This is a genomic window from Paenibacillus sp. Soil724D2 (assembly GCF_001427935.1).
In the GTDB taxonomy this organism is placed as follows: domain Bacteria; phylum Bacillota; class Bacilli; order Paenibacillales; family NBRC-103111; genus Paenibacillus_E.
In genome coordinates, this window is sequence record NZ_LMRY01000045.1 from 173,014 (window position 1) to 634,386 (window position 461,373).

Consider the following 461,373-nt stretch of genomic DNA (forward strand, 5'->3'; position numbering starts at 1 on the left):
GGCATTGCCCCGATGGCGGTAAACCCCATCCTCTCCAATGGTTGTCGGGTCAATTGCCGTCGATTTAATCACCGATCCTTCCGGAGCCAGATTCCCAGTAGGAAACGTAACTGTCGAGGTCAACCCTCTTTCTTTGGCACGTTCTGGACTCATAATAACGTTGTCCGGATCGATGCCGTCCATTTCCATAAGCAGACTTCTCATCCGCCCTCGGCGCTCGCTCGTTTCCCACCAATCCAATACAGTACCCAGCGTTTCACCGGTTACGGTCAACGCACTTTCTTTCAGTACCCCCAAGCGTCGGAGATGCAGCATCACTTCCGGTACCCCTCCGGCCAAGAATACGCGCACAGTCGGATGATATTCCGGACCATTCGGCAATACGCTGACTAACCTTGGTACGTCTTTATTGATACGAATCCAGTCTCGAACAGTCGGAACGGGCAGCCCTGCCGAATGAGCGAAAGCAGGGATATGCAGCAGTAAATTGGTCGATCCGCCGAAGGCCGCATGAACAACCATCGCATTGTGGATGGACGCTTCGGTCAAAATATCCTTCATCCGGATTCCTTTTTCCTCGAGCGTCATCATTGCCCGGGCCGACTGCCTGGCCATCTCTTCCCACACGGGCTGTCCCGACGGTGCAAGCGCAGCGTGAGGCACCGTCATGCCCATAGCCTCTGCAATAACCTGCGAAGTAGCTGCCGTTCCAAGAAACTGGCAGCCTCCGCCCGGTGTGGCACAAGCCCGGCAGCCAAGGTCGGCAGCATCTTCCAGGCTGATTTCGCCATTAGCATACCTTGCACCTATGGTTTGGATTTTCCCGGCATCTTCGCCCTCCGTAGGAGGTAATGTCACTCCTCCGGGCACAATTACGCAAGGGAGTTCGTGCATCCCGGCGAGAGCAATCATCATGGCAGGCAGTCCTTTGTCGCAGGTCGCCACACCGAGCACTCCTTTGCGCGTCGGCAAGGAGCGGATGAGTCGCCGGAAAACGATCGCTGCATCGTTGCGATAAGGCAGGGAGTCAAACATGCCTTCCGTTCCCTGGGACCTACCGTCGCAAGGGTCGCTCACATATCCGGCGAAAGGAACCCCTCCGCTTTCTGTGATCACCTCTGCAGCAGCCTGCGTCAGCAGGCCAACTTCCCAGTGACCGGTATGATAACCGAGCGCGACAGGACTGCCGTCTTCCTTACGTATGCCCCCTTGCGTGCTTAACAACAGATACTGTTTACCCTTCAGGCGAGACGGTTTCCACCCCATCCCAACATTTTGGGTAAGTCCGAACAACTCTCCGCTGGGAGCATGCAATAACATTTCTTTTGTTAGCGGCAATGAGCCTTTTGGGCCTTGCGCGTGCGTACGGATTGTAAACAAATCGTTATTTTCATTTGCCATAATCGATTTTAATTGCTCTCTCATTAACCCTCCACCCTTCCGAATTAGGTTTCAATGCAAAAGTGATACGCTTAAGCTTTGAGAAATACCGTTTTTATCGAAGTGAAAAATTCAATGGCCGCCTGGCCTTGCTCGCGCGAATGAGAGCTAGACTGCTTCATACCGCCGAACGGAGCCTGCAACTCCACTCCGGCTGTCTCGGAATTAATTCTTACTAAACCGGCGTCCATATCTTGAATAAACGAAAGAATGTTGCCTATGCTTTGCGTGTAAATAGAAGCGCTCAGACCATAATCCGAATCGTTAGCCAGTTGAATGGCTTCTTCCATGGATTCAACCTGAATTAGCGCGAGGACCGGGCCGAATATTTCTTCCCGGGCAATCGCCATTTCCGGAGTTACTTTATCGAACACGGTGGGCTGAATATAGAAGCCTTCGGCGAGATCCGGGTGATCTGGTGATGCTCCGCCGAATAACAGCTCAGCTCCTTCCTCTATTCCTTTTTGAATGTAGGACTGCACCGTTCTTAGCTGATTTTCGTTTGCGCAAGGGCCGAGCCATGTACCGGCATCTAATCCATGACCAACTGTTAAACCTTTTAATTTGCTCAGGAGCTTTTCTTTGAAAGTTTCATACACATCACGCATCACAATGACACGGCTTGTTGCCGTACATTTCTGTCCTGTCGACCGGATTCCGCCACTGATCGTCGCGTCAACCGCCAAATCCAAATCGGCATCTGCAGCTATAATGATCGGATTTTTCCCTCCCATCTCAAGCTGATATTTCGCCCCTCTGGCCAGTGCCGCCTGACCGACCCGTTTGCCAACTTGATTGGAGCCGGTAAACGTAATTCCGTTTACATCCGGATGCTCTGCAAGACCTTGCCCGATCACAGATCCGCTGCCGGTCACCATATTTAATACACCGGCAGGAAGTCCCGCTTCTGCAATGCATTCTACGACTTTGGCAGCCGTTACGGCCGTCTCCTGAGCAGGCTTCAGCACAACCGTATTGCCATAGATTAAGGCTGGCGCCATTTTCCATATCGGAATCGCCACTGGAAAATTCCAAGGTGAAATAACTCCGACAACCCCAAGCGGTACACGGGTCGTAAACATCAGCGCTTCGCTGTCCGTGGAGGGTATCACTTCTCCGATCTTCCGCATCCCTTCACCGGCATAATAGCGCAGGATGGCGATCCCTCGTGCCGTTTCGCCTTTTGCTTCCGGCAATGTTTTGCCCATTTCACGCGTCATCGTCTCGGCAATTTCATCGATGCGTCTTTCCAGCGCATTGGCCGCTTTAAACAAGTAGTCGCCTCTTGCCGAGCCCGATAACTTTCTCCAACCTTGCTGTGCCGCTTTGGCGGACGCAACCGCTTGGTTCACTTCCTCCAATGACGACGACTGCACATAGCCCACGACTTCAGTTCTTTTAGCTGGGTTTATGCTGGGAACCGTTTGCCCAACGCTAGCAGGACACCATTCACCGTTTATATAGTTTAAATAAGTTTGCCCTCCAACAAATACGGATGTCATATATATTCCTCCTTAAATGTATGTTATCTACCAATAGGATAATTATAGATTAACTTCCTGCACCTACAACATGATTAACAAGTTTCCCAATACCGGTAATCTCAATTTCGATCCGGTCTCCGTGAGCGAGTGTAAACTCGTTAGGCGGCACAATACACGTTCCCGTCAGCAGCACGGTCCCGTCAAACAATTCATTATCCCGAATTAAAAATTCGGTCAATTCGTCAAGCTTTCGTTTTAGCTGATTGGTATTTGCCGTTCCCTCGACAGCTTTTTCCCCATTGCGATATATTCGGCTTGTAATCTGCAAGTTGTAAGGGTCGTCTACCGTTTCGGCTAAACGGATCGCTGGTCCCAGGGAGCAGGAACGCTTCCATACTTTGGCCTGAGGCAGGTAGAGCGGATTCTCGCCTTCAATATCCCGGCAGCTCATATCATTGCCAATGGTGTATCCTACGATTTTCCCCATAGCGTTTAGAACAAGACCTAACTCCGGTTCTGGCACCTGCCACACGGAATCGCTTCGGAGTTGTACTTCGCCGCCTGGACCTACCGTTCGGGCAGCCGTCGATTTGAAAAAAATCTCCGGACGCACAGCGTCATAAACTTTATCGTAAAAGGTCAAGGCATCCAGTTTGCCTTCGGTTGCCTCATAATTTCGCGCATCCCGGCTTCGCTCATACGTAACCCCAGCAGCCCATACTTCTGGCGCTTCAATTGGAACGAGTAGCTCCAGCTGATCTACTTGACATGTTAGCGCTTCACGGCCTTCGATCATTTTCAAAACCAACTCGAGCGGTGAAATCTCTTTTTCGTCAGCTTCTTGAATCAAAGCTAAAAAATCGCTTTGCAGCAATACGAAAATTTGCCCTTCGTCATTAACTGCAGCTAGCTGTGAAAGCCCTTCATTTATAAAACGGATAATTTTCATAAATTGCTCACTCCTCTAATTTTGTTTTACATTATAAAACTGCGTTCTCAAATTCTAGTGTAAAAAATGCCTGGACTCGACATGCTTTACAAAACTTGCCGAAACCCCAGGGTCTGTGAAATCGTCTCTGCTTCTTTCTTAAGTAGGGCAATATATTGCTTAAACAATAGGTCATCTACCGTTGAAATTAAAGTTGATATGCTGATCGCTGCTACAACCGAACCATTATGTTCGAAAATAGGAGCTGCAGCGCATCGTACGCCCGGTTCGTTCTCCTGATTGTCAATGGAGTACCCTTGCTCACTTACCTGATTCAATTCGTGAAGGAATGCCCCTCTGTCCGTAATCGTCGCTTCTGTAATATTGGAGAAATGGTAATTCCGAAGGAGCATATCGATCTCATCCTTCGTTCTAAAGGCTGTCAACACCTTTCCTACCGCGCTGCTATGAAGTGATATTCTGCGTCCGATTCGGGAATAGCGAATCGCAGCTTTTTCTCCCTCAACTTTATCCAAATACACGCCTTCCTTCCCATCAAGAATAACGAGATGGGTTGTCTGACCTGTCTGCTCCGACAAAGCAGTCAAGTGCTTTCGGGCAACTGTACGGATGTCCAGGCCTTGCAGCATAAGCTGTCCCTTTTCCAGGAGCTTTAACCCTAACTTGTACTTTCCTGTTTCCATATCCTGATTGATATAACCGTGTAACTGAAGCGTTTTCAATAAGGAGTGTATTGTACTCTTGTGAAGCTCCATTCTCGCGCTGATTTCTGTAATTTTCAGCTCTGTCGTATGCTCGTCGAATAAATCCAATATTTTCAATGCTCTGTCCAGCGCTTGAATAATAGGCATGGTATCACTCCTATCCACAAGTCCATAATAATCTTTTACAACCATGCAATCAAGATAAAGTTATTATTTATCACTAGATATACACTGCGGTGTTATTGAAAAATCTTGACAAGATATTAGCTGGTTTAGTTATTCAACTATAGTTTCCCGTCCCTCAGTACTAAGGATTTATCTCATGTATGCTCACTCATCCTCAGGATTTCATCACATTGTACACGAACCTAGAAAACTGAGCCGTTCCTCCAATCTCCTTGGTAGAATATAGGAACAACCCGTAACGCGCCCCTACAAATTGATCCATTTTCCAGACCATATTATGGGTAATACCAAGCTTTTTCCAGTCTTCTCCGTCCATGTAATAAAACTCGCACTCGTCTGTATTGTTCACGAAATTGCCATAAGCCTTCAAAGTAACTTTGTCACTGTCCACTGGAATCCTTGCATATTCCACCCCAGTCTCTTTGTCTACTAGGTTTCCGAAGATCGTTTTATCGTCTGTGGTTCTTGCCAACATGACCAAGTAGTATTGTCCAGCTTCCTTGGTAAGTGCAATACAGCCATAGGTGCTGATCAAGAAGCACAAGCCTGCATAATCACCATCCTTTAGCTCGCTTCCATCCAAGGTAACGATAGCTTCGCATGCGGGCCCCATTGCACGCTGTGTCAATGTATTTACCGAAAATATTAAATTGGGATTAATTTTTCCAGATTGAATACGATATGTACCCGGCTTATCCGTTACGGACCACAAAATATCTGTCGGGATATGATTCCACTGCCAGTAGTCTTTCAGATGAACCTTGCCGTTCTCATCCGGCTTGTAGAAGAAATCATCGCTTCCGACCAAAGGTTTGTATTCATATCCGGGTCTAGTACTCGGAATGTCGATATATGGGGGTGGCTTCCTATCGAATACCGGAACATCATTTTCCCAATGCAAAGGCACCAAGACAGGGATACGGCCAACGGCACCATGATCCTGAAACAAGAGGGCATACCATTTTCCATCTGGTGTATCAACGATTCCGCCTTGTGCTATACCTGCATTAAAATACTCCATGTCATCATCAAACACCTCTCCTCCAACAAAGTCCCCCTCCAGGGAATCTGCTACAAAACAGGCTTGTGTTCTACGACTATGTCTGGACTGTGTAATGTGTATAAAAAATGCGTAATATTTTCCATTAATCTTATAGATATGGGTACCTTCATAACCAAGATGATAAGGTCCTGTCTCCCTCACAATGATCCGGTTTAATCCACCAGGCTTGGGACCGGTCAAATCTTCCTTTAATTCTGTAAGATGAATCTCGGCATTTCCATATATAATATAAACTCTGCCATCATCATCAAACAAAAGTGAGCAATCATGATAGAATCCTTCGATATTCGGGTGCCTCATCCATGGTCCTGTGATTTCAAACGCAGAAAACAAATACGTTCGATGAGTATCGTTTGCTACGAAACATACATAATATTTACCTTGATGGTAACGCAAAGATGCCGCCCACATTCCCTTTCCATAGATCTGCCGGTCACCCTCCAGCCTCTGATCCGGTGTATCATCCAAAGCATCATATACATATGTTGCCACTTCCCAATGGATCAGGTCATACGACCTCAATATTACACACCCCGGCATAAAATGCATGGTCGTACTGACCATATAATAAGTATCCTCCACCCGGATCACGTCGGGGTCCGGATAGTCAGCCCATATAATGGGATTCGGGTACATCTGCATTACCCCTTTCCTTCATTTAGTTCCTACAATAAACAGCCATGTTCAATAGTCGTGACGTCTTTCTCAACTCACTTATTAGCTCGTAGGGCATCCCGATGCTCCAAGGGTGTCAAACCGTTGCCTGGAATGAGCATGATCCTATGTTGGTTATTCCAATGTGAACGAAGCTAGACTCGCGCCTCCCGTACCCGTATACGTGAAATACAAGGCTTGTATGCCATCCGGTATAACGAGATCCGTAGAATATTCCTTCCATATATTTGTAAAGTCAACCGATATCTTCCCGAGAGCAGGACCGTCCCATGATGTTTTCACTTCAAAGGTACCACGGCAATATCCACGCACCCTGATTTTAACTTTCTTGATCCCATCGCACTGAAAATATTTAAATCCGGCTGTTGCGGAATCCCTCATATTGGCGATATAACCGATCTCCTCATCTCCATCTTTCCCATCTTGGGTAATCTTCGGAAACCGACAGTCCATCCATTCCCCGGGAGCTCCTGTATACAACGCCTCATCACTGCAAAACAGATTGCAAGCCAGGTACGAAGGATATTCCCCTCGACCGTCAAGCGGCCCTCCATTCGAACCGCAGGATGTCATTTCCACCTGCGGAATCGTACCATCCTCGCGGAATTCGATCTGTTCGATACAACCTTGCCGGCTGAAATTCGTTCCGTTGGTATGTCTATGATAAAAAATGTACCACTTTTCATTCATCTCAACAATGCTACCATGGTTATTGCCGCCATAATACATGGGTTTATTCGCCGGTTTGTATGAGTCGATATGAAGATCATTATTGCTGACAATGACTCCCTGATATACGAAATCCTTTGTTGGACATTTACTGGTCGCGTAGCACAGTTCATGCATGACGATGGATGAATAAATAAAATAATACGTATCGCCTTTCTTCCTTATAGAAGGAGCCTCAAAAAACTCATGCCCTTCGAATCCGCTGCCTTTGCTGTAAGGTTCACTTGGCGCGACAAATACCGGTTCCTCTAAAATCGTGAGCATATCGGGACCCAGGACCGTAGCCATGGCACCGCTTCTTGACTTGTCCCCAGCTACACAGAAACCGGTATACAGGTACGTTCTTTCTCCTTCAGTCATCACTCCTGGATCAAATTGTGGCTCGTCGCCTTCTCTGTCTCCCAAACGTGTTCCATCGGCATATCGAACATAGCCATAAAATTCATATTTGCCGGCCGGGGTATCACAAACAGCGACCGAAACGATAGAAACCTTGTCAAGGACATAGTACAAATAATAACGTCCATTCGGACCAACCGTGACATCTGGTGCATACAGACACATGCTTCCATCAGGATTAAGCGGATCATCTGTTTTTTTGTAAATCACGCCTTCATACCGCCAGTCTGCCGGGTCATCCTCAGGTGCCGACCAACAGACATAATCGTTCAAGCAATACGCATGCCCATTGAAACGGTCATGAGAGCCATATACATAAACTCTGCCGTTAAAAACATACGGTTCTCCATCGGAAATATATTCCCATGATGGAAGATATGGATTTCGTGCTTGTTTTTTCATATTAATCTGTTCACTCCTTGCTAAATTGGATGTTTCTTTCATATACACTGAATATTCTTCTTACTCGACTCTGAACAACGGTATGAATAATATCACCTGATTGCCCTGATCGTCATCCACAGCAAATTCCAGCCAGTCCTTTTCACGATGCCTTCATCCTGATCCGCAAATGCGAATTTGGAGCAGGCAGAAAGAAAATGCCCTACGGAATGTCCTCTTAAGCCGCACTCCACGTCTTCCCAACCGCCAAGGGGCTCCGCATTTGACGGGATTCCCGCTAAGGAGTATTGGTTAAACGATAAAACCGAAATCTCAATTCGCGGGCTTGGATTCGGCCTTAGCTAGTACTTGAACCGCAGTCCCTGCCTCCGCCTCAAACGAATAGGTTGATGCGTCAAGTTGCGTTGGCTCATAAATCTCCCCTTCCATCCATAATTGGATGGGCAGATTGCAACGAATACGATACACCCCTTTATAATCTGGCTTCAGATCAGCATGCTGTAATTGACCGTCCTTCCATGTTATATCTACCGTTACCGCACCGCGGGCGCGCAGCCCCGTTACTTCACCATTGGACCATGCCTTAGGGAGAGCTGGTAACAAATGAATGGCGTCAGCATGGCTTTGCAGCAGCATTTCCGCGATACCCGCAGTCCCGCCAAAATTGCCGTCAATCTGAAACGGCGGATGGTTATCGAGAAGGTTGGGCAATGTGGAGTGCGTCAAAAGGGCAGTTACATTTTCGTATGCTTCTTCCGCATCTCCCAGCCGAGCCCAAAAATTCACAATCCAGGCGCGACTCCAGCCTGTATGTCCGCCTCCGTTTGCAAGTCGTCTCTCAAGTGTCCGGCGAGCAGCAGCACTTAGGTTTGGTGTCTTCTCTGGAGTGATCTGTGTTCCCGGGTGCAAAGCGAACAAGTGTGAGATATGACGATGTCCTGGCTCCACTTCCTCATAATCTTCAATCCACTCCTGTATTTGTCCATGACGCCCAATCTGGGGCTGCGGCAGCTTATCCATTGTAAGTTTAAGCGTTGTCAAGAAGTCCATATCCGTCTCTAACTGTTCACCTGCCGCTAGACATGCGAGAAACAATTCGCGAGCAATCTGGCTATCCATGGACGGCCCATAGCAAAGCACGCCCGTTTCCCCATTCGGCAATCTATATGTGTTTTCAGGTGAGACAGAGGGGCAAGTGACAAGCACTCCACTCGGAAGTTCGACCATATAATCAACAAGAAAAGCAGCCGCTTCTTTCATCATCGGGTAAGCACGTTTCAGAAATGCCTCATTCCGCTCGAATTGATAATGTTCCCAAAGATGCAGACATAACCATGCAAGACCAAGGGGCCAATATGTCGAGGGTAGATAAAGATCCTGCGGTGCGGTATCCGCCCAAATATCAGTATTATGATGGGCAGCACTGCCACCGCACCCATACATGACTTGAGCGGTTCGGCGACCGTTTGGAATCATCCGTTCGATCAATTCAAAGAGAGGCTCATGGCATTCGGATAAATTGCAGATCTCAGCCGGCCAATAGTTCATTTGCGCATTAATGTTAATGGTAAATTTGCTGTCCCAGGCCGGCAACATATCCTTATTCCAAATCCCTTGCAAATTCGCAGGTAAAGATCCTGGTCTGCTTGAAGCAATAAGCAGATAACGGCCATACTGGAAATATAAAGCTAGAAGTGCGGGGTCTTCGGCTCCAGCCTTCATCCGTTCCAATCGTTTCGAGGTGTCTTGTTCCACAGCTTTGAATGCAGGATCAAGCCTTAACGACGTCCGCTGAAACAGTTTATTATAATCTTCAATGTGGGCTGTTAATAAATCGATATACGTCCGTGAAGCAGCACGCTTAGCATTCGCAAACGCTGCGGATTCAGGATCGGACTCTCGAAAATCCGTGGCGGCGGAAATAACCAATGTGACGGCATCGGCATTGGTCACGACCAAGTGCTCCCCAATCGTACGCATTTGACCTCCCTCTGGTTTGCACATCAACACACCGCAATAGTTGACACCTCCGCCACTATTGCCGCTCATTATGATCGAATTACCTTCTTCTGTGCGGATATGGTCTACGTATCGGAACCTTTCCCTTCCCATTCTTGCCGTAAAGGAAATTTGGCCCGGTGTATCAGCCGTCAATCGAATCACAATCGCGCCGTCCGGATAGCTCGCAAAGATCTTGCGACGATAATGAACCTCACCCGCTTTAAAGGAAATGCTGACCACTGCTTCTGATAAATCGAGCTCCCGTTCATAATCGATGACTTGGTTATCGTCTAATGTTTGGAAGTGAAGAAACAGATCGCCGAGCGGCACATAATGACGCTGGGTTTCAGGGATCGCGGTTAAGGCAAGCGAAGCGAGGGACTCGGCTTCTTTGAGCTTCCCTTCAAATATGAGGCGGCGAATTTCCGGAAGATGTGCCAAAGCATCCGGGTTATGCCGATCCCTTGGCCCTCCATACCATAAGGAATCTTCATTAAGCTGCAATCGTTCGGAGCATGCCCCTCCGAAAATCATAGCTCCCAGCCGTCCGTTGCCAATCGGAAATGCTTCGTCCCAATGCTTGGCTGGGGAGCGAAAAAATAGTCTTTCTTTGTACTCTAAACGTGCTTCACTCATGATGATTGCCCCTTCACTTTACAATCGTATTCTATTTATAATCAGCGCCTCTCAACAGACGCGCCTTCCATCTGCTTGTGAAACTTTCTTGGTGTAAAGCCCGTAATCTGCTTGAATTGACGGCAGAAGTGCTCCACGTTGTTATACCCGCAGCGTAAAGCGACCTCCGCGATGGATAGAGAGCCGTGCAACAAATATTCTTTGGCTTGGCGGATGCGGCTTGTAATCACGTCATCCATACAAGAAATCCCGAAAGTCTTCTTGTAAATTGTCTGCAAATACCCAGGACTGATACGGATAGAGTCGGCCATTCTCGGAACCGCCCAGTCCTGGCTAGGATTGCTGTAAATGGCGGTCCGAAGCGATAACAAGTTGTAGTATTTGGGCGTAATTGCTTCTTGAAAGTAAGATTCCAGCAGCTTGTTAAACAAGGTTCTCAGTAAGCAGTCAATGGATGATTCTTTATAATCTTTTTGAAAAGAGTGTTCGCTGACGAGAAGTTGAAATAGTTTGTGGCAGTATTCAGGGTCATTCAATGGAAATGGCACTCCGAATGGAAGCGATGTTTCCGTTACATACGATTCGTTGGATTCGAAACGAATCCAGTCATTCTTATATTGTTCCGCGCAGGCCTGGTAATAAATTTTTTGATGGGGATGGTATAAAACTCCACTGTGTGCTGGGTACTCCTTCAATTCTTCATTGACCCAGAACAGGGCAGGTGTATGGGTCACGACGAGCAGCCAACAGTTATGGCCCTCAGGGACATCGAACACAAAATTGCTTGCGTGTGCGGCATCATATTCAACATAGAAAATGTTGGTCATCATGATCCTCCAGTATCAAAAAAAATGACAATACATCAATTATTTTTATTAGCATATATGACTGTTTGGAAACAGTCAACGAAGCAACAGAACGACGGCTCGTTTGGCATTCTTGCCTACATCGCAAACTAGATGTTCATCGAAATGGGAATGGCTCATAGTCATGGACGTCATCCGATTCCGCAATCGTTAAAGAGACCTTGGTTGAAAACCAAGGTCGTCTCGTAAGCTTGGTCATTAACCTCTAACGCCGAAGGCGGTACCGTCACGAACATCGGCCGCTTATTGAAATGAGAAGTTTGCCGTTTTTTTGAACCTCAATGCCACCCTCTTTGGAGATCAGGATATAGTTGCCGAATTCTTGAAATATTGTCTCACGAGGAGCTGCATCATATCGCTGGGTTGTTCCCTGGAAAACTCGGCTTGATCCGCGAATCGCATGCCGTACGCCGCCTCTGGCGTATAGGGCTCCCACCGAGACAAGTCCTCTCCCGTAGAATCTTTGCCGTTCGGATCTCCAGAACGAATGAAGTTCGCCCAGTAATTGCACATTTGGCGGGCAAGATCGTAATGTTTGCCGACGAACGGCCTCCAGCATTTGGCGAGGGTCTCGAAGAAGAACCAGAGATCCACCGAGTGGAACGTTCCAGGGTTATCCCAACCCGGGATTCCCGCATCGAAATTGTAATAGTAAAGCGGGAGATTGGCGCCGGTATCCGCATTGGCCTGTCCGGCAATCCGTATCGCGTATTCGATGCCACTTACCGAAGCTTTTTTCAAGACCTCATCGAAGTTGCCTGACGGAAATCCGCAAACCTCAAGAAATTCATTGGCATCGTCGCCGAATAAGTTAACGGCCAAGTTCTTGATCTCGTCCAGCGAATCGGCCTCCGGAGCACTGAAAAACTCGGATGACGTATGGCCGAACATCACCGGTACCTGCAAGCGCTTGTTTTGAAGGAACAATTCGAACGCGCTGCCAACACTGAACTTATTGTCGACGACGGTGCCCCAGAACGCCTTGTACTCCAGCATCTTGTCTCGGAGAGAAACCGCATCCAGCTTCCGGGCTTCCGCAAGCGAGGAAATGCCGAGAAATTCGAAGAATTGAACGCCTTCCTGTTCGGCTTCCGTTATATCGCGCAGAAACCTGGGCGTGCGGACTCCTGGGTAGAGCTCCGTGAATACCCCGCTCTGCACGATCGCTCTCTGAAAGAGGCCGTTGTTCTGCGGTGAAGTAAGCTGGCTCATGACGCTTCCGCCGCCGGCAGATTGTCCGCCGATGGTGATGCTGTTCGGATCGCCGCCAAAAGCAGCGATATTGCGTTTGACCCATCTTGTAGCAGCTTGTTGGTCGAGGTGGCCAAAGTTCGCGGGAGCTTCCGGCGATTCCGCCGTGATTTCAGGGTGGCATAGAAATCCGAACACGTTCAGACGATAGTTGATCGTAACCACGACAATGCCTCTTCGGGCGATGCGTTCCCCGTCAAACTCCATCTCGGCCGTATGACCGACCTGCAGGCCTCCTCCGAAATACCATACGTACACCGGCAGCTTTTCATCGGCACGGTTAGCCGGAGTCCACACGTTAAGGTAGAGGCAGTCCTCGTCCATGGCGATGTCCGGTTCCACGGCCCATTCCCGGGTATAAATATTGTTGTCGTCGATTTCTTGTCTGGCCTGCATCGAGACCGGCGCGAATTCGTAGGCGTTGAGCACGCCCTCCCAGTCTTTGACGGGCTGCGGAGCACGCCAGCGGTTCTCTCCTACGGGCGGAGCGGCAAACGGGATCCCTTTGAAACTTGTGATCCTGGGGTCGGCTGCCGGCAACCCTTGTACCCATCCGTTTTCAACGTTTACGACTCTAAGCATGCATGATTTCTCCTTTCATTAAGCGAACTCGTTCCACGAAAGCGTCTTCGCAAGAATCTGCAAAAGATCATCGACGGACGATGTATTAGTCTAAAATCAGAAAATGAATGAGGGATATATAAGATCATACATATCCCTCATTCATAAAAAATTATTATTTTTACTTTTTAGCTAATGCATCGGCACGCATTTTAATAATCTTTTGCGCTTTTTCCGTATCCGTTGCAACTACATCATTCCAGCCGAGGCCTATCACATCTTTCTTCATCATTTCCCAAAGCTTGTCGAACTCTGCTTGATTCTTTGCGAATACCATTTTCCAGGATGTGTTCTTTACATAGTCAGAAATCTGGCTGCGTTTGTTTTTAATATCTGATGAATCGCTTCCTAAACTTGTATTGATATTGGGGACGATATCGATCATCTTATGTTTCAAGTAGTAATCTGTTGCGTTTTCTGCATTATAAGTGTTCTGCCAATCCGTCGTTAGCGCTGTCTTGTTCGCTTCAATTGTTGGGCTCCAGTAATTGCTGTTATAGAACTCCCCTGTCTTTGGATCTTTGGCAAAATCGCTAATGATCATCGTGTTGAGCTTACTTTGTCCGTCCTGGTATCCGCCGCCTCCGTACTCTTCCGGAACAGGTGTATTTTTCTGGAATGCGGTTTGACCCACTTCGGTCAGCTTAAACTTGCCGTCTGCCGTCTTTTCGTAGTTGAAGCCTTCAAATCCATTCACATAGTAACGCAGGCCTTCAGGAGAAGTAGTCCAATCCATGAATTCCATGATCCGATCGGGATCATTGGCTTTGGAACCGATAGCAAAAACTCTTCCATTGCCGTAATAAGCATCGCTTGCCTGAATGATGTGGGTGTCAGCGATCGGAACAGCAACATTCCCGTCACCTTTTTTACCTCTTTCAATTGAATTGTAGAACCCTGTTTCCCATGAATACCACAAGAGAAGTACCTGCTTGTTGGTCAGCTTTTCGGAAACTTTGTTCCAATCCTGGGTTGGTGAGTCAGGGTCAACCAAACCCATCTGATTTGCTTTAAAATAGAATTGCAGAATCTTCTTGTACATACTGTTGTCATCGATGAGCGGAACGATGTCGCCTTTTGCATTCAACTGGATGGTGCTGGTTCCTTCTGGCTGCTCATAACCGTACCAATTGCCTAACCAGCGTGCATTTTCCATAGTGCCTCTGCTGTCCCAATCCTTCCACAAGGTGATCGGAACGATCGGTTTACCGTCCGGAGTCTTGGGATATTTCTCATGCATTTGCTTCAGTACATTTAAAAGATCATCCAGATTGTTCAGCTTGGGAGCCCCAACTCCCTTGAAATAATCCCAAGGCATTATTGGGCTTGAGTAAGGGGTTTGTTCCGAGTATGTCGTTGGTGAAGTATCTGCCTCAAAAGTCGGCAAAGCATAAATCTTGCCATCCGGATTTACTTTTTGAAATGCTGCATTGAAAGGTTTGAAATGATTATCCACATATTTGGACAGGTTCTGCGTATTCTTGATCTTATCCGTGAGATCCATAATCAGACCGGCTGGAATTAATTCTTCCAACTGACTGTTATTGACGATCAGGAGATCGCCCAAATTTCCTGCTGCCGATCTTGTCTTGTATAGCTGATCGCCGGCAACCTGCGGAGCAAGAATGTTCAAAGTGATATTGAACTTATCCTTAATAAGCTTTCCATACCACCCTTTCTGCTCGCCTTGATAATTTGCTGCATTGTCAAAAACGGTAATGGTCAGCGGTTTACTGTGATCTATCGCTGTACTAGCCTTAGATGTAGCTCCAGTACCGGAGTCTGATGACTTACTTGATGCCGTTGATGCAGCCTTATTGTTGGATTCGCCTCCACAGCCGGTCAATGCTACCGAAACCATGAAGAGGCTGGCAAACAACATCAACATCGATTTTTTTACTGCTTTACTCCGCTTACTCATGTTCAACCCCCCAAATTCTTTCAATTTATTATAACGGTGTAAGTTATCCCTTCACTGCACCGATCATAATCCCCTTTACAAAAAACCTTTGGAAAATCGGGTAAATCAACAAAATAGGCGCTACAACAATAATGGTCACCGTCATTCGAATTGAAGTAGTGGTTTGCTTTGTTGCCAGACTTGTTATGGCTGTCGAACCGGCATTCTGCAGGTTTACCATGCTGGATATGGAACTTGCCTGATTAATATAGTTATATAGAATAAACTGCAAGCTATATAGTTTGCTCTCTGTAACCAACAACAACGTGTCCTGGAAGGAATTCCACTGATCTACTGCTGCGAATATGGCAACCGTAGCCAATATGGGCTTACAGATGGGCAACATGATTTTGAAAAAAAGGGTCATGGTCCCGGCCCCGTCGATACTTGCCGCATGTTGCAATTCCTTCGGCGTTGATTCCACGAAAGTCTTTACAAGAATGATGAAAAACGGAGCTACGATTGTCGGCAGAATATAGGCCAAAAAATTGTTTGTCAGATGCAAAGACCTCATTGTCAAATACCACGGAATAACCCCGGCATTAAAAAACATGGTTAAAACCGTATAGCGATACCATAATTTTCTCCTCCACATATCCTCCTGGGTAAACATGAATCCCAAAAAGGCGGAAGCCCCTACCGTCAAAGTAGTTCCGATCACTGTCCTTCCTACAGATACAACGGCTGCATCCCACAACCCCGGTATTTTAACCACATCCACGTAGTTATGGAATTGGATTTGCATCGGGTAAAAGATAACATCACCTTTGGCACTGATATCGTTTGCACTTATCGTATTAATAATGATCGAGTAAAATGGATATACACAAATAAGCGCATACAGAGAAAACAGGAAATATATGAAAAAAGTCATCATTTTGTCTGTTGGGCTGGCCTGGACTTTCATTTTTCTAGTGAGATGGCTGCCAGGCACTTTATCATTCGGCGCCAGACCTACTGCTGTATCACTCATACAATACTCTCTCCTCTTAGTCTTTTTGATAGTCCGTTTACAGAAAAGAGAAGTACAACACTAATCAAGCTCTTTAGCATACTGATCGCGACGGACACGGAATAGCTGCCGCCCCCCATTGCCAGGTTGTAAACATATAAGTCTAAAGCCTGTATGGAATCCTTGTTAAATGCATTTTGAAATACGAAATATTGCTCCAAGCCATTATTCAGAAAACTCGCAATTTGCAGCATCAACAAAACAAAATAGGTCGGCACCATACTCGGCAATACGACATGCCAGATCACCCGCATTCTTGTCGCGCCGTCTACATAGGCCGCTTCATATAGAGAATCATCTATACTCATGATCGCCGCTATATACAATATGGCTGACCAACCCAATGTTTTCCAAGTCGTCCACATCCACATCATAATCCAAACATGGTCGGAGTTTTGAAGAAGTAATATCGGGGAATCGATAAATCCAAGTTGTTTCAAAAGGCCGTTGACTATACCGTCACTAGAGAACATAGAAAATGCCAGTGAATAGACCAATACCCAGCTGATGAAGTTCGGCAAGGTTGTTACCGTCTGAATAAACCTCCGAAAACGTACGGATTTGATCTCAGTCAGGAATATGGCAAAAATCATTGGAAGCCAGGAGAATAGCAGATTCAAGCCACTCATCCCAAACGTATTCTTGAGTATTTGAAGCGTTTGATCGATCTTTACTTGGTTTTCGACCAAGGTATGGAACCACTTCAGACCAACAAACGGCGATTGGGACAGCGGAATCGGCGGCGTATAGTCAAAGAATGCATAAATCCAACCATAAAGCGGGTAATATGCAAAGACACCAAGTAAAACCATAAAAGGCATAATAAAGAGGAATTTCATTATTGAGATGCTTTTCTTGCTGTATTTTTCTATTCGTACCATGTCAGGCCCCCTATTTTATATTCAACGTATTTATTGACAAATAACGATATCCAAAAAAATACGAAGTGACGAAATGGCAGTTTCATTCTACTCCAGCGCAAAAGGTCATCGATGAATTTGAGGACGCACCATGTGTTGATAGCGTTTTCATTCAGTTTCGTTAAAGCTATTATAAGATATCATTTTTTTCAAAACAATGACCTATTCTCATCGATTATTGATCTATTCTCATATAGCTCGGTGAATCACGATGATTGCATCTATGAACAGTGGAGAAAAGATCAAATATCCATATACAAGCAACCACAAGCTATAGCTGAAGGAAGCCACATATGGTTTAATACGTGAAAAAAGCCCAGATTCCTAGCACTAGGAACTCCGAGCAGATCCGTTGGTATACGTTGTCGGCTCCCCAATTGCAGGCGGAGAACAGGATGTCCCGCCCGCAGTTTTTAAGGGCCAAAGCCAAATTTTTTTTCGTTAATAAGGAGCGATCGTCCGAATCGTACCATCTTCGTTATAGATTAACTCCGCATATTTGACGCAACGCTTGTGGTTGACGCCTTCGGACAAAGAACTGTCGTGGTAAAATAAGTACCATTTGTCTTCGAACTGGACAATGGAGTGATGAGTTGTCCAGCCGATAACCGGAGTTAAGATCGTGCCCTTGAAGGTATACGGTCCCAACGGATTCCGGCTGACGGCGTATACTAATTTATGGGTCGTGCCCGTGGAGTAGGACAAGTAGTACCAGCCATTATATTTGTGTACCCACGGTCCTTCAAAATAGCGTCTATCCTCGTCTCCAGAGAGAATCGGGCCGCCGTTTTCATCAACAATCGAAATTTCTAATGGAGCGGTTTGAAATGATAGCATGTCCTCGCTCAGCAGAGCGACCCGAGGACCTATCGCAGGCGCATCCGCCGCCGGTCCCACTGCTTCCGGCTCGAAAGTACTGGTCTGCCATTTTTCCAATTGGCCGCCCCAAAGACCGCCGAAATACATGTAAGCCCGATTGTCGTCATCAACAAACACGGCTGGGTCGATACTGAAGCTTTCCTCGATATAAGACGGTTGAGGAAGAAAAGGACCAGCCGGCGATGAGCTGGTCGCCACACCGATTCGAAAAATTCCATCATGATCCCGGGCAGGAAAGTACAAGAAATAGGTGCCGGCCTTAAAAGCAGCATCAGGAGCCCAGAGTTGTTTGGAAGCCCATGGAATATCCTTTAGATGAAGGACCTGTCCATGGTCGATGACGGGGGACTCGAAGCCATCCATGGATAGAACATGATAATCTTCCATTGCATATTGATCCCCATTGTCATTATCAATACCGTCATGATCGAGATCGTGTGACGGGTAGATGAAAATTTTCCCTTCAAATACGTGCGCCGAAGGATCGGCAGTAAAGATATGGGTGACAAGCGGGTGATGAGGTTTCGGTAGCTTGTGCATAATTGCGCTCCTCTTTATAGATTTGATTTTCTCTTACACCTTTATTATGAGACCTTGTATGCGATTACAAAATAAATAGATTAAAGATCTATCCCCCCATAAATAAAGAAAGATACGGGATAACGTATTTAGAACACTTGCATAAAACAGCACCTCCTTGTCAGTTAATTACCAACCGACAAGGAGGCGCTGCTCTTTTAATATGTGATTTGGCTTCCGTTGGACCAGCTTTTAATCCGCCATTAAATTTGATTGTTCATGCTGTCCTCTTATCCGATTAATGGCGAAAGCGGAAAACAGCCACAATAAAAAAGCATTTATGCCATCTATGCCCTTAATAACTTCGAGAAGCGATCTCCTTCTCTGCCGTTACTTGTGTAAATACATTTTCTGGGGTAACAATTCGTTTAGGCAGTGTGCTGCCTTTCACGACTTCCTTCACAGCCTGAATGAGATTAGGACCCAGCAACGGATTACACTCAACCACTAAATTAATTTTACCCTCATTCATCTTTTCGAGTGCCTTCCTTGTTCCATCTACGGTGATGACCACAATATCTTTCCCTGGAACTAACCCGTACTCTTCGATCGCCTCTAATGCACCGAACGTCATATCATCGTTATGGGAATATAAAACACGAATATCCCTGCCTTTTTCTTGCAGAAACTTCTTCATCACTTGTTTGCCTTTCGCGACTGTGAAATCCGCGTTCTCACTCTTCAGAAATTGCAAATCACTGCGCGAAGAGATAACGTCACGGAATCCCTTACCCCGAGCTATGGAAGGCGTTGATCCTTCGGTACCTTTCAGTTCCACAATGCCGATTGGCTTATTCGTTTTTGGGAATTTATCTAATAAGTACTTCCCTGCTTTACGGCCCTCTTCATAAAAATCAGAACCAATATGCGTCACATACAGAGATGAATCAGAGACATCTACATAACGATCAATAATAATTACTGGGATCCCTGCCTGTTTAACTTCTCTTAAAATCGGCTCCCACCCCGTTTCTACAACAGGAGCAATTGCGATAACATCGACTTTCTGTTTTACAAACTCTTGAATGGCCTCAATTTGCTTTTCTTGCGATTGTTCTGCATTTTGAAAGTTGAGTTCGACATCTGATTCAGCTGCAGAATTTTTAATGGATAACGTATTGGCAAGACGCCATTCACTTTCTGACCCTAGTTGTGAAAATCCTAAGATGGGTTCCTTACTTATGGGAGTCGCTATGGACACAACATGACTTTCTTCCTCAACATTAGTAGTAGTCTCATTCACTTGAACTTGCTCACAGCCAAAGATCAGCACTAGAATGCTCATTGTCGCGATAATTTTCATAAGCGCTAACAACGTAGTTTTCGGTCTACTGAAATGCATAAATTCATGTTCCCCCTTAAAAATTATTCCGTCTGAAAATGAGACATGTCTCTCTAGATACTTCGAATATAGCCTGACCACATATCGTTTGTACATAGTTTAATTTGTCTAGGGAAACGGTAACATCTGTAGAACGTGTTAATAACTGATCCATTTCTTCTTGAATTCTTGTAAATAATTTGTATACCTCATATATGCTGTTAACCTTCAAGTTAAATCAAACAAAAAATAGCATTATTCGACAATATATGTCAATTAATGCCCTTCCTTCGACTCTCTACCTACGTTGAACCCAACTTCGTTGACTTAGCAAACGTTGTAAGATAATAAACATAAACAATAGAATACCAATGACAATCTTTGTCCACCAAGAACTTAAAGTCCCTTCAAAGCTAATAATGGTTTGAATGACACCTTGAATCATAACACCAAAGAAAGTTCCTACAATGTATCCAACGCCTCCAGTGAGAAGAGTGCCACCGATCACAACTGCTGCGATCGCATCCAACTCCATTCCCATCGCATGCAAGCCATAACCTGAAAGCATGTAGAACGTAAAGACCACACCCGCAAGTGCTGAGCAGAATCCACTAAAAACATAAATCAACATTTTGGTTCGTCCCACTGGTAAACCCATCAGTAAGGAAGATTGTTCACTTCCACCTAAAGCATAGGTATTTCTGCCAAAACGCGTGTAATGTGCCATATAAAAGCCTAAAAATACAACCAATAAAGCGATGATGACACTTATGGAAACAAAGTTACCTCCAGGCAAGCTTATCTTCGTTTGAGCGACGCTTGTATAGAAGCCATTATCAATGGTAATTGTATTAATGCTAATGATGTAACACAATCCCCTGGCGAGAAACATCCCTGATAACGTGACAATGAAGGGCTCGATCTTGAAATAATGAATGATGGCCCCCATTCCCCAACCAAATAAAGCGCCAATTAACAATACCATGGGTATGACTAGGCCAGGCGGCCAACCCGCTTGGACTAAGCTTGCAGAAATCATTGTGGTTAAGGCAATGACAGAACCGACCGATAAATCAATACCTCCAGATACAATAACAAATGTCATTCCAACGGCAGTTATTAATAAAAAGGCATTATCAATTAGCAGATTCATCAACACTTGTAAGGAGAAGAAGCCTGTATATCGGAAGGATCCAATAGCAAACATTAGTATAAATAATCCAATGGTCACGAGTATGGGGATATGCTGTTTCTTAAGCATGCTGCTTAACCTCCCTTTCTCCCGGATAATGGCGCGTTTTCCAACGGAAAGCAATCGATTTACGGAAAGATTCCGATTGAATTAAGCATACAACTAGAACTACGAATGCTTTTACAACTAGCGTTATTTCTGGTGGTACACCAATCATATAAATCGTCGTGGTAAGCGTTTGAATGATCAGCGCTCCAACTAATGTTCCTGCTAGGTAAAAGCGTCCTCCTGTAAGCGCTGTTCCGCCAATAACTACAGCTAGGATCGCATCTAATTCGTACCATAGTCCAGCATTATTTCCATCTGCGCTTGATACATTCGAGCTTAGAATCAGACCCGCGATTGCGGCGCATAAGCTGCAGAACATGTATACGAAGAACATAACCGTCTTCGATTTCACACCGGCAAGCTTACTTGCCGTTGGTTTACAACCAACGGATTCAATAAATAAACCGAGTGCTGTTTTTCTTGTTAAGAGATAAGCGATAAGGAATACGATAGCAACGATGAATATGGAAAACGGAAGCGTCAATATTGATCCTGCTCCAATGAACTTATAGTGCGGATTGGAAATTGTAATAATTTGTCCACTTGTTATCAATTGAGACACACCGCGCCCGGAGACCATTAAGATTAGCGTGGCGATAATCGGCTGCATCCCAATATTAGCAACTAAGAATCCATTCCAAACACCTAATACAATCGAAATCAATAAAGCAGTACCAACCGCAATAATGACATTCACTAAGCTGCCATCTCCATTGCTGATCATGAGGCACGCTATGGCTCCTGAAATCGCTACTACTGAACCTACGGAAAGATCGACACCTTTCGTAGCCGCAATGACTAGTGTCATGCCAATGGATACAATCATTAGTGGAGATCCAAAGTTTAGAATATCAATTAGACTTCCATAAAGGTGTCCATCCCGCATTTTTATCGCAAAGAAATCAGGGGAGTAGATTAAGTTAAATACTAAGAGTGCACATAAAAAAGTTAGTGGCCAAAACAAATGATGCTTAACCATGTCTATTAACCTCCCGCAATTGCCTTCATGACATTTTTCTGACTAATCTCATCGCCAACCATTTCTTTCACCTTGTGACGATCTCGTAGTACGACGATTTTATGACTGACACGTAAAACTTCCTCTAATTCGGATGAAATAAATAGGACTGACATCCCTTTTTGAGCTAAGGATAGAACTAATTTCTGAATCTCAGCTTTAGCTCCAATATCAATTCCCCTTGTAGGTTCGTCTAGAATCAATAAATTAGGATCCGTGAGCAACCAACGAGCAAGCAATACTTTTTGTTGATTCCCGCCGCTTAAATTCTTAATCAAATGTTCGGGGTTAGGTGGATTAATGTTTAAAGCTCGAATATATTCATCCGCTATTTCATCCTGACGTTTTCTTGAGATGGTTTTAAACCAACCTTGGGATGCTTGAAGTGCTAGTATAATATTTTCTCGAATGGTCAAATCATCAATAATACCTTCTAATTTACGGTTTTCGGAGCAAAATGCGATGCCTTGATCAATAGCTTGCCTTGGTGAATGAACCGCATCACTTGAACCTGCAATTGTCATTTCGCCAGAATCAGCCTTATCTGCAGCAAAGAATAATCTAGCTAATTCGGTTCTTCCAGAACCCAATAAGCCCGCTAAACCAACAATCTCTCCTTTATGAATCGTGAGATCAACAGGTTCAATGGAACCTTTTTTCCCAAAATCAGTTGCTTGAATTAATACTTCACTATGAACTTGTGCTGCTACATCACCTTTAGGCAGCTCTTCTAATAGCTCAAGGTCTTTCCCAATCATCTTGGAAACCAGCTCTATACGAGGAAGCTCTTTAGCTAAATATTCCCCAATAAACTCTCCATTTCGGAGTATGGTTATTCGATCTGAAATGTCATAAACTTGATCCAAAAAATGAGTGACGAAAAGAATCGCAAGTCCTTCATTTTTCAATCTCGTCATGACAGAAAATAGTTGTACAACCTCGCCTCTATCTAAGCTGGAGGTTGGTTCATCAAGAATTAACACTTTTGCTGAAATACTCAAAGCTCTTGCAATAGCTATAAGTTGTTGAACAGCTACTGAATACACATGCAATGGTTGTGTAACGTCTATTTCGAGATTCATTCTCTTTTTCAATAATTGCCCAGCATCTTCATTCATTTTTTTCCATAAAATGCGACCGAAACGACGTGGTTCACGCCCAATATAGATATTTTCAGCTACGGACAGGTTCGAACAAAGGTTAACCTCTTGATAAACCGTAATAATGCCTGCATTTTGCGCATCAAGCGGGCTAAGAATTTTAATTGGCTTTTTATCCATCTCAACGACACCCTGATCGATGGAGTGAACACCTGTAAGTACTTTAATTAGTGTGGACTTACCTGCCCCATTTTCACCCATTAATGCATGAACTTCTCCTGGGAACAATCTAAAATTAACGTTAGTTAACGCTTTAACACCCGGAAACTGCTTATGAATTCCGGTCATCTGCAATACCGGACCTCCCTGTTTCATAAAGCCACTCCTCTCCTATATGAACAAGAGCCACTCCATACTAGCAAGATGGAGCAGCTCTGCCCTTTTTATTTATGGTTACAATGATGTAGACAATCTCTTAGTACTGACGATTCGGCAATTCACGTTTAGCATCTTCTGAAGTAAATACGCCTTCTTTCGTAACAATTCGTTTCGGCAGCTCTTTACCGCTAAGTACATCTTTAGCAGCTTGCATTAATTGTCCACCAAGTAGCGGGTTACACTCGACGATGAAGTTAATTTTCCCTTCGCTTGCCGCTACAAAGCCGTCTTTCACGCCATCAACTGAGATAATAGTGATATCTTTACCTGGTTTAAGTCCTGCTTCTTCAATAGCTTGGATAGCCCCGAGTGCCATATCATCGTTATGTGCATAGAGAACATTAATGTTCTTATTGGCTTTCAAGAATGCTTGCATAACCTCTTTACCTTTGGCACGCGTGAAGTCACCTGTTTGTGAAGCAATGATTTTAAGATTAGGATTTGATTTAATAATTTCGCCAAATCCAGCTTTACGATCATTCGCAGGAGCAGAACCTGTTGTTCCTTGAAGCTCTACGATATTAACTGCTTCTTTCGTATCCTTATATTTGTCAACTAACCATTTCCCTGCGCTACGGCCTTCTTCTACGAAATCCGAACCAATGAACGTTCTGTAAAGGGAAGTGTCTTTGGAATCTACTGCTCTATCCGTTAAGATAACTGGAATGCCAGCATCTTTTGCTTCTTTTAATACTGTGTCCCAACCGGACTCTACGACTGGTGAGAATGAGATGATATCTACTTTTTGTTGGATGTATGTACGAATAGCTTTGATTTGATTTTCTTGTTTTTGTTGAGCATCGGAGAATTTCAATTCAATGCCGGCTTCCTTCGCGGAATCTTGAACTGATTTAGTATTAGCTGAACGCCATCCACTTTCAGCACCTACTTGCGCAAAACCCATTGTGATTTTCTTGTCCGCTTTAGCAGTAGCCACCGCTGCTGTACTTGGGCTTACAGTCGCCGCTGCAGATGTACTGCTTGCTGTCTTGCTTTCTCCTGAACTACCACAAGCTGCTGTGAACATCATCATTACTGAAGCTACTAATACTACCCCTAGAGACTTTTTCATTTATTTTTCCTCCCTTATTTCACCTGTTTGCTTGGTGTAACTAAAGTATAGGGACGAATCGTGTAAGGGTATACGGAGTTTCGTTGACACTTCTTATAAATTTTTATTCACTTTTTGATCTTCCGAAATAAAAACAGTATTTTTTTATTCAGAAAGTGCAGTTTTTTGTTTGATGATTGCGTTTTCAAAACGATTGATTCATAATTTGTAATAAGATTTCGATAAGTCAGAACGAATGAAAGGTTAACCTATTATGGGTATATATCGGAAAATAACTTCTAGCCTTCGTGCCAAACTTTTGACGATGTTTGTAATACTGACTTGTCTTCCTTTAATTGTCGTAGGTCTTATTTCCTATAATAAGTCGTACAAAGTGGTATATACGAACAGTAAGTCTGCAACTATGATGCTTTCAGCACAATTAGCAACGAACATTGATAATGTATTTACAGATACGAAAAAACTCCTTGAATTAAAAAAAGATCCAAACGTCTTACATTTTTTATTTTCACAAACCTCTTCTAATTTAGATGCGCGTGAAATTTTGCAAACCATGTCATCGTATCGACAAACGTACCAATATGATAGTGTTCTTAACATCACGATGATTAACCTATATGGTCGAGGGATTAGTGAGAGGAAAGGTGTATTTCAACTAGAGAGAAACGCTTTGCGAAATCCGCATTTCGAGTATCTGATCCAACATCCAGAGGCTGTCTTGAACATTCCTCCGGTTGATCCATCTGCATTGGCACCATTGGACGGTTTTCAATATAAGAAGCAACATATTATATCGATCGTTTCTACAGTTAAACAACGAGCCACCCATGAAGTGATTGGCTTTATTATTATTGATGTCGATGACAGCATCGTGAAACAGTTTTGTGATAACGTCACGATAGGCACTAGCGGATTTTTCTATGTAGCTGATAATAATGGCAATGCTATATTTATCCCGTCCAAGGCTTCCAATTCAACTAAATGGCTGCAACACGAAGATATTCCTACAATTATTAAAAGTGAAAATAAAGAATTCATTGATAATACACAAGGAAAACCAGAGTTTATTGTAACATCCCCCTCTAAATCTACCGGTTGGAATATCGTGGGAGTCGTGCCGCTTCAAGAAATTGTTGAGGAAGCCAATTCCATTCGTCAACTCATTATCATAAGTGTTTTACTCAGTATCATCTTTGCAATCACGTTACATCTGTTCGTCTCCACGCGCTTGACAAGACCCGTGCGTATCCTAAAGAATAAAATGCAGCTCGCTGCATCTGGTTTTCTTGAAGCTAAGGTGGTGCTTGCTGGAACGGATGAAATCGCTGACTTGGGTAATAGCTTCAACATCATGATTGGGAAAATTCGCATGCTGCTTGACCAGAGTATTCGAGAACAACAGGAGATCCAAAAATCAGATCTTAGGGCACTACAAGCTCAAATTAACCCTCACTTCTTGTACAATACGCTGGATTCCATTCTTTGGCTGGCACAATCTGAAAAGAAGGATCAGGTTGTCCAGATGGTCATGGCTTTATCTAAGTTATTTCGTATTAGCTTAAGTAAAGGTAAGGATCTGATCACACTTGAGAAAGAAATTGAACATCTTCAAAGCTATCTAACCATTCAACAGATGCGGTACAGAGATATTTTAGATTATCAAATTGATATTGATTCAAGCCTGCATTCCTTACATATCCTGAAAATGACGCTACAACCCATTGTTGAAAATGCACTCTATCATGGACTTAAAAATAAGCGTGGCAAAGGTTTGATCCGAATAACAGCTGCATTGGAAGATGAAGACAATTTCTTGATAAAGGTTGAAGATAATGGGAAAGGCATTTCAGAAACTAGGCTTCAAGAGTTACGAAAAGATCTAATGGAACCTCATGTCCCACAAGTAACGGGGAATGAAGTTTCTGGAGGATTTGGATTACACAATGTGCATAGACGGATTCGTATCTATTATGGGGAAGCATATGGCGTTCAGATTAACAGCAGCGAAGGTGAAGGCACCGATGTCACCATTCGAATACCGTGTACATGGGGGTGAGTTGGAATGAAGAAAATAGTACTTGTTGACGATGAAATCCTAATTAGGGAAACCATTCGCGATTGTATCCATTGGGAAAAGGAAGGGTTTATTTATAGTGGTGATGCATCAGATGGTGAAGTTGCTCTTCCTCTCATAGAAAGGGTTCAGCCCGACATCTTAATTACCGATATCCTCATGCCTTTCATGAACGGTCTTGAATTAAGCAGCATCATGCGCAAACAATTTCCAGAAATGAAGATCATTATTATTAGTGGCCATGCCGAGTTTGAATATGCCAGAACTGCTATGCAAATTGGCGTACAAGAATACTGCTTAAAGCCAATTACCCCAACTGATCTCCTCAAGGTTCTTCACAAAGTTAGTAATGAAATTGACAAAGAACTGGAAATAAAGTCCAAGCTTCAGATGCTTAAAGACAATCAAAATGTAAATAGCAAGATAACCCAAAATAAATTATTGAATGATCTATGCAGTGGCTTTATGACCACCTCTGAAGTGATGCATCATAGTGCCGCCATTCAATTGAATATCGTAGCTCATTTTTATGTAGTTACTGTACTAGATTTACGAGATACGGAAGCGTACAAAATTGAAGATATGAATACCATGGATGAAAAGGAGCGCTTGTTGTTGGACAAGTGCTTACAAATCAGGCACCAATACAAGCAACTTATGTTTCAGCGCAGCCGCTCTGAATACGTATGGATTATTAAGGGAGCTACACTAGAGAATTTAAAACATGAATTACAACAGTTTCAGGATTTGCAAAAAGCGATCTCAGAAGAGCCCCATTCACTCCCTATCTCCATTGGTATTGGTAGTGTGCAAGATCGTCTGCAAAACGTCCACCTATCCTTTTTAGATGCTATGGAAGATGTTCATTGGCGAAGGCTATCTCGACAGAATCAGAATGTGCTTAGTGAGATGAAAACAGAAACCTTAGACCCTACGCTATTTTTAGATCGTGGCGCTTTCATGGATTTTTTGAAAATCGGGTCGCATAGCAAACTAGAAGCATTCGTTGCAGATTATGCTGCAGCCTTGGTTGACATCAATTGGCATTCAACATCCATTGGGTTTTACATTTTAAATGATGTGACCATTGAGGCATTCCGCACAAATAAAGATATGTATCGTCATCTGGCAGAGCCTGAAAAGTCCCTTCAACAATTTCAGCAAATGATTGGAACTATCCGGACTTGGGAAGAAACGTGTTCATATTTAGTTAGCTTAATCGAACAATTTTGGAGTTGGCGTTCCCGCATCTACGATAAATATAGCGATATGATAACCAAGGTCAAAGAATACATTCAGTTGAATTTTGAAAAAGATAACTTTTCTTTACAAGATGCTGCTGAGTATGTCAATTTGAGTCCGAACTACTTGAGCAGAGTATTCAGCCAAGAGACAGGTCAAACCTTCATTGAGTTTTTAACACAAATGCGCATTCGAAAAGCAATGGAACTTCTTAAAAGCACATCAGCTAAATCGTATGAAATCGCTTTTTTGGTGGGCTATAATGATCCCCACTATTTCTCAAATTTGTTCAAACGATTAACGGGTATGACCCCGAAGGAATTCAGGAAGAATGGAACTGCTGATGAAGCACTCGATATCTTGAGGGGAGAAACTCTTCATGTGGAAGATTAAATGGATGATAATCGCCTATTTGATCTTGCTAATTTTATCCGGGTGTAATGGATCAGCGTCTCCCTCCCCAGAAGTAACTTATAACGTAACGAGTACGCTCGATCCATCAGTGTCTCCTATCAAACATTCTGACCAACTCACGTTTGGAATTATTTATCCGATGGCACACCCGTTCTATGAAATGATTACTGATTCCATAGAAAAAGCTAGCAAACCCTATTCGATTCAATTAATTGTCAAAGCTCCTGATGAAATTAGTCTGGAACAACAGATGAGAATGATGGAAACCATGATTGCACAGAAGGTCAACGGAATTGCTATTGACCCCATCGATTCCGTTGCCCTCACCCCTTTAATTAATAAAGCATCACAAGCAGGTATTCCCGTCATTTGCTTTGAATCCGATGTTCCTGCTAGTAAACGATACTCCTATATAGGAAGTGATCCACTTAAAGAAGGCACTTTAATGGGGCAAATTATTGATAGAAATCTGAAAGGCAGAGGTATGATCATGATCGAGGGGAGTATGTCCGACTCTCCTCAGATCAGCCGTCGACTTGAAGGCATCATACAATATTTAAACCAAAACACCGAAATACAAGTACTTGAAACAAGATACCATCATGGTGATAACGAAAAAGCAATTTCAGATCTAGAATCCATGATCGATGAGCATCCTCATTTTGACGCACTCATCCCTTTGGATATCGTATCCAGTTCTAATGCCATTCTTGTTTGGAAATCTCAAGGTTTAAAGCGCTATGCCATTACTTTTGGTTTGACGCCTGAAGTAAAGAAAGCCTTACTAAATGGTCAAATTAACGCAGTGATTTCTGAGTATGAAGAACAGTGGGGAGTAAAAATTATCGAACAATTGCTCGCCGCGATTAAAAATGTACCTACTCCTACATGGGTCGACACTGGTTTTCAAGAGATTAAACAAAGTGATATGACCGTTGAATAATAGATGCTCCTATGCTTAAAAAACCCACAGATCAACCTGTTTTTGAAACAACAGGCTGATCTGTGGGTTTTGTAAGCAAGCTTATTGCAGCACAAAACCCCACTCTACATACTAAAAAAGAATGGGGTTCATCCACTTGACATGCACGTGTCCTCACATCTTGGCGTTCTAATCGATCTAATCCAAATTCTCTCCAAACAGCAGCAATCGATTGCCTACCTGCTAAGGCATCATCAATCCCAGTCGGCGCTCTATAAAAGTTTTCGGACATGCCGGAGTTGATTAGCAATTGCCCATCAATTACATAAGAAGATAGTAGTCCTTCCTGCTTGTCAAATGCGATAGCGAAACGCTCTCCCGAGATTTCGATCCGATCCGTTGTCTGATCTAGACGAATCGTACCACCCGCTTCTAATTTCAGCGGTCGAACCTGGTCGCTAAAAGGCAGTTCAAATTGTTCCTGACAGATTTCATATCCGTATTCAGCCCACGACAAGGCATGTTTCAAGCGAAGCGAAAGATTGAGGTAATATTCCTGCCCTATTTCACGAGCCAGACTTGTGAAAGGAACCCTGAGAACCTCGCTTTGTCCAGCAATGACATCCGGCAGTGAGAGAAGCCCGTTCTCCGTAGGGATACCGTTCTTGCAGACTTCCCAGTGTAAGTCCAGATGCGACAAGCTGGAGCTTAGATATTTATTATTAATATAAACGGTCCCCTTCGACAGATCATGAACTTTAATCGCAACAGGAGCCTGAAGCTTTTTGATTTCCAAAGCTCCTGGATGCGGCGTCAAATCCGGTTGAACAACGCCGTTCAAGCACATTTCGACCACTTCATCCGTAACGTTTTCGCCAAAATCCCCGCCGTATGCCCAGTATCGTGTTCCGTCCTCTGAGGTATGTACTAAAGCTTTATCCGACCAATCCCATACAAAGCCGCCTTGGAAGCGGGGATAGCGATCTACCATATCCCAGAACTTATAGAAATTCCCTGTGCTGTTGCTCTTCGCGTAAGCATACTCGCACATAACCATGGGGCGCAAGTCACCGGTATTTGCCATCTCTTCCTCCACCCACGATAGTGTCGGATACATCGGTGTACGAATATCGGTTATGAGTGAGCTAGAGTCACCGCTTTCATATTGAATCAACCTATACGGGTCGTAATATCGAATCCAACCGGTCATCGCTGCATGATTCATCCCGACACCGCTCTCATTGCCGAGAGACCAAAATAGAATGGATGGATGGTTTTTATCCCGCATCACCATTCGGATCGCCCGATCCAAATAGGCATGCGCCCATTCTGGATCTTTGGAGAGCAAAGATTGAATGCCATGCGTTTCTAAATTAGCCTCATCAACCAGATATAGTCCATACTCATTGCATAAATCGTACCATACAGGATCGTTCGGATAATGGCTCGTGCGAACGGCATTAAAATTAAGTCGTTTCATGGCAATGATTTCTTCTCGCATCCGCTCGCGGGAAATGGTCCTACCCGTCTCAGGATGATGTTCATGACGATTCACGCCTCGAATCACAAGGCGCTCTCCGTTCAGCGTAATAACGCCGTCCTTCGTCATTTCGATTCTTCTAAAGCCCACCCGGCAGCTCTCATAATCTACCGCCTCGCCTTGCGAATTCAGAAGCGTCAATACTAACGTGTATAAACTTGGTTCCTCAGCACTCCACTTCGTGGGCTTCGCAATCGATGCCATCAGCAAGGCGGCACCCGCTTCACGCACCCATTTGGAACGGTCATACATTGGTGAATCAGCCGAAACCTCCGCGGTCACAGCTGGGATCACATCTTCTCCTTGTGCATCCAGAAGCCGCGCTTGTACTTGGTAGTCAGCGAATCCTTCCGCGTTATTGACATAACTGTATACAATCAGCTCTCCATCCTGACAGCTCTCGTCCAGTAAAGCCATTACCTTAAAATCGCGAATTCGGATTTTAGGCTTGCTGTACAAAGTTACGGAACGATATATTCCAGATAAATGCCAGTAATCCTGGTCTTCCAAATAAGACCCGTCGCACCAGCGCATGACCTGAAGAGCGACCGTATTTTCCCCAGGCAATAAATATGTAGTCACATCGAATTCCGCACTAAGTTTACTATCCTGGGAGTAGCCTACCTTTTCCCCATTCACCCACAAGTAAAATGCCGATTCGACTCCGTCAAACTGAAGGAAAACATCTCTTTCTTTCCATGTATCAGGCACCATGAAGCTCCGTACATAACAGCCTGTCGGATTATTCGAAGGAACGAAAGGCGGACGCAGTGATAAAAATTCGTTATCGGTCACAGGTCCTTTTCTTCCCGGCTGCAGGACATGTTTATCATTCACATTACTCATATCAAAAGGAAACTTAATATTCGTGTAGATCGGGGCGTCATAACCTTGCAGCTCCCAATTGCCTGGTACACGAATCTCTTTCCAACGTGAAACATCCTCATTTACCTTATAAAAATCCTGCGGCACGGACAATGGGTTCTGTACCAGGCTGAATTTCCACAATCCATCAAGGGATTGAACGAAAGGCGAACTTGTTCGATCGCATGAAGCAGCTTCAACAAAACTAGCGTACGCACCTAAAGGAACATGCATGGGTTCCCGATTAACTTGCAGCACATGATGATTTTCCCACTCGTGCGGAGTTGAACGTATATTCATCCTTTTACAGCACCTCCAGTCAGACCGCGGACCAATGTCTTATTTCCAAAAAGGAACAAGATAATCAGTGGCAGCGTGCCTAGGCTCAGCCCTAATATACTTGCGGAATAATCGTACCTATACGCCGAGGACAGTGTTGTAATCCCTAAAGGCAATGTGAAAAGGTCCGGCTTGTTGATGGTCACTAACGGGAGCAAATAATTGTTCCACGACCATAGAAACGCCAGAAGTCCGAGCGTCGTAAGTGCCGGCATCAGGAACGGTACAACAATCCGGTAAAAGAGCTTTAATTCCCCACAACCGTCGATTCGGGCGCTTTCCAGTACCTCTGTAGGCACGGAGGATGAAGAGAATTGCGTCATGAAAAAGACCCCGAACGCATTATTGCAGGCAGCAATAATAAGCGGCATATGCGTATTATTCAAATGAAAAAACTTCATTTCAATGACATAGGCGATCATCCCTAGTTGTCCGGGTATCATCATGGTGAACAAGATAAAAAGATATAACCATTTCTTTCCTTTAAATTCAAATTTACCGAAGGCATAGCCCGTCAGAGCACTGAACGACAGTGTTAGCACTGTACTGAGGACTGCTACATAGAGACTATTCAAATAGAACAAAGGAAAATTTCCCGACATGACTTTCTTTAAGTTTTGTATAAAATAATTTCCCGGAAGGAGCACGACGCCTTGAAACAAATCATTTGCATAGTAGGTGCCCATAATGATCATATTGTAAAATGGCGAAAGCACGATCAGGCAGATCAATGTCAATCCGGTAATTACTAGCCCTTTACTCATCTTCATCGCGTGTTCTCCTCCTTGTTCATCCATTTGATGCTCAATACGGAGAATAACGCGATCACAAGAAATGTCGAGTAAGCGATGGCTGCTCCCTTACCGTATTGAAAGGAGCTTCCGCTAAAGGAGGAATCGTACATATACCAAATTGGCGTTAACGCTGCACCGTCCGGCCCGCCAACTGTCGGTGCGCCTCCCACCCAGCCGCTAAACAGCAGCATCGGTTCTTCAACCATTTGTAAGCCGCCAATAATCGAGGTAATGATCAAAAACAAGTTCATAGGCTTTAACAAAGGAATCGTAATATGAAAGAAAACTTGTCTGGCTGATGCTCCATCAACTGTAGCCGCTTCATAGATGGAAGGATCAACACTGGCCATGCCCGCTGTATAAAACATGACAAAATAGCCAAGATTTTTCCATATCACCATCACAATAATGATGCAACGAGCTAATCCCGGTTCGCCCAGCCAATTTATGTTTTCTTGAATGAGCCCGAGATGCGTCAAAATATTATTCAATATACCGCTCTGCCAGTCAAACAACAGCGAGAAAATAATCCCGACAGCTACGGGGGTTGTTAAATAAGGGCTAAAAATACTGAGACGGAAAAACGTTTTGCCTCTAGTCCATTTACTTTCGATGATACTTGCTAGGAGCATCCCGAATAAAATCAGCACCGGCAAGTAACACAACATGTAAAACATTGTATTGCCAATACTTTTCCAAAAATAGGTATCTTCAAACAAAAGCAACTTGTAATTAGCCAAGCCGATAAAGAGTCGGTCTCCCGTCAAGGTCCAATTCGTAAAGCTTATGTAAAGTGTAAATAGGATCGGAAATAAGCCGAATATCAAGTAAGTCAAATAATAAGGGGCAATGAACACATAAGGCCACTTGTTCGTTTGTTTTAAGTTGGCGGCTGACCGCATGAAAGCTCACATCCTTCATACATAATCAAATGGCAACCGGCACGCGCCGATTGCCATTTGGGCTTACGTTATTTAAAAGTCAATTCTGGGTGATTTCGTTTCAATTCCTGCTTCCACTTTTCAAGACCTGTTTCTGCCGTGAAGGTCTTATCCTTCATCATGGTCTGCGCAACCAATGTTGAAGCATTATAAATGTCATTATCATATTTGGTCACAGGCTTGCTTTTTAAAGTAGGAAGCACTTTGGTGTTCCAGAACAAGCCAAGATCCTGACCGCCAAAGTAAGCGTCTGCTCCCGTGGATAAGTTCGCTGAATCGGTGAACACCGATTTCATTGGCACATAATAATCAAGCGATGTTTTATTCACTTCTTGGCCTTCTTTGGTCGTATAATACCACTTCAGGAACGTCCATGCTGCGTCTTTGTTTTTACTGCTCTTCGTAATACCCAATGACGTTCCTCCATAACTGAATCCACCTGCAGGAGGAACCATAATACCCCAGCGACCATTGCTGTCCTTATCGTTAGCTTTAATGACATACTTTGGAGACCAGTTCGCCGCAGGATAGAAGATGACATCGTCTTTTGTGTAAGAAGCGTTCCAAGTTGGCGACCACATATCCAGCTTCTGGTCAATTCCGGCATCGCGAATAGCCTGAACTTTTTTCAAAACGGTTAGGAACTCTGTGCTGTTTACTTCCGTTCCTTTAATGATCGGTGTAGCGTCTTGTGGATACAATGTCGTATAGGCGTCTACGAGACCTGCGATCATAGAAACTTTACCGTTGCTTTTCTCCTTCACTTCTTTGCCCTTGGCGATGAACGTATCCCAATCAGGGAACATCGCACTTAATTGATCGGGATCATCCGTTCCGAAATATTGCTTGGCCAGATTACGTTTATATGCGAATCCGCCTGGCGACACAGCCCATTCCAAGCTGACAAGCTCCCCTTTATCGTTCATCGTTTGCGGAATAACATAATCCAAAAGCTTAGATTTATCAAAATTATAAGGTGCCTTCGTCAAATCATCCAAGATGTTAAGCGAATAAAGCGAACCCCGTGCATTGATTTCACCGAAAACAATATCAGGCAATTCAGAACCTGCAGCAACGGAAGTTTGTACCTTCTTGACATAGTCCGCTGCAGCGACTTGCACGAAATTCAATTTAATATTGGGATATAGTTTATTAAAAGCTTCTTGGGCTGGTTTATAGAAACCGCTGTCCCAATACCACATGTTTACTGTACCTGACATATTTTTGTCGTCTCCAGCCCCTGCTCCCCCGCTGCCGGATGGTGAAGCTTTCGGCGTAGCTTCCGCTTTCTTGCCCGAATCTGGCGTGCTGGCAGCATTTTTATTATCGGAGCTGCAAGCGCTTAAAACCAAAGAAAAGAGTAACATTATGCCCATCAAGAACGGTAATGCTCGATAGTTTTTTGGCCTATTCAATTGGTATTCCCCCTGAAATTGGTTGATTTGGGACTTGGAGTTTCACTATAAAAGGCGCCTCTCGTATGTGCGTCTCCTTGTCTCTCATAACTATACTTCCAGCCGATGAAACGCAAAAGTATACAAACCGTTCATTTTGTTTAAAATGTGATGCAATGTGTTCAGTTTCACCAATTCACAGCATTTCCTCATTCGTCAAAGGCAGCACCATGATTGCAGCCGTTCCTTTGCCTTCTTCGCTAACCATCTCCAATCCATATTGATCTCCGCATAAATAACGAATTCGTTCTTGAATATTCCGAAGTCCGACCTGCTTAAACTTGCCTTGGCGCCTAAAGGACGGAGCGTTTTGGAAAATACTAGCAACCCTGTCGGCACTCATTCCTTGCCCATTATCCTGAACTGAAATTTTCAGTCGATCCTCCCCGCAACGTTTCATTTGGACAGTAATGATTCCTACTTCATCCATACCTGCAACCCCATGGAAAATCGCATTTTCCACCAAAGGTTGCAGACAGCTTTTCGGAATACAAATAGAATCCAAGCCATCCTCTATATCCCATCGAAGATCGAATCTATCCGCATAACGATAACGTTGAATTCGGACATAATGATCGATAAGTTCTTTTTCTCGAGAAAGCGTTGTCAATACGCCTGTCTCTTCAATTTGTACGGCATCCTGCAGAATACCGATAAACGACTCCACCATCTCCTCGATCTCTTGATGCTTTTGTTTCCTCGATAAATAGACCACTGTATTCAACGTATTGTAAATGAAGTGCGGATTAATTTGAGCAAACAATAATTCCGCGGATACACGTCGTTTCCAAGCTTCCTGCTCGGCCTTTTCCTTCATCTGCAGTTGAATGTTTTGCAGCATTAACTCAAAACCGTTTTTGAGCACAGCCAACTCGTCTTTACTATGGAAGGACAGATGGATATTGTAGTTCCCCATGGAGACTTGTTTCATCGCTTTAGACATTTGTGAAATTGGCTTCGTAATCGTCGAAATAATCGGCACAAACATCAATAAACAAAAGACCAGACACAAAACGAGAAAAGCGATACCGTAAAAAATAACACTCTCAATCTTGTGATAAAACTGCTCTCGGGATGTATAGGTCATTATGGACCATGGTACCGCACTTAAGGTCTCTTTGAAGACAAAGCCGTGTTTATTAAGCAGCTTGAGTGCTTCCGGCTCTTGGGAATCCGTTGGCATTCCGTTGTTTAACAGCATGGTTCCGTCTTTTCGCATCCATGCATATTTATCAAAAGAAAGGTGAAGCGAGCCCACAACCTGTTCGAAAGCCTCATAATTAATATTCAGCAGCAGAACGCCGCCTGTAGGAAACAGTATGTAAAAACTGATGACCTTCGTTTTCTTCAAATTTTGAAGTACGTGCGGAACCGTGAAGCCGCTCTTCTCGCCGGTCTGGATCGCCTCCTGATACCAAGGCTTTTTTAACTCATCATCATAATAACTGTCAAGCGAAAATGGGGACCAGAACACTTTGCCGTCGGATCGAACGATAGCCATCGAATCCAAATAATTTCGCAGTACGTTAAACTTGAGCAGCTGCCGATTCACATCTGAATACGCCAAAAGCTCATCATAGACGGATTCATAAGACAGCTTATTTGAGAACGTTTGCAAGAGTTCGTCATTCACAATATTCCCGGCATATTTTTCTATATCGTCTACCAATTGGTTCATTTGATTCACAGTCTGCTGTAAATAGATATCGTTATCGTGAATCGTTTGATTTTCAAGTATGAAAAAAAAACGCCAATACGCCAACAAACTGCTGAGCGTTAACGATACGATGACGATCAGAACCACGCTTCCCAGTATTTTGTTCTTGATGCTGCGGTTCATGCTTACCCTCCAACTCGGTCTTTGTATTCACTCGGATAAGTGTCGGTCATTTTTTTAAACACTTGGCTGAAATATTGGCTCGTTTGGTATCCGACTAAAGTCGATATTTCGTAAATTTTCAAATCATCCTTCTTCAATAGCTCCTTAGCCTTTTCAATTCTGAATTCCGTGATAAAGTCGGATAACGTCTTATTCATTTCTTTTTTGAATGTCTTTCTAAGATGGATGCTGCTGATATTGATATTAGCAGCAACGGATTCAACGGAGAGATCCGACTCGCCATAATGATGTTTCACATATTCAACCGCTTTCACAACCCAACGGGAATGAACATTGGCGGTGAGTTCGTCAATGGCTAATTGATCGTTAATTTCTCTTATGAACAACTGTAGGATCGTAGTTGCATCTGTCCCCAACGGCAACGTGGGATCGATTGCAAAACGATCCTGCATGTACTTGCCAAGTTCCCTAATGACAAACCTGATCGCTAGGATATGTTTATGACCGATAAGCGAAACCGTAAACAGCTTCTCCAGAACCTCAATCGCCGCATCTCGATTGCAAAGTTCTATTTCATTCTTGATGGCTTGAACTGCCTTTTGGCTAGCTTCAAGAGGCTCATCGCGAAGTCCTGACTGAGCTTGCTCTACCGAAAAAAGTGCTCGTGCCGGAAAAAACATAGCGTAATCATAGGTCGCCTTCAAAGCCTGATAGGCAGTTGGAATCGTTTGACTGCTCGTACATAAGGCAATGGACAGGCTGACAGGAACCTTTTCAATGGTAGAAATAGCCTTTTGAATGAAGCCAGCAACCTTGTAAGCCTCATTCCAACAAAATAGCGTACTCTGAGGATTAGGAAGCTGAAGAATCAGTGCATACCCTTCATTCCCATCCTCAACTGCCTCAAACCAGCGGGACTCCCCCTCATCTTGCATCATGGAAGTCACAAGTTGCCAAACCTGCTCAGGCTGCTGGATCTGCCCGCAGCGTTTTCCCCCATTCAAGAGATAGGTCGGCCCCACTTCAAAATAAAATAAGGCAGAACTTCCCTGTAGGACTTGGTTTACTTCACGGGCAGCTGGAGAATTCGAATCGTGAGGCTCCGCGAGCCATTTTCCATGAAGTACATCTAACAACAACTGCTTCTTAACGTTTTTCCAGATGGCTTGTTCATCGGCCAAAGATTGCTTGATCGCGAGCAATTGGTTCAAAAGCCGATTTTGACTAATCTCATGCTTTAATACATAGTGAGCTGCTTTTAATTCTAAGGCTTGTCTTACGTAATCGAAATCACGATAAGCCGTTAAGAAGACTATGCGTGTTCCCGGCTCTGTTTCCAAAATGCGCTTGCTGAGCTCCAAACCGTCTATATGAGGCATGGAAATATCAGAGATTACGATTTTCGGTCTTTTCTTTTCAAACCATTCCCATGCTTTCCGAGGATCCGTCGTTTGTATGACAACTTCAAAGCCATGTTCGTGCCAATCTATGATATCAGCGACATTTTCCAAGGCCATCGGCTCATCGTCAACCAACATAACACTGATGAGTTCCACTTGTTATGCATCCCCTCTCAAATAGAGACTACTATATAATCGAAAAAAGCATTCCTCTTATTAGAAGAACACTTATAACTACGAGCTAGATGTGTATGACTATATAGTAGAAATAAAAGAAGAACAATACCATTTATCGATCTTTTTGTATAATAATCGATGGTTATCACTTTCAGAGTAAAGAGGCGTATACCTGTTTGGTATGCGCCTCCGATTCTACCTTGAACTATACGGCATATTGGGTTAATTCACCGTTCTCGCCGATGTATTCAATCATTGTCTTGCAAGTTTGCAGATCTATAAAGAGCCGGCACTCCTTATCGTCCTTGCGCCAAGCCAACCGAACTTCATCTTGCGCCGAAGGAATAACAACAAACTCGCCGCCAAAAGCATCATATTCATTTCTGAACCGAATGAGCGTAATCAATCTTTGGACAACTTCATTCTCTAGCGACTGTTCAATTTCATCAAGGCTGAAGTTATGCCGGTTGATTTCTCTTCCTTCACCGGTCCTCATTACGCCCTCAAGATCGTTTTCTCCCGCCAGCAGTCCGACATAGTAGACTTGAGGGATTCCCGGCACAAAGAATTGGATAGCTCTTGCCGCTAAATAGGCATCGTCGTCACATCCGAGAACGGAGTAAAAAGAACATCTGATTTGATGAACATCGAAACCATCTTCTGCCTTATGCTGATCGGATACAATAAGACTAAGATTTGATCCTCTTTCCAAGCATAGATCCACCAATTTTCTTGCTTCTTTCGTATTAATCAAATCGTCCATGTCCGGCTTTACAGGTATACCATCGTGACAGTCAAGCATAGTAAACTGTTTATCAGGACGAGTCTTCAAATACTGATTGAGACGCTCGTTAGATTTATGTACCAAAGTATCGAGGACCGTATATGGCAGTATAAAATCGTAAATCCAGCAGCCATGTTCAGCAAGCTTGTACTGAATGGTGTAATGAGCGTGAACCTCAGGTAGTAATTCGATGTCCAGCGCTTTCGCAACTGCCATCATCCAATCAAGAAATTCGTAGATGTCCGGCTCGACAAAAAAACAGCTTGTTCCCAGCTTCTTTATCATGTATCCGACTGCATCCAAACGAACGATTTTGACATTCTGCTGCTTGAAATTATTGAAAATATCGACCAGCAACTGCTTTACACCATATGACCGAATATCTAGATCAATCTGTTCGGATGGATCCTGCTTGCCGAATGTCGTCCACACCTTCTCTTCCTCACCGGTTTCTTCAATGGTAAAAGTAGAATAAGGAACCGGTCTGCGCAGAAACATGTTGTCAATATCTTCTTGAACAGGCTTGCCATCCTCCCATATTTTATCCAAGGTTAGAAAGAAGTCGGCATATTCCGATTGACGCCCCTTTCTGAGGAAATCCTGGAAATATTCGGACTGCCTTGAAATATGGTTAACCATCACATCGACCAATATATCGAACCGTTCTCCAATGGCTCTAATATCGTCCCATGTGCCGAAGCTCGGCTCAATTTCAAGGTAGGTGAGCGGGGCAAAGCCTCTGTCTCCGGAAGACGGGAAAGGAGGCAAAATATGAACGCCGCCCCTAAACACATCAGAAAAATGTTGAAAGAGCACCTGCTTCAGCGTCTTCAAATCACCGCCCAAGGAATCGGGATACGTGATCAACTGCACTTGATTTTTTACTGACATAAAATAATCCCCTATAGTCCGTATTTTTCTTTGATAAACTCCAGATGCGGTAAATCCACTATGGCTCCGGTGTACTTTAATTTATAGGCACTGACGGCAAATCCCAGGGAAAGAGCTTGTTTCAACGGATAACCTTTGACGAGCGCCGTATAAAATCCTGACCAAAATGCATCTCCGGCTCCAGTAGTATCAACAACCTGAGTAGCTAGAGAGTTGAATGCAAGCGTCTCTTTTCCATTTGAAACGAGGGCGCCATCCTTCCCTAATGTCAAAATAACCAGCTTTGCACCCAGTTCTAAGAAATAATCGAGATAACGCTCAGGTTCCGCTTTCCCAAACAATCTCTCCGCATCATCCTCTGAAGGCTTGACAATATCAACTTTACCGATGATAGATTTTACATAGTCAATCCCATTCTCGCCCTTTTGCCATATCATCGGATGATAGTTAGGGTCGAAACCTGTCAAAATACCGTGTTTTCGCACCGTATCCATCACACTTTCGATTGTATAGCGGGACGGAATCCTTGATATAGGCCAACAGGAGAAATGGACGATTTTGGAGTAAATTATGGCTTCCTCCAGCCCGGATGTATAAACTAATTGATAATCCGCCCCCCGATAAAATATCGGAATCGGTGTAGAAACACTTTTGGTTACAACCACCATGCTCGTTGAATCATCGACACGTTGAATGAGATCCGTAGCGATACCCGCTTGCTGCAGTTGATCGACGAGAAATCTGCCCAACCCGTCATCTCCGACTGCAGAAGCTACAAGAGGGGTGATCCCTAATTTTTTTACATTTAATGCAATATTGGAAGGAGAACCCCCAAATAACTTTTGGTACGTATCACATGTATCGCTATCGTCATATTCCGTTGTCATCATATCGATAAGAAGCTCGCCAACAGTCAAAACATCGTGCTTCTTATCGCTTAACGGTATGCTAGCCTCGAATTCAAACACGTTTGCCATCTCCTGATTCTTTATTGAATCGCCCACAATATAGCTTTTTCAATGTATTCATTCCAAAAGTCCCAGGTATGTCCCCCCTGGCTTTCCACATATGTATGCTCAACCTGTTCCGAAACTAAAAAATCATGAAATCTCTGATTGACGTCCAGTAAAAAATCTTCTGTACCGCAAGCCATGTAGATCGCTGGAATCGCCGACTTCTTCTCTTTCAAGCCCAGGGCCAGAGCCTCCGGGTCTTTATCGCTTCCTTGAAGCTGATCCAAGTCGCCGAATACTCTCGTAAAATATTTATAGTCCGCTATGCCGTCCGTATAGTCGCTACTTGCGTTAGCAATCTTATAGGTAATAATGGCCGAAGACAAAGCGATAATCTGGCTAAAATGCTCTGCATATTTGAAGCCGTTCCGAATGGCTCCGTACCCGCCCATGGATAAACCTCCAATAAAGGTATCTTCCCTTTGATCGGATAGCGGGAACATTTTCCGTGTAAACTCCACCAGTTCTTTTCCGACGTATTCTCCGTATAATGACCCTTTATCTACATCATCCAGATAAAAGTGGTTTTCCCCGGCCGGCATAAAAACCGCAATACGGTGTTTGTCGGATAACTCCCGAATTCTCGAGAAGCTGATCCAATCTGAATGGCTCCCTGAATATCCGTTCAACAAATAGAGCGCTTTAAGCGGCTTCTTCTCTGCTTTTGGCATTCCCGGAAAATCAAAATCATCCAACGGAACAAGCGCATTGAACGTGACTTCTCTCCGTAAAGCCTTCGAGTAAAAATGAACCTGCAGTGTCGCCATTGTATCCATTCTCCTTTTCTCTCATTTAAGGACTATGCCCTCGTCTTACAGATAAAGAAACGGCTCCTTCGCATCGACAAAAGTAACCGGGAGTCCACCAGCCAACGGCTTCAGCCACTCGGCCATAAACTTCATTCCCCATTCCTCGCTCCGCTCATGGCCTATGACGATCATCGCTTTTTGAAGTCCGAGCATACGAGCATCGTTGACATAGGCGCAAAGTGTCCATTCCACGATTTCACCGCAGACGATGACATCCAGGTTCTTATTTCGCATCAGTTCCATAGGCATTTGCTCTCTACCAAGACCCAAACTGCCTCCGCCTACCAAAATTCCGACTCTGGAACACTTCATCTCGAGATCGCCTACGATTTGTAGGACATTCATCCCCAATTTATCTTTAAAGAAGCCGGACAACTCAGTCAAAGTGACCTCGGCAATTTGGTACGTGTGCGGCGGATGCTTTTCCAGCAAATTGTCTTCCCAGCCGAGCTCCTTAATCAGTCCATCATAAATTCGGTCCGTCTTTGCCATGTGCATATAATCATGGTAGCGCCAGACCGCAATCTGGTGATCCTCTAACAATTTTCGCTTTGCCTGATATACAGGGTCGTCTTGGAGCCAGTCCAATTCATCTATCCCTGTATAGAAGGTAGGCTCGTGTGTAATAATCATATTAGCCCCGCAAGCGATAGCCTGATGAATCACATCGACGGTTGCCATAAACGTCGTTACAATACCGGTTACCTCTGTATCCGGACTTCCGGATACGAGTACATCTCCTGTTTTTTCCAGCCTGAAAGTGCCGCAAGAATCCGAAATAACTGCATCAATTACCTGTTGAACATTCATGCCATACCCCTCCTTCGTTTCATAACGTGATTAACCTTTTACGGCACCGACAACGACGCCCTTGGTCAAATATTTCTGCAAAAAAGGCAGTACGATCAAGATGGGCACGATTCCGACAACCCCCATAGCCATACGTACCGCTGTGGTCGGAAGCTCGGCTGCACCGGCGCCTAGCAAGCTGCTTGCCTGGCTCGATTTTAAAAACTGAATATTATTCATCAAACGGATCAACAAATTCTGAATGCCATAATACTGAGGCTTCGTGACGAAGTATAAAGCATTAATCCAATCGTTCCAGTAGGCAAGTCCAGTAAACAAACCGACCGTTGCCATAACCGGAACCGAAAGCGGCAGCATAATGCTGTAGAATGTTCTTATTTCGCTAGCTCCGTCGATTTGAGCCGATTCGATAAGCGCAGCAGGCACATTATGCTTATAGAAATTCCTTACCAGCAGAACATTGAAACCATTCATTAGCAAATTCGGTACGATCAATGCGGCTAACGTATCCTTAATCGCAAACACTTTGGTCCACATCATGTAGGAAGGTACGATGCCTCCGTTAAACAACATGGTGAAAAATACGAGAAATGCAAGGACATTATGATACTTGAAATCTTTCCGCGACATTGGATAGGCAAGCATAGCCGTAATGGCAAGGCTGATGACGGTACCGACAACAGTCACAAAAATCGAGACTCCGTATGCTCTCACAAAGGTCGACATATTGCTGAACAAGTATACGTAGGCATCGATGCTCATTTTATTTGGGAAATAGCTATATCCGTCTCTTATTAGCGTCTTTTCATCGGTAAACGATGCCAGCAGCATCAATATAAAAGGTAAAAAAGCAAAAACGGTCACCAAGGTCATTGCTGCTGCAGAGAATATCGTAAATGCCCGTTCTCCTCTTGATTGTAAACTCGTCATGATGGATCCCCCCTAAAACAGTGCATTGTCGGAATTTACTCTCCTTACAATGCCATTGGCTACAATGACAAGAATAAGGCCTACCAATGACTGATAAAGACCAGCCGCCGCCGACATGCCAATATCGTTAACCTGCATGAGAGCACGATAAACATAAGTATCAATGGTTTGTGTCGTGCTGTATAAAGCACCCGCATTCAAAGGTACTTGATAAAAGAGTCCGAAATCGGAATTGAATATTCTTCCTACAGACATTAAACCTAGTAAGATAATAGTTGGCGTAAGCAAAGGCAAGGTGATCATAAAAATTTGTCTGAGTTTGCCTGCGCCGTCAATTTTAGCGGCTTCATAAATACTTTTATCGATTCCTGCAATAAATCCGAAGTAAACGATTGAACCGTATCCCGCCGTCTTCCAAAGCTGTATGATAACAAGGATGAATGGCCAATATTTAGACTCCGAATACCAATTGATAGCCGGTATGCCAAGCGGCTCTAAAATCGAATGGTTGATAAACCCGCTGTCGGCATTCAAGTAAGCAAATGCGAGAAAAGATACGATGACCATAGATACCAGGTTCGGAAGAACTAAACCGGACTGGAAAAACTTCGAATAAAACTTATTCAACAGCTCTGCCATCAGAATCGCGATGAATATAGAAACGATGGTTCCGAGAATGATAAATGCGACGTTGTAAAGAATCGTATTTCTTGTCATTATCCACGCATCGGAAGTCCGGAATAAAAACTCGAAATTTTTCAACCCGACCCAATCGCTTCCGAATAGGCCTTTGGCAAAATCTACATCTTTGAAGGCGATAAATACTCCAAACATCGGAATGTAATTATTGATCAACAAGTATAACAAGCCGGGAGCCGCAATCAGTAAAAGCGGCAACGTATTGCTAACTTTCTTCCTGTATTTTTTTATTGGCTTCTCCATGCCACTCCCCCCCTAAGGAAGACAGAATGGAGCAGTTTCCGGCTCCATTCCTCACCATTTTTTTATTTTTTCTGCTCAGCAATCCATTTGTCCAGTTGCTCCTGCTTTTTCTGAATGATGGTTTGCGCCCCTGCATCATTCAATGCTTTTACAAATTTGGGAATGGTTGTTTCCGGATCCAATACGCCAGTAATCAAACCAGGAATGTATTGATTAACCACATTGTTTACTGTACTTAACTCCGTTTTTACGGAAGATTGGTCGAAGATGAATCCAAAGTATGGCGACCTCTTCGTTTCTTTGTTCTCCTTCAGTTTAAATTCGGTATCCTTCCAATCCGTGCCTTCAATTTGATACTGAAGCGACTCAGAGCCGAGAATACCGGAAGATAGCTGTGCCGTATACGGTACGGTTGCAGCATCTTTTCCATCCGGATATTTAACGTGGTGATCGTCCACCTTTACATAGTCCCGACCTTCGACCCCATAAAGCATCGTATTTAATAGATCCTTATCCGTATAGGTTAAATTCAAGAGTTTCATAGCAGCCTCAGGTACTTTGGTCGTACTTGACATCATCCATACAACGAAGTCTACAGCTTGCGTATCAAAATAAAATGGAGAAATCCGTTTCATAACGATATTTTTACCAGTCTGAGCGCTTAATGCTTTGCCGGCTTCCATACCGCTATAACCACCCAGAGTGGAAAATCCGCGTCCCGACGAAGCCAAGTCAGCAAAGTTTGTTGAGGTTGTGGCTGCATCTTTTTGCAAATAGCCTTTCTTGTACCAATCTCTCATCATGTTAACGCCGTTTTTAAAAATATCCGTTTCATAAAGATTGACTACTTTATTGCTATTTCCTACAACTACCCCGATTCCTGATTCATCGGTTAACAGATCGATGTCATTTGTTCCTCTTAATAGTCTAACCAGATTGGTATCGCTTGGATTGACATTAATCGGAGCGAAAGGCACGACATCCGGGTGCTTTTTCATCAAAGCGTCGAATATTTTTGGCAAATCATTGACCGACTTCATATCATCTGCTGTAAAACCCGTTTCTTTTAACAAATCGGCGTTATATACAAAGTTTAGCGGAACCGACATCCCTTTATTGGCGGGAATTCCATAAATATGCCCGTTCATCGTTGTTGCTTTCAGCAGTCCTTCACCGAAGTCTTTGTCCAGAATCGTTTTTGTTTCCTGGCCGTATTTGCTGATTAAATCCTCCAGCGGATAGAGCTGTTTTTTAGCAGCATAACTTGGGAATTGGCCTGGGCTGGTGAACAAATCCAACTGCTCGCCGCTTTGAAGCGCCAAATTTACTTTTTGCCCGTAGTCTGCAGGCCCGTACACTTTAAAGTCCACTTGCACATTAATTTTCTTTGTTGTAATTTTGTTGATCGCGTCGTTAATGTTGCTCATATCATCGGGAATTTTATTGAATGACGGCAAGGCTATAACAACCTTTTCCATCTTGCTGCTGGTCCCACCCGACTTAGAACCGGTTGTTTCGGTCGAATTGCCAGTTCCGGTCGTGCAAGCTGTCAGAACGGTGCCGAACAGTGCTACAGACATGACTGATGCTAAGATACCCCTTGTCCTTTTCATATTTTGAAGCCTCCTGAAGTAGTTTCTGAATACGATTTCATTTTAATCCTTATCGGTATGTTAATCTTTAAAAAATCAGCGCTTTTTTTTTGAAAATCAGTGATGTCGCCAAAAGAAAAAGGCCCAATCGGCCCCTTTTGACTTATTGTTTATGTTTGGCTCTAAAAGCATTCGGAGTTTCACCCGTTATTTTTTTGAAAACCGTTGAGAAATAGGAGATGCTGTCAAAACCAATCTCGACGGCAATCGTTCCAATACTCTCGTTTCCTTGGATGAGCCGTTCTTTTGCTATAAGGATACGATGCTCATTCAGGTAATCTTTCATCGATAATCCTGTCTTGTTTTTAAACATTTTCGCAAGATAATCGGGCGATAAATAGACGCTGGCCGCAACATCCTCGCGATTCAGTTCCAGATGGTAATTATTGTGTATAAACGTTTTCGCCTTCTCTACAACACTTTCGGACTGTTTCACTTCTCTTATATAATCGATTGTTTTATTGGTTACGAAAGCAGCCCATTTCATCATGTCCATGACACTATGTTCGGATTTCTGCAGCAAGATGCCGGAGATATGATCGGAAAACAACTTATGCGCAAGTATTTTATTTTTATACAGGATCGAATATACAAGCTGCATAAAATCCTGCTTGATCGAATGAAGGATGCCCGCGTCAAGTTTATTGCTTTTGGCCAACGATTCGAGATCTTTTTTTAGCTTGTTCACGATTTGCACTTTTTCGCCTTCGATAAATAAGGATTCGAATCCGTTCACATCCAGCGTATAGGATTCATTCGTTTCATAATCAAAGCGGTCTTCTTGGCAATGAACATTACCCTTATGAATAATGTTGTTCCTGTCCATGACCTCCAATATAGCTCTAGTTGCATTCAACAAATCGATCGATACTTTCTTACTGATATAACAGGTCGCCGTACACTGAAAGTAATCCCGACAATAACGGATTTGCTGACGGCATCTCGTTGCAATCTCTTCCAGCGAACTACTGCCCCTGATGATCGTCGCCATATAGTAACGATCGTCTTGCTGATAATTGATAACATGACTAAGATGCAGGTTATCAAGCATCGTTTCTGAAGTTAGATTGGAAAACGCATAGATGAAGGTGCTTTCATTCCAGCTATCCTCAATATCCGATTTGCCGATGCTCGTTAGTACTAGAAAGTACCCATGTTCCAACTCTAGAGATAGGTCTCTCTTCCGGATTTCGCCATGAATCAAATCTATGCGGGGGGAAATTTGGGCAAATAAAATCTCCCTCCAAAAGCTTTGCTCGACAAACGATTTATTTTTTAACCAACTGGCACCGAATTGGCTGTATGCCTGCAGCCGATTTTTCGCCCTTAGCGTATTTATTGTTTTGGCTAGTGCCGCTTCGACCTTACTTTTATCAAAAGGCTTGATTAAGTAAGCATCCGTATTGTAAGAGATTGCCGTCGACGCGAATTCAAAATTTTCATGACAAGTAAAAAAAATAAATGCACAATCATGATGGTTATCCCTTACCCATTTGATCATGTCAAGACCTGTGCCTTTGGGCATTTCGATATCACAAATGATGATATCCGGTTTACCTTCTTCAATAAGAAGTTTGGCATCCGCAATATTATACGCCGTTATTACGGATCCAATCCCCAATGAACTCCAGTTGATGAAGTCACGCATGACCTCAATAGTAGGAATATCATCATCAATCATGAGACACTTCAATACGTTCCCTCCTAAGTCTGATCCATAGATGACTGAATAGGAATCAAAATTTCCACCCTTGCCCCAGACGGTTCATTCTTGGAAATATGCAACAAATTATCCCTTTTATAAAGTAGACTCAGCGTTTTTTTGATATTGGAAATGCCGATTCTTTGCCCCGTTTCATTGACACGCGTACCGGCGGCATTCACTTCTTCTATGATTTCATCAGGAAACCCTTCCCCATTATCTTCTAAGGTAATTTTAATAAAGTCCTCGTGATGATAAGAATACGTTTCCACTTTAATAAATATCGACAAAATATCTCCGTAAACTAACGCATGCTTAAAAATATTTTCAATAAAGGTTTGTATCAGAAATTGCGGCAGTATGTGCAATTCCAAATTGGGTTCGATTTCGATCATATGGAAAATGTGATTGGGGAATTTGATCTCTTGCAAGTGAATGTAATTGGTCACGTGATCGATTTCTTCCCTTACCGTTACGTTTACCAAGCCTCCCTTGAACATATATCTGAGATGCTCCGACAAGTAGTTGATAAGTTTCCTGATTTCTTCGTTTTTATTTTGATACGTAAGGCTTGAGACGGTCGTAATGGCATTCAAGAAAAAATGTGGCTTTATTTGCATTTGAAGATACTTGAGCTCAGCTTTGTTTCGTTCCAGCTTCTCTTCATAGGAATGGATCTTTAACTGTTTGATTTCTTTCGTCATCGACGTAAATGAATGAAAGAGCTTGGCGAACTCGATGGACGCTTTATGCAGCGGCAGCTGGTAGTCCCAGTTTCCCTTCTCCAATTCTTTCGTCGCTTTGACAAGTTCAAGAACAGGCTTAATCATTTCGCGTGAAAGCGAAGTTAATACAGCAGGCACGATAATTAAGGAAACGACGCCAAGAGAAACAATCACCCATTGGAAAAAATCCAGCCCAGATAAAACGCTCTTCCGTTCAATCAGATTCGAAAGTTTCCCGATCTCTGGAATGTCCTCTGAAATGATAAAATATTTGCCATCATCGAGCTTGTACGAAGTTTTACCAGTATCCGGCAGAGGGCTCAACTGATTAATGAATGGATCGGTCGCAGAAAGCAACTCTCCGTTTTTATCCGTCAATCCATAATGGTTTTGGGAATTTGACGTTTTTTTCACAACATTCATCAAGGTGTCCGCTTTTACAGCTGCGCCAATCATGATGTCCGACACCTTGAAGCTTTTTATTTCATAACTTATTCCATTCACTTGAATCGAGGACCATTCTCTTCCGATCGCCGTATTCCCCGCGAATTGTTCACTCTTTAAATAATCGGATAATGTTTGATTTTCATTAGAAAGTATGTTTTTGCCGAACTGAATCAAAAAGAGATGTTCACTGGGCTCCAAAATAAATAATGCATCTATGCTTTCGTTATTTGACACTTTCGAGAGCAATGCATTTTTTAATCGCAAGGCATCGAAGTATTTGTTGCTCTCATCTTTTTTCGGATACACAACGACATCGTCGATATGATTTTCAAATACTTCGTTTAAATCTTTGGAGACGCTGTTTAAACGATTTTGGATATTCGTAATGTGAATCCCCATGGTATATTTGGAGTTATTCACGATATTCGTTTCGACCACATTGAAGGAATATACATTGCTGATGATCAGAACCGCGACAAGTATGGCCAATATCAACGTAATTTGAAGTGAAAATTTGTAAACGAACGAAACCGGCTTTGTACTCTTAAGCATGTCACCCTTCCTCATTAAAAGAACATTTTTCGATTCCATTATATGATTTTTCAAAACATAATGCGAAAATAAATGAAAAGAGGCATAAGCCTCCCTTCACCGATAAAACCTATTAAAATCATGATACAGCTTTACTAAATACCATCGAAAGTATACTAACCGGTTGACACAATTTCAAATAAAAATCAACGCTGAAAAGCTCTTGCCAAAGCATTCGCATAGCCGTTCCGGGTACGTTGGCTGACTTCCGCTTCGGGTACAACGTGTTCGAAGGCATGATAACATCCGGGATACAAATGAAATTCCACGTCGACGCCGGCTTGGGCAAGCCGTGCAACATACTCAATTGTCTCGTCGCGGAACGGGTCAAGCTGGCCTACACATGTATATGTGGGAGGAAGACCGGTCAGGTCCTTCGCTCTAATTGGCGCCGCATACGGAGAAATGTCGCCATCGGCAGGTTCGCCAAGGTACATCTTCCAAGCCGCCAGATTGTTGGCCCTGTTCCAAACGGCAGGATCCGTAATTTCATGGCTAGAAGGCGTAACATTCCGATCGTCGATCATCGGGTATAACGGCATTTGGAAACAGATAGGGGGTCCTCCCTTATCGCGAGCCATCAGCGCCAATGCTGAGGTCAACCCTCCGCCCGCGCTTCCTCCCCCAATCGCAATCCTCGACAAATCGATATTCCATTCCTTCGCGGCACCAATTATCCACTTCAAAGCAGCATAGCAGTCTTCAATTGCCGCCGGAAACGGGTGTTCAGGGGCAAGCCGGTAATCGGGGGAAATGACAATACAGTCGGCAGCCTTAACAAAACTTTCACAGAGACTTTGTTCACCGTTAGGGTGGCCTAACACATATCCTCCGCCATGAATCCAAAGTAAAACAGGCAGGTTCGTCTCATCCCTTTGAGCCGGTTCGAAAACTTTGATCAGCATTTCTTGTTTACCTGCACCGGAAATTGTACGGTCGCTGATCCGAACAAACTCAGACTTCAAAGATTGCGGCAAAGGGCTTTGTCTTACCATCGCCAAATCATCAGGAAGCTGAAAAAGAGGGAGAGACGACACAGACTCCCTTATTTCCAGTAACACTCTGCTTTTAAAGTCCATTCTACATGCCTCCACTATTGTTACGTAGTACTCCGTTCAATTAATGTAACCGGTAAAGAATTGACCATCGGAACCTCCTCCCCTTCTATTTGTTTTGTAATCAATTCGATCGTTAATTCACTCATCTTTTGAAGGGGCTGCCTAATGGTTGTAAGACGCGGCACCACTAGAGATGCGATCTTCACATCATCATAACCGATGATTTTCATGTCTTCCGGAATTCTCTTGTTTAATTGATAACAGGCTTGCATAACCATAGTTGCGATCACATCGCTACTGGCAAAAACACCGTCTACTTCCGGATGCTCCAGAAGGAAACGAACAATTGTATCCTCACTTGCCCCAGTATCTAGGTCGTGTACCTCTAAATTCAAGTGAACATATTCAACCCCGGCATGTTGCAGTTCCTCAGCAAACCCTTGTAACCTTCCTCCAGCAAGCAGACCATGATGATGCGGCCCACCAACTCCACCTTGAATATATGCCAGCTTTCGGCAACCTTTGCCCACAAGTAACAGCGCTGCAAGTTTGCCGCCCATCAGATTATCGGAATTAATAACAGGAATCGTATCATCTACGACTCGATCGAAAGCTACAATAGGAAGGTTCAGATTCCGATAATGTTCGACATCCAAAACCATGCTGCCCATAATGATGGCGTCCACTTGATTCTTTTTCAGCATGTCGATGTATTTGCGTTCTTTCGTTACATCTCGATTCGAATTGCACAATAGAATTTTATACCCGCTTTGGTCAGCATAATATTCAAGATAGTGAGCTAATTCACTAAAAAAAGGATGAGAAACTGTAGGAATAATGAGGCCGATCATATTCGATTTTTTTCTGAACAAAGAACGAGCCATTTCATTGGGATGATAATTTAGCTCCTTCATAACCTGATATACCTTATCCCGTGTCGTCTGGCTGATATATCCCCGGTTATTGAGCACGCGGGACACCGTAGTAACAGAAACCCCGGCTTTTTCTGCTACATCATCAATTTTAGGCATGGTTTGACCACCTGACTTTTTTAAAGCAATTATACGCTTAATTTGCAATTTTTTCAGCCGAACTCCGTCCCATATTACAGGACCTTTATTTCAAGGCCCCTTCCGTGATCCCTTTGATGATTTGGTTTTGAACGAAAAGATACAACACTAGCACAGGAATAATCGTCATAATTAATCCTGCCATCAAGGGTGCGTAATCAACAGAGTACGACGAGAAGAAAGTAAACGTAGAAAGAGGCAATGTCCTTTGTTCCGGCGACAGTAAGACCAAACTGGGCAATAAATAATCATTCCAGATCCAGAGTACATCGAGTACGATGAGCGTTACGAAAACCGGTTTCAATAAAGGCAGTACAATCTGGAAAAAAGTTCGCAGCCTCGAGCTGCCCTCTATAAAAGCCGATTCTTCCAATTCGTAAGGAATTCCTTTGATAAACCCATGGAAAGTAAAAACGCCGAAGGGAACGCCAAACCCCAAATATAAAAACAGCAGCGTTCCCTTCATATTAAGCAGATCCATCTTTCCGTACAGCATGACCAAAGGAATCATGATGACTTGGAACGGAAGCGCCATGGAGCCAAGCATCATGAAAAATAGCACAGTATTCAGCTTCCATTTATAACGAACAAACAAATACCCGGTCATTGACGAGAAAATAACAATAATGAAAACTGCAGCAACTGTAATCAACAAAGAGTTGGAAAGTCCTTGCATGAATTTCATGTTGGTAAATGCAGCAGTGTAGTTCTCGAAATGAACACTGCTGGGAATAGCTAATGGATTTTCAATGAATTGCTGCGTTTTTTTGAAAGAGTTCATGACGACCAGCAAAAAAGGAATTAAAAATACAAATAAAATTACATACAGGATTGCGGCTTTGATTCTTGATATGGACTGTCGAAAAGCCATCACGATTCGACCTCCAATTTTTTAAGTAAGTAAGATTGAGTAAGCGCAACCAGGGCTACGACAGCAAATAAGACAACTGCTTCCGCCTGTCCGACTCCATATTGATTGGACAAGAAAGCTTTTTGAACGATATGATAGGAAGCTAATTCGGTGGAATGAAAAGGTCCGCCTTTCGTTAGGGCAAGGTTGATATCGTAAGTTAAAAATGAGCGAGAGATGGAAATAAAAATACAGATGACGATAGCCGGGATCGAAAGCGGCAATATGATTCTGCGAAGTCTTGCATAACCGTTCGCCCCGTCTATGCTCGCAGCTTCCAACACATCACTAGGAACACCTGAGAATCCGGCAATATAAATAATCATGAGATAGCCGACTAATTGCCAAGCTGTTGCGATGACGAGCGCCCAAAATGCGGTATCCGTATCCGTTAACCACGACGATTTAAACAATGCCCAGCCGTATTTATTCCCTATATAGGGCATGATCTGCGAGAATAGCGTCTGCCACAAATACCCTAACACGATTCCGCCGATTAAGTTTGGAGTGAAAAAGCCTGTTCGAAGCCATTTCTCTCCTTTAACCCCGCTGGTCAACGCCAGTGCTATAAAGAAAGCCGCCACATTGGAGATCAATACCGTAAACACTACATACTTAATGGTAAACCACAATTGGGTAAAAAAAACTTTATCATGAAATACTTTGGTATAATTTGATAAGCCGACAAATGATATGTCGGCCGTTCGAACATCCCAATTCGTAAACGTCAGGTATAACCCAACCAGGAACGGAATCAAAACAACAGCAGCAAATGCCGCTACGGAAGGAGCTCCAAAAAGAAGAAAAGTTCCCGTATTTCTTAAATAAATCTTACTCCTCATAGTACCGCACCCTTTACAACCAGTTTTTAACCTTAATCCCTATTTCCCAGCATTCGATTTCCAATAATCCTGAACCTCTGTCGTGAAAGCCTTTCGGTCAGTTTTTCCTACCATATATTTTTGCATGGAAGCTCCTGTCTTGGACCAATAGTCTTGCGGGAAATAATTAATGACTCCGATATTAAGGAACTTCCCTTGATCGACATATTTCGCAATGGCATCGGAAATCACATTTGTGCCTTTTGCCTTTATATCCTTATAAGGCAAGGAGAGGCCCATTTTGGTCACGATCGCACTCTGACCTTGCTCGCTTGTAACCATCCATTCGACGAATGCTTTAGCCGCTGCCTGCTGCTCCGGAGTAGATCCGGATTTATCGATAGCGAACAACTTCGGTTCCGTGTAAGCTACTTGAGAGTTGCCGTAATCGGCTGGGTTGTTGCTAATTGGTACCGGAATGATTCCAAATTCTTTATCTCTTCCTTCAATCGTGCCAATGACAGACCAAGTCCAATCACCCATAAAATAGAATGCCGCATTGCCTTTTGCGAAATCTGTGCTGTCTTTGTTGTAATCTGCGACGAGCGGATCATTTTTTCTGGCATTATATTGCTTTAATAAATCAAAAGTATCCATCAGACCGTTGAATGGCTGATTGTCCGCCAAATTCGTTTTGCCATTTTTCAAATCCTCTACAAACTTGCGGTTCTCTTCCACCTTTTGTGATTGCGAAGAATAGGCTAGTCCCAAATAGTGAGCGCCTAAGGACCAATCTGCCCCGTGAATTATCACAGGCGCCTTGCCGGCAGCTTCAATTTTCTTGAACAATGCTTCCAAATCATTGCGGGTTTTTACTGATGAAGGGTCAAAGGTCCCTCCGGTTGCTTCCTCAACTACGCGCTTGTTATACAACAAGCCATAGCCTTGGGCAGTCCATGGAATGCCAAGGAATTTGCCGTCCAGCAAAGCGCCGTCAACCGCCCCGGGCTTCGTTAATTTTTCATACTTCGCCTTCTCCGTCTCTAAGTCCATGAACTTATCTTTATATTGGAGAATCGTTCCCGGGTCAAGATTCGCTACCGTGGCCGGATTGCCGGATGCCAACAGGGATTGAAATTTCTCTAACTGTGCTCCTCCAATTGGTGTCGGAATCAATTCAATAGTAACGTTAGGATTCTGCTCGTGATAAGTTTTAAAAAGGTCTTCGAACACGCCGTTTACTTCAGCTGAAGTATTAAAGAAAGTAATCTTGACTCCCTTTGCCTTTTGAGTGGCTCCCGGCGAGGAGCTTGGGGCATTGTTTTGGGAACATGCCACCAATGAGGAAAGCAATACAATCGAACAAATTCCCGTAGTGGTGATACTCTTCATCTTTTTCAAACCCTATTCCCCCTTACAAGTCTGTTTTGAATGCGCTATCAAATTTATTTTAATCGGTTTCCGCATCTTGTGTCAACCGGTTGACATAAATTTTATATTCTTTTGGCTCAACGTACAAACAAAATAAACCGGCACCCCCAAATTCGGAGTCCCGGTCTTATAAACACTAAACAACTTCATTCAATCTCTTTAAAATGTTTAAAATCTTCACACCTGTCTTCGCTCATAGGCACTTAATCTCGGGATTAGGTTGAAGCTTTGAAATAAGCTTATGTTCAATACCTAGTTTTTATCCTGTGGTATTCTTCCATTGTTATTGAAAGCACAGTTCCGTGTTTGAAGCGATATGGGAAGATGAAGTTTTCATCCGATCGGATAAAGAGTCCACTATCCATCTCATCTGCTATAAAAGGAACATATCCCTGCCCTTCTCCCTTGACACCGTAAAAATCCAGCATCAAGCACCATTTACCATTGCTCAGCTTATACGCTGTAGGTGCTTCATAGGCGGGGTTATTGAGCTTAGCCATTTCCCCATTAAAGGCCTCGATTGTTTCGCATTCACCGGCGAGGGTTTCTCCCTTTTGCAGTATAATAGCTTTGGGATTTGCCTCGCTTTTCAGGAATCGGTAGAACATACCGTTTTCCTCGTAGATGGCAGAATCAATTACCCCGCTGTCTTCCTTCCGATAAAGCAGCTGCGGTTTAGCAAAACTTTCAAAATCCTTTGTTCGCGTGTAATAGATTGCCTTATGCCCGAAATTGTTGATAGAATGAGCCGATGACCAGTGAATGACGTAGTCTTGCTCCATACGATCGTAAATCACATCCGGCGCCCAAATACAGCCGAAATCCTCATCGCCTAATTCGATCATTCTCTGCTCAGACCAGTTCACAAGGTCATCCGATTCCCACAAGGAAAGGCATTTACTTCCCTCTCTGGTGATGCTCTCCCAGCTTCCTCTGTACTTGTCATGAAAATGGTTGGCAAGGCTCAGATCGGTGGCAAGAATATAAAATTTGCCGTACTTCGTTCGCACGATTGTATGATCTCGGACTCCCTTATCACCCTTTTCACTCCAGAGAACGGGTTGACCTCCGTTTACCTGTTCCCAGTTAAACCCATCAGTACTGAGTGCAAAATATACTTGCTCGCCATCAGGTGTTTCCTTTTCTTTAAAATGTACGAATAAATAAGCATCCATTCAAATGCTCCTTCCGAGACATCATATCGTTTATAGCGAAAAAAATACTGAACAAGTAGCCTTATTCCGACCCTCGCTCTTGTGTATATATCGTTAACTTTGGTTGTGTGTTCATCACCAGCTTGACTCATTTACTCCCTTTAATTTGATTTTAAGCGCTTGTTCATCCGGAAACAAGCATTTAAAATGGTTAAATGCTGACCTATCGTGCTTTTTATCTACCACGCGCTAGTTCGTTGTTTGCGTTTGCTGTCTTTAAGAGTAACTTCAACCGTATTTTCATCAGAAGCCAGCAAGGATACGATCGCTTTCCGTCTCGAAAGGTTCAACTATGGTGATATAGCATGGAGGATAGGACCATCTCGAATTAGTCTCTATTGCAACTGCCTGAATCGCTTTTCCGCTGTAAAATAACAATCTTTTGGAATCACTGGGCACCTGCATCTTTTCATCGACAACGACCATATTTTTGGTCATCGAGTTTTGGACATATCCAACATCTCTTCTCTGTTGGGTGACAAATTGGTTTTGAACTGCAAGAAACCAGCAAACTCAAGCTCAAGGGTTTGCTGGTTTTTTCATACCTTCGCGATTAATGATGCTCAGGAGCTTTGTGTTATAATGTATAAAGATAATCAGACTGGATGCGAATTGGACCCATAAAAGACCAAACAGATGAACCAATCGGAGGCGTTAAAATTGCAAAATATTACAATAGCAATCTGTACTAGAAATCGAGTTGCAGATATCACCAAATGCATCGAATCCATCAGTAGGCAGGTTGAACTTTATTGTGAGGTTGAGATTTTAATTGTAGATGATGGAGATATCAATAAGGAACAATTAGATTTATTTGAAGCTATCTTATCAAAAATAAAATGCATGAAGCTGTCATACTTTAAGAAATTAAAAGCTGGAATTTGGCTTTCAAGGGTTGAATGTGTAAAAATCGCCGCACATGAAATTATCCTTTATCTAGATGATGATGTTGAATTAGATGATCCTTACTATATAAACAAATTACTAAAAAATTATGAAGATGATGCAAGTTTGGCAGGAGTAGGAGGAATAGCCAAGGGATTATATTCTAGTAAAATAGCAAATGCTCTCGGAGTAGCCACGTTTCAAATGTCTAGTTCATTGGGAAAATTGTCCAAAAGTGGTTTAGCAGGATCTATAGCAAATTGGAATAAAGCCAAATCAAATTTTGAAACAGAATTTTTTCATGGGTGCAATATGTCATTTAAAAAGAATTCACTTAAAGATATGAAGCCTTTAAGCTGGATGGAAAATTATGCTGTCGGCGATGATTTATATATGTGCTACTATGCAAGCAACTATGGTAGATTGGTTATAGATCCGGGTTTAAAAATAATACATCACGAATCGCCTCAATCCAGGGATAAAGCTGAAAATGTTTCTAAGGCCAAAGTCGTAAATCATTACTATTTCCTTAAAATGAAACAAGCTGGGATTTTGAATTACGGGGCACTATTATGGACTATTGTATATTCAATAGTTAAAGAAATGGTTAAAAAAAATAATGATGCGACAATAGGTTACTTAAAAGGAATAAAATTTCTGTTCTTTACGAAGAAAGAATCCCTATAAAAAGCTTTATCTTTGCGTGACGATACCGTTAACATTTATTTCTTAAACCCTAAGGATCGATAAAAAAAGACTGACGAACAGTTCAATATACTGCATTGTCAGTCTTTTTTTTATACGTATATCCTAAAGAGCGTTCCATTGAAATCGACATGAAAGTCCATGCGACGGACTCGGACTTGGAAAAAATAAGTCTTAGGCTGTCGCCGCTGATTATTGAGCTAACGTTTCCGTTAGTTTAGTGAACTCGCATGAATTCAGTTATTTGATTTAATCCATACACGAAGGGGGCCGAGTGATGTCCACCCAGATAAAAGAGCTGATGTTAGGGAATCGCCGTTTTCATATCCCACTATTGGAATTCCTGGGAAATAGCTCGAAACAATTTTAACAATATCTGACCACTCACTTTTATTGCTGTTTGAAAAGACATTGGATATCCCCACAGCATTAGCACTCGAGTTCGTAATGAATCCTGAGAGTTCACCGTTTAACTCGCGCATAAAGATTTTCACATCTTTATGCTTTAACAGATCTGATTTAATCACTTTTTGCAATCCACTTGCTAATACCCACTTCGCTAAATCTTTTTCTGTCGTAACGACAGTCCATTCCTCTTGAACAAAATCAACGTCAGTAATCGGCGCATGATAAATCCATTTTGCCTCAAATAATATTTTAAAACCAAAAGGTACCATATCAAGCTTTGCAAAACTATCTTTAATACTGAATACTTCTCTCTTTCCTGCAAAATCCTTTACTTCCTCATTTGTTGCATGCTTACTAGTTGTAATGATATCGGGGTAAAACTCAGGTGCCTTCGAAAGCAGTCCCCACACATACTCATTTGAAGTTTGAGTAAGCCCATGCAAATCACAAACAATCCCACACCAAAGGATATTATTTAAAACCGCTGTCTCTATGTGCATAATCCATTTATTTCCCCTTGACTTCAAATTCTCTTGAGATGGACTTCGTATTAATTTTACTAAATGGCCAGTAGGAATGCTTGGTAAAGTTTTAATATGTACCGAACTATCCTGCCCTTTCGTATTATGAGGTCACCAGATCTTTCTGGTAGACCTCATATTTGTGTGGTCTTATTATAGCGGTAGCCGGGGATCGAACGTTTCTGCCCGTGGGACTTGGATTCCGAGAGCTATTCAGTTCATGTGGGTTTTTGAGCTATCAAGTATCCGTTAGTTCAATACAATTAATCTAATCTTTATATTCTTGCATAACCCTGTTAGAAATGAATCGAAGTTTATCGCTTTGCGTTAAACTTCCCAATTCAAACAACACAAAAAAGCCTATGCGAATTACTCGTCTAGGCTTAATTCTATCTAGCTAAAGATGGTGCATTGTTATCTCACTTCTGACTAGACCCTTCGATATATAGTAAGTACCATATTGATTATTATGGAGTCCTTTATATATTCCCCTCCTAGGTAAGTCTCCTGCATTTTTGATACTAAAAAAAAATGGGATATTAAATTGTTTACCATGAAGATGCCCAGCCATTAAAAAGTCATAGTGTTTATTTAAATGTAAGACTACGTTAGGATCGTGGGTAATAACGACTTTAGTTCTATTGTGATCAACAGCGTGGAACGATGCTTCAATGTTGCTCATACCTGAATCAAAATCATCAATTCCAATTAACTCAAATTGATCTAAATGTACCGATTCATTCCTTAATAAATGCAAACCATATTTTCTAAGTAGATTGATTAAATCCTTAACATTTTTTTGCTGATAATCATGGTTTCCGAGAACACAATAAATTGGTACGTTACAAATAGTCAATGCTCTTAGATACTTCTCTAGTTTGGAGAGACTTTTACTACGTTTGGTAAAATCACCTGTAATAATAATATAATTTGGATTCTCGCGATGAATAATAGTTGTAATTTTCGATGGACTTATTCTTAATCGTTCTACATGCAAATCACTAATCTGTAGGATTTTCAAATTTAAATTCAGAGGATGTTTAATCTGYTCAATTTTTAACCATTGTGTAGGTAAAATTAAACTTATATAAAATAAGAGTATTAGAATCACTATGGAAATATAAATCACTTCAGCATCCTCCTCTTATAAGATTCATTTCGTGGAAGTAACATTAATTCTAGATTATTTTGGATTAATAGAGTAGGATTTTCAAATTTAAATTCAGAGGATGTTTAATCTGCTCAATTTTTAACCATTGTGTAGGTAAAATTAAACTTATATAAAATAAGAGTATTAGAATCACTATGGAAATATAAATCACTTCAGCATCCTCCTCTTATAAGATTCATTTCGTGGAAGTAACATTAATTCTAGATTATTTTGGATTAATAGAACTGGAGTTAGGTAATTTCAATTCCTTATCGTTTCGGCCATTTAGCTCAGATAACGCAATGAATAAATAGCCAATAGCACCACCTAACGTATTTAAAATGAGGTCGTCAATGTCAAACTCACGACCTCTTATAAAGCCTAAGTATCCGAGTATAAGTTGGGAGCTTTCTATGATGAGGCTCACGAGAAAGACTGCTAGAATAGACTTCGAAATTCGTTTAAGTTTGAATAACAACGGTAGATATACTCCAAGCGGTGTAAACATAATAATATTATAAAACGATAACTTTACGGAATTCCAAAAGAACCAATCAAATCCATTGTTCCGATAAATATTTATCAAGTCACCAATAAAATAAAATGGGATTAGTTGCATCAAAACTAGTGCGGGATCATACTGAGGTGGAAATATAATACCTCCCGTTGTCACTTGAACTACAAATAGTAAGTAAAAAATAAAACTATAAAAAATTGCTCTTCTAATAACGTTGTTGGTTTTATTTCTAATGAAATCAACAAGAACATAAAGAATCAAGAATAATGACCCTATTGTGACAACATTATAAATTGAATACAATTTTAACCGACCTTGTTTCTATTAAATATTATGTGCGTACAGATATTTCCATTTGTAAGAATACCATTTTACCCTCGAATTTCCAACCTACTTTTGAAACATCCTGCCTGTCACTTTAATAAACAAACCGCAATTATAAGCGTTCATTAATTTTGATCAACAATTCCTTTAAGGTTTGCTTCTCCTCTTCGGAAAGGACTTGAACGATTTCGTCCTCCACCTTTTGGAAGGAGTCATTAAAGTCTTCAATCAATTCAACGGCCTTTGGTAAAACATAAATATTTTTTTGCCGTTCATTATTGGCTGGGATTTTCCGCTCGATGAATCCTCTTTGCTCAAGACCTTGAAGCATACTTGTAATGCTAGCCCCGCGCAGATGAAACCGATCGGCAAGATCCCTCTGAATTAATTCAGTTTCTTGGTTCTCGTAGATATAGCCAATTATTTTTCCTTGTTGAGCGTTTAACCCTAACTCTTTTATGCTCTCGTCCGCTTTTTTCTTTAACTTAAGGCCAATAATCTGAAACAAATCCAGATAAGGCGTATCCTTGCGAGGCTTCATGATCGTACCTCCCCATATTGTTAGAAAGCTAACTGTAAGCAAATAAACTATACAGAGATCTAGCTTTCATGTCAAATAAATATTAGTTTATTGACAGTTAGTTATCTAACAGTTATACTCCGAAGTGATTCAGGAACAACTCCAAGGAGGAATAACATAATGAAGAATGCAGTCCAAAGCTCTCCTGTAGAAACAGTTACGGCAATTACGAATGCGCGTATTTTCGATGGTGAAAAAGTGATCGAGTCAAGGAGTATTGTCATCAAAGGGGAAACCATTATTGCGGTGGGCGGCGACATTCCGGCGAATGCAACAATCATCAATGCTGAGGATGCAACATTATTGCCCGGCTTGATTGATGCGCATGTCCACACTTCCATCGGTGGATTACGAGATGCATTAAATTTCGGCGTGACGACAGAACTCGAAATGAACGGTGATTTTACGAAAAGAGGACGCGCGATCCAATTGAAAAATATGGATGACGTCGCCGATGTCCGTTCTGCAGGCACGGCAATCACCGCTCCGGGTGGTCACCCGGATGAATTGCTGCCAGATGGGGATGAGATTCCAGAATTCGTATTAAAGGAATTGGAGAAGTTATCGAAGGAAGACCGGGAAGCTATGCTAGCCGCTTACGCCCACGATCACGAAGAAGTGCCGCAAGTAACGACGGTGGAAGAAGCGATTAAACATGTGCATACCCAGGTGGAGAATGGCGCCGACTATATAAAAATCATGATTGAAGAAGGAACAGTCATGGGTGCCCCTGGCCTGCCTGTCTTAAGCGACGAGATTCTAAAAGTAGCCGTGGAAGAAGCCCATAAGTTCGATAAAGTCGTCATCGCCCACGTCTTGACTGCTCATTCTTCGCAAACCGCCATCGATCTTGAAGTGGACGGATTGGGCCACCTGTTTATCGACAGGCCCGAGTACACGTCGGAGTTAGTGCAATCCATCGTCGATTCTGGCGCGTTTGTTACACCGAGTTTGGTGTTGAACTCATCCATTCTTGGGAACCCAGCATCGGAATTGGCGAATGACCCTCGTGTTCATTCCAAATTAAGTCCGGAATGGATCGATATTTTGAACTCTAGCTTCAATACTTTCCCGCAAGGCAAAATGGAAAATAGCTTTAAAAATGTGATGGATCTTCACAGTGCCGGTGTGGATATTCTGGTCGGGACGGATGTCGCCCCCGTTCCCGTTCCGAATCTTGGCGGCCTTGCTCATGGAGCCAGCGTACATCATGAATTGCAATTGCTGGTTACGGCCGGGTTCACTCCGATAGAAGCGCTTCAGTCGGCTACCTCGAAACCGGCCCGTCGGTTCGGTCTTAATGATCGTGGCCGTATTGCCGAGGGTGCGCGCGCTGACCTAGTACTGGTCAATGGTGATCCGACAACCAATATCTCGGATACCCTATCCATTAAAGCCGTATGGTTCAAAGGTGCGCAAAAACTAAGTTAATTATTTCGGCTATTGTAATAATATGTTATATGTAGTCAAAAACACTTTTGTGGCAGGGSACTCTACTTCGAGGAGTGCCCTGCTGTTCGTCTTTGTAATTAAACTGCCCTTTAGTTTAATGAGCTTATAATTTCGATTGTATCTTTTAGTGTTATGGACTTAGAAGAATATTGTCCCAACTTAGTTATAACCTTCGGTTTAATTCGACTTTCAAAATTATCATTCCAAATAAACATGTTCCTGAATATTTCAAAAGTCGGTTTATAGTTTGATTTTTCTATTCTGAGTAACTGTAAGATAAATCTTCTGATAATTCGATACTTTCGTTTCGAATTATCCGTATCCAAAAATATTATTAAATCAGCATTATTAAAACTTTGGAACACCCATTCGTTATAATGAGCACCCTACCAAGTATTTAAATGAATAATTGTGCTCAACAGTTGATCTCTTTCTTCCTCAGTCCTTTTAATGTCTCTCGGTTTATGTCTCTTCCATACAACATTATCCAATTCGTAATACTCGGCGGATGAGCCGCACTTGTACCGCAATGTGGGCAATGACAATGAATACTCGTATTGAACAGCTAGTTGCATATATGGATCGGCGGGCGATCGATGCCGTACTGATTACGATGCCGAAGCATGTGTATTATTTGACCGGGTTTGCGAGCGACCCGCATGAGCGTCTTCTCGGTCTGTTGATTCCGCGCGGAGCCGAGCCGCTGCTAATCGTACCGGCTCTGGACCTTGTGCTGGCCGGCGAGAAATCTGCGCTGCCGCATGGTGTTCCGGGCTCACAGGCCGTCCGCGAAGGGGAGCTGCTCTTGTGCGACCGTGGATCTTCGGTTTTCACCTGCCTCTATCTATCCTCGATTTTGGAATCGGCTCTCGTAGATGAGTTTGTCGTCAACCGCCGTTCCAATCGAAGAGGAAGAGGAATACGATCTGAGCTGGCTTCAGTGGTATATTTTTCTAATGGTTAAACACAATAACTAAATGATGGAGGGTTCAACATTGTCTAAACTTTCCGTTACCGAGCCGATGCAGGAGCAAATCCGAAATCGTATGAAGGGGCCCCTGACTTCGTCATTCGGCCGTTCCCTCTCCGTGGATCTTCGGCTTTCACCTGCCTCTATCTATCCTCAATGTGGAATCGGCTCTCGTAGATGAGTTTGTCGTCATACTCATGCTTGCCGCCGTTCCAATCGAAGAGGAAGAGGAATACGATCTGGGCTGGATTCAGTGGTATATTTTCCCAATGGTTGTACACAATAACCAATGATGGAGGGTTCAACAGTGCATAAACTTTCCGTTACCGAGCCGATGCAGGAGCAAATCCGAAATCGTATGAAGGGGGCCATTGACTTCGTCATTCGGCCGTTCCCTCTCCGTGGATCTTCGGCTTTCACCTGCCTCTATCTATCCTCGATTGTGGAATCGGCTCTCGTAGATGAGTTTGTCGTCAAACCTATGCTTGCCGCCGTTCCAATCGAAGAGGAAGAGGAATACGATCTGGACGACCTGGGCTGGTTTCATCGCCACATCCCCTTCGTCCAAAACAAGGAATGGACAGATGCCGATGAGGGCGTCCGCCTGCTGCTGGAGGGCCAGTGCCTGCTGATTCCAACGCACGTTAACCGTTTCCTAAGCTTTGACGTCAAACGTAGTGACTATCGCAGTGTAACCGAGCCTCAGTCGGAAGCCACAGTACGCGGACCACGGGAAGGTTTCGTCGAAGACATCGGTCGGAACGTGGCTCTCATCCGTAAACGGCTCAAAAGTGAACATTTAGTTTTTGAACAGATGACCATCGGAACTAAGACGCAGACCAAAGTGTATTTGACCTATTTGCCCGACGTAGCACCCAATGACGTCGTAGAAGAATTCCGTCGTCGGCTGCAGGCCATCCAGGCTGACAGCATTCTGGAAAGCTCTTATATGGAAGATTGGATCCAAGACAAGACGTTTTCACCGTTCCCGCAACTCATCGGGACAGAACGGCCGGACGCGGTGACTGGCAAACTGTTGGACGGGCAAGTAGCGCTTCTCACCGACGGCACTCCGATTGCATTGATCGGTCCAGTGACATTTTTCCAACTCTTCTCCTCACCAGAAGATTACTACCAGAGGCCGGATATCGCCACACTTTCGCGATGGTTGCGAATGTTCGCTTTCATGCTCTCGATCTTTATCCCTCCTCTATACATTGCGGTGGTCACATTCCACCAGGAGCTACTACCGACTTCGCTCTTGATCAACCTGGCCGCGCAGCGGGAAGCTGTGCCTTTCCCCGCGTTCCTAGAAGCAATGATCATGATGGTCACGTTCGAGATTTTGCGTGAAGCCGGTTTGCGGATGCCTCGGATTGCTGGTCAATCGATCTCCATCGTCGGCGCGCTAGTACTCGGTATGACCACGGTCGAAGCAGGACTCGTCTCCGCGGCTATGGTTATCGTCGTTTCGATCACGGCAATCTCCAATTTCGTGTCGCCTATTTACGGCTTTGGCATTGCGCAGCGGATCCTCCAGTTCGTGTTCATGTTCCTGGCCGGCTTTATGGGATTATACGGTATTCTGTGCGGAACATTGTTTGTTTTGATCCATCTAGTCTCATTGCGTTCCTTCGGTGTGAAGTACATGTCTCCCATTGCGCCTTTGATGCTGTCAGACTTTAAAGATACTATCCTGCGCGTTCCTCGGTTCTGGATGAAACAAAAACCTCAGATGTTCTCTAGGAAAAAATAGGGGAGGAGGCGAACATTGCGAAAATTATGGCTCTTGAGCTTACTAGTCGCCTTACTTCTCTGTCCAGGTTGCTGGGACAAGAAAGAAATCAACGAATTGGCAATCGTCACCTCAATCGGCATCGACCGAGAACCATCGACTGGCATGTATATTGCTTATTACCAAGTAATCAACCCTCCGGCTCTCTCCTCCAGGCAAGGTGGCGGATCCAAGGCATCGGTTTACACGTATCGTTTCAAGGAATATAGCTTGGGCCGGTTCATTCAGAAATCGAGCACGATGATGCCGCGTTTGCTTTTCACCTCACATTTGCATTGCTATATATTATCCGAAGAGGTGGCCCGTCAGGGCATCATTGATATTCTCAATTACTTGGAAACGACTCCCGAATGGCGCATGAACGCTTATCTGTTTGTGACGGATTCCCCTCTACAGGCCGTAATGAACAGCTTTACGACACTCGAAAAGGTGCCCGGGCGCCATGCCACCTCGCTTGTTCGCGTTCTTTCGCGGGGGTCATTTGCGGGGGGTGTAGAGCCGATCCGTGTCAAAGACATCGTGACAGGTATGGAATTCCGATTGCCTACACTCATACCAATGATCCACTACCGCGGCAAACCTGCGGAAACTACCGAGAGAATGGAGCAAATTGACGTCAGCAAACAAGCGCCGTCCTTTTTTGAGGACAGCGCGGTGTTCTTCAAAGGACGCATGGAGGGACGCTTGGACAGTCAGAATAAATACTATTATCACATCCTAAACACGAAATATCGGAAATTCACAGAGACGGTTAAAGTAGACGGAAGTTACGTCGACGTCGAGACGAATAATGTCCAAGTGAAACGGAAATGGGACCGATCCGCCAACCATCTCAACATCCTCATTCATGCTGATCTTCGCATATTGAACAACCAACAAAATACCAAATTAACGTTGCAAAACGTACACAAGATCGAAAAGGCGTTTAATCGCGTCGTAGCGGACAAAGCGGAGAAGATGGTTGTGTTGGGAAGGTTAAAGAACTGGGATCTGTTGGGCTTGCAGGATGAAGGGGCTACTTCGGATTCATGGCGGCGGACGTCGGTGAATTTCTCGGTCACATCTGACGTTACGACGACCGGCAACAAGAGGGATCCCTATACTAAGGAAGGCAAGGAGGGATGAAGAGCATATGGAATCCGACCGGCTCAGCGCGTGGCAGTTTCACTTGTTGACGCAAATCTATGTCATCGGCACTGCGTTTATTTTGCTCCCCGGCCCGATCATCGCGAGCGCAAAACAATATGGTTGGGTTGTCGTCATTTGGGCGACCTTGTATGGGTTGGTGCTTGCTTTCGGCTACTTGTACCTTGCCAAGCTGTATCCAGGAAAAACACTTGTCGAGATCGCTTTGCAGGCATTCGGCAAGTGGGCCGGCGGCCTCGTCTCGTTACTGTATATCGTTTTTTTCATCCAAATCGCATCGTGGGTAACCCACAATCTTGGCGATTTCATGCATATTAATCTCATGCCGCTCACACCTATTTCTGTATTCCATATCATGATATTGCTCGTCAGTGCGTACGCCGTGTCGAAGGGGATCGAATCAATCGCCTTGGTGAACGAACTTCTGGTGCCTTACCTCTATTCAGCGTTCTGGGTTCCGATAGTCATCATGCTGCGGGAGTGGAAGTGGCGCTATTTTCACGTCGCCTACCCTTTCCAGCTGAGCGACGTCGTTATTCAAACCCGATACGTGCTGGCGTTCCCCTTTATGGAGACGGTGGCGTTTTTGATGCTTATTCCATTCGTGCAGAGGAAAGTGAAAATCGCGTTTATTACGGGAATCGCTGTCGCCGGCGCAATGTTGACCGCTTGCGTTTTTATTTCGATTGGGGTTCTAGGCGTGTATCGCGGCCAGCAGTTGGTTTACCCAATCTTTTCGATGTTCCGCGAAATGAGATTTACCGGCTTCATCGAGCATTTGGAAGCGATTCTGGCTGTGAATATCGTGCTGGTAGTATGTATTAAGCTGTGCATACTATTCTATTGCGCCGTTTTGGGCGTCTGCCAGCTGTTCAAAATTGAGAGGCGAAACATCGTCATTTATCCGATGGTGTGGGTCATTTCTGCGTATTCGATGCTGTTTATAAATAACATCGAAAATCTCGATTGGATAAAAAAATATTTGTTCGAATACTACTTCTTATTCGCCGTGGCTCTTCCCGTCCTCTTCATAGTAGCGGCCAAATGGAGAAATAACGGTCGGCGGATGAAGAAGGACGGCTCTACATGACGATTTTGGTCGCCGTCTATGCCTTAACCATCGGAATCGGTTATGCGATGCGAAAATTCGGCAATTACAACGGCAAAGAGACAACAGTTTTCTTCTCAATCGCAACTATCGGAGCCGTTTTGTGGCTCAGTATTATTCTGCGTCATCCATTAGATTTGAATGATGCGATCGCCTTCATCATCGAGCGGATCCTGCCTTAAATTCGCCAAATTATTATTTTACGTAATTAAAATAAAGGGCCGGTATCCCCAAAGATGCCGGCTTCTAGTTTTTATGTACTTACTAATATCTAAATTTATTTTCGTGCGAAATGCGCCGCTAGTATGGATTTTGTATATTACCCCTTCATCTGATTCATTTTTGGCGACTATTTCACGGCATATGACTGCTCTCATATAGAAAAATATCCGTTAAAAACTAAACCCCGAGGGAGTGTCTCTTACTAGTCCCATTCCAAAATAGAACAATAACTTTGATTAATAGTGTATATAGAGTAACTATTCCAAATGGATTACTGATTACATAACGTTCTTCGTCCTTAGTCCTTTTATTATAGATTGATTTATCAATGGTAGTTGGTTCAGTTGAAGCGCAGTCGCTCTAGGACAGAATATGGGGTCCCACCCACATTTTAACGAGAATATACGCTAAGCAAATTTCGACATACACTGAGTTTGATTTTCTATTCTAACTATGACATTTTTTGTAACGATTAGGGGTACGACCTAGATACAAGAAACAACGGGTCATAACTGTACTTCCAGTTATGACCCGTTTATAAAATAGTAATGCACCTTTGATTTATACGTTTTATATATTCGTAAAATTATCAATATATCAACCATTCAAATATAGATCATCCGTTAATTACGAGCACATTCCGTCCCATTTCTCTGTTCTTCCATTCCGGTTTTAAAATCAAAAGTTACCACTCTAACAAACATTAAATCCCCTTATTTAGAACATATATTACCAAGAATCAATTTTTAGTAAGAGATTTCTTTGAAGAGGTATTATTAAGTGTCTGGTGCAATAAAGCGAATATTTTCAGGAACAGCTTGTAATCGAAAGCCTCCTTTTACACCAGGCACTGAAGAAACAAGCCCTGCTCGTACAAGTTTTCTCATTAATTTTTGAAGATAAGTTGGAGAATAACCTGCTTAGGTAAACAATTAAGCAACAAAAAAGCAAATACAGCTTGTTCCACGCCAGCCGTCATTTTCATGCGTCATCATTCTTTTTTTAATGATTGTTTTGCTGATCTTTTTTCAATTTTTCAGGTGTAACATCATTACCTAAAGGGTCTAATATTGTTAACCCTTTAACTGTGCTGATTACTTGTCCACGAATAATTTGAAGATATTCTAGACGTAATTCTTGACGCTCCTTTAATTCTGTTTGTGTTAAACCATCTTCTTTTTGTTTTTTAGCTAATATATTAATTCGATTTAAAATTTCAATCATTTCTTTCTCCGCCTTTCTTTTTATAAAAGTTCTTGTGCAAGTAATCGATAAGACTGTAGTCTTGCTTCATGACTATGACTGATTGTCCCAATCATAGCTTCATTAATACCAAAATTTTGATCATGTGCGCGTAATGTATTTGCAACATCTTTTGCACTCCCCACTAAGAATCGTTTACGGTTATTCTGTATATGCATCTTATCCATTTCGGTATAAGAATAATTTAATGCTTCCTCAGGAGATACTACTTGAAAAGGCATCCCTTTATCTAATAATAATAAGTTTAAATCTAAACTAGCTGCATGATATTCAGCTTCTTCATCTGTTTCTGCCACCATCACGAAATAACCAACATTAATTTGGGGGTTTTGCATAAACTCCGAAGGAATGAAATTTGTACGATAAGACTCCAACGTTTCGGTAGATAATTGTCCACTAATGAATTGAGCAAACGAATATCCAATACCGAATCGTCCTGCTTGTGCAGCGCTGTTGCCACTAGATCCTAATAACCAAACTTCAGGTAATGGAGCACCCAATGGAGCTGCCAGTGTACGATTATATAGATGGTCAACAGGCATCGTTTCTGACATAAACATCATCGTTTCTACTAATTTATCGTACTGGTTGAACAGGTTCGGTTGTTTTCCTTCATGTAATGCAATAGTAGAAAATTGATCACCACCGGGTGCACGGCCTACACCGAAATCAATTCTATTAGGGTATAATGTCGTTAATGTTTTAAATATTTCTGCCATTTTTAATGGCGAGTAATGCATCAGCATGATTCCACCAGAACCAACACGAATATGGTTTGTCACTGATGCAATATGGGCAATTAATATTTCAGGTGAAGCACTAGCTAAGTTTGCAGATCCATGATGTTCGGAATACCATATTCTTTGATATCCTAAACCATCTACTAATTGAGCTAATTCAATAGTATTTTGTATAGTTTCATGAGGAGCCTGCCCATTTGAAACTGGAGTTTGATCCAAAACGCTTAATTTCATAAAAAAACCTTCTTTCGTAGTTAATATAGATACTTAATACCCATAATTGGAGCGTATTTTCATTTCAATATTGATTTAATAAAAGTTTCTCCCGATTCCTCTTTACTTTTTATTGTGCCTTTAGTATTTGGGAAACCTCCTTGTCGATGGTCGCCCTTACAGAACCATAATATCCCTGTACACTATTGCTGATTCTGTCTTTAATTTCTTCTGTCATATACCCCGCATCTACAGCTTTTTGATTGATTTTATCAGCGTCTTCCCACTAAACCCTTATAGTCATTTGCTTTCAGATAATACTTAATACTTCCGATATATCGCTCTCTTTCCAACCTGTCTGAAATCATTAATTAATCCACTGCACAATATCCTTCATGTCTTTTCTCCCTCTAGGGAATGCAGGCTCATTTGCTCGGTATCCAAATGCAACCATAGCCGAAACAGCTAAGTGACCATCCTCTAGTAAGTTTTCTTCCGCAAGGAGTTTTTCTACCTTATCGATATAAAATCCTTCTATTGGACAAGAGTCAATTCCTAGTAACGCTCCTACAGTCATCATATTGGCAAAGGGAAGAAAGGTTTGTCTTTTAGCCCAATCCAATGCTTTTTGCTCATTTTCAAACAGATTTTGTTGGTTTACTTGGAAATTTCTTATACCCTCTATTATTTGATCAGATATTTCATCTGGAACACCCATAACATTAAGCCATTGATTTTTTACATATTCTGAGTCGTACCTTGTATCCTCGCTTGCTCTTGAAAGAATGATAACGAAATGGCTCGCAGTTGGCAGATGACCTTGTGCGCCTGGAGAAATTTCTTTTAGCTTTTCTCTGAATTCCTGATTTTGGACAACGAGGAATTTCCAAGGTTCAATGCCACATGAGCTTGGTGAAAGTCGGGCTGCTTCTAAGATTACATTAAAGTCTTCCTCTGAGATTTTTTTTGTTGGATCAAAGGTCTTTATAGCACGTCTAAAATTAAACGCATCAAGAATTTCTTGTCTTTTTATCACTCTTTGTGTCATATTCAAACACTTCCTTCTTAGTTGTTTTAGATAAGCTATCCATCGATAAGAAAAAAATATTAGCATATATTTCCCTTATTTTTGAAGAGATTGACCTACTCATCCAGTTGTCAAATATTAAAAATGTAGAATCCAACATGTTTTGTATAAACAATGGATGTTGTATACTCGATTCTAAAATAGAATTCATTTATTCTCAATCATCAGTTTTGGTGTTTTATCGCCTATACAACAAACAAATTAAATTGTTGTCTATTCATATAAAAGAGAGGGATAAATATGGAAGAAATGAAAGTAGATCCACGTATTATACGGACAAGAAAATTGTTAATGGATGCCTTTATGAAAATAGCTCAAAAAAAGGAGTTCAAAGACATTACAATAAAGGACATTACGGAGGAAGCAACCGTAAATCGTGCCACTTTTTATTCTCATTTTCAAGATAAATACGACTTAATGGATGCCTCCATTACAGAAGATATATTAGAAAGCATTGTGAAACACTTGAATCATTACGATAGGTTAAATGAAGAGACTATTGTAAACATCTTTTTTACATTAACTAAGTTTCATACAAAAAAACGTACAGAATATAGCTCACAATGTAGAAGAAGTATGGAATCCTTTTATTCAATAATTGAACAAAAAATAAAAAAAGAACTGGGAGAATTACTTTATACCCTATTTTTAAAACAACAACTTAGCTTGGATTCGGAAGCCTTAAAAATTGGTACTACTGTGTTGAGTTGGGGAATTTACGGAGCATCTGTGGATTGGGAAAATAATAGTTCTCTTTCAGCAGAACAATATATAAAAAAAGCCTTACCTTTTATTTTGACGGAAATAAATAATTTTAAAGGATGATTATTGACCCCAAGAAATTTCAATAATGCTATCATGGATTAGAACTTTGCACCAGAACCAGCATAACTAAATGTATGACTCTTTTGCGCTACTCAAGGGATGAAGAGCCTAAGAAACTTCGTTTTCGATAGTTTGCTTAATGAATTGCGTAAATTCTTTTACATCAGCAAAGAGCCAATCGGGATGCAAGGCCAAAAGTTCTTCTTGATTAGTAGTCTCGGCCCACGCAGCAGATACAATGGGTACCCCAACTTCTCGGGATTCAATAATATCACTTGGAGAATCTCCCACATATATACACTCTACAGGAGCAACTCCTAATTGATTTAAAACATTTTTTATTGCTTCTACTTTTCTTGACCCCCGAGGAGAACCTGTTTCAATAAGATCAAAATAGGAATGAATCCTAAACATAGAAAGTGTAATACCTGTTCCCCGTTCTCCCTTGCCAGTAACCAGAGCCAAATGGACATTATGGTTTTTTGCATAATCTAATACTTCTACAATTCCAACAAAGGGTGTAGCACACATCGTATGCAAATTTTGATAATGCGATAGGAAACTCTCGATCACCTCTTCGTATTGATTAGGAATTAATGCATGTATTATTCCTTCTTCGGAAGGACCAAAGGTATCTCTAATTTCCTGATCAGAAAACGTTCTGCCAGCCAATGGTTCAATGGATTTTTTTTAAGCAGCAATACATAACGGTAACGTATTTCCAATCGTACCATCAAGATCAAATATGATACATTTCAACATATGCATTCTCCTTTTTTTAAAATGCGTAAACTCCATTCATATCCACTAACAATAAATCCAATTTATTCTTCATAGTTTTACTTAGCTCATTATCATTTGGATTAGTTTCAAGAGCGCAACCGAGTATGATAGCTGCTAAGTGACATGATTTTGTAAGCATATCATCTGCGTTAAAGGGGACGGGGCCTGCAGGAAGAAAGAGTTCCCCAAGATCCGTGCTTAAATGCGGATACATACAACTTGAATAGGGCATGTAGACGGAATTGAACCAATATTGCATTTTTGTTTCATTCGCCATAGTTAAAATATCCGAGTTTTGTTCATCCTCTCGGACTAAACCAGTATCATCTATAAACTGAAAAACTCGCTCTTCCGGATTCTTTATAATAAATTTCAATGTAATTGTATATTCAACCATCATACGTAATACAGAATAAGCCTCATCACAAAAACCGGAAACTAACAAAAGACGTAGTGCAATTTTTGACTTATGAAATCTGGTTATAAAGTATGACGATAAATGAGAAAGTAAGTTATGTGGAATTTGTTCTTCTATCAGATAAAGATCAATTAATTCGACCCAATCATCATAAAATTTCAATAACTTCCAATGATTACTTTTCATTTCCATAACGACTTCTTTGTTGTACATAATCCACTCACCCCCATTCATAAAATATGACTCGTTCAATTCATTAATAATTTGTCTACAATAGCAATGTAATTTATGAAACGCGTTCCATGTCAACTTTTATTATTTGCTTAAAAAAAGTACAGGATTATACTTAAATAATACTTGTTTGAAGTAAACTTGAATTGAAAAGTAAACTGTTGATTCTTTTGAAGGAATGGTGACATTATGGCGAATATTAAAGATATCGCTAAACTTGCTGGAGTGTCGGTTACAACAGTGTCTCGAGTCATTAATGGGCATCCTTACGTAAGTACGATCAAAAAAGAAGCTGTCAGACGAGCAATGGAGCTGGCCAACTACGAGCGTAATATCAACGCTGTTCATTTAAGTAAAGGAAAAACGAATCTTATAGGTGTCGTAGTCCCATCCATAAGACGTCCTTTTTTCGGAATGGTAGTTGAAGGAATAGCGGATGAGGCAATAAAAGATAATTATAAATTAGTGCTCATCCAGACAAACTATGAAATAGAGCGAGAAATGGATGCTCTAATGATGCTGAAGCTAAAACAAATCGACGCTCTCATTATTTGTTCAAAAACAAGCGATTGGGATATTGTAGAGGAATACGTACGATATGGTCCAATTATTGTGTTAGAAGACGCCCGCGGCAGAAACGTGTCCTCCATGTTTATTGACCATTATAAAAGCTTTTCCAGAGCATTATCATATTTAAGAAGCAAAGGTCACCATAAAATCGGCTATTGCCTGGCAAGAAAATCTAGTCCCAACAGCGAACAAAGAGAAGCAGCTTACAGAGATTTCTATTCCAATTTGAATGAAACTTTTGACCCGAATTATATTTTTTATGATTGTGTTCACCTGGAAGATGGGGAATGGATTATGCAGCGAATCATAAAAATGGAGGACCCTCCAACCGCACTTTTGGTTACTAGCGACCAAGTAGCAGCCGGAATTTTAACTTATTGCAAGGAAAATGACATAGGAGTACCGGATAAACTTGCAATTGTAGGATTTGATAACCAACCTATTGCTAAAATTATGAATATCACGACTTTTGAAATTCCCATTGTTGAGATCGGAAGAAGATTATTTCTTCAAGTTATTGACGGAAGCCATTTTCATGAAGAAATTCCAATTAATTTGATAGAACGTCTAACCGTATAGACTAAGCGGAGTTATTGTAAGATCATAATAAAGAGCAACGGCAGCTAAGGACTGTGAAATAGAGTCCTAGACTGCCGCTGCATTTTTTGAGCTATCAGTATCCGTTAGAGTTCAAGGCGTTTGATTGTGTGTTGAAGTCAATGCTTTCCAAATTGAAACTTGAAACATGGCTCCAATTGGGTCGAGCAACAGAATCTGCTGCGGCAGTTGGGTTGCATGATTTTATGGAGGATATTTACCCTTTGAGCGCTCCGGCTGTTAGCCCTTCTCTAATATGTCGTTGAAAAAAAATGTAGATTAAAAACACAGGAATAACAGAAATGACTAACGCCGCGAACAGGATTCCCCAATCGACACTGTACTGCATCTCTCCCTGCATGAAAACAAGACCTAATGAAACCGTATATTTTTCCGGGGAGTTTATAAGAGTCATAGGAATAATGTAATCGTTCCAGTATGTAAGTGCGTTCATAATGCCTACGGTGATTAAACCCGATCGAGACAGCGGCAGCATAATTTTGAAGAAAGTGCCGAATATACCACAGCCGTCGATTGTGGCCGCATCCTCCAGTTCTTTAGGCAGTGCTTGAATAAAGCCGGATAAAATAAAAATCCCAAACGGAATCTGCATGACCGAATACACAATCGTCAAACCGATCAAAGTTCATCGCGACATAAAAGTGTAATTAAGCATCCGCAGCACAACGAAAACCTATATTTCCCGCAGAACTGTCGGGTGTATTCTTACTCCGTGCCGCCACACGATATCGATTGCAATAGGAAGCATGGCACAAGTACGAACCTCCCCTTAGAACCCTGTTGTCTCCAGATGGAGGCCCAGTGGGGTTATCCTTTGCGCCATTGGTATGATAGGTAGGACTAAACCAATCCGAGCACCACTCCCACACATTACCAGCTACATTGTAAAGGCCGTATCCGTTTGGTTCAAAGGATCTGGCAGGCGCCGTGCCCGCATACCCATCACTAGCATGATTTTTCTCTGGGAACTTTCCTTGCCAAATATTGCACATATGCCGTCCGCCCGGTTTCAAAATATCCCCCCAAGGGTATCTCTTCTGCACCAGTCCTCCTCGAGCAGCAAACTCCCATTCAGCTTCTGTCAATAGTCTTTTCCCTGCCCATCGGCAATATGAAACTGCATCATTCCAGGAAACATGGATGACCGGATGGTCCATCCTACCTTGGATTCCAGAATCAGGACCTTCGGGATGAAGCCAGTCAGCGCCATTTACTACCCACCACCATGGAGTTTGTTGTGCCGAATTTTTCACATGCAACGTAGTTGCTTCAGAAACAAAAAGATGAAAAACATAGGACCACCCAAAGGTTTCAGCTTCGGTTTGAAAGCCTGTATCCTCAACAAATCTCTTGAATTCTTCATTCGTTACCGTCGTAGCATCGATGTAATAAGGATTAACAGAAATTTCTCTGACAGGCCCCTCACCATCAGCTGGGAATCCTTCTTGATCATCAGTCCCCATCAAAAACTTGCCACCAGGCAAATAAATCATGCCATCCGTTTGGCATTTTAATTTTGTATGAACCTGCAGGGTATTGAATAAATGTTCGTGGCTTGCCTCAGTTTGATGAATAGCGCTCCGTCTTGCTGAGCAGCATGACGGTTTATTGGTTACCATACGAAACGCCCCTTTCACTTTTGTAAATGTAACTAGCTGAATAATGCAATACCGATTAAGGCAGAAAGGAAGATAGCGGTTAATGGGTACATTTTATATTTCAGTACTGCAACGAAAACACCTGCAGCCATCACAGCTATTATCACATTTTTCCACGTAAACAAGATTCCGGCTTTGCCAACGAAACCAAAATGAATCGCTGCATATGCAATCAAACCCGTTACGACAGGCTTAAGCCCATAGTAGATAGAGCGTACTTGTTTATTCTGATCCATCCGGTAGAAGAACGAAGCGATAATGACAATAATGAATAGTGACGGTAAAACAATACCAATTGTGGAAACTGTTGCACCGATCATACCCGCTGTTTCATAACCAATTAATGTAGCAGTGTTCGTTGCAATCGGGCCCGGTGCCATTCCTGCCAAGGCAACAGAATTCGTGAATTGCTCTGCGGTAAGCCAATGATGAGCAGCTGTTTCATGTTGAATAACTGGAATCATCGCATAACCGCCGCCAAAAGACATAAAGCCAATTTTAAAAAAAGTCAGGAATAACTCCCATAACATGCCTCCACCTCCTGCGGTTAAATCCCTTCAGCAAAAAAATACTCGTACTTGGCATAGCCTGTTCCATGAGAAGAAACCAGGGCTTTCTCTCCTTTTTCTAACCGAACATCAAATCCAATCGCTTCTTTTACTTTTACCAATACGATGCCAATAAATAAACCAATGAGAATCACGTACAACGGATGAACTGGCAAAGACAATAAAATAATCAAAGTGATTATCGCAGTAACCAAGGTTGTTTTATCAAAAATAGCGGATTTGCCCATGTTGTAAGCTGCTAAAGCAATTAATCCGATAATGGCAGCATGAATGCCTACCAACGCAGCCTCTACCTTAGGGTTACCCTGTATGTAAGTAAAAACAAGACTAAGCAAAAGAGCAATTAGGAATGTAGGGAGTGTAATACCAATAACAGCCGCGACCGCCCCGGGAATTCCGGCCAATCTGTACCCAATGAACGCCGAAGCGTTAACACCGATTCCTCCAGGTGCCGATCCCGCGATGGAGATGAGATTGGATATATCTTTCTCAGGAATCCATGCCCGTTTGATGACGACCTCTCTCTCAATGACCGAAATCATGGCGTAACCTCCACCGAAAGTGGCTGGTCCAATCTTCAAAAACGTACAGAAAATATCCCAAATGACTCTGAAGCGATTAATTCCCATCAAGTAACCTCCCGAATATGTTTTCATGAATACACTAATTTCGCCGTATTTTTATATAAGTAATGACCATTAATCCGATTATATCAATGAGTTAAATCCATTTCAGAACTATGTTAATTCATAATTGGAAGTATCATACATAATCGGAAGTATCATAATCGGTCCAACTGGCTGTCCCCTGATATCGAAAAAAGAAAGAGCCGAGAGCAAATGCACCCAACCCTTTAAATGGGTAACTCTAATTGCCGGTTAAGCGTGCCAAATGCGTGGCATAGGCATCGATTCTTTTCCTAACTCCGCCCAAGCGTATTTCAAAAGCAATTCGGATTTAAGTGCTGCGTATTGCGGCTCATTCCAAAGGTTATTGAGCTCTCCGGGATCCTCTTGAAGGTCGAAGATTTCACCGTACGTTTGATTATAGTAAATGGTAATTTTGTACCGTTCATCGACATACGTCTTCTGATGAATGGTCGTTGGCTCGTGCCGGAACTCGCAAATGGCATGTTTTCTGGCTTCCGATTGTGTACCGAGCCAGACACCGCTTTGATCCACCCCTGTCATTGCTGAAGGAATCGGAATACTGGAAAGCGACAGGAGTGTAGGTGCAAGATCGACAAGTGATTGAATCGCCGGTGAGATACGGCCTTCCGGGACATGGGCAGGATAACGGACAATAAAGGGCAGCTTGATCAAATCTTCATAGTGAAAGCCGCCTTTGTACTGCAGCCCATGCTGACCAAAGAAGTGCCCATGGTCGGTCGTAAACACGACAATCGTGTTGTCTGCAAGCCCGAGCTCATCCAGCTTATCGAGAATGTTGCCGATATATTTGTCCATACAGCTGATCATTCCGTAATAAGTCGCAACTAGTTTTTTACGTTCGTCCGGGGATTGCATAGAATGAGATTGGTAGCCGTGAATCCCTTGACCGGTTTCGCGCCATGCGGAGAAATCAGGATTCTCCTCCTGTGTCATCCGGAAGTGCGGCGGATTCCGGTCATGCTCTCCTGGCGTGATCCCCGGTATCGTAAGCTGGTCCGGATCATACATCGTGTCCCAAGGCTCAGGCACAAGATAATCTGGATGCGGATCGAAGAAGCTCGACCATAGGAAGAACGGTTCGTTATTCTCCTTGTACTGCTCGAGCAGAGCATTTGACCGTTCAGCAATCCAAGTATTGTAGTGAAACTCTTCCGGTATCGGCCATTTGTGTAAAATGCTATTATCCATCGTGCCAGTTGGAGGGAGAAAATAATCACGCCAATTCTTACAGCCCTTTTCTTCCATCCAAATGGCATAATGCTGGCCTATATGCGCTTCATTTGTATGATTTCGGGCCAACTCTACATGGTCAAAGCCGTAGAAAGGCCCATTAAACTTCCTCCATTTATCCAAATCCTGAAGCAACGGGTATGCTTCAAGCGAAGGATACTCTTCTGTAGAGCGCAAGGGTTGAAAGTGCGCCTTACCGATCAAAGCCGTTTGATAACCGTTCCTGTTGAAATCCTCACCAACGGTATGCCGGTCTTCCAGCAGCTTGGTGCCGAGTGTCCACGCCCCGTGTTGACTCGGATACATGCCGGTAATGATCGACGCCCGAGTCGGAGTACAAGTCGGATTCGGACAATACGCTCTCGTAAACGTAGTCCCTTCTCGAACCAATCGGTTTAGATTAGGGGTATGGATTTCCTCGTTAAACGCTCCAATTGTATTCCAATGCTGTTGGTCACTGGTAATAAGTAAAATGTTGGGTTTGTTCACAAACTTCAGCTCCTCTAACAATTCATTATTTCCCTTGTAAATATGGTATACTAAACCTTGTCTATCTGAAAATAACAAGATGACTAGACTTGTCATTTTGTCTTGAAAAATTTCGAAAAAGGTGATGAGGATGCAGGAGTACGCTCATGAATACGCCGATGTTTGGTATGCCCTTCCTACCCCGCTGCAAACTTCAGGCGGGTGCTGGATCGTACGGGCAGGCCGAAACAAGGCTAAGCCTCATTATGAAGTAGGACCGAAAATCATTCGTCAATTCGGTATTCATTTTGTGTTGAATGGTGTTGTCAAAGTGTCGGATGACGGGGTGGAGAGCGTTCTGGAAAAAGGGGACTTATTCTGTCTCTTTCCAGGCCGTTCTTACACGTACTGGTCTATATCCGGGGACAAGCCGCCACTTCAGATGGCTTGGCTGGCAGTAGATGGCCCCCAGGCTCCATTATTGCTTGCTGAAGCAGGGCTTTCTCCGGAATCGTTTTTTGGCAGACAAATGATGGACCATCGAGTGTGGGGGACTCTTCGCCTTATTTTTCGGGGATATGAAACGGAGAATGTGGACCCTCTGAAGGAACAAAGCTTGTTAATGGAACTTTTTTGGAGATTGAAGAAGCTGACGCAGTCAGAAAAGCAAAATCCGAAACCCCATTGGTTGGCAAGAGTAAAAGACTACTTGGAACTCCATTGTACCGAGCAAATCACAATCGAAATGGCTTCTAGTTACGCCGGAGTTCATCGTTCGCATCTGTATGCTTCCTTCAAGGAAGCATACGGCTGTTCCCCAATGCAATACCTGCAGCAGCTTCGAATGGAACAAGGTGCCCAGCTGCTCAAGCAAAGCAGTCTTTCGGTGACCGAAATCGCACTTTCCCTCGGTTATCCCGATTTATATTCGTTTAGCCGGGCATTTACGAAATTTTACGGGTTATCCCCAAAAACATTCCGTGGTTAGGAGTGCGCCAAGCTAAAAAATGACATTCAAACCATTGTTAGTTTGAATGTCATTTTTTAGCTTGGAATTTTATGGGACTCTCTTTTTCCGGTATTCCCCCGGAGTAATCCCCTCTATCTTTTTGAAAAAACGGATATAGCTGTTTACATTGTTGTAGCCAACCGCCATGGAGATATCATTCAAGTTCATATTTGTATCCATTAACAGATTTTTACTTTCTTCCATTCTTTTCAGTGTTAAATATTCAAGGATAGTTTGACTCTTATGCTGCTTGAATATACGGCTCAAATAAGAAGAGTTTAAGCCTACACCTATGGCAATCATTTCGATAGACAAGTCTGTTTGATAGTGTGTATGAATGTAAGCAACGACTTTTTCTACGGTTTTATTGTTTTTATTGTCCTGTTCTTGAATATATGTTGTGATTTGCGCAACAATACCCGAGATCCACTGGTGAATATGATCAATAGTCTCCCGTTTGGCTAGCTCCCGGTAAAGTATGATATCTGGACCGAATAATTGACGCGGGTGGCCATTATGCTCAAGTAAAGCTTCAATACTAGCTTCAAGTACACGATTATAAGCCATATAAACCGATTCTGACTGAAGCTGCTTTTGTGTAATTTCCGTTTTCAGCTTTTCCAGAATTGACAATACCTCTTTCGTGTTTCCTGCCTTTAGGTTATTAGTGATCTGCTTTTCAGTCTGCAACAATGGATAATAGATTCCATCCTTCTCTTTATTCTGTATTTCGTACAGAAGTACAGATTTAGCACCATGGAGAAGCTTGCTTTTAAGTACCTGGAGTGCCTCTTGATAAGATTTATGCGATTGAGTGATGTCCAGATAGACACTGCCTATGCCGATCGAAACCGATAATTTTAATAGTTCACCTATGACAGACTGCATATGCCCAGCGAGCTCCCGAAGCTCTTCCGCCTCCATCATATCGAACACATTAATAATAACGGCCTGCTGGTACTCCGATACATCCGTGATGATAAATCGATAATGTGTTTGGATCTGAATCAACTCTGAAATGATATTTGCGATCGCAAATCGGTACAAATTCAGATCTTTGCTTGAAAAACGCTGTGCTAATTCGGCAGCATAGTCCATTTCGACGACGATGACAACATACCCTCGAAGAGACAACCCCAATCGATAAAGTTCGATCTGCTCCTTAATGTCCCTTGAATCGGTTAACCGATCATGCAGCAGCGCCATTGCGAAGCGATCGAGCATAGCCGGGGTCTGTTTGCGAAAATGCTGATCCAACAGCTTTTTTTCCCCTACGGCCGTCTTCAGTACATCGGATACTAAACTCAGTTCATTTGTATGATGTAACGGATTTTCTAAAGAGAGCTCGTCCATGTATGTTCTCGCTCGCTCCATCAATTGTTTGATCGGATCGTACATTTTACGTGAAAGCCAATATGAAATCGCAATACCAATTATGCTTAACAACACGCAGAATCCTAATGTGAGCCACCCAATATAGGATAGTCTTTCGTAAATATTGGTTAGGGGCGTTTGGGACACAAGCCTCCATCCATTCCATATTGGGGTCGAATAAGCGACCAGCAAATGCGGATGATGCGCTTTGTCTGTAAAAAAGCCCTCACCTATAGTTGAAGCAACTTGCTTCATATTTGCTTGAGTCACGTCATTGCCAACATTCACCTGCTTGTATGACGTAATAAATTGACCGTCCGAAGCGACGATATACGTGTTCATGTGCGCAATATTTTGCATTTGCGTAAGCAGTTCCTGCAGTTGATCCTCATAAAGATGTATCGCCAGATATCCGATTTTGTTATGGTAGCTGATAGGTACCTTGCTAATATATGTGATAATACTTTTTTCCTGTTCGTCATTATTGCTCATGAGCCTGGGGGGAAGCCAAAGATGGTCTTGATCCGTTCTGCGAATCGCCTCCACCCATCGGTCAGCCATGTTGCCTTGGTAAGGATGAATGAGCCTATCTGAAGAAATCATAACCTGGCCGGATTCGAAAAAGAGCTGGATGGATTGAATCTTCTGATCCTGCGCGACGGCTTGCTTGAGCATATCTTGAAACTCATTAAGCAAGTAACGATTGTCATTATCGGCGGAATAACTGTTTAATCTCCCATCCATGCCAATACCCACGGTCAGCGAATTGATTCTTCTTAATGTATCGTCAAAGGTTGCCACCGTGTGCCGCAATGAATTGATATGAGAATGGCTGATTTCATCTACAGCCGTGTAGAAAGCAAGACGATATGAAAAGAAACCGATTCCAATAACAGGCATGAGAATAACAATTATATAGGAGATGAAATATAACAACAGCAACCGATTCGTTTTTTTCCATTGTATCCATTGCCGAGTAAATGTTCTCATGATAGTTACCTTTCTTTCTATGCAATATGCGTTAATTATGCCATACCTTATCCCGTTTATGATATAAAGAGTCAGAAAATCATGACGCACGTCAGTAATATATGATGCCGAGATATGACTTTTCGAGATGAACATACGAATACTTCCCATATACAGCTAAGAATCCAGAACGATATGATTAATGTGCAAGTCAACTACATGTCAGGGGGATTAAAAATGAAAAAATATTTAGGCATTGTATTAACGAGCTGCTTAACTGTTTCATTATTAGCTGCTTGCTCGTCACATGGAAATACACCGAGTGAATCACCAAAAGGGAATGATCAAGCATCTGCACCAAGCACTTCCAGTTCACCCGTTACGTTAAAGTTCGCAAGCTGGAGCATTAATGAAGCAGCAACCAAAGATGCACTGCAGCAAATGGCTGACACCTATATGAGTCTGCATAAGAATGTCAAAATTGAATTTATAGGTATTCCGTTCGGAAACATTAAAGATCAAACCTTTGTGATGGCATCAAGCGGCGATGCGCCAGATATCATCCAAACATTCACCGCTTCATTCCCTACCTATGCCGCCTCCGACATCGTGGAACCGCTTGACGACTTGTTAGGCAAAGATTACGTAAACGATCTACTTCCTTCCTATAAGGATGATTACACTTATAATGGCAAGCTGATGGGTATTCCGTGGGCAGCTTCGCCTTACGTACTGTATTGGAATAAGGATCTGTTTAAAAAAGCGGGACTGGAGCAAAAACCGCCGAAAACCATTGATGAAATGCTGGATATCGCACGAAAAATTTCCAAGTTAAAAACCGACAGCGGAGAAAGTATATATGGGCTGGGCGAACCGACGGATAAACTGCCTATCAACGGGATGATCTTCTTGAAGACGCTTTACAGCTTTGGCGGCTCCATCTTAGATACGAACGGTAAGGTAAACGTAAATACACCGGAAACCATCTCTGCCTTCAAGTATTATCAGACATTGATAAGCGAGAACTTGTCGCCACAGGCGGCGAAACTGAAAGACCTGCGCAATCTGTTCGCAATCGGTCGTCTCGGCATGTATGCGGACGGATATTATGGTAAAGCCGTATTCCGTTCATTAAGCGGCAAAGGCGAAGCGTTCGACAGCACTTGGGAAGCAGCTCTGATGCCTGCTGGCAAATCAGGCAAAAGCGTTTCCATAGGCGAAGCCCATGGACTCGTCATCACTAAAGATTCCAAAAATAAGCAAGAAGCAGTCAATTTCATCAAGTTCTTAACCGACAAAGACATGATGCTGCTCTATCATCAAAAGAGTGATGTCGTTTCCGCCAGAAAATCGGTCAGCACACTGCCTGAATTCAACAATACTCCTTTCGATAAAGCGTTAAACCAACAAATGAATGCTATTAACGCATTACCGAAAAATAATCAAGGCCTAGAGCAATCATATCTGGATATGGCGGATTCCATTCTAAAAGTTACTATTGCTAAAGAAACGCCGGAAAAAATAGCGGCTGATTTGGATGCTAAGCTTAAACAAACGCTGAAATGAACCCTTATAGAAAGAAGTGAACAACTTAGCCATGCTATTCAAAGTGAGTATGAAACTCGAGAAACCTTTCAGAAATGCCTGGTTATCGAGTCGTGCCAAAGACAGATGGTTTCTTTTCTTTTTGTTAGCGCCACCTATGGTGCTGCTGCTGCTGACCCTCGGCATTCCCATCGTCAAATCGATTTATATGAGTTTCTTTGATGTCACACTGGTGCGAATGAATGACTACAGGTGGAATAACTTCGCCAACTACTTACATTTGTGGACCGAAAATGACTTTATTCAAGCCCTGCGAACAACTTTGTTATATGTCGTAGGCGTCGTGATTCTTCAATTTGTACTAGGTATCCTCCTAGCATTGATGCTCAATCAAGTGGTTCGAATGCGTAAATTGCTGCGTACTGCCATCCTGATTCCATGGACGATTCCAACAATTGTAGTAGCATTATTATGGATGTGGCTGTTTCAGCCTCAATACGGTGTTTTGAACTATATCCTTGTAAGTTGGGGGATTATCGATAAACCTTACGAATGGCTGAGCAGTCTCCATCTTGCATTGCCGGCTGTTATGGTGGCTGCCCTTTGGCGCCAGCTGCCATTCATGAGTACCATGCTGCTTGCCGGTATGCAAGGAATCTCCGCGGATATTTATGAAGCATCCAAAATTGACGGAGCCAACCGACAGCAAACGTTCTGGTACATTACGCTGCCGCAGTTGAAGAATACGATCAAAACGGTCACCTTGATCGCCATGATCGAGAATTTCAAAATGTTTCCGTTATTCTGGATTATGACCGGCGGAGGACCGCTGAACGCAACCACGACCTTAGCGATTCTAAGCTATAAGACTGCGTTTATTAAATTAAATCTAGGCGAAGGCGCAGCAATTGGAGTCTTATGGCTTATATTACTACTCTTCGTATCTTGGGGATATAATAAGCTATTTTCAATTGGTGAAGACAACCAGGTAAGGGGGCACTAACATGAATAACACCTGGAAAGAACGATTGCTACGTTTGGTCGCTACCCCTGCTCTGCTGGCCGTTTATCTCGCATTTTTTCTATTTCCCCTCTATTGGATGGCAATCACGTCATTAAAACGCAATTCAGAGCTTTTCGCGCTGCCGCCTAAATGGATCTTCATTCAACCTGTCTTTGAACATTACGTCAAACTGTTAAGTGAATCGGCATTCATCATCTATTACAAAAATAGCCTGATCGTCAGCCTGTCGACAACGTTATTAACGCTGCTGCTTGCCATCATGGCAGGGTATGCCTTCTCTCGGTTCCGTTTTCCTTTCAAAGGCTTCGCCATGCTAACGATTATGTCGACGCAAATGCTGCCCGTCGTTTCCTTGCTCATCGCGCTGTATGCGATGTATAAATCTTATGGGCTCCTTAACACCCATTTAGGGCTCGTTATTGCACTCACGACATCTGCGCTGCCATTCTCCATCATGATGTTGAAAGTATTTTTCGATAATATTCCCATCTCTTTGGAGGAAGCTGCTAAAATGGACGGCGTAAGCCGTACGGGGATCCTATTTCGTATCGTGATGCCTTTATCCAAGCCCGGTATCTTTGCAGTGGGCATCTATTCGTTCATCATGTCTTGGGACGACTTGCTGTATTCTCTCACACTCATCACCAAGGATGCTATGCGGACACTAAATCCTGGTATTTCCATTCGTTATATGGGCGAAGTCGCCTACGATTGGGCAAACATTATGACGGTTTGCGTCGCTTCCACCATTCCCATCATGCTGCTATTCTTATTTTTTCAAAAATATATGGTCTCCGGCATGACCGCAGGTGCGGTTAAGGAATAAAAAAATAAAGAAAAGCGCCATATCGACCCGAACAATCGATACGGCGCTTTAAATTTTATGCGGTAACAACTATAGTTTAGGAGCCTGTTATTAAAATTATATCCTCTTTCTGAAGCGGAACAGAATAAACGCGCACATTCTTGATGCCTCCGTCAAAAGCTGATTTACCTCCTTGATCGCCAAATGCATCCGCACCAAATCTTCCTCCGTAGCCACCTGCACGATCATGAGCTTTTACTAAGGCAAATGAAGCACTACCTTCAGCAATAGCTGCGCCGTTCACATATAGGCATAGCTTCCCTTCATCATAGGTCACGGCAATACTGTGCCATTGTGACAGTTCCATTAGACCGAGCTCACCGGAAACAATCAACCTGTTTCCGTGGGAGCATACAGCCCCTTCCAAACGGCCATCCTGGATACGAAGTGCAAGACCGTTATCTGAATCACCTTCATCCAACAAAACATGAGTACCTGAAACAGACTGCGGCTGAATCTCCATCGTGACGGACCGCATGGAGAAGGCGTCGTGGAAAAAGCCCTCCGTTCCCTCCGCAGCAACCCTGACAGGCGAATAAGTAGGCGTCCTGTACTGTACCAGTAGTGCATACCTATCTAGCAGACGCTGAAGCTCCTGTTCGCTGATAGGAAACATGGTTGCATGTCTCGCGCGGTAAGGGAAGCGAATCATCCCCTCATCCAATTCGTTTGACCATTGGGTCATATCTGAAGATTCCATAACGCCGAACTTGCCATATGCCCAATAGTCATAAAATAACAGCCATTTCTTCTCTTTGTCGACCCAAAGAAATTCCGGCCCCTCCGTGTAATCCGGTGTTTGGACGTTCGGAATGATTTCATAGGGACCTTCCAACTGATCAGATACAGCTAAAAAGTTCATTGGCGGGTGCAGATATTTTAACGGCTCATATACATGACTTTCATCTTTAATGGCCATGAAATATTTCCCGTCATGCTCCGCCAGACTGGCGTCAATGGTTTGAAAGCCCGGATCATAGAACAATTCTGTCTTGGAGAATGTTTTCCAATCTTTAGTTCGCGTACAAAAATGCTTGCTGTTACTTAAATCTCCCCCTACGCTTGAAGCCCAGTAGATAATAAAATCTCCATTAGCTTGATCATAGGAAAACTCGGGTGCCCAACTGTTGACGGTATCAGGAATATCCTTCATGACAGGTAGCGCTCTTTCTTCTTTCCAGTGAATTAAATCGTCCGAAGTCGCATATCCAATCGTAGGTCCGAGTGGACGAATAGTAAATACGAGATGCCATTTTCCGTCCGGACCTTTACTAATATACGGATCCCTTAAAATTCCTTCACCTAAACTGGAAGCCCAGAGCGGTTTATTATTATTCAATTCATACCAATGCTTTCCATCACGGCTATAGGCATAATGCAATTTTTCTACCTTATGCGTCTGCCCAGGACCTGAGCGGAAATAGCCCATTAGAAATGCGTTTTGATTATTATTGCTTGATGTAAGCATCTGATGTGTACCCCTCTCGTGTTTGTACCTACGCTTAGTATATCGTTGTTCCTACGATTTCTTAATAGAGAAAGCGGTGCGACAGGTGAGGAAAAGGGACATCAAAATTCCCTCTTTCATTGAAGATTAGTGTCTACTTGACAGGTGTAACTTCACTGTCCCCCACTAATTTTTTCTTAACGTATTGGAGTAGTGATAGCTCTCTCCATTTGTATTGACCGCACGAATCCGATAATAGTAGACGGTGCCCGCGGTCAGCCCGCTATCGGTGTACGAGGTACCCGTAATTCCGGACTGAATGGCGGTGAAATTCGTGTGCGGCTGTGTGCTTCGGTAGACGGTATAGCTGTCCGTATTGTTGCGATACAGCCTTACCCAGTCGTACTTCGCTTGCACATTCAGGCTGTACAGACCTAATTTTCCGCTCGAATGTGTACTGTCGGTTGCGCTAAGAATTGGCCCGAGCTGTTTAACAGATCCCGTCAGTGTACTTCCCTCTACACGGAAATACATATGAAGCCGAGTCAGATCGAGCTCAGTCGCATTCGTATCAGTGAGCACCTGCGCCCGCGTTTTGCTTACAAGCACAGTCTCCGTACCGTTAACCACCTTTACGATTTTGAATTTGTCTTCATTTATATTGTATATGAATTTGTAATAGTTGGTATTGTCCACTATTCTTGCTGCCAGTCCGTATGCATAAGCTGTTTTCCCGGTCGCAGTAGCCGCCTGTTCAATCATGGCCTCCCCTTCGTAATCGCCGGTAGCGCTCGCGCTAAAGGTGGTCAATGACGTATTAGCTAAACTGGACTGATAGAACGAAACACCTCGCGTCAAATCGTTAACTACCGACCATATGCCAATATTCGGCGTCCATCCAGTCGATGTACCATCCTCAAAATATTTGTGGTACGTTTCAGTCCTGGTCGGTTCCCAGTTAATCGTAATTGCTGTGCTGGTCTCACTGCCAATCTGCGCATCGTGCGGAGCGAGAGGAAGGCTGCCCGCAGCAACGGCAGTTAACTCAGAAGAAGCGCTGCTCTCTCCAGCCCCGTTATATGCAGTAACGACAAAGTAGTAGGTCGTTCCAGGCGTCAGTCCCATCACCAACTGGCCAAGATTATTCCCGACATCAATCACGTTCGGATATGTTCCGGAGACGGTGCCGTACTTAACCTTGTAGCCGGTCGCTCCATTGACGCTCTGCCATTCGACGCCAATATTGCCGGACGTTTCGGCATAGGCTCTCCGTGCTAGAGGTGCCGTGGGAGCAGCAAGCTGAGCGCCTACTTCGTTGGACACCCCACTTTCGCCCGCAGAGTTGTAAGCCGTAATGACAAAGTAATAGGTTGAACCGTTCGTTAATCCCGTAACATTTTTGGTCAGCGCATTTCCGACATCTATCGTTGTAGGGTGGGAGCCCGAGGTTGTACCGTATTTCACCTTGTACCCTGTTGCATTAAGACTACTCTGCCATTTCAAATTGACAGCAGTGCTGCTTATATCGGCATATATGAGATTAGTGTTTCTTGGTATATCCGGCGTACCCGTTCCGTTCCATTCGACTCTCATGACACTGTAGGCGGGCACGAGAACAGGGTTCCCTGTTGACCCGGACTGTACCGCAATCGTGCTCGGCGCGACGTCCGTGTTAACTGCTAGCGGGTCGGTGCTGGTTGTGTACGTTTTTGTCATAGCAGCAGTAACATTAGAGCCGTTAACCTTAATTGTGACATCATGGGTGCTTGCCGATTTGTTTGTAATGACGACGTAGTTTTTGCCGTTATCTCCCTTGAATGCTTGGGCAAACAACGCGCTCATCGTTCCTGTGGTTTTATCTACTGTCGTTCCGCCGGTTACGGTTGTACCCCAAGCTGTAGTGCCTTGATTGACCGCACCATCCAGCACTTTGAGCGATGCGGAAGGCGCAGCGTAGAAAGAATTGAATGAAAGCGAAGGAATATCCACCGTATTCCCGTCTTGATACGCGTCCTCCAGCTTTGTCCCGAAATCGGTGCCAGGGGTAAAGAAGCCATTAGCCATTCGGTATCCGGCCAAATATGAAATATCTGGATGGGTAACCAATCGGAGAATGGACTCGCTTACATAAATCCCATGGTACTGGGTACTGTCAAGCAAGCCCCCCAGCTTCACTCCGTGCTCTCCGATAAAAATATTCGGGTTGGTAAAGTTGGCCGAATACGTGCTGTTGATAAAGGACACCCAATCATCCAAATATGTGTTTGCATCCTTCATAGCCACTGTGCTAGTAGCACCGTCTCCTCTGAACCTGTGTGTCGTAATCGCGTCCCAATAAGGAGTTGGATAATTGATCAGATCGTCGTCAAATGCCGCTACCTGCAAATTGCTCATCGATACGACCGTTTTTGCTCCCGGATATTCGCTCTTAATTACGTCATTAAACGTCTTTACACGATCCAAATAGTCTGTGCCGCTCTTGAATGCAGGTTGCTGGTTTCCGACCCCCTGTACATAGAACGATATTTCATTTCCTAACTCGAAATACACCACAGGAACATGGTTTTCATAGAGGTACTTCGCTAAGTCACGTGCCTGTTCTGGGTTATACTGCAGGACATTGACCATAATGACTGCTTTGGCGCCTGTCTGCTGAAGAAAATCCACATAATCAGATATCCTTTCATTACCTTTAGCAATCTGATAGCGCTTAGAATAGATTTGATTGTAATAGCGCCGATCTTCCTTTTGCGTTTGACCTGTAAATTCGGTATCCGTCAGTCCAAGCTTCCACGAAAAGGCGTTAGTAGGTGTTCCACCTGGCCATCTGACAAAACCGATACGCCCGTAGTCAATAGCGGCATTGATTAATTCTGGGTCATTAAATTTAATCGCGGTTCGTTCTGGTTCATTATTCACTCCTCTAAAGTCGGGGTTGTAAGAAGTAACCGTACTCGTATCGATATCGATCGTTGCTGTATAATCTGCAGCTTGCACTGTGTTATGGAATGGCGAAGCAAACATGCTTGATGCAATCATGGCCAGGACCAGAGCAGATTTCGCTAATTTTTTCAATTCTATTCCTCCTCGTGAATTCATTAACTTATGACCAAAGCCTCACTTCATTCCACTGCTGATACAGCTGGTTCACCTCCTTGGACAGCTCATCGTCGCCATTCTTCTTCCAATCCTCAACAACCGCATCAATCGTATCCAGCGGTGCTTCACCGGTAATGACTCTGGCCATTATGGACATCCATTTGGATTCAAGCTGAACAATAGAAGCACCCGGAGCGTTCTTCTGTGTATTCGGCAAGTCAAGCCCAGCACTTCGGTCGGATTCACGATCTCTATGCCGAGTTGGCCTTTCCAAAGTTTGTTTCCGCGTCCGTCGACTTCATGAACAGAAAATCTTTGTCTAGAATGTCTTATGCAAACGCTTTCAGTAAATCAATGAAAGCCTTCTGATCCTGTGTTTTCACCTGTACCGCTACTAGCTTGCCATCCTTCAATGCCCATTCATTGCCAATTTCGAAAAACTTGCCGATTATCCCCTTATCAACCTGCCATTCGCTAGCCATGACCCATTCCTGTTGGAACCTTACGGTTGTCCGCCTCTTTGAACCAAACTCTGCATTATGAAGAAGCCTCCCCTCCCTATCGGTTATTCCTTGCATTTCATAAGCTCAGCCGTGTAATTATACTGAGCATGATCTTATTATAATAAAAGCAAACCATAATTTAGTTGCACAGAACCTTGATTAGTTAACCGATTTCACGAAGAATGCTCATCCTCATTCCGTAGAGCCGGCATTACGCTTTTTGTTTCCCATGATGCCGGGACGTCCAAGCCTGCAAGCTCCATAATGACAGGTGCGATATCGAAATGCTGACAAAGGATCCATGCGGCGGCCTCTCTTGAATCGACTAGGTGCCCACACAACCAATGGGGACACGGGTTACGGCGTCATACATAGTCCATTTTTAAATATGATTTTTATCCCCCAGCATTTCCCCATGATCCTAGGTGAAAATAATGACTGTATTGTCCAAGTACCCTTTTTCGCCCAATGCGCTTATAATTCCACCAATCTTCTCGTTAATCATCGTGATATTGGCATAATAATAGGCTCGCATGCGGTGCAAATGCTCACGAAGACGAACCGACTCGCTCAGAAGCGAGTCCATCGGGATCAGTTCTAGCATTGTCCAACCGGTGAATGCCGATTGAAACTTGACCAGCAAATAATGCCGTCCTTCGATTTCGATTTCCTTGGACTCCTTCTCGCCGATGCGCTGAGCCTTGAGCTCATCGAATGAAGCCGGATCCAACGGATCGGCGGAAGCCGATTCCATGTCGGAGGAAAGCTGCAAATAATTTACCTTGAATGGAACGGGATGGGAGCCATTCGACCCATCGTTTGACAGGATGCATAACGATTCCTCCGGTTTGGCTGGGATGGATTGGCCTCAATATGTGCATAGATACAGGGTAACGGAAGGCGAATTATATTGCGCCGGGCAATGCACAACATCCGCCACGCCGCGATGACTGCGGAACAGGGAATAGCCTGTCCGGCGCCAGAACAGGCTATTGCAATGATGGCTTCTATCATCGGATTAACGGCTGCTTGTAATATACTGCTCCTCTCCTACTGTGGACTTTGCTCCAGCCCTGTAACTATGCAGCAGCACCATCCGACAAATTACGTCCCTTACGGCAAAATCGCAGACGGCCAACGCTTGGCGGCTCATTACCCGGCTGGGGGTGAACCGCTAAGCGCTGGCCGCTGAAAGTTCTTCTTCAAGGCTCGACAGCCGTTATTTCTTGGGGTAAGATTCCTTTAATTTTCGGATATCTACTACCTGTTCTTTTTTTCCCGCATTTTTATCAAACTTTAAGTATTGTTCCCTGGTCAGCACGTTCGCTCTTTGCGTCCATCGTACGTATTCTTCCTCCAACCGCCGTACGACTTCCGGATACTGTTCGGCCAAGTCATTTACTTCCGTTCCGTCGCTCACCATATCATACAGCTCCCAAGGCTGGGCATAGAACCTGACCAGCTTCCAGTTCTTATGCCTTACTCCGCAATTACCCTCATGTTCCCAGAACAAATACTCCTTCATTGACGTATCGTTCTTCCATATGGAAACCATACTTGTCCCTTCCATCGGTATAATTTGATTTCCATTATACGCCTTTGGATAGACGGAACAGGTTACTTCTACAATCGTAGCCATGATATCGGTAAGCTGTGCTGGAGATCTTCGAAGATCACCCTTGTCCTCCAAACCGGCAGGCCAATGAACGATAAAAGGTGAAGCAATTCCGCCCTCGTGGATATAATGCTTATACATTCGAAACGGTGTGTTGGATAGATTGGCCCAGCCATAGCCATAATGGCCGTTTCCGGTGAGGTAGTCTGGCCCGCCTGGAAGAAAATCAGGATTTTGAATTTCTGGAAACTCTCCGCTCCCCCCATTATCGGACAAGAACATGATGAGTGTATTGTCCAGCTCATCGACTTCTTCGAGAGATTGAAGCAAGCGGCCGATGTTTTGATCCATACAATCCACCATTGCAGCGTATACCTCAAATGCGCGAAGCCTCCACGCTTTATGAGGCTCTTCCGCCCAAGGCGAAGCAGCGGAGGCCGCTTGCGGCGACAACTCCCAGGATGCATCAATTATATTCATATCCTGCATGCGCCCGAATTTTTCGTCCCTTAACACATCCCAACCTTGATCAAATCGGCCCTTGTATTTTTGAATATCTTTCTCCTTCGCCTGTAAAGGAAAATGGGGAGCATTGAAAGCCAAGTACAAAAAGTAAGGCTGATTCGGCATTTGCTCGCGATGCTTGCTAAGAAACCCAACAGCTTGATCCGTCATATGATCCGTCGAAAAAAAATCGTCGTCGAAGCTGTCGGGATCCAGTTTCTGCCCGTTTAAAGCAACCTTCTCAGGGTTAAAATATTCCGGGGTATACACGATCGATTGATCAAAGCCTCTTTGGTGGGCAGGCACGACGCCCGCATGCCATTTACCGGAATGATAGGTTCCGTAACCGCTGCCCTTAAGCACCTCCGCAATCGTTACGCAGTGATCGCTCAGTCGCTCGGTGTATGGACCGTACTTGCCTTGAAGGTGCGCCATCCCTGCTTGATGCGGATGCAGCCCGGTTAAGAGTGACGCTCTGGACGGCGAGCATCGAGCCGTATTCGAAAATTCGGTAAATCGAATCCCGTTACTGGCCAGCCTGTCGAGATGTGGAGTGTCGATATGACCTCCATAGCATCCGATATCCGAGTATCCCATATCATCCGCCAGAATCACAATGACATTCGGTTTTTGGTTCTGATTCATTTGAGTCCGCCTTTCCCTTCGACATGATTATTGGCGCTGACAGTTCCTTACTCCTCTTTCATTTAAACGATTGTATGTGGATAGCATTTTTTATTTACGCTGTTTGTAGATTTCATTCACCTCTTTGGTTAGTTGCTCGCCGCCATTTTTCAACCATTCGTCCACTGCTTTGTCTATTTCTTCCATCGGTGCATCATTGGCAATAACACGCGCCATGGAAGACATCCACTTCGTATTTAACGTTGTTATATTTACCTTCTTGTTGGCTTCTGTCTCTGCAGCCAAACCTAATCCAACATTCGGCCAATCATATTTATCATTGTTGTTCAGCCATTGTTCAACCTGCTTGACATAACCCTGATCGTTATATTTGTGGAGCTGGATCGCTTTATCGGCACGACGGAAAAAGTTAATAGAGAATAGATTTCCGGTTTCTTTCGTCTGAAGCTTCTCAAAGCTGCCATCGTCCTTCTTCTTATAATCGACACCTTCTACGCCTTCTTTAATGAGATCATATCCTTCATCTGAAAGCATGTAATCAAGGAGTTTGAGAATACGCTGCTGTTTCTTGGGATCTGTATTCTTATTAATGACGACCTTCACCTGACCACTGCCCTCCGTTTGTGTCGCTCTGATTCCCGTAGGCCCAGCAGGTGGCAGAAGTTGAATAAGCTCCGCTTGAGGTGCATTCTTCTTGATGTTTGGAATATCCAAACGAATGGCTTCATTCGGATTTACAAGCTGAATCCCCGATTGTCCGTTCCATAGCTTATTTCTCGCGTCCGCAGGCTTCATAACTAAGAAGTTCTTATCCATTACACCCTCTGCAAATGCCTTTCTCAGGAACCCAATGAAACCCTTCAGTTCCTCTCTTTGCGCTTGCATCGCCACAAGCTTACCATCTTTCAAAGCCCATTCATTCCCTAATCCGAACGCTCCCTGCAAATAGGCTGCATTGCCGAATGTGCCGTTGGCAAGGGCCAGGATAGAGAAGCCAGTCGTATCCGCCTTGCCATTCCCATCTGGATCTTGCGTTACAAAAGCTTTAGCCACGTTATAAAATTCATCGATCGTCTCAGGCACTTTCAGATTCAATTTATCTAGCCAATCCTTCCGGATGGACATGGAGAAGAGATGCGGAATGCCATAATACGGAATGCCATAATAGGAACCCTTGGCATTTAATTCCATCCATGCTGCTTCAGGAAGCTGCTTGGTCAAATTAGGGTACGCACCCAGATAAGGTTTTACATCCAGAAACACGCCTCTGTCACGCCACTGCATATAATCTTCGGGAGCAATACGATATACATCGGGAAGGCTGTTTGAAGCAGCAAGAACACTTATTTTGTCGTTGTAGCTTGCGCCGGGAATCCACTGAATATCAAGCTTGATGTTTAACTTTTCATTCAACTTCTTAATGAGAGCAGAATCATTCGAAGGTCCGATTTCAGCATATTGCGGCACCATCAATGAGATATTCATGAGCTCCTTCCCGTCGTCAAGGCTTGCCGCAGAAGGCGTTGAAGTACCTCCCGCTTCTGATTTCTGGCTTCCATTCGTGGAGCATGCGGATAAACTGCTTACAGAAAGCAGCAGAGCTAAACTTAACAAGCACTTTTTTTTCATAGAAGCTCCCCCTCTTTAAACGTTAATAAATTTCAATGAGACCCTCGCAACCGAACCTGCAGGCATACTTATTTCTGCTCGTCCATCAGAGGCTACAGCTAGCTGTGATTCGATGATATGATAGCCGCTCTTTACATACCAATCGGTATGTCTTAGAAAAGGTGAATCACCGTACTGAAGCAGGACCGATGATTTCATTTCCCCTGTTAAACATTCTCCTTCTAAATGAACGGTATGGGCAAAACTCAGATCTCGATTCACAAGAAACAGGATGATTTCATCATTCCGATCTGAAATAACTGCGGCGGCATCAACATGCGGAACTTGTTCCATAGGTCGGATTCGAACCCAGGTCTGCGGCATCGTAAACGACGAGCCTTCTGTTTCAATCTCCAATCGCCGCCAGTTCGTATCGGTGCGCAAGAAAGGTTCCGCATAAAACCGTGACGTATCATTTCCTGGATTCACAGGCCTCATATCCACGGGGTAAGCCCGATAATATAGGGTATTGTCTCTTTGGTAGGCGTATTTGACAGAATCACCTTGTCGAATAAAGGTATTAAACATGGAGGAAACATAACACGCGTGAGCCATCGTTTCAAACTCCGCTTTTGGCCAATTCATATCCGTTTCCGGTTCCAGATTCCATTCCCCTATTTCCAGCGCCAGAGGCTCGAACCCGTATCCTTTAGCCAGTTCCTTCAGTTCTTGAATATTAGCTTCGTATTGGGTTGGATAGGAAACCAGAACTTGATTATAGAAAGATGGATCAGCAGCATTGCTTGCTAACCATTCCTTTCGCAAGCCTTCATCCCGTATTCCTCTTGTGTACTGGTGGATATCGAGCCCGTCGATATATGCAGGGCCTGCAATCTCGAACATTCGTTTGTTCCATATAGGCGGCTGGCCTGGAATTTCAGAGTAATCCACATAACTCGGGTCCTCTCCAGCCATAATAATGGAAATGGAAGGATCTATCTTTTTCATCATGGTATAGTACGTTTGAATTCGCTTGGAAAAATCGATTGAGTTCGTATAACCGAATTGATAATCCCCATAGCTCTCATTGCCAACCTGCCAAAGCTTAACTCCCCACGGTTCCGGATAACCATGTTCAGCGCGCAAACGCCCCATGGGAGTGGTGATATCTCCATTCACATATTCAACCCACTCTGCTGCAAGTTCAGGAGGCAAGTCATAGCTGAAACCGACATTTAAGAATGGCTCCGCTTCGATTAATTGACAGAATCTAAGGAATTCGTTGGTACCAAAATAGTTGGGCTCCAGACCACCCCAATTTTGATTATCTCGAACGGGTCGTTGCAGCCAAGGGCCGATCCCATCTTTCCAATTATATTCATTGGCATAATTACCGCCCCAGCGTATAGAGGTGACATTGTACATCTTCAGCAGCTCTATGGTCGTGGGGTTAAACAAACCTTCTACCGCATCTCCGGAAGTCAACATCACCCAATCGAGATCAACCGTACTTTCCCCATCTGCATCGGCTATCAAGCTTAATCTGTATTCACCAAAGGGAGAATCTGAATAACGGAATTCACTGGCTCGATCCAGGGTGAGCAGCAGATCGTAACGCTTCCAATTTTCAGTTAACTCCACACTGCTTTCACTTAGCCTCACACCCGCTTTATCCTCAAGCGCCGTATGCAGGCGGGTAAAAGAACCCGATGCTCGTGCATAGAACTGCAGGCGATATTCTAAAGTTCGTTCATCAGCCAGTGTAATTCGCTGCACAATCCCTCTTCTTCTCACGCCGTCCGTAAGCTTCATTCGCTGGTAGCTCTTCCACGCTGGTTTTCCGTGAACCCCGCCTTGCAGCTGTTCAAATGCACCCTCCTGATCGCCGACAGGCTCCCAGGGATAAGCCAATCCCGATGTATGTGGGGTGTCCCTGTACATGATTTCTGTCCGCATCGTCCACGGTAAATTCGTGCCATCCTTTTTTCTTTTCGAAAACCAAATCTCAAAGGAGCCATTGGCGATACAATCATCAATAATACCTGGATAGGTATCCTTCCCATTCATTTCAAAAAATTTCCCAAATATCCGCTTATCTATTTGCCAATGGCTCGCTTTCTCAGGTGCTGTGTGAAGGCGTATGTTAAGTCCCAAGGCTAATCCTCCTTTTGTCTCCATTTCTCAAATCATGTTAATCCTGTTGTCCTGCTTATTTAGTATGCATGTAATTCCGTTTTTTTTCGTTACACAGAAACTCGAAATGTTATCCGATATCATTAGATAGTTGTCAACTGGACTTCGAGAGCATAGACGGCATGAGGTTGCAATTCATAGCTCCATTTCTCCCCCACCGTCTGGATGTTCAGAACCTCTTCTTTAATTTTATTCGGTTCAAATACGGTGTTATAAGCCTCATAGTGTTCTCCTGTAATCGCATAAAGCAGGGCATCACCCATCGGTCTCCAAGCAGTCAAATCACAGGTCAATGGGACATTCTCCAAACTCCGATTCACGATAAACATCGTCAAGATATCGTTCTGCTCGGAAATACACGTCACAACATCCAAATTAGGCAGTTTATCCAAAGGAAGATCAAGCTTTGATACCCCGGCATCAAACGTATGGCAAAGTACCTGGGTTTCCACAACTCGATGCAATTGACGATTCGCATACAGACGTAAAAGGTGATAGGTCGCCGTTCCGAATATGGTGTCCTGACGTCCACTCCAGCCTGGCTTCTTCATGCGCTCATAATGATCTCCGACTCGGATACAGCCGCCCACCCAACCATTCACTAAATCAGAGAAGTTGGCGATATGGACCAGATGACTCTGTCGAATCATTTCGTTAAGCATGCAGGCATTGGCAACCGCAGCTTCTAATGTATGATTGTTCGGCAAATCAGGATTGGGGAAATACATGGTATTCCATTCTGTAACCGCAATTTTCAAATGCTTTAGATCTTCACTGCCTTGAATAATCGACTCCAATTCACCAAATAAAGACCTTGCTACTTCAGGAAAGGCCGTTATCGCTTTGAAACGGACTTCACCTGGGGTCCCGGCATCCATAGGAAAGAAATTTTGTCCTTGATACAGATGAAGTGTCAGGTAATCCATGGCTGAACCGGCTAATTCCAGCACTTTTCGATTCCATCCCGGGGCAAGCGAATCTCTGGCCGTTCCACAACCTAATAATCGAATGGATGAATCCTTTTCTTTCATTGCTTTTGCAAATGATAAATAATTGTCCGCATAATGTTCAGCAGAACACACGCCTGCCTGCCATGGACCGTACATTTCATTGCCAATTTCCCAATACTTGACTCCGTATGGCTCTGGATGTCCATTGCTTGCTCGCATGGCCCCCATCGGTGTTAAGACGTCCCCATTGCAATATTCCACCCACTGAGCAGCTTCCTCCGCTGTTCCCGTACCCATATTCACACAGATTTGGGGCTCCACACCAAGCTGTCGGCACAAAGAGACGAATTCGTCGGTACCAAAATATTTATGCACCTGCCCAGCCTGCTCCCATGCCTCATTGATGTAATTGGGTCTGTGATACGTCGAACCGACGAAGTCCTCCCAATGGTACAAACTGATGTAGTTGCCACCCAGTCGCATGATACCGCAATTCAATGCCTTAGCCATTTGAAATACGTCTTTCTTCAATAACCCCGTCTGTTGATCAGGGAGTATAGAAATATGATCGAACCAAATCATCCCTGTTGAAACCGAGTCCTCCCATTCCGCTGGAGGCAGCGGTATCGCCCACACCTGCATTTCGACAGCAGCACAGGAACGAGAAATCTCCAGGTTACCCGCAACTTCTTTCCAACGATGTTCCGTAACTTCGAGCTCTGTCGAGCCAAGAACCTCCCCGTTGCTCCGATCAAGCAGTTTTACCAGAACCCTGTGGATTTCACGCGTAGCCCGCATATACATGCGCAGGGTATGAGGTACACCATCTTCAATGTGAATACACTGCGCGATCCCTGACATGCACCTATCCTTGTTAAACAATCTAATTTTTTGACTATGTCCCGCATGCCCTCTTGCAGCTGGTTCTATCGCAAATTGGGTGTGCTTTCCGAAATTAAGCGGATACCAGGAACCCGAAACACCATCCAGATTATGGTCTTCCTCTTCGAAATCCATATTCCTGAGTGGATAAGCCAGCATCGCTGGCATATGATCATCAATATCCTCGATAAAATTCCCAAATATAAAGGGATTTATGGTGTGACCTGAAATGTCATTACCAACGATTAATCGCGCTTCAGTCATCATTTCCCCTCCTTCTTCACTCTTTCTTAAGTAAAGGTACTCTTATGGAGACAACTGTCCCTCTATTCTCAAATGACGTGATCGTCAAACCATAGGAGGGACCGTATTGCAGCACTAAACGTGCATGCACATTGACAATCCCTAGCGACTCACTTTTCATTAGCGTTTCGTTAGCCTGGGTAAGGATCCAATCCAACCGTTCCTGTAATTCTGCCAACTTGCTTACTGCAATGCCATTGCCATTGTCAGCAATTTCAATAATTAAGTCCTGTGCTTCATTGTAAGCACTGACAATGACTGTTCCACGTCCGCTCTTCGGTTCAACCGCATATTTAATGGCATTTTCTAGTATTGGCTGTAGTGAACATTTCACAATTAGCACATCCAAATACTTTTCATTGACATAAAAGCGGCTTTGAAAATGCTTTGGAAATCGAATCTTAATAATTTCCAAATATTTTTCCAATTGATTAAGTTCTTCTCTTAATGTAACAACAGGCTCTATGATAGAGGCCGTGTACCGGTAATAGTCTCCCAGGTTTTTGGCAATCACTTGAATGCGTTCATTTTTTTCTATATAGGCCAGACTGTTAATGATTTCTAAAGTGTTATACAGGAGATGCGGGTTAATCTGGTTTTGCAGTGCTTGGATCATGGCTTCTTTCTGTCTTAGCAAAATGTGCATCTCATTTACTTTCATAGAGCTGATAGTCTCAATGAGCTGATGAAGTTGATCCGTCATCCGGTTATAGCTGCGGCTCAGCAGCTGAATTTCATCCTTGCCTGGAATGACCTGCGCTCGAACATCCAAATTCCCTTTTTCAACATGTTCCATTAATTGCTTTAAACGCCGGAGAGGGCGAATGAACCACTGCGCAACAATCGGTACGAGAACAAGGACGACAGCGGCGAGAATTAGCATGGCTGCAATCATCGCGTTACGTGCCACTTTGACACCGCTTGCCATCTCTTCAAACGGAACCATCGCAACCAACTTCCACTTGGCTAACTCCGATTCGTTGTAAGCAACCAGCATTTCCGTACCCTGAATATCCTGAACAGAAGAAGTCTCATTAAACTTTAATTCGGATAACTTTGTTTCCTGAATGGGTTTACCAATCAACTCCGAATCAGGATGATACACAACCGTGCCCTCTTTGGATACGATAAAGAAATATCCTTTCTTAGCGAGAGAAGACCGTACAATCGTCTTTTCAAGATCGCTTATTCGCAAGTTAATGACTAGCCTTCCAGCCAATTTCATCGTATCGAGTGAGAAAATTGGCACGAGCAAGGAGATGACATTTTTACCTGTTACTTGAGATCTGTGTGTCGGCAGCACCTTTAAGGTAGAACTCATCTCCATTGCAAACCATGGTTCATTCAGATAGGTTTTAGATATTTGATCAAAGTGCTGAATATTCGAGACGACACGTCCACTCAAGGACATCAGAAACATACTGTCAACCTCACTGTAATTGAGGGCGACATAATTATTCAGCACATCCTCCAATTCGGCCAGCTGAGTAGGAGTACTCGGTTCTTCACTCGCCAGCCAATTCTGAATAATACCGAAATTACCAGTCAATTGGGTAAAATCGTTTCGCTTTGGCAAAGGACCCGCAACTAGTGAAGAAACAGAAATTTTCATTTGTTGAATATAGAGATCTATTTGATGATTGAGACGATAAGAGGCATCATCTGCAAACTGAAAAAAGTCATTTCGCGCCGCTTTCATATAGAAATATTGGGAGAGGGTCCCTGTTAGCAAGATGGATGAAAGCGTTACCGTCAGTAGGATCAGAATCAACTTTACCTTGATCGAATATCGGCTAAACCAAATTTCCCGCTTCATAAGCCCAGACCCTTTCGATATTCATTTGGGGTCACGGACGATACATGCTTGAACACACGGTTGAAATAGGGCAATGAAGCAAAACCAACCTCTTCCGCAATCTCATATATTTTTTTGTCTGAGTTTCGAAGGTATTCTAAGGCTTTTTCAATGCGTATCTGGTTTACATAGTTCACAAAGCTTTTCCCCGTATACTGTTTAAACAACACACCAAAATAAGACGTACTCAAATTGGAATAATCAGCCATCTGCTTTAGTGTTAATTCTTCTTGCATGTGGGTCATAATGTACTCGCAAGCTCGTTTAATAACGAGTCGCATGTTATTATTGGCAAACTGCGGATAGCGGCGTATCCACTCGTGCAAAAGGTCATGAAAGACATGGCGGACTTGATGCTCATTCAAATCCTCAGGAACGGAAGCCTCCTCAAATGCAGGATAAATGACCTTCACAACTTCCACGAGTTTACCTAAAAAGATACGTAAATAACTCATCTTAGCGCCCTTCTCTAATGAACGTTGACCCAAGATGACACCCAGCAGATGATCAGTTCGCTCAAACAGCTGAATCGGTTCGAATTGATGCAAACTATCCACAAAAAACTGCATGTCCAGCAAAATTTGATTGGGCTCTGCAAATGTTTCTAACCTGCTGACAGAGCGGGAAAGCGCAGAGTGAAGCTCCTTTTCCGAGATCGGTTTAAGCAAATATTCAGAGACATGCAATCGGATGGCATTTTGAGCATAAGGAAAGCTGTCATGGCCGCTAATGATAATAGAGACAACCGGTAAACGTTGATTTCGGATGCGCTGGGTAAGCTCGAGTCCATCCTTATCCGGCATTTGAATATCCGTGATGACCACAGTCGGCCACAGCTCTTGGATGAGACGCCAGCCTTCCTCGCAGCTGGAAGCTTCTCCAGTCACTTTAAAGCCATCCATTTGCTGAACCATTTCTACAATAGCATCCCTAATGAGCAGCTCGTCTTCTACTACTAGCACATGATACATCTGTATCCCCCTATATCTCACGGTCTGTCGAAGACTGTTTTAGTTCAAACATACTATATAAGGGCGCGCTTTAATAGTGGATATTGTTTCAATAACTATCCTTTGACAGAACCCATCATCATTCCCTTGCTGAAATATTTTTGCATAAAAGGGTATACCAGAATCAGCGGCATAGCTGCCAGCAGGATTGCGGCATGCCGGACAGCAGGTGTATACGCATATCCATTTTCCGTAACAGCGAGTCCCAGTTCAGAAGTATTTACAATGAGTACCTGACGAAGGAAAACCTGCAGCGGATACGAATTCGCATTGTTTAGATACAATACCGCTTGGAAGTAGGTATTCCAGTTGGCCACGGTATAGAATAACGTAAAGGTTACCAACACCGGCAGCGAGATAGGCAATATAATCCGCCAAAGAATTTTAAACTCACCGCAACCATCGATACGGGCAGATTCTTTCATTTCGTTTGGCAGCGTCTGAAAGAAGCTGCGCATGACAATCATGTTGAAGGGAGCTATCGCATTGACAAGCCAAATCGACCAATAGGAATTGATCAATCCGAGTTTATTCACAACCAAATAAGTAGGGATCATGCCTCCATGGAATAGCATCGTGAATAATACCATGAAATTGATGGTTGTTCTGCCTTTGACACCCGGCTGGGACAAGCCGTACGCCATCAGGATCGACAGCGTCATATTTATCGTTGTGCCTACCACGGTCAGATAAACGGCATTCTTAAATGCACGCGTGAATTGGTCATTATCCAAAAGAAATCTATACGCTTCCAATGTCCACTCTTTGGGCCAAAGCACAACACCTTTAAGCAGCAATTCTTTACTCGTGGCAAAAGAACTAAAAAAGGTAAACAAGAATGGCACGACAACGATCAATGCCAAACACAGAAGAATAAGAATTACACACGTATTAAACACGTTGTCTTTCAGGGACTGATCTGCTTTCATTCGCTAGTACACCCCTTCCTCTCCCAGCTTGCGTGCCAGTTTATTGGCACCAAGTACAAGCGTAAGTCCTACAATGGATTTGAACATTCCTACCACGGCCGAATAACTATAATCGCGTTGAAGAATACCGGTACGATATACGTAAGTATCAAATACGTCAGAGACATGAACATTAAGCGGATTCTGCAGCAGAAAAATATGTTCAAAGCCAATGTCCATGAAATTGCCCAGCCGCAAAATGAAAAGTACAATGACGACGTATCGAATCCCCGGCAGGGTGATATGCCAAATCTGACGGAAACGGCCCGCGCCGTCTACCTTTGCCGCTTCATATAAGGAAGGATCAATGGAGGCCATCGTGGCCAAATATAAAATGGACCCCCAGCCCATCCCTTGCCATATATTTTGCAGCAGCCACATCGGTCGAAGCCACTCCGCCTTCGTGAACAGCTCGATCTTTCCGAAGCCTGCTGACATCAGCCACTGATTGATAACGCCATCTTGTGAGGAAAACAATGTCGTCGTTATAGAAACAATAACAACCCATGATATGAAATGCGGGGCATACATAATGGTCTGCACAACGTTTCTGACTGTTTTCAATCTCGCTTCATTCAGCAGAAGGGCCAGAAGAATCGGCGCAGGAAAGAAAAAGAAAATATCCATCCCTGCAAAGTAAAACGTATTTTTGATCAGCAACGGAAAATCTTGCTCTGTAAATAATCGCCCAAAATTATCAAACCCCACCCATTTGCTTTTCCATATGCCAACAAACGGATCATAACGCTGAAACGAAATGAGGAGACCCAGCATAGGGATATATTTAAAAATCAAGAAATAAAGTAATCCAGGCACAATCATGACATAAAATGGAAGGCGGTCTAGTTTCAACGGTTGCTTTCTAGAATGAATGGTAGTAGCTGTAGCTGCTGTCTGGGTATTTCTCATAATTACCTCCAAATGTTAGAACTGCATTTGAACTCATTATACAGACTGCCCTTGCCGATTACGTTGCCTAGAATATCTATTTCTTAACCGATTTCACTTTATACTTGTACCTCATACGATGATCCAATTACAAATGATAAAAAAAAGACCCTCCTGTACATCACTGTACAAGGAAAGTCCTTTGTTAAGGTTACTAAGGATTAGGTAAAACAAGCAAGACAATTAGCCTTATTCCTTATGGCCTTACAAGAAATCGAAAAGCAAATTGAACGTTTGCAAAGTTAGATGAGTTTTTATGGCTTACTAAGTCGATTGATCGTGAGGCACTGTGACAGTTACCGAAGTATCCGTTTTGTTGCCCGCTTTATCGGTAACCGTATAGGTAATGGTATAGATACGTCCGGATCCATCCCCTAATCTTTCAGCACGCAACCGAAATGAAGTGGCCGCTGTACCGATATTTGCCTCCATGTCACCTTGACCACTATCTGGTTCATTGCTCGTAATAGAGGTTAACACCACTGATTCAACGCCTGATGTAGCATCACTCGAATGAAGTGCAGCATTTATAACGACCATTTTATGATTCGCAGGCCAAATGGATGTTTTATCTAATTGAACAGTTAGTAACGGTGCCGTCTTGTCAATTTTAAACTCGATAGTTTGGATTTGCTCTACATTGCCTGCTTGATCCGTACTGCGATAATCGACCTTGTATATCCCTTCACCGAAGGCAGGAATGGAATCCGTATAGGTGATCCAACCCCCATTATTCACTTGGTATTCTGTTTTCGCCACGCCGGATAAATTGTCATATACAGACATGCTTACCGTAACATCCGACGTATACCATCCGTAACTGCCGTTATGTGCTGCCGGGCTTACAGTTGCAACACTTACGGGTGCTGTCTTGTCATTAGGCGTTACTTTCACCTCAGTCTCGGCATGAAGAGACGTCAATGGATTCGTGACACGGATCACTGCGCTGCCAACAGCCAGAGCATGCAGCTGTCCTTGGGCATCAATGGCTGCCACGTCGCTATTCGTGCTGCTCCAAAGCAGATTTTGATCCGTTGCATCGTTCGGAGTTATCCCCGCCGTAAATAAATGCGTATCTCCTACTTGCAAATCAAGCGCTTGGCTATCCAAGCTGATGCCCGTAGGGGGGATGAACTCGAACTTGACCACATCCGCACGAAGCGGTCTGTCATGAGCTGGATTCGCATCCTCGACCGTGATGTAGCTGGCACTTCCTCGCGGCAAATCATAGATGCCCAATACCTGCCATGAACCTTGTAATGTAGATTGATCAACGATCTTAGAATCGCTCTTTACGCCATCCGTATAAATCGAGTATTCGGCAGCTTTGGTCGTATACGCCGGAGTCGCGGGCGTTCCTGGCAAATAAACCGATACCCTATATCGTCCGGGCTGGGTGATTGTCGGCGTCCATTTGGCCGATGCGCCTGTTGGGTTCGTAATCGCTCGCGAGATACCGCCGTTATAACCTTGGAGAACCGTGGAAGTCACCCACTTATTCGTAGCGATTCCTAGTGGTCCGTTGACTTCCGTGTATCCCCCATTTGTGCCATAACTATTATAAATCGTAACCTGCTGTATGACGGGCATCGTTACCTGGATCTTCGCTTCGGCATAAAGGGAAGTTAGCGGATTCGTGGCTCGAATCACTGCCTCCCCGACCCCGGTCGCATTCGCATGCCCCTCGGCATCGACAGTCACGACTTGACTGTTCGAACTGCTCCAAATTAGCGACTGGTCAGTGGCCTCAGCAGGCGTAAACACAGCCGTGAAGGAATAATTATCTCCAACCCGTAAATCCAAGGAGTCGGTATCCAGAGCAATTCCTGTCGGCGGTATAGCCTCTAGCTTGATGACATCTGCCCTAAGAGGTCGATCGTGAGCTAGGCTTGTGTCTTCGAGCAGGATATAGCTGCTTGTTCCCCTTGGAAACTCATAGGTACCCAATACCTGCCATGATCCCTGCAGAGAGAATTGATCAACAACTTTCGTCTCCTGTTTTACTCCGTTGATGTAGATCGAATAAGCAGCCATCTTGGTGGTATTCACCGGAGTGGCGGGCGTTCCAGGGAGATACGCTGAAACCCGATAGCGTCCGGACGCGGACACATTCGGTGTCCATTTGGCCGTTGCGCCCGTTGGGTTCGTAATCGCTCGCGAAATACCGCCGTTGTAGCCTTTGAGCACGGTAGAGGTTACCCATTTATTAGTAGCCGTGCCAAGCGGTCCATTGACTTCCACATAGCCTCCCATGCTGTAACCACTATATAGAGTGATCGGATTGGTAATCGTCGGCGGAATCTCTTCGATATAAGGAGCCTCCAACTCACCTTTTACATAAAGCGGATTCTCATCCAGCCGCAGCCGTACATAACCATTCGTTGGCGTATATGCCACCGTATTCCCCATGATGTCCGTGACATGAAGGCTGCTGTGAGTATACAGCTTGAGGTCGGCTCCCGCAGGAGCGTACATGACCCGAATATCCTCCGCTGCTGTATGAAACTTATGACTATAAACGCCAGGTCCAACATCCTCCGTGGTTTGGAAATCCGCTCCCGTTAATTCACGGGTCATAGTCGCATAAGCGGCATAGGCCGGCTTAGGAACATAGGCCCCTTTGACATCGTCAGGATTCCGAATCAAACCGAACGTTCCCTCAAATTCATTCGGAACTGTAGATTTATTTTGCAAATTATAGATATTGATTTTTTGGATACCATTTGCCAAAGCAGTGACAATTCTTCGAGCCACATAGTTGGCTTGGACATGCTCGTCGAAATTGAAGTTACTAAATCCTGTCTCCGAAAGATTGATAGGGATGGTTTGATTATTGTTATAGGTTTTCATTATATTTTTGTGCCTGTTGATATCTTTAACGAAATCCTCTGGATTCCTCGTATACGAATGAAACGAATACTCATCCATATAATTCAGCGCACCCTTTTGGTAAAGCGCTTCCAAAAATGCATCTGAACCCAATTCGCCAAATACAAATCCGGTTATTTTCACATTCGGAAAAAGGGGATGAATTTGTTCGTAGGAGGTTTTTAACAAATTGAAGTAAAAATCCGCTTTCTCTGCCTCAGTGCTAAGTCCCTTCCCGAACGAAGGAATGTCCGGCTCGTTCCAAATTTCCACCTGACCGATCTGGGGATACCTGCTCAATACTTGCTTGCCATATTCAGCAAATGCCGTCCTTCCCTCCAAACTTGTCGGTGCATTTCCCCCATCGTATAAATTATTATATAACGCCAGAGTTAAATAGGGCTTGAGATCGTTCCCCGCTACACGCGACATGAAATCGTCATGGAAGGATTTAAAGCTATAAACCCCCTTCGTCGTATCCTCGATGTCCCCCCACCGCAAGGCATCCCTGACATACTTAACCCCCATTTTTTTGGCAATCGGGATCAGGGCTGCGGAGTCTTGAGCAATTAAGTCGGTTCGTGCAGCATGTGTTTGTACGGAAAAATGCGAATCCGCCACTTGGCTCAGATCGAAATTCGAGACGACCGCGAACGAAGTATCTTTGGAGGCAATAACGTTCCCGTTCTGCTTGGCTGTAATCACTAAGTTGAACCATCCATTTTTACCGGGATTAACGGTTAGCAGGGTCGTTCCGTCACTTACGGCTTGGCTTCCGGACTGTACGGTGTTATTCCAATAATCGGAATAAACCCAATCAATCGAGTCCCCATCTGTATGGATTTGGAAGCTCTTGGTGTCATTTTCATAGAAAATGTTCCCTATTGTGTTTTGCTCAATGGTTAATGCTGCCGCATAAGCAACTTGGTTTCCCGAAATAAGGGTGAACCCATAAGTTGCTAGTAGAGAAAACACAAGAATTGAAGAACATAAACGACCAAGCAATTGTTTCATAGCGTGACTTCTCCCTTCAAATGTAAATAAATGTTTTAAAATCATTCGATACCGATGCTATATTCCCGATGTTCCCCCAATCTCTAGCATAGATTGAAACCGTTTACGATTTAAATTATAAGTAGATGGAAAAATACTGTATACGGACTCTTTTAATTTGTTCAAGGACATTTTTAATCTCTTTCCCCTCTACCTCAGCAATTAAATTTGATGCTTCCGCACCCACGTTTTTGAGCACCGATGATACGCCCCATTTCATTTTCCGCCACAATCTTACTCGCGGATCGTATACGTTAGGATGCATAAAATTAAAATTACTTGCTTTAGAGTGAACTCGAAAGTATATACTGTTGTTATGGAAAAGTTATTAACAATTCGACAGGTTGCTGACATTACAGGTCTTAGTGTTCACACGTTGCGTTATTACGAAAATATTGGTCTTCTTAGCTCAATCCATCGCAATAAAAATGGTTACCGCTGTTACTCAAAAGTAGACATTATCTGGATTGAGTTTTTGAATCGACTGAAAGCCACAGGAATGCCAATCAACAAAATGCTCGAAATCGCCGAGCTAAGGTGGCGAGGCGATTCAACTTTAACTGAAAGGAGAATTCTTCTCGAGGAGCACTACAAAGAAGTTCAACTACATATGATTGAGCTTAACCAAAATTTAAATTTGCTTGCAGATAAGATCGTGACTTATAAGGAGATGGAGAAAAATTACATGCTTAACATAACAGAATGAGTCTGACCCTAATACCCATCAATCATTGGGTATTGTTTGTCGCCAATTCATGAAATACATTTTATCCCTTACATGCATTTTATTGTTCATTCATTGAAACTAAGGAGAATTCTATTTCTATGAAAAAGTCATATATTTCCTCTATCATCGCCATCGGCATATTTGGAATAATTAATACCGAACTTGGCGTTGTGGGTACTTTACCACAGATTACTCAGCACTTCCGAATCAGTGTTTCGCAAGCAGGATTACTTGTAAGTCTGTTCGCTCTCGTCATTGCCATTTTCGGTCCATTTATGACTTTATTATTCTCAGGGGTAAATCGCAAAAATATCTTGGCTGGAGTACTTGCTATTTTTGCAATATCAAATCTTGGCTCAGCATTTGCCCCCAACTACACGGTTCTATTACTTTTTCGAATTCTACCTGCTTTTCTTCATCCCGTTTATTTTTCGGTCGCTTTTACGGCGGCTGCGAGTTCTGTCCCAAAAGATCAAAGTACCAAAGCAGTCGCCAAAGTATTTACTGGCGTGACTGTAGGAATGGTCTTAGGAATTCCGATCACTTCATTTATTGGAAATCAATTTTCTCTTGAATCATCATTTCTATTCTCAGCAGTTATCAATGCTATTACATGTATGAGTATTTTAAGTTGGATCCCCTCCATGCCAGTAAAAGAAAAAATGTCCTATGGGAAACAATTGAAAGTTTTAGTAAAACCCCAATTATGGTTTAATATTGCAACTGCATGTTTGATTATGGCAGCTTTATTCGCCGTATACAGCTATTTTGCAGAATATCTAGGGAAAGTGACAAACATGAAGGGTACAACGATAAGTGTCATGTTAATTCTATTTGGAGCAAGTGGTGTTTACGGCAATCTACAAACTGGTAAGCTATTAAGTAAAAGCATCGTTAAAACTACCATTTTTTATCCTTTGGTATTGGGAATGATCTATTTATTGATATTTTATGCGGGAACCTACACGATTCCGATGATTGTTATTATCATTGTATGGGGAGCTGTTTTCACAAGCGGTCTCATAATAAGCCAGACTTGGCTAACCTCTGAGGCCTCAGAAGCGCCTGAGTTTGCAAATAGCTTGTTTGTATCTTTTGGAAATCTAGGTGTCTCATTAGGTACCACCTCGGGGGGGTGGTTTCTATCCCAGATGGGAACGCATCAGATTATATGGAGCGGTGTATTGTTTCTGATGCTTGCTTTCATCTGCATTGGATTAAAAATCAGGCTTTTTGATCCGAAACGGGATAAAATTTTACTAGCAAAGAATATCACCAGCAACGAATGAACGCTGGCTACCTCAAAGTGTCCGATCCCGCTGGGCTCGCCGCTTATCAGATGGACTCTCACAACTGCCAGCGCATTTTCGTTTTGGTAACCTTTCTGAATCGACATAATAAGTTAAAAGATTTTGACAAACAAGCGTTTCACTTCAGAAGCAGTTGTTTCCGATAGGCAACGAGCGGGAACGTTCGCCTCACTAGAGTGCGCATATTCCGAATAGCAGGATCTGAATTGTTCACCACTTCGTCTGACTGCCTTGTAGCGAAATTGGCCGCCTACAATTCTTGACGCAATACGTTTTACCTACACAACATGTATTTCCTTAACAGGACCTTCTACGAATTGGCCCCGGGTTTGCAGAATATAACGTATCTCTTCGGCAGGAACCATACGAACATCGCTGAAGCCAGATTTGACAGTTAGTGCAGCGGCAGTGCCTGCTGCCTCACCGATAGCGCTAATTCCTGACATGACACGGTAAGAAGCGTGGGCCTCAAAAGTACCGCTAATGCAGCGCGAGCTTAATAACAGATTGCCAAATCCTTTAGCGATAAGACTGCGATAAGGAATATGATAATACCCTGGGCTTGGCAAAATAGTCATATACTCTTGGTGATTTTTATTTCCATCTGGATCATGGACATCCACATCATAAGCACAAGCAGCCACCATATCATCAAACTTGCGTACTTGCAGACAGTCTTCCCCGGTTAACATGTAATCTCCGATAACTCTGCGGCCTTCACGTACCCCTAGCTTCGTAAAAATAGTCTCAATCTTCGCATCCCGAAAAGCTGGGTGCTCCCTGATCGCTTCAACTAATTCATACACTTGAACTTTGCCGATTTCAAACGCACGTTCAACGGATCCTGGAATGGTGGGATCAACATCGCTTATCGCAGTCGAATTAAATAGGAATGCTTTCCCATCTGGATAAGGGAATGCTAATACGCCCTGACGCATATTCGTGCTGTTCTTTCTCTGTTTCATCGCAACATAATAGGGCTTGAGCGTCTCTTCCAGCCAAAAAAAGCAGCCCCAACTTGTGACATCTTTCACTTTAAATAAAGAGGTATCGAATCCGGTGAGTTTGAAAGTAACCGTCGCCATCTGCATCTTTCCATCTTTGTCTCGCCCCTTTTGAAACTCAGCTCCTGCCAATGCAGATAAATTCCCGTCAGCCGTCCCGTCCAGGAACACGCGACCAAATACACGCGTTTGCTTAGATCCAGTGATCGTCACTGAACGAATATTCCCATCTTCCACCTGTACAGCGTCCACCTCGCAGTCCGTCCATACGGTCAGATTTTTCTCTTTTTGAATTAATCGATGATAGGTTTCTTTTAATTCCTGTTCGTCATAGCTGGATACCGTTTCCTCGTCAAAGGTCAATCCCGTATTCTGATAGGCCTGCGGGAATAATTCCTTATGAATCCCCGTGTTCACACATCTCCCATCATGATCACGAAACTTGCATACTAAAGCAATAGCCGCATGGACGCCTGTGCCGCCAATCTCACTCATTTTTTCAATAAGCAGCACCTTGCTTTTTAATCTTGAAGCAGCTAAAGCGGCACAAATGCCACCTACTCCTGCCCCAACAATCACAATATCAAAATCGTTTGTAAAATCATTCATGGATATCACTCCTTTATTAAATTTCGCTGCTGTTACCCTTTCAGGCCGCTGCTGGCAATGCCTTCAACAAAGAATCTTTGGAAAATGGCTACGACGGTGATGAGAGGAAGCAGCGCCGAAACCGAAGCGGCCATAATCAAGGAATAATTTGCACCATATTCATCTACAAAGCTGGAAAGACCTATCGGTAGTGTGAACAATTCACTTGAACGCAAGAAGATCAACGGATTCTCATATTCGTTCCAGTGCCAGGTAAAAGTAAGTATGAGGAGTGTTACAATGGCAGGCTTCGTTAATGGCAAACAAATTTGCCAATAGATCCGGAAGAATCCCGCTCCATCCACTTTTGCCGCTTCAAGCAGCTCGTTCGGAATTGTACTGAAAAATTGCCGCATCAGGAACGTTCCGAATACGGTAAAAATCCCCGGTAAAATGACGGCCCAATGGGTGTTAACTAAGCCAATGCGATCGAACAGGATAAACCTAGGGACAAGCAGCACCTGAGCGGGAATGATCATTGTAGCCAAGTACATAAGGAAGATAAAATCTCTTCCCTTAAAATTCAGTTTGGCAAATGCGAATCCAGCCAACGAGCTGGTGATGATGGAGCCAACAACCGTAAAGAAAGTGATTTTGGCTGAGTTCCAATAAAATAAAGCAAATTTATATTTGCCACCCCAAACCTCTTCGTAATTCGAGAAAATCGGATTTTTGGGGATCCAATTGATCGGGTATTTGAATAAATCAGCTTGGATTTTGAAGGATGAAGAAATCATCCAGATGAACGGGATCAAAACCATGACACCCAAAACCAACATGACAAGGGTAACGCTTAATTTTCGCAAAGATATCACTACGAACCCACTCCTCCATTAAAAATGCTGCTGCCATTTCTTCTGACTGCGCCACTGAACCAAAGTAATCGAAAAGATGATGATGAATAAAACCCAGGACATCGCTGCCGCATAACCCATTTTATAATTCTGGAAGGCAGTGAGATAAATATGATAAGCAATAACCATCGACGAATTGACTGGACCGCCTTGTGTCATCACATTCACAACAGCAAAAACCTGGAAGGTGGAGATAATAAGAGTTATGGCAATCAAAAAAGTAGTTGGCTTCAGCATGGGTACTGTGATACTGAAAAACTGCCTCAATCCTGTGGCTCCGTCAATTGAAGCCGCTTCATATAAATCTTTGGGGATTCCTTGTAGTCCCGCCATATACAACACCATCGTGTATCCAATGTAAGTCCACACGACCATAATGATGATGGCCGGCAATGCCCACGTCGTGCTCCCCAACCACTCGGGAGGATTGGCAACCCCCAGCGATCTTAGGAAGGCGTTGATCGGGCCATCCTGTGCATTGTAAAGCACGCTCCATACTACAGAAACGGCAACCAAACTGCTGACATAAGGAAGGAAAAACAAAGTTCGTAATAAACCCTTGGCATAAACATGTCGATTAAGCAATACGGCTACAACCAAGCCTATCGCCATTGCACTGGGCACCGTTACGCCTGTCAAAATAAAATTGTTCTTGAGTGCGTGCCATAAGTAAACGTCATTCACTAATTTTTTAAGATTTCCTAGTCCAGCGAAACTCAGCCCAGCAAAGCCCTTTAAGTAATCCCAATCTGCAAAAATCAGCATAAAGCTGAAAAGCAGAGGTAGAATGACGAAGAAAAAAACGCCGAGAAAGTTCGGCAAAATAAACAAATAACCCGCCAATTGTTCCTTCATGTTATGTTTGGACGCTCGTCGCATGATGCCACCTCATTTAGCTATATTCAACCCATACCCGTATCATAAACAGTAGCGAATCAGAGTGGAATGGCGTGATTTAGGTTGTTACAGCGTTGATATTAAGATGTAGGAAAACAACTCAGATAAACTTAGCCTGCAGCAAGCAAGTAAGCACTCACAGTTGCCTTATTTTCCGCACGCTTACCCCAAACCCGAAAACATATAAAATGCTTACAATTTCAGAAAAAGGACCTGGCAGACTTCAAATTGAAGTCCGTCAGGTCCCTTTTCTAACACAACCTTTATTTTTTTTCAGCCTTAATCGCTTGATCCGCTCTTGTCTTCATATTCTGAATGGCTTTGTCTAAGGGCTGCACACCCATGACGTATTTCTCTGTTTCTTCATTAATGATTTTGGTCATTTCCGGTAAAGCGGTGGAAATCGTTTGAACGGGGAACGTATAATCGCCTTTGATTAGAGATTTCAGAGAATCCACGTTAATTAGGTTTCCTGCATCTCCAACCATGAGCTCAGCCACCTTATCTACATCAATCTTCTTGGAAGACGGCAACCGTCCACCCGGAATCATGAGAAGATTCCCTTCAGTTAGGTACCACGATATAAATTGAAAGGCTTCGTCTTTGTTCGAAGACGTATTGTTAATCGACATGAAGTCGTTGAAGCCTGCTGTATTCACTTTGCCGCCCTTCTCTAACTGGGGTACTGGCGCAAAAATGGTTTTGAAGTCATGCGGGAAGCTTTTCGTATCCTTTACATTCCTTAGCAGATGTGTACCTCCGAAAATCATGGCTGATTTACCGGTTAGAAGCTCGTTTGGAGGAAGCAGTTTGTTGGCGATAATTTCTGGCCACTTGACCGATAATCCTTTGTCCTGCAGCGCTTTTTGATATTCCAAGCCCTTCTTGACGGCAGGACTGTCGAAGGTTGACAATCCATCCGCTGTATAGTAGGAATCCACCGGCTTATTCTCAAGAATGGCAAAACGCACCATATTATCGTCTGGAACCTTGATAAAACTGCCCTTCTGGTCCGGTGTATGCAGCTTCTCGGCAAGAGCCATGTAGTCATCCCATGTCCATCCTTGAGCCGGAATCTTCTCTCCCGCTTTCTCCAAGGCCGTTTGATTAATCATAACGGAAGATAATAGCTTCATAGCCGGTAGATAGTGCGTTTTCCCTTTATACGGGACGACATTATCTTTGCCAATAATATCATCCACATTAAGCTTATATTTGCTAATCAAATCATCCAACGGAAAGGTGACGCCCGCATTCGCTCGGCGATTGTAATTCGTTTCTCCATAACTGAAGAAGATGTCTGGAGCATCGGAGTTGCTAATAAGAGCCGTATCGAGCTTCGTGTTGCCGCTATCGTCGTTCACGTAACGTGTATACTCCACTTGAATATCAGGATGTGAGCTGTTCCACTTCATGACCACGTCCTTGGGTCCACTTTCTTCTGGAATGCCGCCCCACATCTTAAGTTTGACGGCTTTCTTGGGAACTGCGGAGCTTGCAGTCGTTGCTGCAGCGGGAGATGAGCTTGATGGGTTGTCGCCTTTTGCACAGCCGGAAAGCATCAAACTAAATGCCATTGTGAGTGATAGTGCGGAATAAATCGATTTCTTCATACTGGTAAAACCCCTCTCTTACTTGTTTTCATCCGTTAGGAACATCATTAGCATAGCAAAGTGATCATTCCTGCGTAATGAATTCATTTAAGATCTTACCTGTCTTGTTTTATCTACTTTTAATGAATATAGCGCTTCCGATATTCTTGCGGGTATATGCCTTCAATTTTTTTGAACAGCTTGGCGAAATAATTAGGGTCCGAATAGCCTATCGCGTCTGCAACTTCATAAATTTTAACATTGGAATCCTTGAGCAGTTCCCTGGCTTTCTTCATTCGTATACGAATCATGTAATCGATCATTGTTTCGCCGGTTTCTTTCTTGAATAAGGAGCTTAAATACGGTTCCGTAAAATTAACTTCTTTTGCCAAGTCGGACATTTTAAAGGAAGTACTGTACTTTTCTTCGATCATTCTTTGAACGGCTTGAATTTCCGGGCGAGGCTGATGAATCGCGCTTGCGCGCAAATGCTCGAAGAAGACTGAAATCCATCCAATCAACCAGTCGCTTATTTCTTGTATGGACTCAGATAGCCTCACGACATGATGAGGATACTTCCCTTCGTAAGGCACGATTGAATATAGGTCTCCTCCTTTATGTTGAAGGAACACCTCGAATAGATGGACAATATGCAGCCAACGTTCTCTGGCCAAATCTGGATAAGGTTTAGGTACTCCGTCTTCTAAATAAGCCTCCGCCATATTTCTTATGGCATTCTGAAGTGCTTCTTTGTCTTGCCGAGCCATCATATCAAGCCATTCATCCTGTGATGAAATAGGTAAAGCTTGGTTTGCAAACATTTGCTCCCTATAGTGAATGACACGACTCGAGTCATTGTAAAATCTCACCAAAAGCGCTTCATCGGCAAACTTGCATGCTTCATGCAGGTCGTATGCTCGTTCAACAGGGGCATAAGTACCGAAATAGACAGCTAATTTGAGATAGCGTTGTATACATTCCGTCATCTCTTGAAGCATCGGCTCCGCCCCCATACCGGAGATCATACCGAAACGCCCTCCATCCATTTCCACAATGTGTCCTGCCTTATATTTGCGCATAACTTCCCGAAGGATATTCATCACGGAAAAACGCAGCAGCTTTTCACTCTTAAAGCGATTCTCATCGACAACAGACTCGTATCGGTCAATTTTCATCATCGAAACTGTCCATGGAAATGGGGGAAGTAGATTCGCATATTCCTCTGAGAGATCATCCGCTTCCTTCTTTGAGTATTGCATGGTCAGGAGATCACGCAAATGCTTGTCCATGGTGATTTCTTGACGAAATTGAACCGTAGTCCGATTAAGCAGTAACATTTCCTCCTGCTTTTTACGTTCGTTCTCGATTTCCTTTTGCATTTGCTGCAGCTTGGTTTGAAGATCATCCGGCTGCATAGTTAGCTTCAATATGTAGTCGGAAGCTCCAAGCTGCAAGGCTCGCCTTACATACCCAAAATCATTATAGTTGGATAAAATTAAAATTTTGATGTGAGGATATAATTCCTTCACCCGTTCCATCAGCGAGATACCATCCATATTCGGCATGGAAATGTCGGTAATCAAGAGATCACATGGCTTTTCAGAAAGAATGGTAAGCGCATCCAATCCATCCACTGCCTCGCCGATCAATTCAAAGCCAAATTCCTCCCAAGGAATAAACGTCTTGAGTCCAAGCCTCACCAGAAATTCATCTTCCACTAATAAAAGCTTCGTCATGCTGGATCCTCCATCCGCTTCCAAGGCAGCTTAATAACCGTCTCCGCTCCAGCATCCATGCCATTGTGCATAAATAGCCCATAGGGTTCCCCGAAATGCATGCGAATCCGACTCTGAACATTCTCAAGTCCGATTCCACTATATTTCCCTTGCCTTATGGGATCGGATTTCTCAAGAGCGTCATCGGCAAGCTTTCTCTCAGACAGCCCTTGTCCATTATCTGTAACGGTAACAAACAACAAATCATCTTCATGATAAGCCGTAATACGGATGTTCAGAGGCATACGGTTCCCATGGATGATGCTGTTTTCCACAATAGGCTGAAGGGTGAATTTAAGAATGCGAGCAGACATTAGACTTTCATCGACATGAATCAACAACTCTATATTATCGTTAAACCGAATTTTTTGCAGCGAAAAATAATGTTGTATAAAATCAAGCTCATCTCTCAGTGTGACAACTTCGCTCTCCTGCTTCATACTGTAGCTGAGCATAATACCAAGGGATGTAATCATATCCCCAACGTTTTTAGCGCCCGAAAATACAGCCAGCCACTTAATGGAATTGAGTGCGTTAAACAAGAAATGGGGAGAAATTTGAGCTTGCAGGGCATGAAACCGTGCTTCCTCTTTAAGCTGCTGCTCTTCTCGAAGAGTCGTAACCATTTCCTTCAAGCTCGACAGCATACGGTTGAAATGATGGCTCAGAAGCCCGATTTCATCGTTTCCTCCTGCCAAAGCGGGCTTTTCGAAATTTCCGGATGCAGCTTTTCCCATTGCCTGCACGAGCGAGCGAATAGGCTTCATCAAACGAAGGGTAAAGATGACATAGATGAAAAGAAAACATGCGAATAAAACGATGACACTCCACGTCGTTGTGGAACGTACGTTTTTCAACTGCTGCATCCATTGTTCCTGCATGGGGATCCATTGCAATTGCCAGCCGGTTGCTTTTAAGGTTTGTAGGAATGTGGATCGTTCCTCTCCCGATTCAGCCCTGTTCCACAAATCATTTTGTCCCCACAGCAAACGGTTTTTATCGGATATCAGGAATTGGGCAGGGGAATCCTTCTCTAACCCATTAGAAACGAGAAACATTTCCTTGATTGGAAATGCGATAAAAACTAAGCCATACCCCTTTGTCGTCTCCCCTTTAATTAACCGGGCCATGGTAATAAAGCCCCCTTCTTGGTTGCCCTCAAGCCCTTTTACTCTCAGAGAAGGGTTCACGTCCCAAGCTGGAGCACCGTTTCTTTCTCTGGCTTGTTTCACATAATCCGGTATCACTTTAAGAATCGCTTCGTCTTGATTGGTCGCATAGATGCTGCCATTAAATCCATAAACCGCAACAATGGCATGGTTGTCCAAAATATATGAGATCAGGTTGTCCATCTTGCTCTGTAGACCAATTACCCTCTGGTAGGTAGGATAATCATCTAAATCCGACTGCCCCGAACTTCTTAGCAATTGCAAGACATCATAGTCGTTCGTGAGCAAATTCGAAACATTTAACGTCCGATTCAGCATATCGTCGGCTCGATCCGTAACCCGCTTTAGAACCTGGGCTTGTGTGTCGGTCATTTGTCTCATAAATATTTTGTCTGATTGAACGAAGTAAAGATACATCATAAATAAAATGGGAGCCACAATAAACAACGTAAATGCAAGTAAAAACTTCAGGCGCAAAGAGAAAAATATTTGCCTCTTGTTCATTGTCATTTTCTCTCCCCTTCGGAACAAATGTACAATAGCAACCGTCCACTGAACGGTTGCCATGAATACTTATATATTTAGTATTATAACTCCTACATTACTTATATAAATAGGTTCTATTTTATGTTTAAGCACGGTTAAATTTAATTTTTTCCGTTAGCCATCAATGTCCCTCGCAGGGCACCAAATCTGACGGTTCCATTATAGCCAACAACTCTAATGCAGCGAGCGGCGAAAGTCGCGAGCTTTGTCCCTTTGTTCGGCGAGAACGACTCGATGGCTGTCCCAAAAGTCACATTAGGAAATTCGGCTCCCACTTTGTGAATTTCGCAGTTTGCATGCTGCTTCCATTGGATTTATCTAGTGGAAGTATGAATTTCATTCGGAATACCGATTCGAATGTCCCGGAAGGTCAATAAGCCTTAAGGGGCTGTCCCAAAAATAGATTTATCTACTTTTGGGACAGCCCCTTCGAAGTTGAACTATTGTTCTCCGTCTTAATTAACATTGCACCCCAAAATCTCCAAAGCAGAAATGAATGTCCACTTCTTTCAGCAATTAATGAATCGCATACCTGCCCTCTTCAATGGACAGATTCATAACCCGCTCGGACTTGGTGTTGATTAGTTGAAAGTTGGCGGTGGATGTTCCTACATTTAATATCGTAATTCGGTCTGACAGAATGTTAATATCCAGATTTAGAGAATCCATTTCACTTGATTCCAAACGGTATAACTCCGGCAGATAACCACTGCTAAATCCTTCAATCGAATCGGACCATGTGTAATGCCCGGATGCAATACGATTATTACCTCTATATAATGGAACCGAACCACCTTTGAGCAGTTTCTTACCTGAGACTGTTTTTTGACCTGATTCAAAATGAATATAAGCTAAATAGCCATCTATCTCCAGAAGCAGTGCATATTCCGCTTGATCGGAGAGCAGGGACACATTTTGATGGGAAAGGGCCGTCTCCTCATGGGTTTGATTTGGGAGGGCAACAACAATGAAGGGCTTTAAGGTCTCATTTTCATGAAACTCCACGGCTCCACCATCATTCATAATCAATATATCCTCTACACCTTTCCATTTGGGATAAACATGCTTGTTCACATATGTAATCCCTGTGGATCCAAATAGCAAATATCCGATTTCGTTATCAATATTTACATACGGATATTCTGGATAATTCTTTACCAGGTTGGGCTGATCCCCGTAGAACCCTTTAAACGTTTCGGAATCCCCCGGAAAATAAAGAGTTCTCTGGCCTGGAGCAAGCTCGGGCATTGCCGAATAATTTTCATTACGGATCCCTATCATACCTGTTTTAAGTTCAAGTACTTTACAAGCTTTAACGGCATGAAACTGTTCTGCATAAACGCTATTCCCATTTGGGAGGGCAACAAACGCGACATTCTGCATGAGCTCGCGGTTTCCTCTGCCTATGGTAACAACGGCACCAAAACCATCCTCAAATGTGTTAATGCGTTGTTTCATCACGTCTCTAATGATAGATTCGTTAGTTAAACCTGGGGTTCCCAGTGATTGTTCAAACTGAACTGTTCCCGTAAAGCTTGCGTATAACGGAGTAATCGTCCATAAACCCTTCTTGGGAAGGCTTAAAGCCATTACATTGTTGCGCCAGCTAAAGCAAGTAAAGCTTTCCTTCGTCCGATGTACGATGGTATTCCCGTAGGGGTATTCATATACACCGGAAAGACGTGAAATCATTTCTGTTGGGTCGTTCGGCTCCACTCCTGGACCCCCAAAGACGTGAAGCAGGTAGGATTTTGTTAAATCAAGCGCGGAGCCCGGCTCCAAATCTTTGGCAAACTGAGCATGCGCAAGATTAATCACACACTCTTCTCCTCTTTCCTCTAATAGGCAGCCCCTTGAATTGCTTAGCTGAATCTTCTCAATGGTATCAAGTGCGCTTCGCTCAAACCTTGCTGCATCCGAATGATTGTGCAGCACATTCAAAATCGCATGAGTTAATTGACGCTCATGTTGGCGATTGTACCACCAATCCTGTCCCTGAACCGGGACAGCCAATCCGTCAAACTGCGCCCATATTTTAACCGTTTGATCGTATAGATTTACATTATTATGGACAGCACTGTCTAGTACTTCCAGCCCTCCCATTAAGGAGAGCGTGGCGTGGAAGGCCCGCAGATTCGTTCCTGCACATAGGTAGCTGGGATGTACAAAAGCATGATTTTCTGTTGTGAAATCCGGGTGAAATGTGACCGTTTTTATTCGATTCCCTGCAGGTGTGTCAATAAGTCCGGATGGGTCTGCCAAGCGATCCTTATATGTAGTAACAGAGCTAATCGACCATTGTATGAATCCCTTCTTCCAAGCCGAATGATGTGGATGGTCAGGGAATAAAGCTACACCTGCAGCTATCCCTGCAGAAGTCCAAGCGTTCTCTTCACACTGTGTATCGTAATAGGTTCCATTTCGCGGTTCTTCATCCGACCAGCGATCGGCGTAGCTTGCGACCATATTCTGCACAAGGATTCTGGTTTCGTCGTCTAAATCATCCCATAGAAGCCACGCGGCATGTGATAAGGAAGCTATGGATCTACCATTCTGGCTTGCCATGAAGAAGTTATCTCCTTCACCGCCCCACTTCTTCTCACTGCAATAAGGATTGATCCCTTTAACCCTGACACATTCACTCGGTCCTGTATCATGAGTAAAACCAGCGTAGCGAAGGCCCATGATGGCTTTCTGCTTCAATGTTTCACGGTTAATACCTGTAGCCTGCCTATCATAATCTCCAAGCTTGGCTAGTACAGCAAAAATGAACGAGCTCGCAGCCGTATCCGAGGAGTACCAAAAGTTTCCGCCAAAAAAGTGGCCGCTGTTTGGTTTTCCGTCCCATTTTTCAAATTGCTCATTAGCGAATGGCAGCCATCTCAATAAAATGTTATAAATGCGTCTTGACATTTCATTTTCCTTCGCATGATCCCAGCGGATTGGAGCTACCTTCCACACTTCGGCAGCCGGAGTAAATTCCATGATACCCACACTTCCTTATTAAGAAATAATTAGATTACAAAACAGCTTTACGGCATAGTACACCATGCCGTCTTTCTGATATATGCCTATACTGAGCTTCTTCACTTTCCGTCAGCGGAATCCAAACTACAACATTTTCACATTCCATAAGGCCTTCAATAATCGGGTTGCCTTCCTGGTCGAGCTTGAAAATTTGCAGCTTTCTGCGTGCCCGCTCCCAATCGTTAATTTGCTTACCTGTCCAAAATACAAATCCTTGCGGTCTGGCTTGCCTAACAATGCTCTGAAGCCAATCCCTGATAAATTCCTTGTTATGGATATGAATAGGATGGAAGCAAAAGTGGGCAACCCCCTCCACCCTCTTGGCTTGCTCCAGAAAAGGAGCGATAAGACTCGTATCTAGACTAAGAAAATCACCGTAAAGGAAGCTAATTTCAAGCACATCATATAACCGGTTGTGCTCATCCGACCAGGCCATTGGAAAATAAGGATGACAGGTTCCAAATAGGAATCCAACATTTCCTTTTTTGCTGTTCCCTCTAGTTTGATCTGAGGCTACTCCGTTGGCTTCACACCAACGAAACAACTCTCCCCAGCCCTCCACTCGCGTCAAATGATTCTTATTTGAAGAAATGTGCTTAAGTCCGGTTGTTTCTCTAAACCAGTTCGCTTGCCGTTCAAACTCATCGGCTCCCCACCTGCCATGATCCACAGGAACCGCGTTATAGTGGAGGCCGAGCTCGTCACCTGCTTGCAGAATTCGCTCATACATCGGCCTGCTGTACTCCTTCTCCATCATGCACCATGTAGCTGAGATTTCACATTCGCGGAGAAGCTGATACGTAGATTCTGCTTCAGTATCTCCAGTATGGTCACTGTCCAAGGAGATCAGAGCCACATGATCGATACCATTAGGCCAGTACCCGGTAAATGGCAGCGTCTTACCTTGACCTACAACTCGCTGCAGAAGATGGCTAATGAGAATTTCCCGCCACAAGTCCGCATAGGGATGGGCAAAATAAGGGACGCCCGTTTCCGTCTTTACTCGGTCCATTTCCCAGTCCATTTCTACTTGATCATCAGCTTTAAGCACGCCGTCGTTAACCGGGCCTGTTCCGTCAGGCGCAGGATATCCATCCTCGAAAACAGGCTTTGTCCCCTGCATGAGGCCAACAACCGTATAAGGAATATTTATTGACCACCGATCAATAAAACCCATTCCTACTGAAAATTGCTGAAGAGCATCGCCAGCATGCTGTCCATTGGGATGGTCTTTTACGATCCGCCCTATTTCCCTTATAGGCTTGATCGTTTTCGTTTCTTGGATCTGATAAACACTGGGATTGTTCTTTGCTCCTTCTTCCTCACGAAGAGAATTGAGCTTCTGGATCCAAGGAGCGGCTTGCAAAAATCGGAGTGGTCTGCTTTCCTCGAAAAGGTCGGATGGCAGGTGAGCGTACCCTTTATCCGCTGGCCTTCCCAGCATATATCCAAATCTATCGGCAAGGCAGTTTAATCCGGCATAGGAAATGACCGTTCCACCCTGTTCAGCAAATTCCCATACAATCGAAGCAGTGTCTGTATGCTCCTCCATCAAACCAATTAAAAGCACATCCAATTGACAAGCTTTGATCTGATTCACATTCGTTAGCCATTGAAAGGTTATGCCTCGGTGTGCAAGAATTTCTCCAAGAAACTGTTCGAATACATTGAGTCCAAACTCCCAACGCCGTTTCGCCGTTTTTTCATCTATCAGAATCCCTACTTTAGCCAGCTTCATGCTAAAACCCCCTTATTCCCATTCAATGTGTTAGCTTACAGCACGGATAACTTTCAACACGGCTTCAGCGATTTGATGCATATCCTTCTCTCCGGCAAGAAGAACGTTTTGCATCAACCATAATACTTCCTTATCGCAAAACCTCTCACTTATTGGACATGAATATATGCGCTCTACACCAGTCCATTTTTTCGTATCCGCAATTACCGCCTTATTATGATTAAGAGATACATATCCCGGCTGTGCTGGAATCCCTTCCGCATTAAGCATATTGATCACACTCATCTTATCAATCCGATCGGCAAGCGCAGGGTCCAGTGCAAACATATACATATGCCTGCCATTAGCGGTAATCCGTGGATCCGTCTGCAGTAACCGAATCCCTTCAATTTCAGCAAAAAGCTCATTTAATAGCTTGGCATTGCGCTCACGCAGGGCAAATTGCTCTTTAAAGCGGCTAAGCTGGGCCAGAACAATCGCCGCCTGAAACTCCGTCATACGCAAATTCCAGCCGATTCGTTCATGCTGATACCATTCGCCTTTGCGAATTCTTCCCACATTGGTTAGCGACCAAGCATGGTCGGCCACTTCTTCATCGTTTGAGAGCATAATTCCGCCCTCTCCCGAAGTGATATTCTTGCCAAGTTGAAAACTGAAAGATCCGATATCCCCGAGAGCCCCGACCTTGCGCCCCTCCCATTCTGCGCCAACTCCCTGCGCCGAATCCTCAATCAGACGCAATCCATGCTTAGCCGCAATCTCCTTCAGTCGCGTCATATTTGCGGGTGCACCCGCAATATGAACAGCGACGATCGCTTTTGTTCTCGGTGTAATCGCTGCCTCCACTTTCTCCGGGTCCAAATTAAGCGTATCCGATTCCACATCTACAAATACGGGAATAGCACCGAATATCAATGCGGATGTTGCAGTTGCAATAAAGGTATACGGCGGCATAATGACCTCATCCCCCGGCTGCACACCTACAGCTTGAAGGGCCACGGTTAACCCCATCGTCCCGTTTACCAGCGTGATTGCGTGCTTCGCCTGATGAAGTTCGGCAAACCGCTCCTCCAGCTCTACAAGTTTAATGCGGGTTCCTGATCCGCCCCATTTACCGGAGCGAACCACTTCGAGAATCAATCGTTCTTCTTCTTCCCCAACAATCGGCCAGCTTGGAAAGGGGGCCGTTCTTACGGGTGTTCCTCCGGTGAGCGCTAATTTATCCATTTATCGTTCCATCTCCCTTGCTCTTTATGATAGGAATTAACATTCCATGACATTTTCCTGGGTGAGCTTTCCAGCTTCGACGTCCAGACGTAATGTTTTCATTTCAAACTTGCCGAGCTCGACCTGCTGCTCGATTCCCAGCGCGGGCAAATGAATGATCGTAGAACGCGGTTGCCCGGTTGGTTCAAATAAGCGAATGATGTAATCTTCGGAAGCTTCCGCTTTCTTAAACGCAGTCATCTGCACCACATCGTCACTCAAAGTAATCAGCGGTTTAGGCAGCTCTCCGGCACCGGAGGGGAAATAGGTGAGGGCGTATGGCTTCTCATTATGTGCCAATGCCTCCCTATCCACGGAAGCAACTCGGTCCACAAGCTCGGAGCCTTTAAACCAAAATGAATATTTGCGCTCTCCCTGATCCATTCGGTTGGAAAAGCGATCTCTAGGCATCGTATTGGTCTTCTTGCCCCCGGGCAGTGCAGAATATCCAGGAGAACGAAGCAAGGACAGCCTCATCTCCCCATCTAACATATCCGAGCCATAAATCCCATCATTCGTGCAGGTAAAAGCAACGTTGTGTGCCTCTGAGAAAACGCCCACCCATTTTTGCGACACAACTTCTCTTCCGTTATTTGGTAATTCATCTGTTCCATAGGCCACCTGCCCGCGATATTGGGCATCGTTAAAGAGGGTCGGTACGGCTAATTTCAACATGCTCTTCTTTTCATTCCAATGAACCAGCACATCAACCTGAATTTCCGTTCCCTGCTTCGGCAGCTTATAGGTTTGGCATATAGAGGAATCGCCATAAGACATTAGTGCTTCTACGACGGTTCTCGCTTCCCCGTCTTCAACAATTCTTACGCTCTCTATGGACTTTCCGGGAAGTCCTGAATATCGGGTGCCTTGTCTTTTGGACATCAACCCAAAGCATCCTTTTTTCTTAGGAAAGCTCTGGATCTGACTGCCCCAAGAGTCATCTTGATCCTCCATAACGATAGGTTGAAACGCATTCTCCTTTAAATAAGACACACCGCTTGCTTTATACAGATCGATCAAGCCCGTCTTCGTATTGATGACTACCTCAAGATCGTCGGTTTTGAACAAAATCTTTCCTTTTTCTGCTTGAAGCATCGGCTTTGGCTTTGCTGTCAAAAACTCAATCTTTACATCAAAACGATTCATTTGACCCGGCTCCAACTCGGCAGCAAAAACGGATCGTTTTCTCCAGTCGATATAAAGATTACTTACTTCCTTTTCCACCTGAGAAGGCAGTCTTAGTCCGTCCTTGTACACAATAGGATTGGCAAACTGATCCTTGGAGCCTTTGGGCAGTTGAAATTCACATTCAAATATCCCTTTCACCTTGTAAGGATGCGGGTTGTAGATGAAGATCGGAACTTCCCCTTCCTCCGCCCTCTTCTGACCGGCAGTTAAAGCAAAGAATGCTCTAGCCTTCAATCTGGATATGATCTCCAGCCCATGGTCCATTAGCCTTAACGAATTGTCTTCAACTAGCTGTATGGAAGATCCCGGCAAAATATCATGGAATTCGGCGATCATCAGATCGATAAGAGACCCTTGAATATCCTGCTGCGGATATGTCGTAAGCCCTTGCAATGCGGCGTTGGACATCATCTTCTCCAGCATGTAGATCTCATTTTCCAATAAGCGATGCTTTTGTTTGATGCGAATCTGCGAGGTATAACAGCCAACTGCCCAAGGGTTTAAATCCTTCTCATACCTTGGCAATGCTTTACCGCTGGCTTTCAATTCTATAAAATAATCCTCCGGTATGGAGTGAATGATTTCGAAATCCGTTGTTTTCTCCGCTAACGCTTTCAGATTGTTCAAGTCGATTCTTGAGGGACCTCCGCCATGGTTACCAATCCCCCATAACACAAGCCCTTCGGATTTACCCTTATTCGCTTCTAACCAGCTCTCTACTTTAAGGTGCGCCTTGCCGTGGCCGGAAAGGTAAGCCTTAAACGCCCGATGTCCAACAACCTCCGACCCATCATAGCCAACCCATATAAATTCTTCATCAGGGAGCATGCAATCATTCTCCGCAGGTCGGCAAAAGATATACGAATCAAAGCCGGATTTCGCCATAATCTGAACTAAACCGCGTGTATGGCCAAAGGGATCAAAATTAATAGCGGTCTTTGGCTCCATACCAAATTTTTCTCTGAAATATGCTCTTCCTAATAGAATTTGTCTCACAAAAGACTCGCCACTGGGCATATTGCAGTCCGGTTGTAAATACCAGCCGCCCATAATATGCCATTTCCCTTGTTTGACCAGCCCTTGAATTCGCTGAAATAAACTAGGATCGTACTCTTCAATCCATTTATATAAGATTACTTCATTATGATTAAATACGAACCCCTCATATTCTTCGCAAAAATCAGCTGCTATGCGGAAGGTAGAAAGCGCCTCTCCTGCACCTTCTTCAATTTCCCATAACCATGCAGGGTCTAAATGAGCGTTGCAGATCAAATGTAGTTTGCGCATATTTCTCCTCCTACGCCTATCTATTATTTTAGAAAACCCCCGACTTTTTAGGGTTCGGGGGCCTTGTTATTCATTACCAGACTTATTTTTTGTGCATTTTATTGTACCATTCTGTTGCTTCTTTAATTAATTGATCGCCACCGCGCTTCTTCCAGTCCGCAACGAAATCATTAAATTTGTCAGCAGATTCTTTCCCCGTCATAACCTTTGCTGCAAACTCCAACCACAATCCGTCATATTTCAATTCCGGATGCGCAACCGCAGACGGCATGGTCGGCATGTCAAGGCCATCATCAACCAAGCCTTCTTTTGCTGCGACAGCCAACGATTTGAGAATCATGTCACCGCCGCCACCCGGCTTGTTCTTAATGTATTCCGGATCCGTCAGGTGCGTTTTTGGTCCTGTGAAGTGAACCCACTCCTGGTGCATAAACTGCTCGCTGTTCCCTTGATCGGTTGTCGGATAGTTGTACTTAACCTTGCCGCCCTCTTCTGTGTAATCTGTGCCCTTTAATCCATAGACGAAGAAGTCATCTTTCGCTTTGTCACCGGTTGCATAATACCAGTCAAGGAATTTAATAATGGCTGCTGGGTCTTTCGCACTTTTCGGTATTGTCCATACAAAATCAGACACTGTAGAGCCCATGGAATAAATGCCACCCGGTTTACCGCTTGGACCAACAGGTGAAGCAATAACTGCTAATTCCGCCTTCGGATCGCCTGCTTTCACGGAAGTGGACCAAGAATCAGGCTGCGCTGAGGAATGTGCCCACATGCCAACAATGGCTTGAGCTTTGATTTTGGCATCCCAATCTTTCCCTTGATTCACCAAAACCTCATTATCAATGAGTTTCTCGGCGTACAACTTTTGGTAGATTTTCAAAGCATCAACCATCTCAGGACGAATAATGTTTGGAACGAGCTGTCCGTCAATAAATTTCCACGCTTGTGGTTGGACATCATAAGCGCCGAAGAAAGCATACCCAAATGATAGCTTCGCACGGGCAGAGAATGGAATCTCATCCTTCTTTCCGTTCCCGTTCGGATCTTGGTCGCGGAAGGCAGTTAGCATCTTGATATAATCGTCTACTGTTTTGGGTTCTGCCATACCAATCTTATTCAACCAATCTTTGCGGATATAAGTGACCGTGTCGACACGGATCGGGTTCGGCTGAGGAATGCCATAAATCTTGCCATCCCTACTTACTTTTGCACTATCCCAAGATTCTTGAGGAATATTTTTCTTAAGATTTGGACCATACTTGTCTATTAAATCGTTGAGCGGAAGAAGTTGACCAGCATCAATTGCAGGAGCGATCTGCGGTGTGTTAATCCCGTGAGTCTGCAGCAGGTCAGGTAACTCCCCTCCTGCCATGAGTAATGTAAGGTTTTGCTCATAATTGGTATGTTGAATAAGCTGCAAATTCAGATCGACATTGGCAAGCTCCTCCAATTTTTTCACGTATTTATCACTATTGATGTCTGATGACTGTTCCACATATTTCAAACCGCCGGTTTCAAGCGCGACTTTAATCTTTGTGGGCTCTTGCTTCGGAACTGACGTTGCTTGACCAGAAGCTTGTGGTTGTTTGACCGGCTCCTCGGTTTTAGTAGAACAGCCATACAAAACACTTGTCATCATAGCAGCACACGACATAACAACGAACGGTTTTCTAAATTTCACTGTGACCTCTCCCCATTTCAAAAGTGTTTTTTTATTATTCACCCTTTAACCGAGCCCAGCATTGAGCCTTTCACAAAATGCTTTTGAATCAAAGGATAGACAATCAGAATAGGCAAGGTAGCCACTATAATGGAAGCCATTTTAAGCCCCTCCACCGATTGCACGGTAAGCAAAGCCGCATTATGCAGCATTTGCTCTGCATCATTCTGCACGATGAGCTGTCGAAGCTTAACCTGCAGCGGATATAAGTGAGGATTACGAATGTACATCATGGCTGCGTAATAACCATTCCAGTGCGAGACTGCATAGAAGAGACCAATCGTGCTTAATGAAGGTAGTGATAATGGATATACAATACGAAACAAAGTCCGATATTCCCCACATCCGTCTATTTTCGCAGAGTCAACAAGACCTTCCGGAATGTTTTGAAAAAATGAGATCATAATAATCAGGTTATATGCGCTAATTGTGCCCGGAATAATCAATGACCAAACAGTATCTATCATTCCTAAGGACTTCACTACCAGATAGCTTGGAATCATGGGAGCTTGGAATATCATTGTAAAGAGAATAAACAGCATGATAAATTTGCGTCCCTTTATATCCTTTTTAGTTAAGCCGAAGGCCATCAGGGAAGTAAAAAACAAGTTTGAAGCCGTTCCTACAACTGTAACGAATACCGTAACCCCGATCGACCGCCATATATTCGGATCGCTGAAAACAGCACGGTAGTTATCCAAGGTAAATTGGGATGGCCAGAGTTGAACATCTCCCCTGTCAATCGCCAGTCCGCTGCTCAAAGATCCGGCAACAATATGCATAAACGGTATCAGCATGAGCAGCGAAGTAGCAATTAAGAAGATATAATTAAAGTTCATAAATACCTTTTCTAAAACAGTCGTTCGATTCATCTTGAGGCGAACCTCCTTTGCTAGTAGATAGAGTTGCCTGTCGCCTTTTTGCTTAACTGATTAGCAGCTATGATTAGAATAAACCCAACAACGGATTTAAAGATCCCGATCGCTGTCGTTGCACTGAATTGTGCGCCCAATAGCCCAACCCTATAAATATAAGTGTCAAACACTTCGCCCACATCGTAAACAAGCGGATTCAGGAACATATAAATCTGCTCGAAGCCCGTATCCATAATGCTGCCAATTCGCAGTAAAAACAGGATCGCGATGGTTGGCAATATACTAGGTAAAGTGATGCTGAATACTTGTCTGAACTTCCCCGCCCCATCCATCTCAGCGGATTCATATAGCTCAGGATTAATGCCGGCTAATGCTGCTAGGTAAATAATCGTCCCCCACCCGACTTCCTTCCAAATCCCGGATGAAACAATAATGGATCGGAAATACCCAGGCTCTTGAACAAAGAAGATAGGCTCTCCGCCAAAATATGTGATCATTTCGTTAATCATCCCTACCCTCGGAGACAACAGGTTAATGAACAAACCACCTACGATAACCCAGGATAAAAAATGTGGCAAATAGAGTACCGTTTGGATAATTCGCTTAAATAGCATCTTCCTAACTTCGTTTAGCAGCAGTGCTAGGATAATAGGCGTGGGAAATCCAAGAACAAGCTGGTATAAGCTAATGATCAATGTATTTTTAAGTACACGGTAAAATTCAGGATATGCAAAAAGATTCTCGAAATGTTTAAGCCCGACAAACTTACTATGAAACACGCCATTGAATATGTTGTAATCCTGAAAAGCGATAATGCTCCCGCATAGAGGGATGTAGATAAATATAATAAAGAATAAGAGTCCGGGGACAATCATTGAGTAGGTTTGCCAATTCTTTATGAAATAGTTCTTTTTGCTTGGTATCGCTTTCATCTCGACTGATTTCATTTTTTCCCCCTCGTTCTTTTTTGCTATAGATCCAACTATATCTACTTTTCATTTGCAGCAACAGGTCAATTTTTGCGAAAATTTGTGTTATTTTTACTTAAATAATAAAGGTACTGTCTTTACATTCTCGTCTGCTTCTACAGCAGCTTTAGAAGCGTTCAGCACATCTTTCCCGGTAAGGATCGCATGCTTTCCTTCTATACAATGAAGAAAGTCCTGCATAATTCCACATGGGGGATTTAGCAGCATAACCGAATGTAAGCTATACTCACCCGTAACCTTAAGCATCATTGGAGTCTGTGAAACAAGCGGATCGCCAAGAAGTCTTAACTCGGCGGACCCTTTGGTTCCGGCAACGAAAATTCGGCAATCCCCCCAAGTCCAGCTTTTGCCCGGCGTATGCCAATCTGCATACAATTGAGCGACTAAACCACTCTCCATTTGTACGAGCAGTTGTGCTGAATCGTAAAAAGTCGGATACTCGTTCAAGATTTGTTTTCTCATGTACCCCTCAGCAGTGATGATTTCACTTTCAGTAAACCAACGAAGCAAGTCAATATCGTGAATGAGTAAATCGTTAATAATGCCTCCTGACTGTTCTCGATGAAAGAACCATTCAGGTCGATTATTTACACTTAATCTATGTGGTTTCCTCATCGCGATGGACACCAATTCCCCCAAAGCGCCTTCATCGATTTGCTGCTTTAGCGTGTAGATAGCAGGATGAAACCGTTCTGTTAAAAGCATGCCGATCTGGATGTTTCCCCTTTCCATAACGGCCTCCAAACGGGATAACCCATGGCGGTCAGTAACCATAGGCTTGTCAAGCATAATATGCTTGTTCCGCTGCTCGCACAACTCGATTACATCAATCTTACGTTGATTAATGGCCGCACAGCCTACGATTTCAATTTCAGGCTTCAGCGCATCCTCCATATTACTCAATAGGGGAATATCATATTTATGCGAAAGAATTGCTGCAAGATTACTCTCTTTTTGATCATCAAAGATTCCCGCACACCGATGCCCTAGATGCAGCATTTCCTCAATAAAAACTTGTATATGTGCATGCTGGCAGCCAATGATAGAAAATGAACTTTTCTCCAAGGGTTATCCTCTCCTTTGTGTTTATATAGTTTACATCCCACATGATGACATGACTTTTTATAACATACAACTCCTTAATTTAAAGTCCATTTGTGCGATTACGGTCCGGTTGTGGTGCAAAACTTGAGAGTATACTTTAAAAAGTATATTCCTTATAATAAATGGGGAGTACCCCTGGGTTGATTCACACTAGTTTTAGGGACTTAGGAGGCAAAATGAAGCTAAGAAAAATAAAAGACCTTTCTATTAAAATAAAACTAGTTGTTTTAATCTTATTCTGTTTGTGTCTCCCTTTTTTAATACTTGGCACACTTTGGTATGAAAAATCAAGTGATGTCATCGAAAACAACGCCATTCATTCCAATCAACAATTGGTTAGTCAAGTCAGCAATCAATTGGATTCCTATTTTTCTGATTTGGAAAGAAGCACCTTTCCTTTAATTATTAATCCGCTGATCCAACAATTCATGGAAATCGATCATTCTGACCAATATCAACTGTTCAAGGTGACCCAACAAATTGAAAAAGAGCTGCTGCCCAACATTTTATTCGGTAGGTCTGACATCTCTGGCTTCTCCATCATATCCAATAGCGGTGTTGCAACGACTTATGGGGGAAACTTAGCTAGGGAACGAAATAAGAAGTATATGTCTGATCTGACAGATAGCGAAAGCTATAAAAACATGGGAATCAACGTGATTGATTCGGTCCCTATGTTAACCGTGACGCGTAAATTTCGCGATACTTTGACCTATCAGACTAAAGGCATGCTAATAACTGATTTATATGTAAACGAAATCGCTAAGATCGCTGAAACTGTAAAGCTTGGGAATGCTGGTTATGTGTGGGTTATTGATTCGAATGGACGCATTGTTTACCATCCGGATAAACATAAATTAGGTCAAGATGCTCCTCCAGCTTATCTTGATAATATTAATAGACATTACGTAGAGGGCTTTTTCTCTGAGAAAATTGACGGACAGGAGAACCTGGTTGTTTTTCACAAATCGGCCTTAAATAATTGGATCATGGTCTCTGAAGTGCCGATACACGAGTTAATTGTCAACCTAATTGGGATGCGTAATATGACAATATGGATTGGCAGTCTCCTCATGCTCTTTGTTCTCATCGTTGTTAGTGGATTTTCCCTCCAATTAACTCGTTCTTTATCTAATATACAGCGCCTCATGAAAAAGGCTGAAAGCGGAGATCTTACCGTCAAAGCCCCCGAACATAGACAAGATGAAATCGGTGCTTTGAACCGCAGCTTTAATAAAATGGTGAGTGAAATTAGAAGATTAATTGAAGTCGTTCATACGTCCAAACTGAAAGAAAAGGAAATGGAAATCAAGCAAAGAGAATCAGCACTGCAAGCGATGCAATCGCAAATCAATCCGCACTTCTTGTATAACACACTAGAGATTATTAACTCTTATGCCATTCTAGAAGGGGTTCTTCCGATCAGCCATATGGCGACCTCCCTAGCCAGTATCTTCAGATACAGTGTAGGTTACGCTAACCAAGAAGTTACCTTAAAGGAAGAAATCACTCATGTATCTACGTATTTTTCCATCCAAAAAGAGAGATATCGATATTTTATAGCTGATATTACGCTGGATGATACGTTGCTGACTCAGGTGCAAGCTGTAAGATTAATGATTCAACCCATGATCGAAAACGCCTTCATCCACGGCTATGAGAAACATAAATTAAAGCCTGAGTATATCGGAATATCTGATGAAATCACGAATGATTGTTATATACTTCGAATTACAGATAAAGGGAAAGGGATGCCTTCTGATCAAATGGAGAAGTACAATAGTCACTTTCTAGAAGAGTTCATCGTTTCAAACGAAGAGGCAGCAGAACCATCCTTCCATAGAATCGGACTTTTAAATGTGCATCATCGTCTTCGTTTAACTTTTGGTGCCCCTTACGGACTCTATATTGAAAAGTCCGATAAAGATGGAACCATAATCGCAATTACACTCCCTTATAAGATGGATAAGGAGGACGAGCATGTATACAGTAGTCATAGTTGATGATGAACATATGATTAAACTCACGCTAAGAAAGTTAATTGATTCATCTGACATTCCCTTTCAAGTCGTTGGCGAGGCGGAAGATGGCCAGGAAGCGCTCTCGGCCATTGAACTGTGGAACCCTAACCTTGTTATTACTGATATTCGTATGCCCGTTATGGGAGGATTAGAGTTGATTGAAGAAGCTAGAAAGCGGAATTTGAGATCGGAGTTTATTATTATTTCCGGCCACGATGATTTCACATATGCTCAGATGGCAATGCGTTTCGGTGTTGTAGATTACTTGTTAAAGCCGATAAGTCCCTCACAATTACAGGAGACTTTAGAGCGAGTGCTGGGCCGATTTAGGAACGAGAAGCAATCGAAGCTTGAACGCAGTGAATGGATCTGGTACTGCAAGAACAGAGCACTCCCCCTTGTCAAGCATCTTGAGCTGTTAAACGAAAGTGAAGTGTTGGAGGAGTTAATGGACATCCATTCCCATCTTCTTGGTAAAATTGAGGATTATGGGATGCTTAAGCAAGTTTATTTGGATCTCATGACTTTAATCGACGGGGAAATAGATGAGCGGATCGGGCACACCCCACGGCGGGAACCCGTGGATTTGTCCACCGTAGCGGAACAACCTGAATTCATTTATCGAGCAGTTGAAACTCGCATACTGGAGATGATTGAGGACATACGGCTTACCCGAAATTGGGGCAGCCATCAGAATGTCAAACGAGCGAGCGAGTACATGCAAGAGCATTTTGCCAAAGAATCATTATCCCTTCAGGAGGTCGCAGATGTTATTGGCATGTCCGCTTCCTACTTCAGCCGATCCTTTAAAGAGGAATTTGGCATCAGCTTTATCCAGTATTTAACTAAGCTTAGATTGGAAAAGGCCAAATCGTTGCTTTCTGATCCAAATCGCAAAACTTATGAAATCGCTTACTCGGTAGGCTACACGGACTACCCTCATTTCACCAAAGTATTCAAAAAATATTGGGGTCTCTCCCCAACGGAGGTTAAAAAAAGAATGTAATGATATCACGGAATGTACTTCTTTATCGGATCCGTAAAGCGAAGGAAATGCTGCTCGAACCGGGCTCCCGCATTCAGGATGTAGCCCGCAAAGCGGGTTATCAAAATATGAATTCGTTCAACCGAATGTTTAAGAAGTTTTCCGATATCACACCTAGCGAATTCCGCAAGCAAGCGGTATCGTTCCACACCTCATAGCAAAGCCCCCGCTTGGGCTACATCCTCCACCCGTGGACAAATGAATATCACCTATTCATGGTGTGTCCAAACGTTCATTTTCGCAAAAAAATAGAACAAACCGGACTTCAAAATTATCAAAGAGACTTAATAATTAGAAGAAAAGCAGTCAATCCCATTAGGAATTGACTGCTTTTTTGACTTAAACAAATACACTTACTTGCATGGCAAACTTTTTACGCTCATAGGGTTCAATGGAGCCCGCTGAACCGTTGGAAATAGCCTCTTCAATGCCATAGGTAGGGTACCCGACAAATGGCTCAAGCCCAATGTTATAATGCCTTCCATACCACGGATATCTTGTGGTTGCCCCAAACTCCTGCCAGTACCATAGATAGGGAAGCGTACGAGCATCCCATTCTACTTTCATACCGATTCCCTTTTGTCCGTTTACGACCGAATACCATCCATTATTGCCAAAGCCAGTTAAATAAACGATCTCGGAGGCCGTCCCTTTCGGCGGCAGCTGCGATAAATCAACAAGCTCACCAAGTTCATTATACGCAAGTGGCCATTCGTATTCGTTCCCGCGCTTCACTCGACCAGAAGGATTTTGGTTCGCTTCTTCCGTTCGAATGCGCACCCCTGCTGGCATATGTATGAGACAGCTTTCATCTAAAAAGGGTTTGCCCAAAGCGATATGTTGCCCCCACATGTATCGCTGCGAATAATCACTTAAATTTTCTACTTCCTCATCTATGTACAGAGTCGCCTGCCCACTAACAAGCGACATCGTTTTCGTCAAGGAAAACGGTACTTTCTTCGTACGAACGCTAAATCGCACAGAAATTCTCTCCGTGGTATCCTGGGTAATTTCGTAATGCCAAGGCATATGTGCTACTTCGCCATGCTGGCCGAACTGAGCCCCCTTATAGCTGCTCGAAGACCCGCCATTCGGAAACACTTCCTGCCATCCGCCAGGGTAATAATCGATGAAAGCAGCGATCGGGTCATCTGAAGTTGATAAATAGCTGTTCGGATTTTGCACACCATTCTCCGTCAACCACATTAAATCCATATCTTTTGGCTTATACAAAAATTCGAAAATTTCAGTGCCTTTATCCACCAAGATCGAGATGCGTACCAATTCATTTTCAAGGACAACCGTACGCATGCCGTAATAGGTGAACGCATCTCGAATTCGGCAGCCATAATTACGTTGGGGACGATAAGGATTCAAAACCGATCACCTTCCTCTTCAAAAGATAAGAGCACTTAGATTGTATAGTCCTCCCCTTAAACTCAAATATAAGACCGTTGCATCGATCTTGCAACGGTCACGTTCTAAATCTACAAGAATCAGTTAACTCCGACCTTGTCTTCTCGCACATAAGAGGTTTGGTGCCATAACGTACGGTACTCTAGTTGATGACCGGAACGCCAAGAATCTAGATAGAACGGAACGGTGAAAAATTCGTAATGCCACGTTGAACTAAACTGCTGCCTTGTTATCGTTCTGGAAGCAAGGAGTGCCCCTCCGTCACTGGCGTCGACGACTTCTAAGGTAACAACGCCTAAATTATCCGCGTTATTATTGTCTACCATCAGCTTCCAAACTGCTGTATTTTCCCCTACATTCGTAACAGTCGTATAAGGGCCGTATTGCATGTAGTTTGGCAAATCTAATCCCGTGTCCGCCGACCATCCATCTGCATCGGACCTGCCAATGACATGCTGCAGACTTTCAGCTTCCCATGAATTCGTAACCCCGCCGTTTAGTTCATTGGCGATGCGAGCGCGTCTTGTATGATTGTCTGATGAGCCACCGCCAGGAACAACGCCCCGGTAATAAATATACGGTACCCCGCTGACCGTGATGAAAGCTGGACCGTCATTACCGTAATAATTTTGGGTTTGCGGCAAAACCGGATTTTGCGAATATTTGCTCCAGGAGATCAAATTCGAAGAACGTGCCAAGCCGCTGGACCATTTGGCCGAGCCGAAAGGCGCATCTGTACTGCCTTCATACACCATATAGTAGTATCCATTCTCATAGATGATGTCTCTTTTACCAACAGTGCCAGAATCCCAACCGCTACTTGAGGTGTTAATGATCGGGTTAGCACCGTTCCTGCTCAAGCTAGTTAGCGATGTACCTGTCGCAACGCCAACACGGCAGTCCGTCCAATCGTATCCATGATAGAACAAATACCAGGTTGAGCCTACTTTGTAAAGACTCGGCGTTCCAATATTCGCTGTTTCCCATCCAGAAGTATTATGTGTAAGTATACGCCCCTGTCGAGTAAAATTAGTTCCATTCGTGGAAGTGGCGAGCCCTATATCCCCCGCTGATCCATTACCCGTCCCTTCATAAACAAGATAGAAGGTGCCACTATCGTACCAGATGCCGGGGAAGCTCGCCATGTTGTCATCCCATTGTCCAGAAGATCCTACATCCAATACGAGACCATTATCTGTCCAGCTCGTGCCATTTGTCGATTTGGCTAATCCGATCCCCATTTTCCCCGCTGGAGTCAGTTTAATGTAATAAGCCCAAATGGTTCCGCTGATTGTAACTGTAGAGATATAATGCATGTCAAAGCTAGCACCCATGTTATTGTTCGTTTTTTCCAGCTTCGCGAATGCTTCATTCGAATTGAACATCGTACTAACAGAAGCGGTATAAGGGCTGTTTGTGGCGAAGGATGCGGAACTAATGCCGAATAGTAGTGCGACTATGAGTATCATGATCGAGACTGACTTTCCGAACCGAAACCGAACCTTCATGTCTTCACTCTCCTAATTAATATTGGATAAATGGGAACGCGATCCTCCTTTCTCATTGGCATTTCACTGTGCATACACAGTCGCCAATGAAGGCTTCCAGTCTTATATAAAAGAAATCTGGATGCTGATAATTTGCTTCCCTACTGCTGCAACGGATAAGACATTCTCAGTGAAAGGCGCCTGACTTTGCAATGCTTCATCTAAATTAACGTAATAAGCGCTTCCCAGCTTTCTATCAAACGTAATCGAGCCTTCTACGTATTTATCCGCGATGTTGAAGAGACGAATAACGTAGGTATCGTTTCGATCCTCGGACGCCTTGACGGCGCTGACGATAAGCTCAGCCGGACTTACTTGAAGAAATGAATACAAGAGCGATAAATCAGCTTCGCGTCGCTGCAGCGATTCATAAACAACTTTCCCCAGTTTTCTGTCAACAGAACGAATTCCCGCCACAAATTGCTGATGTTCATTCCAAAGGCGGCTTGTATGCGACTCGTTAACGGCAAAAGGGCTGATTGCATAATGAAACTCAAGCTCTGTGAGAAGCTGGCCACCATCTCCACCATCTGAAAGAACCTCTTTACCTGTACTGCGAAATAATGTCAGAGCTACAGTTCTCGAGCCATCCATGCGAACTTCAGCTTCATATAACCCCTTGCTATACACAGCTAACCCACAGCTACCATCATCAATAGAAATGATGCCATTATGGGGCACCGTTCCTCTAGCCTTTTCCATGTACCCCGCATAGTCTGGTTGCTCAATGCCTCTTTTAACAAAATCAAACGGCGTACTCGTGTGAAAATGTTCCGTTTGCAGCCCCGATGGAAACAACAGCCGTAGACGGTGGTCGCGCGCATGATTGTTTACCACGGTTCGACAGCGAAGAATTGGGTCATTCTTCCTTAATTCCAGAAAAGTCGTAACTTCAATCGCGACAAAGTCTTCGCTTCTTCTCGTTTCTTGAGGATGAATGGCATGCGGAATGCTGAGCGAATTGCGGATTCGAATACGCGTCTGCAGCGGGCCGTCGTAGACAACAGAAATTTGGGCGCTCGAACCATAGGAAGTGAAGACCTCGTTCGTTACTGGGCTCACATGGTTCCAGCCTTCTCCGATATCCGCTTCGTCTTCAAGCAGCAGCAAACTTTCATAACGCCGCCCCGTCTCAAAATCCGTTACATCCATGGTGCCATTCGGACGAACTTCCACTCGCATTCGCCCATTCTCCCAAGCGTGTGAATTTACCCCCATGGATCCAAGAAAACGTACGGGAGCCGTTAAGTTAGGTGCATGGTACTCACCAGGACCAGGGCCGATTAAAGGTGTTTTTTTAGTTACGTAGACGGCATATCCAAAAGACGGAATGCGAGCATGGAAGGCTATGCGGCACCGATCCACGGTGTCCGAATAAGGAATATCCCGATAAGGCCGCCACATGCGTGTGCTGTTTTTAAGCAGCTCCAGCAGTTGATAGGGAATCTCGTTTTTTTCATGGTCATATAGACGGAATGAAGTGCCCCCCAAGTGAAACATCGTCGTGACTGCATCCGACATTGCAGGCATGGCGAACTCGACCTCAATGACGCCATCAATTGCGGTCTGTGAACCGTTGAATACCGTAATGACTTGATCTCCATCTAGGTCGGCTAACTCGTGATGATTAGAAATATAAAGGAGCTGCTCTTTAACCATTCCTTCGGCAATAAGTCTGCTCTGATCAAAGCGATACATCATATCGCGATGAACTTGATCGATCGAACAGCCGCATATGGAATCGTGAGGATGATTCTGAATCAAATACGCCCAAGCTTTCGCTAAGAAGTTTTTGGGATACGCACGCCCTTGAAGCGATGTAAAAACGCCCCACGGCTCCGCCCATTTCTCCAACAGCGTTTCGCAAGCTTGATTGTTCATCTTCAAATGAATCCGAGAAGAAAGCACATTCGCGAGCACCCAATTATTTACGCCATTATATCCAGGAGATCTTTGCTCTCCTTTAAGTATCTGCAAATCACCTATTTTCTCTCGCAAATCCTTGACGTAAGCTTCTAAGGAACAGTGTTCAAACTTGGCACCCAACTCAGCCTCATTCAGTGTTTGCAGTATCCATGGCAAACGGGGTTCAATCTCGATGTGATCAACCCCATCAAACCCAGCGATTATTGATGTTGTAGCTCGTTTGGATTTGTAGTCCAACATGTCATTTGCCCGTGTGATCAATTCCTCGGGTTCATAGTTAAAATCTCGATCCGCGAACGGCCAACGGATAAAAAAGTAAAAATCCCCATACGAGCGATCCTCATCGAGTTTAAGCCCTAATATGCGGCTGCCGTCAGCACCCTCCCACCAAATTTCCGACGCGTCTGCATCTCCGTAAAATCCACGGAACAATACAGCGCTATCAATTCCAAAACCTTGCAAAATTTGCGGAAACTGGCTGTTATGACCAAAAATATCGGTGATATACCCGGATTTCATCGGCTCGACGCCGAAAGACCGCGATTGGCGATGTCCAATTTGAAGATTTCGAATCAAAGATTCCCCACTGACTAGAAACTCATCAGGCATGACATACCAAGGACCTATGCTGATTCGGCCACCCTGGATAAGCTTCATGAAACGCTCTCGGTTCTCTGGCCGTATTTCTAAATAATCGTCCAAGACAATGGTCTGACCGTCCATCATAAAATGGCGATAGGCTGGATCTTGCTCCATCTTTTCAATGAGCTCGTCAAGCAAATAAACAAGCCTTGTGCGATAACCTTGAAAATCCTGATACCATTCGCGATCCCAATGGGTATGCGAAATCACATAAACCTTTTCTATTTTTTGGGGCATATCGTCCGATCTCCTTTACACAAATACAGGCGGCCAGTCCGTCGTCATCAGTTTCACAGATTGTCCGCCTGATTCTTTGTCGCCATATCTTACTTTTTACTTGCCATGAACGCATCCAGCTGTTTCTGAACTTCAGCAATCGCTTTATCGATGCCTGCCTGTTTCATTTTTTCTTTGAATAGCGGTAACACTTTATCAACATCGGCAGTACCGCTTTTTAAGACCGTTCCATATTCAGCAAAAACGCTATCAAGGGAAGCAACCTCTGTTTTAATTGGGCTCGTATCGAAGAGGAAGCCCATCGCAGGGAATCTCAACGTAACATCCTTATCATAGTCTTTATAGGCTTCAAAGAACCCTTTCACATCCGTGCCTTTGGACTTCATAAATTTCGGATTTTGCCAGATCCATTCAAACGGCAAGTAAGGAGGTTTAGCAGGGTCAACACCAGCCGGGAAGTTCACTGCCCCGTCTTTGATCACATAATGTTTGCCCTCAACACCTAACGTTAAGAGGTCGTAGTTTTGCTGATTTTTTTGGAACCAGTTTAAGAACGCAACCGCTCTCTCGATATTCTTGCTTCCTGCCGCTATACTTTGGTAGTTCCAGGTTGTTACCTCTTGGAAGACCTTAGGCGTGATCTGAATTCTGACGAATTCGACTTGAGCACCTGGTATGGCCGATACAGCCCTCGCATTGATATTGTACTCCGGCAGATCTCCGATCACCGATGCTGCTTTACCTGCGGCAAAAGCCGCCCGGAAATCCTTGATGGATAAAACATCCTTCGAAATATACCCTTTGTTGAACAATTCCCTATGGAAGTCGAGACCTTTTTTGTATGCAGGCGTATCCAGCATATTCTCGGCCTTCATCGTGTTCATATCGATTCCAACACCGCTTGGCAATCCGCGAACAAATTCTTCTTTGAAGTTTAAATCAAAGGAAGTGTTGCCTTGGCTCAGCGGTATAATCTCCGGATTGTTTTTCTTCACTGCTGCGTAGAAGGCTAACAAATCATCCAATGATTTGATTGCCGGCAGCGCGTATTTTTCTCTTAAATCTTTCCGAATCGTGAAGGTGGCATAGCCGGCAGCTGTACCGATCTGAGCTGCGGGCACACCGTAGGTTTTACCTTTCACTTGAACGACAGGCCAGTAGTAATCTGGAATATTCGCTTTTAAATCCTTACCTACTTTAGCAATGGCATCGTCAAGCGCTGCGACGGAATTGGAGCTGATCAGTTGAGCGAGCAGCTCCGGATGCGTCCAGAGAATATCTACGTTTTCTCCCGTCGAAGTCATCACTTTAACTTTCGTTGCATAATCGCCCCATGGCACGTACGTATAATTGAGTTTAACATTAAGCTCATCTTTGACAGCTTTCTCAATCGCTGCATTTACAGAGGCTTGATCAGGCTGCGGATCCCCAGGAAATACAATGTTTAAGGTAACTTGATCAAGTGGCTTTGCTGTTGGTGCAGGCTGCTCTGACGCCTTAGTCGCTGTGCTGGCGGCAGGTGTGGCTGGTGCAGGAGTAGGTTCAGCAGTATTGGAAGAGCAGGCTGCAAGCGTGGCAATCGTTGTAATGATCATCGTTGATACCCATATCTTGGAACCTTTTGCCTTTTGTCCTGACATTGTTTGTACCTCCCATTTTTTAATAGTTACGAAGTAACTTTATATATAAACGGTGGTTAACCGCGTATATCGAATCTTCGAGCTATCCTTTTACACCGCCAACCGTTAAGCCTTTGATAAAATATTTTTGCACGAATGGGTAGACAAAAATGATCGGCCCGATAGTCACAATTGTAATGGCCATTTTAATAGATTCTGCCGGTACAGTTGAAGCCGCATACGTACTGCCAACACCTCCGGAAGAGATATACTGCATACTTGATAAGACCATACGAAGCAAATACTGTACTGGATACAGCTTCTGATCATTAATTAACAAGAGCGGGAGCCACCAATCATTCCAGTATTGCAGCGCATAGAACAATCCAACCGTCATGACCCCGGGCAAGGCTAGAGGGAATACGATCCGAAACAAAATGTTGACTTCGTTAGCTCCATCTATTCTTGCCGATTCCAACATCGCATCGTCAATCGTCGAGAAAAAGTTCCTCAGCAGAAACATGTTCCATGCGTTCACCGTATAGGGCAAAATGAGTCCCCAAATCGTATCGCCAAGATGCAAATATTTCGTTGTAACGATATACCATGGTACCAAGCCCCCATTGAAAAGAATCGTAAAGAAGACAATGAACGATAAGCTATTACGAAATTTCAATTCTTTTCTGGAAAGTGAATACGCAAGTAATCCCGTTATGACCATACTGAAAGCGGTGCCAATTACAGTTACAAAAATAGTCACCCAATACGCCTTACCTATCGAGGAGTGTCCCGAAAAAATATAAGCGTATGCCTTTAGGGAAAATACATGAGGAAGAATGCTGTAACCATTCAACTGCAAATATTTCTCATCCGTTATGGAACCCGAGAACATGATGAAAAAAGGAATGACGCAGAGCAAGGCCAGCAATGATAGAAACACATAAGCTGAGTACGTCACGATTTTATCTTGCACATAGTTATTTTTCATGCACAATCTCCTAAACGTAGTTAGAATAGTGAGCCTTCGCTTTTGTACTTTTTGACGAGCGCATTGAATCCTAGCACCAAGATAAACCCTACCACGGACTGATATAACCCCGCCGCAGATGACATACCTGCATCCCCAATGGTTCGTAAGGATCGATAGACGAACGTATCAATGACATCCGTTGTGGCGTACAGACTCGCATTATCGCCAACGAGCGCATAGATCATGCCGAAATCCCCGTAAAAGATCCTCCCGACTGACAACAGCACCATAATGGTTATTGTCGGTGAAATAACGGGCAGCGTAATATACCGAATTTGTTGTAATTTCGTAGCGCCATCTAAGGCTGCGGATTCAAAATACTCCGTGTTCACGCCCGTTATCGCGGCAATGTAGATCACAGTTAGAAAACCTGCATACTTCCAGATTGAAAATAACACGAGAATACCCGGCCACAAATCCGCCCGTTGTCCCCAGGCAACCTCTGGGATATGGAGAAACGCAAGAATGCTATTGAGCAGACCACCTTCAGATGCAAACAAATTATAGGCAAATACACTTACGACGATCCATGAGATGAAATATGGCAAAAAGATAAATGACTGCGTCACCTTTTTAAAAACCTTCGAACCGACTTCATTGAGAAATAGAGCTGTGACGAAGGCGATTGCTTGTTGAAAGAAGATAAACATCGCATTCAAGAACACGGTGTTCCATGTAACTCGTAGCACTTTATCGCTGCTGAATAGGAATTTAAAATTATCAAACCCCACCCATTTGCTGCCCATGATGCCCAAATTTACTTTGTAATCTTTAAATGCGACGATAATGCCGGCCATAGGCAGATAAGCAAATAAAAGAAAATATAGTAACCCAGGCAGCATAAACAGATATAGGGCTTTGTTTTTTGAAATATCCAGCAGTACATCAAATACGATGAATTTTCTTTTTCTGATTTGGCTCTCCACCTTTCTCCGGCCTCTTGTGGCTTGGCTGTTTACACCGTTAGTCTATAAGCGTTTGAGCAAATGTAAAAGTTAAAAGAATATACATGGTTTATATTTGCATACTTCTACGCCAATAAATTAAATACCACGGTTACAAAACCATACTTGTTCTAACGAAAAGGCCACTCCTTGATGAGAAAAGGACGTGGCCTTGAAATTTCTAATTTCATGGCTATCAGATTTTCAGTTTATTTCTATATTCGCTCGGAGACATTCCGGTATGTTTTTTAAATAATGTGACGAAATAGGACGGGTTGTTAAAACCAACTTTAACGCCAACTTCTTTAATGGCGATTTGATCTTGTTCCAAATAAACCTTTGACTTATTTAATCTTAATTCCGTGATGTATTCCGAGAATGATTGGTTAAATAGCTCTTTAAAAAGCCGACCGAAATACATCGGATTATAGTCAAATCGATTGGCAACCATTTCAACAGATAACTCCGTATTGGCGTAGCAGCCTTCAATGAAATCTCGGATTCGCCCAAGGAGGTCAGAATTGAGATGCTTTCTTTTCTCCTTAATTCGTTGCATTTCATGAAGAATATAATAAGCGAACCAGAGCTTCATCTGCTCTAAAGTCTCCAATCGCCTTAATTTGCTAACCGCATTATTAAAGTTCGTTAGAATGTCATCTTTCACATACTGAATGGAAAGCTCAGTCGTAATAAACACAGTAAGCAAAAGATGATTGACCGATAGCTTTATTAATTCGAAATGGCACTCTTTTAAAGCATTAAAAATATCATCCAGTGCTCCCCTAATAGGCTCCTCTTTGCCTAGCTTGATTGCATCCAAAAGTGTTTTTAAATGTTGATGCGGATAATCAAACTCATGTTTCAAATTTGCAAAGACGGTTTCATACGTTAGCATGCTGCCTAAGCCGTACACCATTCTATAATGCGCTACTTCCAAAGCAGCTTGAAACGAAGCATGATAATTCGCTGTATCATTTACGTACGTCCCCCATCCTGCGGTGACAGTAGTATCCATAGATTGCTTGAACTGGTCTTGCAGCCTTGTTACTTTATCCAATAGAAGTTGATTATTCATGAAAGCGTTGTCATTATTGATCAATAAAACGATATCTTTATTGATTTCAAGGGATTCATAGGCATGGTTAGGGTGCATGTGCTCGTATATCATATTCAGCAGGCTCAGCCTCATTTGTTTATGTACTTCTTCTGCAACCTCTTCTACTTCCAAAGACGCTACATCAAAATGCTCATCAATTCGAAGGATCAGGATGCTCGTACCCTCTTGCAAATCAACACGCAAAGGAAACTCCAGTTCACTGGAAGCCCGCGGCTCCCTCACTCCGTAGAGGATCTCTTTTAAATAATCGACCTTCAGATTGTTCTTTGATCTCTCTTTCATTAACTCCAAAGTCTCAACAAGTCCACGTAATGGCGATGAAAGCTTCCCGCTCACGAACAATGAGGCTATCCCGCTAAAAGCAAATAAAATGAAGCTGATCCAGATCACAGTGTTTCTAAGTTTACTGATACTGACAACAGCTGCTTGATACGGTACAACATGAAGAAAATGCCACCCCAATTTATTAGAAAAACTATGTGTTACTAACACTTTTTCACCACTTAAGCTAGTGTCAACGAAACTGTTAGTACCCGACTCGGTCAGAATCTTTTTGATAGAGCCTAGAGTGGAGTAGTCCTTCAAAAATTCGCCACCCGTCGGATCCGAAATCACTTTGCCGCTTGAATCTACAATTAGAATGTTACCTTGATCTACCCTTTCGTCTGGATTAATGCCATTTCGAACCGCTTCCTCCTTCACATTTACAATGAGCGCATTGAGAACGGCATTGGTTGATTTATCCCGATTGTAATAAAAAATAGAATACACATTTTCTTCTGGATTTTTGCCCGAAATCAGCTTTAATTTTCGTGGTATCAGCCGGATTTTTGTTTTGGGATCGGAATTTCGCAATAACTCGATAGCTTCGTTATCTATATTCGGGTAGTCGCTCGTTAAAAATGAGGCATTATTCCCATTGTAGATGCCAATCGAATAAATACTTTCATTGATGAAGATGATGTCATTCAGCTTTTTTAAAGAATTGTTTTCTACAATAGGGTCACTCTCAGCGGTATTCATTTGTTGTATGATCGGATATTCGAATGATAATTGTGCGGAAACTTGCATGGCTTGGTTTACGAGATACTCTGTAGAATTTTGGCCTTGCATCAGTGTCCGATAGGACAGCTCATTGATTTGACGAATGGCGCTGTTTGAAAAAATGTGAAATAACCAAATCGAAATAATCGCAATTGCAAGCGTTAACAAAAGAAGATACGCGAAAAAAAACTTGGTAAACATTGCTTTGACAGGAAACCTAGTTTGATCCACCATGACACCCCGCCTTACATTCTTGATAATATTCTATCTCACTTCATTTTATATTCCGTCCATCTGGCTTTTACCATACGTTCACAGAAAAAATCCCTCTAACACAATGAAGCCGTTAAACTCTCGCTGTTGCAAAGTTAACGGCTTTTCAGTAGGGGATCAAATGATTCAGATACTTGCCAAAATTTCCACAGATTGTTCCTTAAAGGCTTCGTCTAACTCTTGTTCAGGACATTGGTCCGTAATAACGCGGTCCGCTGCCTTTAGGCTTGCGAATGAGAATAAGTCCTGCCTGCCAAACTTTGAATGATCCATCACAATGTTTACTTCGGATGCCTGCTGGATAGCAAGTCGTTTGACCTCAGCTTCGTGCATATTGGAGTTGCTGAAGCCATGCTTCAAGGTCAAGCCTGTGGTACCGATAAACGCCCTGTTAAATGCCATTTTCACCAATGCTTCCGCAGCAACGGGACCTACTAAGGTTGAGGTTTGGCCCATCAGCATACCGCCAATAACAATCGTCGAAATCTGCTTTCCTTGCAGCTCAGCAGCAATATTGAGTGCATTGGTAACAACCGTGATATTCAGGTTGGCCTGTATAAACCTAGCCACCTGGAGCGTTGTTGATCCGCCATCAAGAAAGATAGACTCCCCAGGCTGAATCAGCTGCGCGGCTAGTTTACCAATCCTCATTTTTTCTTCAATGAAGACCCCGGACCGTTCGTGTAAGGTAATATCATTACCGACTAATATCGCTCCACCGAACGTTCGCCTAATGTGTCCCCATTGCTCCAGCTTCTCCATATCTCGGCGTAGGGTCATCTCTGTGACCTCGAATATTTCTTTTAATTCAGCCATTTTGACTTCACCGTCGATAGCCATGCGATCTAGAATTTGCTGCTGTCGTTGATTGATAGGGTTTTGCATTTTGAGTGCCTCCGTGTTAGTTGTCGATCCTACTGTTCATCTTCAATAAGCGGCATTCGCTCAATGCGCGGGTCGGTGAATACATCAAACTCATCTCGACTCGTGCTGGAAAATTCAGAAACAACTGCGCCTTCATCCCCTGCTTGAAACCAATGTTTAATGCCCGGCTCAATGGTATACTGATCACCTGGCAATAATTCAATTTCGTGAAACACTGTATAGTAAGCCTCGCTTCCGGCAGGAATTACCGCTTTAAGGCCAGCAGCAGCTTCTCCCTCCACATATAGCCAAACGCTTCCTGAACGGCAGCGAAACGTTTCCATTTTGCCGGGATCATGACCTACTGGAGGATGCTTATGCTCTGGGCAAGTTTGCCTCGGGAACAGGACTAATTCCTTCGCGCAATAACGGTCTGTATTTACATAGGTAATCAATTCGAGGCCTTGTACCTCTATTTGATCGAGCCCGAATGCCGCTACCTCAATGCGCTGAATTTCCCCTTCTGACAATACAATCCCGCTCATCTTTAGTATGTGCGCTGTGCGCTCCTGCGCTTGACGAACTTGGCTTCTTTTCATGGCTTATCGGCTCCTCTTGAATTTTTTATGATGCGGCCCGATCCATACCTGATGCTCATTCAAAACCCAGTTAGGTAAATCTAACTTCATCTCACGCTTAGCCCAACCTTTATTCATACGCTCCCAAACCTCTGAACCCGTTCGAATACCGCTTACGGCATCGGTATGCTCCACATTGAAAGCACCGACACCTACAGCGGTTTGCAGCGCATGCTCAAGATTCATTCCCATCAAAAGACTATATAAAAAACCTGCAATCGTACAATCACCAGCTCCTGTTGTGCCAACAACATCAACTTGATAGCACGATGAAATGATTTCGTTATCCAGCCAATTCTCACGTAAATCTTCCGTAGGTGAACATCCTCCCATTGCTGAAAGACGTGCTTCCTCCGAGGTCGTACGCACATACAGACCGTGCTCACCCAGTTTCAATCCGACGATTGCGGCTCCCATTTCTAGCAGCTCTTCCGCTATCTGAGAAAGAAAGTCTCCTGTAGCAAATGAAATCAAATTTCCCGAGTCTGATTCTCTCATCCACGCTTCATACTGATCCCGATGAAGCATATAAACAATCTCTTCAAAGCTAGGCAGAAACACATCAACATAGGGTAGGGCATATGTTAAAATAGCACGCCAATCCGCGCTGCCTGCATCTGATGCAGGGTCCGGCTTCGCCAAATCAAGGGATACGGTCAAGCCTGCAGTCTTGACCTTCTTAAGCAATAACGCCAGCTCTTCACCATTATTCCTATACATACCTCGCATTAATGGCGGATATCCAAAATGGAATAAACGAGCTGCTTGAAGCTGCTCGTCGCGCAGATCAGCGGCTGAATACGTATCGTTGGCTCCAGTCGAATGCAGAAAAATTCGATCGGTCCGCGGCGGACTAATGACAATCGAATAAGAGCTGTTTTCACCTGGAGCAACGATCATGCCGTCTACTAAGGTTGGATTGTGCTCGCCAAGAATAGATAGTATAGCTTCGCCAAATAAATCATTACCCACTTTCCCCATTAGACGAACATTTCTTCCGAGCCGATGAAGCGCTATTCCTGTATTGGAAACAGCTCCTCCAGTTGAAATAACCGCCTTTCCAACATCAACAAGCTTTCCGGGTACGAATAGCTCATCCAGCCCTATTTGCCCGCCACGAATCGTTGGGATAATATCCAAACAAATATGTCCGGCTACAATCACTTCCGCTTGACTCTGCCTGGGCAAGTTTAGTTCCTCCAGTCAATGGGTATCGTTTGGCCCGTTCGATTCGATGCCAATGCCGCGGTAAAGAGGATATGGCTATTACCCGCTTCTTCAGGCGTAGCACAGTGAAAGGGCTGCCGTTCAACTTTATTGTGAACCAGCTCATCGCAGAATGCTGCCCACATTTGGAGAATAGAATCGGAGAAGCCGAATTCGAAAATACCGCCAGTAATCGTAGCATAGGCTGATTTATAAGGCGTATCCGCCACATGCCAAGCTTGAACCCCGCCTGGCTTGTAGGGTAAGGAGGCCACCTGCTTCGGATTTTTCGTCGTGAATTCGGCAGAAAATTCCGTTCCCGTTATACGGATAAACCAAGTATTGGCATGGCCTGGAGCAATACGTTTCATAGAGAGTACCATTGGGAACTGCTGGCTCTCCGTCTGAACATCACAGGCAAGAATGGCATTATCCCAAGTCTCACATGGCACCATATTTCCGTTGCCGTCAGGCCGGGTTGGCACAATTTTGGATAAGAGCGCTCGCACAGATTGCGGCTTCCAACCAAACCGCATTGGCAGATGCAAGACATGCATGCCTAAATCTCCCATACACCCATATTCGCCATTCGTTGCGATTTGCCTTTTCCAATTAATCGTTTTGGTTGGGTCCAAATCGCTGGAATGCCAAAAGCCTGCTTCAACCTCAATAATTTTCCCGAATTTATTTTCTTGCACCCACGCCACAATTTGTTGCGCCCCTGGGAAAAATGGAAACTCGGAGGAGCATCTAACCATCACATGGGGATTTTCTTGAATGGCTATCTGAATAAGCTTATTCGCCTCTTGATCAATACCGAATGGCTTTTCCCCTAACAGATGCTTGCCAGCCTTGATAATATCTATATAAATTTGAGCATGTAGATTGTGCGGAACGGCGCAGTAAATCGCATCCACATTCGGATTAGCAAGCAATTCTTTATAGTCCGTATATGCAGTTTCCACGCTGGGGACATGCTCTTGAAACCATTGAGTAGTGGAAGCGTTTGCATCACATACAGCTATAATGCTTGGAGCAAAATCGACCTGTGTCAAATGACACCAACGGGCAACCGCGCTGGCAAATTCCTTGCCCATAAGCCCGCAGCCAATAACACCAAAACGGATAATAGTTTTAGTCATACATGCATACTCCTTTTGTATGATTTGTCTTAAATGGATAATTGTGCAAGTGCTTGCTCTGCTGTAGCTCCATGATGAACAATGGACATTAACGCCTTGGTCATACCTGCAGGATTCGGATGTTGAATGACATTTCGACCATATACGATTCCGGAAGCGCCTTGCCTCATCAATTCAACCGTACGCGTCATGATTTCTTCATCACTTGCTCGGCCTCCCCCGCGTACAAGCACAGGAATACCGGAAGCAATCTCAATGACTCGGGCATATTCCTCTACGTGATCACATGGATCTGCTTTTATGACATCTGCCCCCAACTCAACCGCCTGCCTAACCAGAGGGAGAATCTTATTGATATCCCCGTCTACCATATAACCACCTTTAGCTTCGTTAGCCAACATGACGAGGGGCTCAACCATTAAGGGCATTGCATACTTCTCACATTCCGTTTTGAGGCGGGAAATGTTCTGTATACATTGATAATGAAGCTCTGGCTGATTAGGCAATAGGAGTAAATTGACACAAACGGATACCGCATCCATACGAACTGCTTGCTCGATTGCCTGATGAATGAGTTCACTGAATACAAAACGAGGAAGAACATTTCCATAGATGTTAGCTGCGTCAGTACGAAGAACAAGCCCCGGTTTCTGACCGCCAGGAATCGATTGGAGATGTCTGGCTTGACCGATGCTGAGTTGAATGCAGTTCGGACCTGCTTCCACAATCGTTTCAATCGCTTGCTTCATGTTTTCAATGCCGGATAAGAAACTTACTTCATTAAAAAAGCCATGATCAATAGCAACATCAAAGCATTTGCCCTGCTTGCTGAACATCCGGTTAAGTCTAGGTTTTAGTGACATTGTCATGATTCACCTCACTCGTTTTAATGTTATTTTATAACGCAAATTGTTTGTTTACAACATATATTTTTCTTTTCAAACACCTAAGTCTTTGCCCGGGTATTGATTGATTACTTATGAATGCGTTATTCTTTAAGTCAATGTGCATATTTTTTTGGAGTTCCTTTAAGTTCGAATACAGTAATCGCATAGTTTAATAAAACAAAAATAAACAAAAATAAACCGGCACTCCTAACGGAGTCCCGGTCCTTATTCAACTTATCCAACCTCACTCAACCGACCATCCCGAAAATACACAACCCGCTTCGCCTCCTGAGCAATGGCCTGATCATGCGTAATCAAGACAATCGTCCTTCTCTGCTCATTCAATCTTTTGAAAATATCCAATATCTCTGCACCTGTCTGAGAGTCCAGCGCCCCCGTCGGCTCAACTGCCAGAATAATCGCCGGATCTCCAGCCAATGTCCGGGCAATCGCAACCCGCTGCTGCTGCCCACCGGAAAGCTCCGAAGGCAGATGCCGCCTGCGGTCCACTAAATCTACGGCTTCCATAGCCTGCATAACTAGCGGCTCCCGCTCTTTTTTACTCATGCCCCGATAAATAATCGACAGCTCCACATTCTCATATGCATTAAGCCGTGGCAGCAAATTAAAGCTCTGAAAGACGAACCCGATCTTCCGATTACGAATCTCAGCCAGTTGAGCATCCTTCATTCGATTGATCGCCTTCCCATCCAACATATACGCGCCGTGATCCGTAACATCCAAGCAGCCTAAAATGTTCATCAGCGTCGACTTCCCCGACCCCGATGGTCCCATAATCGCCACGAACTCACCGTGATCGATCTCTAACGAAACATCATCCAACGCTCGAATCGTTTCGCCGCCCATTACATAATTCTTGCTCACATGCTCCAACTGGATTATGGTCATATTCTTCGCCTCCATTATCTGTGAACAAATAAATGAAGTATGCGACTCCTCCGACTGACCGACCTTACCGTTTCGCCTTATAAAACTCATGATACAGTTTCATGAGCGCCCTCTTCTCAATCCGTGATACGTAGGAACGCGAAATCCCGAGCTCCTTCGCAATCTCCCGCTGCGTCCGCTCTTCCCCGCCAAGCTCCAACCCAAACCGTCCGACGACGACTTCCTTCTCGCGATCATCCAAGATCTCCAAATTGCTCGATCGCTTTGATCAATCCGATCGTCCCAATCGAGATTAAATCCTCGAGATCTTCACCTGTGTTGTCGAATTTTTTGAGGATGTCAACACAAAGCAACGTAAATTCCCTCTAAAAATCCGCCCATAATTTTATTAAAAAAGGAGCCCCGATAAGGAGAGCACTGCAAAAGCCTTACTTTTGAACGAAGTGGATCTGCCAAATGGAAAAAGCATGAGATAAAGAAAAAAAGCAGTTCGTTCCTCATCAGAGGGCGGGCTGCTTTTGCGTTTTCAACTTCACCATCCGCTTCACATTTACAACGAATGCAGTGAGATAAGCCTGTATTCGCATGCGAAATAGGCCCCGGTATTTGGCTGCATTCATACCGTGGAATCTTTTCATTTCAGCATTCTTGTGTTCAATGATTGGCCTTCGTTTTATCCGCTTCTTAAACGTGTCACTAAGTTCGAACTCAATCTGCTCCTTGAAGTGTTCCGCTACTATTCGGATTGAATATGTTTTGCTTTTGGATTCTGGTTTGTAGCAACCTTCGCGTAGTGGACATGCTTTACACTTTTCGACATTGAAATAAAAGACTAATGAACGGCTTTCTCCGCTCTGTTTACTGCCTTGTACAGCTTTTCGAATGCTATGTTCACCCGCAGGACAGATAACAAAATTAGCGTCTTTGTTGTATTCGAAGCCTTCTTGTTTTAACCCTCCACTATGGACAATGGGGTTAAGAGGGACAACAGGTTGAATTTGTTTTTCCTTCATTTCGGCCAGATTATCTTTTCCGGAGTAGGCTGTATCTGCAATTACTTCTGTAATCTCCATACCATTTTCTTTCGATTGTGCTAACAGTTTTGGGAATTGTTTACCGTCATCTGCACTTCCAGTTGTTACGACTACGGCAGTAATTATCTCTTCTTCCGTCATGGCCAAGTGCTCTTTGTAACCAAAGAATGATTTTGTATGGCTCTTCCATCCAAACCTTGCATCTGGATCTATAGCCGAAATAATCCCTTTCTTAGAAAGTAAGCGCTCATCCTCGACAATTTGCTTCGCGATTCGTAGTTTCTCGGATAAGGCACCTTCATGGTCAGGAACCATTGCTTCAACCTTTTCTCCCAATTCAGCTAAGTAATGTAACATAACCTGCTCAGCATTTTCTTGATCACTTTTCACAACAGGTACCGCAGGTAGTTTCTTCTGCAGCTTCGGATGTCGTTTGATTACCGTTCGAAACAGTCGTTTGGCAGCATCTCGAAGTACATCTAGTGGGCGTTGTTTTTGGCTCGCGGCTAGCGTATGAGTTGCATCCATAATGATAGTTTTGGTTTTGATAAGACCTTGATCGATACACTGCTGAACCACTCGCTTTAATACATCATCCACTTGACTTGCACCTAAGCGGTGATTACGAAAACGAGATAATTGTGATGAATCTGGAAGTGTGTCTTCTGGGTTTAGCCCCACAAACCACTTGTATGCGAGGTTAACCTGCGTTTCCTGAATAATCCGCTCGTCAGAGAGATTGTAAAGGATCTGAAGAAATACCAACCGAAAAAGCAGCTCCGGCTCATTAGCTGGTCTGCCATAGTATACACAATATGAGTCTTTAACTAATTCGTGAATAAAGCCGAGATTGACTGCCTCATTAATTTTGCAAAGCAAGTGATCTTTAGGAATAAGTTTATATAGTTCCGCATGAAATGATGCGGTTAATTGTTTGCCAGAGGATAACATGAAATTTCAGCTCCACTTTTCCTTTTCTTCCAGTATACAACAAACCCAGTGCCTATGCGCCACTGGGTCTATTTTTACAGATTCTGTATTCGTTTTGCAGTGCTCTCGATAAGCAAGCTCCTCCATTTAACAATCATAATAAAAAAGCACTTATATACCTAAAAAGGTTTACAAGTACTTATTAGCGCTGTGACAAATTAAACTGATTAAATACATGTTTCACTTTGTGTGAAGATCCTCGTTTGGATATTAGAATACCATTCTTTGATGCAACAATAATCAAATCTTCGACATCAATTAAAGCAACAGGCACGCTGTCCGAAAGAAACACATTGTTGCTTGATTGAAATTGAAATATTCCGGGTTTTTCAGAAGACATTACCGCAGATTGCCGGAAATACTCGGCAAGGTCTTCTAAAGTGCCTATATCTGACCATCCCGTTTGCAGCAGTACCATTTTAAGACGAGTACTTTTCTGAAAAACTGCTCTGTCGATACTCTCTTCAGGGATACAATCCATATCCGGATAACTGAATTGATTGGAAGATCGTACAATCTGTTTCTCGTAAACTCTATTACTGCTTTCCCAAATGGATGGAGAATGATTTCGAAGCTCTTCTAAAAGAACCCCGGCTTTGAAACAATAAATTCCACTATTCCAAAACCAATTACTCTTTTTCAGAAATTCGACAGCTTGATCAACTCTTGGTTTTTCACAAAAGGAAATAACGTCCTCACCTTCCGCTAGAATGTAACCATATCCTTCATAAGGCCTCGTTGGTCTTATACTGATTGCTGCTAAATAATTCTGTTTAGCAATTTCAGTTGCTCGCTCCACCGCTTTATCATACTCTTCCTGCTGATCAATCCAATGATCGGAGGGAGTCACTAGGACGATTTCGTCGGGCTGGAGTCCGAAGCAAGCCAATGCGATGGCTGCCGCAGTATCGCGAGCACTGGATTCCCATAAGAACTCTATATGACCGCATTGAATTTCTTCCGCCTGACCAATGGCAAGAGAAGAGTGCCTTTCATTTGCAACGACAACCGTTTTATCACAGAGCAGTCGATTTCTTAGGATGGTTTGTTGAAACATGGAAGGTTGACTGCTGAACTTGAGAAACGATTTAGGACTTTCATCATTCGATAAGGGCCATAATCTTCTGCCATGCCCTCCGCAGAGTATTAGGTGAATCATGATTCTCTCACGCTCTCTCTCAATAGCTAGAATCGGATTAACGATGAACCCCAAACAAATCCAGCACCAAACGAAACCATAAGTACCAGGTCTCCGCGCTTTATCCGTCCATCCATTTTGGCTTGATGTAACGTTATTGGAATAGTAGCAGAACAGCTATTCCCATAGAATTGAATCGTTTTAATGATCTTGTATGCTGGCATGCCCAGATTACGGGCAACCGCATCGATAATCCGTTCATTCGCTTGATGAGGGACGACCCAATCAACGTCTTCAGGTCTCAGACCATGAAGCTGTAAAATTTCTTCTGCACCGCTAGTCATCGACTTAACGGCAAGCTTAAACACTTTGGAACCGTCCATCACCATTTTCGCCTTATGTTCAGCTGAGGCAGGATGTCGGCTCCCACCCCCGGGAACAAACAAAGCTTCAAAAGCTCCTCCATCCGCAAGCAATAAGGTAGAGAGTATTCCTGCTCCATTGGTCTCTTCGCTTCTAGAAACAATGACTGCCCCTGCGCCGTCACCGAACAATATGCTGGTAAAAGGATCCGTATAGTCGGTCAGTTTAGACAATGTATCTGCGCCAATGACTAAAATGTTCTTACATGTGCCCAGCTTGATGTACTGCTCTGCGATTTGAAGCGAAGACAGAAATCCAACACAGGTCGAGTGTATATCCATCACCCCAATGCTGCGACAACCTAATCGATGCTGAATTTGACATGCTACTGGAGGGAGAATATGGTCCGGTGTTTCTGTGGCGACAAGGATCATGTCAATATCCGAAGGAGCGAGACCCGCATCTACCAAGGCGCAAACAGCTGCTTGATAGGCAAAATCGGAGGTCGCTTCTGATTGATCCGCTATTCTTCTTTCTTTAATGCCTGTTCGACTGGTTACCCAATCGTCCGATACCGCGACCATCTTTTCCAAGTCAGCATTGGTCAACCGTTTCTCAGGTAATGAAGATCCTACTCCATTGATCGTTGCGCTGTACATTTCCGCTCACCTCATTTGATGTTTGCTAAGATATCAAGGATTTGGACATATGAAGCACCTGTGCGGCAAGCGCCTCTATACGCTCCACAACGGATGAATCTACAATTCGGTTATTTGAATCAAAATGTTCCCGATTTGCGTATACATAATCCGGTGCCGTATAGGCACGGAAGTAACCTGCAATTGGCTTCAATTGATTTTCGATAACAAGAAAATGCTGATAGGTTCCGCCGGTGCCCACGAAGCCTATAACTTTGTTGCGAAAAGCCGTAGGAGGCAAGAGGTCGAATAGATTTTTTAATGGAGCAGCGAGAGAAGCTTGAAAAATAGGAGTGCCGATGATAAAACAATCCGCAGATAGAATAGCCTTGATTACCTTCTGTGTATCTTCGTTATATTCAGCAACTTGTCGCCCATCACAAAACTCTACCTTATAATCTCTTAAATCTAATAGATCAGTCTCTAATCGTTCGTCTAACGATTTCGCATGTTCAACGACTTGTTTCACGGCAGAAGCCGTTTTTTCGCCAATGATCGTTCCTGAAATTCCCAATAGTTTCATTCCGCTCATCCCCTCAAGGTATGGTTAAACCAGCAAGTCATACAGATGCGTCTTCGAGCGTCTCATAAAAGTTCTGCTCCGAGCTGCAGCCGTCATTTCCGGATCAAATTTTTGAAGAAGCGGAGAAGCTTCAAGCCCACTCTCCAAATTCACTTGTCGATGCAAAAACAACAGGCTCCCCGATAGCGTTGCGCATGCAAGTACGGCATCGTTCTCGAATGCCCATATCCTTTTCATCCATAAGGTCTCAGAGGTATGGAATGCTCCACTGATCGCGATAATATCCGCCCCTTGCTTAGCTAGAACCCTGTATGATTCCGGAAGCTCCGCATCCTTCTCTGTCAAAAGCCCCACTCTGCCGAATGGCAGCTCGAAAGTGCGAAAGCCCTTCATATTGATACTCTTTTTCGAACCCGAAGCATCCCCCTGAACCTGTTCGTAGGAACCAACAATCCCCTCTGCCCCGATGAGGAATGACTCTATTTTCAAAGAGTTCCCTTGAGAGAATGCGATGTACCCATCGTAAACAGCTGCAAGTTGCTGGAGTTGAATGACAACAACCGCTAATTCATCTGTAGAGGACGCCGAATCATTCGGCAGTTCCAATTCAGGCAGCACATACAATCTATTTTTTGTGAACAAATGAGATTTGGTTTGATCGAGGATGGAGCGAAGCTCCAATAATAGCTTGTCGTTCAATTTGGTTTGGCTCAGCGGACAAACAACAATCTCATAAGGAAGGGGCTCGTTAATCACCCAGGTCTCCCCTTCTTTCCACAAATAGGGTTGGAGCAACAACTCCTGATAAGCTTCAGTCTTTCGGGTATCCAGCAGGCTCCGTCTTACTTGGCGATCTAGGCTGATTTCTCCATATACGATCCCTTCACCGGATAAAAGGGAATGCTGGACATCGCCGTTCTGATCAATAATCGCGCTGCCCCCGGTAAACTGCGCTCCCCGTTCTGTGTCTGATCGGTTGGAAGCAATCCAGAACAGACCGTTCTCCTTGGCGCGCAGGCACCACGTCTTACTAGGAGGATTATTCGAAGCCCCGACCCAGTTTGTCGGGAAAGCGATGATATCCGCCCTCTGAAGAGCGGCTATTCGCGAAGGCTCAAAGTACATGGCGTCCATGCAGATCAAGAGGGCGATTCGCCCAATTTTCGTTTCAAACACCTGAACACCGTCGTTGCCCTCACGAGCCCACCTAGGATCTGCAGCAAAAAGATGCGTCTTGCGGTAGGAACCTACGATACCCTCTGGTCCGACTAATACCGCTGAATTGTAATAGGCTCCGGTCCCTGGATCGACTTCGGGTAAGCCAATCACCACATAGCATTGATGCTTACTGGCTACCGCGAGTACAGCATCCGTAGTTGGACCTGGTATAGTCTCCACATAGGGTGAAATTTCTTTCCTGTCCTCCCACACATAACCGCTGCTTGCCATTTCTGGAAATACAATCAGCTTTGCGCCTTGTTCAGCGGCTTCTATTAGCATATCGGTCATACGGCGGCGATTGTTCTCAAGATCTCCGAGTACCGGGTTAAATTGCACAGCCGCGGCTTTATAATTAGACAATTCTTTTTGAATTCTATCCATGGAGCCCCACCACCATCGTTTCACTGGTCCAATCAATCAGAACGGCTTCTTCTTTCTCCTGCTGTACGATGACACGTTTATCAGTAGTCAGCTCTCCGATAACAACAGCAGCAATCCCTTCCTTCGCGAAAAGCTTTGTGATCTCGCCAGTCTTACTCGGATCTGCTGAAACAATAAAACCATAACCGGGAAACATGTTCAACCAACGCTCCAGATCAACCTCATCAGGTTTAGGGATGCGATCAAGTTGAACGACTGCGCCACAACCCGTATTTTCAGCCAGCATCGCGATTGTACCTAAGATTCCTGCATTGCTTATATCTCTCGCTGCCGTAGCTAACCCTCTCTCTGCTAGGGTCGGCATTATCTCTAGCTTTCTCTGCAGTTCCTGAGGTTCTTTATTACTGGTACAATCCCACTGGAGATAATGCTTGACAGGTTTCCCATTCAGATCAATTGCGATGAGTAAGGATTGTCCTGCTTTTCCCTGTGTGGCTCTTAGTAAATGGCTTGCTTTGCCAACTATCGCAGTCGCAACCCCTTCTGATTCCTCAGGCAAATAGTGGCCACCGACCATGGGAACACCGAGCTTGCTGCACCCTTCTGCCATCCCTTCTGCGATTAGCGCGGCTTTCTCGTCATCAGGCGCACTGAGCAAATTGACAACTGCCAGTGGACGACCGCCCATCGCATAAATATCGCTTACACTGACAAGCACCGCACAATAGCCAGCCCAGCGAGGCTCATCTTGGACAAGCTTCGGAATAATGCCATCACAGGATACAAGCAAATATCCATCGTTCGTAACTAATATAGCCGCATCATCACCGATTGGATCCAGCATCTTTTCGGGATCCCAAGCAAACATCTTGAGGGGAGCTTGAATGTTTTTTTTGCGGCTAAAGCCCTTAGATATAACAATACGCTCAACGAGATTCTGTAATTCGCCCATGGGACACCAACCTTTTCTCGTAAAATTCGATATGTTTTTCAGCAGCCCTCGCCCACGTATACTGAGAAGCCGTCTCATAACCGTTTATGGTCATTAGTCGGTTACGATCCTTCTCCGATACTGCCTCTGTCATCTTCTCAGCAATAGCTGGGATGTCTTCAGAATCCGCAAGCAGCGCGTTATAGCCATCTCGCATAAATTCTTGAAATACATCGATCGTTGAAGCCACGATAGGAGTCCTGCTAGCCATTGCTTCAAGCAGAGCGAGGCCCCACCCCTCTTTCTTCGAGGGTTGTACATAGCAATCTGCCAATCGATAAAGTTCCTGAACTGTGTCATTGTCTGGAGATCCGATGATCTGAACATCTTCCTGTATGGAAGGTGGCATGATTCGAAGCAGGTCATGAAAATGTTCCAGGTAATATTTATAATCAAAAAGTGTCGTTCCACCGACAATCAATAGATGAGCATCGGGAATCGTTTCTTTTACTCGTTCAAAAGCCAATAGGGTACCGATTGTATTTTTTCTAGGCTCAATTCCGCCAATCGTGAGATAGACGGTTCTATTTTGAAGTCCGTATTTAACTTTCAATGCCTGTTGATCCTGCTTACTTTGAAAAAAGCGGCTCTCCACGCCGTTGTGGATAACCGATGATGGACGACCGTAATCTATTTGCAACCTTTGCTGCCAAGCTTCACTAACCGTGATAAGCGCCTCCGGCAGCATAACGGACCGATTCTGACAATCAACCAGCGCTGGTGTCGTGAAATCGTCAAGATGATGAACGGTTCGAACAAAGAACGGGATTCGCCCCTGCGTCATCAGACGATGCAGCGCATTTGCACTTATGCAATCCTGTACGTGATGAATGTCGAAGACTTCTAAAGATTCTTGTGACAACCCTTCTGCATACGTGTCAATGTACCGAAGAATTCTGCTTTCAAACGCTTCATGCTGCTGAACGGCGAACGGAAACACCTTTGTTTCCATTCGTACAGGCCGAAAAAACTGCCTCTCCCCATTCGCGCCAAGAGCGAATACCGTCACGGAACAACCTTGTTCCTTGAGCGCTTCAGCCAAAGCAAGTGTATGCACAACGCCGCCTCTCGGCTTTGTATTATAGGTATAGAGAGCAATTCTCATCTTGCAGCCCTCCTTGGCTTCTTCACTTCTCTTTAAGCTCCTAAAGCTCCGATAGATAGCGGTGTAATCGGCATAAGCCCAGCGGCTTTTACAAGATTATTAACACTGTCCTCTGCGCCGCCGATCGGACGGATATGGACGCCTTTAATGCCTTCAATACGGCGAAGCTGAGTGATCAATTCTGCTGCAATGGCAATTCCTTCATCCTTAGAATCGGAGGCAGCAAGTCTAGCATGGAACGATTCGGGTATGACTATGCCCGGTATTTTTAACGCGGTGTTCACATGATCAGCATTTCTCAGCGGCAGTACACTTGCCATTATCGAGGCTCTTTCGTGAAGTCCGCGTCGGCGAGCTTCAGCCATCCACTCTTCGATCAAATCCATATCGAACACCAACTGGGTCCTAACAAAGTTAGTGCCATTGTCCACCTTCGATTCAAGGCGGTCGATTAGCTCTTTGATCGGCTTGCCAGCGATATTTTCAACCGTGCCAATTGTAAACTTTGGCGCTTCCTCCATTTGGGTACCGTCAAACAGCTTACCTTCGTCGACCATCTTACGGACGTATCGTACTAACTCCATCGTTTCCAGATCGTACACTTCTTTAGCGTTGGGTTCAGTCCCCACTTTAGCTGGGTAACCGCCAAGAATTGTAATGTTTTTAACACCTAGCGCTGCAAGACCCAACAAATCACTTTGAATCCCCATTCGGTTGCGATCCCTCAGGTTAATTTGTACGATCGGCTCAACACCGACTTGACGGACGAAGAAAGCTCCGACTACGGGGGATAAACGCGCAATGGCGAGCAAGTTATCGCTGAGATCGACGGCATCTACATATCCTCTATAGCGCACCGCCTGTTCAACGAGTGGACGAGGATTCCAATTGCGGGGCGGAATCAATTCCGCGGTAACTAAGAAATTATCGGGTCGCATGGACGACCCGTGACCCAAATAAATAGTCATATTCACTCACCTATTCTTTATTTGTATAGGATTACCGATTAGATTTGGAATGTACTTAAAATAAATGCGCCTGCACGCGAATATTCGATTAAACAATCCTGCAGATCAAGAGGATGTGCGGGTATGGTACCTTCTATCAAATCTTCTTCACGAAGTCCATGGAGCCCAAGACCGAATCGGCATACATACACTTTTCCGCCTTCTTTGATGAACGTTGCCAAACCATCATTTATATTCATTTGCCCCCCGAATGCAGCTTGACCTACTGTTGGAAACCCTCTTGTTGCAAGTGCATTAATGGCACCAGTGCCGTAGAAATAAATAGCCGTTTCATAACCCTTGCGCTGAGCACGGGTCGCTTGCAGAATCGCTACATAAGATAAAGATGATTCATGTGCAATACCATGGATAATAGCAAGAAACTTTTCACCAGGATTTGCTTTGTAGTCGGGGAATATCTTTGTGCCTCCATAAAGTTTTGTGCCATTCGGTAAAGACGGGTGTGGAATCTCGTTCATTGATTGAATTTCAAGTTCTGTAAATTGTGCCATTGTTCATCTTCCTTCCAATTTTTAATTTTTATATGGTTAAGAGGGTTAACCCCTATGCCAACTTCGTAAAGTATTGCTCTTGCGCGTTGCCCCAGAAAATTCTTTCTTTAATTTCGTCAGAGATTCGAGCGCCTTGGATTTTCCAAAATTCGCTTTCATAATCACTCCATGGTTCATCACAGCCAAACATAATGCGATCAGCGCCAATACCGGTCTTATCAACTTCTTGAAGGAGATTCCTTACGGCAAAACCAATCGCCCAGCTCGTATCGAGATAAACTTGATAACCGCCTTCGATGAGGTCCTTCCACTGGGAAAGCAGACGAATATGGCCGCTAACGCCCCCACCCATATGTACCAGATGGATTTTCATATCTTTACCCCAACGCTTAATCAGTTCGAAAAATCCCAATATATCAGACCCACCTCCTGGACTCGTATGAAAGTGAATGGAAATATCCTTCTCCATGGCAGCTTGGAAAATCTTCTCATGTTGTCTAAGCGTAGGCTCATCCCATTTGCGGGGATCTGCTGTTCCACCAAGTAGATAGCTCATCTTAAGTGCCCGAATTCCTGGTTCATGAATGAGCTGAAGAGCTTCATCTGTCAAATCCCTATTCTGTGGTAGACCTGAAACCCAAAGCGCTCCCGCTACTTCCCCTGCTCCATCTTGGCACAGCTGAACGACTCTCTTGTTATGTGAAAAGGGCTGTGCCTGAACAGGAATGCCATAGTTAGGAATAATCAACGTCTTTTCGATACCACGGCATTTCATAAAATGATTTAATTCTTCGGTTGTCATCGGACCCGGTTCAGCCGGAGAAATAGGCACCTCAGATTCGTAAAAAGGCCAAGGCGGCAAATCGCCAACATGATTGTGCACGCTGAATACACGTCTTCCAAAGCCCATTGTTAGCGGGATCTCGTGTTCAGGACCCGGCTCATGACCGCATGCAGACATAGAATCAGATCCTGCTACTTTGTTTATGTTTCCGTGCATCATGCACATGTAAATTCGCCTCCATGATTTGATGTGGAAGTCCTTGAGCAAACGTTGGCGCCCCCACTTTGGTCCATCCCAACTTTTCAAATAATTGAACATTCTGCTCCTGCACCTGAGCCCTGAAACAAGGGACTTGCCGCTGCTTCATTTGCTCAACCGCAGCCTCAATCAGGTAAACACCTATTCCTCGAATCCGGTACTGTTCATGAACCGCAAGCCTCCCCCCCCACCATAAAGAGGGAGTGTTCCGATCCGGATAACATCTTACTGTTCCTACAAGGATGGTCCCCTGCTTCCAAATATTGATCGTGATCGACGAAGAATCGTTCTCATCCGCATCACTCTCTTCAAACAGCTGCTGCTCCTCAACGAACACTTGCCGACGCAGCACTAGGGAAGCTTGTGTTTCTATTTCCGTTCCAGCGATGCGAATCTCATAATTTTTCATTCCTCAACTCCCCGTTTGAGCTATCTTCTCGAAAGAAGGAAGGGCAGAGCAAGCTCCACATTTTGCACACCCCGCACTGCTGCCTGATGAAGATAAGCTTTCATCTGCAAGAATATCGGCAACATGCCGGTACATCGTCTCCATGTATTCACTGGAAGGTGGCGGCGAGTCTTCCAGCATCGTTCCGCGAAGCGGCCGTAATGGAACGACAAATGGGTAAACGCCAAGCTCGGCGGCGCGCTTGCATCCTTCTAACGTTTTCTCCATATTTTCACCCATACCCAAGATGACATAGGTACTTACCTGATTGCGGCCAAATACCGCTACAGCCTTCTCGAATGCTGTGTAATAGGTTTCTAAGGTAACGCTGGATTTAGAGGGCATCATCTTGCGCCGCACATCTTCATCGAACGATTCCACATGAAGCCCGATCGTGTCTGCTCCCGCTTCTTTAAGGAATTGATATAAGCTATCATCCGTAGGGGGCTCACATTGAACTTGTATGGGAAGCTTGCTAACCATGCGAATCGCTCTTACGCATTCTGCCAAATAGAGTGCACCCCGATCGATCTCATTCGGTGTGCCTGTCGTTAACGTAATATGTTTAATGCCATCTAGCTTTTCCGCAGCCTGTACGACTTCTGCAAGCTGCTCGGGTGTTTTCATGGCAACTGTATTTCCCGCTTCAAGCGACTGTCCAATGGCGCAAAACTTACACCGCCCGCTAGGAGCCCAGCGAATACAGCTTTGAATGACCGTGCTCGCCAAGACATCAGCTCCGTGCAGCACTGCAATGTGATTGTAAGGGACACCATCTTTAGTCTTGAGATCATAAAAGCGAGGTCTCGCGATCGGATCCACATACATGAGTGTTCTACCCTCATACTGCAAGGAAAGTCCAGATTGTGTTTGTACTAAGGAATAAGGGGAATGTTCAGCAGGACCATTTAGAGTCGGAAGCATGACGGCTTGATCTCCCAGCATAAATGCACGATCATCAGAAGGACCTGCTCCCCCGCGTCTTCCTCCCTCAATTAATCCGGAAGTACGTAAACCTTTATTCTGAAGATCTACTAACCAGCTTGCATCGTCTTGAAAAGATGATGTGTCATCCACACTTTTGATTTGCTTTGTAGGGTTCATTCTGCCCCTCCTCTTGGTTATGTTACTTTTCATTACATTTGCGTCTCTTTCAACAATTAATGTTACGTTATATGCCATATCATATCGAAAGAATCGATCGCCTACCCCATCCACCCTACGTTTTTTTTTGCCATCCACTGCTATTCTCATCATCCATCCACTTATTTACCCTTTAGAAAAACATTGATACATACGATTATGTGAGTTAATATGACATATATAAGAATTGTTTGGAGGTGTATGATGAGTTGGTTACCAAACAAAACAAACGGAATCCCTGTTTATAAGCAAATCTCGAATTATATGGAATCTCGAATTATGAACGGCGAATACCCTTCTGGCAGCACCTTACCCTCTGAACGCCATTTGGCTGCAGAACTTCATGTTAACCGCAGTACGATCGTTTCTTCTTACGATGAACTATACGCGATCGGACTCGTTAAACGGGTCAAAGGGATTGGTACCGTAGTCAGCATCGACAATAAAGCAGGAGGTACCTTCAAACGCATTCCAAACTGGGAAGAGTATGTGAAAAGCGGGGTATTTCAATCGAATAATCCTTTGAATCAGCAGATATATAAAATCATCCAATCGGGCGATCATCATATCAACTTTGCTATTGGCGAACTAAGCCCCGATTTGCTCCCGATTCGATTGATGCAAGAGGTTCACAATTCTATGGAAATCAGTGAATTCTTAGGCTATGAACATATGCAGGGGAATATGAAATTGCGGGAAGCGATCACTTCTCACCTCAAGACCTATCGAAACGTAGAAACGAATGCCTCATCAATATTAATTACCTCCGGTGCCCAACAAGCTCTGCATTTGATTATCCAGTGTCTTCTCAAGCCGGGAGATTCCGTTGCTATAGAAGACCCATCTTATGCCTATTCCCTGCCTATCTTCCAATCTGCCGGTCTCAAAACATTTCTTCTGCCGATCGAAGAAGAAGGAATAGACCCTGAGCAAATTGTTTCTTTATACAAAAAACACAGAATTAAGATGGTCTTCCTAAACCCCATTTTCCAGAATCCAACAGGGAATACGATGTCCTATGAAAGACGGAAAAAGGTATTGGAAATTTCAACCCAATACGGAATTGCGGTCGTTGAAGACGATCCCTATAGTGTTACTGGATATGACAATGAGCCCATACGCTCGTTAAAATCCATGGATCAAGACGGTTCAGTTCTCTATATCAGTTCATTGTCCAAAATTATCTCCTCAGGACTGCGAATCGGCTGGATTGTAGGACCTCAAGCCGTGATTCAACGTTTGACTGACGCTAAACAACAGATTGATTTTGGCCACCCGAACTATCCGCAATGGATAGCCGCGCAACTACTTTCCTCCGAAAGCTTTGAAACGCACATCCAGCACTTGCGAATCGGGTTGAAACGAAAGCGAGATATAACTTTACATGCTTTGCAATCTGCATTTAAAGACAATATCGAGTATGGGATTCCAAGCGGCGGGATACATCTCTGGTGCAAGCTGAAGGAGGAATTGAACGAACAGCATTTGTTCAAAGAATGTGTCAAGAACGGAATCGTATTCGCTCCAGGAAGCACGCTTGGTTCAAATGATCGGTACATGAGGTTCACCTACAGTCGAGTTGATGATCACATGATTGAGGAGGGCATTCGAAGATTTGCTGAAGTTATAAAGCCTATCGAATAAAAGAGAATAGAAAAGCCCGGAAATCTTGATGTTCCGGGCTTCTTTCTTATTCAATGAACTCAATCTCAAATGTGTTGCACGAGCGGATAAACCTTCTTAAACGAACTTTGCATTACTTTATTATGATCTAAAGAGCATTCGTTCAAAGGCCCCCCGTTAATTCAAGGAAATCAAAAGGACCGCATCAATGCAAGCTCCTCCACATTGTTCTGCGAGTCATAAACTTCCCAAATAACTCCATAGTCGGAGGAGTCCCCGTAATTAATTCCAATAATAATTCTTTGGAACTGTCAGAAAGCTAGCCGAAGGAACGGTAACCGATTTTAATTATTCTTTGATTTGAGTATTAACGAAACGTCAAATAGTCCCCACCCTTTGAAAGGATAGGGACTTCTTTATGACTAAATCAACATTCTCACCCTGAAATACTAATAAACCCTTATAAAACTTGGACAAACATCGCTGTAAACTTATCGGAGATTTCCTGGAATTGTTGTTCGGTGAGCAAAAGAATTTCTTGGAAAGCTAACTTTAACAAATCAACCAATAGCAATAACGTTGTTACTTAGAAACGCTTAGATAATTCAAATAATCTTTCAGACAATGAATACAAATCTTGGATTGAAGCCGCGATCTCTTCTGAAGTAGAAGCTTGAATTTCAATAAGACTGGATTGGTCAATAATTTGAGGTTGTGAACACGAAGCAACGTAAAATTCTTCGGATAATACAATGTTAGGATGATTTTCATATATAAGAACGACAGCCATGGCTGTAAAAATGATCCTCGACTTTCAGTTCAGCTGTTTCCAGCAATTCCTTTAATTAGAGCCACTCTGGCGATAACTGCTCGGTGTTTTTCCGACAATTTTTTTAAATCGTGCAATAAATGAATTGATATCTTTATACCCTACCGCCTCGGCAATTCTACTGATTGCGAGCTGCGAACCGCGTAGTTGTTCGCAGCTTTTTTGGATTCGTAAGTTTTGAAGATAACGATTGAAGGTTTGGCCCGTGTGCTGTTTAAATAAACGTTGAAAATGGCGTTCGCTCCATTGAAACATATCGGACAAATGGGATAGTGTGATATCCTCTGCATATTTTTGTTCTATATAATTAAGAACCTGAAGAAAGTGGGTTCGTTTACTAAGCATTTTATCATATACATCATTTTTCAATCGATAAATGGTTACAATCAACTGCAGTAAAAGGGTATTCAAATAGGTAGAAGTACCGCTAAGCGTCAAAGAATATTCCCGATAAAGAGAAAGAAATATATGATCAATCACAGCATCGGAGTCGAAAACTGAATGAAAGGTGAGCGTCTCTTCTTTTAACCCTTCCATATAAGCAATGATTGGCTCATCCGTTACAAAGCTAATTAAGCGATCGATGAGCTGCTGAGTAAATATACAGTTATAGACAATGAGCGGATCTTTTAATGCATCCGTGGAAGTGGGGCGAAAAACATGAGTAACTCCCATGGGAATAACATATAGTTGGCCCTTATGTACGCGTTGAATTTCGTCTTCAATATAATGAAAGCCCTTCCCTTCAGCAACATAAGCCAACTCAATGAATTCATGGGAATGCAGCGGTAAGTTAAAGGTTTCTGTAGCTCGATTGACCAAAAGCATCAAATTACTTGAAAAAAAGTGATCCTCTTTTAGTATATGTTTCGGAGGCTTCATTTTTAGAGCTCCAATCTGAATAATGTCGCTTTTACCTATATGAAATGTCTTTTATACCAAGATAATTGAACAAGATATTTAATATAATTATAAATGAAATGGAACGAAAGGTATATTTACTATCTATCTTTGAAAGGCGGGCAAATAGGATGTCTATTGTCAATAAGCTGCGTTGTGAGTATATGGAGAATCCAATCGGTATCGATGTTGGGCAACCGCGAATTAGCTGGCAAATTCAAACTGATACGAGATCGTGGCTGCAATCTGCTTATCAGATTCGGATTTCAACGGGGGCTGAATTCGCTAGCATACTTTGGAATTCCGGCAAGGTACAATCGGAGCAATCCACTCATGTTGCATTAAAGGGATTAACTTTAAAATCGCGTCAGCGTTATTATTATCAAGTACGGGTTTGGAGTGATCAAGATGAATCGTCAGATTGGTCTGTGACTGCTTTTTGGGAAATGGGCTTGCTGCAACCAGGTGATTGGAAAGCTGAATGGATCAGCGCTCCAACCAAGCAATTCCCCATGGAAAGTGAACATTGTCCGTTGTTCAGACATGCGTTTAAAGTACACTCCACAGTGAAGAGTGCCCGAATTTATGCGACTAGCTTAGGGCTCTATGAAATTAAACTAAACGGTCACAGAGTAGGAGAAAATTATTTCACGCCACTCGCCTCCATATCAAAGCCTATCCGCTGCAAAGAGGATCGGAATCCATTCGCGTTGTCCCATAGTTTTGTTACTAAATCCGACATGCACCAATCTCCAAAGCTGAGCGTCTGCGGTTCTTTCGCCAGACAGCCGTCGCTATCCACGGCAAAATTGCCGATCAAGAAAGCATTCCCTGCGCGAACCAGAAGTTTCACAGCCGAAACTATAACCAGGCAAATCCGAAAGCAACCAAGCTGGAGGAAATGACCGTCGTAAACAAAAGTCCTGCCATCAACAAGAAGAAATGACAAGTTTGTTTCTGCGAAAAAGTCTAGTGTCCCATGCCCCTTTTCAGATTCATAGAACACCCAGTACTTGGATGATAGAAAAATGATCGAAGTTGAAGCTGCGATAATGAGTAACATAATCCATGCAAGACTGGAGGCATATCCCATTTGCAGTTGGCTAAAAGCGCGTTCATACAAATTTAGGGCAAACATAGGTAGAGTTCATAGGTCCGCCCTGCGTAATAATCATAGCCGGTGTGAACATTTGAAATGCCCCAATGATCCCCAATAATTCTCGAACCCATTACTTACCTGCCCCTTTCCGACTTTTAGCCTGAATTTTATTAAACTTACCTGCCCGTCAATGAAATCAAAAAAAGGAGCTGCTCCAAAGCAAGCTCCGACACTGTTATTTCCCGGTAGGCAAATGGCATCTCGAGAACCCGATAATGTTTCTACTCTAAAACGGAACCATTTTCAGAGCACTACTTCTAACAAGTCCTCTACTCGCCGATCAAGCCAACCTTAAATTCTTGCGCCAAGATATGACCATTGGACTCGATATCGTTGGCATTTTCAATAATTTTAACGGAAGCGATTTCGGATAGTGCTATAAGCTGATGCCAAGTATCCTTAAACAAACAAATCGGTTTATCCAATAAGAAGGATTGTATTTTGTCGGGCTCATCCTTCGTTGCTACAACAATGACAGCAATCCCACATAAGGGTTCAAACGATTCTCTTGTATTGGGATGCATTCCGAGTGATTTCACCGTACGTTTGTTCGTCAAGTTGGAAACGGCAATTCGCCAGCCTGGAACATCCTCCTCAGCTAATACAACTTGGAATCTTTCTGTTGAATCGGGATTAAGCGCAATAATCGTACCATATGGGGCAAAGCTTTCTTCAGTAATATTCTGCAATTGAATATGCATACAACTATACTCCTCACATTTGTAATTAAGCTTATTCTACCATTGAAGGGCTCTGCCACCTCCTAGCTAGTTGCTAAATATACTCGAAATGTTACTCACAAAATGCTGTCCGTTAGCGGAGAAGGCTGCTGATCCCTCAGCAGCCTTCTCCTTTCAGCTTGACCGCCGAATGATTTATTCCTTTAAGGAGCCCAGCATAGCACCTTTGACGAAATATTTCTGCAAAAACGGGTAGACGATCAATATCGGTATTGTTGCGAATAGTACGATCCCCGCCTTCAGCTGCTCTGGACTGTAGAAAAGAACCAGCGAATCCGATTCAACGCCGGAGCTGCCGTCCATGACCATGGATTTCAGAATAACCTGAATCGGATATTTTGCTTTGGAATGCAAAAAAATTAACGCATAAAAATAAGAGTTCCATTGATCCACCGCATGAAACAACCCGATTGTGGCAATGGCCGGTAGCGACATCGGCACGGCAATGCGGAAGAACATACCGTACTCGCTGCATCCATCTATCTGTGCGGCATCAAATAATTCGCTCGAGATTCCCTGAAAGAACGTTTTGACGATCAGCGTATTAAACACACTGAGCGCACCGGGAATCATCAAAGCCCATAACGAGTTTTCCATTCCGACTGTGCGAACAACGAGGTAAAACGGAATAAGAGGAATTGAAAAGATAAAGGTTACAATCAATGCCCTTAGAATCACTTTTCTACCACGCATCTTCGGTCTTGTTAAGGCGTACCCCAACGCCGAAGTAATGTAAAGGGAAATAAGCGTACCAAATACCGTGATATATACGCTGACTCCCATCGCGCGCCATAGCCGTGATTGTTGAAAGACATCTTGGTATACATTTAAATTGAACCCGCGTGGCCAAAAATACACCTTGTGCGCATTGGAAAAATCGGCTGAGCTGAGCGAAATAGCCGCCAAGTGGACAAGGGGTGCAAGCATCGCAACTGCAACAAGGATGAAAAATAGTCCGTTTATCAACTGAAACAGACGTTCGGAACGATAAACCGGCATTTCCTCGTCCCCCTCTAATATATACTCTCACCGGTCAGCTTACGGCTGAGCCTGTTCAAGCCAAGAATGAGTGTAAGTCCGACAACCGATTTAAACACTCCGATGGCTGTCGTATAGCTGAATTGCCCGTTCAATAAGCCGGCCCTGTAAACATATGTGTCTATAACTTCCCCGACGTCACGCACAAGCGGGTTAAGAAATACGAGCATCTGTTCCACATTTGAATCAAGCATGTGGCCGATTCTTAGGAGGAATAGAACGACAATGGCGGGCAGCAGGCCAGGCAAGGTAATATGCCACATTTGCCTCCAGCGGCTAGCACCGTCCACAGTTGCTGCTTCATAAAGGTTCGGATTGATTCCGGCGATGGCCGCTAAATAAACAATCATTCCCCAACCGACCTCCTTCCAAATGCCGATCGATACAATGAGACTACGGAAGTAAGCAGGTTCGGTTATGAAGTCGCTCGGTTTGATCCCGAACCATGCCAGGATTTGGTTGGCCACACCGTCTGTGCTGAGCAAATTCAGAAAAATGCCTCCCACAATGACCCACGACAGAAAATGCGGCAAATACAAGAAGGTTTGCACGGGCCGCTTGAACCACATTTGGCGAATTTCGTTGAGCAGCAGTGACAGCAGAAGCGGAGCCGGGAACCCGAATACGATCGAATACAGATGAACTATGACAGTATTCCGCAATATTTTGAGAAAATCGGGGTACACAAGCAGCTCGTGAAAATGAGCAAGCCCTACCCAACGACTGCCGGCGATGCCTTTAAACATATCGTAGTTTTGAAAAACGATGACATTGCCAAACAGCGGCACGTATTTGAACAAGATCATGCAGATCAAACCGGGAAGCGCTAGAACTAACAAGGCTACAGTCGGATGGTTGTGAATTTTTCTCCACATTGCGCTTACCTCCTTCACGGTGTTAAAGAGCCTTATTTTTTGTTAACGCTATTGTACCAATCGGTTGCCTGCTTCATTGCATCGTTGCCACCGCGGGATTTCCAGTCGGAGACGAACTTGTCGAACGCGCTGTCAATCGGTTGTTTTCCGGTTACGACCTTCGAGAACATATCCAAGAACAGACTTCCCGTGAGCAGAGGCGATAGCTCTGGGTGTGCTTTATAAGCATCCAGAAGCAGCATAAACTCACCGTCGTCGGGCATCGTGTTCGTCTGAGTGAGTTGAATTCCCTTCTTCAGCATAGCTGCATTTTTATTTTTCTCAATGATGAGTGGAGACATGCTGTAGCCCTTGCTCGGACTCATTTGGACTTGATAGAAGGCCGAAACACCTTTAGTAGTATTTTCAGAAGAATTCGCGCTCCAGTTGATCTGGTCGTTGGCCACCGTGTAATTTTTTTCTTTGATTCCGAAGGAGAAGAACGTATCTTTATCTTTGTCGTCGGACCATGCCCAATCGAAAAATTTCATGACGTCCTCCGGGTGCTTTGTTTTGGCGGAAATCGTCATGACGTTGGCGAAGCCTTGATTGACCGGCGTCAAATATACCTTACCGTCCGTTCTCTGGGGACCCCCAAGAACATCAAGTGTTGCGTTTTTGTTCGCGAAGGTGGAAGGGTCCCAATCCGTGCTGGCGCTTGGAATTTCGTGCATCCACATGCCGACCTTATCAGCATGAATGTCGGCAGCCCATTCATCCCGTGTTTTGGTAAACATGTCTTTGTTGATGTACCCTTTTTCATATAGCATTTTGTAGAAATTGATGGCATCCTTCATCTGAGGCATGATCATTTCCGGCAACATTTGACCGTTCTCATACTTCCAAGAGGAAGGATACACGCCGAAATAACCGAAGAACGAACCACCGTAAGACAGGTCCTTCCGCACCGAGAACGGAATCTCGTCGTTTTGTCCGTTGCCGTTCAGATCGTGTGTTTTAACTGCATCGAAATAGGCCAAATAGTCATCGAGCGTGACGGGCGCCTTCATCCCCAACTTGTCGAGCCAGTCTTTTCTGACGTATATGACCAAGATGCTGGGCAACGGGGCCATTTTAGGCAACGCATAAATCTTGCCGTCCTTGCTTAACTTGTTGCTTTTCCAAATTTCGGGAGGAAGCGCTTTCTTAATGTTTTGTCCATATTTGTCGAGAAGGTCATTAAGTGGCAGGAAAATTCCATCCTGCACCGCCGTAGGGTGGGCCGGACTATCGATAGCAGTCGTGTGTATGATATCCGGATAGTCGCCGGAAGCAAGCCTTAGCTTCAACTGCGGGTCATAATCACCCGTGATAAAGTCAAATGTGATATTATGCGGGCCGCCAACCCATTTACTAAATAATCGGGACATTTCTTTAAAATAGGGGTCGTCTTTTTTTGCTTCCACCGCATAAGGGATAGATCCGTCTCGCATCAAAAACGATATATCGACCGGTGCCTGATTCGTACCGGGTGACTCACTTCCCTGAGGAATAGCATCATTATTGCTGCAAGCCCCTAGCACCAGAGCTAGCGTAAAGCTGATAGCAAGAGAACGATGCATGTTTTTCTTATCCATACCGATTCTCCTCCGTTAAAAGATTTAATTGGCCATTCTTCCAATCTCATAGGTAACCTGATAATCTTACACATAGGCGCGTTTTCATCTTACTAATCTTATAGTTCGAGAGATTTCGAATACAAATAATCCACCCAGCGCATGGTCGCTTCCGGGTATCTTTTGGCGTCGTTATCGCAAAGGTTCCACGATATGGAGGGGGATTCTCTATCGATGCATCTCCTTTCTCTTCCCTATACAATAAAGAATAAAAAAAAATAGCTATCAAGAATATGGTTTTTGCTATTGAATTATGGTTTTTTATAATTCAATTCATTTTTGTTCAGCTGGCAGCTGGTTTAGTGGAGAAGATTGAGGTTCCAATGTCGATGACAATATAAAATGGGGTTAGTAGCGGAGGAGTTCGAAGTGTTCATAACTGCTTGCTGGATATGCTTTGTTATGCCATCTTCGCCCGAAATACTACTATGTGCCGAGACTGGTATGACCATCGTCATTACAATGGCAATTGCCATGACAATACTAAGTACCTTACGAGTGTAACCTCTCCTCACGATAAACCCTCCTCGTATAATAGTAATTGAAGCTAGATCTTAAACCAATTTCGGCAACACCATTCGGCATAACCCAGATGAAATCGCAGCTTACTTGAAGAATATCGCCCACTCTTTAATGCTGCCTATACAAACCATAAGACCGCCACGCCACAAATAAGCTTTTCACGGTGATTTTCTCCCCTCCTCTAATCAAACACTTTCACCCCATATCATAAATCTCCCTCTTATTTTGAGGTATGGGTGAAATTGCAGAAGCATGTCATTTTATAAATAAATATAAAAGATAGAAAAAAGGGACGACCCCCTCGGCCATCCCTAGTTCATTGTACATGCTTCATTTTACGGTACAAAAAATCCGTTCACGTAACTTCTTTTAGTAGAAAGTCGTCCCCAAAGATCTAATCGAATTTGCTAAAGGATTGGCACACGCAGTCATAATCAGTAACAGCATTATGCCCTCCACAAAAGTCTTAGCGGCTAGAGGACTCCACCGAATTTATGATCGGCTACCAGCTAACTAGAAATGAAGTAATTCCACCATCCTCATAAATTAAAAAAACCGCCATATAAGCGGCTTGTAATGCGATATTGTTCTTGTCATCTGACATTTAATAATTACAATTGTTGTTTATTTATATTCGTCGGGAATAGGTTAATTTTCACATTTTTTTCTATCACTCTGCTTACAGCAACCGGGATATTACAGCTTCCGCGGTTGACTCAAATAATTGCTCGATGCTCCGGTCCCAACGCGATGGATAACCCCATGTTCGCCATGCATCCACCTCATATCCTCCTTCGTCGTACATCGACCGGCGCGGGATATAGCCGATTTGGGAATGGCAATACCCTAGGGTGATCAGCTTCATACGCGGATGACGTTCCTTCAGGCGAAGGCCGTAAGCGGACGTCACTTCTCCCGGATGTCCCACGATATAGACGTCGCCAATCCGAAGTCCATGAAATCGGGCTTCTACGCCTCGGGGCCAAACAGGTTCATCCTGAAATCGCTGCAGCTGATAGCGCGCCCACCGGGCGTCGCCGAGATGTGCGCCGTTTGCATGCTCCTCAAGTTCAGTACGGCCAGGGAAATGTTCAAAAGAGAGATTGCGAGAAATGGTGGAACTGGATAAGGAATTGCCTGATACGGGTTCCATTTGATGCGCCAATATAAGAAGCACCTTCCAGGCAAGAATGCGACCGGCTGCCTCCATATCCTCCCATTGGTCGTCCAGAAGGTAGCGTTGCTTCTCGCTGCTATGGACACCGACCACCGCATCGGCGCCGCAGCCTTGAAGGAACATAACCCGGACACCCGATATACGGGATTCGATTACTCGGCGCGCAACTCCGGGATATTCTGCCGAGAAAAGCAAATTGTTCGTCATGGTAGGATGACAGCCATAGCTGAACAAAATGAGTTTACTGCTTCCATCGGGACGGATGGCGGCAAGTACGGGCACCTCATGATCCACCACCGCAAACGGGTTCGCGGCGAACTGATTTACGCCATCTACGATCAGGCGTCGCGAAACTGCCAGGTCACAGCTACCGCTTCCGAATGAAAACATTACGGGCTCTAGATTCTCTTTGGCCATTCGGCACACCTCTAGGACATCTTCGAGCAGCGTTTCGAAATAAATCGTGGAGAACACTGCGTGTTCAAAGCCCGGCGTTGGTTCCCTATAGAGCGGTGCGCAGTGGGTATGGGTCCAATGGACAAGCACCTGATCGGCGTTAAGCCCCCAAGCCTCGAAAAGCCGTTTCTGCAAAGCATCAGTCCATCCTTGAGTAATCCCGACTTGATCCAATACGACCAGGACATGTTCGAAGTCCGAGCTTTGCAGCCATGCCGCTTGGGCGCGAAGATCGTCCCGAACTCCTTGCGAAGGCTCCGTCCGACTCGAAAAGCCCCCTAACCAAGTGCCAACGGGGGGCGTGACAATACGTTCAGCAAAACCCAACTTCATTTAGCTCATCCTCCCTGCTCATCCATATACAAGTCGGTTTAACCATAAACGTTATCACTACCATCTTACGTTTGCCAGTAATAACCGGATCGACTTCCAGCGTGACAATCGAATCGAAATCTTAATTAGCGAAAAGTTCTAAGAACCGTTCGTCCAGAGTCAATGCAAATAAAACAGGCGATTTTCCGCCTGTATTGTGTATGATCAGGCGCATCGCACAGAGAAGGGCTAAGCGAAAAACCGCGATGCTGTCATGTCCTCGATTCGATCCATATGGTAAATGTTCGGATCGTCCGTTCCAGCATACGATCTCCGATAGACGGACCCTATGATAAACTTCTACTTAAGATTGCAGCGGCGGACAGCCGAGAGCCGATGAAATCCGCTCAGCTATCTCCATTACCTTCTTGCCGAACTCCGGAATGCGGGTGACCGGCAGTTCCCGGTGCAAGCCGATGATGCTAATCGAAGCCGCCACCTCACCTAAGTGGTTCCGAATCGGCGCGCCGATACACCGTACACCCAGCACCTCTTCCTCGTCCTCTAGCGCGTACCCCATCTCACGAACAGTTTGCAGCACAGCCTTGAACTCTGCCTTTGTAGTAATTGCTTTATCGGTTCCACCCCCTAGACCTCGGGCAGTGATAATCTCATCAACCTGTTGATCAGTCAGGAAGGCCGCGATTGCTTTCCCGACGGAGGTCATGTGTACCGACGCCCGCTTACCGACGTAAGTGTCGAACTTGATAAAGCCTGTGCCTTCTACCTTCTCCAAATAAACAATATCCGTGCCGTCCAGCATGGCCAAATGAACCGGTAAACGAATTTCATCTCGAAGGGCGATCATATACGGGAGCGCTGTGGACCGAATGTCCAAATTGTTCAGAACACGGCTGCCGATTTGAAAAAGCCGCAGCGTGGCACGAAAATTGCCTTCGGGGGTTTTTTCGACGTATCCCTTCATCTCCAGGTTCTCCAAAAGAACAAAAGCGCTGCTTTTGGCCAGTGACAGATGCTCGTAGATATCGGCAAAGCGCATCCCATGAGGGGATTCGCTCAACAGCTCTAGAATCTTGAATGCCCGGTCAACATTGGGGATCAATTGGGATTTAGATTCCCGTTTATTCATTGTTTAATTTTCCACTCCATTCCTTAAACTTACCTTAGTCGTTTACGGCCCTGGCTGCAACGATAACAGTCTGGATCGCTGCAAAGCAATTCCGCGGCGTTTCGCTCTAGCAAGTCCGTGACAGCGGAGATCACATCCTGCCCGGCCATCCACTGCACAAGCCCCTTTCCGATCAAACCGTCTCGAATTACTCCACGCATACGAAGAGAAGCTTCGATGACTCCGAAAGCGCGGCTGCAGCCAGGGTATTCAGTTATGTTTACTTCCCGTTGAATGGCTCCCACGATTGGAATAAGACTGGGCCAGCCGGGATTAAAGGGAATATCCAAATAAGGGACATGAGCATAAGATTCACCCACATGTACCGTAGAATTGCTCGTATGACCTACACCCAGCAGCAGAATACCGCCGCCCGCCTTAGCCATTCTGTCCATAGGACTATCAATGCCTAGCCCCGGAACTTCGTGATGTCCATCGCAGAATTTCGCGGCATCCTTACCGATTGCCGCCACCGAATGGGTAGGGTGGTGGGAACGAACGGCGTCGCGGCGCATCCGTAAAACCTCGTTTAACATGCCGGTTCTGCCCGGTGTCGCTTCAGGGTCAAAGATATCATTATTGTACGTGAAAGTAGGTCCCATCAACAAACCATTTTTCCCTATGCACTCCAGTAGCGCGTCAAGAACAGTCTCTGCGCCGCCATCGATTGATCCTAGACTGCGAAGAGAGCTATGGATGACGAGATGAGTGCCGTTTTGGATGCCTAATCGGCGGAACGATTCTACCAAAGACTGCTTTGTTAGTGCCAGGGGCATAGAAGGGTTCCCTCCATTCACTCGTTCCGGTTTGTCAGCTGATTCAATGGAGAATACGCAATTACATCAATCTCGACAAGTGCGTTGGGCAGAAAACTGCCTACCGTAGTCCTTACTGGTTTGGGGGGTGTGAAGTATGTGCCATATACCCGGTTGAACGACTGAAACAAGTTCATGTCCTTCAGATGAACCGAAGATTTTACCACATCATTTAGCGTTGCACCCCCCGCTTCAAGAATAGCAAGAATATTTTCCAAAGTACGAGCCGTTTGAGCCTCAATGCCCTCCGCTAGCTCTCCGGTCGCCGGATCTCGCCCAACCTGCCCTGAGACGAACACGAAGTCCCCGACCCTCAGCCCCTGAGAGTACTCGCCTACCGCAGCCGGCGCCCGATCTGAACACAACTCCTGTTTACCCATGTTCATCTCTCATCCTCCATTTCATGCATTTACACCAGATTTAGATCTGCCAAAATATCGTTGTTCAAGAGAGCCTTCATATCCTCGGGTGTAAAGCTTGGGAAAGGCATCTTTTGAGCGTATTCCGTCAATTTCCAAAGTCCTTTTATCGAGTCGTCAACGGTGCAAATCGGGTAATCCGTTCCGAAGATTAATTTTTTCCAAACCCCGTATTCTTTAGCCAATGTGAGGGAGTTATAGAGCTGCCAGGGTCGATAATAAAGCGCAGAGACATCGGCGTAAACATGGGGATGCTTACGGATTACACTAATGGTCTCGCTTTCCCACGGATGGCCAAGGTGCGCAATGATGATTCTGAGCTCAGGGAAAGCCAATGCAATCTTCTCCACCTGTTCCGGGTGTGCCCATTGCATGGGTGCCCGTCGCGGGAACGTGGTCCCTTGATGGGTCAGAATCGGAACCCTGTTATCCTCGCAATAACGGTAAATTCGTAGCATCCGCTCATCCATCGGATCGTAGGCTTGGTAAATGGGACTAGTTTTCAGCCCCCTTAGACCCAGATTTTGCACACAATCCTTTAGTTCATCCAAAGCATTGTAGTCGTGTGGATCCACACAGGCAAAACCGATCAGCTTTTGCGGATCCCTACGGCAATACTCGGCTACGTACTCGTTAGGTACTTCAAATCCCAGGTGACGGCTGCGAAAGGCCAACACGATACATTTATCAACCTTCTTCATTTCCTCGTAGTGCTCATCCGGAGTAGTTCGCTGAACGGGTTTGCCACGCATCTTAAAGCCTTCCGCCAAATATTCAGGACTATAATGGTTCGATTCCCCCAAATGCGTATGGTAATCTATCAAAGCATATCCCTCCCAATCTGCCATTCTACTTCACAATCCTGTGAAATTCGTTGCAAACTTTGCTAACGGACCCTGTAATGCTCCACCTTTTGCTCGTCGAGCTCTACTCCTAGTCCTGGCCGTTCCAACGGACGCGCTTCTCCGCCTTTTATCGGAAGCGGCTCCTTCAGGAGCATGTCTTCGTAGAAAAAAGGTCCAAGAATATCACACGGATACTCTTCGGCTCCAATTCCTTGTGTCGCCATAGCGAGATGAATCATCGCCGCGCTGGCAATTCCGAGCTCTAGATTGCTGCCAACCGTGCAGGTGATGCCTGCCGCCTCAGCAACAGCGGCTGTTTTGCGGGCAGGACCGATGCCGCCGCCTTTGCCTATATACAAAGAGAGAACGTCAGCAGCGCCTGTTCGTACAAGAGCCATCGCATCCTGCAGCGAATTAAGGCTTTCGTCTGCGATGATCGGAACCGGTACTTTTCCCCGTACATCGGCGAGCCATGACATATCCAGCGCCGGCACCGGCTGCTCGGCGAAATAGATGCCTGCCTCATCATACAAACGGCGAATCGTCTGTATCGCCACCCGGGACGACCAACCGCCATTGGCGTCTACGCCCAATTTGACTTCTGAACCGACTGCTTCCCGCACCGCTTTGACACGTGCAACGTCGTACTCAGGTCCCGTCCCTACCTTCACTTTCATCTTGCGAAAGCCTTGCTCCACCGCCCATGCAGCAATCTCTGCGGCCTTAGTTGGCTCTACACCAGTGACCGAAAACTTGGTAGGCACGAATTCTCTTACCTGCCCTCCCAAGAGTCGATAGACAGGGAGACCGGCAACTTTGCCAAGAATATCCCATAAAGCCATTTCTAAAGCTGCCTTGGTAAAGGTGTTATGCGCGATTCGTTTCTGAATGCGCTGCGTCAATACCTCAATGTTTAAGGGGTTTTCCCCGATGATTAGAGGTGCAAGGAAATTTCGGATGAAATGTTCTGCCGTCACTTGATCCTCACCGCTCCAACCTGGCGTACAGGAGACCTCTCCCAAACCTATGAAGCCTTCATTAGTATGAACTTTAACCAATAAGAATGGCGAGACCAAATGGTTGCCGCGACCTGAACGAATGGCACGTTCCGGATGAAGAGGAACTTGTACCGGGATCGTTTCGATGTGGGTTATTTTCAACAATTTCATCTCCTTTCTTCAACGGGTCTGCCTAATAGCCGAAGGGCGTTTGACCCTAGAATCCGATCCTTGACTGTCATGGGTATTTCCAGCGCGTCAAATTCACGAAAACGATAATCAACATAAGGCTGCTCGGCTATATGAAACAACCCGCCGTCCGTCCCGAACACAATTTGTTCCAGCGGGACCTGCGCTACGATTTGCTCCATGGCAAAGGGCGGCGTCGCACACATGCATAAGAAGACGTTGTGATGTCGTCTACCCGCAGCAATTGCTTCTGGCCAGAGATCGTGAAGCCCAGCATGTCCGAGGATCACTTTAAGCTTCGGGTGACGTGCCGCCAGCTCAGCAATCTGCAACGGCGAGGAGTAAGGCGGCGTACCGTCATGAAAGAAAAGTGGAATTCCTAAAGCCTCAGCTGCCTCACAGATAGGTGCCATAAATGTTTCTAGTGGACTGAATCCCTGCAGCCAATTATGAAACTTAACCCCTCTCATCCCAAGTTTAGTAACGCACCGCTCCACTTCCTTGTCAGCCCCGACTTTTCGCGGATCTACCGTACAGAAGGGCACGAGCCGATCTGGAAACGAGACGCACCATTCAGAGAGGTAATCATTACAGGCTACCGGATCCTGCCAAAATCCGTCTATCGTAAGCATCACGCTAATATCGATTCCATGCTTATCCATGAATTTGATATAGTCCTCGGAACGATAAGGATAGTTGCCGTCCCCTAACCTTCCTGGCTGGTGTACGTGAAAGTCGATCTTCATGATCATGCCTCCAGACATTCTATAATCCACCCTTAGGAATTAGCGGAACCGTGCGGCCAACAGCCGCTCCATATTTCCGCCTAATATGGCTGCCTTTTCAGCTTCGGTTACATCGATAGCTCTGACCTTTTCCACCTCGAGAGACATGCGGGAAACAGGATGATTGCTGGAAAATATAATACGTTCAGGCCCAATGACCTTGCACAGGCGAGCCATACCTCGCTCTGGAAAATCATGAGCAGTATCCCCAAAAATATTCGATGCTCTTTCCAGCGCCGGAAAGGCATCGATCCAAAAGTCAGTCTTACCGTTCTTTCCCATTATAAACGCAACTTCTGGGTAGGTTAAAGCAAGCTCCGTAAGCTGCAATGGCAAGGCATAAGCTGGTGTCCCAGTGTGAACATAGACCGGTGCGCGATGACGAGCAGCGACTTCGATCAGCGGATGAACCAATGACTCCATGATCATAAATCCTTGCAGAGGCGGATGCAGCTTGACTGCTGCCGCCCCCTCCCCCAATGCCCTCTCCAACTCAGCAACAGCCGCCCCTTCGTACCAAGGGTTGGCTGTTGCATATGCGAGAAACCGGTCCGGATAACGCTTAGCAAGCGCAAGCACCCGATCATTGCCTTCCCGATTATGAACGGCCATCTCTCGATCGATCGGGCTGATCAACGCTCGGTGAATACCGCAGCTGTCCATCTGCTCCAGCATACGTTCCGGAACTACCCGGTGGTAGCGTCCTTCACCAATCTGTACATGAGCGTCAATATTCACACTATCCCCTCCTGTCTCATTTCCACAGGGTTCCCGGTCGCCATCGCATCAGCGATAGCTAAAGTGAGACGAAGACTTGCGATGCCTTCGCGACTGCCAGGTACAGGGGTACGACGCATCCGGATATAATCTGTAAACTTCGAAAGCTGCGTCCGGAAGCAAGACCGCGCTCTATCCTCTGACAATTGCACCCTCTCGGTTATCTTTCCCTCAATTATAACAGCTTCATTGTTAATCCGGTCTAAATAAGCCATTCCGCCTGGTCCGAGGATATGGAATTCTCCTTTTGGCAGGTGAGGGTAAAACCAGCCGATTTCCAACTTTGCCCGATCGCCATTAGCAAACTCAATATGGGCGACATTATAATTGGGCGAAGGAAATTCAGGTCGGGAGGTCAATCCGTACGCGACTACACGCACAGGGGACGAGCCCGTTAAGTAGGCCAAATAATCCGCTGCATGGGCGCCGTCGTGAATACAGGGCGGTCCATGGTGTAACGTGTTTAAAATACGTTCGTAATGCTCAGGATTACCCTCAGGGTCCAAAAGTTCATCGAAAATACCTAGTCGGAATTGCAAAGGACGACCAAGCCGGCCTCTTGCAACCCATCCTTGCAATGCTTCCATTAACGGACCGTGCCGGTATGTAAATCCTACCTGAAGCAAGCTCCCGCTTTGCCGTTCGGCAGCCGCCATCTTCTCCGCCTCCGCAACCGATGTGGCCATTGGCTTCTCACACAGAACATCCTTACCGGCGTTCAGCGCATCGATTGTAATGCCGGGTGTTACCCAAGGGGGTGTGCAGACCAGAACTGCGTCCACGTTTGCATCGGCAAGAATGCGCTGGTAATCTGTCGTATGATAGACATCGCCGCAATTGAGTGCGGCATTCTCAGCCCGTTGTGGGTTTGCATCACAAACAGCTATCAAGCGAACCGCTGGATTCTCCATCAGAGCCGGCAGGTGCTGTGCTATAACAATATCGCCGCAACCGATAATACCAATACCTAAAGAACGGTTAGACACTGAGTTTCCCCCATTCGGCGGTTAAATTTGAGGCACAGCCAGATCGCTGGCACCCATCTCGGACATGACAGCCTCTGGATAATAACGGCGAAGAATTTCAAGGCCAATGGCAGCCCGCCGCACCTTCTCCCGACATTGAGCCACGGCCATCTGCTCAATATGAACACCGCTCGGATAAACATTAACTGCATTACGTAGCCCGAATTTCACATAGACAGGGGATACCACGCGCACGATTTCTGGAATTTCATAGAAGCGGATCGAACCGCCAAAATCATCCGGAGACTCCACATAGAGGTCAAGTGGGATGTTAACAGCTTGGCGGATTGCTCCCAGTCTCGTAAGTGTAAGTGACGAGGGTACATTGTAGGTGCCCGCTCCCATCTCCTCGAGATGTCTGATTGATACCGGGTTTGCGGCGCCCATGGATACAGAAACCTTAACCACTAAATCGGCAGGAAGCTGGCCTGCCTTCTTCATCTCGTTTACGATAAAGAGAAGACCTTCGTCAGCCACCAAAACACCACGAAGCCCCAGTCGGCAGCCGCGCTTGATGTCCTCCAAGGCATAAACCAGTTGATCCATCCCCTCATGGCGCAAAGCTTGACCTTTACCCGACGGAGTATGACTAGCAGCCGTTATATCCCAAGTCGAGCGCGGTCCTACAAATAGGCTCACCTCAATACCGTGACCGGCTGCAAGCGCTAACATCTCGCGGATTTCTGCATCGGTACAGAGCATGATACCACTTCCTTGAGAGACACGATGGATAGGCACTTCATACTCTTTTGACGCCTCTATTACTGCAGCAAGTACGTTTGGACCTTCTACGCTTGGTATTTCAATCCGGACTTGGGCACCATCTGGAAATCGTTTAGTAGAATTGGGAAGTTGGTGAACATCTCCGGTAGGCAAACCTAATCCTGCTAAAAACTTATGAGTTTCTTCCACAAAAGCACCTCCAATAGAATTGGTTCATTATTTTGAAACACACTTCAAATTTTATTAAAAAAAGTATAATATAGAACTAAGACATATGTAAAGGAGGTATTTCCAATACAAATATCCAACGTGAGACCTAGGAGTTTGCGATTCCACGAATTGACCCGCACAGAGATCGGACATTGGGCGCCCGAAACGACCGTCGTTCTTCCTGTGGCGGCGATAGAGCAACATGGACCTCATCTTCCCGTACATGTAGACTCCATAATCGCTGAAAATATCTCCATTGCTGCCGCCTCGCAGGCCAATCAGGAGATTCCGATTTTGGTCTGTCCGGCCATCGTTTATGGTGCCTCGCATCACCATCTGATCTATCCCGGCGCTTTGTCTCTCTCCACTGAAACACTGCTTCGAGTGTTGAATGACTTAACAGATTCTTTAGTAAGCAGCGGCTTCCGACGAATTTATCTCCTCAATTCCCACGGCGGTAACGAGGAATGCGTTAGGCTCGCTGCCCGTGAGCTGGCCCTGCGTCACCCCGTGATTGCAGGAGCCGCATCCTATTGGACGATCGCTTGGGAGGCGATCTTGCGTGAGGGAAGAGCGGCGAGCCTTGGCATTGTGCCCGGCCATGCCGGAGGTTTCGAGACATCGCTAATGATGGCCTTACATCCGGAGTTGGTGCAAACGGATCAGCTTCCTCTCCCACTGCAACGCTCAATCCCTACGGTGCCTAAAGATCCGGCTGCCGGACCGCTCGTCCAACGTCACGGTAGTTGGGCAGCCATAGACGGTTACAGCGACAACGCAGGACAGGCCAATGCCGAACACGGGAAACTGTTGATTGATCTTATTAACCGAGCTGTAGCTGCGGAATTTGTCCGATTCCATCAACTACTATGAATAAGAAGTTGGATCAAAGTGTCTGAAATCAAAATGAAGAGGAAGTCATAGACTGACTTTCTCTTTTTTCTATCTATCGTTCGACCTGCCACTAATCACGTCATATATCCTAACGTTTTTTTTGTTTTTTTAATGGATAATTTACTAATATTTATGTAAACGATATCATTTTCGTTTTTCGTCATGAAATAGCGTCATATTACATAACATCAAGATATTTTTTTTGCATTTGCGTCTTGAAATTAAGTCATCAAGATGATAAATTAATTCTACAATCGATTTCTTGTACTCAAGTTCAATATATTGAACCTAAGGGGGAACGACATGCACCGTAATTTGAAGAACTATATTGGCTCTATTCTCTTTACTAGTCTCTTAGCGACGACCGCCTGCAGCAGCTCTACACCAACCTCGACTATTGGCGACACCAGCACTCCTACTCCTGCTAACCAAACTCCAGCAACCCAAGCAACAAAAGTGATTAAAGGCGGCCCATTGGAAGTTGGAGCGCTTTGGCCCGAAGGCTCTGATAATTTTAAAGCAGTCCAACGTGTAGGCGATAATTTGGCAAAGCAATTCTCCGGTACTCTGATGACTTACACTTTTTCTAATACGAAAGCTCGCCCGCAACTCGAGCTGCGTTGGAAAAGCGGCGATCCGTTGGATGTAGATAACATTTTCAACGGGGCCAATGCCAGCTCTTATCACTGGGTGGAAGAAGGCCAATTGAAAAACATCACCGACACTTTGAAAACGACCAAGCGTTCCGATTACGACGGTAAAACTTGGGAGGATTCGATCATGCCGCTTTTTCGCTCGTTCTCACAATATAAGGGCCAGTATTATGCAGTCCCCGATCAGGCAATCGTATTAGGACTCTATTACAATAAAAAGATGTTCGAACAGCACGGACTCAAACCTCCGGCCACATGGGATGATCTGATTCAGGTATCCGCTGCTCTAAAAGCTAAAGGCGTGGATCCGATTGCAGTCACTGGAACAAACAATGGCTATATGGGCATGTGGTGGGACTATTTGCTGCAAAGGGAGGTCGGTACACAGGCCGTGATGGACGTCGCTTGGGGTAACAAAAAGGCCGCCGATAACCCCGGCTTCCTGAGGGCTGCGAAGAAGCTGGAGCAACTGGTGAGCGATGGCGACTTCCTGAAAGGCTTCGAAGGGACAGACTTCACCGGTGCACAAACTGAATTTTTCCGTGGCAAAGCCGGCATGATTCTGATGGGCTCATGGCTGGTAGGCGAGATGAAGCAGTCCATTCCCGCTGATTTCCAGATCGGAATCGTACCGTTTCCGACGATACCGGGTGGCCAGGGCGACCAGAAGGGTGTCTTAGGCACCGTTTTCCAATGGAGCACCGCCAATAAATCGAAGAACCCGGATCTCGCAGTTGAATATCTTCGGACCCTTACCTCCAAAGAGGAGCAGACAGTCCGGTCCAAAGATCTTGGGTTCATCTCACCATACGAAGGCGTTCCGACCCCTGCTTCCATTCCCGGACTGGACAGCATGCTGAAGGATGCAGCGAACGCCTCACTCACTTATTACTATTATGGGATCATCTTTGACAAGCAACGGGCTGATGCTTGGTACTTGCCTGTCACTCACCTCTACTTCAAGAGTGTCAAAGCGGAGCAAATGGTGCAGGAGATCGATACCAATCTCACACGACTACGTGGCCAATAAAACATCAATGTGCGGGGTGGCAGTCGCCCCCCGCCACTATTTTTTCTCAGGAGGTCCATATGCTGGAGAGACTTCGCCAACGCTTGTTCTGGCCATTCGTTCTGCCGGCGATTGTGCTTTATACAGTCGTACTCATTTTACCTATGGTGCAGACGATTCTCTATTCTTTCACCGATCGCTCCTTGAAGACCAGCTATAGCTTCGTAGGTTTGAAAAATTACATTAACGCAGTCAATGACCCATTCTTCTGGACGTCTTTGCAACACACAATGATCTATACTTGCCTCAGCTTATTTATGCTCTTCGTGCCTGCCATTTTTTTGGCCTGGTGCCTATCCCAACCCATACGCATTAAGCGTTTTTTTCGATTTATCATCTTCACGCCGGTGGTCATATCGGTGTTAGTCACATCCCTGATATGGAAATTTTTCCTCAACCCCAATTGGGGGCTGCTCAACGCCTTGCTGAAAGCGATAGGATTGGAAACGTTTGCCACGCCGTGGCTGGGAAATACCCATACTGCGTTATTGGCAGTAACGGCAGCATCTGTCTCGCACAGCATTGGCATGTATGTCGTTCTCATTTCTGCAGGTCTGGAGCGCATTCCAACCGATATGTACGACGCCGCTAAGGTGGACGGGGCTAACGACCGACAGCAGTTTTTTCACATCAGCCTTCCCCTTCTTTGGGACGTACTCCGTTCCCTCATCGTTCTATGGATTATCCACGCTATCCAGGCTTTTGCTTGGGTGTTCGTAATGACCCAAGGTGGCCCAATGAACTCCACCGAGGTTGCAGCTACATACGTATACAGCATTGCCTTTGTTTCCAACAAGTTCGGATACTCCACTGCACTAGCAACGCTGATGATGCTTGTGATCATGGTGATCACCTGGCTCGCGAATCTCTTGAATCGTCGCGAATCCTATGAATTTTAGGAGGTTGATCTATGTCTCTCGCTATCCGAGCTAAAATGTTAATGATTTATCTGATTCTCTGCATTTATACATGTCTCACTATCGGGGCTTTTATCTGGGTTGCACTGCAGTCCCTAAAGAATAATTCCGAATTTATCACTTCCCTTCCCTGGCATCTCCCCCAGACATGGAAATGGTCCAATTATACGGAAGCCTGGCGGCGCGCCAAGATGAACTCATATTTCGGCAACAGCATTGTGGTTAGCGTTATCTCGACGACACTCTCACTGCTTGTAGCAACGCTGGCGGCTTATGCTCTTTCACGAATTCGTGGCGTAAAATGGGTAGGATTTTTGCAGCAATTTTTCCTCGTGGGGATTATGCTGCCTGTCATTCTGGCCGTCGTGCCCCTCTATTTTCTATGGGTGAATCTTCATTTGGTAAATACCACGATCGGATTGATCATCATCTACACAGGGTTAATGCTTCCGTTTTCAATCTATTACTTGTCCGGATTTTTCAAGGCGATTCCACACGAATTGGAAGAAGCCGCAGCCGTCGACGGGGCACCTCTTCTGCATTCCTTCATCAGGATATTCCTTCCAATGGCCGGCCCGGGGCTAGCCGCCGTATTTGTGGTAAATTTTCTATGGGCCTGGAACGAATTCTTCTATGCACTTGTGTTCATAACCCGCTCGGCCAATTATACCGTCGCTGTAGGTCTATACTACCTTGACGTTAACGCTGAAGTTACCGCTCAGTGGGTATACCTCTTTGCTGGGATGTTAATCGCGCTGCTGCCGGTCTTAATTCTCTATATGCTGTTGTCGGACCAAATCACAAAGGGATTAACGGCTGGAGCACTTAAGGGATAATTCATACATTAATAGACAGGAGCTGTGACAGATGGAAACCTATCATAACCTTATCGGCGGACAATGGACCGCCTCCCGTTCGGGTCAATTGCGCCCCAACCTCAATCCCAGCCGCAGCTCAGAGATTTTAGCGCAATTTCCGGACAGCGACCCGCTTGATCTGCAGGATGCTGTATCTGCCGCTGCAACAGCTTATCCCGGATGGCGAAGAATGGGTCTTTTGGAAAGAGGGGAGATTCTATACCGCGCCTCCGATCTGCTTGCCGCGCGAGTCGATGCAATAGCCCGGGACCTGTCCCTCGAAGAGGGTAAAACATTTATAGAGGCCAAAGGCGAGACGATGCGCGCTGCTGCAATTCTGCGCTACTACGCTGGCGAAGCACGTCAGGAAACGGGAGAAGTATATGCAGCAGCCGACCCCCGTACTATGCTCTATACTCGTCGGGAACCGCTCGGTATTGTCGGTGTAATCACACCTTGGAATTTCCCTATTTCTATTCCGGCCTGGAAGATTGCCCCCGCTTTAGTCTATGGCAATTCGGTTGTATGGAAACCAGCGGATTTAACACCACTAACGTCATATCACCTGACACAGGTGCTTTTGGAAGCGGGTCTTCCGGAAGGCGTACTAAATGTAGTTTATGGTCGAGGATCTGTTTTGGGTACCGCCTTGGTGAATGATCCACAGGTGCACGCAATCTCTTTCACCGGCTCCAACGGCGTTGGTCGAAGCATCGGTATTTCATGCGCCTCCCGTGGTGCTAAATATCAGCTTGAAATGGGTGGGAAAAATGCAGCGGTTGTGCTTTCCGACGCCGATCTCGAACTTGCTGTGGAAATGACTGTTCGCGGTGCTATGCGCTCGTCAGGTCAAAAATGCACCGCCACCAGCCGGGTGATCGTTGAAGCGCCATTAATGAACGCTTTCACAGAGGCGTTGGTTGATCGCTGCCGTACTTTGCAAGTTGGCGACCCTTTCGATCCTAAAACTTATTTGGGGCCATTAGCTTCACTTGATCAGCAGCAAACCGTACTCAACTACATTCAAATCGGTCAACTCGAAGGCGCCCGCCTAGTGTCGGGCGGAGATTCCCCCGACTCGAACGGCTATTTTGTATCGCCTACGGTTTTCATGAATGTAAAGCCCGAAAGCCGCCTTACGAAGGAAGAAATATTCGGCCCAGTTGTCTCTGTTGTCTCTGCCGTCAACCTTAGCGAAGCCATTGCACTTGTGAATCAAAGCAACTTCGGCCTGAGCACATCGGTCTTTACCCGGGATGTCGCAAAAGCCATGCACTTCATCGATGAAGCGGATTGCGGCATCGTGCATGTTAATTCCGAGACGGCGGGCGCGGAACCGCATGTCCCGTTTGGCGGCATGAAGGAATCGAGCTCCAATTCCCGGGAACAGGGCAAATCAGCCAAGGAATTTTACTCCCAGATCAAGACCGTCTACCTCGACAGTCCGTCCATAACAGAATAAGTAAAGCGTTCCGACGCGTAACGTTTCTACTCCTTCTTTCAACTGGCATCAATTCCTTGATTCATCGTGTTCAGATGAAGGGATGTGATCATGCATGTAAAATTGGTCGGTTATTTCTATAAACTATAATCCTATTATGTAAAGGAGTGATTTTTAGCTTATGCTTATGCAAAAATTAGTCAAATCAATGTTCATGAGTTTCGTCATTCTGTGCCTATTCCTAACGGCTGCACTTCCGGCTTCTGCAGCAGGTTCAGAATCGGCGATCGCGATAGGACTTAATCCCGGAACGCTCGGATGCACGCCCGGTACAGAGCTACCTGCTCTCAGCGCCCAGTACAAGAGCCGTGTAGTTGAGGCATTGACTACAACACAGGATGTTTACGGTCAACAGATTCTTGCCAAGCCTGAGGGTCCTACTTTTGACAACGTGAAGGACTTCTTCACACCCATCATGTACACGATTGCCCCTGCTGCGCAAGGAGGGTTTTTGACGGATACGGGAGTCTATTACATCCCGTTCGGGCAGCCTCAACAGTCAACCGCCCGCGGTGATTTGGCTTTGACTTCAGCCGATGGCAGTCAAATTATCTCGAATAAAGCCGATAACCTTAGTCTTAGCACTAGAATTTTTGTCGGTGCGGGTGGTCAAGAGCAATTCGGCTCTTGTTTGACCAACCTAAGCACTCCTGCATTGTACAAAGGATATCTCCCGATCCTACAGTTGCAATACCGCGATCATGACGGGATCGAGTATCAACAGGAGTCGCTCGCAACCAACCTGCCAGGTACTGATATTGTAGCCAGCTTCGTAGAGATTACGACCGACCATCTCAAATCGAGCCCTAATCCTGCTAACGTCCGGTTCCAAGTATGTAGTAACTGCAATCTCCACCAAGAGGGGAATCAATTGCTTGACGAGCAGGGTCGTACCTATCTGTATTTCAGCCCCGGTGCCACGTTCAGCAATTCAGATCTGGTCTACAACCTCGATAACTACAATAACGGAAAACATTCTGTATTTATCGTGAGGCCCGTCACCCCGATCGTCAATGCACCCGCAATTATTGCAGATAAAGATGGACAAGAAAATGCCCGCATTGAATCTGCAGCATACTGGGAGAATCGGTTATCGGAAGGAACAATCTTCCAAATACCTGAAAGTAATGTAATGGATGCCCAGCGCAACCTGTTGATTCAGGATCTACTAATGACTTGGCGCTATAGCTTAGGAAATGCCTACGAGGCCTTTTATCAGCCGGAAAGCAGCACAACTATGGAGACACTAGGACGCTATGGTTTCACAAATGTGTATAAAAATGCACTGCAGGACTTATTGCCCAAATCCAAAGGCCTCAACCGTCGCAACTGGGAGATTGGCGAGAAGCTTTCTCATGCTGCTGACTATTACCGATTAACAGGCGACCCTTCTCTGATTATCGAAAATTTGGAGGCATACAAAGCTTATGCAGTCGATCTTGCAGCCCAGCATGCTAGCGATACTGTTAATCATCTGCTGGAACGTCAGCAGTACTCAAGTGATGTTAAGGGACTTGTCTATGGACTGCACCAAATCGGGACGGCTCTCTTCGGTTTGCAAAATATGGTTTCTGTCTGGAGAGAACTGGGTAAAACCGATCTGGCCGAACAATACGGCCCAATTGCAGACGATCTGCGACTTTGGTTTGATAAAGCCATTAAACAATCTAGCACCGTAATGCCGGACGGCAGTCTTTTCACGAAGGCAATGCTGCTGGATAAAGAAGATCCCTATGACCATTTGCCGGTTACTTTACTAGGCAGTTACTGGAATCTGGTTGCGCAATATGGATTTGCAGCTCAGGCATATGCTCCCGAATCCCCGGAAGCGAAAGCTACTCTCCAGTATCTCTACAACCATGGATCGCGCCTGATGGGGCTATTAAAGGTTCGGGACGGCGCGATCAACGATGTTTACGAGGCTGAGCAGGCTAAGTTTCTCGCAGATAACGACCAATCCGATCAGATGGTTCTGAGTCTATATAATCAACTGGCCCACGGCATGACAAGAAATACTTTTATAACCGGCGAAGCGGCAAATGTGGGTCCTCTTGCCTCCAAATGGCCTCTGCAGTTTGGCGCCTGTGCGATCGGAGCCCCCTGCACGCCGCCAAGCTTTGAAAATGGCTGGAAACCAAACGAGTACTACCGTGGGATGTACCTCTCGCCGAACACCGCTAACAACGGCTTCTTCTTGCGGCTCTTGCGGTTAATGCTAATCAATGATGTGACCAACAACAAGGGGGAACCGCAAAGCTTGCAGCTAGCCTTTTCCACGCCGAGGGGCTGGCTTGAGAATGGCAAGAAAATTCAAATTAACGATGCCCCTTCCCTGTTCGGATCTGTTAGCTATACCATTACTTCCAAAATCGAGCAGAATCAAGTTATGGCCGACCTTGATGTACCTAGCCAGAAACCTATCGGTAACCTCCAGCTGCGGCTTCGGGTTCCTGCAAACAAGCATCTAATCGGCGTCAAGGTGAACGGTCAACCTTACACCAAATTCAATGCTAGTAACGAGACGATTGATCTGACTGGACTTACGGGCAAACTCATTATACGTGCTGACTATCGTTAAAACGGTTATAAGCTGAAATTATTGGAGATCGTCATTTGGGTACTTCCCTGGGCGATCTTCTTTTTTTAAAATCTCCACAAAACCAGTTAATCATTAAAAACCATGATTTATCATAAAACAACATGCTTACGCCAACTCATAAGCACTATAGATAAATTAAGGATTGGTAAACAGTTGGGCTGGCAGCATTGTAGTTCAACTGAGGTGTCCAACAAGGAGGTGAAGGAAAGCTTACCAAATTCATCACAATCCAATTTTGAAATGGAGTGAATTCGATGAAGATTTATCGAAAGGTCCGAAAACGTTTTGTGGCCGCTCTCACCCTTCTCATGCTTGTTCCCGTTACTTTGATTATACCGACACAAATCGCTCTAGCCGCATCTGAGTTCACCGTCAATACTGGCACTGTCGTTGTATCGGATTACATCGGAAACGGTGCCGAGTTCAATCAAAACCTGTACGCCTCCATCAGCGCGGTCGATGGTATCACAACGGGGAACGTAGAATTGCTGGAGAACGAAGTAAAGGCAATGAAACCGCAAATCGTCAGGATCTTTTTTGACACGAAAGCCTTCGATACCACAAACTATCCCGATTACATGTCCTCCTTCGAAAAAACGGTGCAGCTCGCACAGAATTCAGGCTCCGAAATTAACATCACTTACTGGCATGGCCCCTATACAAACGTTTCTCAACAAATGCAGGATTTCGCCAATGAGCTTTACAACCTAAGAGTCACCAAAGGTTATACGAATGTAAAATATATCACCATCCAAAACGAGGTCAACTCCACATCGATCACCCAAACGGATTACGAGACCTTTTACCGGACTCTGAGCACGGATTTAACCACTTTAGGAATTCGGAGCTCGATCAAGCTAATCGGCGGCGATTTGCTCTATAACAACCAGCAGTCATGGTTCGATTATATGGCCAATAACATGAGCGACGTTTTGGACGGCTACTCCGTTCATATTTATTGGGATTACGACAATACAGCCTATGCCATACAGCGATTGACGGATATCCGTACCATCGTCGACGGCGAGCCGATGGCGGGACGTAAACCCGTCTATATCATGGAGTACGGAATTCGGGGGGATAAAATCTCATGCACGCAGGATCCCGGCTGCCTCAAAAGAACCTCTATACCGATTGAAGATACGATTATCAACGCTTACGAGCATGCCTGGTTCACGATGAATGCGATGAACAAAAAGTTCGTGGCCACCACCAAGTGGGACGCCTATAAAGCGAAATATGATAATGGCACCCAGTACTACGGTGAAATTGGTAGCGGAACGGATGGGTATCCGATGAAGCCGATTTATGATGTCACCCGTTTGTTTTCGCATACCTCCAATTCTCATTGGCAGTTAGTCAGTGTCACCGGATCTGTCACAGGCAAGCTGGTTACCGCCTTGAAGGATCCGAGCTCCAGCAACATGGCTGTCTATGCGCTGAACGATACAGGCGCATCCACGACCATTTCAATTGGCGGACTCGGGGCGAACAAAATTTTCCGTATGTATGTATGGAATGATAACGGAGACGGCGGCATTACCGATGAAAACTCCGTTCAAGCCGATTCCTCTGGTAACATTACCGTAAGGCTGAACACGCAAAGCTTTGCCGCTTTCACCACGCTAAATCCCGTTGATCTGGAACGAATCGCTAATTACAAATTTGATGAAACGAGCGGCACTACAGGTGCAGACAGCACCGAATTCGTGCATAACGCAACCATTGTGAACGGAACGTGGACGTCTGGCAAAATCGGGGGCTCCCTTAATTTTAATGGAACATCCAGCTACGCTACGACACCTCATGTTCTCGATCCTGCGAGTCCCTCCAATGTACGTGGCTTTACCGCAGCCGCATGGGTGAAGCTCGATAATTCCTCCGGAGGCGTGCAATTAATCTTGCAGCAGGACGGCACCAACGGAAAAATATGGCTCTGCCGCCGTTCCGACGGAACATTGGAAACGTTCCTCGGCGGCACGGCGACGATTTCTATGGGTACGATTCCTCTCGGCACATGGACGCATGTAGGCCTCACTTATGACGGAACGACTGCCCGACTTTATTTAAACGGCGTCTTGGATACGAGCCACAATGTCACGGCGAATTCGGAAGCAGTCGGCGGCATGATTATCGGCGCAGACAAATTATTAGGCGAGCTCTGGAACGGCGAAATCGACGATGTGTCGATATATAACCGCAAGCTGACAGCACAGGAAATGAAAGATATTTGGAATAGCGGCTGGTGGAAATTCGACGAAACATCTGGCACGACGGCGGCTGATTCTAACGGCTACAATCAGGCTGCGACGCTCGTTAACGGTGCGAACTGGACGACCGGCAAAATGAATGGCGCGCTTCATCTGGACGGCGTGAACGATTATGCCACTCTGCCGAACATACTCAACCCAGTAGGCAATTATTTCACTGCCACAGCCTGGGTTAAGCTGGATGCTTCCTCCGGAACAGTTCAGGAAATTTTGCAGCAAGACGGAACGAACGGTAAAATTTGGCTGTATCGACGTCCGGAAGCAACGCTTGGAACCTACCTTGGCGGTACGCCTTTACTCTCGACGAATACGATTCCTATCGGATCCTGGGTGTTTGTTGCAGTTTCCTATGACACCTCGACGGTTAGACTGTATTTGAACGGTTCGCTCGAGGCTTCTGCCGCCAAAACTTTACAATCTGAAACGAGCGGTATGCTAGTCGGGGTGAGTAAAACTTCGGACTCTTATTGGAACGGGGGAATTGATAACCTGCGCATCTACAACCGCCAATTATCCGATAACGATATTCTAGATGCTTATAGACTTGGCCGATAAACGGTTATAACTAGGGAAAAGCCCTCAATACTTCCGTCAGGAGGTATTCGAGGGCTTCTTTATGTCGTTCTCCTTACACTTCCCTCATTCGTTTGAAAAGCTTTAGCAATCCGTCTTGGTGTTCGTTCATCCATTCCACCAACTTTCCTCTCATGAACGCGAGCGAGGATGCGTATGTTGGATTAGCGACCTGATTGAACATTTCATGCGGGTCCTGATTAAGGTCGTATAGTTCGTCCAGGTCACCGCAGTTAAAAACGTACTTTAGATTGCTGTGCCGAATCATCCGCTGCGTGAATAGCACATTTTCTAGGCCGGAGCATTCCGTCACGACGCAATCCGGCCAATCGGTGACGGATTCCTCATCCAAAAGCGGCACGAACGAACGACCGTCTCGGGAGTTTGCCGTTTCCCGAGGTACCCCGGACAGCTCTAGAATCGTGGAATACAAATCACAGGAGCCGACGAACCGATTTTCTCTTCGCATCTCTTGTTTGGACCCGGCTGGCTTTACGAGCAACGGAATGCGGCAAGTCTCTTCATACATGAAGAACGCTTTATCGCTCAAGCCACCGTGTATGCCAAGCGATTCGCCATGGTCAGCTGAGAAGATGATCGTCGTATGATCAAACAAATCGTTTCGCTTCAAATAATCGAGAAGTCTTCCTATTTGTTCATCAATCGAGCTCATAAAACCGTAATAGTGCTTAACGTAAGGATCAAAAGCCGACCAATCCTTGGAATTGGCCATTCGGGCTTTATGAATCGATGGCTTATTCTCGTTGTTGTCATAAAAATTAGGCCAGGGTTCTAACTGCTGATCCCGGTATAAATCGAGATGCTTCGTCGGGGCCATATAGGGCTCGTGAGGTCCCCAAAAATTCAAAGCGAAGAAGAACGGACTGCTGCGACGACGGAAACGGTCGATGTAATGAATAGCCCTATCGGTTAAATAATACTCCACTGTCGATTCGATTGGAGACACGACCTCCGATGCGGTATGTACGTCAAAATTGCCGGATAACGTGTTTACCGTTTCGAAGCGGAGATTGTTTTCCTCCAAGTAGTGTAGATACTCTGGATATTCGTAACCGCCATCCCCGTGCCCAGGAAAATCGTCGCCTTCGTACCCCAAGTCGGTGGGCAGGCTGCGGATATTATATTGAAACTCGGGAAACGTAATCGATTTCTTGCCATATCTTCGGAAATCCTCAGTTTCGATAATCTCTTTTCCGTGGCCCAGATGCCATTTCCCGGTGTATCCGGCACTATAGTCTTGCTTCAAAAGCTGGCGGCTGAGCAGCATCGGGTCATCAGGCAGCTCGCGGATCAGACAATGGGCTCCATAGGTATTGGCCTGCATGCCGACGTTGAACGGATAATATCCTGTTTGCAGAGACGCTCTGGCTGGCGTACAGATGGGGCAGCTTGCATACGCATTATCAAAAACAATGCTCCCTTCCGCCAATAGGTCGAGATTTGGCGTCTGACATACCGTGCCCCCATAACATTTCATCGTATCGATACGCTGCTGGTCGGTCAAAATCAACAAAATATTTGGGCGTTTCTCATTCATTTCGCTTTTCTCCTTTCCCAACTAATTACAGGCTAAGAATGCTATCCTCTGAAGAGATATGTCGGACGGCCTTTGATGCCGATTTTCGCACGGAACAAACCGCCTGCCGATGGTTGTTCTGCGTGGGCATCCTCCGATAAAGGGGAACTGGCCGACGTGATGTACAATTCGTCCATATCCTTACCACCGAAAACACAGGATGTTACATATTTTACCGGCAATTCAACTACCGCCAACCGCTCACCCGTAGCAGGATTCCACCTACTCACTTTCCACCCGCCCCATTCAGCTACCCAGATCATACCTTCTACGTCAGAGGTCATGCCGTCGGGTAAAATCTCTGTTCCCGGATAAGAGATCACCGTGCGTTTACCGGCAACTAGTCCCGTTTCCATGTCATAATCAAAAGCGTCCACTCGGTAGGCAAGTGAATCGATATAGTACATCGTCTTTTCGTCAATGGACCAGGTGATACCGTTGGAGCAACCGATGCCTGCATCCAATTGCTTGTAACTCCCATCTGGGTAGAAGACATACAGCGCCCCTTCCCGCTTGTTCCCCTTGGAGGCTGTACCCGCAAAAAATCGACCTTTCGGATCGCATTTACCGTCGTTAAAACGGTTCTGCGGAAGGTGGCTTTCCGGATCGCAAAATAAATCTAACTTTCCATCTTCCGGATTATATAAAGCCAATCCTCGTTCTCCCGCAATTAGGAGGCCTCCACTTTCCCTGAGCGCAAATGAAGCGATTCTCATCGGCAGCTTTCGTATGCGGTGAATTCCGCTGGAAAGGTAATAATCGTGTAAAGTCCCTTCGTCGTAATCAATCCAAAGGACCTGTTGCCAGGAGGGGGCCCAGACAGGACCTTCCCCTAATGAACATTTTGCATCGACAACAAGCTCAGCCTTGTATTTCATGGCGTCTCCCCCATTTTCAATTTTGGCTCATTTAGGCGAGCGTGGTAACCAATCATTGGCCTTAGCACATTCCTGCCATTGTACCTCCCCGTCCGGTGTAATCCGCTGCAATTTCCCTTCATAGGCAAAAGCTACCGTGTTAAACGTGATGGATTTCTTTTCGAATGGAGCAAAAAGCATAGCAGTGCCGTTGGCGACTGCACCAGCTAATCCCGGCAAGTCCGGTCCAGGAATGCTGCTGAAAGGCTCAATTCCCATCGTGTAAGCTCGGCCGAACCATGGAGCGCCGGTCGTTCCGCCAAACTCTTGCCAAATCCAAAGATGCGGCCAAACTTCAAGTGGCCAGCTTATTCCAAACCCCATCCCCAGCTGTGGATTACATGCCGCTACCCAACCTTCTTCTAGCTCTGCAGCAAAAAGCATATCGGCAGCCAACTGTTCGCGTGGCGGCATTCGTCTCAAATCGACGGGCTGTCCTTCCCGTCCCGGCAGATAAGGCCATTCGCCGGACGTCCCAGGCACAACTCGTCCCGGCAAGTCTTCCCCGCCTGCTGAACGAGTAATACGGCAGGGTGGCAAATGCAGCTCTAATCCCGGACCGAGGAATGGCTCGCCTATTGCTGGATGTTGCCCCCACATGCAATGAACTTCTACAGGGCTAACATTTTCTACCGTTTCACGAATTTGTAGCGTACCGCTTCCCCGTTTGAGTCGCAGCTCTCTTTCCATGCGGAAAGGCAAACGTTGCGTCTCCACCCGCATCAACATGGCGACTTCGTCGGGTGTATCCAATAATACTTCATACTCCCAAGCCATTAGACTTGCCTCGCCATGCATTCCTTGCTCAGCCCCCTTGTAAGTGGAGGCCATACTTCCTGCTGGAAAGATCACTTGCCAGCCGCCCGGATAATGGTCCGTCCAATTGCCTCGGGGGTTTGATGTGGTTGGAACCCATTTCCCCCATGTCCGCATTCCCCACGGAGCCCGGTACATGACATCCACATCTAAAGGTTTGTAGCGGAATTCCACAATGCTGCCCCCCTGATCTAAAAGCAGAGTGACCGCTATTTGTTCATTCTCTAACACAGCCATTCTTTGTCCCTGATATATGATCTCACAGCTGATACGCGCAGCGCTGCTCCGTGGTAAATACACGACCTCTCCTCCTTTTCACTCGGGCTTTATTTAAAAGTCCAAAATTTCCGTCGAATCTGGCGCAAGTTCGATCATTCGCCGATACCCTTCAGCATGGTGAAGTACAATCGAGGCGATTTTCTCTCTCCGATTCGTCAAATATAGACGATTAGGCAGTGCTGATATCTCTAATGTACATGAACCCGTTTGCCTTGCATCTATCATCTCCAACGTCCATTCACTACTTAGAAATCCGCTCGTAAAAGCGTCCAATTTGCCGCTCCAGAAGTACGTATTCTCTTCAATCCGATTATTTCCTTCGTATAAGGGGAATCGGTTCAGTTTCAAATTACTTTCCCTTTTAGTTTGGACCGTCAGACCAGATGTATTGAAATTTGTGAATACTAACTGTCCCTCACATTCAAGCAGCACAACCCCATCTTTTTCACAAGTAAAAAGGTGCGTTTGATTCGCAATGGCATTCGTCTCCTCCTTGGTTCGGTTAGGCAAGCTGACCACTACAAAAGGCGCCAGTGTGCTTGGACAATTGAACGTTTCTTCGCTGCGCCTGTTTAAGATGAGAATATCCTCTACGCCCTTCCATTTCGGATATTCATGCTGATTGACGTACCGTATTCCTTGGGAACCGAATAGGACATATCCGATTTCCTCATCCACCTGAACCCATTTCGTCGGATCAAAATCTGTCATCCTATTCGGTTCACGACCGTAAAACCCTTCGTATGAAACGGTTTGATCTGGGAAGTAAAGCGTCTTGCGGCCCTGTGCTAACTCCGGCATAGCGCTGTATCGTTCATTGCGGATTCCAATCATCCCGGTATTCATTTCAGCAATCTTACAAGACTTCAAAACTTGAATACGTTCTATATAGACCGTTTTCTGATCCGACAAAGATACAAAAGCTACATCCTGCCGAAGCTCTCCGTCCCCCCGCATAAACGAAGCTATCGCACCGAAACCATCTTCATAGGCACGAATGTTTTCCCTCTCGGTTTGCAGAACGAATCGTTCGTTAAAGAGCAAGGATCTCGGCGAATCAACCTCAAAATTTACTGTACCTGTGTAACTAGCAGGCAGCGGCGTGATGCTCCAACAACCTTTTGCAGGGAAAGTCAGTCCCATCACACGGTTACGCCAACTGAAGCTTGAAAAGCTATCTCGCGTCCTGTGAATCACCGAACAGCCATACGGATACACGTAAACTCCACTCAGTCTATCTGCCATTTCGTCCGAATCGCTGACATCCGTACCCGCGCCTCCAAACAAGTGAAGTAAGCAGGAAGTGACCAAGTCCTTAGCGGATGTATGCTCCATATCTTTGGCCGTTTGATAACCGGAGATGATGCATTGCTCCCCGTTTTCCTCCAAAAGGCAACCTTGTTCATTACTATTCTGAATACCTTCAATGATGGCAAGAGCTCTTCGTTCTAACAATGACGCATCCCTATCCTTGTGAATCACATTCATAAACGCATGGGTAAATTGACGTTCGTGCTGCCTGTTATACCACCAATCCTGACCTTGTACGGGGACAGCTAAGCCGTCAAACTGCGCCCACACTTTAATCGTTTTATTGTAGAGAGACTCATTGTTATACAGCACCGTTTCCGCAATGGGTTCATCTCCCATTAAGGAAAATACTGCATGAATCCCTCGTAGATTAATGCCCGCACAAATATATCCGGGGTGTGCGAAACCGTGGTTTTCCGTCGTAAAGTCGGGGTGGAACGTAACGGTATTTATGGATCGCGGTTCCGCAATTCGATCAATCGGCGTCGTGATGGCGTTTAATGACCAGGCTTCAAAACCCTTTTTCCACATTTCATGCTGAGGGTGGTTAGGAAACAGCGCAAGTGCCGCTGCAATTCCACCTGCAGTCCAAGCATTCTCCTCGGTTTGCGTGTCATGATAAGCTCCATTTCTCGGATCCTCTTCGCACCAGCGGTCGGCATAACTGGTCAGCACATTCGCGACCAAATATCGTGTTTCTTCGTCTAGATCTTCCCAGAGCAGCCACGCCGATAACCCGAAGGAAGCAACCGTCACGCCGGTTTGGCTGGCCGGAAAGAACTTTTGCCCTCTTCCGCCCCATTTCGTCAAGCTGCAAAAATGGTTCCTCCCTTCAGCCCGCACACAATCCTCCGGACCTGTATCGTGAGTGAAACCTAAATAGCGGATCGCTGCAATCGCTTTCCGCTTTACTTCTTCACGAGGGATTCCTGTCAACTTTTCCTCATAATTCGAATGTTTCGCAAGCAATGCATATACGGATGCCGTATAGGCGGTTTCCAGCCCATACCAATAGGCACCGCCAAAGAAGTGCCCACATGCAGGGCGCCAAGACCAATCTTCAAACTGCCTGTCAGCATAGGGAAGCCACTTTTGCAAAATACGGCGAATTCGTCCGGACATTTCATTCTCGGAAGCTTTATGCCATGCGATCATGCGAATACGCAAGCTCTCTCCGTTGGACATAAAAGGATCTCCAATCTCGCTTTACAATGTTAAAGGCTGCTAAAAACAAGGTCAGCGACATGAAGTGTTTGATTCACTTCTTTTTCTCGATGGACTGTGGAAACGTACCATAAGCCATTTGGTCTCACTAATACTCCTTGCTGCAGCATTCGCTCCGCAAATGTCGCATATTTACCAGCATCCCGTTTGGAGAATGCAGCAAAATTACTCACCTCCGGAAGGTCGACGAACATCATGTGAAATACCGGTCCAACCTGGTTCACTACTCCAGGAATTCCATGTTTCTGAAGCAGCCCGCGAAGTCCGTCGACCAAGCCATTGGCTGTGTCTTCCATCTGTTGGAAAACAGCACCGCCATCCCTTGAAAGCACGTCTAAAACCGCAAGTGCTGCTGAAGTGGAGATACAGTTGCCATTCAACGTCCCTAAGTGACTGACCTCTCCTGTAGTGATAAGATTCATCCATTCCTTTTTACCGGCTACCGCACTTAACGCGATACCGCCAGCTAAAGCTTTTCCCATTACAATCAAATCAGGCAGGATGCCAAAACGACCATGAGCCCCTCCAAGACCAAGCCGGAATCCGGTAATCACTTCATCGAAAATAAGCGTAATATCGAGTTCTTCGGTCAGCTTCCGCATCGACTCTAAGTAACCAGGCTGAGGCGCGAGGCAGCCAGAGTTGCACATGACAGGCTCTGTAATGACAGCGGCAATCTCATTGTGATGCGCTCTAAGTAGGTCCTCCAGCGCTTGCAGATCATTCCACGGCAGCAAGATGACTTCCTGCAGGCAAACTTCGCTCTGCCCTCCTGTTCCTGGAAGGATGACAGAATCTGCGTTCGCCTGACCGACTCCTTTTTTCATGTCGGCACTCGGGAATGAAGTGAATATAGAATCCGACCAACCGTGGTAATGACCGTGGAACCGTACGATTTTGCGTTTGCCTGTGTAAGCCTTCGCTACGCGCAACGCAAGCATGACAGCCTCGGTGCCGGAACCGCTGAAAGCTGCTAATTCTGCACCTGGCAGCACCTCTACGAGCCGCTTCGCCAGTTCTATTTCTCCTTTGTGCTGTAGCCCGTACGTGAATCCGCCCTGCATAGCCTTGTGGATGCGATCCGTTAGCTCCGGATGGGCATGACCCAGAATAAGCGGTCCATAGGCTAGTAAATAATCGACATATTCATTGCCATCGATGTCACGAATATAGGCGCCGGAAGCGGAATCAGCGAAGAGCGGAGCAGGTTTCATCGCTGCCCGAAGCGAACTGGCTACTCCCCCTGCTAAATATTGAGAGGATGTTTCAAAATGGGACTTCGATTGAGCATAGCTTTTCATGGGTTTCGCCTCCGTTTGCAGCTGTATTTTGTACGAGCTCAACCCGACCTTCATAGCCGTTTGGAACCTGAATATTTACGCAAATATGAGACGGGGCCTCGACCCGAATCGCAATCTTACCGACTTCCTCCACTTTCCACGATACATCAATTCGTCCCTTTCCAGGCAGAGGCACGCTGCCCCGCGCCCACTCTAATCCGCATGGATTCGGTTCAACAATGATTTCCTGCCAACCCGGGCCCTTACTTCGAACCCCCAAAACATAGGCTCCCAAAAAATATCCGGGTGCTGCCGACCAGGCATGACAGTGACTCCGAGAAAGAAACTTGTCATTTTGCCGATTGGTAGAATTCGGAAACATCTCCCAGCAAGCAGTTGCGTCATGCTCGATCATCTGCCCGAACCGATTTCGGATGTCATCTAACATCTGCCTGTAGTGTCCCTTTTTGGCCAAAGCTTCATAGTAAAAAAAGGACATGAACGGACTTCCAATCTGTACAAACTCAGAAGGAGTTTCAACGAGGTAATTATCAATAATCACTTCACGATCCCCATCTGCTGCATCACATAACGAAGCCACTACTTGGGTTTGCATGCTGAAGCGATCCGATTTACGTCCATCCGCATGGATACAGTCAAAATAGGCTTTTCTTTCCTCCGACCATAAATAAAGGTTGATCGCTGTTATGAGCTTCTCAGCTGCCTGATCATAAAACGCGCCTGTTTTGGGGTCACCCGTTATTTGTGCTAATTCCGAAGCATCTTGCAGAGCCTTCTTCAGAAATAAATTTTGATGCGTTACAATCCCGTCATTAGGCTGATCAATTTCCGCCCAGTCGAAAAAGTTCCAGCCTTGAAAATCAAATAAACCTTTTTCATTCAGATGAGTTAGGTAATGTTCTAATGTAAAACGGATATGAGGCCAAATCTGTACTACGAATGTCACGTCAGCGGTACGATAATAATATTCCTTACAAGCCGTTATCCAGAAAAATGTCCAATTCGGTATGACGGCGCTCCAACCGCTTGGGACTTGACTGACATAGTAAGGTGATTGCCCTGAAGAGCCCGGTACTAAGTTAAGAGAGTGCCGAACGAGCGGCTCAGCATCAAACAAGTAATACCCAATTAGCGCTTCGTTGCGAGCATCTCCTACCCAGTACGTCTGTTCATAGGTGGGACAATCCACAAATGTATCTTCCATACATAACCGGACGGTATGCTGGCTAATATCCCATATTTTTGTAAGCAGCGAGTCGGAGCATTGAAACCGTCCAATCTCTGCAACTGGATAAGTGCTTTGCCTTATTCCTACGTTATAAAGTCGAACAGGTCCTTCCCCTTCCATTTCCCCACGACGTACAGTCACCATCAAATAGCGAAGGCCTCGGCGAACCATAGACACATAAGATTGAAATCCATCTCGACACACGTAACGAAGTGTATTGTTTAACTTGTAAGTTTCCTGGCGCCATCCGTCTTCCATAAATTCAAAGCCGTAAAAATCTAGGATCGTACCCGCGGGACATGCAGCTTCTAATGTAAGATAACCCGATGTTAATCGTCCAAAATCAATGATGATTTCAGTATCTTGTCCGTCAAACAATGGAACTTCGCCAGGTAACGAGTTCGCTTTTATGATATTTTGTAGCTGACTGGGCACGGCGAGTGCTTCCGCACGGTTTTTCCATACACTCTGCGTAAACACGTTAGCGTCGTCAACGAGCGCCTTCGGTACCGGCCGGACCCATTCCTGAAAGTCAGTTAACTGTTCTTTTGAAGATAACCCCTTCGCCCGAATATAGTCAGGATGAACACACACCACTTTTCGGTCAACGGGGCGATTGGCAACTACCTCATATTCGAACGGCCCTAACGTAACAAACGAGGATTGCGAGTCATCCGTTGAGAGTGGGGATACGACCTCAAACTGCTCCTCACAGTCAATACCCATATAAAAGCCTACCGAATGATCAGCCCCGGTGATGTCCATATAAAACAGGTTGTCGCCTTCTGCTAGCTCAACGGCCACATATTTTTCCGGCACCTCTCCGTAAAACTGATCGGTTGTGTATGGAACTCCTCCTAAAGTAAGGGGCCCGAAGATATTTGAATTGGGAAAGCCCAGTACTGCTTTCGTCTTTTTTGGTACTCGAATGACTGTGGAAAGATATCCTCCAAACGTGACTGCGTTCATATGGCCCTCACTGCCGGGCACCATTTGATTGCGAATGTCGATATAGGCATTCCATCGAATCGGCTTAACTTTGCTTAAGCTTTCAATTCGCGCTGCATATATGGGTTCTTCCGTCAGGAAGGGAATATCTCGAGGAATAAGCCCTGTCCACGGTTCCGCTCTTACAGGCCCTATAAGGGTTGCCAGTGTCCAATCGGTGTCGTCATAGTCGGGACTTACCCAAGTGTTATCCCACTTTCTTGCATCAATTCGTTCTGCAAAAGCATTCTGCGTCGACATCCTCGGCGCACGAGGGTCTTGCCCTAGGTGACGTGATGTCAGCCATGAAACATCGGAGCCTAATACCATAACCGTCTGCTCCTGTGAAAGGAGCTCAAGCTGTGCAAGCAGACCGCCCCGTCCCCTCAAATAATAAAAGGTGGACAAACCGAAATGCTGAACAAGCACTGCAACGGTATTGCTCTTACCTGGCTTTAGCAGCCTCCCAATTTCATATACATCGTAGATTTGTTCTGAAGGCCACGAGCGAGCCGGACCACGGCCCAATAGCTCGCCATTTATATAAAGCGCGAATCGTGAATCGGCTGTGATTGCAATTTGGGCTGAAGTCCAACCTTTTGCCGGCACATCAAACGATTTGCGAAAACATCTCCATTGGTTGCGTGGACTCTCTTCACCGTCTGACCAGATCCATTTTGCCAAGCCATCCATTTGTATGTGCATACTGAACTCCCCCTAGAGCGAAATGGTTTTTCCGGAATCTCGGCTTTCATTGACTGCCTCAATGAACCGGATAATTTCCAAAGTCTCATGCGGGATAATGCGGGGCTCTCCGGTACGAAACATATGCAAAATATCCTGTAGTAAATTCGCATACTTACGCAGCCCGTCAGCGGCTGTGTCCACGTACTCCGAGACTTTTTCCCGATGAATCAAAGTTCCATGTGTACCATTGTGCAGATTGCCCCGCAAAGTTCCAATACGACCGTCCTTCCAAACCGCCGTAACCGTTTCATGACCATTCTCCGAGAAGGCCGTAACAGAACGACAGCCGGTTCCGAGTATCCGATATAGCACATCGACAAGGTGAATGCCGTACCAATAATAGCCAGGTTGAGTAGGTGTAAATTCAATCGGACCATAACAGTCGACCCCAGTGATGTTACTGTTGTTCTCCCTATTTAACGCCGCGTTTAAAGCGTCCGCATAGCGTCGAACTGAACCGCTCATCCATGGAATACCGTGCAACTCCGCGATTTGGGCTATTGTTTGCGCTTCCTTCAGACTAATAGCTAAAGGTTTATCAATAAAAACAGGCTTTCCATAAGGGGCAATCTTAGCAAATTGCTCTAGATGCACTCGGCCGTCTACAGAAGTGAGCAGAATAGCATCACAGCTCATCGCCACCTCTTCTGGAGACTCCGCAATGTGAACCCCTAACCCATCTCGCAGGTCGGCTGTATATCCATCCACACGTGTAGCACTCGCTTTAAAATCCGGTGATCCACCCGGAAAAGCCGCAATTACTCGCCCCCCCGAGATGTGATTAGGATCATTCGAATCGTTTAATATTTTGGAAAACACTTTACAATGGGAAGTGTCTAGGCCAATTAGGCCAAGCTTGAGTTCGACCATGCGATTCCCTCCAGCTGCAGTCCTTTGCAAACTTTAACCACCGCGTTTATGATATCCTGTGTGTCTTCTTCCGTCATGATTGGGCTTACTGGAAGGAGCGTAGTCCGCTGAAGTAAGTCTTCCGCGTGCGGGCACATCCCTTTGCTGTAGACGACCGGTTTTTGGAACGGAAAGTTGAAAGGAAAGTTATCTTTGTCCGTCGTTTTTTGATTAAGGATAAAAGATTGCATGTAAATCGGCTCTCCTCCGTACATTTTGAAGCAGAAGATGTTCTCTGCGTTCATAGCTGCCATGAACGCATCTGCTGCAGCTTTTGTTGAATGCTGCAAAGCAAAAACGCAGTCAACATCGCCCTGCAGATCAACCGACGGACGAATTCGAATGCCTGATATTTGCGTATTCAATGCCTCGCGAATTGTTAGGTGATGCTTCTGCATAGCGGAGATGACCGTATCAAGCTTTTTCCACTGTTCAATCATGACTGCACCGGTCATTTCACTCATCCGGTAGTTTTGACCAATAAACGAAAACTGAGGCGTAATTTGATACTTGCCTTTGTCCCGAAAATTGCCCTGATCGTGGTATCTAGCAGCCCGCTCGAACAGTTCCGGCGAATTCGTGACCACAGCTCCGCCTTCTCCAGCAGTGAGAATCTTTTGCATTTGAAAGCTATATACGCCAATATCCCCGATCGTGCCACAATAGCGCCCCTTATAGGTACAGCCAAGTGATTGCGCAACGTCTTCAATAACCGGAAGATCGTACTTACGAGCGAATGCCATAACTCGGTCCATATCGCAAGCACTGCCATTGATGTGAACAGCGATTATCGCCTTCACTTCATCATCCATGACCCTTTCCAAATCGTCCACATCCATATTTAACGTGTCATCCATATCGACAAACACCGGAACGGCATTCGCGCACACGACCGCTCCCGCTGTTGCTGTGAAAGTATTTGCTGGAACGATCACTTTATCGCCATAGCCAATTCCGAGTGCCTTTAATGCAACAATTAGTGCCGCTGTACAAGATGAAACGCCAAGAACGTATGAAACATTCAACCGTTCTGCCATAAGCCGCTCAAACTCCTCAACCGCTCCCTGCAGGTTCGGCCCGTAATAACGGAACGGAGAGCCTGCGGCAACAACCTTAGCTACATGCCCCGTCTCTTCCTCCCCGTAAACCATTGCACCTCTCAACATCGGCGGAAGCGGTTTACTGCGAACCGGTTCTCCACCATTGATAGCCAATTGCTCTTTCATGGACTATTCCTCCTTGACTGATTATTATTCGAATGGGACTGGTTTACCACCCATATCCGATGATCGGCGAATCAACTCAATAAGGCGAACCGCGTCTCTGCCGGCTTCACCCGTCACTGCTGGCTTTCGCCTTTGGCTGACGGATTCAATAAAATCGATGATCTGCATTCTATGATAAGAGGAGTTAAGATTTCGCGGATCAGCTCCGGCATTTCCACTTATCTTGTCATTTTCAAAGTGTGGAACCGGGATACCAGGAACCGTCCAATGGGAGATCTCTTGACCTACGGTTTTAATAGTTCCTTTATCTCCATACACGTTAATGCTAGGTGGAAATCCAGGTAATGCGGAGGTTGTGCTCATAAGGGTTGCAAAGCCTCCGTTCTCCATGGTTAACATGGCGAGCCCCATGTCTTCTGATTCCATTTGATGGGTTTGCGTAGCTGTTAGCCCAGCAACAGATTTCACCTTACCGGCAAGCCAGAGCAGCAGATCAATCGAATGGATACCTTGATTAAACAAGGCCCCGCCATCTTCGGCTTTCGTTCCGCGCCAATAGGCTTCATCATAATAAGCCTGGGTTCGATAAAATGGACGAGAAACCTCCACAAGCAGTAGTTTACCGATTTTGCCTTCTTCAATCGTCCGTTTGAGCAGCTGATGATGCGGATAAAACCGAGTTTGTGACATGACAGACAAGGTCAGTTGTTTCTTCTCCGCTAAGTCAATCATTTCCGAAGCCTCATCAGCCGTCATGGCTATCGGTTTTTCAACGAGCACATGTTTTCCAGCCAATAGGGCTTCCATGCCGATACGACTATGAGTGCCGCTTCCCGTCGTAATGCAGACGATATCAATGTCTCGGTTATCCAAAATCTCTCGGTAGTCGGTCGTCCATCCGCAAGCATACCGTGCACTCGTCTCCCGCACACGCTGCTCTGTTCTGCTGGCAACGGCTATAAGCCGTGCATGATCAATACTGCTTAAAGCTTCTAAATGAACGTCAGCGATTGAACCACAGCCTATCAGTCCGAATCCCCATTGTTTCATGTTAGCTGCCACTTCTCGATCTGTTCCTTGAGCTTCATCAATGTTAGGTGGGTACCATCCATTCTCGTACCGCCATCGGGAACATAATGGGTTTCAATGGTATAAAGCCCGGAATAACCATCTCGATTGAGCGCTGTCAGTTGATATAGAAGCGGGTCTTGTCCTTTAGCTACATACCAATACTTCAGATGAAAATGATCAATTAAATCCCTCACATGTTCATAACCGTCTGGGTAAGAAGGGCTCCATCTTTCTTCATTTCCAGGGTCCCAAAGCACCCTCAACGCGGGAGAATTCACTTCGCGAACGATACGAGCGACTTCGGAAGCATAGCCTCCATTACAGGAATGTTCGTTTTCCAGCAGCAGTAACATATCTTCCCGTTCTGCTTCCGCCGCTGCCAGACTTAAATGCCCGACGATCTCTGCTGTGTACCGTTCAGGCTCATCTTCCCGCCAAAATGAAAAAATGCGGATTCGTTTCGTACCTAACGTACGAGCAATGTGAAAGGCTCGGGGCAGCCAATCCATATGAGTTTCCACCGTTTCGTCGGGATTACCGAACTTATCTCCGGATGCAACGGGGCGGTTCGAATCTAATGCACATTTAAACAAAGGCGAGGAAACGGCAGAGACATACAATCCTCTCGAAGCGACCTCATCTCTCACTCGTTCAATCTGCTGATCATTCAAATGCAGGATGTTTACGCCGTCCACCATGCGTATCTCAACATGCTTAAGTCCCTGATCCGATACCCAATTCAGCGCTTCAACTAGCGATGGTGAGACTTCGTCCGTGATAACACCAAGACGATTCCAAATCATAGAAAGCCCCCTTTACCCAGATATATATTCAGAGTAGTCAATATGAGTGGGTTTGAACATGTTTTTTAGCGTTAAAACATGTCATTTTGTGCCTCAATCCAGAATAAACGCATGCGTCCTTTAAGGACGCATGCGTTTACTAAGATCGATGCGAAGCAAAATTTAAGTCGGCAGACTTATACTTTCTGACCTATTAAATAACGGGAAATCCCTGTTTATAAGTCTCGCAGATGGAAATCCCTCCGTCCTCCTCTTTCTTAAACAGCACTAGATCAGCTGGACTCCCTACTTGCAACCCGCTGCTAGTTGACAAATTCATCAAAATAGACGGACGAACAGAAGCCATATCCCATGCTTCATGCAAGGGACAAAGCTTCTTACTAATTAAATGTGCGATCCCCCATGGAAGCATCTGTGCTGAGCCCGCTAACAACAGAGGCTCATCCGCTAATTGAAGTCGGCCTTCATTCGTCTTCACAACATGGATGCGATTGTGTGAACAGTATGTCCCTGGAGGCATCCCACTTAAATGCACAGCATCACTTACGAGAATGGCATGTTCCTGCTTCATGCGCATGACGACTTTAAGAAAAGATTCCGGCAAATGGAAACCATCCGCAATTAAGGAAACCCATAGGGAGTCCTCCGCTAACTGTTCCCACAAGTAGTTAGGGTGACGGGGAAGAGTTAGGTGGGACCCGTTGCCAAAGTGGGTCGACATCCTGGCACCGGCAGCGACCGAATTCCGAATTTGCTCTGGAGATGCGGCAGTATGGCCAATGGCGACTGTAATCCCACTTTCTGAGCATCGGCGTATGAAATCAATGGAACTCGGCCACTCAGGAGACAGTGTTACTATCCTAATTCGCCCCCCTGCCGCCTCCTGCCAACGTACAAAGGCATCCCAATCGGGCTCACAAACAAATTCCCGTTTATGAGCACCTCGAGGGCCATTCTCAGGTGATATAAACGGTCCCTCTAGATGAATGCCCCCCACTGTCGCAGCTGTTACAGCATCTTCATCACAAGCCTTTGCGATCGCCGTCATTGCTTCGATAAGGTTAGCGCTTGAATTTGTCGTGATCGTTGGAAAAAATGTCGTAACCCCCTCTTTCCAAACCTCACGGACAATGGAATGAACTCGCTCTGAATCCATGGGGAACACATTCAGATCAATCCCGTTGCATCCGTTAATCTGCAGATCAACGAGCCCCGGCGCAATCAAACGATCATCGTTCCGGCCTCCTTCATCAAGCGCTGTACGGATTTCCGTAATAAAACCTTGGTTCATCGTAACGGTGATCGGTTCTCCGGTTATATAATGGATCCCATTAATCTTTTGCAAAATGCTCTCCTCCCATGAAAACAGCCCGTCTATTCATAGCATAAACGGGCTGTTCAATCCGATCATTTTTTGTAATAGGTTTCGTACCATTTTGTTGCCTCTTGAATCACCTGTTCTCCGCCCAGTTTTTCCCAGTCATTCACAAACTTGTCGAATGCAGCTTCAAGTGGGTCTCGGTCTGTCATCACTCTGATGAACATGTCCATAAATAATGAGCCGTCTCGATAGCCTAGCTCGGGCTTCTTTTTCAACAAATCCGGAGTCGGCATATACATAGACTCATCTTTGAAGGCATTCATTTTCGTATATTCGATTCCTTTTTTTGTCAGATCTGCATATTTACCGGCGTTAATGACTAACGGAGACATACGGGAATCTCCGGCCGGATTAATCATGACTTGATAGAACGTTTTAGCGCCTTTGTCCATATTAACCTTGGCATTCGGATCCCAGTCAATGTTTCCATTCTTAACCTGGTAGTTGATTCCTTCGATCCCAAAAGCAAATAACTTGTTTTTGGCAGGATCATCTGAATGAACCCAATCAAAAAACTTAATGATATCTTCCGGATGTTCGGCATTCGCAGAGATCGTATAGACGTTATTGACTCCTGTTCTTTCGGGAACAAGATTCACTTTCCCTTGAGCATTGACCGGCCCGGGCAGTACCCCGACCCTGGCGTTAGCATCTTTAAATAAGTACTCTTGTCCTCCGCTGGACAGTACTTGTACCTGATGCAACCACATGCCGACTTTGCTTTGTTGAATGAGGTTCCCCCAGTCGTTATCCTTCATTGTGAACATATCACGGTTTACGTAGCCCTTATCGTAGAGCATTTTGTAAAAGCGGATCGCGTCCTTCATGTCGGGTACAATCAAATTCGGGACGAAGCGTCCGTCGCGATATTGCCAGGCATCCGGATGGGCGCCGAAATAGCCGAAGAAAGCTTCGGAGAACGCAAGACCTTTGCGCATGGCGAAAGGCACCTCGTCGTCCGTGTTTCCATCGCCGTTCATATCGAGCTTCTTCACTGCGTCGAAAAAGGCCAAATAGTCGTCCATCGTTTGAGGTTCTTTCATGCCAAGCTTGTCAAGCCAATCTTTGCGGTATAACAAAACGAGCGTATTGGGAGACGCCGACATTTTGGGAATACCATAAATTTTCCCGTTTTTGCTTACACGCGGATCTTTCCAGGCTTCTGGCGGAATGTTCTTTCTCAAGTTCGGTCCGTATTTGTCAATAAGCGGTCCCAGTTCTAAAAACACACCGTCTTCGACTGCGTTCGGATGGGCCGAACTGTCGATTCGGGACGTCCACATAATTTCGGGAATATCACCGGAAGCAAAACGAATCGCAAGTTGTTTGTCATAAATGCTGGAGCTGATCATTTCAAACTTCACATTATAGGGGGTACCGGAATATTGGCTGAAAAGCCTCGACATTTCCTTGAAATACTTATCGTCATCGGTAATGTTCTGTGCATATTGATTCCCGCCGTCCTGCATGAGGATGGTGATATCAATCGGCTTTTTAGAAGCATTGCTAATAGATTGCGTAACTGTTGATTTATCACCACTACAACCTGTTAGAAAGCCACTCGTGCCCATAACTGTGACCAGTAGCATTAAAAGACGTTTACTCATGATCCCTCGTTCCCCCTTCGAAGTAAGCGATCTTCATCTCCTTTAATACTAGCGAATAACCATCCATTTAGTAAACATATTTTATTAGAATTTTCAGCCTATTCCAGCTCACCCTCTTTTTAGTTTTACACACTTGACGCCAAAGCGTTGTTCAACAAGCTGTTCAGCCTCTTGTTCCTCTTCCATTAGCATTGGACGCCAAAAAACGGCATTCTCAGCATCGTGTTCATTGTTCTCGGTTATTATCATGACATTCCCTATTTCATCTAAGCCAGTAATTCTCATTTGCCTCCGTTTTCGCTCCCAGTTGTTAATTTGTCTTCCAGTCCAGAAAGTAAATCCACGCTCCTTTGCTATATGCGCCGTTTGAAGCAAAGCCTCACGGACTTCCGGTGATCTGTGAATGCGTCCTTGATGAAATAAGAAATGCGCCACACCGCGTACCTTTTCCACCTCTTCTAAAAAGGGGACAATAACGCTCGCGTCCGTAAATTGCGGAATATCCTGTGTCAAAAATCCAATTTCCAGCACATCATAAAGACGGTTGCTTTCATTCGACCAAGCCATTGGATAATACGGTTGGCAAGTTCCGAAAAGAAACCCAGCCGCTCCCAATTTACTTGGCCCTCGCGTCTGATCGGATTCGATTCCGCATTCTTCACACCACTGAAACAGTTCTCCCCAACCTTCAAAACGGGTAAAGTGGTTTTTATTGCTAGTCACCTTACTCTGGACAGTGTCCCGCAGCCACTCGTACTGCCGATTGAAGTCCGCTTTATCCCATCGCCCGCCTTCGTTGATGTTGGCGTTGAAATGAAGCGCAAGCTCATGACCCTTTTCCTCAATTCGCTCATAAAGCCAAGCACTATAGCCCGGCTTCATCATGCACCAGGAGGAGTGAATTCCAGCCTCTTCCAGTGTTTGTATGGTAGTGATCGCATCTTCGTCAAAATTACGGTCACTATCATGAGAAATCATGGCAACTTTGTCCACACCTTCGGGCCAATAGTCGGAAAAAGGCACATGTTTTTGTTTTTCAATCATGCGTCTGAGAATATGAGCAACAACCACTTCCCGCCATAAATCAGCGTAAGGATGCGCGAAGTAAGGTTTTCCTGTATCGGTTATTTTTCTATCATGCTCCCAGTCCAGCTCAATACCGTCCTCCGCTTTTAGCAGCCCGTCGTTCAAGTTCCCAGTCCCATCTGAAGCTGGTTTACCGTCCTCCAGTACGGGTCCTGTCCCCTGCTGCAGCCCAACAATCGTTCCTATCACATCGACGCTCCACCGCTCGAGTTTCCCTAAGCCGATTGTAAATTGTTGCAACAGTGGCCCATTAGAAATTCCATGAGGTACAGTTGCGATTGTCCCCCACTCCTTGCATGCATCTGCAGGCTGTTTCTGCTCCACCCATGTCGAGGCGCCTAGAAACCGCAAAGGCCTCGTGTCCCCCAGCCCTTCCGGCAGTTGGGCATAGCCTGCGGTAAGTGACTCTTTTACGGTGAAGCCAAGCTGCCGAGCCAGGCCATTTAATCCGGCGAAGGAGACGATAATGCCGCCTCGCTCCGCATACCGACATAGGATATCATTAGCCGTCTCGTGACTTGGCGCCGATGCAATGAGGATAAGATCATACGTATTCTCCAATATTTGATGCAGTTCATCGATCCACTCGAAAGGGATGCCTGCATGAGAAATTACTTCACCAGCATAAAGACCGAACGAATTCAGCCCATATTTCAATCGCTGCTCAATGGACTGTTTGTCGCGCAATATCCCGATTCGCGCCATGTTCATGTTTCATTCTTCCTTTCCAGGTTAAGTCGAAGTACATTCGAAAGCTTGAATGAATCACCGAGTTTTACGTCCATATACACCCTTTTACCTCCATATTCGATAACCTGCTTTTTCCCCATTCCAAGCCGCTTATGCGGAGAAGGCCAGCTTTCTTCCAGCTTAATAAGCGTCATATCTGATCGAAAAGATAGTAGACGTCCGTCCAGCTGCGGATCATATATATAGTAGGCAGACGGCTTTAAGTAATCCGCGGAGTCAATTAGGGCAACTTGCCCTATAAACGCTTGTTCCAAGCTCTCGTCAACACGCTCAAGCTCAACTCCAATGGTGCGGGTTTCTGCATCCACCTTAGTTACAGCCCCCCGGTAAGTTGAATCGTCTGCTGTCCACTCACCCTCAGCAGTCCGGATGAGGGAGTAGCGTACAGCCTCAAGTTGGACAAGCTGGTCTTCCTGATACCGCAGCAACAGAGCCTTGGCATCCGATTCAAAGATTCGTCCTAGGGAATCGCGGTAACGCACCTTTTCACCTTCGTTATAAGAACTGAGAACAACATCCCGATGCACACCTCCCTTATACTGAATCACAATGCCTGTAGACATAGGGTGATGAGGTGTAAAATCTAAGACTGGCTCGAGCGGATGAATAGATTGCAGAAACGACTTTCCCTCAAACGGCTCCAGTACACTAATAAAACCTGTTGAATGAATCGCAGCATCGTCGTTGTCTTCATCTCGCCATAAAACATAGGGTTCCCAACGGGATTTCTGCATTTCCTCCCCGCCTCTTTCTCCAAGGCATAAGATGAGTTCGCGCTGCTCTCCTTTTGGAACTGTGTGGATTTTCAAGGATGCAGCACCATATGGGAATGTCCAGGAAACGGGTCGACTCACCTTTGCCTTGCGCAAAGCCTTCATCCAACCGAAGCCGGGTTTACTGTATAATGTAACATCCGAACCAGCTAGTGTACCTTCCATAGGCAGCCATTCCGTTTCTTCGATGCCTTCGAATAGCACGAATTCTGGCGTACAGTCCATTCCTACCGTATTATAATCGAACGTTTTCCCACCCGATAAGCCATTAAAATCAACAATATAAGCGTTTTCCAGATCAGGGGCCTGAACGATCCAACACCAACGCTCGTAATGCGTACCCGGGTAAGCGATCGTATTATCGAGTCCCGCCATTTGGAGCATGACACCCTCGTAGTGGCCTTTTTGACGTGAATAGGAAGGCACTTGATCCTTACCATCGACTAAAGCAACTGTACAGGCCGCCGCATGTGTTTCCCACGCCTCAAATTTGGGACTGAGCCAAGTAAATGGATATCTGCCAGCTGAGGCAAGCAGATGATACCCGTAGCCCCCAATCCACAATCCCAGTTTATCGCCATGACGGTGTCCGGCGGATGGCTGTCCGTACAGCATCACATGCTTGCAGTTGTGAGCATTCGTCCCTACACGGAACATACTCGTTTCGGAATCTTGCAGAAGGAAGGATGGTTGCAGCTGTTCGGACTTCGCCCCAAATTGTTGGTATTCCTCCCACTCAGCCGCCGTAGCAAGCAGTAAAAACGAGTGCTTATTGTTCGTCTCTCGAACACTCCGGAGGCGATAGGCGATTAACTCATCCTGATCATATCTGGACAAAAGCCCGCCTATTACCGAACGAAGCGATGGCGAACGGCAATAAATAATTTCATAGGAAGGTGTATAAGCTATTTTGCCTTTCCGGCGATCTTCAGATATCGGTTCGTCATTATCCGCGAGCGTGTCGCCAAACATTGGCGTAAGGCTTCCCGAACGCAGCTTCGCAAAGAGTCCAATCACCTGTTTAAGACCAAAATCCGAATCTTCAAACAGATCAATTCCGTTTGGAAAATGCTCCTCATCCGTGAACCCGTAGTTGTTGTTCGCCATCATGGATACTTGCTCGCAAATGGCCGCGATATAACCTAATGAATCATAAATATAACGGCCATCTCGGAAAAAGTTATTACGAAACTTCGATTCCAAGCTATATTTTCCTCCATACAAAATATGACGCATTAGCTTGCCGCTTCCCATATACGAGGCGATAAGCAACTGTAGATAAATCCAACGCAGAGACCAATCGGCGTCGCGGGTTTTCTCAATTTCGCAGCTGTACAAAATGTAAGGAATCATTTCGTGGATTGCAGTGTTCACACGGAAAGGATCAGCCCTCGTCTTATTTTCTGCATCGGGTTTGGTTGCAAAAAAGCGATCCAAATCAGGACGAAGCTCTTCGCCAGCTTCATAAAGCAGGTCCGCAGCTTCAAAGAAGTTAGAAAGCCAATGGGATTCCGTCGTTGTCGGCTCGGATATCTGTACGGTATCGTAGTAGCCCGATCCATAGTTGCCGTTCATATACGGAACCAGCTCGGCAATTCGCCCAATTAATAGCAAAGCTTTGAAGGCATATCTTGTATCGCCAGTCAACAGGTACGCGTATGCCAAGTTATTGATCGCACCGGAGTTTTGCATGCCGGTCGTCTCTTCACAGACAGTTCTATCCTCCAAGACGGAGCAATACGGATTTCCCATCAACATGGAGAGGATGAATAAACGGTACGAAGCCGTAAACATATACCGTACACCCGGATTTGGAAATCCTTCCGGTGCTAAAAACCCTTGGCCGTCGTCGTCCATAACGACCTCTTCGCCCGTTGTAGGGTTTTGCAGCTTCATCCCGTTATACCACCATGTTTGGGTAGTAGGATTATAATATTGGTAAGGCCTCTCTAGACAAAGCTGGTAAGCTGTCCGCTTGCCGCCTGTGAGAGGATCCCCGAAATATTGCCCAACTGAAAGCGCCCTAGGGTTGCCCACTGGAACCAGCTCGAACAGTTCATCGTCACTTTTGGCAGCCCAGTATTCGGCAATCTGCAGGATCTCTTCTTTCACTCGCCCGCCCCAATGCGTCGTATTTGCGGACTCCCTAGCTCGGTCAACATCGGCTCTTGTTAATCTAGCAGTAAAGCCCTTACGTTTCTCCGTCATATAGCCGTATATTTCTTGAGGAATCTTCCACTTTTCCCATCGAGTGAAAAAGAATGTACTCTCCGCTTGAACCTTATTCTTTCTCGTCTCGATCTCTTCTTCGCTCAGCCCCCGAGTCAGCAGCAAATCGCCCATTCCAAACCCCATCGTCGGCCTATCACCTGGAATACCCGACCACGTAATCAGTGTCGTCTCGGATCCTCTCTTCAGCGTACGAACCGCATTAAACCCGAGGATTCGCTGCTCTTGCGACTCGATTCGCAAAAAACGAAGCGGCATACGCAAAGTCAGGTCTGCATAGCCTTCCGAAGTCGAAATCGAAAAATGGATGTCCTGCGGAATCTCCAGCCGTTCAATCTCGTACAGGAACTCCTCATACATGACGCTGCCATCCTGTTTAAACTTCATCGAAAATGCCTGATGCCGTTTCCTGCGCGTATGGCCAAAATTGAAAAAAAGCGCGACTTCGCCGTCGGCTTCGGGAGGGACAGTCTCATAACGCAAATTCATGCAAAAATGATCCAATTCCGTGTATGCTCGGAATGAAATTGTGTGATCCGCATCCACTAGTTTATCAATCTTCGCTCGGAAACCTGGATCGGCAATCTTAAACTTCTCCGATTGGGAAGCTTCAAAGAAGCTATTTTGCTCATTTACCATATAAATGGGATAACGGTTGACCGCTGTTGTCATGATCGACTGCTCTCCTTTCGGTTCAAGAGTCTCCAGCTTACTGAACTTTTCCGCGCGCATCTACCTGTAGCACCCTTTCCATTTGGCCGTTACGAATGCCGATTAACTGATCGTGCATGTTTGTCGTCGTGCAGCAGTGGTTCGGGAGAAATAGAAGTTGCTGCCCAATCGATAGCTTCATTCCTTCTGGAACCCTTATGGTTCCGTGCTCTTCGCTTAACCATTCAATAATTACGTCCTCACGGCCGTATAACGTTCCATAGCCCTTCCGATGGGGGTTTAAATCACTGGAAAAAGTCTTGGAGCCCCCATCAATGATGACCATCCCGTCCCGCGGAGCGCTCACTACTGTTGCTGCCACATAGAGGGCACAGTCTTCAGCTTCAGCTACGCCAAGATCCCGTTGGATGCCGTCGTTGTACACATAGGAACCGGGACGCATTTCGGTTACACCGATTTGTTCGGCTATAAAGGCTGCAGTTGGCGTTGACCCAACGCTAATTTGTTCGACAAGGATCCCATCTCTCTTCAGCATCGCCTGTGTCATCACTAACAACTCGGCTTCTTTTCTGGCTGCAGCACACAGTTCTTCTGTACTCTTGGATCCATACGAATTTCCAGCATGAGTCATGAGCCCGGTAACCCTCAAACCGGGAAGAAGGCTCATTTCCTTCACTAGCAGCGCTGTTTCTTCGCCAGGCTCTCTGCCGCAGCGGTCCAAGCCGGTATTGACGTCAACGTAAACCGCCACTTTGCAGCCCGTGGCCTCCCCTAGATGGGACAATCCACGTGCCACCTCAAGATCATCTGTACTGACCGTCACATCCGCACGAAGCATTAATTGGTGCAAGCGGGTAAGTTTTGCCTTCCCTACAATGGGATAGGCAATAAGGATATCCCGAATCCCTGCGTTTGCCATCACTTCTGCTTCGCTAAGCTTGGCCACCGTAATTCCGTTCGCTCCTAATTGGAGCTGCTTGTGGGCAATCCATGTATTTTTGTGGGTTTTTGTATGAGGCCGGAGTTTGACTCCAGCAGTCTGAGCCGATTGCGCCATCCTTTTGAGATTGCGCTCCATGATATCCAAATCTACTAAGACACTAGGGGTTTCAATTGTTTGAAGCGCTTCGGGTAGTTCATAGATTTCTTTCATAATCGATCCTCCCATTACGCAAGTTTGATGACTTGACCGCCATCCACCACGAGGTTATGGCCCGTCATGTAACGAGATTCATCTGTTGCTAGAAATAAGGCAGCATCCGCTATCTCATCCGGTTGTCCGACTCGTCCCATCGGTATGGTTTTGACATAATCAGCTATGGCCGGAGGATCGTCAATCAACGACTTCGTGAGCCGAGTTTCAATAAAGCCAGGACATAGTGCATTCACCCTGATTCCGTAAGGTGCAAGCTCAAGCGCCATGGACATACTGAGCAGGTTCATGCCGCCTTTGGTCACATTGTAATGTGCCTGCATGGCTTCCGCGTTAATACCATTAACGCTTGACATATGAATGATTGAGCCGCCGGTACGCCGTTCCATCATTTCTCGGGCAACTCGCTGACCGACGAGAAAAGCTCCCTTTAAATTCACATTCATGTGTTCATCCCAATCTTCCTCAGAGATGTCTAAAAATGCGCTCAATCCACAAATGCCTGCATTGTTAACTAGTATATGTACGGCACCCCAACATGCGATGACTTCGTCTACCAATCGGTCAACCTGACTCTTCACCTGAACATCAACCTGAACCGTCATTACCTCGCCGCCCTCGCGCCGAATTAGATTAGCTGCCTCTTCTAGAGCGGTGAGACTCCGTCCAGCAATTGTCACCTTCGCGCCTTCTTTAGCGAAACGAGAGGCCGTCGCCAGTCCGATGCCGAGCGAACCTCCTGTAATGATTGCCACTTTACCCTCAAGTCTCATTGCGATTCCTCCTTAATCAATCCCCTATTATTAGGGTATGATGCCCTGAACTCTTAACCCTCCGGTATGACAGCAACAACGTCCACTTCCACGCGTACGGTCAATTGGCTGCCGACCGTTGTTCGAACGGGACGAACAGGTCCTGGAAAAAGCTCTTTGTATACACTATTAAACCGTTCAAAATCATTTATATCTTCCAAATGTGCCGTAACTTTAACCACATCATGCAAAGAAGCTCCCGCCGCATTCAGAATGGCTTCCAAGTTACGAAACACAAGCCGTGTCTGCTCTTCAATCGTTCCCTCCACAATCTCTCCCGTTACAGGATCTAACGGTCCTTCTCCTGATGTATAAATAAGATTACCTACTCGAATTCCCTGTGAATAAGGACCGGTATTTTGCGGAGCTCCGGTTGTGCTAATCTCCTCTTTGACCCATTTAATAGCCATTTGAATTACCTCCAGCTTTCTACTCCGCACCATTCAACAATGGCGGTGATATAAATTTTGGTTAGTTTGATCAAGCTTTCAATGTCTACAAACTCGTCTGGAGCATGAGCATTCTCTCCGACCGGTCCAAGAATGACAGCCGGTGTATCAGAGTAACAATTAAACATAAAAGCGTCACATGCGAATGGCGCTGTATAGGCTCCAACCGGCATTCCCCACTCCTCTTCCGCCTGCTGCAGCAAAATGTTAGTAAGGGGTGTTTCGGCACGGCTTCCAGGAAGAAAACGAGTGATCAACTCCCAATCGACCTCAAGCCCAGCCAGTTCCGGTAGTGAACTTACGGAGCGAATCGCACCAATAAATTCAGACTCCAAAGCTGCGAACGACTCGCCTGGCAAACATTCGACCCATATCTCAATCATGCACGTCTCCGGAATCCCATCCGCCATGCCGGGCTCGAAACTTCCGGCTCCAATCATTGACAGCACAACAGCAGGACTTTGAGACTCACCCGTCGGTGTAATGAAACCTTTTCTCTTCTGCATGTCATTCTGGTAGCTCTCAATGGCTCGAACAAGGTGTGCCATTCCGTAAACCGGATTTCGCAGATCTTCACCTCCGAACCCCATGCCCCCTTTGCCTCGAACTGTAATTCTCCAGGCTGCTCCACCCATGTGCGAAGCACAAACCCGCAAGTTACTTGGTTCGGGAACGATCGCAGCATCTGCTCGATTACCGCGAACACGGCCTGCCAAAGTTCCGTTGGCACCGCCCATCTCTTCATCCACTACGCTCTCGAAACTTAGATCTCCGAGCAAGTGAATTCCTTTTTCCTGCAAATATTGAAACGCAAGCAGCGTTGCAGCAACACCGCCTTTCATGTCGTTCGAACCCCGACCGTATAAACGATCACCAATGATGACAGGTTGGAAAGGGTCCTCTGCTGTTTTGCCGGGAATGCCCGGTACGACGTCCGCATGAACGGCAAAGAGCAGCGACTTGCCTACGCCCTTTCCCTTTTTGGAAGCATATAAATTCGGCCGATCCGTATAGTTGCGATCTCCCCAGAAAGCTTGATGCGTTCTCAGTCCAACTACCTCAGATAATGCGTACTGCTCTGTATCGAAATCGAGCTCTGTTAACGCTTTCTCTAGGTATTTCTGCATCGGCAATTCGTTTCCATTGGGAGGTTTATTTTCACTCGGAATGGCTACCATTTCCAAAAGCATCTTCACTAGATGGTCTTTTCGACTTTGTACCCAGCTTTCCAGATCTTGGTCTGTAAATATCACTTTGCTCAATGTTATTTTCCTCCATCCGAACCGCATAATTGATGTAAAAGCCCTAGCACCGCTTCGACCATTCGTTCTCCGGAGTCAGGGGCCAGCCGGGTCCGAGACGTTAAACGAGTCTCGTATCCGCCTTGAACGAACGCTTCCCGGGTGGCTACATACCCGTTGACGCCGTTGGCATAAGTAGCGATTAGAGTAAGGGGAAAGGGTGATCTTTGTTTAAGGTTGTGACCGAACTCCACAAATAATTCACATGGAAAAGCTGCAATGGCGGACGCTCCAACTCGAAGCGCCTGAATTTCGATGACTGCGTTTGTTTCCTGTCGCTCTCGGAGAGTATGAAGCTGCCTGGCAAAAAAGATATCTGCCTCCGGAATTGCTTTGCAAGTCTCAGGTTGTTCAGCCGTACGAAGCAGTACTTCAGCCTGCAGGAGTTCATCTGATGAAGGTTTACGAACCGTAAGGGAAAGCTGCTCGCATCGCCCTTCTACATGAAGCGAATTCTCCGTGATGGCTTTTTCTCTAATTTTGATAACCTCACCCGCCAGCACTCTTCCCATATGACGAAAGGCATCTGGCTCAGGGTGCGAAGTATGCATAAAATCAAGATGATTAATATTCCCGCAAGCCCCGTTAAGAAATAGACTTACAAATGAACCACCGTAAACCGCTTTCAATACACGGCTAATTTCCCCCGGGTAGTCGGCACTATATTGCTTTCCGCCTATCGTGTCAGGATGACAGGCGAAATTCGTAATGACTCCAAGCGGACTGCCGTCTTCACCATCCAGACGAATGACGAATACGTCTGAATCGATAGGACCTGCCGGCTCCACAATATCTGGATTGTTATAGCCTGGATTCGTCCGCAGACTTCCATCCCTCATAAAATAACGGCGGTTGAAAGAGATTCCCTCCGCTCCGCCTTTGGCGAAACCAATTTGGGCTTTACGCTTGATCGCATAAGCCAAAACCGCTGCATCCGCAGCCTTTTTGATTAAGAAAGTCGTATACTCATCGCCATCCGGACCGCGATCCCGATAAACGGGTCCGCCCGTGTGGGTATGTGTAGCAGCAACTAAAATATGGGATGCTGGAATTCCGGTCCCCTCTGTCACCTGTTTGCGGATGGCGGCTACTTCTTCCTTTTCAATCCCTATCGCATCGAGTACGATAATAGCCGTGAAGCTTTGGCCGTTTCCGAGCACAACGGCTTTGGCGTGCAAGTTGTCTTTGATCCCTAGGGCAGGTCTCGGAGTAAAATAACCTGGAATGGCAAACCCCAGCGGGGGCGTGATATCCATTTCGTATAAGCCGCATTCCATCATGGTGTGTTCCTCTCTTTCAGATCCGATTTCTCACGGATACGCCAAGTTTCTGCTCGACATAATCCCTACAAACCTTCAAACTGTTCAGAGGAGTGCTCGTTGACTGATCAATTTCGATCGTCATCCAACCGTCGTAATGGATTTCCTCCAAGAGACGAACAACAGCCGGAAAATCAATTGTTCCAAGCCCTAGCTCGCAAAATATTGGCAGGGCCTCGTCCCCGGTCAAAACGGGGAATTTGCTGCGATCTGGGTCGTCCGGAGTGACGTCTTTGATATGCATATAAGCAATTCTATCCTTGTATCTCCGCATTACGGTGACTGGATCCATGCCCGCCTTCGTGAGATGGGCTGTATCCGGGCAAAAGAAGACGAAGTTCGGATCCGTCATTTCCATAATGGCATCGAGTTCGTTTTCATTCTGAAGTTCCGTATGCAGATGCGGATGCACACAGGCTTTCACGCCGAGATCGTAGCATCGTTTGGCAGATTCATTCATCGCTCTTGCTGCGATCTTTAATTCCTCTAACGTCGTTCCTCCGGCTGTTCGCGGTCCTCTAGGTCCTAGTACGATCCGATCGCTTCCGTTCAGAGCGGCAAATTTAGCGACACGGGTATTATATGCCACTGTTTCGTTGAATTGCATAGGATCGCTGAATCGGCCCCCACCGTATAATGCGGACAATACAAGATCATGTTGCTCAAATAATGCTTTGAATTCATGAATGCGATCCTCATATTTCAGCGCGATTCTAGTAAAGGTTTCACAAGCTGGGAAGCCCAGAGACGACGCTTCCTCCATCCCTTTGACGAAATCTTCTTCCCATGTAATTAAGTGGCAGGATACTTTCATCTTCAACATTGTAACTCCTCCTAAGTCTCTCTTTATTGCCCATTGGGAGATATCCTTAAGGTATCCTATTTGTCCTTGAATAGGGATGGTATTTTATATGGAAATATGTCTTTTCATGAGAAACCTTCTTTAGTATATGGGTGATAGCTTTTCCAGATAGTAAACCCTGTTTTCGCATAGAAATCGACTTCTGACGTCCAATCGATGACCATTAGATGATGGTTCCGTTCCTGTAATACCCTCATGGCTGCTTGAAGAGCGGCTTTTCCGTATCCATAACCGCGATATGAAGCCGCGATGCCCAGTGGACCGATGCCGCCGCATGGATCCTGAAAACACGGACTCCAGAATTGATTGGCAGCCAGAATGGGAGAATAATCGTCATTAATACGGCAAAAACCGATTATCTTACCCGTCTTACGCAAGAGGATAAACTCTCTACCAGTCCCTCCTGATGCAAAATATCTCTTCGTCGTCTCTTCCCAACGTCCTGGAAAGTGTAAGTTCATGAAAGTGAGTATATCTCCGCGATCTGCTTCTCCAGCAACAGATATCGTGACCTCAGGCCCAACATCGTCCTCAATTAGCGCCTTACCTCGTAAATCTCCTAGCAGATCATAGGTTATACCCCGTTGTACGAACCCACGACGCTCTAGCCATTGTTTCATACCCATATAATGAGAGGGGACTCCGGGGAAGAAATGTCCAGAATCCCCGCCTAAAGCAATCGTGTTCATTCCTGCGTCCTTTAACGCTTTTTCAGCCAATTTGAGCAATGTACTGCCTAAACCTAAAGTTCTATAGAGAGAATCAACGAGCAGCACTGAAATGTAACCCACACCGAATCGTGAAACTTTACCTATGACAACGCCCACCAAATAGTCGGACGATTTATCCTCAACAACAAAAGAACCCTCCGATAAAAAATCCGGGTGGTTCAAAACGTTTTGACGCAAAAGACGAGTGCGGAGCGGAAAATCGCACCCAATTTCCCGATTCCACAGCTCACAAATTCCTTCAATATGTCTTGGACTTAGCTTCTCCGTTCGCAAATCCACCCTCCTCCTTATTTTAATAGTTTCGGGGGTAAATTAGGCCTGCTTTGAGGATATTTCTAAGGAATGGCGATATTCCGTTGGAGAAAACTTGTAATACTTCTTGAATACTTTAGCAAAATGCGCGTATTCGTTGTAGCCGACCGCATAAGCTACTTCGTACACCTTATTGTTCGAATCACTCAAAAGCTCGATCGCCTTTTCCATTCGCAATTTGGCTATGAATTGGGTGTAGCTCACGCCTACTTCTTCTTTGAACGACTTACTGAAATAAGTAGGCGACATCCCTGCAAGCTCAGCTGCATTCATCATGGAAAACGATTCGTTTGAAAAGTTCTGATTGATCTGTTTCAAGGATTCCAACATATTTTTGTGCGAACCCCAATTCCGAATATGCCGAATTTCTTCCATCGCACTTTGCAGCACCAACTTAATATGTCGTTTCAAAAGCTCGGCTTGACCGTTCCATTCATAGTCGGGAAGAGTTTGTATTTGAATTCGGTTTCCACTCAAACCTGCTATTTCCGCTTGCAGCAAGTAAAACAAGTGAATATACATCTCCTTAAGTCGCGCTGAGTTTGCTCGATATGTCTGCAGACGATCGTGAATCTCATCAAGTTGCTCCCAAACAGCTGCTGTGTTGAGTACCCACATGTGCTTGGCCATCAACTCCGCTTCTGTCTTGCATAGGGCAATCCATTCACCCCGTTCGACAATTCCCTTGTAATCATTGCTCAGTTTCTTTTCAGTACAGACTAGCACTCTCAATACTTCATCTACATCAAGAGGCTTAAGCAGATAATCGGTCACTCCATGTCGGAGTGCCTGTTTCGCATAACTGAAATCGCTGTATCCGGAAATGACAATCACTTCAGTTTGGATTCCACGGTTTCGGATCTCCTCAGCTAGCCTCAGCCCATCCATTAATGGCATTCGGATATCGGTAATGACAACATCCGGCATGGAGTCGCAAATAAGATCAAGCGCTTCTTGACCATTCTCTGCAAATGCGATGACTTCAAATGAAGATGTCTCCTTCTCAATGATTGTCTTTAAGCTTCGTTTCACAGATGGCTCATCATCAACAATGATCACTTTATACATGCCTCTTCCTCCCTGGCAATATAATGTCCATATGCGTTCCATTCGGCCCTGACTCACGGATGTAGATTCCGTATGGTTCTCCGAACGTAAGTCGAAGGCGGCTGTGCACGTTCCACAAGCCAATGTTTTTCTCTTGAAACTGATGCTCGCGAACCATTTGCCCCAGAGTAACATCTGTAAATAATCGATTCATCCTCTGGAGCGTCGCCTCTGTCATTCCATTCCCTCTGTCAATTAACGAAATGACGTATACACGGTCACCTGTAAAACGTCCTGATATTTTCAAATACTCTGGTTTGCGATCATGTTCTTCGTAACCGTGCTGAAAGGCGTTTTCTACAAGCGGTTGTAAAATGAGACGAACGGTGGAAACTTGCATCACTTCGCCTTCATCTACATCCCATTCGACTACAAGAGCTTCATAACGCTCTATTTGAACAGACAAGTAGGTTTGTATATGCTCAATTTCTTCCAAAAGTGTTACCGTTTTTTGTGGATTTCCTACATTATAGCGGAACATTTTGGCGATGGAGGTCAACATTTTACTTATCGGCCTTACTCCCGCTTCAATGGCATATGAATTCACTACCTCCAAAGTGTTGTAAAGGAAGTGTGGATTAATTTGCGACTGCAAGATGAGCAGGCTTGACTCCATTTGCTTGACTTCCATTTCTTTATTCTTCAACTCAGCCATATGTACGACTTCAATTAGCCGTTTGATTTCGGTGACCATGTTGTTAAAGCTACCGAATAAACTCCCAATCTCCTTGCCTTTATGCTCAGGTGCACGAACATCCAAATTACCGTCCTCAGCTTTTCGCATAAGCTTCTGAAGGAGAAGCAAGGAACGTGTTAATGGGAGTGTAAAAGTTCCAACCGCAATTAGAACCAAAACAACTAAAATGATACCAATCGCAAGCGTAAGATAACGTAGATTCATCAAACTGCCGATGAGCTCCTCTAACGGAAGTTCATCCACAATGACCCAGCCTGTAGATTTAAGATCATCGTAAATAATGAGTTTCTTTTTGCCTGATGACTGATCGATATAAAAGCCGTCCTTCTCTTCACCTTGTAGACCAGCGTAAGTTGGAACTGCCTCATTAACGTATTTTCCCCACAACTGTTCATCCGGGTGATAGATGATTCGATTCTCCGAATCCATCGCCCAGATCAAATCGGAATTGCCTAGCTTTACGTTTTCCAGCAAACGGGGAATCACTTTATAGTTCACGTCAATGATGAGCATTGCTCTTATTTTGTTTTTGGAGATATCCCGCAAATCGCGCGTGATCGTAAGCACATTAGAGGAGTTGACTTTTCGGACTCCTTCAATGTTGAAGTTTTTGAATGTCCGGTTCGTTGTACGCTTCCCCTTATATTCGCTAAAAGCTTCAAGAGAACCGCGGTCCTCGTAACTGCTGACAATCAGTCCGTCATCCGAGACAATGGAGAGATTGATAATGTCCGTTCGTACAGATAAAATACTTAAAAAAAGCTCATTTTCTACTCTTCGTTTCATCAAGTACATATCATACGTATCTGCATTTTTCGAATTTAAAAATTGATTCACTAAGGGGGAAGTTAATACGGGTGATGTAATAGTGCCAAGCTCCACGAAGTAAGAGTCGAGGTTATCATTAATTTGTTCCACAATTTGACGGCTGTAGTGTATCGCGTTGTTTTCGATACTTTGGGTAGACTTTTCGTACCAGATCATGCCGGATACTAAAAAAGGGATACAGACAAAGCCAAGAACCAGGATGGCTAATTTCATTTGCATCGATAGTTTCCCAATTCGGACCATCCGCATCCCACCTAAAAGTATTTAAAACATATTATATCATGGAAGCGTTTTATTTTGGACAGCCTTTTTTCGACATAGAGACTGTCCGACGGATTGAATAATACTTCTTCGGACTGACTCTTAGGTGACTTCTCCGCCGAAATGAGTTTTAGTATGATCATCAAACATCTTGTGCAGCGTTTGAATATATAGAAACACATCAAAAACTGGTTGGTACAGATCTTCATTCCGTTCTACATAATCGGACGTCTGAGACCACAGTTGTCGAGCATCCTCCGCCCTGCCTTCTGCCCTAGCCGCTAAAGCAGAAGCAAGAAGACTAACTATATCCGCATGAAATTGTAAATATTCCCATGACTTTGTGAGCGTTGGATGAAGTCCTGCTGCTAGGTTTCGATCCATAACAGGTCGAAATTCGTTAACTATCTCTTGCACAGACCGCAGTTTTTCAGCTGCTTCAATGCTGACCCTTGGCTTCTCCCCTCTCATATAAGGCGGATCAAAAAGGTCAGAGATCGTCTTCAAGTAAGTTAAACAGGCTTCACCCTCGTCTCCAAAGGAAGCCATGAAATATTCTTTGGCTAACTGTGTGAATTCTGCTTCGTCGTTCCATAACGTTTTTCCAAGCACATACATGCCCAAACCAGTTGGGAAAAAAGAGCGCTGTGTTTGATCACTGACGATTCCGTTTAATCGAAGGATCTTTAAATTTTTCACGTCTTGGCTGATCATATCCGCCATTTGAAAATATCCAGGATCCAAATAATGATCCCACATATGATGATACTCGTATGTGAAGCCATCTCCGTCAAATAATTCTTGCCACGCTTTCAGGAAGGCCACATTCTCCCGGATGTTCGTCGGGAACTTTAGACGATTTCGAACAAAGGGTTGGATTTCAATCCCCGTTGTATCTGAATCGTAGCTGCTGCTGTAGGTTCGGCTGATGGGTGCAAACAGAAGCATGAATCTACCTGGATTTTTCAACGTTTCGGTCTCTGGTACCCAAAGTAGATCCAAATACAGCAAGAACACGACTTTGGTGCTCAGATTCCTTGAAGTCAATTCCTCGTCCAATTCGTTTAACATCATCATATAAAAATCGGATGGTAACGCTTTTACGCAGTCTTCACATTCACAATGATTATTGAACGCATCAGCTAACCAAAAATGCAACATATCGATATGAGGGTTCTTTTGCGCATGATCAGCTGCATATTGGACAACTAACTTTCTTGCTTCTGGATTAGAAAAGCATAAATTCGTGTTCAGCGGAACACCGTGCCAAAGCTCCCTTTTTCCATCCACTAAGGCAAAGTAACGAGATTTCTCTTCATCGACCGCATAATCAACGGAATCCCAACCTAGACAAGGAAGTCCAAGCGGTTCTCCAGTCCAGCCGTGACCTACCGCATGATAGATTAAACCTCGTTTTTTGATCTCCTTCTCCATTTCAACCGTAAAGGCGTCCACTTGTTCGACTGTAATCGTCTCAGGTTGCTTGTACTTATTGTGTCGGTGACCATACCAACGATCAAAAAATGTATAAGGGGTTTTGAATTCCAGGAAGTAAGAATTGAAGCCTGCCTTCGGCGCCCAATGAATGTTATCAAGCATATTCTCAATACTGACGGCACCCTCGATGCAAAGCCCTCTATGTCGATAGGCAGCTTTTTCGTTAACCTTAACACTTATGGACTCAAGAGCTTTCTTAGGTACATAATCTCCATCTGCTCCAGGTCGTAGAAAGCGGCATCCAGCCTCTTCAAGGAATCGATACACCCCCAACAGAACGCTGCGTGGATTGGAACCGGCAATATGTCCCTTTCCGCCCATTACGTTAATGTATATGGCATCATCCAATTCCGGATCTTCCAATTCGGTCATGGAAATACCAAATTCACCAAATGAACCTACCCATAAGTAAGGTGCTTCACTCTCGGAATAGATGGCTTCTTTGCGAAAGTCAATATGGTGCTCAGGCGACATGCGAAGCAGATAGTTTGTAAGTTCTTGGATAGCAAAGTATATGGTAGGATGTTCCTGAATGATCGCAATCGTTACAGCTTTGACCTGGGTATGGTTTAATCCCATATACGTAACCTCCTCCTATTCTTTTAAGGAGCCCACCATGGCACCTTTGACAAAATATTTTTGCAAAAATGGATAGACCAGTAAGATTGGAACCGTAGCAAAGATGATGACAGCGGACTTCATCGTTTCGACTGTAGAGTTTTCGATTTGCGTTTTGTCAAATTCGAGTCCGAGTTCACTATTTTGGACAATTCCCCTCAAGATAATTTGAAGTGGATACATGTCTTTGTTACGAATGTAAATCAGCGCATCAAAGTATGCATTCCACTCGCCAACAGCATGGAAAAGCCCAAGTGTGGCAAATACGGGCAGCGATAGGGGAATTGTAATACGTGCAAAAATGCCAAATTCACTACATCCATCGATTGACGCAGCATCAAACATTTCCGAAGAGATCCCCTGAAAGAAAGTCTTCATAATAATGACTCCAAACGCGCCAACAGCTCCTGGGATTATGAGCGCCCAGAACGTATTTGTCATTCCTAAATGATGAACGACCAGAAAGCGTGGAATGAGCGGAGCCGAGAAAACGAATGTGACAATCATGAGCTTCACAATGAGTTTTCGGCCAGGCATAAACGGTCTAGAAAGTGCATAGGCCATCGTCGAGGTAAAAAACAAATAAAACAAAGTGCCCATAACCGTAATATAGCAAGTAACGCCCATAGCCTTCCACATATGACCCTCGGTAAGGATAATTCGATATACAGACGTATTAAACCCTTTGGGCCATAAGAAGACTTGATCTAAATTGACGTATTCGTTAGAACTTAGAGAAACCGCGAGCACATGCAGCATGGGAGTAAGCATTGTACAGCCAAGAACTATGAAAAACAGTCCGTTAAGGATATGAAACATTCGTTCGGATTTATAAATGGGCATTAAATACTTCCTCCTCCGACAGCGATCCCTTAGTAAATGCTTTCCCCAGTCAATTTCTTAGCTAACTTGTTCATCCCAAGAACCAATATAAGTCCAACTACCGCTTTGAAAAAGCCGATGGCTGTCGTATAGCTGAACTGAGCTTGCAACAATCCAACCTGATATACGTATACATCGATCACATCCGACACATCCCTCACAATCGAGTTGGAGTAGATTAAGATTTCTTCAACGCCAGTATCGAGAAGATGTCCGACTCGCAGCAGAAGTAGAACAACTAGCGTAGGCATCAAACTGGGCAGTGTAATATACCACATCTGTTTCCAACGGTTGGCACCATCTACAGTCGCAGCTTCATACAAGTTCGGGTTGATTCCCGCTATAGCGGCTAAATAAAGAATCATTCCCCAACCAACCTCTTTCCATATTGCAGACCCAACGACAATGCTTCGGAAAAACTGGGAATCCTGCAGAAATATTATTCTTTCCATCCCTAACCATGCAAGGAGATCATTGAAAATCCCATGCACATCGAGCAGTTGATAGAAAATACCTCCTACTATAACCCACGACAGAAAGTGAGGGAAATAAAGCACAGTTTGCACTGTCCGTTTAAATAATATATGCCTGATCTCGTTTAGTAATAGGGCGAGAATAATCGGTGCCGGGAAACTAAAAACTAATCGGTAAAAGCTGATAATAAGTGTATTTTTAAGAATACGGTAAAAATCCTGATACTCTATCATCTTCTGGAACTGCAAGAGTCCGACCCATTTACTTCCAGTAATGCCTTTGAACATATCATAGTTTTGGAAGACAATAATATTTCCAAACAAAGGTACATATTTAAAGATAAGAAAATGCAACATACCAGGTAGGCAAATAAGGACTAGAACCAACTTTCGATTGGAGCCAATCTTGTTTAATAAGGCTGGTATGTTGAAAAGTGCCGACTTCCGATTGGAAGAGATCTTGTTAGATAAGGTTGTATTGTTCATCAAAAAAACCACCTTTGCTCGATTACTTCCAAGCGTTTCTGGATTGCTTATGATGGGGATGGAAAGCTGAGTTCAAAAGGGGAAGTTTTCACTTCCCCTTCAATTATTTTAGCTTTATTTCTTTTTGTTCTTTGCGTACCAATCATTAGCTTCCTTGATAGCAGCATCGCCACCGCGTTTTTTCCAATCAAGTACAAAATCGTCGAAACCTTTGTCTGGGTCCAACTTACCTGTCATGATCTTGATGACGGTATCTAGGAAAAGACTACTTTGAATATAGTTGAGCTCCGGCTTTGTTTTGATCGACTCTAGCGGCGGCATGTTAAGGCTCGGAAGATCGAACAGATTTTTATCTATGTAAGTCATGCCTTTTTTGATCAGCTCTGGATCGAGTATGCCTTCTTTTTTCACGACGTCGGGATTCAACTGTGTACTTCCAGCCGGATAAAGCAGGGATTGAAAGTGAAGTTTTTCCTTTGAGTTTACGTCGGATTTGACGTCATAATTAATTTGCCCATTTGATTCCGTGTAGTTAATGTCTTTGATCCCATAATTGAAGAACGTGTTCTTCTTCGCATCTTCCGTGTATGCCCAGTCAAGGAACTGAATGAAGCGTTCAGGATTTTTTGCTTTTGCATTAAGGATATACACTTTTGCAATACCAGCGCCACGAGGACCGAGTAAATATTGCCCGTTGCTTTGCTTAGCTCCTGGCAGCAAGTCAACAACCGCCTTTTTACTGTCGAATTTATCCGTTGTCCAAGTGTTTAGGTTTCTCAGATCGTGGCTCCACATGGCAACTTTATCGCTTTGGATCGCCTTGTTCCAATCCGCATCCTTGACATTTACAAAGTCTTTGTTAACGTAACCCTTATCATAAAGCAATTTATAGAATTTAATGGCATCCTTCATTTTGGGATTGATAATGTCAGGAAGGAATTGGCCGTTCACGTCGTGCCAAGCTAGCACATTGTTCTCTCCACCTGTAAGACCGAACGCATAAAAGAAGAAGTTACTAAATCCGAACCCTCCGCGCAGTTCATAACCAACTTCGTCATTTTGACCATTTCCGTTTAAATCTGTTGTCTTCACCTTCTCGAAAAAGGCGAGGTATTCGTCGAGTGTTTCCGGTTGCTTCATACCTAGCTTGCCAAGCCAATCCTTACGTATAAGTAATGCTTGTGGAGACATCGGAGTTATTGGTTTAGGAATCCCATAAATTTTACCATCTTTGCTAACGAGGGGATTCTGCCAGACGTAGTCTGGTATTTTTGCCTTAATATTTTTGCCGTACTTGTCGAGCAGATCATTCAGTTGAAGGAAAATGCCGTTCTCCACTGCGGTAGGGTGAGCTGGATCCGTAATTGATGACGAAGTAACTACTTCTGGAATGTCACCGGAGGCAAACCGGACTGTAACCTGCGCTGAATAATCGGAAGATGGGATGAACTCAAACTGGATGTTGGTGGGTTGGCCGATATAATCAGAAAACAATTTGGACATTTCAGTTGTGTACTTATCGTCTTTCTTCGCCTGTTTGGTGTAGGCGTACGCACCGTCGTTGGACAAAACGTTAAACGTTGCCGGGACCGGTACTTTGGATGTTTCTGTTGCTGTAGCTTTAGCATCTGTAGCTACAGGTCTATCCTTAGAACTGCATGCTGTTAGCAATGCGGAAATACTCATCGCAACTGTCAGTGCTACGGGTAACCACTTTTTCATGTACTTTTCCCCCTTTACCTTGCTGCAAATTGGGTGATGCTTAAATGTTTCTACGTTTCTTCAAGCTTAAAAGAAATAGATTCATCCGAATATGGAAGAAATAGCTGATGTTATGTGCTTTTATGACTTAATTACACTGTTTTCACCATATTGAAGAGTTTGAAATCTTTTCTCTGCCTCTATAACTGCACCTATGATAATCCATTCATTTTCCGGTACAAAAGGACCGCGATACCCGTGGAGGACGAATGCCTCCGCTTCATAACCGCCTTCTATCAGTATTTGACGTGTAGGAATGTAGGTAGGAACTCCGTTACTGTAGCCTAGTACCATTACGTTCATAGTTGAGAATAACCTTTTGATATGTATCGCATATTCAGAGGGAATCTCTCCTTCCAATGCAATCATCCGGAACCTATCTCCCAAACCCCACACTGTGATTGTAAAAGGAAGAACTTGCCGTACCCTTCCTTCTTTAATGGCATCAACTGTTCGTCTTGCCGCTCGTCTTTTGTACTCGGTTTTCGTTTCGTCCTCTGCGATGGCGAGCATTTCATTTAGCCCCCAAGGCTCTGTGAATAGTCGAACTTCAAGCTCAGCAGTCTGCATGGAGCCCGTAAGTGGCATAGCTTCACACTTCGAAATCGTTCGCTTTACATCTTCCGCCAATTCCACGCCCGCTTCTCGCATTTCCTCCACCGTGCACGATTTAAAGCGGTCTCCAATTACGGTTTTCAGCGGTTTAATGTCCGCCCCGCAGCCCTGTAAATAAATCGCAATATTGTCTGGAAACGACGCCTCCAATTCCGTGCATGCTTGACCTACAAACTCCGCTGAAATCTTATTCGTTCCAATACAGGTAGGATGACAGCCGTAGCTGAACAAAAGTCCCTTCCGCTTGTTCTGTGCATCAAGCAATTGAAGCACGAAAAGGTCTTGATCCGTTTCCGCTTGAAAATTCGGCTTTAACATCATACCTTCATTTGTCAACAGCCTTCTGCTAACCCCTGCATTCGAAACTCCCTTCGAAAGTAGTAGGGTACCCTCTACTAGGTTTTCCGAACATTGCCGCACCAGACTGATTATAGTATCACGAATAAATCGAAAATAGCGGATGTCCTCTGCATAATCGATATCATCCTCCTTTTCCGGCCATTTCTCCTGCCCAAGACTGTACCCCCCTCTACGCCTTTCATGAGCCTCCCCTGTCAAATAAACGGAACAATGTGTATGGGAAAAGTTAATTAATACCTGCTCAGCTTTTAACCCGAATACTTCTAGTAAAGCTTCCTTTATGCCCATTACAAAGCTGCCGTCCCCACCGAGCGCATCCAAAGTAATGACGACAAGCTGACCCATGCTTTCAATCAAGGCAACTTTAACGAAAATATCATCCAGCACCCCTTCACACTTTCGATCCCTTCCCCCAAAACCAGCCAAAAAAACTGGATTGCCGGGCGTGATGTTATTTTTTGCGATCGCGAATTTCAAAGGTATCAACTCCTATCTGAACGAGTTGTGCCAAGTCAAGCACTTAATTAATAGTACTAGGGACATTGAAAAAGGAATATGTACAGAAAGCAAAATTCATGTGTTTTTATTACTGCATCAGAAAACAACATATTTTTGCTGAATATACTATATTTTTAACTTCATAGTTTTGTTACGATCTTTGTGAATCTTTATTTATTATCAATAAATGTTAGGAGGTTTTGTATCCATGTTGAAAGTTAATTTTCATCAAAAGTCTTTGTTTACTTTCATTTTAACTATTCTATTGATCCTATCCTTATCCGGAGCTGCAATCGCGATTACACCGGATCAAAACAGCACAAATGGCAGTGATAAATCTCCATTTACGCTTGATGTGCATGCACTGCGCGATTCACAAAATGCAAAGCTGTATGTAACCGTGTTGTCTGGTGAACCACAAACTGATGTACCTAATGAATTTAAAAAAGTACAGGTCAAAGTATCCCGTCCTGATGGACAAGAAAAAAGTACAACGAACTATAATGACGTCTCTGCACCGGGAGGTAAGGCGATCATAGAGCTGGGGGATGTGCCCTTGCTTGATATCATTTCGGTAGAAGTACTTGTCCAGACCCAACAAACCGTAAATACAGAAGTATTAAACGGCACGACGGCGGTAACCGAATTTTCCGTTAATGCTCAAAAGATTGTAGTACCGGAGTTTCAAGGGTACGGCGCCCAGATGAACATGCACTTGTATACGGCGCTTAATGATCCTACAAGGGGTTTCGTGGGCAATGAACCGCCAAAAGAGTTGGAAAACGTAGAGGCTAAAGTCAAAGCGATGAAACCGGGGCTTGTTCGCATCTTTCTTTCCCCCGTTAACTTCGATCCCGGCAATGAGAACCGGATGGACTCCTTCATCAAAACCGTAAATCTCGCCCAACAGGCTGGATCCACAGTGAATGTGACATGGTGGTTTATTGAAAGGGCAGCAAACGACGATCCAGTTAAACAGAAAGTCCTTATGGAAGAGAATATGCGACAATTCGCGGATACTTTAATTGATTTGGTCAAAAATCGCGGACTGACCGCAGTCCAGCAAATTACGATTCAGAACGAGGTAAACACGTCGTGGGTAAAACCGGAATTATATGAACAATATTATCGCTTACTTGACAGCTACCTAAAAGACGCAGGAATCCGTGACCACATCAAGTTCGTAGGCGGGGATCTCGTCTATAATAATCAATTAACCTGGTTTACTTACATGGCTGACCATATGGGAGACATCTTGGACGGTTGGTCATCCCATATCTACTGGAACTATTGGGATACGGCTTACATGAAGCAACGTATTTCCGATATCAAAGGGATCTATACAGGCATTGCTCCGGAGAAACGGAAGCCTCTTTCGATAACCGAGTATGGTACTCGGGGTTATAAGTTCTATGATAATGATCCCAAGAAGCCAATCATGGATATAAATCCTTACCGAGTCGGTGCCTTAACCGCCACACTCGCCGGTAAATACAACGACCTCGTTACTGGAATCAACGAAACGAACATGGCAGCTTTCGAACAAGCATGGTTCAATATGTTGGCGGTAAACGCAGGCTTTACGGGATTAGCTAAATGGGATGCCTACCGTGCGCAATATGACTTCAGCTATCAGGATTACAGCCTGATCGGTTACCTTTTCAATCCAGCTCCGGGTGAAGATCGTTGGCCGTTACGTCCTTCCTATTACATGCAATGGCTAATGGGGAACACCACAGGCAAAGCTTGGCAGGTTTTGGGGTATGAAGGCTCATCGGGCGCCAAGCTGATCACACCGTTCCGAAGCCCGTCTGGCGATTGGACGATTTTTGCCCTGAGCACCGATCAAACGGCGACTACATTTAGCGTAGGCGACCTGCCGGCGAACACCGATTTCAAGGTTATGGTCTGGAACGCTGATGGCAGTGGCAAGGTGACAAGCTCCGGCAGCGTGAACTCGGGTGTTACAGGTACAGTCAATGTCCAAGCACCCGCTGGAAGTATGGTTGTTTTAACCACCGTAAATATCTCTCCATAGATTAGCAGAATGAAAAGGGGACTCGGAATTTGAATTTACCGAGTCCCCTTTTCGTTTCTAATCGAATGGAATGATTGTATTCCCCTGTCTAACATCCAGGATTATTTCGTGAAACGATAATCCGAACCTCTGTTTGAATCTTATCGAACGAATGGTTCCGTTATTACTAGGAATACCCATCTTTGAAGGCAGCTGCGTAATCAGTACTGTTAACCCTTTACAAGGATGCTGTGCCGAGATGTAAAGCTGCTTTCCTTCATTTGTTCCTGGTTGCACGGATACGTCAATCCCCCGTTTTATCTGAAGCCAGCGAAATAACTGCTTACTTGTCCACCAATGCAATCCCTGCATCCTTCCGTAGTTCACCAAATCAACCAAAGCAGGTCCCACTTCTTCGTTAACCAAAGCCGCCGGATGAAACAAAAAGTGAACCACGCCATTCACATGGGCAGAAAGCTCGATAATCGATTGAGCCTCTTTCAAAGTGCATCGCAGTGCAGTTGGCGGGTCCCACGCCAGCGTCGGAAGGCTGAACACCTGCATAAGCCTATTCCTCTCAAGGGCATTGCTGACTGGTATATAGGGGTGGCAAGTACCCGCAAGAAAACCTTTATTTCCTTGCTTCGTTCCGCCCTTACTTTGCTCAACAGCAATGCCGGCACGTTCACACCATTGGTAAAATTGAATGTCTCCCTCCCACCTGAGATAATGGTTCTTATTTGTTTTAATGCTCACCCTATTTTTCAATTGTTGGTTGAGCCTATCAAGTTGTAAGTTAAAATGCTCTTCATCCCATAAACTATTTTCTTCCGTACTCAGGGCGTTGTAATGCAGTGCGATCTCATGTCCAGCTTCTATCATCTTCTCATAAACGCTTTGAGGATATCCTGGCATAATTACGCACCAAGTAGAATGGATATCAGCTTCCAACAATTTTTCCAGCATTAGCTCAGCGGCATCAATCGAATTTCCATCTGAGTCATGCGAGATATGACCAATACCGTCTATTCCCTCGGGCCAGAACCATGAATGCACCATCGCCTCCCCCATTTTTTCATGCAACAGATGTAGTGTACGAATGAAAAAAATCCTCATTTCATCTACGATGGGGTACATAAAAAAAGCAGCGGACATAGGGTCCGCCTTGTCACGATCATGCAGCCAATCCAATACCGAGCCATCGTCCGTTTTCAGAATGTCATCATCAACCGATGCTGTTCCGTCCGACGCTGGTAAACCGTCCTTTTCTACAGAAATTCCTTGTTGGATCATGCAAAACGACTTTGCAATATCAAAGCAAATCATGGCTGCATAGCTAGATGCATAGGGTCTCATCGTGAAGGCAGGAAAAAGAGAAACTTCGCCGTTTCTGCGAATCAGCGAACCCAGCGCCTCTGTGTCCGGACACGGTTCAACTAATGACGCACCGAAAAAGTGAAAAGAACTTCTCAGGGATTCCGCTAGCTTACAATCATTCCACTGAATCCAACCTTCCTGAATCTTTTTTCCTTCAGGCTTATTTAAGCCAAGCACATCATGAAGACCGAATGAAGACCCTATGGTCAGAACACTGTTACCGTTTTCACAATACTGTTTGAAAATAGAGGGCCATTCTGAACGATCATCCAACCCAACCACAATCGTAATCCCGCCTGGTTGATGTTCCATCCATGAATTCGGCGTCCATTTGCTAAAGACAATCCCAAGATAGTTTAAAATCTCGAACATATACGGGGTATAATCGTTTCTTCCTTGCTGCCAACTTTTCTCGGCTTGCTGCTCATTCCAAACCACGTGAATCATCTGGATACTCATAGATCCTCTAGGACGGTTGAATAACTTTCATCATCCAAATAAATTTTGAAGCATTTGGCCTGACGAAGTAAGGAGGCGGGACATTGAACGTCTATCGGCCCGTATAACGTTTTACGAACGGCATCCCGTTTTCTTTTGCCAGGTACGGTACAAAAAATCAAGGAAGCGGATAGAATTGTGGGAATCGTCAAAGTAACGGCTTCAGAGGGAACCTGTTCGTACGTTTCGAAGCAGTCGTCGTGAACCTGCTGCATGCGACTGGCTTCGTCGAGCTTTACAACTTTTACGGCTAGCGGATCCTTAAAATCAGCCGCATGCGGATCGTTGAACGCGATATGACCGTTTTCCCCTATACCGATACAGGCAATATCAAGGGGATGCGCTTGAAGCAATTGACTGTACCGCTCACATTCATCAGCGGAGTTGTTCATGCCGTTAATGGCATGAAATTGTTTCGGTACTCGCAGGTTAAACAGCTTTTTTCTTAGGAAGTTCGAAAAACTTTGTGGGGCTTCTTCGGAAAGACCTATGTACTCATCCAGATGAAAACAGACAATACGCCCCCATTGTATGCTTGTATCGGCCCGAAGGGCATCCAGAAATTCATTCTGTGAAGGCGCTGACGCAAAAGCTACGGAGATGGTTTCTTTTTGTGTAAGAAGTGTTTTCATGCAGGATGCCACACCTTCAGCTACAGACTTACCCAATTCCTTGCGTGACGGATAGTGCCAGACTTCCATTTGACTGACAATAGACTGATTCATGGTACCCTCCTATTCCGTATGACTCTTATGAATTCCCATTCTCTCATAAACCTTATCCAAATTATTTACGGCTTGAGCTTTCACATCTTTATACAGATTTCCTCCATAGCTGTCCACAGAAACGAGCAGTGGTCCGAAGTTTTTGACTCGCAGCTTCCAAATCGCTTCCGGCATTAAATCTTCCCACCACACATCTTCTATTTCTTCAATTTGTGTGGTTTCAAGTGCGGCTGCTCCACCGACGATCGAGAAGTAAACGCCCCCAATATCGACACAGGCTTGTGCTCCGGGTTCAAGCATCCCGCCTTTGCCGGTAATTGCCTTAACCCCGAATCGTTCGAACAATCCTCTTACAAAACGATCCATTCTCGTACTGGTTGTTGTTCCGATACATACCTTTTCATATTTACCATTTTCCAGTTCCTTAACCCCTGGCGCTGTATGTATGGTTACAGCTCCACTTAGTTGCGGGATTAAATCTTCCGGCGGATCAATCTTATGATCAAAAATCCGGATCAAGTTAGCGTCACGGATTCCAAAGATATGACCATCGACAGTAACGGTGTCTCCCGCACGAAGTTTCTTTACAAACTCGTCTGTCATGGGCGTCTGTAAATGATGGTGTGCCATGGAAATCCTCCTTCTTTAGTAACTAATTACAACCAATTGATTTTCTTCAAAGGTAGCTCTTATCCGGCGTGCAGGCCAGCACATCATATTGACGGCAACCGGATTCATCGTAATATGTGTATCAGCCGTTTCGATATGAACGGCAAGCGCCGTAACAGCCCCTCCCAATCCATTCGGACCAATTCCGGTCAGGTTAATCGCATCCAGCAGTTCTTCTTCAAGTGCCGCAATGGTCGGATCGGGGTTAGGCTTACCAATCTCTCTTGCCGCAGCTTTCTTGGCCAATGCCGTACAGAGGTCTGCCGTACCGCCCATTCCCACCCCTACTAAGGTTGGAGGACATGGATTCGCACCTGAATTGATTACGCAATCAATAATAAATTTTTTCGCGCCATTAAGCCCTTCAGCCGGATATAACATTTTGAGATAACTCATATTTTCAGATCCGGAACCTTTGGGCAGCGCCATCAACTCGATGGACGATCCCTGGGCAAACTCCCAATTGAGCACTGGAACTTTCTTACCGATAGCCGTTCCTGTATTTTTACGGGTAATCGTATCACATACACTGGAGCGTAAAGGATGCTCCAAAGTTGCTCTTTTCGTACCTTCACGAATGGCTTCTTCCAGTCGGATCCCATCGAAACGAACATTTCTGCCGATTTTAATGAAATACACAGGTATGCCCGTATCCTGGCAAATCAGCATATTTTCTTCGTCCGCCACATCAATATTTTTTAAGATTGTACTTAGAATTTGTTTTCCAGTCTCATATGTTTCCTTATCATAAGCCCGCTGTACAGCTGCCCGAATATCAGGAGGAAGATCTTTTAAAGACCGAATATATATTTCCTTACATGCTTCCTCTATTTCCTTATAGGTCTTTTCCTCAACTTGCCAGTTCGATTGCATAGTGCTCATCCCCATACCTCCCCAGTTTTATTAACCCATGGTCATAATTTTAATTAAAGCAGCTCCACCCCAAAGTGAAAATACAATTCCAATCATCATCAATCCTAAGCTCCAACGTCTAATTAGACGACTGTTGCTTGTATAATCAAGAACGATATTGCGGACACCGTTTAACCCATGAAATAACGCAAGAGCAAGCAAACTAAAATCCAAGGCGATATACCCAATCGTCCGCAAACGTTCTATTAAATTCGGATAGCTCGGATGCACGTCGGGATGAGCATAGTGCAGGCTCCACATATGAACTGCAATTAAAAAAATAAGGGCGACACCGCTGACTCTTTGAAAAAACCAAGCGAGAACATTTCTTCTTATTTTAGATGCCGTATCCATAGTTATATCTCCTTCCTAATTAGGTATGGGGTCACCGAAAAGTAATAGGAATAAGCTACAAAGCATAACGTCACTTTTTGGGGTTTTGTTAAAGGAACGCTCGAGTAAACAGCCAAATAAATATTACTACAGCAAGACAACAAATGAGCGCAAACAACTCTTTTTGTCTTTTAACAAAAAAGCCCATATCCATTAACACCAATCGAATCCCGTTTAAAGAATGAATAATTACACCAGCAAGAATGATTAAATCGAAAAAGAGAAAGACTGGATTATGAAAAAGAACCTGAAAGACTCCTTTAAAAGCTTCCTCCCCCATGAACATAGCCATTCCCATCGTCCCAATGTGGGCAAGTAAATATAGTAATAACCCTACCCCGGAAATGCGGTGAACAAGCCAAGCTTTCATCCCTACGGAATGGCGTCGCAATACATCTACCTTTGAAATCTGGGGATCTACGTCAACTAATCTGTGATCTTTCGTTATTTTTACTTCCTGCATCTGTTTTACACCTCCTACTGTTAATTTCGGGGCACCCACAAAGTAATCGGAATATGCTTCATAGCTTGGTGTCACTTTGTGGGGTATTGTTGTGTTAACTTGCTGCAACCTTAACTCTGGCAACTTCTCCAAATATTTCTTCAGGCTGCACATGAGTAAATTCAACATGATGAATCTCAGTCTCAGGCCCATTCTGGCCCTTTTTCATAAAAATATTTTTGAACCAATTCTCATTATCCGTTATAGGGCAATCTGTACGGAAGTGTGAACCCCGGCTTTCTGTACGCAAATAGGACGCTATGGCGATCATTTGTCCAATTTGTACGATGTTTTTAACATTCAATACTTCATGCCATGCGAGGTTATAATCTCTTACTCCAGCTACACTAATTCGATTCACACGTTCAGCATACTCCGCTAACTTATCAATGGCATATTTCAGATCAAGGCCATTTCTTACGAGACCTACCTTCTCCCACATCAAGTCGCCAACTTCTTTGCGCAATTGAAAAGGGTTCTCGCCTTTTTCCCGTTTGAACGGCTGCATCATTTGTTCAACAAACAGATCAACCTGACTTTCAGACACCTTATGGCGTTTCACCGCCATCACATATTCAGCAGCAGCATCTCCGGCGCGTGCTCCAAAAACCGTAGAGTCTGCTACTCCGTTACCGCCAAGACGATTCGAACCATGAATCCCTCCAGCATCCTCTCCGGCAACAAACAATCCGGGGATTCCGCTAAAGCAATCCTTATCAATGGTGACTCCACCCATGTGGAAATGGCCAGTAGGACTTACATCCACGGGCTCCATACTTAAATCGCGACCCACATCTTTGCATCGATCAACCATGCCTGGGAACATTTGCAACACTTTTTCACGCCCCAAATGAGCAACCGATACTTGTACGCCGCCCAAACGAGTACCGCGTCCAGCCATAATTTCCATGTACGCTGCTCGCGCTACACGGTCCCGCGTCGAACGCTCCATCCGTTCCGGATCATACTTTTGCATAAATCGTTCACCGAGTGAATTATAAAGGTGGCCGCCTGCTCCCCGAAGCCCTTCCTCCAATACGCCGCCATTCAAACGCGAGTTTTCGGCAAGCAGTCCCGTAGGGTGGAATTGCATCATTTCCATATCTGTGAACTGAGCACCCGCCCGATAAGCCATTGCCATGCCGTCTGCAGCTTTTTCCAGGGATGGCGCAGCAATTCGGTACATACTTGCCCCGCCGCCAGTTCCGATAATGACAGCCAAAGACTCTACCACGATAAATTTTCCTGTACGTAAATTTAGCATTAAACACCCTGCCACAACACTTTGATCGTCATTATATAAAAGCTCGACAGCGCGCACTTCATCCCAACAAGTGACACTTTCCTTCGCATAAAGTTGATCCCTTAACCGGTTAATAATTTCTATTCCCGTTAAATCTCCTCTATGTACCGTGCGGTCAAACGATTGTCCAGCAAAAGCCTTCTGATGTACCGTCCCATCCGGATTGCGGTCAAAGAAGCAGCCCATCTTCGTTTCCAACTCACGAATTCTTTTGGGTGCGTCGCTGACTAAAGTCCACGCCAATTCTTGGTTATTGATCATACCACCGCCCTTAAGCGTATCTTTGAAATGCATATCGATGGAATCGTTCGGATTCAGAACGACATTATAACCGCCTTGAACCATTCGGGTACATCCGCTTTTTCCGACGAGTCCTTTTGCGGCTACAATGATCTTCAATTTCGGATTGCGGTCATAAGCATGATGGGCAGCAAATAGACCCGCACCACCGCTGCCAAGAATGAGAATATCACAATGGACACGTTCCATTATTTACTCCCTCCCTTTAATGCAGCTGTAACCGCGCGTGATTTCAATTTTTGTATGGACCAAGTGGGAGCCAGCTTTTTCGGGCATACTTCCATGCAGTTGAATAGAGTATGACATCGAAGAACGCCATCCTCACCAGCAGCCACCTCCATCCGTTGCCCAGTCCCTTGATCCCGTTCATCCGCTACTAGTGTATAGGCTCGATTTAATGCGGCAGGACCAATATAGCTATCATCCAAAGATACTAATGTACAGGCCGAATAACAGGCTCCACAGGTAATACAATCAATGTTCTGATCAATAATTTCACGACGGCCAGAGTCCGGAGGAATAACAGCAAAGTCAGTTGCTGCTTCTGCTGTTGGTACAAAATATGGTTTGATTCGCTGCCATTGTTTAAAGAAAGGGTCCATATTCACGGCAAGATCTTTAATGATCGGCAAATTCCTCAGTGGACGCACAGTAATCTCCGAGCCCAACTTTGCAATTTTTGTCCGGCAAGCGAGACCTTCTTTATTATTCATGATCATGCCACAAGATCCGCACATGCCAAGACGGCAAGAACACCGAAATGAAATCGATTGATCCTGTTCGGTAAGAATAATAAATAGCGCATCCAATACTGTCATATTCTCTTTCGCATCCACCGCATAGGTATCATACCTGGCCTCCGAATCAATATCCGGAAGATAGCGAAGCACTTTGATTTTGACATCTGCCACAAGGATCCTCCTCATTTCAAAATCTTTTCATCAATACATTGTATTCAATCGTTATAATTTGTATTATAATGTTATAGAACGATTCGTCAATCATTAATTTTTAATTAGGAGGCTTATTTTTATATGATAGATCGTACTAGTCACATCAGTATGTATGCTCAAATTGCAGCCATTCTCGAGTCTGCCATTCAATTGGGAGAGCTTCAACCCGATCAGAAAATCCCTACTGAGGCAGAGCTTATGGAAACATACAATGTAAGCCGTATGACCTCCCGCCAAGCCATTGAAATTTTGCATGAAAAAGGATTAGTGGTCAGAAAGCAAGGGAAAGGAACTTTCGTTATTGGTCCGAAGCTTAAACAAGAGTTAGGCGGCATGGAGGCGTTCTACGATTCTTTTTTACAAAAAGACCTCGAACCCAAACTTCTTGAAATGAAGGTAACAGATACGCCTGATGATGTCATAAGCATTCTAGGTGAACATTTTACACAATCCCTATTCCTAAAAAGGATCTACTACCGGGATGAAGAAGTTTTTGGTTTCAGCCTCATGTATTTGCCAGTGAACCTGGCATCCATCGTAACTTGGCCATTGGCCGAACAAAATGCTGGCTATACACTGCTTACTAAGCATGGAGGATACACGCTGAAAAATGCTAACCTTACCATTCGTGCCCTATCTGCCAATAAAGAACAAGCTGAACTCTTGAAAATTGCGGCTAAGGAGCCTTTGATCCAATTGTCGCGAACTAGCTTTACTGCAGAGGAGCAGGCCATCGAGCATATCAAGCTTTATTTGCGGGCTGACTTGTGTGAACTGAATATGAATGTACCGGGCAATTCCTTTTTGGTTGATGGGATTAGAAAATAGGACAAATATGTAACTAATGAGGAGATGATGACATGTCATTTGCTTTGATTCTCATTGGATTTACAGGTGGTATTTTAACGGGGTTGATGTCAGTTGGAGGCGGGTTAATTCTCACTTTTTTATTGCTGCTCATCCCTCCTATGTTCGGACAGGAATACAGTATGCATATGATAGCTGGAATGGTCATTGTGCAGACTCTTTTTTCCTCAAGCTCTGGATTGGTTACTTACTGGAGAAGTCGTCTCATCGATAGATTCCTAATTCGGAATATGGGACCTCCATCTTTGATCGCCGGAGCTTTTGGCAGCGCTTTATCTGAACAGATGAGCCATGAGCTGCTAACCGCCATTTTTGCCATACTTGCCCTGTTTGCAACGGCCTCCATGTTTATCCGTCGGGTTGAAGATTACTCCACTCCCTACCGAAGTAGAACTTGGGCTATTTGTTTAGGCCTCGGCATCGGATTATTAGGCGGTATGTTTGGATTAGGAGCTGGTTTTTTATATTTACCTGTCATGATGAATATATTTAAAATCGAATCTAGAACTGCTGTTGGTACTGGACTAGCGGTTGGATTACTTCTTGTATTCGGTGCCCTCATCGGAAAAACGGTTGGAACTGCTGGAACAGAATTCCCTTGGTTCGATGGTTTAATTTTAGCCATAGGTGCGATTCCTGGAGGACTAATCGGATCACGACGCGGGAAAAGGATGAAATCTAAATCTCTTCAGTCCACCATGGCTGTTGCGATTATTATTGTTTCGATCAAAATTTGGGCGGATCTACTTCATGTATATGGACTCATACCAAAATTTTGAAATTGTTATTGTCAAAACCGAGTTGTCAGATTATACTAAATTTATAATTGGTAATACCACTTACCTATTACCATTATGATAGGTACTAACAATCCCCCTTCAAGGAGGCTAACACGATGCACAAGTTTCTAATTCACAAACAAGGTGATCATGTCGGTGTGGCTACATCGGACATCGAATCCGGCGAGAAAGTGATCGGCGTCTATATGGATGACGAATCAACCATTGAGGTTATAGCCAATAGCTCTATCCCTCTTGGTCATAAAGTATCTATAGCCGAGTTGGCTCCAAAAGGTCATGTTCTGGAATATGGCTTGCCAATCGGTTATGCGCCAGACGGTTTCAAAATCGGTGATTATGTCCATACCCACAATATCAAAACTTTGAGGTGGTAGAAGATGACAAAACAACTTTATGGTTATCGTAGAGAAAACGGCGATGTAGGTATTCGCAATCATGTAATTATTCTTCCTGTAGACGATATTTCCAATACGGCTTGTGAAGCGGTAGCTCGCAATATTCAGGGCGTTATGTCCCTTCCCCACGCGTACGGGCGCCTTCAATATGGCAAAGACCTAGAACTGCATTTCCGCACCATGATCGGTACAGGGTCCAATGCAAACGTAGCTGCAGTGATCGTCATCGGGATTGAACCGAATTGGACCAAAGTCATTGCTGATGGTATTGCCAAAACCGGAAAGCCAGTTGCCTGTTTCTCCATCGAAGGAACCGGAGATCTGGAAATCATTCGTCAAGCTTCGTGGAAAGCAAAAGAATTCGTTCAATGGGCTTCCGAGTTGCAGCGTGAACCTATCGAATTAAGCGAGCTAAAGGTTAGCATTAAATGCGGTGAGTCTGATACCACTACAGGTCTAGGATCTTGCCCTACTGTCGGTCAAGCCGTTGACCGTCTGGTCGATGCCGGTGCAACTGTATTCTTCGGGGAAACCTCAGAGTTGACAGGCGGCGAGCATCTGATTGCTGATCGTTGTGCAACTTCAGAAGTCCGCAATAAGTTTATGTCCATTTACGATGATTACATTACGGAAATTAAATCCCAAGGAGTTGACCTGCTGGGTTCTCAACCGACGCAAGGTAACATTGCCGGCGGATTGTCAACGATCGAGGAAAAAGCACTTGGCAATATCGAGAAAACAGGCAGCAAGCCTGTAATTGGTGCTCTTGAACCAGGTGAAATGCCGCAAAACGGGCCTGGGCTCTACTTTATGGATACATCGTCCGCTGCCGCAGAGTGCATCACGCTTATGGCCGCAGGTGGGGCGGTTCTCCACTTCTTCCCTACGGGACAAGGCAATATTATCGGCAATCCGATTGAACCCGTTATCAAAGTTACAGCAAATCCAAAAACAGTAAAAACAATGAGTGAGCATATCGATGTTGACTGTAGTGGTCTGTTATCTCGTGAAATCAATTTAACTGAAGCTGGCGATCTGCTGATGGATTACCTCTGCCGTGTTGTAAACGGCCGTTTGACTGCTGCAGAAGCGCTTGGACATAAAGAATTTGTTATGACCAAGCTGTATAGAAGCGCTTAAGATACCTGAGTTCACATACACAGCAATACATCATAGTTGGATGCCCTTCGAGGTATCCAACTATACATGTATTTGTGAGCTTCATCCTTCCGAATATCGTGAAATGGATGTCTTTAGATCGCTATTTTGCTATAATGGAGCCGTTCATTCACGAAGTTACGTCTGTCCCTTGTACAGGGTTAAGAGAAAGAAGGTTGGTATGCTTGTTTAAATCAATTAATGAGGAACGTAAAACATTTTCACGCAAAGTGGTCGATCATATCCATGAACTGCTCGCTTCCGGTCAGCTTAAACCGGGTGATAAGCTTCCCTCTGAACGTGAGTTGGCGGAAATGATGAATGTCAGTCGGCCAACCATTCGGGAAGCGTTCAAAATTTTATCTGCCATGAATTTACTTAACATTCGTCAGGGACACGGCGTTTTTGTTGCAGACCATAGCGCGCGTCTTGACAACTTGGCCTCCTATTTGTTTCTGCAAACCGACACGATTTATGAATTATTCGAAGTTCGAAAGATGATTGAAACGGAGAGCGCCGCCAAAGCGGCTAAGCGGGGAACGTCAGACTTCTTGGAACAAATCTACGAAACGACACGAGACTGTTACAATAAAGTTATCGTGGAGCAACAGTTTCAAACCAAAGAAGAACGTGACAAGTTTTTGTCTGAAACCGATCAGCAGTTCCATCTGTCGGTCGCAGAGGCGGCTGGTAATGAAGTTGTCATCCGGGTAATGACGAATTTGATTGATTTGCTGCGGGAAAGCAGGATGCAATCCATAAAAATTCCGGGACGGGTTGAACAATCTCTTAAGGAGCATATGTTAATCGCTGAGGCCTTAATTCAAAGAAACACAAAACTGGCGCGCTCTAGGATGTTCGAACATCTTAGCAGTGTGGAAAGAACCCTTCTCCTTGAACTCGAACTTGAAGGAATACCGGTCAGCTTAATGGAAGAAAGCGAACCTGCTGATCAATGAATCTATTAAGCCGCTCTAGTTAAATTGTAAAACGAAATTTGGCGATGGGAGATGTTAGTTTTGCAGATTCCTAATACACAGCCTGGTCCTCTCGGAACAACCATTGTAAGTAATACGGCCAGTTGGAAAAAGCCTCTGAAAGGACTTGCATTAACGGTAACACTGGCTGTATTGGCTGGCCGTATCGCTGAAGTTCCCTTCTTTTCCATAATGGGAATTATGATTATTTCCATCATGCTTGGTGTCTTATGGAAATCCGTGATGGATATCCCTACGGATGCTAGTATTGGCATTACGTTCAGCAGTAAGTTCTTGCTTCGGGCTGGCATCATCTTGATGGGAGTTCGTCTGAATTTCAGTCAAATTTGGGAAGCAGGGCTTTCAGTTGTGCTGATCGATATGATCGTAATTGTATTTACCCTGACTATCATGATCCTTTTGGGGAAATGGTTGTCCGTGGATAAGACTTTTACCGTATTAATTGCCGTTGGCACCGCGGTTTGTGGGGCTGCTGCCATTGTCGCTGTCGCTCCATTAATAGGCGCCAAAAAAGAGCAAACGGCAATATCCGTTGCTTCTATAGCGATTTTAGGTACTATTGGGACTGTTTTTTATATTTTTTTATACCCCTATTTAGGGCTTGATCCTTATACTTACGGAGTTTTTGCAGGTTCTACGCTGCATGAACTGGCACACGTCATAGCAGCTGGAGTTCCCGGCGGAGATATAAGCAGCGAGACAGCTATTCTAGTCAAACTTGGCAGAGTGGCTCTTCTGATCCCTGTTGCTCTTATATTGGGTTACTTCTACCGTACAGGCGAGCGAACAGAAACGGATAAAAAGAGTTTGAAAAACCTACCCATTCCTTGGTTCATCTTCGGCTTTTTAGCTATGAGTTTGGTAAACACGACTGGCCTACTGCCTTCTTCAGTTATTCACTTCTTGATAGCGGCAAGCGTATTCTTAATGTCTATTGCAATGGCAGGACTTGGACTGAGTATCAACATGACTGACTTCAAAAAAGTAGGAAGAAACACCATTGTTATGGCTATTGTGGGATTTGTTGCGCTGACAATACTGGGGCAAGTACTTATTACCGTTTTTTACTAATTCTAACTCATCAATATTTAAATAAGGTGTTCGACAATAACGGTAGCCGTCAATCTGATGGATTGCCGTTTTTTTGTTATAGGACTGCCTCACATTAGCCTATTACCCTTCCGATCGCCAATCATCTTGCTTAAACTCCTTAAAATAACAAAGGAATGCGACGCATAGCAAAAAACTGCATACAATTTCTTTAAGTAAAAACATAGAGATCACCCTCACATTATTTAATTCCGATTGGTTTACTTGTATTAAGAATACATGTGATTTTAAATTTTGTCAATCATCTAAACTCATCATGGATATGGAGGTACTAACAATTTCCCATTTGTCAGACGAAAAAAGCCACTTTGGCAAGTGGCTTTTTGATCATTTAAACATTACCCCGATTTCTTATCAGAAATAAAGTTCCTGATTTGTATCGCACGCTATTTCTTTGTTGTGTACGTTCAGCTATAGCCGCATTAATTGCCTCTTCATGTCCTTCTCTAACTAAACAATTCCATCTGAATGAACACGCGCTGATACTGCTTCCAATACGCTCGGCAGCTTCTGAAAATGCCTTTAATTCGTAACTTCCTTGACGGATATGCTTAAGTGTTATTTCTGCTAAAATTGCGTCATTTTCGGGGATCATCAAGTCATCATTTCGTTGTTTCATTTGCTCACCTTCATTTCCTTTTTCTCCATTTTCGCCTACTTAGATGCATTTTATTCTCACCCATAGAATTTGTGCCTATTGAGTCGAATAGTCGAATATGTCTAAAATCTTGCGGGTTGAGACTGTCGGCCAATTATCTACCGAATCATTGAAAGATGTATGAATTGCTAAGTCCGGATATTCAAGCTGAAATCAACAAGTATAATACTGAGCTACTCGACTAATTTTCCTTAAGGATCATAATATTCTGCAGCATTGTGATCTATATTTTAATATTTAATTAGATAACAGAGCCTGTAAACCCCACACGATTCCATTTTTGTTGTTGCAGAATACGTTGGAATTTGGTGTATGTATAAATATACAGTAAATATTTGATAGTTAGCCCCATTGCAGAAATTGAATAAATTTTTAACTCCAGAACACAGATAAACCAGATGAGCATAAAAAATGAGTAATTAGATAGAATATGGTTCAACGAAAATTTTAAGGGAGTGCGTTAAATGAAGCTTAGTATTCAAGAAGCCAATGAATTGAACGAACTACTTATGAGTTGTACCAAGACAATAAATTGCATGGCATTGTTCATCCATCAAGTTAAAGATAAAGAGTTAAAGAATTTGATCACAAGTCACCTTTCCACTCATTTACAGGATTACAATATTAAGGTCGAATTCGCTTCTCTACCCAACGGATCCACGGATCAATTAAATTTCCCTCCATTAAAAACCACATCAGTATCTATGAACGCTACTAAAAAATATGAAGCCATACAACCTCAAACCAAATTATTCGAACTGGACGATCGGTCGATTGCTACGGCGTACTTACTCACTTTAAATCGTGCTGGTAAAGACAATGCATGGTCAACTTTTAATTGCTCTGTACCACAATTGCGTTCTTTTTTGGAAGATTCTTTCAAGATGTGTTCTCATCAGTCTTTCGAAGTGCTGGAGTATATGGTTCGTAAGGGATGGTATCAAAACCATGAAGCTCCAACCGAAATGTTACAAGCCATGGAACAGATCTATCAAAAAGCTCAGCCACTTGTTGCCGACCACCAGTAATGTTGCTTTTGCTAACAGAGTTTAAAAATGAGAATGCAATTAAGGACGCTCAGCGAATAAATGTACTACAACGATATTTAGCCGCGTTGATACAGAATTACTTAAAAGTGATAGCGGTCCAACAGTTCCAGATAGTTTTAGGCAAATAATCAAGTTGCTTAAAAAATGACTATAGAAACGAAGATTAGGAATGTTTCGTATTATGAGTTCAGCCAGTATTTAATGGTTGAACTCTTTTTCATTAAGGGGTTTAGTACGGGTAGCCGGGATAGAACGTCTTTGTCCGTGGAGCTTCAACCATTGTGCTAAACTGTTCACCCCTACTTGTAGAAATATGTTTGAGGCTGGTTGAGACATTGATCTCGAATAACAAGCTAAGCTATGACACTACAAGCGGGACTAAGGGCAGCCGGCAAATACATTCAAGCGAAGGTGATCTTATGAATCCTGTTGCTGGTCTAGATATTGCGAAAGGAGAAAGTCAGGGCCAGCCTTACGGCAAAAGCTTCACTGTTTATCATACTCAAGAAGGTTTGAAGGCCTTTCATTGAGGAAGCTACTAATAAACAACCGATGATGATTTCGAGTCTACAGGTCATTACTATCTCCCCCGTCACTAGGTTCCTAGAGGAACATAACTTCCTGTTTGTTGTGGTTGACTTCGAGCATCACAAGACAAGAGGCATTCAGCAACTATATCTCCGAAACTTGACGAGACAGCACTATACGTTCAACGGTCTATATATTCAAATCAAGTTGCAGTTCCAATCCTGATTCTGATCCAAATGAATGTTTCAGCATGATAATGCTCTGACTTCCCAACCCCAAAGTACTTTTTAAATAATCTTGAAAAATACGTACGTTCCATATAACTCAGCTTTAACGCAATCATTTCGATATTTGCGTAAAGCTTCGGACTTCGAATCAAAGATTTGCTCTACTTTATCCTCCATTAAACCTGCTTCAACTGCCTTGTTCACAGCTTCTTCGATCCAAGAAGACACTGTGCTTCCTCTGCCCAAACAGCCTTCTAAATTACTGTGAATGCAAAAAAAGCATACTTAATCAATGATAAATTCACTGATCCAGTATGCTTCAAGTATAATTTCATATTATTTATCGAATACTGCAATTTTAAACACTCTCCAACAACCGCCCATCCCGAAACCTCACAATCCGCTTCGCCTGCTGCGCAATTAATAAGTCATGGGTAATCAAAATAATCGTCCGACCTTGTGCATTTAATCTCTTAAAAATGTTTAAGATCTCCACACCTGTCTTCGAATCTAACGCTCCCGTAGGTTCATCCGCCAAAATAATCGGAGGATCACCTGCCAACGTTCGCGCAATAGCAACACGCTGCTGCTGCCCGCCAGATAACTCTGATGGAAAATGCTTCTTACGATCCAGCAAGTCCACCGATTCCAGTGCATGTAAAACGAGAGGCTCTCTTTCCTTTTTACTCATTCCCCGATAGATCAAAGGCAACTCCACATTCTCATAGGCACTTAATCTCGGCAGTAAGTTGAAGCTTTGAAAAACAAATCCAATCTTCTGATTACGAATCTCAGCAAGCTGAGAATCCTTAAGCACTTTTATTGCTTGACCATCTAGGTCATAAATTCCTTTATCAACAATATCCAAACACCCGATGATGTTCATCAGCGTGGATTTGCCGGAACCTGACGGTCCCATGATTGCTACGAACTCTCCATGATCAATATCTAACGAGACGTCATCTAACGCTCTAATGGTTTCCTCGCCCATCGTATAATATTTACTTGCATTCTCGATATGGATTAACGTCATAACCTTCACCTCCATTACTTGCACAGAGTCCAAATAAATGAAGTATCCGATTCGTAACCTTACCGCTTCGCCTTATAAAACTCATGATACAGCTTCATCAGCGCCCGCTTCTCAATCCGAGACACATAGGAGCGGCTAATGCCCAGCTCCTTCGCAATCTCCCGCTGCGTCCGCTCTTCCCCGCCAAGTTCCAGACCAAACCGGCCAACGACGACTTCCTTCTCGCGATCATCCAAGATTTCCAGATTGCGGTAAATTTTACTTTTTTCTATCTTCAACTGCACCTTATCCACGACATCATCCGCTTCTGTTCCGAGGATGTCGATCAACGTAATCTCGTTCCCCTCTTTGTCCGTTCCGATGGGATCATGCAAGGACACATCTTTACGCGTTTTCTTCAGCGAACGAAGATGCATCAATATCTCGTTCTCGATACAGCGAGCGGCGAATGTCGCGAGCTTCGTGCCTTTGTTCGGCGAAAACGACTCGATAGCTTTGATCAATCCAATCGTCCCGATCGAGATCAAATCCTCGAGATCTTCCCCTGTATTGTCGAATTTTTTGAGGTTGTGAACACGAAGCAACGTAATCTTGGTCCTCCAATAGTTTGTAGATAGTCTGATCATTGGCGCAAATGATTTATTTCAATCCTTTTGCTGAGGACCAGCATGAGGACCAGCAGAAATAATTCTCTTCTCACACATCGATAAATTACTCAAAATTTGTAAGTAAAAAATTTCACCTACTCCTAAGCAGCTTACTCATACGCCTTTTGGTCCTGCCAGTTGTCACGAGGACTGACATCTCTGTTACACTTTCTTTATCCTCCCTGTTCACATTCACGTAAATAACTTAAAAAAACAAAAAACAACCTCAGCAGGATGGTTCAGCAAAAGTTCATATTGTGACTCCTGTATTTATGAGAAGTATGAAAATTAAATCGATAATAAAGCTTACGTGCCAGAAGATGCTAACTCCATTTTGGCTTAACGCGACTGAACGATGCCAATTCGAAACGCTTGCCAGCAACTAATCGCATAGACGACCATTGCCGCAGCAAACCAAGCGCTAATCCCGAAACGAGCAATGATAACACCACCTACTAACGGACCTGACAAGCTGCCAAAGAACATCCACGAATTTACCATGGCAAACGTTTGTCCTTCCATCCCTTTACGAACCATACTCCTGACCTGGGCCTGGATGTTTGGCATCATGCCAGCAACGCACAACCCGAGGATAAATCGGCAAACAAGAATAACCGGATATATATGCGTTACTGCTTGCACGAAGCAAAGTAATACGGCAGTCCCCGTTGCCACTTTAAGAAGCAGAACTGGACCAACACGGTCAGAGAGCGAGCCTAGGAACGGTGAAAACACAATGACTGCGAATGAAGTCGCCGATAAAGTAACACCGAGGAGCCACTGTTCGTTCAAGAATGTGAAGGTATGCGTAGCCTGCATAACATAGTACGGCATGACGGGGTTCATTCCAACAAGTGCGAAATTAACGCATAACGCACTGAGCAGCAGAGATGGTAAGGGCTTCATTTTCCATATTTGCTTCCAGTCGGTTAGCATAGTGCTCCGATCCCTTGTCTTAACTATCGTGCTGCGGGGACCTTCTTTTACGAAAAGTAAAACGCATACGGCCGCTAGCAAAATAAATAGACTCATCGCTGGATACGCACTTTGCACCGATACAAAAGAAAGCAGAGATGAGGCTATAAGTGGGCCGATTAATGAGCCCGTCTCCCCCATCATCTGCATCGTCCCAGCTGAGACGCCAACCTTTCTTTCCGAAGCACCAATCAGTACAAGAACCATTGCGAACGGCAGTATTCCTGTAAAACAGCCTTGCACAAATCGCAACAGAGCTAGCTGCCATGGCTCATAAGCAAGTCGCATAAGCGCTGTGACTATGGCCATTCCGAAGCCAGACCAAAGCATAATGGGTTTACGTCCGTAACGGTCGCCAATGCGTCCGAGAAAAGGCATCGCAAGCATCATCGCAATAAAGTTTGCGGAGAATGCCGTTCCCGACCACAAATAGAGCGAATAACCGCTAACATGCCCCACATCATGCAGGAAGCTTGGCAGCAGCGGAATAAACATTCCATGTGCCGTTGATACAAGCAGTTGTACGGTAAGCAAAGCAGCGAACTGCCGATTCCAATGCCTCATGCAACTAGAAAGAACCTTCAATAATGCTCTCGTCTAGTGACCTACGGCCATTTGGCAGTTCACGCTCTTGCAGAGCTTCCGGCAGCGTTTCGCGCGGTCCACGATATCCAAGCGCAATAACTGCATGCAGCTCATAATTTGCAGGAACATGGAGCACCTCGCGCGCTTTGTCCTTGTCATATCCGCCTACAGCTCGTGTCGCTAGACCCAATAAATGCGCCTGAAAGGCAATCGACGCCCAAGCGGCACCGGCATCAAACGCGTGTGCGCCGTTCAATTCACCATCCTGACGAAGCTTGTTGGAGATGATAAGCAGCAAAACAGGTGCATCATCCGTCCACAAGCGATTATTCGGCTTAATAAACTCTTGGAACTTCAGCTTCTGTGACTCTGTTTTTGCAACGATAAACCTCCAAGGTTGCAGATTGCTTCCGGACGGCGCCCAACGGGCTGCTTCAAGAATCGTATAAATTGTCTCATCCGTAACCTCCTTTGGCTCGAATGCACGGGATGACCAGCGATTAAGAAAAATGGAGTGTACCGGATAATCAGCTTTCCGATTTTCTTCAACTTCTTGCGTAATTGCAGCTTGATAACCTGTTTGTATGGTTGTCGCCATGTTCATCGTTTTCCTTTCGTTACCACTGGTAACCAATTATTTTAAAATCCACTGATTCAGATCAAAATCTTTTCCCGCCAGCTTCTCTTCAACTAAGAATTTCTTCGTACCGTCAAGCAGTTTAACGCCATCGTCGGTAAACATCCTTGATTGTTGAAATTGGGGTGACTTTCTTGTTCAAGTCAGGTGTAAAGCCGTTAAGTTCGGTTTAACTGTTGTTTAAACCTCCGTTGTTTGTCAGACAGATTAGGTTTCTGAACAATGTTCGAATCGCCCACTGCCCATTATCCTTGTTGGCTCATAGCAATTCCCCCTTCGAACTAAATACCGGAACTGTCTACTAACTCCAGCTCTTCAATTTTTTCAAATTCACTAAGTACTTTTAAACGCAGTTCTTGAAACGATGTGGTTGTTTTTTCGGGGTATCGGCAAATCACTGGAGACTATATTCCGAATCTCGCCGGGACGCGGTTTGAGGATGACCACCCAATTGCCTAAATAGATGGCCTCATCGATGTCATGCGTCACAAAAATCATCGTCGTCTTATTTTTTTGCCAAATATCAATCAGCACTTCCTGCATGTGTGTTCTCGTAAAAGCATCCAAAGCCCCGAACGGTTCATCGAGCAGCAGGACCTTTGGATTTCGTAGTAACGCTCTGGCTATCGCCACACGCTGAGCCATCCCACCGGAAAGTTCTCTGGGGAATGATTTTTGGAATCCTTCTAATCGAACAAGCCCAATCAGTTCATCAACTTTCTTGCGGACTTCAGCATTTCTTAGCGAGAGGTCGGCAGCTATATTGTTTTCTACAGTCAGCCATGGAAATAATCGTGGTTCTTGGAAAATGAAACCCTTATCAATGCCCGGTCCCTTGATCAAATGTCCAATCCTGCAATAATTTTGAGTAATGTACTTTTGCCACAGCCGCTAGGACCAATGACTGTAATAAATTCTCCTTCTTTCACTTGCAATTGGATATTATGGAGCGCTTGAACAGACCCTTTGATTGACTGAAATGTTTTGTTTAAATTTTCGATTTTCAATAGTGGTTCGACCATAACATTCATCTCCTCTTTGAAATAAAAAAAGAGACACTCTTCTCTGGGTAGAGAAAAGAACGTCTCCGTGCAAACGGTAGTCACATTCCAAACATATAGAAAAATAGAATACCCATAACATAGTTAGTCAATGCGAATAATAAGAATAGTGATTTACTATTCATAGATTACCATCCTTTATTAAACTTCGTCAACGTTATTTTTAACTAATCCGATAGATATTATCAGAAAATCATTATTTACTCAACTTTAAATGTCTTACTTTGGCCCTTCGGATTTATGAATCCATATTGATCTGGATTAACCGTAAACCAGTCTGAGCACCATTCCCATGCATTTCCAATCACATTGTATAAGCCGTAACCATTCGGTGGGAATGACTTCGCTGGCGCCGTTCCGGCATAGCCGTCTGAAGCGTCGTTCTATATGGGAAGAGCCCCTGCCAAATGTTGCACATATGCTGTTGAACCGGCATCAACAGGTTTCCCCATGGATATGTTTTTTGCACCAAACCGCCTCTTGCGGTATATTCCCACTCTGCCTCCGTGGGCAATCGTTTCCCTGCCCACTTGCCATATGCAACCGCTGTTCAGCGAAAATAAAGTATTAGACTGGATGTATTGAATTCGTGCGGTTTTTCGAATTGCAAAACTGTCAGGCTCTGAAAAACAAGTATTAGACTGACCCCTAAAAACGGAACAGCAGCAGCCATGGACCAGAAAATAAAGTCCTAGACTGTCGCTTTTTCATTGAACTAACGTTCCCCGTCGTAATGCCCGGAGAAACCAAGGAGGCCGACGATCTTGGAATATAAGTTTAAAACATATTTCCAACGGCGCCCAGCACAGCACGACAGTATGGTTTTGCGAATGATCAAGTATGGATAAATGAAAAGAACTGGAGCTTATTGAGACCCCCATGAAAAGCTTTAATATCATCGTTGTGACATCTCTTTGTGAAACGTCTCATCCAACAACATGATTTCTGCTTTTTGATTTACGGCATGATTTCCAAGCTTAACATCAATGATAAAGTCATTACTCAACATCTGACGATAACGAGAAATAATATCGTTGTCTGGCAATTCTCCCATCACCTTCGTTTCGGGTGGGATTACCGGTATTCCAGCGTGTTCTACCAGTTGAATGTTTTGTTTAATATCAGCTGCGATCTTACATAGAATGCTTTCACTTTTTGCTGTCTCTACATCCACCATTCCATCTTCTGTGTAGAAATGCTTGTTGACGATAGCCAAGGCAGTATGAGAGATATGGAATGCCAATATGTTTTTTTGGATTTCATATTGCAAATCCACCGTTTCAAATATTTTGGCAAGATTTTTTACTCTTTCGGTTACCAGTCCATTTATTTCACCAAAAATGGTTCCTTGATGTTTTTCGGATCCGAATTGGGCGTATAGAACATCCTCTTTAATGTCTCCACCGGCACCCGGGAATCCTGGGAGTAACCGATCACCCACGATTTCAAGCCAGTGATCATATCCCATGGTGTTGGTCAAGGTGACTATGGTCTTGCTCTGATTACTCTTAATAACAGTTAAGGCAGATTCGGCCTGATCATATCGTACGGGAACAAAAATGTAATCGTAAACGTCATCATCTTCTAACTTATCTATCGTCTTGATCGGTATTTGCTTTATCGTTCCATTATCGTTGTATCGCAGTCCGTTCCTTTTCAGCTCATCCAATCTCTTTCCGCGTGCCAACACTGTTACGTCCAGTCCGTACTGTGCAAATCGGAGAGCGTAGACACTGCCAATCACACCAGCACCAAATACCAAGAGCCTATTTTGTTTAATGCCCATTATGATCCTTCCTTCAGCTAAATAGTCAGAGCTTGCTTAAGCAACACCTGCTGTTTAAAATATTATTACCGCACTCTTATGATTTCAACCAGCAGATGATGTGGAAAGTAGCTTAAACAACACTCTAGGATATTTGATGTTTAAGAAGGGATTTGATTTGGTGAATTTGCAGGATCCAAGGGTATTGCGTACACGACAGTTAATAAGGGAAGCATTCAGTGAATTGTTGCGGAGTAAAGGATTTGATGCAATATCCATAAAGGATATCGCTCAGAATGCTACGATTAACCGCGCTACCTTTTATGACCATTATGTAGATAAATATGCTTTGCTTGACGAGACAATTGAACAGGCTTTTCACGGGATGATCCCTGAAGAAGTGATGTTATCGAGGGAATTCACAGGAGAAATATGCGATCAATTGATCTTGATGACACATAGCTATATTGTAGACTTTTATCGAATATGCAGAATGGATTCCAAATCTATTGCTAAACTTGTCGATGAAAAAATAAAGAAAATGTTGGAGCAAACAATTGAGAGCATATTTTTAAAAGAAGAAAACCACCAATTACCAGCCTACGAATATATAAAGATCATTTCAGCCATGACAAGCTCAACGATCTATGGTGCTGCATATCGTTGGTTTACGGACGGGGAAAATGATCGAACTGATTTACTCGTAAAGATTGTTCGTCCTTATGTGATGAATGGTCTGGGTTTGTATCACAAGTGATGAATATTTAATCCAACGAACTCGATCCAATTGCTGTTCTTCCTCCAGCTCCTATGGGCCTGCTCGAGCCGCTGCTGTTAATCTTCCTGGGGTATTGCGGCGGCGTCGTGACCACGGCCGGGACTCCGCTCAAGCCCCTGCAGATCGTCATCCTGACCGTTAGCTTAATGAAAATTGCGGCAGTCTAATACTTTATTTTCTCAGTCTACAACTATATTTTCACGGTCTAACACTTTTATTTTCCAGTCCAATACTTTATTTTCTTAGGACAACCGCATCGTTCCAGGAAACATGGATCACGGGATGATCCCAGCGTTCCTCGATGGAAGAATCCCGTCCTTCTGGCTTACGCCAATCGGCTCCATTTATCGCGAGCCACCAAGGAACCCCATGTAAGCTGCGGGCATCCTCGCTCTTCGTTTTCACTGATACAAACAGATGGAATACGAACGACCAACCAAACCGTTCCGCTTCAGTCTGATACCCCGTATCTTGAATAAAATTAGCGAATTTCGCATTCGTTACTACGGTTTCATCGATATAAAATGGATGCAGCTCCACCTCACGCACAGGTCCTTCGCCATCCGCAGGAAAGCCTTCCTTATCATCAGTGCCCATCAAGAATTTTCCACCCTGTAGATAAACCATGCCTTCGGTTCCATTCCCCTGTTTCACCTTTACATCAGTTATCTGATCGGTTTCGGTCACCGATTGGATTTGCTCCCTAAATAAACCGAAACCCTGATTTAAGGATTTCGGTCTATTTAGCCCAAGTAGAATTTACTCAAATCTTCAGAGGTTATGGCTTTCTTTTATACGCATATGCAGTCCCATTATCGAACTGTTCCTGCCAATCCGGAGCGGCAATTCCTATAACGCTTCCTTTCAACAAAGGGTCCTTCGTACGGCTCATCCAAGCATCAACCTTAGACCTTAGCTCTATAAGAACTTTCGCATATGCTGGAAGGTTGGCAACGTTATATTTTTCAAACGGATCCTTCTCCAAATCGTACAATTCCTCCGAAACGTTAGGCGCATAATACTCATCTCTTACGACAACTCCCGAAAGGCTTCGATGTATATCCAGCGGCAAGTAAACTGCCGGGCCATCCTCAAAGTTACGGATATATTTAAATTTCTCTGTCCGTACACTCCGCATAGGGTGATATTGGTCATGCCAGGTGAGTTCTGAAAAGAAATGATCACGGGTTGTCAGACGGCTTTCCGCAGGTTCTAATAGGTTCAAAAAGCTGTTTCCATCAATCCCTTGAGGGACATCTGCTCCAATAAATTCGAGGAGAGTCGGCATTAAGTCTACGTTGCACAACAGTTGATCTACAACCTTACCTCCATCCATACGTCCAGGATAATACATGACTAGCGCTGTTTCCAATCCGGCATCCATCAAAGTACCTTTGGCTCTCGGGAAAGCGATACCGTGATCGGTTGTGTAGATAACAAGCGTATTTTGGCTAAGTCCGGTATTCTCCAAACTTTGTAAAATACGTCCAATGCTTTGGTCCAAAACCTTTACTGAGCCATGCAGCAGCGCAAAATCTTCCCTGATCTTCGGAGTATCAGGTAAATAGGGCGGAGGGACTACCTTGCTTATAGGATCAGCGATTTCCTCGTATTCGTCGAAATCTCGGTGTGTTTCAAAAAAGCCAACGGATGCAAAAAATGGCTTACCATCCGGATATGCAGCTTTTTCCTGTAAATATTCAGCAACTCTTTCCGCAACGTTAGGCCCTCTATCTCCCGGTACCGGCAGAACACGTTCGTAGCCTAATTTATAGGTGGAGGAAGTGAGCCTACTATCTGGTTCATCGATGGTTTCATGGCTAAAACCGATCAAAGCCGTTTCATACCCGTTTTTTTGAAGCTCTTTGGGCAGCGTGGCCACTTCAGGATTCATAGAAAATCCAAGGTGAGCCAAGCCCATCATGCCGTGGTTATGCGGATATAAGCCAGTCAGAATGCTTCCTCTGCTGGGACTGCATTGAGGAGCCGGGCAAAAATACTGGTCAAAGCGCACTCCCTTTTCAGCCATCGCATTCAGATTCGGAGTCTCAACTTGTTTCCCATAACAGCCTAAATATCTGCCTGTATCATGCGAGATCAGAAATAAAATATTCGGTTTATTCATCGCTTACTCTCCCTCTTGATTCCAAACTGCTATTCGTATTTTTACTCTTTTACTGCGCCAGAGGTCAATCCTGAGATAATCCGTCTTTGGAACAGCAGCACCAAGAAAACAATAGGAATTGTCACAGTGATCGCAGCGGCCGAGATTTCCCCCCAAGGAAAGGTGAATTCCCCTTGAAACATCGCAATGCCTACCGGTACGGTCATCATACTTTCCTTCGTATTGATCGTGAATGAAAAGAAAAATTCATGCCAAGCATCAACAAACACAATGATGGCAGTTGTAAACAGGCCAGGCGAGGCCAACGGCAGCAATACTTTCCTAAAGGATTGCAGGAGAGAAGCCCCATCAACTTTAGCCGCTTCTTCCAGTTCAATTGGAATTTTAGCGAAAAAAGAAGTCATATACCAAATCGATAACGGCAGCGCAAAAGTCGTATAGGGAATAATTAAGCCTAAGTACGAATTGCGTAAGCCCGTAGCTTGCATAAATAAAAAAATAGGCGAGATCGTAGCAATCTGTGGAAACATCGAAACCGCTAGAAGTATACCTAGGAACACTGATTTTCCAAAAAAATGAAGCCGGGCAATCGCATAAGCCGCAAAAGAAGCGATAAATAAACTATAGATCATCGTCATTGCAGCCACTGCAAAACTATTAAACAAATATCGGCCAAACGGATGATTCAAAAAGACACTTATATAGTTATCCAGCGTGTAGCCAGGTACGAACAGATCAAAGGCGTGCAAGCCGTATAAATACTGAGGTTGTTTCAATGAAGCTAAGAATACCCATAAAAATGGAAACATGATAACCACTACAAAAACCGTTAAGCCAGCATAAAAAGGAAGGCCCGCTTTTCTGACCATTGTTTGCTCTACCCCCTACGATTGCTGACTACGTCGCCACCCAATATTTTCACGTAAATTGTACAAATGATGGCAATGCAGATAAAGACAATGACGGCCAAGGCCGATCCTGCACCGAAATTTAACTCTGAGAACATGGTTTTATAGGCGTAAATGGACACTGATTCTGTAGAATTGGCTGGGCCGCCTCCCGTTAGTACATAAATGAGATCGAAGACACGGAACGCATCCAGTGTACGGAACATAAGTGCAACCAGGAACGTCGTTTTAATAGAAGGCAACGTAATATGAACGAACTGTTTCCACCTGGATGCTCCATCCATTTGTGCAGCTTCGTATAAGGAACCCGAAATTGTCTGAAGACCCGCAAGCAAAAGCAGCGCAACGAAGGGTGCTGTTTTCCACGTATCAGCTAGTACAATGGAGAATAATGCTCCCTGCTTTGTTGACAATAGCGTACTCATATCGGAAATAAAGCCAATTTCAGCCAAAAGCTTAGCTACGATGCCATTCTGTCCATCAAACAGGAAATGCCAAATCATCGCGGAAATCGCCGTTGGCGTAGCCCAAGGGATTAATACGGCTGCCCGTACAAGTCCTCTGCCTCGAAAGGAACGATTTATTAGAACGGCAATCAACAGGCCGAACAGCATCTCCATCGATACAGCATAGACTGTAAACAGCGATGTATTTCCGAGGGCATGCCACAAACGGGAATCGGTCATGAATCGTTTATAATGGTCCAAACCTACAAAGTTTGGCTCAATAAATGCGTCTTGGAGAGCACTTGTTAATCCGATTGCATCGTCTGGGCGTTGAAGAGCTCCAGCTCCCTTTAATTGAAGTAAACTTTGATGCAGCTCGTTCAGATCAGATTGAATCCGATCCGCCCTTTGATTACTCAGATCAATGAACTTCAATTTATCCGGTACAGGTTTGAAATCATATAAAAGTCTGTCTATTTCCTCGTACCGGGCACTCAGAGCAGTATCCGTCTCCAACTCATTCTTGATCTGTTCCGCCTTTTGTTTCAGTGGTTCTAATCGCGTTGTCATCCCTGCATTCACTGCGGCCTCTTTTTCAAGTGTTCTGAGCAAAATAGGGAATGTTTGTGTGTATTTCTCCATATCCAACGAGTACGTCGAGTGGATTTCACTTTTCGTCGGATCGTTCAGACGGATATCGTATAAACTGATCCACATCGTGCGTATTACAGGCCATATGGCAATTGCGCATATTAATACAGCGGCTGGCAAAATAAATAGATAAGCAAGTCTAGCTTCTCTGGTCATTTTGATATGTTTAAACATCCTTGGTCTCACCTGCCTTTACTCACAACATGCCGTATCGAAAGGAAAAGAAGGGCCAGCCTTGCAGCAAGACCCTTCTATTACTTTGGTTATCTTACTTATTAATGGCTTGCTTAATTTGACTTTCCAAATTAGTAAGGGTCTGTTCCGGTGTCTGCTCTCCCGTGATCGCTTTGGAAACTTCAATTTGAATCACACCGGAAATCTTTGCGTATTGAGGTGTAATCGTACGCGGTATTGCACTGCCAAGTCCGTTTACAAAATCACGGCTTGCAAATAACGGACTTGCCTTTTGCACATCAGCATCATCAAACAGCGGCAAATAGGTTGGCGTTTGCGTGCTGTTTACTGCGATAATCTTCTCCCCTTCGGGGCTTACCGCAAATTTCAAAAATTCCCATGCTTCCTTCGGATGCTTGGAGTATTTATTTATTGCTGCCAACCAACCGCCTAATGCAGCAGCCGAGCGAGCATCACCAGCTGGCAGAGGAGCAATGCCGACATTCCCTACAACTTTGGAAACCTTCGGATCGTTAGCTTGCGCGTAAAGCGCTGGCCAATGGCGAGCAAATACAGCACTCCCCTCAATAAAGGCATTTAACGTTTCTTTTTCAGTAAAAGTGTTCAAATTCGAAGGAACTGCTGGTGATTTAGCAATTTGAACTAGTTTTTTCAAAGCTTTAAGCGCCTCGGGACTATTGACAGATACATTTCCTTTTTCATCAATAATTTTCCCGCCATAGCTACTAACGAACTCGGTAAATCCAACAGCTAAACCTTCATATTGCTTTGCCTGAGTGACAAAGCCATATTTCGTGCCCCCCTGGCCCTTCAGCTGCTCAGCTTGCTTAAGCAAGTCGTCCCAAGTTTTGGGCACTTCTTTCACTAAATCTTTACGATAATATAGCAGCCCTGCATTGTTGTAACGGGGAAGCGCCCATTGCTGTCCATTAAAGTATCCGGCATCGATGCCGCCCTTTAAGTATTTACTTGTGTCAACATTATCGTCCTTAATTAAGCGATCAAGTGGAAGAATAAACCCCGCTTGCGCAAATTCTGCTGGCCATACAACATCCAGATTCACGACATCCACTTCAGCAGATTTTCCGCCTAATATGGTGACGAGTTGATCATGCATTTGGGAGGAATCATTTGGGAATTCACGGACTTCAACCTCAATATTCGGGTGTTTCGCTTGAAAAGCTGCCACAAGCTTCTTCGTTCCCTCCGTTTGATCCGCACCCTGACTGAATACGATTTTGACCTTTTCACTTGTCGGCTTTTGTGATTCTACTGCTTTTTGGCTTTCTTTCGGTTGTTCATTCGATGGCTGAACTTGTTTCTCAGCGGTTCCACTACTGCATGCGGCAAGCCCGGCAGTCATTGATAATAAAAGAGTAGTATGTATAACTTTTTTCAACATTTTTCATAGCCTCCTAATAGTTTGTTTCTTGATTCACTACTTCTGAAAAGCTTTTCAGAAATGACGAAGACTCACTCGCATGAATCTCCGAATCCTCACGCTAACGGTTTATTGCGTTAAGTCACGTACGGTTTCTCGTTCAACAATCCAATGAGCCATATAGGTTCGCAGTTCTTCTAAAGATTCACCATTAATCAAACGGTCAAGTTTGCGTACAGCTAGTTCTCCCATTTCATACAAAGGCTGTGCGACTGTTGTCAATTTAGGGAAACACATGCCCGCGATTCTCGTATTGTCAAAGCCAATAACTGAAATCTCATCAGGCACTTTAATCTTATGCTCATGAAAGTAAGATATGCACCCGAGTGCTCTCTCATCACTTGTGGCAAACAATGCCGTCATTTCCGGAAATTTCTTGTGCAGCCTTCTGACAGCTTCGTACCCATCATTAAAATGGTAGTTCCCATACTCGATACATCTCTCTGGGTCAAGATCAATACCATGCGTCCTCAATGCTCGAAGAAACCCTTGAATCCTCGGCAGCCCAGAGATTGGATCCAGCATAGACCCGCTGATCATACCGATTCGATGGTGCCCTTTGTGAATCAGATATTCTGCTGCATCGAAAGCAGCTTGCTCATCATTTACTTTCACTGAAGGAATATTATATTCCAAGCTATGGGTAGCAGCAAGAACAATGGGGACACCCAATTGCTTGAAGACTTCGTAGCTGTCAGGAAAGATAGGCTCACTGGTAAAAATGATTCCGTCGATCTGCTTTTCACTCAATACCTTTAAACTAGATTGCCTGCGATCTTGATTATTATCTGTATTGCAAATAATCAAATTATTGCCGCTCTCATGCGCGGCATCCTCCATACCTTTAATTAACTCGGCATAAAACAAGTTGGAAATATCAGGTATCAGCACGCCTAAAGTTTGCGTTCGCTTGTGAATTAATCCGCGGGCTAACGCATTTGGCGTGTAATTCAAACGTTCAATCGCCTCTAATATTTTATCGCGCTTGTCTCTTGTGACAATATCAGGATTATTCATGACTCTTGAAACGGTACTTATAGAAACGTTGGCCATTTTAGCTACATCTTTAATCGTTGATTTCATCTCATTCACCTGTCATTCTATTGTGAAAAGCTTTTCATATTCATCATATCAAAGCTATCCGGATTGTTCCACAACGAATCTCCAAGTGATAGTCATTAAGATAAAAGCAAATCTTATACCTAGTATTATACTCGGTTTAATATGTTTTTCAAGAGGTATGTAATAAATTTGTATATGACGTGTCTGCCGCACCTTTTATTAAATATTGTATTCCAATGAATCTTGAAGCTGACCAGAGGCTTCCTCAACCAGGCAACCTCTGGTCAACTTGCTTAGAATCAACCATCTTCATCATCAAGGCGGCTCCAAGAAGTGTAACACCAGTAATGAGAAAGACGAATTGGATACCGATCCAACCACCGAGCACACCGCCAAGCAAAGGACCAACCACAATACCGAACTGACTCGACGATTGGTTCAGGCTCACAGCCCTTCCGCGGAAATCCGCCTCTGTATATTTGACGATAAGCACATTCAACGCTGGGTAAACGGCTGCAAAAAACAGTCCATAACTGAAACGCAGGATGCCAAAGCCGACAAGGTGATGAACGCCGAGCTGCAGCAGATTGCCTATACCTCCACCTAATAACCCAAAGAAAAGTATTTTCTCATAGCCGATTCGACCGCCAATGATCCCCCAGCGAGGACCCATGATAACTGTGGCAACACCTACTGCTGAGAAAACAATGCCTGAGCTGAGCGAAGCGTTGTTTATACTGCCTCCAATTTGCCCCACATAGATCGTCAGCAGAGGCTCCAAAATCATGACCGAAGTCGAGACTAGTAATGTTAGCCCAAATATCCGCATCAATCGTGTGTTATCGGCAGCTTGTTTAAGATCCTTGATGACACTGGTACGAGCCCCATTTTGCCGCTCGTGGACCTCTTTAACACCCACTAGGACGATGAAAGCGGAAACTAACGTAATGATGCCCGATGCCACGAAACACGCCCGCAATCCCATCCAATGACTAAGAATACCTCCCGCGAGCGGTCCAAGAATTCCCCCGGCTGCTGACGCCGTTGATATGATGCCAAGTGCGTAACCAACGTGCTTCTCCGGTGTATTCGTGCCAACTAAAGCGATGGAAGCGGGACTAAAGCCTGCCATAAGTCCTTGAAAAATCCGAACAAGAATGAAAGTAAAAGGATCATGAACAAAAAAGTTGGCGAAATGTGCCACACTTAAACCAATGCCTGAGCGAACAAGCATAGGCTTCCGCCCATATTTATCGGCGAGCGATCCCCAAAAGGGCGCACACAAACCACTAATCAGAAAGCTGATCGAAATGGAAACGCCCGACCAAGCTTCCAGACCGCTTTGAATCCCTAGGTCATTTTGCAAAAAAATAGGAAAAAAGGGCACCGAAAGAGTAAAGGCCATGTGGTTAAAAAATAACCCCAGCCATAACATATAAAGATTGCGTTTCCAGTAGCGTTCCAAGCTGTCATCACCTTTTTCCGTTATTTTCGCGCTCTACCTTCGGCCCATTCTTTACTCTTAGTAATCAATTCTTGAAAAAGCTTTTGCGTCAATTCGTCAGTCTCAAACATCGATTCCGGATGCCATTGTACACCGACAGCAAATGTTAGACGCGGATTCTCAACCGCTTCCACCACGCCGTCCGGAGAGCTTGCGGCTACAACCAAATCAGTGCCAATTGTGCGAAGCGCCTGATGATGAAGACTGTTGACACGAACCTTATTTTGCCCAAAAATCCGCTCCAAATAGCTATTTGCAGTAATAGTGACTGAATGAGAATCCTTTTCTCTAGCTATTCCTCACTGCACATGCGCAAGCGAATCTGTAAATTGACTTGGCAGATCTTGATAGAGCGTGCCGCCTAGTGCTACATTCAGCACTTGCACACCACGGCAAATAGCCAACAGCGGTTTATCGGCTTCCAACGTATAACGTATGGCCTCCAGTTCAATGCGGTCGCGTTCAGGGAAGGTCGTGCCGAGCTCTGGAACCGGCTCCTCTCCATATGCGGAAGGATCTATATCCTCGCCCCCGGTGAAAATCACTCCGTCGCATAGATCGATTAATTGCTTGAACGTTTCCTCCGATGTAAGAGGAAGTACAATAGGCAGACCTCCGCTTGCATCGACGGATCGGTGGTAGTCCTTATGAACGTATGCGCCTTCGCTATATTCGTGCAGTTTGACAATCGTACTTGTTATTCCAATGGTAGGTTTCATTGCCTTCTCCTCTTCCTATGTTCCAAAAATGAGAAAACCCCATCCTTTGCAGCAAATGGATGGAGCTTCATCTTCTTGCTTATTGCCGGGAATCCAGCGCGTCACGCAAGCCATCCCCCACAAAATTAATCGCAAGCACGGTAATCAAAATCATGGCTCCCGGCGGGACCCAAAGCCAGGGCTGATCCGTCAGCACAGTCAAGGATTGTGCATCCGTCAGCATGTTGCCCCAGCTTGCCGTAGGCGGCTGGACACCCATCCCGAGGAAGCTGAGTCCAGCTTCGCTCATAATGGCCGAGGCAATGCCGAACGTTGCATTGACGATAATAGGGCCGATCGCATTCGGGAATATATGCTGAAACAAAATACGCGGTGTGCTCAGTCCGAGCGCCACACCCGCCTTGACATAATCGAGCTGCTTAATAGCTAGCACACTGCCCCGGACCAATCGTGCGACGCCCGGCCATGAGAACAGGGCAAGCACGAGTATGATGGTCGTCATATTCGAGCCAAGAACACTGATGATGACCAGGATGACCATCAGAAACGGAAAAGCCATGAACATGTCCGTAATCCGCATGACGGCCATATCCAGCCATCCACCGAAATAGGCGGAAACAATGCCAATCAACGTGCCGAAGGTCACATAAAGAGCTACTGTTACAAAACCGACAATCAGCGAAATTCTCGTTGCGTAAATGAGACGACTCACCACGTCCCGCCCGACCTGATCGGTTCCCAGCCAATGCTTAGCCGATGGCGCCGCAGAGAAGATGCCTGTTACCTCTTTTGGATCATTGGGGGCGAGCAGCGGAGCCAGAAGTGCAACAAGAATGAGCAGCACGGTGACGATCAGTCCCGTTAAGGCCAGCTTGTGCCGGATGAATCGGCTCCAGACCTGACGGATCACGTTATCTGCGGCATGGTCATCCAAGGTTTCGACGAAAGCCTGCTGCAAATGACCGTTGTTTAGTTGATATTCGGATAAGGCCACGCCTTTCACCTCTGGATTAGTTGTAGTTGATACGCGGATCTGCAGCCGAGTAGAGAAGGTCGGTGAGCAAATTCGTCACGAGCACGATAAAAGCAGCCACAAGATTCAATCCCATCAAGGTCGGATAATCTCTGGAGAGGATGGATTGAATGGTAAGTTGGCCAATACCGGGCCACTGAAAAATTTGCTCAATCAGGATGCTGCCTCCAAGCAGCAGCGGGATCTCCATCCCGACCACCGTAATGATCGGTATAAGCGCGTTACGCAGAGCATGCTTATTCGTCACAATGAACGGGTGAAGCCCTTTGGATTGAGCCGTGCGCAGGTAATCCTGCTTCAATACGTCGAGCATGCTGGCACGCACATACCTCACCTTTTTCCCCGCTATGACGATTCCCAGAATGAAAACCGGAAGAATCATATGGCTAATGCGATCCCAGACTCCACCTGGACCTCCAAGAGTGATCATCCCGCCTGTTGGCAGCCATTTGAACTGAACAGCAAACAAATAAATAAGACCAAGTCCTAGAAAAAACTGTGGAATGGACGTACCGATAAAGGACAATCCCGTCATGATATAGTCGAACTTTGTATTTTGCTTAACCGCGCTTATGATGCCAATAGGAATGGCAATGAAAAGTCCGAACAAAAGCGCAGTAGAAGCAAGCAGCAAAGTGGGGCCCAGTCTTTCACCAATCATCTTCGTCACTGGCGCATAGGAACTGAAGGAGTAGCCAAGCTGACCGTGGAACAAATTCAAGAGCCATTTGAAGTACTGAAGGAGAAATGGATCGTTAAGTCCGAGCAATTCCTTTCTCAAGTCCAACAGTTCCTTTGGCGTATTCGGATCGATGAACATCTCCACGGGGTTCCCCGGCGCTAATTTAATAATGAAGAAATTAATAATCGTGATTCCAAGTAACACGGGTATGGCAATAAGCACACGCCGAACGATGTAGTGAAGGATCGTAACTCCCCCTTCTCAAGCATTCTAGTTTATTGGAAAATGGCAAGCAACCCCATGTCCTCCGCCAGTAAGTGGCGGCTCCTCCTGCCGGCATCGCTCCTGCACGTAAGGGCAGCGGGTATGGAATCGGCACCCTTGCAGAGGATTAGCGGGACTCGGCACATCCCCTTGAATAATGATCCGCTTACTTGAACGCAGCGTCGGGTCAGGCGCAGGATAAGCACCCAGCAATATTTGTGTATACGGATGTTTCGGATGCTTGAATAGTTCTTCCTTATCTCCAATCTCAACGATTTTGCCCAAGTACATGACGGCGATCCGCGTACTGATATACTTGACGGCTCCGATACCATGAGCAATGAACAAATAGGTTAGGTTTAACTCTTTTTGTAAATCCGCTAGCAAATTAAGAATTTGCGCTTGGATGGAAACATCAAGTGCCGACACCGGTTCGTCGCACACGATCAGCTTGGGCTCGAAAGAAATAGCCCGCGCGATGCCAATACGTTGGCGCTGACCGCCGGAAAACTCATGCGGGTACCTATTTTTGTAGGCGCGAGGGAGACCGACCATATCTAGCAGCCGATCCACCTTGCCTTGCACTTCATTCCGCTGGACCAAGCGGTGCGCAATGAACGGTTCGGCTAAAATATCATTGATCCGTTTGCGTGGATTAAGCGACGAATACGGGTCTTGAAAGATGATTTGCAGCTTGGTGCGAATGGGCTTCAGTTCTTTTTGCGTACTGTGGGTGATGTCTTTGTTTTGGAAAAGGATACGCCCCTCAAACGGATTTTCAAGCCGTACAATCGAACGTCCGATTGTTGATTTGCCACAGCCTGATTCGCCGACAAGCCCGACAGTTTCGCCTTCGTAGATGTTCAGACTAATGTCGTCGACCGCTTTGACGTAACCGACAGTGCGCGACACGATGCCTTTTCTAATAGGATAATACGTTTTTAAACGATCGATTTGCAGCAGTGGCGGATTTATGGTCATATTCCGACCTCCTGAAGCTGGGGAAGTTTGGACAGCACTGCTTGCTCCTGGGTGACCCAGCATCTCACCTGATGATCAGGTCCTACGGCTTTGAGCATAGGCTGTTCTTGCCGGCAAAGCTCCGTCGCCCAGACGCAGCGGGTGTGAAAACGACAGCCTTTCGGCATACGCTGAATGGACGGGACGGCTCCGGGAATCGCTGTGAGACGATTGCTGTCTCCCTCTACTCGCGGTATGGAGTTCAGCAGTCCTTGCGTGTACGGATGCAGCGGTTCGCGAAATAACGTGAACACATCTGCCTTCTTCCACGATTTGACCCGCATACATAACAACGACTTTGTCTGCCATCTCTGCTACGACGCCCAGATCGTGCGTAATTAGCATAATCGCAGCGCCGCTTTCTTCACGAAGATCCTTCATCAGCTCCAGAATCTGCGCTTGGATCGTCACATCGAGTGCCGTCGTAGGTTCGTCGGCTATGAGCAGCTTCGGCTTACACGATAGCGCCATCGCAATCATGATGCGCTGGCGCATCCCGCCAGACAACGTATGGGGATATACGTTCATGATCGCTTCGGCCTGGGGAAGGCCGACCTTGCGCAGCATGTCGATTGCGTAAGCTTTCGCTTCCTTGCGTGACAGGCTCGTATGCTGCCGGATCGTCTCCAGCAATTGATTCCCAATCGTAAAGACAGGGTTTAGTGAGCTCATCGGCTCCTGAAAAATCATCGAGATGTCCTTGCCCCGTAAGCGGCGAAGCTCGGATTCAGACCATGTAACTAAATCAGAGCCATTGAAGCGGATTTCTCCCTGCTTGATTCGCCCATTCTGGCCAAGTAGTCTCATGATCGACAACGACGTTACGCTCTTGCCGCAGCCGGATTCGCCAACAATCCCGATCGTTTCTCCAGGTCTAAGCTTGAAACTAATCTCATCCACCGAAGTCACTTCTTCCTGCCCCGTCCAAAAGACGGTTTGAAGCCGGTCAACTTCCAGTAAATACGTCATGTTTTCACACCGTCTTTTCTATTGGAATGGGCAATGACAACGCATGGCGTGTGGGGATATCCCCACACCTAAACAAGAACTGGTGCCTGTACGTCATTGGGAATGGCCGGTATGTAAGGCTTGCCTTGCGTTGACCGGAGAAACTCAGCTCTCGCCTGCGACAGCAAGTTCCCACCGTCGGTCAATAGATCGTAAGTGGATAGTGCCAACAGCTTGGCGGCATGATGCATACCCTTCAGTCCGATTGGCGAGCCGAAAGCAGCAGTTGCCTGCCAGGTATGCACCTGAACGCCAAATGGCGCGCAGGTGGTCGTGATTTGCCCGATTGGCGTAATCCACGAGACATCGCCCACATCGGTTGAGCCGCCGCCCGTGATTTTGGTGGTTGGCTGGTAATTGACGAATGAGGTAGGCAGCAGGTCACTTTCTGCCAAGCCCAGCTCATGCCTCCGCTTCTCCGCGTACTGCTGCAAGGAAGGATCTAGCGATGCTGCCAGAGAAGCTGCCAATTTGTGATCTTCTTCCGTAAATACCAACGGTCCTGCTTCATCCTTTTGACTAAAAAGAAGCTCGTTCAGCGTATTGTTCACGTTAAGATCATAAGCGCCGGCTTTGATCTCCCAAGTTACCTCCGTTTCTGTCATGAGTGCCCCGCCCTGTGCAATCTTGATCAAGCGCTCAAGCAGTTCATCGACATGCGCCCGATTGGCTCCACGGAGGTAGTACCAGACACTAGCTTTATCAGGAACCACGTTGGGTGCAACCCCGCCATTCGTGATCGTATAATGAATACGGGAGCCGTCGACCACGTGCTCGCGCAAATAGTTCGCCCCGATATTCGTCAGTTCCACGGCATCCAGCGCACTGCGCCCCAAGTGCGGGGCTGCACCGGCGTGAGCCGCTCGGCCTTTGAAGAAAAACTCAACGGAAGTGAGTGCTGAACTTGGCATGTTCCATGGCGTATTGGAATTGCCGGGGTGCCACGTTAACGCAGCATCCAAATCATCGAATACACCCGCTCGAGCCATGAACGTTTTGCCGGAAAGCACTTCTTCTGCGGGGCAGCCGTAATAACGGATTGTTCCAGGCAATCGCTCCTCATCGATGCGCTGCTTGAGTGCGATGACCGCCTCTACGCCTGCCGTGCCGAGTAGATTGTGCCCGCAGCCGTGCCCGGGGCCGTTCGGCGTTACAGCATCTCGTACCGGGCTTACTTTCTGCGATAATCCCGGCAGAGCGTCGAACTCGCCCAAGATGCCGATAATCGGCTTGCCGGAGCCATACTCTGCCACGAATGCCGTCGGCACGCTTCCTACGCCGGAAACGACGGAAAACCCGGCCTCCTGCAGCACGGAGATTTGCAGCTTAGAGGCGAATGCTTCCGTGTACGCGACCTCGGGATGCTCCCATATTTGCAGCGCCTGATCTTCATAAGTCTTCTTGTTCTCGTCCAGCCATTCAACCAATTGCTTCTTCCCCATGGGCATTCACCTCTACATCTTTATTTCTTCAAATCCCATTGATTAATGTTGTTAAACATACCGATATCCAGAGGCTTGCCGACGAGTACGTTTTTCGATACGGCTAACAGTCGTTTCTCCGAATAAACAGCCAGTGAAGGAACATCTTGGTGCAGAATTTCCTGCAGCTTATTATAAATTTCATGGCGTTTCGCCGGATCCGACTCTGTCTCACCCTTCGTGATCAGTTCATCCGCCAACGGATTTTTGTACTTCGTAACGTTACTCGTATTGTCGCTTTTGAAACCCGTAAAATAGGAGCTCGGCTCAATATAGAAATCACGTGTAAAAATTGTAAGATCGTACTCGCCTTTACGAACCTTCTGAATTAACGTCGCGAAGTCAAATTTTTGCACCTCGATTTTCAACCCGACCGCCGTTAAATTTTGCACCAAAATATCTGCCGCCTGTTCACGGATTTTGTTGCCGACCGGAATCAGGAACTGGATCGGTTTACTCGCATCCCATTTCGCTTCCTGAAGGAGCTTCTTCGCCTTTTCCGGGTCATAAGTATATTTCGCAATGTCTTTGTTATAGTACGGATGGTAACTTGGGATGCCCCCATCGATGATTTCTCCCTGGCCTTTGAGCAGCTGCTCCACGATAAGCTGGCGGTTCAACGCATAAGCGATCGCCTGACGTACCTTCGGATCGCTAATTTTATCCGTATTAAAGAAAATCTCAGGCGGAACGGATGGATTGCCTGACGCCAAATCAACATTGGGGAAGCCTTTAACCTTCTCATAATCTGTAATTGGAATAAGTCCAACAGGTAAGGAATTCAGTTGAATTTCGCCCGTTTGCAGTTGTGCTACCAAGTTCGTCGCCGGCAGCACTTTGACGAAAATTCGGTCAAGCTTAGCCACATCCAGATAGTAATTCGTATTTTTCACCACTTCCGCATACTGTCCCTTTGCAAAATTAGCAAATTTGAACGCGCCTATCGTTACATCCGGTTTTTGGAAATAAGGATTTGTTGCAAGCTGCTCGGGAGTGATATCTTTCAGAATATGCTGCGGCAGGAAGAATACTTTCGTACCAAAGCGCTCTTTGAAAATAAGGGGGTCTACCGGCGTTTTCGTTTTCACTTCAAACGTTTTGTCGTCTACGATCTTCAGACCGCTAATCTCGGTCTTCCCTTCGTCTAATTTACCCGCTGCGTTCAAGCCCTCAATGAAATTCAGTTTGAAATTCGTCTCCACCTTAGGATGAAGTGCTGTCTTAAGCGTAAAAGCCACGTCTGCCGTTGTGAACGGCTTTCCGTCATTCCATTTTGCCGCAGGATTCAATTTCACTGTAAACGTCTGATTATCCTTCGTTTCAACAGATTGAGCCAGCTTAGGCAAGAACTCAAACTTTTCATTCAAGTCCAGCAGTGAGTCGTTAATCAGAGCAATCACATTATCCGAAGCCGAGTCGCCCTGATCGTTAATTTGGTTTAACGTAACAGGCGCATTAACGATTCCGATATAGACCGTTTTATCTCCTTGAGACTGAGGTGCTTCAGAAGCTTTTGTCTTCTCTGTCGCCGCTTGTGCCTGGGTCTGCGAAGAAGTGGGCGCCGAGCTCGGCGAGCCGCAAGCGGAGATAACCAGCATAAGTGCAGTAATCGCATAGAGCATCGTGTTGCGGTAATAATGTTTCATCGAATAGAACCCCTCCAAAATTTGATTATTCCTATAGATTAAGTGTGTTTTATGTCCCTAAATTTACCATTCGCATATTTGGATTGTCTAATAGATTTTTCCGATCGAAAAATGGGTGCTTTCTATCGAGAAACGATCGAAGATTGATTTGCTTAACTTATACCATCGAAAATGGAGTAACAGTTCCAATATTGGCTCACGCTTTTTGCCTCCAACAAATTCATAATTCCTTCTCATACAAGCTTCCTCGCCAGCTAATCCTTCCATTACTCAAGTCAAAGGTGCCTTTATAAGTAAAACCATGGCTACGATAAAATGTATTCAATACCTCATTGGCAGCCATGCAATCGAGTCTCAAATATCTTTTGTCTTTGGATTTCACATAGTCTTCGATCCATGCCAGAAAAAAACTACCAAATTCACGTCCTGCTTGAGTTCTGCGAACCGCAAACCGGTGCAAATATCCGGATTCCTCGTTATGTAAATCTCCCCATACGCTGGGGTCAGACCATTGTATGGCGAAGCTTCCCACATATTCATTTTTGTATTTGGCTAGAAATATTTGTCTATTCGTAAAATAGTCCAAAACAACATCTCGGTTAAAATGTTCAGGTCTCCATTGATCTATACCCTTGGACTGCATCCAATAAGCCGCTTCAAGCCATATCGACAACACCTCTTCAACTTGAGATGGGGACGCTTCATATATTTCTAAATCCTGTAACATGTTCTTCCTCCTCGTAGTTGACTAACAGCAAGTAATTATTAACTTCTCCTAGGATAAAAAAGAACCTCACAGCCAAAAGCTGCAAGGGATGTGTTACTTATTGGATGCCGACTGCGTTAAGCTGTACCGGTTTTGCGGTACCGGCAAATTCAAATGATCGCGAAGCGTATCACCTTCGTATTCGGTCCGGAATAATCCTTTCGCCTGCAAAAGAGGGACCACCAGATTCACAAAGTCTTCCAAGCTGCTCGGCAGAAGTGGTGACATCAGCATAAAGCCGTCTACTGCTCTTTCTATAAACCATCTTTCTAAATTTTTAGCTATTTTTTCAGGCGTACCGATAAAGTCGTTGACGGTATAAGAGCCAGTTAACAAAGAGTACAGTTCTCTAAGTGTAGGGTTTTCTTTGATAACGAAAGGACGAAATTTCTCATATTCGAATCGCACACCCGTCAGTTCGCCAAATCCAATATCGAGCGTTTTAGTTTCCAGCGTATGCTCACTCAAATCCAAGCCTCCAAAATAATCGGTTAGAAACTTTAAGCCTGTTTCGTCGGTTATTAAAGATTCCAAGTAGGCAAGTTTCTGCTGCGCGATCTCCTCGGTTTCCCCAATTATCGGAGAAATGCCCTGCAATATATGCACCTCATCCGGGGATCGGCCGAATGCGACGACTTTACTTTTGAATGAGCGGTAAAATTCTTGCGAATCCTCGAGACTATTTTTATGGGAAAAAATAACCTCCGCACTTCTCGCGGCAAACAGTTGTCCAGGCTCCGAAGATCCGGCTTGAACCAACACTGGATGGCCTTGTTTGGAGCGATGAATATTCAACGGCCCCTGCACCGAGAAAAACTCGCCTACATGGCCCAGCTTATGAAGCTTGCTGCGGTCAAAAAACAGCCCGCTTTCTTTGTCACGAATGAAGGCGTCATCCTCCCAGGAATCCCATAAGCCTTTGATCACATCAATAAACTCTTCGGCCCGTTTATATCGAAAGCTATGTTCAAAGTGCTCACTGCCATTGAAATTCAAAGCTGTATTCCCGGACAAATCTCTAGTCGTTACAATATTCCACCCTGCTCTGCCTTTGCTAATGTGATCGACGGACATGAGTTGACGCGCCAGATTAAAGGGCTCCACATAAGAGGTAGAGGCTGTTGCTACAACTCCGATCTTCGAAGTTGCCCCTGCTAACGCTGTAATTAAGGTAATAGGTTCAAAGCGGGTCAAAATATTCGGATGCGATTCTTCATTGATTGCCAGGCTATCCGCAATAAAAGCGATATCAAACTTCCCTCTCTCCGCAACTTGAGCCAGATGTTTGTAATAATCAATATCTATGCTGGCATCTGCCTGAGAATCAGGATGTCTCCAAGATGCAACATGCATGCCGGTTCCTACTAAATAGGCTGACAGTTTTATTTGTCTTTTACGAGCCATGAGGCTTCCTCCTTCAAATCCGAGTAAGACAATGAATTTAGTTTGCTTTAATTTACCATCCTCTCGATTAACCGTCAATCCCTTGATGGGATGCTTGAATTAACACACAAAGAAATTTTCTTGACACATTTTGGGGGATCATTTAAATTAAACTAATATAATCGGATTAATCGGAATTAAGGAGGGTCACAATGATCGTCATAAAAAACCTCAATAAAACTTACCGAACATCCAAATCAGTCTTCACTGCATTAGAAAATATCAACCTTGAAATCGAAAAAGGGGATGTTTTTGGCATTATCGGCTTTAGTGGTGCTGGTAAATCTACGCTAATTCGGTGTCTCAACCGGCTGGAGGAGCCTGATTCCGGGAGCATTGAGATCGAGGGCAAGGTCATTACGGATCTGTCAGAGAAAGATCTGCGCCTGGCCAGACTGAAAATCGGCATGATTTTTCAACAGTTTAATCTTCTTGATTCTAAGACTGTGTTTGAAAATGTTGCTTTTCCCTTAAAAGTTGCAGGACATCCTAAGAACTACATTCGCCAGCGTGTTAGTGAAATACTGGATCTTGTAGAGCTGGGCGACAAAGAGAATGCCCATCCATCGCAGTTGAGCGGAGGTCAGAAGCAGCGGGTTGGCATCGCCAGAGCTCTCGCTAATGAGCCAGACGTTCTACTCAGCGATGAAGCGACATCAGCGCTTGATCCTCAAACGACCTACTCGATTCTAGAATTGCTAAAAGACATCAATCGTAAGCTTAATTTGACAATTGTGCTAATCACACATGAACTCGATGTACTGCAGCACATTTGCAAAAACTTTGCCGTCATTGAGAAAGGCAAAATCGTTGAGCAAGGATACGTGGACAAATTTTTCCTACATCCAGAAAGCGACACTGCCAAAAAATTCGTAAGAATCACCGATTTCTACCGGAACCAGCATCAGGTCAAAGAAAGGGTGAGTGTCAGTATATGATTGACGAATTAATCGAGTTAATTTGGCCGGCTCTTTTAGAAACACTCTATATGCTGTTCTGGTCTTCCATTTTCGCATTGATTATTGGTTCTGCGCTTGGCGTCACTCTGGTTGTAACTGAGAAGGGCAGCATTCTCGAGGCAACGAAGCTCCATAAAGTCATTAGTATGGTCATAAACTGCATTCGCTCTATTCCTTCAATCATACTAATCGTCCTACTGCTGCCTTTATCGCGTTTGATCGTCGGAACTACTTTGGGGCCTACAGCCGCTATCGTGTCACTTTCGATCGGTATCGCGCCTTTCTTGGGAAGAATTATCGAAACATCGCTCAAGGAAGTTAACATAGGAAAAATAGAAGCGGCAAAGGCCGTTGGCGCTAGCCCTTTTATGATTATTTTCAGAGTGCTCATCCCTGAAGCCCTGCCAGCGCTTGTACGCGGTGTAACAATTGCCATTATCGCTATCACTGAGTTTACTGCCATTGCCGGAGCCATCGGAGCCGGAGGACTGGGAAGTTTGGCAATCCGCTTCGGTTACCAGAGATTTCGTGAAGACGTACTCATCGCAACAGTCATTATCATTATTCTTCTTGTGCAAATTTTTCAGTGGACGGGAGATTACATCTCCAGGTCCATTCATAAAAAACGCTTCAAGCTTGATTAAAGCAATTTCATTATTGTTCCCACGGTTTCATAGCATTACCAAATATACATAAAAGAAATAGGAGTGAGTTTTTCATGATTAAAAGAGGACTATTTTCTATCGTTTCATTATTCGTCGTTTTTAGTGTTATCCTTGCTGGATGCGGTGCAAAGAGCAGCACTGAACCATCAAGCAGCCCCAAAGCATCCACGGCAGCATCAACTGCAGCAGCCCAAAGCAGCGCTCCAACAGAAGCGCCAAAGAAAGAAGTCACTTTAACAATTGGATCCGCAGAAATCCCACACTCCGAAATCCTTAATTTCGTAAAGCCGAAGCTAAAGGAACAAGGTATAAACCTTGTAGTTAAAGTCACGGATGAAGGTCTGTTGAATCAGCTTCTTAAAGATAAGCAAATCGATGCAAACTACTTCCAACATGTGCCTTACTTCGATTCTGTCAAAACGGAAAAGGGCTTCGACTTTGTGAATCCGATCAAAGTTCACGTTGAACCAATCGGCTTCTACTCTACAAAACTCAAATCGAAGGATGAAATTAAAGACGGCGCGAAAATCGGAATTCCGAACAACCCATCCAACGAATATAGAGCGCTTGTGCTTCTACAACAGCAAGGTTTAATCAAGCTCAAAGACGGTTTAACCACATACCAAGCAACACCTAAAGACATTGTCAGCAATCCGAAAAACCTAAAGTTTGTGGAAGCAGAGGCCCCCACATTAGCTAGATCTTTACAAGATCTTGATGGTGCGGTTATCAATACGAACATTGTTATTGAAGCTAAAATTGATCCAAAAACAGCCTTGTTCAGAGAAGACGCAAACTCTCCTTACACCAACGTAATTACCGTTCGCAAAGGCGACGAAAACCGCGACGAAATCAAAAAACTGGGCGCTGCTCTGACCTCTCCTGAGGTGAAGAAGTTTATCCAAGACAAGTATGGAGTTGCGGTAGTTCCTGCATTCTAATTAACTAAACGTAAAAGAAATTGTCCTTCAAGCCGGTTAAACGGTTTGGAGGACGCTTTTTTCTTGTTTGATGATTTCAAGACATATTAACTCACCTCGAAGCTAATGTTCCCGCATTTAAACCTCGACTTCAGTAGCGCCCTTTGACACAATAAGACCTCCGTCGATACCTCTTTGGCTGCTGCATCAAGCCGTATAACCGCCTGCCTGTAAAGCGAGTGGCTCTCTTTCCTTTTTGTCATCCCTCGATAAATTAAAGGTAATTCCATATTTTCAAACGCACTTAATCTCAGCAGCAAGTTGAGAATCCTTAAGAAGGTTAATTGCTTTACCATCAAGGTTATAAGCATCTCTATCTGCAACATCCAAACAACCTATAATGTTCATTAGCGTGGATTTAACAGAACCAGACGGGTCCATGATGGCCACGAATTCTCCATTCTCTTGTCATCTTGGAAGAGCGAATCACCTGCTCCCACGAAGCAACGGTTTCATTCTCAAGCTTCAAGTCGCTAACAATTCCCGCAACATTCACTAGAATATGAATTTCTGAAAAAGCCTCAACAGCTTTGTTTACCAAAAGCTTTCATGATGCAGCTGATGTAACATCAAGCTGCATGGCAATCGCTTCACTGCCAAAACGATTGATTTCATCGCCCAACTGATGAACAGATTCTTGTGCACTATACGTCAAAACGACTTTCGCGCCTTCCCATGCAAATAGACTTGCCACAGCAGCACCTTCTCAGTTCGCCGCACCGGTAATGATGGCTACTTTTCCAGATAATCTTCCCATTCCGCACACTCCTGTCTTTCATATCGATGATCCAGTGAAATGACGCGCTCTTTTCTTCAAACCGTTACTTGAACCCTGTAAGAGCTATACCCCGGATAATTTGTTTCTGAAAAATGAAAAACGTGACGATAAGCGGAATGACAGATAAGGAGGCTCCCGTCATGATCAACACCCAGCTTGCGCTGTCTTTTAATTCACTGGAGAAATAAGAGATTCCTACCGGAATCGTCAAGTGTTCTGGGGTTTGCGTCACAATCAGCGGCCATATAAACGCATTCCAACTGCCTAGAAAAGATAATATGCACAGCGTGGCAAGCGCAGGCTTTACAAGTGGAACTGCTATACGAAGGAGAATGTTCCACTCATTCATTCCGTCAATTCTTGCAGCATCCAGTAGATCCTCCGGCAATGATTCCATGAACTGCTTCATAAGGAAGATACCGAATGCTGAGATTAGGCCCGGAAATAAAATACCTACATACGAGTCTACCCAGCCGAGCTTCACGGTAAGCAAATACCATGGTATGATAAGCATTTCGGTAGGGACCATTAATGTGCTCAGAATAGCAGCAAAAATAAGCTTCTTGCCTCTAAACGAAAATTTTGCCAGGACATACCCGATCACAGTATCAAAGAAACAGACGCTTATCGTTGTTATGAAAGCTATGATGACGCTGTTTAGCACCCATTGTGAGAAAGGTGTCCGGATAAACACTTCCACATAATTAGACAATGTTGCTTGTCTCGGTAATAGGTTTAGCGTGAAAGCATCAGCCGGAAATTTCAATGATGTTGCTATCATCCACACAAAAGGAAAGATCATCCCCAAGCTTCCAACTGCTAATAAAATCAACCGGAACGTTTTCAATATAACACCCCCGTTATCCTAACCATTCCGTCAATAGTCGATCTTTCTATTTAGTATCTTCATCTGCAGAAGTGTCAGTGACAGGATAATCACAAACAGGATAATCGTTGCTGCTGCTGCTTCCCCCATTTTAAAATGCTTAAATGCTAAATTGTAAATGTAAAGGACTAATGAAACGGTAGAGTTCAAGGGGCCACCGTTTGTCATGTTCAGAACTTGCGTGAACGATTGCAGAAAGCTTATACTCGCGATCACGACCGAAAAGACGATCACGGGATTCAGCAGCGGCAGCGTGATGTGCCACAATCTTTGCCATGAGTTGGCGCCATCAATGGCAGCCGCTTCCTCATAGGACTTCGGTATCGTCTCCAGCCCTGTCAGGAAAATGAGCATTTGAAACCCGACATTTTGCCAAATCATAACGGCAATAATGACGTAGATTCCCTGTGACGGAGACCCGAGAAATAGCTGCGGTTCGAACCCAAGCTTAATCAGCAGAGCGTTCACAATACCGTTCTTCATTAAAGTCCAACGAAATACCCAACTTACTGCCACAACGCTTGTCACATAAGGGATAAAATAAAGTGTACGAAAAAATCCTTTCAACCGATTCACCCGCTGCAGCAGGAGCGCAATCACGAGTCCGACCAGAAGCTGTGCAGGCACGCCAATGATGACATAATAGAGTGTATTTCGGATCGACGCGATAAAAACTTCATCTTGAAATAAATGAGCAAAATTGTGCAAACCGACGAAAGGTTTCTCTTCCGAAAGCATATCCCACTCCCTAAAACTAATGTTAAACGAGTATAGGATAGGTACGATCCGAATGCTTAGGAAAAAGAGAAGCGGAATTAGTAAGCAACTGTAGATGAACAAATATTTTTGCCTAACCATTACTTTTTGTCCTGCTTGGCCCAATACTCATCGAATAGCTTTTGAGTTTTCTTGACCAGATCGTTAAAAGCTTTTTCATACGGAACCTTGTTCAACACGACTTCATCGACGGCCTGGGTGAAATAATCTTTCTCGAGTTTCTCATCCACGAAGTAATGCGCATGTGCATAGGAAAGCTGGCTAATGAACGGTCCTAATTTCTCATCCTTCGTATATTTATCTTGGAGTGCTACTTCTTTTTTTGCCGGTAGCTCCCCTACCTTTTCCGCCCATTGCTCCTGAACTTCTTTACTTGTCAGGAACTGCAAGAACGCTGTAGCAGCCTCGAGCTTTTTGCCCTGCACATTTTTAGTAATCGCGTTCGCCCAGAACGAAACCTGAGTAGCTTTATCTTTATAGGAAGGCAGAGGCGCAATGGCATAATTAAGGTTCGGAGCGTCTTTTTTAATTCCTCCCAGCTGGAAGGAACCGTCGATGTTCATCGCTGCATAGCCGCCTTTGAAGGCCGTTATGTCATCATTGTAAAAGTCTTTGGTACCCACTTGATGAACAAGCGACAAGTCAATTAAATATTTGAATGCCTCTAACCCCGCAGGGGATTCATTCCATAGAATCTGACGACGGTCATCGCTGATATCTTTACCTCCGGCTTGGTAGATCAACGCATCCCGGAACCAATGGTGCAGCTGCGCTCCCGGCTGCCAAGCCATACCCTCAACGACGAATTGGCCATTCTTATCTTTTTCCGTTAACTTCTTCCCAGAAGTGATGAGCTCATCCCACGAAGCAGGCGGTTTACTCGGATCAAGCCCTGCTTTCGTAAATAGATCCTTGTTGTAGAACAACGCAAGTGTCCTGACCGCCGTCGGAATCGCAAAATATTTCCCATTTAGCTTCGCTGTTTCAACAAAAGGGAAAAACTCCGATTTAATTTTCTCTTCGGAGAATACACTATCCGGCAGAGGCTGCAAGAATCCCGATGAGACATATTTGGGCAGCCATCCATAATAGAGATTGATGACATCAGGTCCTTTGCCGGCTGGTACGAGCGTTGCTACTTTCTCGTTGTATTGATCATACGGAAAATTCGTCTGTTTCACCGTAATATTAGGATATTTTTTTTGAAAATCGTCGATTAATTTGGTAATGAGTTCCACCTTCGCTGGATACTGATACTGCCAGTATTCAATGGTCACTTTCTCATCATTACTTGCATTGGCCGTAACCGCTGCCTGAGGTGCGATCGTATTATTTGCAGATGGAGTCGGTACTGGTTTACTATCGCCTGCCGAGCATCCGGTTAATAGAACAATGAATCCTAACGATGAAACAGCAGCTCTTTTGGCCGTATGGTATGTGGTTGTCATGATCTTCTTTCCCCTCCACTTATAAGTGAATATGTACCCACTTGCAGTAACTTTCTTGCATTATTTCCGAAAATAAGTTCAATATCTGATTCATTGAACCGAAGATCTCTACAGACTCGAACCTGGTCCTGCAAATACCGGTATACGAATCCTCTAGGGAACGTGCTTGAATCTGTGCCAAAAATGATGCGTTCAGGTCCAATCAGTTCATACGTCTTGCGAAATAACGTCTCCAGCGTCAATTCATAAGGGCTCCACCGAATCCACTGATTAGATCCAGAAGTATCAATATATACATTCGGGCAGCTCCAACATAAGTGCAGCAGTTCCTGAAAATAACCGGCTCCAAAGTGCGGAATGATAAAAGGGATGTCTGGATATTCTCTGGCCACATTGAAAATCGCCAGCGGGTTGATGTTCAAATGCTGAACAATTCCGCCCGTGTGGCCTAATAGGCCAAAATGGATCAAGACCGGAAGCTTCCTCTCAGCCAGAAACCGCCATACCGGAATCAATCGGGGATCATGAAACGGAATCTCTACGAGCGGTCCGAATATCTTGTAGCCTTTCAAACCTAATGTATCAACAGCTCTTTGGAGCTCTTCCGCAGCATTCGGCTCTTCAATGGCATGATGGGCAAATCCTGTCACACGATCCGGATATTTACGAATTTGTGCGGCCAGATCATCGTTATTCCATGCCGTTAAGAAATTGATCCCGCCGATCGAATATCGATCCAATTCATCGATCCATCGATCAATGAGCGGGCGTTTAGCCTCCTCTTCATTGTCGGGCTGGGAAGGAAAATCCCAAGTCAAACGCATACGCTCGGATCGCTGCGCCTTGTGACGATCAATGAACTCATTGCGTGAAGCTAATGGCCATGGATAAGGTAAATGAGCATGAATATCAAAAACACGGAAACCATTTTTAAACACAGCCATCATCCTCCTTTTGTAATGTCTCCAAGAATATATAAAAAAATAGATGAGTTATCTCCTCTTTGCAGAAGAAAACTCATCTCCGGATGTCCGGTCAATTGATTGATTTATTATGCTAGTTTTGCAAGTTTATCGAGTGCGCGATCCACTATCTCATGTGAGTCGTATATCGCGCTTCTTTTACTAGCGAGCCATTCTTTTTCAAAGTCTATTCGCTGCGCTTGTCCAATCAATGCCCGTTCCACCTCTGATGGATTCGGCCCGCCGATAATCTTTCGGACGCTGATGAAATTCCTGGGATTCAAAGCAAGTTTTAGCCTTTCTTCACTAATTTCCAGCTTTCGTCCAATGACTTCAGATGCGGCATCGTTTAGCAGCTCTAGGGAAAGATAACGTTTGGAATTCCCGAATTCCAACGCTTTTCGTACCACACGGCTGACAATGGAATGTGCAGTTCGAAACGAAAGCTGCTCCTCACGTACTAACGTATCCGCAAGCTCGGTAACAGTGGAAAAGCTCTCCTCTGCTCTTGCCTCCAGCACTTCCTTATTAATCGTAAGAGTTGCGATGACATTAGCAAGCAACCGATAAATGGATTCAAGTACAGCAAGGCTTTTCCACGCGTAGGGCTGCATATCATCTTCGGTATCAACAATATCGCCAAACGGTGTATTATGAATCATAGTCAACACAGTCTGTGTGAGACCTACACAACTGGACAAAAGCGAGCGCATATGTTCAATAGATACAGGATTCCGCTTCTGCGGCATGATGGAGCTGATCTGCACATAGGGAGCCGCAACTTTCAGAACGGCAAATTCCTGCGTGCTCCAAAGCAGCAGTTCTTGTACGAAACGGCCTAGGTTTATTGCGGCAAGTTGAACACTTGTTGCGATTTCACCGACGTAGTCCGCTCCGCTAACCGCGTCGTAGGCATTTTCAATAAGCTCGTCAAATGCAAGTAATTCAGCCATACGCTCCCTGTTCACAGGGAATCCGGAAGTTGTAAGAGCTGCAGCTCCCATACTGCTGCGGTTGCAATTCGAATAGGCAGATTGCAGCCGACGGATATCCCGGCTAAGCGAGTCAGAAACTGCTGCTGTATAGTGACCTAGCGTCGTAGGCTGGGCTTGCTGTGTATGCGTATAGCCAATCATAATCGTATCGACGTGAGAACGTGCAAACTGCATCAAATTCTCCTCCAGAAATAGAGCGGATGCCAATGTATCCAGAAGCTTTTTCCTCAGCGTGAGTCGATAGATCGCTATTCCCATATCATTACGGCTTCGCCCTAGATGCAAATTACCAGCAGCTTCTCCAGCCAATAAGTGCAATTGCTGCTCGACCTCAAAAAACAGATCCTCGAATTCTCCCGTGTAAGAAGATTCCCGCAACCGGTTCACATCCATTGCCTTTAAGGAGACTGCAAGAGTATAGGCATCATGATCACTAATTAACGATTGCTCCCACAGCATAATAAGATGCGCTTTATTAATGTCCATCATGGGACTCAGCAATTCTTCCTTAGCATGGTCATATGCGGGACTTAACACAACTTCCGCATACGTTTTCCCAGGGAACTTATGGTCCTGATCTAACGTTGGAATAGGTACTTGATGAGGCATATTTTATATCAATCCTCCCTCTTGTCGGCTCCAACTCATTATTCCGATCCATAATGAAACAACAGAGGAAGCCCGCCGGTATGCATAAAGACCACCGCGTCATAATCACTTAGCTCTCCGGAACGCCCTTTATTTATTAGTGCTGCCATGGCTTTCCCCGTATAGACCGGGTCCAGAAAGATTCCTTCCGATTGAGCGGTTATACGGAGAGCCTCGCTGCCTTCCTTGGTCATTTTGGCATAGCCTTCTCCGATAAAACGGTCTTCAATCCAGATATGATCTGTGGTCACCGCAGCAGAAGAACCGGCAAGTTCTAAAGATTCGTTTACGAGCTGAACCGTCCTTTCTTTCTTGATCTCCGTTTTTCCACTAATACTTACCCCAAGAATGTCAATTTTAAATGGGAATGAAGTTAATATCGCTCCAGAAATTAATCCGGCAAACGTTCCGCAAGTCCCTGCTGCTACGGCTACAAGTACACGGCTTACATTCGGATCTAACTGCTCCAACTGACTTCCGAGCTCCTGCAGTGCCACGATATAACCTAACGTACCGAGCGCGTCAGTCCCGCCTTCGGGAATAATAAAAGCTTTTCCCCCTTCAATGGCAATATCTTGAGCAATCTCACGCATCTTATCATTCATATATGGTTGATTCGATTGACTGATGGGAGGTTCAACAAAAGTGATTTCCGCTTGTAAAATTTGATCCAATAACAGATTTCCGCTGGTGCGAGGCAGATCCGATTGACCATTTAAAACTAGGTGCACCTGCAAGCCGAGCTTTCTAGCGGCTGCGGCGGTCAAATGAGCGTGATTCGATTGGGCGGCGCCAGTCGTAATAATATGAGTCGCTTGTTCAGCAATAGCTCGACCCAAATGAAATTCGAGTTTTCTTGCTTTATTTCCACCGCCCCCTAGCCCGGATAAATCTTCCCTTTTCACGAGAATCCTGGTGCCCAATCGTTCAGATAACTGTCTTGCTTCCTGTAAGGGGGTAGGCCATTCTCCTAATTTGACACGGGGTAACAATTCTAAGTCTGTAGTCATGTCAAGTCCTCCTATTGGGCATTGAGCAGCTTGAACTCGGCCTGTTTATTTTCGGGTGTTTCTTCATCGAATAAACCGATGCTTAGATAGCGCTCGCCGGTGTCTGGTCCAAGAGCAACCACACGTTTGCCTTTGCCGAGCTTACGCGCTACCTGAATGGCTGCCCAGACTGCCGCCCCAGTTGAAGGGCCGGCAAGAATGCCCTCTTTACGTGCCAGATCCTTTGACGTTTGCCATGCGTTTTCGTCAGAAATATGGATAATATCTTCCAAAATTTTCGTATTAATAACTTCGGGAATTTGCGGCGGGCTAATCCCGTATATGTTATGCTCTCCAGGCTCTTCACCTTCAAGGACTTTAGAATTTTCAGCTTCAACGAGATATACCTTCACATCAGTCAATGTTTCTTTAAGTCGTTCACCGACACCCGTTATCGTACCGCCTGTTCCTGATGTAGCCACGAAGGCATCCAATCTTCCATCTGTTTGCTCCAAAATTTCCTCGGCTGTCGTCAACCGGTGAATCGCTGGATTGGCAGGATTCTCTGACTGCTTGGCGATAAAGCTGTTGGGCACTTCTTGATGAAGCTTCTCCACTCGCTCTTTCACTGCATTAATATCTTCATCTGCTCCGAAAGTGACGATTTTGGCACCGAACGCGTGCAGAAGGTCAAACCTCTCTTTATTGTATTTCTCACGGATAAAGATGATGCTCTTATAGCCAAGAACCGCCCCGATTGAAGCCAGTCCAATCCCTGTATTGCCGCTTGTAAGTTCGATAATCGTACCGCCGGGCTTTAACAGACCGTCTTTCTCGGCTTGCCGGATGATCCCGTACGCCGTACGATCCTTAACGCTCCCGCCAGGATTATACGATTCTAACTTTAGATAAATCTCTGCATCATCTTCACTTGCAAGATTATTAATACGCACCATCGGAGTTTGACCGATCAAATCGAGAATACTGTCACACAGCTTATTTCTATCTCCCACACTTATTTCCCCTTCCCAGTAGTAATTATCGACTTAACCGAGAATGGAACGGATAATTTCGATAATTGCAGTCTTTTCCTGCTCGCGAGCTTGTGGGCGTTGTTCTTTTAAATAATCGAACAACGATTTCCTTACGTCTTCATCCAACTCGGAAAGTGCCTTACCCCGTCCGTCCCATTCTGGATGAAGATTCCAAAAATCCTCTTTCCAACCGCTGCTTAGATCAGTTATTTGGTCGGGGCGTTCTATGAACAAGCCTAATTCCTCTCCCGCACCATTAAAAAACACATAGGTTGGAATATGATTTCGCCCATCTTCGTGCAGATAAGCGGCAGCAATATCTTGATTGTCTGGATCCCGCAGTAGAATGTGCAGCTTCAACTTACCCGTTTCGTGTTCGATTTTACCGAAAAGCGGTAAATTCGCAACAACATCTCCGCACCAGTCGTGGGCCAGCACCAAGACATTCACCTGCCCTGAAAGCCCCTCGAAATAAGCTAATTCTTGCTCGCTCAATGTGTACTGTTCGAAATTCAGTTGAAGTCTATCAACATTTACCTTTGCGCTGTTAATAAATTGCTGGTAAGTTAACGCTTCCTGAAAAGCCCGCTCCCTTCTTTCCTGCGAAATTCCTTTTGTTTTTTGAATGCTCATAATCGTCATCCCTCCATAAAAGTTTTTCATTCCCTCGGGACCACCATATAAAAAAAGAGACAAAACAAATGAATTGTTCGTCTCCGGTTGTCCGGTTCTATGCAGAAGTCCCCTTCATTTTGTTTTGCCGGGAACGTGCACCAAGTCCTTCTGATAGGCAAGCACAAGATCCCAATTTCCGCTGAAGATTGGAATACGGTAATATCCAACCCGTTCATAGAGCGCAGCCGCTTCCGGTTGTTTGGGGCCGGTCTGCAACTTAATGCTGCTGTAGCCAAATTCAATCGCCAAGCGATCAATCTCGGAAAGAATCGCTTGCGCCACTCCCTTACGTCGGTAATTGGCGCGAGTATACATCCGTTTGACTTCTACCGTAGAGTCATCCAATGGCCGTAACGCACCGCATCCAACTGGAATACTTTCAATTCGGGCGACCACAAAAGCAGCACGCGGCACTTCGACGTCAGATGGATTGAAGCCTGCGCTTCCATCAGAGTCATAGAGCACTCCCAGTTCCGTGCTGAGTTCCCAGATCAATTGCTCTGAGTCTCTGCTTCGAACATCCTCTGGAGCAGCTGTAATCTTCAAGATCATAGTTTCATCCCTCCAATATCCAATAATACATAGCGGTTATATCGGTATTGTCTATCTTGATAAATTTACCATCTCTATGAAAGAGCGTCTAATTGGTCTTTTCTATCCTAAAATTCAATATTTCTATTTAAATACCTCGGTATGCTCCCAATTGCCCCACTCGTCCCAAGCTCCTTCATAGGGTCGGATATCAGAATAGCCGATCAATCGCAAAATAAAATAGGTATGCGCACCTCGCTGATTCGACTGGCAATAAGGAACAATCGTTTGATCCGATCTTAGACCTATAGATTCGAACTCTTGCCTTAAAGTCGTATAATCCTTGAATCTTACAACACCGTTATCATCTGCCGGACCGAGCGCTTCTTTCCACTCTTTATGGATCGCTCCTGTGATATGACCCCCTCTACGATTGGTTCGCTGCTCCACTCCTGTATACTCTTCGACCGAGCGAACATCCAGCAGGATGCTATTCTCCAACCCCTCTTGAATTCTCTCTTTTATAACTACCAGCAGTGCATCTGTAGAAATGTTGATTGTGCCCTCTAACACAGTAGGTGTCTCCGTCGATAACTCTTTGCCTGCTGCAGCCCAAGCGGTATAACCGCCATTCAGCAATTTCACTTGATCCTTGAGTCCAAAATACTCCAGCACATAAAAGACGCGCGTCGCAAGAACTCCAATACCGTCATCGTATACCACAACGGTAGTCCCATCCCTTACTCCGCTTTTTTCCAACACACTTTTAACAACATCCGCGGAAACAAACGTATGGCGGGTACCATCTTTTAAATCTTTAGCATTAAGCTGGATTGCCCCTGGAATATGCCCGGCTTCATAACCTTGGGCTCTGGCATCCAAGAGGATAACATCGGAAGATTTTCTGTTTGCTTCTACCCAATGAACATCGACCAACAAGTGTCCATTCGGATAATTTGAAATGTTCGTGACAGTCATCGTTTAACCCCCAAAATAAGATACTTAAGAGTCAACTGAAACCCAGATTCTCACGCAAAGTCTGGCCGGTATAAGTCTCAGGGAACAACCCTCTACGCCGCAATTCGGGAACAACTAGATCAAGGAAATCCTCCACTCCACCGAATGCTAGCTGCGGCATGACGCTGAATCCATCTGCCGCACCGCTTTTGAACCAATCCTCCATGACATCGGAAACTTGCTCAGGGGTACCCGCTACACTAAGCTGACCATTTCCTACCCAATACTTTTCGAGAAATTCTCTTATCGTCAGCTTTTCTCTTTCTACAATTTTTTTTACCATTTGATAAAAGGTTTGGTATGCATTGACTTGGCTAGAATCGGGCAGCTCAGGAAATCGATCATCCAGCGAATAAACAGAATAGTCGATCCCCAACAAGTTAGAAAGTGACATCACCGATCGTTCGATTGAACCCAGCTGCCGCAGCTCACTTGCTTTCTCTTTCGCTTCCGCTTCCGTTCTACCGACAATAACAAGTAGACCGGGCAATACCTTGACGCTGTCAGGAGATCGTCCCGCTTTAGCCGTCCTCATTTTGATATCTTGGTAAAAGATCTTGGCATCCTCCAACGTATTTTGAACAGTAAAAATAAGTTCCGCATATTGAGCAGCCAAGTTCTTACCTTCGTCAGAAGCACCTGCTTGAACCAAGAGCGGCCTGCCTTGTGGAGGGCGCATAATATTTAATGCACCTTGTACGGAAAAATAGGCTCCATGATGATGGATATCATGAACCTTGTCGACTGCCGCATAAATTCCTGAAATTTTGTCCTGAACCAATGCGTCTTCTTCCCAACTATCCCACAATTTGAGGACAACCTCCGCGAATTCCTTAGCTCTCTCATAACGATGCGTATGGGTTGGGAGTTGCTGCAGACCAAAGTTAAAAGCCGTTCGTTCCACGCCCGTGGTCACCATGTTCCACCCGGCCCGCCCTCCGCTGATATGATCAAGTGAAGCAAATAGTCTTGCAGCATTATAAGGTTCATTAAAGCTCGTAGAGACTGTGGCAATCAAGCCGATCTTCTCGGTCACTGTGGCAATGGAGGATAACAAAGTCAACGGTTCAAAGCCAAAAATGGGGCCATATTGAACAGCCTTCGCCTCAATAGACAGACCATCTGCGATAAACAGTGTGTCAATTCGTGCAGCTTCCGCCTTTTGTGCCAATCGATGAAAATGCTTAATGGTATGAATCTCTTCCAGTTTCGTACTTGAATGACGCCAAGCTCCCCGATGGGAGCCCGCATTTTGTAACACAAGATTTAGAATCATTCGCCGGTTTAATCCACTCATCATCATCACCTCTGCAGCCAATTTCAAAATAATGGAACCCTGTATTTGTCCCCTTCTTCTGAATAGAGAATGGCTTCAGAACTATATAAATCAACTTGTACAAGAGGTTTTTGAATATTCCCCAAAGTTATCTTATTTGTCTTCAAAGCATGGAGTAAGGAAGGTAAGAGTTTGTGATCAGTGCCTATTAAATTCACGTTCACCAATTCTTGATTAAACATGATGTTTGTTTGGATCATATACGTTTCCTCCTCATAATAGTTCTCGACTGTTTTGTTCGGACCCATATGTAGAATTCTGCTCACCCATTTCATATCCACTCCTTTTTTGGAAATAAAAATAGCATGGATTCAATATCCATGCTTCCGGATGACCAGTCAGCTATTTAATTCCGATTAATTCTATGTGATTTATTTGTTTAATAAAGTTACCACTATTCTACATTATTGTCAACAGCGAAGTTTGACTTCGTTGTTTCCATATTAATTTGCGATATCAAAGTTGATCCTATCGTACAAAATGAATCCTTTCATACAAAAATGTGCGTACTATTCAAAAGAAATCGGGGTTGCTACACTATACAAAAATAAGAAAGTGAGGTGCAAGTAATATGTCGGAATATCGATTGACTTTGGAAAATAGGAGCATTGTATGGGGGGCTAGTATCGATATAGAACCGCTAATCGGCAAATTCTCTATCGATTCCATAAAGCAACAAGAAAACAAGAGGGTTGATTGGAATCTTCCCAGTGGCGTGTACCGCGCTAAGGATATTGTTATTGAATTAGATAAGCTTTTGGAGGCGATAATCGTTCAACTTGGAGAAATGGCTGATCCGGAGACGTTATTAGAAAACCTCCAGGCAAATCTGGCGATTTCCGGGAGAGAATCAGTTTTACCACTTGGCCCTCTGTCCTTTGAGGATAAGGCTGGAGCTGAGCTTACCTTACAAGCCAAACGTATAGGTGAGGGTTTAACGCATTGGGCCCGCGAGCTCAATTCGCAAAAAAGGTCACTCAAACAGTATGGGGAATCAGTTCTTAACGACTTGAAATTCAGAAGCCATTGTGATCATCACTTGTTGACACCAAAGGCAAACGCATTGCTCTTTGGACCCACAGGAGGTCCGGAGGTTATGCAGCTGTTTAATGAATTACTGCATCAATTCGTACTATTGAGAGATGCTCTTATCCCTTTTGATAACTGGGAGGAAGTGCCGATCGAAGTCAAGGAAAGCGAAAATGCTAAGGGCTTAAGATTTCTAGAGCAAGCCCGTACGGAATTTCTCACAGAATTGATGGTAAGAAAAATCTCGCATAAAGCACTGATCAAATATGCGCAAAGCGTATTAAGCTCTGGGTTGTCCACAGTAGGTTATGGTTTTCAATATCGATTGGGAACCATACTGCCAGCAAGCTTGGGAGCCTCAGTGGCGGTGGCTCCCAGATATCTTCTCCACTGGTATCCGGTGCAGACGGTTTTGAACGGGACCTCAGACGAGCCTGCTGCTGTTGCTTTCGACTATGAATATCATGATTATTATTCTGCACCTCGTAGTATGGCAGGCACGAGTAGCGCCATTCAGCTTGAATTCCGCAATCAAGAATTGGGGGACGCCAGTGAAGCTCAGATTATCGTAGGCGGCGATGGTTCTGATCGTATCGTTCTTCAAATCAGCTTGCAATTCGGTTCTGCTAATTATGTTGTTGACCTTGGTCAGGCTTTTAGAGGCCATCGATTTATGTATCGTCCGAAGACGACCTCCAAGCCGGATTCTGGAACAGTTCCAGTGAATCCAACGAGCATCAGTGAACACCATGCATGGGACATACTCCGTTTAGCGGGATTAGTAACGAACGACTCAGGAATTCATTTTATCACTGCCGGGGGAAACGACCTCGTGTTATGGGCTTTGCTTGGCAAGCTCTATCCCGAGAACGTGATTGTGCTTGACAGTGTGGAAGAGGATGAAATTGAAGCGGCCAAGATTTCAGGTAAGGGGTTCGGTACAAAGTTTTTAATTCGATGAACCCGAATTAAAAACTTTGACTCTCATGCGTGTTTATGATTCAAGTCCGATTCTTCAAGATGAAAGTGGTCAACATAAATGGTTCCAAATTCACAGAGCATTTTGAGCATAGGAAACATCTGACTCCCTAAATCAGATAGAAAGTATTCAACTTTTGGGGGCGCTACCGGATAAACTTTGCGAATGACCAGCCCGTCACGCTCAAGATCTCTTAATTGCATGGTGAGCATCCTTTGGGTCGCATCGGGCAACAGTCTTTGTAACTCATTAAACCGCAAAGGACCCCTTGATAAAAAGCTTAATATTGCTATTTTCCACTTACCGCTTACCAATCGAAGTACAATCTCAGAGGTACATCGGTAAGTGTTATTTTTAAAATGTATCATATAAACAACCTCGCTTCTTATTAATTTATTAATCCGATAGAAATAATGGTAATTATAACAAATGAACGGAGTGGTTACAAGAACGCTGCTGTTACACGACTCAAATCCGAGTTTATGTATTGTTTTAGAGTGTATTAAGCTACTTACTATCGCATTCAATTAAAGGTGGTTCGCATGACACTTGATCGACTTGACCGCATATTAGAAATCATTTCCTTTTCAATACTGCCCATGTTTAAAGGGACTATCTATTTTACGATTCCGTTGTCCATTGTTTCGTTTGCCCTAGGGTTATTTTTTGCTTTCTTCGTTGCGTTCGCGAGCTTATCGACGAAATCCTACTTACACAAGCCAGCGCGTATTTATGTTTGGATTATACGTTGCACGCCAGTTCTCGTTCAATTGTTTATTATTTTCTATGGGCTTCCGAGCATCGGAATTATCCTGTCGCCTTTTCTCAGCGTTGTTATCAGTTTAACAATCTCCGAAGCGGCTTACACTTCGGAAATCATCAGAGCCTCAATCCAGTCGATTCCTACAGGCCAGTGGAGAGCGGGATATGCCTTGGGCATGTCCCGAAGCCAGACTTTAACGAAAGTAATCCTTCCCCAGTCAATACGGGTTTGCATTCCGTCATTCGGCAACCAGTTTATCTCGTTATTCAAGACATCCTCTCTCGCTGCGCTTGTGACGATCCCAGACTTGTTCGGCGCAGCCAGGCTGATTGCGTCCTCCACCTTTGAACCGATGCTGCTCTATTTGATTGCAGGCTCCTTCTATCTTGTGCTGTGCTCTTTATTGACAATTGGCCAGAGCCGGATGGAAAAGAAATTTATACACATTAAATCTTAGTCAGAGGGGGGAGGCATCATGTTATTGACCATCGAACGCCTGCACAAACGTTTTGGAGATGTTGAGGTGCTTAAGGACATCCATTTTGAAATCAGGCAAGGTACGACGACAGTCATCATTGGACCATCAGGCTCCGGCAAGTCGACACTTTTAAACTGCATGAATTTATTGGAGCTTCCTTCGGAAGGTATAATCCGGCTGGACGAATACTCGCTTGATTTCTCGACACCTACGAAGCTTAGTCAGAGTACCATCCTAAACTTCCGTCAGCAGACGGGTATGGTGTTTCAAGGAAATCATTTATTTCCGCACATGACTGCACTGGAGAACGTGATGGTCGGCTCGTTAGTCGTTAGAAAACAGAACAAGGCTGATGTAATGGCCAGAGCCAGAATGTTATTGGAAAAGGTAGGATTGGGTCCGTATAAGGATCGTTATCCTCATCAATTGTCAGGAGGGCAGCAACAGCGGGTTGGCATAGCGAGAGCAATGTCGATGGAACCAAAGATTCTGCTGTTCGATGAGCCGACGTCCGCACTTGATCCGGAATTGGTTGACGAGGTGCTAGAAGTGATGAAAGATCTGACTCGCGAGGGGATGACTATCGTCATTGTGACCCATGAGATGGAGTTCGCAAGTCGGGTAGCAGACTGCGTCATCTTCATGAATCTTGGTTCAATTGAGGTAAGCGGATCACCCGCCGATATTTTTACCAATACTCGTAATGAGCGGCTTCAATACTTTGTAAAGCGCCTTTCGCCAGGGCTACTCCCTAACTTTTTAAATCTATGACATGGAAATTTAATGGGGCTAATATGAGCTGAGCAATTCATAGGAAGCACAATGAAATGGAGGATTGTAATTATATGAAAAAGATATACTCGACTATTCTATTTGTACTTTTGTTAATAGTAACAGCATGCAGCAATAACAGCGAAAGCGCGGTGAATGCGCTTGAAAAGCTGAAGCAGAAAGGAGAGATTGTCGTTGCGACGACCGGTACATATCCACCGTACTCTTTTCAAGACAGCAGTGGTCTGACGGGGTTCGATATCGATATTTCCAATGAAATCGGAAAACGCATTGGCATCAAAATCAAATTCTCCGTAGTCGAGTTCGCCGGTATGTTCTCTGGCCTTGACGCTGGACGATTCGACACAATTCCCCAATTGACCGCTACAGAGGAACGAAAGAAAAAATATGATTTTTCCAATCCATACCAGTTCTCCAATCTGACGCTAATTGTGTTGGAAGAAAATCAGGACATTAAGAGCTTCAAGGATTTGAATGGCAAGAAGACGAACGGATTGGCCGAGTCTGTGCAAGGAGCGCTCGCCCTTAAGTACGGCGCCATCTTGGTACCCGAGGTCAGCGAATCCGTTGAACTTCTGAAGACGAAACGTGTGGACGCTCTTATATATAACAATCTTTACTTTCTTGATTTGAAGAAGAATCGTCCCGATCTAAAAATAAAAATCATAGATCGATCCCAGGAGGTTGATACGGCTTCGTTTGCATTCACGAAAGGCAATGATGAAACAGTTAAGGCTTTCAATATAGCGCTTAATGACATGCATGCTGACGGTACGTTTGCCAAAATTTCAACCAAATGGTTCGGAGAGGACATTTCCAAAAGTACTAAGTAGTAGCATCTAAAAATAGTACAATAATAAAATTATCGATTGCACAGAGGACAGACGATGATTACATTCGTACTGTCCTTTTTGGTCTCTTCAATTGGTATTTTGTTGATCCATTCTTTTTGGGAATTCATTCTACTTCCCGAGAACTTACCCCTGACTCATAAAGACGAATGACTTCGCTTTTAATTGCTCCGTGTATTGGATAAATAATTGTCCCTTTTTTACCATGAAAAAATCCCCTTCGGTTAGCAGCTTTCAAGTCCATTGTACCAATGGACTTTTCTTCACTGTCAACTATAAGGGGATAATATCACCCAGGTTGTCTTTTTTCATTATGGCTTCCTCTACTCTTCCGTCCCCCCCAATTTGCGTGATACAAGCTCTGCCGAGACCATTACGGCTTTAATTGACTTCTTTTTAAGAACCTCATCAAAGCGATATTTCGGACCGGCAATCGACAAACTGGCAATTAATGTACCTCGGGAGTCAAAAACAGGTGCTCCGACAGCAAATACGTCCGGATCCGCCTCACCTTGACTTAACGCAAAGCCCTGCTCGCGAATTGCTCTCATATCCTCTAGTAATAACCTATGATCAGCTTCAATTGGCAGTTTTTCTAACACCGTTTGAATAACTTTTTCACTTTCATAAGCTAAAATAGCTTTGCTCGAAGCCCCCAAATGTAAGGGAAGTATTCGTCCGTTTTCGGTCGAATATTGAATAAGAGCCTTACTTTTAACATTTTGTATACAGATGGCATTCGTTCCTGAGCGAATAAATAACAGAGAAGTTTCATTCGTGTCTGCTGTCAATTCCTCCATAATCGGGAGCGAAAGCGGCACAAGCTCTCTATGTACCTGCTGACTCAAGCTTCTAGCAAGATCCAGAATTCGCATGCCTAGTCCAATCTGTCCTTTGCTCCTACGTTCAACGATACCGTTTTGCTCCAAGGTCTGTAGAAATCGGTACGTAGAGCTTTCCGGAATAGAAACCTTTTGGGCAATGTCGCTAACGGATAAAGATCCATCGGCTTCAGCAAGTGCAAATAAAATATCAAGTGCTCGGCTTAATGTTTGTGTTCCATTCATAGGTCGCACCTCGTAATTCGTACTCATACTCACCTCCTTTATATTCGTCTGCTCTTACCGAATTCCTTCAATACTCAACCACTAACATGGCAAATGATTGCCTAACTCTCGTTAATAATTTCCCGCTTTTCAATAGTTGATAGGCGGATTGAATATCAGCTGTTAAATTACGGTCTTTCGCTAAAAAAGGAACAACCGTACGAAATTCATCGTAAGCTGCTTGTGTACCTTGACCAAGCTTAACTCCCGCTCGCAAGTCAATAGCTTGCACGGCGTGCATAGCTTCAATGGCTACTATATAATACAGCCGATCTATGATTTCCCCCACTTTACTAACGACAAAAGGGGCATTGCTGCTATGATCCTCCATATCACCGGCCAACGAATAGTAGTCTGCCGAAGATGGATTGGATAAATGACGGATCTCCGCATCGAGAGCGGTAAAAGTTTTCTGAATCGTGCTAAATGCGATCGTGCTCTCATCGGGAGATAAAAAGCGGCTTAAACCCGTAAATGAAGGCGATCCGAGTTTTATTGTGCGGAAGCAAGCACTCTTGGATACGTGGCTGAGGGCGATGCCCAGCATTTCAAAGCCGAGCACCCATGCCAGAGGCTCGAAGTTCGCGCAGGAAACGATGCGATCTTCCTCCTCAAGCACACATGGGTTGTCATCGGATGCATTCAAATGAATATGCAGCGCGGCTTTCACAACCTGCAGGCCATCTAACGCTGCGCCGTGAATATGGCAGGCGCTGCGGAAGCTCAGCGGATCCTGAAGGCTAGCGGACTCCTTGTGCCAAAGTCCGCTATTTGTTAAAAATCGGCGAACCCGCTCCGCGCTGCTGCTTTGACCTGCATAAGGCCGATAGCGCTGGACACTCGGGTCCAGCGGCGTCACATGGCCTTGCAGCCCTTCAAGGGAGAGCGCGTAAACCAAATCAGCGAGCTCAAGAAGCTGCTCACAGGCATAGAGCACAAGCGCTCCCGTGCCTGCGGCGACCGCATTCGAGGAGACGATCGCCAGACCGTCTTTGGCTCCGAGGCGAACGGGCGTTAGCCCCGCCTGCGCTAACGCTGCAGCTGCGGAAGTGCGCGCACCGGCATACATCACGTCGCCTTCGCCGATGAAAGCGAGACCGAGATGCGACAGCAGCGTGATGTCGCCCGCGCCGACAGAGCCTCGAAGCGGCAGTAGCGGGTGAATGCCGGCATTCAAGAAATCGGCATATTGCTTTGCGATAGCCGGCGCTATGCCCGTTCGTCCGACGAGCAGGGAATTGAGACGTGCTAATAAGACGGCACGAACCTGCTCTTCAGACGCATACGGCTCTATGCCTGCAGCGTGCGCGTACAATAGGTTCCGGTTATACGTTTCGAATGCTTGGGCTTCGATTATTCGATCTTTATTGAGTCCAACACCGCGATTGAATCCATAAACAGGTTCGTCCAGTTCTGCTTTCTTCAGAACAAATCGGCGCGATTTTTCGAGCAGTTCCCAAGATGACTCATCAATTTCCACCTTCACTCTATGAACAGCAACTGCTTGTAAATCTTCGATAGTTAGACTTTTCCCGTCTAAAACAAGTGTATATTCCAGCTGATTCGTCATCTGCGTAATTCCCCCCTGCTGCTCTGGTCTACAAGTCTCTGTTACACGAGAATGCCATCTAATGCGTATTCAGCAAGCGAGATGCCAAGCGCCTTTTCAACTTCGGGATAGACCGTCGGATCTTTCACACTGGAGCTCAATGGGACATATTGTTTATTAATGGATAAAACAACGAGTTCGGCTCCAACCTCTACATGCCCCACACTTACAGGCAGACCCGTTTCAGCAGATAATGTTGTGATCACATCCGGATATGTGGTTAAACGTTTACCATCCTTGCCATCTACTGCCATATATTCGTTCATAACATGAAGGATTAACGTATCACCAGGCACTTCAACCTCGATTGTCCCGATATCGAAAGCGCCGGAATAATGGACATCGCGTTTAACAACGATGCCTTTACCGAGAATAGTCCCTTTTGTTTTACCTACAATGGTGTCAATCACATGATCCGCGCCCTTAGGCTGCGCAGCGATAATTGCTTTACCTAAATCAAGGGCAATGGAAATACCACCGATAGCGGCATGCTTCTTAATGTAAGAAGCGGGTAGCGGATGACGCGCCGATGCGATGAAGCCACCGGCTTGATCAGCCGCTGTGCGTAGAATGTTTGATGTCTTGGACGGAGAACCTTTGACGACGAGCTCCAGATAAGAACCCGTTTCCCGCTTGCCGCCAACAACAACTTGAATTGTTTCATAATCCTGCAGCGCAGCTAGTCCCATCGAACCCATTTTGCCTGTAGGATGAGCCCGAATATCGCCAGTAGCATCGACCACGACTAGATCGAGCAGCGCAGCAGGCAGCCAGCCATTAATCGTGCTTGACATCCCATTTTGCGGGGTCATCACGCCTATAACTTTGCCTTCATAGTTCTCCTGCAGCAGCTTCACGGCTTTAATGTAATCAGTTCCCAGCATCTGCCAATTAGTTCCAGCCGGAGCACCAATTGCTGTCGCTGTAATGACGATGGCATCATCTGGAAGTTCATCAACCGACACCAACTTTGGCTGACCAATGGATACGGCCGCATGTCCTATTTGCAGTCCATGATCGACCCAACCTCCGCCGCCGCAAGCGAAAACGGAGCCTCCTCTTACTGCTGCCCACACATCTTCTTCTGTTAATATACGCATTTCTATTCCTCCTAATGGTTATTTGAATGTATTGAGAAAGCTGCCATTAATTCGTTTTAATCCAGCGAATATCTTTGAGGCGCACTTCGTCTGCAGATTCTTCATAACCGGCATCCGCATAACGTAGAACCCCTAATCCCGTGTCATTATTCAATGTTGTTTCCAAGCGAATGTCGCTTTCGGTAGATCCGTCCGCTACCAACGTTACACCAGCGCTCGTCATATAACCGGCATAACCGCCTCCTCCCGAATGGATCGTCACCAAGTCGGCCATCGAGGAGCAATTCAGCATCGCATTCAAGAGCGGCCAGTCTGCAATCGCATCGCTGCCGTCCTTCATGCGCTCTGTCATAATATTCGGGTGTGTCATGGAAGCAGCATCAAGATGATCACGTGAGAAGGCAATTGGTCCTTGAAGTTTACCTTCCCGTACCATTTGGTTCACGGCTAGTGCGAGCTTCGTACGATCGCCATGCCCAAACCAACCGATTCGAGCTGGCAGTCCTTCTACGGGGACATGTTCACGCGCTAAGCGAATCCAATTCGCAATGACTTCGTTATCTGAGAAAGCTTCCAAAATAAATTCATCAATAGCGTGAATATCGCTTAGTTCTCCACTAAGAGCGACCCAACGAAATGGTCCAATCGCTCTTGCAAATAACGGCCGAAGGAAGGCCTCGGTGAAAATATCGATGTCGAAAGCGTTCTGGACGCCATACTCCTTCGCCTGTGAACGAATATTGTTCCCGTTGTCAAAAACGATAGCACCCCGTTTTTTCAACTCCAGCATCGCTTCAACTTCTACAGCGATTGATGCGCCTGCATCACGCTGCAGCTGCTCTGGATCGTTCGCCCTAGCTTCCTCCAGCTCTTCCACCCGATACCCGGACGGCACATAGCCATACACGAGATCGTGCGCGGACGTCTGGTCAGTCACAATATCTGGTGTGATCCCGCGACGTACAAGCTCTGGATAAATGTCAGACGCATTGCCGGTCAATCCTACGGAAACGGGATGTAGATTATCGACAGCTTCTTCAATCCACAATAGTGCCTCATCTAAGCTCCTCGTTTTACGCTGCAAATAGTTCGTTTGCAAGCGTCGATCTACTCGGTCTTCGGACACCTCGACGCATAGAATTGCAGCTCCTGCCAAGGTTCCTGCTAAAGGCTGAGCTCCTCCCATACCGCCTAAACCTGCGGTTAAAATGAATTTCCCCGCGAGACTACCATTGAAATGAAGTCTAGCAATGCTTTGGAAGATTTCATAGGTTCCTTGGATGACACCTTGAGACCCAATATATTGCCATGCTGCCGCTGTTAAGCCGCCCCAAATCAGCAATCCTTTTTCCTGCAAACGGTAGAAGTTCTCGCTTGTGGCCCAGCGCCCTACCAAATTACAATTCGCCATCACAATAAGGGGAGCAAAACGATGCGTTTTAAAAATACCGATCGGTTTGCCTGATTGAATGACTAAGGTTTCGTCCTCTTCCAATTCCTTAAGCGTTCTTACGATAGCGTGGTAAGACGGCCAATTTCTTGCTGCCTTTGCTAGAGCCGCATACACAATGAGCTCTTTTTGGTTCTCGCCATTTTCCAGCACATTCTCTAGCATTCGAAGCAATGCTTCCTGGCGCCAACCCTTACAACGAAGCTCAAGGCCTCTTGCCGCTGTTATTCGTTCCATGAACATCTTCCTTTCCAATATGCATAATTGTAACGAACCAATATTAGCTATCTAGCTTTTGGTCAAATGTAATAACAGATCGGATCAATGCCCAAACGCCAAGCGTTACGTCTTCATAGTCAGTCCACTCTTCCGGACAATGACTGCGTCCCTCCTTGCTTGGAACGAAAATCATCCCGATTGGAGCAATGCGGGACAACTGATTCCCATCATGTCCTGCTCCACTAGGTAAGCTGATCGTAGATGCCGTAGCTGAGCACGCTTCGCGAATGACTTGCTGCACTTCAACGTCAACACGGATTGGTTCTGACTTCGACAAGCTGTCGAAACTGATATGAACCCCTCGCACTTCTGCAATCTGATTCGCTTTTTCCCTATAGATAAGAAGCATTTGTTCGAGAATCTCAACGCTTAGCGATCTGATCTCCAACTCAAAAACAACCCTGCCTGGGATAACATTGGAAGCATTGGGCTCCACTTGCAGCCGTCCGATTGTCCCTACAACTGGGTCCGAATACGGTTGTCTCGCAATCGCTTCCAGTTCTAAAATGAGCTCTGAAGCGCTGGTCAACGCGTCCGATCGCATCGTCATTGGTGTCGTCCCTGCGTGATTTGGAACTCCCTCTACGATAATCCGATAGCGATGAATGCCCACTATGCCGGTAACGACGCCAAGTTTCATAGCGGATTGCTCCAGTACAGGCCCTTGTTCAATGTGTAGCTCCAGATATATGGCAACATCACCGGTTTTGCGAGAAAGTTGAGATATAAAATTAGGCTGACCGCCGGCCCAATGAATGGCTTCCTTTAGAACCAATCCGTTAGGATCTTGTCTTAGCAGCATTTCCTCGGATAAATTATTCACCATGGCCCTGCTGCCAATCGTCGATATACCAAACTCACTGGGCTCCTCGGCTGTGAAATCGACCACTTCTAGCGGATGCCTTAATCTGGTTCTCGACTCTTGTAGAACACGAACTAGCTCCAAGCTGGCCACTACACCGATGATTCCATCAAATCGACCTCCGCCTGTCACCGTATCCGTATGAGAACCAACGAGAATCGGCTTAAGGGATTCATCACTACCCGGCAAAGTGCCAATTAGATTGGATGCAGCATCGTATCTTACATCCATGCCTAAGTCCTGCATTTGCTGTTTCAGCCACACTCTTCCTTGTTCATACCAAGAAGTAAAGGGTCTTCGAGTCCAGCCGGGTTTATTAGGATCAACGAAAGTGGCGAGTTTTTGAATATCTTCGGCGATTCGTTCTTTGCTGGGTTGTGTAGGAAGCCGCTCTATCATAGGTAAACCTCCTTTTTCACGGCAGAGCCAGCGATAAATCGGCCAAAACCGGGCTTTACCTTTACTTCATACCCATCATAAACCGTTGTTCCACGTACAATGGTATGGACTACTTTCCCTTGAACCTCGCGCTGATGAAAAGGCGACAACTTCGAATGGGATCTAAAAGCATGCTCATCAATCTCCCACGTCTGGTCCGGATCAATCACGGTAAAATCCGCGTCATAGCCACTCTCAATTTTGCCTTTACCTTGAATTTGAAAGATTTCAGCAGGATGCTGCGACAGCCATTTGGCAAACACAACAGGAGATATCCCCCCTTTAATTACTGCCCATTCAAACAATAAGGGAACTATTATTTCCACCCCTGGCATGCCGGATGCTGCATCAAATATGTTCTGTTCTCCAATATCCTTCTTATCTGTTCCCCAAGGCGCATGATCAGAAGTAATTAGATCAATATGCCCTTGGAGCTGATGTTCCCACATTCCTTCCACATCTTCAGGCAGTCGCAGCGGAGGATTATTTTTCGCTTTAGGGCCATATCGCTCCAGATCATGAACATCTAAAAGCAAATAGGGATAGCATGTTTCGGCGGTCACATCAACTAGCATCTGCTTATATATCATAATAAGATCAATTGTTCTTGGATGGCTGACATGGACAATATGAAGCTTAACCCCCGTCCAATAAGCAAATTCCATGAGCTTCAATACCGCACTCGTCTCTGTGACCGGAGGTCTTGTTTCCATATGCGCTCTAGGATCAATTCGTCCTTCTTGCAGGTAAGATTCGGTAAGATTTTTGATGATTTCATCGTTTTCTGCATGGAACGCAGCTCTAAGGCCAGTTTGACGTATCAGCGCCATTGCTTTCATTATTTCTGAATCCGGTATCTGAGGAAAACGGTACGGATCGGTCTCAAACGTCGACATTTTAAAAGCAATGGCTCCCGCTTCCGCTAATGGAACAATCTGCTGAGTCCCACCTGTCTTCGCGATGGTTGCCCATAATCCAATGTCTATCAGCGCTTCTTGCTCTAACCTTTGAACTTTTTTCTGAAATTCAGTTACGTTATGAATCGGCTCAGGCAGATCATACGGCATATCTAGAATCGTCGTTAACCCACCAACCGCAGCCGAGGCCGAAGTCGTCACAAACCCTTCCAGCGGATTGCTGAAACAGTGTACATGAGCATCGATCATGCCTGGAAAGATGAGGCATTGGCCAAAATCTTGTACGCTTAATGCTTGCAGCTGACCTACGTCGGCAATTCTGTCAATTTTGCCTTCTTTGATACCAATTTCCCCATAGAAAACTTCATTTTCCAAAACGATATTGCCTCTTAGGATTAAATCAAGCATCATGCCATAACCTCTTCCATGTGGAGTAGATACTTCGATAGCTGTCTGGTTGTGTGTAAAGCTCAAAAGACAGACATGTACAAGATTTCACAGGTCTGTCCTTCTATTTAATTCCCTTCAAATTCCGACTCCAGCCGATTTCGCTTGACCTGCTTAACCAACGATCTATTGGAGGTAAATACACCTATCAAGATGCAAATCCCACCGCATATCTGAGTCAAATGAATGGCATCGCCAAGGAATAAATAACCGGTCAATATGGCAATGAATGGCGGTAAATTGTTAAATAGAGACGCTGTTCCTGGACCCACGATTGCTACGCCGCGAATCCACCATAATCCAGCCAAGACATTAAGAAGTCCGCCTGCTACAAGCAGTGACCACATAAAGAGATCTCCATGCATATCCAAATGTCCAAACCAATTCTCTCCCGCGACAAAAGGAGCCATCAGCACACCTCCAACCATCGTGGAATACAACGAGATTGAAAAAGGCGACATTCTCTTAGATAGATGCGGTGTAAACAACACACTGATTGAAAAACCAAGCATCGCAATAAGCAGATACCAATCACCTATCGAAACATGCAATGACAGACCGTTGAAACCAACTATCACCAAGACACCTAGAAAACCAAATAATGCTCCAGCAACCTTCATCCAACTAAATCTTGTTTTCAGAAAAATAACTTCCAAGAATAGTGTGGCTAAGGGTGCCACCGCATAAATCAAAGACGCATTAGCAGCTGTAGAAAATTGAAGACCAATAAAATATAAAGGCTGCTGAATCAATGTAAAAAAGACGGCAGATCCAAGGAGCAGCAGCCATTCCCTCCTTGTCGGATGCTGAATAACTTGAGTCCTAGATACAGCTAATAACAAAGTTCCTGTTACGCAGATTCGCAAGAAAGATAACAATACGGGTGAGAAAGCACGAAGCAAATAAGCGCTTAGTACATAAGTAACACCCCAAATCATGGCTACAGCGAATAACCCGGCGATCGCAGATTTATGCTCGGACATCATTCGCACTTCCTACTCTGTAAGATCTCATGAACTTTCATGAGTGAGTGCAATTTGCTTATAAGGAAGTCGGTCTTTTTCTTCCAAGGACCACTTCTCTCCATCAATCATTAACGCATCTACTTCTTCGTTATAGAAGCTTAGCAAGCCCGCTATTTCGTGAACCTCAGGTAGAGCTTCAGCGTAGCTCCAGACCACATCTTTGAACGTTCTCCCGCCAAGCGATGCTGACCAATATGAGGCTGTCCCTTTGTAAGGGCATCGCGTCACGCTATCCGAAGCGGTAAGTAGATCGAGTCTTATATCCACTTTGGGCAAATAGTACCGCGGAGTAAGTCCCGTTTCGTAGAGGATGACGGGACGTCGACTATCGGCAACAAGCTCGCCTCCCACGATCACCTGGATGTGTCGAGAACTCGGGATAGCGTCAATTCTGGAATATGGATCTCGCGCATGTACGAAAATCTCTTCTTCCTCCTCGAACCAAGCGTCAGCTTTCTTCCAAACGAAAGAGACATAGTCCTTCAAGAACCCGCTCTCTGAACTAGGATCTGAATAGCTCCAAGCAGCCCGTTCAATGGTTTGATCACCAATGTGAATATCCCAGTAATCTGCTTCTCCTTTGTTTGCATGATCTTCTCGATACGCCGCTAATGCAAGATGTTCGGTACGAACATCAGAGCGAGGGAAGTAATAAACCGGCAGCTTCCCTGTTTCTGTAACGACCAGAACTTGCTTGCTATCTGCAACCGTTACGCCCCTGAAGATAACCCGAATCCATCTCGGACTAATCTCAGCGCGAATCTGCCATCCCGTGCGGTTACCGTCTCTTAAAGACCACTGTGGGTCAACATGTGCCATTAAAATCCCTCTCCTTATACACGAACTGAATTGAATCGATTAGCAGGCCGTTGTAAATATAAATGATCTCGCAGCGTTCTTCCGGTGTATTCGGTACGGAACAACCCTCTGCGTTGCAGTTCTGGAATAACCAAATTCACAAAGTCATCAAGACTACCTGGTAAATGTGGGAAGGCAATATTAAAACCGTCGGCAGCACCATGAACAAACCATTCTTCGAGATGATCCGCGATTTGTTCCGGTGTTCCAGCAAAGCCTCTTTTGTTCGTAATTCGTTGGTACAGCTGACGAAGTGTTAACGGTTCTTGCTTCAGAAGCTCTCGAATACGCTCGAGACCACTCTTGCTTTGATTGAAATCATCAATCTCTGGCAAGAAAGGCAATGGTTCGTCTAAGGGGTAAGATGAAATGTCCTGCCCTAGATAGTGTGATAGCAAATCTAACCCCAACTGCTGAGGGGTTAGCTCCTCAATAATCGCTAACTGTTCTTTGGCTTCTGACTCCGTTCGCCCGATAATAGGCATAACCCCCGGCAGAATCTTCAATTCGTCTCGGTGCCTGTCGTATTTGGCCATCCTGCCTTTTATATCTTCATATAACCGCTGACCATCTTGAAGCGAACCGCCGGGAGCAAAGGTTGAGCCTGGCGCGAAGACAACTTCCGCTTTGGCAGCGGCAAGCTCCTTCCCTGCCTCCGAGGCACCCGCTTGAATCAGAACCGGGTGTCCCTGTGGCGGTCTTGTTACGTTCAATGGACCTCGAACAGAGAAGTCATTCCCTTTATAATCGAGATTATGCAGCTTATCTTTATCTGCGAAATACCCGCTAGCTTTGTCAAAAAGTAAAGCATCGTCTTCCCAGCTATCCCACAATCCTTGTGTCACATCGACAAACTCGCTGGCACGTTCATATCGCAAAGCATGCTGCAAATGCTTCTCTTTACCAAAGTTCCTAGCCTCTTCATCCGTCTGGGAAGTCACAATATTCCATGCTGCGCGACCATTGCTCAAATAATCCAGTGTAGCTAGCTTTCTTGCAATGTGATAAGGCTCGTTATAGGTAGTCGAAATTGTAGCAGCCAAACCGATATGCTCCGTCACGACTGACAACGCGGATAACAGTGAAAACGGCTCTGGCCGGATACTGTTAGAATGACTAATACCTGATTCAAACCGATCCCAGACATACAGCTCGTCGGCATAAAAGAACATATCAAACTTCCCGCGCTCTGCCGTCTGCACAATGCGTTTATAATAATTAAAATCGAGCAGTCCTTCAGCTTCAGCCTTCGGATGCCGCCAACTAGAGATATGTTCGCCAGCTGGAAAATACATCATCGCGCCAAGCGCCATTTGCCGTTTCACTTTACTCATATCTGTCATCCTCCTTGGATTCGAATTTATTTTTTGATTAAATCTTTGGAAAGCAACCATTCTTTGGCTACATCCAGCGCTGGTCTTTGTTTCAATTCAACTTCGCTGTTCAATTTCTGCATCTCTGCATCCGTAATTTTTCCAGCTAGCTTATTCAGGACAGTTTTCAGTTCAGGGTGATCTTTCAGGACAGCATCACGTACTAATGGAACCGCATAGTAGGGTAAGAACACATGTTTGTCATCTTCCAAAACAACAATAGGCTTCACCGTAATTTGGCTATCTGTCGTAAATAGAATCATCGAATCAATTAACTTCTGATCGATCGCTTGGTAAGCGAGACCCGGATTCTGAATCGTTTTAATCTCTTTGAACTTTGGATTGTACGTTTTTAGAATGGGTGGCCATGCATCTGGGCGGTTGATGAATTCTTCACTGGCTCCGAAGATGAGTTCGCCTGATTTCGCAGCAAGCTGCGACGTTGTTTTAATTCCAAATTTCTCTGCTTGTTCTTTACGTAAGCCAAAAGCGTAAGTATTATTGAAACCAATTGGATCAAGAACCGTGATCTGGTTTTTCTCTTTCAAGTCTTTTTTCACTTTGTCAAAAGCTTTTTGTGGGTCAAACTCCGCTTCAGCTTTGAGAATGTTGATCAGTGCTGTCCCCGTATATTCCACATAGGTATCCACTTTATTTTCTTTCACTGCGCTCCACAGGAGCGAGTTGTCTAATTTGGTAATATCCGTTTTAAGTTTTGTGTCATTTTCAATTAAAAGTTTAAACGCATTTGCCAAAATGTCAGATTCCGCAAATCCTTTGGTCGCGATTTTGATCGTATCCGAGGAGCTTGAGGCTGATTTGGAGCAGCCGGTAAGAGCCGCTGTTAAAGCGATTGCTAGCCCAATCGTTGCCGTTTTTTGAAGCCAATACCCTTGCTTTTTGCCTGATTGTTGTTTTAGGAATTTCATTGAAATGATCCCCTTTCGTTGTACCTGTTATATTTTTGTTTGGTGACGCAAGCCTTTCGGCGTTAACCAACGATTTAATCCCAGAAGTGATAAGTTAACGATAATAACTAGCAGAGACACCGGAATGGCGCCTTCCAAAATGGTGTTCGTGTTGATCATGGCAATCCCACGTGTAATGATGTCCCCCAAACCTCCTGCGGCTATATATGTTGCAATTGTAGCTAAGCTGATGGTTTGCACAGCCACTAAACGAACGCCTGCCATGATAAAGCTTCGCGCGATAGGCAATTGAACCATCCACAGAATTTGCCACCGAGTCATTCCCATCCCTGTACCTGCTTCAATCAACGATGGTGTCACACTAGAAACGCCTACATAGGTGTTTTGTAAAATAGGGAGCAAGGCGTACAAGGTCAAAGCGATTATCGCCGGCTTCGTACCAATGCCAACTAACGGGATCATAAATCCGAATAATGCTAGACTCGGAATCGTTTGTATCACGGAGACAACCGTGATTACCCCATTCGCTAATCGCTTGTGTGTCGTCAGATAAATGCCAAACGGTATGGCAATGAGGCAAGCAAGAATGACCGAAATGAGGGACAGCTCGATGTGCTCACCTGTTTTCTGCACAATCTTAGGCCAATCCGCTTGCACCGTATTCCAAAATTGATTCATGCAATCACCTCTTCCCTATCGAATGAATGGGCAATCGCTTTAATAAAGCTAGTTTGCGTTACCGCTCCAAGCAAGCGCTGCGCCTCGTCGACAACCGGAACGATGTGATAGTTATTCAAAAGGCTGAATACTTGAGCAATCGGTGAGTGTTCTCCGACACTAGGCACATCCGTTCGCATGATATCTTCCACTTTTGTTGTAGAAGCGTTCGTCACGCTAACTCGCTGACTGAGGTCATCAATGCCGACAATGCCAAGAAATTTATTCTCCGAACATGTCACGATGATGTCTCTCACTTGATTGTCTTGAAGCTGACGCAAAGCTTCCGAGATACCTACATGCGGTCTCATGGAGAGAATATTGTCCATCACACTGGCGACCGTACGTTCAGCCACCACGGGTTGAAATCTTTCCTGCCCTACGAATTCACGGACAAATGCGGTTGCAGGCTGTTTCAATAGCTCCTCTGGCGTTGCAGCCTGAACGACTTTGCCATCTTTGAGCAAAATAATTTGATCGGCGATCTTAAGCGCTTCATCGATGTCGTGTGTAACGAAGACAATGGTCTTTTTCACATGTTTATTGAGATGAATCAGCTCCTTCTGCAGTTGAACTCGGCTAATCGGATCTAATGCGCTAAAAGGCTCATCCATCAAAATGATGGAAGGATTTGCTGCAAGTGCCCGTGCCACACCTATACGCTGCTGCTGTCCTCCACTTAACTCGTGCGGGTATCTTTTGCGAAACAAGGAAGGCTCTAACCCGATGAGCTCGAGAAGTTCTTCCGTGCGAGCAACAAGCTGTTTCTTGGATTCACCTTTCAACCTGGGAACGATGGAGATATTCTCCTCAATGGTCATGTGCGGAAAAAGGCCGATCTGTTGGATCACATACCCGATACTCCTTCTTAGCTCTACCGGATCCAAAGCTCCAATATCCGTCCCCTCTAACAGTATTTGCCCCGCCTCTGGCTCGATCAAGCGATTGATCATTTTGAGAATAGTCGTTTTCCCGCATCCCGAAGGACCAATAATTGTCACGATTCGTTCCTTGGGAACCGATAGGTTGAAGTTCTCTAGGACGATACCCGCACCGTAATTTTTGCTTACCTGCTTGAATTCCAAAGCGATACCACTCATTCTGCTCCATCCTTTCATCAAAAATAAAAGGCCTCACTTTCCCCTTCAGGAAAATGAGACCTCCAATCGCATGGTTGATCCCTAATCATTATTAACATGTGATAACAAATAACTGTAATTCAATATTATTATGACTATTTCCACTTGTCAATCATTATTTATAGTAATCCTATCGGAATTAAATGATTTCAATATAAAAAAAGACTTCCTGTGACCAGGTCAGCCTTGATCAATCCTATTATTTTAGTTATTGAATGACAATATAAGATCAATTAGACTTCATTTGCATTAAAAAAATCAAGCGCAGAGCGGTACCATTGAGGCTCCGGCTCTTTTTCCCCATCTACGTAAACCGCGTCTACACGCTCATTGTAAAAGGAGTATAAGCCAGCGATTTTCGGGATTTCTGGAATCGGATTCTGATAACTCCACACTATGTTCTCGTATAATTGCCCCTCAATCGTAGCGTTCAAGTAAGAAGCCGTTCCTTTATACGGACAGCTCGTAAGCAGCGCCGATGCAGTCAATACTTCTTCCCGGATATCTTCCTTCGGTAAATAATAGCGAACAGGAACACCAGTCTCAAATACGATAACCGGACGTTTGCTATCAGCGACAGTAACACCGTTCAATACGATCTGTATATGGCGTGAACTGGCAATTGCGTCTACTCGTTTATAAGGATCACGCGGATGTACGAAGATCTCTTCTTCTTCCTCTAACCATTGATCAACTTTGTTCCAATAAAACGCATAATACCCACGAATTGCTTCACTCTCAGGAATCGGAGTCAAATAGCTCCAGACCGCATTCTCAATGACTCTGTCCCCCACCTGAATACTCCAATAAGAGGCATCCCCTTTCAGCGGGCAATGCGTACTGTGTGAACTTGGTATGAGCAAATCTTGACGAACATCAGATTCGGGGAAGTAATAGACAGGAAGATGGCCTCGCTCATGTAGCGTCAGTACACCCTTACTGTCTGCAATTGTTTCTCCACCAACTCGGACACGAACCCATCGTGGATTCGTTTCTACTTTAATGTTCTTCTTAGAAGTGTCTGACGTTTGGCACGATTGCTCTTCAATTGATGAACTACTCATTGTAATACCTCCTCAATTTATATCATAATTAGATAATGTATTATCATTATTAGATAATATCGTCATTTCTATAATTTGACAAGAATTATTCCGATTAAAACCATTGGAATTAAAAAAAATCCTGATTTCTTCAACGTCGGCAACCGGTGAATAACATATCCATTTTGCCTTTAAAACCAAATGAAACCATAATAAGATTTGCAAAACTATCTTTTATACTGAATATTTCTATATTACCTATTAAATTTTTTACTTCTTCACTCGTTGCATGACTGCTTGAAGTAAGCTATCGGGGTATAATTCGGGTGCTTTAGAAAGCAGTCCCCCTACACGTTCACTTGAAGTTTGAGTAAGTCCATGCAACTCACAAACAATCCCACCAAACAATATTATTTAAAACCGCAGTATCTACGTTATTCAATTTAATCCCCTTTTACTTCAAACTTTCTTGCGGTTGTCTTTACATGCTTATATTACTAAATGGCTGTTCGGAATCTTGGTAAAGTTTAAGTAAGTACCAAACTATCCTGCTGCCGGTTAGCAGAATAAGTCACCAGATTTATCACTGGTAGCCTGCTAGATCTTGTTATGAAGCTATCGTTCTCCGTTAGTTGAACGTTTTTTCACTTTAAGTTCTTAAATTTTTCTTCATCAGCTTTGTCGATAAATTTTATCTGATCAAAAGCAATAGTTTGTAGAGGCTTATCACCATCTGAAAAAATAATCTTTAGGATAATTCCAGCTTTGTTATCAAACCAAATAGTTAGCTTATTTCCCAGTTTCCCTTCTTTACGGTCTATAACTATAACTGTTGAATCACGATCAAGGAACTTTTCTTCAGCCTTTAACGTGGGTTGACCACTACTAATGGCATTGTGAATAAACATTTCTGGATTCAGTAATTCGTTTACACCACCGATAGGTAGAAGTAGTCCAAGTCCATTATCTGCTGGAGATGATTGACTTATTTCACCATCAGATCCTTTAATTTGAACATTTGTTCCGTCATTTATTGACTCTTCAAATCGATCCGGTGTTTTAGAATCTAATATGTGCTTCACATAGAATCGGCTAGGCTGTTCGATAACAAGTACAACTAGCTCCTTTTCTCCAGTAGGCTCAAATGTACTTATGATCTTTCCTTCTAAAGCTGAGTATTTATGATTCACATCCAGGAGTTTATTGATAATTGCTGAGATATCACTAACTTGTTCTTTTGTCTCACCAATTTGACCCGGATTATTGGGTTCAGCAGAAGTCAATAAATTTGGATTAGACTCTTTTATTATAGGTCCATCTTGTGTAGCCGTATCATTATTCTTTACGTCGCAACCTACCACCATTAAATAAATTATTATTGTGAGCAAAAACCACCTATGCTTCAATTGAACTTCCCTCCCCATATCACTATGTCTATATCTGATCTTCTCAGCATCCTCACTTAGTAAAAAGCAAAAAGTAACCATCGAAAAAAAATGATCTCTTCTTCAATAAGCATAAATTATCACTCTTCCTGCCTAAATTACAAATAATCCCAAATATTTAGACGTTGCAAATACATTGATAGTTGCGTAAAACTCCCGTACAGTTAAAAAAGTGGTAGCTTAAACTCAAGTTTCCACAACGCTCTACTGACTTTTAGTTCAAAGAAAAATCAAAAAGGAGCTGCTTCAATGCAGCTCCTGAACTCTAGTTATCCGTTAGCCATCCATGCCCCTCGCAGGGCACCACAGATGAATCAAAATTATATTCTTGGTCGACTACTTTCAGGGTAGTTCAATGTCTAAGAATTCTCTCTGTGATACGGTTCATCGTAATTTCTTAGCACAAAGTTCATTTTGACCATATATATCAGCATATAAAGACAAAACCACTCCTGCCAACGGAGTGGTTCTTTGGTAGAACTTGTCTTTTATCGTACTTTTTCTTTTCTACGCAAAAAATTAAAGTTAAACTCCCGTTTAACATTTTCATCCGATTTGATTTTTCCGAAATTGTTCATTGTACTTATCCGGAAGGAGATTAAAAAAATTGAAGAATGAATAAAGAAATCATATGTGTGATGCCAACCTTTAGCGTTGTAAAAATGAAGTTTTTCAAAAATAGGTTCTAAAATAAACGCACCTACCAAGCCAAAAACAATTGCTTTTATCAAGGGATTAATATTGGGTTTCAATTGAATAAAAAACATGACTGCTACAGGTAATAAGCACCAATCAAAAACAATATCCAACACAGGAAAAAAAGGAATTACTGTAAACGGGTATGACCATTTTCCTAACGATATAGCGATGCTCTCTATAACACAAGAGAGAAGCATAGAGGTAAAGCCTGCTAAAAGTAAACGACCCATGCTTTCTTTTTTTCCAAACGTAAACCAAATTGCCCACGGTATAATGATTAATGCAATTCCAAGCCATCATGTCCATGTAAATAAAAATGCGTTCTTTATTGCACTACTCATCAAACTATTTGCTTCATATATTTTTTGATATCCCTGCTCCGCTTGTTACAGTTGAACTCACTAGCTATGAATTAGAGAACTATTTTAATAAACTTAGTCAATTAAAACTAGAAATAAAATCCGCCAAAATATTTACCAAAAAAAGTAAAGGCACTAATAAATGAAACAAATCACATGGAATCCGGCTTGGGTGAATCCTTTCGAGTCTGCTTGGTCAATTTTCGAGAAAATCAAATATGCGAATGCTCTTACATCTCGTGATTTTTCAAATGAATATATTATTAAAATAATCAATAGGTCTTACAATGGTTTACATAAATATTTGTCGGAATTTAATAAGTATAACTTAGAGAATATAACTCAAGCCATTGGATTAAATCCCTATGAACATACAAATCTTTATATGAAGCAGCTTATTGGCATGTTCCCGAACCAAAAAGATGCTGCATTCCTCATTCGTCCTGATCACACCTTTTGCGAAGAATGTTTAAGTATGGGCCATCATAGTCTCTTTCACCAATTTGGCCTATTACATAAATGCCCCTATCACTTAAGTAATTTGAAGAATATTTGTAACAGCTGTGGCAAGAAAACACCATTTAACTCTCTAAATAAAAAGAGCAACGGCGGTTTTGAATGCAGTTGCTCAAATCACTTCGTAAGTATTAAATTCAATACACTTTCAGACTGGAAATCCAATCTACCAATAAAAGATGAATTACTATTAAAATGGCTTTCTATGAGTGCCAATGAATCTGCCAAATTCAGAAATACTTTTTTATATTTCCCGAGTTTAGCATCAGATCCAAATTCCATTATTTTTCTATTAAACTACTCTTTGCAAGATAACCCTACATTGACACAACTATAACAAAATAAAGTTTAGTTAATCTGTGACTCTGTCTCTTCCACCTAACAAGAAACAACTACAAAAAAGAGGAAATCTAGTCCCCCCTCTTTACTCTTAAATTGTGATAATAACCACTTACTTCTTAAAGACTGAGATACTAATTTTCAATTACCTCAACTCATAGCTAGAGGCAAATCCAGAACTATAATTACGTTGTACTTTTGTACCAGTAACTATCCAACTCTGATATATTGCGTACGCTCTCCAAATCTACTTTCCACCATTCCGGTCCCCATCACTGTCGACCAACATTTTAAGAGTTTGACAGATCCCGATTTCTCCTCACAGCTTCACTCACCCATTGAACAAAAAGTTTGACGCCGACAGTTAAAACCTCTTCGTTCACATCAAACAGCGGGTGATGCAACGGAAATACGGCTTCCTCGGTCTGATCTCCCATCCCAAGAAAGGCAAACGCTCCGGGTATCTTCTCCACATATAAAGCAAAGTCTTCCCCAGCCAAACTGGGCTTATCCAGCAATACGACTTGTTCTGCCCTTAACGCTTTTTTCCCTGCATGTAATGTCAGTTCTACAGCAGCCTCATGATTAATTAAGGGGGTTCCGAGCCGATATTGAGAAGAGTAACTTCCTCCGTACGCTTTGGCCACCGCCTCCGCCCGATTCTCCAATATTCGATGGACTTTGTCTACCATCGCCGAGCTTAAAACCCGAAAAGTACCACTTAACTTACTCTCCCCTGCAATGGCATTTATCGCTGTACCGGCATGCAAAGTGCCGAAACATAAAACGGATGTATCGAATGGATCCAGTTCTGTCGCAATCGCGTATTTAACATCCGTTACATACTGGGTGGCCATAGAGAGAGCATCCACCGCGAGATGAGGGGTGCTGTGGTGGCCGTTTACACCCTGAAAAGCGATATGAAAATGGGATGAAGCTGCCATAGCATGGCTCCGATGAATGCCTACCGTTCCTGCAGGGAGATCCGGCCATACATGAAGTGCGAAACAAATATCGGCATCTTCTAATATTCCGGCCTCAATCATATCCCTGCCACCGCTAATCATCCGTCCGTCAATCGGACTCGGAACTGCGCTTTCCTCAGCCGGTTGAAACACAAATTTAATGATTCCCGCTATTTGATCGGGGTATTGAACGATCGCTTTGGCAGCTCCAATAAGCATCGCCATATGCGCATCATGGCCACAGGCGTGCATGAATCCTTCGTGTTCCGAGCGAAAAGAATGATGATGGCCTTCCCTAATCGGAAGAGCGTCCATATCGGCCCGGAGAACGATCGTCGGACCGGGCTTGCCGCTGTTAAGGACACCAATCACGCCCATGCCAAAATGCTTGCCAACATGCGTATGAACTTCCAGCCCCAGTCCTCTCAAATAATCGGCTACTTTGGCGGAAGTGCGGGAAACCTCAAATAAAACCTCTGGAAAGCGGTGAAATTCCCTTCGGATGGCAATGATTTCCTCTTTTAATGAATCGACGTATTGAAGGATGTTGTCCGTCATCGTATTCCCCCTTTCTCTATGAAAAAGCCCTGCTTTACGCAAGGCCGAGTACTTAGTTTAGAGTCGTTAAGATTTTGCTATCATAGGTTATCCAATCTGACAAGCGATTCTCTCTAACTTGGCTTATCCACTGCGGATTAGACAAAAGTGACCTGCCGATCGCTACCAGATCTGCCTCTCCTTGCTCCAATATTTCTGCAAGGCGCTGGATTTGTTCCGGCTGCTGCCAAAAGTCTTGCTCCAAAGCAACAGATCCAACAGTGATCGTAGGGCGTCCCGTTAATTTCTTGGTCCAACCGGCTAGGTTCAATCGGGAATGCTCAAACTCCGGCTGCCAGAACTGGCGAGTGGAGGCGTGAAACACATCGACTCCTGCATCTACCAGCGGAGCAAGCAACTGTTCCAACTGCTCCGGAGTTTCGGCCAGCTTAGCTTCGTAGTGGTTCCCCTTCCATTGCGAGAAACGGAACAGAATAGGAAAGTCAGAACCGACAGCGTTGCGGCAAGCCTGAATAACCTCAGTTGCGAAGCGGGTACGTCTTCTTAAATCTCCTCCATACTTGTCTGTTCTCCGATTGGTTTGTTCCCAGAGAAACTGGTCGATCAAATAGCCGTGCGCACCATGAATTTCAATTCCATCAAAGCCAATTTGCTTTGCAGCGGCGGCAGCTTTTGCATAAGTGGACACCAAATCAGCTATTTCGCTCTCTGTAAGTGGTTCGTTAACCTTGTTGCCTTCGGCATTCAGACCCGAAGGACCAATCGGCAGCGCTTCTGGATTAGGTAAGCTACCAACTGTTCTTGCGGTCCCCAAATGCCATAACTGTGGAATGATTTTCCCCCCTCCTTCTCGGACAGCGGCAACGACCTTCGCCCACCCTGCAAGCGCTTCTTCACCGTGAATATGCGGCCAGTTCGGATTGGCCGCAGCAGCTGGATGATCGATAAGCGTTCCCTCCGTTATGATCAGCCCGACACCGCTTTCCGCATGTCGGCGATAATAAGCCGCAACATTTTCATCAGGAACCCCGTTTTGGGAAAAGCCTCTTGTCATCGGGGCCATGACAATGCGATTTTTTAAGGAAAGCTTGGGAATATCAAAGGACTTAAACAAGCCGTCTCGTACAGTTTCCAACAATTGATTTGCCATTTTTCATGATATCCTTTCAACGGTAAATGGTCTTGGCATTCATCATGAGCATGTAAGTCTAAATACTATAGCTATAATCGTTAATAAAACGGCGAAAAAACTGACGAGTGAGTGCTTCCTTTGGATGACTAAAAATCGTCTCAGGCGATCCTTCCTCAATGATTTCCCCATCCGTCATAAAAATCACGCGGTTCGCAACTTCCCGTGCAAAATTGAGCTCATGTGTAACAATCATCATTGTAATGCCTTCCTTGGCTATATTTCGAATAACAGTGAGCACCTCCCCAACTCGCTCGGGATCAAGTGCTGAGGTAGGCTCATCGAAAAGAATAATTTCTGGTTCCAAAACGAGTGCCCGAGCAATCCCTACACGCTGCTGCTGCCCCCCGGAAAGCTGACTTGGATATGAGTCCAGTTTATCTGCCAACCCTACTTTCTCCAATACAGCTTTAGCTTTTTCCTTCGCTGCGCTTTTGCTTTGTTTCTGCGCAACGATTAAACCTTCCATCACATTTTCCAATGCCGTCTTATGCCTAAACAGATTATAGTTCTGAAAAACCATGGCCGTTTTCCGGCGTAACTGAAGCACATCCCGCTTGTTTGGTTTGTCACAAGGAACCATCGTACTCCCGATTGTAACGACGCCCTCATCCGCCTTGTCCAAAAAATTAATGCAGCGAAGCAATGTGGATTTCCCTGAACCGCTCGGACCAAGAACCGCCATCACCTCTCCTGTCTGAACCAGTAGATCAATTCCCTTCAACACCTCAAGTTTGTTATATGATTTTTTTAAGTTTGCCAATTTGATCATACCACACCCCCTCCGCTGTAAGTCTTCCAATGCTTCTCCAGGACAGCTGCAAGTCGTTCTATGAGCAATGCGATTCCCCAGTAGATCAGCGCTGCGGCAGATAGCGGTTCAAGAAAGCTCCATCTTTGGCTCCCCACCATCATCGCGACCCCGTTGACCTCAAACAGAGAGACCAAATAAGCTAGAGAAGAACCGTGAAGGATCCCTATAACCAAGCTGCATATTCCTGGGAGGCTCGCGCCAAGTGCCTGCGGAAAAATCACACGATAAACTGCCTGAAAAGTCGTCATGCCAACCGAATAAGCTGCTTCCAGTTGCCCATCCGGCACCGCCAAAAAGCCGGACCGGATAATTTCAGACATATAGGCTCCGGCCGTAAGTGATAAAGCCGCCACAACCAACACGTACAATGAAACATCCTTGGAATAAATGCCCCAGTGATAATGGTTTGCCATTGCGTCCCAAATCGTAGGAAGACCTAGATATACGATGTACAAATGCAACACAAACAGGCGTTCCCCTGGTAAAAGAAACATAGAACTCAGCCAGCGGATAAAGAACTACTGTCTTCTTCAGACGAATCATGGCAACAGTCAACCCGATGATAAAACCGATCCCCACTGCCGTACAGGTAATATATAAGGTTAGTGGCAAGGCACCGATAATTTTATTTAATGCTTCCCAAAAAAATGATAAATCGAAAGTGATGGAGATCGCCTCCTGAATCTTCTGGCATAGCGGCTATTTATGGCTGTTTCTCATTTCTTCGCCGCGTACAGCTCTTGCAAGTACTTGCCCATCGTCTTGTCGATAGCCTTCATCCCTCCGACGCCAGCAATAGCATCCGCTTCTGAATTAAGCGGACTCTCAAACGATGTAATCACCTGAAATTTGGCTTTTGCTGCCTGACTCGGTGCCGGACAAAATCTATCGCCGATTTGGCAGGCATCAGCCGGACATAGCTCAAAACCTTCAGATGTATCAACACGAACGGCATACTAGAATTTCCCGTCCTACCCCTTGTGGTGGAGCCTGACTGATGTCAAGTATTCCATGATCGAGATGCCATAACTCATAAGGAATATTTTCTTCTTCCAATGCTAGCTTTAAGGGTTCAACCCAGCTGTCATTTTCATGTATGACAAATGCCTTTGTCATCTTTTTAGTCACTCCGCTTCGTGTAGACATTCGCTATTTTTCATGACTTTCCATCAATTGAAAATGCTTCAAGCACTTGTCATGACGCGTGAATATCGTTGTATTCTGCGCTCAATGCGCGTGAAGACATATTGAAGAATTAAACAAATAAAATAATAAATAATGGCCAAGCTGATATACACTTCAAGCAAACGATAAGATACGAGTCCGATCGCTTCCCCCCGCCCCATCATATCCATCATGCCTACAGAAAAAGCAAGTGAGGTGTCTTTCAGACTCGACACGACGACATTCGATAGATGTGGCATAGCTACACGAAAGGCTTGCGGAAATACGATGCGATAGAAGGTACTCCAGCCTGTCATACCAACAGATGCTGCCGCTTCAGACTGTCCGCGATCAACGCTATTGACCGAAAGCCGATAGATTTCAGCTAGCGAAGCTCCACTGTTTAGTCCGAATGTTAGAATTACAAAGATGGCAGGAGGGACCCTATCTAAATTAAGCCCGAAAGGTTTCATCAATTCGGGTAGGCCATAAAAAATCAGGATGAGTTGAATAATAATTGGCGTTCCTCGAAAAAAGGAAATGATAGCTGCACTCCAACCATTCGCAATCGGCCATTTATAAAGACGGGGGGCAGCCAAAATCGCCCCCACAATACTTCCAACAAACAGTGAACTAACGAGAATCACCAATGAAACTGACAAGTACTGCAACAAAATCAATAAGTACTTCCAAACCGATTGCCAATCAAACGCATTTCCCATTCATTCGACTCACCTTTTACATTATTGAAAATCCCTTTGCAACCATTCCTTCGACAATTTGTTCAGTGCTCCATCTTTCTTCATTGCCTTCAACGCCTCATCTACCGCATTGCTTACCTCTGACCCGTCCTCTTGGCGAAAGGCGAAATATACCCCAGATTCCGTGTGAAGATTCTCTCCCACCAGCTTCAATTGTGCATTTACATCACCATTCAAGCTTCCAGCCAGACCCGAATCGATTACCGTTGCATCAGCTCTTCCAGTTTTAAGTTGATTTACCGCATTCGTATAATCACCATATATCACTTTGATCGTACCTTTATATTCCTTATTGTATTTCTCGACAAGTGCGGCTGAACTAGAGGAAGCCGGGACAATAACCGTTTTTCCTTTCAAATCTTCAATGGAGTGAATACTGGTATTGGATTCATTGACAGCAACTAATAACTTTGACGAATCATAGTATTCTTTATTAAAAAGATATTTTGCTCTTCTTTCATCGTTTTGCTCTAGATGCATCGCTATAAAGTCAATTTTTCTGGCATCTAAACTTAAAAATAAATTTGGAAAGTCCATCGTTTCAAATTTAAATTCATATTGTGGTAATCGATTATCGATTTCACGTACAACCTCAACATCATACCCAGTCAGCTTACCTGAGTCGTTAAGAAAGGATACGTTTTTTACGACTGCTGCGGTACCCACTTTGATCACCTTCGGATTGTCTTTGTTCGTCGAAGATAAACCGTTGCCTATGGTAGACTCCTTATCTTTCGTTGCCCCGCATCCTGCAAGAGAGATGGCAAAAATAAGTGTAATTAATGAAATCAAAATATTTCTAAAATTAAAAGCTTTCATCTAAAATTACCCCCAGCGATTATTATGTTACATACCAGTTTAAACTTCGGTCTGATATCGATTTTGTGGAATAGGTAACCCCAGATTTCCACGGAATGTATCCGATTCATATTCCGTTCGAAATAAACCTCTCTGCTGCAAGATTGGTACAACAAGGTCTACGAATTCCTCAAAGGCGCCTTCTTCACTAGGGCTCACAATAAAACCGTCAGCGGCTCCGGTTTCAAACCATTTTTGAATTTCATCGGCAACCTTTTCCGGAGTTCCAATAAACGGATGGCGTGGGTGTGTCACATGCAGTGCGACTTCACGAAGAGTCCAGCCATTTTCTTTAGCTTCCCTCTGAAGGCGTTCTTTCCCCCCCTGAAATGCATTATTCCCTGCATCACCAATATCAGGGAACGGCTCATCTAACGGGAACGACGAGAAATCGAAATGATCAAGGAAACGCCCTAAATAGTTCAATGTATTTTCCGGACTGAGCAGCTCTCCGATCGCTCGGAATTTAGCATCCGCCTCTTCTTGTGTTTTGCCCAGAACGGGTGAAATGCTAGGCAGAATGGAAAGCGATTCGGGACTTCTTCCGAATTCAGATGCCCTTTTCTTCAAATCCTGATAATAATCTCTTGCATTCTCAATGGATACCAGGTTTGTGAAGACGCAATCAGCATGGGTCGAGGCGAATTTGCGACCGATAGAAGATGTTCCAGCTTGGAAGATCACTGGTTGGCCCTGACGGGATCTTGAAATATTTAAAGGTCCGTTCACCGAAAAATATTTACCTTTGTGATTTAACGTATGCAACTTGGCCGGATCAAAGAAGACTCCCTTTTCCTTGTCTCCAACAAATGCATCGTCCTCCCAAGAATCCCAAAGTCCCTTCAAAACCTCAAGATACTCTTCAGCAATATGGTAGCGATCATCATGCTCCGGATGTGCCTTGCCATAGTTCAAAGCAGAACCTTCCAGAGGCGAGGTCACAACATTCCAACCGGCACGGCCTTTGCTGATATGGTCGAGAGAAGCCAATTGTCTCGCAATGTTAAATGGTTCGCTATAAGAGGTGGAAATTGTGGCGACCAGACCTACATGTTTGGTCACCGCTGCTAATGCGGACAAAATCGTAAGCGGCTCAAAACGATTAAGAAAATGGGGTAACGATTTTTCATTAATAAACAAGCCATCTGCGACAAAAAGCAGATCAAACTTCCCCAACTCCGCCTTCTGTGCTTGACGAATGTAATGATCGATGTCTACGCTTGCTTTAATATTGGCTTGGGGTCTACGCCAAGCTACTTGGCTTGTTCCAACTCCGGCTAACCCTAATCCCAGTCTTAATTGTTTATTAGTTGTCATTTAGTTTTTCTCCTTCATTACTGTGTTCAATACCGGCAGACAGCCACTCATAGGCTTGAATCCTTTGTTCAAACTCATGTGCCGTTGGTAAAATCATTACTTCTTCAATGTTATGAAGTTGACTAATTGCTTGAATTTTACTTAAAACTGTCTCTTTAGTTCCATAAATGATGCTCGTCGGCGCGGCTTCAATCGTAAAGGGTTCATTTGCCTGTTCTCCTAGCCGTTGGGCAAGCTCCAACGAATATATGGCAAGCGATTTTCCGCTATCCAGGTGAACCTTATAGGTTACCTTTTCCCCAGCCAGACGTTTAGCTTCTTCTTCGGTCTCGGCGAAAAGAACCGATATCGCTAAAATCAATCCGGGTATTCTATCCTTAGCAAAATTGAACTTGGTCCTATATACTGACAAGGAATCCTTAAGTAATTGCTCATCTCCGTTAATGAAATGTGCATATACGTAAGGAAGCCCTTGTTCAGATGCCAGCTTCGCACTGGATTCGCCAGTTCCGAGCACATATAACTCAGGCGGGACGGATGGGACAGGTTGTGCACGTAGTCCTTCATTCTCCTGTGATAGTAAATATCGATCCAGATAATCAAGTTTCTCTGTAAAGGATACAGGCTCAGAATTGGTAGTTGCCAGCAAAGCACGCGTGGTAGTCGGCAACCCCCCTGGCCCCCTTCCGACACCAAGATCTACCCTGCCGGGAGCTAGAACAGACAACAGATTAAAATTTTCTGCGACCTTGAATGGACTATAGTGCTGGAGCATCACTCCACCTGAGCCTACACGTATTCGTTTTGTTTTTGAAATCAAATGGGAGATCAGCACCTCGGGAGAGGAACTGACTAAAACGTCTGATCCGTGATGCTCTGCGACCCAAAAACGATGAAATCCCAATTCGTCGGCTTTTTGCGCCAGTTTCACTGTATTCAGGATTCCAAGTACCGAGTCCTCTCCTTCATTGACAGGACTTCGATCCAACACACTTAATTTAATAGGCATCCCATTCACCTCATGTCTACATTTTCATAATTTTTTTTCGAGAATGACGGAATCCCCGTGTTCCCCTAATTCAAGCACTACTTCATAACCTCGTCTTTTGTACATGTCAACGAGCCAAGGATGGCGAGTCGAAGTGGACAAAGTAACCGAAGGTACTTGCCATTCTTCACGAACGATCGCCTCTACACCATCCAACAACCTTCCTCCTATTCCTTGTCCTCCATAAGTTGGATCCGTGGCAAACCACCAAATAAAAGGGTAGTCAAACGGATAATCTATTACTTTTCTAACCGAATCAGGTTGAGCAACCGATACCGTTGAAATGATAACACCATTAGAGAGCATCACATAACAATGACTGTTGATGATGTTGTTTTCAACCATCTTTAAGTCTGCTGAAGCAGCAGGAAAATTAAGCCCAAGTTCACGAATGAATGCATACGCTTGATGCGTTAATTCCAACACCCTAGGTGCATCAGAAAATGTAGCTAAACGGATCCCCTCTTGCATATACAACCGCCTTCATAATTTTATTAATCACATAGGTATAATCGGATTTAAGATGCGATGAGTGTAACTGATAAAGTTTCATCCAAGGCAAAAAAAAGAAACCTCCTCTTTTACAGTAGATAGTTTCCGTTGATACGGTCAACATAAGTGTATGATTTATTGGAATAAACTACTTCAGCTTTCTATCGCTAAAACTACTATAGTTACATCCAGCTAATTTGTCAATTCTTTTATTTACCTAATTAAATTCATTTTACTATTGAGAGGTCATTACATACCAAAAGCCCCATTTCCATTTTAGGATACAGGGCTGAATCTTACTTGTCGATGTCAGGTAAATTGTCATTCATCCGAAGTTCTGACTGCTGAACAGTATCCAATAATAAATCGGCAATTGTTGATTGGGACAAGTTCGTTTTCATTGCCTGCTCTGCCTCTTCATAAAATGACTCCAACGATGTCTGAATGTTTCCGCCGATCGGGCAAACAGGGTTTGGTGTACTGTGATGATACTCAAAAAGTTTTTTCTGTTCGACCGCTTCGTAAACATCCAAAAAAGTAATTTCTGCCGGTTCTTTTGCCAAGCACCATCCTGATCCTGTTCCATACCTTACTTGAACTAGTCCTGCACTGGATAAACTTGATAAAATTCTACGAATAAATACAGGATTCGTATTCACACTTTTTGCAATAAAATCCGAAGTCAGATATTTATGCATACGTTCAGAGGTATAAGATAATAGAGTCAAAATATGGAGTGCAACTGTATATCGACTTGCTATTGCCATTTAAATACTATCTCCTTAATTGAATTCTTCTTTAAACAAATATAACACACCGTGCAAAGAAAAAAACATCTTACATGAATTAAGCTTTTTCTATATCTTGGGGGCCAAGTGCAAATCAAGACAAATGAAAGATTTAAGGAAATAATCGTGGGAGCAACAAAGCGAAAGCCCAGCGGAATATTGACGGGTTTTCGCTTTGTTCGAGTAGAATTTATAAAATGAGAACTCTGCAGCCAAATGTGTTCTCATTGAAATAGACAAGGATTTATGCTCGGAGCTGGCTGATTAGTTAGTATAAATATTAACGGCAATATATGTGCCGATTGGGAATAGGTACCTTTTGCTTCTTTACTAGCTTTCAAACTACATTCCACATTTAGTGTTTAAAGTGTTTAAAATAATCCAGGATTCACTAATAACATCACATTATAAGCATTTTGTTTTTTACTTCTTCTAAATTGGATGCAGCCCTCCCCTCAGGGACAGGCTTATTATCCCGATTCAGCCAAATTGCTTTTATTCCAACGGATTCTGCATTTAACATCTCCAATTATAGAATCTCCAATATGGAATATGTAGCGTCAAGAATATGGTGCTACAAGATGTCAAGACAGTTTTTTCAGATTTTCAAGGTGTGAAAATATGCACAAAGTTATTTGATCTGCCCCAGACAAGCGTGGCAATCACTCATCTGAGGGTCAGCGCTGGCTTGTTCACTCATGCCATGGGGGCATGATGCAACAATATTCGGTTGATTTTATCTAATGCAACATATTTGGATTGATTAATGCAACTAATTTCGGTTGAACGGACAGATATATAGCGCACCAAACGCACGTTCGTATATCTATGGTCCTTTTTTCATAATTAAATGCACTTAATCTCGGCAGCAAGTTGAAGCTTTGAAAAACGAAACTAATCTTCTGATTACGAATCTCAGAAAGCTGAGAATCCTTAAGCACGTTTATCGCTTCACCATCTAGGTCATAAATACCTTTATCAACAATATCCAAACACCCGATGATGTTCATCAGTGTGGATTTACCGGAACCTGACGGACCCATGATGGCAACGAACTCACCATGATCAATATCTAAAGAGAAGTCATCTAATGCTTTTATCGTTTCCTCGCCCATCGTATAATACTTACTGGCATTTTCGATATGAATTAACGTCATAACCCTCACCTCCATTACTTGCACAAATTCCAAATAAATGAAGTATTTGATTTATAACTCTTACCGCTTCGCCTTATAAAACTCATGATAAAGCTTCATGAGTGCCCGCTTCTCAATCCGCGACACATAGGAGCGACTGATCCCGAGCTCCTTCGCAATCTCCCGCTGCGTCCGCTCTTCCCCGCCAAGCTCCAGCCCAAATCGCCCAACGACGACTTCCTTCTCGCGATCGTCCAAGATTTCCAAGTTCCGATAGATTTTGCTCTTCTCTATCTTGAGCTGAACCTTATCCACGACATCGTCCGCTTCCGTGCCCAGGATGTCGATTAAAGTTATCTCATTTCCCTCTTTGTCCGTTCCGATGGGATCATGCAAAGACACATCTTTGCGCGTTTTCTTCAACGAACGAAGATGCATAAGGATCTCGTTCTCGATACAGCGAGCCGCAAAAGTCGCGAGCTTCGTGCCCTTATTAGGCGAGAACGACTCGATCGCTTTTATCAATCCAATCGTCCCAATAGAGATCAAATCCTCGAGATCTTCCCCCGTATTGTCGAATTTTTTGACATTGTGAACAAGAACCGATGTAAAAGTTCAATGTCATTCCGGGCTACCTATGATTAGCATCTCCCCTAAATAAGCGACCCAGGATAAATAATCCAAAAAACAAAGCAGCGAAGTAATCGCCTCTTCGACGTCGTCGAGTTGACCGACGCGACCAAGAGCCATAGTTCCTGCGACGTGCTTGTTTATCTCAGATTATCGCGAAGTGCTCCATCGCTGAAATCAGTAGCGATGGCTCCTCGGGCAATGGCGTTGACAGGATCATAAACGTCAAAGGATGGCCAAATGGCTCTCCTGTACGACGGCTAACCACTGCCGTGCGATCAGTTCGTGGCCTGCCGCCGTCGGGTGCACCCCATCCCAGATCCAGTATGACGCATCGGCTCTCTTGCAGGCATCGTCAAACACAGCTTGTAGCGGTACGAAGACCGCGCCAAATTCGTCAGCGAGCTTTCGGACGGCTTCCTGGTACCGAGGCATTCGTTCCTGCCAAGCTTCCCATTTTGTCGCAATGGGGGCGACCTGGAGAATGAACGGCTCGCATAAGACCAAGCCCACAGCCGGGAGAACTTCTCTCGTTTCCTCCAACAGAAGACGGTAAGCACGCTCGAATCGATCGGTCGCACCTCCGGGCTCGCCGTTTACGATCCGCCAAGCATCATTGACTCCGATCAAAATACTGATCAAATCGGGCTTTAGACTGAATGTATCCTCATTCCATCGTGCATACAAATCCGATACCCGGTTCCCGCTGATCCCCCGATTGAGAAACAGCGGCCGGTTTTCTGCCAGTTCATAACCGAGCTTGCTTGCAATGATATAAGGGTAACCATGCCCCAATATATGATTAAGATCATCATTGCGTCCTCTGGCTCCATCCGTTATCGAATCACCTTGAAACAATATTCTTCTGAACTTCATCTTGTAACCTCCATTTACTTGGACTATTCGTCATGAAATCGGAATGTGGATAACTTTATTATGGAATCGACCCTTGTTTTGATCTGCATGGGCAAGTGATTGTTTAATGCTTAACGCACTTTCAATCGGTCATACACGTTATGATTAATCGTTACCTCGGCTTGTCGTGCCCACTCGCTTACCGTATCCTCGTACTTGCTGTCCAGATACTCCTCCCTCACATCATTCTTGACGGATTCGAAATCCTTGATTCCACGATCTTCTCTCTCCAAGAGCTTGATTAAATAATAAGCGCCGTCAAATTCGAAAATATCGCTCGTCTGTCCGCTGTCAAGCTTATCGGCTGTCTGTATAATTGTTCCGTAACGTTGGTAATCCGCTCGTTTAAATGTCCCGTCAAATGTTTGCTCATCGGCATCGATACGGAAGGACGCTACATTTTTCAATAGCGCGATCTCTTCGTTTAAGGTTTTGCCGCTTTTCAATTCACGCACGACTTGTTCCAGCCTTGACAATGCGGCTGTCTTTTTTCCTTCATCGATATTTCCTTTGCCGTCTGAGAAAAATAATCCCAGCTTTTGAAGCCGCACCGGTGCCGGATTCCTGAAAACGGTATTCTTGATTTGATCGTAGTAGTTTTGCAAGTCGCTATCTGTAATCTGCCAACTCTTTTCAGCCAAAGCTTTTTTCAGTTGTATCGCCATATTGCTTAGTACATATCCATAATACATTTGTTCTGTATACTGAGTCGGCCCGTAAATGATTTGTCCTTTGGCTAAAGCTGCGTTGCGCCGTTCATTTTCCTGTTTTAGCCTGGATAGAAACGCATCGTAAGAAGTATCATCGAGAATACCGTACTTCTTGGCCTCAATTTGCTGAACCTTCGCTTTGACAAGCTGATCCATTGCTTGCTGCTTCGCTTTATTCATAGGAACCTCGCCTCCGAATGAATCACTCCAAAAGGAGGGGGAATCCCCCGCGCCATATTTCTGTTTAAAATAGTCATACACCGAAGCCCTTTGCTGATCAAGAAAGAAGGCAAACTCCTTCTGCGATATGGGTTCTTGGTCAATAAATGCAACAGGCTGTTCATGCCCTGGCTTAAGCGCGACTTTCGTTATCCCTGCCCCGGTAAACGCAACAACCAATAGGAGCAAAACGCCCCACAGCAGCCTCTTTTTCATTATGTCTCCCCCATGTGCACAAAGTCTTATGGGGAATGACCCCAATTTCCGGACATTCCCCATAAGATCATTTCAGCCGGTTAGTTCTCGGTAATCACCACATCATCTGCATAAGCGGTGCCTGTTCCACTGCTTCTATAGAAGTAAATATTCGCGTTGGTGTTAGTTGCGCCAGTCGTGAACGTAACCGAACCCTGCGAATAGCTCGTGGTAGTAAAACTATAGAACGTTTCCGTGCCGCCATAGTTCTTGACGCCAATCGCTATAGTTTCGCCGGGGGTGATGACTTTCCCCCATCCGGTCATTGTGTACGTGGTGTTCGGTTTCACTAACACGTTCTGATTGACCCCTACATTGGACCCGACTAGCTTGACTGCATATAAGCCACTGTTAGCGTTGCCGTCGTTAACCACGCTTACGTTTGTGCCCGTCTTAGACCATGCGCATACATAGGCGCATGAGCCAAAATTGCCGGCCTCGAATCCAGGATTCATTACACCTGCAAGGGGGGGATTTCCGGCTATGACGGTGATATCGTCGCCGTAAGTGTCCCCGGTCCCATTGGTTTTCGTTAAGTAGAACGTAGCTGTCGTGTTGGTCGTACCCGTTGTAAATTTCACTGTGCCCATAGTATATCCCGTGCTGGTTATCGTGCTGGAAGTATCCGCGCCACCATAGCTGTTGACGCCAATAGCAACGCTATCTCCACCTGTGGTCACCTTTGCCCAACCCCTGAGTGTGTAGAGCGTATTAGGTTTCAGCCCTGTAATGGTTTGAGTGATGCTTGCCGTAGAACCGCTAAGTTTGGCGGCATAAGTGCCGCTGTGAGTATTTGTGTTCACGACAGTAGCCGAGGTGCCAGTCCATGATCCGAGAGAACCGCCCTCGAAACCTGCGTTAATGGCGTAGTTGTTCGTCGCTCCGCCTGGAATCAGAACGAAATCGTCTCCATAGGTGGTGCTGGTTCCGGAAACTTTCCAGATATAAATGTTCGCGCTCGTATTGGAAGAACCCGTTGTGAAAGTTACGGATACTTTCGTATAGCCTGTGCCGCTGATGGGTTGATAGGTTTCGGTGCCGCCAAAATTTTTGACGCCGATCGCTACGATATCCCCTGCGGTCGACACCTTCGCCCATCCGGAGAATGTATACGTCGTATTCGGTTTCAAGCCGCTCACCGTCTGGTTCACGCCGGTAGACGAGCCTGTCAACTTAACCGCATAAGAACCTGTATGCGCGTTGCCGTCATTAACCACTGTTCCGCCGGTGCTCCATGCCCCTAAGCTTCCCGATTCAAAGCCCGGGTTGGATGCCAGATTCGCATTGGCGATACCCGCACCGTTATAGGCTCCGATGTTCGGCGCCGCCGTAGCGGATACCGTATTGCCCCAGTAATCCAGTCCGCCATTGCTTGCAATCACAGCCCCTGTACCAATCGCCGGCGAACCTGTCAGCAATTGATAACCATCCACCGTATTTCTTCCGTCCCCTCCGCTTCCGGGGTTCACAAACATAGGATCGCCTGTCACTGCATGCGCATCCGTCGGCGCAGTAAAGCCGTAATACAAGTTCGAATCGTATACAAGGCCTGTTTTTTGTTCTAAGACCGATCCGGCCGCTCCAACGAAAATATTGTTGGAGACTGCAGCGTTATTGGTGAAATGAATGTTATTGAAGTCTAGGCCTTGGGTATTGTTGTTGGCAAATACCTGGTTCGGGCTGTAAAAGACGTTGTTGTATATCAACTGCCTATTACCATTTCCGCCTGCATTGATGAAGCGGCTGCTGCCCTGATTGATATTATAGCGAAGCACTTCGATAGTACTATTTGGTTGGTTGTCACATCTTGCGCAGTTGAGGAAAAATCCACCCGCATTGTCATGACTGTAGTTATACTGATAGGTGCATGTCCCGGACATCGCCCAATCGCAATCCCAAGCTTCGGAATCCTGCGTCTTCAGAATGCGGGCAGTTTCGTTGTATTGATAAGTAGGACTTTTGGCAGCGGCTGACCACATTTGAGCGATGGATCCGGAACTGGCTGCTTGGAAACCGGTGTCGTATGCCGAGTTATACTGAATCAATGGCGAATCCGCGGCGCCGACAAAGATGGCATCCGCTTGGGCACTTTGGATATTGTTGTTTTGCACGATCAAACTTTTTATATAGTTGTTCGTCAAGCCTCCATTACCCGCTGTTGACGATATTCCCATGCAGGTTACATCGTGCACGTTATTGGAATCGACGAGTACATTTTCAAAATGTCCTGTACCGGACTGGCTTATACCCGGAACCCGGACCAGAATGCCGGCAGACGAATACCTGCCTGTTGCGGCTCCATTCGATATTCCTTTCACATTATGCACGTTATTATTTTTTATCGTAATGCCATAATACGTGTTATTATCGGTAACCTCCGCCAAAATCCCGCTTCTTTGCGCTTCCAGCGAAGCATCGTTGGTGACTTCCAGATTTTGCACGGTCCAGTAGCTGACATTTAGCAGATAGACAGCTGCTTCTGTGCTCCCGCCGCCGTTGATGATTGGAGGGACTCCTGTTCCATAGGAGTCGATTATAATTGGAGAAGTGCTCGTACCGGAACCTGTCGGCGTCAGATTTCCTGAGCATGCGGTGCCTTTTTTCAAATAAATGGCGTCTCCAGGACCAAACCCTCCCGATTTATTGTTTGCGCTAACCAATGCATTCCATGGGCTAGCCATGGTGCCAGATCCGTTCACGGCTGCTGAACAATCGATGTAGTACCCTGTTCCGGCGGCATAAGCCGTCTGAGCGCCGCTTGGGATAAAGCCGACCGTCGGCGCAAACAATTGAAATGCGAGCAGCGCCAATGCGAAACAAACCGCGAGCCTTAACTTTAGCTTCAACATCCTTCATCTTCCTCCTTGTTGTCATTACGTTAATACCAAGTGCAACTGCCCATTCTAGATTCTTCCGACGTCCCCAAGATTGCGATGCAACTTACCGCGCATAATCGGAATGGCATTTCCACCTCCCTTCAGGGTCGAAATGCTTCAGCCCTTGATGGCTCCGCTTGTCAGCCCCGAGATAACGTAACGCTGCAAGAACATGTACATGATCAGAACGGGAAGCGAAACAAAGACCAGATCTGCGAATACATAGTTCCAGTTCGCCGAGTGCGTTCCGAAGAAGAGGAATGTAGTCATCACAAGGTTGTATTTAGCCTGCGAATTTAGAAAATAAACGGATGTACTGAAGTCGTTCCAAATAGCCAAAAACTGAATCACAATATTGGTCGCGGTAATAGGCATTAACAGCGGCAAGATAATCCGAAAAAAGAGCGCATAAGGCCCGCAGCCGTCCAACAGCGCGGACTCGTCGATTTCCCTCGGAATCGTTTTATAATAACCGGAATATAGAAAAACGCCAGTCGGAAGGCCGATCGCAATACTGACTAGAATCATCCCTTCCAAACCACCGGTTAAGTGCAAATTTTTCGCTAAGATATAGGTAGGGACCATGAATACGGGAATGACTAAGCCTAACATTAAGACGAGGTTCACCAATTCTGTAAACATGTTCTTTCTGCGCTGGATGACATAACCGGCCATCGCTGATAACAACACCAGCCCTGACACTGCTGCGAACGTAATCACGACACTATTTTTCAACGCCTGCAGGATCCGTGCTTCATGATAGACGGTAACGTAGTTTTCAATATGCCAAAGTTTCGGAAGGGATAACGACATTTCCGCTGCGCCTGCCGCATCCTTGAGCGAATTCAAAACCATCATATAGATGGGGATGATAATCAACAAACTCAGCAACACTGCTACAACCTCGACAACAAGATGGGGTAACGTTCGTTTCATTACATTTCCACCTCTCTTTTCCGCAAAGCATAATAGGTAGAGATGGAGACCAACGCTACCAGTAAAGCCAAAACAACACCGCCAGCGCTGGATTCCCCTAGGCGCCCTGATCCATAAGCTTTGTATATCCAGGTATTGATCACTTCGGTGGCCGTACCCGGTCCCCCGTTGGTTGTTACGACAATCATGTCGAAAACTTTTAAACCGCCAATGAGATTTAAGACGAGCACATTATTGATCGCCGGCATCAGAAGCGGCAAGGTGATATGCCAAAACTTCTGAAAAGCAGATGCACCAGCGACCTCCGCCGCTTCATAGAAGTCCTTGGAAATCGTCTGCATGCCTGCCAGCAGGATCACCATATTAAATCCAGTCCATTTCCAAATTTCTACGAAGGAAGCCCCGAATAGTGCTATATTCTTGTCATGCAGCCAATCCAATGCCAGACTTTGAAGACCGAGACCATTCAGCAATTTGTTGACTATTCCTGCCTCAGGATGAAGAAGCGCAACAAAAATCAAACCTACAGCAATATTGCTAAGAATGACCGGAGAAAAAATGACCGTCTGTAAATAATTCTTAGTCTTTAATTTTTGGTTAAGGAATACTGCTGCCATAATACCAAGACCAACCTTGAATAGCGTAGTAACTCCAGTAAAGACCAACGTATTCTTCACTACCTTGCTCAAATCTGGATCTTGGAAGAACGATTTAAAATTATCGAATCCCACCCAATGTGCCGTAAAGCCGTCCCAATTCGTGAAGGAATAGTAAAACCCTTGACAGGTGGGAACGATAAACATTACCAAAAAAATGAGGCATCCGGGAAGCAGCATAATATATGGATAATTTCGTAACAACGTTTTGCTCATGATTCTCTCCACTCTCTTTCTATAAAAAGGTCGATTCCTTTCGGAACCGACCTCCCATCATCATTGCTTCCAGTTTGGATCTGCTTTAGCCTTGGCGTCCTTGGCAGTCGCCGCGTCCATAGCTGGAAGGATTTGGTCAATCGTTTTGCCGCCGGTAAAGTAGTCCAGAATGGAATTATTTGTATCGCTCGAATCATATTTGGTCAGGTTGCCCCAGAAGGTGTCCGTGTTGCCTTGGTCTACATAAGCCTTGAGATCGCTTTGTGCAGGAAGCAGCGCGGAGGTAATCCCTTTTTGATACGGAATTCCACCTTGAGCGTCAAAGAACTTCTGCTGCGTGGACTGCGAAGTGAAGTAGTCGATGAACTTCTTCAACAATTCCTTATCCTTGAATTGATCCGTAACGGATAGGTTGAACGGGACAAAGAGGCTGAGCTTGTTGTTTCCGTCGAACGGCACACGGAACGCTCCGATATCGTTCGCTTTATCCGGGAACTTCTTCTTGATATCGTCCATAATCCACGTTGCGTTAATGGTCATCGCCGCCGTACCTTCAGCAATTGCCTTCTCGGAGCCGTCATAGGAGTCAGAAAGGTACGTTTTCTGAATATAACCTTTATCCAAGAGCTCTTTATGCTTTTGAATGGCATTCTTGAAACCGGAGAAATCAGTGTAATGCGCCTTGTTGGTATTGATTTTCGCAAAAATGTCATTCAGCGGTTGACTTTCCGTGAGCCAACCCTCATGGTCAAAGACGTTGACCGTCCACGAGTCTTTACCAGGCAAGTAGATCGGCGTGATACCCGCCGCTTTAATCTTATCGCTGTCAGCCAGGAATTCCGCATACGTTTTCGGGACGGCAAGGTTCAGCTTTTCGAACACTTTCTTATTGTAGAAGACACCGAGCAGGTTGATGCTGTCGAACGGAATCCCGTACACCTTGCCGCTGTCAGTATCCGTAAACTGGGGAGCTTTCATAATTGATTCCGGAATATTTTTCGTCCAATCGCCGCCTACTTCTTGGAAATGCCCAAGTCCACCGAGATTGCCTTTAATCCAGTTAACCCCGTAGTTGGGAACCAGCATCGGGAGCTCATTGGCCGCAGCGCGCGCCTTATAGAGTTCACTACCCTGTTGGCCGCCGGCGACCTTCTCGATATTCAGCTTGAATCCCAGTTTGTCGGCATTATCATTGATGTCCTTCTCGACGGCTTGGATGCCTGACTTATACCAATCCGTAAACATCAACATGGTAATTTCTTTCGGCGCCGCATTTCGTTTTGCCGCGTTTGTCCCGCTTGGACTTGCACTAGCTCCCGGACTGGACCCCCCTGTTCCGCAAGCAGTTAAAGAAATGCTGGCAAGAGAAACCGCCATAACAACGCTTAGTGCTCTCTTTTTCATTCTGTGACCTCCTCGTAATAAATAAGTTGTTTGCTTTACATTCTGAGTATAAGCCAATTCATGTCCGCAAATATTTCAAGATTCTCCGAATTACTATAAAAATATACGATCCAAGCTTTGTTCTACTAAATAATAAAAGAGAGGGCTTTCGCCCCCTCGTTTCCTTAATTCCAATTGCGATCACCCTTTGCATGCGCGGCCCAGGAAATTGCCGCATCCATCGCAGGCAAAATCTGATCGAGCTTCTTTCCGCCGGTAAAGTAGTCTAAGATATCATTAGTTGTATCATCAATATCATATATTTTGAGATTGGCCCAATAGCTTTCGGTATTGCCAGTATCGAGAAAGTGTTTGAGGTCCTCCTGCGCCGGAAGAAGCGCAGACGTTACACCCTTCTGGTAAGGGATGCCGCCTTGTGCGTTAAAGAATTTCCGCTGCGTCGTCTGCGATGTGAAATAATCGATAAAACTCTTCAAAAGCTCTTTATCTTGAAATTGATCGGTGACGGACAAGGAAAAAGGCACGAATAGACTGATCTTGCCATTACCGTCGAAAGGCACTCGGAAAGCTCCGATATCGCTCGCCTGATCCGAGAACTTGCGTTTGATCTCATCCATAATCCATGTGCAGTTAACCGTCATCGCAGCCGTCCCTTCGACAATGGCCCTTTGAGAACCATCATAAGTATCGGAAAGATACGTCTTCTGAATGTACCCCCTGTCCAGCAGTTCTTTATGCTTCTCTATAGCAAACTTATAGCCCGAGAAATCCACGTAATGTGCTTTGTTGGTATTGATATCGGTAAAAATGTCACTCAGCGGCCGCTTTTCGGTCAGCCAGCCCTCATGGTCAAAAATGTTGACCGTCCACGTATCTTTAGCAGGCAGATAGATCGGCGTATTCCCTGCCGCTTTAATCTTCTCGCAGTCATCCGGTACGGCAAGGTTCAGTTTAGCGAACACTTTTTTATTGTAGAAGATACCGAGCAGGTTCATGCTGTCAAACGGTATCCCGTACACCTTGCCGCTTTCGATATCTGTAAACATCGGCGCTTTCATAATCGCATCAGGAATATTCTTCGTCCAGTCGCCGTCAATCGCCTGAAAATGCTGCAGACCGCCAAGATTTGCTTTCGACCAACTTACGCCATAGGTGGCGATCAGCATTGGCAGCTCACCCGCCGCAGCGCGCGCCCTGTATAGATTCTCGCCGCCTGTGATTGTTTCTATATGAAGTTTAAACCCCAGCTTTTCTGCGTGTTCGTTGATATCTTGTTCAATGGCTTGCATACCTTGCTTGTACCAGTCCGTAAACATCAGCATGCTGATTTCTTTTACATCGGCTGAACTTCCGCTTGCATCACTATTGCCGAATAGAGCTTTGTTAGCGTTTTCTTTACATGCGGTAAGCAGCAAACACACGATCGAAACAAGTAAGAACATCCTCTGTACCGCTTTCTTCTTTCCGCCCCCTAAGCGTCATGCCTTAGAAATTCTTTTGGCGTCATGCCGGTTTTCTTTTTGAAAACTTGAAGAAAATAAGTATATGAATTAAAACCGCATTGCTGGGATACTTGTTTCAGATCCATCTTCCCTTCGGCAAGCAGCAGCTTCGCCTTGTTTACCCGTAAATCGCTGATAAACTCAGTCAGACTGATGCCCATTTCTTCCTTGAACTGCGAGCTCAAATAATTATTGCTGATGGCAATCGCACTCGCAACGTCGGAAAGTGAAATGTCCTCACAATAATGGTGATTGATGTAATGGACGGCTTGTTGGATGGAAATCGACAAGTTTTCGTTTTTCTTGCATGCCAGCATCGTTAACAGCCGATCAAACACGGTACAAATCCAGGCTTTGATTTCATTCAAGGTTTCCAGCCGGGCCAAAACCTCGTGCGGAACCTCGCCCTGATCGTAAAGTTCAGCCATGTCCAAGTGATATTCTTTGCAAAGGCGGTTAATGGTGCTAATCAATTCGCTGAACACCATTTTTGCCCTCACCGGACTTGCCATATTCCCTTTTATTTGGGAAAAGATGCGTTCCAGAATTTCCGATACGTCATCACGATTGAGCGATTTCACGCTTGCAATCAGTCTCAGTTCATCGTTAGGATCGAGACTGAGCATAGGACTGGTGTTGAATTTAGCTGCTCCGCCTCGAACGACACTGCTCTTTCCCAGATAAAATTTTTCCCGCAGCGCTTCGACGGCCTGCTCGTAACTTTTTCCCACCTCAAGGATGGAGACGCACGGCTTCCCTATGGCAAAGCTTGCCGAAACCTTGACGAATTTCTTGAGACAGACACTGGAACGGTCAATGATTCCCTGTATGAATTGATCGATAAATGCCTTACTCTTCGTGTTGGTAAAAGAAAGCAGCAGAATGAATTTTCCGTTGCCTAAATGACTAATAATCCCTTTATCGTATTCCTGCAATATTTCTTCCACAATGTTCGTAATCGCAAACTGAAGAATCGATTCCTCCTTCAATCCCCTGCTGGCGACAATTTCTTGGAAGCCGTCGATTTCCATCACTACAGGCTGCACGTGCTTGGTATCCAATCTCATCTGCAGAAGACGCAGGTGTTCCTCCGCTTCTTCCGATTTGACGTATCCGCTTAACAACTGGATCACAAACTTTTCTCTTAACGCATGCAGTTGGTCTGCACGTGGACGGATTTGGCCCGGCTCCCGCAGCTTGCTTCGAGCCTCGATGACTTGCGCCTTCGCCCGATCCAGCGTTTCCAGCAGCATCGAGGCGTTCAGACGATGCTTTAATAAGTAATCAACAGCGCCATTTCGCAAAGCTCCGCGTACCAATTCAAACTCATCATAGTTGCTTAGCATAATGATTGGAATATCGGGATATCGCCGATTTTTCTCGCTGGATAACGCCACCCCATCCATTTCGGGCATCCGAATATCCGAGATCACGATATCTACGGCGCCTTCTTCCAAGAATTGAAGTGCTTCTCTCCCGTTCGACGCTTCCCCGGCAAGCGTGTATCCATGCTCCTCCCATTTCACCAACAGTTTCAAGTGGGTTCTTGATAAAAGCTCATCATCTACGAGCAGCACGCTATACAATGACTGCACTCTCCTCAGTGGAAATAATGGGAATGGCGATCTCCACGATCGTAAATAGGTTAATCTCGCTTGATATGGTAACACCATAAGGTTCGCCGTAGGAAATCGCAAGCCTAGATGCCACGTTGCGAATGCCCAGTCCTCCTTGACGGCCCGCGAGCACATCATCTATTTGTTCTTGAGACATACCTATACCATCATCCTGGATTTTGAAAACAATCGTATCTTCATGGCGATACCCCTTGATCAGAATGAACCCGGGGCCTTTCTTCTTCCCGATGCCGTGAATCAAACTGTTTTCCACAAAGGGCTGGAGCACCAACTTGGGAATGAGATGCGAGAGAATATCATCGCTGATCATGAATCGATACGTAAACTTGTTGGAGTATTTATATTCCTGAATATTTAAGTAGCTTTGCAAGAACTCCATTTCTTCTTCGACCGTGTTATAAAGTTTCTCCTGCATGTTAATGTGCATAATTCGAGACAAGGATTCCGCTACGTCATGGATGTTATCGGCGCCATGATAAACCGATAAAAACTTGATTGTATTTAGAGTGTTGTACAGAAAGTGCGGGTTGATTTGGGCTTGCAGTGCACGAATCTCGGCTTTCCGTTTCTCTTGTTCACGAAGCTTGATGTTCGTAATGAGCTCTTGAATCCGCTCAACCATCAAGTTAAACTGTCTGGACAATTGACCAATTTCATCGCTGGAGTTCGTATCCAGACGGACAAGCAATTGATTCCCGTCAAACATTTTGATGGCTCTGCTGAGACGCAGAATCGGCTTCGTCAAGACGGAGGTCACGACGATGGAAATACCTGCAGCGACAATGCAAAATAGCAGGGAAAGAAGCAGTGAAGTGTTCCGAGTCTGGCTAAACTGGTTAAGCAGCGTTTGTTTGGGAATGACGCCCACGATTAACCAGTCCGTAGTCGGCATGTAGCGGTATACAATAAACATATCTTTTCCGTTAATCTTCTTATAATAGTATCCTTCATTACTTTTCATGTCTGGGGTTAACTGCGCAAATTGCTTGGAGGTGATCCCGCTATCAAGCGAATTATAGACTGTCTCGCCGGAACCGCGTACCGCTACGAGCATGCTAACATCGTGCATATTGCTGGAGAAAATATCGCGAAGCAGATCACTCCTGACATCGGCAATCACAAAGCCCAATACCAGGTTCTGATCCCGGACTGACCGTGCAATGGACATAACCCTATCGTCTCTGAACGAAGTGACATAAGGCTGAGAAGAATTATAATGCGGCTGAATAAATGCGATTTCTCCGGACGGATTTACGATTTTTGAAAACCAACTCTGCTTCTTCAGATAGTCAAAAGAGATCGTATTTCCATTTGAATACGTTTGTCCATCCAAGCCGGCAATCATAATGTCATTTAGATAGTGCTTGTAGACAAACATGTTTCCTAAATACTGCGATGCTTGGCGAGTCTGCTGCAGATATTGGTATCCATCCAGTCCTTTGTTGTTTGCTAAGAGATCGACCACGTATTTATCACTGCTCGCAATACTGACAAGTGCGTAAATATCCTTTAAAGCTACCGTCAAGCTATCCCCTGACATCTTAAGCATATCGCTAATATAGTTATTGGCCGAATGCTCCACTTCATTTTCCGTTCGCGTGTCCCAAAAGAAGATAATCGCCGTACTTAAGACAAAAGTCAAGATCAGATTCACAAAGACAAACTTATATTTTATGCTATTATATTTTTCGAATTTCCTTTTCATCCTCCTCCCCCCTCTTGAAAGACAACCTCGGGAGTGCAAGCAGACATAAAAAGAATAAGTGCAAGCATGAGGGGAAATTTTGTCCACCGTTTGTTCAAGATGTATTCAGCTCCTTAGCCGTGCTGCTATACTGCTATCGGACAACAATTAACGTTTCCATTGATGAATATAACGAGGATTTGCGCGGAATTCTTCACATGGAAACGGTAACAAGTTGTCCGTTAGCAGTACATTTAAGTACATAGAAAGGACAAAGTTCCTTTCACTTACATATATAAAGAATTTTCCGTTATAACGCATACCCTTCCAACCAATATTATTCGACATAATGTTACAATACCCTTTTGGGTTGTGGTGCAAAGCTCTAATTCATGATAATATCATTGAAATTAAGTCATGAGAGTGGGACATTTACTTTGGAAACGGGATTAGATTTATTTAAGTGGAAGCAGTATGAATCGGAGGTTATCTTGCTAACAGTAAGATCGCTCATACAACGATCATGCGATGGGTTCATCAGTTTGGGCCGGAACTAGACAAGCGAATTCGTCTCTATTTAAAGCCGACTAATGATTCCTTTCGGACGGATGAGACCTACATTAAAGTCAATGGACAATGGAAATATCTTTACAGAGCGTTGGATTCAAACGGCAATACGATTGATTTCATGTTGTCTGAAAATCGAGATGCTCCTGCGGCCAAACGATTTTTCAAGAAGGTGTTGATTTCACCACACAATCAATCGCCACGCGTGATCACTGTCGATAAAAACCCAGCGTAACCTGCCGCAGTCCAGCAATTGAAGGACGAGAAAGTTATGAATCAAGAAACGTTACTCCGACAACAGAAATATCTCAACAATATTATTGAACAAGATCACCGATTCATAAAGAAAATCATAAAACCAATGTTGGGATTCAAGTCTTTCAAAACTGCCGAAAAAACTATCGCGGGAATCGAAGTCATGCACATGATAAGGAAAGGACAGGTCGAATGCAATCATTCGTCTGTCCTCTCTGCAGTTGAATTAATCAAAAAATTGTTTGGTTTGACAGCATAGTCAACCAACAATAAGGCGGCTATCTTTGTGTTGCCCTTCCATCCANTAAGTCTTTCAAAACTGCCGAAAAAACTATCGCGGGAATCGAAGTCATGCACATGATAAGGAAAGGACAGGTCGAATGCAATCATTCGTCTGTCCTCTCTGCAGTTGAATTAATCAAAAAATTGTTTGGTTTGACAGCATAGTCAACCAACAATAAGGCGGCTATCTTTGATTAATTTCAATAGTTGCACCAAAACCTTGTTTGAGACCGATTCCCCCTTGAACTTTTGGCGAACCTATCAGGTCATTCTTCATACGCTGTGCTACCATCCTTAGCAAAGGAAAAACTGCTGTATTCTTTAGCATTTTCATTTAAGTCTATATATACTGTGTGCTCTTCATCTTCAATTCGAAATAGTGGAATGAGCATAGATTCATTTCCTTGATTGTCTGCTGCATAAAACTCTAATTTATCACTGTCACGTTTTAAAATTTTGTCATTGATATTCAAATTCGAAATATCATTAAAACTCATCCCCCCCCCAACCTGAGCGAGCAATATGCTGCCATACATCACAGCTGCCACGTTTTCAGTGCCCTTAAGAGGAACTAAATGCAATACCGAGTCAATTTCAATTTCAATCCTGTCCTTATTATGAAAAACTCGCTCTATTACAATGAACCTGTCCTGTTTCTTCAGCTCAATTAACTCAGAATTAATTTTCACGGATTTAACCGATTCTTCTTTTACCAGTAGTTTAATTTCTTTCGGCTCTTTAACATCAAATTCGAGAATCGAATGAGAACTATCAGGAAATTCTGAAATTTGAGTGATCTTGGCATTCATTTCAGTCCACACCACGGAGGAAGAAATAAAAGCATTAAGCAATAGCGAGTTATCACTTTTAAACCATATATTTTTCTGAAGTTCACTCATAGCTTCAATCCCAGAAGCCGTACAACACCAGAAGGAATCGTATAAGCCGCTGAATTTCTTTGAAACACAATTTCCCATAGGCTGATGGTACTGTGATAGTCCTGTCATTTGACTTGCGCTGTTTAAAATAGCGTTATACTTCAATGTTTCCATGTGATGTAGATAATCCACGGAATCTGACCATTCAAACAACCCCTGAAGAATCCTTTCCGTATTGTGTGCACAACAGCTCTCGCTTTCACCTCCGGTCAACGCTTCTCCTAATTCGCCATAGCCTCCCCAATGCTCCGATTTTTCAGAAACTCCTCCTTTGATAAAAGTAGTAGCCCGAGAACTGTTGTTGCCATTTGCAAATGTCCTTCCAAGTAAGTAATTATAGAAATGCAAAGCTGCTCGTTTATACTTTTCCTCACCACTAATATTAAATCTATGCATTGCCGCAATTATCATGGGAAGGTGCGTGTTGGCATGCAAATCTTCAAGCACATCCTTGCCCGTTGCAAGATGTTCAAGAAAATAATCTCTGTCAAAAATCTTAGCTAGTGCAAGCAGTTTGTCATCTCCTGTTAGGGTGAACAACGTATAGATAACATCGCCAATACCGCCGAACTCATTTACAGGGTTGACTTTGGTACAACGTAGAATGCCGTCTATTTTCCAGAAGGGAAGTTTCTCAAATCGTTCATGAATGTAATAAGCCAAATTCACAGCAAGGTTAAGGGATTTCGAATTTCCTAGATAGATATAACAGTCCACTAGACCCTGCATAATTTTGTGTAGCGTATAGTAAGGTGCCCATACATTACGATTTTCCTCGAATTCCAACACATCAAGCTTATCTTCTTCAAAAGCACTCAGATATCCGTTTGGTTTTGCACACATTTCCATCGTGTCAACAATCGCATTAGCTCTAAGTTTCAATTCTTCATCCTTGTCAGCAAATGCAAATTTCGAACAAGCCGAAAGAAAATGTCCTACAAAATGCCCACGGAGGCCACATTCAACATCTTCCCAACCGCCTAAAGGAATTGCATTTGATGAAATCCCCGCATTAATTTTAAACGTATGCATAAGTCTATCCAGGTCAAATTCAATTACATACTTTTTCACTAAATCTCTACGATATGCAAAATATTTGTCTGTTAACGTTACTTCATTTAAGTTGAAATTGCGAAACATAATAAACACCTCAGTATCATTTTTTTTGAAAACTTACATCTGTTTGATATCTGTATTTTATAACTTCTAATCCTAACTTTGAATTCATTCACTTTGGATTACATATATTATATTTGGTTTTAAACTTGTAGACAGTTATCAGGTATTATCATATAGTTAAGTCATATAACTTCTTAATTAATAAGGAGATTTGCTATGTCAATCAACATTGAAATGCGTCTTGATAGTATAATAAAAATACAGGATTTGGGTTTCCATAAAATCAACAATGAATATACCCACCCGAATCGAACACTAGATTGGAATGTTTTTTTATATGTTGCCAGTGGTGAGATGGAAGTTTGGGAAGGTGACACGGAGTATGTTATTAAGAAAGGTGAATATCTTTTTTTGAAAAGTGGTTTGCATCATTGGGGAGAACCTAAAACGCCCGCGGGTACCTCGTGGTATTGGATTCATTTCTTCAGCGATAATAGTATGGTGGACTGTCAGGAGCTAAATATTAACCTTAATTCTTACCAATCGCTTTCGCTAACTCAAGATGAATATGATAAATATATTCAATTACCCAAACACGGGATGACCTCTAACGGTTTAAAATTCGAAGCTAGATTAGATTCTTTCATTCAACTATCTAAGTCATCGAATCCTTTCCGTGCTGTTAGCCTCAGTATGCAAACTATGGAGCTTTTTTTTGAACTCTATAATGACTTCTTAATTACATATCCACTTACAAAATCAGATCGTACAGTGCAGAGGCTTATTGACTATCTTGAACAAAAGGAATCCTATAGTCTTGACTCTGAAAAGATTTCTGCCAATCTCGATATGAACTACAGTTACTTATGTGAAGTATTTAAATCGAAGACGGGGAACACCATTCAAATGTTTAATTCGCAGGTTTTTATGGATAAAGCAGTAGAAATGATGAGAAATTCAAATATGAATATATCCGAAATCAGTGAAATATTAGGCTTTAAAAACCCCTTTTATTTTAGCCGAGTTTTCCGAAAGGTTCATGGCATCTCGCCCTCGGACTACATGAGCAGAATTTATAGAACGAACAAATAATGACACTGTGCAATATAACATGTTATTCAGAATATGGTGATTTTCATTTGAAAAGAAAATTTATTGAAAACAAATTTTTCTTCAAAATTCTTATTACTTATTGTGTGATCATCATAACAGGACTATCTCTCATGTCTTACTACATTATTTCAAATATGATGAATAAACTAATCGAGTCAGAATCGAAATACGCAAATGAGTTGCTTGAAAAAACCAAATTTTATAACGAAAATATGTTTCAGGATATTAATGGAGTTTTTTACCATTTTTACACCGACAACTATTACAGCAGCAGCATCGTCGATATTTTAAGTAATCAATCCCCTATTCCCAAATCCGAGGAACGGAAAATTATTGATAGCCTTCAAACGATTGGCAGAGCACATTCCTTTATTGCCGACATACTCATACTCGATTATCAGCATCAGAAAGTATTTTTCTATTCAAATGAAAGCATTGTATGTCTATATGTCTAAATTATAATTTGAAGGGTAACTACGATGATACGGTTCATTTCCAAGATAAGTGTGCCTATTTTAAAGCTTTAAATACCATTGTTAAGTACGAGCTTGCGTTAAGCTTGTTGAACACACATAATAAAATTAAAGGGCTGCTTGAAATCTTCTTACGAAACAATTTAAAGAATCTGCAAAGGGGGGATTGGTCAAGTGGAGCTCCCAAAAGTTAATGTCGAAAATATGAACGTTAAGATTTCGTTAGGCGGTTTATTGTTAAACGTCTTGTATATCAGATTCGGGGTCTTTTATCAATCCTTTCTCGAACACAGCCATAGCATGAAAAGCTACGAACTGCATTATATTCCTCAGGGACAGGGAATCTTGGTAGCAAACGGCCGAAATTATCCGATACATCCTGGCACTCTTTATATGACTGGCCCAGATATTGCGCACGAGCAAAAGACGGTTCTCTCCGACCCTATGGCGGAATACTGCATATGCTTTGAAGTGTTGGCCAATAACATTAACGATGATCCGGATCTTTCCTCTATAGCAAACCAATTCGTTCAAACTACTTTTTGGTTCGGTCAGGACAAGCAGAATTTGTTGCCATTGTTCGAGCAACTCTCCTATGAAATAACCAATCAATATATCGGCTACTACCTGACGGTTCAACATATTATCGAGCAGATCGTCATCAAGCTGGTCAGAAACTACACAAATAATGTTCTGACCTCCTCTGCTATGCCGCTTAAAACCTTAGACGACGAGAGAGTCGTTATCATTGAAAATAGTTTTTTATACAACTATGATGATTTAACTATACAGAAGCTCGCTCAAAAACTGGGACTAAGTGTGAGACAGACGGAGAGAACCATTCAACAGTATTATGGCCAATCGTTTACACAAAAAAAGACCCAATCAAGAATGACAGCTGCCGTTCACCTTCTTACTACAACCTCAATGACCATTAGTGAAATAGCGCGACATGTCGGTTTTTCTTCATTGGAACATTTTTGTACTGCTTTTAAGAAATACTACAATACCTCGGCAGGTGAGTTTCGCTCCTTGCGCAGGCCCTTTGATCACAATGTGACCTGTCATTGAAGACAAACGGTGAAAAAGTGTACAACTCGAACATCGCATCAATTGGACAAAATAAATACAACTGTAACGTCTATGCCAGAATTCAGCGTTAAGCGAATATGTTTACCAAATTCATCGTCAAGCGCCTCTACTTCTTGGGCGTTAACCATTGCTTTTGTCCAAGGAATACCCACTTTTACTTTTACTTCATTTTGATTTACAACTGATTTTAATGTAACACATGCAATGTTAGTGTCCCAAAATAACCCACTAACCTCTACCCGGGTCCTTGCCATTAATCCTTTTATTGACCCCGATTTCCATTCAGAGGGTAGCGCCGGAAGTATTTCAATTTCACCTGTATTGGAAAATAGCAGCGCTTCATTTACTGCCCCCACAGTACCAAATAATGTATCCGTACAATAGCAGTCGTTTCTTCTGTTTGTGTCATGGTCTGTCATCAAGGAAGTGTAATAACCGGAATCCATCATCATCGGCAGAAGGGACGAGACGACCCCGTCGCCGTTTTTTAACCTGGCATAGACCAGCGCCTTATGCATCCAGCCGTGCCCCGCCGTCGCATCTCCTGTATTGTATTTATTTCTGTTTTCAACCGCGATAATTGCTGCTTCCGTCAACTCCGTATTGTTCTGCGTTTCGTAAGCAGGCCATGCCGGATAGAGATGGCTTAAATGGCGGTGGTTGTTGTTTTCCGTATATTCACTCATCGCCCATTCGCGTAAAGCGCCGTCTTTGTCAACCTTATAATCCGGCATTAGTCCTAACAATACTTCCCATTTGGTGACAGCAGTTTCATATCCGTCGCGCTTTACTGCTTTTTCCATGGATATGACCATATGCAGTCCATCCCGCGCTGCAGCAATATCCATCGTGGCATTTGCCGTAATCGTACTGTTGTAACCGATCGGGTTATTCTCTGGAGAGTAGGTAGGGATAAGCAAATATTTCTCGCCTGGATTTAACGCAGTTTTGCCTTTCTCATAGCACGCATTACCGTTTATATCCGTATAGTATTCCGGCGTACATAGCTGCTCCCAGAAATTAGCCTGCTTTGTCAGCAGCGGAAGTAAAATATCCTTTTCCAAATCTAGAAATCCATTTTCGATCAATTGACTGAACTCTTCATCCGTCAGCCCACCGTCCTTTATACTGAGAAGCGGTTTCAGATCATGAATTCTCATGTTGTCTTTGATCGGAATCTGCCCATTGCCGTAACACTGCCAATACTCGAAGATCGGGAGCAGACACCAGCTCGCTCCAGCATTCCAATATTCAAACGGATAGTCATTGTCGTATTCCACATGCATTGCCCTGTCGATGTCCGAGTTTACCGACACCTGCAGGGCATCATGCATCCCATAGGCCATTCGCGCATTGTATTCGAAGTCGGGCGTGTTTCTCAAAAAGAAAGTGATGTATCCAAGCTGCGCTTGCGTGAAATGGCCTGTATTCATCGGAGAAACCTGTAAATTCACATTGGCGTCAAGCGTATAGATACCTCGCCAGCCAGGATTCCACTCCCCGGTCCACATCCCATACAAGCGCGGAGCGCTTGAACCGCTGCAGCATAGTAAGGCATATCGTCCTTGGTTGTACACCTGCTCCATAAAAGCATGATTGATTCTAGTTTTTGATGCCTTTTGTGCGTTGATTAGCGTTACGTTGTCAGCGCTCTTGTCATCCTCGTCGCCTGTAAGAGTAAATTGTGCAGCGTTAAATTCTGCGGAATGCTTTAGGACGTGAGGCGTGAGTGCAGCTTGATAATCGAATTTACCATAGGCATCTTTATATTTTTCAGCGACCGCATTCGTGTTCTGAAATAAATTGTCTACGATAGCGTATTGCGTCATTCCGGCAAAATCTTCGATTTTGCCCATATCAAATGTCCTGTTCGATTGCGTAATTAAATATACGGCGTCGGCGTCGATCACTTGGATCGCAGGATTCTGTTCCATTCCTACATTCATCGGTTCATTCGTGTCAGCGAGCAGTACTCTCTTCTTGGTTCCATTAACAACTATAATCTGCGTCAGACCTGCATACCCACCATTGCTCAGCTCGCTGTCCTGATAGGATGGGTAATGGGCAACCTGCGCGATATATGCCGCACTCGGTTCCACGAGCTTTTTGTATTGAAGCGCCGTTAGCTCAGACATACCATCCCTCGATTTGTACATGCTCGAAATGTCATCAATGGAGATGATCATGTTGATCTTAGCGCCTTCACAGGATTGTGAGATCTTCGTAATCGAAACATTGTCTTCTCTGGATGTAAACGAGGTTCGGATCCACTCGCCAAATTCATCGGTGTATCGTACTCCGGTTTCGGCCGTTTCATAATTCGTCCATCTCTCATAATCAGACACGGCTCCCTTATCAGTCACGCCTAATCTGAGCTGGTGTCCCGGATGATAACTATAAAAATAGGTTCTTACCCTCGTTTTACCGTCCGGAAAAGTAATCTTCCATTGATCGTTTTGTTTAAAAACATTCCATCTGGCATCAGCAAGCTGCCCCGTTAATTCTCCTGGAATCGCTCTTGGATCTCGAGACGGATAGTTGAACCACATATTTTGAAAAATAAAGCTGTCCGTATAAGGCGATCCTGACGTGATATACCCATTTTCGCCATTTCCACTAATCATGCCTTCCCGCCACGCCAATCCGGGATTTGTTGCTGCCACCTCTTTATAGGTGTTAGCGTAATTGCCTTTTTCGTACATTCGTGTAATTTCCGACATTTTAGTCATACTATCCCCTCCTGATCTGTTTGCTATGGTATTTATTATATCTGGCAGGGGAAGGTTCATGAATCGTTCAGAGCGACGTAAAAGAAAGCAAATATGTCGCAATTTAGCAGACAGTGGGGGTAGCGCCACACGTTCTCCTTTAATTTTTGAGGAAGAACGCCGACATCAGCTACTTAGGTTACCTACGTTTACGTCAAGGAGACTAAGAGACTACGAGACTTCCCTCGTTTATCTGCACATTCTATTCCATCCATCCTGATCCTAATCACGTCGATGAGCCTGGAAGGTCATATCCCTTTGTTTGTTTACCTGCAAGATATACATATTTGCATAAGTTTCCCCGTTTGTTTGGCGGGTCACCCAACATCGCCGCCACCTCTGGTTCACCGCTTTCCGGGCTGGATTTTACCTGCCCTTAGGATTCCCTCTTACGAGAGACACCCTGCCAATCCTAACCCCGCTGGATTAGGAGACCTCTACTTCGGCTGCGGCACTTTAAAGGGTAAAGTTTACCGAGTGGATTTGAACCACTTAGATTGTGCGACTGTGAGGTGCATAAAAAAACCGGAACCCCTTATTCGGAGTTCCGGCCTTATAAACACTAAACAACTTCATTCAACCGCCCATCCCGAAACCGCACAATCCGCTTCGCCTGCTGGGCAATAAATAAGTCATGCGTAATCAAAATAATCGTCCGACCCTGTGCATTTAATCTCTTTAAAATGTTTAAAATCTCCACACCCGTCTTAGAATCCAGCGCACCTGTAGGCTCATCCGCCAAGATGATCGGAGGATCTCCTGCCAACGATCGCGCAATCGCAACACGCTGCTGCTGTCCACCAGATAACTCTGATGGAAAATGCTTCTTACGATCCAGCAAGTCCACCGATTCTAGTGCATGTAAAACGAGCGGCTCTCTTTCCTTTTTACTCATTCCCCGATAGATCAAAGGCAACTCCACATTCTCATAGGCATTTAATCTCGGCAGCAGATTGAAACTCTGAAAAACAAATCCAATCTTCTGATTACGAATATCTGCAAGCTGAGAATCCTTAAGCACGTTTATTGCTTGACCATCTAGGTCATAGATACCTTTATCTACAACATCCAAACACCCGATGATGTTCATCAGCGTTGATTTGCCGGAACCTGACGGTCCCATAATAGCCACGTACTCTCCATGATCAATATCTAACGAGACATCATCTAATGCTTTAATCGTTTCCTCGCCCATCATATAATACTTACTGGCATTTTCGATATGAATTAATGTCATACACTTCACCTCCGTGACTTGCACAGGTCCCAAATAAATGAAGTATGCGATTCATTATCTTTACCGCTTCGCCTTATAAAACTCATGATACAGCTTCATCAGCGCCCGCTTCTCAATCCTCGACACATAGGAGCGGCTGATGCCGAGCTCCTTCGCAATCTCCCGCTGCGTCCGCTCTTCCCCGCCAAGCTCCAGCCCAAACCGGCCAACGACGACTTCCTTCTCCCGATCATCCAAGATCTCTAAGTTCCGATATATTTTACTTTTCTCTATCTTGAGCTGCACCTTATCCACGACATCGTCCGCTTCCGTCCCGAGGATGTCGATCAACGTAATTTCGTTCCCCTCTTTGTCCGTTCCGATGGGATCATGCAAGGACACATCTTTGCGCGTTTTCTTCAATGAGCGAAGATGCATCAAGATCTCGTTCTCAATGCAGCGAGCCGCAAACGTCGCGAGCTTGGTCCCTTTGTTCGGCGAAAACGACTCAATCGCCTTAATTAATCCAATCGTACCGATCGAGATCAAATCCTCCAGATCTTCTCCTGTATTGTCGAATTTTTTCACAATATGCGCAACGAGTCTTAAATTATGTTCAATTAACTTATTACGGGAGTTGTCGTTCCCCTCAGCCATTAAGCGTAAGTGCTTTTCTTCTTCTTCCTCTGTGAGAGGTTGTGGAAACGCATTATTTTTGACGTAGGACACAAGTAGCGTTAGCTGCTTGATCAACAAAGCAATTGTACCAAACAATCCAGGCATTCCAGCTACCCCCTTGAGCGTATTGCGGAGCATGACTGCTTCGGTAGCCTCCGCTTAGAGATTACTATTAGTCTATGTGGGGGAATGCCTAGAAGTGCACGTACACAAAAGTTTACCTATTCACTCCGATACTTCAAAAAGTGAAAAAGCCATTCAAAGTTAAATGACTTTGAATGGCTCAGGTTATATCGTATTCTTACCCTCACGGTATTCGGTAGGAGTTCGATTCGTAAGCGTTTTAAACACGCGATTGAAGTGCCGAATATTCGTAAAGCCCGTTGAATCCGAGATCACTTGAATTTTCTCATCCGAGTAGAGCAGCATCGTTTTCGCTTTTTCAATTCGTTTTTCCGTAAGAAAATCGATAAAAGACTGACCTTGCTTGCTTTTAAATAAGCTGCTTAGATAGGACGGACTCAGATAAACGATTTCTGCCATCATGTTTAGGGTAATCGATTCTGCATAGTGTTCTTCGACATAGCGCACAACCAATTCAACTGGACTAGTTACAAACTTTTTCTTGCGATTCGCCATGCAAACACTTAAATCACCTAACAGTTTCTGGCAGCGTTCGATCAATTCTTTACTGGACGAAATGGAGTAAATATCCATCAACACTTGCTTCACATCAGTAGCCTGCAGCCACTGTTTAACCACAGCCAAATTGACAGCCTGTTCGTAGAAGTGAAGCAGCATTTTGCATATTTGCTGTTGAATGATTTCGGGGTCATGCCATTGTTGGCAAAGCTTGGTTACAAATTGACTAGCTTGGTATTGTACATTAACCAAATCGCCTTCTTGGACAAACTGATTGAGCAGGTTCCAATCGGAGGAATGCCATTCGAACTTCTCCATCTTCATCTCGGCGATGGTCTCGCTAGAAAGCAAGCGATCTCCGCCAATAACCAATCGGTACAATAAAGCTAATCCCGCTTCCTTGTAGGATTTAGAAATCGACTCCAAGTCCTTAGCAGGACTGCCTAGTCCAAACGTGATTGTAAAATTGGATTGCCCGCGAATTTCTTTGCGGATCCGGTTTGTTAGTTTCTCTATTTCTGCATACGAGGATTCTCCTTCCTCATGATTGATTAAAGCGACAACCTCGTTATCATGTAAAATAAAGACATGCCCAAGTAAGGATTTGTCGATGCTCTCCTGAATAAATTGCTGCATGTAGACGGTAAACAAAGATGGATTCATTTGGTAATATCTTTCATCCGTTACTGAGTCTCGATCAAGCTTAGCAACCAAGCAGCTGGTATTAGGATGTGGAAATAGAATGCCTACATTCTCAAGCAGCTCAGTCTCTGCATGATGAATGCTCCCCGTTAGTAGACCTGCTAATACATGGTGACGCATTTGATTCTGTACTTGTCTATCTTTGGCATTGACTTTATTTTGCTGCTTTTCTAGCGCCAACTCTTCCTGCAGCTTGCCAAGTAAATCATATAACTCTTCTCTTTCAAAAGGTTTCATTAAGTAGTCTTTTGCCCCTAATCTTAGGGATTCACGAGCGTATTGGAAATCGTTATACCCGCTCATCACAACACAAGCAATCTGCGGGTAACGTTCTTTCACAATATATTGCAGCTGGATACCGTCCATCCGTGGCATTTTGATATCTGTAATAATCAAATCGGGCTGCAGTTCTTCTATTTTTTCTAAGGCTTCCGCGCCATCCATAGCTTCCGCAATAACAATCCATTCAGATTGCATCTCTGCAATCATTAGCCGAATACCTTTACGAAAAATCGTTTCGTCATCTACGATTAGTATATTAGGCATCCATTTTACCCCCTTCAAGATGATCTTCTATGAGCGGTAAAGTAAGGAAAATGGTTGTTCCTTGTTTAAGGCTGCTCTCTATCTTAATGCCATACTGATTACCATAGCGCAAAGCAATTCTTCGGTGTACATTCATTAAACCATGACCGCCTGTGCCTTCCTCAGCTGAGGCAAAATCGAATTTTTTATCAAGTAAATTTTGCAATTGAACCGCGCTCATACCTGCTCCATCATCTTGAATGGTGATCAGCATATGATCTTCCTGTTTCTTTCCTGTAAGAATAATGTTGCCATATCCATTCCCCTTATCAATGCCGTGCACAATACTATTCTCAACGATCGGCTGTAAAATAAACCGAATTACGGAATAGGAGAGCAGCTCCGGCTCAATATTTACGTGGAACTGAATTTTATCCTCAAAACGGATTTGCTGGATAGCCATATAGCCTTTCACATGGTCTAGTTCCAAATTAAGCGGTACTTGGCTTTTGTGACTATTGATGCTGTAACGCAGCAGCTTGCTTAAGTTATTGGTCATTTTAACCACTTCTCGGTTGCCTTGTATTTCTGCGTACATGCTGATCGAACCTAACGTATTATACAAAAAATGCGGATTAATTTGGCTCTGCAAAGCAGATATTTGCGCATTCTTCTCTCTAATTTCCGATTCATAGAGACGATAACCTAAGTCACTGAGCTTTGACACCATGATATTAAAAGATTGACTTAGCTGCCCAATCTCATCACGGCTGCTGATGGGAATCGATACATGTAAGTCTCCGACAACAACCTTTTTCATTAAATTGCGCAATTCACTAATCGGATTCGTAATGCGCAAGGCGAAAATAGTGAAAATGATGAATGCAAGGAGCAAGCAAACAGCTCCGATCAGGATAATATAGTTCTTCACATAAACGGTATCCTGAAGCAGAGTGGCAAGCGGTACCATTTCGATCATCGTCCAGCCCGTAAAGGGTGAAGTATAGTAGGATAACAGCTCCGTATCCTTGTCTTGCTTATAAACAACAGTTCCCGCACCTTTATATGGCAGCAATTTATCGGAATCAATCCAATATTCCATGCTTTTATAGATCATCGATCCCTCACTATCGACGATCATAATGTTCTTCTTATCGTTGGAAATAGCTTCAATTTTGTTGCGAATAACGTTTTTATCCACATCCAGCACCAAATAGCCTAAAACCTTCCCCGTGTCTACACTGCGTATTTTTCTGGCAAAGGAATACACCTGGTTATTTGTATCTAAACCATTTTTGTTGAAAGTACCGATATAAACGACTTTTCCCGTCTTGGATACTTTTTCATACCAAGGTTCATCTTCTACACGTTTTAGCGAATAATTAGCTTGCTCCTCCAACATGGCCGTGTAAGTACCGCCAGAGACTCTATACAGGGTTAGACCTGAAATATCCACTCTTCCATTAGCAAAAACACGCTTCGTAAAATCCTCGATTGTTACCCTTTCGTTAAACGAAAGATTTGCATTCGAGCCGCCAGCTTCCATATATTTCAGTATTTGCTGTGATTGGTAAGGCAGCAAGGTTAACAAATTGAGTTCATTCATATAGGTATCAATATTAGCTGTTAATTCCTTCACCACGTCCATCTGATATTTGCCGGTGTTTTTTTGAATAGATGCTGAATAGCTCGTATAAGTCAAATAACTGGCAATACCAAGCGGAACGGCAATAAGAATAAAGCTAATAATAATGAGCTTTGCAGCAATAGGCAGATTTTTGATCCACTGCAATCTATTTCGGAGCTGTATTCTGCTGAATCTGAAGATTGGTATTAATGATCTTTTGCGCATTATGCAGCACCTCTTGTGGTGTTGTCTGTCCCACCATCATCTTTTCAAACTCACGCACAAGTTCATCATTAATCGTTCCCTGTCGCGGTTGATTCGGAAAATATGTCACATCATCCGCCGAGCTGGCATAGTCCGGACGATATTTAAGCTGCTGAAACTCCTTTGATTCTACAGCTTTCTTAACAGCCGGGATATGACCGGCTTTCGCCCAGCTTGCACCGTGAGCCGCTACCCAATTGGCAAATTTAAGGGCTGCGATCTGCTTTTGCTTATCCGGCTTCTCATGATAGGGAAGAGAAAACGTGTGAGAGTCTCCCCAAACCGCTGGATGATCGTAGATTTGAGGTATTTTGGTGACACCAAAATTCAAATCTGCAGCTTTTTCAAAAGTACCCGTTGCCCATACGCCTGTAATTAAAATGGCTGCATTGCCTTTAGCAAAGGTTTGAACTGTATCGTTAATATTAGGATGGATGAGCTTACTGCTATAAAGAGAATTCACAAATTTCAAGGATTGCAGTGCAGAAGGATTATCAATGGCTGCCGCTTTTCCATCGTCGGTATAGAATCGTCCACCATCCATATTCATCTGATTATAGAAAGAATACCATAACCAGAAGGAGTCAATTCGCACATTCGGCTCGGCCAGAGGAGATATATGTTCCGGTACACTCGCACGGATTTTTTGCAAAAATTGAATAAACCCCTCTTCGCCATTGGATAAGATAGGCTTTTCTTTCTCATCTAGAAGGCCGGCTTGCTTCAGCCAAGTTTTGTTATAGTACATGACTTCCAGATGCGTATCTAGCGGAATTCCCAGATGCTTATCTTCGGCAATCGTGCTTTTCAAAATCGTCGGATTAAAATCGTTCCAATTAACGCCAGCCTCGACTGCCAGTTCATTCAAATCTGTCAGGAAGCCCGCTGGCGCATATTGGGAATACTTGGCTGAGTGTACAATCGCGATATCAGGCGCTTCTTCTGTCACGATTGCCGTTGAGAGCTTGGGGTAATAATCTCCTGAATTATTATTAATCTGTTCTATTTTAACGTAATCTTTATTCTCATTATTATATTGCTGGATTAATTCCGCCATAAATTGTCCATCGCCTCCGCTAAACGGAGACCAAAAGGTGATTCTCAGCTTATTAGAGCTGGCTTCTTCTGTATGGATGTTCGGCTGTTGACTGCAGCTTATTGTGAATGAACTCATTAGGATAAGGAGTAATGTGGCGCTTAATCTTGATCGTTGCTTACCGCTCACTTGAATCCCCCGATTTAAAATATAGTATCTCTTAATTATACAAAGTAGGATAGATGAATCCAATGACCTAATTACTCCAGTAATGGACATATTTTTAGATCGATATGAATGGCAAAGGCTATCCCTAAGGTCATTGACCTTGAGGACAGCCTTGTTTTATCAAATTCTATTCACCGCTAGGCACCGCAATTGGAATGCCTTCCGCAATCGGAGTTCCAAGATTAGGCGATCCATCCGGATTCCACCCAAAAGGCTGCATGCGTACGTTGCGATTCCAGCCAGAGCCTTGCGTTTTCGCACCATGATACAGAATCCAGTCCTCTTTCCCATCTGGTGATTTCACAAAAGAGTTATGACCAGGTCCGAATACCTGATCTGTTTTTGAAAATACGGCTTTCTCATGTTTTTTCCATGAGGCAGGATTCAACAAGTCACTTTTCATCTGTGTGCTCAGCATCCCTAAACAATAGTCATCTGTCCAGCTGCCGCTTGCCGAATAAATAACAAAAACTTGATCCTTATGCATCAATACCTGAGGACCTTCATTAATCGTAGGATTCCCGACCAACTCCCAGTCATAGGTGGGTCTTGAGATTTCTACTGGTTTTCCGCTAATCGTGTACGGATTGCTCATCGGTGCAATGTACAAATGTTGACTCACATTCACCGTACCTTCCCAGCCCGACCAAATGAAATATAACGATCCATCCTCTTTTTGCAGCGTTGTTCCATCGATAGCCCATCTGCCCGAAGTGTCCATCATTCCCCTGTCTATATATTTCCCTAGTGGATCCTCTGTCTCTGATTCAAGCACGAACATCCGATGGTTCTCATTCTGACCGTCATCTGCTGCATAGTAGATAACCCATTTTCCTTTGAGAAAATGTAATTCAGGTGCCCAAATGTTTGAAGTATTAGGTCCTGAAACAGGTGGAAACCAGACGTCTTTATATTCAGCATTTGAAAGCCCTGTTAACGTTTGCGACTTCCATATTCGAATTGAGTTTCCCGTTGTATGCGTGTAATAATAGGTCCCATCCTTCGAAGTGACCCATGGATCGGCTCCGTTGTCTAGTATGGGATTCGTAAATGTTTTCGCTTCCTTGGATGGCGATACCGTACTTTTGGTTTCCTTCACAGCTTCCTCTACAACCCCTTTCGAACATCCCGCCAATAGCAGGATACAACCTAGTAAAGTAATCAACATGCGCATATGACAAACCACCTTTGACAGCGTTCCTTTTTACTGTTTAACTCCTGTGGCTGTAATAGATTGAATGAATTGCTTCTGACCAATTATAAATATAATTAGTGTTGGGATCGTTGATAATGTGGCTAACGCCATTAATTTACCATAGGAAGCCGTAAAGCTTCCGGTTGCCATAACGGCAACTCCTGCTGTAAGTGTTCGCATTCCCAAGTCTGTAACTGTGAAGAACGGCCACACGTAATCATTGAAAACATTCATAAAGGTGAAAATAGCAAGTGTTGTAACAATTGAAACGGAAGAAGGCAGCAGTACGGACGTGAAAACGTGCCATTTATTAGCCCCGTCGATTCTAGCAGCTTCAATAATTTCATGTGGAAAGGATTGAAAAAATTGAATTAACAAAAATACACCGAGAGCTCCGCCGGAATACGGCAAAATGAGTACATAATACGTATTGATCAAATTCAAATTACTGAAACTCAAATATTGAGGCAGGAAGGAAATAATCCCTGGGACCATTAATGAGCCAATGAATAAAGCAAACAATGTTTTTTTGAAAGGAATATCGAGCTTGGTTAACGCATAAGCGGCCATAGTATCCAGCAATAGAACCAAGACCGTTGCGGCAAAGCCTACGAAAAATGAATTAAAAATCCAGCGAAAGATCGGAACCTCAACATCTCCGCCTACAAAAATCGTATGGAAATTATCCCATGTAAATTCTTTAGGCAGCAAATGAAACACGGGCGCCATCACTTCAGCATCAGTTTTAAATGAATTTGAAAACATCCATAGCATTGGAAGGATAAAAACAATGCCTAGCAGCGAAGCCAACAGCACATAAAAAATCTTCGAAGGTTTCATCGTCCTCTACTCCTTTCTATTTGTGACTTTAAATTGAATAATAGAAACAACCATAATCATTAATCCCATCAAAATAGCCATGGCAGAAGCAGAACCAATTTCTCTGGCTGTGTAAGCCGTTTGCAGAATACCTATTAATAAAACCTTCGTCTCTTCAACCTTATCCCCCATCATTAGATTGGGCTGGGCGAAGACATTATAGGATGCAATGGTCGAAGTAATGAGTACAAAGATAATTACGGGTCTAATAAACGGGACTGTAATGCTTTTAAGTCTGTCCCAGCCATTCGCTCCATCTATTTTTGCTGCTTCATAAAGATCCTCAGGTACACCATTTAGTGCATTTACAAAGATAATCATATTGAAGCCAATGGTCCACCAAAGCGTAGCAATAACTAATGCGAACCATACGAAGGGGCTATCCAGCAGCCATGGAACCGGGTCGAACTCACGAATTCCCAGCTTTGCTATAAACATATTGATAAATCCGCCGGTAACATCGAACATTCGCTTCCAAATTACGGCCATTACCGTTGCCGAAACCGCATAGGGAATAAAATAAATCGACCGAAAAAGTGACCGGAGTTTTGCGGGAAGTGCATTTAGCAGCAAAGCAAAGCCTAAGCCTACAATAACTAAAAATGGAACCGAAAAGACGACAAACTTCAAAGTCGCTTTCATCCCAATGAAGAAGAGGTCATTAGGTTGCGTACCCTTCGTAAAAATTTGCTTATAATTATCTAATCCTACAAACGGATGTACAGGATCCAGTAAATTATATTGCTTTAAACTAATGATAAAGCCATAAATGATTGGAAAGAGCGTAAACGCTAAAAAGGCTAGAAAATACGGCAATATGAATAAGCTTGAAGTCAGCTTTGATTTCCAATTGGATGTTGTTGACAACGAATTCCCTCCTATACTTAGAATTGAAGACGGGTAAACGATACCCGCCTTCCTTCCTTTCACTATGAATTACTTTTTCATCGCTTGTGTAGATTTGGCTGCTGCATCATCGAGCGCAGCTTTCGGATCCTTTTTACCTTGCAAAGCATTCGCTAACTCTGTCCAAATACTGTCAGAAATTGGGCCCCAATTTAATACTTTAGGAGCAAATTGAACATAATCAAATTCCTTAGCAACTTCTGTTTGTTGCTGTGTCATTGCTTTAAACGCAGCGCTGTCACGTACGACTTTCGAAGCAACCGCTTGACCGGACTCTGCCCAATCAATCGAATTGGCTGATACGAATTTCAAGAAATCACCTGCACCGGCAAGAACATTGGCATCAGTAGTTGATTTAGGAATGACGAAGTTATGTGATCCGCCGAAAACGGCTTGTTTAACTGTTCCTAGTTGTGGAACGGGTGCAACACCATAGTTGATCTTGGCTTTGTCGAAAGCATCCTTGGACCAAGGACCATTGAAGTGCATAGCGCTTTTCCCTTGTTGGAACAAGTTAAAGTCACCATCTTGCGCAACAGTAGGAGGGGATACTTTCATCTCCGTTAAGCTTCTCATAAATGTAACGGCTTCAACACCTGCTGGTGAGTTATATGCGATATTTCCTTTATCATCTAAAAAGCTTCCGCCGTTTTGGAATAGGATCGTTGGGAACAAGAAATTTTGAATCCAGAAGGTCGGCATTGCCGCTCCCCAAACACCTTTGGAAGGGTCAGTTAGCTTTTTCGCTGCATCTACAAATTCTTGCCGGTTTGTTGGGGGCGCTTTAATTCCCGCAGCTGCGAACAAATCTTTGTTGTAGTACATAATCAATGGATGAACATCAAGTGGAATGCTGTACCATTTGCCATCCTTTGTTGAATAATCCACGGTTGCCGCAGGGAAGTTGCTTTTTTCAACACCAACGGATTTTGCTACTTCGTCCAATGGCTGCAGCAAATCTTTAGCAATATACGTAGGCGTTTGGTCAAGATGCATGATCGCTACATCCGGAACACCTTTTTTCGTTGCAATCGCAGTATCCAGCAGCTTATAGTAATCGCCGTTCGGCTGAATCGTCATTTTCACGGTATATTTTTCTTGTGATTTATTGTAATTGTCGACGATTTTTTTCATAAATGGACCATCATTACCTGAGAATGGCGTCCAGAAGTTCACGGTAACTTTTTCCGCGCTTTTCGCAGGTTCAGGCGCTTTAGTAGCTGCCGCGGAAGCTGCAGGTGTTGCCGCAGCTGGTGACGAAGTTGCCGTTTTAGCTGAAGAACAACCTGATAGCACCATTGCCAAGGATAGCCCGGCTAAACCCATCATTTGATAACTTTTCATCTTAACCATGTATATAATCTCCCTTCAATTTGAACACAGAATAATGGACTCCCCGTACCACTAGAACGTTTACGCTAACCTTACAATCGCTTATCCTTCATCACCCCGTTGCTCAATTGTTTACCACAACCTAACTATAATAACTTTGCGAAAACGTTACCATGACGATATTCAAGGACCATTGGACATATTTTCAGATAAGACGCACATGTGAGAAAAGGAGCTGCCCTTCAGGTCTTGATGACCTTCGGGGCAGCTCCTTTATTGATTCCTTCCTCATCTATACATTGCGCGGCGATTACGGACCAACCAATACATCCTGTATGAATTTCTCCAACACGGCAACATCGGTTATATTCTTATTGCAAGCCTCGCTGTTCACACACAAGTAATTGCCAATTGCTCTGTAGTAATCAGGCGTAGCGCTTGCCGGCTTCCATTTGGTCACCGCCGTAAATAACGCAACCTCTTCATGCCGATTACATACGAAGCAAACGCCTTTCTTATTCGTCGGCGTATATTTCCCTTCTATTCCAACGAGTTTCCCATTCAGATGATAAACGAGGAACAATTTATTCGTCGCGATATCGATCCAGCCGAGATACGTCACGTATCGATAGTCGATGGCCGTTAAGTCGGGCACCTTCAATTTTTTGATTTTGGGAAAAAGCTTCTTCAGCTGATTTTCCGTCACGTGCGCAAATTCCGCCAAATAAGGCTCCAAGGAACGCAAATAGCGCTGGAACTCTTCTGCTGTTTGCAGTAACGTTATATTCCCCAGTGCTTGCTTTTGCAGCTCATTCGCATCCGGGAACACCTCGTTCAGTTTGGCTTGCGCGTTATATCGCACCGACTCTACCACTTTCCGATCGGAAACGGAGTTACAAGTACTTTGCAGCAGACCGACCTGCTTCTTGATATCATTATATTGATGGTTTCTAATGAATGGTTGATTCATTGCTTTTCAGCCCCTTATTTTTGATAAAAACAAAATAAGTTGCAAAGCCCCATTACTAGAAACGATTTAAGCTTTCTTGGGCGATCACGACTCCAATCACCCCATGCAAAGATCGCCCTAATGAAAGGCTTTGCATGAGTCGTTACTTATTCCGGCAAATTGATTTGCCATATTTACCGCCTCCCTTGTAAGAACTATTATAAGGTAGGTCCTTCATTAGCTGCAAGATATACACTGCTTGAGGCTTATCAACATGTCACTCTATATATACCCTAGCAAAGGCTCAGCCAACCGAAACTTATACTCCTGATGAAACTTCTGCCGCCGATCAGGCTGCACATAATCATCCACGTAATGCATTAGAATCATCTTCGCTTGAATGCTTTCTGGCAGCGTCAGCAGTTCCTCAAGTGACGTATGCGACGGCAGCTGATCATCTTGCATATGACATTCGTGATAAATGGTTTGCACCTCATCAGCGATACTCCGAATGTAGCTTTCATCCAACCTAGTATCCCCGCTAAAGTAGAAGTACGGCTTGCATAGAAGGCCGTAACTAAGCATGTCTGGCACATGCAAGGTAGGGACAAGTTCGAATTCCACACCCGCTACCGTAAACTTATTTTCCACACATTCGACGTCAAAATAGTCCTCAAACACACGCTTGCCCCGCGTTGTCAGCTCCAATCCGTGGCGCAAGATTTGCCACAAATCGTTTTTTAAACCGGTAGGTACATAAAGCTTCGGCTTCACTCTGCCTGGGTACACCCGGTGATACAAAGCGAGTTTCTGCAAGCCATTCACGTGATCCTCATGCAGATGAGTGATCAAAATATGCTCGATCTGATTGAGCTTCATTCCCAATTGATGCAGCCCAAGATGATTAGACTCAGGGAAATCTATACATAAATTCGTATCTGCAAAAGTAAGAAGAGCACTATTATGCCCTTGCTCGATACTAAAACCGTCTCCGCAACCCAGAAATGTTACTTTCATAAATACCTCCATTATACGTGTGTATTCTATGTATTTTTATACTATGATAGTTGATAAGATATGGCCATTTTTAGGAGGATAATATGAATAGACCACATAAACCAAAACCGAAAATCCACCTTCGCTCCTCGATCTCTATCCTAATGATTTCCTTAATAATTGTACTACTTACGGATAGCGTATTCTACTATTATACGAAGAGAATGCTAACATCTGAGCTTGAAACCAAGCTGCAGCTTATCGCCGATAACGTCGCCATCTCCATTAAACATTCCAAAACAGGTGAGAAATATGTTGAAAATCTAATCGGTCAAAATCTGCGTACAGCTTCCTTAGCAGCACAATACCGACTCGATCCTGACATTGAGAAAGTAACGAATGAAGAGCTTACCGTTCTCAGTAAGGAGTTAATGATCGATCATATTACGTTAATGAAACGAAGCGGTGATGACATTATTGGCTACAAATCCTCCGAGCCCAAGGAAATTAATATGAGTACCAAAACGTGGAGCCGAGATTGGTTTCAAGCGTTCAATCAGCTTCTGGACACCAAAGAAACGAAAGTACAAAGCGGCCAAGCGCTGCCTCATTATTGGTCAGGACCCATGAATACGTCCATGACGAGTCCTCAATTTGTTGACAAATGGGGCTATTATTACGATGGCCGCACGAATTATATTCTCGATCCCTACGTGCATGATACGTTCTTCCGAGATTATCAACGGGAAACGGGTGTGGATGCTGTTATTAATGAAATGATTCATGGCTATTCCAACAATGGCGCCAAAGAAATTGCCGTATACAATCCACCGATCTTCCTGAAGCAGCAGGAACAGTATAAAAAGGAAGGCTACACTTGGTTCACAGATCGGGAGATATTGTTCGGTTCCTACACGATGAAAGATAATCGGGATCAAGAGATGGTGCAAGCCGTCATGCAATCGAAGCAAACAAAGCAGCTTATCACCACGATCGATGGGAAAACTTATCTCAAAATGTTCATTCCGCTTCAACTGGATTCTCCTGTTGTTATCGGTTTGACAGCCGATTATGAAACCGTACAACAATCAATTCAACAACAGCAAGTGAACCTGCTCATTCTGATCGGATCAACTGCACTAATCGCATTCATTCTAGTTATCCTGAGCATCCGCTTCATCAATCGGAATCGTGAAGCGACCGCGGAAAGCATCCAAGAAGTTTATGTGGATCATATCGGCTCTCTGTTCCGTTCCATGAAGGAACAGCGCCATGATTTCAATAATCATGTGGCTACGATACATTCTCTCGTTCATTTGAAAGAATATACGGAATTAGATCGTTACACCACCGAGATTATTGGTGAAACGACCGCTTTGAATGACATTATTCAAATTAACGTGCCCGCTTTGTGCGCGATTGTACAATCTAAGGTTATACAGGCCGTCGAGCGCAAAATTACATTCATTCATGAAGTCGGTAATTTAAATCAGATCAACCTTGGAGCTGTCAAAGCGACAGATCTCGTTCGAATCATCAGCAATTTAATCGATAATGCGTTTGATGCTGTTACTATTTCCAAAAAGGCAGAGGACAAAGAAGTCCGCTTAATTGGTGTGTTGGAAGGAAATTTACTTACATTCAAGGTGATCAACAATGGAGACCCTATCCCAAGCGATCGTCTAAAAAGTATATTCGAGCCTGGCTTCTCTACGAAACAAGAATCCGGACTCCACGCCGGCTTAGGTTTGAGCATTGTCAAAAAATTAGTGGATAAGTATAACGGAACCGTTCAAGTCAGCAGTTCAGAAACCGAAACCAGCTTTACGATTTCCATTGTTGTATAAAGATTTACACGAACATTATCCGATTGACATCATTTAATGTTCGTATTATGATAATCAAGGCAGTAAGTAATAGCCACATACGCATAAATCGTTCGTATATCCTTGAGGATTGGCTTAAGGGTCTCTAGAGGGAGCCATAACTTCCTAGCTACGACGGGTACTTGCTTTCGCATACCCGTGTGGCTGGGTTTTTTTGTGTCCAAAATTGAATGATCCAGAGGAGATTGCAATGAAAACTTATGATTTTATCGTTGTTGGTGCAGGACCTGCCGGTATTTTTGCCTGTTATGAAATGACACTGCTTCACCCTAACGCTAAAGTATTGCTCATAGACAAAGGCCATGATATTTACCACCGCAGTTGTCCGATCCTGGAAAGTAAAATCAAACTGTGTCCTCCCCCAGCAGGCAAAAAGGACTTCTCAGGCTGTCTTCCTGCCTGTTCCATCACGGCTGGCTTTGGAGGCGCCGGCGCTTATAGCGACGGCAAATTCAACATCACCACCGAATTCGGCGGCTGGATGACGGATTATTTGGCACCAACCAAAGTAATCGATCTGATTCGTTATGTGGATGGTATTAATCTACAGCATGGTGCAACCGAGAATATTACGGATCCTACGACAGAGGCCGTAAAAGATATAGAACAGCGCTCCTATGCTGCAGGCTTAAAGCTGCTTCGCGCTCAGGTTAGACATCTGGGAACCGAGCAAAACTTGATGATTTTGAAATCCATCTATGAACATTTGAAAACACGTATCGATATGCAGTTCAAAGCTGAAGTTGAAGATATCCTAACTTTCAAACGGGAGGACAAGCATGTCATCCAAGGCATTCGTATGAAGGATGGCACTGAAATTCATAGTAAACAAGTGATGTTAGCTCCAGGTAGAGACGGTTCTGCATGGTTAACCCAAGTACTTAAAAAGCGCCGACTTAAAATGTATAACAATCAAGTCGACGTAGGCGTCCGCGTAGAAACGTCGGATGTCGTTATGCGCGAAATCAACGAGCATCTTTATGAAGGTAAGTTCATTTATAATACATCGGTGGGTACACGAGTACGTACATTTTGCAGCAATCCATCCGGTCATGTTGTGGTCGAGAATCACAGCGGCGTCATGGCAGCGAACGGACACTCTTACAAGGATCCAGCCCTAGGCTCCAGTAATACGAACTTCGCCCTGCTCGTTTCTCATAAATTCACTGAGCCTTTCGATAAGCCGAATGAATATGCGCGGGAAATATGTAAACATGCGAATGACTTATCCAGCGGCGGTGTTATCGTGCAGAAATATGGAGACATCATGCGCGGACGCAGGTCAACGGCTGATCGGATTCGCGAAGGCTTCCTTGAGCCGACATTATCAGAAGCTGTTCCTGGTGATCTAGGACTTGTTCTTCCATACAACACCATGAAAAGTTTAATTGAAATGATTCAAGCGCTTGAGAAGGTAACGCCAGGCATCGCTTCTGAGCATACTCTTTTCTATGGTGTTGAAGCGAAATTCTATTCCGCTCGACCTAAACTTAGTGCAAGTTTCGAAACCGAGATACAAGGCTTGTTCTGCGGCGGTGACGGGGCAGGAATTACAAGAGGTTTGGCCCAAGCTGGGGCTGCAGGCGTCTGGGTAGCTCGCAACGTAGTCGTCTAATTATTTCCGGGGAAATACGATTTAATTCGTCAAAATCTGCTGTTAACTATCGGATCTAACTCATGAGAGTTAGATCTTTTGGTATCTAACGTTTAAAACTACTTTAAATCTCTTATAAAATATGGTAAGATGAAAACGTTCTCAATGTAAGCGTTATCATTTTAAAAGGGGGATTACAAAATGAATGTAGCGCTCGAAACTAGAAACACCTATGAAGATTTCGCACTGGAGAAGGATATTATGTACTTCCGTGTCGGAGAACATGGGCTCGTCTCTTTCCATGGGAAAAACTATCACATTAAAAAACGCATGACCACTGAGCAAATTCAAGAAATTACTACAAACAGCTCCTTTTTCAAGGTCAATACGGATTGCTATGTGAATACAAGGAAGATTCTACAGATTCAGGATGGCAAAGTATTTTTCGAAATCAAGGGTGCTGATTCCAAATTCGCATCGATTACGAAGCTTCGCCAATTCCGACTGAAAGAAATCGTGCAGCAGCACAAAACGGAAGCCGCTGCAGGTGAATCAGCAAAATAAAGAAACCTTCCTTAAGGCCAGCATTATAATAAACTACAGCGCCGCGAGGTTATACAGAAAAGGAGCTAACGAGAATCCTCGCTAGCTCCTTTTTGGTCGAATCCTATGATATTTTTGCGAGTGTTTCTTGTTGATGCTCACGGATAAGAAAGCGTATGTAGTCGACTGTTGTATCTTTCACCTTTTTGGCTTCTTCCAAAGTCGCGAAGCTGTACTCAGCATGATCTGTGCTTTCGTACTTCTTCAGCTCTTCATAGTTCATTCCAAGTGTGGAGAAGTTATAAACCAGTTCGTAGGGTGTCTTAATATCCACATTTTTCACGAAAATATCTTTGGAAAAGAATGAGCCTTGTTTCTCCACTTTAAAAATCACACGAAACGGCTTGTCTTTATCCGACACAAAGCACTTGATAACAACGTCGATTTCCATCGTTTTATAATCCACAGCGTTCGTAGGTTCCTGCTTTGGTGTATGCATCCATTTTTTCAAAAAGCCCAGCACAAGATTCCCTCCCCAATAACGACATGAATATAACTCATATTGTATCGGATACACCAACAATTGACAATCCAAAAAATGGTTATTTTTGCTATAAAAAATAACATTTCCTCTCATTTATGAGGCAGTTCCTATCTCTTCTAGTGATTTTCCAGCAGATTTCTTCCTATAATTCCAAATAATAATCAGACAAAGCACACCAGTTAACACTCCGCAACAGACGAAAGCCCCATTTGCACCATATCGATCTGCAACAAAACCAGCAAAAATACTTCCTATCGGCGTGGAGCCCGCAAATACAAGTGAATACACACTCATTACGCGCGCGCGATACTCTTCTTTGGCATGCATCTGAAGAGAAGAATTACTATTTGTTGCAAATATGATGTTGAAAAATCCAGTTAAAGCTAACAATCCACCACAGACCCAAACGGAGGTACTCAGTCCATTTAAGACCAAACAAACCGCAACTACTAAGCTAGCTACAATACTTAATTTCAGCATTGGCCCTTGCTTACTGCGAAATGACATCGTAAGTGCCCCCACGAAAGAACCCACTCCCAGACATGACATTAACGTGCCATACGTCGTCTCTCCCATGTGCAGCACACTTTTAGTAAAAACCGGAATGAGTACATTAAAGTTAAAAGCAAGTGTCCCGATCACCGTTACGAGAAGCACAGTCTGTGCTAGTAAGGGATCCCTCGCAATATAGACAATTCCATCTTTAATTTCCTTCATTATTCCATCGCGTGAGTTTTTCTTCCTAACATAAGGTGCTGCTTGAATATGAAACAATCCATACAGAACAGCTAGGAAGCTAACCCCATTGAGCAAGAAACACCAACCAGCACCCAGCCAAGCCATCATCACCGCACCAATCGCAGGCCCAACGATTCTTGCCATGTTAAATGTCGTTGAATTAAGAGCTATGGCATTCATAAGATCTTCTTTTCCCACAATTTCTATATTAAACGACTGTCTTGTTGGCATATCCAGCGTGTTATTAAGTCCAAGCAGCAGCGCTAGCACAATAATGTAGCTGTACTTTACCGTATCCGTCAAGACGAGTATAGCTAACGTAAAGGCTAGAATCATCGCGACCGTTTGGGTAACAAGCAGGATGTTCTTCTTTGGAAACTTATCGACAATAATGCCTGCAAACAAGGAAAATAAAAGGATGGGGAGGAACTGACATGCTGCAACAATGCCAAGCTTAAGAGGCGAGCCAGTGATCGTCAGAACGAGCCAAGACTGCCCAATATTTTGCATCCATGTTCCAATGAGCGATACGCACTGACCTAACCAAAGATACCGATAATTACGATGCGTTAAAGCATGAAAATGCTTATCGACAAACAGTGAACCTGCAAGCTTCATATTCATGACTTCACCTGCTCCTCTGCGAAACGGGACGCATTATCTCCCATTTTCTCCAAAATCGTCAAAGCCATTTGTTTCTCCTCATCTGTTAAACCATACGTAAGACGTTCTCGCCAATCTGTTAGGACCTTCCGCACATCACCCTTAATCAACAGCGCCTTCTCCGTTAGATGAACTTCGTTGCATCTCTTATCTTTTTTACTGACCGTGCGGGTTATGTAGCCTTGCTCTTCTAACTTTTTAAGCGCTTTTGCTGTCGTACCTTTATCAATCTTCAAATAATCCGCCAACTCTTCTTGCGTAAGACCATCTTCTTTATACAGCGCGTTGATGAAAATATGCTGTCCTCTGCCGATGTCGTATTTCTTCAAATGCTCGCCAATATACATCTGTCCGTAACGGTAAATGAGTGAGACCCACCTTGGTATCGAATTTCTATTTTCGATCATAAAAACATGTCTCCTTCGTTTGAGCTGTAGTAATCTTCCGAATCGTTGCACTTGCTACTGTTTTATCATACGCCTGATTAGTTGCATGTGCAACTAATTTTCTTGCCTAATTTATGACCAAAGATAAGAGCGATATTACGGGCAGGAGCAACACCTAACACCTAACACCTAACACCCAACACCCAACACCTAACACCTAACACCCAACACCCAACACCCAACACCTAACACCTAACACCTAACACCTAACACCCAACACCTAACACCTAACACCCACACCTAACACCGACACCTAACACCGACACCTACAAAAATATAGCTTACTTTGCTGCGGCTGCTTACTAAATTTGCTGCTATATCAGTGAGTTTAGATGGAGTAGGAACTTCTGTGGCATTAAGCATGTTTTTCATCGTTAACAAGACTTGAATTCATTTTTCCATGCGTTTAACGATGAAAAACATCGTCTCAGACTATCTCTTTGGTCAAAAAATGTAAAACCGCCATCTTTAATGATGTTTTTCATCACTATGAGGGCAAAATTGGTCTTCTACCTCACTGTAGCGATGAAAATCATCGCTACAGTGAGGTAGAGAAGTCCCGATCCTGGGCGTTCAGCAATCTCCGAGCTTAAGGCAGTATTAAAGAAGGATAAGTGAAGCGAGGAATGAAGCAAATAAGAATAGGCTCGGAAAACGAGCCTATTCTACCGTTGACTGAGATAGGCCCATTTTCCAAGCCTATCGTATGCGAAAACCCTAGCAAGTCAGGAATTGGCCACCTGCCAACAAGACAAAAAAGAGCAAACACCCAACAGCCTACGCTGTATGGGTACTCGCTCTTAATATCCTAAAGAAACTTGATGCAAACCGGCCGCGATACCGCTACCGTTTGCCCTGTTTCACGCAGCATTCCAGTTTCCGCATCGATGCGGAATACTGTAATGCTGTTCGAATCCTGGTTCGCCGCGAGGAGGAACTCCCCCTGCGGTGACAGGGCAAAGTTCCGCGGCGTCCGCCCGAGCGTCGCCTGCCAACCCACGACCGACAGCGTGCCGCTTTGTCGGTCAACTTCATAAACCGCGATACTATCGTGTCCGCGGTTAGATGCATACACATAGCGGCCACCCTCGGAGAGATGGATGTCCGCGCATGTGCTCTCGCCGCTAAAGCCTTCCGGCAGCGTCGAAATGCTCTGGAGAGCGGTCAGAACTCCCGCGTCGGCCTCATAGCCCAGCACGGTAACCGTGCTGTCCAGCTCATTGATCGCGTACACGTACCGACTGTCCGCGCTATAAACCAAATGCCGCGGGCCTGCGCCCGGCTTCATCGCCGCATCGCCATGCGGCAGAAGCAAGCCGCTCTCCGCGTCGATGCTGCTAACCACCATCCGATCAAGGCCCAGATCGGCTGAAATCGCATACCGATTGTTCGGTGCCGGAACAATCGAGTGTGCATGCGGAGCCTCTTGGCGATCCGCACGCGGCCCTAATGGGCCTTCATGCTTCACCAACTGCGCATGCTCGCCAAGCCGCCCGTCCGCTTCTATCGGATAAACAGTGACGCTGCCGCTTGAATAATTCGCTACATACACTGTTCGGTTAGTCTGGTCCAAGCTGATATAACAAGGAGCAGCTCCGTCCGTAGGCTGCTGATTCAACTTCTTCAGCCTCCCGGTGCCGGCTTCTATCGCACAAGCTGCCGCGGAGCCTCCAAAACGACCGTTGTACGTTGCTGTCTCACTCACCGCATACAATATCGTCCGCGCATCATTCAGTGCAAGGAAGGAGGCATTCGGTAAATCCGTATACGATTCCACCAACCTCATTTCTCCGCTCAAAGGATTGAACGCATACAATGAAATCCCATTTGCATTGCGCTCATCTGTATAGGAACCCACATAGACATACAATTCTTTCTGTTCTCCTACTGACATTAGCAACCAGCCTCCACGATAGCGATTTCTGCTATAAATAGTGTCACTTCTATTGTACTCATTTCCTACTTCATCTCATAATCCTGCTTTCTTGACTTTACTACCCACCCGCATCTTACGCCAAACCGCAGTGATCACCATAGCAATCACCGCCCCATACAAAGCAAGCTCCATATCGTGGTGCGTATCCCAGGGATCACCTTGTGTTCCGAGGAACAACGTCCCAATCTCAGGAGCCACAAGCAGCGCCACCCACATTTCAATAAGCTCATAAAAAGCCCCCATTGCCAACACGATGACACAAGTAATCACATAAAGCCATTTACTGCCTAGCCGCGTCCATGCACTCATCGCTTCCCGAATCGGATAGGCAAGGAGCAATCCAAAGCTGAAATGAACCAAACGGTCATAATGATCACGTTCCGTATGAAGAATTAGCTTCAACCAAACATCCACCCAATTCTCGTTATACGAATAATGAGCCCCAAATGTATGCAGCAACAGGAACAAAGCAATCCATGCATAAGACAGATTTGTAAATGAAAAAAACTTATACGTACTTACAAGTCCAATTAGCGCTGCCCATATCAGCAGATTTTCCAGAACCCAGTCATACCTGCTGTAAGGCTCCACCGCCAGCCAAATCCATATCCCTACATACAGAACGATCATCATTTGCAAAAACCAGTTTTTAGTGAATGAAATGGTTTGCATGGCTTAGTCCCCCTTGTTATTTCTATAAACTCAGGTTACCTCGCCACTATCTTTTCCAAAAGTACTAACTTCAACTAGTACCTTTTTAAGACGTATTGAACAAGTCATACTTCACTTCAGAGAAGTTATGAATCATTTGCTCCTCCGCAGCTATGTTTCCAGTTCTTTTATCAACAACCTTGCGCCAAATTTCATTTTCACGATAGTTCCGGCCCTCTTTCTCAAGAAAACGGTGGTTTCTCTCCTCGATATGATAGGCATGCGGTAAAAGCACGTCACAATGTACAGACCCTTTCAAATGCTCATCCGTCAGCCACAACCGGAACTGGAAAGTATGCTGGGTAGCATTATAAATGCGCAGGTCGATATAATTGTAAAATACACTCGCTCCGCTCCCAAAAGGTAGAACCCGATGATCATCCGGAAATGGATCAAAGCTGTGGTGATGCCGCTCCACGACTTGAAGTGGGGTATGCAAAGCCATCCAAAAGAGCAAATTGCCCAACTGGCATATCCCGCCTCCAACACCACGTTTCACACCGCCTTGCGATAACAGCAGGCCTTCTATGTAGCCTTTAGCCGACGTCGTTTTCCCAACTAATTTCCAGAAGGAAAAGGTTTCACCTGGTCGAATCACAATGCCATCCATACGTCCAACGCTGATCCGAAGATTTGTAATTTTGTTTTCTTGTAAAATAGGATCAGAAGAACCGAGCTTTCTTCGCAGTAAGGATTGGTGCTTTTTGCAAGTATAGGGAAGCGCATGGACAACTCTATGCTTAGCGTAGGTAATCGATGGATTCAAATTCTTGAAGTGCCGTTTAAGTCTCAACTGGGCAATTCGCAAGCGATAAAGCACGGGAAACAAGCTTAGTAACTTTTGCTTCATCCTATTCACCTTCCTTTTTCAACCAAAATAGGTTCATCCTGCAAGCTAATAAATCTCTAATTAAGATGTTCCATCCATCGATTTGGTTCAATGACTTAAGGCGTAATTTCCTAAGGACGAAGCTCGTAAAAGATCGGCGTTACCTCACTACCCTCATATACATGCAAAATATGGTTCTTATATTCCTTCATCTCAGCTAACGTCGCGATCAAGAAAGCGTGAGAGGCATTTCCTTTCTCTACCTCTGTCTCTGTCTCTGTCTCTGTCTCTGTCTCTATCCCAAATCCAGTCTCAGCCCTTGTCTCTTCCACTTTCTCTGCGTTGGTCCCCCCATCTCTTACCTCTTCCAAAGTAACATAAGCAAACCGCCCCCAAGGCGCAGCAGTAAGTCCAACTTGCGGATCAATCCAATAACGAATCTGGAGTCCGTAAAACCAAGCCATCTTCAAGGCCTGCTCGGCAAAAGCCCCTGTTCCATACAGGTGAATGGCACATGCCCCATCCTCTTTTACCCTTTGAATCGTCTCAAACAGCATCACCTGGGGACCAAACCCATCTTGAAGCCGCAAATAGTATGTATATAAATAATACGGAAATCGTCTAGTCACAAGGCCCTGCGGCCAATTCGCATTCAAAATCGACGGCCCATAGTTACAGGAATTCAAAAATGCTTCCGGCCCCTGCTCGAACCATTCCTCGGCCACATCTTCACAAATCGGTGCAATGTACTCGGTACAGAAATTGTCCTGATGCGTTAAATCCCCCAGCAACCGCGCTTCGTCTGGTCTCGGCATATCGAGAACACGGTGCAGCGGCTTGCTCCACTCCACAGGCTGTAAGGATGCGCGCTGCAATCGCCCCTCTTTCTGCTGCAGCAGATAGGCATAATAACCTTGGAACGCCAAAGCACCTTCTTGGCATGCCCGTTTCATCGCATACTCTTCTTCTGTACGTTTCAGTTCTGCCGTAATCGGTCCAATTTGACCGAACTCACCTTCAGCATAACGCAGCGTCGAACCGAAATCGCCCATCATGAGCTCCTCCAAAAAAGCCGGCGTCCTTGCGATGCGTCTCCCCTCATCACTTCCCCCGCTACCCGAACGCAGCATACTACGGATATCCATACCGCGCATGCTCAGTTCATCCAGCCGATTAGCGCCAACAGCAAGCAAATGCGTCATTTGTGGCTTATGTCCAGCTAAGCTTACGATTTTTTCTAATGATTTTTGTATGGTTCCATGAAAGCCAATATCGACCGTTACCAACCGTTCAGGCGAACCAAACTCTTGCTTCAAATAACTTACAAAAAGCTGCCTATGCCGCTGCACAGACGCCATAATCTTAGTTTGTATAGGTGCACTTCGTAGAAAACCCACAACTTGATCGTAGATCGAGCTTCCATTTTCGCCAACCATATACTTGCAATTTTCAATTCTTTCCTCCAAAAACGCTTCAAAATGAACGCCTTCCTCGCTGATATCGAGTACCTCGAGTAGCTCGCCTATTTCCAAACCGTGAATACCTAGCAAAAGCGCGAGCTCATCATCACCAAAGCTCTCCAGTCCTGCCAAAAAAGTAGCTTGTCTGGAAACATAGATCGGCTTAATCTGAAGGTCAACACCTCGAATACGCGCAGCATTTTCAAGCATCGGCGCTAACAAATAAGCTTCTCTCATTAGTGGATGAACAGTCTGGATGCCCTCATCCACGCATTGATCAATGACCCATTCACACAGGGCTTGCAAGAACGGTCCTATTACACTGGTACCTATCTTATAAAAAAAACGATCCAGCTCCCCCATTCCAACCGTCATATCCGAGGCTTCAGCTAACTTGCGCAGGGATTTCCATTCCGGCAGTACATGTCCATGTCTAACAAATTCCCAGTGCTGCAAGCTCTCGAAATGCTCAGGAACGACATGGTAGTGAATGCTCCTTATTTCTTCTTTGGAGGCACCTTCCACATCTGCGGCTATATTGTCGCCAATATGTACAATAGCGTGACTCGCGATCTTAGGGTAAAGTTCCTTCAACCTGGCGAATAAATGCCCCGATGACTTCCCTTCATGTTCCTCTGAAGAAACAAGCAGCGTATCCACACTTGATAAATCTAGACCTGCTGATGAAAGAATCCAACGCAGCTGCGCTGAGGATAAATACATATCCGATAACAGCGCTACCGGAATCTGTTTGCTTTTACAAGCAGCTAACAATGACGCCACATGTGGGTTCACATAGCAAACTTCCGCCTCGATCTGGACTTCTATCTGAACCATCTTATCCCTGTTGTAGATTCCTTCCGGCATCTCAGCATAAATGAGTTCCAAAGTGACCTCGCCAAAGCCCGTTGCGGCAGTTTGCCGATCACGAGCTTTGTTCTCAGCGCGAATCCGCATCTCTTTGTAAGCAGCTGGCGTTATGGATGCCTTCAGGCAGCCAATACGGTGAGCTTTTTCAGCAACCAGAACAAAAACATCAGAGGGATTCGCACATGTACGAAATAATAGTGTATCGAAAATATCCAAACTGAGCAGCTCAATCGCGTCGATTTCGCCAATCAAGCTGCTTAGAAAGCGATCTTTTTTCCACAAATGAAGATCAGTAAAGCTTATATTTGTATGCGGTACCTCCAGCATTAGGAACCTCCTTAATTATTCTTTGTAACTTATATTTGAGAAGTACACCGAAATTGAGGTAAGCTTAAAACACCATAATTCGGAGGTGCGCTTTTTCATGTCATTTCAGCCATTAGTATCCATTATTATCCCTACGTATAATCGCCAAATTGAACTCGCTGAGCTCGCAGAATCATTATACCGCCAAACGTACAAAAACCTGCAAATTATCATCGTTAACGATTGCGGCCTCTCCGTCGATTTCATTCAGGAATTATACCCGGAACTGGCTATTCAAATCATCAATATGCCGCAAAACTTGAAGCATGTTCATGCGCGCAACCGCGGATTGCAAGAGGTGAAAGGCGATTACATCATGCTTTGTGATGACGACGATCTGCTGCTTCCGATCCATATCGAGCGCATGCTGCAAGAAATTGAAGGCTTTGACCTCGTCTATCCGGATGTAGAAATTTTCGATTATGTTTATGAAAATAACGCCCGTTCCATCACAGATCGGTTCGTTTTTGCTTATGAATTCGATGTGCCTGCGATGCGCAGGTTTTCGACCTTCTTTTCTTCCGGCTGTATATTTCGACCCGAGGTTATCAATGCTCTTGGCTCTTTTGACACGGACGTATTTCATTATTGGGACTGGGATTTCTTCTTACGGGCAGCTGAACAATTCCGCGTGAAACGTGCGCCAATCGCCAGTGTACTCTATGCATTTTCGCAGCAAGGCAGCAGCAATATGTCGGGTCAATTAGACAATATGCGCCCCTTTTTGGACATGCTCTCAGCCAAGCATCAACTTGGTGAATTGCCAACGAAAAATTTCTTCCTCCTGCTGGAAGAACCGGAAGTAAAAGCGCGCCAAGCAGTGACTGAAATCATCTGGGATGGGAAACCGATACGTTCTCGTCTATCCAAATAAGCTTTTGGCATAAAAGCTTCGAAACTCGCTTGGCGTCATTCCTTCATGTTCTTGAAACCGCTGGTTGAAATAACTCGCGCTGGCATAACCTGATTCCTTGGCGATGTCTTTGATCGGCCAGTTCTCCTTCTCAATTAAACGCTGCTTAGCAAATTGAATGCGGCAAAGTGTAATGAAGGAGAGTGGCGTCATAGACATGGCTTTACGAAACAATTTGCAGAAATAGTACGTACTTACGCCTGTGAGCTCCGCCCATTCTTCCAAGATGAACGGTTCACAGGCTTTTTGCTGCATGGAGGGAAGCAAGGCGAGAATGCGATCCACGGATTCCATCCCGCGATTTCCCGTTAAAGGTGCCGCATAGCTTATGAATTCGCACAATATCTTATACGTCAGCGTCGAGAGATTCGTTGTCCGAAGAATGCTATTCGTCTCTGCCTCCAGCAGAAGCTCGTGAAACGCTTCTTCAAGCTCATTCCAACGCTTTAACGTCCACAAGGTACGTAGAAATCCTCGTTCCAGCATAAACTCCTTGATATGATTTCCATAAAAATGAAACCACCGGACATCCCAAGGATCTTCCTTCGAGCTGTAGTATTTTTGTTCTTGGTACGGAAAATACAGAAAAGCATCCCCTTTTTGAATAGGATACTGTTCCCCCTCAATTTCCACGTACCCTTTACCTGAAACGATGAAATGCAAGCTAAATGTCTCGCACAACCCTTCAGGTCGATAGACAGAATGATTGGAGAGATCCTGATACCAGCCAACAGATTCTGGAAAAATGAAATGAGAAGATTGCTGCAATCTTGGCAGCATGACATGCCTTTGCATCTTTACGCCTCCTCTTCTAAATGACAATATTCCGATACTGGGTGCAATATATTATCATATTCATTTTAAATAACTCGTTTTATAATAACAATATACCGTTATCAAATATTTTACAAAAGGAGAAGTGCTGTAATGACAAAGCTTCGTTGGGGGATTTTAGGTTGCGCCAATATAGCCATAAGGGCTTGTATTCCTGGTATCAAGCAGTCTCAAACTGGAATTGTAAGCGCTATTGCCAGCCGCAATTTACAGAAGTCACAGGAAACTGCGGCTAAGCTTGATATTCCTAAGGCTTATGGCAGTTATGAAGAATTGATCGAGGATCCAGATATTGATGCCTTGTACATACCGCTTCCGAACCATCTGCACAAAGAGTGGACGATTCGCGCTGCCCAGGCTGGAAAGCATGTACTTTGCGAGAAGCCAGCTTCTCTTACTTCAGATGATGTTCAAGAAATGGTCACGGCATGCGAACAATCAGGGGTGCTTTTTGCCGAAGCCTTCATGTATAGACACCACCCGCGGTACGAGCGGATCAAAGCTATTATGGACTCCGGTGAAATCGGTGATATTCGCGGCATTCATGGAGTTTTTACCTTCAGTAATCCGGGAGATAGCAAAAATGTTCGCTTCGTACGCGAATGGGGAGGCGGCGCGCTCTATGACGTAGGCTGTTACCCATTAAGTGCAGCTAGAATGCTGTTAGGCAGAGAACCTGAGGCTGTAACCACCCATGCTTTCTTCTCACCTGAGCATGATAACGTCGATATGATGATGTCCGGCTTAGTTGAATTTAGCGGCAATGTCGCGCTAACCTTTGACTGCGGGATGTGGGCGGCTTTCAGAAATAATATTGAAGTGCTAGGCACACTGGGGCGCATTGAAATCCCTTCGGCTTTTATAACGCCAACTGAAGAATCTGGTCACTTTAAAGTATTTGTTGGAAATGAACAACGTGATGAAGAGGTTCCGTTCCTGAACCAATATTCCCTGCAAGCTGACGACATGGCTTATACTGCTTGGGGTGAGAAAGCTCCTCGCTTCCCAGCGAGTGATGCTGTTAGCAATATGAAAGTGATTGATGCGTGTCTGAAGTCAGCTAGAGAGCGTTCTAGAATTGTGATTAATCAATAATCATTCATACAAAGAAAGCAGGGATGATGTCATATGAAGCACATTCAAATTAAAGGATTAGATAAACCCGTATCTAAACTGATCATGGGATCGGACTTTTTTAGACTGGACAATGGTCAAGAAGTCAACGATATCCTTGGACATTATTTATCTATTGGCGGAAACACGATTGACACTGCCTTCATCTATTGCGGCGGCCAGAGCGAGCAAGCGCTTGGGATTTGGCTGGATGAAATGGGCAATCGCGATGATATCAATATCTTTACCAAGGGTGCACATCATGATGCTAACGGGCCCCGAGTGAATCCGGAAGCGATTCGCAGTGACCTGTTCACAAGTCTTGAGAGACTGCGCACTGACTATATTGATCTCTATGCGCTTCATCGCGATGACCCGGCAACACCTGTCGGTGTTATCCTCGAAGCACTGAATGAACATGTGGAAGCTGGAAGAATCCGCGCCTTTGGCGGGTCCAACTGGACACATGAACGTCTGCAAGAAGCAGCTGATTATGCCGAGCAGCATGGTCTAATTGGCTTCAGCTTTAGCAGCCCTAACCTTAGCCTCGCCAAAGCGAACGAGCCATTCTGGGCCGGCTGCGTCTCAACCGATGAAGAGGCGCTGCGCTGGCACAAAGCCAAGCAGTTTCCGCTGCTGTCCTGGTCTTCGCAGGCACGCGGATTTTTCACTGGACGGTTCACACCAGAGAACCGCGAAAACGCCGACCTCGTCCGTGTCTTCTACAGCGACGAGAACTGGACGCGGCTGCGCCGCGCCGAACAGCTGGCACAGGAAAAAGGCGTCAGCGCTATCCAAATCGCGCTCGCCTATGTGCTGAGCCAGCCGTTCCCGGCCTGCGCGCTCATTGGCCCGCGCAGCGAAGCCGAAATGCACTCATGCCGTGACGGCGCGCAGCTTGTGCTGACTCCGCAGGAGCTGGCATGGCTTGATCTGACCGCAGCTACTGTGTAGCAGCTGCGCACCTTTGCGGCACCGCTTGTGTGCCGCTTGAAGCCCTCTCCCCCGGCCGATATATGGCCGGGGGCTTTGTGTGTTTTATGTATGTACCCACATAATGGATATCAGCCGCTAGCCCCTCCAGACTCTCAAACTATTCACTTTCCACTTCCGCTACCCCACCCATGACAACCAAACTACCCACTACAAGCTACTTTAACGCTATAAATCATCGCTACCGCAGCAAATTTCGCACTCCCACTCGCTTTAGCGATGTAAATCATCGTTAACACAACCCATGACAATCAAACTATCCACTGCAAGCTACTTTAACGCTATAAATCATCGCTACCACAGCAAATTTCGCACTCCCACTCACTTTAGCGATGTAAATCATCGTTAACACAACCCATAACAATCAAACTATCCACTGCAAGCTACTTTAACGCTATAAATCATCGCTACCGCAGCAAATTTCGTACTCCCACTTACTTTAGCGATGTAAATCATCGTTAAAGTAACCCATGATAACCAAACTACCCACTGCAAGCTACTTTAACACTATAAATCATCGCTACCGCAGCAAATTTCGCACTCCCACTCACTTTAGCGATGTAATTCAACGTTAACGCAACGCATGACAACCATAATACCCACTGCAAGCTACTTTAACGCTATAAATCATCGCTACCGAGCAAATTTCGTACTCCCACTTACTTTAGCGATGTAAATCATCGTTAAAGAAACCCATGATAACCAAACTACCCACTTCAAGCTACTTTAACACTATAAATCATCGCTATCGCAGCAAATTTCGCACTCCCACTCACTTTAGCGATGTAAATCATCGCTAAAGTAAAACATGACAACCGAACTACACACTTCCAGCTACATTAACGCTATAAATCATCGCTACTGCAGCAAATTTCGCACTCCCACTCACTTTAGCGATGTAAATTATCGTTAACACAACCCATGACAATCAAACTACCCACTGCAAGCTACTTTAACGCTATAAATCATCACTACCGCAGCATATTTCGCACTCCCACTCACTTTAGCGATGTAAATCATCGCTAAAGTAACACATGACAAAACAACTACTCAAATAAGAGTCTCGGGGACTCTTATTTGAGTAGATTGAGCTTAAATTGGATTAATTCTGAGCAAATAAGAGCCTCTAGAGACTGCTATTTTTGCTTTTCTTGCACTTTCCACTCAAATAAGAGTCTCTGAAAACTCTTATTTAGCAAATTGAGCTCAAATTGGATTGAATCCGAGCAAATAAGAGCCTCTAGAGACTGCTAATTTTGCTATTCTGGCACTTTCCAATCAAATAAGAGTCTCTGAAAACTCTTATTTAGCAAATTGAGCTCAAATTGGATTAATTCTGAGCAGATAAGAGCCTCTAGAGACTGCTATTATTACAATTCTGGCACTTTCTACTCAAATATGAGCCTCTAGAGACTGCTATTAATGCTGTTCTGGCGCATTACGCTCCGCGCCTCCAATCTTCGACGCCATCCGATGGACGGCTTATCCATTGAATGATAAGATATAAGTAAGCGTTATCTACAGGAAGAATAAGGATCTGCTTTTAGGAGGTACCATGGGAAAGACAGACATTCGCCGCGATGCGATTATGCAAGCCATTAAAGATAAAGGCTCCATTGCCTTGACCGATATCGTCAAGCAGTTTGCTGTATCGGAAGCAACGGCTAGACGGGATCTTGAGATACTCGAACAAGAAAAGCGCTGCATCCGCACCTTTGGAGGCGCCGTGCTTGAAAGCTTGAAGGTCGAAGTCCCTTTTTTCAACAAAATGGACCTCTACACGGATGAGAAAAAAGAAATCGCCGACAAGGCGCTGCGCTATATTGAAGATGGCGATATTATCGGTTTAACCGGTGGAACGACAACGACATTTATCGCTAAAAAACTTAACCAATTCAAGAACCTAACCGTTATCACGAATGCGGTGAATATCGCCTATGAACTGATCGGAACGCCAGGGCTTCAGCTCATTCTAACGGGTGGAGTGATTCGCACCCAAACCTTCGAGCTGTCGGGACCACTCGCCAATGCAACGTTAGAAAATCTCAGCATTCGCAAAACTTTCATGGGTGTGGATGGTGTCTCGTTATCCCGCGGTATGATGATTTATAATGAGCTGGAAGCCGAGACCAATCGGCGCATGATGAAGCAGTCCATGGAAACTTACCTCGTTGCCGATCATTCCAAGTTCAGCAGAAGCTCCCTATTTGTGATAGGAGAAGTCCAAGAGACCATTGGGATTATAAGCGATTCAGCTATAACACCAGAAATGAAGCTTGCTTTCAAAGAAGCCGGAGCGCCATTTCTATAAAGAAATAAAAACGGAGCATCTTGGGATCATTCCTCCCGTAATGCTCCGTTTCTCTTTTAACAGCAGCGATTAATTTTGCCGCTTTCATAACGTTCATGAAGGGAAAGCATGTAAAACTCCTTTTCCGTCAATGGTGTCTCATTGGGATGATGATCCTGTTGATGCTTCAAGTATCTTTCATAGTCCGGGATATTGAAAATGACCTTGATTGTGGTGCTGACCTTGTTTGTAAAGCTTGTTATTTTTTTCATGGCATCAGGCTCCAAATGTGGATTGTACAAAAGGCGCTTCATTCAAGTGAGGTTTCTGCTTTTGAATCAAGATATTGTACCAAACCCGTAAAGAGATGATGATCATTAGAATGACTACAATACCGAAGAAGATCGTCAGCCCTGCATCGATATAGTTATTCGTCACAATCTGATGCATGACATCCATGTTCTTAGCAGGTGCGATGATTTGACCTTTGTCAATTCCTGCTTGGTATTTCTTCGCTGCCGCTATAAATCCTATTGCTGCATTATCCGAGAAAGCTTTTTGGAAGCCGGCGGTCAATGTCGTCACGGAGAGGAACGCAAAGGGAAGGATACCTACCCAAGCGTACCGGGCTTTGCCCATTTTAACTATAATCGTTACGGCTACGGCTAAGGCGATGGCAGCTAGCATTTGATTCGCGATTCCAAATAAAGCCCATAAGGAATTGATACCTCCGAACGGATCAATCGCCCCTTGATACAAGAAGTATCCCCAAGCCGAGCAAACAAGCAGCGAAGCAATGAAATTGTATTTGAAATCTTTCGTTTGGCCAAATGGCTTGTAGAAGTTACCTATCAAATCCTGCAGCATAAAACGTCCAACGCGCGTTCCAGCATCCACAGCTGTTAAGATAAAGACAGCTTCAAATAATATAGCGAAATGGTACCAGAATGCTTTGGCTCCATTTAGGAATGTTGAAAAAATCTCAGCCATACCTACGGCAAGCGTTGGTGCCCCGCCTGTTCTCGAAAGAATCGTTTTTTCACCGATTGCTTTTGCTGTGCTTGTAATCTGATCAGGAGTCAACGTGAAGCCCCATGATGAGATTTTGGCCGCGACGGCAGCCGGATCTGTTCCAATCGCAGCAGGTGAAGAGTTCATCGCGAAGTAAATTCCGGGCTCTAAGGAGCACGCAGCGATCAGTGCCATAACAGCGACGAAGGATTCTGCAGCCATACCAGCAAATCCGATAAAAGGGGCATGACTTTCTCTATCGATCATTTTCGGAGTCGTACCGGAAGAAATCAAAGAATGGAATCCGGAAACTGCGCCGCAAGCTATCGTAATGAATAAGAACGGGAATAAATTGCCGGAAAATACAGGACCTGTTCCATCAATAAATTTGGTCACAGCCGGCATTTTTAGATCCGGTAAAAGGACCATGATGCCGCCAGCAAGTAAGATGATAACACCGATTTTCAGAAAAGAGCTCAAATAGTCACGCGGTGCAAGAAGGACCCAAACCGGCAAAATGGAAGCTATTAGGCCATAAACGACCATTAAAATGGCGATTTGTGGAGCTGTGAAGGTAAACATTTGGGACAGCATGGGACTCTCCGCTACATACTGTCCTGACCATAAAGCAATCATCAATAAGACAAAACCAATGATGGAGCCCTCGATTACTTTACCAGGTCGAATATAACGCATATAAAAGCCCATAAATATGGCAATCGGCATGGTCATGGCAATCGTAAACAAGCCCCATGGTGATTCTGCTAGCGCTTTCACTACGACGAGCCCAAGAACAGCAACGATAATAATGAGGATCGCTAACGTTGCAATGGACGCTAACGTACCGCTGAATCGACCGACTTCGTCTTTGGCCATTTGACCCAGTGACTTTCCATCCCGACGCATGGATCCGACAAGGGTCACAAAGTCTTGTACGCAGCCAGCAAGAACGGCCCCGATAATAATCCAGAGAATGCTGGGTAAATACCCCATTTGCGCAGCTAATATCGGACCAACTAGCGGTCCTGCTCCAGCGATGGCCGCGAAATGGTGGCCAAAGAGAACATATTTATTCGTCGGGACGAAATCTTTGGAATCGTTATGAACATGTGCTGGGGTTGCCCGTTTGTCATTTAACTCGTAAATTTTCTTAGCAATGAACCGACTGTAAAAACGATAACCAAAAGCATACGTACAGATCGCCGCAATGATTAACCACACGGCCGAAATCTTCTCGCCACTCGAAAGCGCGAGCATAGCAAAACCTGCTGCACCTAGTGCCGCAATCGCTCCCCATATCACATACGAAGTAAACTTGTTTTTCAATGCCATCACTCCTAGTAAGTGTTTTTTCTTCAATTGACTCTTGGTTGATAACGCTTACAAGGAGTATAGCTTGTTTGGATTCCGAGTGAAACATCTGGAGCGCATCATGCCATAATGGGGCCTTATGATGTTAAATTTCGAGTTTCAAACGCAGCAGTTTCACATAATTTCGACTAACAGGTATGCTGCTTCGCAGCGCATCATCCATCCTCAGATTGTAGGCTCCGTTCACCCAGGTCTTCATCTCAACAATCGATGCCAGGTTGACAAGATAGCTTTTGTGGCAGCGAAAAAAACCAAATGGCTCCAGCTTTTGTTCCAGCTCTGCTAATGTATAGGAAACGTTATAGGTTTTATCGTGAAGATGAACCTGTACATGTTTGATTTCTTTGCTAATATACGTGATGTCTTTTGGGGGCACATAGATAATGCCATCATCCAATTCTAGTGCTAGCTTTGCACTGGTCATTCCAGTAGAAGGTTGGAACAAGGCGTCCTGTCCACTCTGTATTCGAATTTTACGCAGCTCTCGGAAGACGATAGCTAAATCTTCTTCGTCGTACGGCTTGAGCATATAGTGAAAAGCACGAAGCTTAAATGCATGGACGGCATATTGATCGTACGCAGTGGAGAACACTATCTTCACCTGCGGATTGATCTCTCCTACGATTTCTGCCACTTGAAGCCCGCTAAGATCCGGCATGTTCATATCGAGAAATAAGACATCCGGCGCTTGTTCTTTTACCTTCTTAATTGCATCCATTCCGCTGGTCGCCGGTGTCACCTTTTCTACATCTTCGCATTGCTCTAAGAGATATACTAATTCTTCCCTTGCCGGCGCTTCATCATCTGCGATCACGATATTCCAACCCACCAACCATCACCTCACCCAGAATCTAATTTTTGTACCTTCACCTGGCTTGCTCTCGATTTCAAGCGGATGCTCTCTTCCGTAATGGTAATTTAGACGCTGTTCAATATTTCGCAAAGCCATACCTGCGTGTTCCCCATGACTGTGAAGCCGGACAGTTTCTAGGCCAACACCATTGTCCTCGACGGTAATCCGCGCATGCAGCTTTCCGTCGTTTAGCTCCTCCTTCACAGCAAGCTTGATAACTCCGATTCCCTTTCTATTATTGATCCCGTGAACAATGGCGTTCTCGACAAGAGGTTGAATTGTAAACGGAGGTATCTGATGATCCAGTAACCTTTCATCAATATCAGCATAAAATTCCAGTTGATCCCCAAGACGTGATTTAATCAAACTGAGGTAAGACATGACCAATTCGTATTCGTCACGTATCGTGATCATGCGTTGGTTACCATGGCTCATGTTTTTACGTAAAAATTTAGATAAATGCATCACCATCTGACGGGCTTCTTCCGGCTTAGTGCGAATAAACGATTTGACTGTATTCAGCACATTAAACAGGAAGTGAGGATTCATCTGCGCCTGCAGCGAACGAATCTCCGCATCGGCCAGCAGCTGCGACTGTCTCTCGGACTCGACAAATGCATACTGCTGAGAAAGCAGACCAGCAAGCGAGGACAACATTCGTCTGCGAGATGGATTATCATCCTGCTCTCGTTCGAAATACAAGCGAAATTGCCCAATCGGATGCTGATTCGGAATATGAATGGACAGGTCGATCCAATGCTTTGTTTTTCTTCCCTCCGCTACCCATGCCGAGCCGTTCTTGCTGAAAAATGCACCGACTGCCTTCATCTCCTCATTCAAAACCTTCGCAATTTCACGTACCGCCTTCTCGAATTCCAATCGCCAAAGCGGCATCGTCATATCCGCGATTTGCAGTGCTTTGTGAGCATGCTCTGCGCCGATGCGATCCTCTTCGCGCTCCATCGTATTGTACAGCACGAAGTAAAGGGCTACCCCAATGCTGTTAGCAAGTGTCTGAGGTAAACCTATGAGCGAAACCAGGTTTAAAGCGTCCCCCCAGGGCTTAGCGAGTGCAAGAATGAGTGCCATTTGCAGCGCTTCAGCCATGAAGCCTACAAGAAACGCGAGTTGAATGGACGCCACCTTGCGGAAACGTTTCTTGAACGCATTGCGGCAGAGTCCAGCCAAGACACCTTGCAGAATAGGCGCAATCATACAGGCTACGGCTACGAATCCACCCAAGCTGTATCGATGAAGGCCGGCCGCTACACCAACGATGAGCCCGCTTTTCACACCGCCAAGTAAGCCCGCAATGACGACGCCAACGGTTCGTGCATTGGCAATGGCCGCTGTTGGGGAAACTTCACCGATCCATGGAGCCGGTCGATACGTATAGTCGGAAACCGTCACACCAGAGTAGGTGGCGAGAATCGCATAAGCAGTGAAAAAGAAAAGAAAACGCCACTGATAGGTCCTGTTACCTTGATAGCTCATATAACTTCGCATCCAACGGCTCCGAGAAAAGGCAAATGCAAGCGCTATCAGGAATCCAACCCTTTCAATCATATCGACGAACAACTGAAGCATCGTTCACACACCTTTTAATATCTTTTAAAGTAATCCTAGCAGAAATCGGGTGTCCTTGCAGTAAATTTAAACCTTATTACCCCTACTCCAACTATTCCCACGTGTAATCCTCAACCTTTCTTAATTCATTGATTGTAAACGTAAAAAGACCCGAGAGAAACCACTTTTTTCAAAGTGTCCATCTTCCGGGTCTTTGCTCGGTTTGTAGAAAACATGGTCTTTATTCCGTGCACTCCCGAATATCGGGAGGGTTAATACATCACTCACTACTAGCTTGCGGCACCACATTTTGCTTATATTTCAACGAAGGCACCATAATGAAGACCCCAACTAAAAATAAAGCAGCACTCACTAGATAAATCGTTTCAAGCGAGAAGGAAGCCTTAATACTTCCGGCCAAACTCATCGTGATGACCATAGCTCCCATAAACAAAGGATTTAGAATACCATTCACGCGACCCACGAATGATTCCTCTGTGTTGCCAAGAATCATCGTATTGATACCAATTTGGATAGCGGGCATGACGAGACCGGACAGGAATTGCATAACAAGTGCTACCCATAACAGATGTGTCATACCAATGACTGCAAACGCCACGACACTTACGGACATCCCGAGTATAAGCAGCGCTTGCGACGACATTTTTTTGGAAAAGCCCATCGTCACGCCTCCGCCGATAATCATCGCGACACCGTTTGTGGCCATAAACCATTGCAAGTTCTCTTTAGGCAAGCCTAGATTTTCTGTAACCAGAAAGATGCCAAGCGGACTGATTAGTCCAATAGCAAGACCGGCAACGGCAAAGCAGCCTCCCAATGTGACTAGCATTTTATTCTTCAGCACATAGCGGAAGCCTTCGCCCATCTCAGCAAAAATATGCGTGGAGGGTCCTGCTGATCCTTTTTCAGCTTTACGGTCAGATGGTAGAAACGTTAGTACAAGAGCTGAAAGCAAGAAGCAAACTCCCATAATCGCTATCGCGACTTCGATTCCAAAGGTATAGTACACGAAAGTCCCCATAATTGGGCCCAAAATCATAAAGATAGCCATCATCGATTGAAACAATGACATCCCCATTTGCATTTGAGATTCGTGCACATGAACCTTGAACAGTTTCATCCCGGACGGTTGAGAGAATTGAGACAGAATGGACGACACTAATGTGGCAAAAAAGATCGCCTTCCATGAACCATAATACAGGGTAACCATAATGACAAACACCGAGGCAGCGCTGAGAATATCGCACCAGACCATCGTAAGCTTAGGTCTCCATCGATCCGCAAAGGCACCGCCAATGAAAGAGAAAATAAATATCGGTGCAAACTCGGCAACGGAAATCAAAGAAACCGAGTAAGGATCGTTATTCGTCATGTCAGTAACATAGAGGAGAATCGCGAAGTTACGAATCCAAATCCCGATTTGGAGGAAAAGACCCGATAACATAATGGACTGCACGAAACGATTGGCAAAGAAAGAACGCATCGTTGGCGCAGAATTAGATACAGCTTGTGACATAGAAAAAAACACCCCTTCGTCAATAGATTGGTCATTAAAACGTCAACTGCATTCCGACGTAACCGGAACCAAGAATGTTTCATGAACCTCATCAAATGTAACGAAAAAGGTGCCTAACGTCTAGTGCAATTTGTCATATGACCGGTCATAAATTGAAATGACTTAGCGTCCATCCCTCGACATGAGCAGTGCCGCGCCTACAGCTCCTGCGGAGGAACCAAGAGCGGATGTTACGAATCGGACCGGGCTAAGAATCGAAGGCAGGCAGCGATCCTCGATGACTTCACGCATCGGACCTAGAAGCGGCTCGCCGATGTGCGAAGCTCCGCCGCCAAGGATGACCACCTGCGGATTGAGCAGGTGGAGGATGCTCACGAGCCCGATGCCGAGGGCTCGTCCCGCTTCACGCAGGATGCCGCTCGCATCGGCATCCCCTTCCGCGGCTGCGGCCGCGACTAACCGCGCATCAACGCGGTCTGGGTCGCCTCCCGCAAGCCTCGTAAGGGCGCCGGCAGCGTCGCCGTCGCCTCCCGCAACGCGGCGCACGTGCTCAGCGCCGCGGCGGCCTATGGCAGTGCCTGACGCGTAGAGCTCCAGGCACCCCACATTCCCGCAGAGGCAGCGCGGCCCATTTCCATCTATGGAAATGTGGCCGAGCTCCCCTGCGTTATGGTTGACTCCGGCGATCAAGCGGCCGCCGGAGATGATGCCCCCGCCGATCCCCGTGGAGATCGTCACGAAGATACAGTCCGGCGCGCCCTCGCCCGCGCCGGCCAGCCATTCGCCGACCGCTGCGGCGGTGGCGTCGTTCTCGAGCCGGACCTCGCAAGCGAAGCGGTCCGACAACACGGCGGCGACGGCAACGTCGCGCCAGCCGAGATTCGTGGCGAAGGTGACGACACCGTTCGCCGTATCAAGCGTGCCCGCGGTGGCGACGCCAATACCGCGGAGAGCGCTGCGGCTGCCGGGCACAGCCGCAAGAATCCCCTCGATCAGGTTACCCAGTCGATCGAGTACAGCTACCTCACCCTGCTGCGCAAGGGTGGGGATCTCTTCTCTTGCGATGATGCTGCCATCGAACGCAACCAAGGCGGCCAACATCTTCGTGCCTCCCAGATCTACCCCAACAAAATATTCTCGAACGAAGACATCTTGTTCTTCTCCGATGTTGCTGTTATCCTTTACAAAAACATCCTGCTTATTGTCTTGCTCCAATGTCATCTCTTTTTCCCCTTTCCCCATCAGTCCAGTCTCCAACCAAGCGGATACTCCTCCGACAATGTCACAGGCAGCCTTCCAACCGCTTTCTCTTTCCCAAGTAGCACATTCGCCAGAGAAAACATCGCAAGCGGACGGTTTTCATAACAAGCATAATAAGTCTTTACCTCAGGAAATTCAAGTAAATCATAAGGATTTCTCCCGGCAGCCACGATAACATGCGGCTCTTTCCTTTGAACTAATTCTTTAACCAACCTGGTTTGTCCTGCTGAGAATGTTGCATTATATGTGACAATGACAATTTGCTGGTTACCCTCACAAGCTTCCAGAACCGATGCTATCTCCGTATCCGAAGGATATAGCCCCAAGTAAACCTCCTTAATAGGCTTTCCGGCTATCTCAGATAAGACATTGCCCAGTGTACCGCTCCGTTCCACAACTTCATCAATCTCAGTTCCCGTTTGTACTTCCGTCCAAATGACCAAGGTTAGCTCGTTCAGATCAAGCACTTTGCCTACTTCATCCTTAACCCGTGTAATACTTTTACGGCTCAATTCTTTGGCGAGCAGTTGATGCTCGGGTGTAGAGATAGGTTCGGTCGGGATGGGTTCTAACGTATCATATCGAATCTCTCGCTTATATTTATAGGTCATAATCCGCAGCACGGACTCATCAATTCGCGACTCCGGAATCCGTCCACTTTCCACCGCAGCAATAACCGCTTCAATGGCAGACACTTGACGATCCAGTGAATGACTAACCAGAATAAGATCCGAACCAGCCTCAATGGCACGAACAGCGCCTTCCGCCACACCAATCCCTTCTGAGATCGCCTTCATCTCCAGGCAGTCTGTTACAATTAACCCTTTGAAACGAAGCTTCTCACGAAGCAGCTCCGTTAAAATGCGATAAGACAACGTCGATGGAACGCCATTCTCTTCTAGTGCCGCGAAGACAACATGTGCCGTCATAATCGCGTCTACACCCCCTTCAATCGCTTTAATGAAAGGGGCTAGCTCAAGCTCCATCAATCGCTCCATACTATGCGGAACAACGGGAAGATCATGATGAGAATCCTCTGACGTATCACCGTGCCCTGGGAAATGCTTGACTGTGGCTATAACACCCATATCCTGCAAGCCTTTCACCGCATGTGTGCCCATATCACCCACTAGCGCAGCTGTTTCACCATAAGAGCGTACGCCGATAACAGGGTTTAATCGATTATTATTGATATCTAAACAAGGGGCAAAGTTCATGTTCACGCCCATTTGGCGTAGTTCTTTACCCATCACTTTTGAACTGGCATAAACACCTGCTGGCGCAAAAGCAGCCCCTAAAGCCATGTTCCCCGGCAGCAGAGTTGCTCCTTTTTCAATACGGGAAACCATACCTCCCTCTTGATCTACGGCTATGAATAACGGCTGTCCGCCGCTGCGGAGACTCATCGCTTGCAATTCGGCTGACAAATGAGCCAATTGGTGTGCATCTTTTACATTTCGACGAAAATAGATGACTCCGCCAATTCCGTATTTCTCAATTAATAGGGTAATGGACGCATTTGGTTCCAAAGATTCAAAACCGCAAATAAACATTTGACCCACTTTTTGACGCAAGGTTAAAGGATGTTGGTTATTGCGCGATGAAGATGACATGAATACACGCTCCTTGAATGAGTGAGTTAAGATTTAATGCTTTCAATGATACGTTTCTGCAAAATAAAATAGATCAGCACGACGGGAATAACACTAAACATAATTGCCGCACAGAGCGAACCGTAGTTCATATTCAATTGGTCGTAAAAGGCTACCATGCTCACAGGAAGCGTCCTAAACTTTTCCTTCGCTAGAAACAGATTGGCCATCATAAACTCATTCCAATTGCTGAGGAAATTGAGCATAAAAACCGTGACGAGTGAAGGAATCGTAATTGGCATAATGACTCGCCACAAAAGTCCATAGATCGATAATCCATCCATGATTCCCGCTTCTTCTAACTCACTCGGTATGGATTTCAAAAATGCACTAAAAATAAACACAGTCAAAGGTAAACCCATCGTTATATAGGGCAGGATTAAGGCTAGCGGTGTATTGTATAAGTGCATGCTGCGAAGCAGCATATATAAAGGAACAAGCAAGGAACCCGCGGGAACTAGCAATGCGAGCATTAATATACGCTGCAAGAACTTGCTTAATCGTGGGAATTCCATTCGAGTTATGGCGTACGCCGTTGCCGTACCAAGAAACAGAGTTGCCATGGCGGATATCACAGAAATCACCAAACTATTCGTAAAATAGTGACTTACATGGGCTCCAGTCCAGGCATTCCAATAATTCGAAAAGGAGAGTTGTTCTGGAAGGGACCACGGCGAGGCAATGATTTCTTTATTTGTTTTAAAAGAGGAGTTCAATACCCAAAGAAGAGGAAACAAAATAACGCTTATGTACAGCATGAGAACAACATGCAGGAAAACACGGCGATAGGGAATTCCCTTCAATATTGCACCTCCTCCTGCTTCCTTATGAACCAGCCAAACAAGGAAGTTAACATGCCGGTTAAAAGGAGAATAAGTACGGCAATACCGTTTGCATACCCATATTCACCAATGCGATAAGCTTTTTTATACATATACGTGGCCATCACTTCTGTAATCCCATACGGATTGCCGCCAGTCATCACAAAGACAATATCTAAAGCCTTCATAGCTCCAGTAATCGATAGCAAAATCATGACCATGATAACAGGACGCAGCATCGGAAGCGTAATCGACCAAGCCTCACGCAGGCTTGTCGCCCCATCTAACTCAGCGGCTTCCAAGATATTTTTGGGGATCCCATAGATCGCCGATAAAACCAGCACGACATAGAATCCAACCCATTGCCATGCGTTGGTAACAAGCACAGAGAGCATCGCTGTCGCTTCCTCTGCTAACCAAACGTGCTGCCAAGTTATTAACCCTACAGCTTCTAATGCTTGATTGAGCAGCCCCGCCTGTGGGTGATAGATGAACCCCCATAATACGCCGACCACAGCTGTAGAAAGAACTGTCGGGAGGAAAATCATCGTTTTGTAGAAGCTAGTCCATCGCCTAACTTTGCTTACCAGCAGGGCTAAACCGAGTATAAAGGGGATTTGCAATCCAACAGAAAAACCAATGAAATACAGATTATTCCGCACAGCCATCCAGAAATATTTGTCCTGAAAAGCAGTAACGAAATTATCCAAGCCATTAAATCTCGCCGGCGATACTCCGTTCCACTCCGTGAAACCGTAGCGCAGCGACATGATCATGGGATATAGGAAAAAGATCACGAATAGCAGCAGTGTCGGTAACGTAAAAAGCGCATAAGCAAAAGGGTTTCTTCCTATCTTATTCATGTCTCATCCTACTATTTCGTATGGGTTTCTTCCTTGTTCGAAGCCTCTTGCTGCTTCTGTATGTCTGCCATTAAGGTGGCTGGGTCAGTTCTTCCGCCTATTAATTCTTGCATACCGCGCTCCAATTTTTCTCGAACTTTCGTTTGAATGCGTGAGTCGAATGCGGGGAAAGCACCTTTACTGCTTGCAAATACATTCAAAATTTCCGTTATGAGCGGGTTTACATTGCTCGTATCCTGCAGCTTCATGGCAGGTGGCATACCTTCTTCGACAAGCTGTCTTTTTTGCATGGATTCGTTATACATTTGCCTGATAAACTCCTTGATGGCCACCAGCTGATCTGGCGTCACTTTTTTAGAGAATCCATAGGCATTAGACCATCCTCCATTGATATAACCATCTCCTGGCCCCCCCATATCTGGGAAACTCATGAAGCCTACATCCTTTACGATGGATGACTTCTCAGGGTCAAGCAGCGGCGTATTCGCCCAACTGCCATCGAACATGAATGCCGCTTCACCGCTGCTAAATTTATTTTGTTGCTCGGCATAGGCCAGTGCTAAGCTGCCTTCTTGGAGATACCCCTTTTGAATCAACGTATGATATTTCTCAAAAGCATCCACAACATCCAGATCTGTCCATCGCTTGCTTCCATCCAATAAGCCCTGAATAGAATCTGGCCCTGCCGTACGTACCCACATCGTATTGCTCATCATGTTAATGACCCATGAATCTTTAGCCGCCATTGCAAAAGGCGTTATTCTTTGAGCTTTTAGTATCGCGGCAGCAGCGAGCAGTTCCTCCCACGTTTGAGGTGGTTTTATGTGATGATCCGCCAAAATCCTTTTGTTATAGTACAAGCCCTCGACGTACCCTGCCATAGGAATGCCATAAATTTTACCGTTAACCGTAAACTCCTCGAAGCTATAAAACTTATTGATTAATCCAAGCTCATTCAGTATTGGCGTAAGATCAAGCAGCCTGCCCGCTTTGACGTAATCCTTCGTATCCGTTCCGCCAAACAAGTCGAATATTTCCGGTGGATTCCCAGCTGCCATCTCCGCTCTCAGCTTTTCGAAGCGATTGACCTTATCCTCTACTCCATCTAATGTAATCGATAAGCCTGGCACCTTCGACTCCGTTGCTTTCACTACATCCTGCAGCATTGCGAAGCGCTTCTTCTGCGTATCTTTCACCTGCGTATGACGAAGTGTCAGTAGGATTGGCTCTCCTTTGGTCCCCGCGGGGTCGGGAGTCTCGCCAGCATGAAGGTTTTGTTCATTGTTCGAAGTTAAGCTGTTGCAAGCAGACACGATGAACGTTATAGCCACTATCGCTGCTACCGAAATCAACGTTCCTTTTCTCATCTTTATTGATCTCCTTTTTGCTTGCCATCTAAGTATAAAATAATGGTTGTTTGTCCTAAAGACCCACAAATTCCTAATAAAGGGGCAAAATCCTCTACTTAGCTTCTTTGCGCTTTTCACGAAACTCCGATGGAATCTCGCCGGTAAACTTTTGAAATACTTTGGTAAAATATCGCCGTTCGATGTATCCTACTGATTTTCCGATGTCCGTAATACTTTTATCACTATGGAGCAGCATCGATTTCGCCAATTCCATCCGATGTTTCGTGACATATTCAACGAAGGTTTCTCCAAAATGCTGCTTAAATAATAAACTAAAATAACTGGAGCTAATCCCTAGGGTACTCGCTATATCCTCGATCCCGAAATCATTTGAATAGTGAGTTCTTATGTATTCCTTCGCCGCTGTCATAAGCAGCTCGCTGTTTTTCTTCTTATTCGACCCTTCCAGCCCAATTGCTACAAGCTGTACCATAACCTGAAGCAAATGTTGAATGCTCTCGCTCTTGTCCAGCTGACACCAGATCTGTTCTTCCTCCTGATAATCAAGGGAATTCATTTCTCGCAGTTCGCGGAGTAGATGAAGAATAAGGAAATGCAGCATCTGATAGGCCCTGGCAAAAGAGCTGTCAGACAAACCTTCAAGCAGTAATCTCAAGCGCTTTAAGGCATCCTCCGTTTTGAGACGGTTTAGCTGTTTAAGTCCTGTTACAATTTCTTCTACCAAATACCATAAGGAGATGTTCGCATCAGCGGGCTCTTTGGACTCTTTATACAACAGCACGGATTCCTGCTTCCCCAGATTAAGCTGCATGAATCGCTGAAGCTTCCGATAGGCCTCAGAGAGCTGACGGAGTCCAACAGCTGCCGGGAAGATGCCGACACTAATGTCTAATTTAACCGATTGGGAAACGTTATGCTGAAGTTGAGCTGCTATTTCATTTAACTTCACCAATGCGGCGCTTTCGCCCTTATCGTCCCATTGTATGATGACACACCACTCGCCTTCGCGGATCTGGAGTACCGTAAACTTCAATTTTTCATCCGCTAACGAATCTTGCAATACATTTCGTACCGCGAAATTCCATAGCTTCCGCTCCTGCTCCGTCCAAGGCAGTGATTTCTGTGAGTAATCATCGACATCGATCATCGCAAATAAATAGGTCAACATTTCAAGGTCCATATCATCAATCGGAAGCAGCGTCTTCGGCGTAATTTCCGTATAATTCATCAAAACGTCCTGCAGGATCTTCTCATAGGCCAAATTTTTCATTTTGCCCCACTTTTGCTGCTCCTCTTGCTCACTTCGCTTCTTAACCCTGATTTCATTCGCCAACTTGCTTATAGAATTCTCTAACTCTTCATAGTTAATAGGCTTCAGTATATAATCGCTCACGCCAACTCGCATCAACGTGCGTACATATTCGAAATCCTGATAACCCGTCACCATAAGCACCGTACAATCGTAATTAATATCACGCAGCTTCTGAACGAACGTAATGCCATCCATTAGCGGCATACGAATATCACTCATAACCAGATCCGGTATATGCTGGCAGCTAAGCTCCAGTGCTTCCACTCCGTTTTTGGCCGTTCCAACGATATCAATCCCTAGTTCATTCCAAGGAATAACCGCCTGCAAATTACGCAAAATGTTAGGCTCATCATCTGCCAATATCGCTTTTAGCCTCATAAGCCTTCCCCCTTATTTTTTGGGATCAATATCTTCATCGTCGTACCGTGACCTTCTTGACTGCAGATGAACATGCCATAATGAGCGCCATATTGGATCCTTATACGATCAGCTACATTGCTGACACCAAGTCCTCTTCGCTCTTCATTCGCGCCCAATATTTCGTGAAATGGCGTCTCTAGCTCTGTTTTATAATGAAATTTAGCTAATTTCTCCGCACTTATACCGACGCCGTTATCCGTGACATAAAGAGCAATCCGTTCTCCTTCATCCACAACCTTTATGGCGATCATGCCCATATAAGCAATAGGTTCAAAACCATGCTGCAAACTATTCTCTACCAATGGTTGAAGAGTAAGCTTGAGAATGCAATAATCCAACAGCTCAGGCGGAGCTTGAATGTCATATTGAAATTGATCTTCAAAGCGGAATTCCTGAATTTCGAGGTAGCTTTTCAGATGCTCAAGCTCTTGCTTTAGTGAAATTTCTTCTCTATTTTCCATTCCAATCCGTAACAGATTCCCAAGTCGATACACCATTTGGCTGACTTTCTTCCCTTGGTTTTGGATCGCTAACACATTGATGGATTCCAGTGTATTAAAAAGAAAATGCGGCTTGATCTGGGCTTGCAGCAGCATAAGCTCAGCCTTATTTTTACGGTCCTGCTGACGTTTGACTTCTTCCAGAAGATCCTCTACACGTACAACCAAGCTGTTGAATCCTCTCGCGAGAGCGGAGGTTTCATCCTTACCGCTTTCCTCCATGCGAGTCGTCAAATCGCCGCGTTCAACCTTTTTCATTGAGGAAAGCATTCGTAGAATCAACTGAACAATTCGTCTTACGAAAACCAGATTGTACACAAGTGCAAAAAATAAACAGACGAACGTAATCCCAGCGACCAGCTTCATAATCGTCTCAATTTCCCCAGCCACATACTTCCATGAGGTGATCGACACAACACTCCAATCCTGAACACCCATCTGATTAATATTTAAATGATAGAGGGAAATTAAGCTTTTTTCATTTTGAAAATTAGCCTGGAAACTGTTATTGTTTAGCTGCAAATCCAATTTTCCAGGCAGCAGCTGCAGCACATTGGCACCTTCTAAATTTTGCTTATTATCATAAAAAATTAGTCCGCTTTTGTTGACGAGTAAATAACGCTTGGAGCTTTCCTCATTCGTATTGAATGATTTGAAAATTTGATCAAGCTCATTGAATTTGAACTTCAGCAGCATGAACCCCAGGTTGTCCATCGTCCAGAAATCTTTGACCAATCTCGCTTGATAGAATTCCCCGCGGCCCGTCCCGAACTCCTTATATTCGGAAGGTCCAATCCAGAGTGGACTTCCGTTCAATTCCTGTATGTGCTGGAATGCGGTACTTTGCGTCAGCGCTGTCCACGGCAAAGCGCTTCCACCCCCGCGCCCCGCACTAAACGATTTGCCGGCATTATTATAAATCGCGACGGATTGCACAGGTGAATAGGTCAATATGGAGCCGCGCAGCAAGGTATCAAAGGTATTCAAGTCATAAGACGAGAGCGTGTTTTCATTCGGCTTCACCTCATCGATCGTTCGATAAATCCCTTGAATGCTCTCTTTTACCATCCAAAAGTCCGAAAAATAATTGGCTTCCTTGAACATGTAATAAATATTACGAGAAATCGCCTGTAAAGTGACCTCGGTTAAATCGCCGTACTTTTTCTCAATTAGCTGCTGAGATACCGTATAAACAGCGGAACCTAGTACGAACAAAGGAATAATAATGAACATTAAAAAACCGATAAACACTTTTTTGTTCAAATTCATCGACGAGGCAGACTCCTTCCAAACCGAATCAGGCACCATCCTAGTGTTGGCGCCATTACACTGCTTACTATTGATTATAAATGCCCCGCATTTTATGCTCCTAGGGATAGGTTTGGATGCTATAGGGATAAAATCCTCTACTCATTTAATAAATGGATCTCAGGTTCCACGATGACCTCAACATTTCCTTTTAAAGCTTTACTGATCATACAAGTCTGCTCAGCACGATAGGTCGCTTTGCTTATTTTATCCGTAATCTCTTGTGAAGTATGAGCTGGGATACTGATTCGCGGTCGGTGAATAATTTTATCCACCTTCATCGCCGGACTGTTATGGACGAATATCTCTGAGTTTAGCTCGATTGTTATAATGCCTTGACGCTTCAGCAGCATGCCGAGTGTGATTAAATAGCAGGTCGCTGCCGCGCCAAGCAGCATCTCCTCCGGATTCGTCCCTATGCCAGGACCATCTAATTGGCTTGGCACTGAGATCGCCGAGACTAGGTTACCTGCTCGGATGTGACCTGTGCCGTCTAAGCCTCCGGACCACTGCGCTTTTAGTTCAAAACGATGCTCGCTCATAGGTTTTTGCGCCTCACTTTCATCTATTCCTTCGTGTCTGAGTTTATTGCCGTTGAAGAATTTTGCGCTTGCGTGGCCTTCGACTGACTTTCTTCCCCGCTGCTGCTTATATGTAGACCAATAACCCCTAAGATGATGAGAACAATAGAAAGCACCTTCAGAGTGGAAACCGATTCATTGAACCACCAGATGCCGATAATCGTGATGAGTGCTGTTCCCACACCAGACCATATGGCGTAAGCCAAACTGACATCGAGCTGCTTTAGAGCCAGCGTCAATAAGGTGAAACATAGAATATAGCAGATGCCCATAACAATAGCCGGACCAATTCTTGTAAAGCCAGACGACATCTTCATAGCCGTCGTTCCCACGGTTTCAAATAGTATGGCCAGCAGTAAAAAAGTCCAATTCATATTCCAAATCATCGCAATCATCCTTTACGTATAAACTGTTAATTATAATTGTAAAGGAATGCATTGGGTTTCACCAGTAAGCAAAAAATCGCTCTCACTCCTGGTGTCAGGACGGGAACGATTTTATTTTTTGGCAATAGAAAAAGGCCATCCTTATCCCTAAATTAGATAAAAACAGCCTTATACTTGCTATCATTGATATCTATGAAAATGCATAATTCATGTGTTGGAATCAAAACAATGAAAGCCCTACCTCTCTTCCATCCTTGCGGCTCCAATGACCGCGCCAGTACGAATTGCTTAACAAACACCTGCTGCCGAAACACTTGACGTAGCCTCGGGTTTACCATAAATGAGCTGATTTTTACTGCACATTGGGAGAAAAACAAACAAGGAGAGGGGGTTACTTTCTTCTCGCTAATCGTTCGTGTGGGGTAAATGAGGTTTGGTTTTAAGTGTTTATATGGTTCATTTCAATCAATTCATAAATTATATATGGAATTAAGTGAAATGTCAACATCTAAATATTCATATTTTTCAACATTTTTTCTTTTAGCATTCGTACACGCCTCTCCACGGGGATACGCTTTTGCTTAGCCCATCAAAATGCAAACCCTAACTTCACCATCAAACAAGTTAACCTAAACTCACAATCACAGCATATAACCTAACTTCACAATCAAAGCATATAGCCTAACTTCACAATCAAAGCATGAAACCTGACTTCACCACTTAAAACGTGAAAGCCTAACCTCACACTTAAGACAGAGTTACCTGAGCCATCGGCCAACGTAAATTCTAAAGTTTAAGGCTGCTACTATCTCTTTAAAGAGTCTTATGATATTATCTGTTTAAGTAAGCAGACAGGGAATACATAGAACAATTGGTTACACAAGACTCATTCACTTACACACTAATATACGGCTGTGAAGCACACGCCGCTTTTCAAGTTCAGCACTTCGCTGATCTCGAGAAGCGGCTTATTTATTTCTTTGGGAGGTTATTTAATGAACGAACTTATGTACACTGCACATAAAAATTACCTATCTCACCATCTAGCCATCAGAAAAGGGGAACGGTTGCGAAGGCTCCAAGAAGGGCATGGCCATGCGGAAAAAGCATTTCTTCATCAGGTTTGGTGGCCAGCATTCGGTAACTTCAACGACCTGCACCCCGAATATGAAGTAAAAGACTTTCGCGATGGCACCCGATTCCTCGACTTCGCTTTTCTACGTCAATCCCTCAAACTAGCCATCGAAATTGATGGTTATGGTACACATTCTTCCCAAATAAGCCGCACTCAATTTGCCGACCAATGCAATCGCCAAAACCACCTCATTATCGATGGATGGAAGATTCTACGCTTCTCATACGATGATGTCAAAGATCGCCCCCGTATGTGTGAGCAAACCCTGCAGCAGTTTATGGGTCGATACCTTGGCGGGACGTCACCACAAAAATTCAGGATGAATTACATTGAAAAAGAAGTGTTTCGGTTTGCTCTTACACTAAGTAGATCATTTACACCTCAAGATGTATGCGATGTTCTTTCCATAAAAAACAAAAGGCCCGGCTGATTTTGAAAGATATGCTAGAAAAAGAATTGATCCAAGTCGCAGGTAAAGGAACACAGCGAATTCGTACTTACTGTCTTACGCCCTCAGTGCTTCAAAACTCACATACTTTTAATTAACTCCTGCTTTAACCATGTTTTTCATCGCTATGGAGTCACTTTCTCGCACTTCCCTCACTTTAACGATGAAATTCATCGTTTCAGCACGCTTCTCGGAGGTTCCGGACGTATTCTCTTGATTTAAGCATGTTTTTCACCGCTATGGAGTCACTTACTCGCGCTTCCCTCACTTTAACGTGAAATTCATCGTCTCAGCAGACATTCGGCTGATTCTGGTCGAAATCTCTTACTTTAAGCATGTTTTTCATCGCTATGGAGTCACTTTCTCGCGCTTCCCTCACTTTAACGATGAAATTCATCGTCTCAGCAAGCTTCACGGAGGTTCCGGACGTATTCTCTTACTTTAAGCATGTTTTTCATCGCTATGSAGTCACTTTCTCGCGCTTCCCTCACTTTAACGATGAAATTCATCGTCTCAGCACGCTTCTCGGACGTTCCGGACGTATTCTCTTACTTTAAGCATGTTTTTCATCGCTATGGAGTCACTTTCTCGCGCTTCCCTCACTTTAACGATGAAATTCATCGTCTCAACACGTTTCTCGGAGGTTCCGGACGTATTCTCTTACTTTAACCATGTTTTTCATCGCTATGCAGTCACTTTCTCGCGCTTCCCTCACTTTAACGATGAAATTCATTGTCTCAGCACGCTTCTCGGAGGTTCCGGACGAAACCTTACCTAAGGTAAAAAAAAAGCAAAAAGACACGGGGATACCGTTCCTTTTTGCTTTACATTTATAACATATGACCACAGTTCTCGATTGGTTCTAGCGTTTATTAGGCTCAAATTCTTTTAACAAAAAGCCGATTTATTTGATTTATAACTTGGGGATATATATCTTTTCCCAAAACACGTCTATACTGTAAAATCCCCTTAATGCAGGCCAAAATGGTCAGAGCCAGTGATTCAATATCCTCAGAATCTTGAACAAAATCTTCATTTATTCCCTCTTGAAGGATTGTAATCAGCAGGGATACCTCAAGTTGACTAACCGCTTGTACCTTTTGTTGAAGGACATCTGGTAGAGATTCGAAATCAGTTTGAAAAGATGAAATTGGGCATATTTCATTGCAGCCTATTTTTTCAGTTCGGTAAGCAATGTAGTGTTTCAGCTTTTCTTCAGCAGTTCCTGAAGAGTTTACTATATTTTGAAGACTATTTAGTATCCGTTCTAACACGGCAATTCCTAAATCCTCCTTTTTTTCAAAATGATAATGAATACTTGCCTTGGTTACGCCCAGTTGTTTCGAAAAATCATCATAACTAATGGCAACATAACCTTTTTCTCGGATGAGTTTAAGCGCCAGATCAACGATTTGTGTTTTTCTATTTTCCATAAGGATATATTAAATTAACTAGTAGGTAAGTGTCAAATGTTTGGAAAAAAGATGAATTGACACTTATTTACTAGTAAGTTAACATATGATTATTGAATTTTAAAAAATAAAGGAGGGTTATCTATTCTTCATGCGTGGGTCCGCACAGATCTAATAGTTGATCATTAAAAGGAAAGGTTTGAAATAGATGCTGAAAGAACAAAAGGTCTCCAAATTACATTACGGTTGGATTGTCATCTTTATTGTGTTCTTAACGTTGTTAGTTTCCGCGGGCATCAGCTCTTTTCCGAGTGTTTTAATACAATCTCTGGAGAAAGAATATGGCTGGAATCGCGCAGCAATATCCGGGGTTATCTCTATCCGCATTCTATTGTACGGCTTAATAGGACCCTTCTCGGCCGCTATGTTGGCCAAATTCGGTATTCGCCGAATGATGGTATCTGCCATTATTTTAATGCTCATTAGCTTAGGATTGACTCCATTTATTAAGGAAATTTGGCAGCTTATGCTGCTATGGGGCGTCCTAGGTGGTCTCAGTACAGGTGCATTGGCCAATGTTTTGGGTATAACTGTTGCGAATCGTTGGTTCGTTAAGCATAAAGGATTAGTCATAGGCTTGCTAACGGCAAGCGCCGCGACAGGCCAACTGCTTTTCCTACCTTTGCTAGCTAAAATAACAAGTGAAAACGGCTGGCGATATGCCGTTTACTTGATAATGGCTGCTCTGATTCTGCTTGTACCTATTATCGCAATCTGGATGAGAAATCATCCTTATGATGTAGGGGTTGCCCCTCTCGGCAGCACAGAAATCACCAAACCAATTCCTTTCCAAGGGAATCTGTTTCTTACACCGATACGCACACTAGTCGCAGCCATGCGAAATGGAACGTTCTGGCTTCTTGCAGGAACCTTTTTCTTTTGCGGCTTCTCTACAAATGGCTTAATTGGCACACATTTAATTCCTGCATGTGGAGATTATAATATTCCAATCATAGCAGCTGCAGGACTGCTTGCATTAATGGGAGTGTTCGATCTCGTGGGCACTACGATGTCAGGTTGGTTATCAGACCGATTCGATAGCAGATGGTTGCTTTTCTGGTATTATGGCCTTCGAGGGTTATCGCTTATCTTTCTTCCCTACGCGCTTGGAACTGGGGTTACGCAGCTTACGATTTTCGCTGTCTTCTACGGGTTAGACTGGATTGCCACTGTACCTCCTACCGCAAAACTCACCTCTGATACATTTGGTCGGGAGAAAGCGGGAATGATTTTCGGTTGGATCTTAGTGGCACACCAAGCAGGCGCATCCTTCGCAGCCTATGGCGCTGGATTCATGCGCGATTTGCTTGGCAGTTATACCGTACCGTTCGTAGCTGCTGGTTTCGTCTGCCTGATTGCAGCGATCATAGCATTGAAAATTCGCAATAGCAAAACAGTGGCAGCTGCCGTTTAATAGTCATTTCTTTTGCCCATAACAGACTAGCTGAAGCCTGGTCGCCAGAATGGCTGGCTGCCTCAAGAAGACGCCGGGCCTAATAAGTTCAATTGGTCTGTTCACATTCTTCTCCAAATCAAAAAATCCAAAAAAAGCTGACCTCGTCCATCTTTGAATGGGTTAAGGTCAGCTTATTTATGTTGCAGCTTATCGTCCTTTTGGGCTATACCGCGAGATCTTTCTACACCGTAAATTTCTGCAAGGAAATTTGTAATTCCTCGGCTAGTCCTGCCAAGGATTTGGCGGAATTCTCAATTTCCTCGGTCGTCGACATTTGTTGTTGGCTGGCAGCCGATGTCTCTTGACTGACGGAAATCCCTGTTTCCGAAACAGCACTCACGATACCCATTACTTGTTCTATGCGTAAATTAGCATCAACAAGTTGGTGAATATTCGTGTTCACACTTTCCACTTTCGCATTCACTTTCTCAACGGATGATTCGATATGGACGAAGGATTCTTGCGCCTTCCCCGAAATCGATAATCCAACTTCCACTTTGCCTGCTCCGGCATGCATGGAGCTTACAGCGTGATTGATTTGTCTTTGAATCGTGGAAACAAGCTGTGTTATGTTGCGTGCGGAGGAAGATGATTGCTCAGCAAGCTTACGCACTTCTCCTGCTACAACCGCGAACCCGCGACCCGCTTCTCCAGCACGAGCTGCTTCAATAGCAGCATTCAAAGAGAGCAGATTTGTTTGAGTAGAAATTTCGTTGATCACATTGACAATCTCACCGATTTTGTGCGCATTTTTACCTAATGCCTCAATCACATCGTTTACTTCGCGAACAGCATCGGAGATTTCTGTCATTTGACCAGCAATTGAGACAACGGATTGTTTGCCGTTTTGTGCTGCTTGAGTTGCTTGTTCTGCTAGCTCAGCAACCTCTTGGGCTGACTCATCAATGAGCTTCGTACTTGTAAGCATTTGCTGAACAGCCTCGTTCGCTTGATTCACGCCAGCAAACTGCTTATCGAAATCTTCGGATAGCTTCTGACTGGATGTCGCTACCTGCTTCGCAGCGAGGGAGCTTTGCTCCGAACTCGCTAGAAGTTCTTCTGAACTCGCCGAGAGTGTCAACGCATTGTCAGCGATCTGTTTGACTAAGCTGCGCAGACTTTCGGTCATGACATTAAAGGAGCCGGTCAATTTACCAACCTCATCCTCATAAGGGTAGTCACCTTTTACAGAGAGATCACCTCTCGCCGCTTTCTCCATATGATCCTGTAATCTGCGAATTGGCACCGTAATAATCATATTTAAAGCTAGTGCATTTGCTGTCATTACGATGATTGCGATAACAATGGTAAGGATAATGACCCAGTGTGACGTCTTTGAGTCTGCACTGCTTGAGCGCTGAAATTGTTCTGCAGCAAACTCTTTGAGCAGTACCAATTTGTCCAGTGCTTCAATCGTTTTATCACCTTGAGGTGAAACCTCATTGTTATACACTTGATAGGCTACTTGATTATTTTGGGTCGCATGTTCAATCGTTCTGACGATAACATCGCGGTACTTCAGATTCAGTTCCTCAAAGCTTTTAAAAGCGTCAGTTTCCTCTTGATTTAAGGCAATTCCCTCTATTTTAGTAACCAGTTCTTTATTCTTGGCACTGTTTTCATCTAATTTCACTTTTAATTTGACCTTGTATTTCACATCAGTCGAAAGCATCATCTCTAGCAGATTGGCTTCGGTTTCATTAAAATTTGATTTCAGTTGATTAATCCATTTGACAGATAGCAGACTTTCCTCGTACATTCTAGTAGAATTACTAGACATCTTATCCATATAATAATAACCCGTAATACCTACAATTAGTAGGAATAAAATAGCGATAGCGTTCATAAGCAGCAGTTTAAAGCGTAGTTTAAGGTTTCGAAGGATGGACAGGTTAGCTCTCATATTTCTTACGTTCTTCAAGTTGCTCACTTTCAATTTCGTTTTGAATTTCAAAGTCTCCCGTTCTCCTCCCGAGTGATAGATCTTGTAGTCATGATGTGATAAAACCTTACACGAAATATTTTTAATTAACCTACGGTTTATTCTACAAAACAGCGTTCACGATGTAAAGACAAAATTAGGTAAAAAGTATCATAAATCAAGAAATTACGCATACAATTTATTCCATTTTCATGATAGTTCGGAGGTATTTAAAATGAAGTTGATCGGAATTATCGTGAATCCTCTTTCGGGGGATGGTAGAGGAGCTAGCATTTGGAAAGAAATTGAGACTTATTTACAGTTAAATCATATCTCTTATATGGTAAAAATAACAACAAAGGCAGGAGAAGCCACGGAACACGCCATCACACTTGTTCAAGAAAACCGTGTCGATAAGCTGATCGTGATCGGCGGGGATGGAACGATTCATGAGGCTGCCGGAGGGTTATGGCACATACAAAAGACCGGGCTAAACTGTCCACTTGCGGTCATCCCTGCGGGAACAGGTAACGATTTCTCCAAGGCTTACGGCATTCCTACTCATTCGATACAAGCACTAGAAGCCGCCATATCGGAGACTAAGAAAGTTCAAATTGATCTTCTGCGTACTAAGAACGGAATGATTGCTGTGAATAGCATTGGGGCAGGTTTCGATGGTATGGTGGCTAAATTGACAAACGAGGCTAGCTACAAAAAATTTCTCAATCGCATTGGACTCGGTAAGCTGTCCTACTTGATCTCGATCCTTAGAGTGTTCGCCACTTATCAACCCTGCACAGCTTGGTTAGAAGTTGACGGCACGGTTCATGAATTGCCTGACATGTGGTTGGCAGCTGTCGCCAATATTCCCTTTTACGGTGGCTCCATACAAATATGCCCTGCTGCCTCTCCTCACGACGGCATAGCCGATATTGTCGTGATTCAAAGCAGAGGGCGATTCCGACTGCTGCCTATTCTTTTCACCGTTTATCAAGGCAAGCATATTCAACATCCCGCAGTTTCTTTCTATAAAGGGACGTCGATTTCACTTCGTACCCAAATTTCTTTACTCGTCCAAGCGGACGGGGAATTCGCCGGATCAACACCGCTCCAAGTCGAGATTGTACCCTCTGCCTTAACCGTTATCGGGTCATCTCTGTATGAAGGTTAACTACACGACTATTTTCAATCGTTGACGCTGTATAATCAGGTATCCTACGAAGCCAGCTAGTATAACGGCAATTCCCGTGATCGAGATATCTGGTGATAAACCATCCTTGGATATTTGTGTATATATGCCTACACCTGCGAGCATCATAGAATTTTCGAGGAAATTTTGAACAGCGATTGTTTTTCCAGCCCCTACCATTATCTGTCCTTTATCTTGCAGCACGGTATTCATCGGTACGATAAATACGCCGCCGCTGAAGCCTATGAGAAGCAGAAGACCTATGGTCACATATAAGTTAGAAATAAGCGGGAATAACAATATGCTGATGATCATAACAATCCCAAAAACATAGGAATTATAATATTTGCGTGCCGGAATCAATTTGGGCGTCATAAGTGCGCCAACCATAATGCCTATGCCCGTTACGGCAACGAGCATCGAAATCTGATCGACAGACTGTATGCCTAAATGTGCCGGTACCCATGCGATAATCGCAAGTCGGACGACGGAGGAAGTCATCCAGAATGAGCCCGTACCTACCAGAGAAAAGCGAGTCGTGCGATCTTTTAACAAGAGCATCATATCCGTTAGGAATGCCTTGGCCTCTTTGACGTAACGTATACTCGAATTGCCTGAAATTCTAGGAATTTGCAGCGTTAAAAGTAATGAAATCAAGTATAGCGCGAAGCAAGCAATAATAGAGCCAGTAAGCGAGATTTTGGCCAAAACTCCGCCACACACAGAACCAATAAGAATAGCCATAATCGTATAGCCCTCAATCCGTGCATTGGCTCTCAGCAGTTCGCTTTCCGAATGCGTAAGCGAGGGCAGGATACCATATTTGGCAGGTGAATAGACCGCGGCTCCTATCCCGACAATTCCGTAGCTGACAGCAGGATCAAGATGCAGGAACAGAGCTATAATTCCAATGGCTTTAATAGCATTTCCGACGAGAAGGACCTGGGATTTCGCATTCTTATCTGCAAAAGCCCCAACGAACGGAGCGAAAATGACGAAGGCAATAAGAAAGCAGGCTTGCACAACGCCAATATAGTAATCAGGGAATGCATTTTGTTTAATGATCGCCAGAGTAATGAAGAGAATCATATTATCGGCAAAAGCGGAAAGAAATTGCGTCACATACAGTGTCTGAAGTGGATTCATTTTCATAACAATTCGCTCCCTTTAGGTTTCATGGTCATCCTTTAGCGCCGATCGTTTGAGCGTCACATAGTCTACTTTCCCGCTTCCTAGAAGTGGCAATTTTTCGGTATAACGAAGCTCCGAAGGCATGTAAAATGAGGGATGACCCTGCTGTTTCATCGACTCTCTGATTTGTTGAAGCTGAAGATCGGGGATATTATGATACACAACAATCCGCTCCCCTTTTCGCGCATCAGGCACACTAACCGCGGCACATATCGCTTGAGGCGGCATGCTTGCAGTCACAAGCTCCTCCACCATCGGCAGTGACACTTTCTCCCCTCCAATTTTGGCAAAAGACTGCAGCCTTGCTTGAATCGAGATATACCCTTGATCATCCATTTGAACAACATCTCCGCAGCTATACCACTCTGGGCAAGGGACGAAGCCTTGACCATGAATGAGATAACCTTTCATCACATTCGGCCCCTTCACCAACAAGTTACCGCCAAGCTCAATGCCTTCCACCTTTTCCAAACGGTAATCAATACCTGGCAGCATTCGCCCCACTGTACCTTTCTTTGCGTACATAGGTGTGTTAAGCGAAATGACGGGCGCTGTCTCCGTTGTGCCATACCCCTCCAGAATACGAATCCCGAATTTATCAGACCAGGTTTGACGTACTTCCTCCTTCAACTTCTCAGCACCAGCCACGACATATTTCAGCGAGTGGGCAAAATCATACGGATGCGCGGTTCTTGCATAAGCCGATAGAAAAGTTGAAGTCCCAAATAGAATCGTAATATTGCGATCGTAGACTAGCTCCGGAATGACTTTATAATGTAAGGGATTAGGGTAAAGTACTACTTTCATACCGGAAAGGATGGGCAGCATCGTTCCTGCGGTTAGTCCAAAGGAGTGAAACATCGGCATCGCGCCAAGTACAATATCCGACCCGTTAAAGGCAATTACAGCCTTGGCTTGCTGAATATTAGCAAATACATTGCGGTGAGTGAGGACGACCCCCTTCGGTTTACTCTCACTTCCTGATGTAAAAAGAACAACCTCGTTTTTTCCGGAACCAACAGGTCCCTTTACTTTCCGTATATAGTGAAAAATCCCGACACATTTATGTTTAAAATTGATCCTTTGTTTAACATCTTCAAGATATACAATCTTGAAAGCACCGTTAGCAGTCTCGATAAAATCAGCAAGTCCCGCTTTGTCGACGAACGCTTTGGACGTAATAATCGTCTTCACAGCGGCTGTTTCGCAAGCATCCAGCATCGTCTGCTTACCAGCCGAATAATTCAATACCGCCGGTGTTACTCCTAATCGGAATAATGAAAATAAAGTGACTACATGTGCCGCAGCATTAGGCAGTAAAACTGCGGCACGGTTTTGTTCCTTAAGAAGCTGCTTTAGAAGCCCCGCCATCGTATACGTTGTGAGCAGTAATTTGCGGTAGGTTAATGCGGAATCACTTATGATATCTTCACAAATTACCGTAGAATTGCCATGAAGTTTGGCAGCTATCAGCATCTCGTTGAATAAATTAATTTCAGGCTTCATTCGACTTTCCAGCAAATGATTCTGCATGCGGCTGCGAATGATATCCGTTGCCCGCTCCTTCTGAATTCGCCTCGAGATATGTTCACTCATGGGCACTTGAAAAGCTTCACCAAACGTGATGCTCACTGCCGGAAACCAGAACTGCTTCAATTTGCCGCGAAGATAAGATAATTTCGAATGCTCTAGTCCATTAATCGCTATTGGCAGCATGCGGGCCTGTGATCTCAGTGCAATGTAACCAATCCCACCATACACTTTCATCATGCCACCGGTTGTTGTGATTCGTCCTTCTGGAAAAACAACAAGCGGTGTTCCGTTTTGAACTGTTCTGAGCATCGTTCGTACCGAGTAGGGATTCAAAGGATCTACCGCGATATTCGCCCGAAAAAGGAGCAGCCAAGCAAACCGCTTTGCAATCTTGGTGTTAACAACAAATGCCACATCCTTCGGCAGTATCAGCGCTAAAAGAACAGCATCCAGTAAAGATACGTGATTAGGAATAAGCACCGTTTTCTCCGTCAAATCGAGCCGCTCCATCCCCCTAACTTTGACCTTAAAGCTTGCCATCAAAACTGGACGCAATAGGGGAAGTAACAGCTTTAACAGAGCAACAAACAACCATTTGATCATTGGAACTCCTCCTAAGAGCTTTGCTTTAGCAAAGCTATCTTCGTAAGCATGGGCTGAGCTTTGCTTTAGCAAAGCTCTCTTCGTAGGCATCGGCTGAGCTTTGCTTGTGCTAAACTGGATTTGTACGCATAAGCTTTTGGGCTTCTCTTAATACCTGATCATAATTCCATTGTATGCATCTGCCTGGAATCTGATAGTACTAACTTTGCGTAGTACCCGCTCTTGGAGGATTTAATTTCAATGCGTTAACGTCTTGAAGATGAGGCGTTATTTGCTTATATCCATGCAAACTTCGCTTCTTGGAAGGAACGAAGCTCTATTATAGATCAAATCCCTTGTTATGCGGAACGTCAGTTCGCTATTTGTGTATTAATAGCCGTTTTCCGGCTCGAAAAGGAACGACGATTCGCTATTTCCCCTTTTTCCGCTTGATTGAACAGGTTTTGAGCAAAATAACGGCCTGTCGTTCCGCAAGTTGGTTGTTTTCGTCAAAAACATCAAAATAGCGAACCCTCGTTCCTCTAATTGTAGCAAAAATCAACTTCTCAGCTCACTTCCCCCAACCTCACCACCGCTCCCGCTTACTTTAGGCTCGGATTCCGTGCTTATCTTAACCAACTCTAGCCGAAAGCTTGAAAACCGAGCCTATCGCCAAAAAACATCAAAATAGCGAATGGGAGTTCCTATAATAAACGATCTCAATAATAAAAGACCCATGCATCCAACTATGCATAGGTCTCTCTAACAACTTTTTAATTTCCATTAGGGACGTCACTGGTAATCGCCAAAGTATTTCCCTCTGTATCGCGGAAGAAAGCCATCCAAATATCGAAGCTTCCCATATTAGCTACCACATGCGGCTCACTAATAAAGGACACACCTCGTTCTAGAAAAGCCTCATAGACCTGCTTAATGTCCCCAACCTTATAATAAATGACAGACCCAGGAAGATTAAATTCAGGATTTTCAGGAAGGCTTAGCATCAATCGAATGCCATTGCAATCAAAAAAAGCCATTTGAGAAGCTTGAAACAAAAACTTCATGCCTAATGTGTCGCGGTAAAAAGCAACAGCTCTAGGAATGTCAGCTGCATTTACGGAGATTTGCCCAATTTGAGTTAAGCTGTTTTCGCTCATACGTTTCCCCTTCCAAACTATGATACCCATATTCTACCATACTACTGGTTCAATAGCTCCCTAAGTCTAGATGGGTAATCGGTAATTATTCCGGAAACACCTGAAGCAATCATCCTATGATAATCGCCCAAGTCATTTACCGTATAAGGATAAATAGCAAGCCCAGAGGCTACTGCCGCTGCAACATCTTCTTGTTCTATGCAGTGGTGATGAGGATGTAACGAAAATACATCTACACCCATTTGCCCTGCATAAGCAGTATGGTCAATAAGGTTTGCTGCGTACAACAAACCTACCTTCACCCCAGACTCGGCCTGCTTAATTCGGCGAATCACTTTGTGATCGAAAGAAGAAATGACCACATCTTCCATTCTTCTGCTTTCACGCAAAAATGTTAGAAGCGACTTCTCCATTCGCCCTTCATAAGCATGCTTCACTTCCACATTAATGAAGAACCCTCGCGGCAATAAATCGAATACTTCACACAGAAGCGGTAACCGTTCCCCCGTGAACGCCTCTGAAAACCAAGCCCCAGCATCCAACGACTTCAATTCACTCCAACTGTGATCACAAATAAGTCCGGAACCATTCGTCGTACGATCCAATGTAGCATCATGACAGACGACAATCTCTCCATCTTTCGTTATATGTACATCTAGTTCGATGCCTTCTGCCCCTTGCTCCAAAGCCAATGCAAAAGAAGCTAGCGTATTCTCCGGCGCTTCCCCAGCGGCTCCGCGATGTCCAATTACAATCGGTTTATGCTTGTTCATTGTTAATACTCCCAACGTGTAAGCTTCGTCTACTATGCTCAAATTATAGATGAAATGACTTGCCCTTGCCCAGTATTTATTCGTAAAGGTTACGTAAATATGTTGGAAAAATACACAATAAGTTAATCTCTATTTAACACGGGTCAAATAAAGCATCGTTAAGCTAATAACATAGTACTAGTCTAATAACGTTCGTGAAGGAGCGCCACATGAATACGATGGATAGAGATTTACCGCTTTCAACAACCAAGCCAAAAGTAAAAGTGCAGCAACCTCCCCGCGCGCTTCTCAATCAGAAATTGGCGGAAACGCTGCTTGGTTATGTTTTCTTAGTCCCTTCGCTTTTGCTGTTTGCTATTTTTCTTTTTTACCCCTTGCTTCAAACCTTTTATTTGAGTTTTCACGAGACGGATCCGCGAGGAAGAGTTGCTTCTTACGTTGGTTTCGATAACTTCATTGCTATCTTCACTTCCGAGCGATTCTATAAAAGTTTGGAAGTCACAGGTCTTTTTACACTTCTTACCGTGCCAACCGGTATTGTTCTTGCTCTTTTGCTTGCCGCACTTACACATAATCACTTGAAAGGTATGCGAATCTTCCAATTCATCTTCTCGCTGCCTGTTGTTCTGTCCGTAGGAACCTCTGCAGTGATCTGGATGATGTTATTTCACCCAAGTGTCGGCATGTTGAATTATTTGCTGAGCATTGTCGGCTTAGAGCCAGTGGCTTGGTTAACAGATCCAAGTTGGGCACTGCTTTCCGTTTCTATGATGACGGTCTGGATGAATCTTGGCTTTACTTACATCGTTCTTCTAAGTGGCCTACAAGGAATTCCAGAAGAGATCTATGATAGCGCCAAAATCGACGGATCAGGTCCACTCCGTACCTTTATCCAAATCATATTCCCCTTGCTTTCACCGACGGTGTTCTTCGTCACCATTGTGTCGATTATAGGTGCATTTCAGTCCTTCGGACAGATTCACATTTTGACCAAAGGCGGTCCTGTTAATTCCACAGATGTCCTTGTATACAGCTTGTATCAGGATGCTTTCATTAACTTCCGATTCGGGACGGGTAGTGCTCAAGCCCTTGTCCTGTTCACTATCATCCTTATTTTCACCGTTGTGCAATTTAAAGTTTTTGAAAGGAATGTGCATTATCAATGACCCATCGATTACTAAATACCTTCGTTTATGTTCTGCTTGTCATATTCGCTGCACTCGTTCTGTATCCTATTTTCTATACGTTTACCGCAGCATTCATGACACCTGAGGAAGCTTCGGCCTATCCGCCCCGCTTCTGGCCGAGCAGCTTTTATATGGGCAGTATAGTCGCCGTGTTCCAACTAGTCCCCATTGGCAAATTTATTGCCAACAGTTTAGTCGTCTCGATCATCATTACGGCTGGACAGCTCATTACATCCAGCATGGCCGCTTATGCTTTTGCAAATATTCGATTCAAGGGTAAAGCCGCCATCTTCGCGATATTCATGGCTACCATGATGATTCCTTGGGAAGTCACCATCATTCCAAACTATTTGACGGTCAAAAAATGGGACTGGCTCGATAGCATTCAGGGCTTAACCGTTCCATTCCTGGCTACTGCTTTCGGCACGTTCTTGCTGCGCCAATTTTTCTTACAACTGCCTAAGGAGCTGTTCGAAGCAGCGCGTATTGATGGTTGTGGGCACTTCCGCTGCTTTTTCCGAATTGTGCTTCCCCTAGGTCGCCCTGCACTTGCAACACTAGCCGTCTATGCATTCCTTAGCTCGTGGAACAGTTACTTATGGCCGCTTCTCATCACGAACAGCGAGGCAATGCGAACGGTTCAAATTGGCATCGCCATGCTCCAATTCGAAGAATTAACCGTTTGGAACTTGGTCTTAGCAGGTGTAACTATCGTCTTGCTGCCTTCACTATTGCTTTTAGTACTCGGGTTGAAGCAGCTCGTTCGAGGGCTTACTGCTGGTGCTGTGAAAGGCTAGTCCCCATGTGTGATGGCTGCTCTGTTCAGCAATAAGCTGACCCAGATTTCCATAAATATAAAATAAAGAAACCAAAGGGAGAGAACCTAAAAAAAATGAAGACATTGAAAATGAGAAGTACATCTATCGCTTTAACAGCACTCATGGTGCTGCTGACTAGCGCTTGCGGCAAGGCTGAACCGACGACATCAGGCAGTACAGCAGATATCAAATCATCCGCTTCTCCTGCTGCCGCAGAAACGAAAAAATCGGCTGAACCGGTTAAAGTAATCTGGTGGCACTCGATGAGCGGTGAGCTCGGCAAAGCCGTAGATAAACTTGTTGCAGACTTCAACGCTACCCAAAAAGATGTGCAAGTTGAAGCTGTTTTTCAAGGCACATATGATGAAAGCTTAAATAAAATGAAAGCTTCTATGGATAGCAAAAGCGGTCCTTCTCTTATTCAAGTATACGAAATCGGCTCCCGTTTCATGATCGACTCCAAGGCCATTACGCCAGTCCAAAAGTATGTCGATGCTGATAAATTCGATCTCTCCCAACTAGAAGATAACATTCTAAATTACTATAAATTCGATGGCAAACTGTATTCCATGCCTTTCAACACTTCGAATCCGATCCTTTATTACAACAAAGATATGTTTAAAGCTGCCGGTCTAGATCCTGAAAAGCCGCCAACAACATTTGAAGATGTTGCCAAAGCTTCTCAAGCATTAACCAAAGACGGTAAAGCTGGCGCATCCTTTGCCATCTACGGTTGGTTCATGGAGCAATTCTTTGCTGGACAAGGTGCCGAATACCTTAACAATGGTAACGGTCGTACGGCCGCAGCTACGGAATCCATGGTTAATAGTGAGTCAGGCGTGAAGACTTTGACGTGGTGGAAGCAAATGGTCGACAGCAAAACAGCTACGAACCTAGGACGCAAGACAGATGATACGAAGAAAGCGTTCTTGGCTGGCCAAGTCGCTATGACTTTAGATTCCACAGCCTCACTACGCGGAATCGTGAGCGGTGCTGACGGTAAATTCCAAGTTGGAACCAGCACCCTGCCTAAACCAGCTGATGCGAAGGATGGCGGTGTTGTTGTCGGAGGTGCAAGTCTCTACATCCTAAACAACAAATCCGAAGCTGAGCAAAAAGGCGCATGGGAGTTCATTAAATTTCTGACAACCCCACAAACACAAGCTTGGTGGCACGTCAACACCGGCTACTTCCCAATTACGAAGAAAGCTTACGACGAGCAGCTGGTGAAGGATAACCTTGCCAAATATCCGCAATTCCAAACCGCAATTGATCAACTGCACAATACAAAAGCAAATAAAGCCACACAAGGGGCTGTAATGGGTGTATTTCCAGAAGCACGGCAGCTTGTAGAAACAGCTGTCGAAGAAGCTCTAACAGGTAAGAAGGCGCCGAAGGAAGCGCTGGATGCTGCTGCGAAGAGCATCACGGAGAAAATTGGCGCTTATAATAAGACAGTAAAATAATTGGAATTGGAACAACCTGTAGAAAAAGCACTTTGGGAGCTAACTGGCGTCGGTAATCCACCGACGCCAGTTTTTAATTTCTTATGTGAACGATCTTGTTATTCGTACAAACTCCCATGTTGTCGAATTTATACCTCCGATGAAATTGATGCAGCACCATACTCCCAGTACTTCTACTCCTTACTTATTGTGAGATAAACCTAGCCTGAGGCTAGGTTCTCTACAATTGTATACTCGGGGATGAATAAGCCAGCAAATTGTGCTTATTCCCGCGAACTTCGATGCATCTCGTGAGATAAGACCACAGAGCGTACTTATCTCTTGCATGTCCTTACTTTCAGAACGAATTAATTCACATTAAGCAACTGTACCTTGCTTATTCCTTCAAATCAGGATCAATTTGAATAAATAAGCAACCTCAGCTTACTTATTTTCCCAACCAAACAACATGGAAGGCTCCCTTATCGAAGACTTGGGGGATAGATACTCTCAGCACGTTTAACAGTTAGATCTTAGTCTCTTTTAAACAAATATAACTATAACTTAAACTTATGTATCAAGCGCTGCAAACTTTCAGCCATACCAGACAGATGTGAGGCAGATGAGGAAATACCTTCCATGGAAACCAACTGCAGATCTGATGCGCTGGCTACAGACTGGGTATTATCATTAGCATTTCTGGCAATCGATGCAGTTGAGATAATAGATGCAGTGATTTGCTCGGATGAGGCGGCCATTTGCTCTGAGATCGCTGAAATCTCTTGAATTTCGTTGTTGATATGCTGAATAGAATCGAGTATGGAACCGAACTTTTCACTAGTCGTTTCAGCCACTGAGATACCTACCGTAACTTCACGAGTAACGGATTGTATCGCTTCTACAGCATGCCTTGTTTCTGTTTGAATTTCATGGATTAACGCAGCAATTTCGTTAGCGGATGAACTGGATTGTGCAGATAATTTTTTCACTTCATTCGCGACAACCGCAAACCCTCTACCTCCTGCCCCCGCTCTTGCTGCTTCAATGGAAGCATTCAGTGCCAATAAGTTTGTCTGAGTTGCAATGTCAGATATCATCGATATAATCGCACCAATTTCTTCCGATCGCTGCCCCAGCCGACCAACAAAGTCTGCCGTTGTAGTTGCTGAATCTTTGATTAGACCCATTTGAGCAACGACTTGACGGATAGCTTCATTTCCTTGCTCGGCCTGCGTCGAGGTTTCAACGGACTTTTCCGAAACGACAGATGACGTTTCTGCAATTCGTCCGATTCCTATTGCCATTTCTTCCATGGCTTTTGCTGCTTCTTCCGTACTAATGAGCTGATCAGATGCCCCTCCAGCAACTTCTTGAACGGCAGCAGCAACTTGTCTCGAAGAAGCGGCTGTTTGATTAGCACTTGCTGCAAGCTCTTCGGATAAAGCAGCGACTTGAGCGGAGGTTGTTGCCGTTTGCTGCAGAGTTTCCCTCAAATGAACAACCATGTCGTTTGCTGCTTTGGCCAATTGCCCCAACTCATCCTTGCTTCTTACTTTTAATGGCTGGACATCTAGTTCTCCTTTGGCTACTTGAACGATATGGGAAGTAACCTTATGTAAGGTTTTGGAAACTAGCAGATGAACACTTACAATGACTGCTGCCGCTGTAACCAAGCTAAAGATCAATAATAAAGTTAGACCCGTCTTCGCGGAAGAAAAAGCATCGATGGCTTCATTAGTCGCATGGACGGCCTCGCCTTTATTATATATTTTCATTTTGTCAAAGATAGCCTGTACCGTCACATTCAGCTCTTCCGCTTGTGCGAGCAATTGCGCAGCCTTCGCGCTATTTTTAGATTGACTTGCTTCTAAAGTCTGCTTATTGACGTCTTTAAATTCGTTCCACTTGCCTTTAAATTCAGCCAGATTTTTGCGATCTTCCTCCATAACAGCCTTTTTTTCATACTCCGCCAATTTCTGATCGATTTTTCGGTATACGAGAGCAATACTGCTTTCCTGTCTGTCTTTACCGGTCTTAAGCGTCTCATCTAGATGCATGACGGTCAACCGCATGACATGCTCCACCTCGAAATTCAACTCATTGATTAACTCTACGCCAGGCAAAGTGACAGCCGTTATGGAATCAATCCGTTCCTTCATGATATTCATTCGATTGATTGAAAATATCGCCATGATAAGCATTAACACAAAAATGATGGCAATTCCGAGCATGATTTTTTTTCCGACAGATAATCTCATATATCAACTACCTTCTATTCAAATGGCTGCTCACTCTATTCAAATTGAATCCATATCCCTGTCTTATCATCCGATACCTTGAAACGAGGGTAACGCAGGCAATCCTTATCATCTAATTCAAGATTGAACAACCAATCCGCATAACCAGCCAATGTGCTATTTGTAATAGAAGTAGTCAACTCCTGAATGACGTCAATCGGCTCTCCTCCACGTTCTGTATGCGGGAAAAGACCGTCGGTAACAAGCAGCAAGGACTTCAACTGAATGCGGTTGATTCTACCGTATTCGATGAATTCGGCCAGATGCGGTTCACCGCTCATCACGGAGTAGCCGGCCATCGTATTCATCTTCGATTTATTTTGCAAAATGATCGGTTTAACGAGTTCCCAAAGGTCCTCTCTCTTCACAATGCCCTTCTCGATGCCTTGCTCCCAAATGCGTTTGGATTCAAGATCGATATGTGCGACCTGATCACGCGAAATCGTCCGAAGCGACCCGTCCTGATAAACAGCCACGATCATACAATCTCCAACCTGTGCATAATCGATATAATTATCCTCAATTCGGATAAGAGCGAGCGAACTCGTCCACAAAGCACCTTTATCTGATGTATGGATCCCGGCTGCTTCCATTTTCTCCCTCAACCGGATATTAGCTTGAACAACCAGCTGCTTGAGATCCAAATCAGCGACATCCTCCGCTTGAAGCGACTCCAAATACTGTTTGATCACTTGCGAGGCCAAGTACCCCCCCGTTTCGTTGTTAGGACCACGAAACGGATGCAGAGAAGTTGCACCGTCCAGTACCCCAAATAAATGTAACTGTTCATTGTCAACAAGTGCATCTTCATTCCATTCACCGCTGCCCGGTAAGGATATTTTTTCTACATGCATAGTTGTACGCCACCTTCATCTCATGTCTGTATATTCTTCGTCTATTTGCGAAGCCAAGTCTCGTATTCATCCTCAAAATGCTTTTCCTTCGTATCGTTTGGTTCTTGTTCTAATTGCTCCAGCATGGATTGGGTGTAGCTCCACCGTTCGAAATCCATCTTTGCGGGCCTCTTGACCGAGAACATCCGCACCGAATCAAGAATCATCTTTTGACTCGCATTCCACTGTCCTTCTTCTTGCAGCTTTAGTAGAACATCGGACCGCGAAGGAATTAAACCATTGCTGCGCAATAAAGCATTTTGCGTGTTCTCATTGATCATATAGGAAATAAAGCTGTTAGCCGCTTTCACTTTAGTTGGTGTTGAATTTAAAACAATCATCCCATCAACGCTAGGCACAATTCCCTGTTGCTCCAGCCCAGGCAGCAACTGAGCATTATATTGGAACTTACCGCCAATATATCGTTCTACCGTCATCAGTTGTTCAGAAGTACTTAGGAATAAACCGATTTTTCCATTAATAAAATCACTTGCAGCCCGACGGTGAGTGAGCGGCTTCATAATGTTCAAACTATGAACCCACTCTCCCCACATGGATATAGCAGAGTCGAACTTACCATATTCCTCGGTTTCGCCATGGCTTTCCTTTACGTTTAAGCTCTCCAGATACCAAGGCAATTCCTTGTCGATGGCAATTCCCCAATGCCCTTTGATACCTCCGTCGTTCCCAATCAAGTTTGTTTCCATTGCAGCATTCGACACTTCATTCCATCCAGTAAACGAGCCCTTCTGAGAGTTCTTTAACAGTTCCTCTCGGTAATATAGCATCGGTATGCTCCCACCGATCGGCACTGCCCAATCCAGGTCTGAATAATGAAAAGGCTCGGTAAACGCAGGCTGCAGCTTCTTCCATTCCGGAATGGATAGATTATCTACGGGAAGCACCGCACCTGCATCCACTAACTGGGTAATCCCATAATAACTTTTAATTTCAGCGAGCTGTGGCGCCGCATTAGCGGATATTGCCGCCATCAACTCTGTAAATAAATGATCACTTGAGCGGAAGTATCTCACATCCACATCAATGTTCGGATAAGTTTGATGAAACTCATTAATAGAGGTTTCCAAGTCTTGACTGTAAACCCAGATGGATAAAGCCGTTCCACGAACAGATTCTTCGTTTGTTTTAGTCGATTTCTTATAATTAAACATAAAAGAGGTTGCAATGATAAGGATCAGTTGTAATGCTATGCCCCAAATTATCCATTTATTTAGCTTCATGGTTCCTCCCGGTAAAAGCTCATCATGACAATCATTTTCATTGTAGCACGACAAGTTTCCGAAATCATGAGCCTTCATGAAAGACGTTTCTCACTCAAGCCGTTACAACTGCAGCCCCTTCTTGCTAAGCTTATTAGCTATGATCAAGGAAATTAACGTCGTGAGTGAAAGGATTGAGGCAAGAGCTGCACCTGTACCGTAGTTAGCTGTAAATACCTCGCTGTAGATCGTCACGGTAATGGTTGCTGTCGCCCCGTAATAAAGAACAATCGTAGAACTTAATTCATTAATGGTCGTGACCCAGCTCAGAATCGCTCCGGACAAAACACCGGGTGCCATCAAACGTCCCGTTGTCTTGAAGAATGTCTTCATAGGCGGTACGCCAAGGCTGATCGAAGCTTCCTCTACGCTGCGATCCAATTGATACAAGATCGCCGTACTGGAACGTATCGTGTATGGCAGCTTGCGCACCACATAAGCGATGACCAGAATGACCCATGTCCCCGTCAGCACTACAGGAGGCTTATTAAAAGCAATGATCATGCTGATCCCCAGAACTGTTCCCGGCATGACATAAGGTATCATGATCAAGGAATCGAGCATCGCCGTCAACTTCGATTTCCTGCGAACCAACACGTAGGCAACTAACATCCCCATTACTACCATGATCACGATGGATATTAAGGAGTAGGTGTACGTATTCAAGATCGCCTTGGGTACGCGGAACAAAATTTCTTTATAACTATCTAAACTAAATCCATTTTGAAATACCGGTCCCTTTGTCTTGATGAACGAGGTCACAATGACTGTCGCCTGAGGAATAATCGATACACATGCGACCAACAAAGCAAAGCCAGTAAACAGCCATTTCTTCAGCGGCCCCAGTATTTCTACTTTCGGTGTCCGCATACCCGTCATCGTATAATTTTTGCGGGAGACAAAGTATCGTTGAAGAAACAAAATACTCGTAGAACAAATGATAAGGATTACGCTTAACGTACTAGCCATGGCGGGGTTTCCACCCATCTCACTGATGAACTGCTCATAGGCTAAGATTGGCAATACCTTGAAACCTTGGCCAAGCAGCATCGGCGTGCCAAAATCTGCAAACGACGCCATAAACACCATTAAAGCGCCAGCTGAAAGTGTAGGAAAAATCAACGGAATCGTAACCGTACGCAGCCTGTGGAAGCTTGAACGTCCCAAGCTTTCTGCCGCTTCTTCGAGCGAAGTGTCAATCGTTTTCAGTGCACCAGAAACATATAAATAAATATGCGGATAGAACTGAAGTGTAAAGACGAATACAATACCTTTCCATCCGTAAATAGAGGAGAATGGAATCCCAATATCATGCAGGAATCGTGTTAGAAAACCGTTATTCCCTAACATCAAAATCCAAGAATACGCTCCGATAAAAGGAGGGGAAAGCAAGGACATAATTACAAGAATTTGAATAATGCCTTTAAATTTCACATTGTAGCGAGTTGTGATATACGCGAGTGGAACACCTATTAGGATAGAGAACACCGTTGTAAGTACGGATACCTTCAAACTGTTCCATAGGGCACTGTAATAATACTTCAGCTTGATGAAATTCGCGTAATTGGCTAACGAGAACATCCCTTGGTCATTAAAAAAACTGTTGAACAGCAAGGAGAATAAAGGGTATACGATAAAAGCGAATAGAAAGAGATACACAAACAATGTCACCCAAGACCAGAAGTCCCATTGTTTGAAGGAGAACCACCGGCTTCTCTTAACGGCTTGCACGGTAGACCGCCTCCTTGCCGCTTTCATCAAACATCGTTGCTTTATCTAACTGTAAATTCACATAAACAACCTGTTTCACTTTACGCAGCTGATGAGGTTCTACAGCATGCTCTTGAATGTCAATCACAAAACCATTTGGAAGCTCAATTAAATAGCTAACTTTTTCACCAAGAAAAGTAACGGACTCGACCGTACCTCGAATCAAATTCTCGCCTGTGTTCTCGGATTCAAGCCGAATACGCTCGGGACGCAGCGAAAACAGCGATTTCCCTTCGTATGGCTTCAAGAGCGGCAGTCGGAAAGACGTTCCAAGCAGTTGAATCTCAGCTTCACCTTGATCGCTTTTACTGCCTCGGCACTCGGCCTCGATAAAGTTCGATGTACCGATAAAGTTAGCTACAAATTGGTTTGCCGGATAAGCATAGATGTCCTCTGGAGGCGCAATTTGTTGAATGATACCTTCACTCATTACGGCAATGCGATCGGAAACAGCCAAAGCTTCTTCCTGATCATGCGTCACGTAAATCGTTGTGATGTTCAGTTCCTTTTGCAGTCGCCGGATGTCCGATCTCATCTTGATGCGTAACTTGGCGTCGAGGTTGGACAAAGGCTCGTCCATTAACAGCAAGCCTGGACGAATAACGATAGCCCGTGCCAATGCAATACGCTGCTGCTGACCGCCGCTCATATTAGAAGGAACACGATCTCGCAAGTGCTGCAGCTGAACCATCTCCAACGCTTCCATTACGCGCTGTTCCGTTTCTTTCTTATTCACATTCCGAGCCTTTAATCCATAAGCCACATTTTCAAACACGGTCATATGTGGAAAAATCGCATAGTTTTGAAAAACCATTCCAATGTTTCTTTCATGTGTCGGCACATCATTAATCTTACGATCGCCGAAGTAAATATCGCCTTCTTCTTGACGATAGAAACCAGCAATTGTCCGCAGCAGCGTTGTTTTTCCGCATCCGCTGGGTCCGAGTAAGGTGAAGAATTCCCCTTCTTGGATGGTTAAATGAGCATCATTGACCGCCTTGGCGGTTCCGAAATATTTGGTCACGTGGTCAAAGACGATTTTTTGCATGTTATTTACCTCCGATGTCTAAGAAAAAGGTGCCTAGACCATTAAAGTAAGGCACCGCTCATTTGATCAATTCATTATTCTTGTCCGGATACAATTTTGCCAAAACGTTTAATATTTTCGTCTTTCTTGCTGGAAGCCCAATCAAAATCATAGTCGACGAGCTTGATATCCTTGGCTTGTGCGATACCTTGAATCACTTCTGCATCCTTACGAACGGAACGGCGTTTGAATTCCTTTTGAATGAGAGACTGCACGTCTTTACTAACTAGGAAATCGATAAATTTCTTCGCATCTTCCATATTTTTAGCACCCTTGATGATTGCTGCTCCATCAGGTACAGCTGAAGTTCCTTCGGTAGGATAAATAATGCCGACTTTGGCGCCGCCTTCCACATAACGATACGCTGCTTCCTCAAGCGTAACTCCAAGCGCAAATTCTTTGTCAGCTACCCCTTTATATACCTGGCCAGAGCCTGACAATACTTTACCATCCAGGTTGGTTACAAACTTCTTAATAAAACCCCAACCTTGGTCTTTTCCGTTTGCTGTCAGCATGGTGATTAATTGCGTATAGGAAGAACCGGACTTTGCAGGATCCGCATAGGCAATCTTCCCTTTCCATTTCGGATCCAGTAGATCTGTCCAACCCTTTGGCTCCTCGCCTGCTTTAACCAGCTCTTTATTGTACATGATGATCATTGGCAGTGCGGCAAATGGTGTCCACACATTGTTTTTGTCTACATATTGCGAAGAAATATTGTCATATTCCTTTGTTTTGTAAGGTTCAAAATATTTTTTGTAGGCTTCAAGTGAATCAGCTCCTCCAGCCCAAAATACATCGCCCAGCGGATTGGTTGCCTCGGCTTGTACACGCTTCAGGAGGTCTCCTGTACCACCGGAAATCAACTGTACCTCAATGCCTGTACGATCCTGAAACTCCTTAATAATCGGGTTATTAAGCTCTGCTGCATTCGGGGAATACAAGGTAAGCTTACCACCCGTTTTTGATGAGGGTTGACTAGTCGCAGGTTGTCCAGAAGATTCGGCCGGTTTCGCCGTTGGGGTCTCTTTTGCACCGCATCCGATCAGAGAACCGACAAGCAGCAGGGATAAAAGACTCGTTAGTGATTTTTTCATTTTGTTAACCCTCCATATGATTTGTGTCTTTATCTTTCTAGTTTTACTATACGTTCAGATGAAAGCACTCTCAATGTGACGAATTTTCGTATTTGTTGAAATTTTTGCTCAAAATAAAAACTCCACCAAGTCATGAAGTGGAGAATTCCTATTATGCCTATAGCGGAAGGCTCTCAATCCCGAGCCGTTTACGAAACTCTGTAGGAGTTTCCCCTGTATACTTGCGAAATAGTTGGCTGAAATATCGCGGATCCTGGTAACCGACTTGTACGGATACCTCATAAATTTTAAGACGGGGATTCGTCAGAAGCTCCTTTGCTTGTTGTACTCGAATCAAAGTCACATATTCAAGAAAGCTGGTTCCAACCTGCTTTTTAAACAGTCTACTGAAGTAGCTTTCACTCATATGATAGCGCTCTGCGATACCTTGCAGAGATATATCTTCAGCGTAATGCTTTCGGATAAACTGCTCGATCTCTTCAAACCCGCTCTTCTTTTGAGGATCGGATTGCTCCGTACATTGCCGGTTCCACTCAAATAACGTTTCGTTTAAGCGAATCAGCCATTGTTCAAGCGAGTCATCCACTCGTTCAGCTGATGTTAGGAGTAACCCGCTATCGATGACGATGTTATGCAATTCGTTATCTCTCAGCAGGAGGGAATTTAACGTTACGATAAATTCGAAAAAGCTTCTTCTTGCCGTAAGTCCATCTTCATAGAGGTGTATGAGATGCGAATACCACAACCGAGTGTGGACTTCGATGGATGAAGGACTTCCCCATTTGACCAATTCGATCAATTCCTTCAGCATGGTGTGATTTACACTTACCGTTTCTTGCTGCCGTTCGATATCTTCAAACCATATCAATTTCTCGCCACCTAAAAAGACAGTTTGATACAAGGCACGCATGGCTTGAATATAGGCAGCCGGAATCAAATCGATCGTTGCAAACGAATGGCTGACCGTTAGAACGCATCTTTGCGCAAAGGAAGATAATAACAACATTAGGTTATCAAATAAGACGGCCAGATTATCTCGTTCAACTTGACGATTGACCAGAAGCGCATAACGCGTCTCGTTTATTCGTACCAAAGTAAGGGTGGACAGTTCTTTAATCCGTTCCTTGATCTGATCACGGAGATGGCTGCTATCCGTCCCCATATCTTTAAGACCGTCCATTTGCAGCAATAAAACGCGATATGGAGGGATAACAACTCCGTCTTCTTTGTTTTCTATCCCTGTGCCAAACTCTACAAACCATTCTTTTTCAAGCGTTCCCGCATAATCCAGCATAAGATCATAGAGAACCTTTTCTTCAATCAGCGGCTGCTCCCATCCATACTTAAGCTTCAATCGCTCCTGCTGTGATTGCAATCGGCGTTCCTCATCAAGCTTGGATGTAATGCGTCCAATAACTTGGATGAGCTCGTCCGGATTGGTAGGCTTAAGCACAAAATCAGCAGCCCCCAGCTTAACTGCCTTCTGGGCATATATAAAATCATCGAAACCTGTCAGAAATACAATTTTCACTTGTGGCAGCATCTCCGCCACTTTCTCAGCAAGCTGAATGCCGTCCATTGCAGGCATCCGAATATCCGTCAGCAGGATGTCTGGCGGGTTAGCTATAACTCCTTCTAAACCTGCTTGTCCATCCCTTGCTTCGCCAATCACGGTACAGCGCATTTCTTCCCAAGGAATTGTCAATTTCAGCCCTTGCAAGACGAGCCACTCATCCTCCACTATGAATAGTTTATACACGATGATCCTCTCCTGAGCGCATAATGGGAATTTCGATAAGAATAGTCGTTCCTTGCATGATCTCACTCTCGATTTCAAAGCGATAGTTCGAGCCGAAGTATAGCTGAAGCCGTTTGATCGAGTTTTCCAGTCCAATACCTGTATTCTGCTCACTATCCGATACGTATTTGCCGCTAAGAATACGTTCCACCATTTCTGATGACATACCTACACCGTTGTCTCGGATTTCGAAGCGTACACATTCCCGGCTCCGCCATCCCCTAATGGAAAGCAGCCCTTTTCCCGGTTTGATCTCTAATCCATGTGTGATGGCATTTTCGACGATCGGTTGAATCAACAGTTTGAGCGTATATAAGGACTCGATTTCTTCATCAATATGAATCTCGACTTCCAACTTGTCCCCATAGCGCATCTGTTGAATGATTAGAAAATTGCGGATTTGATGCATATCTTCCTTTACTTGGATGAAGGGTTGACCTTTGCGGATACTAAACCGCAGCAACTCTCCAAGCGAAATAACCGTTTGACTAATATCCGTCATTTTATGAATTCGTGCCATCCAATTGATCGAATCCAGAGCATTATAGAGAAAATGCGGGTTGAATTGAGCATGAATCGCCTTGATCTCTGCTTCCTTCAACATCAATTGCTTCTTGTAGACCTCATCGATCAACTGCTTGATCCGCTGTACCATTTTATTAAAACTGAGACCTAACTGCCCGACCTCATCCCTATATTTGGAAGAAAATGCAACGTCCATGTTGCCGTTTTCCACCAGATACATCAGTGATTTCAGCTTCCGCAGCGGATTCGTAATCGTCACCGATAACACATAGGCAACCCAGCAGGACACAACACCGAACAAGATCATAATAAATAACATCAAATTTCGGATGCTGATGCTTTCCTTTGTCAAAACGGCAACTGGCACAATACTAACCAGCTTGAATCCCGTAATCTCAGAAGTATCGTAAATGACCATAACAGGGGCAGAACCTTTGCTGGGTGGTTCGAAAAATCCTTTGTTACCTGATAATACTTTATCTAAATAAGGTTCGTTTAACTTCGTGCCCACGATATGCTTGGAAGGCGTACTCGAAATGACATACCCATTTCGATCCAACAGCAGCATTTGTCCGCCAGGCTGTAAATGGGCCTTATTATACTTGTCAGCCAAAGCGTTCTCCATAATATCCACGATCATGAAACCGAGCGGTTTGTTCGTTTCAATCTTCTTCAGCAGCCTGCCGCTGCTTAACACAATGCCGAAGTCCTCTGTCTTCTTCATGCTGTAATGCGTATCCCATATGATATTGCCGCCTGCCAGCCGCATTTTACGAAACAATCCCCAATTCAGGTTATAATCGTCGTACTGACTAGGAAGAAGGTTGCCTGTAAAATAACGATCCCCGTTCTCCCCAAGCAGGTAGATGGCGATATTCCAGTTTTTGAAACCCAGGAAGGTATCGAGAATATCATTGACCCTCTTCTCATCCTGCTGCTTCTCCGCTAATGTTCTGCCCTGATCTTTAGACAGTATATCTTGTATTTCTCTATTACTATAAATGTACATGGTCAACTGTTCGATATCTTTAACGAAATAATTCAAGCTGTAATTCACTTGAGACAAGCTTTCAAGAATCGTCTTGCTCACTTGCGTTTGTACGACCTGTGACGATTTGTAATAGGAGAAAGTTCCCAGAATGGATAAGGGAATTATAGCCAACGGAAGGAATAGGATAATGAGCTTTTTCTGAAGGCTTGTTCCAAGTAAATAGTTCTGTACTCGATTTCGAAAATTGGACATAACCTCACTCCCTCCGTTTATTTCAATCGTCATTATCTTTATCTAATGAATTCTCTTCAATGACAAGAGTACAGGACAATAGTATGAACTTCAACCCCTACATGAAAAACGGAACGACTGGAAACTCACCAAAATGATTGACCTTTTCTACAAATAAGCTTATACTTCTACTCAATATACATACTTGATCGTGCCTATGATGAGATTCCAACTCGGAGGCGTTTTCGCCAAGAACAACCCTTTGCGCTCAGCAAAGTGAGTCATTCTAAGTTAACCGGCACCGCCCGTTACCGCGGAACCAAGTGGAGAAGCATTCACCAGAATGTTTCTTAAATTGGGTGGCACCGCGAGCAAACGCTCCTCGTCCCAATCGGATGAGGGCGTTTTTTGTGTTTTTTTCGGGGCCCCCGCAAAGTAATTGGTATATGCTTCGAAGGGTACACATCACTTTGTGGGGTAATTGCGTTCGTTTTACCACATTCATACGGGAGGTAATTAGAAATGACGAAACGACGGTACAATTTTAACCCAGGACCCGCTGCACTGCCTTTGGAGGTACTTGAAGAGGCACAAGAGCAATTTGTGGACTATCAAGGGACAGGTATTTCACTGCTTGAAATGTCTCACCGAAGCCAAACGGTTGAGGATCTGAATCAGGAAACCCAACAGCTTCTTCTGAAACTACTTGGCCTGCCTAGCGGGTATGAGGTGCTTTTTATGGGTGGTGGGGCGAGCACACAGTTCGCTCTCCTTCCGTTAAACTTTTTAAACACGAATCAGACGGCCAACTATGCATTGACGGGGAGCTTTTCGGAAAAAGCTTATAAAGAGGCTTCTTTTGTTGGCCACACACGTGTAGTAGCAAGCTCCAAAGACCAGCATTGGCGTAGTATTCCTGAGTTATCTGCAGCCCAACTAGCACCTGATTCAGCATACATTCACATCACTATGAATAACACGATTGAAGGTTCCCGTTACAATGAAATTCCAGAGGTGGGCAGCACGCCCCTCGTAGCCGATTTAACGAGTGAAATCCTCGGCAGAAAGCTGGATCTAGAGCGGTTTTCGATGATTTATGCCGGCGCTCAGAAAAATCTGGGACCAGCAGGCGTTACAGTTGCCATCATCCGCGAAGACTGGCTGGAGAAAGCTTCCAAGAAGATCCCTGAGATCATGCGCTATGAAACATTCGCCAAAAACAAGTCACTGTTCAATACGCCGCCTGTTCACGCCATTTACATGATGAATTTAGTGCTAAAATGGGCAGTGAACAAAGGCGGCGTAGAGCAATTAGAACAACTTAATCGCATAAAGTCTGGCCTAATTTATGATGTTATTGATCATAGCGGCGGATTCTACAACGGAATTATCGAAGTTAGCGATCGCTCGCATATGAATATCACTTGGCGTATGGCGAATGAAGAAATCGAGCGTCAGTTTATCAAAGAATCAGAGGCTAACGGCTTTGAAGGTTTGGCCGGTCATCGAAGTGTAGGGGGTCTGCGCGCTTCGGCATACAATGCTGTTCCATTTGAAGCCTGTCAGGCTTTAGCTGATTTCATGGTAGATTTTGCACGAGGAAATGGTTAAATGATAAAGAAATGAGGAGGTTCAATGGAAAACGCACTCGCTAAGAAGCTACGTTTAGGAAGTTGTAAACGAGCACTCATCATGAACGCGCCGGAGGGTTATCTTGATATGCTGAATCCCCTCCCTGAAGGCGTTCTGCTGACGGACCGATTAGAAGGCACTGAGGCTTATGACTTTGTCCAAGTATTCGTCCATACGCTTACTGAGGTCCAGCAGCTGGCTCCCAAAGCCATTGAGGCCGTAACACCTGAGGGTATGTTATGGATTAACTATCCCAAAGGAACCTCTAAAATAAAAACGGACATTAATCGCGACTCTGGCTGGCAAACGGTCACCGATTTGCATTTTGAAGGCGTTAGTCTGGTGTCCATTGACGAGACGTGGTCAGCTATGCGGTTTCGCCCTATCGGCCTCGTGAAGACGCCGCGCAGCGAACGATTAGCTGACCGGGCAAATGTTAAAGCAGAATCAGCCCCCGGTGAGAAAGTGGTTATTGTACCGGATGATCTCGCAGAAACTTTTCGCGTGAATCCTTCGGCTGCTGATTTCTTTGCAACGCTTTCCTACAGCAACCGCAAGGAATACGCGCAGTGGATTACGGAAGCCAAACGTGAGGAAACACGCAGCACGCGAGTCGTCAAGACGGTAGAGAAGCTGCAGCAGGGTATCAAAAATCCTAGATTCAAAGAATAAAAAAAGAGTCCCGTAGAGCGGCAAATGCCAAACTCTCGGGACTTTTTATCTAAAGGTGTGGAAACTAAAGGAATAAAGCTAATTATTTACCAAGTTGGTGAATCGGGTGACCAAGCGCACCTTCCGCGGCATCCATGATCATTTCTGTCAATGTTGGATGTGCATGAATCGTAAGTGCGATGTCCTCCAAGTTAGCGCCCATCTCAACGGCAAGAGCAAGCTCACCGATCAAGTTAGATGCTTCCGGACCAACGATTTGACCACCAAGCAGTTGGCCTGTTTCTTTGTCGCCGACAAGCTTCACAAAACCTTGACCTGCATTCAAAGAGTTAGCGCGACCGTTAGCGGCATAAGGGAATTTACCAATTGTAACATTGATGCCTTGTGCTTTGGCTTCTGTTTCACTTAGACCTACGCCAGCAATTTCCGGATCCGAGAATACAACAGCAGGCATTGCTTTGTAATCTACGATGCTGGAGTGACCTGCGATCACCTCAGCAGCCACTTTAGCTTCATAGGAAGCTTTGTGTGCCAATGAAAGACCAGGTACAACATCACCAATCGCGAAGATATGCGGAATGCTCGTTCTGCCTTGGTTATCCACTTCAATCAAACCGCGGTCCGTCATTTTCAAGTTGATGAGATCAAGACCAAGCTCGCCATCTGTATTCGGACGACGACCAACGGTGACTAATACGTAATCCGCTGTTACTTGCTTCTCTTCGCCTTTTACAGTGAACGTGACAGTAACGTCGTTTTCTGTCTTTGTGCATGATTGTGCCAAAGCTTCAGTATGAACCTCTACGCCAACTTTATCCAGACTGCGTGCAACAAGCTTCGTAAATTCTTTCTCGAAGCCTGGAAGCACATGATCGGAGCCTTCAAGCACGGTTACTTTTGTACCGAACTTCGCATACGTTTGACCTAGCTCAATTCCGATGTAGCCGCCGCCGATAACGACCATGCTTTTCGGAATTTCAGGCAAGTTCAACGCTTCCGTGGAAGAAATGATTCTTCCGCCGTAAGGGAATGCTTTCAGCTCGATCGGACGGGAACCCGTCGCGATAATGCAGTGCTTGAAGCGGTAGCGAGGAGCTTCTGCATCATTGAACACACGTGCTTCATGCTCATTGATGAACATCACTTCGCCTTGGAACGTTTGAATCTTGTTGCCTTTGAGCAGCGCGCCAACGCCGCCCGTTTGTTTGGCAACAATGCTGTTTTTCCATGCTTGTACCTTTGCAAAGTCCACTTTCACGTTCTCTACAGAGATACCCATGCTGTCAGCGTGCTGAGCATGCTCATACGTGTGAGCAGCGGAGATCAAAGCTTTGGATGGGATACAGCCGCGGTTCAAGCACACGCCGCCCCATTCCGCTTTATCAACAATCAGAACGCTTTGACCAAGCTGAGCAGCACGGATGGCCGCTACGTAACCGCCGGGACCTGCACCAATGACCAACAAATCAATATCTAAAGAAGCATCTCCTACTACCATATTGTTACACCTCCAAGACGAGAAGCTCTGGATCAGCCAGAAGCTGTTTGATGTAGTTCAGGAAGCTTTGTGCTGTCGCTCCATCCACGATACGGTGGTCGAAGCTCAAGGAAAGCGCCATTACCGATGCTGCAACGATTTGTCCATTTTTCACAACTGGTTTCTCTGTGATACGGCCTGCACCCAGGATCGCAACTTCAGGGAAGTTGATAACCGGTGTGAAGAACATACCGCCTACGGAACCGATGTTCGTAATGGAGATCGTGCCGCCTTTCATTTCGTTCGGAGCCAATTTGCCTTCGCGTCCGCGAACGGCCAGATCTTTAATCGAAGAAGCGATCGACCATATATTCTTGCGGTCTGCATCATGGATAACAGGAACGAGCAATCCGTTATCTGTATCTGTTGCAATTCCGATATTGTAGTACTTTTTGTAGACGATTTCTTGTTTCTCTTCGTCGATCATCGCATTGAGCGCTGGGAATTGGCGACAAGCCGCAACCAATGCTTTTACGATGAAAGGCAGGTAAGTCAGCTTCACGCCTTTTTTCTCGGCGAGTGGCTTCGTGCGCTCACGCAGTGCGACAAGTGCCGATACGTCGATTTCGTCCATCAATGTCACGTGCGGAGCCGTGTACACGGATTTAACCATAGCGTTCGCGATAATTTTACGGATTCCTTTGAACGGAACCCGTTCTTCGACGCGATCGCCTACGACAACCTGCTGCGCAGCCACTGATGACGGTGTCGTTCCGCCAGCTGCTACTGATGACGCAGCTGGTTCTGCTGCTTCCGGAGCCGCGGCAGCGCCGTCATCAGTGTTAAAGCCGAGCACGTCCTCGCGTGTTACGCGGCCGTGCTTACCTGTAGGCGTCACCTCTGCGAGTGTGATGCCTTGCTCTCTTGCGAGCTTGCGTACGCTTGGCGTCGCAAGCACTTCGCGGCCTGCGCCAGCGCTTGGCGCGGCTGCTGCTGGAGCAGCAACTGCAGGCGCTGCTGTAGGTGCCGGTGCTGCCGCCGCTGGGGCAGCAGTTGGAACCGCTGCAGCTGCAGTCGCAGCATGGCTGTCGGTCTTATGATGCATGGATTCAGCAGGCAGTTCGCCTGTCACTTCAATTGTCATAACGAGCTCGCCAATATTACAAACTTGTCCTTCCTTTACGGCAACGGAAACGACTTTACCTTCAACCGGACAAGGAACTTCAACTACTGCTTTATCATTCTGTACTTCCATAAGAATCGATTCGTCTGTTACGGTGTCACCCGCTTTAACCAACAGCTTTACGATCTCGCCTTCATGAATGCCTTCACCAAGCTCTGGAAACTTGTATTCAAACAAAGCCACGTGCACAACCTCCTATTACCTTCGACTGTGATTAGAATTCGAGTACTTGATTAATGCCTGCAATGACACTTGCTGGACTAGGCAACCAAGCGTCTTCGATTTGAGCGAACGGATAGATTGTATCTGGCGGTGCAATACGCAAGACTGGAGCTTCCAGATGCAGGATCGCTTTTTCATTAATCTGTGCAATAACCTCTGCCGCTACACCGGATGTTTTTTGTGCTTCTTGTACGATAATCGCACGGTTTGTTTTCTTGATCGAAGCTACAATTGTTTCGATATCAAGAGGAATCAGTGTACGCAAGTCGATAACTTCAACTTTCACACCTTGTGTTTTCTCGATCTCTTCCGCTGCTTTCACAGATGTGTGAACCATAGCGCCGTAAGTAATAACCGTCACATCTGAGCCCTCGCGAACAACATTTGCTTTACCAAGCTCAATGGTATATTCGCCTTCTGGTACTTCTGCGCGGAATGCACGGTATAAGTTCAGATGCTCCATGAAGAAGACAGGGTCATTATCGCGAATCGCGGAAATGAGCAGTCCCTTCGCATCGTAAGGGTTGGAAGGAACAACAACTTTAATACCTGGCGTTTGAACAAGCAAACCTTCGAGTGCATCCGTGTGAAGCTCAGCCGCTTTAACACCGCCACCAAAAGGTGTACGGAATACGATTGGAGCGTTGTAACGGCCGCCGGAACGGTAACGCATACGAGCTGCTTGCACGCAAATTTGGTCCAGCGCTTCATAAATAAAACCTACGAATTGAATTTCTGCAATCGGACGAAAGCCTTGAACTCCTAGACCAACCGCAAGTCCGCCGATAGCTGATTCAGCAAGAGGCGTATCGAATACGCGCTCTTCGCCGAATTCTTTCTGTAAACCTTCCGTAGCACGGAATACGCCACCAACATGGCCAACGTCTTCGCCGAACAAAATTACATTAGGATCTCTTTCCAGTTCAACGCGCATTGCGTCTTTTATCGCTTGAATCATCGTCATTTGTGCCATGACTTCTCCGTGCCTCCTAATTGTTTTCGTGAGAAAACTTGCTTCGTAAGCTTAAGCTGAGTTTTTCGCTAGAAAAACTGGCATCGTAAGCCTGATTTATTTAAACGCTTGCTTCTGTTCTTCGAGATGTGCCGGTGTTACTTCGAACATAGAGTCAATTAGGCCTGGAACCGTCATTTTCTCTGTTTCTTCCGCTTTTTTGATATGTTCAGCAACCGTTGCTTTCGCTTCTTCTTTCACTTGAGCTTCTTCTTCTTCGCTCCAAAGACCTTTTTTAGTCAAGAACAGACGCATGCGCGTAAGCGGATCCTTAGGCTCCCAGTCACTCTCTTCATCTTTGGTTCGGTATTTCGTCGTATCATCCGCCAAGGAATGCGGACGGTAACGGTAAGTTAATGCTTCAATCAACGTAGCGCCTTCGCCTCTGCGTCCTCTTTCAGCAGCTTCGGTAACAGCTTGAACAACAGCCAATACGTCCATTCCGTCAACTTGCACGCCTTTGATACCGGCAGCAAGTGCTTTATGCGCCACAGAAAGCGCACCTGTTTGCTTCGAATAAGGAGTCGTAATTGCATAACCGTTGTTTTGTACAAAATAAATGACAGGCAGCTTGAATGCTCCTGCAAAGTTCATGCCTTCGTAGAAATCGCCCTCGGAGCTTCCTCCGTCGCCTGTGTACGTAATCGCAACACGCGGTTGGTTACGTTTCTTGAATGCCATAGCTACACCGGTAGCATGCAAAATTTGAGCTCCGATGATGATTTGCGGCATAAGCACGTGTACATCCTGCGGAATTTGTCCGCCATGCTGATGACCGCGGGAATACAAAAATGCTTGATAAAGCGGAAGTCCGTGCCAAACGAGCTGCGGCATATCGCGGTAACCCGGGCAAATGAAATCGTCTTTATTTAATGCAAATTCACTACCGATCATCGAAGCTTCTTGTCCGGATACCGGAGCATAGAAACCAAGACGTCCTTGGCGACCAAGATTAACTGCTCTTTCGTCCCATACGCGGGTGAATACCATTCTTCTCATTAGTTCTTTCAATTGGTCGTCACTAAGTTTAGGCATTTTGTCGGAATTAACAATGGTGCCATCTGGAGCTAGAACCTGTAAAGGCTCAACCTTCTCTGTGGTCACTTCATAATTCGCTTGGCTGACAAGTGGCTTACTCATACCATTTCACCTCTTATATGATTTTGATGCCTGCTAGCTTCACTTCTGTTATAGTATTATTATAAACCTGTTTTTGTGAATTGTACACCAGCATCCCTGTGGTATATGACCTTTTTTCAACAGAGTGAATAGTACAGTTCCCGAAAATATATAATACAGTTAACACAAAATTTACAACTGCTATAATACACATTACCCTCTAAACGACAAGCTTACACTTGCTACATGAAATTAGGTCTAAGAGAAAGTTAAAGGAGCACAACCATGTCGGATGACTCTCGCTTTTATAAAAGAACGATTGTGAAAGATGAACTCACCTCTGTCCTTCTCGGAGAAAATCGCACCCTGCGCATTTATCTCCCTCCCGGATACAACGAACTGCTCTCCTATCCGGTCATTTATTGCCAAGATGGTGAGCAATTCTTTAATTTCGGCCGAATTGCGACTACGATCACACGCTGTATTCTAGATGAAGGCTTAGAGCCCGCCATTGTTGTCGGTGTGGATGTGAATAATAGTAACCGCACTTCGGAATATGCGCCTGAGGGTGAACGCCATGATGTGTACTGCCGTTTTTTCGCAGAGGAACTCCTCCCTTATGTAGAAAGCCGATATCCGATTCGATCCGAACGGAACGAACGCATTGTGGCGGGTGATTCCCTTGGTGGGACCGTGTCCTTGCATCTCGCCTTAGATTATCCTAGCCTTTTTTGCCGTGTTATATCCTTATCGGGCGCATTTTTCGACATTACCAGAGAACGTATCAAGGCAGAGGACGACTTATCGTGGCTGGAGCTGTATATGTTAATTGGCTTGGATGAGACAGATGTAAAAACGGAACGAGGGACTTTTGATTTCGTAAGAGAAAACCGTCTAGCCAAAACTGAGATGGAAAATAAAAATGTTACCCTTCACTATATCGAGAAGCCTGGGAAACATTTATGGGGATTTTGGCAAGGAGAGTTGGACGCGGCCCTGCATTATTTTCTAGCATGATAACGTTAAAAAAGCGGTCCACTTTCCGTCTCCTGACGCAAGTTGGGCCGCATTTATTTATACTTTAATCGCATAACGCTGCTTCAAAAGCTCCATCATACCCTGTATCTGATCTTCACTCGGATAGCCCGGGATATCCCTAGGACTCTGTACTTTTACTCCTTTTGCGACCATCACCTGTACCAAATTGTCTGTGAAACGCGTTGCACTTAACTCTATATGTAAACATTCCGATAAACTCGCCATACTTCCTGGCGCCACTGCCGGATAGTCGTTTGGTGATGCAGAACCCGCCGCGCGCTCGTAAAAGCTTCTTGCCAAAGATGCTTTTGCTTCGCCCAAACCTTCCACGATAATGAATGCTTGAACCGATAAGGCATGCTGTTGTCTGCGCTGTGCAATGCCGCAAAACTTACGTCCACCAACACTCAGATCGAATTCCCCCGGACAAAATGAACCCATCACTTCACCCTGATCGATACGGTTGGTTATTGTACTCATGACATCTCTTATCAAAGCTACCATTAAATCGAAATCCTTGCGATGCTCCATGTCACCCGCACTTTTCGGTAACAACAGGGATACATTCACGACGCCCAAATCGAGAGGCACTGCTGCACCTCCAGAGTTTCTTACAGCCGTATCAAAGCCTTGACTTAGCAGCCAATCGTTAGCTTCGGCCGCATTTGGTAGGCGACTATCTCTCAGTCCCATCACAAAGGCTCGTGGGTGCCTCCATACGTGCAGAATCGGCGGTGCTGTTTTACCTATTGCTCGACATAAAAGTTCTTCCAGAGCAAAAGCATATAAAATCGGTTGCGCTGCAGTTTCACCGGATCGATCATGAATGACCAATGAAGAGGGTAGTTCTAAAGTCGTCATTTGCTTAATCTCCTGAGCCTACGATTTGTATCCATGTACAGAATTGTAAGCGATACAAGCCTTTGCTGCAATAAAGAGCATGTACAAAAAGAGAAACATTTTTCCTGAAAAATGGATATACAGCAAGTTTCCGTCAGAACTTGTCAAAAAACATCAAAATTTTGGAAAGAAATCAAAGGAATTTTAAGTTTTCTGTCGAAATAAAAATAAACCCAAATTTTTAATTAAGTAGGCGAGATCCTTGAATGTAATTGACGACTTACTACTCAATATACTAGCATTAACACTCCCCATCTTGCTTCGTCATATTTTAGTGTTGGATCGACCCGGTCCCTTCCGCTTTAATGTTTCAAATCGAGCATTTATTGGGCTCATTTGTTCACTAGCAGCCATATTCAGCATGTCTCATCCCTTTTTCACAACAACAGGCAACAATTTTGATCTGCGCACAATCCCCGTACTGATTGCTTTCCTTTATGGCGGCATACGTTCAGGACTGGTAGTCTCCGCAATTATTCTAGCCTATAGCTACTATGTCGACGGTTCTGATTTTTTATGGATTGTTACGTTGTCCGCTCTGCTTGTACCCTTCATCTTAGCTTTCATTGCACTTAGCAATTGGAAGCACCTTACCCCCAAAGTGATGTTTCCAAGTCTTCTTGCTTTTATTAGTGCTCTAGCAACCTTCTGTATGACGATGCTTTATCGCATAGTTTCGAATGTACCCGTGGATAAAAGCTTTCTACTATATGGCTTAATGTTCTGTATGGTTCAAATGCTGACGATGTGGATGTTAACCTATTTAATTGTTCGTATTAGTGAAAATGTAGCGATGCGCCAAGAAGTCCAGCGTTCCGAAAAGCTGAATGTGTTAAGCGAATTAGCTGCTTCTGTCGCCCATGAAATTCGCAACCCCATGACAGTTGCCCGCGGCTTTATGCAAATACTTAGCCAGTCTGAAGTGACAGAAGAGAAGAAACGCATCTATACGACCATGGTTATTGAAGAAATCGACCGAGCACAAAGCATTATAACGGATTACTTATCCTTCGCTAAACCGCAAGCCGAGAAGCTTGAAAAGGTGGATGTGTCCACCTTATCTCTCAAATTAAGCAATCTCATAAATCCTTACGCGTCAATGCGCGGTGTAGAAATTCTTATCGATATGGAGTCTTCTCTTATGGTAAATGCCAACAGCGAGAAAATGATTCAATGCTTAGTTAATTTAACGAAAAACGGCATCGAGGCTATGCCCAGCGGAGGTACTCTGCAAATAACAGGCTTCAAGAAAAACGCTAAGGTTATTTTACAAATTAAAGATAACGGTGTTGGCATGACTCCAGAGCAGGTGAACCGTCTCGGAACACCCTTTTATTCTACGAAAAATAAAGGCACCGGTCTTGGCATGATGGTCTCCTATAGAATCATCAAAACATTTGGCGGACTCATTGAAGTAACAAGCCAGCCAGACCAGGGAACCTGCTTCACGATTTCATTACCTGCCGTCTGAATCACTTGCCAAAATATCCATAATCCCTTTGAACAACGGAATGGACTTATTGCTCTCGGTTGGATCCATGTTCTTAACAACAACAGAAACGGCATATTTCGGTGAATCAACAGGTCCATAACCAATAAACCACTGATTCACCTTTTCTTGCTTGCCTGTCTCAATTTGTGCCGTACCGGATTTCCCAGCCAGCTTCCATTTGGCATCCTTTAAGCCTTGTCCTGTTCCTTCGGTTACCACTTCCCTCATCCAGTTTACTAATGTACGACTGGTTGCTGCTGAAACCCGCCCCGCCTCAGAATCTAATAATTGAACTGGAAATTTCTCCATCACACGATCCGTCTGATAACGAATTTCTTGTACTACTCTTGGTGAATAGCCCTTTCCACCATGCAGCAAGGTAACGACCATATTAGACGCCTGCAAAGGGGTCATCCTGACATCTCTTTGGCCAATGGCCGTTTGCATCAGCACTCCCTCATCGTTATGCGGGGTATGGGCTCCAAATAGCTGTCCTTGCTCCTCCGTATCCAATTGATGGAGGATTTGTTCGCTATCCGTCTTCCCCGTCCAGCCCACTTCATCCAATACACCAAGCTTATGTGCATAGCTTTCCAACTCAGCAGGTGTCAACCGCTGCATTACTCTGGCAAAGACAATATTGCAGGATTGCGCATAGCCCTGCTCTAAAGTTAATGGCCCATGTCCGTCTCTTCTCCAGCACGTAAAGCCATATTTCCCAAGAGCGCCTTCACAATTGAAAGTTTCTTTGGGATCAACGATTCCTTTATCCAATGCGGCTGCGGCTACAACTGTTTTGAAAATCGAGCCAGGCGCTGTGGCCTTGAGCGCATAATTGCTCCAGTTATTGCTAGCCAGATCGACTTCTGTCTGATCAAAGTTAGGTCTGCTCGCCATCGCGACGATATCGCCTTGTGCCACTTCCTGAACAACAGCTGCACCTTCACGAATATTTAGCTTATCCATTAGGTTTTCAATTCGTTGCTGCACGCTTAAATCCAGTGTTGTCACTAATTTGACTGGATAGAAGGTATTATCGGGTGCAATCATTCGGGCATCTAGGCCAGCTAGCGGTCTTTTTCCTGCGTCTGTAAAATAAGAGATTGACGTCTCACCAATGCCTCGAAGCCACAGATCGAACGTTTTCTCCAGTCCTGCACCTCCGATTTTCGAGGTTAGCGCAACCTTTCCTTTCTCCAGATCAGCACCGTAGATACTCATCACTCTATCCGGATTTTGCCCAATAAACCCGATCAATTGGCGAGCTGTCATGCCTGACGGATAGCGATCTTCCATCTTCACGACTTTCAAAAAGGGCAAGCCGAGGGCATTAATTTGCTCCTCCTGTTGATCGCTTAACATGACTGGTTTCCCACCCTCAGCAGTGCGCCACACTTGCGGCTCTTTCAAATCACGAGAGAATGCAAGCCATTGAACCGTATTCGTCCTCAAAATGCTAGCGAGCTGGTTTATTTGCTGAGGATTACCTTGATAGTCGCTATTAATAGGAAACGCCACTAGAGCTTTAATGATTTTCCCCGTCATCGGCTTTAAATCACGGCCTAAGATTTCTCCACGGCCGCTTTCCAACACAAGGGCCCGCTGCCTTTGTACGACTGAGTTTTTGACCAAATTAACCCCTCGTGAGGAGTAACTTTCCGTCGTGGCAATTTGTATCCAAAAAAGCTTGCCAACGATCCCTATAAACAAGAGTAAGATCGTGAGCAGAACAAGAAAGATTCGGCGTTTCTCTAAAGACGATAATGGTTTAATCCTCATGCTCCTGACTCCTTCTAACTAACGATAACTGCTGTTGCTTTCAGTATCGTCATTCCTGCTCATGGTCAAACTGCCCGCTCCACGTTAATGCTCAATAAAAAAATCCACCCTCCTAAATGGAGAGTGGACAACGTATTCTATGATACTTATACTTCGAATTTGGATAAAGTGTCGTTAAGCGATTTGGACAACTGATCCAGCTTGTCCGATAGTTTGACTAAACCGTCGCTGATGCTAAGCTGTTCTGAGCTCAAAGATGCAACTTCTTCCGATGTAGCTAGAGATTCCTCCGCTACCGCGCTTACATTCGTCATTGCATCGGAAAGTACAACTTGTGATTGCTCCAATGTGGAGATCGAATCACTTACCGTGCTTAGTTGCGTAATGAATCCACCCATGTGGTTCGTTACTTGTTTGAAGATGGTGTCGGCTTCTTTAACAGCTAATATTTGTTCTTGGAAAATTGGTGTAGCCGTCGAAAGCACTTTCACCGTCTCATCGATTTCTTTCGTGATGGTTTCTGTAATTTGACCTACGACATCAATAGATTGTCTGGATTGATCCGCTAGTTTTCGAATCTCATCTGCAACCACCATGAAGCCTTTACCAGCTGCACCGGCGCGTGCGGCCTCAATTGTCGCATTCAAAGACAAAATATTCGTTTGCTTCGTCATATTATTCAGAACATCCAGGATCTTACGAATCGAACGAGTACTGTCTTTCAAATTATCGACTTTATCAACCATCGAGCGGATCATTTCCTCCGTCAGGTTCGTTTTCGAAATAAGTTCAGTCATATACTTCGTTCCTTGCTCGCTGGAGCTTTGAACATCAGCAGCAGCTGTTCCCATCTCGAGGTTCGCTTCGATGACCTGCTTCATTTGCTCGCCAATATGATAAGTCAACTCATTGCCTCTCTCAGACTCCGTCGCCAATCCTCCAGCACCATTGGAAATCTCATCCGTCGCCACTGCAATTTCTCTTGCAGCTGTAGCCGTTACCTTAGAGGAATTCGTTAATTCTTGTGCTGTTTCGAAAACAGCTTGGGCAGAAGTACTTGTTTGTTGAACCAAGGTTGTAATCTGCTGCATCATCAAATCAAAGCTGGCACCTAGTTGTCCAATTTCATCTTGCGTTTTGTAGTTCGCACGCACGGTAAGCTTTCCTTTAGCACCTTGCTGCATCAAATTACGAAGATTAATCAGAGGACGTCCGATCATTCTAGCTACGAATAATCCGATTAGTACAGCAGCAATAGCCGCGAACAAGGCGATTAGAAGTGTATAATTGAAGATTTTCTTAGCATCCTTCACAAGTGAGCTCACAGGTATATCGCCAACTAGATTCCAGCCGGATACAGCTGATTTATAATAAGCAACCAAGTGATCGTCTTTTGTTGTAAAAGAACCGTGTTCTTCATCTAACTGTTCTTTCGTTAATTTGACGGCAGAATCTTTTTCTAATTCCGAGATTTCTTTATTAGCTATGTATTTATTTTCTGCATTCGTAATGACAACCTTACTATCATCACCTAATGACATTCCAGTTAGCTCTTTTGTTAGAAGATCTGTATTAAGCTCAATCAGAAGAATGGCTGATGTGGAATTCGTAAGTGTATTTCTCATCACACGACCAATGGCAAATGTATTGGACGAGCTGCTGGAATACCCTTTGACCCTACTATCTAACCAAGTCACTTTTCCACCGTTCTCAACAATCTTCTTAAACCAATCATTAGTGCTTGAATTGTCGCTAAATGCAGTTCCTCCAGAACCGGTAATGACAATCAGTTTACCATCAGGTTTGTAAAGATGAAGCGTTTTAATTGCTTTGTTCGAGAAAGTCACCACATTCAATTTCTCTGTCAATTGACGAGTAACGTCAAGAGCTTCGTAAGAGGATGGATCTAAGGTAGGAATTGACCCAAGCAAATCCTGCAGTTCCTTGTTAAGCATAATTTGCAGAGATACTTCATCAAAAGTTTGATAAAGGAAATCTAATTTTTGCCCCGCCTGCGTTACGGTTTGAAGACTGGATTCAGACACTTTATTCTTAATCACATTTTTCGATACCGAGTAAGAAATCAGACCCACAGTGATGACGAAAAAAAGAATGCTTACAAAAAACATTAAAAACAGCTTCATACCTACGGATTTTACGGGGTTTTCTACCTTGACTTGTTTCATTTCTTTAAAAGCAATCGAACCCATTTGTTTAGATTTCTTGCTTGCCACGCCAACAATACGCCCCCATGGAACATTACGAATTGCTTGAACTACTTTGTCTAAAATACTTTGAAGTTTCTCTTTCATTTTGTTCACCGCCATTAGTTTCTACTTCCTACGAATACCATACTTTTGAACTAGAATGTAAAGGGTTCACTTTACGTTTTTTAATAATTTCGACATAGTTTACCATTATCCTTCAAAATCCGATCTAAAATAATAAAAAAGAAACTTCCTCCAATATAACTGAGTCTGGAGGAAGTTTCCATGGTACTATTTTCCTGTTTTCTTTCGCATCATATCCCATTTTTTTACAGGTTTGTCCGTTTGTAATTTAACCAATTGAAGCGGATGTCTAGCTGCATCTAATTCTTGGCCATCTTCATTGCGTATAATGCCAACCTTTTGCTTAAAATGCGTACCATCCGGCCCGAAAAATTCAATTTCTTGGCCAGGCTTGAAATGATTTCTTTGTTGTATGAGCGCCGTGCCCGATTCAGCATCATACCCCATAACTAGACCAACAAAATCAAATCCAACGACTTTATCTTCTGGCTCAAAAATATGATCCTCATGCCCAGGCGCCTCATAGAAGAAGCCGGAGTTCAAAGGTCGGTTTGCCGCTTTATATATTTCATCCTGCCATACAGGGTTGACCTCGAAATGCTCCGGATCGGCAAAGTAAGCATCAATCGCTTGGCGGTAAGCATTAACAACCGTAGCCACATAATGAATGCTCTTCATCCTGCCCTCAATCTTGAAGCTGTCTACGCCCGATTCGATCATCTCAGCAATATGTTCAATCATGCTCAGATCCTTCGATCCCATTGTGAAAGCATCATCCTCATCGCCAAACATTGGCAAATCCGTGGCCAAAGGAGCAGAAAGAGGTTGATCCTTGGCAAATAAATCGTACTTCCAACGACATGATTGCGAGCAGCCGCCACGATTCGAATCTCGGTCTGTGAAATGATTAGAAAGCACGCATCTGCCCGAGTACGAGCTGCACATAGCCCCATGTATGAAGGCTTCAATCTCTACATCGACATGAGCTTTAATCTCATCGATTTCTTCCATGCTGACTTCGCGGGCTAGAACAACTCGCTCAATACCCTGGTCTTTCCAAAACTTCACGGTTTGCCAGTTCATCACAGATTGCTGTGTGCTCACATGAACTTCCAGCTTTGGAGCTACTCTTCTGCATGTCTCCATAATAATTGGATCAGCTGCAATAATAGCAGAAATCCCAACCTCTTGAAGTCCTCTCAAATAATCATCAAGGCCTTCTATATCCTCATTATGAGCGTAAATATTCGTTGCTACGAATACTTTTGCCCCATATTGATTGGCAAACTCTACGGCTTCGCGCATTTCCTCCAGTGAAAAGTTATCCGCGTTTGATCGGAGACCATACTTCTGACCACCGATGTAAACCGCATCCGCTCCGTAATGAATCGCAAATTTTAGCTTCTCTAAATTGCCTGCCGGAGCCAGTAATTCCGGCTTGTTAAGCCTAACACGCTTTCCTCTAGCTCGGGCTTCTATGGCTGTCGTCATCACGATAACGCACCTTCTTTCATCTATCAATATACCTGTTCTTTGTAGAAAAACCCATATGACAATTCACGTTCAGGATCTTGCAGCTTAACGATCACATCCAACCATTCCTGTTGAAAGCTATATCCCTCAGGATCAGCTGCATAAGCATCGATTACAGCCCGATAGCTTCTCACAACTGTTTCGTTATACAGAGCAGATTTCAAAAGACCTTCGATTTTCAAGCTATCTATTTGACCGTCCATAAGCTCGGGTAAATTTTCCAACATACATATATCTTCGGAACTCATGATGTGCGTGCCATTACTATCTTCGTATACAGGGTAACGCTGATCACGTCGTTCATGTTCAATGAGAAAAAGCCCCCGCTCCAAGGAACGATCCTGAATAGCTGCATCTTTTCCTTGGTGCTCGATATAATTCTTCACTAGCTCACGCTTAGAGTGATAAATATTGGTGATGCCATGTACTTGTACTTCAACAGCCAACTCGGCATGCTCTTTAAAAGCCAAAACCTGCTCCATATTCAGTTCTCTAGCCAGGACCACACGGGTAGCTCCTTGCTTAGCCCAATAGTTCGCAGTCGCGTAATTAGTTGAGGTCATCTCTGCATTCCAGTGTAGCGCTAGCGGCTCAGGTAAGCTACGGACAGTCATAAGTACCGCGGGATCACCGAAAATGACAGCATCCACACCGTATTCCTGTAATTTAGCTAAATAATCAAACAGCCCTTCAAGGGCATTATTGTCGAAAATATTGTTTACAGCAACATATACTTTAGCCTTCTGTTCATGTGCCCAGGACACAGCTTCCTGCATCTCATCCAGTTTCACTTCTCCCGGCAGACGCATGCCGTAGCGCGCTTCGCCAATAATAACCGCATCTGCGCCTGCTTCGATCAATCTTTTCAGTTCTGCCACAGTGCTGCAGCTTACTACTAACTCTGGTTTTTTCAATTGCTTACCCTACCTTCTGTCAGCTTCCTATCATAAGTTCGTACTACTAATTCGCAGCCTTCTTACTTTCTGCAATATTCTTCTTATGCTCTTCAAAAGTTTCTGCGAATAAATGCCCTTTGGTCCCATCCTTCTTTGTTACGTAAAATAAATACTTCGTCTCTTCCGGATAAATAGCAGCTTTCATCGAGGCTAAGCTCGGACTCGCGATCGGTCCCGGCGGTAAACCTGTGTTTAGATACGTATTATAAGGACTTTGTATTTGTAGATCCTTCTCCAGCAATCTTTCTTTGGACTTATCGAATAAATATTGCACGGTTGCATCAATTTGCAGGGGCATATTCTTCTTCAACCGGTTCTGGATAACGCCGGAAACAAGTGCACGCTCTTCGTTTACAACCACTTCACGTTCAATTAAAGAGGCAATCGTCAACATCTGGTGTACGTTAAGTCCGCGCTCCTTCAGCTTGTCCTTCCAGTCTGGTGGAAGTGTCGCCAGCTTCTTATCCAGCTGCTGCAGTGTTCGCTCAATGAAATCTTGTTCCGTGGAGTCCTTCTTAAACTCATACGTTTCTGGGAACAGATACCCTTCGAGACGGTGCTTGATGCTTTTATTATCAGGAATCGTTGCGATCGTATCCCCCTTCAACCCAGCTGGAGCATCCGCCATCTGTAGAAAAACTTCCTTTTTCCAAGGAGTCTGCTCACCTAATTTCGCTGCAATCTGATCAATGGTATAGCCCTCAGGGATCGTAATACGAATGACTTCTTCCTTCACGGTCTCCCCTTTATTCAGCTTATTAATCATTTCTTCGAATGTCATGCCCGGTTTCATACTGTACTCGCCTGCTTGAAGTTTGGAGCCCTGTTTCTTCACCTTTAAATAATACGTAAAAACCGAAGAATTTTTAATAAGTCCCTTCATTTCAAGCTCCTTAGCGATTTGCAAAGACCCGGCGCCTTGCGGGATTGAAACCCTTACTTCTTGCTCTGTAGCAGCTACAGGCTGAAGAGCACTCGCGATATACAATCCGATGCCGCCTGCAGTTCCAATGATAATGAGAAGCAATAATCCAATGACAAGAAGGATGAGCTTAAGCTTACTTCGTCTAGGCTTATTCTGTTCATTCTCTTGTTCAAGCATGTTGTTCACAAAAATCCTCCTAAGAGTTTTGCTTTAGCAAAACTGACTTCGTAAGCATTGGCTTTAGAGTTTTCGTAAGAAAACTGACTTCGTAAGCATTTGTATACCCCAAAGCAAACAAAAACGAGCGGATGCGCTCCGCTCGGTTGTATGCTTCTTACAATTCATCCTGTTCTGGAAATACCATCTCGTCATAGAGCTCTGAAACGGTTTCCCATTCCTCGTCATCCTCGATGGTTTCCAATTCATACTGTCCGTCGCTATCTGTCGTCACTCGGAAAACAGCAACCTCGTCTTCCTTCTTGAGTTCATCGGATTGCAGAACAGCATACGTATAATTTCCATAAACGAATTCTTTAAGAAGATGATACACCGTTGATTCATTTTGCTCATCAAACAAAATAATATCATCCCCGTAAGTTTTGCGCAATACGTCAGAAGGCGTCGTACTCATGCTTCTTCTTCCTCATCGAATTCTGCCATTAAAGTATTGAATGTTTCTTCAACAATATCCCATTCTTCTTCATCATCGATGGTGAACAGCTTTAAATCCTCGCCGTCATCATCCTCTTCATAGCGAAATGCGTACACTTCATCGGATTCTTCATCTCCGCCGTCTGTAGGCACTACCATCATGTACTTCTTGTCAGAACCGTCCACTTCGAATTTCATGATAACCTCGAACTCTTCTTCGTTGCCTTCATCGTCCGGGATGTAAATGATTTCTGGTTGTTCTTCATGCAATTCTTCTTTGGACATATTCGTTCACCTCTTCATATTGGCATCCATGTACCCTTGCAGAATGAGCTGTGCGGCCATTTTATCAATAACCAACTTGCGTTTCTTCCGACTCACATCAGCTTCTAGCAGTGTGCGTGTCGCAGCTACGGTCGTTAACCGCTCATCCCACAAGTGTACAGGTACACTTAGTTTTTGCTCTAATTCTTGCGAAAATGCGATTGCAAGCTCGCCGCGTGGCCCTATTGTATTGTTCATATTCTTGGGTAAGCCTACAATGATTTGAGTAACACCATACTCTTTGACAATGGCCTCCAGCCGAGCGATGTCTTCCCCAGGCTTACGACGATGTATGACTTCAAGCCCTTGAGCCGTCCAACCAAGCTCGTCGCTCATCGCTACACCAATCGTCTTGTCCCCATAATCCAAGCCTATCCATCTCATGCCGGTTCTCTTTTCCTTCTATTTGTGTTGACCCAGATAAGCACGAACTAATTCTTCAATGAGTTCGTCCCGTTCCCGTTTACGAATGAGGCTCCGAGCATTGTTATGCCGTGGAATATAGGCAGGATCTCCGGAAAGCAAGTATCCGACAATCTGATTGATCGGATTATACCCTTTTTCCTGAAGAGCATCGTACACCGCTAATAACACGTCTTTGGGCGATGTCTCTATTTCTTCTGCCTTTACGTTAAACTTCATCGTTTTATCCATGGAACTCATCAGGAGCACCTCACTTTCCTTGTGATACCATTTGTGAAATATTTGAAAATCAATCCATGTATACTGGTTATATTCTCTATGGGTTTAAAAATTCCTGTCCCACAGAAAAATAATTATGAAAATTGGGAAAGAAGTCCTTCAACTCCGGACAATGCAGCTTGCAATTTGGAGGCATCCTTACCGCCTGCTTGCGCCATATCCGGGCGACCGCCTCCGCTACCGCCAACAGCCTGTGCCACTTCTTTAATGATTTTGCCGGCGTGGAAGCCTTTAGCCACAAGATCAGGCGTGACAGCAGCTACCAAATTGACTTTGTCATCAGCAACTGCGCCGAGTACGATAACAGCGGAACCTAGCTTCGTCTTCATCTCATCCACAATATTACGAAGTGAATCCATATCCGCCGCATTGACTTGTGCAGCCAGCACCGAAACTCCTGCTATTTGCTTCACTTGGTCTGTAAGAGAACCCGCTTCGATCCGCCCAAGTTTGCTCCGCAGCGACTCGTTTTCACGCGTCAGTTCCTTCACTTGTTGAAGTGTAGCTTCCACTCGTTTCGGTACATCTTGAACATTTGATTTGAGCAAGCCTGCGGATTCTTTCAGTAAATGTAATTGCTGGTCAAGGTATTCATACGCACTGCGGCCAGACACGGCTTCGATCCGACGAACACCTGAACCGATACCGGACTCGCTAACGATTTTGAATAAGCCAATTTGACCCGTATTCTGAACATGGCAGCCGCCGCACAGCTCTAAGCTGTAATCGCCAACTTGCACAACGCGAACGATATCACCGTACTTCTCACCGAATAAAGCCATTGCTCCCATTGCCTTTGCGTCAGCGATTGCTTTGAGTGAAATATCCACATTCGTGTTGTTCCAAATCTGACGGTTCACACGCTGCTCAACATCCTGCAGCTCTTCGCTGCTAATGCTTCCGAAATGCGAGAAGTCAAACCGCAAACGGTCAGGTTCAACCAAAGACCCCGCTTGGTTAACATGCGTTCCAAGTACTTCCTTAAGCGCTTTGTGCAGCAAATGTGTAGCTGTGTGGTTCTTAATAATGTCTCCACGTTCCGCAGCAGCAACAATAGCTTCTACCGAATCACCTTTGCGAAGAACACCCGACACAACTAGAACTTTGTGAACGTGCTGTCCATGTGGCGCTTTGATAACATCTTCAACCTTCAATGACACTTGGTTACTTCGAATTATACCATAGTCACTTACCTGACCACCGCTTTCAGCGTAGAAAGGAGTCCGATCCAATACGACCTGACAAGTCTCACCAACCCCGACAATGTCAACGAGTTCATTCTCATGAACGATCGCCACGATACTAGCAGTAACTACCAATTCATTATAACCAACAAATTCGCTTTTAATCGTCAATTCAGACAGCGGTCCGCCTTGCACCTTCATGCCGCCTTCTTTATGACTGGCCGCTCTAGCACGGTCACGTTGTTCCTGCATGGAAGCATCAAATCCGGCACGGTCAACCGTTAAACCCTTCTCAGAAGCAAAATCTTCGGTTAAATCGAATGGGAAGCCATACGTATCATACAGCTTAAAAGCATCCGGTCCGCTAATCTGATTCGTACCCGCTTGTTCTACCATCTCAGCCAGAATGATCAAGCCGTCGCTTAACGTTTCATGGAAACGCTCCTCTTCGGTTCGGATCACCTTCTCGATAAATTCTCGTTTATCTACAACTTCCGTGTAGTAAACGCCCATTATTTCTCCAACGGTTGGTACGAGCTTATGCAGGAACGGCTTATCAAGTCCAAGCACTTTTCCGTACCGTACTGCGCGGCGCAGCAATCGGCGGATAACATAACCGCGTCCTTCATTAGAAGGCAGAACGCCATCACCAACTGAGAAAGCAACAGTACGGATATGGTCAGCGATGACTTTGAGTGCAACATCGTGTTCTTCGTTCACATGGTATTTCACACCTGTAAGCTCACATGTTTTATCAATAATCGGCTTGAACAAATCCGTGTCAAAGTTTGAGTCCACATCTTGCAAAATCGAAGCAAACCGTTCTAATCCTGCTCCAGTATCAATATTTTTGTTAGGAAGCGGTGTATAGCTGCCGTCCTTATTATGGTTGAATTGCGTAAACACGAGGTTCCAAACTTCTAGGAAACGCTCATTCTCTCCGCCTGGCCAGCATTCCGGATCTGCCAAATCACCGTATTTATCACCGCGATCATAGAAAATCTCTGTACAAGGACCACACGGACCCTCACCGATATCCCAGAAATTGTCTTCTTTGAGCTTATAAATACGCTCTTCGGGAATACCAATTTGTTTGTTCCAAATTTCAAAAGCTTCTTCATCATCTTCATGTACAGTGACAGAAATACGATTCGGATCAAAGCCGATCCACTGCGGATCCGTCAAAAACTCCCAAGCCCAAGGAATGACTTCTTTTTTAAAGTAGTCTCCGATCGAGAAATTCCCCAGCATCTCAAAGAACGTATGATGTCGGCGTGTTTTACCTACATTCTCAATATCGTTGGTACGAATACATTTTTGAGCATTTGTAATTCGCGGATTTTCGGGAATTTCGCGTCCATCTAAATACGGCTTTAAAGGAGCAATCCCTGCATTAATCCACAAGAGTGAGGGGTCATTATGTGGGACGAGTGATGAACTTGGCTCTATCTTATGCCCTTTACTTGCAAAGAACTGTAACCACTTGGAACGAATTTCACTTGCTTTCATCTTTTTCAAGCCTCCATATTTATCAATTGTTCGAAAAACAAACAAAAAACGCCCCTGTAACATACAGGGACGAATAATCGCGGTACCACCCTGGTTATTGTGTTCGGCCAACCCTCGCTTATAGCAAGAGGAAACAAACGCAATCTCCTTGTGCGGATCTGTAACGGGTCCAACCGGTGGAGTTCATCCACACTCCGAAACGAGCTTTGGGCCATCCTAACACCGAAAGGTTCTCTCAGCCACTACTCGCAGTATCACTGCTCTAGCGGAACCTTCTCTCTGACGATGGACTATGGCTTACTTAAGTTTCATCAACGCTTTGAATTCAGATATAGATAAGGCAAATTATAACTATATGCTAGTACCCTGTCAATATTCATGAGCAGCTTTCGGCTTGAATTCCATTCCATGTAACGAATATTAGTGGAACCAAACCTTTAGGGGAATCGTATGTAACGTAAGTTCGTCTCTTTTAGTTGATTCTCGGAGGTGTTTCAATTGGATTTCTCAACCCTCATCCTACTTGGGTTAATCGTACCCATCTTTGTATTAGTTATTTACATCATGACCAAGACGCTCATCAAAAAGGAAATACCCGATAGCCGTTACAATCCTTTTGACTATATAACAGGTCAAACTCGCGTAGAATTTCAAGAACAAAAAGAACAAAAAGAAGAGAAGGACGACCAAGGCGACGACAAGGATAAAAATTTAAAAATCATAGTTGACAATCATTCTCATTGAAAGTATACTGATTTTAATGATAATGATTTTCATTATCGAACCAAGACATATGGTAAGAATTCGTATACTTATTCCGTAGCCCATTCGTTGGTTTACGCATGGCCACACCTTTCATATCCTCAACCCTCGTACAGAACCCCTCTGAACCATGATCCCGCAAGTCATGGCTCAGAGGGGTTCTGTGCGTCCACTTATAATGAAACCTCATGTCGTGGGCTTATGAACATAGTGAAGGAAAACATGTTGAATGATAACCTTCATGACGGCAAAGAAGGGTACAGCCAATATTAACCCCACAATACCCGCGACTTCCCCACCTACAAGTAATGCGAAAATGATAAACAACGGATGCATGTGCAGCGTTCTTCCTACCACCTGAGGAGAGATGACGTTGCCTTCGAGAATTTGTACAGCTAAATTAACGAGTGCGACAAATAACAACATTTTCAAAGAGATTGTTGAAGCCATAATGATTGCAGGCGCTGCTCCAAAAAAAGGCCCCAAGTAAGGAATAATATTAAACACCGCCACAACGCTAGCGAGCAGCAAGGCGTATGGCATGCCAATAAGCCAATACCCTAAATAGGCAAGAACTCCTATAATCACGCAAACTAACAGTTGGCCCCGGATATAATTGCCAAGAGCAGTGTCAATATCAATGAGCAATTTAATTGTTCTCTTACGATGCTCACGCGGCACAATAGCGAGGGCTGTTTTCTCAATAATTTGAAAATCCTTTAAGATATAGAAAGCAACGAACGGTACGATAAAAGCGATGAACAACGTATTGATGGTATTTCCAATCTGATTCATGTAGTTCGAGATAGCCATGGAAATGCTATTTTCCAGCTTCGTAAGTGAATGATTAAATCCATTGCGCACACTGTCGGGCAGCAGTTGGTTTTGATTAAACCCGTCCACAATCGACTGCGCACGCATAGCCATTTGCGGCATATGCTCATTGAGTTCCGCAATTTGGGACACAAACATCGGTGTCATATTCATGATAATAACGGTCAGAGAGGAGAGAAAGACACTATAAATAAGCAGAACAGCAATGGTTCTTGGCACTTTCCGTTGATTAAGAATATTCACGATCGGGTTTAAAATGTACGAAATAATCACAGCTATAAAAAATGGCGTTAAAATGGCTTTGATAAAGGTAAATACACTAAACATTATAGGCTTTATTTGCAGCAGCATATACAAGCTGGCCAGGATAAGTAGGAGGTAAACCAGCCCGACAAACCATTTATTTTTCGAAAAACGTTCCATTCTCTTCACCTCTGTTAATCCTTATAAACATATGCTCATACAGTATATGTACAACTCGTCCAAATTAACCCGTTAAATCATGAGCTAAACAAGAAAAAAACGCTACTCCTTAAGCGCCGCTGCGCTCAAAAAATAACGTTTTGTAACGTGTATTAACGATTAATTGGCATGTTCGTGGACTTGAGGAATTTCTTCCTCAAAAAATAAATCATCCAGAGAACTCAACGTACCATCTTCCTCTACTTGATATACGGACATTTTCTCTCCGTTAACACTGAGTTCGATAAAACAACCCCAGCAGTAGAATTGATGGGAACCGATTTTTCCAATATCTTTGGAATTACAGTTTGGACAACGCATAATGCTCACCCTATTCTTCTTTGGATACGAAGAGTTCTTCTACTTCCTGAGCGCAATGTACAGGCACTATGATGGCATCTTCCCCTTTGGTTGCCGCTGCCGGCATAGGAAGCCATCTACGCCCTTCCTTTAAATCAGAAATAAACCCTTCGGACAATTCATAACCTACTATTTGTTTACCCCAATTCTGGTTTAAATAAACATCTTCTACCACGCCTAATTTGTGCCCTCCCACCGTAATGACGGGAAGACCTTTAATTTTGCGGCTTCCTTCAAGAAAAGCATGGCACTCTTCCACATGCTCAAACTCGCGAATGACACTTTCGTTCGGTATGGTAATGGCATCCTCTCCGGCAGCAACGATTCCCTCCCACGGTATGTAACGTAAGGAGGAGAACCAATTCTTCACTTCGAGCATGATACCTCGTATGTTCCAATCAGGGCCTATCAACAAATCTTTAACTTGACCTATTTGTTTACCGGAATCTACCGTTAGAACGGGAAGTCCGATCAAATCATGCGCTTTGCGCAAGTTTTATTCCTCCTAGAACCACCCGGTACTATGTAGTACGCAACCGTTTGACAATGGTTGCAATTTTCTGGGCAGCTGTTTCGATTTGTTCTTTAGAATTCCCCATTCCAAAGCTAAATCGAACCGCGGAGGCTGTAACATTTTCTGGGAGCTTCATGGCTTGTAATACGTGCGATACTTCAAGTGAACCTGATGTGCATGCAGAACCGCTTGCGGCAGCCACTTCTTCTAAATCAAGATTCATAAGAAGTGTTTCTGTTGAGATACCTGGAAAGCTGATGTTCAGAATATGCGGGATACACTGTTCCTTGTGGCCATTAATTGTGAAGCTGTCAAAGCCTAATTGCTGTTCAAGAATGCTTATCATAAGCCCGCGAAGCTCTATGACTTTGGATTGCATGCTGTCCATCATCGGGAGAATAACTTCCACAGCTTTGGCAAAGCCTGCAATTGCCGCTACATTCTCCGTACCTGCGCGGCGCTTTCTCTCCTGAGAGCCGCCATACACGTGAGGCGTCAACCTCGTATTCTTCGATACAAATAATGCGCCTGCACCTTTGGGTCCGTATATCTTATGAGCCGAGAAACTCATTAAATCAACAGGAAGTTCACTAACATTCAGCGGCAACTTACCTAAAGCTTGCACCGCATCTACATGAAAAGGAATTTGCCGACTCCGCGCCAGATGACCTACTTGCTCGATCGGTTGAATCGTACCCACTTCATTATTCACATACATCATGGAAATAAGAGCTGTGTCAGGACGAATAGCCGCTTCTACATCTTCTATTTGAATAAGACCGGTCGGACCTACTGGAAGGTAGGTCACCTCGTATCCGAGGCTCTCCAATCGCTCACAGGGATGCAAAACAGCATGATGTTCGATCTCCGTCGTAATAATGTGCTTCTTGCCATCCTTGTTTGCATTCATGATCCCAAAGATTGCCATGTTATTGCTTTCGGTTCCTCCGCTTGTAAAAATAAGCTCAGCAGGTAAACAGCCTAACGATTTCGCCATAGCGTCACGAAACCGATTCAGTGCTGTTCTAGTTGCTCTGCCGAAGCTATGTGTACTCGAAGGATTCCCAAAAAGGGCTGTAAAAAATGGAAGCATTGCTTCCATAACTTCAGGATGCACGGGAGTAGTGGCTGCATGATCAAGATAAATGGGATTCATAGGACACCCTTAAATGTAAAACATGTAGTTGTCGTTCTTGCCTTGGTCTTCGAAAGAAATCAAGTTCGCAAGTGTTGTAGAATCTAACACATCCGCAATGCTATCGCGAATACGAATCCACAGATCACGCTTAGCCGGATCATCTTCCTCGGTAAAATCGACAGGACTAATGGGCCCTTCTAATACACGAATAACCTCGCCTGCTGTTACTAGTTCAGCGGATTTCGAGAGAATATATCCACCGTAAGCACCTCGAATACTTTTGACCAATCCTGCATTGCGAAGCGGAGCTACAAGTTGTTCCAGATAATGCTCAGAAAGCTGATGCTTTTCGGCAATACTTTTGAGTGAAGTCGGTCCTTCACCAAATCGATTGGCCAGCTCCATCATGATCGTTAAACCATAGCGGCCTTTTGTAGAAATTTTCAAAGTTACACCTCATTCAACATTATATGCCATCAAGGAGTCTGATCGATATTGCTAAAACTTCTGTTGCCTACCATCTATTTTATCCACGTTCAGACACTATGGTCTTCCCTATCTTGGTACACAGCGTTTCCATTTTTCGCAAAAACATTCCTAAACATCCGTATATCGTATATATGGTATCATAAATTCCTTCTTCTGTGGGGGAAAAACAATGACATTCTCATGAAATATTTTAATTTTGAACAATAGAGAGGTATAATAGTAAGAGTTTTTAAAAAAAGTCTCACAAGATAGAAAAGAGGTTCACAGCTATGAGTAAAAAAACACGTGTCATATTGGGAATGTCCGGAGGTGTCGATTCTTCGGTTGCCGCACTGTTGCTTAAGGAACAGGGCTACGAGGTTATTGGCATTTTCATGAAAAATTGGGACGATACCGATGAGTTTGGCCATTGTACCGCAGAAGAAGATGCAGAGGATGTTAGAAGAGTGTGCGATCAGCTCGACATCCCTTTCTATACAGTTAATTTCGAGAAGCAATATTACGACAAAGTTTTCGCCTATTTCTTGGACGAATACACCAAGGGCCGCACGCCGAATCCGGATGTGATGTGTAACCGAGAAATAAAATTCGGAGAATTGCTTCAGAAGGTCATTGAATTAGGTGGGGATTACATTGCAACAGGTCACTATGCACAAGTAAAAGAGCAAGATGGTGAATATGTGCTTTTGCGCGGGAATGATGCCAACAAAGATCAAACATACTTCCTTAACGTGCTCAACCAGCAGCAGCTGTCCAAAGCCATGTTCCCGATTGGCCACCTACCGAAACCAAAGGTTCGTGAAATTGCTGAAGCAGCAGGCCTAGCCACAGCTAAGAAGAAAGACAGCACGGGAATTTGTTTTATCGGCGAACGAGACTTTAAAGAGTTCCTCAGCCAATACTTGCCCGCTAAACCCGGCAATATGGTCGATATTCGTAACGGTGAAGTCAAAGGCCGTCACGACGGTTTGATGTACTACACCCTTGGCCAAAGACAAGGACTTGGTATTGGCGGATCAGGCTCAGGCGAGCCGTGGTTCGTTGTAGATAAAGATTTGGAAAGTAATCAACTGCTTGTTGTTCAAGGTGAGCAGTATCCAGGACTATATTCTAAGGGCTTAACAGCCACCGATGTGAACTGGATATCATCGAGCAGACCAGTGGGCGCGTATGCCTGCACAGCCAAATTCCGTTACCGTCAACCAGACCAAGGCGTAGTCCTTACGTTTATGGAGGATGGAACATGTGAAGTAGTCTTCGATAAACCTCAAAAAGCCGTAACGCCGGGGCAATCCGTTGTTTTCTATAATGGAGACGTATGTTTAGGCGGCGGAGTTATTGATAAAGTTCATAAATAAGTTTGATCGGCGGATATAGAAACGGAAAGGATGATCGTTTTGGTTAAAGTGAATGATGTTGATTGGAAAGCTGCTGCTTATGAGGATGTTACGAAGATCATGAAAGAGGTCGGTATTCTCCCTCTCTCTTCATTCATACCTAATCATCCTTCACTTGAATCTATAACTGTGCAGGAACAATGGCATACCGGGCTAGAGACAGATCCATGGTTATGGCGAGATCGTCTGCCTGGCGACGGCATTGCCGCTTATGGTCGCTTTTTTGCAAAGAAGCCAATGTTGATTTCTGCTGAGCTCTTTCCATTAATTAAAAATTTGTTAGACGAGCCTTATTCTGTTGAGGAGCGTTATGCCGATGGAGAACTTCCCAAATCAGCTGTCGAGCTTTTTCAAGCGGTTGAAGAGAATGAAGGCATCGATGTTAAGGAGCTCCGCTCCAAAACCGGGATGAAAGCCAAGGAGTCGAAAAATGAATTCGACCGCGCACTGATAGAACTACAAAGTAAGACAGATATCGTCATTGCTGGTATAAGCGAACGTCTGAATGCCAATGGTACCAAGAACGGCTGGAATAGCACCTGCTATATGACCGCTAAGCATTGGATGGAGCTTCATGGGATTAAGGCGAATACACTTCCAACTCCGGAAGCGAAAAACCAACTCAGAACGTTGCTTCAAGAACGGTTTAGTGCTGCCGCGGGTGTTTATTTAAGGAAGGTTTTTAAATTATAAGATGTGTGAGTTTCAGTATCGGAACGCAAAAAGGAAATGCATTCATAGGAGCCCTAAGGGCTCCTATTTCTGTTTTAGCACTGTCGCCAGCAAACCTATAATCTGGCATCTTGTAGAAATTTACCGTTTACCATTCAAGTATGCAGGCTTAATTCTAAGCACAGTATAATCGCGAAAGGTGTGAGCGAATGGATAGAATCTTAGCCGTACTTCTCATTATTTGGTTTGGTTGGTCTGGAAGTTTGATAGCAAGGGTAGAGGCAAGTGCAGAGACAAGAACAGAGATAAGTACAGAAGAAATTTTCGTAAAATATAAGCCAGTACAAGACCCTGAATATGCCAAGTGGAGCCGACTTGCCTTTCAAGAGGCTGGGAAACTCTACACTTTATTAGATTATAAATATTTAGGACGTTCAACTATTGCGCCGGGTGTTGCACAGCAGCAGTTTCGCTTTTGGGTAAGACATCATGGTGTCGAATTTCCACTAATTGTTTCGATTCGGTACGATCCTATTACAGAGAAGGTTTTCACAATCGATATGGAGCAAGAAAAAAGAGGGAACCTACCTATTTTATAAATTAGTAGGTGTCCCTCTTCTTTTATGCTGATTGAGCTTCATCTTTTCTTCTGTGCCCTGTTCACTAGCTGCAAAAATGATCTCATTTCGAATATCATCAGGTAAGTACTGCTGCTTCACAAAGTGTCCCGGATAATTATGGGGATACATATAGCCTTTATGTCCAAGCTGGTCAGCACCTTTATAGTGCGTATCACGAAGATGAAGCGGTACATTCGCCGATTTCACCTGGTCCATCAACTGTTCCGCACGAGAGATGGCCATCGGTATCGAATTTGATTTTGGACTCTCCACGGCGAATAAAATTGCCTGGGAAATGATGTACTTTGATTCCGGCCAACCAATCTTATGATAGGCGTCCATTGCCGTTACGGACTGCACCATCGCTTGCGGATTGGCAAGGCCGATATCTTCGCTGCAGGCGACGATAAGACGCCGCAGGAACGTCATAGGATCCATGCCGAGCTTCTCGACGGCATATAGGAACCAGAACAGCGCGGCGTCGCTGGATCCGCGCACGCTCTTGTGAAAAGCGGATAAGACGTCGTATTGCGTCGACTCGTCCGCTTTCACGATGGGGCGGCGGATCGACTCTTCCGCCACCTCAAGCGTAATCCGAACCGTTCCATCCGGTTCAGGTGAAGTCGTCAGCGCTGCAAGCTCCAGCGCGTTAAGGGAACGTCGGATGTCACCATTGGCCATCCGCGCAATATGCTCCAGCGCCTCCTCGTCTACGTGGAGGCGCATGAAGCCGAGCCCCTTCACAGGGTCGGCGATGGCTCTTCGCATGGCGATGAGCGCATGCTCCGCCGTGAGCGGCTCGAGCTGAAACAGCGTCGAGCGCGACAGCAGAGCCCCGTTCACATGGTGAAACGGGTTCTCTGTCGTCGCACCGATGAAGATGAGGATGCCCTGCTCTACGGCAGGAAGCAGCGCATCCTGCCGCGAGGTGTTGAAGCGATGCACCTCGTCCAAGAATAAGGTCGTCTTACGACCGTACATCGCTTTATTGGTTTTCGCTAGCTCGATAATCTCTCGCACATCTTTGACCGAAGCATCTACGGCGTTCAGCTTCATGAACTCACCCTGTGTTCGGTTCGCAATGATGTTGGCCAAAGTTGTTTTGCCTGTGCCCGGTGGGCCATAGAGCAAGATTGAGGTCACTTGATCGGCCTCAATCGCTCTTCTTAACAGCTTTCCTTTTCCGACGATTTGCTCCTGGCCAATGTACTCATCGAGCGATGTTGGCCGCATACGATCAGCTAACAGTTTTCCTGTTGGTTCTTGTGAAGAAGCATATGTAAACAAGTCCATAAGTAGTTTATCCTTTACTTTGCTTTGAAAGATATAAACTCTATTATAACCCGCATATGAAATCATGTCATGTTTTGTCAGTAAAAGATCCCCCTAATAAGAAATCAGGAGGATCTATCTGATGCATTTATACAGACTGAGGAGTTGCATTGTCATTCTGCGGTTCCGGACGCTGAACAGGTACCGTGAAACGAAGGGGCCCTGCTATGAATGTAGCGGCAAGTCCGACAATACCGAACACGATACTTATAATAAAGCCATGGTTAATCGCTGTTCCCAGTGAATCTCGGAGGAAACTCATCGTTTCCTTTGGGAATTCAGCTCCCGCCCGAATCAAATGTTCTGGATTAGCTAAAGTCGATAATTGATTAAGAGGCATGTTGTGCTCAGCTGCACCATCGTGAATAAGACTGTTGTATCTAGTGTTGACGATAGTCGCCATAATTGAAGCCCCGAGAACTCCTCCTATATTGCGCCAAAAGCCAATAATGGAGGAGCTGACTCCTATATATTTGTGTTCTATGCTTAGAGCAACGGCATTCTGAGCAACACTCATTAACGGACCAATCGCCCCTACGCCAAGTATAACCATCAGGGTGATCATATACAGATTACTTGCGTCATGACTGACTACACTCAACAAATAGCTAATGACAATCCCCGTAATCATACTGGACGCGATAACCGCTCGGAAGCTAAAGAAACGTTGAAGAAAACCGAACAAAACAGCTCCAACCATTAATGAAAACATCATCGGGGTCAAAAGCACATTTGAATTCGCCCGACCGAGCACGGCTGTTGAGAAAATAGGCAAGTAAGCAATTGCCGAGAACATGATTGCTCCTTGGCAAAGACAAGCTAACATCATGCCGAGAACCATTCGGTTTTTGAATAAGGGTAAAGGCAGCATGGGTTCTTGAGCCCTGCGTTCAACCATAATGAAAAGTAAGCCTACAACAACGGCAATAGCTAACAGACTAATAATTTGCCAAGACCCCCAAGTATAATCTTTACCACCGAACTCTAATGCGAGCATGAGTGAGACAGTAGAGATAACGAGTAACAGTGTCCCTAAATAATCAATTTTCGGACGACGAGTCGATCGAGTTTCCTTAAGAGCAAAAAGCAAAACTAAGAATGAGAGTATACCCAGTGGTAAATTAACATAGAAACACCAGCGCCAACCCCAAGATTCGGCGAGTAATGTACCGATTTGCGGTCCCGCTACAGATGATAGACCGAATATCCCTGCGAATACCCCTGACAGCTTAGCCCCCTGTTTGGGATCTGAAAAAAGGGTATAAATAATGGTGAAACTAATGGGAAAAATAGCTCCTGAACCTATCCCCTGAATCGCTCTATATATAATCAGCTGTGTCATATCCTGGGCTGTACCACAGAGTGCCGAACCGATCAAAAATATAGAAATTCCAATCAAATAAAAGAGCTTTCTGCCAAACATATCCGACAGCTTTCCGAAAACTAGCATCGTGCTCGTAGATGCAAGCATATACGCTGTGAATACCCAACTGATTTTATCAAAACCATTAATGTCGCCTATTATGTGACTTATTGCAGCAGCCGTAATTGTATTATCTAACGCAGACATCAATAACCCTAGAGCCATTGCCAGTATTATAAAACCTGTTTTTTTATTACCCACTATCGTTTTGCCCCTTTTCCATTTTCAAATTACTCAAACGTTCTATTCCGGCCATTAATGTTCGCAGTGTACTTTCCATATTTTCGATTCCAATCTGAATACAAATTTCCTGTGTCTGAGACATTAATGAATTTGACTTACCGTTCTCATACATTTTCCTCAAACGTTCAAGATCATCTTTC

374 protein-coding genes, 11 pseudogenes and 1 riboswitch (2 of these 386 cut by a window edge) are annotated in these 461,373 nt (G+C 44.6%); of the genes and pseudogenes, 73 read left to right on the plus strand and 312 right to left on the minus strand.

All coding sequences use genetic code 11. The annotated features are described in order from the left end of the window. The 19 genes from ASG85_RS27610 to ASG85_RS27695 form a co-directional block, all read right to left on the minus strand. Window positions 1-1,425: the 5' portion of a YjhG/YagF family D-xylonate dehydratase gene (locus ASG85_RS27610; RefSeq protein ID WP_057305779.1), read on the minus strand. Its footprint begins 558 nt before the window's first position; 1,425 of the gene's 1,983 nt are visible here — the first part of the coding sequence; the start codon lies at window positions 1,423-1,425; the stop codon falls past the left edge of the window. Between the two features lie 47 nt (window positions 1,426-1,472). Then, the gene (gene gucD, locus ASG85_RS27615; RefSeq protein WP_057305780.1) at window positions 1,473-2,942 is read right to left on the minus strand and encodes an alpha-ketoglutaric semialdehyde dehydrogenase GucD; all 1,470 of its coding nucleotides are present in this window, start codon (window positions 2,940-2,942) and stop codon (window positions 1,473-1,475) included. Window positions 2,943-2,991: 49 nt separating this feature from the next. Further along, entirely contained in the window at window positions 2,992-3,873 is an 882-nt protein-coding gene (locus ASG85_RS27620; RefSeq protein WP_060648375.1) for a fumarylacetoacetate hydrolase family protein, read from the minus strand. Between the two features lie 86 nt (window positions 3,874-3,959). Beyond that, the gene (locus ASG85_RS27625; RefSeq protein WP_057305782.1) at window positions 3,960-4,724 is read right to left on the minus strand and encodes an IclR family transcriptional regulator; all 765 of its coding nucleotides are present in this window, start codon (window positions 4,722-4,724) and stop codon (window positions 3,960-3,962) included. Window positions 4,725-4,917: 193 nt separating this feature from the next. Further along, window positions 4,918-6,462 (minus strand): glycoside hydrolase 43 family protein, encoded by a 1,545-nt coding sequence (locus ASG85_RS27630; protein ID WP_060648376.1) that lies wholly within the window; start codon window positions 6,460-6,462, stop codon window positions 4,918-4,920. Between the two features lie 153 nt (window positions 6,463-6,615). Then, entirely contained in the window at window positions 6,616-8,031 is a 1,416-nt protein-coding gene (locus ASG85_RS27635; RefSeq protein WP_060648377.1) for a family 43 glycosylhydrolase, read from the minus strand. Window positions 8,032-8,123: 92 nt separating this feature from the next. Then, window positions 8,124-8,348, minus strand: a complete 225-nt coding sequence (locus tag ASG85_RS40005; protein WP_414858798.1) for a beta-L-arabinofuranosidase domain-containing protein — start codon at window positions 8,346-8,348, stop codon at window positions 8,124-8,126. After that, the gene (locus ASG85_RS27640) at window positions 8,344-10,668 is read right to left on the minus strand and encodes a glycosyl hydrolase family 95 catalytic domain-containing protein (RefSeq protein WP_060648378.1); all 2,325 of its coding nucleotides are present in this window, start codon (window positions 10,666-10,668) and stop codon (window positions 8,344-8,346) included. The genes ASG85_RS40005 and ASG85_RS27640 overlap by 5 nt, the downstream gene beginning before the upstream one ends. A gap of 41 nt (window positions 10,669-10,709) precedes the next feature. Then, window positions 10,710-11,498 (minus strand): helix-turn-helix transcriptional regulator, encoded by a 789-nt coding sequence (locus ASG85_RS27645; RefSeq protein ID WP_235549366.1) that lies wholly within the window; start codon window positions 11,496-11,498, stop codon window positions 10,710-10,712. A gap of 336 nt (window positions 11,499-11,834) precedes the next feature. Beyond that, the gene (locus tag ASG85_RS27650; RefSeq protein WP_060648379.1) at window positions 11,835-13,367 is read right to left on the minus strand and encodes a carboxylesterase/lipase family protein; all 1,533 of its coding nucleotides are present in this window, start codon (window positions 13,365-13,367) and stop codon (window positions 11,835-11,837) included. 160 nt (window positions 13,368-13,527) lie between these two features. Continuing rightward, window positions 13,528-15,327, minus strand: coding sequence for a hypothetical protein (locus ASG85_RS27655; protein ID WP_060648380.1), 1,800 nt, complete (start codon window positions 15,325-15,327; stop codon window positions 13,528-13,530). Between the two features lie 43 nt (window positions 15,328-15,370). Continuing rightward, entirely contained in the window at window positions 15,371-16,339 is a 969-nt protein-coding gene (locus ASG85_RS27660; RefSeq protein ID WP_156396863.1) for a carbohydrate ABC transporter permease, read from the minus strand. After that, window positions 16,336-17,259, minus strand: coding sequence for an ABC transporter permease subunit (locus ASG85_RS27665; protein WP_200961712.1), 924 nt, complete (start codon window positions 17,257-17,259; stop codon window positions 16,336-16,338). The genes ASG85_RS27660 and ASG85_RS27665 overlap by 4 nt, the downstream gene beginning before the upstream one ends. Before the next feature lie 480 nt (window positions 17,260-17,739). Further along, a complete protein-coding gene (locus tag ASG85_RS27670; RefSeq protein WP_060648381.1) occupies window positions 17,740-18,717 on the minus strand; it encodes a glycoside hydrolase family 43 protein in 978 nt (325 codons plus the stop codon). Between the two features lie 334 nt (window positions 18,718-19,051). Continuing rightward, complete coding sequence (locus tag ASG85_RS27675) at window positions 19,052-20,098, minus strand: ABC transporter substrate-binding protein (protein ID WP_235549367.1); 1,047 nt, start codon at window positions 20,096-20,098, stop codon at window positions 19,052-19,054. A gap of 277 nt (window positions 20,099-20,375) precedes the next feature. Next, window positions 20,376-21,338: a galactofuranose ABC transporter, permease protein YjfF gene (gene yjfF, locus ASG85_RS27680; RefSeq protein WP_057305790.1), complete on the minus strand. Its 963-nt coding sequence runs from the start codon at window positions 21,336-21,338 to the stop codon at window positions 20,376-20,378. Beyond that, entirely contained in the window at window positions 21,331-22,356 is a 1,026-nt protein-coding gene (locus ASG85_RS27685) for an ABC transporter permease (protein ID WP_060648382.1), read from the minus strand. The genes yjfF and ASG85_RS27685 overlap by 8 nt, the downstream gene beginning before the upstream one ends. Window positions 22,357-22,361: 5 nt before the next feature. Next, a complete protein-coding gene (locus ASG85_RS27690; protein ID WP_060648383.1) occupies window positions 22,362-23,870 on the minus strand; it encodes a sugar ABC transporter ATP-binding protein in 1,509 nt (502 codons plus the stop codon). Window positions 23,871-23,970: 100 nt separating this feature from the next. Beyond that, a complete protein-coding gene (locus tag ASG85_RS27695; RefSeq protein ID WP_057305793.1) occupies window positions 23,971-25,005 on the minus strand; it encodes an ABC transporter substrate-binding protein in 1,035 nt (344 codons plus the stop codon). 253 nt (window positions 25,006-25,258) lie between these two features. On the opposite strand from ASG85_RS27695, the gene ASG85_RS27700 reads away from it, so the two are divergent. The 3 genes from ASG85_RS27700 to ASG85_RS27710 are packed head-to-tail and all read left to right on the plus strand — an operon-like array spanning window position 25,259 to window position 29,678. Further along, window positions 25,259-27,061, plus strand: a complete 1,803-nt coding sequence (locus ASG85_RS27700) for a sensor histidine kinase (RefSeq protein WP_057305794.1) — start codon at window positions 25,259-25,261, stop codon at window positions 27,059-27,061. Window positions 27,062-27,067: 6 nt separating this feature from the next. Next, window positions 27,068-28,714 (plus strand): helix-turn-helix domain-containing protein, encoded by a 1,647-nt coding sequence (locus ASG85_RS27705; RefSeq protein ID WP_060648384.1) that lies wholly within the window; start codon window positions 27,068-27,070, stop codon window positions 28,712-28,714. Further along, the gene (locus tag ASG85_RS27710) at window positions 28,701-29,678 is read left to right on the plus strand and encodes a sugar ABC transporter substrate-binding protein (RefSeq protein WP_060648385.1); all 978 of its coding nucleotides are present in this window, start codon (window positions 28,701-28,703) and stop codon (window positions 29,676-29,678) included. The genes ASG85_RS27705 and ASG85_RS27710 overlap by 14 nt, the downstream gene beginning before the upstream one ends. Window positions 29,679-29,709: 31 nt before the next feature. On the opposite strand, the gene ASG85_RS27715 is transcribed toward ASG85_RS27710, so the two are convergent. The 21 genes from ASG85_RS27715 to ASG85_RS27815 form a co-directional block, all read right to left on the minus strand. Then, on the minus strand, window positions 29,710-32,361 hold the full coding sequence (locus ASG85_RS27715) for a glycoside hydrolase family 2 TIM barrel-domain containing protein (RefSeq protein WP_060648386.1): 2,652 nt from the start codon (window positions 32,359-32,361) through the stop codon (window positions 29,710-29,712). Beyond that, entirely contained in the window at window positions 32,358-33,170 is an 813-nt protein-coding gene (locus ASG85_RS27720; protein ID WP_060648387.1) for a carbohydrate ABC transporter permease, read from the minus strand. The genes ASG85_RS27715 and ASG85_RS27720 overlap by 4 nt, the downstream gene beginning before the upstream one ends. After that, window positions 33,167-34,096 carry a carbohydrate ABC transporter permease gene (locus ASG85_RS27725; RefSeq protein ID WP_060648388.1) on the minus strand — a complete coding sequence of 310 codons (930 nt, stop codon included), beginning with the start codon at window positions 34,094-34,096 and terminating at the stop codon, window positions 33,167-33,169. The genes ASG85_RS27720 and ASG85_RS27725 overlap by 4 nt, the downstream gene beginning before the upstream one ends. A gap of 68 nt (window positions 34,097-34,164) precedes the next feature. Next, the gene (locus ASG85_RS27730) at window positions 34,165-35,550 is read right to left on the minus strand and encodes an extracellular solute-binding protein (RefSeq protein WP_060648389.1); all 1,386 of its coding nucleotides are present in this window, start codon (window positions 35,548-35,550) and stop codon (window positions 34,165-34,167) included. 175 nt (window positions 35,551-35,725) lie between these two features. After that, window positions 35,726-37,429, minus strand: coding sequence for a sensor histidine kinase (locus ASG85_RS27735; protein ID WP_060648390.1), 1,704 nt, complete (start codon window positions 37,427-37,429; stop codon window positions 35,726-35,728). A gap of 2 nt (window positions 37,430-37,431) precedes the next feature. After that, window positions 37,432-38,985 carry a response regulator gene (locus ASG85_RS27740; RefSeq protein WP_060648391.1) on the minus strand — a complete coding sequence of 518 codons (1,554 nt, stop codon included), beginning with the start codon at window positions 38,983-38,985 and terminating at the stop codon, window positions 37,432-37,434. Window positions 38,986-39,211: 226 nt separating this feature from the next. Then, entirely contained in the window at window positions 39,212-40,681 is a 1,470-nt protein-coding gene (gene gtfA, locus ASG85_RS27745; RefSeq protein WP_060648392.1) for a sucrose phosphorylase, read from the minus strand. Window positions 40,682-40,692: 11 nt separating this feature from the next. Continuing rightward, window positions 40,693-41,649: a carbohydrate kinase family protein gene (locus ASG85_RS27750; RefSeq protein WP_235550236.1), complete on the minus strand. Its 957-nt coding sequence runs from the start codon at window positions 41,647-41,649 to the stop codon at window positions 40,693-40,695. Between the two features lie 20 nt (window positions 41,650-41,669). After that, window positions 41,670-42,461, minus strand: a complete 792-nt coding sequence (locus ASG85_RS27755) for an alpha/beta hydrolase (protein WP_060648394.1) — start codon at window positions 42,459-42,461, stop codon at window positions 41,670-41,672. A 45-nt stretch (window positions 42,462-42,506) separates the two neighbouring features. After that, window positions 42,507-43,313 (minus strand): Nif3-like dinuclear metal center hexameric protein, encoded by an 807-nt coding sequence (locus ASG85_RS27760; protein WP_060648395.1) that lies wholly within the window; start codon window positions 43,311-43,313, stop codon window positions 42,507-42,509. 30 nt (window positions 43,314-43,343) lie between these two features. After that, window positions 43,344-44,243: a carbohydrate ABC transporter permease gene (locus ASG85_RS27765; protein ID WP_057305808.1), complete on the minus strand. Its 900-nt coding sequence runs from the start codon at window positions 44,241-44,243 to the stop codon at window positions 43,344-43,346. A 12-nt stretch (window positions 44,244-44,255) separates the two neighbouring features. After that, window positions 44,256-45,185 carry an ABC transporter permease gene (locus ASG85_RS27770; protein ID WP_060648396.1) on the minus strand — a complete coding sequence of 310 codons (930 nt, stop codon included), beginning with the start codon at window positions 45,183-45,185 and terminating at the stop codon, window positions 44,256-44,258. 62 nt (window positions 45,186-45,247) lie between these two features. Next, a complete protein-coding gene (locus ASG85_RS27775) occupies window positions 45,248-46,798 on the minus strand; it encodes an ABC transporter substrate-binding protein (protein WP_060648397.1) in 1,551 nt (516 codons plus the stop codon). A 142-nt stretch (window positions 46,799-46,940) separates the two neighbouring features. After that, window positions 46,941-48,530 carry a helix-turn-helix domain-containing protein gene (locus ASG85_RS27780; protein ID WP_060648398.1) on the minus strand — a complete coding sequence of 530 codons (1,590 nt, stop codon included), beginning with the start codon at window positions 48,528-48,530 and terminating at the stop codon, window positions 46,941-46,943. A gap of 11 nt (window positions 48,531-48,541) precedes the next feature. After that, window positions 48,542-50,263 (minus strand): sensor histidine kinase, encoded by a 1,722-nt coding sequence (locus tag ASG85_RS27785; protein ID WP_060648399.1) that lies wholly within the window; start codon window positions 50,261-50,263, stop codon window positions 48,542-48,544. A gap of 185 nt (window positions 50,264-50,448) precedes the next feature. After that, window positions 50,449-51,381 (minus strand): alpha/beta hydrolase, encoded by a 933-nt coding sequence (locus tag ASG85_RS27790; RefSeq protein ID WP_060648400.1) that lies wholly within the window; start codon window positions 51,379-51,381, stop codon window positions 50,449-50,451. 20 nt (window positions 51,382-51,401) lie between these two features. Then, window positions 51,402-52,391 (minus strand): LacI family DNA-binding transcriptional regulator, encoded by a 990-nt coding sequence (locus ASG85_RS27795; protein WP_060648401.1) that lies wholly within the window; start codon window positions 52,389-52,391, stop codon window positions 51,402-51,404. Between the two features lie 85 nt (window positions 52,392-52,476). Further along, window positions 52,477-53,301, minus strand: a complete 825-nt coding sequence (locus ASG85_RS27800; protein ID WP_060648402.1) for a carbohydrate ABC transporter permease — start codon at window positions 53,299-53,301, stop codon at window positions 52,477-52,479. Then, complete coding sequence (locus ASG85_RS27805; protein ID WP_060648403.1) at window positions 53,301-54,182, minus strand: carbohydrate ABC transporter permease; 882 nt, start codon at window positions 54,180-54,182, stop codon at window positions 53,301-53,303. Before ASG85_RS27805 ends, ASG85_RS27800 begins: the two co-directional genes overlap by 1 nt. A 39-nt stretch (window positions 54,183-54,221) precedes the next feature. Continuing rightward, entirely contained in the window at window positions 54,222-55,553 is a 1,332-nt protein-coding gene (locus ASG85_RS27810; protein WP_063860421.1) for an ABC transporter substrate-binding protein, read from the minus strand. A gap of 284 nt (window positions 55,554-55,837) precedes the next feature. Further along, window positions 55,838-56,767 carry a glycoside hydrolase family 43 protein gene (locus tag ASG85_RS27815; RefSeq protein WP_060648404.1) on the minus strand — a complete coding sequence of 310 codons (930 nt, stop codon included), beginning with the start codon at window positions 56,765-56,767 and terminating at the stop codon, window positions 55,838-55,840. A 699-nt stretch (window positions 56,768-57,466) separates the two neighbouring features. Here ASG85_RS27815 and ASG85_RS27825 point away from each other — a divergent pair. Beyond that, window positions 57,467-58,378: a glycosyltransferase family A protein gene (locus ASG85_RS27825; protein ID WP_060648406.1), complete on the plus strand. Its 912-nt coding sequence runs from the start codon at window positions 57,467-57,469 to the stop codon at window positions 58,376-58,378. Window positions 58,379-58,632: 254 nt separating this feature from the next. Here the strand turns inward: ASG85_RS27825 and ASG85_RS27830 are convergent, their stop codons facing one another. The 4 genes from ASG85_RS27830 to ASG85_RS27845 all read right to left on the minus strand — a co-directional run bounded on the left by ASG85_RS27830 (window position 58,633) and on the right by ASG85_RS27845 (window position 61,857). Further along, complete coding sequence (locus ASG85_RS27830; protein WP_060648407.1) at window positions 58,633-59,304, minus strand: hypothetical protein; 672 nt, start codon at window positions 59,302-59,304, stop codon at window positions 58,633-58,635. A gap of 418 nt (window positions 59,305-59,722) precedes the next feature. Next, entirely contained in the window at window positions 59,723-60,454 is a 732-nt protein-coding gene (locus tag ASG85_RS27835) for a metallophosphoesterase (RefSeq protein WP_060648408.1), read from the minus strand. A 247-nt stretch (window positions 60,455-60,701) separates the two neighbouring features. After that, complete coding sequence (locus ASG85_RS27840) at window positions 60,702-61,253, minus strand: VanZ family protein (protein WP_235550237.1); 552 nt, start codon at window positions 61,251-61,253, stop codon at window positions 60,702-60,704. A 175-nt stretch (window positions 61,254-61,428) separates the two neighbouring features. Beyond that, a complete protein-coding gene (locus tag ASG85_RS27845) occupies window positions 61,429-61,857 on the minus strand; it encodes a MarR family winged helix-turn-helix transcriptional regulator (protein WP_006207256.1) in 429 nt (142 codons plus the stop codon). A 159-nt stretch (window positions 61,858-62,016) separates the two neighbouring features. Here ASG85_RS27845 and ASG85_RS27850 point away from each other — a divergent pair, with 159 nt between their 5' ends. From ASG85_RS27850 to ASG85_RS27875, 6 genes and pseudogenes are all read left to right on the plus strand, one after another. Continuing rightward, entirely contained in the window at window positions 62,017-63,327 is a 1,311-nt protein-coding gene (locus tag ASG85_RS27850) for an amidohydrolase family protein (protein ID WP_060648410.1), read from the plus strand. A gap of 565 nt (window positions 63,328-63,892) precedes the next feature. Then, window positions 63,893-64,075: pseudogene (locus ASG85_RS39465) on the plus strand (aminopeptidase P family N-terminal domain-containing protein); the annotation flags it as partial. Window positions 64,076-64,625: 550 nt separating this feature from the next. Then, window positions 64,626-66,074 carry a spore germination protein gene (locus tag ASG85_RS27860; protein WP_060648411.1) on the plus strand — a complete coding sequence of 483 codons (1,449 nt, stop codon included), beginning with the start codon at window positions 64,626-64,628 and terminating at the stop codon, window positions 66,072-66,074. Window positions 66,075-66,089: 15 nt separating this feature from the next. Further along, window positions 66,090-67,238 carry a Ger(x)C family spore germination C-terminal domain-containing protein gene (locus ASG85_RS27865; RefSeq protein ID WP_057305822.1) on the plus strand — a complete coding sequence of 383 codons (1,149 nt, stop codon included), beginning with the start codon at window positions 66,090-66,092 and terminating at the stop codon, window positions 67,236-67,238. A 7-nt stretch (window positions 67,239-67,245) separates the two neighbouring features. Beyond that, the gene (locus tag ASG85_RS27870) at window positions 67,246-68,349 is read left to right on the plus strand and encodes a GerAB/ArcD/ProY family transporter (RefSeq protein ID WP_057305823.1); all 1,104 of its coding nucleotides are present in this window, start codon (window positions 67,246-67,248) and stop codon (window positions 68,347-68,349) included. Next, window positions 68,346-68,549 (plus strand): hypothetical protein, encoded by a 204-nt coding sequence (locus tag ASG85_RS27875; RefSeq protein WP_057305824.1) that lies wholly within the window; start codon window positions 68,346-68,348, stop codon window positions 68,547-68,549. The genes ASG85_RS27870 and ASG85_RS27875 overlap by 4 nt, the downstream gene beginning before the upstream one ends. 837 nt (window positions 68,550-69,386) lie before the next feature. Here ASG85_RS27875 and ASG85_RS37320 read toward each other — a convergent pair. The 4 genes and pseudogenes from ASG85_RS37320 to ASG85_RS27890 form a co-directional block, all read right to left on the minus strand. Further along, window positions 69,387-69,574, minus strand: a pseudogene (locus ASG85_RS37320) (Rrf2 family transcriptional regulator); the annotation flags it as partial. 17 nt (window positions 69,575-69,591) lie between these two features. Continuing rightward, a complete protein-coding gene (locus tag ASG85_RS27880; RefSeq protein ID WP_060648412.1) occupies window positions 69,592-69,813 on the minus strand; it encodes a DUF896 domain-containing protein in 222 nt (73 codons plus the stop codon). A gap of 20 nt (window positions 69,814-69,833) precedes the next feature. Continuing rightward, a complete protein-coding gene (locus ASG85_RS27885) occupies window positions 69,834-70,826 on the minus strand; it encodes an LLM class flavin-dependent oxidoreductase (protein WP_060648413.1) in 993 nt (330 codons plus the stop codon). Between the two features lie 346 nt (window positions 70,827-71,172). Further along, on the minus strand, window positions 71,173-71,853 hold the full coding sequence (locus ASG85_RS27890; protein ID WP_057305827.1) for an NAD(P)H-dependent oxidoreductase: 681 nt from the start codon (window positions 71,851-71,853) through the stop codon (window positions 71,173-71,175). Window positions 71,854-72,132: 279 nt separating this feature from the next. Between ASG85_RS27890 and ASG85_RS27895 the strand changes: the two genes are divergently transcribed. Continuing rightward, on the plus strand, window positions 72,133-72,717 hold the full coding sequence (locus ASG85_RS27895; protein WP_060648414.1) for a TetR/AcrR family transcriptional regulator: 585 nt from the start codon (window positions 72,133-72,135) through the stop codon (window positions 72,715-72,717). 108 nt (window positions 72,718-72,825) lie between these two features. On the opposite strand, the gene ASG85_RS27900 is transcribed toward ASG85_RS27895, so the two are convergent. Both ASG85_RS27900 and ASG85_RS27905 read right to left on the minus strand, forming a co-directional pair. Then, complete coding sequence (locus ASG85_RS27900) at window positions 72,826-73,389, minus strand: HAD family hydrolase (protein ID WP_200961713.1); 564 nt, start codon at window positions 73,387-73,389, stop codon at window positions 72,826-72,828. A gap of 106 nt (window positions 73,390-73,495) precedes the next feature. Continuing rightward, a complete protein-coding gene (locus ASG85_RS27905; RefSeq protein ID WP_057305830.1) occupies window positions 73,496-74,131 on the minus strand; it encodes a DUF5677 domain-containing protein in 636 nt (211 codons plus the stop codon). 207 nt (window positions 74,132-74,338) lie between these two features. On the opposite strand from ASG85_RS27905, the gene ASG85_RS27910 reads away from it, so the two are divergent. Further along, a complete protein-coding gene (locus tag ASG85_RS27910) occupies window positions 74,339-75,298 on the plus strand; it encodes a LacI family DNA-binding transcriptional regulator (protein WP_057305831.1) in 960 nt (319 codons plus the stop codon). A gap of 235 nt (window positions 75,299-75,533) precedes the next feature. Here the strand turns inward: ASG85_RS27910 and ASG85_RS27915 are convergent, their stop codons facing one another. The 5 genes from ASG85_RS27915 to ASG85_RS27935 form a co-directional block, all read right to left on the minus strand. Next, window positions 75,534-75,941, minus strand: coding sequence for a carbohydrate ABC transporter permease (locus tag ASG85_RS27915; RefSeq protein ID WP_268795927.1), 408 nt, complete (start codon window positions 75,939-75,941; stop codon window positions 75,534-75,536). 43 nt (window positions 75,942-75,984) lie between these two features. Beyond that, the gene (locus ASG85_RS27920) at window positions 75,985-76,956 is read right to left on the minus strand and encodes a formylglycine-generating enzyme family protein (protein WP_082562425.1); all 972 of its coding nucleotides are present in this window, start codon (window positions 76,954-76,956) and stop codon (window positions 75,985-75,987) included. A 32-nt stretch (window positions 76,957-76,988) separates the two neighbouring features. Then, entirely contained in the window at window positions 76,989-77,525 is a 537-nt protein-coding gene (locus ASG85_RS27925; protein WP_060648415.1) for a chromate transporter, read from the minus strand. Window positions 77,526-77,542: 17 nt separating this feature from the next. Further along, window positions 77,543-78,193, minus strand: a complete 651-nt coding sequence (locus ASG85_RS27930; RefSeq protein WP_063860401.1) for a chromate transporter — start codon at window positions 78,191-78,193, stop codon at window positions 77,543-77,545. Between the two features lie 249 nt (window positions 78,194-78,442). Beyond that, a complete protein-coding gene (locus ASG85_RS27935) occupies window positions 78,443-79,954 on the minus strand; it encodes a sulfatase (RefSeq protein ID WP_060648605.1) in 1,512 nt (503 codons plus the stop codon). A 130-nt stretch (window positions 79,955-80,084) separates the two neighbouring features. On the opposite strand from ASG85_RS27935, the gene ASG85_RS27940 reads away from it, so the two are divergent. After that, window positions 80,085-80,921 (plus strand): helix-turn-helix transcriptional regulator, encoded by an 837-nt coding sequence (locus tag ASG85_RS27940; RefSeq protein WP_060648416.1) that lies wholly within the window; start codon window positions 80,085-80,087, stop codon window positions 80,919-80,921. 69 nt (window positions 80,922-80,990) lie between these two features. On the opposite strand, the gene ASG85_RS27945 is transcribed toward ASG85_RS27940, so the two are convergent. Further along, window positions 80,991-83,306, minus strand: a complete 2,316-nt coding sequence (locus ASG85_RS27945; protein ID WP_057305835.1) for a helix-turn-helix domain-containing protein — start codon at window positions 83,304-83,306, stop codon at window positions 80,991-80,993. Between the two features lie 216 nt (window positions 83,307-83,522). On the opposite strand from ASG85_RS27945, the gene ASG85_RS27950 reads away from it, so the two are divergent. From ASG85_RS27950 to ASG85_RS27960, 3 genes are read left to right on the plus strand one after another with little or no spacing between them, the layout of a single operon-like run. Next, entirely contained in the window at window positions 83,523-84,851 is a 1,329-nt protein-coding gene (locus ASG85_RS27950; RefSeq protein WP_060648417.1) for an ABC transporter substrate-binding protein, read from the plus strand. A 31-nt stretch (window positions 84,852-84,882) separates the two neighbouring features. Beyond that, window positions 84,883-85,833, plus strand: coding sequence for a carbohydrate ABC transporter permease (locus ASG85_RS27955; RefSeq protein ID WP_060648418.1), 951 nt, complete (start codon window positions 84,883-84,885; stop codon window positions 85,831-85,833). 1 nt (window position 85,834) lies between these two features. Then, window positions 85,835-86,680 (plus strand): carbohydrate ABC transporter permease, encoded by an 846-nt coding sequence (locus ASG85_RS27960; protein WP_057305838.1) that lies wholly within the window; start codon window positions 85,835-85,837, stop codon window positions 86,678-86,680. 76 nt (window positions 86,681-86,756) lie between these two features. Here the strand turns inward: ASG85_RS27960 and ASG85_RS27965 are convergent, their stop codons facing one another. From ASG85_RS27965 to ASG85_RS27985, 5 genes are all read right to left on the minus strand, one after another. Then, window positions 86,757-88,187, minus strand: coding sequence for a LamG-like jellyroll fold domain-containing protein (locus ASG85_RS27965; protein ID WP_060648419.1), 1,431 nt, complete (start codon window positions 88,185-88,187; stop codon window positions 86,757-86,759). 165 nt (window positions 88,188-88,352) lie between these two features. Beyond that, complete coding sequence (locus ASG85_RS27970; protein WP_060648420.1) at window positions 88,353-91,241, minus strand: fibronectin type III domain-containing protein; 2,889 nt, start codon at window positions 91,239-91,241, stop codon at window positions 88,353-88,355. Window positions 91,242-91,269: 28 nt separating this feature from the next. Beyond that, on the minus strand, window positions 91,270-91,539 hold the full coding sequence (locus ASG85_RS27975; protein ID WP_060648421.1) for a hypothetical protein: 270 nt from the start codon (window positions 91,537-91,539) through the stop codon (window positions 91,270-91,272). Window positions 91,540-91,594: 55 nt separating this feature from the next. Beyond that, window positions 91,595-91,747 (minus strand): hypothetical protein, encoded by a 153-nt coding sequence (locus tag ASG85_RS38260; protein ID WP_156396868.1) that lies wholly within the window; start codon window positions 91,745-91,747, stop codon window positions 91,595-91,597. A 442-nt stretch (window positions 91,748-92,189) separates the two neighbouring features. Next, window positions 92,190-92,522, minus strand: a complete 333-nt coding sequence (locus ASG85_RS27985; protein ID WP_156396870.1) for a hypothetical protein — start codon at window positions 92,520-92,522, stop codon at window positions 92,190-92,192. Window positions 92,523-92,678: 156 nt separating this feature from the next. Here ASG85_RS27985 and ASG85_RS27990 point away from each other — a divergent pair, with 156 nt between their 5' ends. Continuing rightward, on the plus strand, window positions 92,679-92,960 hold the full coding sequence (locus ASG85_RS27990; RefSeq protein WP_060648424.1) for a hypothetical protein: 282 nt from the start codon (window positions 92,679-92,681) through the stop codon (window positions 92,958-92,960). 27 nt (window positions 92,961-92,987) lie between these two features. On the opposite strand, the gene ASG85_RS27995 is transcribed toward ASG85_RS27990, so the two are convergent. The 9 genes from ASG85_RS27995 to ASG85_RS28035 all read right to left on the minus strand — a co-directional run bounded on the left by ASG85_RS27995 (window position 92,988) and on the right by ASG85_RS28035 (window position 109,131). Next, window positions 92,988-94,532: an arylsulfatase gene (locus ASG85_RS27995; RefSeq protein ID WP_060648425.1), complete on the minus strand. Its 1,545-nt coding sequence runs from the start codon at window positions 94,530-94,532 to the stop codon at window positions 92,988-92,990. Window positions 94,533-94,622: 90 nt separating this feature from the next. After that, window positions 94,623-96,161: an extracellular solute-binding protein gene (locus ASG85_RS28000; protein WP_057305845.1), complete on the minus strand. Its 1,539-nt coding sequence runs from the start codon at window positions 96,159-96,161 to the stop codon at window positions 94,623-94,625. Between the two features lie 15 nt (window positions 96,162-96,176). Continuing rightward, window positions 96,177-98,294, minus strand: coding sequence for a hypothetical protein (locus tag ASG85_RS28005; RefSeq protein ID WP_057305846.1), 2,118 nt, complete (start codon window positions 98,292-98,294; stop codon window positions 96,177-96,179). 122 nt (window positions 98,295-98,416) lie between these two features. Further along, the gene (locus ASG85_RS28010) at window positions 98,417-100,432 is read right to left on the minus strand and encodes an alpha-L-arabinofuranosidase C-terminal domain-containing protein (RefSeq protein WP_063860402.1); all 2,016 of its coding nucleotides are present in this window, start codon (window positions 100,430-100,432) and stop codon (window positions 98,417-98,419) included. 13 nt (window positions 100,433-100,445) lie between these two features. Then, window positions 100,446-102,284: a sensor histidine kinase gene (locus ASG85_RS28015; RefSeq protein WP_057305848.1), complete on the minus strand. Its 1,839-nt coding sequence runs from the start codon at window positions 102,282-102,284 to the stop codon at window positions 100,446-100,448. Then, complete coding sequence (locus ASG85_RS28020; RefSeq protein WP_057305849.1) at window positions 102,281-103,294, minus strand: response regulator; 1,014 nt, start codon at window positions 103,292-103,294, stop codon at window positions 102,281-102,283. Before ASG85_RS28020 ends, ASG85_RS28015 begins: the two co-directional genes overlap by 4 nt. Before the next feature lie 95 nt (window positions 103,295-103,389). After that, window positions 103,390-104,262, minus strand: coding sequence for a carbohydrate ABC transporter permease (locus ASG85_RS28025; RefSeq protein WP_057305850.1), 873 nt, complete (start codon window positions 104,260-104,262; stop codon window positions 103,390-103,392). A gap of 3 nt (window positions 104,263-104,265) precedes the next feature. Continuing rightward, window positions 104,266-105,210, minus strand: a complete 945-nt coding sequence (locus ASG85_RS28030) for an ABC transporter permease (protein ID WP_060648427.1) — start codon at window positions 105,208-105,210, stop codon at window positions 104,266-104,268. Between the two features lie 303 nt (window positions 105,211-105,513). Beyond that, entirely contained in the window at window positions 105,514-109,131 is a 3,618-nt protein-coding gene (locus tag ASG85_RS28035) for an OmpL47-type beta-barrel domain-containing protein (RefSeq protein WP_060648428.1), read from the minus strand. Window positions 109,132-109,486: 355 nt separating this feature from the next. Here ASG85_RS28035 and ASG85_RS28040 point away from each other — a divergent pair, with 355 nt between their 5' ends. Then, entirely contained in the window at window positions 109,487-109,876 is a 390-nt protein-coding gene (locus ASG85_RS28040) for a MerR family transcriptional regulator (RefSeq protein WP_057306308.1), read from the plus strand. Window positions 109,877-109,995: 119 nt separating this feature from the next. Further along, window positions 109,996-111,186 (plus strand): MFS transporter, encoded by a 1,191-nt coding sequence (locus ASG85_RS28045; protein WP_057305853.1) that lies wholly within the window; start codon window positions 109,996-109,998, stop codon window positions 111,184-111,186. A 299-nt stretch (window positions 111,187-111,485) separates the two neighbouring features. Here the strand turns inward: ASG85_RS28045 and ASG85_RS28050 are convergent, their stop codons facing one another. From ASG85_RS28050 to ASG85_RS28115, 14 genes are all read right to left on the minus strand, one after another. Further along, window positions 111,486-112,820, minus strand: coding sequence for an FAD-dependent oxidoreductase (locus tag ASG85_RS28050; protein WP_057305854.1), 1,335 nt, complete (start codon window positions 112,818-112,820; stop codon window positions 111,486-111,488). Between the two features lie 32 nt (window positions 112,821-112,852). Continuing rightward, the gene (locus ASG85_RS28055; RefSeq protein ID WP_321166610.1) at window positions 112,853-113,674 is read right to left on the minus strand and encodes a carbohydrate ABC transporter permease; all 822 of its coding nucleotides are present in this window, start codon (window positions 113,672-113,674) and stop codon (window positions 112,853-112,855) included. Window positions 113,675-113,692: 18 nt separating this feature from the next. Further along, the gene (locus ASG85_RS28060; protein WP_060648429.1) at window positions 113,693-114,592 is read right to left on the minus strand and encodes a carbohydrate ABC transporter permease; all 900 of its coding nucleotides are present in this window, start codon (window positions 114,590-114,592) and stop codon (window positions 113,693-113,695) included. A gap of 281 nt (window positions 114,593-114,873) precedes the next feature. Continuing rightward, complete coding sequence (locus ASG85_RS28065; RefSeq protein WP_060648430.1) at window positions 114,874-116,223, minus strand: ABC transporter substrate-binding protein; 1,350 nt, start codon at window positions 116,221-116,223, stop codon at window positions 114,874-114,876. A 119-nt stretch (window positions 116,224-116,342) separates the two neighbouring features. Further along, window positions 116,343-117,938, minus strand: a complete 1,596-nt coding sequence (locus ASG85_RS28070) for a response regulator (RefSeq protein WP_060648431.1) — start codon at window positions 117,936-117,938, stop codon at window positions 116,343-116,345. Continuing rightward, window positions 117,935-119,656 carry a histidine kinase gene (locus ASG85_RS28075; RefSeq protein WP_162257292.1) on the minus strand — a complete coding sequence of 574 codons (1,722 nt, stop codon included), beginning with the start codon at window positions 119,654-119,656 and terminating at the stop codon, window positions 117,935-117,937. The genes ASG85_RS28070 and ASG85_RS28075 overlap by 4 nt, the downstream gene beginning before the upstream one ends. Window positions 119,657-120,208: 552 nt before the next feature. After that, window positions 120,209-122,677, minus strand: a complete 2,469-nt coding sequence (locus tag ASG85_RS28080; protein WP_060648433.1) for a hypothetical protein — start codon at window positions 122,675-122,677, stop codon at window positions 120,209-120,211. A gap of 34 nt (window positions 122,678-122,711) precedes the next feature. Next, window positions 122,712-124,457: a hypothetical protein gene (locus ASG85_RS28085; protein ID WP_060648434.1), complete on the minus strand. Its 1,746-nt coding sequence runs from the start codon at window positions 124,455-124,457 to the stop codon at window positions 122,712-122,714. A gap of 30 nt (window positions 124,458-124,487) precedes the next feature. Further along, window positions 124,488-125,684 carry a DegT/DnrJ/EryC1/StrS family aminotransferase gene (locus ASG85_RS28090; protein WP_057305861.1) on the minus strand — a complete coding sequence of 399 codons (1,197 nt, stop codon included), beginning with the start codon at window positions 125,682-125,684 and terminating at the stop codon, window positions 124,488-124,490. A 36-nt stretch (window positions 125,685-125,720) separates the two neighbouring features. Beyond that, window positions 125,721-128,198, minus strand: coding sequence for a glycoside hydrolase family 38 C-terminal domain-containing protein (locus tag ASG85_RS28095; RefSeq protein WP_057305862.1), 2,478 nt, complete (start codon window positions 128,196-128,198; stop codon window positions 125,721-125,723). 82 nt (window positions 128,199-128,280) lie between these two features. Next, window positions 128,281-129,882 (minus strand): extracellular solute-binding protein, encoded by a 1,602-nt coding sequence (locus ASG85_RS28100; protein WP_057305863.1) that lies wholly within the window; start codon window positions 129,880-129,882, stop codon window positions 128,281-128,283. 38 nt (window positions 129,883-129,920) lie between these two features. After that, on the minus strand, window positions 129,921-130,793 hold the full coding sequence (locus tag ASG85_RS28105) for a carbohydrate ABC transporter permease (RefSeq protein ID WP_060648435.1): 873 nt from the start codon (window positions 130,791-130,793) through the stop codon (window positions 129,921-129,923). A 20-nt stretch (window positions 130,794-130,813) separates the two neighbouring features. Next, on the minus strand, window positions 130,814-131,743 hold the full coding sequence (locus ASG85_RS28110) for an ABC transporter permease (RefSeq protein WP_235550238.1): 930 nt from the start codon (window positions 131,741-131,743) through the stop codon (window positions 130,814-130,816). Window positions 131,744-131,836: 93 nt separating this feature from the next. Next, window positions 131,837-132,850: a Gfo/Idh/MocA family protein gene (locus ASG85_RS28115; RefSeq protein ID WP_060648436.1), complete on the minus strand. Its 1,014-nt coding sequence runs from the start codon at window positions 132,848-132,850 to the stop codon at window positions 131,837-131,839. Window positions 132,851-133,065: 215 nt separating this feature from the next. On the opposite strand from ASG85_RS28115, the gene ASG85_RS28120 reads away from it, so the two are divergent. From ASG85_RS28120 to ASG85_RS28130, 3 genes are read left to right on the plus strand one after another with little or no spacing between them, the layout of a single operon-like run. Then, on the plus strand, window positions 133,066-134,892 hold the full coding sequence (locus tag ASG85_RS28120; RefSeq protein WP_060648437.1) for a sensor histidine kinase: 1,827 nt from the start codon (window positions 133,066-133,068) through the stop codon (window positions 134,890-134,892). Continuing rightward, window positions 134,870-135,916, plus strand: coding sequence for a response regulator (locus ASG85_RS28125; RefSeq protein ID WP_060648438.1), 1,047 nt, complete (start codon window positions 134,870-134,872; stop codon window positions 135,914-135,916). The genes ASG85_RS28120 and ASG85_RS28125 overlap by 23 nt, the downstream gene beginning before the upstream one ends. After that, the gene (locus tag ASG85_RS28130; RefSeq protein WP_060648439.1) at window positions 135,916-136,113 is read left to right on the plus strand and encodes a helix-turn-helix domain-containing protein; all 198 of its coding nucleotides are present in this window, start codon (window positions 135,916-135,918) and stop codon (window positions 136,111-136,113) included. Before ASG85_RS28125 ends, ASG85_RS28130 begins: the two co-directional genes overlap by 1 nt. A gap of 181 nt (window positions 136,114-136,294) precedes the next feature. Here the strand turns inward: ASG85_RS28130 and ASG85_RS28135 are convergent, their stop codons facing one another. The 26 genes and pseudogenes from ASG85_RS28135 to ASG85_RS28255 form a co-directional block, all read right to left on the minus strand. Next, window positions 136,295-137,332 carry a DUF4432 family protein gene (locus ASG85_RS28135; RefSeq protein WP_060648440.1) on the minus strand — a complete coding sequence of 346 codons (1,038 nt, stop codon included), beginning with the start codon at window positions 137,330-137,332 and terminating at the stop codon, window positions 136,295-136,297. A gap of 119 nt (window positions 137,333-137,451) precedes the next feature. Further along, window positions 137,452-138,879, minus strand: coding sequence for a hypothetical protein (locus tag ASG85_RS28140; protein ID WP_060648441.1), 1,428 nt, complete (start codon window positions 138,877-138,879; stop codon window positions 137,452-137,454). A gap of 102 nt (window positions 138,880-138,981) precedes the next feature. Further along, a complete protein-coding gene (locus ASG85_RS28145) occupies window positions 138,982-141,723 on the minus strand; it encodes an alpha-mannosidase (RefSeq protein WP_060648442.1) in 2,742 nt (913 codons plus the stop codon). 89 nt (window positions 141,724-141,812) lie between these two features. Further along, a complete protein-coding gene (locus tag ASG85_RS28150) occupies window positions 141,813-143,363 on the minus strand; it encodes an ABC transporter substrate-binding protein (RefSeq protein WP_057305872.1) in 1,551 nt (516 codons plus the stop codon). Between the two features lie 82 nt (window positions 143,364-143,445). Next, on the minus strand, window positions 143,446-144,330 hold the full coding sequence (locus tag ASG85_RS28155) for a carbohydrate ABC transporter permease (protein WP_063860403.1): 885 nt from the start codon (window positions 144,328-144,330) through the stop codon (window positions 143,446-143,448). A gap of 20 nt (window positions 144,331-144,350) precedes the next feature. Next, window positions 144,351-145,298: an ABC transporter permease gene (locus tag ASG85_RS28160; protein WP_235550239.1), complete on the minus strand. Its 948-nt coding sequence runs from the start codon at window positions 145,296-145,298 to the stop codon at window positions 144,351-144,353. A gap of 214 nt (window positions 145,299-145,512) precedes the next feature. Continuing rightward, window positions 145,513-147,711 carry an AraC family transcriptional regulator gene (locus ASG85_RS28165; RefSeq protein WP_060648443.1) on the minus strand — a complete coding sequence of 733 codons (2,199 nt, stop codon included), beginning with the start codon at window positions 147,709-147,711 and terminating at the stop codon, window positions 145,513-145,515. 165 nt (window positions 147,712-147,876) lie between these two features. Then, a complete protein-coding gene (locus ASG85_RS28170; protein WP_060648444.1) occupies window positions 147,877-148,635 on the minus strand; it encodes a DeoR/GlpR family DNA-binding transcription regulator in 759 nt (252 codons plus the stop codon). A gap of 29 nt (window positions 148,636-148,664) precedes the next feature. After that, window positions 148,665-149,213: a D-lyxose/D-mannose family sugar isomerase gene (locus tag ASG85_RS28175; protein ID WP_057305875.1), complete on the minus strand. Its 549-nt coding sequence runs from the start codon at window positions 149,211-149,213 to the stop codon at window positions 148,665-148,667. A 3-nt stretch (window positions 149,214-149,216) separates the two neighbouring features. Then, window positions 149,217-150,440: a carbohydrate kinase family protein gene (locus tag ASG85_RS28180; protein WP_082588259.1), complete on the minus strand. Its 1,224-nt coding sequence runs from the start codon at window positions 150,438-150,440 to the stop codon at window positions 149,217-149,219. A 2-nt stretch (window positions 150,441-150,442) separates the two neighbouring features. After that, window positions 150,443-151,600 (minus strand): Gfo/Idh/MocA family protein, encoded by a 1,158-nt coding sequence (locus tag ASG85_RS28185; RefSeq protein ID WP_057305877.1) that lies wholly within the window; start codon window positions 151,598-151,600, stop codon window positions 150,443-150,445. A gap of 29 nt (window positions 151,601-151,629) precedes the next feature. Further along, the gene (locus ASG85_RS28190) at window positions 151,630-152,469 is read right to left on the minus strand and encodes a class I fructose-bisphosphate aldolase (RefSeq protein WP_235549374.1); all 840 of its coding nucleotides are present in this window, start codon (window positions 152,467-152,469) and stop codon (window positions 151,630-151,632) included. A 252-nt stretch (window positions 152,470-152,721) separates the two neighbouring features. Next, complete coding sequence (locus tag ASG85_RS28195) at window positions 152,722-153,396, minus strand: ABC transporter ATP-binding protein (protein WP_082588260.1); 675 nt, start codon at window positions 153,394-153,396, stop codon at window positions 152,722-152,724. 64 nt (window positions 153,397-153,460) lie between these two features. After that, window positions 153,461-153,746: pseudogene (locus tag ASG85_RS37330) on the minus strand (sigma-70 family RNA polymerase sigma factor); the annotation flags it as partial. A 150-nt stretch (window positions 153,747-153,896) separates the two neighbouring features. Beyond that, window positions 153,897-155,381, minus strand: coding sequence for an IS1182 family transposase (locus ASG85_RS28200; protein WP_063860404.1), 1,485 nt, complete (start codon window positions 155,379-155,381; stop codon window positions 153,897-153,899). Window positions 155,382-155,562: 181 nt separating this feature from the next. Next, complete coding sequence (locus tag ASG85_RS28205; RefSeq protein WP_156396878.1) at window positions 155,563-156,579, minus strand: mannose-1-phosphate guanylyltransferase; 1,017 nt, start codon at window positions 156,577-156,579, stop codon at window positions 155,563-155,565. A gap of 26 nt (window positions 156,580-156,605) precedes the next feature. Continuing rightward, window positions 156,606-157,580, minus strand: coding sequence for a 3-oxoacyl-ACP synthase III family protein (locus ASG85_RS28210; RefSeq protein ID WP_060648446.1), 975 nt, complete (start codon window positions 157,578-157,580; stop codon window positions 156,606-156,608). A gap of 25 nt (window positions 157,581-157,605) precedes the next feature. Then, window positions 157,606-158,142: an NADPH-dependent FMN reductase gene (locus ASG85_RS28215; RefSeq protein WP_060648447.1), complete on the minus strand. Its 537-nt coding sequence runs from the start codon at window positions 158,140-158,142 to the stop codon at window positions 157,606-157,608. A 24-nt stretch (window positions 158,143-158,166) separates the two neighbouring features. Next, window positions 158,167-159,744 (minus strand): nitrilase-related carbon-nitrogen hydrolase, encoded by a 1,578-nt coding sequence (locus ASG85_RS28220; protein WP_060648448.1) that lies wholly within the window; start codon window positions 159,742-159,744, stop codon window positions 158,167-158,169. Next, window positions 159,737-160,696 carry a sll0787 family AIR synthase-like protein gene (locus ASG85_RS28225; RefSeq protein ID WP_060648449.1) on the minus strand — a complete coding sequence of 320 codons (960 nt, stop codon included), beginning with the start codon at window positions 160,694-160,696 and terminating at the stop codon, window positions 159,737-159,739. Before ASG85_RS28225 ends, ASG85_RS28220 begins: the two co-directional genes overlap by 8 nt. After that, on the minus strand, window positions 160,671-161,840 hold the full coding sequence (locus ASG85_RS28230) for an MSMEG_0565 family glycosyltransferase (protein ID WP_060648450.1): 1,170 nt from the start codon (window positions 161,838-161,840) through the stop codon (window positions 160,671-160,673). Before ASG85_RS28230 ends, ASG85_RS28225 begins: the two co-directional genes overlap by 26 nt. Window positions 161,841-161,872: 32 nt before the next feature. Continuing rightward, window positions 161,873-162,808, minus strand: coding sequence for a methylenetetrahydrofolate reductase (locus tag ASG85_RS28235; RefSeq protein WP_060648451.1), 936 nt, complete (start codon window positions 162,806-162,808; stop codon window positions 161,873-161,875). Between the two features lie 38 nt (window positions 162,809-162,846). After that, entirely contained in the window at window positions 162,847-163,359 is a 513-nt protein-coding gene (locus ASG85_RS28240) for an MSMEG_0572/Sll0783 family nitrogen starvation response protein (protein WP_057305887.1), read from the minus strand. 52 nt (window positions 163,360-163,411) lie between these two features. Further along, a complete protein-coding gene (locus ASG85_RS28245) occupies window positions 163,412-164,368 on the minus strand; it encodes an amidohydrolase family protein (protein ID WP_082588261.1) in 957 nt (318 codons plus the stop codon). Beyond that, a complete protein-coding gene (locus tag ASG85_RS28250) occupies window positions 164,325-164,810 on the minus strand; it encodes an MSMEG_0567/Sll0786 family nitrogen starvation N-acetyltransferase (protein WP_060648452.1) in 486 nt (161 codons plus the stop codon). Before ASG85_RS28250 ends, ASG85_RS28245 begins: the two co-directional genes overlap by 44 nt. A gap of 3 nt (window positions 164,811-164,813) precedes the next feature. Beyond that, window positions 164,814-165,953, minus strand: a complete 1,140-nt coding sequence (locus tag ASG85_RS28255; RefSeq protein ID WP_082588262.1) for an MSMEG_0568 family radical SAM protein — start codon at window positions 165,951-165,953, stop codon at window positions 164,814-164,816. 243 nt (window positions 165,954-166,196) lie between these two features. On the opposite strand from ASG85_RS28255, the gene ASG85_RS28260 reads away from it, so the two are divergent. Continuing rightward, window positions 166,197-167,636 carry a PLP-dependent aminotransferase family protein gene (locus ASG85_RS28260; RefSeq protein ID WP_060648453.1) on the plus strand — a complete coding sequence of 480 codons (1,440 nt, stop codon included), beginning with the start codon at window positions 166,197-166,199 and terminating at the stop codon, window positions 167,634-167,636. 820 nt (window positions 167,637-168,456) lie between these two features. Here ASG85_RS28260 and ASG85_RS28270 read toward each other — a convergent pair. Then, on the minus strand, window positions 168,457-169,326 hold the full coding sequence (locus tag ASG85_RS28270; RefSeq protein WP_057305892.1) for an AraC family transcriptional regulator: 870 nt from the start codon (window positions 169,324-169,326) through the stop codon (window positions 168,457-168,459). 149 nt (window positions 169,327-169,475) lie between these two features. Between ASG85_RS28270 and ASG85_RS28275 the strand changes: the two genes are divergently transcribed. Continuing rightward, window positions 169,476-170,249 (plus strand): alpha-L-rhamnosidase N-terminal domain-containing protein, encoded by a 774-nt coding sequence (locus ASG85_RS28275; RefSeq protein ID WP_060648455.1) that lies wholly within the window; start codon window positions 169,476-169,478, stop codon window positions 170,247-170,249. Between the two features lie 77 nt (window positions 170,250-170,326). Here ASG85_RS28275 and ASG85_RS39470 read toward each other — a convergent pair. The 16 genes and pseudogenes from ASG85_RS39470 to ASG85_RS28350 form a co-directional block, all read right to left on the minus strand. Then, window positions 170,327-170,561 (minus strand): annotated as a pseudogene (locus tag ASG85_RS39470) (ABC transporter permease); the annotation flags it as partial. Window positions 170,562-170,772: 211 nt separating this feature from the next. After that, window positions 170,773-171,204 (minus strand): ureidoglycolate lyase, encoded by a 432-nt coding sequence (locus tag ASG85_RS28280; protein ID WP_057305894.1) that lies wholly within the window; start codon window positions 171,202-171,204, stop codon window positions 170,773-170,775. A 174-nt stretch (window positions 171,205-171,378) separates the two neighbouring features. After that, complete coding sequence (locus ASG85_RS28285; protein ID WP_057305895.1) at window positions 171,379-172,242, minus strand: carbohydrate ABC transporter permease; 864 nt, start codon at window positions 172,240-172,242, stop codon at window positions 171,379-171,381. Between the two features lie 14 nt (window positions 172,243-172,256). Then, window positions 172,257-173,156 carry an ABC transporter permease gene (locus ASG85_RS28290; RefSeq protein WP_057305896.1) on the minus strand — a complete coding sequence of 300 codons (900 nt, stop codon included), beginning with the start codon at window positions 173,154-173,156 and terminating at the stop codon, window positions 172,257-172,259. Between the two features lie 32 nt (window positions 173,157-173,188). Next, window positions 173,189-174,772: an extracellular solute-binding protein gene (locus ASG85_RS28295; RefSeq protein WP_060648456.1), complete on the minus strand. Its 1,584-nt coding sequence runs from the start codon at window positions 174,770-174,772 to the stop codon at window positions 173,189-173,191. 338 nt (window positions 174,773-175,110) lie between these two features. Further along, a complete protein-coding gene (locus ASG85_RS28300; protein WP_060648457.1) occupies window positions 175,111-175,326 on the minus strand; it encodes a hypothetical protein in 216 nt (71 codons plus the stop codon). Between the two features lie 686 nt (window positions 175,327-176,012). After that, window positions 176,013-176,792: a hypothetical protein gene (locus tag ASG85_RS38275; RefSeq protein ID WP_156396879.1), complete on the minus strand. Its 780-nt coding sequence runs from the start codon at window positions 176,790-176,792 to the stop codon at window positions 176,013-176,015. A gap of 850 nt (window positions 176,793-177,642) precedes the next feature. Beyond that, complete coding sequence (locus ASG85_RS28310; protein ID WP_057305899.1) at window positions 177,643-178,428, minus strand: IclR family transcriptional regulator; 786 nt, start codon at window positions 178,426-178,428, stop codon at window positions 177,643-177,645. A 29-nt stretch (window positions 178,429-178,457) separates the two neighbouring features. Further along, on the minus strand, window positions 178,458-179,243 hold the full coding sequence (locus tag ASG85_RS28315) for an AAC(3) family N-acetyltransferase (RefSeq protein WP_057305900.1): 786 nt from the start codon (window positions 179,241-179,243) through the stop codon (window positions 178,458-178,460). Between the two features lie 17 nt (window positions 179,244-179,260). Further along, a complete protein-coding gene (locus tag ASG85_RS28320) occupies window positions 179,261-179,668 on the minus strand; it encodes a Rid family detoxifying hydrolase (protein WP_321166611.1) in 408 nt (135 codons plus the stop codon). Between the two features lie 23 nt (window positions 179,669-179,691). After that, window positions 179,692-180,525 carry an amidohydrolase family protein gene (locus ASG85_RS28325; RefSeq protein WP_162257293.1) on the minus strand — a complete coding sequence of 278 codons (834 nt, stop codon included), beginning with the start codon at window positions 180,523-180,525 and terminating at the stop codon, window positions 179,692-179,694. A 62-nt stretch (window positions 180,526-180,587) separates the two neighbouring features. Further along, on the minus strand, window positions 180,588-181,706 hold the full coding sequence (locus ASG85_RS28330) for a mandelate racemase/muconate lactonizing enzyme family protein (RefSeq protein WP_063860427.1): 1,119 nt from the start codon (window positions 181,704-181,706) through the stop codon (window positions 180,588-180,590). Window positions 181,707-181,711: 5 nt separating this feature from the next. After that, a complete protein-coding gene (locus tag ASG85_RS28335) occupies window positions 181,712-182,479 on the minus strand; it encodes an amidohydrolase family protein (protein ID WP_060648460.1) in 768 nt (255 codons plus the stop codon). Between the two features lie 39 nt (window positions 182,480-182,518). Further along, complete coding sequence (locus tag ASG85_RS28340) at window positions 182,519-183,256, minus strand: amidohydrolase family protein (RefSeq protein WP_060648461.1); 738 nt, start codon at window positions 183,254-183,256, stop codon at window positions 182,519-182,521. Continuing rightward, window positions 183,253-184,281 carry a Gfo/Idh/MocA family protein gene (locus tag ASG85_RS28345; RefSeq protein WP_060648462.1) on the minus strand — a complete coding sequence of 343 codons (1,029 nt, stop codon included), beginning with the start codon at window positions 184,279-184,281 and terminating at the stop codon, window positions 183,253-183,255. The genes ASG85_RS28340 and ASG85_RS28345 overlap by 4 nt, the downstream gene beginning before the upstream one ends. Before the next feature lie 21 nt (window positions 184,282-184,302). Then, on the minus strand, window positions 184,303-185,232 hold the full coding sequence (locus ASG85_RS28350) for a U32 family peptidase (RefSeq protein WP_156390187.1): 930 nt from the start codon (window positions 185,230-185,232) through the stop codon (window positions 184,303-184,305). Window positions 185,233-185,367: 135 nt separating this feature from the next. On the opposite strand from ASG85_RS28350, the gene ASG85_RS28355 reads away from it, so the two are divergent. From ASG85_RS28355 to ASG85_RS28385, 7 genes are all read left to right on the plus strand, one after another. After that, on the plus strand, window positions 185,368-186,126 hold the full coding sequence (locus ASG85_RS28355) for a creatininase family protein (RefSeq protein WP_063860405.1): 759 nt from the start codon (window positions 185,368-185,370) through the stop codon (window positions 186,124-186,126). A 303-nt stretch (window positions 186,127-186,429) separates the two neighbouring features. After that, window positions 186,430-187,830, plus strand: a complete 1,401-nt coding sequence (locus ASG85_RS28360; protein ID WP_156390188.1) for an ABC transporter substrate-binding protein — start codon at window positions 186,430-186,432, stop codon at window positions 187,828-187,830. A gap of 59 nt (window positions 187,831-187,889) precedes the next feature. Next, on the plus strand, window positions 187,890-188,768 hold the full coding sequence (locus ASG85_RS28365; RefSeq protein WP_057305909.1) for a carbohydrate ABC transporter permease: 879 nt from the start codon (window positions 187,890-187,892) through the stop codon (window positions 188,766-188,768). Between the two features lie 11 nt (window positions 188,769-188,779). Next, complete coding sequence (locus ASG85_RS28370) at window positions 188,780-189,622, plus strand: carbohydrate ABC transporter permease (RefSeq protein ID WP_060648463.1); 843 nt, start codon at window positions 188,780-188,782, stop codon at window positions 189,620-189,622. Window positions 189,623-189,653: 31 nt separating this feature from the next. Beyond that, complete coding sequence (locus ASG85_RS28375; RefSeq protein WP_057305911.1) at window positions 189,654-191,105, plus strand: aldehyde dehydrogenase family protein; 1,452 nt, start codon at window positions 189,654-189,656, stop codon at window positions 191,103-191,105. A gap of 160 nt (window positions 191,106-191,265) precedes the next feature. After that, on the plus strand, window positions 191,266-193,722 hold the full coding sequence (locus tag ASG85_RS28380) for a hypothetical protein (RefSeq protein ID WP_057305912.1): 2,457 nt from the start codon (window positions 191,266-191,268) through the stop codon (window positions 193,720-193,722). A gap of 275 nt (window positions 193,723-193,997) precedes the next feature. Further along, on the plus strand, window positions 193,998-196,568 hold the full coding sequence (locus ASG85_RS28385) for a LamG-like jellyroll fold domain-containing protein (protein WP_060648464.1): 2,571 nt from the start codon (window positions 193,998-194,000) through the stop codon (window positions 196,566-196,568). 73 nt (window positions 196,569-196,641) lie between these two features. Here ASG85_RS28385 and ASG85_RS28390 read toward each other — a convergent pair whose 3' ends face one another. The 28 genes from ASG85_RS28390 to ASG85_RS28525 form a co-directional block, all read right to left on the minus strand. Next, window positions 196,642-198,144, minus strand: coding sequence for a sulfatase-like hydrolase/transferase (locus tag ASG85_RS28390; protein ID WP_060648465.1), 1,503 nt, complete (start codon window positions 198,142-198,144; stop codon window positions 196,642-196,644). 41 nt (window positions 198,145-198,185) lie between these two features. Then, window positions 198,186-199,061, minus strand: a complete 876-nt coding sequence (locus ASG85_RS28395; protein ID WP_057305915.1) for an SMP-30/gluconolactonase/LRE family protein — start codon at window positions 199,059-199,061, stop codon at window positions 198,186-198,188. 27 nt (window positions 199,062-199,088) lie between these two features. Next, window positions 199,089-200,216 (minus strand): DUF4432 family protein, encoded by a 1,128-nt coding sequence (locus ASG85_RS28400; protein WP_060648466.1) that lies wholly within the window; start codon window positions 200,214-200,216, stop codon window positions 199,089-199,091. Between the two features lie 30 nt (window positions 200,217-200,246). Then, a complete protein-coding gene (locus ASG85_RS28405) occupies window positions 200,247-202,691 on the minus strand; it encodes a hypothetical protein (protein WP_060648467.1) in 2,445 nt (814 codons plus the stop codon). Between the two features lie 29 nt (window positions 202,692-202,720). Continuing rightward, window positions 202,721-204,031 carry an aspartate aminotransferase family protein gene (locus ASG85_RS28410; RefSeq protein ID WP_060648468.1) on the minus strand — a complete coding sequence of 437 codons (1,311 nt, stop codon included), beginning with the start codon at window positions 204,029-204,031 and terminating at the stop codon, window positions 202,721-202,723. After that, window positions 203,997-206,951: a family 78 glycoside hydrolase catalytic domain gene (locus ASG85_RS28415; RefSeq protein ID WP_200961714.1), complete on the minus strand. Its 2,955-nt coding sequence runs from the start codon at window positions 206,949-206,951 to the stop codon at window positions 203,997-203,999. The genes ASG85_RS28410 and ASG85_RS28415 overlap by 35 nt, the downstream gene beginning before the upstream one ends. 12 nt (window positions 206,952-206,963) lie before the next feature. Further along, on the minus strand, window positions 206,964-207,863 hold the full coding sequence (locus ASG85_RS28420; RefSeq protein ID WP_060648469.1) for a Gfo/Idh/MocA family protein: 900 nt from the start codon (window positions 207,861-207,863) through the stop codon (window positions 206,964-206,966). Beyond that, complete coding sequence (locus ASG85_RS28425) at window positions 207,839-209,128, minus strand: DegT/DnrJ/EryC1/StrS family aminotransferase (RefSeq protein ID WP_060648470.1); 1,290 nt, start codon at window positions 209,126-209,128, stop codon at window positions 207,839-207,841. The genes ASG85_RS28420 and ASG85_RS28425 overlap by 25 nt, the downstream gene beginning before the upstream one ends. 24 nt (window positions 209,129-209,152) lie before the next feature. Continuing rightward, window positions 209,153-210,178, minus strand: coding sequence for a Gfo/Idh/MocA family protein (locus tag ASG85_RS28430; RefSeq protein ID WP_060648471.1), 1,026 nt, complete (start codon window positions 210,176-210,178; stop codon window positions 209,153-209,155). Continuing rightward, a complete protein-coding gene (locus ASG85_RS28435) occupies window positions 210,175-211,002 on the minus strand; it encodes a sugar phosphate isomerase/epimerase family protein (protein ID WP_060648472.1) in 828 nt (275 codons plus the stop codon). Before ASG85_RS28435 ends, ASG85_RS28430 begins: the two co-directional genes overlap by 4 nt. Before the next feature lie 193 nt (window positions 211,003-211,195). After that, window positions 211,196-212,347 carry an N-acetylglucosamine-6-phosphate deacetylase gene (locus ASG85_RS28440; protein ID WP_235550241.1) on the minus strand — a complete coding sequence of 384 codons (1,152 nt, stop codon included), beginning with the start codon at window positions 212,345-212,347 and terminating at the stop codon, window positions 211,196-211,198. Window positions 212,348-212,409: 62 nt separating this feature from the next. Continuing rightward, window positions 212,410-213,990: an extracellular solute-binding protein gene (locus ASG85_RS28445; RefSeq protein WP_060648474.1), complete on the minus strand. Its 1,581-nt coding sequence runs from the start codon at window positions 213,988-213,990 to the stop codon at window positions 212,410-212,412. A gap of 108 nt (window positions 213,991-214,098) precedes the next feature. Next, window positions 214,099-215,787, minus strand: coding sequence for a hypothetical protein (locus ASG85_RS28450; protein WP_057305925.1), 1,689 nt, complete (start codon window positions 215,785-215,787; stop codon window positions 214,099-214,101). Further along, on the minus strand, window positions 215,784-219,560 hold the full coding sequence (locus ASG85_RS28455) for a hypothetical protein (protein WP_060648475.1): 3,777 nt from the start codon (window positions 219,558-219,560) through the stop codon (window positions 215,784-215,786). The genes ASG85_RS28450 and ASG85_RS28455 overlap by 4 nt, the downstream gene beginning before the upstream one ends. Continuing rightward, window positions 219,538-220,653, minus strand: coding sequence for an alanine racemase (locus ASG85_RS28460; protein ID WP_057305927.1), 1,116 nt, complete (start codon window positions 220,651-220,653; stop codon window positions 219,538-219,540). Before ASG85_RS28460 ends, ASG85_RS28455 begins: the two co-directional genes overlap by 23 nt. A gap of 14 nt (window positions 220,654-220,667) precedes the next feature. Continuing rightward, window positions 220,668-221,426 (minus strand): SDR family NAD(P)-dependent oxidoreductase, encoded by a 759-nt coding sequence (locus ASG85_RS28465; RefSeq protein ID WP_057305928.1) that lies wholly within the window; start codon window positions 221,424-221,426, stop codon window positions 220,668-220,670. A gap of 53 nt (window positions 221,427-221,479) precedes the next feature. Further along, window positions 221,480-221,875 (minus strand): Rid family detoxifying hydrolase, encoded by a 396-nt coding sequence (locus ASG85_RS28470; RefSeq protein ID WP_200961715.1) that lies wholly within the window; start codon window positions 221,873-221,875, stop codon window positions 221,480-221,482. Between the two features lie 5 nt (window positions 221,876-221,880). Further along, window positions 221,881-223,167 carry a M20 family metallopeptidase gene (locus ASG85_RS28475; protein ID WP_235550250.1) on the minus strand — a complete coding sequence of 429 codons (1,287 nt, stop codon included), beginning with the start codon at window positions 223,165-223,167 and terminating at the stop codon, window positions 221,881-221,883. A gap of 11 nt (window positions 223,168-223,178) precedes the next feature. Further along, entirely contained in the window at window positions 223,179-224,495 is a 1,317-nt protein-coding gene (locus ASG85_RS28480) for a hypothetical protein (RefSeq protein ID WP_060648478.1), read from the minus strand. 16 nt (window positions 224,496-224,511) lie between these two features. Then, entirely contained in the window at window positions 224,512-225,357 is an 846-nt protein-coding gene (locus tag ASG85_RS28485) for a sugar phosphate isomerase/epimerase family protein (protein ID WP_060648479.1), read from the minus strand. Between the two features lie 104 nt (window positions 225,358-225,461). Beyond that, entirely contained in the window at window positions 225,462-226,400 is a 939-nt protein-coding gene (locus tag ASG85_RS28490) for a GNAT family N-acetyltransferase (RefSeq protein WP_060648480.1), read from the minus strand. A gap of 39 nt (window positions 226,401-226,439) precedes the next feature. Continuing rightward, a complete protein-coding gene (locus tag ASG85_RS28495) occupies window positions 226,440-227,507 on the minus strand; it encodes a response regulator (RefSeq protein WP_060648481.1) in 1,068 nt (355 codons plus the stop codon). Further along, window positions 227,500-229,314 carry a sensor histidine kinase gene (locus tag ASG85_RS28500; RefSeq protein WP_060648482.1) on the minus strand — a complete coding sequence of 605 codons (1,815 nt, stop codon included), beginning with the start codon at window positions 229,312-229,314 and terminating at the stop codon, window positions 227,500-227,502. Before ASG85_RS28500 ends, ASG85_RS28495 begins: the two co-directional genes overlap by 8 nt. A 120-nt stretch (window positions 229,315-229,434) precedes the next feature. Further along, window positions 229,435-231,408 (minus strand): DUF4838 domain-containing protein, encoded by a 1,974-nt coding sequence (locus ASG85_RS28505; protein ID WP_060648483.1) that lies wholly within the window; start codon window positions 231,406-231,408, stop codon window positions 229,435-229,437. Window positions 231,409-231,423: 15 nt separating this feature from the next. Beyond that, window positions 231,424-232,290 (minus strand): carbohydrate ABC transporter permease, encoded by an 867-nt coding sequence (locus ASG85_RS28510; protein WP_057305937.1) that lies wholly within the window; start codon window positions 232,288-232,290, stop codon window positions 231,424-231,426. 29 nt (window positions 232,291-232,319) lie between these two features. Beyond that, window positions 232,320-233,288: an ABC transporter permease gene (locus ASG85_RS28515; protein ID WP_082562442.1), complete on the minus strand. Its 969-nt coding sequence runs from the start codon at window positions 233,286-233,288 to the stop codon at window positions 232,320-232,322. A gap of 114 nt (window positions 233,289-233,402) precedes the next feature. Continuing rightward, a complete protein-coding gene (locus ASG85_RS28520) occupies window positions 233,403-235,010 on the minus strand; it encodes an extracellular solute-binding protein (RefSeq protein ID WP_060648484.1) in 1,608 nt (535 codons plus the stop codon). 120 nt (window positions 235,011-235,130) lie between these two features. Continuing rightward, window positions 235,131-236,501: a hypothetical protein gene (locus ASG85_RS28525; protein WP_060648485.1), complete on the minus strand. Its 1,371-nt coding sequence runs from the start codon at window positions 236,499-236,501 to the stop codon at window positions 235,131-235,133. Window positions 236,502-236,730: 229 nt separating this feature from the next. On the opposite strand from ASG85_RS28525, the gene ASG85_RS28530 reads away from it, so the two are divergent. After that, window positions 236,731-238,560, plus strand: coding sequence for a hypothetical protein (locus tag ASG85_RS28530; RefSeq protein ID WP_060648486.1), 1,830 nt, complete (start codon window positions 236,731-236,733; stop codon window positions 238,558-238,560). 57 nt (window positions 238,561-238,617) lie between these two features. Here the strand turns inward: ASG85_RS28530 and ASG85_RS28535 are convergent, their stop codons facing one another. The 8 genes from ASG85_RS28535 to ASG85_RS28570 all read right to left on the minus strand — a co-directional run bounded on the left by ASG85_RS28535 (window position 238,618) and on the right by ASG85_RS28570 (window position 246,129). Next, on the minus strand, window positions 238,618-240,375 hold the full coding sequence (locus ASG85_RS28535; RefSeq protein ID WP_060648487.1) for a hypothetical protein: 1,758 nt from the start codon (window positions 240,373-240,375) through the stop codon (window positions 238,618-238,620). Beyond that, complete coding sequence (locus tag ASG85_RS28540) at window positions 240,372-241,139, minus strand: glucosamine-6-phosphate deaminase (RefSeq protein WP_060648488.1); 768 nt, start codon at window positions 241,137-241,139, stop codon at window positions 240,372-240,374. The genes ASG85_RS28535 and ASG85_RS28540 overlap by 4 nt, the downstream gene beginning before the upstream one ends. A gap of 9 nt (window positions 241,140-241,148) precedes the next feature. Then, window positions 241,149-241,769 (minus strand): fumarate hydratase C-terminal domain-containing protein, encoded by a 621-nt coding sequence (locus tag ASG85_RS28545; RefSeq protein ID WP_057305943.1) that lies wholly within the window; start codon window positions 241,767-241,769, stop codon window positions 241,149-241,151. 15 nt (window positions 241,770-241,784) lie between these two features. Then, complete coding sequence (locus tag ASG85_RS28550; RefSeq protein WP_057305944.1) at window positions 241,785-242,690, minus strand: fumarate hydratase; 906 nt, start codon at window positions 242,688-242,690, stop codon at window positions 241,785-241,787. Window positions 242,691-242,711: 21 nt separating this feature from the next. Beyond that, window positions 242,712-243,074 carry a hypothetical protein gene (locus ASG85_RS28555; RefSeq protein ID WP_057305945.1) on the minus strand — a complete coding sequence of 121 codons (363 nt, stop codon included), beginning with the start codon at window positions 243,072-243,074 and terminating at the stop codon, window positions 242,712-242,714. 88 nt (window positions 243,075-243,162) lie between these two features. Then, window positions 243,163-243,576, minus strand: a complete 414-nt coding sequence (sdhC, locus tag ASG85_RS37340) for a succinate dehydrogenase, cytochrome b556 subunit (protein ID WP_057305946.1) — start codon at window positions 243,574-243,576, stop codon at window positions 243,163-243,165. Between the two features lie 94 nt (window positions 243,577-243,670). Continuing rightward, window positions 243,671-245,407, minus strand: coding sequence for an FAD-binding protein (locus tag ASG85_RS28565; protein ID WP_057305947.1), 1,737 nt, complete (start codon window positions 245,405-245,407; stop codon window positions 243,671-243,673). Next, window positions 245,407-246,129, minus strand: coding sequence for a succinate dehydrogenase/fumarate reductase iron-sulfur subunit (locus ASG85_RS28570; RefSeq protein WP_057305948.1), 723 nt, complete (start codon window positions 246,127-246,129; stop codon window positions 245,407-245,409). The genes ASG85_RS28565 and ASG85_RS28570 overlap by 1 nt, the downstream gene beginning before the upstream one ends. Window positions 246,130-246,252: 123 nt before the next feature. Here ASG85_RS28570 and ASG85_RS28575 point away from each other — a divergent pair, with 123 nt between their 5' ends. From ASG85_RS28575 to ASG85_RS28600, 6 genes are all read left to right on the plus strand, one after another. Beyond that, a complete protein-coding gene (locus tag ASG85_RS28575; protein WP_057305949.1) occupies window positions 246,253-246,999 on the plus strand; it encodes a GntR family transcriptional regulator in 747 nt (248 codons plus the stop codon). A 32-nt stretch (window positions 247,000-247,031) separates the two neighbouring features. Next, on the plus strand, window positions 247,032-247,817 hold the full coding sequence (locus ASG85_RS28580; protein ID WP_060648489.1) for a sulfite exporter TauE/SafE family protein: 786 nt from the start codon (window positions 247,032-247,034) through the stop codon (window positions 247,815-247,817). A gap of 116 nt (window positions 247,818-247,933) precedes the next feature. Beyond that, window positions 247,934-248,212 (plus strand): UxaA family hydrolase, encoded by a 279-nt coding sequence (locus ASG85_RS28585; protein ID WP_057305951.1) that lies wholly within the window; start codon window positions 247,934-247,936, stop codon window positions 248,210-248,212. A 3-nt stretch (window positions 248,213-248,215) separates the two neighbouring features. Then, window positions 248,216-249,373, plus strand: a complete 1,158-nt coding sequence (locus ASG85_RS28590) for a UxaA family hydrolase (protein ID WP_060648490.1) — start codon at window positions 248,216-248,218, stop codon at window positions 249,371-249,373. Between the two features lie 203 nt (window positions 249,374-249,576). Continuing rightward, window positions 249,577-250,350 carry a FadR/GntR family transcriptional regulator gene (locus tag ASG85_RS28595; RefSeq protein ID WP_057305953.1) on the plus strand — a complete coding sequence of 258 codons (774 nt, stop codon included), beginning with the start codon at window positions 249,577-249,579 and terminating at the stop codon, window positions 250,348-250,350. A 60-nt stretch (window positions 250,351-250,410) separates the two neighbouring features. Beyond that, the gene (locus tag ASG85_RS28600; RefSeq protein ID WP_235549376.1) at window positions 250,411-251,460 is read left to right on the plus strand and encodes a YeiH family protein; all 1,050 of its coding nucleotides are present in this window, start codon (window positions 250,411-250,413) and stop codon (window positions 251,458-251,460) included. Between the two features lie 370 nt (window positions 251,461-251,830). Here ASG85_RS28600 and ASG85_RS28605 read toward each other — a convergent pair whose 3' ends face one another. Continuing rightward, window positions 251,831-252,118 carry a hypothetical protein gene (locus tag ASG85_RS28605; protein ID WP_057305954.1) on the minus strand — a complete coding sequence of 96 codons (288 nt, stop codon included), beginning with the start codon at window positions 252,116-252,118 and terminating at the stop codon, window positions 251,831-251,833. 503 nt (window positions 252,119-252,621) lie between these two features. On the opposite strand from ASG85_RS28605, the gene ASG85_RS28610 reads away from it, so the two are divergent. Then, window positions 252,622-253,185 carry a spore coat protein gene (locus tag ASG85_RS28610; RefSeq protein WP_057305955.1) on the plus strand — a complete coding sequence of 188 codons (564 nt, stop codon included), beginning with the start codon at window positions 252,622-252,624 and terminating at the stop codon, window positions 253,183-253,185. Window positions 253,186-253,936: 751 nt separating this feature from the next. Here ASG85_RS28610 and ASG85_RS40010 read toward each other — a convergent pair. From ASG85_RS40010 to ASG85_RS28645, 9 genes and pseudogenes are all read right to left on the minus strand, one after another. Then, window positions 253,937-254,077, minus strand: coding sequence for a hypothetical protein (locus ASG85_RS40010; RefSeq protein ID WP_414858799.1), 141 nt, complete (start codon window positions 254,075-254,077; stop codon window positions 253,937-253,939). Continuing rightward, window positions 254,022-254,189: a hypothetical protein gene (locus ASG85_RS39475; protein ID WP_235549377.1), complete on the minus strand. Its 168-nt coding sequence runs from the start codon at window positions 254,187-254,189 to the stop codon at window positions 254,022-254,024. Before ASG85_RS39475 ends, ASG85_RS40010 begins: the two co-directional genes overlap by 56 nt. Window positions 254,190-254,319: 130 nt before the next feature. After that, the gene (locus ASG85_RS28620; RefSeq protein WP_060648492.1) at window positions 254,320-254,994 is read right to left on the minus strand and encodes an ABC transporter ATP-binding protein; all 675 of its coding nucleotides are present in this window, start codon (window positions 254,992-254,994) and stop codon (window positions 254,320-254,322) included. 59 nt (window positions 254,995-255,053) lie between these two features. Further along, window positions 255,054-255,620: an RNA polymerase sporulation sigma factor SigK gene (gene sigK / locus ASG85_RS28625; protein ID WP_082588268.1), complete on the minus strand. Its 567-nt coding sequence runs from the start codon at window positions 255,618-255,620 to the stop codon at window positions 255,054-255,056. 360 nt (window positions 255,621-255,980) lie between these two features. Beyond that, window positions 255,981-257,180: an MFS transporter gene (locus ASG85_RS28630; protein ID WP_057305958.1), complete on the minus strand. Its 1,200-nt coding sequence runs from the start codon at window positions 257,178-257,180 to the stop codon at window positions 255,981-255,983. A gap of 4 nt (window positions 257,181-257,184) precedes the next feature. Continuing rightward, window positions 257,185-257,799 carry a nitroreductase family protein gene (locus ASG85_RS28635; protein WP_057305959.1) on the minus strand — a complete coding sequence of 205 codons (615 nt, stop codon included), beginning with the start codon at window positions 257,797-257,799 and terminating at the stop codon, window positions 257,185-257,187. Window positions 257,800-258,119: 320 nt separating this feature from the next. Next, a pseudogene (locus tag ASG85_RS28640) lies at window positions 258,120-258,860 on the minus strand (ABC transporter ATP-binding protein). 284 nt (window positions 258,861-259,144) lie between these two features. Beyond that, a pseudogene (locus ASG85_RS37345) lies at window positions 259,145-259,446 on the minus strand (SUMF1/EgtB/PvdO family nonheme iron enzyme); the annotation flags it as partial. A gap of 348 nt (window positions 259,447-259,794) precedes the next feature. Further along, a complete protein-coding gene (locus ASG85_RS28645; RefSeq protein WP_057305960.1) occupies window positions 259,795-260,685 on the minus strand; it encodes a ketopantoate reductase family protein in 891 nt (296 codons plus the stop codon). 160 nt (window positions 260,686-260,845) lie between these two features. On the opposite strand from ASG85_RS28645, the gene ASG85_RS28650 reads away from it, so the two are divergent. Beyond that, window positions 260,846-261,421, plus strand: coding sequence for a TetR/AcrR family transcriptional regulator (locus tag ASG85_RS28650; RefSeq protein WP_235550242.1), 576 nt, complete (start codon window positions 260,846-260,848; stop codon window positions 261,419-261,421). Between the two features lie 255 nt (window positions 261,422-261,676). On the opposite strand, the gene ASG85_RS28655 is transcribed toward ASG85_RS28650, so the two are convergent. From ASG85_RS28655 to ASG85_RS28730, 16 genes and pseudogenes are all read right to left on the minus strand, one after another. Next, entirely contained in the window at window positions 261,677-262,129 is a 453-nt protein-coding gene (locus ASG85_RS28655) for an SUMF1/EgtB/PvdO family nonheme iron enzyme (RefSeq protein ID WP_057305962.1), read from the minus strand. A gap of 91 nt (window positions 262,130-262,220) precedes the next feature. Beyond that, the gene (locus tag ASG85_RS28660) at window positions 262,221-263,567 is read right to left on the minus strand and encodes a sulfatase (RefSeq protein ID WP_060648493.1); all 1,347 of its coding nucleotides are present in this window, start codon (window positions 263,565-263,567) and stop codon (window positions 262,221-262,223) included. Window positions 263,568-263,608: 41 nt separating this feature from the next. After that, a complete protein-coding gene (locus ASG85_RS28665) occupies window positions 263,609-264,436 on the minus strand; it encodes a carbohydrate ABC transporter permease (RefSeq protein ID WP_057305964.1) in 828 nt (275 codons plus the stop codon). Between the two features lie 8 nt (window positions 264,437-264,444). Further along, window positions 264,445-265,746 (minus strand): carbohydrate ABC transporter permease, encoded by a 1,302-nt coding sequence (locus ASG85_RS28670; RefSeq protein ID WP_082588269.1) that lies wholly within the window; start codon window positions 265,744-265,746, stop codon window positions 264,445-264,447. Between the two features lie 94 nt (window positions 265,747-265,840). Then, entirely contained in the window at window positions 265,841-267,169 is a 1,329-nt protein-coding gene (locus ASG85_RS28675; protein ID WP_060648494.1) for an ABC transporter substrate-binding protein, read from the minus strand. A 108-nt stretch (window positions 267,170-267,277) separates the two neighbouring features. Next, window positions 267,278-268,291 carry a LacI family DNA-binding transcriptional regulator gene (locus tag ASG85_RS28680; protein ID WP_057305966.1) on the minus strand — a complete coding sequence of 338 codons (1,014 nt, stop codon included), beginning with the start codon at window positions 268,289-268,291 and terminating at the stop codon, window positions 267,278-267,280. Between the two features lie 244 nt (window positions 268,292-268,535). After that, the gene (locus ASG85_RS28685) at window positions 268,536-269,735 is read right to left on the minus strand and encodes an MFS transporter (RefSeq protein ID WP_057305967.1); all 1,200 of its coding nucleotides are present in this window, start codon (window positions 269,733-269,735) and stop codon (window positions 268,536-268,538) included. Window positions 269,736-269,755: 20 nt separating this feature from the next. Then, window positions 269,756-270,493 (minus strand): annotated as a pseudogene (locus ASG85_RS28690) (gamma-glutamyl-gamma-aminobutyrate hydrolase family protein). Between the two features lie 79 nt (window positions 270,494-270,572). Next, window positions 270,573-271,427: an oligopeptide ABC transporter permease gene (opp4C, locus tag ASG85_RS28695; RefSeq protein ID WP_235550251.1), complete on the minus strand. Its 855-nt coding sequence runs from the start codon at window positions 271,425-271,427 to the stop codon at window positions 270,573-270,575. A 76-nt stretch (window positions 271,428-271,503) separates the two neighbouring features. Beyond that, window positions 271,504-272,454 (minus strand): ABC transporter permease, encoded by a 951-nt coding sequence (locus tag ASG85_RS28700; protein WP_235549415.1) that lies wholly within the window; start codon window positions 272,452-272,454, stop codon window positions 271,504-271,506. A 24-nt stretch (window positions 272,455-272,478) separates the two neighbouring features. Further along, the gene (locus tag ASG85_RS28705; RefSeq protein WP_060648496.1) at window positions 272,479-273,453 is read right to left on the minus strand and encodes an ABC transporter ATP-binding protein; all 975 of its coding nucleotides are present in this window, start codon (window positions 273,451-273,453) and stop codon (window positions 272,479-272,481) included. After that, a pseudogene (locus tag ASG85_RS28710) lies at window positions 273,450-274,461 on the minus strand (ABC transporter ATP-binding protein). Before ASG85_RS28710 ends, ASG85_RS28705 begins: the two are co-directional and overlap by 4 nt. Before the next feature lie 68 nt (window positions 274,462-274,529). After that, a complete protein-coding gene (locus ASG85_RS28715) occupies window positions 274,530-275,942 on the minus strand; it encodes an amidohydrolase (RefSeq protein ID WP_060648497.1) in 1,413 nt (470 codons plus the stop codon). 20 nt (window positions 275,943-275,962) lie between these two features. Then, on the minus strand, window positions 275,963-277,627 hold the full coding sequence (locus tag ASG85_RS28720) for an ABC transporter substrate-binding protein (RefSeq protein ID WP_060648498.1): 1,665 nt from the start codon (window positions 277,625-277,627) through the stop codon (window positions 275,963-275,965). Between the two features lie 220 nt (window positions 277,628-277,847). Beyond that, window positions 277,848-278,354, minus strand: coding sequence for a GNAT family N-acetyltransferase (locus ASG85_RS28725; protein ID WP_057305974.1), 507 nt, complete (start codon window positions 278,352-278,354; stop codon window positions 277,848-277,850). A 93-nt stretch (window positions 278,355-278,447) separates the two neighbouring features. Next, a complete protein-coding gene (locus ASG85_RS28730) occupies window positions 278,448-279,797 on the minus strand; it encodes an LLM class flavin-dependent oxidoreductase (protein ID WP_057305975.1) in 1,350 nt (449 codons plus the stop codon). A 191-nt stretch (window positions 279,798-279,988) separates the two neighbouring features. Between ASG85_RS28730 and ASG85_RS28735 the strand changes: the two genes are divergently transcribed. The 3 genes from ASG85_RS28735 (at window position 279,989) to ASG85_RS28745 (ending at window position 282,401) form a co-directional block, all read left to right on the plus strand. Continuing rightward, entirely contained in the window at window positions 279,989-280,774 is a 786-nt protein-coding gene (locus ASG85_RS28735) for a methionine ABC transporter ATP-binding protein (RefSeq protein ID WP_060648499.1), read from the plus strand. Beyond that, window positions 280,771-281,439 (plus strand): methionine ABC transporter permease, encoded by a 669-nt coding sequence (locus tag ASG85_RS28740; RefSeq protein WP_057305977.1) that lies wholly within the window; start codon window positions 280,771-280,773, stop codon window positions 281,437-281,439. Before ASG85_RS28735 ends, ASG85_RS28740 begins: the two co-directional genes overlap by 4 nt. 74 nt (window positions 281,440-281,513) lie before the next feature. After that, window positions 281,514-282,401, plus strand: a complete 888-nt coding sequence (locus tag ASG85_RS28745) for a MetQ/NlpA family ABC transporter substrate-binding protein (RefSeq protein WP_060648500.1) — start codon at window positions 281,514-281,516, stop codon at window positions 282,399-282,401. A gap of 586 nt (window positions 282,402-282,987) precedes the next feature. On the opposite strand, the gene ASG85_RS38295 is transcribed toward ASG85_RS28745, so the two are convergent. The 13 genes from ASG85_RS38295 to ASG85_RS28810 form a co-directional block, all read right to left on the minus strand. Continuing rightward, on the minus strand, window positions 282,988-283,134 hold the full coding sequence (locus ASG85_RS38295; RefSeq protein ID WP_156390191.1) for a hypothetical protein: 147 nt from the start codon (window positions 283,132-283,134) through the stop codon (window positions 282,988-282,990). Between the two features lie 127 nt (window positions 283,135-283,261). Beyond that, the gene (locus ASG85_RS28755; RefSeq protein ID WP_235550243.1) at window positions 283,262-284,065 is read right to left on the minus strand and encodes a carbohydrate ABC transporter permease; all 804 of its coding nucleotides are present in this window, start codon (window positions 284,063-284,065) and stop codon (window positions 283,262-283,264) included. A gap of 30 nt (window positions 284,066-284,095) precedes the next feature. After that, window positions 284,096-284,842 (minus strand): carbohydrate ABC transporter permease, encoded by a 747-nt coding sequence (locus tag ASG85_RS28760; RefSeq protein ID WP_235549380.1) that lies wholly within the window; start codon window positions 284,840-284,842, stop codon window positions 284,096-284,098. A gap of 119 nt (window positions 284,843-284,961) precedes the next feature. Further along, complete coding sequence (locus ASG85_RS28765) at window positions 284,962-286,329, minus strand: extracellular solute-binding protein (RefSeq protein WP_060648503.1); 1,368 nt, start codon at window positions 286,327-286,329, stop codon at window positions 284,962-284,964. Beyond that, window positions 286,326-287,267, minus strand: a complete 942-nt coding sequence (locus ASG85_RS28770; protein WP_082588289.1) for an amidohydrolase family protein — start codon at window positions 287,265-287,267, stop codon at window positions 286,326-286,328. The genes ASG85_RS28765 and ASG85_RS28770 overlap by 4 nt, the downstream gene beginning before the upstream one ends. Before the next feature lie 113 nt (window positions 287,268-287,380). Further along, window positions 287,381-288,895 (minus strand): argininosuccinate lyase, encoded by a 1,515-nt coding sequence (gene argH, locus ASG85_RS28775; RefSeq protein ID WP_060648505.1) that lies wholly within the window; start codon window positions 288,893-288,895, stop codon window positions 287,381-287,383. A gap of 38 nt (window positions 288,896-288,933) precedes the next feature. Continuing rightward, a complete protein-coding gene (locus tag ASG85_RS28780) occupies window positions 288,934-289,944 on the minus strand; it encodes a 1-aminocyclopropane-1-carboxylate deaminase/D-cysteine desulfhydrase (protein WP_060648506.1) in 1,011 nt (336 codons plus the stop codon). An 11-nt stretch (window positions 289,945-289,955) separates the two neighbouring features. After that, window positions 289,956-290,942: a cysteine synthase A gene (gene cysK, locus ASG85_RS28785; RefSeq protein WP_414858800.1), complete on the minus strand. Its 987-nt coding sequence runs from the start codon at window positions 290,940-290,942 to the stop codon at window positions 289,956-289,958. A 27-nt stretch (window positions 290,943-290,969) separates the two neighbouring features. Beyond that, the gene (locus tag ASG85_RS28790) at window positions 290,970-291,590 is read right to left on the minus strand and encodes a thioredoxin family protein (protein ID WP_162257294.1); all 621 of its coding nucleotides are present in this window, start codon (window positions 291,588-291,590) and stop codon (window positions 290,970-290,972) included. 114 nt (window positions 291,591-291,704) lie between these two features. Continuing rightward, window positions 291,705-292,184 (minus strand): GNAT family N-acetyltransferase, encoded by a 480-nt coding sequence (locus ASG85_RS28795; protein ID WP_060648508.1) that lies wholly within the window; start codon window positions 292,182-292,184, stop codon window positions 291,705-291,707. 123 nt (window positions 292,185-292,307) lie between these two features. Then, the gene (locus tag ASG85_RS28800) at window positions 292,308-293,141 is read right to left on the minus strand and encodes a sulfurtransferase (RefSeq protein ID WP_060648509.1); all 834 of its coding nucleotides are present in this window, start codon (window positions 293,139-293,141) and stop codon (window positions 292,308-292,310) included. Window positions 293,142-293,172: 31 nt separating this feature from the next. Continuing rightward, the gene (locus tag ASG85_RS28805) at window positions 293,173-294,477 is read right to left on the minus strand and encodes an LLM class flavin-dependent oxidoreductase (RefSeq protein ID WP_060648616.1); all 1,305 of its coding nucleotides are present in this window, start codon (window positions 294,475-294,477) and stop codon (window positions 293,173-293,175) included. A gap of 23 nt (window positions 294,478-294,500) precedes the next feature. Then, on the minus strand, window positions 294,501-294,716 hold the full coding sequence (locus ASG85_RS28810) for a hypothetical protein (protein ID WP_156396883.1): 216 nt from the start codon (window positions 294,714-294,716) through the stop codon (window positions 294,501-294,503). Between the two features lie 371 nt (window positions 294,717-295,087). Between ASG85_RS28810 and ASG85_RS28815 the strand changes: the two genes are divergently transcribed. Continuing rightward, complete coding sequence (locus tag ASG85_RS28815; protein WP_060648511.1) at window positions 295,088-296,506, plus strand: hypothetical protein; 1,419 nt, start codon at window positions 295,088-295,090, stop codon at window positions 296,504-296,506. Between the two features lie 23 nt (window positions 296,507-296,529). Here ASG85_RS28815 and ASG85_RS28820 read toward each other — a convergent pair whose 3' ends face one another. Beyond that, window positions 296,530-296,892, minus strand: coding sequence for a winged helix-turn-helix transcriptional regulator (locus ASG85_RS28820; RefSeq protein ID WP_060648512.1), 363 nt, complete (start codon window positions 296,890-296,892; stop codon window positions 296,530-296,532). 174 nt (window positions 296,893-297,066) lie between these two features. Between ASG85_RS28820 and ASG85_RS28825 the strand changes: the two genes are divergently transcribed. The 3 genes from ASG85_RS28825 to ASG85_RS28835 all read left to right on the plus strand — a co-directional run bounded on the left by ASG85_RS28825 (window position 297,067) and on the right by ASG85_RS28835 (window position 299,390). After that, window positions 297,067-297,744, plus strand: a complete 678-nt coding sequence (locus ASG85_RS28825) for an amino acid ABC transporter permease (protein WP_060648513.1) — start codon at window positions 297,067-297,069, stop codon at window positions 297,742-297,744. An 18-nt stretch (window positions 297,745-297,762) separates the two neighbouring features. Then, a complete protein-coding gene (locus ASG85_RS28830) occupies window positions 297,763-298,536 on the plus strand; it encodes an amino acid ABC transporter ATP-binding protein (protein ID WP_060648514.1) in 774 nt (257 codons plus the stop codon). Between the two features lie 74 nt (window positions 298,537-298,610). Next, entirely contained in the window at window positions 298,611-299,390 is a 780-nt protein-coding gene (locus ASG85_RS28835) for a transporter substrate-binding domain-containing protein (RefSeq protein WP_063860432.1), read from the plus strand. A 341-nt stretch (window positions 299,391-299,731) separates the two neighbouring features. Here ASG85_RS28835 and ASG85_RS28840 read toward each other — a convergent pair whose 3' ends face one another. From ASG85_RS28840 to ASG85_RS28910, 15 genes are all read right to left on the minus strand, one after another. After that, entirely contained in the window at window positions 299,732-300,502 is a 771-nt protein-coding gene (locus tag ASG85_RS28840; RefSeq protein WP_235549382.1) for an IclR family transcriptional regulator, read from the minus strand. A 40-nt stretch (window positions 300,503-300,542) separates the two neighbouring features. Beyond that, entirely contained in the window at window positions 300,543-302,084 is a 1,542-nt protein-coding gene (locus ASG85_RS28845; protein ID WP_060648516.1) for an HAL/PAL/TAL family ammonia-lyase, read from the minus strand. A gap of 41 nt (window positions 302,085-302,125) precedes the next feature. Then, entirely contained in the window at window positions 302,126-303,223 is a 1,098-nt protein-coding gene (locus tag ASG85_RS28850) for a DUF917 domain-containing protein (protein WP_060648517.1), read from the minus strand. Window positions 303,224-303,269: 46 nt separating this feature from the next. Further along, window positions 303,270-304,910, minus strand: a complete 1,641-nt coding sequence (locus tag ASG85_RS28855) for a urocanate hydratase (protein ID WP_057305996.1) — start codon at window positions 304,908-304,910, stop codon at window positions 303,270-303,272. A gap of 43 nt (window positions 304,911-304,953) precedes the next feature. Further along, on the minus strand, window positions 304,954-306,213 hold the full coding sequence (locus ASG85_RS28860; RefSeq protein ID WP_057305997.1) for a Zn-dependent hydrolase: 1,260 nt from the start codon (window positions 306,211-306,213) through the stop codon (window positions 304,954-304,956). Next, window positions 306,210-307,580 (minus strand): dihydroorotase, encoded by a 1,371-nt coding sequence (locus ASG85_RS28865; protein ID WP_057305998.1) that lies wholly within the window; start codon window positions 307,578-307,580, stop codon window positions 306,210-306,212. The genes ASG85_RS28860 and ASG85_RS28865 overlap by 4 nt, the downstream gene beginning before the upstream one ends. 104 nt (window positions 307,581-307,684) lie before the next feature. After that, window positions 307,685-308,602 (minus strand): DMT family transporter, encoded by a 918-nt coding sequence (locus tag ASG85_RS28870; protein ID WP_082562451.1) that lies wholly within the window; start codon window positions 308,600-308,602, stop codon window positions 307,685-307,687. Between the two features lie 24 nt (window positions 308,603-308,626). Then, window positions 308,627-309,460 carry a DUF427 domain-containing protein gene (locus ASG85_RS28875; protein ID WP_057306000.1) on the minus strand — a complete coding sequence of 278 codons (834 nt, stop codon included), beginning with the start codon at window positions 309,458-309,460 and terminating at the stop codon, window positions 308,627-308,629. 14 nt (window positions 309,461-309,474) lie between these two features. Beyond that, window positions 309,475-310,833 carry an LLM class flavin-dependent oxidoreductase gene (locus ASG85_RS28880; protein WP_057306001.1) on the minus strand — a complete coding sequence of 453 codons (1,359 nt, stop codon included), beginning with the start codon at window positions 310,831-310,833 and terminating at the stop codon, window positions 309,475-309,477. Between the two features lie 26 nt (window positions 310,834-310,859). Continuing rightward, the gene (locus ASG85_RS28885; RefSeq protein ID WP_057306002.1) at window positions 310,860-311,801 is read right to left on the minus strand and encodes a glycine betaine ABC transporter substrate-binding protein; all 942 of its coding nucleotides are present in this window, start codon (window positions 311,799-311,801) and stop codon (window positions 310,860-310,862) included. 27 nt (window positions 311,802-311,828) lie between these two features. Beyond that, window positions 311,829-312,479, minus strand: a complete 651-nt coding sequence (locus ASG85_RS28890) for an ABC transporter permease (protein WP_057306003.1) — start codon at window positions 312,477-312,479, stop codon at window positions 311,829-311,831. Further along, window positions 312,476-313,618 carry an ABC transporter ATP-binding protein gene (locus ASG85_RS28895; protein ID WP_057306004.1) on the minus strand — a complete coding sequence of 381 codons (1,143 nt, stop codon included), beginning with the start codon at window positions 313,616-313,618 and terminating at the stop codon, window positions 312,476-312,478. The genes ASG85_RS28890 and ASG85_RS28895 overlap by 4 nt, the downstream gene beginning before the upstream one ends. A gap of 272 nt (window positions 313,619-313,890) precedes the next feature. Continuing rightward, entirely contained in the window at window positions 313,891-314,721 is an 831-nt protein-coding gene (locus ASG85_RS28900) for a DUF427 domain-containing protein (protein ID WP_057306005.1), read from the minus strand. Window positions 314,722-315,344: 623 nt separating this feature from the next. Beyond that, window positions 315,345-316,106 (minus strand): hypothetical protein, encoded by a 762-nt coding sequence (locus ASG85_RS28905; protein WP_156390193.1) that lies wholly within the window; start codon window positions 316,104-316,106, stop codon window positions 315,345-315,347. A 527-nt stretch (window positions 316,107-316,633) separates the two neighbouring features. Next, on the minus strand, window positions 316,634-317,074 hold the full coding sequence (locus ASG85_RS28910) for a CBO0543 family protein (RefSeq protein WP_057306007.1): 441 nt from the start codon (window positions 317,072-317,074) through the stop codon (window positions 316,634-316,636). A 271-nt stretch (window positions 317,075-317,345) separates the two neighbouring features. Here ASG85_RS28910 and ASG85_RS28915 point away from each other — a divergent pair, with 271 nt between their 5' ends. Further along, window positions 317,346-318,056, plus strand: a complete 711-nt coding sequence (locus ASG85_RS28915) for a hypothetical protein (RefSeq protein ID WP_060648518.1) — start codon at window positions 317,346-317,348, stop codon at window positions 318,054-318,056. A gap of 292 nt (window positions 318,057-318,348) precedes the next feature. Here the strand turns inward: ASG85_RS28915 and ASG85_RS28920 are convergent, their stop codons facing one another. The 22 genes and pseudogenes from ASG85_RS28920 to ASG85_RS29020 all read right to left on the minus strand — a co-directional run bounded on the left by ASG85_RS28920 (window position 318,349) and on the right by ASG85_RS29020 (window position 342,809). After that, a complete protein-coding gene (locus ASG85_RS28920) occupies window positions 318,349-319,581 on the minus strand; it encodes a M20 metallopeptidase family protein (protein ID WP_057306009.1) in 1,233 nt (410 codons plus the stop codon). Window positions 319,582-319,633: 52 nt separating this feature from the next. After that, the gene (locus tag ASG85_RS28925) at window positions 319,634-320,731 is read right to left on the minus strand and encodes an NADH:flavin oxidoreductase (protein ID WP_060648519.1); all 1,098 of its coding nucleotides are present in this window, start codon (window positions 320,729-320,731) and stop codon (window positions 319,634-319,636) included. A gap of 58 nt (window positions 320,732-320,789) precedes the next feature. Continuing rightward, window positions 320,790-321,542, minus strand: coding sequence for an amino acid ABC transporter ATP-binding protein (locus tag ASG85_RS28930; protein WP_057306010.1), 753 nt, complete (start codon window positions 321,540-321,542; stop codon window positions 320,790-320,792). After that, complete coding sequence (locus tag ASG85_RS28935; RefSeq protein ID WP_321166613.1) at window positions 321,539-322,048, minus strand: ABC transporter permease subunit; 510 nt, start codon at window positions 322,046-322,048, stop codon at window positions 321,539-321,541. Before ASG85_RS28935 ends, ASG85_RS28930 begins: the two co-directional genes overlap by 4 nt. Before the next feature lie 252 nt (window positions 322,049-322,300). Next, complete coding sequence (locus tag ASG85_RS39765) at window positions 322,301-322,426, minus strand: hypothetical protein (RefSeq protein WP_321166614.1); 126 nt, start codon at window positions 322,424-322,426, stop codon at window positions 322,301-322,303. 342 nt (window positions 322,427-322,768) lie between these two features. Then, on the minus strand, window positions 322,769-323,470 hold the full coding sequence (locus ASG85_RS28940; protein ID WP_060648520.1) for an amino acid ABC transporter permease: 702 nt from the start codon (window positions 323,468-323,470) through the stop codon (window positions 322,769-322,771). A 21-nt stretch (window positions 323,471-323,491) separates the two neighbouring features. Next, window positions 323,492-324,328, minus strand: coding sequence for a transporter substrate-binding domain-containing protein (locus ASG85_RS28945; RefSeq protein ID WP_057306013.1), 837 nt, complete (start codon window positions 324,326-324,328; stop codon window positions 323,492-323,494). A 39-nt stretch (window positions 324,329-324,367) separates the two neighbouring features. Next, entirely contained in the window at window positions 324,368-325,684 is a 1,317-nt protein-coding gene (locus ASG85_RS28950) for an LLM class flavin-dependent oxidoreductase (protein ID WP_057306014.1), read from the minus strand. Then, entirely contained in the window at window positions 325,674-326,693 is a 1,020-nt protein-coding gene (locus ASG85_RS28955; RefSeq protein ID WP_057306015.1) for an MsnO8 family LLM class oxidoreductase, read from the minus strand. Before ASG85_RS28955 ends, ASG85_RS28950 begins: the two co-directional genes overlap by 11 nt. 24 nt (window positions 326,694-326,717) lie before the next feature. Next, on the minus strand, window positions 326,718-327,203 hold the full coding sequence (locus tag ASG85_RS28960; protein ID WP_060648521.1) for a GNAT family N-acetyltransferase: 486 nt from the start codon (window positions 327,201-327,203) through the stop codon (window positions 326,718-326,720). A gap of 317 nt (window positions 327,204-327,520) precedes the next feature. Next, the gene (locus ASG85_RS28965) at window positions 327,521-327,991 is read right to left on the minus strand and encodes an Rrf2 family transcriptional regulator (RefSeq protein ID WP_057306017.1); all 471 of its coding nucleotides are present in this window, start codon (window positions 327,989-327,991) and stop codon (window positions 327,521-327,523) included. 869 nt (window positions 327,992-328,860) lie between these two features. Further along, a pseudogene (locus ASG85_RS28970) lies at window positions 328,861-329,169 on the minus strand (ABC transporter ATP-binding protein); the annotation flags it as partial. 60 nt (window positions 329,170-329,229) lie between these two features. After that, a pseudogene (sigK, locus tag ASG85_RS28975) lies at window positions 329,230-329,751 on the minus strand (RNA polymerase sporulation sigma factor SigK); the annotation flags it as partial. 252 nt (window positions 329,752-330,003) lie between these two features. Continuing rightward, window positions 330,004-330,654, minus strand: coding sequence for an SGNH/GDSL hydrolase family protein (locus tag ASG85_RS28980; protein WP_060648523.1), 651 nt, complete (start codon window positions 330,652-330,654; stop codon window positions 330,004-330,006). A 110-nt stretch (window positions 330,655-330,764) separates the two neighbouring features. Then, entirely contained in the window at window positions 330,765-331,838 is a 1,074-nt protein-coding gene (locus ASG85_RS28985) for a peptidyl-prolyl cis-trans isomerase (protein ID WP_060648524.1), read from the minus strand. Window positions 331,839-331,918: 80 nt separating this feature from the next. Continuing rightward, window positions 331,919-334,726 (minus strand): carbohydrate binding domain-containing protein, encoded by a 2,808-nt coding sequence (locus ASG85_RS28990; protein WP_057306021.1) that lies wholly within the window; start codon window positions 334,724-334,726, stop codon window positions 331,919-331,921. Window positions 334,727-334,870: 144 nt separating this feature from the next. Further along, window positions 334,871-335,689 carry a carbohydrate ABC transporter permease gene (locus tag ASG85_RS28995; RefSeq protein ID WP_060648525.1) on the minus strand — a complete coding sequence of 273 codons (819 nt, stop codon included), beginning with the start codon at window positions 335,687-335,689 and terminating at the stop codon, window positions 334,871-334,873. Next, window positions 335,689-336,561, minus strand: coding sequence for a carbohydrate ABC transporter permease (locus tag ASG85_RS29000; protein WP_057306023.1), 873 nt, complete (start codon window positions 336,559-336,561; stop codon window positions 335,689-335,691). The genes ASG85_RS28995 and ASG85_RS29000 overlap by 1 nt, the downstream gene beginning before the upstream one ends. Window positions 336,562-336,621: 60 nt before the next feature. Further along, complete coding sequence (locus ASG85_RS29005; RefSeq protein WP_060648526.1) at window positions 336,622-337,965, minus strand: ABC transporter substrate-binding protein; 1,344 nt, start codon at window positions 337,963-337,965, stop codon at window positions 336,622-336,624. A 164-nt stretch (window positions 337,966-338,129) separates the two neighbouring features. Next, the gene (locus tag ASG85_RS29010; RefSeq protein ID WP_060648527.1) at window positions 338,130-339,407 is read right to left on the minus strand and encodes an ABC transporter substrate-binding protein; all 1,278 of its coding nucleotides are present in this window, start codon (window positions 339,405-339,407) and stop codon (window positions 338,130-338,132) included. 29 nt (window positions 339,408-339,436) lie between these two features. Then, on the minus strand, window positions 339,437-341,044 hold the full coding sequence (locus ASG85_RS29015; protein WP_235549416.1) for a response regulator: 1,608 nt from the start codon (window positions 341,042-341,044) through the stop codon (window positions 339,437-339,439). A gap of 1 nt (window position 341,045) precedes the next feature. After that, a complete protein-coding gene (locus ASG85_RS29020) occupies window positions 341,046-342,809 on the minus strand; it encodes a sensor histidine kinase (RefSeq protein WP_060648528.1) in 1,764 nt (587 codons plus the stop codon). A gap of 371 nt (window positions 342,810-343,180) precedes the next feature. Here ASG85_RS29020 and ASG85_RS29025 point away from each other — a divergent pair. Continuing rightward, window positions 343,181-343,869: pseudogene (locus tag ASG85_RS29025) on the plus strand (IS6 family transposase). Between the two features lie 289 nt (window positions 343,870-344,158). Here ASG85_RS29025 and ASG85_RS29030 read toward each other — a convergent pair. After that, window positions 344,159-345,970: a beta-L-arabinofuranosidase domain-containing protein gene (locus ASG85_RS29030; protein WP_060648529.1), complete on the minus strand. Its 1,812-nt coding sequence runs from the start codon at window positions 345,968-345,970 to the stop codon at window positions 344,159-344,161. Window positions 345,971-346,165: 195 nt separating this feature from the next. Here ASG85_RS29030 and ASG85_RS29035 point away from each other — a divergent pair, with 195 nt between their 5' ends. From ASG85_RS29035 to ASG85_RS29045, 3 genes are all read left to right on the plus strand, one after another. Further along, the gene (locus tag ASG85_RS29035) at window positions 346,166-347,041 is read left to right on the plus strand and encodes an AraC family transcriptional regulator (protein WP_060648530.1); all 876 of its coding nucleotides are present in this window, start codon (window positions 346,166-346,168) and stop codon (window positions 347,039-347,041) included. A gap of 47 nt (window positions 347,042-347,088) precedes the next feature. After that, entirely contained in the window at window positions 347,089-347,517 is a 429-nt protein-coding gene (locus tag ASG85_RS29040) for a hypothetical protein (RefSeq protein ID WP_060648531.1), read from the plus strand. A 192-nt stretch (window positions 347,518-347,709) separates the two neighbouring features. Further along, window positions 347,710-348,606: an AraC family transcriptional regulator gene (locus ASG85_RS29045; protein WP_235550244.1), complete on the plus strand. Its 897-nt coding sequence runs from the start codon at window positions 347,710-347,712 to the stop codon at window positions 348,604-348,606. 38 nt (window positions 348,607-348,644) lie between these two features. On the opposite strand, the gene ASG85_RS29050 is transcribed toward ASG85_RS29045, so the two are convergent. The 12 genes from ASG85_RS29050 to ASG85_RS29105 form a co-directional block, all read right to left on the minus strand. Further along, window positions 348,645-351,356, minus strand: a complete 2,712-nt coding sequence (locus ASG85_RS29050) for a glycosyl hydrolase family 95 catalytic domain-containing protein (protein ID WP_060648532.1) — start codon at window positions 351,354-351,356, stop codon at window positions 348,645-348,647. A gap of 601 nt (window positions 351,357-351,957) precedes the next feature. Next, entirely contained in the window at window positions 351,958-352,632 is a 675-nt protein-coding gene (locus ASG85_RS29055; RefSeq protein ID WP_060648533.1) for an ABC transporter ATP-binding protein, read from the minus strand. 60 nt (window positions 352,633-352,692) lie between these two features. Continuing rightward, window positions 352,693-353,394: an RNA polymerase sporulation sigma factor SigK gene (gene sigK, locus ASG85_RS29060; protein ID WP_057306034.1), complete on the minus strand. Its 702-nt coding sequence runs from the start codon at window positions 353,392-353,394 to the stop codon at window positions 352,693-352,695. Between the two features lie 183 nt (window positions 353,395-353,577). Then, window positions 353,578-355,179: a response regulator gene (locus ASG85_RS29065; protein WP_060648534.1), complete on the minus strand. Its 1,602-nt coding sequence runs from the start codon at window positions 355,177-355,179 to the stop codon at window positions 353,578-353,580. Beyond that, window positions 355,172-357,010, minus strand: a complete 1,839-nt coding sequence (locus ASG85_RS29070) for a sensor histidine kinase (RefSeq protein ID WP_060648535.1) — start codon at window positions 357,008-357,010, stop codon at window positions 355,172-355,174. The genes ASG85_RS29065 and ASG85_RS29070 overlap by 8 nt, the downstream gene beginning before the upstream one ends. Then, window positions 356,952-358,274, minus strand: coding sequence for an ABC transporter substrate-binding protein (locus ASG85_RS29075; RefSeq protein ID WP_162257295.1), 1,323 nt, complete (start codon window positions 358,272-358,274; stop codon window positions 356,952-356,954). The genes ASG85_RS29070 and ASG85_RS29075 overlap by 59 nt, the downstream gene beginning before the upstream one ends. Window positions 358,275-358,440: 166 nt before the next feature. Beyond that, the gene (locus ASG85_RS29080) at window positions 358,441-359,487 is read right to left on the minus strand and encodes a family 43 glycosylhydrolase (protein ID WP_200961716.1); all 1,047 of its coding nucleotides are present in this window, start codon (window positions 359,485-359,487) and stop codon (window positions 358,441-358,443) included. 30 nt (window positions 359,488-359,517) lie between these two features. Beyond that, window positions 359,518-360,348: a carbohydrate ABC transporter permease gene (locus ASG85_RS29085; protein ID WP_057306037.1), complete on the minus strand. Its 831-nt coding sequence runs from the start codon at window positions 360,346-360,348 to the stop codon at window positions 359,518-359,520. Window positions 360,349-360,354: 6 nt separating this feature from the next. Beyond that, the gene (locus ASG85_RS29090) at window positions 360,355-361,254 is read right to left on the minus strand and encodes a carbohydrate ABC transporter permease (protein WP_057306038.1); all 900 of its coding nucleotides are present in this window, start codon (window positions 361,252-361,254) and stop codon (window positions 360,355-360,357) included. 69 nt (window positions 361,255-361,323) lie between these two features. Further along, a complete protein-coding gene (locus tag ASG85_RS29095; protein WP_057306039.1) occupies window positions 361,324-362,646 on the minus strand; it encodes an ABC transporter substrate-binding protein in 1,323 nt (440 codons plus the stop codon). Between the two features lie 289 nt (window positions 362,647-362,935). Next, a complete protein-coding gene (locus ASG85_RS29100) occupies window positions 362,936-363,595 on the minus strand; it encodes a FusB/FusC family EF-G-binding protein (RefSeq protein WP_057306040.1) in 660 nt (219 codons plus the stop codon). A gap of 261 nt (window positions 363,596-363,856) precedes the next feature. Beyond that, on the minus strand, window positions 363,857-364,591 hold the full coding sequence (locus ASG85_RS29105) for an MBL fold metallo-hydrolase (RefSeq protein WP_057306041.1): 735 nt from the start codon (window positions 364,589-364,591) through the stop codon (window positions 363,857-363,859). A gap of 83 nt (window positions 364,592-364,674) precedes the next feature. Here ASG85_RS29105 and ASG85_RS29110 point away from each other — a divergent pair, with 83 nt between their 5' ends. The 3 genes from ASG85_RS29110 (at window position 364,675) to ASG85_RS29120 (ending at window position 368,614) form a co-directional block, all read left to right on the plus strand. Further along, window positions 364,675-366,417 carry a sensor histidine kinase gene (locus ASG85_RS29110; protein WP_057306042.1) on the plus strand — a complete coding sequence of 581 codons (1,743 nt, stop codon included), beginning with the start codon at window positions 364,675-364,677 and terminating at the stop codon, window positions 366,415-366,417. A gap of 72 nt (window positions 366,418-366,489) precedes the next feature. Then, a riboswitch (purine riboswitch) is annotated at window positions 366,490-366,588 on the plus strand. A 58-nt stretch (window positions 366,589-366,646) separates the two neighbouring features. Continuing rightward, complete coding sequence (locus ASG85_RS29115) at window positions 366,647-368,071, plus strand: NAD(P)/FAD-dependent oxidoreductase (RefSeq protein WP_060648536.1); 1,425 nt, start codon at window positions 366,647-366,649, stop codon at window positions 368,069-368,071. A 180-nt stretch (window positions 368,072-368,251) separates the two neighbouring features. Further along, window positions 368,252-368,614: a LytTR family transcriptional regulator DNA-binding domain-containing protein gene (locus ASG85_RS29120; RefSeq protein WP_057306044.1), complete on the plus strand. Its 363-nt coding sequence runs from the start codon at window positions 368,252-368,254 to the stop codon at window positions 368,612-368,614. Window positions 368,615-368,717: 103 nt separating this feature from the next. Here the strand turns inward: ASG85_RS29120 and ASG85_RS29125 are convergent, their stop codons facing one another. From ASG85_RS29125 to ASG85_RS29155, 7 genes are all read right to left on the minus strand, one after another. Further along, complete coding sequence (locus tag ASG85_RS29125; protein WP_056836124.1) at window positions 368,718-369,116, minus strand: hypothetical protein; 399 nt, start codon at window positions 369,114-369,116, stop codon at window positions 368,718-368,720. Between the two features lie 114 nt (window positions 369,117-369,230). Then, window positions 369,231-370,499 (minus strand): MFS transporter, encoded by a 1,269-nt coding sequence (locus tag ASG85_RS29130; protein WP_060648537.1) that lies wholly within the window; start codon window positions 370,497-370,499, stop codon window positions 369,231-369,233. Next, a complete protein-coding gene (locus tag ASG85_RS29135; RefSeq protein WP_063860408.1) occupies window positions 370,496-370,945 on the minus strand; it encodes a MarR family winged helix-turn-helix transcriptional regulator in 450 nt (149 codons plus the stop codon). The genes ASG85_RS29130 and ASG85_RS29135 overlap by 4 nt, the downstream gene beginning before the upstream one ends. Window positions 370,946-371,792: 847 nt before the next feature. Then, complete coding sequence (locus ASG85_RS29140) at window positions 371,793-372,878, minus strand: lactonase family protein (RefSeq protein ID WP_060648538.1); 1,086 nt, start codon at window positions 372,876-372,878, stop codon at window positions 371,793-371,795. Between the two features lie 75 nt (window positions 372,879-372,953). Continuing rightward, window positions 372,954-373,592, minus strand: a complete 639-nt coding sequence (locus tag ASG85_RS29145) for a DUF2238 domain-containing protein (RefSeq protein WP_057306050.1) — start codon at window positions 373,590-373,592, stop codon at window positions 372,954-372,956. Between the two features lie 85 nt (window positions 373,593-373,677). Further along, a complete protein-coding gene (locus ASG85_RS29150) occupies window positions 373,678-374,481 on the minus strand; it encodes a VanW family protein (RefSeq protein WP_057306051.1) in 804 nt (267 codons plus the stop codon). Between the two features lie 110 nt (window positions 374,482-374,591). Continuing rightward, window positions 374,592-377,117 (minus strand): HAD family hydrolase, encoded by a 2,526-nt coding sequence (locus ASG85_RS29155; protein ID WP_060648539.1) that lies wholly within the window; start codon window positions 377,115-377,117, stop codon window positions 374,592-374,594. Window positions 377,118-377,214: 97 nt separating this feature from the next. Here ASG85_RS29155 and ASG85_RS29160 point away from each other — a divergent pair, with 97 nt between their 5' ends. Further along, window positions 377,215-378,030 (plus strand): glycosyltransferase family 2 protein, encoded by an 816-nt coding sequence (locus tag ASG85_RS29160; RefSeq protein ID WP_060648540.1) that lies wholly within the window; start codon window positions 377,215-377,217, stop codon window positions 378,028-378,030. Here the strand turns inward: ASG85_RS29160 and ASG85_RS29165 are convergent. Continuing rightward, on the minus strand, window positions 378,019-378,864 hold the full coding sequence (locus tag ASG85_RS29165) for a helix-turn-helix transcriptional regulator (RefSeq protein ID WP_057306054.1): 846 nt from the start codon (window positions 378,862-378,864) through the stop codon (window positions 378,019-378,021). The genes ASG85_RS29160 and ASG85_RS29165 overlap by 12 nt on opposite strands. A 132-nt stretch (window positions 378,865-378,996) precedes the next feature. Here ASG85_RS29165 and ASG85_RS29170 point away from each other — a divergent pair, with 132 nt between their 5' ends. From ASG85_RS29170 to ASG85_RS29180, 3 genes are all read left to right on the plus strand, one after another. Then, complete coding sequence (locus ASG85_RS29170) at window positions 378,997-379,998, plus strand: Gfo/Idh/MocA family protein (protein ID WP_060648541.1); 1,002 nt, start codon at window positions 378,997-378,999, stop codon at window positions 379,996-379,998. Window positions 379,999-380,031: 33 nt separating this feature from the next. Beyond that, window positions 380,032-380,970: an aldo/keto reductase gene (locus tag ASG85_RS29175; protein WP_060648542.1), complete on the plus strand. Its 939-nt coding sequence runs from the start codon at window positions 380,032-380,034 to the stop codon at window positions 380,968-380,970. Window positions 380,971-382,564: 1,594 nt separating this feature from the next. Beyond that, entirely contained in the window at window positions 382,565-383,320 is a 756-nt protein-coding gene (locus tag ASG85_RS29180; RefSeq protein WP_057306057.1) for a DeoR/GlpR family DNA-binding transcription regulator, read from the plus strand. 56 nt (window positions 383,321-383,376) lie between these two features. On the opposite strand, the gene ASG85_RS29185 is transcribed toward ASG85_RS29180, so the two are convergent. The 14 genes from ASG85_RS29185 to ASG85_RS29250 all read right to left on the minus strand — a co-directional run bounded on the left by ASG85_RS29185 (window position 383,377) and on the right by ASG85_RS29250 (window position 400,110). After that, complete coding sequence (locus tag ASG85_RS29185; RefSeq protein ID WP_057306058.1) at window positions 383,377-383,571, minus strand: YbdD/YjiX family protein; 195 nt, start codon at window positions 383,569-383,571, stop codon at window positions 383,377-383,379. A 4-nt stretch (window positions 383,572-383,575) separates the two neighbouring features. Further along, complete coding sequence (locus ASG85_RS29190) at window positions 383,576-385,567, minus strand: carbon starvation CstA family protein (protein ID WP_235549417.1); 1,992 nt, start codon at window positions 385,565-385,567, stop codon at window positions 383,576-383,578. Between the two features lie 199 nt (window positions 385,568-385,766). Beyond that, window positions 385,767-386,510 carry a LytR/AlgR family response regulator transcription factor gene (locus ASG85_RS29195; RefSeq protein ID WP_057306060.1) on the minus strand — a complete coding sequence of 248 codons (744 nt, stop codon included), beginning with the start codon at window positions 386,508-386,510 and terminating at the stop codon, window positions 385,767-385,769. 6 nt (window positions 386,511-386,516) lie between these two features. After that, window positions 386,517-388,121, minus strand: coding sequence for a LytS/YhcK type 5TM receptor domain-containing protein (locus tag ASG85_RS29200; protein WP_057306061.1), 1,605 nt, complete (start codon window positions 388,119-388,121; stop codon window positions 386,517-386,519). Between the two features lie 259 nt (window positions 388,122-388,380). After that, window positions 388,381-389,637 carry an MFS transporter gene (locus ASG85_RS29205; protein ID WP_057306062.1) on the minus strand — a complete coding sequence of 419 codons (1,257 nt, stop codon included), beginning with the start codon at window positions 389,635-389,637 and terminating at the stop codon, window positions 388,381-388,383. A 162-nt stretch (window positions 389,638-389,799) separates the two neighbouring features. Further along, window positions 389,800-390,879 carry an ROK family protein gene (locus tag ASG85_RS29210; RefSeq protein ID WP_082588273.1) on the minus strand — a complete coding sequence of 360 codons (1,080 nt, stop codon included), beginning with the start codon at window positions 390,877-390,879 and terminating at the stop codon, window positions 389,800-389,802. Continuing rightward, the gene (nagZ, locus tag ASG85_RS29215; protein WP_060648543.1) at window positions 390,879-392,510 is read right to left on the minus strand and encodes a beta-N-acetylhexosaminidase; all 1,632 of its coding nucleotides are present in this window, start codon (window positions 392,508-392,510) and stop codon (window positions 390,879-390,881) included. The genes ASG85_RS29210 and nagZ overlap by 1 nt, the downstream gene beginning before the upstream one ends. 26 nt (window positions 392,511-392,536) lie before the next feature. Further along, a complete protein-coding gene (locus tag ASG85_RS29220) occupies window positions 392,537-393,352 on the minus strand; it encodes a carbohydrate ABC transporter permease (RefSeq protein ID WP_235549385.1) in 816 nt (271 codons plus the stop codon). Continuing rightward, window positions 393,349-394,233, minus strand: coding sequence for a carbohydrate ABC transporter permease (locus ASG85_RS29225; RefSeq protein WP_057306064.1), 885 nt, complete (start codon window positions 394,231-394,233; stop codon window positions 393,349-393,351). Before ASG85_RS29225 ends, ASG85_RS29220 begins: the two co-directional genes overlap by 4 nt. An 11-nt stretch (window positions 394,234-394,244) precedes the next feature. Further along, entirely contained in the window at window positions 394,245-395,600 is a 1,356-nt protein-coding gene (locus tag ASG85_RS29230; RefSeq protein ID WP_057306065.1) for an extracellular solute-binding protein, read from the minus strand. Between the two features lie 94 nt (window positions 395,601-395,694). Next, window positions 395,695-397,293, minus strand: a complete 1,599-nt coding sequence (locus ASG85_RS29235) for a response regulator (RefSeq protein ID WP_057306066.1) — start codon at window positions 397,291-397,293, stop codon at window positions 395,695-395,697. Beyond that, the gene (locus ASG85_RS29240) at window positions 397,290-399,104 is read right to left on the minus strand and encodes a sensor histidine kinase (RefSeq protein ID WP_060648544.1); all 1,815 of its coding nucleotides are present in this window, start codon (window positions 399,102-399,104) and stop codon (window positions 397,290-397,292) included. The genes ASG85_RS29235 and ASG85_RS29240 overlap by 4 nt, the downstream gene beginning before the upstream one ends. A gap of 137 nt (window positions 399,105-399,241) precedes the next feature. After that, complete coding sequence (locus tag ASG85_RS29245) at window positions 399,242-399,685, minus strand: OsmC family protein (protein ID WP_060648545.1); 444 nt, start codon at window positions 399,683-399,685, stop codon at window positions 399,242-399,244. 23 nt (window positions 399,686-399,708) lie between these two features. Further along, complete coding sequence (locus ASG85_RS29250; protein WP_235549386.1) at window positions 399,709-400,110, minus strand: DMT family transporter; 402 nt, start codon at window positions 400,108-400,110, stop codon at window positions 399,709-399,711. Window positions 400,111-401,105: 995 nt separating this feature from the next. On the opposite strand from ASG85_RS29250, the gene ASG85_RS29255 reads away from it, so the two are divergent. After that, window positions 401,106-401,675 carry a DUF559 domain-containing protein gene (locus tag ASG85_RS29255; protein WP_235550245.1) on the plus strand — a complete coding sequence of 190 codons (570 nt, stop codon included), beginning with the start codon at window positions 401,106-401,108 and terminating at the stop codon, window positions 401,673-401,675. An 896-nt stretch (window positions 401,676-402,571) separates the two neighbouring features. Here the strand turns inward: ASG85_RS29255 and ASG85_RS29260 are convergent. After that, entirely contained in the window at window positions 402,572-403,126 is a 555-nt protein-coding gene (locus tag ASG85_RS29260) for a TetR/AcrR family transcriptional regulator (RefSeq protein WP_060648546.1), read from the minus strand. A gap of 187 nt (window positions 403,127-403,313) precedes the next feature. Between ASG85_RS29260 and ASG85_RS29265 the strand changes: the two genes are divergently transcribed. Beyond that, on the plus strand, window positions 403,314-404,579 hold the full coding sequence (locus tag ASG85_RS29265; RefSeq protein WP_060648547.1) for an MFS transporter: 1,266 nt from the start codon (window positions 403,314-403,316) through the stop codon (window positions 404,577-404,579). A gap of 223 nt (window positions 404,580-404,802) precedes the next feature. Here the strand turns inward: ASG85_RS29265 and ASG85_RS29270 are convergent, their stop codons facing one another. Further along, window positions 404,803-406,575, minus strand: a complete 1,773-nt coding sequence (locus ASG85_RS29270; RefSeq protein ID WP_060648548.1) for a methyl-accepting chemotaxis protein — start codon at window positions 406,573-406,575, stop codon at window positions 404,803-404,805. A gap of 202 nt (window positions 406,576-406,777) precedes the next feature. On the opposite strand from ASG85_RS29270, the gene ASG85_RS29275 reads away from it, so the two are divergent. Then, on the plus strand, window positions 406,778-407,713 hold the full coding sequence (locus ASG85_RS29275) for a diacylglycerol/lipid kinase family protein (RefSeq protein WP_057306073.1): 936 nt from the start codon (window positions 406,778-406,780) through the stop codon (window positions 407,711-407,713). Here the strand turns inward: ASG85_RS29275 and lplT are convergent, their stop codons facing one another. The 4 genes from lplT to ASG85_RS29295 form a co-directional block, all read right to left on the minus strand. After that, window positions 407,714-408,883, minus strand: coding sequence for a lysophospholipid transporter LplT (lplT, locus tag ASG85_RS29280; RefSeq protein ID WP_235549388.1), 1,170 nt, complete (start codon window positions 408,881-408,883; stop codon window positions 407,714-407,716). It abuts the gene before it with no gap. Between the two features lie 15 nt (window positions 408,884-408,898). After that, entirely contained in the window at window positions 408,899-411,058 is a 2,160-nt protein-coding gene (locus ASG85_RS29285) for an AMP-binding protein (RefSeq protein ID WP_057306075.1), read from the minus strand. A gap of 752 nt (window positions 411,059-411,810) precedes the next feature. Continuing rightward, window positions 411,811-412,194 carry a VOC family protein gene (locus ASG85_RS29290; protein ID WP_060648549.1) on the minus strand — a complete coding sequence of 128 codons (384 nt, stop codon included), beginning with the start codon at window positions 412,192-412,194 and terminating at the stop codon, window positions 411,811-411,813. 41 nt (window positions 412,195-412,235) lie between these two features. Beyond that, on the minus strand, window positions 412,236-412,967 hold the full coding sequence (locus ASG85_RS29295) for a glycerophosphodiester phosphodiesterase (protein WP_057306077.1): 732 nt from the start codon (window positions 412,965-412,967) through the stop codon (window positions 412,236-412,238). A 209-nt stretch (window positions 412,968-413,176) separates the two neighbouring features. On the opposite strand from ASG85_RS29295, the gene ASG85_RS29300 reads away from it, so the two are divergent. The 3 genes from ASG85_RS29300 (at window position 413,177) to ASG85_RS29310 (ending at window position 416,438) form a co-directional block, all read left to right on the plus strand. After that, window positions 413,177-414,133 (plus strand): carbohydrate ABC transporter permease, encoded by a 957-nt coding sequence (locus tag ASG85_RS29300; RefSeq protein ID WP_057306078.1) that lies wholly within the window; start codon window positions 413,177-413,179, stop codon window positions 414,131-414,133. Further along, the gene (locus ASG85_RS29305; RefSeq protein WP_057306079.1) at window positions 414,130-414,951 is read left to right on the plus strand and encodes a carbohydrate ABC transporter permease; all 822 of its coding nucleotides are present in this window, start codon (window positions 414,130-414,132) and stop codon (window positions 414,949-414,951) included. The genes ASG85_RS29300 and ASG85_RS29305 overlap by 4 nt, the downstream gene beginning before the upstream one ends. A gap of 95 nt (window positions 414,952-415,046) precedes the next feature. Beyond that, window positions 415,047-416,438 (plus strand): ABC transporter substrate-binding protein, encoded by a 1,392-nt coding sequence (locus ASG85_RS29310; RefSeq protein ID WP_057306080.1) that lies wholly within the window; start codon window positions 415,047-415,049, stop codon window positions 416,436-416,438. A gap of 536 nt (window positions 416,439-416,974) precedes the next feature. Here ASG85_RS29310 and ASG85_RS29315 read toward each other — a convergent pair. The 8 genes from ASG85_RS29315 to ASG85_RS29350 form a co-directional block, all read right to left on the minus strand. After that, entirely contained in the window at window positions 416,975-418,675 is a 1,701-nt protein-coding gene (locus ASG85_RS29315; protein WP_057306081.1) for a methyl-accepting chemotaxis protein, read from the minus strand. Between the two features lie 35 nt (window positions 418,676-418,710). After that, window positions 418,711-419,568, minus strand: a complete 858-nt coding sequence (locus tag ASG85_RS29320; protein WP_057306082.1) for a protein phosphatase 2C domain-containing protein — start codon at window positions 419,566-419,568, stop codon at window positions 418,711-418,713. A 41-nt stretch (window positions 419,569-419,609) separates the two neighbouring features. Continuing rightward, on the minus strand, window positions 419,610-420,848 hold the full coding sequence (locus ASG85_RS29325) for an extracellular solute-binding protein (RefSeq protein WP_057306083.1): 1,239 nt from the start codon (window positions 420,846-420,848) through the stop codon (window positions 419,610-419,612). 102 nt (window positions 420,849-420,950) lie between these two features. Next, window positions 420,951-422,618, minus strand: a complete 1,668-nt coding sequence (locus ASG85_RS29330; RefSeq protein ID WP_235549389.1) for an ABC transporter permease — start codon at window positions 422,616-422,618, stop codon at window positions 420,951-420,953. Then, window positions 422,605-423,705, minus strand: a complete 1,101-nt coding sequence (locus ASG85_RS29335) for an ABC transporter ATP-binding protein (protein WP_057306085.1) — start codon at window positions 423,703-423,705, stop codon at window positions 422,605-422,607. Before ASG85_RS29335 ends, ASG85_RS29330 begins: the two co-directional genes overlap by 14 nt. 74 nt (window positions 423,706-423,779) lie before the next feature. After that, window positions 423,780-424,841: an ABC transporter substrate-binding protein gene (locus ASG85_RS29340; RefSeq protein ID WP_057306086.1), complete on the minus strand. Its 1,062-nt coding sequence runs from the start codon at window positions 424,839-424,841 to the stop codon at window positions 423,780-423,782. A 157-nt stretch (window positions 424,842-424,998) separates the two neighbouring features. After that, window positions 424,999-426,600, minus strand: coding sequence for a helix-turn-helix domain-containing protein (locus ASG85_RS29345; RefSeq protein ID WP_057306087.1), 1,602 nt, complete (start codon window positions 426,598-426,600; stop codon window positions 424,999-425,001). Continuing rightward, window positions 426,593-428,407, minus strand: coding sequence for a sensor histidine kinase (locus ASG85_RS29350; RefSeq protein ID WP_057306088.1), 1,815 nt, complete (start codon window positions 428,405-428,407; stop codon window positions 426,593-426,595). The genes ASG85_RS29345 and ASG85_RS29350 overlap by 8 nt, the downstream gene beginning before the upstream one ends. 501 nt (window positions 428,408-428,908) lie before the next feature. On the opposite strand from ASG85_RS29350, the gene serC reads away from it, so the two are divergent. Together serC and ASG85_RS38665 are read left to right on the plus strand one after the other, a co-directional pair. Then, window positions 428,909-429,997 carry a 3-phosphoserine/phosphohydroxythreonine transaminase gene (gene serC / locus ASG85_RS29355; protein ID WP_057306089.1) on the plus strand — a complete coding sequence of 363 codons (1,089 nt, stop codon included), beginning with the start codon at window positions 428,909-428,911 and terminating at the stop codon, window positions 429,995-429,997. Between the two features lie 24 nt (window positions 429,998-430,021). Next, complete coding sequence (locus ASG85_RS38665; protein WP_063860409.1) at window positions 430,022-430,690, plus strand: YdeI/OmpD-associated family protein; 669 nt, start codon at window positions 430,022-430,024, stop codon at window positions 430,688-430,690. Between the two features lie 82 nt (window positions 430,691-430,772). Here the strand turns inward: ASG85_RS38665 and lpdA are convergent, their stop codons facing one another. The 4 genes from lpdA to pdhA all read right to left on the minus strand — a co-directional run bounded on the left by lpdA (window position 430,773) and on the right by pdhA (window position 435,724). Continuing rightward, window positions 430,773-432,188 (minus strand): dihydrolipoyl dehydrogenase, encoded by a 1,416-nt coding sequence (lpdA, locus tag ASG85_RS29365; RefSeq protein WP_057306090.1) that lies wholly within the window; start codon window positions 432,186-432,188, stop codon window positions 430,773-430,775. 4 nt (window positions 432,189-432,192) lie between these two features. Then, window positions 432,193-433,533 (minus strand): dihydrolipoamide acetyltransferase family protein, encoded by a 1,341-nt coding sequence (locus ASG85_RS29370; RefSeq protein WP_057306091.1) that lies wholly within the window; start codon window positions 433,531-433,533, stop codon window positions 432,193-432,195. A gap of 31 nt (window positions 433,534-433,564) precedes the next feature. Beyond that, a complete protein-coding gene (locus tag ASG85_RS29375; RefSeq protein ID WP_057306092.1) occupies window positions 433,565-434,545 on the minus strand; it encodes an alpha-ketoacid dehydrogenase subunit beta in 981 nt (326 codons plus the stop codon). 96 nt (window positions 434,546-434,641) lie between these two features. Then, window positions 434,642-435,724 carry a pyruvate dehydrogenase (acetyl-transferring) E1 component subunit alpha gene (gene pdhA / locus ASG85_RS29380; protein ID WP_057306093.1) on the minus strand — a complete coding sequence of 361 codons (1,083 nt, stop codon included), beginning with the start codon at window positions 435,722-435,724 and terminating at the stop codon, window positions 434,642-434,644. Window positions 435,725-435,988: 264 nt separating this feature from the next. On the opposite strand from pdhA, the gene ASG85_RS29385 reads away from it, so the two are divergent. Continuing rightward, window positions 435,989-436,720 (plus strand): alpha/beta hydrolase, encoded by a 732-nt coding sequence (locus ASG85_RS29385; RefSeq protein ID WP_060648550.1) that lies wholly within the window; start codon window positions 435,989-435,991, stop codon window positions 436,718-436,720. 57 nt (window positions 436,721-436,777) lie between these two features. Here the strand turns inward: ASG85_RS29385 and ASG85_RS29390 are convergent, their stop codons facing one another. Further along, entirely contained in the window at window positions 436,778-437,602 is an 825-nt protein-coding gene (locus ASG85_RS29390; RefSeq protein WP_060648551.1) for a biotin/lipoate A/B protein ligase family protein, read from the minus strand. 241 nt (window positions 437,603-437,843) lie between these two features. Between ASG85_RS29390 and ASG85_RS29395 the strand changes: the two genes are divergently transcribed. Further along, the gene (locus ASG85_RS29395; RefSeq protein ID WP_063860410.1) at window positions 437,844-439,112 is read left to right on the plus strand and encodes an ATP-binding protein; all 1,269 of its coding nucleotides are present in this window, start codon (window positions 437,844-437,846) and stop codon (window positions 439,110-439,112) included. Here ASG85_RS29395 and ASG85_RS29400 read toward each other — a convergent pair. The 10 genes from ASG85_RS29400 to alaS all read right to left on the minus strand — a co-directional run bounded on the left by ASG85_RS29400 (window position 439,098) and on the right by alaS (window position 450,987). Beyond that, the gene (locus tag ASG85_RS29400) at window positions 439,098-440,912 is read right to left on the minus strand and encodes a peptidoglycan D,D-transpeptidase FtsI family protein (protein WP_060648553.1); all 1,815 of its coding nucleotides are present in this window, start codon (window positions 440,910-440,912) and stop codon (window positions 439,098-439,100) included. The genes ASG85_RS29395 and ASG85_RS29400 overlap by 15 nt on opposite strands. Before the next feature lie 146 nt (window positions 440,913-441,058). Next, window positions 441,059-443,239 carry a methyl-accepting chemotaxis protein gene (locus tag ASG85_RS29405; protein ID WP_235549390.1) on the minus strand — a complete coding sequence of 727 codons (2,181 nt, stop codon included), beginning with the start codon at window positions 443,237-443,239 and terminating at the stop codon, window positions 441,059-441,061. Between the two features lie 171 nt (window positions 443,240-443,410). Then, complete coding sequence (locus ASG85_RS29410; protein ID WP_060648554.1) at window positions 443,411-444,694, minus strand: peptidase U32 family protein; 1,284 nt, start codon at window positions 444,692-444,694, stop codon at window positions 443,411-443,413. Between the two features lie 26 nt (window positions 444,695-444,720). Then, window positions 444,721-445,650, minus strand: a complete 930-nt coding sequence (locus ASG85_RS29415) for a peptidase U32 family protein (protein WP_060648555.1) — start codon at window positions 445,648-445,650, stop codon at window positions 444,721-444,723. A gap of 46 nt (window positions 445,651-445,696) precedes the next feature. Beyond that, on the minus strand, window positions 445,697-446,794 hold the full coding sequence (gene mltG, locus ASG85_RS29420; protein ID WP_060648622.1) for an endolytic transglycosylase MltG: 1,098 nt from the start codon (window positions 446,792-446,794) through the stop codon (window positions 445,697-445,699). A gap of 157 nt (window positions 446,795-446,951) precedes the next feature. Beyond that, a complete protein-coding gene (locus ASG85_RS29425; protein ID WP_057306100.1) occupies window positions 446,952-447,248 on the minus strand; it encodes a DUF1292 domain-containing protein in 297 nt (98 codons plus the stop codon). Next, window positions 447,245-447,553, minus strand: coding sequence for a DUF1292 domain-containing protein (locus tag ASG85_RS29430; protein ID WP_057306101.1), 309 nt, complete (start codon window positions 447,551-447,553; stop codon window positions 447,245-447,247). Before ASG85_RS29430 ends, ASG85_RS29425 begins: the two co-directional genes overlap by 4 nt. A gap of 6 nt (window positions 447,554-447,559) precedes the next feature. Further along, window positions 447,560-447,976, minus strand: coding sequence for a Holliday junction resolvase RuvX (gene ruvX / locus ASG85_RS29435; RefSeq protein ID WP_057306102.1), 417 nt, complete (start codon window positions 447,974-447,976; stop codon window positions 447,560-447,562). Window positions 447,977-447,994: 18 nt separating this feature from the next. Continuing rightward, on the minus strand, window positions 447,995-448,255 hold the full coding sequence (locus ASG85_RS29440; protein ID WP_028555746.1) for an IreB family regulatory phosphoprotein: 261 nt from the start codon (window positions 448,253-448,255) through the stop codon (window positions 447,995-447,997). Between the two features lie 113 nt (window positions 448,256-448,368). Continuing rightward, on the minus strand, window positions 448,369-450,987 hold the full coding sequence (alaS, locus tag ASG85_RS29445) for an alanine--tRNA ligase (RefSeq protein WP_060648556.1): 2,619 nt from the start codon (window positions 450,985-450,987) through the stop codon (window positions 448,369-448,371). Between the two features lie 498 nt (window positions 450,988-451,485). Here alaS and ASG85_RS29450 point away from each other — a divergent pair, with 498 nt between their 5' ends. Then, entirely contained in the window at window positions 451,486-451,731 is a 246-nt protein-coding gene (locus ASG85_RS29450) for a DUF3951 domain-containing protein (RefSeq protein WP_057306104.1), read from the plus strand. A gap of 204 nt (window positions 451,732-451,935) precedes the next feature. On the opposite strand, the gene ASG85_RS29455 is transcribed toward ASG85_RS29450, so the two are convergent. The 5 genes from ASG85_RS29455 to cymR all read right to left on the minus strand — a co-directional run bounded on the left by ASG85_RS29455 (window position 451,936) and on the right by cymR (window position 455,504). Next, window positions 451,936-453,006, minus strand: coding sequence for an AI-2E family transporter (locus ASG85_RS29455; protein ID WP_057306105.1), 1,071 nt, complete (start codon window positions 453,004-453,006; stop codon window positions 451,936-451,938). A 159-nt stretch (window positions 453,007-453,165) separates the two neighbouring features. Further along, window positions 453,166-453,366: a hypothetical protein gene (locus tag ASG85_RS29460; RefSeq protein ID WP_200957476.1), complete on the minus strand. Its 201-nt coding sequence runs from the start codon at window positions 453,364-453,366 to the stop codon at window positions 453,166-453,168. A gap of 10 nt (window positions 453,367-453,376) precedes the next feature. Continuing rightward, a complete protein-coding gene (locus ASG85_RS29465) occupies window positions 453,377-453,898 on the minus strand; it encodes a PRC-barrel domain-containing protein (RefSeq protein ID WP_057306106.1) in 522 nt (173 codons plus the stop codon). A 28-nt stretch (window positions 453,899-453,926) separates the two neighbouring features. Beyond that, entirely contained in the window at window positions 453,927-455,075 is a 1,149-nt protein-coding gene (locus ASG85_RS29470; protein WP_057306107.1) for a cysteine desulfurase family protein, read from the minus strand. A gap of 9 nt (window positions 455,076-455,084) precedes the next feature. Then, window positions 455,085-455,504, minus strand: a complete 420-nt coding sequence (gene cymR / locus ASG85_RS29475) for a cysteine metabolism transcriptional regulator CymR (RefSeq protein WP_029196904.1) — start codon at window positions 455,502-455,504, stop codon at window positions 455,085-455,087. A 311-nt stretch (window positions 455,505-455,815) separates the two neighbouring features. Between cymR and mnmA the strand changes: the two genes are divergently transcribed. The 3 genes from mnmA (at window position 455,816) to ASG85_RS29495 (ending at window position 458,214) form a co-directional block, all read left to right on the plus strand. Then, window positions 455,816-456,904, plus strand: a complete 1,089-nt coding sequence (mnmA, locus tag ASG85_RS29485) for a tRNA 2-thiouridine(34) synthase MnmA (RefSeq protein WP_060648557.1) — start codon at window positions 455,816-455,818, stop codon at window positions 456,902-456,904. A 39-nt stretch (window positions 456,905-456,943) separates the two neighbouring features. After that, entirely contained in the window at window positions 456,944-457,636 is a 693-nt protein-coding gene (locus ASG85_RS29490) for a hypothetical protein (RefSeq protein ID WP_060648558.1), read from the plus strand. Window positions 457,637-457,824: 188 nt separating this feature from the next. Next, window positions 457,825-458,214 (plus strand): DUF3889 domain-containing protein, encoded by a 390-nt coding sequence (locus ASG85_RS29495; protein ID WP_060648559.1) that lies wholly within the window; start codon window positions 457,825-457,827, stop codon window positions 458,212-458,214. Here ASG85_RS29495 and ASG85_RS29500 read toward each other — a convergent pair. The 3 genes from ASG85_RS29500 to ASG85_RS29510 all read right to left on the minus strand — a co-directional run. After that, window positions 458,209-459,528: a replication-associated recombination protein A gene (locus ASG85_RS29500; protein ID WP_060648623.1), complete on the minus strand. Its 1,320-nt coding sequence runs from the start codon at window positions 459,526-459,528 to the stop codon at window positions 458,209-458,211. The genes ASG85_RS29495 and ASG85_RS29500 overlap by 6 nt on opposite strands. 127 nt (window positions 459,529-459,655) lie before the next feature. Then, window positions 459,656-461,191, minus strand: coding sequence for an MFS transporter (locus tag ASG85_RS29505; protein ID WP_063860412.1), 1,536 nt, complete (start codon window positions 461,189-461,191; stop codon window positions 459,656-459,658). Beyond that, window positions 461,184-461,373 carry the end of a PadR family transcriptional regulator gene (locus ASG85_RS29510; protein WP_057306112.1) on the minus strand. 365 nt of this gene lie beyond the right edge of the window, so 190 of the gene's 555 nt are visible here — the last part of the coding sequence; the start codon falls outside the window, past its right edge — the gene reads right to left on this strand; the stop codon is at window positions 461,184-461,186. Before ASG85_RS29510 ends, ASG85_RS29505 begins: the two co-directional genes overlap by 8 nt.

Coding starts and splice junctions, on each gene's coding strand:
- ASG85_RS28485 (WP_060648479.1), bottom strand. CDS start 225,357: ATGTTGAAGATGAAAGTATCCTGCCACTTAATTACATGGGAAGAAGAT.
- ASG85_RS27645 (WP_235549366.1), bottom strand. CDS start 11,498: ATGATGACCAACATTTTCTATGTTGAATATGATGCCGCACACGCAAGC.
- ASG85_RS28705 (WP_060648496.1), bottom strand. CDS start 273,453: ATGACCATAAATCCGCCACTGCTGCAAATCGATCGTTTAAAAACGTAT.
- ASG85_RS28270 (WP_057305892.1), bottom strand. CDS start 169,326: ATGAAGCCTCCGAAACATATACTAAAAGAGGATCACTTTTTTTCAAGT.
- ASG85_RS29230 (WP_057306065.1), bottom strand. CDS start 395,600: ATGAGAAAAGGAACGTTGATTTCGGTAGCAGCGATAGTGGCTATAACG.
- ASG85_RS29375 (WP_057306092.1), bottom strand. CDS start 434,545: ATGGCACAAATGACGATGATTCAAGCGATAAAAGACGCAATGCGCGTT.
- ASG85_RS29095 (WP_057306039.1), bottom strand. CDS start 362,646: ATGGTTAAGATGAAAAGTTATCAAATGATGGGTTTAGCCGGGCTATCC.
- ASG85_RS29405 (WP_235549390.1), bottom strand. CDS start 443,239: ATGGCGGTGAACAAAATGAAAGAGAAACTTCAAAGTATTTTAGACAAA.
- ASG85_RS28585 (WP_057305951.1), top strand. CDS start 247,934: ATGCACAAGTTTCTAATTCACAAACAAGGTGATCATGTCGGTGTGGCT.
- ASG85_RS28290 (WP_057305896.1), bottom strand. CDS start 173,156: ATGTGGAGAAAAATTCACAACCATCCGACTGTAGCCTTGTTAGTTCTA.
- ASG85_RS28155 (WP_063860403.1), bottom strand. CDS start 144,330: ATGAAAAATAACTATGTGCAAGATAAAATCGTGACGTACTCAGCTTAT.
- ASG85_RS28610 (WP_057305955.1), top strand. CDS start 252,622: ATGAAGCTTAGTATTCAAGAAGCCAATGAATTGAACGAACTACTTATG.
- ASG85_RS28045 (WP_057305853.1), top strand. CDS start 109,996: ATGAAAAAGTCATATATTTCCTCTATCATCGCCATCGGCATATTTGGA.
- ASG85_RS29350 (WP_057306088.1), bottom strand. CDS start 428,407: ATGTCCAATTTTCGAAATCGAGTACAGAACTATTTACTTGGAACAAGC.
- ASG85_RS28645 (WP_057305960.1), bottom strand. CDS start 260,685: ATGGGCATTAAACAAAATAGGCTCTTGGTATTTGGTGCTGGTGTGATT.
- ASG85_RS29150 (WP_057306051.1), bottom strand. CDS start 374,481: ATGAAGCAAAAGTTACTAAGCTTGTTTCCCGTGCTTTATCGCTTGCGA.
- ASG85_RS29245 (WP_060648545.1), bottom strand. CDS start 399,685: ATGAGCGAGCATCGTTTTGAACTAAAAGCGCAGTGGTCCGGAGGCTTA.
- ASG85_RS27650 (WP_060648379.1), bottom strand. CDS start 13,367: ATGCTTAGAGTCGTAAACGTTGAAAACGGATGGGTACAAGGGTTGCCG.
- ASG85_RS28215 (WP_060648447.1), bottom strand. CDS start 158,142: ATGAAACTATTGGGAATTTCAGGAACGATCATTGGCGAAAAAACGGCT.
- ASG85_RS28860 (WP_057305997.1), bottom strand. CDS start 306,213: ATGATAGAGCGGCTTCCTACACAACCCAGCAAAGAACGAATCGCCGAA.
- ASG85_RS27925 (WP_060648415.1), bottom strand. CDS start 77,525: ATGTTATGGGAGTTATTCCTGACTTTTTTTAAAATTGGCTTTATGTCT.
- ASG85_RS28880 (WP_057306001.1), bottom strand. CDS start 310,833: ATGAGTAAAGTGAAACGGCAAATGGCGCTTGGCGCGATGATGTATTTT.
- ASG85_RS28505 (WP_060648483.1), bottom strand. CDS start 231,408: ATGGGATTAAACCATACCCAGGTCAAAGCTGTAACGATTGCGATCATT.
- nagZ (WP_060648543.1), bottom strand. CDS start 392,510: ATGTCATCTTCATCGCGCAATAACCAACATCCTTTAACCTTGCGTCAA.
- ASG85_RS28210 (WP_060648446.1), bottom strand. CDS start 157,580: ATGTACAGCGCAACGATCAATGGAGTAGGATCTTCATTACCTGAGAAA.
- ASG85_RS28285 (WP_057305895.1), bottom strand. CDS start 172,242: ATGCCGGTTTATCGTTCCGAACGTCTGTTTCAGTTGATAAACGGACTA.
- ASG85_RS29275 (WP_057306073.1), top strand. CDS start 406,778: ATGAAGTTGATCGGAATTATCGTGAATCCTCTTTCGGGGGATGGTAGA.
- ASG85_RS28225 (WP_060648449.1), bottom strand. CDS start 160,696: ATGGGCGAATTACAGAATCTCGTTGAGCGTATTGTTATATCTAAGGGC.
- ASG85_RS29165 (WP_057306054.1), bottom strand. CDS start 378,864: ATGCAAAGGCATGTCATGCTGCCAAGATTGCAGCAATCTTCTCATTTC.
- alaS (WP_060648556.1), bottom strand. CDS start 450,987: ATGAAAGCAAGTGAAATTCGTTCCAAGTGGTTACAGTTCTTTGCAAGT.
- ASG85_RS28790 (WP_162257294.1), bottom strand. CDS start 291,590: ATGAGCATTCAAAAAACAAAAGGAATTTCGCAGGAAAGAAGGGAGCGG.
- ASG85_RS28105 (WP_060648435.1), bottom strand. CDS start 130,793: ATGAATCGAACGACTGTTTTAGAAAAGGTATTTATGAACTTTAATTAT.
- ASG85_RS28280 (WP_057305894.1), bottom strand. CDS start 171,204: ATGCATATTCAATTGCAGAATATTACTGAAGAAAGCTTTGCCCCATAT.
- ASG85_RS28815 (WP_060648511.1), top strand. CDS start 295,088: ATGTCGGAATATCGATTGACTTTGGAAAATAGGAGCATTGTATGGGGG.
- ASG85_RS28405 (WP_060648467.1), bottom strand. CDS start 202,691: ATGTCCAACGGAGAGAGCTTGCGTATTCGCATGATCGCATGGCATAAA.
- ASG85_RS28545 (WP_057305943.1), bottom strand. CDS start 241,769: ATGGCACACCATCATTTACAGACGCCCATGACAGACGAGTTTGTAAAG.
- ASG85_RS29410 (WP_060648554.1), bottom strand. CDS start 444,694: ATGACGACAGCCATAGAAGCCCGAGCTAGAGGAAAGCGTGTTAGGCTT.
- ASG85_RS28855 (WP_057305996.1), bottom strand. CDS start 304,910: ATGGAACGAATAACAGCGGCAAGAGGCCTTGAGCTTCGTTGTAAGGGT.
- ASG85_RS29130 (WP_060648537.1), bottom strand. CDS start 370,499: ATGAATATGAAGCTTGCAGGTTCACTGTTTGTCGATAAGCATTTTCAT.
- ASG85_RS29240 (WP_060648544.1), bottom strand. CDS start 399,104: ATGAATTTGAACAAAAAAGTGTTTATCGGTTTTTTAATGTTCATTATT.
- ASG85_RS27695 (WP_057305793.1), bottom strand. CDS start 25,005: ATGAAAAAGTCTCTAGGGGTAGTATTAGTAGCTTCAGTAATGATGATG.
- ASG85_RS28580 (WP_060648489.1), top strand. CDS start 247,032: ATGTCATTTGCTTTGATTCTCATTGGATTTACAGGTGGTATTTTAACG.
- sdhC (WP_057305946.1), bottom strand. CDS start 243,576: ATGCAGGAAGTAAAAATAACGAAAGATCACAGATTAGTTGACGTAGAT.
- ASG85_RS29010 (WP_060648527.1), bottom strand. CDS start 339,407: ATGTTCTTACTTGTTTCGATCGTGTGTTTGCTGCTTACCGCATGTAAA.
- ASG85_RS27985 (WP_156396870.1), bottom strand. CDS start 92,522: ATGGAATCGGCTTCCGCCGATCCGTTGGATCCGGCTTCATTCGATGAG.
- ASG85_RS28375 (WP_057305911.1), top strand. CDS start 189,654: ATGGAAACCTATCATAACCTTATCGGCGGACAATGGACCGCCTCCCGT.
- ASG85_RS29325 (WP_057306083.1), bottom strand. CDS start 420,848: ATGAAGCTAAATAAATGGATAATTTGGGGCATAGCATTACAACTGATC.
- ASG85_RS28035 (WP_060648428.1), bottom strand. CDS start 109,131: ATGAAACAATTGCTTGGTCGTTTATGTTCTTCAATTCTTGTGTTTTCT.
- ASG85_RS28635 (WP_057305959.1), bottom strand. CDS start 257,799: ATGGCGACAACCATACAAACAGGTTATCAAGCTGCAATTACGCAAGAA.
- ASG85_RS27910 (WP_057305831.1), top strand. CDS start 74,339: ATGGCGAATATTAAAGATATCGCTAAACTTGCTGGAGTGTCGGTTACA.
- ASG85_RS28510 (WP_057305937.1), bottom strand. CDS start 232,290: ATGCCCATTTATAAATCCGAACGAATGTTTCATATCCTTAACGGACTG.
- ASG85_RS29385 (WP_060648550.1), top strand. CDS start 435,989: ATGTCGGATGACTCTCGCTTTTATAAAAGAACGATTGTGAAAGATGAA.
- ASG85_RS40010 (WP_414858799.1), bottom strand. CDS start 254,077: ATGATTGCGTTAAAGCTGAGTTATATGGAACGTACGTATTTTTCAAGA.
- ASG85_RS28455 (WP_060648475.1), bottom strand. CDS start 219,560: ATGCGCGCGGAAAAGTTCAGTAAGCTGGAGACTCTTGAACCGAAAGGA.
- ASG85_RS28835 (WP_063860432.1), top strand. CDS start 298,611: ATGAAAAAGATATACTCGACTATTCTATTTGTACTTTTGTTAATAGTA.
- ASG85_RS29310 (WP_057306080.1), top strand. CDS start 415,047: ATGAAGACATTGAAAATGAGAAGTACATCTATCGCTTTAACAGCACTC.
- ASG85_RS27705 (WP_060648384.1), top strand. CDS start 27,068: ATGAAGAAAATAGTACTTGTTGACGATGAAATCCTAATTAGGGAAACC.
- ASG85_RS28875 (WP_057306000.1), bottom strand. CDS start 309,460: ATGGCACATGTTGACCCACAGTGGTCTTTAAGAGACGGTAACCGCACG.
- ASG85_RS28745 (WP_060648500.1), top strand. CDS start 281,514: ATGATTAAAAGAGGACTATTTTCTATCGTTTCATTATTCGTCGTTTTT.
- ASG85_RS27880 (WP_060648412.1), bottom strand. CDS start 69,813: ATGATTGAAATTTTAAATCGAATTAATATATTAGCTAAAAAACAAAAA.
- ASG85_RS29120 (WP_057306044.1), top strand. CDS start 368,252: ATGAATGTAGCGCTCGAAACTAGAAACACCTATGAAGATTTCGCACTG.
- ASG85_RS28590 (WP_060648490.1), top strand. CDS start 248,216: ATGACAAAACAACTTTATGGTTATCGTAGAGAAAACGGCGATGTAGGT.
- ASG85_RS27635 (WP_060648377.1), bottom strand. CDS start 8,031: ATGAAAAAACAAGCACGAAATCCATATCTTCCATCATGGGAATATATT.
- ASG85_RS29155 (WP_060648539.1), bottom strand. CDS start 377,117: ATGCTGGAGGTACCGCATACAAATATAAGCTTTACTGATCTTCATTTG.
- ASG85_RS28670 (WP_082588269.1), bottom strand. CDS start 265,746: ATGTTTAAACATATCAAAATGACCAGAGAAGCTAGACTTGCTTATCTA.
- ASG85_RS29055 (WP_060648533.1), bottom strand. CDS start 352,632: ATGACATTAATTCATATCGAAAATGCCAGTAAGTATTATATGATGGGC.
- ASG85_RS28865 (WP_057305998.1), bottom strand. CDS start 307,580: ATGATGCTTGATTTAATCCTAAGAGGCAATATCGTTTTGGAAAATGAA.
- ASG85_RS28095 (WP_057305862.1), bottom strand. CDS start 128,198: ATGCGCAAACTACATTTGATCTGCAACGCTCATTTAGACCCTGCATGG.
- ASG85_RS28425 (WP_060648470.1), bottom strand. CDS start 209,128: ATGAAAGAGCAATTGGCTATCAATGGTGGAGAACCGGTTCGCAGTAAA.
- ASG85_RS28090 (WP_057305861.1), bottom strand. CDS start 125,684: ATGGATAAATTAGCGCTCACCGGAGGAACACCCGTAAGAACGGCCCCC.
- ASG85_RS28985 (WP_060648524.1), bottom strand. CDS start 331,838: ATGAAAAAGAGGCTGCTGTGGGGCGTTTTGCTCCTATTGGTTGTTGCG.
- ASG85_RS28760 (WP_235549380.1), bottom strand. CDS start 284,842: ATGCTTTCGGAAGAGAAACCTTTCGTCGGTTTGCACAATTTTGCTCAT.
- ASG85_RS27720 (WP_060648387.1), bottom strand. CDS start 33,170: ATGAAGATGAGTAAAGGGCTAGTAATTACCGGATTGACATTGATCTGC.
- ASG85_RS28535 (WP_060648487.1), bottom strand. CDS start 240,375: ATGAGTATCCAGATGATTCACGTGGTTTGGAATGAGCAGCAAGCCGAG.
- mltG (WP_060648622.1), bottom strand. CDS start 446,794: ATGCTTGAACAAGAGAATGAACAGAATAAGCCTAGACGAAGTAAGCTT.
- ASG85_RS28295 (WP_060648456.1), bottom strand. CDS start 174,772: ATGGATAAGAAAAACATGCATCGTTCTCTTGCTATCAGCTTTACGCTA.
- ASG85_RS29110 (WP_057306042.1), top strand. CDS start 364,675: ATGAATAGACCACATAAACCAAAACCGAAAATCCACCTTCGCTCCTCG.
- ruvX (WP_057306102.1), bottom strand. CDS start 447,976: ATGAGATGGATAGGCTTGGATTATGGGGACAAGACGATTGGTGTAGCG.
- ASG85_RS38665 (WP_063860409.1), top strand. CDS start 430,022: ATGGAAAACGCACTCGCTAAGAAGCTACGTTTAGGAAGTTGTAAACGA.
- ASG85_RS27955 (WP_060648418.1), top strand. CDS start 84,883: ATGCTATTCAAAGTGAGTATGAAACTCGAGAAACCTTTCAGAAATGCC.
- ASG85_RS28445 (WP_060648474.1), bottom strand. CDS start 213,990: ATGAGTAAACGTCTTTTAATGCTACTGGTCACAGTTATGGGCACGAGT.
- ASG85_RS28850 (WP_060648517.1), bottom strand. CDS start 303,223: ATGCGTATATTAACAGAAGAAGATGTGTGGGCAGCAGTAAGAGGAGGC.
- ASG85_RS28885 (WP_057306002.1), bottom strand. CDS start 311,801: ATGAAATTCCTAAAACAACAATCAGGCAAAAAGCAAGGGTATTGGCTT.
- ASG85_RS28920 (WP_057306009.1), bottom strand. CDS start 319,581: ATGACGGACAACATCCTTCAATACGTCGATTCATTAAAAGAGGAAATC.
- lplT (WP_235549388.1), bottom strand. CDS start 408,883: ATGAAAATGAATCCACTTCAGACACTGTATGTGACGCAATTTCTTTCC.
- ASG85_RS29460 (WP_200957476.1), bottom strand. CDS start 453,366: ATGCGTTGTCCAAACTGTAATTCCAAAGATATTGGAAAAATCGGTTCC.
- ASG85_RS28830 (WP_060648514.1), top strand. CDS start 297,763: ATGTTATTGACCATCGAACGCCTGCACAAACGTTTTGGAGATGTTGAG.
- ASG85_RS27630 (WP_060648376.1), bottom strand. CDS start 6,462: ATGTACCCGAATCCCATTATATGGGCTGACTATCCGGACCCCGACGTG.
- ASG85_RS28320 (WP_321166611.1), bottom strand. CDS start 179,668: ATGAACATGGGTAAACAGGAGTTGTGTTCAGATCGGGCGCCGGCTGCG.
- ASG85_RS29205 (WP_057306062.1), bottom strand. CDS start 389,637: ATGTCACAAGCTGTATCTAATTCTGCGCCAACGATGCGTTCTTTCTTT.
- ASG85_RS27805 (WP_060648403.1), bottom strand. CDS start 54,182: ATGAGGAGTAAGATTTATTTAAGAAATACGGGAACTTTTCTTCTTTTT.
- ASG85_RS29495 (WP_060648559.1), top strand. CDS start 457,825: ATGGATAGAATCTTAGCCGTACTTCTCATTATTTGGTTTGGTTGGTCT.
- ASG85_RS28220 (WP_060648448.1), bottom strand. CDS start 159,744: ATGGATAGAATTCAAAAAGAATTGTCTAATTATAAAGCCGCGGCTGTG.
- ASG85_RS28060 (WP_060648429.1), bottom strand. CDS start 114,592: ATGCGACGAGCGTCCAAACATAACATGAAGGAACAATTGGCGGGTTAT.
- ASG85_RS29260 (WP_060648546.1), bottom strand. CDS start 403,126: ATGGAAAATAGAAAAACACAAATCGTTGATCTGGCGCTTAAACTCATC.
- ASG85_RS28195 (WP_082588260.1), bottom strand. CDS start 153,396: ATGACCATAATCCAGTTGGAGCATGTGAGCAAGAATTATGTAATGGGC.
- ASG85_RS27660 (WP_156396863.1), bottom strand. CDS start 16,339: ATGAGTGATACAGCAGTAGGTCTGGCGCCGAATGATAAAGTGCCTGGC.
- ASG85_RS28925 (WP_060648519.1), bottom strand. CDS start 320,731: ATGGCAAATCAATTGTTGGAAACTGTACGAGACGGCTTGTTTAAGTCC.
- ASG85_RS28870 (WP_082562451.1), bottom strand. CDS start 308,602: ATGATGTCCGAGCATAAATCTGCGATCGCCGGGTTATTCGCTGTAGCC.
- ASG85_RS27715 (WP_060648386.1), bottom strand. CDS start 32,361: ATGAATATACGTTCAACTCCGCACGAGTGGGAAAATCATCATGTGCTG.
- ASG85_RS28395 (WP_057305915.1), bottom strand. CDS start 199,061: ATGAAATACAAGGCTGAGCTTGTTGTCGATGCAAAATGTTCATTAGGG.
- ASG85_RS29390 (WP_060648551.1), bottom strand. CDS start 437,602: ATGACGACTTTAGAACTACCCTCTTCATTGGTCATTCATGATCGATCC.
- ASG85_RS28015 (WP_057305848.1), bottom strand. CDS start 102,284: ATGAAGCGGGAAATTTGGTTTAGCCGATATTCGATCAAGGTAAAGTTG.
- ASG85_RS29020 (WP_060648528.1), bottom strand. CDS start 342,809: ATGAAAAGGAAATTCGAAAAATATAATAGCATAAAATATAAGTTTGTC.
- ASG85_RS27760 (WP_060648395.1), bottom strand. CDS start 43,313: ATGAATGTTCAACAGGTAATTGATGCAGTTATTTCGGATTCTTGCGGC.
- ASG85_RS28795 (WP_060648508.1), bottom strand. CDS start 292,184: ATGATCTTGAAGATTACAGCTGCTCCAGAGGATGTTCGAAGCAGAGAC.
- ASG85_RS29400 (WP_060648553.1), bottom strand. CDS start 440,912: ATGAGGATTAAACCATTATCGTCTTTAGAGAAACGCCGAATCTTTCTT.
- ASG85_RS27795 (WP_060648401.1), bottom strand. CDS start 52,391: ATGCCTAAAATTGATGATGTAGCAGAAAAAGCCGGGGTTTCTGTTACT.
- ASG85_RS28990 (WP_057306021.1), bottom strand. CDS start 334,726: ATGTTGAAGCTAAAGTTAAGGCTCGCGGTTTGTTTCGCATTGGCGCTG.
- ASG85_RS28190 (WP_235549374.1), bottom strand. CDS start 152,469: ATGACAATGTCACTAAAACCTAGACTTAACCGGATGTTCAGCAAGCAG.
- ASG85_RS29135 (WP_063860408.1), bottom strand. CDS start 370,945: ATGATCGAAAATAGAAATTCGATACCAAGGTGGGTCTCACTCATTTAC.
- ASG85_RS27725 (WP_060648388.1), bottom strand. CDS start 34,096: ATGCGGTCAGCCGCCAACTTAAAACAAACGAACAAGTGGCCTTATGTG.
- ASG85_RS29470 (WP_057306107.1), bottom strand. CDS start 455,075: ATGAATCCCATTTATCTTGATCATGCAGCCACTACTCCCGTGCATCCT.
- ASG85_RS28665 (WP_057305964.1), bottom strand. CDS start 264,436: ATGGTCAGAAAAGCGGGCCTTCCTTTTTATGCTGGCTTAACGGTTTTT.
- ASG85_RS28170 (WP_060648444.1), bottom strand. CDS start 148,635: ATGCAAAACCCTATCAATCAACGACAGCAGCAAATTCTAGATCGCATG.
- ASG85_RS28800 (WP_060648509.1), bottom strand. CDS start 293,141: ATGACTGTCACGAACATTTCAAATTATCCGAATGGACACTTGTTGGTC.
- ASG85_RS29105 (WP_057306041.1), bottom strand. CDS start 364,591: ATGAAAGTAACATTTCTGGGTTGCGGAGACGGTTTTAGTATCGAGCAA.
- ASG85_RS28965 (WP_057306017.1), bottom strand. CDS start 327,991: ATGGCAATAGCAAGTCGATATACAGTTGCACTCCATATTTTGACTCTA.
- ASG85_RS28565 (WP_057305947.1), bottom strand. CDS start 245,407: ATGGAACGTGTCCATTGTGATATTCTCATTCTTGGCAGCGGTGGTGCG.
- mnmA (WP_060648557.1), top strand. CDS start 455,816: ATGAGTAAAAAAACACGTGTCATATTGGGAATGTCCGGAGGTGTCGAT.
- ASG85_RS28555 (WP_057305945.1), bottom strand. CDS start 243,074: ATGGATACGGCATCTAAAATAAGAAGAAATGTTCTCGCTTGGTTTTTT.
- ASG85_RS29145 (WP_057306050.1), bottom strand. CDS start 373,592: ATGCAAACCATTTCATTCACTAAAAACTGGTTTTTGCAAATGATGATC.
- ASG85_RS28080 (WP_060648433.1), bottom strand. CDS start 122,677: ATGGAATTTACTCCGGCTGCCGAAGTGTGGAAGGTAGCTCCAATCCGC.
- ASG85_RS28310 (WP_057305899.1), bottom strand. CDS start 178,428: ATGAATAAACGGGAATCTAAATCCCAATTGATCCCCAATGTTGACCGG.
- ASG85_RS27885 (WP_060648413.1), bottom strand. CDS start 70,826: ATGAAATTAAGCGTTTTGGATCAAACTCCAGTTTCAAATGGGCAGGCT.
- ASG85_RS28110 (WP_235550238.1), bottom strand. CDS start 131,743: ATGAAATCAGTCGAGATGAAAGCGATACCAAGCAAAAAGAACTATTTC.
- ASG85_RS28025 (WP_057305850.1), bottom strand. CDS start 104,262: ATGAAAGCAGATCAGTCCCTGAAAGACAACGTGTTTAATACGTGTGTA.
- ASG85_RS29080 (WP_200961716.1), bottom strand. CDS start 359,487: ATGCGCATGTTGATTACTTTACTAGGTTGTATCCTGCTATTGGCGGGA.
- ASG85_RS29320 (WP_057306082.1), bottom strand. CDS start 419,568: ATGCATGTAGAAAAAATATCCTTACCGGGCAGCGGTGAATGGAATGAA.
- ASG85_RS28895 (WP_057306004.1), bottom strand. CDS start 313,618: ATGAGTGGTATCGCTTTGGAATTCAAGCAGGTAAGCAAAAATTACGGT.
- ASG85_RS29160 (WP_060648540.1), top strand. CDS start 377,215: ATGTCATTTCAGCCATTAGTATCCATTATTATCCCTACGTATAATCGC.
- ASG85_RS28845 (WP_060648516.1), bottom strand. CDS start 302,084: ATGACGAATCAGCTGGAATATACACTTGTTTTAGACGGGAAAAGTCTA.
- ASG85_RS28020 (WP_057305849.1), bottom strand. CDS start 103,294: ATGTATCATGTGCTAGTAGTAGAAGACGAGCTGCTCATTAGGGATGCT.
- ASG85_RS28410 (WP_060648468.1), bottom strand. CDS start 204,031: ATGAAAAGCTATGCTCAATCGAAGTCCCATTTTGAAACATCCTCTCAA.
- ASG85_RS27790 (WP_060648400.1), bottom strand. CDS start 51,381: ATGGACTTTAAAAGCAGAGTGTTACTGGAAATAAGGGAGTCTGTGTCG.
- ASG85_RS28720 (WP_060648498.1), bottom strand. CDS start 277,627: ATGAAACATTATTACCGCAACACGATGCTCTATGCGATTACTGCACTT.
- ASG85_RS28125 (WP_060648438.1), top strand. CDS start 134,870: ATGTATACAGTAGTCATAGTTGATGATGAACATATGATTAAACTCACG.
- pdhA (WP_057306093.1), bottom strand. CDS start 435,724: ATGAGTAAGCCACTTGTCAGCCAAGCGAATTATGAAGTGACCACAGAG.
- ASG85_RS27940 (WP_060648416.1), top strand. CDS start 80,085: ATGCAGGAGTACGCTCATGAATACGCCGATGTTTGGTATGCCCTTCCT.
- ASG85_RS28200 (WP_063860404.1), bottom strand. CDS start 155,381: ATGTTATCCTCTGGCAAACAATTAACCGCATCATTTCATGCGGAACTA.
- ASG85_RS28000 (WP_057305845.1), bottom strand. CDS start 96,161: ATGAAAAAAAAGTGCTTGTTAAGTTTAGCTCTGCTGCTTTCTGTAAGC.
- ASG85_RS28735 (WP_060648499.1), top strand. CDS start 279,989: ATGATCGTCATAAAAAACCTCAATAAAACTTACCGAACATCCAAATCA.
- ASG85_RS28715 (WP_060648497.1), bottom strand. CDS start 275,942: ATGGGGAAGAAGCAATTGGTTGAATGGCTGGACGAGAACAAGAAGACT.
- ASG85_RS28085 (WP_060648434.1), bottom strand. CDS start 124,457: ATGAAGCTGGCTAAAGTAGGGATTCTGATAGATGAAAAAACGGCGAAA.
- ASG85_RS29085 (WP_057306037.1), bottom strand. CDS start 360,348: ATGAAACCTTCGAAGATTTTTTATGTGCTGTTGGCTTCGCTGCTAGGC.
- ASG85_RS28730 (WP_057305975.1), bottom strand. CDS start 279,797: ATGGCTCGTAAAAGACAAATAAAACTGTCAGCCTATTTAGTAGGAACC.
- sigK (WP_082588268.1), bottom strand. CDS start 255,620: ATGATCAGACTATCTACAAACTATTGGAGGACCAAGATTACGTTGCTT.
- ASG85_RS27710 (WP_060648385.1), top strand. CDS start 28,701: ATGTGGAAGATTAAATGGATGATAATCGCCTATTTGATCTTGCTAATT.
- ASG85_RS29005 (WP_060648526.1), bottom strand. CDS start 337,965: ATGAAAAAGAGAGCACTAAGCGTTGTTATGGCGGTTTCTCTTGCCAGC.
- gucD (WP_057305780.1), bottom strand. CDS start 2,942: ATGACATCCGTATTTGTTGGAGGGCAAACTTATTTAAACTATATAAAC.
- ASG85_RS28605 (WP_057305954.1), bottom strand. CDS start 252,118: ATGAAACAACGAAATGATGACTTGATGATCCCCGAAAATGACGCAATT.
- ASG85_RS28245 (WP_082588261.1), bottom strand. CDS start 164,368: ATGTGCATGATGCACGGAAACATAAACAAAGTAGCAGGATCTGATTCT.
- ASG85_RS28120 (WP_060648437.1), top strand. CDS start 133,066: ATGAAGCTAAGAAAAATAAAAGACCTTTCTATTAAAATAAAACTAGTT.
- ASG85_RS27665 (WP_200961712.1), bottom strand. CDS start 17,259: ATGGTACGAATAGAAAAATACAGCAAGAAAAGCATCTCAATAATGAAA.
- ASG85_RS28465 (WP_057305928.1), bottom strand. CDS start 221,426: ATGAGACTTGAGGGTAAAGTGGCAATCATTACAGGAGGTTCGCTCGGC.
- ASG85_RS28550 (WP_057305944.1), bottom strand. CDS start 242,690: ATGAGCACTATGCAATCGAACTGGCAAGTTGAGGAAAAGACCTATAAG.
- ASG85_RS29065 (WP_060648534.1), bottom strand. CDS start 355,179: ATGCCTAATATACTAATCGTAGATGACGAAACGATTTTTCGTAAAGGT.
- ASG85_RS29315 (WP_057306081.1), bottom strand. CDS start 418,675: ATGAGATTATCTGTCGGAAAAAAAATCATGCTCGGAATTGCCATCATT.
- ASG85_RS28255 (WP_082588262.1), bottom strand. CDS start 165,953: ATGAACCCTACAAAGCAAATCAAAAGTGTGGATGACACATCATCTTTT.
- ASG85_RS27755 (WP_060648394.1), bottom strand. CDS start 42,461: ATGGCGACACTGCAGGTTCATTTTTACTCGAAGGCTTTACGGAGAGAA.
- ASG85_RS28765 (WP_060648503.1), bottom strand. CDS start 286,329: ATGACAACCACATACCATACGGCCAAAAGAGCTGCTGTTTCATCGTTA.
- ASG85_RS28335 (WP_060648460.1), bottom strand. CDS start 182,479: ATGAAGATCGACTTTCACGTACACCAGCCAGGAAGGTTAGGGGACGGC.
- ASG85_RS28380 (WP_057305912.1), top strand. CDS start 191,266: ATGCTTATGCAAAAATTAGTCAAATCAATGTTCATGAGTTTCGTCATT.
- ASG85_RS27810 (WP_063860421.1), bottom strand. CDS start 55,553: ATGAAGAGTATCACCACTACGGGAATTTGTTCGATTGTATTGCTTTCC.
- ASG85_RS28145 (WP_060648442.1), bottom strand. CDS start 141,723: ATGCCCCAAAAAATAGAAAAGGTTTATGTGATTTCGCATACCCATTGG.
- ASG85_RS28435 (WP_060648472.1), bottom strand. CDS start 211,002: ATGATTTGGAATCGTCTTGGTGTTATCACGGACGAAGTCTCACCATCG.
- ASG85_RS29190 (WP_235549417.1), bottom strand. CDS start 385,567: ATGCTCGCGCTTTCGAGTGGCGAGAAGATTTCGGCCGTGTGGTTAATC.
- ASG85_RS28470 (WP_200961715.1), bottom strand. CDS start 221,875: ATGGCTATTAAATGGGTCAAAGAGGAGATTAGCACAACCGGAGCTCCG.
- ASG85_RS27850 (WP_060648410.1), top strand. CDS start 62,017: ATGAAGAATGCAGTCCAAAGCTCTCCTGTAGAAACAGTTACGGCAATT.
- argH (WP_060648505.1), bottom strand. CDS start 288,895: ATGCCTCATCAAGTACCTATTCCAACGTTAGATCAGGACCATAAGTTC.
- ASG85_RS28900 (WP_057306005.1), bottom strand. CDS start 314,721: ATGAGTAGTTCATCAATTGAAGAGCAATCGTGCCAAACGTCAGACACT.
- ASG85_RS28740 (WP_057305977.1), top strand. CDS start 280,771: ATGATTGACGAATTAATCGAGTTAATTTGGCCGGCTCTTTTAGAAACA.
- ASG85_RS28680 (WP_057305966.1), bottom strand. CDS start 268,291: ATGAAATCAACGATTAAAGATGTAGCTAAAATGGCCAACGTTTCTATA.
- ASG85_RS29295 (WP_057306077.1), bottom strand. CDS start 412,967: ATGAACAAGCATAAACCGATTGTAATTGGACATCGCGGAGCCGCTGGG.
- ASG85_RS27620 (WP_060648375.1), bottom strand. CDS start 3,873: ATGAAAATTATCCGTTTTATAAATGAAGGGCTTTCACAGCTAGCTGCA.
- ASG85_RS28235 (WP_060648451.1), bottom strand. CDS start 162,808: ATGACTATTTATTTGGGTCACGGGTCGTCCATGCGACCCGATAATTTC.
- ASG85_RS29070 (WP_060648535.1), bottom strand. CDS start 357,010: ATGCGCAAAAGATCATTAATACCAATCTTCAGATTCAGCAGAATACAG.
- ASG85_RS28515 (WP_082562442.1), bottom strand. CDS start 233,288: ATGAACAATACAACCTTATCTAACAAGATCTCTTCCAATCGGAAGTCG.
- ASG85_RS28530 (WP_060648486.1), top strand. CDS start 236,731: ATGTTGAAAGTTAATTTTCATCAAAAGTCTTTGTTTACTTTCATTTTA.
- ASG85_RS28960 (WP_060648521.1), bottom strand. CDS start 327,203: ATGCAAGAGGGGATCCGTTTAGCTACATTTTCTGATGCACCTAGGGTG.
- ASG85_RS29170 (WP_060648541.1), top strand. CDS start 378,997: ATGACAAAGCTTCGTTGGGGGATTTTAGGTTGCGCCAATATAGCCATA.
- ASG85_RS28130 (WP_060648439.1), top strand. CDS start 135,916: ATGATATCACGGAATGTACTTCTTTATCGGATCCGTAAAGCGAAGGAA.
- ASG85_RS29030 (WP_060648529.1), bottom strand. CDS start 345,970: ATGTTTCGCAATTTCAACTTAAATGAAGTAACGTTAACAGACAAATAT.
- ASG85_RS29140 (WP_060648538.1), bottom strand. CDS start 372,878: ATGTCAGTAGGAGAACAGAAAGAATTGTATGTCTATGTGGGTTCCTAT.
- ASG85_RS28660 (WP_060648493.1), bottom strand. CDS start 263,567: ATGAATAAACCGAATATTTTATTTCTGATCTCGCATGATACAGGCAGA.
- ASG85_RS27685 (WP_060648382.1), bottom strand. CDS start 22,356: ATGGTTAAGCATCATTTGTTTTGGCCACTAACTTTTTTATGTGCACTC.
- ASG85_RS29300 (WP_057306078.1), top strand. CDS start 413,177: ATGAATACGATGGATAGAGATTTACCGCTTTCAACAACCAAGCCAAAA.
- ASG85_RS28450 (WP_057305925.1), bottom strand. CDS start 215,787: ATGAACATGGCGCGAATCGGGATATTGCGCGACAAACAGTCCATTGAG.
- ASG85_RS28460 (WP_057305927.1), bottom strand. CDS start 220,653: ATGAAAGAAATCTATGAACTACCCGAAGCGCTTCAAACAATTGAAACC.
- ASG85_RS28945 (WP_057306013.1), bottom strand. CDS start 324,328: ATGAAAGCTTTTAATTTTAGAAATATTTTGATTTCATTAATTACACTT.
- ASG85_RS28205 (WP_156396878.1), bottom strand. CDS start 156,579: ATGATTCACCTAATACTCTGCGGAGGGCATGGCAGAAGATTATGGCCC.
- ASG85_RS29255 (WP_235550245.1), top strand. CDS start 401,106: ATGAACGAACTTATGTACACTGCACATAAAAATTACCTATCTCACCAT.
- ASG85_RS27670 (WP_060648381.1), bottom strand. CDS start 18,717: ATGCACAAGCTACCGAAACCTCATCACCCGCTTGTCACCCATATCTTT.
- ASG85_RS29180 (WP_057306057.1), top strand. CDS start 382,565: ATGGGAAAGACAGACATTCGCCGCGATGCGATTATGCAAGCCATTAAA.
- ASG85_RS38260 (WP_156396868.1), bottom strand. CDS start 91,747: ATGGCTAGCGAATGGCAGGTTGATAAGGGGATAATCGGCAAGTTTTTC.
- ASG85_RS27770 (WP_060648396.1), bottom strand. CDS start 45,185: ATGGAGAAGCCAATAAAAAAATACAGGAAGAAAGTTAGCAATACGTTG.
- ASG85_RS29430 (WP_057306101.1), bottom strand. CDS start 447,553: ATGTCCAAAGAAGAATTGCATGAAGAACAACCAGAAATCATTTACATC.
- ASG85_RS27775 (WP_060648397.1), bottom strand. CDS start 46,798: ATGAAAAGGACAAGGGGTATCTTAGCATCAGTCATGTCTGTAGCACTG.
- ASG85_RS28520 (WP_060648484.1), bottom strand. CDS start 235,010: ATGAAAAAGTGGTTACCCGTAGCACTGACAGTTGCGATGAGTATTTCC.
- ASG85_RS28940 (WP_060648520.1), bottom strand. CDS start 323,470: ATGGGAAATGCGTTTGATTGGCAATCGGTTTGGAAGTACTTATTGATT.
- ASG85_RS27785 (WP_060648399.1), bottom strand. CDS start 50,263: ATGCTTAAGAGTACAAAGCCGGTTTCGTTCGTTTACAAATTTTCACTT.
- ASG85_RS27845 (WP_006207256.1), bottom strand. CDS start 61,857: ATGAAGCCTCGCAAGGATACGCCTTATCTGGATTTGTTTCAGATTATT.
- gtfA (WP_060648392.1), bottom strand. CDS start 40,681: ATGTCAGTAAAAAATCAAGTGCAGTTGATCACGTATCCCGATTCCTTG.
- ASG85_RS28415 (WP_200961714.1), bottom strand. CDS start 206,951: ATGCACATACAAATGGATGGCTTGGCAAAATGGATCTGGTCAGACGGT.
- ASG85_RS28930 (WP_057306010.1), bottom strand. CDS start 321,542: ATGATCAAATTGGCAAACTTAAAAAAATCATATAACAAACTTGAGGTG.
- ASG85_RS27965 (WP_060648419.1), bottom strand. CDS start 88,187: ATGCTTACATCAAGCAATAATAATCAAAACGCATTTCTAATGGGCTAT.
- ASG85_RS28780 (WP_060648506.1), bottom strand. CDS start 289,944: ATGACTACAGACTTAGAATTGTTACCCCGTGTCAAATTAGGAGAATGG.
- ASG85_RS27700 (WP_057305794.1), top strand. CDS start 25,259: ATGGGTATATATCGGAAAATAACTTCTAGCCTTCGTGCCAAACTTTTG.
- ASG85_RS28070 (WP_060648431.1), bottom strand. CDS start 117,938: ATGACGAAGCTTTTATTAGTGGAAGATGAATTTCTGGTGAGGCTTGGA.
- ASG85_RS28390 (WP_060648465.1), bottom strand. CDS start 198,144: ATGAATGAGAAACGCCCAAATATTTTGTTGATTTTGACCGACCAGCAG.
- ASG85_RS29100 (WP_057306040.1), bottom strand. CDS start 363,595: ATGAATCAACCATTCATTAGAAACCATCAATATAATGATATCAAGAAG.
- ASG85_RS29440 (WP_028555746.1), bottom strand. CDS start 448,255: ATGAGTTCCATGGATAAAACGATGAAGTTTAACGTAAAGGCAGAAGAA.
- serC (WP_057306089.1), top strand. CDS start 428,909: ATGACGAAACGACGGTACAATTTTAACCCAGGACCCGCTGCACTGCCT.
- ASG85_RS28805 (WP_060648616.1), bottom strand. CDS start 294,477: ATGAGTGGATTAAACCGGCGAATGATTCTAAATCTTGTGTTACAAAAT.
- ASG85_RS28065 (WP_060648430.1), bottom strand. CDS start 116,223: ATGAAGAAATCGATTTATTCCGCACTATCACTCACAATGGCATTTAGT.
- sigK (WP_057306034.1), bottom strand. CDS start 353,394: ATGCCTGGATTGTTTGGTACAATTGCTTTGTTGATCAAGCAGCTAACG.
- ASG85_RS27675 (WP_235549367.1), bottom strand. CDS start 20,098: ATGCATTTCAGTAGACCGAAAACTACGTTGTTAGCGCTTATGAAAATT.
- ASG85_RS29305 (WP_057306079.1), top strand. CDS start 414,130: ATGACCCATCGATTACTAAATACCTTCGTTTATGTTCTGCTTGTCATA.
- ASG85_RS28240 (WP_057305887.1), bottom strand. CDS start 163,359: ATGGCACAATTTACAGAACTTGAAATTCAATCAATGAACGAGATTCCA.
- ASG85_RS28075 (WP_162257292.1), bottom strand. CDS start 119,656: ATGACAATGAACAAGAGGCAAATATTTTTCTCTTTGCGCCTGAAGTTT.
- ASG85_RS27945 (WP_057305835.1), bottom strand. CDS start 83,306: ATGAGAACATTTACTCGGCAATGGATACAATGGAAAAAAACGAATCGG.
- ASG85_RS28820 (WP_060648512.1), bottom strand. CDS start 296,892: ATGATACATTTTAAAAATAACACTTACCGATGTACCTCTGAGATTGTA.
- ASG85_RS28050 (WP_057305854.1), bottom strand. CDS start 112,820: ATGAATGATTTTACAAACGATTTTGATATTGTGATTGTTGGGGCAGGA.
- ASG85_RS27625 (WP_057305782.1), bottom strand. CDS start 4,724: ATGCCTATTATTCAAGCGCTGGACAGAGCATTGAAAATATTGGATTTA.
- ASG85_RS28165 (WP_060648443.1), bottom strand. CDS start 147,711: ATGGTGGATCAAACTAGGTTTCCTGTCAAAGCAATGTTTACCAAGTTT.
- ASG85_RS29035 (WP_060648530.1), top strand. CDS start 346,166: ATGTCAATCAACATTGAAATGCGTCTTGATAGTATAATAAAAATACAG.
- ASG85_RS27765 (WP_057305808.1), bottom strand. CDS start 44,243: ATGACGAGTTTACAATCAAGAGGAGAACGGGCATTTACGATATTCTCT.
- ASG85_RS28725 (WP_057305974.1), bottom strand. CDS start 278,354: ATGTTACAGGATTTAGAAATATATGAAGCGTCCCCATCTCAAGTTGAA.
- ASG85_RS27870 (WP_057305823.1), top strand. CDS start 67,246: ATGGAATCCGACCGGCTCAGCGCGTGGCAGTTTCACTTGTTGACGCAA.
- ASG85_RS29455 (WP_057306105.1), bottom strand. CDS start 453,006: ATGGAACGTTTTTCGAAAAATAAATGGTTTGTCGGGCTGGTTTACCTC.
- ASG85_RS27950 (WP_060648417.1), top strand. CDS start 83,523: ATGAAAAAATATTTAGGCATTGTATTAACGAGCTGCTTAACTGTTTCA.
- ASG85_RS27895 (WP_060648414.1), top strand. CDS start 72,133: ATGGAAGAAATGAAAGTAGATCCACGTATTATACGGACAAGAAAATTG.
- ASG85_RS28950 (WP_057306014.1), bottom strand. CDS start 325,684: ATGACAACTAATAAACAATTAAGACTGGGATTAGGGTTAGCCGGAGTT.
- ASG85_RS29425 (WP_057306100.1), bottom strand. CDS start 447,248: ATGAGTACGACGCCTTCTGACGTATTGCGCAAAACTTACGGGGATGAT.
- ASG85_RS28540 (WP_060648488.1), bottom strand. CDS start 241,139: ATGAATCAGTCTATTGTCAGTCAAATGGAAGTCTGGCACTATCCGTCA.
- ASG85_RS28620 (WP_060648492.1), bottom strand. CDS start 254,994: ATGACGTTAATCCATATCGAGAATGCAAGTAAATATTATACGATGGGC.
- ASG85_RS28910 (WP_057306007.1), bottom strand. CDS start 317,074: ATGGGTCGTTTACTTTTAGCAGGCTTTACCTCTATGCTTCTCTCTTGT.
- yjfF (WP_057305790.1), bottom strand. CDS start 21,338: ATGCTTAAGAAACAGCATATCCCCATACTCGTGACCATTGGATTATTT.
- ASG85_RS28915 (WP_060648518.1), top strand. CDS start 317,346: ATGAAACAAATCACATGGAATCCGGCTTGGGTGAATCCTTTCGAGTCT.
- ASG85_RS27800 (WP_060648402.1), bottom strand. CDS start 53,301: ATGGCTTTTCGACAGTCCATATCAAGAATCAAAGCCGCAATCCTGTAT.
- ASG85_RS29115 (WP_060648536.1), top strand. CDS start 366,647: ATGAAAACTTATGATTTTATCGTTGTTGGTGCAGGACCTGCCGGTATT.
- ASG85_RS28385 (WP_060648464.1), top strand. CDS start 193,998: ATGAAGATTTATCGAAAGGTCCGAAAACGTTTTGTGGCCGCTCTCACC.
- ASG85_RS28980 (WP_060648523.1), bottom strand. CDS start 330,654: ATGAAGTTCAGAAGAATATTGTTTCAAGGTGATTCGATAACGGATGGA.
- ASG85_RS29225 (WP_057306064.1), bottom strand. CDS start 394,233: ATGAATAAGATAGGAAGAAACCCTTTTGCTTATGCGCTTTTTACGTTA.
- ASG85_RS28150 (WP_057305872.1), bottom strand. CDS start 143,363: ATGTCAGGACAAAAGGCAAAAGGTTCCAAGATATGGGTATCAACGATG.
- ASG85_RS29210 (WP_082588273.1), bottom strand. CDS start 390,879: ATGGGGAAAGGGGAAAAAGAGATGACATTGGAGCAAGACAATAAGCAG.
- ASG85_RS27995 (WP_060648425.1), bottom strand. CDS start 94,532: ATGAATCAGAACCAAAAACCGAATGTCATTGTGATTCTGGCGGATGAT.
- ASG85_RS27930 (WP_063860401.1), bottom strand. CDS start 78,193: ATGGGAATTAATCGCTTCAGAGTCATTTGGGATATTTTCTGTACGTTT.
- ASG85_RS28365 (WP_057305909.1), top strand. CDS start 187,890: ATGCTGGAGAGACTTCGCCAACGCTTGTTCTGGCCATTCGTTCTGCCG.
- ASG85_RS28575 (WP_057305949.1), top strand. CDS start 246,253: ATGATAGATCGTACTAGTCACATCAGTATGTATGCTCAAATTGCAGCC.
- ASG85_RS28315 (WP_057305900.1), bottom strand. CDS start 179,243: ATGCCCCTGGCACTAACAAAGCAGTCTTTGGTAGAATCGTTCCGCCGA.
- ASG85_RS28230 (WP_060648450.1), bottom strand. CDS start 161,840: ATGAGAATTGCTCTCTATACCTATAATACAAAGCCGAGAGGCGGCGTT.
- ASG85_RS27640 (WP_060648378.1), bottom strand. CDS start 10,668: ATGAGTGAAGCACGTTTAGAGTACAAAGAAAGACTATTTTTTCGCTCC.
- ASG85_RS28955 (WP_057306015.1), bottom strand. CDS start 326,693: ATGCCTATTAAATTAAGTGTGTTGGATCGAAGTCCTGTCAATGAAGGA.
- ASG85_RS27875 (WP_057305824.1), top strand. CDS start 68,346: ATGACGATTTTGGTCGCCGTCTATGCCTTAACCATCGGAATCGGTTAT.
- ASG85_RS28825 (WP_060648513.1), top strand. CDS start 297,067: ATGACACTTGATCGACTTGACCGCATATTAGAAATCATTTCCTTTTCA.
- ASG85_RS29000 (WP_057306023.1), bottom strand. CDS start 336,561: ATGAGCAAAACGTTGTTACGAAATTATCCATATATTATGCTGCTTCCC.
- ASG85_RS27815 (WP_060648404.1), bottom strand. CDS start 56,767: ATGGATGCTTATTTATTCGTACATTTTAAAGAAAAGGAAACACCTGAT.
- ASG85_RS28495 (WP_060648481.1), bottom strand. CDS start 227,507: ATGTATAAAGTGATCATTGTTGATGATGAGCCATCTGTGAAACGAAGC.
- ASG85_RS27690 (WP_060648383.1), bottom strand. CDS start 23,870: ATGAAACAGGGAGGTCCGGTATTGCAGATGACCGGAATTCATAAGCAG.
- ASG85_RS29185 (WP_057306058.1), bottom strand. CDS start 383,571: ATGAAAAAAATAACAAGCTTTACAAACAAGGTCAGCACCACAATCAAG.
- ASG85_RS28630 (WP_057305958.1), bottom strand. CDS start 257,180: ATGAGGCATTGGAATCGGCAGTTCGCTGCTTTGCTTACCGTACAACTG.
- ASG85_RS27905 (WP_057305830.1), bottom strand. CDS start 74,131: ATGTACAACAAAGAAGTCGTTATGGAAATGAAAAGTAATCATTGGAAG.
- ASG85_RS28500 (WP_060648482.1), bottom strand. CDS start 229,314: ATGGTCCGAATTGGGAAACTATCGATGCAAATGAAATTAGCCATCCTG.
- ASG85_RS29335 (WP_057306085.1), bottom strand. CDS start 423,705: ATGCAAAAAATCGTCTTTGACCACGTGACCAAATATTTCGGAACCGCC.
- ASG85_RS28030 (WP_060648427.1), bottom strand. CDS start 105,210: ATGAGAAATACCCAGACAGCAGCTACAGCTACTACCATTCATTCTAGA.
- ASG85_RS28995 (WP_060648525.1), bottom strand. CDS start 335,689: ATGAAACGAACGTTACCCCATCTTGTTGTCGAGGTTGTAGCAGTGTTG.
- ASG85_RS28260 (WP_060648453.1), top strand. CDS start 166,197: ATGAGTTGGTTACCAAACAAAACAAACGGAATCCCTGTTTATAAGCAA.
- ASG85_RS27735 (WP_060648390.1), bottom strand. CDS start 37,429: ATGAACCGCAGCATCAAGAACAAAATACTGGGAAGCGTGGTTCTGATC.
- ASG85_RS28010 (WP_063860402.1), bottom strand. CDS start 100,432: ATGATGACTGAAGCGCGATTAATCGTTGGTAATGACATTTCAGGTCAC.
- ASG85_RS28275 (WP_060648455.1), top strand. CDS start 169,476: ATGTCTATTGTCAATAAGCTGCGTTGTGAGTATATGGAGAATCCAATC.
- ASG85_RS28890 (WP_057306003.1), bottom strand. CDS start 312,479: ATGAATCAATTTTGGAATACGGTGCAAGCGGATTGGCCTAAGATTGTG.
- ASG85_RS28040 (WP_057306308.1), top strand. CDS start 109,487: ATGGAAAAGTTATTAACAATTCGACAGGTTGCTGACATTACAGGTCTT.
- ASG85_RS28675 (WP_060648494.1), bottom strand. CDS start 267,169: ATGTTGAAAAAAGTTATACATACTACTCTTTTATTATCAATGACTGCC.
- ASG85_RS28175 (WP_057305875.1), bottom strand. CDS start 149,213: ATGAAAAGAAGCCAAGTTCGTCAAGCGCAGGAGCGCACAGCGCACATA.
- ASG85_RS29290 (WP_060648549.1), bottom strand. CDS start 412,194: ATGAGCGAAAACAGCTTAACTCAAATTGGGCAAATCTCCGTAAATGCA.
- ASG85_RS29200 (WP_057306061.1), bottom strand. CDS start 388,121: ATGCTTCAGTTGTTCGTCGATATGATTGAAAGGGTTGGATTCCTGATA.
- ASG85_RS29175 (WP_060648542.1), top strand. CDS start 380,032: ATGAAGCACATTCAAATTAAAGGATTAGATAAACCCGTATCTAAACTG.
- ASG85_RS29340 (WP_057306086.1), bottom strand. CDS start 424,841: ATGAAAAAATCACTAACGAGTCTTTTATCCCTGCTGCTTGTCGGTTCT.
- ASG85_RS28420 (WP_060648469.1), bottom strand. CDS start 207,863: ATGGTCGAACTCAAGCTTGGCCTAATTGGCCTAGACACTTCCCATTGT.
- ASG85_RS29050 (WP_060648532.1), bottom strand. CDS start 351,356: ATGACTAAAATGTCGGAAATTACACGAATGTACGAAAAAGGCAATTAC.
- ASG85_RS28430 (WP_060648471.1), bottom strand. CDS start 210,178: ATGAAACAATGGGGATTCGGACTGATAGGCTGTGGTTCAATCGCTGAC.
- ASG85_RS27830 (WP_060648407.1), bottom strand. CDS start 59,304: ATGCACATAGAGACAGCGGTTTTAAATAATATCCTTTGGTGTGGGATT.
- lpdA (WP_057306090.1), bottom strand. CDS start 432,188: ATGGTAGTAGGAGATGCTTCTTTAGATATTGATTTGTTGGTCATTGGT.
- ASG85_RS28250 (WP_060648452.1), bottom strand. CDS start 164,810: ATGAAAAATTATGAGATTCGCATCGCTGGAACGGAAATAGAAACACAA.
- ASG85_RS28370 (WP_060648463.1), top strand. CDS start 188,780: ATGTCTCTCGCTATCCGAGCTAAAATGTTAATGATTTATCTGATTCTC.
- ASG85_RS29265 (WP_060648547.1), top strand. CDS start 403,314: ATGCTGAAAGAACAAAAGGTCTCCAAATTACATTACGGTTGGATTGTC.
- ASG85_RS28840 (WP_235549382.1), bottom strand. CDS start 300,502: ATGAGTACGAATTACGAGGTGCGACCTATGAATGGAACACAAACATTA.
- ASG85_RS28480 (WP_060648478.1), bottom strand. CDS start 224,495: ATGATGGAATGCGGCTTATACGAAATGGATATCACGCCCCCGCTGGGG.
- ASG85_RS27920 (WP_082562425.1), bottom strand. CDS start 76,956: ATGGTAACCAATAAACCGTCATGCTGCTCAGCAAGACGGAGCGCTATT.
- ASG85_RS27655 (WP_060648380.1), bottom strand. CDS start 15,327: ATGAGTAAGCGGAGTAAAGCAGTAAAAAAATCGATGTTGATGTTGTTT.
- ASG85_RS28810 (WP_156396883.1), bottom strand. CDS start 294,716: ATGATCCAAACAAACATCATGTTTAATCAAGAATTGGTGAACGTGAAT.
- ASG85_RS27890 (WP_057305827.1), bottom strand. CDS start 71,853: ATGACACAAAGAGTGATAAAAAGACAAGAAATTCTTGATGCGTTTAAT.
- ASG85_RS29235 (WP_057306066.1), bottom strand. CDS start 397,293: ATGAGGCTAAAAGCGATATTGGCAGATGATGAGCCTAACATTTTGCGT.
- ASG85_RS27960 (WP_057305838.1), top strand. CDS start 85,835: ATGAATAACACCTGGAAAGAACGATTGCTACGTTTGGTCGCTACCCCT.
- ASG85_RS29500 (WP_060648623.1), bottom strand. CDS start 459,528: ATGGACTTGTTTACATATGCTTCTTCACAAGAACCAACAGGAAAACTG.
- ASG85_RS29285 (WP_057306075.1), bottom strand. CDS start 411,058: ATGATCAAATGGTTGTTTGTTGCTCTGTTAAAGCTGTTACTTCCCCTA.
- ASG85_RS28140 (WP_060648441.1), bottom strand. CDS start 138,879: ATGAAGGTTCGGTTTCGGTTCGGAAAGTCAGTCTCGATCATGATACTC.
- ASG85_RS29250 (WP_235549386.1), bottom strand. CDS start 400,110: ATGATTTGGAATATGAATTGGACTTTTTTACTGCTGGCCATACTATTT.
- ASG85_RS28185 (WP_057305877.1), bottom strand. CDS start 151,600: ATGACTAAAACTATTATCCGTTTTGGTGTTATTGGCTGCGGGCTTATG.